Raw genomic sequence first — 429,440 nt, 5'->3', positions numbered from 1 at the left:
TCGCCTTTGTCACCCTTATCGCCTTGAGCACCTTGGGTTCCTTGAGCACCTGTTGCACCAGTATCACCTTTCACACCTTGTGCGCCAGTTGCACCAACATCGCCTTTGTCACCCTTATCGCCTTGGACACCTTGGGTTCCTGTAGCGCCAGTATCACCTTTCACGCCCTGAGCACCTGTTGCACCTACATCTCCTTTGTCACCCTTATCGCCTTGGACACCTTGAGTTCCTTGAGCACCTGTTGCACCTGTTGCACCAGTATCACCTTTCACACCCTGAGCACCAGTCGCACCAACATCGCCTTTGTCACCCTTGTCGCCTTTATCTCCCTTAAGTGATGCAATCCATTGACTTTGCGAACCTACATATCCACCATCCACAGCTAATTCATAAGCGCTTTTTCCATCTGCACCACCTCCTGTTGGTAAAGCATCGATCTGGCTTTGTAAGCTTGTTAATTTCGTATTTACAGCAGTAAAAGCGCTACCAATATTGGTATAGTTTGATCCCTGAATTGTGTAAGTCGGCCCAGTGAATATCCCTCCACTAAAACCAGCCCCCCCACCAAAAACACTAGCTAATGAGTTTAATTGGCCAAAATTAGCTGCATCATTTGTAGCTGTTCCATTCGCCAAATTTGTAATTTTATTATTATTAAAAGAAATTGTTCCATTCCCAGCTGAGCCACTTAAAGAACCTTTAGAGGTAATACCTCCAGCTCCAACTTTTAGTGTGTCGGCATTCACAGTGACATCAAAATCATCATTTAAAATTTTATCGTCAGAAATCGGTGAATTATTATAACAATTAATCGCACCCCAATATTGTTGGCTAACAATAGAGTTACCATGCGTTGTCGCGGCTATACCTGGATTTGTATTCGAGCCTTTTGCCCCACACGTAATGACTTGTTCAGCGTATACCTGCTGAGTGATCAAAGTTGCAGTACATACCCCCAAAGCAACAACAATTGGCTTTAAATTAAAATTCTTTTTGCATTCAAAATTTGTAACAATGTCTGATTTTTTTACAACATGACCTGTTCTATTTACTTTGTGCTCGCTGTTTGCATTTTCAGATACAACGACTATACACCCTAGAGATCTACTCCAAATTTTTTTAAAGATAGTATTCATATTATTCCCTGCATTTTGTGAATATAAACACATAAATTAGAGAACATTTTTCGCACAAATGAATCATTGAAATTTGGTAGAAAAATTAAAAAATCTTCATAAAATCGTCTAAATAACAAATTTCAATGATGTCAAAACATCTTAATTTATCTTTAATAACTCGACTCCACGGAGCAACTTTCTTTTCGTAAGGTTATATATACAAAAGGATTCAAAATGAAGACTATAGATCAATTAAGCAAACGCGAATGCCAGATTTTTTTAAATGTTGGTACATGGCTACCGTATCAAAGAAATAGCAAAAAAACTTCATATCAGTGAACGAACCGTTACTACCCACCAAGAAAATATTTATCAAAAGCTTAATATTCACCATCGAGCAAGTTTAATTCAATTTTCCCCATACTATTTTCAGTTTCTAGACACACTCTCCCCAAGAGAACGTACAATCGCCCAACTCTTAGCTCAAGATCTTTGCAGTATCGACATTTCATTACAATTAAATCTAAGCATAGAAACGATCTATAGCTACAGAAAAACAATCAATCGAAAATTTAAGAACATTCAAACAAAATACGATGTTTTGGGGATACTCGCCCAAAAAGAAATTTCATTAAATTAAAACAACAAAAACACCAACAACATGTCTAAAAAACAAAAGGGGAAACATATGAGCGCAGATTCATATCTCGGGGAAATTATACTCGTTCCGTACAACTTCGTTCCAAGGGGGTGGGCGGCCTGTAATGGACAATTACTCTCGATTGCTCAAAATCAAGCACTATTCAGCTTGTTAGGTACGACTTATGGAGGGAATGGTGTCAGCAATTTTGCTTTACCAAACTTAGGTGGTCGTTTTGCACTCGGAGTAAATAATAGTTTTCAACTCGGTCAAGCAGCAGGCAGCCAAAGTACAACATTGACCATCAACAATTTACCTGCACATAACCATGTTATTGCACCTCAGAACGTCAACGCAGCAGTCTCTTTAACCCCACAAGCTAGCTCTCTAGGTGGAAGTACCAGTGACCCCACCAATGCCGTTTGGGCAAATGCGAATGATACCAGTACAGGGAGTTTATATGACACGTTTACTCAAGGCACAACTCAATTAGTGAATATGAAGCCAACAAGTGGAACGGCACAAGTCGCAATCCCTCAACAAACGACATCTGTTGCTGGTCTTAGTCAACCTTTCGACATTACAAACCCATATTTGGCTTTGTATTACATCATTAGTTTAGAAGGCATCTATCCTTCACGCCAATAAACAAAAAATTTAAATCTTAATACGATCTTTCTTTGATCGTATCGAGATTTATTGTGGATACCAGAAACCACGAGAAAAAATGGGGCGAAATTCGGACCAGCCACATAGGTACGAACTATCACTTTTATAACGATTAAATAAAGGAAATAAAATAATGAGCGAATGTCAATGTGACCCACAAGTTGTTCCAGACTATACAAAAGTTGGTTTTAATGGTGAGGGCAGCAATCAACTGCAATCATCCAATATTAAATCAACAAATACAATTGAATCAGTACAAAGCCAACTTAAAAGTACCAACGTAGAAGCCTTAAGTCTAAGTGCTTGCGTTGGCGCATCTTATCGAAATGGCGATGTATGCTTTAATTTTCCAATTTTTGGTAACGTTTGTGTGGGTGTACCAATTAGTATTCCTGCCAATGCAAGTTTACGTGTATGTGGCGATGTTTGTACAACTTGGGGAATTCCAACAGGCCTAAAAATTACACTCTATGTAAATAATCAAGCCTTATGGAGTGGAACTGTAGTCGGTGCCTGCTAATTACTTTTCACAAATTATTTTAGACAAGCTTAATATTAATTAGGCTTGTCTCCATAACAATTAAAACAACACCAATAAAACACTTTTAAAAATTTCTTAACATAAAAAAATATTTAATAATATTTGTAGAAAATAAATATTTCACGCCTATAATCATAATTAATTTTTAAAAAAGAAAATATTATGATTAAAGAAGAGAGGGAAATAGAAAAATTCTGGGAAACTTCTGTTTTCAGCTCCCCCTTGCCAGCACCAGTATTAATTGTAGAAAACGATATTAAAATTAAAGAAAGATTAAAAAATATATTAATAGAACTTAATTACAAAAAAAATGATTTGATTTTTTCAGAGAACCTCCATCAATCTTTATTAATTGCGAAGAACAAAAAATTTTCTTTTGCATTAGTTGATCTAAATTTATCTGATGGAGATGGAACAAAATTAATAAAAGCATTAAGGCAAAAAAATACTACTATTCCAATTTTAGTCATATCAGCATTAAATACCAAAGAAGCTGTTCTAACTGCGATCCAAGCTGGTGCTACAGGCTATCTTCTGAAAGAACGTGATGATTTTGAAGTTTCCATGTCAATTAAACAAATTTTGAAAGGCGGACTGCCGATTGATCCTTTCCTTATTCAAATTATTTTATCAACAGAGATTAAACCATCACAAAGGAGATCCAGTTTAACAGAGATATTATCTACTCGAGAATTAGAGATTTTAGAATTAGTAACCCATGGCTTAAACAATCAAGATATTGCAAATGAATTGGGGTTATCACGTTACACGATTGAAGCACATTTAAGAAACATTTATGGAAAACTATCCGTTGATAGTCGCTCAAAAGCAATCAACATTGCTTATTCACTTGGATTGTTTAATTAACCCTACAAACAACAAAAAATATTAAATGAATTTTACTTTAAAAATAACAACCTTTCAATTAACAATTCAACCACTAGATAAAAACAGAGTGTTAATTTTATTAAATAAACACTCTGTTTTTAAAATAAATATAAAATTTACAGGGAAAACTTATACATCATAAAAATAAATCTATTGCTATTGTACTGTTGCAGTTAATTTAATCTGATTATTGTTTGACACCATATCCATTTTTTGAATACTGATGCCTGCTTGAGAAAGTTGCATCAAAAAGTTAGCCAATACAGCATAGTTCTGATGTTCTGCCACAAGCTGGATTTGTTCTCCATTTTGTTGCGAAGACACAGCTAAACCTTGTTGTTGCGCCGTTCGTTGGATTTTATCCGCTACAGTTAAACCTGAATCAGTAGCAGGTTTCATTGTCGCCGCATTACTCTGCATCCACACGGTTAGATCTTTTAATTCATTTAACCTTTTTTGTTGTTGATCTGCCAATGCATGCGTTTTCCACAAAGCGAAACCAATCACTGTCACAATGACAAAAATGGTGGTAAAAATCACCATTACCCGTTCACGGACAGATAAGCCTTGTAGATATTCATTTAACGCTTCAATTTTCTGATCAAAGCTATTTTGTAATCGTGTTAATGCTTTCATTATTTTACTTTTACCACCCCAATTGCGCCAACTGTATCCGCCTGAACATTGCCTAATTCAGCTTGGAAACCTTGTTGGTTTAATTGTTGAGTTAATCCTTGTAAATCATCCGCGGATTTTGCTTTGAGTGACATAGCCAAAGTTGAGGCATCATAACTCACTTGCTGGGCAACGATTTGTTTTTGCATCAAAATTGGTCCAACACGGCTTAACAGCGAAAGTGCCTGCGTATCGCCAAGCTGGCTCATACGTAATTGGCTTTCAAACTGGCTTTTAATATTTTGTTCGGTGACCCGACTATTCTCACCAAACCAATATTTATATTGCTCAATCGCTTGGCTTGCGGTTTGATCAGCAACTTTTTTCAGCTTCGACCAACGCAAGGCGTCATAACCAAGCTGTACAACAATTACCGCTAACAATACCGCAGCTGCAGCTTTCCAATATCCTGACCATTGTGTTTCAGCATTTTTAGCTTTAGGTAAAACATTGAAAGGATGCTGTTTGGGTCTTAATAATTGTTCAAATTGATAACTAAATTCAGTCCGCTGATCTTTACTAGATGCGGTAGCTAAACTAGCTAATTGCTCAGCGTTTAAATTTGCAAATTTATACTGCATTTCTGCTGTTTGAAACTCAAGATATAAGGCAAGGTCATCCACTGAATTTCCTGACCAAGCATTTTCTCTCACCAGTAAATGATCATAAAGATTGAGTAGTACCACTTGCTCCTGTTCTGGTTCAGGTGCAATCAAAAAGTCAGGCAAGAATGCTGTAATCTGGATCGGCAAAAGACTCAGTGCATGTTGCCATGTTTCAATCGAATATTGCGCTACGCCCAAGATATTAAGCTGATCATTTTGAAAATGATGAACTACTTTCATTTGATCAATTGGCAAGGTGACAAACTCTTCCAAGAGGTATTTAACACCTTCTTGTCCCAATTGTTTGTAATGTGCTTTGGTCATTGGTTGTTGTAATAATTGCGCATTTCGGCTTGGAAAATAAACCACAGCCTCTTTTCCATGATGCTCTTGCAAGTCCTGAATCAACTGCTCAAGACTTTGTGCCTGCAACCAATTTTCCCCTGCCGACCAATACCATGTTCCATTGGTTTCGGGCATCCATAAATACAGCATCGGTGTTCAGTACCCTTTTATCCTATTGCGGATATATAAAATTATAATGTTGGTGTAAAACGATTCTTTTGTGTCGATAAACCATTCGCGATCACAGCTTGATCATAAATACGTGCTTCAGCCAATGCAAACGGATTAAAGCCTTCGTGTGTCAATTGCTCTTCAATATGTGCCACAACATTCATATGACACACCACAGCAATCGACTCATAGGGTAATTTTGACAACCATTCAATCGCATCCTTAGCATCATCATCAGGTTTAATCTTATCGCAAATTAACACAGGAATGCCGTGAAAATGCGCCTTGATATGGGCTAATGTTTCCTGCGCACGTAGTAAAGGACTCACCACAAAAATTTCAGGCTGAATAACATCTTTTAAGAAATGCCCTGTTTGCTCAGCTTGTTGATGTCCACGTGTTGTGAGTGGACGTTGAATATCATTTCCATTGATGGCTGGAGATGCTTCACCGTGACGAACTAAAGTTAACTGCATAAAACGACCTTATTTTTTATAGCTGCATCATAACGCGAATAGATGACAGTTTTTTGATTAGACTTCATGATGAGGTAAAACAAATTCTACATCACTGCGATGACCATTTTTCATCAAAGACAACGCAATGGTCATTGGTGGTGCACCTTCAAAAATCACTTCATATAGCGCATTGGTAATTGGCATATATACATCCAACTCTTCCGCTTTGGTTCGCACCTGAACGATGGTATTAATCCCTTCCGCAGTTTGACCGAGCTCCTTAGTCGCTTGATCCAGTGTTTTCCCAGAACCTAATGCGAAACCAATTTGATAGTTACGACTTAATGGACTGTTACAGGTTGCGAATAAATCACCGACACCAGACAATCCCAAAAAGGTTAACGGGTTTGCACCCTGCTTCACTGCAAAACGGCTCATCTCTGCCAATGCACGCGTTAGGATCATACTTTTGGTATTTTCACCAATCTTATAAGCCCCACCCATACCCATGGCAACTGCATAAATATTTTTTAATGCGCCACCCAGTTCAACACCGTGCACATCGTCGCTACCAAACACACGGAATAAAGCACTATGCAAAGCATGTTGCACCGCATAACGAACCAGTTCTGACTCACTGGCGATGACCGTTCCTGAAGGCATGCCAGCCATGATTTCTTTGGCAAGATTTGGACCAGATAGAACACCATACGGCACTTCTGGCAATTCTGTACGAATAATATCGCTCATAAAACTAAAGGTTTTTGCTTCGATGCCTTTGGTCAATGAAACCACAGCCTGAGACGTAATAAACGGCGCAATCTGTTTGAGTACATCACGGAATGAATGGCTTGGAATAGCCACCAGAATAATGTCACGATCCCGTACAGCAAGCTCTAAGTCAGCCACTGCACGCAATGCAGGTTCAAGTGGATAATCAGGTAAATAGCGTTTATTGATATGCGTTTGATTGATTTCTTCGGCAACAGCAGCATCACGAATCCAAATCATGGTATCGCAACCATTTCTGGTCGCTAAATTTGCCATCGCTGTGCCAAAACTACCACCACCCAAGACCGTAATTCTTAATGCTGTTTTCTGGTCTACGGCAACTGGCTCAACTAAATCACTAAAATTTAACTCTGTCATTTTTTATCCTGAAACGAATTTCTTTCTTTAATCATGCAAAACAAAGCTTAGGTTACTTGCCATACTTTTACAAAATCTTGACTGTCTATTTCTGCTCTTGGTGCAATGGCTTTCGCTGCTGTTCCGATATAAATAATTCCAGAAATAAGATCCTGTTGTTTTAATCCCAATTGCTGTTTCAACCAATTCGATTCAACCACAGCCCCAGAACGCCACATGGTTGCAAAGCCTTGCGCTTGTAATGACAACAAGAAGTTTTGAATTGCAGCACCTGTACTTAAAATCTGTTCAAAGTGTGGAACTTTAGGATGATCTTGAATCGTGGTTAAAGCTAACACCAACAAAGGCGCACGAAACGGATGTTGTTTCGCTCGATCAAGTTGTGCAGGATCTGTCTCACCTAAATCGGCTAAAGCACTCGCTAATTGCTCACCAAAAGCCGCGCGTAACTCTGGGGTGACAACCACAAAACGAGTTGGTTTTAAACGATGATGATCAGGCGCAGTCAATGCAGCTTGCACTGCTTTTTCGATTTGTTCTGTATTTGGTGCAGGCTCAATCAGTTGCCCAATAGATTGACGTTGATGAATATTTTGATGAATTGTCTCTATATTTGAGTCCGTCATTGAAATGAATCTAACTAACACAAGGATGGCGCTAGATTAGCATAATCTGAATGATTTCCACTATGCTTAATTCATGCTTGTCACAGACGTCTATATTGAATTTCGTTTGTAAATAACAAATATCATTATCGCTAAACTCATCATTCATTTGAGAAAATTTACAGAGTGTCTGCACAAACTGTACATAATCTGCAAAAGCGATCAGAAATTCTATGTTCCAATAATACAATTATGTAACGACTTGAGTACAAGTAATGAAAAAAACCTTAATCATGACTTTAGTTGGTGGCTTGGCACTAGGATTGACCGCATGTGCATCTACACCAACCAACACTTTGGCAATTCAAAAAGAAAATAATCAATACGAAGTAACAGGTATTGGTAAAACCAACCTGATTGCAAAAAACAATGCTGTAAGTGCCGCTCAAAAGACCTGTACCCGTAACACGTCCCCAGTCGTTGTTGACGAAAAAACCGCGTACCAAGGTGTACTAAAAGGCGTGGTCGATGAGCAAACAGGTAAAATGGTCGAAGCTGCTGCAGGTGTAATCGGAACGATTACAGGTAAAAATGCTTCTCTGGCACGTGATGATGATTACCAAACCACGCTTACCTTCTACTGCAAGGCTAATTCATAAATACAAAAAAGCCGATGTTGAAACATCGGCTTTTCCATCTTTTGGCACTTAGTGCGCTTCGCTCGCAGCGACTTCAGATGCTGCATCTTGTTCAGCAACATCAGTATTATTTTCATCTAAATTCGGTTTATCAATCGCATCAATTGCAGCTTGTTGCTCTGGGGATGTCTGTGTTGATACAGCAGCAGCTGTTTGGTCTTGCTGTTCAGCATTTTTCGCTTCTTCTTTCTTTGCACACGCAGTCAGCATGATTGGAGCAATAATTAGAGCGGCAAGGGTAAATTTAAATTTCATCACGGCTTTCCACAGTTACTTGGTTAAGTTGTGACAAGCATATTTCAGATATGTGACATTTTGATGACAACAACGTTGTACAAAAGTAAAAAGAGCCGATGAATATCGGCTCTTTTAAAATTATTTTCTGATTAATCAATAAATTAAAACTTGATTAAGCACGCTCAAGTAAAACTGCAACAGCAGGTAAAGTTTTGCCTTCAACGAACTCTAAGAATGCACCGCCACCTGTTGAAATATATCCAATTTGATCAGCAACTTGGTATTTATCAATCGCAGCCAATGTGTCACCACCACCCGCAATCGAGAAACCAGCAGATTCAGCAATTGCTAAAGAAAGTGTTTTGGTTCCTTCACCGAATTTATCTACTTCAAATACGCCTACTGGACCATTCCAAAGAATCGTTTTAGAGGTTTTTAAGATCTCAGCAAATGCTTTTGCAGTTTCAGGACCAACGTCCAAGATCATATCGGTATCAGTTACATCCGCCACATTTTTTACTACAGCTTGTGCACTTGCCAATGAACCAAGGAAGTCTTCAAAGTTGATTTGGCTTGCATCTGCAACCACAACATCTGTAGGTAATGGAACACTGACTTTTGCAGCAATTTGTTTTGCAGTTTCAACCAAATCAGCTTCATAAAGTGATTTACCGACATTAAAACCAGCTGCAGCCAAGAATGTATTGGCAATACCTCCACCCACGATCAATTGATCACAGATTGTAGACAATGAAGTCAACACATCAAGTTTAGTTGATACTTTAGAGCCTGCAACAATTGCCACCATTGGTTTTTCTGGTGTTTGCATTGCACGGCCAAGCGCATCTAACTCAGCTGCCAATAAAGGACCCGCAGCAGCGATTGGTGCAAAACGTGCTGCACCTTCAGTTGATGCTTCTGCACGGTGTGCTGTACCGAATGCATCCATAACGAATACATCACATAACGCAGCATATTTCTTCGCAAGCTCTTGGTTATTTTTCTTTTCGCCGTGGTTGAAACGAACGTTTTCAAGTAACACAACTTGACCCGCTGCCACTTCAACGCCATCTAAATAATCTGTGAATAATTTAACATCTTGACCCAAAGCTTTGCTTAAATAAGCAGCGACTGGTGCAAGTGATTGTTCTGGTTTTGGCTCACCTTCTACAGGACGACCAAGATGAGAAAATACCATCACCGCCGCGCCTTTTTCTAAAGCCGCTTTAATGGTTGGCAATGCAGCACGTAAACGTGCATCACTGGTAATTTCCCCATTTTTTACAGGAACGTTTAAGTCTTCACGAATAAGAACTCGTTTACCTGCTAAATCAAGATCAGTCATGCGCTGAAAATTCATGGATGGCTCTCTAGTTGATTTTAAAAACGGCGTAATTTTAAATGATTCTCTGAAATAAAGGTGAGTTTTTTTGCAGAAAAGCTGCCGAAAGCTTCAGTTTTGATTATGATAATCAGCGTCATTAAATCTTTCTATTATTATGTCAATTCATCCAGATCCAAAAATTAATCGTTTAAACGTGCTTGGCGAACCTTTAGCCAGTTGTTGTTATGACCCAATCACTGGGTATTTTCGTAATGGCTTTTGCCATACAGCGGTCACTGATTTAGGTCAGCATACGATGTGCGCACAAATGACTTCTGAATTTCTAAATTTCTCGCAAAAAGTTGGCAATGATCTCATTACACCGTTACCTGAAGTTGGTTTTCCTGGTCTCAAACCGGGTGACTTCTGGTGTATCTGTGTGACCCGTTGGGTCGAAGCTTATCAAGCGGGACAAGCGCCACCGATTAAGTTGAATGCTTGTCATAATGCCGTTCTGCATTATGTTCCCTTAAATATCCTTGTGGATTATGCAGTCTAATGCATCACCATGAACTGATTTTGGCATCCAGCAGTCAAACCCGTAAAGATCTGATGGATCGTTTAAGGTTGGATTATCGCTGTATTTCCCCTGATATTGATGAGTCAGCCGACGGGGAATTACATGCCGATGATTTAGCCAAGCGACTGGCCTATGAAAAAGCCCGTGTCATTGCAGAACAACACCCTGATACGCTTGTAATTGGTTCAGATCAAGTGGCTTGGCGCGAACATGCACCTTATGATTTTATTGGCAAACCGCTGAGTGTTGAAAATGCCATTCAACAATTACAAGCCAATTCAGGTCGAACTGTATTTTTTAGTACCGCACTTAGTGTTCAACATCTGCAATCAGGTTTTGAACACACATTGGTCGAACATTACCAAGTCAAATTTCGCCAGCTGACATTGCCAGAAATTGAGCGTTATATTGAAATTGACCAACCCTTGCATTGTGCGGGTAGTTTTAAATGTGAAAGCTTGGGGATTAGCTTATTTGAAAAAATGATTGGTGATGATCAAACCACCTTGATGGGTTTACCAATGATTCAATTGTGTAAGATCTTACGTCAGTTTGGAATAGGTGCACCTTAAAAAACACCCTGACCTAAACTCAGTTTAGATCAGGGTCAGTGATTACTCTTCGACTACAATGACTCTTTTTGGCAATGCAAACCAAATAAAAATCGACAGAATCAAGAACAGCAGTGCAGCCACGTTCAGGACGGAACGATGCGATTGACTAAAGGCCTGTTTTGCAGCTTGAATCAAATGTTCAGCAATCGTTGGCTGTAATTGTTTCGCCGCTTGAATCGCTTCTCCGATTGAACTACTCGCCTGCTGCAGCATGTTATTCGGTACATCGCTTGGAATCACAATCGAGTTGGCATAGAACCATGACAACATCAGACCGAAAAATGCGATGCCCAAACCTGCACCTAACTCGTATGCCATCCCTTCAATGGCACCTGCGGCAGTGGCCTTACTCGGTGGAACAGAGGACATAATTGCTGAGGTAGAAGACAACAAGGCAATTTCCACGCTCAAGCCTAATAACACCATCCATGCCCATGCGTGGATTTGTGCTTGCATCAAGTTAGTATTGGCCAAGCCCCACAGACTAATTGCACTCATCAGCATACCAAGCGATGCGACAGAACGTAGACCAAAACGGTTTACCAACATACTGGCAATTGGACCACCTAAACTAATCGCAATCATAAACGGTAGAATAAATGCCCCTGCAGCCAATGGTGAAAGCTGATACACAAATTGCAGCTCTTGCGAAACTAACAGTTCGAATCCGACCAAGGCCATCATCGAGACAATCGCCATGACGACACCTGTTGCAATCACAGGATGTTTAAACAATTGGATATCAATCATTGGTGATTTTGAAGTCAACTGCTGACGAATAAAGCCAACCAACAAACTGAGACCGACAGCAAAAATTAAAATCGACCACACGGTAAAGCCATGCATCACTGATTTTACGGCGTAAATCATACTCAGTATGGCAACCACCAAGACCAAGGCTTGTAACAAATTCAGATTTTGCTTTGGCTGGCCTGTTTGCTTCGGGATCAGGAATGCGGCCAATACCACCACGGCAATCATAATTGGCACATTGATGAGGAACACTGCTCCCCAATGGAAATGCTCAAGCAAAAAACCACCAAGTAATGGGCCAAAAGCTGCGCCACCACCGCCGACTGTCGCCCAGATCCCTAAAGCGAAGTTACGCTGTTTTTCATCAAGAAAAGTATTACGCACTGCTGACAAGGTTGCAGGTAGAATCATTGCCCCGCCCACAGCCAATAAAGCACGTGAAGCAATCAATACCAATGCAGTTGGTGAAAATGCGGCTGCCAATGAGGCAAGACCAAATAAGACCGCACCTATGATCATCAGGCGTTTATAACCAATACGATCACCTAAGGCGCCCATCGGTAAAATCAGCCCGGCCATGACCAATGAATAAATATCAATGATCCATAACAGCTCGTTGGCTGAGGAAGAAAGCGACTCGCTCAAAGTGGGTGTCGCCACATGTAAAATGGTTGCATCAATCGCGACAGGAATATAGATCAATACAACAATTGCAAGAATTAACCACTTGCGTGACATAAATGCCTCTAAATTGGACAACTGTTCAAATTGGCGCTATTATAACCAAAATTGAACACTTGTCCAACTTTTGGATTCAAGTGAGTTTGTTTTTGATTTGTATATGTATCATAGGTGCTAGAGAAAGAATGGCTTATTTAAACCGTGAACAACGTCGTGAAATGATTTTGCAAGCCGCCATGCAGGTTGCCTTAAACGAAGGTTTTTCCGCGATGACGGTTCGCCGTATCGCCACTGAAGCGCAAACCTCAACAGGACAAGTACATCATCACTTTGCCTCTAGCTCACATCTCAAAGCTGAAGCTTTTATTAAATTGATGCAGCAATTGGACGAAATTGAAAATCAGGTGACGACTGTCAATTATCTACAACGTCTTTCTCTATTGCTCGGCTGTGAAAATATTGAACAAATTCAACCCTATTTACGCTTATGGAATGAGGCTGAAGTTTTAATTGACCAAGATCAGGAAATCAAACAGGCTTATAACATTGCCATGCAGGACTGGCATCGTTCAATTGTACGGATGATTGATGAAGGTCAAACCCAAGGTGAATTTCATTTCGACACCGATAGTCAAGATATTGCATGGCGCTTGATTGCTTTCGTCTGTGGCTTGGAAGGGATTTACAAACTAGGGTTGATTGGCTTAAATGAAATCGATTTTAAACGCCATACTGAAGCGATTATTCAAGCAGAACTATTTCAAAAATCAAAATGAGTAAACAATGAAACGAGCATTATTACAGACAGCAAGACTCGATTTATTTGTATTTCAAATGGATGATCTTGCTGATATCTATCCTTGTGTAACAACAACATTAACCCGTTATATGGCTTGGGAACCTGCTCAAAACTTCGCAGCCCAAGAAAAAATTGGGCAACAATGGCTGATCGCCGAAACAGACCACACTGATCGCCATTTTGTGTTACGTCGTCAACAAGATCAGGCGTTCATTGGTCTCATCGGTGTGCATCGAATGCAGACCGCAACACCCGAACTGGGACTATGGATTCGGGAAGATTGCCATAATCAAGGTTTTGCCAAAGAAGCGATTTTAGAAGTATTCCGTTGGGCCTCTACTCACCTATCCGCCCAATATTTCTTATACCCTGTTGCAGTGGATAATCAGCCAAGTCGTAAACTGGCTGAATTTTTAGGTGGAAATGTTGTTGAATACAAGACTGAAAGAAAATATGAAGCGGTGATTTACCACATTCCGCCCTATCAAAATAAGGCGAATTAAAACCAGCCTTTTCGACCTGTCAGTATTTCATCTGCACAGCGGAGCGTCTCTTGGCTCAGGCCCCAAAGACGATAATCTCCTGTTGCCGAGGTAATATTAAAATTATGGGTATAAGCAAAACTGAGTTCACGATCAAAATCACACCAAGCACCTGAACCATTAAAGCCCACATGTCCAAACCCATGTGGCGCACGTTTGCCCATCGTTAAAATACGGTGATAACCCAAACGCCAATGCATTGGAATCGGCATCACGCGATCACGTGCTTTGCTTTGTACTGTACTGAGTTGCTTAAATACTTCTGGGCGAATCAGCTGCTGACCTTGCCATTGCCCTTGATTGGCTAGCATTGCATAGACTTTTGCCAAACTATCGGCAGTAAATACCCCATTGGCTGCTGGAATTACCGCCTGTAATCCTTCATCACTGTAGAAGCTAAAATGACGCATGCCTTTTGGAATCATGGCATCTTGAAAGTCTTGTGGATTTTGCCCAGAGAGCTCCAATAAGCGTTCTGATAAGGATGCTTTACGTGGTTGACTATTTTTCTTTTGTTGCGGTTTAGCTTGAGATGCCGTTTTCGGTTTTTCCAATAAACGTGCAACACGATTTAATTCTAATGTTGGTGTCCCAAAATACGCGCCATCCAATTCAAGCGGTTGTACCAGATAACGTTGCATCAGCCAACTTAAAGGTTGTTTGGCCGCTTTCTCAAGCACACCGCCCAAAATCCACCCATAGGTCAAAGGCTGATAAGCAAAACTTTGTCCAGCAGCAAAACGTGGTGTCGCTGCGGCAATCACCTCCAACATATGCGACCAATCCAGCATTTCTGTTGCTGTTTCAATGGTATTTCGAATATCGAATAAGCCACTTTGATGTGACAAAACATGACGTAAAGTAATATTGGCTTTGCCATTCTGAGTGAACTCAGGCCAATAATGTGCAATCGGCTGCTCATAATCCAGCATACCTTCACTGACCAAAATATGTGCAAGTGTCGCTAAAATGCCTTTCCCTGTTGAATAGCACATGGCTAAAGTATTGGATTGCCAATCTTCTTCTTGAGATTTCTTACCCGTATAAATATCAACAACTTTTTGACCTTGGAAATAAACCACCAATGCAGCACCGCCTTGCTGGGTTCGTGCATCTTGTAGACGGCTAAATTGGCTCGCCAAGTCAATAAATCGCTCATCAACACTGCCATGATAATTATGCGTATCAGCAAATAGAATTTCTTTAATCAAAGCTCAATTCCTTATGATATTTATGTTTTTTATAGTATCCCTGTTGCGAACAACAGGGATGATTTACACGACATGATCGTGATTAAAGTGCTTTCACGGTACCCGCAACATGCGGCTTTTTAGATTTCACATTACGAATTAAGAAATCTGTTTGTTTTGGCTCAGCTGCAGTTAAAAACTCGACCGTAGATGGTAAGAACATCGGCAGTTTAAACCATACATCTGCTTCATAAGCCGCAGGCAATTCTATGCTAGCTAAGGCTTTTGCCTTGCTCCACATCCCATGTGCAATCGCCTGTTTAAAGCCAAACGCTTTTGCAGTCACAGCATGGATATGAATCAAGTTAAAGTCACCCGAAATCACGGCATAACGGCGACCGGTATTTTCAGAAATATTCCATTCTGCTTGAGGTTGATAAGCAGGTTCTTTCGCTTCTTTGGCTTTTTCGGTGGCTTTTTTCTCAGTTTTTTGGCGGGATAAATAAGTCGTTAAACTTTCCATCACCACTTCACCACCTACTTTCGCAGTGGTGATGAAATCAAACTGCAAACCTTTATCATGCGGTTTTAGCTCACCAAACTTGCACGACAAAGTGATTTGCTCATTCACAGCAATTTTGCGAGTTTGTTTGATTTGGTTACGAATATGCACCAAACCCAAGATCGGGAATGGAAATGCTTCACTGGTCATCATGTGCATTTGCAAACTTTGCGATAAAACCGCCAAATAGATTGCTGGCACGAAACTATCATTTTTAAAACCACAAATCTCGTTATAGCTTTCTAAATGTTTGGCATCGATTTTGAGTGTATCTACCACATATTCAACTTGTGGCAATACCTTTTCGCCCTTTGGCTTTTTAAAAATCAGACCTTGAATGACTTTTGGATAAGCTAAATAAGGTTTTGGCAACTGACTAAAATGACGTGTATTCATAATAAACCTTTTATATTTTAGGAATCCTCCCCAACCCTCCTTTCATAAAGGAGGGAGCTTCCACAAATTATACAGGTTTTAATTTTTAGGAATTCCCCTCTTTTTAAAGAGGGTGAGGAGTATTCGCTCCGCAAGGGAGATTTTATGGCTTGAAGTTCTTACGCACCTAACAAGCTTTGACCGCAGACACGAACAACGTTACCTGTCACGCCTGTTGAACCTGTTGATGCATACCAAGCAATTGCTTCAGCCACATCTACAGGTAAACCACCTTGGTTCATCGAGTTCATACGACGACCTGCTTCACGAATTGCGAACGGAATCGCAGCAGTCATTTGTGTTTCGATAAAACCTGGCGCAACCGCATTGATGGTAATGCCATTCTTTAATGTCGGCGCAGTAAATTTAACCAAACCAATCACTCCTGCTTTTGACACAGCATAGTTGGTTTGACCAAGGTTACCTGCGATACCGCTGATTGATGATACACAAACAATACGACCATTTGCATTTAAACCATCATGAGATAGTAAGTAATCGTTAACACGCTCAATTGCAGACAAGTTAATGTTGATCACAAGATCCCAAAGCTCTGGCTTCATATTTGCCAAAGTTTTGTCACGGGTAATTCCAGCGTTATGTACGATGACATCTAAACCGCCTTGTTTTGCAGCAGCAGTTTTGATTTTCTCACCTGCATCCGCAGCAGTGATGTCAATTGCCAATACTGAACCACCAATTGAACCTGCAACACGCTCTAAGTCAGCTTGTTGCTGAGGAACGTCTAAACAAATCACATGTGCGCCATCACGCGCCAATACATGCGCAATCGCTTCACCAATACCACGGCTCGCACCAGTCACTAATGCTGTTTTACCCGCAAGTGGTTTCGCCCAATCCAAATCAACCACATCTGCTTTAGAAACGCGGATCACTTGACCAGATACATAAGCAGAACGCGGTGAAATCAAGAAACGTAAAGTTGATTCAAGATTTGCTTCTGCGCCTTGGTCCACATAGACCACTTGTGCAGTAATGCCTTTTTTGAATTCTTTGCCAACAGACTTGATAAAACCTTCAAGCGCACGTTGTGCAATCGCTTGTTTTACTGTTTTCGCAGTTTCAGGTGTAGTACCAATCACGATCACACGACCTGAACTTGAGATTTGACGCGCGATTGGATTGAAGAAGTCGTATAACGCTTTTAATTGTTCTGAATCTTGAATGCCAGACGCATCAAATACAACCGCTTTAAATTTAGATTCTTTGTCATCTGCATTAAGAGGACGAAGATTTAAACCTACTTTTGCAGCCGTTTGTTGTAATTCGACATTATTGCCCACATAGCTATCTGCATGAATGTTGCTAAGAACTTGAGCAATCGCAGCAGAAACCGTGCTTGATGGTGCTGCGCCAAGCAATACTGCACCATTTACAACTGGTTGAGCACTTTCAAAACGATCTAGCGCAACTGGCGATGGTAAACCTAGATTTTTTACGACAAACTTACCTAGAGGTGATTGTGTAAATGCTTGGTACTGATCGGTCATGGTTATTATCTCTCATACAAATGAATTTGTTACAAACACATGAATCATGTTGGGATATGGCATGAAATCAATGTCTGATTGACTCATAACAAATCATACTTGAGTTCATGTCTAGATGTCTTGACCTGAATGTGGTCTCAAGCGTCATTCTAGTCAATACAGCAGTATTGGAAATATGGTATGTTTGTAGCAAGAATTTCGCAATTATGCTTGGAAAAGCCTTATGAGCAAAACAACTCAAGAAAATCCAGCAGTCGAGACTTCCGCTCAAGAGACTGTGTCAAATACATCAAAAGCAGCTTCAACTTCACGTAAAACTGCAAGCACAACATCTAAAGCGGTAACGACGACACCTAAAACAACGCGTGCTCGCTCTACAACACGTAGTGCGGGTACGACAAAAAGCACTGCTGCGTCTACAACGACGAAAGCAGCTACAGCTAAAACGACCAAACCTTCTGTTCAACAGGATAAAACCATGAGCCAAAACACTGTGCGCCGTGTTGCCATTATCGGCGGTAACCGTATTCCTTTCGCTCGCTCTAACGGCGCTTATTTCACAGCTTCTAACATCGACATGTTTACAGCTGCGTTAAACGGTTTGGTTGAGCGCTTCAACCTACAAGGTCAACGCCTAGGTGAAGTGGTTGCGGGTGCGGTATTAAAGCACAGCCGTGATTTCAACATGACTCGTGAGTGTGTTTTAAATACACAACTTGCACCAGAAACCCCTGCTTATGACATTCAGCAAGCATGTGGTACTGGTTTACAAGCAGCATTCCTCGTTGCAAACAAGATTGCATTAGGTCAAATCGAAGTCGGTGTTGCTGGTGGTGTTGATACCACTTCTGATGCACCAATCGCTTTCGGTGATGGCTTACGTAAAGCATTATTAGAGCTTAACATTGCTAAAACTGGTAAAGACCGTTTAAAAGCTTTAGCAAAAATTAATGTTAAAGATCTTATGGATGCACCTAAAAATGGTGAGCCACGTACTGGCTTATCTATGGGTGACCATCAAGCAATCACTGCGCTTGAGTGGGGTATTCCACGTGAAGAGCAAGACATTCTTGCCGCTTCTTCTCACCAAAAAATGGCAAAAGCATACGAAGAAGGTTTCTTCGATGACTTAATCACGCCATTCTTGGGTTTAAGCCGTGACAACAACTTACGTGCTGACTCTACTGCTGAGAAATTAGCAAAATTAAAACCTGCATTTGGTAAAGGCGAAGCTGCAACCATGACTGCAGGTAACTCTACGCCGTTGACTGATGGTGCATCATGTGTACTTTTAGCTTCTGAAGAATGGGCTAAAGCAAATGGTCACGAAGTCCTTGCTTACCTAACTTTCTCTGAAACTGCTGCTGTTGATTTCGTTGGCAAGAAAGAAGGCTTATTGATGGCACCTGCTTATGCAGTTCCACGTATGCTTGAGCGTGCTGGTCTTAAACTTCAAGATTTCGACTACTATGAAATCCACGAAGCATTTGCATCACAAGTTCTTTCTACATTGAAAGCTTGGGAAGACGAGAAATTCTGTAAAGAGCGTTTAGGCTTAGATGCACCTCTAGGTTCAATTGATCGTAGCAAGCTAAACATCAAAGGTTCTTCTTTAGCTGCGGGTCACCCATTCGCTGCAACAGGTGGTCGTATCATCGCGACTGCTGCGAAAATCTTAAATGAAAAAGGTTCAGGTCGTATTCTTGTTTCGATCTGTGCTGCTGGTGGTCAAGGTGTAACGGCGATTATTGAAAAATAATTGTTCATCGACCCATAAAAAAGCTGAATCACTTGATTCAGCTTTTTTATTTATACACTTCATTTTAAATTAAGAAGTTTGTTGTTCTATACATCTTTCAGCTAACTCAGCATTCCGTATAGATAATTTACGAATTTTTGCCTCAATTGAAAGATCATTTTTTACTCCAAGCTCTTTACGTAAAGCAATTTCTAAATTTAGAAATTTTTCAGCTGTACTTCTCATAGTTCTTAAAATTTCAAGTTCAACATCCATCTTCTTCTTTCTCATTTCATTCGATGCATCTTGATTATAAATAAACCAATAAGAAGTTAATGGAACTATTTTTTGAAATTTAATACTTAAACTTGTGACTGCTTCTATTAACTCTAGCTTAATTTCTGGTATAGAAATAAAACTACTTTTGTGCAAAATAGCATTTAAATCAAGATGAGCTTTGAGTAAATCATCATAAAAATCTTGTTCTTCCTTTAGCTTATAACTATAAATAATGTTTATATACTTATGCCATTCACCAACTAACTCTACATACATATCTCTTTTAGCTTCTGCCAATTTTTCTAATTTGTGAGCATTCAAAGTATTTCTAGCGGTAATCCTTATAGAAATTATTAGCACAATCGCACCGATTAATGCTCCTAAAAAACCTAAAACACCTTGTATATAAGCTGCCTGTATAGTTGTATCTATAACATTCACACCCATTCATCCTTTTAAAGTTCCATTAAATAATTTAGACTTAAACAAATATTTTTATATTTTCCCGTTATTATTACTCATTTTAAAATTTTACCGTGCTCGCTTAAACTTCACATAATAATCGTTTAGCACTTTAATCGCTTGCTTCAACTCTTTTAGATTTTCTTCTGTATTTCCTAATCGCTCAACAAAACGTTGTGAATACAATTCCAAATCGATCTTTTCATTAATTTGCGGTGCAATCCTAAATAACTTTTCTAAATCATCAAATCGGTCTAATTTTCGATTAGAAAAATATTCCAAACGAACGCTCAACCCATTCAATACCACGTCATTTAGAATCGCGCCCTGCTCTGCATCAAATACTAAAGCATGTTCTTTTAAAAATAACTGTTCAGGTGTCTCTTTAGAACTTTTAAATAAATTGCTCAGTTGACTTAACATGGATCAATCACATCACTCTACTTTTCGCTGGTATTAAACCGCTAAAGCTGCCAATCAAGCAACTCTCACATCACAATCACCTATAAAAAAGCATCTCCTACAAGATGCTTTCTCAACATTTATTTTCCGTACTGCTTCTTGAGATACTCAACAATTTTAGCCGACTCAAACATTTTTACGCCAGTATTTGGATCAACTAGATACGGAACCTGAATATCTCTCCCCATCACTTCTACAACCTTTTCGCGTTTGCCATTAGGCAATGGAATATATTTCCCAGGTTTTAAACGTAAAGCTGCTGGTCCCATGTCCTGCCAACGTTCTTTTGAAACATTATGCAAAATATAAGGCAGTTCTAATTCCGTCAAAACTTCACGTACTAAACGCGTATAAGGACTGGCCTCAAAGCTCCAGAGTTCCAATAAATGCGCTGGCGCAGGACGATCAACAATCTGCTGATTAATCCATACACCACGTGCTGCATTGGCCACTGTTGCTAAAGTAGAGACATAAGGAAGTTTTGGGTAATGACTAAATTTCTTCGGTGTCTTCCCAGTTTTCCCATAATGTTTAAACAAGTGATGAATGATTTGTTGTGATTCATATAACTGGTCACCTGTATTCTCATCAATCAAGAATGGAAATTGTCGTTTCCCACCTTTTGCTTTGACGATTTGGCGGTACTTTTGACCACCTTTAGGGCATGGATAAATTTCTACATCCAAATTCAACAAGGTGATGACTTCGCGGACACGGCGGCAAAATGGAGAACCTTCGAATTCATAGAGCTTGAGTGCTTTTGTAGGTTGATTTGGAAATGGTGTGCCAGAGACACCTCGCCCACCTTCAATCACACTTGCAAGCACAGATTGTAAAACCTTGAATTGATGGTTCACCATTTTCAACATAACGCTATCCTTTTAGCAATCGACTAATTTTTCTTTTGCAATCACAATACCGTTATTATCTGCATAGAGATAATCACCAGAATTGATCGTCACACTGCCAAAATACAATGTGATATCGACTTCACCTATGCCTTTACGATTACTTTTTTGTGGGATTGCAGCCAATGCATGTACGCCTAAATCCAATTCTGCAATCGCATCAACATCACGTACGCAACCATAGATCACCACGCCATTCCAGTGATGCTTTACTGCAGACTCTGCAATCAAATCTCCCATCAAAGCACAACGCATTGAAGCACCACCATCAACAACCAAGACTTTGCCAGTACCATCAGTTGCCAAAAGCTCTTTCACACGAGAGTTATCTTCAAAACACTTTACAGTGACCACTTGCCCACCAAAGGTCTTACGCGCACCATAACTTTTAAAGAATTTACCATCGAGTGAGGGTATTACCACTTGCAGGTCTTTTTCAGGATTATCATCTAACAAATCACACGTTACGAAAGGGATCGTTGTCACTGAAATTCTCCATTATTTGCTTTGTTGTATGCTTAAATTGTCATAGAGTTTGAATGCAGCTGTCTGCGTTTGTGCTGCAAACAACATAGTATGCGCCAATTGTTCAGCCGTTACAGGTTTAAGTTTAAACGGTCTGGTCCATGTCTTTTCAACGAGCTTAAAAATAGTTTGAGCCATATCTTCCAACACCCGCACTTCACTTCGTTTACCAATTAATAGTGACGGTTGGAAGATCGATAGCTTATAAATTGACAGGCTTTTGAGGTAGTTTTCCAGCTCACCTTTTACTTTATTATAAAAAACTGGTGAATTAGCATTCGCTCCCAACGCGCTCACGACTAATAAATGAATATTTTTATCCTGAACTAAATCAGCAAAATGGGCATTAATTTCATAATCAATCGCGTAAAATGCCTCTTTCGATCCTGCTTGTTTTATGGTGCTTCCCAAGCAACTGAATGCATGTGTATAAGTACTGACATCCTCATCATTGAGTAATAAGAAATCCTCTAAAACAAGCTGATTAACTTTACTGTAAGTTTTTAATGTATCTGAATTTTTTCTTACAACGACGGTAATCGCATTGAAGTCATCCGAATGTTGTAATTCATCAATAAGTGCTTGACCAACCAAACCTGTAGCACCGATGACGATTGCCTTTTTATCACCTATTTTCATTTTTATTTATTCCAATCAATATCTAAGGCTAATGTAACGTTTTCTTGCACAGTTTTCACCTGTTAAATGTACTTAAAAGTATCACAAGACTTGACTTCGGGGCTTAGTTTCCTCAAAATATGGCACTTGTTTACGGGCTGGTGAATGTTGCTAATGTTTTATTGGTTTTAACTTCAGCCCGCCCAGACCAACTTATTTTCAAGGAGTGCACGAGTGGCAAACTCTGCTCAAGCTAAAAAACGTGCTCGTCAAAACGTTAAAGCACGTAAACACAACGCAAGCTTACGTTCTATGGTTCGTACTTATATCAAACGTACTGTAAATGCGATCGCTGCTGGTGATTATGCTGTTGCTACAGAAGCTTATAAAACAGCTGTACCTGTAATCGACCGTATGGCTGATAAAGGCATCATCCACAAAAATAAAGCTGCTCGTCATAAGAGCCGCTTGAACGCTCAAGTTAAAGCATTAGCTAACTAATTTGATGCACATAAAAAAGCCCGAATTTTTCGGGCTTTTTTATTGCCTTTAATTTTTTATATAAGGCTGTAAGCCCGTACCTGCCTCTGTCACGATCTTGAGCAACTTCTGGCATAATGTATAACTCTCTTCCAACAATCCCAAATCGCTCGCTCGGGCATGACTCTGCATCAATAAAGCCTTATGCTGTTGATAGCGTTCTTGTAAATACAACTGATCTTGGCTTAATGCAATCATCATCAACTCAAAACGAAAATCTAGATCAATTTTAAGATCTGCTGGCATATCACCGTAAGCCCATGCCTGTAATACCTCTAACCGGCCTTGCCCCAGATTTGAAAAAATAAAATTGATATAAGCATCCAAGTTAGTAAAGAAATTCTGAATATCTGTTTGCGTATCCCAACGCCCCATCAATGCAAAACTCGGTTCTACGTTATTTTTCTGCCCCGTATTTTTATGCACATCCATTGAACGTAGACGAAAAATCAAGCGCTCAGATAACTGCCCTTGCAATTGATCAGGAATAAAGCGATCCGTAAAATCCATCGCAAAAGACAACATTGGACTGACTGTTAATTTTCTAAGTACCATTTTCAACTGATAGAAAATACCAAGCTGCTTTTGGGTGAGTAAAAAACAACGATACCCTGTATCCAACGCCAATTCAGGCCGTCCGATATTGCCCCAGTTTGAAATAAAATCATGCGCAACATTAAATACATCCAACTTTAAATACTGGGTATAGCTTTGCTGCTCAAACCATTGACTGATCAGTTGTTCCGCTTCTGGCATGCTTTGTGGTGTTTGAAAATGATTGAATTGCTTTTTAGGCTCAGAAATTGATTCAGTCACTTTGATTTTTAAAGGTTCTAACAAATATGGCTGCAACATATTTGAAACCGCATTTTCAGGGGATTGTAACTCACCAACTCCCCACACATTATAATTCGACTCATAGAAGCCAATTCCTGTTTCATGCGCAGCCTCATAAAAGACTCGATATACCGCATCATTTTGTGCTTCATGTGCTAGCACATCCAGTTGCACACTAGCGCATAAACCCTGAGCAAACTTGGTCTTAATCCCTTGTACCCATTGTTGCGTCTGTTCAGAAAAATAAGATTGGTATTGCGGATCACAAATCTTGTTGCTAAATAAGCTCAACCACGCTTGCAAAGTTCTACCATGACTAGAGATGTGGCGATATTGTTGATGCAGTTCAAAAGCAACTTGATGTGAATCATCTTCTGAAGGGACTTTACCTGTAAAAACCTCAGGCTCCCATAAGTAAATCGTGTTTAATAACATCTTTTTATCCAATTATGCGTCAAGTTTCTCTTTTTATAAGCCTATCATGACGAAAATTTCTACATTTTAAAAGTGCACTTTTACTATTTTTTCAACTTTCTAAGAAAATATTCTGCATAAAAAAATATGAAGTCCCGAAGGACTTCATATCATCAACTTATAACTTTGAGATAAAACGCTCAAATCATTAAGGACTAGATTGTAAAACCTTAGTCGCCAATACCAGATTCTTCGCAGACAAACCAGCAAGAACGAGGCTGTTATTTACGACTGGAATCGTCCATTTTTGATTCGCACCACTCGTACAACGATAGCGAATTAGACGTGCACGATTATTGGTTAAGTACCCCCCCTCCAAGTCGAAGCACTGATTCGATTGCTTAATCGCCTGTGCAGTAGTATCAAGTTCCCACACTTGACTACTTGCACTGCTGCAAGGTGTCAGATTGATAACATTGCCAGATGTCGTTGTTAAACACTGATCTATATATTGCTTATTATGGATTTTACCCAATGCATCATAAATCCATTTCTCTGAGTCATCACCGACACAGCCTGCTGACCCACTAATAAATGCATTTAAATCACCATTCGCCAACTTCTCAGCTTTTAAACAATTGGTTCTATTTAATAAACTGGTACTTGATGCAAAATTCAAATCACCTTTGAGTTCTAACTTTTCAACAAAAGCATGGAATGCACTTAATGCATCGGCATTTAAATTGGTCAAGTCTGAACGATATACATTAATCCAGCGATTGAGTCGATAAAGCTTAATTTGCTGCTGGGTATAACGCACCATCTCATTTTGAGCATCAGGCGATAGTTGATCTTTAAAGGTTCTATACGAATCAAATAGTAACTTTGCATCCGTCGAAAGATTTACAACTGGCTTGTTTTTATTCTCAACTAAAGCTTGCTCTAATTGAGGTAGTTCAATCGCTCTAAGAGCTGAATATTCAGCCTCTTTACCAATCTCAACTGCAGGTGCTAGGGCCACTGTATTCGCAGGAATAGACGTACTTGAAAGTAGTACTGCTGCCTGGTTGGCTTTTTTACAATACAAATTCACTTGCTGTGGTGCTTCACTCTGCGCAAGGTTGACATGGAACTTATTGGCGTTGCTATTCGAATTCATTCGTTGCGGTGCTAAAGCGATATTTTGACTCGCACTGGCAAACTGCACATTCAACCAGCAACTTGCTGTTACTGCATTCGGATTGGCTTGTGGCAGATCAAATACATTACCCCAGTTACCTTTCGCAGCAGGATAAACCAAGCCAACTTGCGCCTCTGGATCATATCCACCCAAGATTGTATATACTGGTACACCAAACATTTTTGGTTTCAAGTAATTACCATCAGCACGGTTATACCAAACATTACTTGAGTTTGGTGTTTTAGGCTGAGCAACCTCCATCACACGAGTTATCGCATTCCATTTTTTATAACCCGTTGGAGAAGTTGCATCCCAGACATAACGGTCAAATGCAGGCTGAATTTTTAAATAGGTACTATAACCAGTGTAATGGGTATATTTAGAGATACTACTTGCCGTCGCACCACCAGACATCGCATCCCAACCATACGCATATTTATTCAGGAAGTTGGGTACACCATTTGCACCATCCCCTAGATTGGTATTTGTCCAATTGAGATTACCACGCATTTTATTTCTAAATGCAATGTAGCCCCAGCCACTATCCGCATGATGCGCTGCCCAGAACATATTATTTCCGACAGAACCCGGATAATGCCCCAGCCCATAATGATGGCCAATTTCATGACTAAACTCGTTACCCACAGAGTCAATCAAAGTCAGCATGCCATTACCACCACTTAGGCCATGGGTTGCCTCACCATTACTATATTTGCCGCGTGCATAATGCGCCACCACACTTTGAGTAATTTGTGGTTGTTCTTGGCTCGCCATTGAAGCACTGGTAATTCCCCAGTTGGCTAAATTAATCCCTACACCAAAGGTTGACTTAGCTGTATTTTCACGCATATCACCACTATAAACATCGCCTGTGGTTGCACTTGCCGCGTCATAGATTACACCGCTTGCGACCATGACTTTATTCAGCTTTAAATCCTCATATTTGGTCACGATCATACGTGCAGCAGGAATGGTCTGAAAATAATCTGTCCCTGCCTTTGCAGGTTCAAGCAACATATAATGACCTGTTGACTTCGGTGGGTCTGTTAATAAACCCAAACGGATATTTTGTACCACCAATTCACCTGGTGCAGCCAAATCAATGTTGTCAGCAGTTAAATCACCACTACGATTATTCAGCGGATCAACCACACGAAGATGTAAACCGGCACGAATTTCGCTCCATTTTAAAGCAACCGTCCATGCTCTTTTAGAGTAACTCACAGGCGGACGACCATCAGTATTTGACTGATCAGAGGCTGCAATTCTTGATGGCTCTTTTAATTTAACCGTTCTGAGTAGTTGATTACCTTGATAAATTTCGACTTGTAGCTTCTGTAAATCACCCATTTCTGCCAATGGTGTCACCAACAACAAGGCATCTTTTTCTGTTGTTAGACGTGGCATTGAGTCTTTTTCATTATTCTTAGGATTGACCACATGACTTTGTGCAAATTGCAGCATCGCAGCAAAACTGCCATTTAAGTCATTACGCAGTAGACGTGGCAACCCAAGCTTATCGTAATCATAAAAACCAAGCACCGATTCATCTATTATATTTTTACGAGGTTCCGGATACTTTTCTACTACAGGTGGAATAGAAGGTGTTTCTGTATTTCCGCCTCCACCTTGGTTTGGTGTTTCTGGTGTCGTGTTACCCGATCCATTGTTACCATTATTCGGTGTTTCAGGTTTTGTATTTTCTGAACCATTATTGCCAGTATTCGGAACTTCTGGTGTAACACCTCCCGAACCAGTATTACCACCATTTGGCGTTTCAGGTGTTGTTGTTCCCGAACTGTTATTACCATTATTCGGCGTTTCAGGCGTTGTAGTTCCTGAACCATTGTTACCAGTATTTGGAACTTCTGGTGTAATGCCTCCCGAACTTGTATTACCGCCATTCGGTAGTTCAGGTACAGTAGTCCCTGAACCATTATTTGGTGTCTCTGGCGTTCCATCCCCTGGTAGCTCGTTGGTTCCATCACCAGGTGTAGGGTTGGTATTTCCTCCCGTACCATGATCATTTTTTGGCGGCTCAGTATTATTTATTGCATTTGAATGATCTGCACCACCACCACCGCAAGCGACGAGCATGGCCGATAGCAAACAAACCGTTAAATGTTTAAGTTGTAATTGCATCACACTTCCCCAAGAAAAACTTGATAAATTATCGTTAATGGAAAATTAAGTTAATTAGTTAAAATTAATATAAATCATGTATTTATATATACTAACAGCTAAAACAGCTGAGAGGTGTTAATTTTTAAAAATAAAAAAGAACCGCAACTTAGATAAAAAATTTCCATTTACGTGCAAAAAAATTAGTTTGTTTTTTATTCTATGTATTTTTAAAATCTTGAATAACCAATTCTTCTCGCTTACCACGCCAAATCCATTTTAGCTTACTACTACTAAAATCCTCACCCTCAAACCATACAAATAAACCCTCCATCATGTCTGGCCAATCCATTTGTTCTATTTGATTTTTACCTGAGATCACCGCAACAATTGCAGCAAGAATCGTGTCATGGCTTACAGCCAAGCTTAAACCATTCTGTTGTGTAGGATGGGTATGATAAAGCAATTCCAATACATCAAATACGCCCGTAATGGGATGTTTCATCCCTGGCAAAGCATTATTCACAAAGCTATTAATAAAACCTAATGCGCCCTGTTTACGGAAATAAGGGGCTGCCTGTTGTATGTCTAAAACAAAGCTGCCAGGCTCAACCAATAAACGTTGTTCAACAATTTCAATCTGATGGGTATTAACCGCTTTGCGTGTCTCATCAGCCCCTTCAATCATTAAGGCAGCTGTATCTACACAGCGCTGAATCGGACTGGAAATACAATGCTGAATCGCCCGATCCGTATTTTGAACTAAATATTGTCCCCAAGCATAAGCCAGATCTCGCCCCTGCTCAGTCAACTGTAGATCATAACCAGCCAAACCTTGCCCATTCACCAATTCGCGTAAAGAATGACGCGTAAACAAAGTCACAGGTGTAGAAGCATCTGGAAGTAAATCAATTGCTTCAAACATACTTTTAGGCAATAAGTGCAGAGTCATATTCACATACAGGCTTTAATTTAACTCACTATAGCATGAGCCAGATAACACTCAATCTAAAATGCCAGAACGACTGAGCGCATCATATGCAATATTTTTGCAATGCTGATCTCGATAAGCGATAAAGCCGCCATTCAAAACCGTTTCACGCTGATTATATAGAAATGGTTTTTGATCCAAGGTCATTAGACCACCTCCGATACTTTCTAGCAGAGCTTGCCCTGAACTAGTATCCCATTCTGAGGTTGGATGGAACCGAGGATAAATGTCAATTTCACCTTCAAGCATCATACAAAACTTGTAAGCACTGCCTGCTTCACGACGCTCAACTTCACGATTCTGCAAAATCGGTTCAATAAAGTTTTTATATTTAGGATTTTTACTGCTATGACTTAAACCAATTTGCAGCGGTACCACCCAATTATGTTCTTCGATCTGGTATTGAAACCATTGTTGTTGGCTAAAACTATATTTATAAGGTAATTGCGAAGTATAGCCAATGTACATCACCTGCTCACATGGCACAGCAATAATAGCGAAGGTGGTTTGATGATCCTCAATCAAACTCAAATTAATCGTAAACTCGTCACGCTCATGTATAAACTCTTTAGTCCCATCCAGTGGATCAAGCATCCAGCAGCGCTGCCATGCTGCTCGAGCAGAGTAATCACTCTCTTCTGATAACACAGGTAATTGTGGTGTAACTGTGGCTAAGTGCTTTAATAAAAAGTGATTTACCTTTAAATCAGCCTGCGTTACAGGCGAATCATCGCTTTTTTCCTGAATATTAAACTCGCAACCAGCACAATAACTTTGGTATTCTTCCAACAATATTTGACTTGCCTGCGCCATGATCGGAACAAGTTGTGAAATTAACTGATCTTGTGGGGCAAGCGTTTTAATAAACATAGACCAACCTTATGTCATATTCAGATTTACAGCAGCAACCAATCGCCATGTTTGACATGGATGGCACCTTACTCGATTTAGCCTTTGATGATTTTATTTGGAATCATTGTTTGCCTGAACGACACGCTCAAGTACATCAATGTACGCTGGAGCAAAGCCAACAAACACTGTTTCAATTTTACCAACAACATAAGCATACACTATCTTGGTATTCTTCGGCGTACTGGACGGCTAAAGTTGGAGTTGATGTATTGCAACTACAGTACGAGCATCGCGAAAAAATTCGTGCTCGTGTTGGCTGTCATCAACTATTGCAGCAACTCCATGCCCAAGGTTATCGTTGTTGGTTACTGACCAATGCAGATCGTGCAGGCTTACAACTCAAACTTGAAAATGTAGAACTTAGCCCCTACTTTGAACTTATGATCAGTAGCGAAGAATTAGGGCATGCCAAAGAAGAAGTCGCTTTTTGGCAAAAGCTACAACAGTTGCACCCATTTGATCCCGCACAAGCAGTATTTATCGATGATACAGTTGCCGTGCTCAAAGGCGCAGAAGACTTTGGTATCCGCCAGTTATTCAGTATTCTACAGCCGTCTAGTAGCAAAGCTGCGAGAGCTGCAACTGAGCTGCCATACCCTGTACTTGATCATTTAACTGAACTTTTTGATTATCTTGAAACCAACCAACAGGTAACAGATGCCAAAACAGCATGAACCAGACAGCATGGATGCCATGCGCATTGATAAATGGCTTTGGGCAGCTCGTTTTTTTAAAACACGCTCAATTGCCAAAGCTGCGATTGAAGGTGGCAAAGTCCATCACAACAATGATCGCGTCAAAGTTTCTAGAGATGTGCGTGTTGGAATGGAACTCACCATTCAACAGGGTCTCGATAAAAAAACTGTGGTTGTGAAAGCACTTTCCGCCATCCGCGGTGGTGCACCGATGGCACAACTGCTTTATGAAGAAACAGCAGAAAGTATTACTCGCAGAGAGTTGCATGCCTCACAACGAAAATTGCATAATCTAGCCCGACCTGATCATCGGCCAAGTAAAAAAGATCGTCGTGATATCAATCGTTTTAAACAAGAAAATGTACAATCCTGGTCTTATCATGATGAATAAGCTGGATGAATATTTTCTATTTTTGGATGCGTCATCTCGTGTCGCATAGACACAGATCAGATGTAGAATAAACAACTAGAATCTGCCACTATACTCAAGTCCCAACAAGTTGAGATTCAATACATCCACTTGGGTTAGTCGTTAAGAAATAAAGTTTTGAGGTTTTGAGATGGATGATAATAAAAGTAAAGCGCTACAAGCTGCCTTAGGTCAGATTGAAAAGCAATTTGGTAAAAATACCGTGATGCGCTTAGGCGATAACACTGTGTTAGCGGTTGAAGCTGTTTCTACGGGTTCTTTAACATTAGATATCGCATTAGGGATTGGCGGATTACCTAAGGGTCGTATTGTTGAAATTTACGGTCCTGAATCTTCAGGTAAAACCACCATGACATTACAAGCGATTGCACAATGTCAGAAGAATGGCGGTACATGTGCATTTATCGATGCAGAACATGCCTTAGATCCTGAATATGCACGTAAACTTGGTGTAGATATTGATAATCTATTGGTTTCACAACCCGACCACGGTGAACAAGCATTAGAAATTGCTGACATGTTGGTTCGTTCAGGTGCAATTGACCTCATCGTTGTCGACTCCGTTGCTGCATTGACGCCTAAAGCTGAAATTGAAGGCGAAATGGGCGATTCACACATGGGCTTACAAGCGCGTTTGATGAGTCAGGCACTACGTAAGATCACAGGTAATGCAAAACGCTCAAACTGTATGGTGATCTTCATTAACCAAATTCGTATGAAGATTGGTGTCATGTTTGGTAGTCCAGAAACAACGACTGGTGGTAATGCGCTTAAATTCTATGCATCTGTACGTTTAGATATTCGTCGTATCGGTGCAGTAAAAGAAGGCGATGAAATTACAGGTAACGAAACGCGCGTTAAAGTTGTTAAAAACAAAATGGCGCCTCCGTTCAAAGAAGCGGTCTTCCAGATCATGTATGGTCGAGGTACCAACCAGTTGGGTGAACTCGTTGATCTAGCCGTTCAACAAGATATTGTTCAAAAAGCAGGTGCTTGGTATTCATATCAAGGTAACAAAATTGGGCAAGGTAAAAACAATGTGATTCGTCATTTTGAAGAGAATCCATTAATGGCTCAAGAAATTGAAAAAATCATTCGTGAACAGCTTCTCACCAAGAATAAAAATGAAGCAGCTCAAAATGAGATTGAAGAAGAACCAGATTTACTAGAAATCTAAACTGAAACGCCCTTCGGGGCGTTTTTTTTCATGAGGAAAGCATGTTCAATTCAGATAAAACCGAAAAACCCAAAACGCTGACCGGGCAACGATTACGTTCTTATGCTTTTGCCCTGCTCACGCGTCGTGATTATTCACAAGCCGAATTAATCACCAAACTGAATCTCTACGCAATCAATCCAAATGAAGTGGCAAACCTTGTGGAAGAGCTAGCACAACAGAACTATCAGAGCGACCAACGCGTTGCGGAACTCACCCTCGCCAGCCAAATTAGAAAAGGTAAGGGCTTACAACGAATCAAACAGGCATTGAAGGCAAAACAACTGGATACAGAGCTGATTACTGAAGAACTTCAAGAAGTGAACTGGCTCGATCAAGCCTATCAGCTTAAGCTCAAGAAATTTGGAGAAGAAGTCGCAACTGACCCTAAAATCAAAGCAAAACAAATTCGATTTTTACAATATCGTGGTTTTGATATGGGGGTAATTATGAAAGCGATTGCTCGAACGAGCGAAGAAGAATAAATGGTGGCAGCCCTACCAGCATGACTTCGGCACATCATAGCTCTACTACCGTTGCTACCTTCCGGTCCTGGCGGGGTTCGTAGAGTACAATTGCGAAGCTACCAGCAGGGCTACCATTGCCTGACAAAGTATAGAGATTTTTATCTGAGTTGCAAGCCTTGTCTCTGTTTTTCAGTGAGTTTTCAACTCAACTGCCTAATTCCTCACCAACCTCCATATATTTGTTATCTATTTATTTTAATTGTGTTTAAACATTAAACAATAACCAACCAATTCCCTTCAAAAGTGCTTGAAGATTGTAAATGCTTATTGCATTTAAATGAGTTGCTGTTTTAATGGCTTAATCAAAAATCTATATCTGATGTGTTGCAAGTAAAAGGTGAAGACTTGTCCGACCACAGCTTTATATTTCAACTTATGGATGAATTTTTATGCTAAAAAAGCATTCCGTACTTTTTATTGCCCTGCTCAGCAGTGCACATTTATATGCCAATGTTCCTATTGAATCGCGCTCTTTAAGCCAGCAGCAAGCCAATAATGTTGTTGCAGGTTCTCCAAGCTTGAACTGGGAAATCATGCAAAAGAACCAAAAACTTGAAGAAGAAATTCGTAAGTTACGTGGTCAACTTGAAGAACATGACAATGCGATAGAGCAATTAAAGAAAGAGCTCACCAATCGCTATACGGATCTTGATCAACGCTTAGAACTACTTTCGCAAAAAATTGATCCGCCAGAAGAAAACCTTGAAGCCCAAGACGGAACTGCTGCAACCGCAACAGCCAATACAGAGGCTGCAGCACCTACGATTGCACCAACGGCCCCAGCTCAGCAGCAACAAACAGCACCCGCTAAAGTACAACAACCACCTGCTTCCCAACCACAGCCTAATACAGCGACAACCAGTAACACCACCAATCAAATCGAGTTAGAAAAAGCTGCCTATACCGTTGCACTTGATGCCTACAAACAAGGTGGTGCAAAAAAAGCCATTCAACCAATGCAAAACTTCATTAAAAACCATCCGAATGGTATTTATGTCGGGAATGCATACTTCTGGCTTGCTGAATTCTACCTAGCTGTAGAACCTGTAGACTATAAAGCAGCAAAGCAGAACTATAATATTGTGGCGACTCGCTATCCAAACTCAGCCAAAGCATCTCGTGCGGTTTATCAGTTATATAGCATTGCCAAAGAAGTCGATAAAAATACTGCTTTAGCAAATCAATATAAAACTAAGCTGATCAGCCAATACCCACAATCTGAAGAAGCTAAATTTATTCAGAAAAAATAGTTTATCGCCTCCAATAAAAAAGCCAGTTTGAACAAACTGGCTTTTTTATGCTTAGAACAAACTTATTTGATCTTTGCTTGTGATTTTAAGTATTCAGTATAGTCTTCCAAGACCTGCTGACCGCGGAACTGTTGATAAAGCTTATTCAACTCTTGTAACTGTTCTGCTGGTAAAGTGCTTGCTACGCTGCTATTCACATTTGAAACTGCAACGATCACTAATTCATTTGGCAACTTGGCAGTTGTTGCAGACCATAAACCATCTTTGCTTGGTGCAGGAATACTGAATGCTGCACGTTCAATTGGACGTTTTAAACCTTGTGAACGAGCGAATGTGCCTGCATTTTCAAAAGTAACTTGAGATTTAGCAACCACCTGAGCAGCGGGCTGAGTTTTAAAGTCAGCAAGGATTGTTGCAATTTTCGCTTGAGCTGCTTTATATGCTTTTGCTTCAATTACTTTGGCTTTTACATCAGCAGTTGCTTCGTTTAAAGGTTTTACACCTGCTGCATGGTAATTACGTACTTTAATCCAAATCGTATCACCATTCGCCATTTGAATATTTGAAGATGCATTACGATCACCGTTTTTCACATCATCATTAAACAATTTTGCTTTAACACTCAAATCACTTAAATATGGATTATCGGTTGTTAAAGTTACGGCATCAGCAGACTCAATACGCGCACCTTTCACTTCTTGCGCAACAACATCAAGTGAATCGCCACCTACAACCATTTCGTTTAAGTTATTCACTGTATCACTGAATAAATTCGCCGCCTTAGATTTTTCAACCTCAGCCGTTAAACGTGCTTTTTCAGCCTCAAAAGAAGGAATATTGGCAACTGGTGCATTGGCTTCAATGATGTGATAACCATATTGTGTTTTAACAGGTTTAGAAATCTGGCCATTTTTCAATGCAGTAACCGCATTATCAAAGTCAGCTGAGAACACACCAGGTGCATAGGCTTCAACTAAACCACCATTTGCTTTAGAGCTTGGATCTTCAGAGTACTGAGCTGCTGCTTGAGCAAATGACTCGCCTGCTTGAATTTTAGCGTAAACTTCATTAGCAAGCTTTTGAGCGGCTGCGTCATCACGTGCATCTGTGGTAATTAGGATATGCTTAACTTCACGCTTTACATCTTTTTGTTGCTTATCCACAAATGCAGTATAAGCTTGCTGTAAATCAGCCTCAGTTACCGCAAGGTTTGCTTTCGGCAATAATGCTGGTGTAAGTACGACATAATCAACATCGACACTGGCAACTTGCTTAAACTCGTTTTTATGCTTGTTGTAATAGTCAGCAATTTCTTGATTCGATACAGTCACGCCCTTTTTATAATCATCTAACTTGATACTTGCCAAATGCAAAGTACGTTGTTCAGTTTGTAAATTAGCTAACTGCTGTACATCAGACTTGCTCACCAATGCATAATCCATCAATGATGTTGAAATCATTTTAAGTGCATGGTCTTGACGCAAGCTAGCAATCAACGCCTGATTCGTCATACCCACTGAACGTAAATAGTTTTCATATAATTTTTGTGAAAACTGTCCATTTTCTTGGAAGCTAGGTTGCTGAGCCAACATTTGCTCAAGCTGTACATCACTTAAAGTCATACCTAACTTTTCAGCTTGTTGCTGTAATAAGCTACGTGCAATCAATGCATCTAATGCTTTTTCTTGAATAATAGGTAAATTTAAAAGTGATTCATCACCTTTGACCAAAGATAAATATTGGTCTTTATAATTTTTGGTTGCACTTTCTAATTCTTTGTTAGAAATATCTTGACCGTTTACCGATTTCGCAACGTCTGCTTTATTGCTACCACTAAAATATCCTTCAATCCCTACAAGTGCTAAAGGGGTCAAAAACAAAACGAGCAGGACTTTACCCAACCAACCCTTAATGAGAGTACGAAACGATTCCATAAGAATTCCAATATTTTATTTCGGGGCAATTTTAACTGAAAAACAAAGACGAATGAATGGAGAATAAAGATCAAATTAACTTTTTCATTCAATAAATAAAAAACGCACCCTGAATGGTGCGTTTATTGATTTAAAAAGATTACGCAACCGAATCTTTTAAACCCTTACCAGCTTTGAAGCTAGGTACTTTGCTTGCTTTGATTTGAAGTTCTTCACCAGTCTTAGGGTTACGACCAGTACGAGCAGCACGTTCTTTCACGCTGAAAGTACCGAAACCAACTAAAGTAACCGTGTCACCTTTTTTAAGTGCTTCAGTGATTGATGCAATTGTCGCATCGAGTGCCTTACCAGCATCCGATTTAGACACTCCCCCTTTTTCAGCAATCGCATCAATTAATTCTGATTTATTCATGATAAAAAATATCCTCTTAATATCGTTTGTTAAGATCCAAGGCTATAGTTTAAAAGGCCATGACGCCTTTATAGCAATGCTTTGGGGGAGAACGCAATACTAGAAAGACCTTTTAATTAAAATAAATACTGAAAAACGACATAAACGGACCAGTTACCTGCATTTTTTTTACTTTTTATTCAATTTAGCCTTCAATTGATTATTTTCTTCAATCAAAGCATCCACTTTGATATGCAACTGCACAAGAAGCTGTTCGATATGCTGAAGATCCTTCGGCGTCACTAAGCCAATACGATTCAAAGAGTGATTCACTCCTGTATCTAAAATCTTTTCAACCTTGTCTTTAGTATCTGTTACAGACTCTTTGGCTTTCTCTGTGACCTTGCCTACAGTATTGTCTGCGAAATCGACTGTTTTCGACTCAAGCTCTTCACCAACCTTGACCAGTGAGTCAAACAATTTATTTCCTTCTTCTTCAGCACGTGAAAAAGCACCCAAACCAGCAAGCCAAATTTGTTGTGTATATTTTTTGAAATCTAGTGCAGATTTTTTAGAACTCTTTGATTTTGGCTTAGTTTTTACTTCAGCTTCTTCGTTAGGATTTTCTATGTTTGAGTTATCCATTGACCATTACTCCTAAGCTCTTTACAAACAGTATGTCGTATTTAACCATAAAAATGTTTTTATAATATCAAAGTTAAGACTTGATCGTTTTAAAAAACTGTTCTACAAAGCAATAAAGTCATGTAAATTATTTTTAACAATTGAGTAAGGATACTCAAAGTTTACAGATTTTATTGTTTTAACGTTATTGGTAAGGAAAAAGAGATCTATGAGTGATACGCAACAAAGACATAAACACCCCCATTTGTTGCTAAACATTGTCATCATTGTTTTAGAAACTTTTTTCTCCTTCGTCCTTACGCATGATGCGGGATTGCGCTTGCAAGCAAAAAAGCTCATCGATAAAAAAATGACGATTCGGATCAATAGCTACATTCCGTTCTTTGACTTTTATATCCAATTTACCGAAAAAGGTTTGTTGTTCGATATGAAAGCACTGGATCGTAACATCGATTTAGAGATTAATAGCACACTCATCGATCTGATTAAGATTTTTGTGTTTAACAATCAGCGTAGCATTGCCAATATGCGTATCCTTGGTGATGCCGTTCTTGCTGAAGAATTTTTAGATTTACTTCCACATCTAACGCTCTCAAGCATTCTGGCAAACTGGAAACAATGGTTAAATCTATTTAACGATGAAGCTGAAGCCGTTGCATCTCAGCAACGCATTGCCCCACTCTTAGATAAAATTGATCAGCAGCGCTCTGAAATCAATACTTTGCTGGTTGAAGTAAAACAATATCAAAACCGTATTCACCGCCTGCAAAAACGTCAGCGCTTGATTAATATCATCAGCTTTGCGGTATTCAGCTTTATTTTTATTGCCTTTTTTGTTTATAATACGTGGATACAATAATTCCAATATATTTTACTTTTCACACTGATAATGACAATTTAAAACTTGACTATTTTAGTCGGAATTCATAAAATTTGCATATCTAGTCTAACCATGTGTACCGAATCATGCGTCTTACAACTCGCGGTCGTTACGCAGTGACTGCTCTACTTGATTTAGCTTTGCAGCCAACTGAACAAACGATCACGCTTGCGGAAATAGCAGCACGCCAATCCATTTCAGTCGCTTATTTAGAACAGTTATTCGCAAAACTTAAACGTCATGGGTTAGTTTCAAGCGTTCGTGGTGCAAATGGTGGCTATCACCTTGCGCGCACTGCAAGTGAAATCACCGTGCTAGAAATTATCGAAGCTGTAAATGAAACTGTTGATGCAACCCGTTGTGACCACAAAGGCAACTGCCAGAATGGTGCAATGTGTTTAACGCACGACTTATGGCAAGAACTCTCCCACCATATTGCCGATTATCTCGCAAAAATCACGCTTGCTGATTTAATTGCGCGTGACAACGTTCAGACAGTTGCTTTACGCCAAAATTCACCAAGCTTAGATTCAGCCCTTCTATCGGTTACAGGTATTTGACATGAAACGTCCAATTTATCTTGATTACGCAGCAACCACTCCTGTACTGCCTGAAGTTGCAGAACGTATGGTGGAGTGTTTAACGTTCGAAGGGACTTTTGGTAACCCTGCGTCACGTTCACATGCTTATGGTTGGCAGGCCGAAGAAAAAGCTGAGTATGCACGTGAACAAGTTGCAAATTTAATCAAAGCAGATCCACGTGAAATCGTTTGGACTTCAGGTGCAACTGAATCTGACAACCTTGCACTAAAAGGAATTGCTCAATTCTACGGCTCAAAAGGCAAACACATCATTACAAGTAAAATCGAACACAAAGCTGTGTTAGATCCTTGCCGTGAGCTTGAAGAACAAGGTTTCGAAATTACATATTTAGAGCCAGAACCACGTACAGGTTTAATTACTCCTGAAATGGTTAAAGCAGCTTTACGCCCAGATACCATTCTTGTATCCCTAATGATGGTGAACAACGAAATTGGTACCGTAACAGACGTTGCTGCAATTGGTGAACTAACTCGTGCCAATAAAACGTTCTTCCATGTCGATGCCGCTCAAGCAGCTGGTAAAGTTGAAATTGATCTTTCAACGATGAAAGTCGACTTGATGAGTTTTTCTGGCCACAAAATTTATGGTCCTAAAGGTATTGGCGCACTGTTTGTTCGCCGCAGCCCACGTGTTCGCTTAAAAGCACAAATGCACGGTGGCGGTCATGAGCGTGGTATGCGTTCTGGTACTTTAGCGACACACCAAATTGTTGGTATGGGTGAAGCTTTTGAAATTGCTGGCAAAACTATGCAAGCAGAGCAAGAGCGTATCCGTAAATTACGCGACAAGCTTTGGAATGGTTTACAAGACCTTGAACAAGTGTTCTTGAATGGCCACCCAACTCAAAACGTTGCAAACTATCTAAATGTCAGCTTCAACTTTGTTGAAGGTGAATCACTGATGATGGCACTGAAAGATGTTGCTGTTTCAAGCGGTTCAGCATGTACATCTGCAACTTTAGAGCCTTCATACGTTTTACGTGCTTTAGGTTTATCTGATGAGTTAGCACACAGTTCAATCCGTTTCAGTTTTGGTAAATACACAACTGAAGCAGATATTGATCACGTGTTAACAATTACCAAAGCTGCAGTTGAGAAATTACGTGAACTTTCTCCGCTTTGGGATATGTACAAAGAAGGTATCGACCTTTCAACAGTTGAATGGGCTGAACACTAATTCATTGAACCCTCAATTGAAAAACGTGTTTTTACCCTCATATTAATATTAGGCTGACCCCGAGGTTTGGAGAAGCAACATGGCTTATAGCGAAAAAGTAATTGATCATTACGAAAACCCTCGTAATGTTGGTGTTTTAGACAAGAATGCAGAAAACGTAGGTACAGGTATGGTCGGTGCACCAGCGTGTGGCGACGTGATGCGTTTACAAATTCAAGTCGATGACAATGGCGTAATTGAAGAAGCTCGCTTCAAAACTTATGGCTGTGGTTCTGCAATTGCATCAAGCTCTCTTGTAACCGAATGGTTAAAAGGTAAAACGCTTGATGAAGCTCAATCAATCAAAAACATTGATATCGCGACTGAGCTTGCACTTCCACCAGTAAAAGTACACTGCTCTGTATTGGCTGAAGATGCAATTAAAGCTGCGATTGAAGACTATCGTGGCAAGAAAGCGAAAGCTTAATTGATGAACGAAATAACATTGGAGTTTTCATGATCCATTTAACTGAAAATGCTGCGAGTCACATCAGCAATTACCTGCAAAATCGCGGTAAGGGCGAAGGCATTCGTATTGGCGTGAAAACTTCGGGTTGTTCTGGGTTGGCTTATGTACTTGAGTTTGTCGATGATGTCGACACGCATGACCAAGTATTTGAACAACTTGGTGTTAAAGTATTTGTTGACCCGAAAAGCTTAGTTTATCTCAATGGTTTAGAGATGGACTATGTCAAAAATGGTCTGAATGAAGGCTTTGAATTTAACAACCCAAATCAAAAAGGTGAATGTGGTTGCGGTGAATCATTTACTGTTTAACTGGCAACACCCCTCTTTCTTTTCGTCAAAACAGTGTGTTCCGCACTGTTTTAACGTATTTATCAATAGCGGAATTCATCTCCCATGAATCATTTTGAGTTGTTCCAATTACCCGAAGCACTCGATATAGATTTAGCAGCTTTAAAAAAACAGTTTTTAAGTTTGCAACAGCAATATCACCCAGATAAAGCCACTGACAAAGATCAGGCATTGATCAAGTCGAGCGAAATCAATCAAGCATTTAAAGTACTTTCACAAGTTGATAGTCGTGCTGCGTATCTGCTTGCCTTAAAAAAACAAGATCATCATCTGGATCAATCCATTAGTGATTTTGAATTTTTGCAATCTGCACTCGAAATGCGTGAACAATTAGATGAAGCAACATCTACAGAGCAATTAAATACGTTAAAAGTTGAAATTCAACAGTGGATCGATGGTCTAGTTCGCGAATTTAAAATTGATTTTGCTGACGAAGACTGGGCAGAAGCACGTGATACCGTTCGTAAATTACGTTTTTTCCAACGTGTTATGAATGATATTGATAAAGCTGAAGATCGCATATTGGACGAAGAAGAAAGCTTCGACCTCGATGATGATTTTTAATCCGCTGTTACCGATTATTTTCAAGGGATACCGCACGCATGGCGCTTTTGCAAATTGCTGAACCAGGTCAAGCTACTGCCCCGCATCAACATCGTATTGCGATCGGCATTGACTTAGGGACAACCCACTCTTTAGTGGCGACAGTGCTATCGGGAAAACCGAAAGTTCTACAAGATGACAAAGACCGAGTATTACTGCCGTCTATTGTTCACTATGCAAAGGATGCAACCACGTTTGGCTATGAAGCTAAACCTTTTATGCTGACTGATCCTAAAAATACAGTTGTTTCAGTAAAACGCTTTATGGGTCGCTCGCAAGCAGATATCAAATTCCAGCATCCCTACACACTCGTAGGTGCAGAAAATGAAATGCCGGCATTTGAAACCGCTGCTGGTCGTAAAACACCAGTCGAAATTTCTGCTGAAATTTTAAAACAGTTAAAAGATCGTGCTGAAGCAAGTCTAAGCAACCCTGTAAATGGTGCGGTGATTACCGTTCCTGCTTATTTTGATGAAGCACAACGTCAAGCCACACGTGATGCTGCTCAACTCGCAGGCTTAAATGTTTTACGTTTATTAAACGAACCTACAGCAGCCGCTGTTGCGTATGGATTAGATCAAGATACTAATCTAAGTACTGACCGTAACTACGTCATTTACGATCTAGGTGGTGGTACTTTCGACGTATCAATTTTACGTTTTTCGCAAGGCGTATTTGAAGTTCTTGCAACAGGTGGGCACACGGCCCTTGGTGGTGATGACCTTGATCGCTTAATCGTAAAATGGGCGAAAAAACAGCTCAATATCGATACTTTAAGTGATGAAGAATACGCTGTTTTCATCATGGCCGCACGTCAAGCCAAAGAACATTTAACAGACCATGATTCTACTGAATTAAAACTATTGGATGATCGTCTGACTTTAGATCGTTCAACTTTTGAATCCATTATTCAAGTTGCACTCGATAAAACCATGAGCGTGTGCAAACGTGTATTACGTGATGCTAAGCTTGAACTTGACGACATTGAACATGTGGTTCTTGTTGGTGGTTCTACGCGCTCTTATGCAGTACAAAAAGCGGTACGTGAATTATTTGAGCGTGAACCACTTTGTACCATCAACCCTGATGAAGTGGTTGCGATTGGCGCATCAATTACTGCAAACCAGCTCATTGGCAATAGTCAAGATGGTTCTTTACTACTGGATGTGACCCCGCTCTCTCTTGGTCTTGAAACCATGGGCGGTTTGGTTGAACGTCTGATTTCACGTAATACAGCGATTCCTGTTGCACGCCGTCAAGAATTTACCACTTATCAAGATGGCCAAACCGCGATGTTGATTCATGTGGTTCAAGGTGAACGTGATCTGGTTGAGCATTGCCGTTCATTGGGCCGCTTTGTATTACATGGCATCCCACCAATGACTGCTGGTCAAGCGCGTATTGAAGTAACGTTCCAAGTCGATGCTGATGGTTTATTAACGGTTTCAGCGAAAGAAACCACTTCTGGTGTTCAGGCGCAAATCGATATCAAACCATCTTACGGCCTATCTTCAGCAGATACTGAGCGCTTACTGGTTGAAGGTTTCCAATACGCAGAAGAAGATAAACATCTTCGTCACTTGCAAGAAACCAAAGTTGAAGCACAACGTGAGTTGGAGGCTTTAGAGCAAGCGTTAAAAGCAGATACTGATTTGCTCTCTCAGCAACAAGCTCGTGACTTAATTCTTGCTGCCGAAGCGTTAAAAGCCCGTCTTAAAACAGATGAGCTAGCAGCGATTGAACACGCCGTTCAACAACTTAAAATTCATAGCGATGCCTTTGCTGCGCTTCGTATGAACCGACATATTGACCATGCCTTAAAAGGTACGAAACTTGAAGATTGGTCAAACTCAAACTAAAGGTATAGGTGATCAATATGCCACGTATTAAAGTTCTTCCTCATGCACAAATTTGCCCTGAAGGTGCAGAATTTGAAGTCGAACATAACGCCAATTTATGCCAAAGTTTATTAAAAAATGGCATTAAAATTGAACATGCTTGTGACATGTCAGCAGCATGTACGACCTGCCATGTGGTTGTGCGTAAAGGCTTTGACAGCCTTGAAGAGATGAATGATGTAGAAGCTGACTTGCTTGACCGCGCATGGGGCTTAGAACCAGATTCTCGCCTGTCTTGCCAAGTAGAGATTGTTGATGAAGATTTAGAAATCGAGATTCCTAAATACACCATCAACCATGCTTCGGAAAATCATTAACGATATCTAAATCGATTAATTTCCAAAGTTCAAATAAAAACTCTTCGTTCACGAGGAGTTTTTTATTTATTAAGAAAAATAAATAAACACAGCAAAATCACGGCTAAAAAGGGCAAGAAAAACCAACTAAGTTTAGTTTTTGATGAACTTGTAACAGCAGATTCTCGCGGTATTTGTTCTTCAAAAATTTGAGGTAATTTAGGTTGAAGTAGAATTTCTTCTAAATATACTTTATTCGTAATCTTATTAAGAACTTCTTTCTCCACATCATATAAACCACCACCATTTTCTCGTGCAGCCAGTTCCAGCCACTTATCTTTAAAGAAGTTATTTGGCCAAAAATAAGATGGTAAAGGCATAATATAATTGGGGTTTTGCTCTGACACAATGATTGGAAAAACCTTCATTGCAAGAAGCCCACCTGGTAAATGTCGATACTCAAACCACATGGAGGACATCTTTAAAGGTAAAGTCGCTAAACTTTGGGGAAAAGGATAATTAAATACCCGTGTAAATTCATTGGTCAAATGCGCTGCATAATTCTGTTGATCCAAGACATTTGGAGTAGTCCCTTTTAGGGAAAATAGCTGTTCTGCCGCTTCCAAAAGTTGAACTGGTTGCATTTTCCCTAATGGATCATATACAACCTCTCCAGCACAAGATATCCACTCAGGTTCAAATAAATTCCTATTCGCTTGTACCAATGATGCCCAGACAATTTTACCCGTCGTATATAACGTAGGCATTGCTTTGATTTGACCATAAAGCGGATCATCATACATCCACATAGAAGGTGCTACCTGTAAATACGGTCTTAATGGCTTTGGTAATTTTAAGATTAAATCCTTAATATCCAAATCATCCAGCATCGCCGTATTTAGGTTTTCTATCACTTGCTGCATTTTTTATTTATTCTCTTTATTAGAATTAAGATGTCAACAAAACTTTGGTACGATTCTTTCCAAGAAACCATACAACGATTGTTCCACTAGAAATAACAGTTTGAACTAAAAAAATTATACTGAGGATTATCTAACTTCATCATCCAAAGTCAGTTTTGGGATACCCTGAGCATTGGTAATTTTTTGCTGGGTTTTGATCCGCTGAACCATGTTTTCCAATATCTCTACCAGTTCAGGATATTCATAGTTCTGCACTTCTTCCAGATTTAAGACCAAATGGAAACCTTTATAATCGAAATCAAACCATTTTTGCGTATCTGATTTCTTGCCTGTGAATTTCTCCATCACCTGCCAAGTTTTAACTGGACCTTGAATACCCTTTAAATAAATTGGCACTTTAGGTACACACAAAAACTCATTTTTAATCAGCTGATGGGTGTCATCAGCAATCAGGATTTCATCAACTTCAGCTGCAGACTGCAAACGCGCTGTCAAATTTACATCACGCCCCACAATGGTATAGGCCATACGATGAGAAGCACCATAGTTACCAACGTGACAATAACCTGTACTAATACCCATACGGATATGCAAAGCAGGATAACCCATTTTCTTCCAACGTTCGCGTAACAATTTCATTTGTTGACGCATCGCAATGGCCATTTCTACACAAGATTTTGCATCTTGCTCGACACCTTGCGAGTTTGGATCACCAAAGAAAATCAGAATCGCATCACCCATAAACTTGTCGACTGTCGCTTCATACTGTTTTGCAATTTCAGTCATATGACTCAAATAATCATTCAGCAAGAAGGCTAAATCATCTGGGATTAAGGTTTCAGAAAGCTCAGTAAAACCTTGAATATCTGAGAAGAAAATGGTTAATTTTTTACGCTTATATTCAATTTTTGCCTCTGCTTCGCCGCGCATAATTGACTGCCACAACTGCAGTGGCGCATAACGGCTGAGCTGGTTCGCAAAAGCGATATAACGCGTCATTTGATTATGATAATGCTGGCGTTGTTGACCCAGAATATTCAAGCGACGGTGCTGGTAATAGTTACCAATCACAATAAACATCATCAAACCAAGCAGGCTAACGACTGTTAATTCAGGATTGGTCGGTTCAAAATATTCTTCAGCGCCAAAAATTACAAAAGTACTGAAATAGAAAACAATGACGCCAATCAAACCGATTAAACAAGAGACTGGCAGAGAAATTTTGTTGTTCAATCCCACATAGAGCAATCCGAATAGAATCGTAAAGGTAGGAACTAAACTGAGGTGCAATGCAGCGAGAACCAGCGCAATAATCACAGCCTCGTTGCCGAAAAGAACATTTTTTTCTATTTTTTTATCAAACTTATATTGCAGCCATTTTTCTAAACGGGGACAAAGCAGAAAATAAATAAGCAATAAAGGAAGAAGGTAGAGTTGATAGCTAGCACTAGTTGAGGTAAATGTATAAATTACCAGAATTAGTGACAGAATCGAATATCCCATCAAACGATGAAAATAAGCAAACTGTCTAGGTTCTTTATCAATCAACCTATCTAGTGGCACTCTATCCTCCTTTTTTTATTATAGAATACTGTATTTATTCTATTTTCTGGATCAGTCCATACGCCAATCAAATGGCATATCACCCTGTCCACGCAATGCCAGCATTAACGTTTGACGCATGTGCGCAAGTACTTCATTGCTATAAGGCACCGCTGGTGTTCCCCACACTGGCTTAGGCCATGCAACATCATTTTGATAACGTACCACATGATGAAAATGAAGCTGCGGAACAACGTTTCCTAAAGCCGCGACATTCATCTTGTCTGCACGGAATACACGTGACAATTGGCTTGATAACCAGCTCGATTCACGTAAAAACTGTTCTTGGTCTGCTTGGCTTAATTCATATAATTCTGTGACACCTGGAACACGCGGAATCAGGATCAACCAAGGAAATTGCATATCATTCATTAAACGACATGTTGAAAGCGGGAAGTCGCCTACAAAAAATGTATCTTGAGCAAGTTGTGGATGCAAACTAAACATATCTTTATAAATGATGCAGAATAATGATGATCAATACTATCACATCAGTTTTGATGTGAATATTATTAGTAACCCGTTTGATTACAAATAACAATGATTTTCCTCATTTATTGCATGAACATCTGATCAAAAACAGAAATGCATTTGCTAAAAAACAGAACTTGCTCAATTAACCATCAAATCAAGTGCTTAAAAGCCTCAATTTAACTCATTCAATAACTTATTCAATAAGTCCACAATAAACTGAATCCGTTTATCGTACTCTGCCAATTGCACCATCACTTTCAAGCGTTGACCCCCTTCCATACGGTAATAGGTCGGATTTTTCTGTATCAGTTGAATGATACTGATCGCCTGTACGGGGGTATCAGGCGCAAACTCGATATACCCCCCATTACTATTGATGTCAATTTTGGTAATACCCAACTGCTCTGCACGTAAGCGTAGCTGATGCACACTAAACAATTGCTTCACAGGCTGTGGCGGAATACCAAAACGATCAATCAGCTCCATACGGATATTATCGAGCTTCTCTTGGCTATCGGTATTACTGATACGTTTATAGAACAGCAAACGTTGATGGACATCACCCAAGTAGTCATCAGGGATCAACGCAGGCATATGCAAGTTAATTTCGGCAGTTAATGACAAGGGAGCATCAAAATTAGGTGTTTTGCCTTTTTGAATGGCTTTGGTCGCTTTTTCGAGCATCTCCATATACAGACTATAACCAATCGCTTGCATCGAACCACTTTGCTGCTCACCGAGTAATTCACCCGCACCTCGAATCTCCAAGTCTTCAGTTGCAAGCATGAATCCTGCGCCAAGCGTTGAAGCACGTTGAATGGCATCTAAACGTTTTTCGGCATCACCTTTGAGATGCTTGATCGATGGAACCAATAAATAGGCATAGGCTTGATGATGCGAACGTCCGACACGACCACGCAATTGATGTAATTGCGCAAGTCCTAATTTATCTGCACGCTCAATGATGATGGTATTTGCATTCGGGACATCAATACCAGTTTCGATAATCGTTGAGCATACTAGAACGTTATATTCTTTGTGATAGAACTGCTGCATTACCTGCTCAAGTTCGCGTTCACGCATTTGCCCGTGCGCTACGGCTACCCGTGCTTCTGGCACTAAATTACGAATGGTTTCAGCGGCGCGTTCAATGGTATCCACCTCATTGTGTAACAAGTACACCTGACCACCACGTAATAACTCACGTAAAATCGCTTCCTTGACCGAATCATCGGTATGTTCTTGTACAAAGGTTTTCACTGCTAATCGGCGTGCTGGTGGTGTTGCGATAATCGAAAGATCGCGCATCCCAGAGAATGCCATATTCAGCGTCCGTGGAATCGGCGTCGCCGTTAAGGTCAACATATCGACATCAGCACGTAAGGCTTTAATCCGTTCTTTATCACGAACACCAAAACGATGTTCCTCATCGACAATCATGAGTCCAAGATTCTTGAACTGGATGTTTTCTTGCAGGATTTTATGCGTTCCCACCACGATATCGACTTTACCTTCGGCAAGATCTTCAATGATTTTTAGGTGAGTTTTATTGCTACCAAAGCGAGACAATACTTCAATACGTACCGCTGTATCTGCAAAGCGATCTTTAAATGACTCATAATGTTGCTGCGCCAATAGCGTCGTCGGTACCAGTACTGCAACTTGCTTATTATTTTGTGCCGCAACAAAGGCTGCACGCATCGCCACTTCGGTTTTACCAAAGCCCACATCACCACAAACCAAGCGATCCATCGGTTTAGCAAGCTGCATATCATGGATGGTTGCTTCAATCGCATTGGCTTGGTCTAAAGTCTCTTCATAGGCAAAGCCACTGGAGAATTGCATATATCCTGTATGATCAAGTTCAAAGGCAAAACCAGGTTTAGATTGACGGCGGGCCTGAATATGCAATAACTCTGCGGCAACATCATGGATTTGCTCCAAAGCTTTGCGCTTCGCTTTGCTCCAAGTATCCGTTCCCAATTTATGCAATGGGGCTAAATCAGGATCACCACCACTATAGCGGCTGATCAGATGTAAATTGGTTACAGGCACATAGACTTTAGCGCCATCAGCATAATCAAGCTGCAAGAACTCATAATCCTGCTCATCGATTTCTAGAGTAATTAAACCTGCATAACGTCCTACACCATGATCAATATGCACCACAGGTGCACCAATACTGAGCTCAGTTAAACTACGGATCAAGAACTCTTCAGATACTTCTTGCTGGCGTTTACGGCGGCGTTGTACCACACGGTGTTCATAAAGCTGGTTTTCTGAAATTACTGAAAGCTGATTACTCAGCAACAAACCGCGATCTAGTGGTGCATTGGTAATGGCAACCTGTAATTTGTCTTTTTGGAATTGAGCAAAACTATCTACATTTTGAATTTCACCCAAAACACCACGCAGTGCATCTTTTAGCGTTTCTCGACGGCCCGCACTCTCTGCCACCAATAAAACAGGATGCTTGGCTTGGTCGATATAATGCTTTACTGCTTGGAAAGGTTGTTCTTTTTTCGGATCAACTGCCAGTTTAGGCGGTTGTTCAGCGGCGATATTGAGTACACCCGCCTTGGCCTCAAAAGCTTCAGCTGAAGCCAAAATGCGAGGGAATTGATTTAATGCCTGTAAAACATGGTTAGGCATTAAAAATAATTCTTCTGGTGGCAGAATTGGTTGATCAATGTTATGACGTCGATCTTCATAACGACGCATTACTTCTTTCCAGAAGTTAATTAAATCATCTTCAATGTCACTATTTGTAATGACAACGCAATTATTTGGTAAGTATGTCGTCAACATACTTTGCGCTTCCATCACCTTCTTTTCAAAGAATAATGGCAAATAAAACTCTAAACCAGGTGTTGCAATTCCTTCCAAGACATCCTGATAAACTGGGTTTTTCTTGGGATTTGCGGTCGGGAAGCTTTCTGCATAGCGATCTCTAAAAGTAGAGCGCCCCTCTTTTAGTGGAAATTCTTTTGCAGGTAAAACAGTAAAGTTTTTTAAGGATTCCGTCGTTCTTTGAGTTTCTGGGTCAAAGAATTTTAGGCTTTCAATTTCATCATCAAATAAATCAATTCGAATCGGTTGATCTTGTCCTGATGCAAAAATATCCATGATGCTACCGCGAACTGCAAATTCGCCATGATCATAAACGGTGTCAACTAAACGGTAGCCTGCTTGAACCAATTGTTTCTTTTGTACTTCGAGGTCTAACTTCTGCCCTACTTTAATATCAAAGTGTTCGCCCACGACCCACGAATAAGGTGCAACTCGTTGCGCTAAGGTACTGGCAGAAAGCAATAAAATGCCTTTCTGAGGCATATTCGATAAAATTGCCAAACGTTCCGAAACAATGTCTTGATGTGGAGACAAACGGTCATAAGGCAGGATTTCCCAATCGGGGAAAATGACAGGCTTGATCCCGTAAAATTCAAGTTCGCTTTCAAGTTGGGCAAGATGCTGATTATTTCTAGCAACAATGACGTATAGATTGGAACTTTGGGTGGCAATTTCTTTGAATAATAGTGCTGCAGATGATCCAAGTAAGGAACCGATCCAGCGTTTTTCACCCGCTTTAAATTGTTGTAGGTTTAATTGAGAGATTTCTTGTTGAAACATAGAGAAAATCATGCAATCTAAAAAGATAAGTTCCCTATTTTAGCATGATGTTTTTTGTGAATAGCAATTTTTTGCCTCGTCCTGACCGCAAAATTGTGTTTATAAAAGATCAAATCAAATTTTTATAAAGTAGCTGTGTTACTTAAAAGTCTGATTTTATAACCAGTCTTTAATGATATGAATTTGCTTTTTTACCTCTATGCTCAGATGAGAGCTGTTTTCAAGGGTCCACGTTTCATCACACCAATCACACGCATTATATAAATTCCCCATCCACGATGGATAATATGCGATGTTTACAGGAAGGTTTCTCGGTGCCCCTATAAAACCAATTTCTATGTTATTAAAAATTCGGCATAAATCAAAAGGTCTTATCTGACCATTTTTATAATGCTCTAAAATATTTAGAAAATAACGAGCCGTTAAAATTTCAGCCTCCACTGAATCTGCTGAAAAACTAGGATCGGTGGTTTGGATCAATTCAAGCAGTAAAGATTCCTGATTTACTGCGCTATCCAGTAGCTCAAAAAATTCGACCTCTATAATTTCATTATTTTCTATATACTCATTAATTCTTTTTAAGACCATTTCTTTTGGATAATCACCATAATAAATTTCGACAAAGAGTTCTTTAAAAGCCATGAAAATCCCTGTGTTCTAACTCTAAAGACTAACGGATATATATCTTTTAACTATGCAGATCTTACTTTCCAAGTGACGTTAAAATTTAAGTTTTACTTTACTTAGGCTATTTTCCTATTCAAATAAAAGAAAGCTCTCATAGAGCTTTCCTCTTTAAAACCTTGTTCTAAACATCAATTTTAAAACCTAAATTAACATCACAAGCCGCTTGTCCACCACGAACACCAAAATTCTCCGAGGGCAGTTCACGAAGCATAATTTTTACATGATCTTTGGGAATGCCTATCGGCTCAAGATTATGCACAATCAATTTATAAAGCTGACGCTTAGCATCTAAAGAGCGCCCAAGAAATGCATCAATACTAATCAAGGTATAGCATTCAGGTTTAGCCTTTTCTGGCGGACATTGAAAGCGATGTGCTTCATGTACAATTAAACGTACATTTCGATCACTAGCCATGATTTTAAAAGCATCTCTGAGTGCAGTATGCACTGCCTCCATGATCTCCAGTTCAATTGTGACTGGATATTGTTGCCTAACTTCAATCAGTACACTTGGCATATTTTTATTCTCCTACGATCTAGCGTCATGAAATATTGGTATTGTTACTTATATTTTTTAAAACTTGCTCTCAAGATATTAAATAAACTAAAGCGATCTGACTTTATAGATACTGTAATCAAACGATGTTTATCATTTGGCAATAAAAAAGCACTCTTCAGAAAATTCCGAAGAATGCTTTTCATCAATGATTATGATGATGCGAGTTTTGCATTTGGGAAATAACGCCCTTCTACAAGGTCATAACACCACTGGAAAATAAATGTATAGACCAAGATACACATGGTCAAACCGAAATCGAGAATTAATGCCTCGATAAAACTCATCTTCATCAAGTACGCAATAATTGGAATCGTTGCAAGCATCAAGCCGCCTTCAAACCCAATTGCATGCAGAATACGGACTGGAATCGTTCTTTTCCACTGATATTTATGTTCCACTTTTTCAAAGTAATGGTTAAAGATCATATTCCAGAACACTGAAATGACCGCCATGATCGTACCCAGAATCCCCGTGACTTCTAGTGGCATACTAAAAATAAAGCTTAACGCAATTGCGATGATGACCAATAAAATCACTTCATAGCTAATTGCATGAACGAGTCTTCTTTTGGAAATCAACATTTAATAACACTCTTTTATTTGGATTGAAGCTATTTTATTTTTATAATTTTGATTAATCCAATCAGATTCTTTCAGTATTTTTGACAGATGAATATTAATCAAGAACAACTCATCATGTTTCAAACCGTGATTGAAACAGGCTCTTTCTCTGCCGCAGCCCGTAAATTAGGCAAGGTTCCCTCTGCTGTAAGCATGTCGATTGCCAATTTAGAAATTGATCTCAATCTTAATTTGTTTGAACGAGTCGGACGTGAACCCATTCCAACAGCAGAAGCCACCGTTCTCTACGAAAAGACACAACAATTATTGATTGAAATAAATCAATGGAAACAACATGCTCATGCTTTGAGTACGGGTTTGGAGTCGACTCTCAATATCGTTGTGGTGTCTGAGCTGCTCTATACCAACTGGACCGACTACATTACCTTGCTTGAACAGCGTTTTCCAAGTCTGGCTATTAATATCTTTTCTGCTCCACAAGAAGATGCCTTGCAGATGCTGCTCGATCAATCTGCACAACTTGCCTTGATGTTTGAACGTGAACAATTAGATAGCCGTGAACAATTTGTGGAACTAAAAAGAGAGGCACTTGTTCCTGTCATTGCTAAAAATCATTCTTTAGCACAACTCGATCATGTATCTTTTGAACAAATCGTACAAACACGCCAAATTGTAGTTGCAAGCCGTGATCATACCATCAAGCCTGAATTGCTTTATTCAAAAGACTATTGGCGTACTGATAATCACCACTCCGCTTGTATGATGATTATGCGCAACTTAGGTTGGGGTGTTCTCCCATTACAAATGTTCAATGAGAATCCAGAGCTTAAGAAAAAGCTTAAGATTTTAGAAATGTATGACTTCACGCCCAAATTTGAATACTACGTCGATCTGGTTTGGAGCCGTGAAAGTGAGTTAGGTCTCGCTGCAAAATACTTAATTGACCATATTCGACAACAGCGCCAAAAAAATGAGACATAACTGCAAGTACAGACAGGATGAACAATTCTGCAAATAAATGCAGGGCTTTGCTTTCACCCAGATTGTGTTATAACAGAAGTTACCAATAATATTGTTTATGTAAGAACGCTATATCAATGACTCAGACAGCATTACACCAATTAAAAAATTTAACCACCGTTGTTGCAGATAGTAGTGATCTAGAGGCGATCGAAAAATTTCGTCCACTCGATGCAACAACCAATCCTTCACTCATCACAGCTGCAGCTGAACAACCTGAAAGCCGAGAACTGATAGAAGATGCATATACCCAAGCCAAGCAAGAAGGCTATCATAGTGATGAACTGATTGAACGCACGATTGATATTTTGACTGTGAAGTTTGGTGTCGAAATTTTAAAATTGATCGATGGTCGTGTTTCTACCGAAGTAGATGCTTCTCTTTCTTACAATACGGAAGCAACAATTGCCAAAGCTCGTGAGTTATCTCAGCTCTATCAAGGTTACGGCATTGAACAATCCCGTATCCTGATTAAGATCGCGTCAACATGGGAAGGTATTCAAGCTGCAAAAGTGCTTGAAGCTGAAGGTATTCCATGTAACCTGACTTTATTGTTTGGCTTACATCAAGCACAGGCTTGTGCTGATGCGAAAGTCACGCTGATCTCACCTTTCGTAGGTCGTATTTTGGATTGGTATAAAAAAGCTGAAGGTGTTGAGCAATATCCAATTGCCAAAGATCCTGGCGTGCTCTCTGTGAAGAAAATTTATAATTACTACAAACAGCATGCAATTCCAACTCAAGTAATGGGCGCAAGCTTCCGCAGTACTGCACAAGTGCTTGGTTTAGCAGGTTGTGACTTACTTACCATCGCCCCAAATCTGTTGGCACAGTTAGAACAAGACCTACAGCTTGTTGAACCTCAACTGAGTGCCGAATTTGCGCAACAAGCAGAAAAAATTGAACGCCCAGCACAAAGCAAAGAGAGTTTTAAAGCTGAACTTGAACAAGATTTGATGGCTTTCCAATTACTACAAGGCGGTATAGATGGCTTTATCAAGGCACGTGATCAACTGAGTTTATTGCTGCGCCAATCTTTTGGAATTGATGCTGAAATCAAACCATAATTAGTCGATTTTTCACCAATAAAAACCGATTTTTGTTATATTAGCGAAAATCGGTTTTTTAATGAGTTCATTGTGTTCGGTATAACAGATTTAACCACTTATATTATTGGTACAATCTTAATTGTGTTATTACCTGGCCCTAACTCTCTCTATGTCATGTCCGTAGCTTCCCGTTATGGCATTCGTACTGGTTACGCGGCAGCTTGTGGAGTATTTACAGGAGATTCTATTTTAATCCTGTGTACGGTATTAGGTGCAGCATCCTTACTCAAAGCCTTCCCGATCCTGTTTATTATTCTTAAATTAACAGGGGCATGTTATCTCGCATACTTAGGTTTTAAATTATTACAAGGTGCCTATCAAACTTGGAATAAGCCGCCACATCATGCCGAGCTAGCTGATTTACCTAAACTTGATCAGGTTCATCCTTACCGTACGGCACTCAGTATCAGCTTACTTAACCCAAAAGCAATCTTATTTTTCCTGTCTTTCTTTGTGCAGTTTGTAGAACCAGATTACGCCTATCCTGCATTAAGCTTTTTGGTATTGGCGTTGATTGTCCAAATTGTAAGTTTTAGCTATTTAACTGCCTTGATTTTCTCGGGGATTAAACTGGCCAGTTTTTTCAAACATAATTATAAGTTAGCAGCCGCGGGTATTTGTTTGGTCGGAATTTTATTCTTTGGTTTCGGTTTAAGATTGGCAACTTCGACGCTCACCTAAGCATAAAATTGATCGAATGATCAATTTATTCAATCACTTTAGAACTACGATTTAACCCATATTAACGATATACTTTTCAACAAATTTTAAACAAGTATAGATGCATAGATGCAACGTCTCCTCCAAGATTTTTCAATTCCAGCTGTTTTCGCTGGCTTTATTACTTTCTTAATCGGGATTAGTGTTTCCGCCATCCTCGTCATTCAAGGTGCGCAATCCTTAGGTGCCAATACCGCGCAAATCAGTTCTTGGTTTTGGGCATTGGGGCTTGCGATTGGTCTCTCGGGCTTGATTCTATCTTGGAAATATAAATATCCAGTTGCTACCGCATGGTCAACTCCGGGGATTGCACTGATCATTGCATCGACAGGACATTATGATTTGTATGAAGCGATTGGTGCCTTCCTGATCTGTGGTATTGCCATCGCAATTGTTGGATTTTCAGGAATCTTCCAAAAACTATTGGCCCATATTCCACAAAGTTTGACCTGTGCCATGCTAGCAGGGATTTTATTAAAATTTGGTATTCAGATATTTAGCAGCCTAGAAAGCCATCTTGGTTTTATCCTCAGTATGCTTGTGATCTATTTGGTTTCAAAACGCTTATTCCCTCGTTATAGCATTGTACTGACGGTGATTTTAGGCGCAGCAGTTTGCCCACTATTTATCGACTTTAAACTCCAATCGATCACATGGTCACTGACACAACCGGTATGGATGCAGCCCTCTTTTTCTTGGTCAGCCATCTTAGGATTAGCTTTGCCACTGTTTGTTATCAATATGACTTCACAAAACTTGCCAGGCATTGCCATGATTAAAAGCTATGGCTATCACCCGCATGTGAATCAGTTGGTCGGTTGGACTGGTGTTGCACATACTATTTTTGCACCTTTCGGCTGTTTCTCAATTAACTTGGCGGCAATTAGTGCAGCAGTGAGCTTAGATGATCAAGTACACCCTGACCCAAGCAAACGTTATATTGCAGGTATTAGCTGTGGTCTGTTCTATATCTTAATGGGGCTTTTTGCGGCAACCTTAGTTAGCCTACTGATGTCATTCCCACAAATCTTTATTGTGGCACTTGCTGGGATCGCTTTATTTGCGACAATTAGCCATAACATTGCAGTTGCTTTCTCCAATGTCGAAGAACGTGAAGCTGCGCTACTCACCTTTTTATGCAGTGCTTCTGGTATTCAATTCTGGGGCATTGGCTCAGCGTTTTGGGGTTTATTATTAGGTATCTTCGTATTGATGCTATTTAGATTTAAAGCAAAAAATAAGCCCTAGTTGAACTAGGGTCTGTTGACATTTCAGCCATGTCTTGCGTTATCAGCTAAAACGACATAAACAAGGCATGAAACGCAGGTAATGGTAGTCCCCTTGCCAAGTTTCATAACGCAGTTTAGGGAAGTTTTAGCTATAACCCTACGGGACAGAGACATTTTTTGTCGCTACTACGTTATGCCTTATTTATTTAGAATGACTAAATCTCATAAGCCATGCCTTGTATCGTCGAAAAATGTCTTCTGTCGCAAGCATCTGTGAAATATCAACAGACCCTAAGGCTTCTTCAAATCACGCACGGAAAGAATTGTGAGTTACTTTTCCTCTAAATCTTTCTGTGCTTCTTCATCATTCAGAATTCGGGCAGCCTGTTTAGGACGAATCAATGGTGCGGTCGGACGTGGATGCGCATGGGTATACTGCAAACCAACACCTGCATAAACATCATCCGCAGCAATTTCCGTTTCAAAACGCTCATCATCACGATCACGAATTTCATCAGTAATGCGTTGTACTTCATCTTCATCAACACCCAATTCTTGCAAGATCACGCCACCAAATTTGATCGCAGATTCAAAGGTTTCTCGAATCATATAATCCACTTTATGCTTCACTAAATAGAGCGAATGCTCACGGTCATAAGAACGCACCAACAGCTTAGCCAATGGAAATTCATGCGTGACCAACTCGACAATTCGATTGGTGGTTTCCTTACTGTCGACACAAACGACAATGGCTTGCGCAGTAGACGCACCTGAAGCATGCAGAATGTCTAAACGCCCACCATCTCCATAGTAAATTTTAAAACCAAACTTTTCCGCGTTTTGAATCATGTCGATGTCATTGTCAATAATGGTGACATCTACCCCTCGTGCCAGTAACAATTGACTGGTTACCTGACCAAAACGCCCAAAACCAATCATCAGCACGCTGCCACTCAAGCCTTCAGCAATATTGACATTGTCTAAATTGATCTGATCTTTAGTTTCGGTAAAGCGTTTAAAAATGATACCCAGAATTGGGGTTAACACCATTGATAACACTACAATCGCGGTCAGGTTCGACTTAATTGAATTATCAATGACTTGGGCACTGACTGCGGCAGCAAACAGGACAAAAGCGAACTCACCACCCTGTGCCATCAATAATGCTCGATCTAAAGCTTCCGTATGAGAGCTCTTGGTGATACGTGCCACGATATAAATCAGCAAAGCCTTGGCAAACATCATGGCTAAAACACCACTGATGATGAGCTTCCAGTTTTGTGCAACGACGGATAAGTCCAGCGACATCCCAACACCGAGGAAAAATAAACCCAGTAACAGACCACGGAATGGTTCAATATCCGCTTCAATTTGATGTCTAAAGGTCGATTCAGACAACAAAACCCCTGCCAAGAAAGCACCCATCGCCATAGATAAGCCACTGACCTGCATCAATAATGCCGCACCTAAAACCACCAGAAGTGCTGCCGCCGTCATCACTTCTCGTGCTTTTGCCGCAGCGAGCAATCTAAATAATGGATTCAGTAACCAATACCCTGCGGCAATTAGCCCCGCAATTGCAATTAAACCAATGCCAATATTTTCTAAACGAGTTGAGGTTGTTTCTACAACATGGTTTGGCGCCATGAAGGCAACAATTGCCAATAACGGAACAATCAGTAGATCTTCAAATAATAAAATTGAGACGATTTTTTGCCCTTGCGGCTGAGCGATATCACCGCGATCCCCCAAGAGCTGCATCACAATCGCCGTTGAGGTCAGGACAAAACCCGCTGCACCAATAAAAGCAACTTGCCAAGTAAAACCAAACAATAAGCCGACACCAGTCAATGCCAAAGCACAGGCAACAATTTGCAAGGTGCCTAGTCCAAAGATCTCACGCCTTAAACTCCATAAATGTGAGGGCTGCATCTCCAGACCAATCACAAATAGGTACATCACAATACCAAGTTCTGCAATATGTAGAATCGAAGCCGAATCATGGAAAAAAGCAAAACCAAAAGGACCGATAATCAATCCAGCAATTAAATATCCTAAGACTGAACCCAATCCTATACGTTTAAAAATAGGGACTGCGATTACAGCAGCAGCAAGCAAGACCACTGGTGCAATTAAACTCATTGAATGTGCTTCTGAACTCATACTGTTCTCATTGTTATCAAGCTGGCGTCATTTTATGTGAAACAATAGACATTTTATATATCATGAATGAGACAATGTATCCCAATGCAATGATATAAAAACGATTTCTAAGGCTTAATTGATCGTATTTTTATCCCAAAATGCCTGTCGAATTTGTGGCATGGCATTCAGATGATTCGTAATATGCTGGGCTTCTTCTGCATCAATTGAAGTGGCAATTAAAGTGACTTCTATCTCGACCTCTTTTTCACCGAACGGTGTAACATCAATATCTTTTGCAGGATAATTATGGTGTTGCAAGGTTAAATTCAATTCATCCATCACCACCTTACTTTGACTACGATCACAAATAATATAGATGACATGTAAAACCTCTGTATCATCATCAATCGGACGACGGTCAATGGCATGAACAATCGGTCTTAACAGCGTATTGGCTGCCAAGATAAAAGCAGTTGCCAGTATTGCTTCAATAATGAGATCTGAACCCGCAGAAGCACCCACGGCGGCTGAGCACCAAAGGGTCGCAGCCGTGTTTAAACCATGAATATTACCTTCTTGTCGCATAATCACACCCGCACCCAAGAAACCAATACCTGAAACCACATAGGCAATCACGCGGACTGCACCTTCTGCACCAGTTAAATTGGTGGCAATATCGACAAAAATTGCAGCACCAACAGCCACCAGAACATTGGTTCTGAGTCCTGCCGTACGTTGTCGATACTGCCGTTCAAAGCCAATTAATGCGCCGAGAATAAAAGCAACGGACAGGCTGACTAAAGTATCTGCAATATTTGATAAATCAATATTTTGTAAAAATTTTAATTGCATCTTATACCTATATTCTTATCAATGATTCTAATGATGGATCAACTGAATTTAAGCACATTATGATGATGGCGTATAACTTAAGCCAAGTCCAAACCAATGTTGTTTTAAACGATGTAGGCGATCACCAAAGGAGGCTTCTAAAGTGAGTACATTGGGAATCAAACTGTATTGTAATGCTGTCTGGAAGAATGGCGCCTGACGATCTTGATTATACGTTTCAACTGTTACACCGACATGCTCGGTCAGCGTATAGGTTGAAGCAATCCCCCAACGAACTAGACGCTCATCGGCATGCTGATAACCTAGATTGGTATCCAATGCTAAACGTTGATCTAAGAGTTGAAAACTGACAGGAACATTCAAAAACCAGTTTAAATCCCCATGATGAGCAACATCATCACGTGATAGCTGTAAACTACTGGCAACACCCCAATCATTCTCCATTGGCCTTAAAATGCTTTTTGCTTGAACTGAAAAGCCATGAATCTGATCTTGATCTTTACTTGAGTGATAGCCCAAAGATACTTCTAAATTTTGATTGAGATTACAGGCAGGTACGACTTGATAAGACCAAGTTCCGTCTTTGTTATAGCTATAAGCACTTTCTAGCTGACACTGCTGTGCCGCAGTAATAGAGACATCATCGGTGTTGATGAGTGGACCCGCCTTACTCTTTTGAGTCAGAAATAATCCACATAAAATAAATACGTTAAGAACAGCAAGCCATTGAATGGAAGCGTGAAAAAACATAGGCTTCTCCCCTTTTTTAGGTGAGAAACTAAACAGGATACAGTCAATACAATAAATTTTGTGGATACAGCAAAATTTTATAGGAGGGTTTAGATAATTTTTACAAAGCTATCTCATTGCAAGATAGCTGACCTAAATAGCTCGCTTGCTCAGTATTCGCTTTGGCTTAATCCTTTATTAAACCCGAACCTCGAACAACTTCCCATTTAGGATCTCCGCGAATAAACTCATCGGCATTATAGGACATGCGAAATGATTCACAAGCCCTATCATATGAATTTTTTATTACATGATAAAATTTCGCTCTAAATTAGAGCTCTCTTACCACTACAGTTTTTGCCATTTTGTCGTGCCAGCCTTGCTTTTTAGCATCAAAAGCCACCCATATTAAACCAATAAAAAACACTAAAGTTGCTGGGATATAACCAATGTAGCGAATGATAGCCTGCCCGACAGTCACATTTTCACCCGTTTTTTCATCCAGTACTTTTAATCGAAGCAGACGCTTACCAGGTGTTCCTGCAAATTTAATCCAGCAGAAAATATAAAATACTGCGGCGAGAATTTGCCAAATCCAATCTGCCGTAGACATAAATTGGAATGATGAAAAACCATCAGAGGCAACTGTGGTATTACCGCCCCCAAAAATCATGGTTAATGGAATCATGGCAACCATCACAATGATTGAATCAATAATCGCGGCACCGAAACGTATCCAGAAACCCGCGTATGCATATTGTTGAGACATATATTCCCCTCACTTTTTTATTTCTATAAATGAATTTCAGTAAATAATAACCTGTTGTTCCAATGATTTATATTGTGTTTTGTTTTAATTCTCGCTCAAAGAAATCAACAGTCCGCTGCCACACCACTTGGGCTTCAGGCAATCCTCGGCTCACGCTACGGAAGCCATGTGGCATATTATAAGTATAAGCTTCAACCCGATCACCCAATTGCTGGATCAATTTATTACGCTTGGTCGCTGGGCAAAATGGATCTACCGTTGACCAATGCCCTTGTAATATCCGAACCTCATCCAGTGACTCTTTATTTGGAACACCAGCACCTTGAATACCCAGAGAATGATGATAAACCACAGGTGCTAACATATCTTCGCGCTTGGCCATCTGAATCACATAGCCACCTGTTAAGCACTGCCCTAACATGCCTAAACGACCATTCGAGCGAGGATCTGCCTTTAAAGCATCTAACAATACATGAATTTCTTGATTGACTTCACTATCTGCAGCATTGATTCGTCCCGCTTTGCTCACCATGGCACGAATACAGTATTTCACTGCACCACCACTAAATAAATTAGGCACGTAAACCAAATAACCACGATCAGCCAAGTCTTGGGCATCTTCACGGTAAACATCGAGAATGCCGAATAACTCATGCAGCAATAATATTGCCGGTGCTTTTTCCTCTGTTTCCGCAGGTGCATACACTTCAACTTCAATTTGGCGTGTCGGTAATGTGATTGTTTTTATTTCCATTGCAGTCATCCGTTACATTCGAATGATTTCCATACTATTTCTGACAATATAAATTGTCAAATAAAAAAGGATGTCTGACGACATCCTTTTCATATTGATTTAATCAGTAAATTAAATACTGAGTAAACTGTTCAATGTTTCTGCTACATTTTTCGATTTTACTTTAGGTTGCAATGCCTTAAGCGCTTGTTGCACATGACTACGTTGTGGTTCAGCCAAAGTGTACCAACGTGACAGCACTTGTAATAAACGCGAACCTAAAATTGGGTTTTTCTCATCCAAGTAAGCTGCAAGCTCAATGAAATGATCGACACCGAAGCTCCAAGTATTGACTGGATTTGCAGCCAAACCACCACTTACGGCACGGATACGGTTCGGCGTTCCCAAATCATAATCCGCATGTTTGGTGAGGTATTCAATGGTTGCCGCTGTCGCACATGGATTCGATGCTTGGATGCTAAACCACTGATCTAAAGACAAGGCTTCATCTTTAAAACGGTTATAGAAATCTGCGAGTGCAGCTTGCGCTTGTGGTGCATCATTCCAGACTAAAACACGTAATGCGCCTAAACGCTCAGACATATTGCCTGTTTGTTGGTATTGCGCATAAGCCAAATCAAACACAGACTCATCGCCTTGACGTGCCAACATATTCAGGGTGATATTTTTCAGTGAACGCACGCCCATTGCCAAAGAAAACTCTTTTTGCTGTTCTGGATCTAAGGCCAAATAAGTGTCTTTCCAGAATGAACCTAAATCACGTGCTAAACGATCCAGCACAGCTTCACGCTTCTCTCGAATCAATTCAGGCTCATAGTCTTGATCAATACGACTACCTAGATAGTTTTCACTTGGCACATCAAATAAACGCGATGCCAATAGCGGATCTTTATTCACTAAGTCTGGCAACGTATTTTTAATTGCCTGAATATAGGTATCCACTTTATGGTCTTCTAAAAGAATACGTTCCAATAAAGTTTGTGTCGCTTGCCATTGATTAAAGCCATTGGTTTCGTGTTGAATCAAGAACGCAAGATCGTCATTGGAATAATCAAAGACTAAATTCACAGGTGCAGAGAAATTACGTAATAACGAAGCCACAGGTTGCTCAGTCACACCTGTAAATTCAATTACGGCTGCATCTTGATCAAATAAATACACACCATCTTTGACATCATTCACAAACAGATCAGTGCTATGCAAGGTATATTGTTCACCTGTATTGGCATTAAATAATGCCAGAGCCACAGGAATTGGCACTGCTTTGAGGTTTGGATATTTTGGATGTGCTTTCAAGCTTTGTTTGAAGCTTAAACGGTAAGTCTGTGCATCAGCATCATATTCACCTTTGGCTTCTAACTTCGGTGTCCCCGGTTGGTTATACCAAGTGAGGAAGTTAGATAGATCAACACCCGAACCAGCGCTCAATGCCGCAACCCAATCTTCAACCGTAACCGCTTGCCCATCATGGCGTAGAAAATATTCATCAGTCCCTTGACGGTACTTTTCTTTACCTAACAACGTTGCCATCATGCGATTGATTTCAGCACCCTTCTCATACACTGTCGCGGTGTAGAAGTTGTTGATTTCGACAAAATGGTCTGGACGAGGCGGATGCGATAATGGACCAGCATCTTCAGGGAATTGATGCGATTTCAATACTGCCACATCATCAATTCGTTGTACGGCCGCTGATTGTAAATCCTCAGAGAAAGACTGATCACGAAAAACCGTTAAGCCTTCTTTTAAACACAACTGGAACCAGTCACGACAGGTAATTCGGTTGCCAGTCCAGTTATGGAAATATTCATGTGCAATCACGGACTGAACTCGCATAATTGCGGCATCCGTGGTGTATTCTTCATCGGCAAGCACACAAGAAGTATTAAAGATATTTAAACCTTTATTTTCCATTGCACCCATGTTGAACTGACTTACTGCCACAATCATATAGTTATCGAGATCGTAAGGACGACCATAATGTTCTTCATCCCAACGCATCGAATGCTTTAATGCTTCCATGGCGATGTGACATTTCGGAATATCTTTTTCAATTGCATAGATTTCTAATGCAACATCTCGGCCTTCAGAAGTCGTATAACGATCTTTCAATACTGCTAGATCACCAATCACACAAGCGAATAAATAGCTTGGCTTTTTGGTTGGATCTTGCCAGATCGCAAAATGACGACCTTCCCCAGCCTCACCTGTTTCCAATAAGTTACCATTTGCAAGTAATACTGGATATTTCTTATCGGCTTCGACACGCGTGGTAAATTCCGCCAATACATCAGGACGGTCAGGATAGAAGGTAATTTTACGAAAACCCTCAGGTTCATTTTGAGTGACAAATAAATCACCTGCCTTGTATAAACCTTCAAGCTGCGTATTTGACTCAGGGTGAATCACCACTTGAGTTTGTAGAATGACCTGATCTGGTGCATCAGTGATCAGCAATTGCTCACTGTCTAAATTATATTGCGCTGCACTCAGCGTCTGACCATTGAGTTGAATCGATTTCAGTTCCAGATCACGGCCTAACAGAACCAATGCACCTGCTGTCTGACGTTTCATCACCAAAGTTGAATCAACAATCGTATGATCATCATAGACTTGAATATCTAGGTTAATGGATTCGACCAAGAAAGATGGCTTTTGATAATCTTTGAGGTAAATGGTTTGATCTGTTTGTACGGGAGGTTGTGCCGCAATATTCATCAGTATTCCTTATCTTTCATCATGTCGTTTAGATGGTCTTGTTGGCAAGACTTCTTGATTAAAGTCATTCGGTTGCACAAATCATGCCTTATTTCACCTAAATTCTTGTGACAAATCACTTTTGTCATAAGCATCGGTGAGACTCTATCAGATCATACGCCAACTTATAAAACCTGTCTTTACGGCTCGGTACCAGTTTTAATAATTTTATTGGGTTTACTATTCAGGTTTTCAAATTTGATCTGCAAATTGCCCGATCATTTAGACAAAATTACAACATCGTTTTCCAATCTTAAATAAAAAATACAGAACCAAGTGCATTCTATCGCGCAACTTACATTTTTTTCCTGAGTTTTACATTTTGTGCACGGTTATTGCTTAACCCTATATGCCAATCTAGGTAAATACAATAAAACAAGTGAGGGTTATGACGATGGAATTAAAAGCACATCTATATCGTTTAGAAAATATCAAAGCAATCCATGATCTGGCTAAAGCTGGTGTCGATCATCATGTAATCTCCGTTTTTTTAACAGCAGAAGGAATTGAACTGACTACCTTAGAAGTGACCAACATCGTCAATACATACGATGCGCTTGGTAAAGAAAAACTGCCAAGCAAAAAAGTACAAGCACTTATTACTGCAAAAAAAATCGGTCAGGAGGACGAAAACTTACCATGCCCTGTTTAATCACTTACTTTAATTATAAAAAAACCTCGAAGCCGATTCGAGGTTTTTTTATAAATATTCGATTATGGTGTTGCGTTATCAGTACGTAGCCAAACTACGGTTCGACCCAGTGCTGAAACGCCCATATAGCCACGCATACGTAAACGTTTTCCTTCTCCAGTCACCACACCTTTACCTTTATAGACACGGCCAGAAGTCGGTTCCAGAACACGACCATCAATATATGAATCAGGTTTGTTTGGATCTTCTTTAAAGCCCGATAAAATTTCTAGTCCAAGAATTGGCTTATTCGTATTCGGTGCTGCACATTTGGTGCAATTCGTGAGTGCAATTCCATGTGAATTTGAATAACGATAAACAATCTTCCCATGATAACGGCCGTCATTTCCTTTACGGATTTCTACGATTGAGAGTTGTTCACCTGTACGTTCTTCGATGCTTTTCCAGTAGCCTTCAATAGAAGCAGCAAAAGTCGCTGCGCTTGCACAAGCAATAGTGAGCCCCATGATTCCGTTCATGAGTATACGATTTAGCATATTAACCCCGTCTAAAAAAGTAACCTATTCATCTTTATAGGTTTAATGCACGGAAATTATCACACTTTTACCCAAGTTACACTGTACGCTAGCGTTCATTTGTATAAGAAGTAGCTGATCTAGCTGCTTCATTTCAGTGCGTCTTATACATTCTTTAGCTCAAATAAAAAAGCCCAAACGAGTCGTTTAGGCTTTCTAAAAAAACAATAATGATTTAAGGGTTAGCGCTATCGGTACGAATCCAGACTTGGGTACGCCCCAAGGCCGAAATTCCCATATAACCACGCATACGCAGACGTTTTCCATCCGAACTCAGTTGTGCTTTTCCTTTATAGATATTACCTGTTTTAGGCTCGAGTACTCGACCATCAATATATTGATTTGGATTTTTAGGATCTTCTTTCAATCCCCACGCAATTTGTAGTCCTTGAATCGGTTTATTTTTAAAGGGTTCAGGACATTTCACACAATTGGTGAGTACCGTCCCGCCACCTAAAACGGGATAACGATATACGATAGTCCCAGTATAGGTATTATCTGGTTTTTTCTTAATTTCTACGATTGACAGTTGCTCGCCTGTACGATCATCAATACTTTTCCAAAATCCTTCAGGAGTTGAAGCAAAGCTCGTTGTAGTGAATACAACCAAAGAGATGCCCATGATTCCTTTCATGAGTGAGTTTTTTTGCATAATAAGCTCCGTAATGCAAAATTGATCCGTCTATCACTTCATTTTTATGCGAATGTACAGAAACAGTCAACACAACCAAAGCATATTTAATTGCTTAAAATTAAACAAAATTTTAAGTAATTCACATAATTAAAAATAAATGATTAGGGATTGGCACTGTCCTTGCGAATCCACACCACAGTACGGCCTAAAGCAGAAATTCCTACATAACCACGCATATGCAGTCTCTTTCCATCAGCCGTTAAACGTGCTTTACCTTTATAAACTTTGCCAGTTTTGCTTTCGACAATACGCCCATTAATAAAGTTATCTGGTTTTTTCGGGTCCTCAATCAGCCCTGTTAACACTTCTAAGCCTAAACGCGGCTTGCCTGTATACGGCGCTGGGCAATTCACACAATGTGTGACGACGACGCCTTGTGCATTGGGGTAAATATAAACAATTTTGCCACGATAGGTATTGTCAGGGGCTTTTCTTATTTCAATGATGGTCAGTTGTTCTCCGGTTCGATCATCAATACTTCGCCAATATCCTTCGATTGAGTCTGCGTATGTGAAAATACTGCTCAAACACATCATTACGCCAACAACAGTTTGTATCCAAATCCGATTATTCATGTTTTCCCCTTTGCTTTTACTTTGTTCAATTCATATTGATTTATGATTCTAATTGGCGCAGAAATTTACCATAATTTAAAAAACAGCAAAGTTATAGGATTATCTTTTATATAAAATTCAGTCAATTAAGTCTCATTTTAGTCTTAATTTTTATCTGTATATAATCTTTGCATCACTCCTTGGATTCAGCATGTATAATTCTCTATTTAAAGGTTATAGGCTTAATATCAATGGATTTACAGATTCTACAAAAACAGTTAGATGAAAGTAGCCATTGCCCTCTATGCCAAGCCTCTATGTTTTGGGTTGAAGCTGAACAATACAACCAAGAGTTTCAATTTCACGAATGCAGCCACTGCCAGCATCGTGTCTTTAAAAGTGATAGCAAGCTAAATTGTCACTGTGCCCAATGTACAGCTCTGCGGAAAAAACAGACCCAACAAACAATTTTACAAGAACAACGCAAATATAAAATCAAAGACGAAGTGATTTATAGCCTGAATCAACTTAGTTTTTTACATAAATTATTCTTGCTTAGTCTGCTGGACAGCTATGCACGGGAAGATGTACAGCACGATGAACTGATCCATTGGCAGAATATTAAATATAGAGAATTTACACCCAATTACTTATTCCAGAATCATTTAGTTCAAGAGCTAATTAAATTAGGCGTGTTTAAGCCAAAAGATACAGGCTTAGAAACTGAGCATTTCTATCTCAACATCCGACTAGATGGCTATTCCGACCCTAGCTTGTTTAGCGTAACTCAGCAATTACGCCACTGGTTCTATGAAAACTTGAGTCAAGGTATTCCATTTAAAAACACCGATGAAGTCAAAGATGCGTTGTACCTCGTGCTCTATCAAGAAATTGTGCAGTTTATGCAGTTCTATTGTCGGACTTGGGGCATTCAAATTGCGGGTAATCGCCCATTTCAAGCCTTTTGCTACCGCTTAATGGAAGGTTTAGCCGTGGGACAGATTTTTTACCTGATCCAAACCGCTTTAGAATATCTGCATAAACAAAACGCGTTGCAACCCAGAAATGATAAATTTATCAACACCAGTTTGCTCAAAAAGACTTTGGAACAATATCGTGAACGTGCTTTGACCGAGCGTTGGGAAACCACGACTTTACCAAGACCCTACATGATTCCATTTAGTAAAATGAGTGAAGTCCTACTGTTTAAATTTTTGGGTTACGACGAGAGTATATTTATTCAGCCTGTCTGGAAGTCTTGGCGAAAAATCGAACCTCGCTTAAGTTTTTACTCGGTTAAACGCTGTATGTATTGCGGCTCAAATGATTTGATCGTGGATTATGATGCGACAGATTATGTGTCATTGATTTGTCGCCGATGTAAGCATCAAGACCATTATTTCACTCGTTAATAAAGACTTTATTCTGGATATCTCATGTCACACAAACAACAATTGATTGATCAGGTCATCGACGCTTGGCGTGCCTTACAACAACAAACACCCTTAGTACAATGTATGACCAATAGCGTTGCCAATAATTATGTGGCAAATATCTTGCTTGCAGCAGGTGCCTCACCTGCCATGATTGATAATCCATTTGAAGCCGAAGATTTCACCAAAATTAGTGCTGCCTTAAGCATCAATATTGGAACACCAACCACAGAACAAACTCAAGCCATGTTGATTTCGGCTCAAACTGCGCAACAACATCAAGTGCCTTGGGTACTTGATCCTGTCGGTTATGGTGCAGTGTTAAAATGGCGCAGTGAAACAGTCAATCAACTGTTAACGTTCCAACCCAATATCATTCGTGGTAATGCATCTGAGATCAGTTCTTTAGCTGGCAGCCAAACCCAGTCTAAAGGTGTAGACAGCACTTTAAATAGTCATGATGTTTATGCGCAGGCGAAAAGCCTATTGCAACATGCTGAATGTATTGCGATTTCAGGTGAATCCGACTTTATCATCTCGAAACAGCTCGAAGCTGTGATTCAAGTCAATGGTGGCTGTTATTTACAACCTAAAATTACGGCAACAGGTTGTGCCCTAGGTGCATTAACCGCAGCCTATCACGCGGTCAGTAACCCAACCATTGCCGCACTCGCCTCACATATTCATTTTGCCATTGCAGGTAAATTGGCCTATGACCATGCACAAACAGTAGGCAGTTTTAATGTGGCTTTTTTGGATTATGTGCATATGTTGGATGACAATTTAATTCAGCAATATGTTGATATTGAATTGCTTTAAGTCTTTTTATACAGTCAAAATTCTGCACTTATGCTTAAAAAAAAAACACATCACAAGATGTGTTTTTTTTATCAAGCCCACTTACAGCAATATACTGATTTGCTTTGCTCATCTAAAAATCGATTGCTTTCTCATAATGTTGTGGATTAAGCCGAATCATCAATCCTGCAACAATCACCACCATACATAAATGCCAGATCCATCCTGCAGCATACGTTCCTGTCATATCATGCAATACCGCAACCCACCAAGGTGCAATTGCAGCCAATAGGAATCCGCCACCTTGCATCAAGGCTGAAAGCTGTCCTGCATGTGTAGGATCAGGTAAATGGTCGAGCACCACGATCATCAACAAAGCAAAGCATCCCCCTAAACCCGCTCCTACAGTGATTGCCCAGAGATAAGGAAAAGTATTTGCAAAAAAAGCTAAGCCTGAAAAGCCAATCACTTGCAAAATTAAAGTTAACCCCACCCAAATTCGACGATCTCGCTGCTTTCGGGATAAATACGGTAATAACAATGCGGCCCCTGCTTGACTCAGTGTCAACACAGCCATCAAATTTCCACTAGCGGTAGCAGTCCAACCATGCGCTTGAAATGCAGGTGCAAGCCAAGCAACAATCGAGCTATAACCGCCATTGATTAAACCAAAACAACAGATCAGCAACCATGTTCTTGGCTGATTGAACAACCGCATCACCGAAGGCATTTTTTTATGCTGCTGTGCTGCTTGGTTCAACACACACGTTGCAAAGATCAAAGCCAGCAATGCAGGCAATACAAAAACAGCCAACCCGATTTTCCAATCACCACTGCTATTTGTCACCACAGGTGCAAGCAATGCTCCAAGGGCTCCACCCCCCATTAATGTGGCTGAATAAAGCCCCATCATCGGACTCAGATGTTCATGAAACTCTCTTTTAATCAGACTCGGGAAAGCTGCTTGAATCATGGCGACGCCAAAACCAATCACGGCAGCGGTGAAGATTAAAGCCCAGCCATGTACAATAAAAAAGCGTAAACCACAGCCCACGCAGATCATCAGCAATGCGCCAAGAATCGCACGACGTTCACCAAAGAGGTTTTGCAGAACTGGACCAACGAAGGCAATCAGTCCCATTAGCAGCATCGGTACAAGGGTTAAAAGTGCAATGCCTTGCAGGCTCAAACCTGTAGTGGCACGAATCTGATTGGCAACAGGCCCAACACCAGTCATAAATGGCCGAAGATTCAATCCAACCAAAGCAACGGTGATGATCAACAATGATTGATGCTTGATCGCACTCATGGTTTTAACCGTATATCAATCATGAGATAGACGTCCAATAGCCATACAAATCGGGCTTGGCTTCAATTCTTACAGGAACATAGCGAATCATCATAGACTGCTCTGCAAAGGGTTTTACCAAATCTGCATAAATTGCTGCTGTCGATAAACCATATCCCTCTGCATCATCATTGGAATGTGCATACGTCACACGGTTAATTCCCGCCATACGCATCGCGGCCATGCACATTGGGCAAGGCTGCCCGCTGGCAAATACAGCACAGCTATCTAAATTAGCTGTCCCCAATTGTTGGCTTGCGGCACGTATTGCCAAGAGTTCTGCGTGCGCGGTTGGATCATTGCTTTTCAGTATTTCATTTACACCTGAGGCAATCACTTGGCCATCTTTCACCAAGACCGCACCAAAGGGCCGTCCACCTTGCTCGCAGTTTTGATACGCCAGTTCAATCGCCTGACGCAAAAAATCATGATCCTGCTGCATTTTAATACTCCAATAACGTTGCTTTTGCGCCTGCACGCAATAAAGCATTTTCGATAGCGGTATAACCACGTGCATGGGCATGCTCACGCGCTGTAATCCCATCAGCATCAGGAATGTTGACGTTAGCACCAGCAGCAATCAACACATCGACAATCTGTTGATAAGGTTGACTACCGTTGCCTAAAATGATCGCTTCCAATAACGCCGTCCAGCCCAAGTTATTGATGTGATCGACATCCACACCCGCCTCAATCAGTGTCCGTACCGTATCGACATGACCTCGTTCAGCCGCTGGAATCAAGGCTGTGCCACCATAGCGGTTGGTACTTTTCAAATCCGCACCGTGCTTTAAGGTCAGCTTTAATATTTTTAAATAGCCACGTGCGCCCGCATAAAGATAAGGACTGTCCTGAATCTGATCTTTGGCATTGACATCAGCTCCAGCATCGATCAGGACTTGTGCAGCATCGATATTATTCGCGCGTGTAGCAATCATTAAAGCGGTTGAGCCTGATGCATCACGTGTATCAATCTGAATGGGTTGAGCGAGCAACTGCTGGATTTGCGCGACATTATTGCGTGCAGCCGCAGTATGTAAGGCGTCGTCTGGCATAGCATCTCCTGAAGTTGCGTGGCTACATGCGGTCAAAGCCAGCGCACATACAGCCGACAGAAATGATTTGTGCATAAAGCCCTCCATGAATCAGCCCAAATTAGTAAATCAAAAATAAGCTCTATGCTTAGGATAATCAGCTTTATTACTATTTAAAAATTAAATTATTTAATCCAATGTATTAAGATTATGAATACAAAATCCAAAGCATCATTTTCAACACTGGTCTCCAGAGTAACTCGATATGTTTGATCCACGCTTGCTCCGCGCCTTTGTCAATATCTTTGAAGCTGGTAGCTTTACCTTAGCTGCCGAGCGCTTACATATGACTCAATCTACGGTCAGCCAACAGCTTGCTAGATTGGAAGAATCTGTGGGTAAACAATTGATTGATCGAAATGCACGCCCCTTACAATTGACAAGCTCAGGTGAATATCTGATGAGCTATGCACGGCGAATTTTAGCCCTGCAACAAGAAGCTCAGATGATTTTGGGTGATCCATCAGGCACGATTCCAATTCGAATTGGTTTGCCTGAGGATATTATGAATAGCGATATGGCTTTGGCCTTAAGTGCCTTTAGCAAACAACATCGCACAGTTCGTCTAGATGTGACTGCGGGATTAAGCCGTGATCTTATGGAACGCTATCGCAATGGACAACTTGATATTGTGATCGTCAAAGAAACTGCTGCCAGTTCAGATCATCATGCCAGCTTCCCCGAGGAAATGGCCTGGTTTGAAAGTATCGATCATGGTGGAGAATGGTCTGATCCCCTGCCATTGGTGACGTTTCCACAAGGTGGACTCTATCGAGATGAGATGTTTGAAGCGATTGAACGTAACCGCCAACATGGCTATATCGCCTTTACCAGCAACAGTTTGGCCAGTGTATTGGTCGGGGTTGAAACAGGTCTCGGTTTATCACTTTTGCCTGTCGCCACCACCACAGGTCATCGGGTACGGGAATATCTACCCTTGGGTAAAGCACAAGCCATGACCGTTTCCATCTATGCTTGGGATAAAGAAGGACTGGTCGCAAATCTACTACAGCAGATGACCACGGTGCTGCAACATCGCTTTGAACAAAGCAAAGCCGAATGATTAAACGGCAATATCCCCTTAACCCTCGAATCAACCGTCTTTAAGTGCCAAGTCATATGCTGCATGTGCCAAAAGTATATGCCATGGCACAAGAAGTTAAATTCCGTCCTCTACTGTCAAGACTGTGCCCATAGCGCTGATTACTATCGATTGAAACCAACCTCTTTGATAAGTAGCTCAGCATGGCAAAACAGACAGAAAAACGATACAGCCAGTATTGTCGTAATAACCTGATTTTTAATGTGATTGACTCAGGTCCAATCGATGGAAAGCCAGTTATTCTTTTGCATGGTTTTCCTGAAACTGCACACAGTTGGCAAGCCACCAGTACGATTCTCAATCAGCAGAACTTTCGAACCTTTGCCATTGAACAACGTGGCTACAGCTTAGCAGCATCTCCCAAAGGTCGTTTTCAGTATGCAATTACAGAGTTAGTTGCAGATGTAAAAAGCTTGATTGATCTGCTTGGACAACCCGTCTATGTGATAGGTCATGATTGGGGCTCCATTGTGGCCTGTGAATTGGCCCAGCAATACCCCAATCTAGTCAAGCATCTCACTTTGGTCTCGGTTCCTCATACAGGTGCCTTTTTAAAATCCATGCTCAGCAGTACGCAAATTTTTACCTCATACTATATTGGTTTTTTCCAACTGCCCTTTATTCCGGAACTGCTCTTTAAAAGAGCCAAATCACTCAGCCACATATTGCTAAAAAACTCAGGCATGAATGCTGAACAAATCAAGGACTTCCAGCAACATTTCATTCAAGAAAACCGTATCGGCACCGCCATTAACTGGTATCGCAGTATGCCGTTGGCCCCGATTCGCTCGACCTTTAAAAAGGTAAAAGTACCCACCCTGTTTATCTGGGGTGATAAGGATATTGCGATTGGCAAAAAAAGTGCCCAGCTCAACAAACAGTTTTTTACTGGCGTATATCAAGAGATTTATCTGGATGCCACGCATTGGATTCCTGCCCAAAATGCCGAGCAACTGAGCCAGTATTTTATCAATGCCGTGAATGGAGGAGAAGCAAATGCATTCTAAACAACGACTGGAAAATCATTATCTTGAGCAACGCCGTGTGCAATTTGATTTTAGCCATACGCCTGAACACTGGATTTATGACAACCCCTTTGCAACCCATTTAATTAATGCCGTGCATTTAATTTTACCTGTGGGTGAACTCTGGATGTGCCGATCTTTTAATGAAGCACTGCCCTATGTCCGCGATGAAAAGCTGCGCGCAGATGTAAAAGGCTTCATACATCAAGAAGCCCATCATGCCTCTGCTCACAAAGTCGCGCAAGACTATTTAAGATATTATGGCTATGAGATTGACGACTTTATTGCTTCATTAGATCGTATCTCCAAACAGCTCAATACAGCGCCTTTAGGTTTAGCACTTTCCAAAAATCTGGAATATCGCTGGTTAACCATTCGCGTGGGTATCGCCGCTGCGGTTGAGCACTTCACCACCATGTTGGGTACGTGGTGTCTCGATGACCAACCGTGGCAAAATAAAACCGCTGACCAAATGATGGCGGATTTAATGACTTGGCATCTGGCTGAAGAGGTTGAACACCGCAGCGTGGCGTTCGATCTATATATGCATTTATGCGGCGAAAATAACAAAGCCTTTGCCTATCTGCAACGCCAAACGATTATGTTGGCGGTTGCGCCAGGATTCACCTTTGCCATTTATCATTGCTTTAAGAAACTAGCGCAACAAGACCAGAATGCCCATCCTTATAAAAACTACGGACTGATTCGAGCGTTAAGGCACACAGCGATTGAAAACGCTCACAGCAAACAAGTACCCAGTTTTTTCGCGATGATTTCTAGCTTAAGACATTGGGTTAAACCCAACTATCACCCATTTTATGAAGGTGATACCAACAAAGCCTTACAGGTGTTAAACCACTCTCCTGCTGTTAAAGCCTTAACCAAACTTCGTGCCTGCTAATATCTGACACTTTCCTCTTTTAGGCACATGATGTGCCTTTTTTTGTTTTTAATTAAAGGTAGATATAAAAAAGCCTTATACAAATAAGGCTCCTTTGCTTTTTAACGGTGGAAGCTATAACTATAGCTATCGAATTCCGCCATATCGTTTTTCATATATTGCATGGTCCATGGATAATTCGCCACATTCACTTGCTGCGCATCCAAATAATAACTTGCACATCCGCCTTGCTTAAACACCGAGGCATTCAACTTATTTTGCAACTTTTGATTATATTGAGTATCGGCAAAAGCAGAGATTTCAAAACTGCTTAAATGATTGTCCAATACAAAACGTATGGCTTTCACGGCATAGTCAATCTGGTTTTCAACAGCACTGATTAAGGAGTTATAGCTAATACTATTCGGACCGAGCAGCATAAAGGCATTGGGTAGGTCTTTCACCACACAGCCTTTATAGGCTTGTACTGTATTGATTTTCCAAACATCATCCAGCAACACACCCGTTTTGGTCATAATCCGTTTGGCAATAGGTGGTTTTGCTACCTCGAAACCTGTACTCCAAACAATAATGTCCAACGGAATTTCTTGACCATCCACAAGAATACCTTTTGCCGTGACTTCCTTCACGCCTTGATCAATCAGTTCCACATTTTTGGCTGCCAATGCAGGATAATAACTATTTGAAAATAAAATTCGCTTACAGCCCAAAGTAAATTTGGGGCTGACTTTCTCTCGTAATGCTGGATCTTGAATCTGGTAGTGCATCCAGTGAATCAAACCCTTACCTAAAGCTTCCAAGGTTTTTGGTTGATTGACACTGGAACTAAACATATCCATCGACACACTGGTCAATTTGCGTAGAGAGTGCATGGTAAAGGGTACTTTTTGCTGAACATTTTTAGATGCATCATGCAGCACCAGATTCGGTTTCGGAATCACCCATGGCGCGGTGCGTTGAAATACATAAAGCTGATCAACAATCGGTTGAATTGCAGGAATAATCTGTATCGCCGAGGCGCCTGTTCCAATCACGGCGACGCGTTTATTGCTTAAATCAACCGCATGATTCCATTGTGCAGAATGGAAGACCTCACCTTTAAAACGATTTAAACCTTTCACCGTCGGCATTGTCGGTTCACTCAACGGACCCACCGCAAAAAATACAAAGCGTGCCTGATAGATGCCTTGATTGGTCTCAATTTGCCAACACTGTTGCTCATGCAACCATGAGGCTTGCTGCAATTCGGTATTAAACAGAATATGCTGATCCATCTTAAAGCGGTTAGTGACGTCCTGAATATATTGCTGGATCTCTTTTTGTTTCGCGAAAATATGACTCCAGTTTGGATTCGGTGCGAATGAATAGGAATAAATCGAAGATGGTACATCACACTCACAACCCGGATAGGTATTTTCCCGCCAGACCCCACCTACTTCATTTGATTTTTCGACAATAATAAAGTTATTGATATTTTGCTGTTTCAGCTTAATTCCAGCGGCAATTCCAGAAAAACCGGCCCCGATAATCACCACATCAAACCGATGATTATTTACTACGATATCCTGCTTTAAATCTGACATTTTCCACTCCCAAATATAAAAATCTTGTCAGTTCAACCCATTCATAAATCAACAAATTTATAAACCGAGCTATCTGTGGAAAATAATTTGATTGTGCAATAAAGACTTGACCGTCAATGCCAGATTAAAATAATCAAAGTCAAGTGAATAAAGGATCATAACAAATAAGATGTAATTGATGATTCATTCAACAGTTTGGGTACTTCATACCGCTATTCTGTCCTTTGATGATAAATAGGCTTGGATTTGAATCCGCTAAGATAAATACCTTAATCAGTGAAAATTATTGGCTGATTGATCGGGATAGAGTTAAAGGATGTGACTTCGAGACGAGCAATGTAACTATGACTGAAATTCCAAGTATTCCATCGGTTCTGTTAGAGCTCATTGCAAAGTATCTACAACAAAACAATATTTTAAATTTGCAGTTAGATGAGCTCAGTAAACAGTATGCCCATCAGGCCCGAATGCCACTGCACAAATGGTGGAATTTACTCGAACAGATTTATCAACAGCACCCCACGCCAGTGCTGGGACATTTTATTGGTGAGTTGGCAGAACCACATCATATTCATATTTTAGGTTACTTGGCGCTTTCTAGTCCGAATCTGATTGGCTTTCTGAATTGTTTCAGAAACTTCCAGCCGCTGTTGCAGAACTCAGCCTCATTCTCCATTGTGCAAAAGGAAGATCGCTTTTGTATGTGTTGGACACCCGTGGTGCATAAGAACTCGCAACTTTCCAATGAAGTTCTTCTTTCCGGCGTTTTGAGTACCATCCGTAAGATCTTGCAACAACCTGAGATTTGTCCCTTAAAAATCGAATTTTCTGCCACTGCACCAGTCGATATTACCCCCTATGCAGCAGTGTATGGCTGTCCCGTCAGTTTCGATTCAGATGTATTAAGACTATGGTTGCCGCTTGAAATTCTGCATCTGCCGATCCCAAGTCGTGATCCACATTTAAAAAAACTGCTAGACCAACAAGCAGAAGCCCTGCTCAAAAGTATTCCCAATCCAGATACTTTCTTGAAGGACTTGCAGTTGCTCATCGTCAATATGCTTAAAATTGGCGAACCTTCGGCAGAGAATATTGCCAAACAGATGAATCTGTCGCTAAGAAGCTTTTATCGTAAGCTCAGTGGCTATAATTTACAGTACAGTGATCTGGTCAAAAGCATTCGCTTAGAACTGGCAAAAACCTACCTGACCAAGTCAGCACTCTCACTCACAGAAATCGCATTATTACTGGGTTATGCCGAACAAAGTGCCTTTAGCCGTGCCTTTAAACAATGGGAAAATATCTCTCCGTCTGAATATCGCAAGAATCACCTTGCTTAACATCCCTCAAAACCAAAAGAGTGAATCATCGGTATGACTCACTCTAACAACTTGTTAATTAGTACGTTTAGAAACTAAAGCCAATATTGAGATTGATTCGATAAAGCCATTGGTCGCTATAAGGTGAAACCGTTGAAGTAAAACCTGTGGCATTGGATGCACCACCAATAATATTGGCATTTTTACCCCAAGTATAATCTGCCCAAACCATGAACGGTGACGCGATAAACATCATCCCTGTGGTATTCATCTGTGAGGCTGACCAATCATCACGTTTCTTGTCCATATAACTATAGTCATTATAGAAACGGATGGCTTTGAGTTTGCCCATATCCTGCACAGGTAAGGTATAGGCCAAATTTAAACTGGCAACCGTCGCCTCTGAAGCAATGAAATACGCAGGGGTAAAACCGTTATTACCCATCAAGGTCATGTCATTGCTAACCCCATCTGGATTTTTGGCATCATACTGATAATGAATCACAGAACTCTGTAAATTAAAGCGTTTGTAATTATTATCGCTGTGCAAACCGATTGCATAATATTGGCCATTCTTGTCAGTGGTTTTATTATGCAATTGCGCAATTGCCCCCGACACACCAAATTCTTGCTTACCAAAATCAGTGTCTAATTTACGTACAATTCGCGTATTCAATTGATGGCGCTTTTCATTTTGATAAGCTTTTTGGGTGGGGAAAGCATTCTCAGCCAAATCATCATAAGTCGCACTTTCTGGTGAATAACGCAGACTGGTATCCAGCATTTGCGGATAATAGCCCAGTTTGATATCCCAATCCTTGTTATTAAAATTCCAGTTCAAACCCGGTGCAATGTTGTTGCCGTAGCCCAAGAAAAATGGAATATGATAAGTCCAGCCATTTTGCGGATAAGGGTAAATTGCAAAAGGTTTATACACCAGCCCTGCTTCAATACTATTATTTTGATCAAGCTTATAGCCGACATAAGCTTTCTCAATCGAGCGTTTCTCTTGATCTTGGAATAAATAACTGGCATTGAAATAGGCATCATCAAATTTACCTTTTAGGTCAACCCTGAAAATATCGAAATACAGCTTACCAAAACCGCCATTGGGCCCCTCCCAATTTTCATAGCGTTGGTTGAGTCGAACCACACCACCGAGTTTAACTGAATCCGTTCCGTCTTCGCTTTTCCATTCTAGGGCTGAGCTTTGTGCAAAAACATGGGATGTGGTCCCCAAATAAATTGCAGCAAGCATCGCGACAATCGCTGTCTTTTTCATATCTACTTCCTTTACTTTCATCCCAACGATCCTGTTGGTGTTGTTTTTGTTTTACCTGTAAAACATAGTTTTTATTGTTTTATGAGCAAAAAAATTTGCCCATAAAACGGTCTTCACATCAGCACGGACTGCCAATGCTCAGTGAGATTAGTACAATTTTTTCTGTGGTGGACCTGCAAAGTTCAATGGCCCAATTGAATGCATGTCGAGCTCAATCACGCTTGGCCCTTGGAATGCAACGGCTTCCTGAATCACAGTTTTGAATTCCTCTGCACTGCCTACTTTCCAGCTTTTCACCCCCATGGCTTCGCCTAAAACTTTATAATCTGGGGTATGCAATTCATTAAAATACTGGCGACCACCGAAGTAATTCTTTTGGATGCCACGCATCACGCCATAACCACCGTCATTCATGATCATCAGCACCATATTGGTATTTTCTTGCGCCATGGTTGCGATTTCACCAATACCTAACATCAAACCGCCATCACCAACCAAGCCAATCACTTTCTTGTCAGGGTTGGCAATCGAAGCACCAATCGCAGTCGCCAGACCCAAACCAATGGCCCCTGCTAAAGAGTGAATATTTTGATTCGGTGCCTGTACTGGGAATAAACGGCTGCCCCAAGTACTGCCCGACATGGTAATGTCGCGTACGAAAATACCGTCTTGTGGTAAAGCAGCACGCAAGTGATCACAGATTAAAGCGTACTGATCTAACTGGGTACGTAGCGCATCAATCGCAGCCTGTTTTGCCTTCACCACCGCTGCATCATAATCCGCATCAACTTTGGATACGCCTTGCAAGCCCTTCAATACACGCTGTAATACATCTTTGGCATCGCCACAGATAAAGTTACGCACTTTGTAATTACGCTGTTGTGCCACAGGATTGGCATCAATCTGGATAATATTGTCAGGGAACTGCACGGAATAGGTTTTGGTTTCATTACTACGTAAGCGTGAACCCACCACCACCAATAGATCAGCCTCTTTAAGCAACTGCTCAACCCCAGCCGAGTTATGGAATGCACCTAGGCTACGCGGATGATCATCGGCCAACACACCACGCGCATGTGTTGATGACACCACTGGAATTCCAAGATCAGCAATCGCCTTAACTTCTGCAACACTATTTAGCGTACCGCCACCGATCCAAAACACTGGACGTTTAGCTTTTTTCAGTTCTTCAACAATTAAGTCGACTTCGACCTGTTCAGCCTGTGGTAATTCAAGGGCTTTTACTGGCCCCAAGTTCAGCGGCAAATCGATTTCTGCTGCTTGCACATCAATCGGTAATTCAACACTGACTGGTCCCATCGGTACCGTAGTGGCCACACGGATCGCTTCACGAATCACACCCACCGCATTGTCAGGACTGGTGATACGAAATGCTGCTTTGCTGGATGCACGTAAGAACGTGAGCTGATCTTTGGTTTCATGAATAAAGCTGGCATCACGATCTAGATATTCACGTTCTACTTGTCCAGTTAAGTGTAAAACAGGACTGCCTGCATTCATCGCTTCAATCAGTGAACCAACTGCATTACCTGCACCCGCACCCGTACTGGTTAATGCCACACCGAGTCCTTTAAAACGCGAGTGACCATCTGCCATGGTGACCGCGCCCGCTTCACCGCGTGCCGCCACAAAACGGATTTTTTCACGGCGACCGACAGCATCAGCAATTGGTAAGTTATGGATCGAGATCACCCCATAAATACTGTCAACTTGATGTGCTTCTAAAACACGGGCGATGGCTTCGCCGACATTTACACGTTCTGTCATTTGTATATTCCTCAAAAACTGTTCATTCCATGAATGTATTAATTCGCCCAAGGATTTGGCTGCTCGCTTAATCCCATATAGATGCTTTTTTGTTGCATGTAAGACAAAATGCCTAAACGACCTTTTTCACGCCCGATCCCGCTTTCTTTAAAGCCACCAAATGGCGCTGAAATCGAGAATTTTTTATAGGTATTGATCCAGACCGTACCGACTTCTAAAGCACGGGCAATTTGCCATGCCTTACGATAGTTTTCAGTCCAGATGCCTGCGGCAAGACCAAAACAACTGTCATTGGCTTGCTGAATCAAATCAGCTTCATCGTCATATTTCATCACCACTAATACAGGGCCAAAAATCTCTTCCTGACAGGTTTGTGCTGAATTACTTAAACCCGTGATAATGGTGGGTAAGTAATAGCTACCTTTGGCAAATTCACCTTCGGTTAAGGCATGACCACCCACAAGGACTTGTCCACCTTCTTGTTTCGCTAGCTGTACATAGTGATCGACAGAAGCCAGATGTTTCGGATTAATCAAAGAGCCGAGATGTACACCTGCGGTTTCAGGATGCCCAACGCGCAAACCTTTGGTGATTTCAACCAGACGACTTAGGAATTGATCATAAATACTGCTGTGCACGAACAGACGTGAACCCGCAATACAGGCTTGTCCAGCCGAACTGAAAATACCGTAAGCTACACCTTTGGCTGCCAGTTCAATATCTGCATCTGGCAATACAATCGTTGGAGACTTTCCACCAAGCTCCAAAGATGTGGTGATCAGTTTATCTGCGGCAAGATGTGCCAGATGACGACCTGTGGTGGTTCCACCTGTAAATGAAATCTTGCGAACTAAAGGATGCTTCACAATCGCATCACCAATCACTGAACCTCGTCCAACTAAGACGCTAAGCAACCCTTTTGGTAGGCCTGCTTCTTCAAAGATTTTCGCAAGTTCCAACGCAATCAAAGAAGTCACTTCCGCAGGTTTTAGAATCACAGCATTTCCTCCTGCAAGTGCAGGTGCCAATTTCTGTACCTCACTGGCAATCGGTGAGTTCCACGGGGTAATTGCAGCGACCACGCCCACAGGTTCATGCACGCTCATGGTCATAAAATCTGCGGCACGTTGCGTGGTCAACTCGTCATTCAAGGTTTCACAGGCTGCTGCCACATAACGCGCTGTTGCTGCCGCACTCATGGTCAAGGCACGAGTTTCAGCCAATGGCTTACCATTATCACGGGTCTGTAGCTTTGAAAGCTCATCCACACGCGCTTCAATAATGTCTGCCACTTTATATAAAATACGGGCACGTTCATGCGGCATGCTGTTGCGCCACTCGGCTTTACGCCAAGCCGCATCTGCCTTTTCAATAGCTTCATTTAAATCATCTAAACTCGCCGTTGAAATTTCCGCATTCACTGATTGATCTGCTGGAAATACACTTTGAATCGTATTGCCTTTACCTAATCGCCATTCACCTGCGATATAAATTTCCTTGATCATGATCAAATCCTTTAAATCTGAATTGCTTCAACACTATTGCGACAAGCACGAATCACACTCAATGCAGCTAAGGTTGAGGTTTTTGGATTACTCGCTAATGGCACACCGACCAATTCAATGGTCATTTCACCAAATACACCTTCTGCCACAATCGTGTGCTTGTTTTTGTTGATGCTTGGATCAACCGTCAGTTCAACCATAGTTTCATCCATACCCAGTCCTGCCAGTGCAATCGTAGCTGCCACATTGGCATTGGCTGGAAACTTCAAAGCGGCTTCTCTGGCTGTACCACGGAAAAAAACCGTTGCTTCACTGACCTGATCGAGATCGACCAATTGTTCCGCATAGCTACCACGCCAGCTTTTGGGACTCTTACAACCCTTATACGTGACCTTTTCCAAACCACCTTCTTTGGCCGCTGAGATCCCATCGATCCCGGCAATTGCACCTGCCAATAAATGCAGATGCGCATCATGTCGTTCTGCCGTCGTTTTCAGTTGAAATAAAAATTCGTTATCGGCCAAAGTGCCCACAGAGATCAGGCCAATGGTCCAGCCTTTTTCCAAGACTTTTTGTGCATGTTCTTTCACTGCAGCCTGACCAGCCACTTCAATCACATAATCAGGTGTGCCCTGACATTCATCGATTGAAGAAATCACCTGTACATCAGCAGCGACCTGCGCCTGTACTTTTTCGACACTGCGAGCAGGCACCACAATCCATTTAAGTTGCAGGTCTTGGGGCATGTGGGCATACACTTCTGCCGCCATCGCTCCAAAACCAATCATCATCAACTGTTTCATGTGAACACCTTATAAATGTTTGTTAAATCCACCAGAAACATCCAGTGTCGAACCTGTGGTATACGATGCCAAAGGCGATGCTAGGAACACCAAAGCACGTGCTGGTTCTTCAGGTTTGCCTAAACGCTGCATCGGAATGCCACGATTCTTGGCAATATTGCCCGTCCACTGTTCCCAAGTCGCATTGGGATCTGAACGGGTTTCAAAACGGCGTTTCCACTGGGCTGATTCCACCATGCCCAACAGGATTGAATTGACACGAACACCGTACTGGGTAAATTCATGTGCCAGAGAATGGGTTAAATTCAGCAATCCTGCACGTGCAGATGAAGTCGCAATCATGTGCTGTTCAGGCTGTAGTGCCAACAAAGAATTGACATTGGTAATCGAGCCACAGGCTGAATGTTTTAAATCATTTAAAAATGCACGTATTGGATGTAATACACTGAAATACTTGAGTTCAATTTCTTTCATCCAGTCTTCGTCTTGTGTATTTTCAAAATTAGACACACGCCCCTGACCTGCGTTATTGATCAGCATGTCGACATTGCCTAGATTCTGATTGACCTGTTGTGCAAAGCGTTTTACATCTTCTTTATCCAAAACATTGCAGATACTGGTGAAGATATTGGCATGCGGATATTTTTCTAAAATATATAGTTTTGATGAAGCTAGACGTTGCTCATCTCGACCACACCATGCCACCTTGGCACCTTCTGCAACTAAAATTTCGACTGCAGCCAAACCAATGCCTGACGAGCCACCTGTTACAACTGCTACTTTTCCTTCAACTTGGAAGCTCATATCCATATCTCTCGTTTAAGTCTTAATGTGCCGATAGAACAATGTCGTTAAACTGTTCAGGTTGATCGACATAACTCAGATGACCTGCATCTGTAATGAGATGACATCGGCTCAATTGCATTTCTATAGCAAGTTCCTTGATCGCTTGCGCAGGCGTAATTCCATCCTTGTCACCTGCAATCACCACACAAGGAACAGTAAGTTCTGTTAAATAATTTCGAATTTCGTCATACGCCAGCAAATAAGATGCTCGGGTAAAACCATCTAATGTCAGTTGCCCCATCACCTCACTGACCAAAGCCAGTGCCTGAGGGTCTTGTTTATAAATCAAATGCGGTCCACGGCTGGCAGCCATTCCTGCATTGCCCAAGCTTTGCAACATATTCGGGCGTTTTTGATAAACCTGTGCTTTGGTCTCTTCATTGGAACGTTGATAACCTTGTGCCGCATTCGCAATCACTAAAGTCTGTACCCGTTCAGGATAAACATAGGCAAAAGCACTGGCCTGTAAGGCACCCAATGAATGACCAACTACAATGGCTTTTGAAATGTTCAACGCATCCATCAAGCCCAATACTCGCTCCGCATAATCGGCTGCATTGGGTTGATCTGTGTTTAAACCATCGGATGAGCCATAACCTGGTGCATCCCAGGCGATGACATGAAAATGCTGACTGAGTGTCTCTAGCTGATTGATCCAGGATGCTGAACCTGAGCTAATCCCATGCAATAAAACTAGCGACTGACCTTGGCCTGCTTCACGATAAGCTTGCACAGCGCCATTTACGGCAACGGTTTTCACTGGGTATTTCGCTAAGTTCTCAATCAGTGTCATCATGTCATTCCTTGTATTTGGCTCTAATCAATCGGATTAACGTTTGATTTGAGACAGTGGATGCTCAGGTGGATAGTTCGGAATGGTCGGTTTACCAGCACCCAACATCACACACATCAAGGCATCTTCCTGACCCGGATTAAATAAGCCACGATAAATCCCCGGTGGAATCGAAATTAAGTCACGCTCTTTCAGTCTGGTCTCGAACTTTTCACCGTTATGTTCAATGAACAGGTCAATCTCGCCACGCAACATGAAAAACACTTCTTCCACATCGTGATGAATATGCAAAGGCCCTTCACATTGCGCAGGTAAAACCATGGTTGAGAAGGTAAAGTTTTCAGCTGGAACAGTATTGCCATCATTGACCACACCGGTTGCACCAGTACCCATATAACGCATTTGTGCACGGCGATATTTCGGGTCATAGTCCGCTTGGAACTTCAAAGCATCAAAATCATATTTACGTGTTTCAAAGCGTGCGATACGGGTATTCAACCAATCTTGTAAATTTGTACCTTCAGGTTGTGTCCATGATTCGAATTGTTGAGTAGTCATGTTTTAACTCCCAGATTTTGTTCAATATTTTGATTAATAACGTTTTAATAAAGGAACTAAGAAGAACGATCCGATCACGGCAACGGCTGCCAAGAAGGTAATTCCTAAATTAAAACTGTGGGTTTGCATCACGATGTAGCCGATCAGAACAGGCGCAATTGCGCTGGCAAAATTACCCATTCCATTGAAAATTCCACCCGCAGTTGCACCAACATCGGCAGTTGTGACACGGGCAAGTAAAGCGAATACTGCTGCAACACCAAAGCCCCAAGCCATGGCACTTAAAGACATAGCAGCGATAACGAGAATTGGGTCAGTCATAATGACCATGACATACATAAAGATGCCTGCCACCAATAAACCACTGAAGACCTGAACAGCACGGCGGCCCAACTTGTCAGACAGGAATGCACCAATCACTTCACCAATCAGCATGGCAATGAATGGAAAGCTTGAATAAACACCGAACTCTTTGAGGTTAAAGCCTTTATCCTGAATCAGATAAGAAGGTACCCAACTGTTTAGGCCCCAGAGATAGGTCATCAATGCAATATTGAAGATACACACCAACCAAAATGCACGGTTCTGCAATAGAATTTTGGTGTTGTGAATATGGCCTTTGAAATTGACGCGTTTGCTGGTCGATTCCAGTTCGATGGTTTTCTTGAGCTGTAAATTACGTAAACCAAATGCAATCGCCAGTAATGCAATGACCGTTAAACCTGACATCACAAAGAAGGTGGTATGCCAGTCGTGCTTCGCAAGCACTGCGGCGGTAATTGGAAAACCGAGGAATGCACCAATTGGGGTTCCTAACAGGAACATGGTCGAAGCACGTGCTTGCTGGCGGTCGGTATAGGTTTGTTTTACGATGGCGTAGGCCAGTGCAAACAATGGTCCCTCAGCCAGACCAAGCAAAACGCGCAGGATCAACATGCCGGTATAGTTGGTGGTAAAGCCCATACAGAACATTAAGATGCCCCACGATGCGACACTCCAGAACAGCATTTTCTTCGGATTGAAAATATCGCCCAGAAAGCTTAAAAACACCGAGGAGAACCCATAGGCCAGCAAGAAGCTGGTCATCAACCACCCGAGCTTGGCTTTGTTTTCTGCAATCCCCATCGCACCTTGAAAGTGCGGGTCAGCAAATAACACCGCAATACTAATTTTGTCGAAGAATGCCAGTACGACACACACCATCAGGACGAAAGCAGGAACCCAATGCTTTAATCCACTTTTCTCTTCATTACTCATACTTCATTCCTTCGATTGAGTCATGAACCGGATTTAGGGCTGTTGATATTTCACAAATACTTGCGATAGCTGAAAGGTCAACAGCCCCTAAGGTTTATGGTTTGAGTTTCATTACATTAAATTCAGGGTCTGCTAATAAGTTTGGGTCTAACACGGTATTCGACTGCATCCAGCGCTTTGCCAGTTTGACCAGTTTTGAATCATTGATAGCGATCATGTTCAACAAACGGTTTTGATCATCTAAGTACAAGTAGCTGCATTGATCATCTGCGCTTTTTCGAACAACAATCTGCCCTGTTTTTTCAGGTTGATAAGTACCTAAAATCTGAATATTGAAATGATACTGATCTGACCATAACCACGGAATATCGCTATATTCAGTCGCTATTCCCAACATCGATTTTGCAGCAGCAATGGCCTGATTCTGTGCATTGGCCCATGACTGGATGCAATAGCCAAGCCCCGGATGAATCGCAACATCACCTGCGGCATAAATGTCTTGATCTGAGGTTTGACCAAAACCATTCACCACGATGCCATCTTTTACATCCAAACCCGCATTCACGCCCAATTCTTTGGCTATATCCGCACCAGCACCTACAACGACACAATCAAACAGCTCACTTGCATTCGGATGATTGACCACTTCAACTTTTTGCTGACCCGCTTCAATCAAATGCAAATTTTTACTGTCTAAATGAATCTGGGTGCCCTGCTGCTCATGCATGTTTTTCAAGAACTCAGAGACATCTGGACTGACACTACGTGCACATAATCGATCTCCATATTCAAAAATATGAACTTCTTTGCCTTGTTTACGTGCCGTCGCCGCAATTTCCAACCCGATCCAGCCACCACCAATCACGGCTAACTTTTGCGAATGCTGCAAGATTTCAGCCAAGCGCTCACAATCCTGAACATTGCGTAAAGTCACCACATTGGGAATAAACTGCCAAGTATTGACTGGAACACGTGCTCGACTGCCTGTGGCAATCAACAATTTGTCATACGGTAAAACCTGACCGCTTTCCAGAACCACTTGTTTCTGCTGGCGATCCACTTGCGTTGCTAGCGCAGGTTTATGCCACTGGATATTAAAAGCCTGCACCTGCTCTGGAGAAAACAGATGCAAGCTTTCATAAGTGGCTTCTTTTGAAAGCACCTGTTTTGACAATGGTGGGCGTTCGTAAAACACACGGTCTTCATTTGAGACCACATGAATTTCACCTGAATATCCATTCTGGCGCAAAGTACTGACTGCCCAACCTGCTGCTTGTCCTGCACCAACAATTACGATTCTTTCCATAGCTTGTTCTCCCTGCCTGATCTGTACTTATGCAGGTTTAACCTGACGACGGGTATGATCATCCAGACCGCCTTCAATCGCCCATTCTGTAAAGAGTTCCAGACGATGTTCTTCGATGCGTGGCTGCCATTCTTCGGTCAGGTAGTCATCATTGGTGTAATACTCAAACGCGCCACCAAGTGGTGAATTGACATACCAGAAATAAGCCGAAGAAATCGGATGACGACCTGGACCAATAAAGGTTGACCAATCAGAACGGTTCATGTGCAATCCGCCACCAATTACCTCGTGAATATCACGAACCACGAATGCCACGTGATTGAGTCCAGCTGGTTTATTTGGCACCGAAAGTAAGAACAGGTCGTGATGAAAACCTTTACCACGGCAACGCAAGAATGCGCCACGATTGCGATAGGCATCAGATAAATAAAAACCGAGTTTCTCACGATAGAAATTTTCAGTCTTTGCTAGATCTGGGGTGAAAAACACCACATGACCAATCGCAACAGGTTGTCCTTTGTCATATACAGGACTGGCTGCATTGACACGTTGTACATTGCCATATTGGTTAATGCCTTCGGTTTTTAAAGCAGGCAGCTCTTGCGTAAAGCTCTTTTGGAAACGAATGGTCATGCCATTCGGATCTACACATTGCACTAAATCAACACTGGCTTGAAAGCCATCAACATCATTTAACGTTAATGCTAAATTTGCCAAATCCTGTGTTGCATCATCTAAACCCCAAGTCACTTCACGTAAGGTTGAACCTGATTCAATTGCAGGGGGTAGACGTTGATCATCACAATCAAATAAATAGATCTTGCTGCCATTTTGTGTCTGGTAAAGATCCGTCCCTTCAATATCCGACTGGCTTTGCTTAAGCCCAAAATCTGCCAAAAACTTATTCGAAGCCGCTCTGTCTTCAACGCCAAACTTTAAAATCTCAATCCCTGTAATCATGAGATGACTCCTTAATTAAAGACAAAACCGCCATTTACTGGGATATTTTGTCCAGTCACAAACGAGGACAAATCTGATAGTAAATAAAGGGCTGTTCCGTTCAAATCCTGTGGTAATTGCTGACGTTGAATCGCACGACCGTTGACATATAAATCATGGCGCTCTTGCGGCACATAAGCTGTTGCTTCAACCAAAGTTAAACCTGGTGATAGCGTGTTAATACAGATATTGAATGGTCCAAGTTCTCTGGCCATTGAACGTGTCATCGCAGTCAATGCCCCTTTACTCGCCACATAGGCCATCAGATTCGGCGCGCCCCATAAAGCAGTATCCGAAGCGACATTAATAATCTTGCCGGCCTGAGACAGCTTGAGATAAGGCACGCATGCCTTGGTCACCAACCACGTGCCTTTCACATTGATGTTCATCACCCGATCCCAAAGATCAGCGTCATAATCCATCATGCTTTTGCCACCCACATTGGTTGCCAGTGCCGCACAATTCACTAAGCCATCCATGCCACCCATACTTTTAGCTGCTTGTTGAACCGCCTGTTCAATCGAGTTCGCATTTGTAAGGTCAATGGTGACTGCATCAACGCTTAAACCTTGTCCTTGCAAAGCAACAGCTTCTTGTTGCACCAGATCGGTCAAGACATCTGCCATCACCACTTGGGCACCTGCTTCTGCAATGGCCTGAGCAAAGTCTCGTCCCAAGCCTCTTGCCGCACCGGTGACAAGGACTTTTTTGTCCTGCAACAATGCGACATTAACCATGAACTTGTTCCTGCATTTCAATACGGTTTGAGCTATTGAGTGCGGCAATTTTCTTTAACTGTTTTTCCGCTTCTTTTTTCATTAAACGGCGTAAACGAGAAAGACCGACATCATGTTGATAAAGGAATTCGTGTTGACGTGCATTCGGTGCAAGATTTTCTAAAATAATCCGATCCTGCTCCAACACATCCCAATGCAATTTTTCTAAATGGTTACGATACAAGAAACGCCAAACATTACGTTGCCAGCCACTGACTTTACGGCAGCGCCAGAAAAATACACGGGTATTGTTGGCATCAATTGGGGTCGCATAACCTACAATCCAGAACTCACCGCCTGGACCAAAATCTTTACGATACGGGATTGAGAGACGTAACCAGCTTGCACCAGTATTGGCATATTCAACCCAGTCAAAATTGACCCCGATTTGACCTTCTTTTTCAAAAACAAAACCATTTGGTGTTGAACGGTGTTTCATTTCAGCAGTACGGTCACCTTCCGCCATTGAATGTGATGTGCAATGCAAATAACTACCATGCATCGGGTCCATGACATTATCAATTGCGTACTGGTGATTCACTTTCCAGTCCGCCTGACACAAGAATGAACTCCACTCTTCACTTGCCAGTTGTTCAGGAAAATCTAATGGCTTCGGTGCTTCATTGGCATCAATCCCAAACCACATGAAAATGGCACCATGTTGCTCAATCACTGGATAGCTTTTGACACATGATGTGCCTTTCATTGGACAGTCATGTACCGCAGGCACATCTTCCACCACGCCATCATGGCGAACTTCGACACCGTGATACCAGCAAGCAACCCGATTACCCAGATTCCAACCCAAAGAAAGACGAGCGCCACGATGCGGACAGCGATCTTCTAAGGCATGGACCTGACCTTCTGCATCACGCCAAACCACAATATTTTCGCCTAAACGGGTAATTCCGACAGGATTAGCCGCTACTTCCCAACTTGCTAGCACTGGATGCCATTGGTCGCGTAAACCCAAATCCAAATATTCTTCTACACTTGGTGTTACTGATACTGCTGCGTTCATCACTATTCTTCCTTGAATTAATAACCTAAACGTTGCATTTCTTCTGAGAAGGTTTCAGAAGTCCAAAGCTCACCAGATTCACAACGAAAGCCTTGTTGATTTAAAGACTGCACTAAATCACCAAGTTCTGTTATGCCTGCTGCAAAGGCTTTAATTAAGTATTGAACAAAATCTTGCTCATAGACCGTTGGCTCTTTATAGCGCGTTTGCCAAATCAGAAGTTCTGCTTGACCTGGTATCTGGATATTGTTAATCCCTGCTTCAGTCGCTGGCGTGGCATGAATCCAGTTCGCTAGCTTCTTATTAAATGTTTCCATGAGATTCCATCCTTATAAATAAGACTTATAGTTGAATTTGAACGTCCTGCCCTTCAACACGTACTGGATAAGTACATAAATCGCGGCACCCTGGTCCACTTTTCAACGCACCTGTTTGAATATCAAAAATGGCCTCATGTAATGGACATTCCACGGTTTGATCTTCAATAAAGCCTTCTGTAAGTAAGGCAAAGGCATGCGGGCAAACATTCTCAATGGCAAAATAATTGTCATCGATGAAAAATACGCCAATTTTTTTACCGTCGACTTCTATGGCTTTCGGCTCATCTTCGGTAACGTCGTCTTGCTGACAAACTGAGATCCAACTCATCCTTGCATCCTCATTTGTTTTATATATAAAACAATATTTGATATAACAAACTTTAATAAAGAATACTCCTATGCTGTTTTTTATGTCAAACAATATAAATCTTTAAAAATCATTAATTTGATATTTACTACACATTATTTTACGTTTTACTTGAGAAATTTTGTTTCATATATAAAACTATCTTTTAATTATGCTTTGCAGTTAGAATAGAATCCTAAGAAAATTAAATTTTTATGACTTACGTTTTTTTTAGGGAAATTAAACTGATGAATTCAAGCATTGAAACAGACTCTCAAGAATCTGAACTCACAAAAAATGATGATCGCTATTTAGTCCCTGGCTTAGTGCGTGGCTTAGCAATTTTGCAAGCCTTTAATCAACAAACCCAAGAAATGACCATCACTGAAATTGCCGAAGTTCTCGATGTAAACCGTTCCAGTGCCTTTCGACTGATCTACACGCTGGAATCATGCGGCTTTCTACGCAAAGCGTCACAAAAGACCTATGCACTCGATTCGAAGGTGATGGAACTCGGCTTTAATAGTTTGTCTAAACAATCCTTATTAGATTTAGCCACACCGTTGATGAAAGAACTGCGTGATCAAACTCAACTGGCTGTGCATTTATCCATTTTGGAAGGCACCCATATTGTTTTTATTAATAACATTCAATCGAATGGCACCTTTACCAGCAATATTGGTTTAGGCACGCGCTGGCCTGCACATGCCACTGTAATTGGGCAAATGATGCTGGCCGATCTTAGCGAAACGGAAATTCGTGACCGTTATAAAAACTTTAATCAATGGGATACATTCTCAGAACTCACCCCAAAAAATCTCAAGGAGCTGTTACAACGCCTTAGTTTTGTTCAAACTCAACGCTCCATGGTCAGTTGGGGACATTACAATCACGATATGGCGGCTTGTGCTGCACCGATTTTTAAACAATCCACTCATAAAATGGCGGCGGTACTCTCAGTCAGTTGTCCTTTAGGCAGCTATGATGAACATTATTTTAGAAATGAAATTGCCGATACAGTGATTCAGAGTGCAGATAAGATTTCTAAATTTATCTATTAAAAGATAAGGAAAAAAGCAGCTTTAGCTGCTTTTTTCTCAGATTTTCATACCTCAATCATCACGATTGATCGGTCTTTAATTTATTTTTTAAACGTTTATCCATCGCATCAAATAAAGGACGAGACAAATTCATCATCCATGTGGGTACGGTATTCAATACCGCATTGGCAACCAAGCCTGTTTTACTGCTGACACGATAGGATTTATTTTGGATCGCTTTTACAATCCAGCCCGCAGCAGCAGGTGTATCCAACATTTTCATGTGTTTGTAGATTGCGGTCTTGGATGACATCGGTGTTCGCACCATCGGAAAATACACAATACTGACGTCAATGCCTTTACCTTTTAGTTCCATAGATAATGAACGGGAAAAGGACTCTAGTGCAGATTTACTAGCGAGATAAGCCGAGAATAATGGAATTGGCACTTGAGTAGACATGGTCGATATATTGACAATATGCCCTGCGCCATTGGCTAAGAAATGCGGCAATAAACCCAGCGTCAAATTCACTGCTGCAAAATAATTAATCTGCATGGTACGCGTGTAGTCATGAAGACGATCTAGTGATTCAAGAATCGGACGGCGAATGGAACGGGCCGCATTATTCACCAAAACATCAATTTTCTGATGTTCAGCTAAAATCTGAGCGATGCAGCTTTGTGCTTGTTCTCCATCAGTCAAATCGGCCTGATAAATGGAGACTTGCCCGCCTTGTGCCTGAATTGTGCTTTGAATTCGTTGCAACTCATCTAAACGACGCGCAATCAGGCAGACCTGAGCACCAGCTTGTGCCAGTTGCATTGCGGCCTGTTCACCAATTCCACTTGAAGCTCCCGTAATAATGATGGTCTTACCCATTACGTCCATTGTTTTTCTCCTTGAACACAATCTCGCTTCGAATCTATTGATTTACTCATACGACAATTACTGTAGCGTATCCTGATCAAACCAATGTTGTTTTCTATTTTGTATTCATTTCACTATAGGGCTTTAATCTGAAATTGATTAATTTGGGTTGCAATTTTCTTTAACCCACGCGTTGCGGATAGCTTTAGCTGCATTAAGCTTATTTCTGTGAGTAATGGGACTTTGCTCTCCAACCAGATGGTATAGGTCAAATGGGTACGTCCATCTGATTCTTCAAACTCCAAACGTCCTAAATGGTAAGTAAAAAAGCAATTCTTGATCATTTGATATTCAATCATCTGATTGGGCAAACTGTGCGTGATTTCTTCTTGAATCGGTTTCAGTACACCAAGCCCCATCTTTCGTATTGAACCAACGCCATCCGTATTATGTTCATCCTCAGAGGTCTTAATCACAACCGATTGCAGCGGCCATAACACAGTATTAAAAGTACGATGTTTAGAAAATATATGAAAAATGAGGTCTACAGGTGCATTGAAGCTTTGTTTCATCACAACAGATTTAGGCATTTGACATCATCCTTTTGAGCTATCTCCCGAAAATTATTTGAATATGAGGCGGCAGCATTAAATATATAAATCGTAATCTAGATGACTTGTGATCTACCCCATCTCTTCATCAGAATTTCGGCACTATTGTAATTATAGAGTCCCCCTTTGATATATCTTGACACTGCTTTTATTTTTTGACTTTTTGTGCCAATCAAATCTAGATAAAAGCATATAAAAACCATGACATTACTGAAAATAAAATCGCGACATCAATTAACACTCACAAGTACCGAACATGTTATAAACAAAATATACTGGAGCATCTTCTGGATAGACATCGCTATCTTTAATCATGAATAAAACGCTTTCACTTAATATAATCAAAACATCTTGATTACGGCTAACAACAGTCCCTTTGCTTATTATTTTATTGAATTTACCGATATTATCAGCATCATGTATAAAAAAAACTTTTCGCCCTGACTTAATATGACTTGGAATAACTTTCTTATATAAACCACAATTCTTACACACCCATTTCTTCACTATCAATTCTCAAGAACAAAAGGAAGATCATATTAAAAATTAAGCTGATTGAGTGGACATAAAAACCCTAATAAATTAACAGTACAGTCTTTTCTTTATACGAAAAACACTCTAAACACCGAACCAACAAATAAAACATAAAATAAAAACAGATTAGGACAAATACCCCATAAAATAAAATATAACCATCTAGCACTATCACTACGAATAAATTCAACAATATTTTAATAATTACACAAAATTCTGGCATCCACTGATGCTTATAGGCCACTTGTAATTTAAAAGTAAAATTCGGATCGAAAAACATACAACACGAACAATTATATATTTCTAACCAAAATTTACGTATTTTCATTAATGCCATTTTACAAAAACCTTGTTAATAACAAAGCCAGATAGTGGTCTACTTTTTCACTTTTCTATACATTTTGGGTCATTTCTTCATGCCTGATTTTTTACTATTTACCTAATAAATCATTTCTTATGAACAGTAGCACTCACAGCAAATCATTCATATTTTTATTTATTTTATACATTAGTTTTATTTGAATATGCAATTTAACTAGTATTTAAATATTGAGATTTCAAAAAAACTGATAGCTCCTTTATTTAACATTCAAAATATGTGAACTAATATCAGATCAATGAAGCCTGATATGAAGTTTAAGCAAATGAAAAATCATATGTATAAAATGCCCGCTGAATGGATGCCACAACAATCCGTTTGGATGATTTGGCCGTATCGTACCGATAACTGGAGACAAGGTGCATTACCTGCACAGCAAGCATTTGCCAAAGTCGCTGAAGCGATTTCTAAAACTACCCCCGTGTTTATGGCTGTTCCTCATGCTGAAATGAATAAGGCAAAAGCCACGATTCCTTCGCATGTCACATTGGTTGAAGTTGAAACTGATGATGCATGGATGAGAGACACTGGGCCAACCATCGTGAAAGATCCAGTAGGTAATAAGGTCGCTGTCGATTGGGTCTTTAATGCATGGGGTGGAGAAAATGGCGGCTTATATTCCAATTGGGATAAAGATCTTGAAGTCGCCAGCCAAGTTGCCCAATTTCATTCCATCCCATTACATCAGTCAAGCATGGTTTTAGAAGGTGGTGCGATTCATGTTGATGGTGAAGGGACATTACTGACAACAGCCGAGTGTTTGCTCAATCCAAATCGAAACCCAAATCTAACTCAAGCACAAATTGAACATGAATTATCCACTTTGCTCGGCATTGAGAAATTCATTTGGTTGCCATTAGGTGTGTATAACGATGAAACCGATGGGCATATCGACAACATGTGTTGCTTTGTCCGTCCAGGTGAAGTGGCCTTGCATTGGACTGATGATCAGAATGATCCACAGTATGAAAGTTCGAGACAAGCATTAAACATCCTCGAATCTGTAACCGATGCAAAAGGCAGAAAGCTGAAAGTATGGAAGTTACCATCACCTGGGCCTTTGTATGCCAGTGAAAATGAAACGATTGATGTTGAAAAAGGCAATGCCATTGAACGTTTTGAAGGTAATCGTTTAGCAGGCTCTTATGTAAACTATCTGATCAGTAATCAACAGATTATTTTCCCTTTATTGGATGAAAGAACTGATGATCAAGCCTATATGTTGTTCCACAAAATGTATCCTGATTATCAAATTACTGGCGTGTCTGCGAGAGAAATCTTATTGGGTGGCGGTAATATTCATTGTATCACCCAGCAAATTCCAAAATAGCATCTGCATGGATTGCTTATTTGTTCATTAATCTACTTACGGTGAGTTCTTATGGCTTGGTTATATTTATTCATTGCGAGTTCATTCGAAATACTTTGGGCCATTGGCCTGAAGTATTCTCGAAGCTTATTTGAATGGTCATTTACAGTTTTCTTTATTGTTGGAAGTTTCCTATTTTTATTCCTAGCAGCAAAAAAAATGAAGCCCTCTTATGCCTATGTATTTTTTGTTGTTCTTGGAACCTTAGGAACTTTCCTGTTTGACACTTATATTATTGAGAATCCAGTTAATTTTATTTCCGTGATTGCAATTGTGATGATCATTATTGGTGTGGTCAAATTAAAACAGATCGGAGACTAAAGCATGAGCTGGCTATTGTTAATTGCGTCTGGGATATTAGAAATATTTGTCGTGAAAAGTATTCGTGATCTGATCCATAAAAAATACCGAACTGCGATTCCGCTCTACATTGTGTCACTCTCAGCTTCGCTGTTTTTATTACATATGGCGATGAAAAACATTGATGTTTCAATTTCCTATGCTGTTTATACAGGGATCGGTGTGATCGGTACCATTTTAATGGGCATTTTCTTTTGGGGTGAACGAAAAAGCGTGGAGAAGTTTTTTTATGTCGGCGTCATTGTCACGGGTGTCATTACTTTAAAACTTGCCAGTTAAATTTAGTTGTAGTCTGTAGCTTAAATGAAGCTACAGACATCTGGTACTGGCTATCCACGCTGAGATGAAATATTGCCTCCATCAACCACAATTTCTGCTGCAGTGATATAACTCGCTTCATCTGATAGAAGGAATCTGACCACACGACCAATTTCTTCCGGTTGGCCTAAACGACCCAATAGAATACGTTTTTCGAAAAAGTTTTCTGGAAGTGAATCCAATGAAGCCTGCACCATCGGAGTATGAATTTGACCAGGTGATACTGAGTTAATGCGAATATTATCTCGTGCTAATCGATCCGCTAAAGAGCGTACCAGTGATAACATTCCACCTTTTGCTGCAGTGTAAATTGGATTAATCGCATTACCAAGTGTTGCGTTAATGGAAGCAATCGTCACAATTGCAGAGCCTTGATTCGATGTGAAATCACGATACAGTTTTTGGCTTAAAAATGCTAAAGGTCTTAAATGCGTATCAATTCCTGCGGCCCATGTATCTAAGGTGATGCCTTCTAAGGAGCCCGTGTCTACTATACCTGCGCAATGCACCAAGCCACCAAGACATCCAAGTGCATTACGGCTCGTCTCGATTGCATCATCGTACGCTTCCACATCCATAATATTAATCCCAATCCCGATGGCTTTCACATTGAATTGTTCTGATATTTTGGCAGCACTATTTTTCGCTTTTTCTAAATTAATGTCCCAAATCGCAATGGGTCTCCCTACTGCAGCTAGAGCCTTTGCAACAGCAAGACCAATACCTGAAGCACCACCAGTAATGATAACGCCTGTATTTGGTGTTGCTAATGTCGGTATTAAATTATTTGTTTCTAAAACATCTGCACTCATATTTTAAATCCATCTAAAGATATTAAGTTTTAGATATTATTACGCTAGAGCAGAAAAGTTTTAAAAACAACAAAACATAATATTTCTTATCAATTTAGGATTACAAACCAGACATATGAGGAAAAATTTAAATTGAAATTGAAAAATAAAATTAAATAGATATGATTAAACACATACTAAGCAGAATATTAATTATGCCACACCAAAATAAATAGAGAAAATATAAAGACAGCTATATTAAAATCCGCTATAGCTGTCTTTCCTACTACTTATGCTGGAATCTGCTGCGTAATACAGTGAATATTGCCACCACCCAATAAAATCTCACGTGCTGGTACACCGGTAATTAAATAATCAGGATACATCTGCTGGAAGATCGCCTTGGCTTGTTCATCTGTACGCTGATCCAGTAACGGGAAAATAATCTGTCGATTACTGATCAGATAATTCACATATGAGCCTGCTAAACGATTACCTTCAAAACGTTCAATGGCATTGCCCTTTTCAACATCAATTGTTTCATTTTCACTGGCATATAAAGGTCCTGGTGATGGCAACTTCCATACCTTTAAATTTCGCCCTTGTGCATCTTTGGTATTTTCAAGCACCGTTAATGCTGCGACAGATCGTGGATATTGGGGATCATTAGGATCATCGGTCCAATGCAATGCAACTTCCCCTGGACGGACAAAACAGCACATATTATCGACATGCCCATCCGTTTCATCATTAAATACGCCTTCAGGTAACCAAATAAAATGGCTTACGCCGAGACATTCTGTAAGGGTATTCTCAATTTCAGTCTGAGTCAGATTTGGGTTTCGGTTTGGATTGAGCAAACACTCGGCTGTTGTCAGTAATGTCCCTTCACCATCAACATGAATCGCACCACCTTCTAAAATGAGAGAGGTTGAATAGGTTTCAAGATCATGTCGTGCTGAAATCTGTTTAGCAATCAATTGATCTTGGTCCCATGGAAAGTACAAACCTCCATTTTCGCCACCCCACGCATTAAACACCCAATTAATCCCTTTTCGCTCTCCGCCGGCATTCTTGACAATACTTGGCCCCGTATCACGCGTCCAAGCATCATCACTTTCCATTTCAACCAATGTCACTTGCGCTGGCATGACTTGACGGGCTTTATCCATTTCAGCAGATGGAACTGCCATAAGGACAGGTGTAGTTTGAGCAATTGCTGCTGCAACTTGAGCAAAAGCCTGTTGAGCTGGTTGGCCATTGGCGCGCCAGTTATCGGTACGATAAGGCCAAATCATCCATACTGCTTCTTGAGGCGACCATTCGCCCGGCATCTGAAAACCATCTTGGTTCGGTGTATTCATTGTTTGTTGCATATTCTGTTTTTCCACAGCTTTTAAATCCTTAGCAGTAAATGATTAACTCAGTAAGTCTTCGGCTTTATTAGGTGGTTGCGCCAAAGGAGATCGGTTGCTTTCTCAATTTTTTATAGAGTAGCAGCAAGATACCTGTGACGAGCCATATCCCACCAAACTGCAATGCTGATTTTTCGAGGTGTAACCACAAACCTAACAAACACAGCACTGAGGCCAATGGCAGCAATAAATTAAAGAAAATATTTTTAAATCCAGTTCGTTCTTTGCGGATTACGAAAAATTTCATAAATACCGAAAAGTTCACCATGGTAAAGGCAATCAAGGCACCAAAGCTCACCAGACTCACCACTGTTGCTAAGTCCACGACAATCGCCAGCAACGAAATCATGCCGACAAAAAAGATCGAATATAAAGGTGTGCCTAATCTGGCATTCACTGAACCAAAGACTTTTTGGTTAAATACCCCATCGCGTCCCATGATATAAAGCAACCGAGATGCACTGGCATGCGAGGCTAAACCTGACGCAAATGCATTCATAATTTGTACGGTCAACAATGCAGATTGGAAGAATACCCCACCGACATACAGTGCAATTTCAGGTAAAGCTTCATCTGGATTTTTAAACTGGTCCAGTGATGGGAAAGACAATTGCACAAACCAAGAGACGGTAATAAAAATAATACCGCCCAATACCGTGGTGAGTATGATTGCGCGTGGAATGGTCTTGGTTGGATTCTTGCTTTCATGGGCCAAGGTAGAAACAGCATCGAAACCTAAATATGAGAAACAAACCAGTGAAACACCTGTGAGTAAAGTCAGATATTCAGGATTACCATTAAACAGTGGTGTGAGCGTCATCACACTGCCATAGCCCTGAGAGTTACCAATGCCTGTGACCACCAAAAAGATAAACACCAGCATCATTGCAATCGTGGCAGCAATAAATACGAAACTAAAATTGGCAAGAATATTGATTCGGAAACTGTTAATCAGGGTTAACAGCCCCACCATAATGATCACCCATCCGGTATAGGAGATATCAGGCATCAATGCATTCAGATAGAAAGACGCCAATAGCACATTGACCAGCGGGATCAGCAGATAATCAATCAGCGAACACCAACCCACAAAAAATCCCGCAGTCTTGCCACAGGTCTCCGTTGTATAGGTATAGGCAGAACCTGATTTTGGCGATAATTTACTAAAACGAGCATAACTGAAAGCCGTTAACAACATTGCGATTAACGCCAAAACATAGGCCAGTGGGACACGTCCTTCTGTCACTCTGGAAATAATACCAAAGGTATCAAATACCGTTGCGGGTGCCATATAAGCCACACCAATGACAACGACTTGCCAAAGTGAAAGTCCTTTCCGATTATTCTCGCTTTCCATGCATATTTCTCCTGCATCAATGCAAACACTGTTTAGTGCATTGTTTTTTCACCAAGTTGGCGTTGTATTGAAAAGTGAAGTCCCTTTCTCGATTCAATAACCTGTTAAAAATGGATTAGATCGTGATTACGTTTTCCTCTAAATAACTTTGAATCCCGGACTCACCGAGTTCACGTCCAATGCCACTCTTTTTGAAACCACCCCACAATGAGCCGGGTTGAATCATTTGGAATGAATTGATCCAGATATGACCAGAACGCAAGCGTTTGGCGATATTTTTTCCGCGTTGCACAGAACCCGTTATAATCGTTGCAGCCAAACCAAATTCAGAATCATTGGCGAGACGCACGGCTTCATCTTCGGTTGCAAAACTACGGCAGCACATCACAGGACCAAAAATTTCTTCTTTCCAAAGTCGACTCTCAGTAGGCACATCAATAAATACATGTGGTCGGATAAAGAAACCTTTGTTCGGTAAAGCAATTTGATTCAAATCAATCAATGCTTGAAGTTTCTCTTGCTGCGCAATGCTTAAATATTCATGCACTTTATTGAATTGCTTTTGCGTGGTCATCGGTCCCATCGCCAATGGCCCAGTAAGATCCGTGCCAAGCTGCATTGACTCCACGGCTAATTTCAGTTTTTGGTAGAAAGGCTCAGCAATGGATTGATGCACCAATAAGCGTGACGTCGCAGAACACATTTGACCGCTGTTATAGAACATTCCACCTAAAGCTTTATCGACTGCCTCATCTAAATCAGCATCTTCCAGAATTAAAATCGGTGATTTTCCACCAAGTTCCAAAGTCATACGTTTGACAGAGGGTGCAGCAGCCTGCATCACATGAATTCCGACTTCAGTGCTGCCCGTAAATGAGACTTTTTGAACATCTGCATGTACCACCAAATGTTGCGCTGCAACAGCATCCCCAAGAATCAGGTTAAACACCCCTTGTGGAAACTGGATTTGATCTAAAATTTCAGTAAAAGCATATTCAGGTAATGGCACCAGTTCAGACGGTTTAAAAACAATGCTACAACCCGCTGCTAGCGCAGGTGCAATTTTCCATGCACTGGTGATTAACGGAAAATTCCACGGCGTAATCAGTGCAACCACACCCACAGGGTTCTGTTGATGGGTAAGTTCAGTCCCGTCTTCACATTGTGTGGTTTGACTAAACGCCATGTTCTGCACTAAATCCGCATAATAGCGATAGCACTTGATACTATTATCAACATCCACCTGTGCTTGCTCAGATGACTTGCCATTATTTTTATGCGAAAGTTTAATCAGTCTAGTTTTCTCAGTTTCAAGCTGGTCAGCGATTTTGTTTAACCATTCTGCTCGTTGTTGAGGCGTGGTCGTACTCCACGCATCGAACGCCTGATTGGCAGCATTGACCGCCGCATCAACATCATCTGTAGAAGCAGCGGTAAAATGAAGAATCTGCTCTTCATTATTCGGGTTAATCACCGCAATTTGTGATGTGCCTGTAGTTGCCTGCCACTTGCCATTGATATAATTCTTCATCTGCTTACTCGCCTTCAGCTCATCCAACCATTTGAAGTGTTCTGATTACAAGAACTTCAGAACTGCTCCGCAATGGTATAAACCATTATTACTCAGCCATTTCGGTCCATATCTTTTATTTCTATTTCCCCCTCACCCTCTGATTTTAGCTTGAGGAGCTCAGCTCACCCCTGAGGACAAGCTGGAATTAAGAGGAATAAACACTGATCTTTCAGTTTATAGATGCCCTTCGGCTTTTAGCTCTTGAATGGTATTTTGAATCGCATGTCGTAAAGTCTTTACTGCAAAATCAACTTGCTCACGGGTCAAGATCAGCGGTGGCGACAACACATTCATATGACCAACTGGGCGTACGATCAGGCCTAATTTTTGACAGTGATTGGCAATACGTTTTCCAACACCCACCGAACGATCAAACAGTTCTTTGGTTTGTTTATTACGTAAGTTTTCAATACACATCATGAATTTTTTGCCACGTACTTCACCGACGATTTCAAGATCAGCCAAGGTTTTTAACTGTTGCTCAAAATAAGTGCCCATGTCTTGCACATGCTCACAAATATTTTCTTTTTCAATGATTTCAATATTTTTCAGTGCAGCAACACAGCTCACTGGATGACCTGAATAAGTGAAACCATGGGTTAACAGACCACCTTCATGATGTGGCTTGCTGATCGCATCATAAATTTCATCAGAAATAATGGTTGCACCTAATGGCAAGTAACCTGAAGACAAGCCTTTGGCACAAGTAATGATGTCTGGAACGATGCCAAATACCGCCTCTGAAGCAAACATATGCCCCAAACGACCAAATGCAGTAACTACTTCATCAGACACATACAGCACGTTGTACTTTTTACACACAGCTAAGGTCTTGGCATGGTAGCCTTCTGGTGGAACAATCACACCGCCTGCACCCATAATTGGCTCAGCAAAGAATGCTGCAACGTTATCTGGGCCTAACTCCAAAATCGTATCTTCCAGTTCCTGCACTTTTTCATTACAGAAATCTTCCATCGATTGAGATTCAGGCTTGCGATATGGATTCGGGCAAGAAACGTGATGAACCAGTTGATTGTGAATTTCAAAGCCAACATGATCGGCTTCAATTCCTGTTAAGGTCATACTGATATAAGTACTACCGTGATAAGCATCCTTACGAGCAATCAGCTTTTTCTTAGATGGCTTGCCAATTTGATAAAAATAATGGTGAATCAAACGCACGGCAGTATCATTGGCAACCGAACCACCACAACCATAGAACACATGGTTTAAGTTACCCGGTGCTAACTCTGCCAGTTTGGCAGCCAACTTTGCTGCTGGTGCAGTCGTTTGATGCCCAAATGGAGAGTAATAAGGCAATTGCATAATTTGCTCAGCAACCGCATCTGCAATTTCTTTACGTCCATAGCCGACATTGACACACCATAAGCCGCCGATACCATCTAGGTATTTATTGCCATGTGCATCATACACATAGACATTTTCACCTTTAGACATAATTAAAGAACCTTCGTCTTTAAATGTCGAAAAATCTGTCCATGGGTGAATCACATGGTCTTTATCTTTTTGCCAGATATCTTGAATATCAATTTCTACTGGTAATTTAGAGTTCATCGTTGTCCGTCCTCAATATTCGCAGTACTTCTTTTAGAAGTCTGCATTTCCTACATTTCGCTATTGGCTTTAATTGTTAAATGGTTGCTGCATGCGCTGATGAATCTTGCGCAGCATAGTTTCTGTCATAATTTAGAATGGCATTGAGTAACACATCGGCACCTTGTGCAGCATCGTTCGCATAGATGTCTTCGGCTTCGTTATGGCTCAGCCCATTGATACATGGAATAAAAATCATGGTGGTTGGGCAGTGTTTGGCAATATTGATTGCATCGTGGCCTGCACCGCTGACGATGGTCTGATTGCTATATCCCAAGCTATCCACAGCCTCTTGTACGGTTGCCACACAAGCACGATCAAAATAGGTCGCTGGGCTTAACCAATGCTGTGAAATGCTGATCTCTAAATCTCTTTGTGCAGCTAATGAATGCAACAGTTTATGCGTTGCTTGTTCCATCGCTTTTAACTCGGCATCATCAGGATTACGTAAGTCAATGGTCCACTGGATTTGACCAGGAATGGTATTACGTGACGAATTCGCGACCTGCATTTCACCAAAGGTCACCAAACCTTCTGGAAATTGTTCCAAAATGCATTGCTCTAAAGCCACGATCATTTCAGCCGTACCGACCATGGTGTCTTTACGCATACTCATTGGCGTGGTGCCTGCGTGTGCTGCTCGACCTTTGGTTTCAACATCCAACCAGAGAATCGCTTGTCCACCTGTCACCACACCAATCGAAATCTCGTTTTTTTCCAGTACAGGACCTTGCTCGATATGTGCTTCGTAATAGGCTTGGAATGGACGAGCCAATGGATAATTGCCAAGTTGTCCTGTACGCACCAATTCTGCAAAAACTGAAACACCTTGCTTATCTGTGCTGTCATAAATTTGTTGTTTAGGAATGACACCCGCGAAAGCCGCAGAACCCATCATCGCTGGGGTAAAACGAGCACCTTCTTCATTCATCCAAACCACAAGTTCAAGCGGATGAGTGGTGGTGATTTTCTCTTCGGCCAAACGCTGCAGAACTTCCATGCCCGCCAGCACGCCATAAATTCCATCAAAGCGACCGCCTTTAGGCTGTGTATCGAGATGACTCCCCATCACAATCGGTAAAGCACTTTCATTTCGACCTACACGGCGTAAGATTAAATTTCCGACTTCATCGTAATGTACAGAAAGATCAATTTTGTCCGCCCACTGCAACAATAAAGCTCGACCCGCAATATCTTCATCGCTGAGTGCTAAACGGGTATTGCCACCCTTATCAGTTGCACCAATTTTTGCCATTTCCATGAGCATTTGCCATAATCGCTCTGCATTCACTCTCATTGTCTTGCACATCCCTTTTTAAATATCTTTAGAGTCGCCTTAGCATCCACTTTGATAAATAATTCAAGAAAAGACGAGTACCAATTTCACCACTCTTTTAGGAACCAATTTCGTTGTTATCGAACAGAACCTAAAAAAACATTATTTTTCAATAAAATAATCCCTATAAAAATGAATAAAATTATATTTTTTCAAGTGATCAAATGCTTATTATTAAGCCACTTCGAATCATGCTAAAACTTGGATTGGCTTATACCATTATTGTTCTGTTTTATAGGTAAAACGCGTTGGTCTAATTGGGCGGAAAAAATATGATTATGACTTTATTTTTTCTCTTCTCATCACAATAAAAAAACCTCAAGTCTATGTTGAAAGAGTCGAGATATTGATTGATCTTCTCTTGTCGAAACATAAAGCATGAGGCGATTTATTTGTTGAAATAAATAGATATGATCATTCTAAATTAGAATGTTCTGGTTAAGCTAAACACCACAGTTGAATCGGCATTTTTCAAGGCCTTATTCACATTGGCATCGGCATAATACAGATCAAAAATAAAATCTTGATAGTTAAAATCAACGCCGATTTTATAATCATAAAAATGTTTCTTTTCATCAGTCGCCCACAACAGCTCATAGGCATCATTGCTTGCAAATTGGTTATAGGCGGCTTGTGCATAGGCATTCCATTGATCAGCAACAGGATAGCGGTAGCCGACTTCATAGCGCAGCATTTTCCCTGTTTCTAGGGTGTAGTCTGGTGAATAATAAAAGGAGAGATTCAGTTGATCTTGTTGATTTAACAGCCCTGATGCAAACAACCCAATTGAATATTCCTCAAAGTCGACCCGTGGCAAGGCCTTGTCTGCACCTGGATAATTGACATCTAAGTACTGTAAATTTAGCTTTAAGCGATCATTGAGTTGGTAATCATAGCCAAGGTAATAGTCGAACTCGATGCTACTTCCAATATCGAGTTGTATATTCGAAGCAAAAAGTTGTGCGTATAAACCAGAATCATGGTCTGCTCTTAAAGTCCCCTGAACGGCAGGCTTGCCCTGCGTCTGGGTTGTACCACGCCAGTAGTATTCCGTTAGAAATGCCATTGAACCACTGACTGCAAATTGATCCTTAAATGCCTTCTGTTCTGCGGCTTGCACATTGATTGTCGAGAAGATTGCTGATGTGAAAATCGCTAACATCACTGTATTTTTTATCATTCACTTATTCCATTAATACATGATTATTCTTGAATTTTTATTGTCTTTAATTTTGAAATAAAACCGAGAACCAATTTAAATAAAAATATAGGAACCATTTACTTTTTAACCAAAATGCGTTTAGCCATGATTTAAAATCAAGTCGCTAAAAATAAAAAAAGCCCGCAGGCTTTTTTTATTTCACTCAATTTATTATTTACTGTTCAGCTTACCGTCATAAACTTTTTCACCCGCAAACCAAGTCTGAGCCACTTTCCAGTCCTTAATGTCTTTATTTAATGGCGTTTGCAAAGCCCCTTGTAAAACCACAAAATCCGCCCATTTTCCTACACTAATACTGCCAATTTCATTGCCCCAACCTGCGACATTGGCAGGTGCTTGGGTATAGGCATACAAGGCTTCATCCAAACTCAAGGCATTATCGCTATAACGCGTCTTGCCGTTATATTCGCGGAACACCACATCACTCAACTGTAACATTGGATTTTCAGGGGCCGTTGGCCAGTCGCTGCCCAATACCATCGACGCACCACTACTCAATAACGACTGCCAAGCATAGCTATACGGCATTCGTGCTTCACCCAAACGTGACTCCTGATAATTGCCAGCAATGGCATGGTCTGGCTGCATGGAAGCAACAACCCCTAATTCAGCAAAGCGAGGAATTGCCGTTTTAGTGGTAACTTCAATATGTTCAATCCGATTGATCAATTGGCGATGTTTCGGACTGCTTTCAATTGCATTCAACGCCATATCTACACTTTTATCCCCAATGGCATGGATCGCCACTGGAAAACCCACATCATTGGCATTTTTCACGATGTCATTCAATTTTGGCTGTGAAGTAATGGGTTCAATGTTGAAATGGTGTCGATCGGCATAAGGTTCATTCAGTGCAGCGGTATAGCTCATCAGCGTACCATCAACAAAATATTTCATATAACCAAAACGGAACTGCGGCCCTTTCTGCCACTGCTGCTCTTTTTGGATAAACCGTTGATTCAGTTGATCGCGTTGTTTGGCATAGCCTTGCAGTTGCGTCAGTGTTGCCTGATCTTCCCCAGCCATTAATCCAAAACGAATACGCATCGGTAGCTGTTTCTGTGACTCAAGCAAAGCTGGATACACCGTAGCGAGTTCCGTCCACATATCATGGACAGAGGTAATGCCTAAACTATTAAAATGCGCAACGATTTGTTCAACGACTGGGAGTGCTGCCTTGCCTGAAAGCAATGCTTTTATGTATTGAGGACTGGCTAATACCAATTGTGTGCCTGCCGTTTCTTTAAAAATACCCGTTGGCTCACCTGTTTGTGGATCTTTCACAATCTCACCGCCTTCAGGTGCTTTGGTATTTTTATCGATCCCCAGTAATTGCATCGCCTTGCTGTTCACCCACACGGTATGATAATCAATATCTTGCAATACCACAGGTCGATCAGGAACAATTGCATCTAACTCCTGACGCGTTGGCATTCGATTGTCCTGCATGGCGCTGACATCTCAACGTCCACCGACCAACCACGCATCTTTCGCGAGTTCTTTATCTCGTTTGGCAATCAATTTAAACCATTCTTGCCGATCGGTGATCCCAAACAGATCCACCCCTTCCCAAAGTTCCAGACCGCCTAACAGATGAGTGTGTGCATCGGTCAACCCTGGAAGGACTGTTTTACCTTGGGCATCAATCACCTGTGTTTTTGGGCTTGCCATATTTTGAATAAAGGCATTATTACCAACAGCCAGAAACTTGCCATCTTTAATTGCAAATGCTTGTGCTTTTGGTTTGGCTGGATTTGAAGTTCGGATATCTGCATTCATCACAATGACATCAGCTTGTGGAGTTTGTGCCTGAGTCCCGAAAGTCATCAAACAAACGCTGAGTCCTAAGCATAATTTCTTTTTCATAAGTCCGTTATTCCATTATCCATGATTATTTTTTGCACTTTTTATTGTCTGTGATTTTTCAATAAAACCGAGAGCCAATTTGGTTGAAAACATAGGTACCATTAAAATAAGTGTAAAGATCGAGATGCAATGGATCTCGAAAAAATTACCCAATATTTTCAATGCAAAAAGCACCTCATTTCTGAAGTGCTTAGAAGGATAAAAAGGTCTGAAGAAAGGAGTACGCTCGTTCAGACCATCAACCGTTTTAAATTAAGAAATATCGACACACATATATTTCAGTTCCAGATATTCCTCAATTCCAAATTGTGAACCTTCACGACCTAAACCGGACTGTTTAATTCCACCAAAAGGTGCAACTTCATTGGAAATCAGCCCTGTATTTACACCGACCATACCATATTGCAGAGCTTCACCTACGCGCCATTGGCGTGCCATGTCTTGGGTAAAAATATAACTCGCCAAGCCAAACTCTGTATCATTGGCCATCGCAACGGCTTCAGCTTCTTCATTAAAACGGAACAACGGTGCTAATGGACCAAAGGTTTCTTCTTTGGCAACTTTCATCTGCTGAGTGACATCTCTCAAGATGGTCGGTTCAAAGAAGGTTTTCCCCAACGCATGCGCTTGACCACCGACAACAATCGAAGCACCCTGACTCACCGCATCGGCAATATGCGATTGCACTTTTTCAACTGCGTCTTGGTCAATCAATGGACCTTGTGTAACCCCTTCATCACGTCCATCACCGACACGAAGTTGCTGTTCAACTGCTACTTTTAAGCGCTCACAAACCGCATCATAAATCCCGGCCTGAACATAGATACGGTTGGCGCAGACACAGGTTTGTCCGCTGTTACGGAACTTGCTGACCATAATGCCCTGTACCGCTCGCTCAACATCTGCATCATCAAAGATAATCACAGGTGCATTGCCACCCAGCTCTAAAGAAAGCTTTTTGATGGTGGGCGCACATTGTTTCATCAGAATACGACCAACATCGGTTGAACCTGTAAAGCTGAGTTTACGCACCGTATCACTTGCACATAAAGTTTGTCCGACAGCCACCGCATCACCACTGATCAAAATAAATAGATCAGCAGGTAAACCTGCCTGCTCTGCCAATACCGCTAAGGCATATGCGGTTAATGGGGTCTGTTCCGCTGGTTTAACCAACATCGAACACCCCGCAGCCAAAGCAGGTGCAATTTTTCGGGTGATCATCGCGGCTGGGAAATTCCACGGCGTAATCGCTGCGGTAACTCCAATCGCTTGCTTAAGCACAATCAAACGCTGCTGTGATTGAACAGGCGTCAACACTGAACCGTCGACACGACGCGCCTGCTCTGCAAACCAACGAATGAACGAGGCTGCATAAGCAATTTCTCCACGTGCTTCTGCCAGTGATTTGCCTTGCTCTGCGGTTAAGATTTGCGCCAATGCTTCACGTTGTTGCAAAATCAACTGATACCACGCCAGTAGGATATCGGCACGTACCAAAGCAGTTTGCTGCTGCCATTGAGCCTGAGCGATGGCTGAACGCGCAATCGCTGCTTCAACTTCAGCTTGGTCAGATGCTTTGACCCAAGCCAAAGCCTGTCCTGTCGCTGCATCATCCACCACAAAGTAGTGTTCAGTTGGCGCTGCATCAAAACGAATATCTGGATGCTTTAGTAAAGTCTGTAATTCAAGATCAATCATGCTTCAGCTCCTGCGAGCTTTTGTAGTGCAGGTTGTTGCGCTGCAATTGCATCTTGAATAATCACCAACGCCTGATTGAACTGAACCACAGGAATCGTCAATGGGTATAAGAAACGAATCACATTACCATGCTTACCACAGGTTAAAAGCAATAAGCCCTGATCCATCGCATATTGTTGAATGGCTTTCGCCACTTCTGGTTTCGGTTGACCTGTGACATGATCACCAAACTCAACCGCCACCATTGAACCCAATGCACGAATATCAATAATATCGTTTGAATACTTTTGTGCCGCTTTTAGCATGCTCACTAACTCGTCACCCAGCGTATTGGCCCGCTGACACAGCTGTTCTTCTTCAATCACATCGATCACGGCATTAGCCGCAGCAATCGCAAGCGGGTTACCCGCATATGTACCGCCTAAACCACCTGGGTTGGGTGCATCCATCACCTCGGCACGACCAACCACACCCGACAGTGGAAAACCACCACCCAAGCTTTTTGCCATGGTAATCAAATCTGCTTTGACTGGATAATGCTGCATCGCAAACAGTTGCCCAGTACGGGCAAAACCGGTTTGTACTTCATCTGCAATTAAAAGAATACCGTGTTCATCACAAATCTTGCGCAGCTGTTGCATAAACTCAACCGGTGCAACATTAAATCCGCCTTCACCTTGTACAGGCTCTAGCACAATTGCAGCTACATCATGTGTAGCAATATCCTCACTAAAAATTTCTTCCAGACTAATCAAGGCATCATTCACAGAGATTCCTTTAGATGCCACTGGATAACGGGCATGAAATACGCCTGCGGTCATCACACCAAAGTCACGTTTATAAGGCGCTGTTTTACCTGTCATGGCCATGGTCATAAAAGTACGACCGTGGAAACCGCCACCAAAGGTGATAATGCCATGACGACCCGTTGCAGCGCGTGCAATCTTCACTGCATTCTCAACTGCTTCTGCGCCTGTGGTAAAAAATGCTGTTTTCGCAGCACCTTCAATCGGTGCACGATCATTGATCCGCTCGGCTAAGGACACATAGCTTTCATACGGTACAATTTGATACGCCGTATGGGTAAATTTATTCAGTTGTTCAGCAACCGCTGCGATGACTTTTGGATGACGATGTCCCGTATTTAAAACTGCAATTCCACCTGCAAAATCAATATATTCGTTTCCTTCCGTATCCCACAAAGTCGCATTGCTCGCACGTTCGGCATACCATTGGCACATCACTCCAACACCGCGTGGAGTTGCTTGCTGTTTACGAGCATTTATTGCAATATGCTTTGCATCCATTTTGTTACCTCTATACGACAAAACAATAATCTTTTTGGGCATTTAAATTGCTTCATGACAACATATTGCAAAAGCAAGGTTAAAATGCACTTTGGGTACTTAATGTGTACCTTTTATAAGGAATAGACGAGAGCCACTTTTGGACTAAAGGAGAGAGCCAATTGCGTACCCTGTTAGGAGACTACCTGTTACAGCATTTACAACAGGCCAGTGAAGGGACCTTACCCGCTCGGGTTTTTCATTGTTTAAGAGATGCCATTTTGGAAGGTATTCTTGCGCCCAATACTCGTCTTCCTGCATCTCGTGATTTGGCCAATGAACTGCACGTTTCACGGAATACCGTACTCAATGCCTATGAGCAATTACGTGCAGAAGGTTATATTCAAGCGCATACGGGTCGAGGTACTTGGGTATCAGAAACGCTACCTGACAGCTATATTCAGGTCAGTACAGCACCAAGCTATGCTGCTGCAACCACAGAAGATACAACACGCACGCTTTCGCATCGTGGGGCAAGTTTGCTTAAACATGCAGCCGCATCCCCGTATCAGTGGGGTGCCTTTGTGCCTGGTGCGCCTGATGTCACCGAATTTCCACATGCCGAATTTAATCGGATCAAATCGCGTCTGAGTCGCCAGCCTGAAATTGCCAATTTGATTTACAGCAATGCTGGAGGATGTACGGAATTACGCCATGCATTGGCCGACTATTTGCGTATTGCCCGTTCAGTCAATTGTGAAACAGACCAGATTATTATTACCGAAGGCATCCATCAGGCGGTTGATCTGGTGTCACGGGCTTTATGTGATTTAAATGATCATGTCTGGATTGAAAATCCAGGTTATTGGGGTGCCAAGAATATTCTTCGTATCAATGGCTTAAATATTATTCCGATGCCTGTCGATGCCGAAGGCATTATTCCAGAAGAACACCCTTCTACTCCTCCTCGCCTAATCTTCGTCACACCCTCGCATCAATATCCTTTAGGTTCTCATCTCAGTTTACCTCGACGCAGAAAATTGCTGGATTTGGCTAAACAGCATGGCAGCTGGATTATTGAAGATGACTACGACAGTGAGTTCCGTTTTTCAGGTCAGCCTTATCCTTCATTACAGGGTTTGGAAGAAAATCCACCGGTCATTTATATTGGAACATTTAGTAAAACCATTTATCCCGCCTTGCGCATTGGCTATATGGTGGTTCCGAAACAGTTGGTACAGCCCTTACGAACGATTTCGGCGGAACTGTATCGAGGCGGTCACTTACTCACTCAACGTGCCTTGGCAGAATTTATTCGTGAAGGACATTATGCAGCGCATATCCGCCGGATGCGCCTGCTGTATAGTAAAAGACGGAAATTTCTGATTGAACTGATTCACCGTTATCTGGGCGATGTGTTTGTACACGAATTTAATCATGATGCTGGTCTGCATCTGGTACTCAAATTGCCTGATCATGCACATGATGTTGAAGTATCTGCACTGGCACTTTCGCGCGGGGTCAATGTTCGTCCATTGTCACAATATTATTCAGGTGTGGATACGCCAATTCAATCAGGTTTATTGCTTGGGTTTGCCTGTGTTCAGGAGCAAGACATGACCTTTGCCTTTAGTATCTTACGTCAATGCTTGATTGAAAATGGTATTGAGCTGTTCCCACAGAACCGTTCATAAAATAAAAACCTGCTGAGTTGAGACGTTATATTTTCCAAAGCGCAATCTAATGGCGATCACTCACCAACTCAGCCTAGAAACACAAATCTAAACTGACTTTAACCCGATCTAAAACAATCAAAGTCCGATAGGTTTTTACATCTTGATTATCGGCAAAATGTTTTCTCACCAAAGCTTCAAAGTGAGATAGGTTATTGGAGAGCATAATCATGATAAAAGACACACCGCCATTGACGAAATAGCATTGCTGAATCTCATCCACCGCAGCAAAGTATTGTTTGGCCCGATCCATCACCACTGAACGATCTTCGCTTAAACGGACCTCGATAATGGATGTGACTTTCTCGCCAAATCGCTTTGGATTCAGTATCGCACAATTTTTTTCAATGATCGCTTCCTGTTCCATTCTAACGATACGCCGTTGTACCGATGCCTGAGATAAACCAATCTGTTCCGAAATCTGCCGATGTGAGCTTTTATTATCCTGCTGCAATATTCTTAAAATTGCATAATCAAAATGATCGAGTGCAAGTTCTGCCATGAATTAATTCCTCATCTTTCTTCGATAATAGAGTGAATAACTCAAAGACTTCAATCAATAAGCGCAATTTAATCACCATTCAAGAACTAAAATCTCATGATCAACTTAAAGGTCATCGACATGCATGCTTCTGTTCAAAATAAACAAGAATTTGCCTTAGCCGCAGCATGCCTATCACTTGCCTCGGTACAAATTGGGGCTGCGATTGCCAAAACCTTATTTCCGATCTTTGGTGCTGAAGGGGTTGCCCTGATTCGCTTAAGTTTCTCAGCCCTATTACTCTGGATAATTTTCAAACCTTGGCGTAGCTTTCATCCCCAAATGGAATGGAAAAACCTGATTATTTATGGACTGATTCTGAGCTTAATGAATCTTTTGATCTATAAGGCTTTTTCCCATCTATCGATTGGTATTGCCATTTCAATTGAAGTCTTGGGCCCACTCACCGTTGCCATTGTCATGTCAAAACAGAAACAGGATTTGCTTTGGGGGGTCTTGTCATTTATCGGTCTGATGTTATTACCTTTGGGCAGTAGCAATCAGAATTTCAGTTATATCGGCATGTTTTATGCGCTTGCCGCAGCATTATGTTGGGGCATGTATATTATTTACGGCACGAAAGTCGCTAAAGGTGGCAGCAATACGGTGGCGATTGGTATGTTGGTGGCAACTCTATTTGCGCTACCTTTTGGCATCTCTGATCTGAATCAGCTATTTGATTCTTATTGGATTTTACTGCTCTGTGTTTTGGTATCGCTGCTTTCTAGTACCATTCCATTTTTGCTAGATATCTTTGCAATGAAAAAGCTCGAACCAAAAGTATTTGGAGTTTTACTGAGTGCCTCTCCTGCGGTCAGTGCCCTTGCAGGTTGGCTGATCTTAAATGAACATCTCAACCCGTATCAAATCACAGGGATTGCCATCATCATGCTCTCGTGTGCAGGTTGCTCCTATTTCTCTTATCAAAAGCATAAAGCATCATGAGGCAAGTTTAATAGTAATCACCCCTACAACAATTAAAAGCACACCAATGTATCTCATAAGAGAAGATGGATCTCCAAAAATAGGATTCCCACCATAAATGTACCAATTGCCCCAATACTCGTCCATACTGCATAGGCCGTCCCCATTGGGATTTTCCTTTGTGCCAAATAAAGAAAAAAACCACTCGTGATGATAAAAAATAATGCGGCAATTGCCCCAATAATACGGGTCTCAGGATTTTGAGCATATTTTAGGCCTAATGGCCACCCAATTTCCAATAGTCCTGCAACAATTAAATACAACCATGCCATATCTTTCTCTGCTCATACAATGGTTCAAAAAGCCAAACATTGAAAGTGATTCAACTTCCAATGTTTATAGCATGGAGTTTTATCTCATTTTTAACATGGGAAACTTGGATTTTAATCATCTTATGCAAACATATATAAATAATCTCTTATCTGATACTGTTTACCCTACCTATTTTTTAAAATTTTTTAATCCACATGCAGCGCTACTGTTCGACTACTTTTCTTCTTTCGGGTCACGATCAGTCCACAGATCACCACCAGAGAAGTAACACTTAAAGATAAGGTCGTTTCATAGCTATATTGAGGTGACAGGAACATATAACCCAGTACGCTCATAATCACCACAATCACAAACCAAGTCAGCCATGGAAATAACCACATTTTAAAAGGCACAGCAGCCCCAACTTTGTCTAATTTGGTTCGCAAACGGAGTTGTGATACTGCAATCACCAAATAAACCACCAATGCAATCGAACCTGTGGTTGACAGCAGAAATCCAAATACTTGTCCAGGAAATAAATAATTCACCGCACAACAAATCAATCCTATCAATGTCGAGGCAAATACCGCGAAGGTCGGCACACCTGCTGCATTAATTTTGGTGACCATTTTCGGCGCTTCTTGACGAGCCCCTAAAGCAAATAGCATACGAGAAGAGGTATAGACAGCCGCATTCATACAACTCGCCACTGCAATAAATACCACAGTGTCCATAATTAACTTGGTTTGAGGAATATTCAGACTGACCAAAACATACTGAAAGGTGCCTAATTTTTGCAAGTCGGGTGAACGCCAATCGACCAAGGCAACTGCCAGAAAAATTGAAACCACGAAAAATAAGATAATCCGATACAGCACTAAATTGGTTGCTCGTTTGATTTTTTCTTCAGGATTTTTAGACTCCGCCGCAGCAATCGAAAGAATTTCAATGCCAAAGAAGGAAAATGCCGAGATCAAAATCGCAGATAGCACACCACCCATGCCATGTGGCATAAAACCGCCATTGGAAAAGAGATTACCCACACCGCTGACATCTTTGGCTAAAGGCCACAGTCCAAACACGGCAGATGCACCAATCACAATAAATACGAGAATCGCAATCACTTTAATCAGCGCAAACCAAAACTCAAACTCGCCAAAACTTTTGGTACTAAAGAAGTTTGCCAAACTGAGTAAGATAATAAATGCAAAGGCGTAAATGGCACTGGATACCTGCGGAAACCAAGCATGTAGAATTTCGGCACCTGCAATGGCTTCAATTGGAATCACCAAAACCCAGAACCACCAATACAGCCAGCCCACACTAAAACCTGCCCAAGGGCCAATTGCTTTACGGGCATAAGTTGAAAATGAACCTGTGTCAGGCTGTGCAACGGCCATTTCACCGAGCATACGCATGACTAAAAAAACCAGAATACTGGTAATAATATAAGCCAGTACAGCAGCGGGGCCTGCTTTGGCAATTGCAGCGGATGAACCTACAAATAAACCTGCGCCAATGACACCACCAATACTGATCATGGTGACATGGCGGTTCGAAAGTCCTTCACCTAATTTTGTTGTTTTTGCACTATTCATATTTTATTCCTTAAAAATACGTATCAAAAAACCGTTAATTACATGTTTAAATTCCTATAAAAATAAAAAGGGAAAACCTACGGTCTCCCCTCTAACAAAAATTAATTTAAAGTTGGCATCGCAAATTGTTTCGCCTCACGAATTTGTGCAGATGGCCAACGTTGGGTGATGGTTTTACGGCGGGTATAAAAACGTACACCATCTGGCCCATAGGCATATAAATCACCAAATAGTGAACGCTTCCAGCCGCCAAAACTGTGGTAAGCAACCGGTACAGGTAATGGCACATTCACCCCGACCATGCCCACTTGGATGTTATTGCTAAAATAACGCGCCGCCTCACCATCACGGGTATAAATACAAGTGCCGTTGCCATATTCATGGTCATTGATCAACTGCATGGCTTCTTGCATGGTCTCGACACGAAGCACCTGTAATACCGGCCCAAAAATTTCTTGTTGATAGCTGGTCATCTCTGCTGAAATTTGATCAATCAAGGTTGGCCCGACAAAGAATCCATGTTCATAACCGACGGGTTTGGCGTCACGTCCATCCACCACAATTTTAGCACCTTGTTGCTCGGCGCTTTGGATATATGCTTGTACCTTCTGTTTATGTGCTTGAGAAATGAGCGGTCCAAAGTCATTGCTGGCATCGGCATAATGACCAAACTTCAATTGCTGCATCTCTTGTTTAAGCTTGGCAATCACCACATCAGCCACTTCATCGCCAATGGCCACCGCAACAGACAAGGCCATGCAACGCTCACCCGATGAACCAAAGGCTGCACCTAATAAGGACGTAACCACATTATCAATATCGGCATCTGGCATAATGATGGCGTGGTTTTTTGCACCACCTAAGGCCTGACAGCGTTTTCCTGTCGAGGTCGCTGTTCGATAAATATATTCTGCGATTGGCGTTGACCCCACAAAACTAATCGCTTGAATTTTGGGATGATGCAGTAAAGCATCGACGGCTTCTTTATCACCATTGACCACATTAAACACCCCATCGGGCAAGCCCGCCTGTTTAAGTAACTCAGCCAAATAGAGTGCGGCTGAAGGAGCCTTTTCAGAGGGTTTTAAAATAAAGCAATTGCCACATACAATCGCCATCGGGAACATCCACAACGGCACCATTGCAGGGAAATTAAAAGGAGTAATCCCTGCAACCACACCTAAAGGTTGAAACTCACTCCAAGAATCGATATCTGGGCCAACATTTTTAGAATACTCACCTTTTAAAAACTCAGGTGCGCCACAGGCATATTCCACATTTTCAATGCCACGCTGTAATTCACCTTTGGCATCATGACAAATCTTGCCATGCTCCTGTCCAATCAATTCACACAAGGTTTCAGCATTCTCTTCAAGCAATTGTTTGAACTTAAACATCACCCGCGCACGTTTGATCACCGGCGTATCGCGCCATGCAGGGAATGCCTGTTCTGCAATCTGCACCACCTGATTCACCAACTGTGTATCCGCCAATGCAACTTCTTTGCTGATCTCACCTGTTGCCGGATTATAAACCGCTTGTTTTCTATTAGATTTGGTGACCAAACCACCTTGAATAAAATGCCCAATCAATTGAATGGTTGAGGCTTGAGCTGAATCCGTATTGCTGAACGCATTGGCATTAAAATGTTCTAAATTATTCATCAGTATTCCTTGTCTCTGTATCTTATTTTCCATTTGCTTTTGGCGGGTACTCAGCCAAGCTTTATTTCACTTGATAAAGGGTTTCACCCACAGCATTGATCAAGCGTGATAATTGCGCTTCGGTACTATTGAACATAGGGCCAAACTGAATAGTGTCTCCACCAAAACGCACATAGAAACCGGCTTTCCATAGCTTCATACCGATTTCAAAACCACGAATGGTGGCATCACCATCTCTTGGTGCTAGTTGTAATGCACCGATCAAGCCACAGTTGCGGATATCAATAATGTTTGGTGCACCTTTTAATTCATGTATCAGTTTTTCAAAACTTGGCGCCAAAGCCGCTGATTGAGTGATCAGGTTTTGATTTTCCAGTACATCTAAAGTGGCTAAAGCCGCGGCGCAGGCAACGGGATGCCCTGAATAGGTATAACCATGGGTAAATTCAACCGCATGTTCAGGCAAGTCTTGTTGCATAAAGGCATCATAGATTTCGTGGCTTGCGACAACGCCGCCTAATGGAATGGCGCCATTGGTAATTTGTTTGGCGAAGGTCAGCAGATCAGGCGTTACATCGAAATATTCAGCCGCTGTCCATGTGCCCATGCGCCCAAAGCCCGTAATCACCTCATCAAAGATCAGCAGGATATTGTGTTGATCACAGATTTCTCTGAGACGTTTTAAATAACCTGTCGGTGGCACAATACAACCTGCCGAACCCGAAACAGGTTCAACAATCACTGCTGCGATATTGGATGCATCATGTAGCTCAATCAGTTTGAGCATTTCATCAGCCAGCTCAATTCCACCCGTTTCGGCACAACCTTTAGTAAAACTCAGATGCGGTTGCAAGGTATGCGGTAAATGATCTACATCCATCAATTGACCAAACATTTTACGATTGCCACCAATACCGCCCAGACTGGTGCCTGCCACGTTGACACCATGGTAGCCACGTGCCCGCCCAATCAGCTTGCTTTTGCTCGGTTGACCTTTAATCCGCCAATAAGCTCTTGCCATTTTGATTGCAGTATCTGCTGACTCAGAACCAGAATCGGTAAAAAATACATGCTGTAGTTTTTCAGGCATGTGCTGCACAATTTTCTCAGCCAATTGAAAAGACATTGGGTGCCCAAATTGGAAGGCTGGTGAATAATCCAGTTTTGCCAATTGGCGACTCACCGCTTGTTGAATTTCAGGCAAACTATGCCCTGCGCCGCAGGTCCACAAACCTGACAATGAGTCATAAATCTCACGTCCTGTACTGTCAATCAAAGACGAACCTTTGGCTGCCACGATGATGCGTGGATCTTGATGAAAGTTGCGATTGGCGGTAAAAGGCATCCAATGTGCTTGGTAATTTAAGCGCATAGGCACTTCTGACGGACTGGCTTCCAATGCATCATCACTGTCATTTGTGGTGTCGATATCAAACATAATCACTCTTCTTGTTTTGGGCTTATGTTTGGAGTGTACAGCGCGTTATAGTTTTGATAAATTCAAATTGTCTTGAGTTTAGATATAAAAAAGTAAAACTAAATGAAATCGAAAAAATTAAATCAAGTGACTGATTTTGATATAAAACTACTAAAAATATTTAAAACGGTGTGTGACTGCCACAGCTTTAGCGCTGCTGAAAGCCTGCTTGGAATTAGTCGTTCTGCGATTAGTCTGCATATGAGTGATCTGGAAAATCGGCTCGGTATTCGACTGTGCCAACGTGGTCGAGCGGGCTTTGCCCTGACCGATGAAGGCCGTGAAATTCTGGAATATATTGAAGTGTTGAATGCTTCGATTGAAGACTTTCGAGCCAAAATCAATCAAATGCATAATCAGCTCAAAGGTGAATTTAATATTGGCATTATTAATAACTTGGTCACCATGCCCAGCGCCTATATCACCAATACCCTTGCGCTATTGGCTGATGAAAATCCAGAAGTGTTGATTAACATCAGTATGAGTACCTTGTCCGATATTGAATGTCGTGTTTTAGACAATCGCTTACATGCAGGCGCCATCCCCTTAGTCACTCCATTATCAGGTTTGGATTATTTTGATTTATATAGCGAAAACTCTTTGCTCTACTGCGGTAAAAATCACCCGTTGTTTCAACATTTAGGTGACATACAGACCGCAGACTTAAAACAGTGGCAAGCGGTATTACCCAATTATGCAACTCCAGCAGAGGCGGCAAAATTACACCAATTGCTTGATTGCTCAGCCACCGCCAGTGACCGTGAAGGGATTGCCTTTCTAATCTTAACGGGAAAGTTTCTCGGTTTTTTACCCGATCATTATGCAAGGAAATGGGTGCAAGATGGTTTCATGCAGCCTATCTTGCAGGACGTGATGTATTACAGTACCCCGATCTGTCTCATCACCCATAAAGGCAAAAACTACAATATGATTTTAAAAACCTTTATGGAGATCCTAAAAACCAGAATCATGCTGCTGGCTTAACTCAGACTAGAATAAAAAAGTCGATGAGCTGGGCTCATCGACTTTGTTTTATCAAGCATGATGCACTGCTATGCTTCGCCTGTTTCAGCGATGTTTGTCGCTGGATTGACTGTGCTTTTACTCCCGCTATCCGATTCATGCCGTTTCAGCACCAACACCGCAAAAATCGCAATAATCGCTGGGATGGCAATCATCACAAAGTTCAGCTTATGTGGTAGACCCAAGGTCAGCAGCATGCCTGTTAAAATCGGCCCGACGATAGCACCAATTCGCCCAACTGCAGACGCACAGCCAATCCCTGTCGAGCGGACACTCAATGGATAGAATTGCGCTACATAACTATAAAGTAAGATGGACGTACCAATGGTTGCAGCACCCGCAATCGTCACCAAGCCATATAAAATATAGGCTGGCGAGTTATAACCGAGTCCGACCAAGGCAAATACCCCTGCTACAAACATGGTTAAAATCACAGGCTTTAAGTGGAATTTATCTGAAAGTATGCCACCAAAAATTGCCCCAAGCATGGCCCCGACATTCAGCGCCAGCAGGAATAGGATACTTTTACCCAATGAATAGCCTGCTGCCAGCATCAGTTTTGGTAACCAACTACTTAATGCATAAACCATCAACAAGCACATAAAGAATAATAGCCAGAACATCAAGGTACTTAGAGCACGACCATGTTGAAATAAGGCTTTGGCGGAACTGCCTGTATCCAGATGATCATCATTCAAGCATAAGCGTGTCTCACTGCTTAATGCCTGTTCTGGTGCAATTTTTTGAATGATGGCATGGGCTTGTTCGGTCTTGCCGCTTTTCACCAAAAAGGTCAGTGACTCAGGTAAGAACTTCCATAAAATCGGTAACAACAACAATGGAATGCCGGCGATCAAAAACATGATTTGCCAGCCTTGGCTTTCAACTAAATAACTGCCCAACAATGCCGAAATAATCCCACCAATGGCATAGCCACTAAACATGCTCCCGACCAAGGTACTGCGTATCCGTTTCGGTGCGTATTCAGAGGTCAAAGCCACCAGATTCGGCATTACCCCACCAATGCCTAAACCCGCTAGAAATCTTAAAAGACCGAACTCAAAAGGCGTCGATGCAAATGCACCCCAAAAGGTAAAACCACTAAAAAACGTCACACAAATCAAGATCACTTTTTTGCGACCGATTTTATCTGCTAAAGCCCCGAATAGCATGGCACCAAACATCATGCCGCATAAAGCGGTACTGGCCAACATACCCGCCTGCACCGCGGTGAGTGACCATTCCTGCATCAATACAGGCAAAACCACACCATAAATAACCAGGTCATAACCGTCAAAAATAATAATCAGTAAACACCAAAGCAAAATGCTCCAGTGAAAAGGGGTAAATTTTGCTTGGTCAATAATTGCATTGACATTCAACATCGATGTTGCCATTTAATCATCTCCTCTATGAGATAAATTCTTGTTCATTTTTAAAACGACATACTGCACCCTAAAGAAAAAACAGATTATTCAAGGTCTTGATTAAAAATCGTAACTCGCCATCATATTGAAGCGGTTATCGATCCCGTTACGGCCGTCAAAGGTTTCTCGCTCGCCATAGACATACTCCACGCCCAAGGTAATCGGTTTATATGGGTTGTACATGGCATTGATCCAGCCCTGCCAAAGTTCCTTGTTTTGAGTTGCATTATTTTTTTGAATTTCAGCGAAAGTATTGTCATCCTTGGCTTTCATATAGCCATAACCCAAGGTTGAGCGAAGCTTCGAATTAAATTGATGGGTTAGACCTGCTGAAATGGTATCGAACTCATTACTCTGAATATGATTTTTATCATCAATTACATAGCTGTTATTGGTCCAAAGCAGAAAGCGGCCATCACCTTTAACATGGTAATAATCAGCTTTTAAGAAGGTTTGTGGTGTCAGCTGATATTTACCGCCGAGCCCTACACCCCATGCCCATTCCTCATCATTGCTGGTCTTTTTCTCGGCCATAAAGGTTCGACCTGATAACAATGAACCATTAGCAAATTTATGGTTCAACCGCCCAACTAAAGCAGGCAATCGCATTTCATTATCAGGGTCGGAAGTTGCGGTATATTTAGGGTCTTCAATCGCGACAGCAAAACTGGTATTGGCTGATAAATTATCGCTATAACGTACCAAAGGTGAACGTTGTAATGCCCCACCAACATAAGTTCCCGCATCAATGGTTTCTGGATAATATTCAGGTGCAATAAAGGTTGACCAAGTCTGACCGATCAACCATTTATCAAAGGTTAAATAGGCATGACGGATGCGGAATTGATCGCGTGTGCTACCTCCAAAAAAGTCCATTTCCAGCTTGCCACCAACCTCACCCGCGGCTGTCGGTGTTTTAAAATTTAAGCCCAAACGGGTGACGTTGATGGTTGAATGCAAACGATCTTTTTGTTGAGATTCCTCGGCAGTATGTTCCAGTGGTACGCCACTGATATTGTTATACATGGTCGATGCACCTTTGGCCTGATAAGAGGCATCGGCACGGAGATAACCATATAAATTGACTTCTGCCCCACCTTTGCTGATATTCAGTTTTGGAGCTTGTGTTTCAGTCGCCTGTGGCGCAGTAGTTACGGCGACTTGAGCCGTCGATTGGGGCGGAACAGGTTGCTTTACATATTGTTGCAGCATAGCACGCAACTCTTGAACTTCCTGTCTGAGTTGTGCAATTTCAGCACTTTCAGTTCCCGAATAAGCAGAGGACATAGCCGTTAAAACTGCCGTTGCCAATATGCTTTTTTGTACCGTTAAAATAAACTTTTTCATTAAAATCAATTTCCTTTTCGGCTAATCTTAAAACCTGTTTTAAGATCATTCTTTGTTTGTGTTTTTCCTTTGTCGTACGGATGTACCACATCACATTTTTTATTCTAAAAACTTCAAACCATTGATTTATTTAATTTTCACCTCCTATTAAAATAAATAGCCACTTTTTAAAAGACAGTAGAACCTAGCAGCGGCAATCGCAGCCACTTTTAAAAACTTCCGTTAAAAGCTAAAAAATTAAGTTGCTGTTTTAATGTTGAGTTCCTTGTTGAGTGAAAACTACCTTGCCAGAAAGTTCCGAGGTCAAGATATCCTCCTGTTTTTTCTGGGCAATCAGTCCTTGATAAGTTAAAACTTGGCTAAAGCAATGCACCTGTTCAAAACCTGTGTGCTGAAGCAGTTGCTGATAAGCGTCAAAAGAGAGTGTGAAAAAGTCTTGTGCTAAACGCTCCATCATGGCTTGGCTCTGCTCGGCACTCAGACCATTGTTCTGACACAGCAATGGCAACGCTTTAAATTGTTGAGGATCTTCACAAGCCATCAGGTCGTAGGTCATGAGCAACCCATCCGCTTTTAACCGCTGTGATATTTCAGCAAAGAAACTCGGTTTAAGCGCATGCGGTACAAAATGCGCAACCAATATCGACAGCGCTGCATCGAATTTTGGCTGTGTAGGCAATTCTGCTGTTTCGCCATGAACAAATTGCACACGCTCGGACTGACCCAGTGCCTGAATCAGTGCTTGTGCTTTCTGCAACATACTCAAAGAAGGATCAACAGCCGTAAAGCGCCAAGATGGATGTCTATTCAGTAGATATTCAAGCTCATAGCCTGTACCACAACCGACAATTAAAATCTGTGCATCTGAACTTAAAGCGGACTGTAAAATTGCATCGACTTGTTGATGCATCAGCTCATAACCTGGAATGAGACGACGAATATGATCGTCATAGCGTTCCACTACTTTTTGACTGTTAAAATCTTTCGCCATTCGATCCTCTACTTTTAAAAGCCTTAGACGGTTAGCATCGCATCAACTGATAACTGCTTTATAGAAGGTTTGCTCGCTTCAATACTCAAACCTAGTTTTTGAAATAAAGCTTGGTCACGATTTTCACCTGCATTGGCGGTGGTTAACAACTTTTCACCTGAAAAGATAGAATTGGCACCTGCCATAAATGCCAGAGCTTGATCTGAATCGGTTAATGCTTCACGGCCTGCCGAGAGTCGAATATAACTTTTCGGCATAATTAATCGTGCCACAGCAATAGTCCGAATCCACTCAACAACATCCAGTTTTTCCACTTGAGCCAATGGTGTCCCTTCAATCGGTACCAGCATATTGATCGGTACAGACTCTGGATGTAGCGGCAAAGTTGCTAACTCATGTAAAAGACCAATCCGATCCTCTCGGCTTTCACCTAAACCGACAATACCGCCGCTACAGACTTTTAACCCTGCCTGACGAACATGGTCTAGTGTATCCAGTCGATCATCAAAAGTTCGGGTGCTGATAATGTGGGAATAATATTCCCGCGAGGTATCCAGATTATGGTTGTAATAATCCAGACCTGCATCTTTTAAACGCTCCGCCTGAGAGGCATTCAGCATGCCCAAGGTCATACAGGTTTCCAGCCCTAAAGCTTTGACCTCGCGCACCATGTCCAGTACATAAGGCATATCGCGCTCATGTGGATTGCGCCATGCAGCACCCATACAAAACCGAGATGCGCCTGAGGCTTTGGATTTTTGTGCCTCTTGAATGACTTTCTCCACGGCAATGCGTTTTTCAGCTTCCAGTTTTGAATCATAACGCGCTGATTGTGAACAATACTTGCAATCTTCAGGGCATTTTCCAGTCTTAATAGAGAGCAAAGTACTGACCTGAATCGTATTCGCAGCAAAATACTGTCGGTGCAACTGCTGTGCCTGAAACAGCAAATCTAACAATGGCTGCTCATATAAAGCCTGTATTTCTGCACGTGACCAATCATTTCTAATCTTCATTTCTTGATCCTGACATCCTATGTTTAGATAGCAACCACAACATCAAAGCCCCTCCTCAGTCGCAATGTACAAAGGAGGAATACGGTTTTAATCAAAAATTTCAGCAGTCAAATTCAGCTCTACCCGCATGATTTCCTGCAATTTAAATTTCTGAGCTTTTCCTGATGCGGTCATTGGGAACTCATCAAAAAATTTAACGTAACGTGGCACTTTATTATGTGAAATATGCTCTTTGCAGAAACTGCGAATACTGTCTTCATTACTTTGGTGATGTTCGTGCAAAATAATGCAGGCGCAGAGTTCCTCACCATAACGCATGTCGGGTAGACCAATCACTTGCACATCACAGACATCAGGATGGGTATATAAAAAGTCTTCTATTTCTTTGGGAAACAGGTTTTCACCCCCGCGAATGACCACATCTTTAATTCGACCTTTGATTTTGACAAAGCCTTCACTGTCCATTTCAGCGATATCACCCGTATGCATCCAGCCTGCTGCGTCGATCACTTCTTTGGTTTTTTCAGGCTCATCCCAATACCCCGCCATGACCGAATAACCACGTACGCACAGTTCACCCAATGTTCCTTGCGGCACAATTTCGCCTTCCAAGTCGACAATTTTGACTTCCAAATGTGGATGAACATGCCCGACCGTGCTAACGCGTTTATCAATTGAATCATCAATATAACTCTGCACACTGACTGGAGAGGTTTCGGTCATGCCATAACAGATGGTGATTTCTGACATATGCATACGGTCAATCACACGCTGCATAATTTCTCTCGGACATGGACTGCCTGCCATAATGCCCGTACGTAAACTAGATAAATCAAAGTCGGCAAATTGCTCATGTTCCAAAATGGCAATAAACATGGTCGGCACGCCATAGGCCGCCGTACATTTTTCCTGCTCAATGGTTTTTAAAGTTTCCAGTGGATTAAACACTGATGCAGGATAAACCATGGTTGCACCATGAGTAATACAGGCCAGATTGCCCATCACCATGCCAAAACAGTGGAATAAAGGTACCGAGATACAGACGCGATCTTGGGGAGTTAAGCCAATCCCTTCACCAACAAAATAACCATTATTGAGAATATTATGGTGGGTCAACATGGTTCCTTTCGGATTCCCTGTTGTGCCTGAGGTAAATTGGATATTAATGGTTTCATCAAACTGCAACTGCTTGGCTAAACGCTGTAACTCATCGAGCTGAGATTGATTTGGGGTTTCGAGTAAATCGCTAAAACGATGGATGCCGGTATGTTGCTGCTCATCAATTTTAATCACATATTTTAAATGTGGTAACCGAGCTGCATTCAATATCTTATCAGGGCTAGATGCGAGTTCAGGTGCAATCTTACTCAGCAATTCTTGATAATCTGTGGTCTTGAATTGCGAGGCGATGACCAAGCCTTTGCAGGAGACTTTATTGAGTACATATTCCAGTTCGTGACTTTTATAGGCCGTATTCAGATTCACCAAAATAATGCCAGCTTTGAATGCAGCAAATTGGGTCACGGTCCATTCCACACAGTTGGGCGACCAGATCGCTAGTCGATCCCCTTTTTTCAAGCCCAGCTTGAGCAGACTACAGGCAAACGCATTCACTTCATGCTGTAGCGCTTTATAGCTTAAGCGTCGGTTCTGGTGTGAACTGACAATCGCCTCTTGCTCAGCATATTGCTGGCAGACTTGATCAAATTTATCTCCAATCGTCATCCCCAACAGGGGTTGCGAACTGGTTCCAGAGGCATAGCTTAACCGTACATGTTGCATTGAATCATTCTCCTTGATTCTTTTTTAATTCTGTTCTTACCTGATCTAATTGTTGTAACTGCAACTACTCTTCAAACTACCTATTGTTGTGATGTTAAACCGTTTTGTCTGCCCTACTTTTTCTGTACTGCATCCACACAAAAGTCAGCAATCTGTTTGGAAAAATAGTCTTTGTGCGCATGATCAAACTTGGTGTTTTGCGCTGGATCCAACGGTTCGACCACCACATAGGTCATCGCACCAACAACACACATCGCTGTTGTGTTTAAGTCATCCAAAACAAACTCACCACTTGCATTTCCATCTGCAAGGATTTTTTTAATACTTTGTTTAATCAACTGCTTTACCCGAAAACGCTCATGTTCAACGCTTGAATCCACGGGTTCAAACATGAGTGCATATGCCAGCTGCGGACTGTTCAAGGCCCGTTTGACAAAGGTCGCGACTGCCTTGTGCAATTTTTGTTGTGCGGTCAGATCACTTTCTGTGATGGCATCAATCACCAACAGTTCGGTATTGATGGCTTCTGACAAGACCTCAATTAACACCTGACTTTTATTGTCAAAGTAGCGATACACCAGACCACTTGAGACCCCTGCTTGCTCAGCAATGGTTTGTATCTGTGCGTCTTTGAACCCTCCCTCTGAAATTAATTTTCTGGCTGAACTCAAAATCGATTTACGATTTTGCTCCATCCGCTCCTGCATTAAAGTTGATCGTTTATAGCTCATAAATTTTATTCTCTAACAAATAAAGTGAATTGTAAATCATTTTATGAATCACTATTCACTTTTTTAAAAATTCATTGTAAGGTACATCATAAGCACACACAACAACGCTTAAATGGAACAACAAATATAATCACTGGGATGACAATACAATGAACCTACGTAGCTTGAACTTTGGACTAGATGAAACATTAATTGCTCTACAAGATTCAGTTGCTGCATTTTGTGCAAAAGAAATTGCACCCATCGCACAGCAAGTCGACCAAGACAATGTCTTCCCTGCCCATCTCTGGAAAAAATTTGGCGATATGGGACTGATGGGTTTAACCGTCTCTGAAGAATATGGCGGCACTAATCTGGGCTATCTGGCACATATCATTGTGTTGCAAGAAATTTCACGTGCATCCGCCTCTATTGGTCTTTCTTACGGTGCGCATTCTAACTTGTGTATTAACCAGATCAACCGTAACGGCAGTGAGCAACAAAAACAGAAATATTTACCCAAGCTGATTTCAGGTGACTTTGTCGGTGCTTTAGCGATGTCTGAACCGAATGCAGGTTCGGATGTAGTCAGTATGAAACTGCGTGCTGAACAAAAAGGCGATCATTTTGTTCTCAATGGTTCAAAAATGTGGATCACCAATGGCGGTGATGCTGATGTATTGGTGGTGTATGCCAAAACTGATCCACATGCGGGTGCCAAAGGCATGACAGCATTTCTGATCGAAAAAGATATGCCCGGTTTTAGCCATGGCAAGCACCTAGATAAGTTGGGTATGCGTGGCTCTAATACCTATCCACTATTTTTTGACAATGTGGAAGTGCCAGCAGAAAACGTACTCGGTGGTGTTGGCAATGGTGCCAAAGTACTGATGAGTGGTCTGGACTATGAACGTGCAGTTTTAAGTGCTGGTCCTTTAGGCATTATGGATGCGTGTTTGGATGTGGTGATTCCCTACCTACATGAACGTGAACAATTCGGTCAGGCCTTGGGTGAATTTCAATTGATGCAAGGCAAACTGGCGGATATGTATTCCACTTGGCTGGCTTGTAAAGCCTTGGTCTATGCGGTTGGTGCGGCCTGTGACAAAGCCGACCATGACCGTAGCTTACGCAAAGATGCGGCCAGTGCAATTCTATATGCAGCAGAAAAAGCCACGTGGATGGCGGGTGAAACCATTCAAACTCTCGGTGGTAATGGTTATATCAATGAGTTCTCGGCTGGCCGTTTATGGCGCGATGCCAAACTTTATGAAATTGGTGCAGGAACTTCGGAAATTCGCCGCATGCTGATTGGCCGTGAACTGTTTAATGAAACCAAATAATAACCATAAATCAGGATGCAGCTTATGAACCAATTACACAGCAAAATTAATGTTCGAAGTGAAGACTTCAAAACCAATCAACACGCCATGCAAACATTGGTCAGCGATCTGAAACAAGTGGCTCAAAAAGTAGCACTCGGTGGTGGTGAAAATGCCCGTCAAAAACATTTGGCCAGAGGCAAACTTTTACCACGCGATCGTATTGATCAGTTAATTGATGTCGGGACGGCTTTTTTAGAAATTGGTCAGTTGGCTGCTTACAAGGTGTATGAAGATGACATTCCGGCTGCGGGAGTGATTGCAGGTATTGGCCAAGTCAATGGTGTGACCTGCATGATCGTCGCCAACGATGCAACCGTCAAAGGTGGTACCTATTATCCATTGACGGTGAAAAAGCATTTACGTGCGCAGGAAATTGCTGAGCAAAATCATTTGCCGTGTATTTATCTGGTGGATTCGGGCGGTGCATTCTTACCGATGCAAGATGAGGTCTTCCCTGATCGAGATCATTTCGGTCGTATTTTCTATAATCAAGCACGTATGTCGAGCCAAGGTATTGCCCAAATTGCGGTAGTGATGGGTAGCTGTACTGCTGGCGGTGCTTATGTGCCGGCTATGTCTGATGAAACGATTATTGTCCGTAATCAAGGTACGATTTTCTTAGGCGGCCCACCATTAGTCAAAGCAGCGACTGGCGAAGTCGTCAGTAGTGAAGATTTGGGTGGTGGTGATGTGCATACTCGCCTGTCAGGGGTTGCCGATCATTTGGCGGAAAATGATGAACACGCACTTGCGATTGCCCGTAACATCGTTGCCAACCTGAATAAGAAGCCTAACGAATTAAACAAACAGATTGATGAACCGCTATTTGATGCAAATGAACTTTATGGCGTTGTGCCCAGTGATGCGCGTAAGCCCTTTGATGTACGTGAAGTGATTGCACGTATTGTCGATGGTTCACGCTTTGATGAATTTAAAGCACGTTTTGGTTCCACTTTAATTACAGGTTTTGCCTCTTTGTACGGGATGCCTGTCGGTATCATTGCCAATAATGGGATTCTCTTTTCCGAGTCAGCACAAAAAGGTGCTCACTTTATTGAATTATGTACTCAACGCAATATCCCATTGCTGTTTATCCAAAACATCACTGGCTTTATGGTCGGTCGCCAATACGAAAATGAAGGCATTGCAAAAAATGGTGCCAAGTTGGTGATGGCAGTTGCCACAGCCAATGTACCGAAACTCACTTTGATTATTGGCGGTTCTTTTGGTGCAGGTAACTATGGCATGTGCGGACGTGCTTATTCCCCACGCTTTTTATGGACATGGCCAAACTCGCGTATTTCGGTGATGGGTGGTGAACAGGCAGCCAGCGTACTGTCGACCTTAAAACGTGATCAGATTGAGCAAAAAGGCGCGCAATGGTCAGCACAGGAAGAAGATCAATTTAAACAACCGATTCGTGACCAATATGAGCATCAAGGGCATCCATATTATGCCTCTTCCCGCCTCTGGGATGACGGCGTCATTGACCCTGCTCAAACCCGTCATGTGCTGGGGCTGAGTCTTGCTGCTGCGCTGAATGCGCCGATTCAACCGACCAAGTTCGGCGTGTTCCGCATGTAAGAGGTGTCTATGAGCTATCAATTTTTACAACTGGAACAACACGGTCAAGTGGCCTATGTTTGGCTAAACCGACCAGAACTGCACAATGCCTTTAATACTACGGTGATTGAAGAATTACATGCCTGCTTTACCAGCTTAAATCAGCGTGATGATGTGCGTGTGGTGGTCTTGGCTGGACGTGGCAAAAGCTTTTCAGCAGGTGCCGATCTGAACTGGATGAAACAGGCGGGTCAAGCCTCTTCAGCGGAGAATGAAGCCGATGCGCTCAAACTTGCGCAAATGCTAAACACACTCGCGACCTTAAAGCAACCGACGCTTGCACGTGTGCATGGTATTGCCTTTGGTGGTGGCATGGGTTTGGCCTCGGCTTGTGATATTTGTATTGCCAGTACTGACGCCAAATTTGCCACCTCGGAAGTTCGACTCGGTCTTGCACCATCCACCATCAGTCCCTATGTGATTGGTGCCATTGGTGCTCGGCAGGCTTCTCGCTACTTCTTAACTGCTGAACGAATTTCAGCACGGGAAGCCAAACAGATTGGCTTGGCCCATGAAGTGGCAGATGCCGAAGACTTAGACCGAAAAGTTCAAGAAATCATTGATGCATTGCTGCTCGGTGGGCCACAGGCTCAGGCTGAATCGAAACAGTTGATTCAGATGGTCAGCCACCAAACAATGAGTGATGATTTACTCCAGCAGACTGCACAGCATATTGCTCAAGTTCGTCAAGGCAGCGAAGCCAAAGAAGGTCTGAATGCCTTTTTAAATAAACAACAACCTGCGTGGACTTCCACTCCCCAATAACAACAATTCAGGACGATCACAATGTTTGAAAAGATTTTAATTGCGAACCGTGGCGAGATTGCCTGCCGTGTGATTCGTACTGCAAAAAAACTTGGTATTGCAACGGTTGCGGTGTATTCAGATGCAGATGCCCATGCACAGCATGTCAAAATGGCGGATGAAGCGATTTATATTGGGCAATCCCCTGCCACACAAAGCTATTTACAGGTGGATCGTATTATTCAGGCAGCGATTGATACTGGCAGCCAAGCAATTCACCCTGGTTATGGTTTCCTGTCTGAAAATGACCAATTTGCCCTAGCTTGCCAGCAACATAATATTTGCTTTATTGGCCCACCCGTGGATGCGATTTTAGCCATGGGTCTCAAAGCCACCTCTAAAGCCTTAATGGAAAAAGCAGGTGTGCCTTTAACACCGGGTTATCACGGAGCCAATCAAGATGCCGACTTTTTAAAACAGCAAGCCGATGCAATTGGCTATCCTGTACTGATCAAAGCCAGTGCTGGCGGTGGCGGTAAAGGTATGAGCTTGGTCGAACGTAGTGAAGATTTCTTACAGTCCTTAGCTTCGTGTAAACGTGAAGCCAAGTCTAGCTTTGGCAATGACGATGTCCTAATTGAACGCTATGTGATTCAGCCACGTCATATTGAAGTACAGGTCTTTGGTGACACGCATGGGAACTATGTGCATCTGTTTGAACGAGACTGTTCGGTACAACGTCGTCATCAAAAAGTACTCGAAGAAGCACCTGCACCACAAATGCCTACTGAGAAACTGGATGCCATGCGTCAAGCAGCGATTGATGCTGCCCGTGCGGTGGATTATGTCGGTGCGGGTACGGTTGAGTTTATTGTGGAACAAGACGGTACCGCCTATTTCATGGAAATGAATACCCGTTTGCAAGTTGAACATCCCGTTACCGAAATGATTACCGGTGAAGATCTGGTGGAATGGCAACTGCGTGTCGCCGATGGTGAACCGCTACCAAAACTGCAACATCAATTACAGATTCATGGTCATGCACTTGAAGCACGTATCTATGCCGAAGAACCCGAAAAAGGCTTCCTACCTGCCATCGGCAAAATTGACTATCTACACTACCCAACGCAAAACCAGTCTGTCCGTGTTGACAGCGGTATCGTAGAAGGTGATGAAATCACCACCTATTACGATCCAATGATTGCCAAATTGATTGTATGGGGAAAAAACCGTGAAGCGGCTTTGATCCAAATGCAACACGCGCTTAGTCAATTCCATGTCGATGGCTTGGGGAATAACATTGCCTTTCTGCAAAAGATTGTACGCTGTGATTCATTTAAACAGGCCAAACTGGATACCAATCTGATTCAACGTGAACATGATTTCTTGTTCCAGCCTGAACAGATTAAACCTGAATTGGTTGTTGCCACCGCCTTTATCGAATTTTTAAGTAAACTTAATCACAACCGCTCTAGCCAAAAACAGTTATGGCAAGCACAACCGCTATGGCGTTTAAATATCGCCTTTAAGCAAACCATCAAACTGAACTATCTAGATCAGAATATTCACATCAAGCTGAGTTCGGCTGAACACGGTTTTAATGCAGAATATAACGGCGAAAGTTACCAGATTTCTGGACAATTATTGGATGCACACACAGCGGTGATCCATATCAATGGCACCCAACAGAAACTGTCTTTTAACCAGAGTCCACAAGGCATTACCCTATTCAATACTGGGCAAAGCCATAAATTTGCCTATATTCGCCAAGATTACCATCAAGAAGATAGTCAAACAGATCAAGGCCACCTCAAAGCACCAATGCCGGGTGTGGTGACTCAGGTTCTAGTCAGCGCAAATCATAATGTCAAAAAAGACGATATCTTAATGACGCTTGAAGCCATGAAAATGGAATACACCATCCGAGCACCACAAGATGGCGTGATTGTTGATGCCTATTTTCAGGTTGGTGATCAGGTCAAAGCTGGCGATGAACTGGTGGAATTTCAGCCTTTACAGGAGGAAGTTGCATGAGTGAATTTGTCAAAATCGTGGAAGTTGGACCCAGAGATGGCCTGCAAAATGAAAAACAGGCGTTGACCGTCGAACAACGCCTGAATTTTATTCACGATTTGATTGATGCTGGCCTGAAATCGATTGAGGTCGGTTCCTGTGTATCTGCCAAATGGGTGCCGCAAATGGCACAAAGTGATGAACTGTTCAAACAGCTCCCACAAGGTAGCGATCTGAATTTAAGTTTGCTTACCCCAAATATCAAAGGTTTTGAGGCTGCTCAGACGGTAGGATGCAAGGAGGTTGCGGTATTTACCGCAGCTTCTGAAAGTTTCACCCGTAAAAATATTAATTGTTCGATTGATGAGAGTTTTGAGAAATTTAGCGATGTCATCAATGCTGCCAAAGCGCAGCATATCCGTGTGCGTGGTTATGTCTCTTGTATCGTGGACTGTCCCTATGAAGGTGCGATTGCACCTGATCAAGTGGTAGCCGTGGTTAAAAGACTGTATGACATGGGTTGCTATGAGGTTTCTTTAGGTGAGACCATCGGTACCGCCACACCTGATCGAGTCAAAAAAGTTTGGCAAGCTTGTCTAGCTGAACTTGATAGCACCGTTTTGGCAGGGCATTTTCACAATACCTACGGCATGGCGATTGCCAATATTTACCAGTCCTTACAGCAAGGCATTCGTGTATTTGATTCTTCACTGGCTGGTTTGGGTGGATGCCCTTATGCCAAAGGTGCTTCAGGCAATATTGCGACCGAAGATCTGTTCTATTTGCTGTTGCATATGGGCTTTGAAACGGGGATTGATTTAGAAAAACTGATGCAAGCCAGCCAAAATATTAGCCATGTCTTAAACCGAAAAAGCTTATCTAACTATGCGAATGCATATTGGCAGACAAAGTGTGCTTAGTTACACCTAGATTCGGATTCACTCATCATTTGACAATAAGCTTAATCAATCAAGCTTACTCAACTCATTAGGTCTCACCTTTTTCTCGTTCCATGTCGATAGTGGGACGAAACTCGTCTATGCGATTTATTGAAATATAATATTCATCTCTGTACGAAATGCCTCTATTCTAAAGAAGCATTTTCTACTTTTTTTATTTTAATCCTTATTCTTTTGATCCTTTTTGTAAGGAGCATTTAAATTTTTATAAAAAATAATCCGTATCCATTTGGATTTTTGGCGAAATATGTTGCTCGACCCACTCCAGCCATGTCCGTGTTTTTGCATCCACAAAATGACGCGATGGCAATAAGGTATACACCCCAATATCAGGTGATCGCCAAGCAGGTAAAATACGACGCAGTCGCCCTGCCCGAATTGCATCAATCGATGAGAAGGTCGGCAATAATGCAATGCCCATATCCTGTTGTACCACATCCAGCAACAACTCAGGGGTATCGGCAATCAACGGCCCATTAATATCAATCTGATAAGAACAGCTGTTTTCACTGACCAAATGCCATTGCGGCGTAATGGAGGGATTGACCAAGCGTAAGCAGGCATGCTTTTGCAAATCATCCAAGGATTGAGGTTCCCCATACTTTTCTAAGTATGCAGGTGATGCACATAACACCGAGAAGATGGTACCAATTCGACGTGCCACAAATCGTGAATCTGCCAATGACTCGGTGAGATATAGACTGACATCAATGCCCTTACCTAACAAATCAGGCACATTCTGTGAGGTGCGATACTCCACTGTAAGCTCAGGATAGCTTTGGCAAAACTCCGCCATCATCGGTGCCAGATAATGATGGCCAAAACTGGCCATACTCAACACCCGTAACCGCCCTTGTGGCCTGGCTGCCATTCCCATCGCTTGTGCTTCGGATTCCTCGACCATCGCCAGTACTTGGCGACACTGCTCGGCATAGTTTGCCCCAATTTCGGTCAAGGCATGCTGGCGGGTTGATCGTTGTAGTAGTTTTGTACCTAAACGCCCCTCTAATTCGCTAATTAATCGCGAAACTTGCGCAGTTGTCAGTTCCATCTGTTCAGCAGCAGCCGTGAAACTCCCGCTATCAATCACTTTCAGGAAGGCATGCATGGCATGTAACAATCCACCATCAAGATTTTTGCGCATAACGTAAATATCTTTTTCTAAATTACGCATTGTTGCACCAGTCTGGATCAACCACAATGACAAATATGTACATTGATTGAGCAGTTTTTTTAGCGAACGCCGCTGATCAATCTTTTTTTAAATATGTACTTACTCCAAATATTCAACCGGATGTTGAAAAAAGAAAGTAGTCAAAACTACACACAATTCTAAGGAGACATAAATGAATATAGCGACAAAAGTTACTTCAAAAATGATCGCTACTAAAGATGTATCACTGGATGATAAATATCTCAGTGATCACGGTTCGGCCTACATGACAGGCATACAAGCACTGGTTCGGTTACCTCTAGTACAGACTCGCCGTGATGAATTGAACGGGTTGCATACTGCTGGCTTCATTTCAGGTTATCGCGGTTCCCCTGTTGGGAATTATGACAATTTCCTTTGGCAAATTGGAAGCATACTTAAAGATCACCATGTCGTCTTTCAACCCGGTATCAATGAAGACCTGGCAGCAACTGCCATTTGGGGCACACAACAAGCCAATCTCGCAGGTCAGGGCAAATATGATGGTGTCACCTCATGGTGGTATGGCAAAGGCCCGGGTGTAGACCGCTCAGGTGATGTACTCCGCCATGCCAACCTTGCAGGAACTGCCGAACATAGTGGCGTGGTTGCCCTGTTTGGTGATGACCATTCCTGTAAATCTTCGACCGTACCCCACCAATCCGAACATGTGATGATGGGTTGTGGCATTCCAATTTTCTACCCAACTTCGGTGCAACATATTCTCGATTTGGGTGTCCATGCCGTGGCCATGTCACGTTTTGCTGGGGTCTGGACCTCAATGAAACTGGTTAGTGAGATTGTTGAGACTTCGGCTTCGGTCATTGTCGATCTAGATCGTGTCACACCTGTTTTACCAGAAATCGAGCTACCTGCCGATGGCATCCATATCCGCTGGCCAGATCATGGCATCCAACAGGAACAACGGCTATATCAATATCGCTTACCTGCTGTGCTGGCCTATGCCCGCGCCAATCAACTGAATCAGATCACATGGCCGTGTGAGCATGCCCGTATTGGTATTGCAGCCAGTGGTAAAGGCTATCTGGATACTATTGAAGCCTTGCGCATTCTCGGCATTGAAAATGAAACAGCGCAACAACTTGGTCTGCGGGTATATCAAGTTGGGTTGATCTGGCCTTTAGAACCGCAAGGTCTACGTGAATTTGCCGAGGGTTTACAAGAGCTGATTGTGGTCGAAGAAAAGCGTCCGATTCTTGAAGCACAAATTAAAGACGAATTGTATTCCCTGCCTGATGAACAACGTCCACATGTGATCGGCAAAGCCGTTCATGGTAAAGGTGAATGGAGTACTTCATTTGAAGAAGCACCGCTGATTGGGCATTACGAGTTCCAACCTGAACCGATTGCTAAAATGTTGGCAGCACGGTTTTTACAGTTAGATTTGCCTGAAAGTTTAAGACAGCAAATCCAGAGTCGTGTCGATTTACTGCATAAAGCTGAGCAAGAATCACGCCGCGTACTGGATTTGGCCGAGCGTAAACCGTATTTCTGCAGCGGTTGTCCGCATAACACCTCGACTGTCGTACCAGAAGGCAGTCGTGCACTGGGCGGCATCGGTTGCCACTATATTGCGGTGTCACTGGATCGCGGCACTGAAACCTTCTCGCAAATGGGGGGTGAAGGTGTGAGTTGGGCGGGTGCCTCACATTTCACCAATGAAAAGCATATTTTTGCCAATCTCGGTGACGGCACCTACTTCCATTCAGGCTATCTGGCGATTCGACAAGCCATTGCAGCAAACATCAACATTACCTATAAAATTCTCTATAACGATGCGGTTGCCATGACCGGTGGTCAGCATGTCGATGGACATTTGAGTGTTGCGCAACTGACTCGCCAACTCGATGCAGAAGGCATTCAAAAACAAGTAATTGTCACTGATGAACCTGAGCTGATTCATGCCGAAGAACATCTTGCACCACATGTAGAAATCCGTCATCGCAATGACCTCGATACAGTACAACGTGAATTACGTGATATTTCTGGGGTGACCGCTTTAATCTATGTGCAAACTTGTGCTAGTGAAAAACGTCGTCGCCGTAAACGTGATGCTTATCCTGACCCTGCTGAACGTCTCTACATCAATAGTGACATTTGTGAAGGCTGTGGAGATTGTTCTAAAAAATCAAATTGCCTGTCGATTGAACCAGTAGAAACTGCTTTGGGTACCAAACGTCAGATTAATCAAAGCAGCTGTAATAAAGACTTCACCTGTGTCGAAGGCTTCTGCCCAAGCTTTGTCACCGTGCATACCCGAGATATGAAACGCCCCGCCAAGTTTGAAGGTTTTGCCACAGGTTGGCCTGAACGCCCCTTCATTCCTCAACTTGTTGATACACCGAATCGTATTATGGTCGGTGGTGTGGGTGGCACAGGTGTGGTCACCGTTGGGGCTTTACTGGGCATGGCCGCGCATCTGGAAGGTAAAGCCACCCGCGTCATGGACATGGCAGGACTGGCGCAAAAAGGCGGTACGGTATATTCCTATATCCAAATTGCCGCAGATGATGCGCAAATTTCATCGACCAAAATCCCAGAACATCAATGTGACCTATTGATTGGTGCCGATGCCATTGTGGCGGGCAGTAATGCCGCGCTATCCCGCTTAAAACCCAATGCGATGGTGATCGTCAATGAAGATGGTTCACCCACCTCTGACTTTATTAACAAACGTGACTGGTATGCACCGATTCATGATTTAATTGATCGTCTGCGTGGTCGTGTCCACAAAGAAAATCTGCTCTCCTTACCTGCGGCACGGATCGCAACACAGGTTCTAGGTGATGCCATCTATGCCAATCAACTGCTCTTGGGGATGGCATGGCAATCAGGGCAAATTCCACTGTTACGTGAAAGTATTGAAAAAGCCATTCAACTCAACGGCACAGCAATTGATAAAAACCTAGAAGCCTTCCGTATTGGATGCCACCTAGCCAGTGACCCGAGCCTAATTACCCGTTTACTCGACAGCTTGCCAAAAAGTAATGCGCCGCAAACACTGGCTGAACTGATCAATGATCGCACTTTACGTTTGCAAGACTATTGGAATGAAGCCTATGCCAATCAATATAGAATGTTATTGGAACAGGTTGCTAAATTGCTGCCTGAAGCACTGGCAAAAACCATCGCAACCCAACTGTATCGTGTCATGGCCTATAAAGATGAATATGAAGTGGCACGTTTACTGACAGGTGCAAACTTTAAACAGTCGATTGAATCGCAATTTGGTCGTGATGTACGTTTATCCTATCATCTCGCGCCACCAACACTGGGGACCAATGTACGTAAACGAATCTTTGGCTACTGGATGCGTTTTCCAATGATGTTGCTGGCACGGTTACAATGGTTAAGAGAAAGCTTCTTCGATCCATTTACTCGTCAGCAAGAGCGCCAACATGAACAGGCATGGCGAGACCGTTATATCACCTTTGTTGAAACCCTAATCTCATCACCAAATAGCTATAATTTGATTGTTGCAGAACAGATTGCCGAACTGCCTGCTGAAGTCCGTGGTTTTGGACATATCAAAATGCAGGCCATGCAAGTCGCAAACCAACGCTGGGATGAGTTGTCAGCTGATCTCACTAACAAAGTCTAAGCACCAATAAATCACTGACTGAGCAGATCCAATTTCTAAGGAGATGCTTGGTCAGCTGATTAAAATTTAATTGCAGCACATCCCAAATAAGTTAAAGTATTTCGACTTAAGCTGAGTTTACCAAACAGCTCAGCCGAGAAAATGATAAGAACTTGCTAGAACAATCATGAAGGAATAAAAATGAGCCGTGTTGAATTTCGCTGGGATGACCCTTTTTTAATTGAACAACAACTGAGCGAAGAAGAACGCATGATTCGTGATACAGCCCATGCATTCTGCCAAGACAAGTTAATGCCACGGGTGCTTGATCAATTCCGCCATGAAACAACCGATCCGCATATCTTTAGAGAAATGGGTGAGTTAGGTTTACTAGGTGCAACTATCCCAGAACAGTATGGCGGTGCAGGCTTAAATTATGTGAGTTATGGTCTGATTGCCCGTGAAATTGAACGTGTTGACTCGGGCTATCGTTCAATGGCCAGTGTGCAAAGCTCATTGGTGATGGTTCCCATTCATGAATTTGGGACTGAACAACAAAAGCAAAAATATTTACCCAAACTTGCGACAGGTGAATGGATTGGCTGCTTTGGCCTAACCGAACCAGATCATGGTTCAGATCCAGGCAGTATGGCCTGTCGCGCCAAAAAAGTACAAGGTGGCTACCGTTTAACTGGCGCCAAGATGTGGATTACCAACAGCCCAATTGCAGATGTATTTGTGGTGTGGGCCAAAGAACTTTCGCCTGAAGGAAATGTCGGCCCGATCCGTGGCTTTATTTTAGAAAAAGGTTGGCAAGGGCTTTCTGCCCCTGCAATTCACGGCAAAGTCGGCTTAAGATCGTCTATTACGGGTGAAATTGTGATGGATCAAGTCTTTGTTCCTGAAGAAAATGCATTTCCAGAAGTGCGTGGCTTAAAAGGTCCTTTCACCTGTTTAAACAGTGCCCGTTATGGCATTGCTTGGGGCGCCATGGGTGCAGCCGAGTTTTGCTGGCATACTGCACGCCAATACACACTGGATCGAAAGCAGTTTGACAAACCACTGGCCGCCAACCAACTGATTCAAAAAAAGTTGGCAGACATGCAAACAGAAATTGCGCTCGGTTTACAGATTGCCCTTCGTTTTGGTCGAATGAAAGATGACGGCATTGCCTCAGTTGAAGCGACCTCTCTGATTAAACGCAATAACTGTGGCAAGGCCTTGGAGATTGCCCGTTTGGCGCGAGATATGTTAGGCGGAAACGGAATTAGTGATGAGTTTGGTGTCGCCCGTCATCTGGTTAATCTTGAAGTCGTGAATACCTATGAAGGGACGCATGATGTGCATGCCTTGATCTTAGGTCGTGCCCAAACAGGACTCGCAGCGTTCTAAAGCGAAGTGACTATTGAGACAAAACGGCGAGCATCAAAGATTGATTACTCGCCCTATCCCATCTTGATCTTATCTAAATCAATACTCGTACATTGATTAAACTGAGCGAAACGCTGTAATTCTCGCTTTAGTGCAAGCAAAAATGAATCTCGATCCTGCAGTTTAGCCTCTTGCACATGCAAACTAATCACTTCTAATCTCTTTTCACGACGATGTACTTTACAATCAATTTGCCCCACAAAATCATCCGCATAAAGCAGCGGTAAGCAGAAATAACCATATTGTCTTTTGGCTGCAGGCACATAACATTCAATACGATAATCAAATCCAAATAAGCTACTTAAACGCTCACGATGAATGACCAGATTATCGAACGGAGACAATATTTTAACCTCCGTTTGGATGTTCGGCTCCTGCTCTAACACGGTGCTGGCCACATAAACTGTTTGCCCACTTTCAAGCTTAATCAGGTTGATCACACCTGCATCAATCTGCTCATCGAGTAATTTACGCATGATTTCTATGGGGGCATGCAGCCTTTCAATGGAATGCCTTCTGGATCGGTCTTTCTTTAGGGATGTTTGGTCTATGCCAAATGTTGGTTCAGGCTCTTGTTCCTCAACATGCCTCAAAATACTTGGGTGATCGCAACACTGTCTTTGTGGGGATGAGCTGTACTTGTCTCGCCTTAGGGGTCATGGCCTTTGCTCAGCAAGGCTGGATCATTTTTGCCATCATGCCTCTTTTCGCCATAGGCAGTATCGGTACACCCTCTTTACAAGCCTTGGCTTCACAAAAAGTCTCACCTGAACAGCAAGGTCAGTTTCAAGGCATTATTGCATCGACAATCAGTTTGGCCTCAATGTTTGCCCCCCTGTTGTTTTCTACGCTGTATTTTCAATTTCAAGCTAAATGGCCGGGTGCAATCTGGCTGAGTGTGGTCATAATTTATCTGCTTGCACTGCCTATTGTGATTCGTAGCCTCAAGCCAAACATGCAACCCTCAAAATGACAAAAACGTAATTTTCCTGTCGTTCAGAAGTACTGATGCAGCTTGGATAATCAAACATGAAACCAGATGGTGCTGATTGTGCCATTTCCCATACATCATGCTTCAAAGAGGATAAGAAATGAGTTTTGTGCAAAACAGTAAAACCATGCTACGCAACCTGATCGTCGGTACAACCCTCACCATCGCCACATCAACAGCCTTTGCACATGTGAGCTTGATCAGTGCCACACCCGCTGCAAATACCACAGTTTCAACCCAACCTAAAAATTTAAGCCTTAATTTTGCTGATGAGGTGATGTTAATGAAGATTCAAGTTTTAGATGAACAACGCCGAGAACTACCACTGAATTATAAAGTCAGCCATGACCTGAAAAAAACCTTTGATGTTGCTCTGCCAACACTAAAAAAAGGCAAATATACCGTGCTTTGGAGCACCATGGGCAAAGATGGCCATAACATGAATGGCGAATATAGCTTCACCTTGAAATAAGGCAAATACCATTAAAAAATCTATGAATAGCTTAGTAGCTCCAGCATGAGTTGGTGAGCTATTCATACAAAGGAATAAAAATAATGTCTGAATACTGGATGTTTGCCGCTTGGTTCAACAAAGTAAGCCTTTATCTCGGCATGATTATGGTCATTGGTGGTTCATTCTGCTATTTCCTACTAGGCCGTTATAGTGCAATAAAAAGTACCATTGTCCAATATATGACACTTGGTGCAGTGTTAGGATTGATCTCTAGCGCTTTAGCTTTCTTACTTTTGATTGGTAGCTTTGCAAACACTGGCCTCTTCGGCATGTTTGATTTGACCTATATCAATATTGTACTGAATACCTCAACGGGGCATACTCATCTGATTCGTATTGTCAGCTTTGCGCTAATACTTACCCTGTTATTGGTTAAACTCCATCAAAAAAGTACCCATATCAAAAGCTTTGAGAAAATTCTCTTCACTATACCCTTAGTGCTTATTGTATATAGTTTTTCTCAACTGGGTCATGTCACCAATCTCTCTATTTTTGCTCAGCTTTTATTGACTGTGCATGTACTTTTAATGTCTGTCTGGATGGGATCACTGTACCCATTATGGAAAACCAGCCACCGCATAAGTGGACTGCCATTAAAACAGTCTATGCATTTATTTGGGCGGATTGCGGCATTTATTGTGGTGATTTTAATTGCATGTGGCGTCAGCATAGCTCTGCTCTTGTTTAAGGATTTTGATAGCCTCATCGCCACGCCTTATGGACAAGGTTTTATCATTAAACTGTTATTTGTGATCAGCATCTTATTATTAGCAGCTTTTAATAAATGGTATTTCACCCCGCGTTTACAACAACCTCGATTTGCAAAACAGTTGGGCTATGCCATTTTGTTTGAAATGTCTTTGGGCTTTTTGATTCTCATGACAACGGCGTATATTACGACCGTTGTTGGAATCGAGTAATTTATTATAAAAAATCAATATGTTGATGCTAATTCCAATATCTCTTGATTAACCTTATGTTTCTACACAATGTCTAATGACTATTTAACATGCCGTGTTAAGTACCAAAATAATAATGCCATTAGACTTCCGCAGGCACCCAGTAGGCAAACGCCATACCATCCCGCTTTTGCATAGGTGATGGTTGTACTGATTGCTCCCAATCCACTGCCTACGGCATAGAACAACATATAGAGTCCAATTAAGCGGCTTTGATTGCCCTGTTCAGTTTGTAAGATCATGCTTTGATTGGTAACGTGTAAAGCTTGCCCGCCCAGATCAAGTAATAAAATACCGATGATTAATGCCACAATTGAGTATTCAATTTGAGAGAATACCAACCAAGACAACAAGATGACGAGCAATGCAAAAGCACTGGTTTTTTGCGCAAAGCCTTGATCTGCCCATCGTCCAGCTTTTGTAGCCATTAATGCACCCAGAACCCCAACCAAACCAAATGCACCAATTGCTGTATGTGAATACTGATAAGGAGGAGAACTCAACAATAATGCCAATGCACTCCAAAAAATATTAAACACTGCAAACATCAGCAACGCCAATATGCCTCGTATTTGTAATAGCTTATTTTGATAAAGCAAACTTAACATTGACAAAATCAAGCGAGGATAACCCAGCGTGTTCTGTGTATTAGATCGTACTGGCAGGGATTTCCAAAGTGGGAATGCAATCATCAGCATCAGTGCTGCCGCACAAAAATATACGCTCCTCCATCCAGCTAAATCGCTCACGCCCCCAGAAAAAACACGTGCTAATAGCAATCCGATAAACACGCCACTTTGTGCTGTACCTACGACATATCCGCGCTCATGTGATTCGGCAACACTTGCAGCATAGGCAATCAGTCCCTGTGTCATGGCGGTCCCTAACATGCCAACAGTAAACATACTTACAAATAAGCCTAGAGTCGTTTTAGTGATACTCACAGCAGTCAATGCAACCACGAGTGCGAATAGCTGTAATAACATTAAACGTCTGCGATCGACTCGATCACCCAATGGGACTAACAATAATAAAGCGATCGCACAGCCAATTTGAGTCACGAGAATGACACTACCAACCATTGCATAACTGATAGCCAAATCCGTTGCAATTGCATCGAGCAATGGTTGCGCATAATAGACATTGGCAACGCTGAGTCCACTTGCAATTGCAAATAACCACACTAAACGGGTTGGCAATTTTTTTGACTGGATTAAAAGATGCTTTTCATTTTGTGATAAAGCAGATGTACAGGGACTATTCATCGCAGAGCCAAGCTAGTTTCAAATTAAAACTAGTTGAACCATAAGCCATCTAGTTTTAAAATGCAACTAACTTGATCTACCTGTTCCGAGAATGAGATGTCACCAGATAAAACCTCCCTAGATGAACCTTGCCCTGTTGCACGTTGTGTTGATGTGATTGGAGATCGTTGGTCATTGCTGATTATTCGAGATGTGATGGATGGGATACATCGCTTTGGTGATCTACAACGTAGTTTGAGTGTTGCGCGTAATATTTTGTCCAACAGACTACATAAATTGATTGATGCTGAAATTCTAGAAATGCGAGCCGCGTCTGATGGCACAGCCTATCAAGAATATGTTTTGACGGATAAAGGAAAGCAGCTATTCCCTATCGTGGTTGCATTACGTCAATGGGGTGAGCAATATCTATTTGGGAAAAATGAAGCGCATTCTGTCCTTATTGAAAAATCAACAGAAAAACCTGTTCCATTGATGATACCCACCTCAAATGAAGGGAATCTTTTAAGCACCAGTACCACAGAAGTATTAAAACTAAATCCATAGCCTATAAAATATGCGTTAAAAATTTATGCTTTATTTATGCATAATTTACGATAATTTTATTATTTATCAACAAATTAAAATCTAACATACCTCATATTAAATTTAACTCATCTTCTGAGGATGTTATGAAAGGTTTTTATCAATTATTGGTTTTGATTACAGCTTGCTCATCAAATTATGCATTTGCATCAGATCAGCCCGCAACATCGAATTTAGTTCTGAGTGGGAATGTCGCTTTGGCCAGTGAATATCGCTGGCGTGGTCAAACTCAAACCAAAAATGATGCAGCGTTTCAAGGCAACTTTCTTTTAAATCATTCCTCAGGATTCTATGCCGCAGCTTTCGCATCAAATGTCGATTTTGGTGATGAAGCACACTTAGAACTGGATCCTTTTATTGGCTATACGGCTCCGATTAGCTTAGGGAACTTCCGACCTACACTTGATATCGGTATGCTGCGTTATAATTATGTGGGCAAAAGTGATTTAAATTATAATGAATACTATCTCAAAATGATCATCAATAGCGCTTTGAACGATGGTGATAGCTTTACACCGAGTATCAGCTATACCCCTCAATACGGCGGCAAAGCAATTCGCCAAAACGTCGGTGAAAATGTTAATAATTGGTATTTTAACCTTTTATATAGCACTCCAATTGCCGAAACCCACTTTGGTGCCGTTGCGAGCTTAGGCTATTCCAAAGCAAGCCGAGAAATTTATGGAGGAGATCCTAAAGATCATTTTATCGATTGGAAAATTGCTGCGAATTATAATTACAAACCGATGAACTTAAGTGCGGAACTGGCTGCGATTGGAACCGATCTTGATACCTCTGGTTATTCCGACAGCAATAAAAAAGGCGTTAAAACTGCCGCAGTGTTTAGCTTGACCAAGTCTTTTTAGAATAAAGATAAGTGAAGTACAGCAAGCATCAACAAATATGCAGGCTTGCTGTATGAGATCACATTATTTTACATGGATTTACGCTGAAAACCTTGTTGCTCCAATAGCTGAGCCCGAGTTTCATAATCGACAATTTCAAGTACCTGATGTAATAACCACATATAGCCAAACGGATCTTTAAACATCGCATTTTTGATGCCCATTTTAGGCATATCATGTACCGCCTGAATGACAGCAGCACCCGCATCAACCGCTTGCTGCAATGTTTTCTCTATATCTGTGACGGTAATATTAAACCAAATCGGGATATAGCTTTCTCGGGTAGGTGCCAGCAATTGGAAATCAGGGTTTTCATCCAGCATATGAAAATGAACCCCATGAATACTCATAATCACACTATTTTGTCCAACGACAAAATCACCGACTTCGATTCTTTCAACCTCAAAAACCCGCTCATAAAACGCCAATGCAGTCATGCTATCTTTTACGATAAAATCTATTTCTGTGGTTTGCATCTGCTTTTTCTCTGTGTTTTTTTTCATTCTAATCGGCAATTTTTTGACCACTGTCTATACTTTGTAATACACATCTATTTGTAGTCACAAAAAAGCCAAGCGAGATTTAATCTTGCTTGGCTTTTAAATCAATTGAAAAAAGATTATTCAATAATTAAATCTTTGGCAGGAATACCATCACCATAAACAGGTTTTAAAGTCTTTTCATAAGCTTGATGGATGACTCCTTGTTTGGCTAGTTTTTCCAAATCTTGATTTAACCAATCCAATAATTCTTTATTGCCCTTCTGTACCGCTGGTGCAATTAAATCCTGCTCACCGAGATTAGTGATACCCACGGTATAATTTGGATTTTCTTTTGCCCAAGCTAAGACCAACAAATTGTCATGGGCCAATGCCACGCCACGACCATCTTTTAAAGCATCAAAAGTTTCTGTGTTTTGCTCATACTTTTGCAACTTAATTTCAGGGTGCTGTTTACTAAAGAATGAATCGGCTGTTGTACCTTTATTGACGAGCAAAGTTTGATCCTTTAATTGCGCAAGATCGGTAATCGGCTTGTCTTTAGGTGACACCACTCCCAAGGCGACTTTTAAATAAGGCTTGGCAAAATCCACCACTTGTTCACGTTCAGGTGTCACGGTGAAATTGGCAAAAATAATATCGACTTTATTGGCTTTCAGATATTCAACTCGATTGGCCGCTTCTGTCAGTACGAACTGAACTTTATTTTCATCGCCCAATAAATCTTTGGCCACATGTTTGGCTATTTCAACATCAAAGCCCTGATTTTTACCTTGTGCGTCTAGATAACCAAACGGTGGCTTATCACTAAACACCCCAATACGCACCACTCCATTTTTTTTGATCTGTTCAATGCTGGAGACTTGCGTTGAGGACTCAGCCGGTTTCTCTGCTGACTGTGGATTTTTATTACACGCCGTCAGTCCTAAACTAAATATAGAAGCCAACAGTAATTTTTGAATATTTGAAAATGTTATTGTTTGCATACGTTCACCTATTTTTAACGTTATAAAAATCTGTTATTGCTTGGGGATATCAACATCCAAAAAGATATTCGGATTCACTTTTTCGCCATAAATCGGCTTCAATGTTTGGTCATAAATCTTTTGAACTTCACCTGTCGTTCTGAGCTGTTTAATTTCATCATTGAGCCAGTGCAGTAATTGGGTATTGCCCTTCTTCACGCCCGCTGCAATAAAATCTTCGTTACCAATTTGTGGAATACCCGCCACATAATTCGGATTCTTGGCTGCCCATGCCAGTGCATAGGTACTGTCTTGTGAAATGGCATCGCCCCGACCATCAATCAGTGCATTAAACGCATCGGTATTTTGACCAAATTTCAATAAATGAATTTTGGGGTAGTTCTTACTGAAATAAATCTCCGAGCTTGAGCCCTTATTTACAATTAAGGTTTTGCCTTCAAGACTTTTAACATCAGTAATGGCTTTGGCTTTTGGAGAGACAATCCCTAACGATGCTTTTAAATAAGGCTCGGAAAAATCAACCACCTGTTGCCGTTCTGGTGTCACAGAAAAGCTGGCAAAAACCACATCAACTTTTCCTGATTTAAGAAACTCAACCCGATTGGCGGCTTCAGCCACTACAAACTGAATTTTATTTTCATCACCCAGTAAATCTTGAGTGACACGCTTAGCCAGTGCCACATCAAAGCCCTGATTTTTGCCTGCACTATCGACATAACCAAAAGGTGGATTGTCCGCAAATACACCAACCCGCAATACACCATTTTTCCGAATCTGTTCCAGTGAAGTATCTTGTGCCGTAGTTTTGGGTTCAGAGGAAGCGGGTTGATTACAACCCGTCAACACTCCAACTATCAACACACAAGTGATGCCCAGACCAAACATTTTTGTTTTTGAAAAAGAGTGCTGTTGCCCAATTGCTAAATTCAATCTCATAAAATCCTCTTATCGTTTTTAATAATTCAAAATATTGAGAAAGGTTCTTGCACGTTCCGTCTGCGGATGCTGAAAAAATGCTTCTGGCGAGCTTTGTTCAATGATCTTGCCCTTATCCATAAAAATAATGCGATCCGCCACTTTGCGGGCAAAACCCATTTCATGAGTCACAATCAACATGGTCATACCTTCCTGTGCCAGTTTCAGCACCACATCTAGCACTTCCCGCACCATTTCAGGATCTAAAGCTGCTGTAATTTCATCCAGTAAGATCACTTTCGGTTTCATCACCAGAGCACGGACGATGGCGATCCGCTGTTTCTGACCACCCGATAAATTGGAGGGATAATCATATTTACGATCCAGTAATCCCACGCGCTGCAACAATTGATCAGCCAGCTGTTCCACTTCTGCGCGTTGGCGTTTTTGTGCTTTTAGAGGACCCAGCAAGATGTTATCAATCACATTCATATGCTTGAATAATTCATAGTTCTGGAACACCATCCCAATCTGTTGGCGCACGTTATCCCACGGCAAGTCCTGCCCCAACACCCCCACATCTTTAAGCTGAATTTCACCTTCTTGAATGGGTTCTAATCCGTTCATACAGCGTAGCAAAGTGCTTTTTCCACAACCTGATGGTCCCAAAATCACCACCACTTCACCTTGTTGTACGTCCAGATCAATGCCATGCAAGATATGACTTTGTTTATAAAACTTGTGTAAATGCTGTATCGATAACAAAGTCATGCGTTCTCCCACACTTTTTCTAAATGCGCTGCTAAAAGCGATAATGGATAACAAATCAGGAAATAAAGAATAAAGATGAAACCGTAAATCCACAGCGATGCGCTGGGTACAGTCAATAATGAGTTTTCAATAATCTGCTGCCCCACTTTTAAGACTTCCACCATCCCGATCAGTACAGCTAATGAACTGGTTTTAATCATTCGGGTAAACAAATTTAATGCACCAGGTGTTACCCGTTTTAAACTTTGCGGGAAAATCACATATGTTAAAGCTTGGATATGATTCAAGCCCACTGCATAGGCCGAATCACGTTGATGCTGATCAATTGAGGTGATCGAAGCACGTACCAGATCGCCCATTTCCGCAGTTCCCCACAAGGTAAATACAAAAATACAGACCCAAAACGATGACAACTGCCAGTTAAACCACGTTGCGAAACCAAAATAGAAAACAAACAATAAGACGAGGATTGGCACAATTCGTATGGTTTCCAGATAGAAACGGCACAGAATTTTGACCAGCATATTTTTTGAGGTCATGATTACCCCAAAAACTGTTCCGAAAATGGCGGATATAAACACGGATAGAAATGCAATTTCGATGGTTTGCAGCAAGCCATACAGCAAACGTTCGACATGGCTCGGTTGAAATAAATACTCAAGTCCCATGGCTCACCTTCCGACTACGGTATTCCAAATAACTCGTTAAAGCTGATACAGGTAACAAGATAATCAGATAGGCCATGATTAATAGGAATAAAGCCTCTGTGGTTTTGTAATCCATCCCAATCAAGTCTTTAGTCACAAACAGGAGTTCCACCACTGCAATGGCACTCAAGATGGAGCTTTCTTTGATCAAGAATAAGCAGTTCGCACCAATGGCTGGAATAGACAATGACAATGCTTGCGGAAACACCACATACTGAAAGACTTGCACGGCGTTGAGACCCACACTTCGAGCAGAATCAATCTGCCCTTGCGCAACTGACTGTAAGCCTGCACGAAAGGCTTCTGCCATATAGCTGCCACCTAAAAAAGTCAGACCAATCACACCACAGGTAAATCCATCGAGTTTGATCCCGATCTTAGGCAAACCGTAGTAAAGAAAAAATAGCTGAATGAGCAAGGGTGTATTGCGGGAAACCTCGATATAGACTTTGACAATTTTATTGAGTACTCGAACCTGATAAGTGCTGATTACGCTACAGATCAGCCCTAATAAAATAGATAACACGATACCAATCAAGGAGATTTTTAAGGTCATGAGGGTTGCCGCATAGAACTGCGGCAGCACACTCTGTATATACTGCCAATCCAAAGAAAACATCCGAATGAAAAATTGATTCTTTTGATAAATACGTTGTTGTTATTTATCTTAGGATGAGTCTATGCTGATTGAAATTTCACATGAAATATTATTATTTGCTAAGCTTTGCTGAAATTTGGATGATTCGATTTATATCTAATTCAAACAGTTAAATTCTTTACTGCAGCAAAGCATATGTATGGATATCAAAAAAACAGAGAACGCTTCTATTTTAGTAAAATAATATAAGATAAAAATGATTAAAAATTTTAAGTAGCACGAGAAAACTGTACTACGCTATAAATCTCGAAAAAAAACTTAACCTAATCAACAGCCATCTAAATAAATGATTAAAATATAATAAAATCGACAGATAACCTAAATAAAATATTCCCTACATAGAAAACAGATAAATACATTCAATAAAAATTAAAACAAACGCCTAAACCTTCCGACATATTTTGAGAGAATTATTAAAAAAACCTTAACGCTCGAGCAAGCTTTTGTATTTCATATAAAATTAACCGTTTGTTATATTAAAACATATGATTATTAATAATAATTATATTTGAATTTAACAAATTTTAAATATTTTATCTAGACTATTAAATACCCAAGTTGATAAAAGGTCCGCTCATGTTAGTAGAAGAAAATCTAGCAACTAAAGACATACTTTCAAGTTATCAATCACCTTTCACCTACGATTTTAAATTTTCAACACTCAAAGAGAGTTTGCGACAAAATGGCTTTATTCAATATAAAGCGTCGGACATCGATATTGAGTCAAAGATAACCATTGCAAGAGAATTCAAAGCCTTAGAACAAGATCCCTTTTCAGCAGCTGAGAATCATCGCTTTATACGCTATGGCAATGCCTTAATCCTCCCTTGGGAAAAACAGATCAGACCAATTTGGTTACCCACAACCTTGTCTGAAGATGATCAGGAACTCTCAGGATATGATCAGGGAAATATTACATCTGGACAGGATTCGATTCGCTATTTCAATGCACTGAGTCAAAATGTAAAGCTGTCTCACTATCTGAATCAATTAATTACTGAAGACTATGCGCTTACTTTTGGGTTAAAGGAATATTATCTGCCAATTTATGTCGGCATACATTTCGTTAAATTGACTTCAGATGTGCAGAACTTAGGAATCAATATGCCTGATAGTTTCCATCAGGATGGTAAGCCATTTACCTTTGCCCACCTATTCTATCGAAGCAGCAACATTACTGGCGGAGAGAATTACATTGCCAGCCCCAGCGAAAAGAATAAACGCTTAGAAGATGTAAATGCTGAGAATATTTATACGCACTTCACTTTAAAGAATATTCTAGACAGTTTTGCGATGCATCACTCCTCTGTGTGCCATTACATATCGCCAATTCAAAAGATTCCCAACAACCAACTCAGCTATTTAGGTGAAAGATGGGTCATCTTGATTGATTTCTCATTAACAAAGCAAAAAATATGATCAATAAACTTCACAACAATTGCCCCTCCTTTCTGTACTATCAGATTGGAGGATTGAAAGAATCAGCAAACCGGCTATAGGTGTAAAATAGTTAAAACAGTTATTTAAATGCTGAGAATATTTATACGCACTTCACTTTAAAGAATATTCTAGACAGTTTTGCGATGCATCACTCCTCTGTGTGCCATTACATATCGCCAATTCAAAAGATTCCCAACAACCAACTCAGCTATTTAGGTGAAAGATGGGTCATCTTGATTGATTTCTCATTAACAAAGCAAAAAATATGATCAATAAACTTCACAACAATTGCCCCTCCTTTCTGTACTATCAGATTGGAGGATTGAAAGAATCAGCAAACCGGCTATAGGTGTAAAATAGTTAAAACAGTTATTTAATTGAGTTACGTCTGTTACAGCTAACCGAAATAATTACCTTCATAACAACTATAGTTGATTTTAAAATAGTTATAAACTTTACTATCCAACCATTTCCTTATGTTTAAATGACATAGTTAATAAGTATTAGGCGTGTTTTACTCAAAAACTTTAACGATTACAACCGACTTTTTCACTAATAAAAACCAATGAAACTACATTTTCATTCTTATCAAAAAAAACCAAAGCAAGCTATCATCATTATTCCTAATATAATTCATATTTGTAATTTGAGTATCATTATTCATTTTTTCAAGATAATGAATAGCTTCCTCAAATCCTATTGCTTTTTTTGAACTTTGACTTCTAATCTTAAGTAAAGAAATCAGGCTTTTTGGTGTATACAATACATTTCCACCACCAAACTCTAAATCACTCTCCATCCAAGACAATATAATATTATATATTTTCTTTATTTTCTCCTTAGATAGTGGTCCTTTAGTATTATACCCTAGGTTTTTTAAACCAGATGTTCAGAGAATTAAAATTATTTGGTAACATTATGAATCACCCTAGCTCCTTTTACAGTTCCTTTAATTAAAACTTCACTTTCATCAAATAGAATTGAATTCGTGTTCTTATCATTGTATTTTCTAAAATATTTTTCTGGAGAATAACACCATTACCAAAATTTCCTTCTGTTGCAAAACGTCTAGCTACATTTATATCCGTTGTCCATGAGGTGAATTTTGATGTAGTTTTACCACCAGTATGTGCCTCTGCTGTTGCATTATCACCTCTAGGAATGGCCTTACTTTTACAATATTTTAATCTCATAAATATTTTACATCACTATATAAACCACTCTACTTAAAAAGAAAAAATATTTAAAAATTTTCATTTATTAAAGAAAACAGACCAACAACATTTCCATCATCATTTGTGAAAATTAAATAAATTTTGTTTTCATTATTTATAAAAGAAGTATAGATATCCCCACCCTCTTTCTCTATATTTTTTAATGAAAAATCAAAATATTCCGAATCATTTACATTTATTAAATTATTTTCTCTTCTAAATCTATATAGATTAGTTACATACTTTGCAGGTATTTCATTTTCAAGATTAATAACAATATGGCTATCTAAATTTATAGAATTAAGGGCCTGTTCAGCTACATGTGAAAACTCACCTCTTGATTCAAATAACTCATTTAAAGTTATTAATAACCACTCTTCCAAAATAAGCTCTTGCACTCTATTTTCCAAAAAACCATTAAATTCCTCATACCCATTCAATATATATGAATACCAAATCCTACCAATATCTCTAACAACCATATAATCTGATTGAAGTAAATTTGAGCATCCTATTTTAGTTAGCTTACTCCATGGTTCAACTTTACACCCTAAAAAAGGGCTTTTATAATATATAAATTCATTATCATAACCAATTTTTACAAAAAAAACATTATAAATTAATATTAAAAAAGCAATAAAAAATAAAATAAATACTAACAAAAAACCTAAAAAATTATGGGTCTTATAAAACACATACAAAAGAAAAAAGAAAGAAAAACAACCAAAACCCAAAAAAAACTTAAATGCCTTACCATAATATAAATAATTTATATTTTCAATTTTATCCACCTTATCTTCATGAAAAAAACTCAACCCCCAGAATGCTAACATACTGACCAATCCACTTATTATCGGCCCTACCCAACTCATTTCAACCATAACCCACCTTTTATAAAAAATTACCATATAATTATTAACCCATTTTTTTAAAATTTTTCTATTACTTATATTACTCTATCCACCTCCCACCTAAAACAATATTTTTATTGAAATATATGAAATCACTTCAATTATAAACATTACTTTAGACTATAAAATTTAAGCAACCATCAAGATTTTCACCAAGAAAAATTATGCCCATCCTTATCGGAAAAAATTAATCTATTAGTTCATTATAGGAAACAGGATTGCTATAGGCATATGCATTGGTATTTGGACCATCAAATAACCCTAATGGATCATTCTCGGCATAATGGCCTGTGACTGGGACATAGTCACGCATGAAGTGATAGAATGTTCCAACTTCACTATCATAATACTGTCCAGCATGACCTAGGTCATTGAGATAAAATTCTTCACGACCAAACAGAAATATTTTCGATCAATTCTTTCACTGTCCTTGCTTCATTGATAAACAACTCAATCGCTTGTGCTGGACTAAAATCACTACTTTTAAACCATTGTGGATTTTTTAAAAATAAATCTGTAAGTTCTTTTTTGATTTCATCTAAGTTTATTTTTCTTGGTGAAGACAGATTAAATTCAACCCATACTCCTTTATTTTTTTTGAATCTAAATAATGGCCACCAAAATTTTTTAATATTATTTTCAAGAATTTTTTAAAAGGTAGGTTAGAAATATTCTTTTTATCAAATGATAATATTTCATATTCATAACCTGATGAATCAATAAAGGTGACATTTTCAAATCCATATTTATCAACTTCCTTTTCATTTAAATAAGAAAGTTGATCTTCATTAGATATATTACCAATAACTGCTAAAGGGTCCTTTATTAAAAGGGGATAATTAAAGTTCATTCTTCTTCTCCTGTCATCACATCTAAACCAATACCTGAACCAATAGATATTTCAGCACCTTTAGCCCAAGCAAGTGTTCCATACTACCATTGGTGAACAAAGCTATAGTTCTTTTGACCATAAGGTACATTTCCATGAATTTGTTGATGCGTTAATCTTTCAACTGCCTTTAAGTTCCATGGATGATTTTTAATTGCATCGGATACTTTTTGCCTACCCAACTATTTCTTTCAATTAACCAATGGTGCTATTCATAACCTTTTAGAGTTTCTTATTCTGGAACTCAAACTCTTCCATTTTTACTCAATTCAAACTAATTTTCACCTGATCTAGCATATTATGTGATAACTATTTTTTAAATAAAATTTTTTTATTACCAATATTTTCCCCTCTTACGCCTGTTTTTAAAAAATCAAGGATTTGTTTTATTATCAACAATAATTTTTTGATCAAATATTTTGACATAGCATCTGTCCAAAATATTCTAGGTAACCACCAGGGTTTACCCCAAAAACATACATATTGATTTGATTTTCTCACCAAACTTTCCGAAGATATAAACTCAATATCAGGAACGAGCTGATGGAGGTTAAAATATATTTGAAATTTTGGTGAGTCATACTTATCAAATGATATGTATATATTTTGTATTTTATTATCAATAATTTTTTCTAAACAAATGTCTTTAGCCTCAACTGAAAAAGAAAACGTGACTGGTTAGCCTTTCTAGCTGCTGAAGGTAGTAGTGGCTATAAAGGTCCAAGAGACCCTGTGGGCGGCATTTTTCACTTTGAAAATAAAGAACTGGACATGCAGGGTCATGTCTGGGATTTTTCTAAACAAGAGAATCCAAGTTTGGTTTTAGAGGGTCACGATAGTACCATTAAAAATGGAATCATTTTGAACGCATACATTACGCTAGGGCAAAGTAATTACTGCTCACCAAATTTCTCAACTAAAACACAATGTTATAACATAGTAGAGAGAAATGGATTTATATATGCGAAAACTGATACATCAGGAAAGATAGTAGAAAGAATGAAATTGGAAAATTTTAAAAATAAAGGAGGTAGATTTGGTCTATATTCATGGGATGGAATGATTTCAAATTCAAGACTTTTATTAAATAGTAGCCTTGATATTTCAGGCTCTAAAGCCAATATATTAACTAATAACATAATTTCAAAAGCTATATTTATAGAGGAGGATAGGAAACAATTTATTCTAAGCAAGATTAATAAAACTATTTTTGTAGATCAATCGTCACAAATACTTCCTGATAGATGGCATGACAACGTAGCTATACCCTCCACTCTTTATCTCAAATTCTCCCCAGATACAGTCATTGATGGAAACACCTTTACCCTTACCAATAAAAATGACCAAGCCTACGCGATTGTTCTTGACCACTCCCCTCGAGTACGGATTACCAACAATATCTTTAATGGTTTTAAAGTACCAATTTTGATGGATCAATGGAGTTCAATCGTTGATGAAAAAGGGAATGAAATTAAACCTCAACAATTCACTGGTAATGGAAACGTTATCAACCCAAATAAATATGCTGGTGAAGTAACCATGAATCGCAAAGGTGAAATAGTGAAAAAATAAATTTTTTAAATAATTTTCGGCAATAAGTAACATGAAAAAATATTTAATCTTAATATGCTATTTAAGCCTCTGTGCTTGTGCTATGGCAAAAGAGAGACCAGAATTGGAATATCAGTTCCCCAATTGCGGTATTAGTGAACTGAATGGAAAAACCATCAACAAAGTTTGTGCAACCAGAGACTTTATCGCTCCAGAACCTCGAAAAAGAAAACGTGACTGGTTAGCCTTTCTAGCTGCTGAAGGTAGTAGTGGCTATAAAGGCCCTATAGACTCTGTAGGAGCTATTTTACGAGTTGAGAACAAGGAACTGGATATGCAAGGCCATGTCTGGGATTTTTCTAAACAAGTAAACCCCGACTTGGAATTTAGAACCTACAATACTAAAATTTCAAATGGTGTTATATTAAATGTTAGTATATTTTTGGGGGTGGTTATTTTTCCCCGAATTTTTATACTAAAAAACAAATCAATAAATCAGATAAAAATATTGATTTTATTTATGCAAAAAAATATGAAGATAAATCAATTGAGAATAGTTTTATTAACAATATTTACGCTAGTCCTTATTATGTTTCTCTACGTTCTTGGGGAGGGGGAGTTATTAATTCTAAATTAATTTTAAGTCGAAATATAAATATTGATGGTTCTCAAGCAAAAATACTTAAAAATCAAATTATTTCACAAACTAATATTAATAAAGATAAAACATTATTTACATTAAATAAATCATCTAAGTCATCACTTACTGATATTTCTCAGCAAATATTCCCAGATCAGTGGGATGATAAGACAACCATACCAAACGTCCTCTACGTCAAATTCTCCCCTGATACAGTCATTGATGGAAACACCTTCACCCTCACCAATAAAAATGACCAAGCCTACGCGATTGTTCTTGACCACTCCCCTCGAGTACGGATTACCAACAATACATTTAATGGTTTTAAAGTCCCAATCCTGATGGATCAATGGAGTTCAATCGTTGATGAAAAAGGGAATGAAATTAAACCTCAACAATTCACTGGTTATGGAAATGTTATTAACCCAAATAAATATGCTGGTAAAGTAACCATGAATCAGAAAGGTGAAGTCGTTATGGCAAAATAAATAAGATTTATGGTTTTCTACCACAAAATAGGTATCTTAAAAAACGACCCTTATCACGATAAGGAAGCAGTTAGTGATTAGGGTAAATTCTGTACTTCATAGAATCACAGCCTATTCCTCTTTCCAAACTAGTCGATCTCCTCGCTATCCATTACAATCACTTCTTTTTTTTCAGCGCAGCGTATTTTGAGTAATTCCTCTCCCCAATTAAAACGTGGACTAAAAAACCGCCATATCCAATTGATTGCGATGGGTGGTGCTGTGGGTACAGGTCTGTTTTTAGGTTCAGCTCAGGCGATCCAGTCCGCAGGCCCTTCGATTATCCTAGGCTATGCCATTGTCGGTTTGATTGCCTTTTTGATCATGCGACAAATGGGTGAAATGATTGTAGAAGAACCTGTAGCAGGTTCATTCAGCTATTTCTCACAAAAATATTGGGGAAACTTTGCTGGCTTCTTGTCGGGTTGGAATTACTGGGTGGTTTATATTTTAGTGGCAATGACTGAGCTGACAGCGATTGCCAAATATATCCATTATTGGTGGCCACATATTCCAGCCTGGATCTCGACTTTGTTTTTCTTCATTGTCGTCACCTGCTTAAATCTGGGCAATGTGAAGTTTTATGGTGAATCCGAGTTCTGGTTAGCCATTATCAAAGTTGTTGCCGTCATTTCAATGATCCTGTTTGGTTTGTACCTATTACTGACCGCTGGAGCTGATTCGACTGCAAGTTTTACCAACTTATGGCAGCACGGCGGATTTTTTCCACATGGCTTCTCAGGCTTGTTTTACATGTTGGCCTTTCTAATGTTTGCCTTTGGTGGCATTGAATTGATCGGTATGACCGCAGCTGAAGCAGAAAATCCTGAGAAAAGTATTCCTCAAGCGATTAATCAGGTGATTTTCCGAATCTTGATTTTTTATGTGGCATCACTGGCGATCATCATGTCCTTGATTCCTTGGAATCAACTTGATCTAGGTGGTTTGGACAAAAGTCCTTTCGTGATGATTTTCAGCCAATTGGGAATTGATTGGGCCGCGCATTTACTCAATTTTATTATTCTGACCGCGGCACTCTCGGTTTATAACAGCGGCATGTATGCCAATAGCCGTATGCTGTTTGGACTTGCCGTACAAGGTAATGCACCTAAGATTTTTGCCAAAATTACCAAGCAAGGCGTACCAATGCCAGCAGTGATTTTTTCTTCTATCTTGATTTTTGGTTGTGTCTTACTGAACTATTTTGTGCCAGAACAAGCGCTAAGCCACCTGATGTATATGGCTGTAGCAGCCTTGGTTTTAAACTGGGCGATTATTAGCTTTACCCATTTAAAATTTAAACGGGCTATTCGATTAGAAAACAAGACTGTAAAATTTTCAGCCTTATTCTCGCCGTTTAGTAACTATCTGGTACTCGCATTTATTGTCATGATTCTATACATCATGTGGACCCAAGGTTTTAAAGAATCTGTGATTCTGATTCCTGTCTGGATCATGTTTATGTTTGGATTATTTAAAGTCTTGAAATGGAATAAATCACTTTAAAGCATGACCACTCATTCGCATCTACAGGATTCAACACGAATACGCTGTAGATGCGTTATCTGCATATCTGAAGCAGAAGTTTCGACATTATAGGCCTGATTTGTTATCAGCTGACTCAATTTGCTACTATAGTGCTGTCCCCTTTATCACTCAATCCAATGTCCGAACCTCAATTCTCTCTTAGCGATTATCTCTCAGCGGTACAAGAAGTCATTCGCCTGTCTTTTGATGAGCCTGTATGGGTCAAAGCGGAGATTCGGAATTTAAATATTAAAGGTGGGCATTACTATCTTGAACTGGCTGAAAAAGAACAAGATACCGATAAAATCATCGCAAGCTGTAAAGCCACGATTTGGAAATTCAATGCGACTAAAATGGTGCTTAAATTTGAGCGCGAAAGTGGTATTGAACTATCAAAAGATTTAAATGTCCTGATTAAAATCAAGGCTCGTTTTGATCCTCAATATGGCTTTTCGGTCAATATTGAAGATATAGACTCAAGCTTTACCTTGGGTGATATCGCAAAGCGTTATCAACAGATTCTTGCGCGATTAAGCAGCGAAGGATTGGTTCAGCTTAATAAAGAACTCCCCACACCATTTGATATTGAAAATGTGCTAGTGATTGCCCCAGAAAATGCAGCAGGTTTAGGTGACTTCAAAAAAGATGCTGATGCATTACATCAAGCCGGTGTCTGTCATTTTGTTTATCACGCCGCGACCTTTCAAGGGAATACCGCCGCACACAGTATTATGGAGTCTTTAAGTTCAGGGTTACGCCAGTGGGCAAAAGATTATACCCTACCGCCAGATCTGATCGTGATCATTCGTGGTGGTGGTGCAGTCAACGATTTAGCTTATTTAAATGACTATGATCTGGCTGCCCTGCTGTGTAAACGCAAAGTCCCGATCTGGGTGGGAATTGGGCATGAAAAAGACCGAACCATTTTAGATGAGATTGCACATCGTTCCTTTGATACACCCAGTAAAGTTATTGCAGGAATTCGTAATCTAATTGCAGAACGCTCACAAGATGTCGTCAATCATCTACAAACCATCAAACTACTGTCTCAACATCAAATTACCGCCTATCAAAGTCAAAATGATCGATTGATGAGTGTTATCAAATCACAGGCTGAGAATCAAATCAGCGCCAGTAATTTACATCTTCAAGTTGCTAAATCAACACTGCAATATTTTGCGAAACAGCAAATTAAAACGGCATCGACCCAAATCGAAGCCTTGATGCGGGAAACATTACTGCAAAATCCCAAACATGTTTTAGCCAAGGGCTATGCCATTGTACGTAGTGAAAACAAAGCGATTCGCTCTGTTCAACAAGTCGGCTCAAGCATTGCAGTTGAAATGCATGATGGTTATATCCATGCCAATGTAAGTCATATCAAAGAGGTGATTGATCATGAGTAAAAAAGAATTAAGCTTTAAAGACGGTTATAGCCTACTCAAAAAAAATGCGGCGCTGCTCGAAGCTCAGGAAGAACCTGATATTGATAACTTAATGAAGATTGTTGAGGAATCAATGAATGCATACAAAGCCTGTAAATCACGTGTAGATGCGGTGCAACAAGCATTGAATGAAACCTTTAAAGAGAGTTAATTTTTAGTATAAAGAAGTCAGTTTGATCATGAATCGTATGAAAGCATGACAATGTCGTAAAATTCTACTGAGCTGACGCGGCACCTCTTTATTTTAAATCTTGAACAATTGTATAAACGAAGAAGTGTTGTAGCAACCGTACTGACAACAGCTTCATACGCTCTTGATTTACGACACAGACTTTAAAGGTCTGCTATAGAGTTTAAACACCAAAATTACTGAGCCTTACGCTCTTTATTCACAAGGTATTCAACAACTTGAACTACTTTATTATCCCCACCTTGGACAATATATTTACCATTGACCACAACAGCTGGAACGCCCGTAAGTTGATATTTTTGCGCCAATTGGTTTGATTCTGCAATTTTTGCTGTAATCGGGAAAGAATCATAGCTGCTATTAAATTTAGCCTCAGAAATGCCATATTGAGTAAAAAACTTAGCAAAAGCCTCTTTTTGTAAGACCCTTTCCTTACCTGAAAAATTGATATGGAATAAAGGTAGATGGGTACGTTTACGTACACCTAAAGCCTCACTCACATAATATGCCCGAGCACCTTGTTCCCACATCGGGTTCATTGCCGCTGGTGTACGCAGAAAGTAAACATCTTTAGGGATGCTTTTTAACCAAGTTTGCATATGCGGTTCTAATTTAAAACAATAAGAACACCCATACCAAAAAAACTCTCTCACTTCGATTGTATTTGCAGGCGCTGATGTTTTTACTGGATTTTGAACCACGGTATAATCTTTACCAGCAATAAAATCTGCGGCCATACTCTGTGTAGAACATACTACAACAATTGCAGCCGCACTGGTTAAAATAAAATTTTTCATTAAATTTATAGCTCTTACAGTCACTTCTAAACGAGGCAATATACGTATCAAAATAAATATTTTAATCAGACATCAACCCCGATTTAATGATTACTCATTTAAAAAATCCCAAACATTTCGAAAAATGAATGGGATGACGATATAAATATTTCACTGGAGGAATGCATATCGTGAAGCTGTTATTTTTACCACACACTTACGATTAAAATAAATATCACATCACAAAAATAAACAAATTCGCCTACTTAATTAACTTTACGCGCTATGGATGAACAAGTCGCTAGCATATCCGTTTCAGTATCAATAACTTTCGTTTTTATATCCAATAAACTTAACATGGTTGGAAATAAATTATCCTGACTCAATACTTCATTTTTTTGATTTGATAAACATTTTATCTGCTCAGGATTAGACTGTTTCCAAAGTGCAGAAAACCACATGATCATCGGAATATGTGTTTGCTGTTGAGGTGCAATCATATAAGGGGCCCCGTGTAAATACATACCACTTTCACCTGTAGATTCTCCATGATCAGACAAATACCAAAAGCCTGTTTCATATTGTGTATTCTCTTTTAAAGTTTCAATCAGTTGGCTCAAGACATAATCGGTATATAACAAAGTATTGTCATAGGTATTTTGCAAAGCTTCACGGCTACATCCCTGAATGGCATTGGTATCACATGTGGGCCTAAAAACTTTAAATTGGGGTGGGACGCGCTTGTAATACGCTGGACCATGACTGCCTAATTGGTGTAATACAAGCAAACGGGGTTGTGTATCCCCTTCAGGAATAGATTTTAGATAGGATTGCAAACTATCAATTAAAATCTCATCAAAACATTCACCGCCTTTACACCATTTTTTCTGAATTGGTTCTGCAATCTTATACATCTCAACTCGGTCACACACGCCCTTACAACCAGAATTATTTTCAATCCAAGTGACCTGATAACCAGCACGTTGCGCAATATCAAGTAAGCCTTCTCTACGAATGGCTAAGCGCTCATCGTAGGATTTACGAGGCATTCCTGAAAACATACATGGAACAGAAACAGCCGTTGCCGTTCCACACGAACTTACTTTAGAAAAATTCAATATGTCCTGTTGAGCCATTTCAGGATTGGTGATTTTGTTATATCCATTTAAAGAGAAATTTTCCGCTCTTGCTGTTTCACCCACCACAAGTACCATCAACTTAGGTAATGCATTTTCACGTTGAAAAAGCTTCGCATCTTCACCATAACTGATTAAGGGTTGGTTCTTTTTGGGTGCCTTCTTTTTGTAATATGAGACATAAGAGGCAATCATATTTTGTGGTGAAATCATTCCCTTTAAACTGCGATTTTCACGGAAAATTGCTGCAAAATCGACATAAAAAATGAATAGCATGATGATGACAATAGATAAAGAGACAACAGCAGTTAGAATTTTTTGAGTAAATTGAAAAATAAAGGGTTTGGTTTCATGTCTAATTTTAACCACAGCAACAAGAAATATAGGGAGAATGATCAGTCCAAATATCCAGACCAAAAGATACCAAGACCAAAGATCTCGTGCTTCTGTAAAGTTGGTTTGCATCAGATTCTGGATTTGATCAGAAGTAATCCACACCCCAAGTGAAGTCACGGTATAGGATGCAAATCCACCAACTAAGATCAGACCAATCGCTATGGGTTTTGCTGTCCAGCGCCAGTTAAAAATCTGAAATATAAAATTATATGTAAAGATCACAACCAATATAGAAGCAATCAAAAATAAAACGCGTTCAAGACCTGAATAAGGAGTTAAATCTTGAATTTTCATAAAGAATGAAAAATTTAAAAACAGACCTAACCAGATTGCCAATATAAAATTGAATGTTAATAATGAAACATCTCTTGCAAGTATTTTTTTAAGCCAAAGCATTTTAAAATCCCGAAAACCAGACACCCCAGCTTTTTTAAAAATAAATAAAAATTAAAAACAAAACCCGAAAAAAATAAACAACTTTACTTTAAAAATTATATCTCAAATTTAATCTATTTTTTTAATATGACAAAAATGTAATTTAGACGTCATAATTTAAAAAATTAACCATTAAATTAAATATAAGAGTGAATAAAATATTTTATACACCTATCAACTTAACAATGATTATTTAATAGACTCCGTGCAGTGTAAAAAGTTAGAACAGCAAAAAATTGGCATAAAAAAACCACATCTGAGGATGTGGCAAAAGGTGTAGCGATGCTTGTTCGGCTTTACTATGATTTTAGAGTAAAACGTTTTGCTTAAATGAAACTGAAATGAAAGCATCATTCTTTAGCCCTTTAATTTCAAATATCATAATCCACTCAAGCCAACTACAGTCCAATGCACTGATTGAAAAAACACAAGCAAGAAAAAGCCCTTTGTATTCACAAGGGCTGTCTGAGTTTGGCTAAAGCAATCACAGCTAAATTAGACGCTTAGCACACATTTTTAAATTTCGATCTGGCTACCCAGTTCCACTACCCGGTTAGTCGGGATTTGATAAAAATCACTGACTGGACTGGTATTACGTTGCATTGAAATAAATAGATGCTCCCGCCAAGGCGCCATGCCATCCCCGACACTATGCATGATACGTTCACGTGAGATAAAGAAACTAATCTGCATCAAATCGTACTCAAACTCTAGCTGCTCATAGGCTTGAGCCAATGCGCGTGGTACATTCGGCTCGTCTTTAAATCCATAGAAAATTTTAATCCGATAGAAATGATTATCTAAAGTTTCAACATGAATGCGTTCTTCTTGCGGGACATAAGGGACATCTTCAATTACGACAGTGACCAGAATATTCCGTTCATGTAACACTTTATTGTGCTTAATATTATGCAACATGGCATGTGGAACCACATTCGGCGTACCTGTCAGGAATACGGCATCACCTGGCACACGATGTACATTATCGCCAATACTTCTTATGAATAAATCGAGTGATAATGTGTCATGTTCAAGCTTGGCAAAAGTGAGCTCTCGACCTCGCTTCCAAGTCATTAGAATGATCATTGCTACTGCACCAATTAATAATGGCACCCAACCGCCTGAGAATATTTTTAAAGATGCAGCCGCAACCAAAACTGACTCTAGAATGAAAAATGGGATAATGAGCAAAAATACCTTCGGTAAGCTCCATTTCCAAGCATAGTAAATAAAGACGGCAACCAAAATCGTATCGCATAGCATGGTTAATGTGACCGCTAGACCATAAGCACTGGCAAGGTTTGAACTGGTCTGGAAGATTAAAATCAGAATTAAAATTGCAATCAACAATAGCCAGTTTAGAAAAGGCACATAAATCTGCCCCTCTTCTGAATCAGACGTATGCTTAATACCTAATCTTGGTAAATAACCCAATTGAATTGCTTGGCGTGCCAAGGAAAACACCCCAGAGATCACCGCTTGTGAAGCAATCACCGCCGCCATAGTCGCCAAGATAATCATCGGGTATAACGCCCAACTAGGCACCAATAAATAGAATGGGTTTTCAATTGCAGCTGGATTACGCAGTAATAACGCACCTTGGCCAGCATAGTTTAAAACCAAGCAAGGTAACACGACACTGAACCATCCAAAACGAATCGGACGTGGGCCAAAGTGTCCCATATCGGCATACAGCGCTTCTCCTCCAGTCACCGTTAACACCACGGCTCCCATAATAAAGAAAGACTGGACTGGATGAGTAAAAATAAACTGTATCGCCCAATGTGGACTCACCATCCCCAATACAACTGGTGTCTGTATCACACTGGCAATACCTAAAATACCAAGTGACAAAAACCAGACTAAGGTTATTGGTCCAAAAAACTTACCGACAAAGGCAGTGCCATGTTTCTGCATCAAAAACAGCGTAGTCACAATCACAATCGCAATTGGCACAATGAAGGGGTCAAGCACATTAGTGGCAATGGATAAGCCTTCAACTGCAGAAAGAACGGATATCGCAGGAGTTATAATCCCATCTCCAAAGAATAAAGATGCCCCGATAAAACCAATCGCGATGAGATAGATTTTTTTTGTTTCTGATAATTTCGCTTTACGCAGGTTCAAGGCCAATAAAGCCATGATCCCACCTTCACCATTGTTGTCTGCACGCATGACAATTGCGATGTATTTAATACTGATGATCAGCATTAAGCACCAGAAGATAATAGACAAAATACCTAATACATTTTCAGGTTGAATCCCTAAACCATGAGCGGCATGGAAAGATTCCTTTAATGCATATAGCGGACTTGTTCCAATATCTCCAAAGACTACCCCTAGCGCTGCCAACGCCGTGGCAGGCAATGCTGCTTTTTTTGTAGTATTTTGCATAATGAGCTTTCTTTAACTGTTATAGGGCAAAACTTTGGTCATTTATTTTATTTAAGCATATGCTCTATTTCTCGCGAAGAATACTCTCTCTTTAAGAATCTGAACAATAATCTGCTGTATTTCTTTCGATGCACCGACATATTTTTCAACCAGCACATCTACGCTATACCCCATCAGTATGTCTTTTTTATTAAGAAGCAGGTTATGAACATGATTGTCTTGATCAGATGTATTAAAGAAACCCATTAACCTATCCATAAGAATGATTGCAAAGTGTATTTTAATAAACTTAAAAAAATGGCCGCGTAAAATTTGCGTAAATTTTTAGGCTACGTCATCTAAGCACAACATGTCCAAGCTCTCCTAAAACTACAATCGAAGTTCTATCTTTAATAAATAAAGATAAGCTTGGGTTAGTTCGGCTCGATAGTGCTCAAGTCAATATTCTAGGTGCTTGCTTTTTAATAGTTAAATTTGTTCGATATCACACAGAGTAAAAAGGATGGCCTTTGCCAATTTATGTGATTTTTTTTATGTGGCATAAAAATACAAATAAGAAAAAAGCCCTTGTATTGACAAGGGCTTTTTAAATTTGGCGGAAGCGGTGAGATTCGAACTCACGGAGGACTCACACCCTCGTCGGTTTTCAAGACCGGTGCATTAAACCGCTCTGCCACGCTTCCATGTGCGTAAGAATACAAAGCTTGCCCTGTTTATACAAGAGAAATTTAATTGCAATGTATTCAAATGCATAATGTTTCATCAATTTTAGAGTTTTGCGGCTAATTCAGCACCATCACGGATCGCACGCTTGGCATCTAACTCTGCTGCGAGCTTCGCCCCACCAATAATATGATAGTTCGCCGAAGTATTTTCACCGTCTTTTGGCATCAAATCTTTCACGGATTCCTGCCCTGCACACACTACAATGGTATCAACACGCAACAATTGATCATGACCATTATGCTCAACCCATAAACCTTCATCGGTCACTGCTTTATATTGCACACCACGTAGCATACGCACGGCATGCTTTTTCAGTTGTGCACGATGCACCCAACCAGAGGTTTTACCCAAACCAATCCCAAGTGGTGTGGTTTTACGTTGCAATAAATAGATCTGACGCACAGGAACTTCAACTTCTGGGCGCTGCATTCCACCTTCAGAGATATAGTTTGGATCTGGGTCTACCCCCCACTCACGTTGCCATTCTGCTAAGGGTTGCGGTTGAGGTTGGTGCGGTGGTTTTAATAAGAACTCTGATACGTCAAAGCCAATTCCGCCTGCACCGATCACGGCAACTTTATGGCCCACTTCTGCGCCGCGTAATACTTCTGCATATGACAACACTTGAGGTGCGGTACTACCTTGAATTTTTAATGCACGTGGTACAACACCTGTTGCAACGATAACTTCATCAAAACCTTCACGTTCTAGCTGCTCGCGACTTACACGTGTATTTAAACGGACATCTACACCCGTTTGTTTGAGTTGTACTTTAAAATAACGAATCGTTTCGTGGAATTCTTCTTTTCCAGGCACCACTTTGGCTAAGTTAAACTGACCACCAACATCATTATTTGCTTCAAATAAAGTCACAGCGTGACCACGGCTTGCTGCCACTGTCGCAGCTGACATACCTGCCACCCCGCCACCGACAACCGCGATACGTTTTGGTTTTTTGGTTTTGATATAAACCAGTTCTGTTTCATGGCACGCTTGCGGATTCACTAGACAGCTGACACGTTCATTCTTAAATGCGTGATCCAAACAGGCTTGGTTACACGCGATACAGGTATTAATTTCATCCACACGATTGGTTGCAGTCTTATTCACCCAATATGGATCAGCCAAGAATGGACGTGCCATTTGCACCATATCTGCTTTACCTGTAGCGATAATTTCTTCAGCAGTATCTGGCATATTAATACGATTTGATGCAATTACTGGAACAGAAACATGCTGCTTTACTGCTGCGGTATAATCTACAAATGCAGCACGCGGTACTGAAGTCACAATCGTAGGAACACGTGCCTCGTGCCAGCCAATCCCTGTATTTAATAACGTAATTCCTGCTTTTTCCAATGCTTTGGCGACCACGATCACTTCTTGCATGGTGTTGCCATCATGCACTAAATCCAGCAAAGACAGACGGAAAGCAATAATGAATTTTTCACCAACTTTGGCACGGATCGCTTTAACGATCTCTACTGGGAAGCGCATACGATTTTCAATGTCACCGCCCCAACGGTCAGTACGCTTATTCACATGACTGCTGAGGAACTGGTTAATTAAATAACCTTCTGAACCCATAATTTCTACGCCATCATAGCCTGCTTTTTTCGCTAAGCTTGCACAACGCGCATAATCTTCAATGGTTGCCAATATCTGAGAGTCAGACATTTGGCGTGGTTTAAATGGGTTGATCGGTGCTTGAATCGGAGAAGAAGATACCGAAAATGGATGATAACCATAACGACCAGAATGCAGGATTTGCATCAAAATCTTAGCGCCATGCTTATGTACCGCATGAGTGACTAAACGATGATGAGGAATATCCGCCAAACTATTCATGGTTCCGCCCGCTGGCAACAGCCAGCCTTGACGGTTTGGAGAAATACCACCTGTGATAATTAGGCCTACACCGCCCTTCGCCCGCTCACCAAAATAAGCAGCGAGTTTTGGATAGTTAAAGAAGCGGTCTTCTAAACCTGAGTGCATCGAACCCATTACGACACGGTTTTTAATAGTGGTAAAACCCAAATGTAATGGTTTTAGGATATTTGCATAGCTAGTCATGGTATTCCTTCTCTAATTTTGGCTTTGCAACTTGTTGCATAGTACTTTAATACTTTTTTATTTATTTGGGATGACTATTTATAAAATTTTCGGTGTTGAAAGAGTCAATTTGGCTTAAACATACTTAAGATTCTGCCGCTGCAACTCTAAATATTATTTATTGCAGAAGCACATCGACATAAAAAAAGCAGCCACAATAATAATAGTGACTGCCTTTATTTAATCTAAAAACTAACTCAAGCTGATTGATCAGGGCTTCGGCTTATTCTCATGCTGATCAATGCTGCTCAATTTAAGGCTGTTGATTACCTGAATAAGCTAAGCGATTTTTCTGTGCTTTCATTTTGAGCGAACTCATCACAATGCCCATACAGATAAAAGCAGCACCAATCAAGATATTGAGGGTCAGCGGCTCGTGCCAGATCAAAGAACCAAAAAATAGACTCAGAATCGGAATACACATAATCGAAATTGAAGCCACAAAGGTATCAACTTGACTGACAATCCAGTTCCAAAGCACAAAGGCAAAACCCGTTCCAACCACCGCAATATAAAACAATGCAGACTCATTTAAAGGATTTAACCAAACTTGAGCATCGACAGGCTCAAACAATAAGGCCATGACAAACATTAAACTTCCACCGAGTAATAGCTGCCAAATGGTCAGTTTGATTTTGTCATAAGTCGCAAAATTCTTTTTGATATAGACTGTAGATAATGCCCTGAAGAAGCCAGAACCAATCAATAAGACTTGTCCAAGCAATAACATATTCATATGCACATGATGTAGTTGAGGCCATAAAATTGCGACGAGCCCTAAGGATCCTAAAATGAGACCCAAGATTTTCTGCGTATTCAACCTTTCATTTAAGAAATAATGCGCTAACACAGCAATAAAAATCGGCATGGTAAATACCAGCACAGCCGATAAACCTGAACCAACAAATTGCATTGCAAAGGTTTGTGTTGCATAAAAACCAAAACAGATCAATAAGCTTAAAATGATCAAAGGCTTCCACTCATGGTGCTGCGGAAGAATAGATTTTTTTAAAATCCGTTGTACAAGCATTAATGTCAATGCAGCTAAAATCAACCGTGTAGAGATAAATAAAAATGGCGGAAACACTTGTAGGCTATGTTTGACCAAGCCCCATAAAGAACCCCACACCAAGCATAGCAACGCGATTGCACTCACGACTCGAATATTCACGTGTTGTACTCAACCGATAAAAAGTAAGCTTAGTGTATAAAATAAATGACATCATGAATAATGCTATGTTTTAATAGATACATCATTTTTTTTGATACCTAATGAAAGAAGAGCTTCTAAATCAAAGCTTGAACTTTTCATATGAGGCTAGAATATTGAGGACTTACCGTGAATATTGATATTAGCGATATCCGATCATTTGTGACAGTGGCCGAGCTGAAGAGCATTACCGCCGCGGCAAATAAGCTCAATTATTTACAGTCCAATATGACCGCAAAAATTAAAAAAATTGAAAATCACTATAAACGCCAACTGTTTATTCGTAAGCCCAAAGGTGTCGAACTGACTGAATCTGGCATGAATTTATATGCCCAATATAAAAAGATGATGTTCACTTGGGAAGAAACTGAAAATAAAATCTATCAACAAGAAAGCGTCTTACGCTTTGGCACAAATACCAGTTTAGGCGGGATGCGTTTCTACCCCTCTTTTAGCCAGCTCTATGAAGCCTACCCTGACCTTTCCATCACCATGAAAACTGGTCCAACAGGTTACATCGAGGATGAGATTTTAGCGGGCAATTTGGATATCGCTTATGCCCTCGGACATCCTAAACATAAAAATCTGCAATATATTCAAAAAGCGGATGATCAACTGGTGATTATTGGTAAAAACATGATCAACCATGACAGTCTTGAAGAATGTCTGAATCATCAGAATATCTTGCTTGCTTCTGAACAATGCTGCTATGCCACCACCTTAGACAGTATCTACGCGGACTATAACCTTAAAAAAGGTGAACTCACCCATATTTATGATCATGAAGCTCTAATTCACTTTACCCAATTAGGTATGGGCATCTCGATGATTGCCAAATCTTTGATTGAAAAATATAACATTCAGTACTATCGCGAAACACCTGAACAGTATCGGGATATCGGCCTTTATCTGATTGCACGTCATGATCATGTATTTACCCCGATTGAGAAGCAATTTATTGGTTTAAATGATTCGCTTTGAGCTAGACACTTTTTATAAAGCGTGTTGGTAACCTCTTGATGTACTTTTCACGTGAGATTTTTTAAAGTTCACGACCTGTTAATGCCTTATTGTTCGTGCTTATCGTAAAACTTTATATTTTTCCGATGTTAATCTATTTTTCAAATGAAAAAAAAAGAATTCCTTTCCTAACACAAAAAAAATCGATTTGAAAAGTGATATAGTACGGGACGTATAAATTCTCTTTGGTCACCGAAGTATTAGGGTGCCTATTTCGAAATAGTTAGGACTAGCAATGACTGATAATGCAACGATCTTGCAGCATGTACCAGTAGGTAAAAAAGTTGGGATTGCCTTCTCTGGTGGTTTAGACACTTCAGCAGCTTTATTATGGATGAAACAGAAAGGTGCAGAACCTTATGCATATACTGCAAATCTGGGTCAACCTGATGAAGATGACTATGATGCTATTCCAAAGAAAGCTGAACAGTACGGCGCAGTCAAAGCTCGATTAATCGATTGTCGTTTACAACTTGCGCTTGAAGGTATTGCTGCGATTCAATGTGGCGCGTTCCACATCAGCACGGGTGGTGTTCCTTACTTCAATACAACACCTTTAGGTCGTGCAGTGACAGGTACCATGCTTGTAACAGCGATGAAAGAAGATGACGTCAATATTTGGGGTGACGGTTCAACTTATAAAGGTAACGATATTGAACGTTTCTATCGTTACGGTTTATTGACCAACCCTGCCCTAAAAATCTATAAGCCTTGGTTAGACCAAACCTTTATTGATGAGTTAGGCGGACGTGCCGAAATGTCGCAATTCTTAATCGACAACGGTTTTGACTACAAAATGTCAAAAGAAAAGGCATATTCAACTGACTCAAATATGTTGGGTGCGACGCACGAAGCTAAAGATTTAGAATACCTCAATGCGGGTATTAAAATCGTAGACCCAATCATGGGCGTTGCATTCTGGAAAGACGACGTTGAAATTCAACCAGAAGAAGTGAGTATTACCTTTGAACAAGGTATGCCAGTTGCATTGAATGGTCAACGTATCGAAGATCCTGTTGAATTCATTCTTGAAGCGAACCGTATCGGTGGTCGTCATGGTCTAGGCATGTCTGACCAAATCGAAAACCGTATCATTGAAGCGAAATCTCGTGGTATCTATGAAGCACCGGGTATGGCTTTGTTACATATCGCTTATGAGCGTTTGGTGACTGGTATTCATAACGAAGATACGATTGAACAATACCGCATTAACGGTTTGCGTTTAGGTCGTTTACTTTACCAAGGCCGCTGGTTCGATTCACAAGCGCTCATGCTTCGTGAAACTTCACAACGTTGGGTTGCTAAAGCGATTACAGGTACTGTGACTTTAGAATTACGTCGTGGTAATGACTACACCATCATGAACACTGAATCTCCTAACCTCACGTATGAAGCTGAGCGTTTAACCATGGAGAAAGGTGATTCGATGTTTACGCCAATGGATCGTATCGGTCAGTTGACCATGCGTAACCTAGACATTACCGATACCCGTGCAAAATTGGGTATCTATACTGAAACAGGTTTACTTGCAGTTGGTCAAGGTTCTGCAATTCCACAGCTTGAAAACAAATCAAAATAACAGATTGGTAAATTAATTTACCCATTTGAAAAGGCTGAATATTTTTATTCAGCCTTTTTTATTTTATCCAAGAAAATACGCATTACTGAATCATTGCATTTATAGAACAATATGTCGCAATTAAAGACTATTTATCGCCATTATGAATCGATAATATAAGCATTAAGCAAAACACAATAATTTGGGAGATGAAAGATGAATGCTTATCTACATCGTAGTGAAAATCGTGGTCATGTTAAAGCAGGTTGGTTAGACACCTATCATAGCTTTTCATTTGGAAGCTGGTATGACCCGAAATACATGGGCGTCAGCGCGCTTCGCGTGATTAACGACGATACAGTCGCTGCGCATAATGGTTTCGGTACTCATCCCCATGACAACATGGAAATCTTGACCTGTGTACTCGATGGCACCATTTCCCATAAAGACAGCATGGGTAACGAAGGTCAAATCAATGCAGGTGAATGGCAGTTGATGAGTGCTGGAACTGGGGTCACCCACAGTGAAATGAATAAGCATGATAAAGCGGTGCATCTGTTACAGATTTGGATTCAACCAAATGTGCAAGATGCTGAACCAACCTATCAGCAAATTCAACTCAATCCAAAAGATCACCCAAACCAATGGCACTTGATTGCTGGTGATGAATCTGCGCCAATGTCGATCCGTCAAAATGCTGAAGTGAAAACTGCAGTGATTGAGAAAGATCAACATTTAGAGATTACAGCACGGAAAAAAGTAAACTATGTGCATGTGATTTCGGGTGAAGTGATGATTGCCGATCATTTGGTTAAAGCGGGTGATGCTCTACTGTTTGATGAAACTGCAACCATTACTGCATTGCAAGACAGTCAAATGATTTGGTTTGACCTACCTTAAACTCGGTTTATCTTGCACCTCTTACCCTCAAGAGGTGCAAGCTTTTTAATCATTATTACTACTATCACAACTGCTTGAGTCAGAACTCGAGTCAGCATTAGAACCACAATCATCTATACGTTGATCATTATTATTCTGGACTGAATCGCAGTTCGAAGTTGTGGAAGAATAAGGATGGCTATAATCAGATGTATCCTGTGTAGAATCTGTTTTCTTTGCGAAGAAGACTAATAAGACTAAGCCAATCACGATGACCAAAATAATAAACATCAGCATCACAATCCCCTATTGCTCCTCTAATCTTTATTTCACACTATAGCTTAATTTTATTCAAAAATAATCGGCATTAAAAAAGCCCGATTAACGGGCTTTTCTACAACCTTGAACATTTTTAAAAACGATCTGAACCGTTTCGTTCGTTGTTAGCTGTGTGTTCAGGTTGTCATATCTTTGTTCATTTAGGCAAGATTTCTCTTAAAGCCCAAATAGTATATGACTTCCTTATTGATTAAATTAGCACCAATATTAGAATTGGTCAAGCCCTCAAAATTATGAACTATAAGAAGCCCTGCATATAGATGTCACTTGCTGATATTTTTGAATTTCTAACTATGCCCCATCACCCCAAGTATCAACAGCTAGATTAAATCTTTATGGAATTACATTTTCAATAGATTGCATATTCATTCCGATAAAACCAATTACAAAAGGTCAGTTCTACATATCAATTCAAAATAGCTTTGTCTAATTTATGACTTTGGGTCTTTCTCAACAAGCAATCCATAAAGCTCTTTATTTGTAATGTACAATCGATTGGCGATATCTTTCTTATTTATAGCAATTGCATCATCCACAAATTTGTCTAAAGAAGATTTTAAAGGCTCATCTTTTTTAATTTTATATGTTTTCTTACTCATAGTAAGAATATAAGGCTGATTCATAAAATTTGAGCTGTTGTAACGGATTGCTGTTGTAATGACTACATCTCTATCACTAGTAACTGTTGCAATATCATAGCTAATTTTTTCACTTTCAGGAGAATCTATGAATATAAGTTTCATTTTTCTCTCCATAGCCTCATTTAAATCTTTTTTAGCTTCGAAAAAACTCCCTTGATTTAAAACAACATCATAATCTTGATGCCCAGAAAAGCCATCAATCTCAACTGTCATTAAAACAGATTCAGCAAATACTTGACCTAAATTTACAGAACCATAATTTGTTTCAATCAAAGTTTTTGGTTCTTGTTTTAAGTAATAAGCTGAACCACCAACTGAGCCAATAATTGATATACATAATAAAGCTGTACTCAATATTTTCATGTTATTCCACCCCTTTAAAATAATAAAAATCAAATTCAAACATCATTCAAGACCTAATTCCAATCAATCTCATTTAGGAATTTTTATAGTCAATTTATTATATCAGACGTTAATTTTTCCTATTAAAATTTCATAATTATTTTTTAAATAAGACCCAATTCTCTAAAAAAGAAAAACCCACCTATTGAGGTGGGTTGTAAATCGCTGATAAAGCGTTAATCTTGGTAGGTATATCCAGACTCGAACTGGAGACCTCTACGATGTCAACGTAGCGCTCTAACCAACTGAGCTATACACCTAGAATGAGAAGCATCATATTCATTTTTTCTCAGCTTCACAAGTTTTTTTGCGACTGTTTTAGTGCAATCGCACAGTCTTTAAGCAAGCGCTTAAAATCTTGAGTATTTGCGCTATCCTGCTGCTCTAAAAAAACAATTTGTTGATATAACACAACTGCTTGTTCAAATACCTGTTTGTTTTCAACCTGACTCGCTAAACGCTGCATCCACACTTGAAAAGTTTCTGCGGGTTGCTTTTGCAGATTCTTGGGCAGTTTCTTTTGAAATTTGAATACAGCTTTTTGATAGCTTTGTTGCTGCCTTGTTTGCTTCCACCAATAGATACCCACATACACCATCAAAATAGCGAATACGCCAACAATCAGCACAATCGCATATGCATAACTTGAATCCAGACCTAATCGAGACAACCAGTTTTTCTGTTTTTCTGCATCATAACCCACCACTTTGCTTTGCCATTGATAGCTTAAGTAATCACTCCAAATCCGCACATTTTTTAGAAACTTAAACTGTTGTAAACGCCAAGCCTTACTTTCATCCCCCCACACATTCTGATCTTGTGCCAAATAATCCTGCATCCCCGTATCAATTCGTTGCGGTGCAATCATGGCTGTTGGGTCAATTCTTTTCCATTTTCCATCTAGATATACCTCACTCCAAGCGTGCGCATCAAGCTGTCGAACCTCCCAACTTTGTCCATCAGGTGCCAATTGCCCACCTTGATAACCTGTTACCACTCGTGCAGGAATACCGGCATAACGCATTAACATCACAAAACTTGAGGCATAATGCTCACAAAAACCTTTCCGACTAGAAAACAAAAATTGATCTATACGATCACCACCTAAAGTCCCCGGCGTCAAAGTATATACAAAGCCATTTTTTCTATACCAAGCAAGAACGGACTGTAGATACTTTTCAGGTTGTTTTTGACTTTGTTCAAAAAGCATATGCGCCAATTGCTGGGCTTTAGCATCTCGATCTGGATCAAATTTGAGATTCAACTCCAGTTGACGTGCTGACAACAAAACTGGCTCTGCCGACATCTTTCCGAGCCAACGCATTTGTATCGGTACATTACGCTTGATCAGCTTAGATGGGCGGATACTATTGTCTTGATACAACTGCAAATAGCGTTCTTGTGGAATCGAATATTCCAAGCCCATAATCCAGTTGGCTTGTTCATCTGCCGCTAAATATTGATAAGGCACACTTCTTGTTGTGGACTGCACATTTTTAATTTGTTGATTAAAAAAACTACTGGTCCATGTTGTTCCATCATATTGATCTAAAACCAAAGCTCTCCAATACAGTTCTGGCCTGTTCGGAAATTGCGACATATTGGCTACAACTCGAAAAGCCAAAGCCGAAGATTGCGATAATTGCGCAATATCTCCAGGTGACATCCGGTCACTGATTCCTGTCGTAGCTTGATCCTTCTGAATTGGAACCGCCCAAAGCGGTGGCAATCGTGGAAAGAAAATAAATAAGATTAAAAAGAAAGGAATTGCAATGCCTACAAATTTAAAAATTTGCTTCACATCTTGTTTAAGTTGGTTTGAGGATAGTTTCTTTTGATTAAACAATCCCGTTTGTATCCGATACAAACCCAATAAACACATCACAAATGCAGCAAGAACAATCACAGCCATCCAAAACGCTTGGCTATGTAATAACAGACTCGCACTGACGAACAAGGCAAAATTAAAGATGATTAATAAATCACGGGTGTTTTTAGCTTCCAAACATTTGGCAAATAAACAGGTGCTTAAAAAGGCGACGCCCGCTTCCACCCCAAGGATGGTTTGATAATTGATATAAACGATACCCAAAGACAATAGAATAAAGATCACCAAAAACCATTTAGGAAAAGGTGTCCAGCTCTGTTTACGATATCTCCGAACCAATAGCAGCCAAACCACCGCCCATAATCCCGTTAAAGCAGCAGGTGCAAAAGCGGTTTGCCCAAGTAATATGGAAGCCAAGACAGCTAAAACACAGAAATAGATTTGTTTAGTCATCATTATGCCTGCGCTAATAAAAGTTTGGCCTTAATTAACTGAGATTGTCCCTGCCCGCTTTCCAAGCGTGCATGTGGCAAAATAAGTGCATAATCATCACCTAACTGTTCACATTGCTCGACCAAACCCATCATAAAGCTTAATTTATCTTCATGGCTTTGAGCTGGAATCTGCTGATAGTCAATTTCCAGATGCTGGTGATTGGCCTGAGCTTCAAACATTTTGATCAGGAATCCCTGTCCACGTGCGACCTGTTTCCATGCCACATTTTGATAAGAGTCACCGTGTTGAAAGCCTCGTAACTCTTTAAATTCATCTAAGCTATCTTGGGCTGAAGTCGGCTTATTTTTATGTTCTTTCTGCCATTCATAGCTCTTTGGGGCAACCCAGACTTTATGTTTTGGATATAAATAAGTCCATGCGCGGACTAATCCTAATGGATAAGTAGAATAAATTTTAACGGCAGCAAATTCATAGAGTCCGCGTTTTTCTGCGCTAACAGGCAACTCAATGTCATGCTGGGTTTGGTCTAGATAAAACAGTTGTTCTTGAGTCTGCCACTGGATTCTTAGATAACGTGCGGAACGAACAGGTTGTTTAAATAACAGTTTTAAAATGATTGCTTGATCGACTTGTCCAACTTCAGGCATCACAACATCAATTTGTAAATCATGTAATTGCTTAAAGGTCAGATAAAAACTAATACAAAGAATGGCACTGATTAAAAAGCAAAATCCTAAAATCAGATTGTTTGCATAGTTAATTCCAGCAATAAAGGTAATTAGAATCAGGACCAGATATAAAAAACCTTGTTTATAGATAAAAACTAAAACGTCCTTTTGTCGCAGGGTTTTACTGCGATCCACTTGGAAACGTTTTACGATCCATTGATTGATCTGTTGTTTAAGTCCGGTTTGCATAGTCTGTACTCACCTACAATGCATCAACTGACTGCAACAGTTGTTTTACCTCCATCTCACCCAAACTTAAACGATGTGCAACTACAGCCACAAAAACCGTCTGTACATCATCCGTGGTCACGAAACTACGCCCTTCAACCAGCGCATAAGCTTGTGCTGCAGCCTTTAAAGCCAATACTCCACGTGTTGACAGGCCATGGCGTTGCTTACGTGTTTCAGCAGCCAAATCTAAAATATAATTAAGTACGGCGTCACTAAGGAAAATCTGTTTTGCCAATTCACGTAAATGTAAAATATCGGCTTGGTTAAACACAGCATCTAATTGATGAATCAGGACTTGGCGTGAGCTTTGTTGTAACAGTAATTTTTCTGCTTGACGAGATGGATAGCCCAATGACAATCGCATCAAAAAGCGGTCTAGTTGGGACTCTGGCAATGCATAAGTTCCACTTTGAAACAGTGGGTTTTGCGTAGCCAACACCCAGAAAGGTTGTGGCAATTCATAATGCACACCATCTACGGTAACAGCCCCTTCTTCCATCGCTTCCAACAAGGCACTTTGAGTTTTGGGACTACAGCGGTTAATTTCATCGGCGAGGAGGATTTGGGTAAAAACAGGACCTTGCTTAAATTCAAAGACATGTTCTTTCTGATTAAAAATATTGATGCCAATCACATCACTGGCCAACATATCATTGGTAAATTGAATTCGCTGAAAATGTAATCCAGCCAAACGTGCCAAGGCACTGGCTAATGTTGTTTTACCAAGCCCAGGTAAATCTTCAAATAGCACATGGCCACCTGCCAGCAAACAGGTCAATGCCAATTTAGTTTGTTGTGGCTTATCCAAAATAAGCTGATTGACTTCAATTAAAAAGTGCTCGATCTTTTGACCAAAGCTTTTAATATCTTGTTCTAATGCCTGGTTCTGTCGTTTTCTATCTTGAATAGAAGCCTGATCCGTGCCCCACATAATTTTATCCCCAAAATAAAACAGTGCATGTTTCAACATACACTGTTTTGGTTTTTTTTCAACGAAATCAAACGATTTCTAGCAAGGGCATTTTTTCATATTACCGCCCGCTGAAGGATAACGCGCATCGATACAATGACGATAAAAAGTCTTGGCATCCATCGGCGTTAGATCAGGATGATGTGCTTTCATATGCTCGACATAGGTTTCATAGTCAGGCACACCGACCATCAAACGAAAACTTTGCTGCAAACGTTGCCATAGCACTGCTATACGTGACCAATTCTTCGGTGATAAAAGCAAATGTTTCTGCGACATGATGGTGAATTTAATAATCTTCACAATCACAGCACTACCTTGTCGAGCAATTTTAAAGTCCATACTTACTCTCCTTTGATGCTATTCGCTGTCATTGGGGTTTCTGAATAAACGGCTGGTGCTTCGTTCACCGTTGGTGTTGGACTCGCCAATGCTCTGCGTATAATGCCAATAGAAGCAATAACCATCACAATTGCAACAATCATAAAGAAGCCACAGAGTGCTGCATTAATCTGATTCGACATCACAATGGTTTGCATTTCAGCAACTGTCTTGGCTGGTGCAAGCAACTCACCGCGCGCAATCGCATCCGAGAAACGATTCGCTTGCGCAAGGAAGCCAATTTTTGGATTTTCATGGAAAATCTTTTGCCAACCCGCCGTCATCGAGGTAATGAATAAGAAAATCGTTGGGATAATCGTCACCCAAACATACTTCTCTTTTTTCATCTTGAATAAAATGACGGTTCCTAAAATCAGTGCCATCGAAGCAAGAATCTGGTTACCAATACCAAATAACGGCCACAAGGAGTTAATTCCACCGAGTGGGTCAACTACACCTTGATAAACGAAGAAACCCCAACCTGCTACCGCGACAAAAGTCCCGACCAAGTTCCCAAAGAATGAACTCGATTGTTTAATCGCTGGAACCACGATACCCACTGTATCTTGCACCATGAAACGACAAGCACGTGTACCCGCATCTACCGCAGTCAAAATAAATAATGCTTCAAATAGAATCGCAAAGTGGTACCAGAACGCCATCATTGAGCGGTTGTTGAAAATCTCTGAAATGATATGTGCCATACCAATTGCAAATGTAGGTGCACCACCTGTACGAGACAAGATTGAACTCTCACCAACTTCCTGAGCCAGTAAAGTCAACATTTCTGGGCTAACTACGAAACCGAGATTACGAACGGCTTCCGCAGCGGTCTCTACCGAGGTCCCTAAAACTGCTGCTGGTGCATTAATTGCGAAGTAGATTCCTGGATCGAGTACTGTCGCACAGATCATGGCCATGATGCCGACGAAAGACTCCATCAACATACCGCCATAACCGATCATACGAATATTGACTTCGTTATCGACCAGTTTAGGTGTGGTTCCGGATGCAACCAAGGCATGGAAACCTGAAATCGCACCACAAGCAATGGTGATAAATAAGAAAGGAAATAAACTACCCGCAAATACAGGACCTGTACCATCAACAAAGTGGGTCACTGCCGGCATTTTCAGATCAGGCATTGCAAAGATAATCCCGATAGCTAAACCTGCAATCACACCAATTTTAAGGAAGGTCGATAAGTAATCACGTGGTGCTAATAGCAACCAAACTGGCAAAACCGAGGCGATAAAGCCATAAATGATTAAGGCCCATGTCAATTGGGTACCACTCAGGGTAAATAACTGCCCCCAATATGGATCTTTTGCAACATCGCCACCATAGACAATTGCCGCCATCATTAATACAAAGCCAATGACAGATACTTCTGCAATTTTCCCTGGGCGTATATAACGCATGTAGATGCCCATGAATAAGGCAATTGGAATGGTGGCAGCAATACTGAACACACCCCATGGGCTATGCGCCAAGGCTTTAACGACGACCAATGCCAGCACTGCAAGGATAATGATCATTACCCCCAATGTACCTAGCATCACAATCACACCTGCAAAAGTGCCAAGTTCCTGTTTTGCCATTTCACCTAAAGAGCGGCCATCACGGCGTGTTGAAATAAACAAAACCAGAAAATCTTGTACCGCACCTGCAATCACCACACCAACCAAAAGCCAGATAGTGCCCGGTAAGTAACCCATTTGTGCTGCGAGAATAGGACCAACTAAAGGTCCCGCACCTGCAATCGCTGCAAAGTGATGACCGAATAAAACGAATTTATTAGTAGGAACATAATCCAGACCATCTGCGAGACGATGAGCTGGGGTTAACCGTTTAGGATTTAATTCAAAAACTTTGTTTGCAATAAATAAACTGTAGAACCGATATGCAATGCTATATACACAGACTGCGGCAAGAACTAACCAGACCGCATTAACATGCTCACCACGACTAACCGCCAATATCCCAAATGAAATTGCCCCGACAATGGCAACCAAACTCCATAGGAGTTTTGAGGGAAGTGATGACTTTGCTTGTGTTGTCTCCATTCAAAAAACCTCTCAAATACATAACGCGTGGTCAGGGTCTGTTGACATTTCACTTTACGAGCTATAGCTCTCATTGCGACAGAGGACATTTTATAGGTGGCACAAGGCATGTTTTATGCAATTTAGCTATTCTAAATAATGAGTAGCTATTACAGCTACGCAAGATAATGCAGTGGCAACAAAAAATGTCAGCAAACCCTATTAGATTTCCCTTTCCATATTTTCTGTAGAAGAAATATCTTTGTAAGTTTACCTTCTAGCTTTAATTATTTATCTAATACTTTGGCATAAAAAAAGGGATGATTGTTTAATCATCCCTTCGATAATTGTATATCTTGAGTAGCTAAGCTACTCAGTCACAATTACGCACGTTCTAAATAGTCACCAGTACGTGTGTCTACACGAACACTTTCTTCTTGCTGTACGAATAATGGAACACGTACTACAGCACCTGTTTCAAGCTTCGCTGGCTTACCGCCACCGCCAGAAGTATCACCACGTACACCTGGATCAGTTTCAATAATTTTCAACACAACGAAGTTTGGTGGATTTACGTTCAAAGGTACGCCATTGAATAACATGATCGTACATTTTTCATTTGAATCATCTTTCAACCATTTCGCAGCATCGCCCATTGCTGTTTTATCAGCAGCGATTTGCTCGAAAGATACAGGATCCATGAAGTTCCACATTTCGCCATCGTTGTAGAGGTAATCCATTTCAACTTCTACAATATCAGCTGCTTCTAAAGAATCACCTGATTTGAATGTTTTTTCTAATACTTTACCAGAGCGAAGGTTACGTAATTTTACACGGTTAAACGCTTGACCTTTACCTGGTTTTACATATTCATTTTCCATGATTGAACATGGGTTGCCATCAAGCATAACCTTAAGGCCTGCTTTAAAATCATTTGTAGAATAATAGGCCATGAAAGGCGCACTCCAAACTTAAAACTCAAATCTATTAATGCTAGACTAGGCACACAGCTGCGGCTAACACTATTTTTACGTATGGCATGATAAACTATTTACATCAAGAGCAAAACTGGCAATCACAACTCAGTGACCTAATTACTGATCCTTTAGAGCTGTTAAATCTGCTTGAGTTATCTACCGATCAACTATTATCAGGGGCAATCCTCGCCTCTGAACAGTTTAAATTGCGCGTCCCACGTGCATTCGTCGGAAAAATGACCGTTGGCGATCCGCTTGACCCCCTGCTACTGCAAGTCTTACCACACCATCTCGAACTGGAAGAACATCCTGAGTTTGTGACGGATCCTTTAGGTGAAGAAGCCGCAAATCAAATGGCGGGGGTTTTACATAAATATCAATCACGTTTTTTGCTGACCTTAACGGGTGCATGTGCGATTCACTGTCGCTATTGTTTCCGTCGTCATTTCCCCTATCAAGAAAATCTTCCTAAAAATGACGATTGGTTAAATATCAAACAGTATATTAAGCAAAATCCAAAAATCAATGAAGTGATTTTGAGTGGTGGTGACCCCCTTACGCTAAACAATCGAAAAATTTCGTTGTGGCTAGAACGAGTCGCATCTCTCCCTCAGATTAAGATATTGAGAATTCATTCACGGGTTCCTATTGTGATCCCGAATCGTATTGATGAAGAGCTGATTTCTATATTAAAAAACAGTAGGCTACGTATTGTAGTAGTGGTACACTCAAACCACGCAGCTGAACTTGATGATTTCACTTGCTCGAAGTTGCTACAGTTATCATTCCAACATATAACCGTCCTTAATCAGGCAGTTTTGCTCAAAGGTGTGAATGATTCTGCAGAAACTTTAAATGCATTGAGTAGCCGTTTATTTGAAGCACGAGTAATGCCCTATTATCTTCATGTTTTAGATAAAGTTAAAGGTGCTCAGCATTTTGATTTAAGATCTTCAGAGATAGATCAGATATACAGTGATGTATTAGCGAGTTTACCAGGATATCTCGTCCCAAAACTCGTCAGGGAAATTGCGGGCGAAAAAAATAAAACACCGCTTTTTGGGGTTCAAACATTCTGAGATTGATAACACAATGATGAATAATGCTTTTTCGGATATTTTTCAAATTCCAACAGTCTTAAGACGGGACAAACTTAGCTTTTGTGATACCAATTCTAAAAGTCTCAATGAATGGATTTCAAATCTATCCATTATGCAGTTGGGTGATACCTCCAAAGCACTATTTGCAGCCTTATTAGAGCTGAGTGAACTGGAATGTTCGGAAACTTTACGTTTTGACTTGGTTCAGGTTCTGCACCCAACCATTGAAAATGTTTTGGGAAGTCTGGAAAAGAACTTTTTCAATCAGGGCGTGATTAGTTCAGATCGTAATGAACATATTATTGAACTGGCAATGTTATTGCGTTGCTACTTCGCAGCAATCTATATCAATATTGTGCGTCGCAGTAATGACCAACTTGATCAGCAAAAGTTTTCTATTTTTGCCCTGAATCAAAAGAAAAATCTGCAGACAGCAAGAACACTTGCCACCTTTCAATCGTTACAGCAACTGACCCAATTACTCTATCAACAACATATGTTGTATAGCGAGCCAGTTGCTGGACAGTGGTTAATTGCCCATCAGCTTTATGATGCAGCAGTGACACATAAATATCAGCATACCAACTTAGATCAGTCTCAAGGCAAGCCAAGTTCGATTACCAATATTACTCAGGCCTATGCTCAGTTAATCTTGATGGATATTTTTAATACCAATCAAATTCGTCAATCTGAAATACAGGCTCTGTTCCAGTGTAGTTTTGACTGGGCCAAAATGGTTCAGATTTTGGCGAAGGAAACCGACCTGACCAAATATGTAGTTGATACCAGTAAAGACCATCCGCCGATTTATAATAAAAAGCAAAGTTCAGGCTTCAACCCAAACATTTTTATCAGTACACACAGCCTACTCGATCATGTCACGGCAACGTTACATAAAAATGCAGAATACATTTCTAAAAATGAAAAAATCTATTTAACCCCTGCACTGAAATTTCATGTGCAAACCATTTTAGGTACAACCGCTGAACGCCGTCATGAACGTTATGAATACTCAGCTCAACTGCATATTTGCTTTGGTTTATTAACTGCCCATTTTTATCTTTCGAAAGCCAAGAATTTCGCAGAGACCTTATTACTAGACCACAGTTATGGTCTACAAAATGAATCAAAATTTATGTCTGCTTGGGACAAAAAAAGTGCTTCTGACAACCAAGAGTCTGCGATTCAACGTTTAAGTCGTGAAAGTAAAGCCGTTTATCAAGCCGATATTCTCGATATCAGCGTCAATGGTTATCGTATTAAGTGGTCTGGAGAAGCACCAAAGAATCTAAGAACAGGCGAATACATTTTAGTCAAAGAAACATCACATGGGCATTGGCGTGGAGGCGTAATTCGTTGGCTCAAGCAATCGAGCGAAAAAAGTCTGGAACTCGGTTTAGAAGTATTGGCACAAGAGATATTCCCTTGCGCTGTTCGCATACAGGCTGACCGACATATCAGCAATTATCATCCAACACTTTTATTAAAAAACCAAAATTTGGATGAAACAAAAACAACGTTAATTTTACCAGGTTCACAAATTTTTAGAGAACACCAAGCTGTTCATTTAAGATTGGGGAAAGAGGAAGTCAAGGTGTATTTATTAAACGCACAATTAATTACCCAGAGTTTTGTTCAATTTGAATTTGAACTGCTAAATGATGAGGAACACCCTGTTCTTCAAAAATATATGGCACAAAAAAATATGGACACAATTGATCAAGATTTATGGGAAGCATTAAAGTGAGAAATTCTTTACTGTCTAAGAAACTCAAACGGACAGAAACCCGTTTACTAATTATTGACGACAATCAACTTCGTTATAATCAAATTGCCGCGATCTTTAAGGCACAAGATCATCAAATTCATGCCACCTTATTAGATGATCTTAAAACATTTGAAAAACAGCTGAATTTGCCGTGGGATATCGTCGTTTTTGGTCGTGCTTATGATCTAAAAATCGAACAAACGCTTTCTTTAATTCAAGCTTCATCGCAGCCAAGCTTGCCTGTACTGCTATTAGAGCCTGATGACTATAACCAAGATCAATATCAGACGTATATTCACAAAGGCATCTATGATGTATTAAATATCAAAGCTCCCGAAACATTCTATATCAGCATGATTCGAGCATTGTCTTATAGCCGACTGGTTCAAGCTGAACACCGCTTGCTCAATGAACTAGAAGCAGCACAAACTCAGGCTCAATCCTTGGTCGCCGAGACGCATAAAGCTGTTGCGATTTTACAAGAAGGTATTCATATCAGTGCAAATGCTGAATATGCCAACCTATTTGGATTTGCGAGTGAAGATGACCTAATTGGCCTACCCATCCTCGATGTATTACAACCTGAAGATTTAGCACAATTTAAACTACGCTTTAAAAAGATTTCTCAAGGCCAGTTCGAGCAAGGACGTTTTGAGCTGCGTACTCAAAATGCAACCGTAAAGAACAACCCATTACATATTGAGTTTTTACCTTCAGGTAATGAAGATGAAATCCAGCTCAATATTGAATGTGGGACATCGACACCAGCAGCCATAACAACACCAACGGCCATTAATACAACTGAAAAAGTTTCGAATCTAAACAGTACTTTACAACAAATTAACCGACAACTCACTAATCATCCAGCCAATGCCAATGCGGTTGTGCTGTTTAGTTTAAGTAGTTGTCCAAATGAAGTCTTCCAAAGTGATTGGCACGCAACAAAAGCGTATTTTGCCAACATTCCAAACTTCATCAAAGAGCAAGTGAATGTACCTGTCTACTCAATTGACAGTACCCTATATGTAGCTTTATTTCAGGCTGAATCAAACAGTGTTTTAAACTCACTGCTGATTGGTTTAAATAGCTTGCAGAAACCACAACTTTTAGTCACTCCTCAACACACTTTCCCTTTGCATCTTAAATTGGGCTATTGTGAACTTTCACAAGCAATTGCAGACGAAGTACGTTTCGAGCAAATCCTAACGAAAGCCTTTGCAGAAAAGCTCCCTGTCTTTAGTAGTCCAAAAATTGATACTGATATTGGTTTGACGACCGAACACATTCCAACAAAAGTCCAGTTAAGCCTGCTACAAGAGCTTAAACAAAAGCTGGATGCGGGTGATATCCATCTTAAATATCAGCAGCTTTATGATAAACAAGATCAGCATACGCATACTTATGAGGTTTCTGGCGGCTTTATCTATAACAATCAATGGCAAGACTTAAGTGATCTGGCTGATCTTAAAGATGATGTTGAATTATCAGTTCAACTAGACCGCTGGATTCTTGTTGAAGCCTGTAAGCAATTGCATAACTTCATCACTCAATATCCAAAAGCCAAGCTGATTGTAAACCTCAATCATCACGTGTTATTGAATGATCAAAAACTCCCAGAGTTAGTTGCAAAATTACTCACCATTATTGGCAGTAAACAAGCACACCCATTAATTCTGCAATTTTCTGAACAAGCATTGCAACAGAACCTGTCACAAGCACAGCCCCAAATTGCCTTGTTGCGTCAACATGGTGCTGAAGTTTCGATTCGAGGTTTCGGTGATTCACTCTATAGTGACTCGATGCTGCAACAGATTGATGCTCAATATTTGAGTCTGCATGGCAAATTGACCAAAATGCTTGCCTCTGAAAAAGACATGGCAAACTTACAAGAAAAAATCCTGCATTTTATTGGCCAAAAGCCTGTGGAAATTTTCTTGATGGAGCTCAATGACATGAACCTGTTTGCCAATGCATGGAATGTTGAAGCACGCTTCTTACAAGGGAACTACTTCCAGAAAAAGCTTGATCGCTTAACCGATGTACAAGACCAATAAGGTCTTGTACACCACTGTCTATATACATTATCGATAAAAATATAGGCACAAAAAAACGGGCATATCGCCCGTTTTTTCTTTCTTGATATTAACGTTTGACAGAACGTGACATACCAGAGAAACGTTGTTTGAATTTGTCGATACGACCGCCTGTATCCACATTCTTTTGTTTACCAGTATAGAATGGGTGGCAAGCTGAACATACGTCAAGGTAAATAGTTTCTTTACCAAGAGCAGAACGAGTTTCGATTACGTTACCACATGAACAAGTAGCAACTAAGTTTTCATATTTAGGGTGAATATCGGCGCGCATGGTCGATGCTCCTATTTAGTAAGAAAGGCTTAAGCTGTTATCGCAATTGATCACTCTCAATTTGAGGAAAGCAAAGTGTTTTCACACTTGCAGATCAACACCACAACAGACCATTTCTTTTGACTCACCGAGACTCTAAAGGTCAGAGCAAAGCCAACAAGTGCGGAAGATTATACGCTAAAAAATTAAGTTTTGCGAACTATTCCTGATTTGATTTTGACCAACGATTCGCAATCATCCCACAAACCATCAACTGAATTTGATGAAAAATCATAATTGGCAGTACGATCATGCCCAAAGGCTGGCCAATGAACAGAATTTGAGCCATGGGTACCCCGCTCGCCAAGGTTTTCTTCGAGCTACAAAAGAAGATTGTCACTTGATCAGCATGATTAAAACCTAACCACTTGGGTACATACAACGCAAGCAACATCACGAGAGTCAATAATACCGAACATGCAAGTACCAGATACAACAAGGTTAAACCACTGACCTGATGCCATAAACCTGCCACTACAGCACTACTGAATGCCCCATAAACCACCATTAAGATCGACCCCTGATCGAAAGCTTTGACGATACTAGGGACTTTGACCATATATGGAAAAACATAAGGACGTAATAATTGCCCTAAAATAAAAGGCACCAGTAGTAACAAGGTGATTTGAATAATTGATGTAGTCGGATCAAAACCATGTTGGCTTTGTCCCAAAATAAAATAGCTCACCAAAATCGGGGTAATAAACATCCCGATAATATTGGAGAAGGATGCGCTACATACAGCGGCTGCCACATTGCCCTTGGCCATCGAAGTAAATGCAATTGACGATTGTACTGTTGATGGCAAAAAGCACATAAATAAGAAACCCCAATACAACTGCTGCCCCAGTAGAGGTTCCAACACAGGTTTAGCCAGCAATCCAATTGCAGGAAAAATCACAAACGTAAAAGCAAACACCAAAGCATGCATTTTCCAATGCAGCATCCCCTCAACCACGGCTTCACGTGATAACTTAGCGCCATGTAAAAAGAACAGCACTGCAATTGCGACCGTGGTTAAAATATTAAAATAATGTGCAATCTGACCTGAGACTGGTAAAAAGGTCGCCAGTACGACCATTGCGATTAATAATATTGTAAAGCGGTCCACTGCCAGTTGCTTCAACATAACTTATCCCTATCTACTCACTAAAACTATAAAGCCCAATATGATGTTGTTGATCATTTGATCGCATCATCATACTGGGCTGAATAAATAAAGCTAGGGCTTTAGATTAGAAATCTTGGACTAAATAGACCAAAGAGAGGGTCTATTGACATTTCAGCCATGCCTTGCGTTATTGGCTAAAATGACATAAACAAGGCATGAAACGCTGGCAATGGCATTCCCTTGTCAAGTTTCATAACGCGGTTTATGGAAGTTTTAGCCATAACCCTACGGGACAGGGATGTTTTTTGCCGCTACTGTGTTAGGTCTTGCTTACCTAGAATAACTAGGTTTCACAAAACCTGCCTTGCACCGTCTAAAAAACATCCTCTGTCGCAAGCATCTGTGAAATGTCAACAGACCCTAGTTATTACGTGCATTTTGATCCTGTTGAATCAATTCAACTTTATAACCATCAGGATCTTCAACAAAGGCAATCACCGTAATACCACCTTTCATTGGACCCGCTTCACGTACAACTTTTCCACCACGTGCTTTGATTTCTTCACATGCTTTATAAGCGTCATCCACACCAATGGCGATATGACCATAAGCATTGCCTAGCTCATAGCTGGCAGTGTCCCAGTTATGGGTAAGCTCAAGCACAGTGTTGTTTTCTTCATCACCATAGCCAACAAAAGCCAAGGTAAAACGCCCTTCTTCGTAATCACGTTGGCGTAGCAATTTCATACCAAGTACCTCAGTGTAGAACTTTAAAGATTGTTCTAAATTACCTACTCGTAGCATCGTATGTAACATGCGCATAGTTATTCACCTGTCTGTTGAGTTGTTTGGTTTTCATGATCGCGTAACAGTTTCGCAACCCATACCACTAAAACTAAAATTGGAATACCAATTAAAGTTGTCATTAAAAAGAAATTCGGATAACCAATATTACTGACAATCGTTCCTGAATAACCACCTAATAATTTTGGTGTTAAAGTCATTAATGAACTGAAAATCGCATATTGAACTGCAGTAAATGATACGCTGGTTAAGCTCGATAAAAATGCAATAAATGCTGCACCAGCTAGACCTGACGCTAAATTATCTACAATAATGGCCAAATATAGCCATAACGAGCTATAACTTTTAATCACTTTACCAGACAATTCGACCATACCTGATTGAGCTGGATCAACCACAGCAATCGGTTGAATATCCACATTTAAATCCATCTCTGCATGAGATGCCGTATCGACGTGATATTGTCTGGTTGCCAACAATTCATTGCCTGTATTATTGTTTAAATTGGCCAAAGCAGTGATGGTCTTGGTTGGTGATGCTTGCAAAATTTTGCCATCAATCACACCCGTGAATAATCCATTTTGATCAACTTTCGCTACAAATTCCTGCCCATCCAAGGTTAAAACAACAGGACGTTCTGCATTGAGTTGCTCAGCTTTTACACCGGCTAACTGACCTTTGATTACCAAACTTTGTTTTAACTCTTTCGGTGTGAGTTGATCATCACCACTCATTGGTAGCAATTGAATCTGGGCTTGTTGAGCATTTACCAAATAAGGAACTTCTAACTGAATCTTAGAGTCAGCTTGGTTTTGATACTGCGTACTGACCTGAATTGTGTTTGCTTTGGCTAAAGCTTCATTTGGTACTTGTAACTTCCAATATCCCACCTCATCAGTTTGCACTTGATAGTGTTGCTCACCCACTTGGACTTCAACCTGATCCAATGGTTTGCCAGATTTAACTAAACCAATAAAGATCAAATTGGTTGAGCTAGCTAATACAGCGCCTACGAACATGAGTTTCATAATGTTCATACGTTGCGCCAGCAGGCCACCTAAGAAGCCACCGATCAAACTGAATAAAACACCATAAATTTTGACCGCTTCAGCAATCTGCTCTTTACTAAAGTTTAGATCTTGATAGAACACATTGGAAATCACCCCTGCAATAATGTCAGAGATACGAAAGAAGCCAATTAACAGTAATAAAACGAGGGCCAGTTTCACCCCATAGCGCTTAAAGAAATCCAGAATCGGTGCGACCCATGTTTCTTTCGCCATTTGCTGATTGACAACACCCATTTTAACCAGCGCAAAACCGATCAATAAGGCAGTTGCAGTTGCCGTTAAAAAGCGTAGCGCTTCTAAACCAAACAATGCAGCTGTGTCTTTAATTGCTGCTGCCTTGGCGATTGCCTCTGTGACATTACCCGAATAGATATAGCTCACGACAAAAGTTGCGACCGCGATAAAAAACACAAACACCAAACGATAGTAATCCGTGGTTTTATAATGTTTATAAACGCGATTCACTTGTGGTTCACGAACACATAAGGTGGTAATAATACCCACCACCATCACTGCGGCCATGGTTAAATAGGTATATTTCCAAGCTTCGTAGATATAATTACCTTTGGCCGTTCCTAAATAGGCTGCCAAGAATAACGCACCAGCACCAGCAACAATCATCCCAATACGATAGCCCGCATTGTAGGTTGAAGCCAACACTGTTTGCATTTCAGTTTCAGCTAACTCAATACGGTAAGCGTCAATCACAATATCTTGTGTTGCGGCTGAGAAGCCCAGTAATACTGCACCAAATGCCATTTGAATTAAATAACTTTGCCCAAGCGCAGGATCTGAGAAAGCCATAATACAAATTGCACAGATAATTAAACATTGCGCAATAAGCAACCAAGCACGGCGGCGACCTAAACTCTTGGTTAAAAATGGGACGGGTAATTCATCAATTAACGGTGCCCAAACAAATTTAAAGGAATAACCCAACGCGGCCCAACTAAAAAAAGTGACCGCACTTTTATCAATACCAGCCTCACCTAGCCATAACGATAAGCTAGAAAAAATCAATAAAATTGGAATCCCAGCAGAGAAACCTAGAAATAACATAATCAGAGCACGGCGATCTAAAAATGCTTTAAATGCCGATGCCCAACCAGAGGCTTGAGTTGTCATTGGTTATTATTTTCCATGAACATGCGTGAATGTGCTTATTCAATCGTTTCTTGCCCGTGCTTGCAAGTTGCTTTATGCAATCATTCTTTTGTTTTGTCGATAAAAAACACAAGTTCGCTTGATCTTTAGGGCTAAAACTGTATACCTTTAATTACTCAACTTTAGTTTATTTGTTGGATAGCAACAGTGACCCAAAAACTCGATCAAATGACTGCAACATCTTTATCATTAACACCAACAAACACTATCACCGCAAATATAAACTCTTTACCAAGCGCATTTGACCAGACGGACATACAAGCAACACTGATTAAAACCGCACTACGTGCAGATCAACTCACTCATATTCCAGACCTAGCTGAAATACCAAGTTCGACCAAACGCATCAAGCCGCTCAATAATTTTTTAGGGCAAGATCGCGCACGTGCCTCTGTTGAAGCAGGTATTTCATTACCCTACTCAGGCTATAATATTTTTGCTGTTGGTACGGCAGGACTAGGTAAACGTACCATGATTAAGCGTTTGCTGCAGCAACACGCCAAAACCATGCCGACACCAAATGATTGGGTCTACGTCAACAACTTCAAAAATCCAAGACAACCAATCGCGCTACATTTTCCTGCAGGACAAGGCACTAAATTTCAAAATACATTGCAACAAGCATGGCAAATCATTTTGAAACAATTGGAACGCCGTTTTAGTGCAGAAAGCTATCACAACCGTATTGAGCGTATTCGCCAAGATACCGGAGATGTACAACAACAAGCTTTGGTTGAACTCACTAAAGAAGGCGAAGAACTCGATTTAAAATTAGTCTCTCGCAATGACAAACATGTCTTTATAGCAATGCAGCTACGAAATGATGAATATCATGAGTTAACCCAGAATGAGCTCAATGCGCTCCCAACCAAAGAACGCACAGAAATTAATTCTAATATTCGCTATATGGAGAAAAAGCTAGAGCGCTTAGGTTTACATCTAGGTGATTTAGAAGATGATGCACGCGATCAAGTTTCGAGCCTCAATCGAGATATTGCCACTCAAGTGGTTATGCCACGCATTGAGTCAATCCTAAATAAGAATAAAGAGGTGAAAGGCTTAGATTTGTTCCTAAAACACTATGCCGAAGACATTATTGATAATGTTGAGCTGATTTTAGAGCAAGAAGAAGATGACTTTACCCCTGCCTTATTTAATCGTGTCCCATCACGTTATCAAGCCAATGTGATTGTTGCCAATAAACCGAATAGCGGTGCTCCCGTTATTTTTGAAGACTTCCCAACCCACTACAACTTATTGGGTCACGTTGAGCAATTAACACATAATGGTACGATCACGACTGACTTCACTTTGATTCGTCCTGGCTCGTTACACCAAGCCAATGGCGGCTTTCTCATGCTTGAAGCAGAACAGTTGCTTGAGCAACCGTATGCATGGCAAGGTTTAAAGCGTGCTTTAAAATCAGGACAACTTAAGCTCTCATCTCTAGAGCACATGCTGACCTTAACAGGGAGTATTTCAATTGAGCCAGCTTCAGTTCCGCTTGATATTAAAGTCATTTTATTGGCCGAACCTGAAATTTATTATGAAATTCTGGAAGTTGAGCCGGAACTAGGCAGTGTCTTTAAAATCCGTGCTGACTTTACCGATACATTACAACGTAATGACAGTAATGAACAAGCGTACATGCAGTTGATTGCTGATTATGTACAAGCAGACAAGCTGCTTCCATTTGATCGCTCGGCGCTCGCAGCTTTACTTACTGATTCAAGTCGCCAAGCCGAAGATCAAAGCTCTTTATCGCTACATGCCTCAACGCTAGGTGATCTCATTCGTGAAGCGCATCATCATGCATTTAAAGCGGATGACAAGATCGTCACTGACCAGCACGTTAATCAAGCCTTACATCATCGTCAATATCGCCTAGGCTATTTACGTGAATTATATTGGCAAGACCTGTCTCGTGGAACACAGCTGATTGAGACCTCCGGACATCGTCTTGGTCAGATCAATGCCCTCTCTGTCATTCACTATGCCGATGTTGAGTTTGGTCTGCCTTCTCGTCTGACCGCATCTGTCTATCAAGGTGGCGGTGATATCCTCGATATTGAGCGTAGTGTAGAACTCGGTGGTTCACTGCATGCCAAAGGCGTCTTGCTGATGTCGAGCTTCTTAAAAGCTCATTTTGGTCGTGAGCAAATTCTACATTTCTCTGCGGCATTAGCGTTTGAACAGAGCTATGGGCAAGTCGATGGTGATAGTGCTACGGTTGCAGAACTTTCAGCGCTTATCTCTGCGATCTGCCAAATCCCAATTGATCAGTCTTGGGCAATTACCGGATCGATGAACCAATTGGGTCAAGTACAGCCGATTGGCGGTGTCAACGCCAAAATTGAAGGCTTCTATGACGCTTGTAAATTGCAAGGCTTAACTGGCAAACAAGGCGTCATCATCCCACGTCAAAATATGCAGCACTTGATGTTACGTCAGGATGTAAGCGATGCTGTACAAGCAGGACAATTCCATGTTCATGCGATTGATACCATTGACCAAGCTTTAGAAATTTTAATGGCACGTCCAGTCGGAACCCTTGATAAAAAAGGCCGCTATAGCAAAAATTCGATCTATGCTGCAGTGATGGAGCAACTTGAATATTGGCAAGCGATCGAGGATGGCGAAGCAGTTGAAGACGAGGAGCCAAAGAAAAAGAAGAAGCGAAAAAAAACCAAGAAGGATGAAGTTGCAGCGAAAGCTTCAGAAGAAACAGCGGTTGAAGCAAAGAGCTTAAAACCACTCAGCAAAAAGAAACGAAAATAGAGCTAATAAAAAAGCCATGTTCCTGACGGAACATGGCTTTTTTATTAGGCTACGCCCTGTAAGGAACGCCCACCAGGGAGCTGAGCAAAATATTGCTTCAGTGCATCGATACAACGATGCACTTTCATTGGGTATTGCTCTCGCTTAGACGTTAAAGCATGCAAGGTATACGCTGGTAATTGCCAATCTGGTAATACTTCAACTAAAGAGCCATTAATCAATTCTTTTTGAATATCCATATACAAAATACGTGCTACACCATGCCCTTGTTGGCATAGAGATTTTGCGACAAAAACATTATTAGTACCTAGACGTGATTTCATGTCCACGTTGACGACTTCACCACTGGTGCCATGACGGAATGCAAAATGTTGATAGCCTTGCATTAACGTAATTGGAAGCAATTCATGATGACGTAAATCTTCTGGACGTGTGATTGGCTGAGCCTGATTGAGATAGCTTGGTGAAGCAACCAACACCTGATCTACACGAGCTAAAGGTACAGCCGCTAATTGATGATCATCAACTTTCAGACTCATACGAATCGCAATATCAATACGCTCTTCGATTAAATCAATATAGCGGTGATCCGCTTCAAAATGGATTGCCAAACCTTTGTGCGCTGACATCCAATGAGAAAGTGCGGGAATGACATGTAGTGCACCCAACTCTGGTGTAGTTGCAATACGTAAATCTCCGACCAGATCATCCCGTAATTCATTGATTCTGATTTTGCCACGTTCAGCCGCAGCTAACATTTCTTGGCAACTTAAAAAGAATGCTTGTCCTGCTTCAGTGAGACTGAGTTTTCGAGTTGAGCGATGGAGTAACGTGACATCCATTTCTTGTTCTAAAGAACGGATTTGTTGACTGACTGCGCTGGTTGTAATTCCCAAGTCTCTTGCTGCACCACTAAAAGAGCTTTTTTCCACAACACAGGCGAACACCCCCATTGCACGCAATTGATCTAGCATAGACTTCCCTCTTACCTTAATTTATTAATATGCTTATTGTTCTAATGAAAGCAATCTAATTTCAGTATACAAGGAAGTCTATTTACGCACTAGAGGATTATTAATAAATAATTGAAATATTGTTAATAATCTTAAGGTTAATTTGGTAAAACTGTGACTGGATTCACAGGTTTCCCATCTAAGCGGACTTGGAACTCCATCATGACACGTGAAGCACCCGATGAACCCATTTCTGCAATTTTTTGTCCCGCAGTCACGGTATCCCCACTCTTGACTAACATTTTGCTGTTATGCGCATAAGCAGTGATATAACCATCGATATGTTTGACTAAAACAAGATTACCGTACTCTTTTAGACCATCTGCTGCATATACGACTTGCCCATTTGCTGCTGCGAAGATTGGATCTCCTTCATTACCGCCATAACGTGTTCCTTTTACATTACTCGCCATATTATAGCTTTGAATAATTGGTCCATTCGATGGTTTTACCCAACGCAAGCTAGAAGCTAAAGTCGATGATGGATTAACAGGCACTGCTGGAACGACAGGTCTTGGAATAACAGGTTGTGGTTTTGGAGCCACAGGCTGCTGAGTCGGTAGATTAATGCTTTGACGTTGAATTGGTGAGGTCTGTGTCATTGCTTGTGTAGAGGTTGTACGTTGCGCGACAGAACCTTTTAGACGTAGAGATTGATTGACATAGATACGATAAGGCGCAGCAATATCATTCAGAGCTGCAACATCTAAGTAGTTCAACCCATAACGATTTGAAATCGCACTTAAAGTATCACCAGAGCGAACCGTATAATAGTTTGGTGCTTGCGCATAACGCGCCCCACCATTTACTTGCGGCTTAGATGCACAACCCGTCATAACTGCCACTGTTGCAACCGCCATAGACAAAACGATTGTTTTAATCATTTTCTGTGATAGAAAAACCGAGACATGGTTTAAGTGCATCTTCGCCCTCATCGAAAAAATCTTAATTCATTATTACATTTGCGCCTAAGAGTACCAAAAAAGTGAGAAAAAACGAGTTCTCACTTTCTATATTCACAAAGTTATAACATTCATACGGCTAACCATTTACATGAGCATGCAAATTTTCAAGCACAGCATAGTTGGTTGCATCCATCTGGATTGGCGTAATGCTGACATAACCATTCGAAACAGCAAAGAAATCGGACTGAATATCACTCGATACCGCTTGTGGATCGGTAATTGCCTCTCCTGCCAACCCAATCCAGTACACCTGACGACCACGCGGATCAACATGACTACTAATTGGTTTGGATTGAGCACGACGCCCCTGATAGGTTACCTGTGCCCCTTTAATCTGTTCAATATCTGGAATGTTAATATTAAAGATATGACGTGGTGGCAAAACAGGGAGCCCTTTCGCGATAAAATCATGAACCCACTGCGCTGCCACTGCATAATGTTGCGGGTGTTCATAAGAACGCACATTTGATCCAGCCAAAGAAACTGCAATCGCAGGATGTTTCATCAAGCGTCCTTCAAAAGCCGCGCCCACCGTACCTGAATATAAAACATCATCGCCAAGATTTGCACCACTATTGATACCACTCACAACAAGATCAAATTCAAAATCAAACAGTCCATTCATGGATAAATAGACACAGTCCGCAGGTGTTCCATTGACTGCCCACACATCTTCAGAAATTTGTATAGGTCGCAAAGGGCGATCAAGTGTTAAAGCACTAGAATAACCACTACGCTCACTTTCTGGCGCAACCACTACGACACGGCCCAAAGGTTTTAATGCTTGCGCTAAAGCCTGTAGCCCAGGTGCAAATACACCATCATCATTTGCTATTAAGATATTCACTGGAATCTATTCTCTATTTGGGGATAACTGGGATTTCAGCCATCCCCTGCGTTTAGGCCAACATAATTTAAATCAGGCATGAAACCTAGGCAATGACACTGTCCTTGTCAAGTTTCATCCTCAAATTAGAGCCAATTCTAACAAACCGTGCGCAAAGAACCTGAGATAAATTGATTTGAATGCTCAACAAAGTTGAGCAGATAAGCTCAATACGACTCATGCCATCAACATCGTTAACCTGTCAACTGACCTAAGCTTACTCAACAGTTTTTTCAATTGAATTATTCCTTGAATTATATATATTTAGGTCTTCATCGTATTAGAAATTTATACAACCATGAGACATTTATCTAATTTTATCCGAATTTTTGGGGTGAGTTTCACACTTTTAGCAGCACCTACTGTTTTTGCTGATGAAGCGGTTTCTGTAAAAGAAGCAGATGCATTGATTAAAGATGATATCGCCAATGCACAAGTGCTTGTCGAAATGTGCCCGAACTTGATTGGTAAAAATGCTAAATTTGACCAAAATATCAAAAAAATGATGGGTTCATATTTAAGTAATTATTCGGATAAATCTGCTTCTTTGGACAGCTTACAAAAAGATGCTGAGTTTAAAACTTTGCTAAAAGATGCGCGTGAAGCAGCATCAGAAGTGGATAAAGCTGAACAAAAATCAGTGTGTGATGAAGTACTTAATTTTGAAGGCTAATCTGCCTTTAAATTCGAATGTGGTTTTAACGATTGAATGAGTTAAAACCACATCGCTATATCTAATTGATAAAAAGTGCTGATATTGCTCGAATAACCATTACCAAGCATCCGGTTCACGAACCATATGAATAATGTTGGCTGGACTAGTAATCCACCCTCCTCGAAACCCCTCTGCTAAGGGTTCAATTGCATCACAACGAATTACACCCGCTGCTTCCAAATATTCAGCAGCTTCTGAGAAATTATCGGTAAACAATTCAAGCCAAAGCTCAGCCTGACTCATCTCTGGCGCCGCAGCGATCCATAATTTAACGGGTCCAAGTTCAAAGCCTATATCCGGCAGTTTGTCTATAATTTGTTTAAGGCCAATCACATCACGATAAAATGCAACAGTAGCTTCAAATTGATGCGGTGGAAGTTTAAGCGCGATATCAACACCGCCTGTGAATTTTGCTTTCATTTTATTACTCCTGCTCTCTACAGATTTATTATTTTCTCTAGCATTGTTATTTACTTTACGTGCCTACTATGCGGCGTAGTGGATTCATCCATTCTCATCGCAATCCTATTAAGATAAACCCATCTTAAATCGCCTACTTTTAAAGCAAACCATGTACAAGCAAGGATGTCAAAACAAGGCTCATCAAACCTCAATAAGGTCACTACGTTTTATATTCTGTATATCTATACCCACATTTTCTCCACGCTTCCTACAGCAAACATACATTTTTTAACATGCATTTGTGCTATAAGTTATTCAAATTCTTTAAGTCTTGTTTTTGAGTTTGATTTGTTATGAAGAAAAATGTTTTTAAAACACTAGGTTTATCATTCCTCATCGCCTCAAGTGCGCTTGCGCCAACAGCATTTGCAGCTGAAAAAAAGTCAGAACCTGAAAAGATTGAAGTCACGCCTATGTCTGATAGTGTGACTAAGCAAGAACTTGCTGCAATCTATGTTCTTTCTGAAATTTGCCCAAGTTTAATAGGCAAAGATTTAAAATTTAATAAAGCCTATGACAACCTCGTTAAAGCTTATTTAAACAATGAAGCGAATGCCGTTGAAACCCTCAATAAACGCGTCAAAGGCAAAGACTACCAAGAGGCATTAAAAGAAGCACGCGCTGATGCAAAAGCAGCTTCTGATGATGATAACCGCCAAATTTGCGATGATGTTCGTAATTATTACTCGAAATAATCCGACCAATTAAGTTTCAGGTTACAATACTGTATGAAAAAGCCGACTTCTCCCGTAGAAGTCGGCTTTGCTTTGTCCTAAAATGCTAGGCTCGTCTGCTTCATACAAGATATTGGAACCACCTAGAATGACTCAAAAAAGCGCTCTTGCTGCATTACTCCTTTTGCCAAGCTTTTCATATGCAGCAACTGTCCTATCTGCCCCACCAGAATTAAATAATAAATCCTACGTATTAATGGATTATGAGACAGGACAGATTCTCGCTGCCAAAAACGAAAATGAAAAACTTGCACCTGCTTCAATGACAAAAATGATGACAAGCTACATCATTGAACAGAAACTTTTAAAGGGTGAATTGACCGAAAACGAACAAGTACGCATGAATGAATCGGCGTGGTGTCGTGGTAGTAGCTCTGAATCATGTATGTACGTTCCATTAAATGGCACGGCAACAGTTTTAGAAATGTTACGTGGTATTATTATCCAATCAGGTAATGATGCTTCTAAAGCAATGGCTGAACACATTGCGGGCAACGAAGGTACTTTTGCCCACATGATGAACCAAGAAGCAAAACGTGTGGGTATGGTGAATACGCATTTCATCAACTCAACGGGTATGCCAGCTGATGGTCATTACTCAACTGCAAAAGATATGGCGATTCTTGCTCAGCACATTATCAAAGACAGCTCAAAGTATTACCCAATCTATTCTGAAAAAGAATTTACCTTCAATGGAATTAAGCAAGGCAACCGTAATGCCCTTCTTTATACAGATCCAAGTGTTGATGGTTTAAAAACAGGCCATACCAACGAAGCAGGTTTCTGCTTAACCACATCAAGCAAACGCGGTCCAATGCGTTTGATCTCGGTGATCTTTGGTACGCCAAGTATGAATGAACGTGCCAGCCAAACACGTACATTATTGGCTTGGGGTTTTGCAAACTTTGAAACTGCAAACGTTCAACCGGCTAACCAAGTTCTTGCAAAAGCAAAAGTATGGTTTGGTAAACAAGACGAAGTTCAAATTGGCTTAGCTGAAAACTTCAACGTGACTATGCCTAAAGGCCAAGCAGATAAAATCAAAACTCAGCTTGTGGTTCAACCAAAGCTGAATGCACCGTTAGCCAAAGGTCAAGTTGTTGGTAAATTAGTCGCGAGTCTCGATGGCAAAGTGATTGCTGAAAAACCACTGGTTGCATTAAAACCTGTTGAAGAAGCTAGCTTCTTTGCACGTATGATTGACCATATTAAAATGTTCTTCAGCAACTTATTCTAATTTTTAGATGTTAGTTGATTAAGCATTCATGCTCTTGGGTATGAGTGCTTTTTTATTTTATAATTAATCTAAATTTTTCAATCGAAAGCCACTATGCCAAAGAACATTCGTCCCTATCTAGACCAAAAACCTGATGTTGATGCAAGCTGCTATGTAGATGAAATGTCAGTTGTGGTTGGTGACGTCAAATTAGCAGAGAATGTTTCAGTCTGGCCTTTTGCTGTGATTCGTGGTGATGTAAATTCGATTCAAATCGGCAAAAACAGCAATGTGCAAGATCACTGTATGTTACATGTCAGCCATAAGAATCAATCTAAACCGAATGGTTCTCCACTGGTCATTGGTGAAGATGTAACTGTTGGGCATCATGTGACTTTACATGGATGTACCATTGGTAATCGTGTCTTGATCGGAATTAATACCGTGGTGTTAGATGACGTGATTATTGAAGATGATGTGATGATTGGTGCAGGTAGTCTGGTGCCGCCGCGTAAAGTGCTAAAAAGTGGTTATCTCTATGTCGGTAGCCCAGTACAGCAAGTTCGTGCACTGACTGAAAAAGAAATGGAATTCCTTCCTTATTCGGCACGTCATTATGTGAAAGTGAAGGATAATTACAAGAATAGCGAAGCCTAGCTTCGTTATTCTTTATACATAATAAAAAATAATAAACTTTTAGAGATATCTAATGAACACTGATCATTCACATAATTGCCCTACTCCGAATGCACTCATTAATACAACTAAGCTCAATATTGAAAAGTACGGACTACAAGTTATAGGAATTAGCGCGACAGACTATTTACCCTCTTTTAGTTATAGTATCGGTTTATATGAAAGTTATCAGCACCCTGAAATTATATGCTTTGGGTTACCAACGGACTTAGCACATACCATCATCAATGATGTCGCCAATCTGATCAAAAATGGAGAAACAATTGCTATCAATCAAGAGTATGGCGATCAAATTTTTAAAGAAACTCGTGCTCAATTTTTGCATGTAGATGTTAAAAATATTGAAGATTATTTTGGTGCGGCTTTAAATTACTATCAACACGACAATTTTTCCGCTTTGCAATTGGTTTGGGCAGATCGTAATAATAAATTGCCTTGGGAAGATGGGTTTGAGGAAAAATTTATTTATGATCAACCACTCTTAGACCGAAATACAGATTTTAAGTTCAGAGAAGCGAAAAACCTCGGTATTTTTACCACTCGGCAATGGTTAGAGCATAACCAAGCAATTTTACGTGTTGTTCATGATACCGATGGAGATTGGCAGTTTTTAACTGGTGATCAAGAGCCTGATGATATTCGCTTAGTTGCCTTGGAACAAATGATTTTAAAAGACCCGAGTCTGAATGAAGTTTTTGATCTTGAATACGGTCAAATGGCTGAAAGAAATTTCATCGGTGATGGATGGGAAAGATTAGATCTTGATGAATATCAAGAAGAATAATACGATTCCTAAAGACAGATTATCAAGCTTATATGCATGCCACCCTAGTACAATAAAATGTACAGAATGGCATCCCTTACTCTCAAAGCGAAGTCGCTCAAACCTCACATAAAGAACAATTCACACCTCGGCAGTTATGCAATACTGATGTCCGAGCACTTTTTTTGCTGGTTCCAGGTCCTTCAACCAAGGGCCCTGCCAGTTGCTCGGCACTCGATGAGGGCCGCCATTTATTTTTGACTGAGATCTTTTGATGCCCTGTTATCATCGGTTTTAATAACATGGATTGCTGGCAATATGGGCAAGAGGTGTTATCCCTTGCAATACTGGCCATTGGGACATTCTGCTCGAAAATCCCTTCACAATGTTCACATCTAAAATCATACAATGGCATCTTAAAATCCTTCTTTAACGATCAATCTTGCATTCATCCAAGACTAACGATGTCCCCAAAACTTCTTCTCGTTTAAGGCACCTTGCGGCAAAATATTCTTCTCAAAGATAGAGGTTGGTAAAGAAATTGTACAAGCACAGTTTGGAATATCTACAATGCCACCGATACGCCCTTCAACAGGTGCAGCGGTCAGCAACATATAGGCTTGAGATCCCGTAAATCCAAAATTCTCAAGATATTTAATCGCTTTTAAACAGGCCTGACGATAGGCAACTGTAGCATCCAGATAATGGTTTACCCCATTTTCAACACTGATGCCTTCAAAGGTTAACCACTGATCGTAGGCTGGTCTGACATTACTTGGAACAAAGATCGGTGAATCAATATTATATTTTTCCATCCCCCCTTTAATCAGGTCAAAACCAACACGGGTTACTCCGTCCATTTCAATCGCACCACAGAAGCCGATTTCGCCATCACCTTGTGAGAAATGCAGATCACCCATCGAGAAACCAGCGCCTTTCTGATACACAGGAAAATAAATACGACTGCCCGCAGCAAGATCTTTAATGTCGGTATTACCACCATGTTCACGCGGCGGCACCGTACGAGCCGCTTCAACTGCCATCCGGTCAAACTCTGCCCCAGTCACGCCTCGTAACACCGCAGTCCTTGGGTCAGGTGGATTTGCCTGTCCCTTAGGCACCAATAAGGCTTCTCTGCGGTTCCATTCTTTTAAAAGTTCGTGAGAAGGAAGCGTCCCCATTAAGCCAGGATGTTTCAAGCCAGCAATACGAACACCGGGAATATGACGCGACGTTGCAAATAATCCTTTTAAATCCCAAATTGCCTTGTCCGCTTCAGGGAAATAATCCGCTAAAAAGCCACCGCCATTTTCTTTCGCGAAAACGCCAGAAAAACCCACATCGGAAATTGGCTGAATATCCAGAAGATCAATCACCAATAAATCCCCCGGCTCAGCACCTTCAACATAAAAAGGTCCTGTCAGTGGATGTGCTCGAGTGAGATCCACATTTTTCACATCAGACACATCATCGGTATCTTTAATTTGAGCATCTAAGAAGTCCAGACTTTCAATAAGAATTTCTTCGCCAGGTTTCACCGATGTTAAAAATGGAATATCTGGATGCCAGCGATTATGACCAATTTCTGCTTGTTCTGCTAAAGCGACACCAGGTTTAATTTTAATATGTTGCATATGACTTCAACTCCGTGTGCTGTATATGAATCTAATCAATTATCTGTTCTACTTCTAAATCGGTGAAAGGACACATTTGTTGGGTGGAATAATTATTTTTACCTTGTGATCAAAAAACACACTAGCACATTCTGTTTTTTTGAAGCAATTCCTTTTCGATTCTCAACACATCAAATACACACTGATGGCAGCAAATATTTTTGTTCCACTTTAGCGAATTGGCCTTCCTGTGTAGCCAAAAACAGTCAAATTTTGTAGAATACGTTTTTTAAAACCTTGGTGCTTTCTATGACCGCTTGGACACCTCATGTCACAGTCGCCACTGTAGTCGAAAAAGACGGACGTTTTCTGTTTGTTGAAGAACACAGCGAAGGCTTTGTACATACCGTGTTTAATCAACCTGCTGGTCATGTCGAATGTGACGAAACCATTATTCAAGCAGCGATCCGTGAGACCTTAGAAGAAACAGGTCATCATGTTGAAATTGATCATCTGCTTGGGATCTATACTTATACCCCACCGATGTTTCCAGATCGTACCTATTACCGTTTTTGCTTCTTGGCGCATGTCACGGCAGTTGAAGAAAATGCGCAACTGGATACAGGCATTGTCGGTGCAGTATGGATGAATTTAGATGAGTTACAAGAAACAGCACGTGCACGTAGCCCGTTGGTTTTAAAAGCTATTGAAGATGCCCTTGCTGGCAAAAAATATCCTTTATCGCTTATTTATGAGCACCCTTTTTCTCCCTCATTAACTTCTCATTTGGATGCTTAATTAGATGCAACAACGTGTCATCGTCGGTATGTCTGGTGGTGTAGATTCCTCCGTTTCTGCCGCATTATTACTTCAACAAGGATATCAAGTTGAAGGTCTTTTCATGAAAAACTGGGAAGAAGATGATGGTACGGATTACTGCACAGCACTGGAAGACTTGGCAGATGCTCAAGCCGTTGCAGATAAAATTGGCATCAAACTGCATACTGCCAACTTTGCAATGGAATATTGGGATCGTGTCTTTGAGCACTTCTTGGCTGAATATGCTGCCGGTCGCACACCAAACCCAGATATATTGTGTAATAAAGAAATTAAATTCCGTGCATTCCTCGATCATGCTATGACTTTGGGTGCAGACTTTATTGCAACTGGTCACTATGCACGTCGTGGTGCAAGCATACAAAATTCACGTGGTGAAACTTATGCACCACTGCTCCGCGGAGTGGATAATAATAAAGACCAAACCTATTTCTTACATGCGGTACATGGTCGTGAAATTAACAAGACCCTATTCCCTGTGGGTGAAATTGAAAAGCCAGAAGTTCGTCGTATTGCAGAACAACTTGATTTAGCAACAGCGAAGAAGAAAGACTCAACGGGTATCTGCTTTATTGGTGAACGTCGCTTTACTGACTTCCTCAAACAATATCTCCCTGCGCAAGCTGGAAAAATTGTTTTGGAATCAGGTAAAGAAGTTGGTGAACATCATGGCTTGATGTACTATACGCTGGGTCAACGCGGTGGTATTGGTATCGGTGGTATGAAAGGTGTACAAGAAGGTGCATGGTTCGTATTACATAAAGATATTGCCAATAACCGACTGGTGATTGGGCAAGGACATGAACATCCATTGATGCAAAGTACACAGCTTTGGAGTGAGTCGATTGATTGGGTTGCAGGTGAGCAGGAGATTCCAAGTGCTGGATTCCGCTGCACAGCAAAAACCCGTTATCGTCAGCCAGATCAAGCGTGTACCATCTATCGTGATGAACAGACTGAAAATGGCATCCGTGTTGAGTTTGATGAGCCGCAAAGAGCTGTGACTCCAGGACAAAGCGTGGTGTTCTATTCTGGAGAGGTCTGCTTAGGTGGTGGTGTCATTCATCATACCAATGCACCTGAACCAGATTTTATTTAAGGAAATTGGAAGCGAAGCATGGTCGAGTTACCCTTTCAGCACACTCAAGCGTTGAATGTTAGACAGAACCGTGCTCTAGCATTGGCCGCAGTCTTTCAGGCAACTCAGTTAACACATATGACTGCAATGGCCGGCCAGCAAAGCATTGGCGATAGTGGTAATTTCTATTTTGAGCTATTGATTAAAGCCAGTCTAAATATTCGTCCTGCAGCAAATAATGCCACTCAGACCTTAGATTTTTTTAATCAGCTTGCAGATATTTCACTCGGATTAAAAACCTTAGAAGGTTGTATTACCCAGCCTTTTAATACGGCACCCAAATCCCGTGTTCCCAAAATGTCGACGGCAAAACTGCCGATGTCCTATGCAATGGCCCTGTTGCAGTTGGAAAAGAAAGTTTATAGCAATCCTGAATATGTCAAAATTATAGAAACTGCCCAACAAAAAATCTTAAAGCAACTCTCTTTTTTCGATAATAACTATTTACACCCAAGCATCATCGCCAATTTAGCCCAAACCTATGTCGAAACTGCAGGACAAATCAATCCTCGTATTTTAGTCCGTGGCAATGCCGAAGCATTTAAAGACATCAATCATACCAACCGTATTCGTGCAAGCTTATTTACAGGCCTACAGCTGGCACATTTATGGAAGCAGTCAGGTGGCAGCTCATGGAGTATGATCTTTAGTAAACGCAAGTTATTGCAAGATATTCAAGCTCTCGCTCGTTTGCAGTATCAGGTGGTATAGACCGATGCTACAACGAATTTATTTTTATGTTTATTCCAAAATTAAGGAATCTGTATGAATGCTTTAACCGCACTCTCGCCACTTGATGGACGTTACGCTAGCAAATGCGATGCCCTACGCCCTTTTTTGTCTGAGTTTGGTTTAATCCACGCTCGTGTCACGGTTGAAGTGCGTTGGTTACAAGCACTTGCAAATCGTGCAGAAATCATCGAAGTTGCACCTTTTTCAAATGAAACCAATGCAGCTTTAGATGCAATCGTTTCAAATTTCTCGGAAGAAGATGCAAACCGCATTAAAGAAATTGAACGCACCACTAACCATGATGTAAAAGCGGTTGAATATTTCCTTAAAGAAAAAATTGCCAACATTGATGAATTACAAAATGCAGGCGAATTTATTCACTTTGCTTGTACTTCTGAAGACATCAATAACTTGTCTCATGCGCTTATGCTGAAAAATGGCCGTGAAGTTTTAGTTTCAAGCATGAAGCAACTTCTCAATGCAATTTCAGCTTTGGCAACAACGCATGCTGAACAACCGATGTTGTCTCGTACACATGGTCAAACTGCAAGCCCAACTACCTTGGGTAAAGAGATGGCAAACGTTGCTTATCGTTTAGCACGTCAAATCAAGCAATTCGAAAATGTTGAATTACTCGGCAAAATCAATGGTGCTGTAGGTAACTACAATGCGCACCTTTCTGCATATCCAGAAATTGATTGGGCTGCACATGCACAAGCATTTGTTGAGTCTTTAGGCCTCAGCTTCAACCCATACACCACACAAATCGAGCCACATGATTATATGGCTGAGTTGTTTGATGCGTTACGTCGTTACAACACCATCTTGATCGACTTTAACCGTGACGTTTGGGGTTATATCTCGCTTGGTTACTTCAAACAAAAGTTAAAAGATGGTGAAGTTGGTTCTTCAACTATGCCGCACAAAGTAAACCCAATTGACTTCGAAAACTCAGAAGGCAACTTAGGTATTGCAAATGCTGTTTTAGGTCACTTAGGTGAAAAGCTTCCTGTTTCTCGCTGGCAGCGTGACTTAACTGATTCAACTGTATTACGTAATATGGGTGTTGGTTTTGCGCAAAGCTTAATTGCTTTTGATGCTTGCTTAAAAGGTGTTGGTAAACTTGAGCTGAATGCTGCTCGTTTAAATGAAGATTTAAACCAAGCACAAGAAGTTCTTGCAGAGCCAATTCAAACCGTTATGCGTCGTTATAACGTTGAAAAGCCATACGAGAAATTAAAAGCACTTACTCGTGGTCAGGCAATGACACGTGAGATGATGGTGAACTTTGTCAATGGCGATGAACTTGCACAAGTTCCAGCTGATGAACGTGCTCGTCTAGCTGAGTTAACACCTGCAACTTATACTGGTAATGCAGCTGAACAAGCAAAACAAATTAATGATTTGATCAGCAAAATCTAAAACTAATTAACTTAAAAAGCAGAGCTTCGGCTCTGCTTTTTTATTTCATCAGCATACAATTATTTTTCACATGATAGTCCACACAGCATTCCCTAAAATAGAAATATCTCAGATGAACTATAAAAAAACTTCCATTATTTTTCTTTTTTACACTGATCAATATATTTTTCAATCATAAAGTTTACTATGTCAGCCTCCCCTCTTGGTTCTCTTTTTTTCTCATTATTATAAGTCTTCCAAGCCTCATCCCAATTCTCTTTTAGGAAGTTAAGCATACACTCCTTGTAAGGAGCAGGCACTTTTTCTGCGACATGAGCTATAAACTTCTCTTGATATTTAGCTTGTGAATTCTTACAACCAAATAATAAAAATATGGCAATTAACCCTATACTCAAGTTTTTAATTTTATCTATATTTTTCATTGGCTAATAACTCTTAATCTTTTGATTTCAACAATCTAAAATTATTTAGTCTATAACCGCCATCAGAAAATGAAATATCTCATCTCTATATTTCACTACCAACACTTTATTTTCTTGAGAAAAACTATTTATTAGTATTTTCCTTTTCCTCCTCCAACTCCTCTGGCGCAACCATGCACCTTAAACCGATGTTGTGGATTTAATTTCTTCACAAAATCTTGAGTATCTGCATTAGCCTGTGCAGCTGACTGACCATTACTGCAACTCATACATAAAAAGCTGACGAACAGAATTCCAAAAATATTAAAGTTATTCATATTTCTTACATTTACATTTTTAAAATATAGATTGTTTCTTATTCGTCACTTCTAAATACCAAATCGTTTCACCCCAACTATTATTTTCAATCTCAGGAAATACTTCTCCCTGTACAAAATAATGGGATTGCAATTGATTTGCAGGACTCCACCAATTACCTGTCTGTTGACAAGTCTGACCAGCAAAACCTTTTAAGTTTTCAGCTTGGATTGTCTCAAATGCCCCACCCTCGTCTGCAATTCGTTCAACCAATACCCATTCCGTATCTTCCTCATGATCATATTGTGGGCAATCTGGATCAAGTCCTACTAATGCTTCTATCGCATCATGCCCTTTAAGCAGCAGCTGTGCACTTGCTTCCTGTATTTCAGGAATGTAAATACCATCCTGTGGCACAGTTTCGCCTGTTTTTACCGTAACATTTTGGTTTAACTTATATATTGGTAAAGATGATGGTAAGTTTAACTCCCCTAAATAATCTGAATCATAGTCTTCTGTTAAAAAAGTCATAGGCCAGCTACCAAAAACTGTAGCTTTAATATTAGATGATAACTTACTAGCTTTACTTTGCCATTGATCAAATAAAGCTAAATTACCCTCATCCATCCAATCAGGGAAATAGTCTATTCTTTGATTTCTAAAGTCAGTCACCACATTCCCTGCATATTGCAAAGCAGATAAATCACCCTCTAATAAACGTTTATACCCATAATTCAAGCTCTCAAGAGTTGATCTGAAATTAGGCAATACATGCTCACCCCAAACTATGTCAGGTTGTTGTGAAATATGTCGGTTTCGATAATCATAGGGTAAATCCTGCATAAATAGCTCGAGCGCATTCTCTGCTGCATCCAGCATATTTTTAAAAACCTCTACCAATTCTTTAAAATATTCAGTCGAACTATAGTGTTCAAGTAGGAAAATTTCCTGCGGACGAATTTCAGATGATTGCGACATTATTTTTTATTCGTTACTTCTAAATACCAAATCGTTTCCCCCCAACTATTATTTTCAACCTCAGGGAATACCTCTCCCTGTTCAAAATAACGGGATTGCAATTGATTTGCAGGACTCCACCAATTGCCTGTTCGTTGACAAGTCTGACCAGCAAAACCTTTTAAATTTTCTATTTGAATTGTCTCAGATGAACCACCTTCATCTGCAACCCGTCTCACCAGTAACCATGTTGTACTTTCTTCTCTAGCATATTGCAAACCACTACGACTTAATCCCACCAGAGCCTCTATAGCATCGTGTCCTTTAAGTAATAGCTGTGCACTTGCCTCAGGTATTTCAGGAATGTAAATACCATTCTGTGGCACAGTTTCTCCTGTCTCCACTTTGATATCAGCGCTTAATTGATAAACTGGTAAAGACCTTGGTAAATTTAACTCTCCTCTAGCTTGAACATTATATCTATCACTAAGGTTTCCTGTAACCCAATTACCAAAAACCGTGGCTTTAATATTAGATGACAACGTACTTGCTTCATTTTGCCAATCATTAAATTTTCTATAATTTTCTTCATCCATCCAATCAGCTGGGTAGTCAGCAGTCTGTCCTCTAAAATCAGTCACCACATTCCCTGCATATTGCAATGCAGATAAATCACCCTCTAATAAACGCTTGTACCCATAGTTCAAGCTCTCAAAAGTTGACCTGAAATTAGGTAATACATGCTCACCCCAAACCACATCAGGCTGTTGTGAAATATGTCGGTTTCGATAATCATAAGGTAAATCTTGCATAAACAGCTCAAGTGCATTTTCTGCTGCATCCAACATATTTTTAAAAGCATCTACCAGTTCTTTAAAATATTCAGTCGAACTATAGCGTTCAAGTAAGTAAATTTCCTGCGGACGAATTTCAAATTGTGACATTACTGTTTATTCGTTACTTCTAAATACCAAATCGTTTCACCCCAACTATTATTTTCAACCTCGGGAAATACCTCCCCCTGCTCAAAATAACGGGATTGCAATTGATTTGCAGGGCTCCACCAATTGCCTGCTCGTTGACAAGTCTGACCGGCAAAACCTTTTAAGTTTTCTACTTGAATTGTTTCAGATGAACCACCTTCATCTGCAATACGCTCAACTAACATCCAAGTACAATCGCCATAAAAAGTCTCAAATGTTTCAGGATCCATTCCAGTAGCTATAACACTTCCTACTCCTCTACCTTCCTCCTCACTTGTTGCCATAAACTCAATTCTGTCTCTGTCTTCTTCACAAATATAGATACCTGTTTTCCCAACGTTCTCATTAGATTTAACTATTATTTCTGGATTTACCCTATAAATTGGATAAGAGTCAGGTAAAACTAGATTGATTTCATGAAATATATCAGCTTCAGGATAATCAATAACAAGCTCATCAACATTCCAATAGGTTGGATAAGTATTTGAAATAATTGAAGCATAGCTTTTGGCAATTGAATAGTAATCCCAACATTGTTTTACTTTAGCTGTAGGTAAATCATCCATCCAATGTGGAGAAAACTCACTCAAACCTTTATCATTAGAGCGTATTTCTCCAGTACAACGTAAATAAGTAAAATCACCTGTTTTTATTTTTGCGTATGCAGACTCTATACGATCCATCGTATTTCTTAAATTAGGCAAAACAGCCCCCCCCCATTGAATATCTGCTTGTTCTGGAAAGGGTAAACTTCGTAAATTATATGGTAAATTATGCATATAGATTTCAAATAGTTCTTCTAAACTATCTAAAAAAAGACCATAGTTATTTCGCATAGTCTCAAAAAATGCTAACGAGCTAAATTGTTCTAATAAATATGCAGCTTTAGGATTTACTTCGTAATTCATGATCTTCTCTATCTTGTTTATCTCGGTTTATATTCTAATTTGGCAGCTAAGCTATAATCACCCAAATTTGTGGCTAAAGTAGGGACTCCAACCATTGAAAAATCACCAATTTCTGTGTCCGTACCATAGCCCCAACCTGTCAATTTTCGCTTGCTTAGTCCAGAAGTAACCAAGTCATTGGGATCTAGTACAATCTGAATACCTCCACCTTTTAAATAAAACTCACCAAGTTCTTGTGAGGCAGCAGGACCTTCCCAAGCATATAACTTTTTACCTTTAGGGACTGTATATTCAAGATATTCTCCATTAGCATTCCAACTCGCCCAAACTGCAAATTTATCACGCCACTCTTCACGGCTTTTTAGCTTTTCAAACTCGGACTTACGCATCCAGCAAATACTATTGTCAAAACTACCTGGCGCTAATACACGCACTAAAATATCACCTTCATTAAATATTTGTGCTTTAATTAATTTCTCTCCCTTTGGACCTTGAGCAAAAGTATCAAATTTTCCTTTTAAAGGATGCGTTAGTTTAGGATTTTTCAATGCAGGCTGCACATTTCCTAAACTAGGATGGAATGGTGTAGTTGCTGTTTTGGGGTCTTTTCTAGCTTGCGGAAAAGGTAATCGCCCATTTTCTGGAGTTAGATGAACCCAATTTGGCTTTTGCTTACGAAATGCTTTAAGTTCTTCGTCATCACCCAATCTTCTAAATTGCGTCACATTTCTAACATTAGTCGTCGCTTTAAAAGCCTGATCACTCTCTTTCTCGATTCTAACCGCCAATCTTTCCAAAAAGTCTTGTACAGGTTTTAAGAACTCGCCAAGTTTTTGATTCGCCAAGTTACGGACATCAATTACGGTTTGCAACATTTGTCGTGCTTTTGCACCAATCGCCTTACTCGCATATTTATCAATAAATTTAACCGTATCTCTTAAATACCCTACAAGTTTATCAAACACGCCCAGCAAAGCCTGCTTGGTCAACATGCCTTTAACTTCTCGAATTTTGCTCGCAGTAGCTTTATAAATATTGGTAATCTTTGCATTTTTAATGGCTTTTTTTACTGCAGGGCGTGCAAGAAATTTATTTAACTCTGTAATTCCACTTTCAATCGCAGGTTCAGCAAACTTATAAATATTTCCACCTGTAAACTTCAAACCTTTGGTTGCAGGCTTAAGCATGAAGCGTCTAATAGGTGCCAGAATAACTTTGAAAACCCCTTTAAATAGTGAACCCAATACAGGAAATAAGCCAATCAGTGTTAGAATCAGCCCAACCCATGCCCACGGATTATTACTGTCTTCTTTAATCTTTGTCGCATTCGCACAAATATCCCGAACATCACAAATCTGATCTACAAAAGGGATCATTGAAATCACTGTACCCGTGACAATTTGTGCAGTGGTTTGATCCTCAGCAAAGTCTCCTTGTAATACAACCCAGAGCCATTCTGCGATATCCGCCGCAGTTTCTTTTCCTTTCTTGATTGCATCATCTTTACTGGGGCTGTGAACCATGCTAAAGCATTGGTTAGCTCTTTCTTAGATGGTAAAAAATCTGGCATTAAAATTGCCCCTTATTCTTATCAATCTTGTTTAACTCTGCCATGACTGTATCAAACTGATCCCAAGGTTTATCTTCTTCCATTTTGGGTTGCTCATACTCAACTCTAATTGCTTTCTCTGGCACATTGTCATGATGAGCTTTACCATGCTCATCTAACCGTCCTTCAATAATCTGATTATTTTCAAAAAAGATTTTATAGCCCAAATTTGCAAATGGTTGGCGATCTACATCTAGATGTTCTAAAGCAATCCAATTTTTATTATCAAATTCAGGTAAAGCTGGTAATTGTGCATTCGCTTGTGCCCCACCCATAAACAAATGCTGTCCTGCCTTCACCTCAAACTTGCCACTGGTCACAGGGAAAATACCTGAACCATTCAGCTTGATTTGTGAGCCACCCGCTGTAATTACAATTTCTTTTGGACTGGTAATTTCAATACGATCTTCAGTCGAAATAATCTGGATGCCTTGTTTGGCAAGAAAATCCATTCCATCGCCTTGAGCATGCATTTCAAACTTGCCTTTCGCTGCTACTTGTTTAATGCCACTTTGTGCTGCAAACACACTGATTCTGTTTTGCGCATGTGTAATCAGATTCTTTTGTGTGCTCAGATTAATACTGTCACCTGCAAACTGATTTATCTGCCCATCAGCAGATAAATAAATATCTTCATTGCTGCTGAGACCAATGCCCTCTGGTGAATTGAGCAAAAGTACAGCTTTATTAAACTTGGCAATATCAGATTCAATTGACTCGAAAAAAGCTTTTAACTGTGCTAATGATTCAGCCTCATCAGTTTGCTGATTCTTGGCAACTTCACTTAAGGCTTTGGCATTGCTTTGATTGCCTTCTAGCTGCTGTTTTGCCACTTGGGCATCCAGATGTTCGCCTTGGGCTTGATCCTGTTTATGCGTGGAAACAAGTAGACCTTCGCCAGCACGTACTGCGCCCCATTGATCAGTGCGCAGTTCAAAACCTTCGCCACGATCTTCACTTTCAGCTTTATCTTTCGGATGGCTCAGCTTCCCGAGATTGAGTTGGCTGGCTGCATGGCTACTTTGCAACTGGACGCTGATCTGACCTGTGGTGTCATCAAAACGCAGTTGGTTAAAACCTTCGCCCTGATACTCTTTTGACTTGATCCCTGCCAGTTTCTTGGTATCTGGCAGTTTGCCTGCATTGTCGAACTTGGTTGGGCTACGATGGGCTTCATGAATGCGTCCAAACACAAATGGACGGTCAATATTGCCATCAAAGAAGTCGATGACTACGATTTCATCAATACGCGGTAAGAAGCGTGCCCCATAACCTTCACCAGCCCAAGGTGTCAGTACATCCACCCACGCTGAATCAGTATCGTTGTCATTGGCACCCGCACCACCATCATGGCTATGGTCGTCATTGCGGGTAAACAGGAAGCGGACTTTAATCCGACCCCATTCATCCACATGAATTTCTTCGCCACTTGGCCCAACCACTTTGGCACGTTGTGGTGAGACAGTTGGACGGTGTTGTAATGGGTTAAATTCAGGTACAGTTTTGATATTGCGGCGTTGCAGGATTAACTGATTGGCTTGGCGTTCTTCATTATTAGATTGAGTCGGTTGCCAGTTGCTTTGTGCTAATAATTGGTTGATCTGTTGCTGCAAATCTTTGGGCAAATTATTTTGGTTATAAAAGTTTTTACCTGTAATCAGGAATTCTTTGTCTGCTCCATCGTGTTGATCAATTTCAGGGTGCTCAGTCAATTCAAACCAGTAACCAACATGCGTGTCGCGGACGGTAGTATGGGCGGTAAACAGTTTCGATTGTAAGTCGTAGTATTGACCTAAATTCTGATTCAGTTTTCCAATCTGTGCATTGCCCGATTGGGTAGCACCATCTTCACCATTGAGGTCTTGCATCCATGCAGGTGAAAAATGCCATGCCTGTTCCAGACCAAGACTGGCATTGTCATATTGCTCACTATGTTTATGCGTGCTTTGCACACTGCCTGCACCTTCTTCTTGTTCTAAGGCATCGGCTTGCCAGCGTTGCACATGTACGCTGCTCGGCTGTAATGAACGTTGTCCGACTAAACTGGTCATGCTGTCGTATTGTTCGGTGGCGCTGCTACGGTGGTAACGAATCTGTCGACGATCGAGTGCTTGATACTGGCTATTGTCATCAATCAGGCGTAGTTTTTGTGGCTGAATCGTGGCACTACTGAGTGCAACGGTTCTCTCAGCTTCGTCGATCAGCCAGTTAACCCCTTCACTTCTCATCAAGCGGGTGAGAAAATCGTAGTCACTTTCATTATTTTGCATAACGAATGGACGGACATCGTAGTCTTGACTGAGTCCACTTAAATCAAGCGTTAAGCTGGATGCAAATAAGGGACTTTTTTGTTGCCACTCTTTGAAGACGATTTCCACTACATCTCGCACGCTCTTGTTCATAAACACACGGCTGTTACGGCGTTGTTTCCACAATGCAGTTGGATCTTCTAAAGTCAGCTTATATACGGTCAAACTACCGTCTGATTGTCCTTGTAAAGCTTGAGTAATAATCCCTGTGACACGAGTGAGTTGACCTTGATCAGTCACGCTATCTATCGCGGCTTGACTACCAATAAATTGTTTGAGTGGAATGGTGGCATTGGTCGACAGGCAAATTAGTTCTGCCTTAAATCCATCATTGAGTTGATGCTGACCATCAATACGTTGTAGAAAGACTTGAGTATTTAAATTTTGATTAGAAAATTGAATATGGATTGCACGTTTTTGTGCAGTAAGGCCAAGACTCTCTAAAGCTTGATGAATATTGTTCAACATTTTTATAGATTTTTTTGCTTAAATTTAGCGCATTTTACTGATATCAATGAGTCTCTGTCTATACAGTATTGTCTGTTTATGACATTTTTCGTCACTTTTATAAATTACTTATTAAATATTGCTTTTTATTCATCAAGATAAAGTACAAGCTTTAAAGCATAATTTTTATCATCAAAATAAAAAGCAGAGCTTCAGCCCTGCTTTTTTAAAAGTGTCTCAACCTATAAGCGCTAATTATTCCAACTTAGACATAGTCCACTGTTCTGGTTTTTATCAGATCAAGTTGCAGCATTTTTTTCTTTTTACGACGATATGCGATCAACAAACCAATGAACCACACAGGTGAAAAAGCCAACGCAATCAGCGTATCGTGATCTAATGCTAAAATAACAATGGTAAACACCAAAAATGACATGGTTAGCCAAGCCATAACTAAACCGCCTGGCATTTTAAATTTGGACTGTTGATGTAGTTCGGGAAACTTCTTACGATAGCCGATATAAGACAGAATAATCAACATAAAGGTAAACACGCATAAAATTGAAGTCAGTGCTGAAATGATCGTAAACGCCGTCATGACATTCGGCACAATAAATAAAATAGAGGTTCCAATGGTGACGCAGGTCATCGAAAAGATTAGACCACGAATCGGCACCTTTCTTTTTGACAATTTACTAAAGCTTTTTGGCGCATCGTTGTCCAATGCCAAACCGTAAAGCATACGACTGGTCGCAAAGATACCGCTATTTGCAGAGGATAGTGCTGAGGTTGCTACCACAAAATTGACCAATCCTGCTGCAATCGGCAGTCCAATCAATGAAAACATTTCTACAAATGGGCTCTTTTCTGGTGAAATTTTTGCCCACGATGTGACTGCAATAATACAAACCAAAGCACCGACATAGAACAGTAAAATACGCAACGGAATCGAATTGATGGCTTTAGGCAGTGATTTATGTGGGTCTTTAGTTTCAGCTGCCGTCGTACCAACCAGCTCAATACCGACAAAAGCAAAAATTGCAATTTGGAAACCTGCTAAAAAGCCTGTGACGCCATAAGGAAACATAGATTGGGTTTCAAATACATGACTCATCGAAGCTTTGACACCACTCGGTGATGTAAAGCCTGTACTGATTAAATAGATCCCTGCAAGAATAAACAGGATAATGGCGGAGATTTTAATTAAAGAGAACCAGAACTCTAACTCACCAAACATACGAACGGCGACAAAATTCAGAATGGTTAAAATTGCCAGCGAGGTAAATGCAGGTATCCAAACGGGTACATCTGGATACCAGAACTGCATATATCCCCCAATCACGATGACATCGGCTATCGCAGTAATAATCCAGTTACACCAATAAGACCAACCCAAAAAGAAACCTGCCCAAGGGCCAATATAAGCTGTAGCAAAATCCGCAAAGGTCTTAAAATTAGTATTTGCCAGCAATAGTTCACCCATTGCCCGCATGACAAAGAAAAAGAAAAAACCAATAATTAAATAAGTTAAAACAATCGAAGTCCCTGAAATACTTAAGGTCTTCCCAGAGCCCATAAATAGGCCTGTACCAATTGCACCGCCAATTGCAATCATTTGAATATGACGATTGGTCAACGAGCGTTGTAATTTTTCTTCATCTTGCGAACTTTCCTGCAAATCTTCATCCAGAAGTTGCATTTCATTATTCTGAGTCATGTCATCCTTACTCCAATGTATAACAACCGTTATCATTGCCTGATAAAAATAAATTATTTTTAAAATGCTTTAATTTTAAAGTTCCATTTTTCTAAAAATTATCTTGAAATTAATAGTTTAAATAATCCACCTCATCTATAAGTTGTTCTCATTAGATCCCTTTTCTGCGCGCTAAAATCTATTTTTAATGATCAAAAGTATTTTAGCCGCAAGCATCATATCTCATCCCCAAATGAGTTGAAGATAATGCTTTTTCACTTTCGTTTAATTAATATCCAATTAACATGAAATATACCCTATTATCACAATCTCATTCCATCTTGGAAATATATGAATATCGATAATAGTAAAAAATTATGCATCGATATAAATAAAAAATATGGCTAAAAAATACAGTATAAGTGTTGTTAATTAAGATCTAAATCTGTGGATTTTCTACTGATACATAGTCCATCAGCGCTTGTTCTGATTTGCAATATTGATATTGAGCAAACGCACCGATGCGCCCTCTTTCACATGTAACTGATGGGCTTGCTCTGTAGTCAATGTCACTTGGTTTTGATCTGGCTGACTATAGATCAGAATGGCGCGATAATTTTCATAATCATCATTGGCAACAATATAAGGTTCATCACCAAGAATAATGAGATCAGATTGCTCTATATGGGCGGTTAACACATGGCTATCTTTGATGGCTCTGAGATTTTCGATATCAGCCTGTAAGGTAGCACCTGCATCAAAGATATCGACATAACCCTTATAACGCAGTCCTTCTTCAATCAAAAGGTTATACGCGGGTACGGTATTAGGATGAACTGTTCCAATCACAGCCTTCGCTTCATCAGGCAACATATCGACATAAAGTGGATGCCGTGGCATGAGTTCCGCAATAAAGGCTTTTTTGCCTGTACCGCTTAGATAATCTGCTTTGGTAAATTCGATATCGAAGAATTTATGACCGACTGCATCCCAAAATGGTGAACGGCCATTTTCATCAGAAAATCCGCGCATCTCAGCCACAATGGTTTCTTCAAAATACTGTCTAAACGCTGATAAGAACAAAAACCGAACCTTAGACAAAAACTTGCCATTCTTATTTAAACGATAATCTGGATCTAAAAATAAAGTACATAACTCACTACAGTTGGTGTGGTTATTACTCAGATATAAGGTCGGCAATGATTTATAAACATTCAAAGGTTCGGAAGAATGAACTTGTGTGCCGATATGAAAATTATACCAAGGCTCTTTTAGGCCTAGGGCAACCTCGATTCCACAGACACCAACCACTTTATGCAGTGAGGTATCTTCCAGCACAAATAAATAGCCCTGCTCCGACTTATCCAACTTCCCTTCGACCGTTTTAATCGCCCGATCAATCCGTGCAGCCAGTATTTCCATATCTGGTTGCAAAGAAGTCAAACCAAAGCCTGCTTTTTGTGCCAAGTGGTAAAGATCATGAATATCTTTTTGTTTGATATAACGAACCAGCATCATGTCTATTCCCCCTTGTTCTCAATCACAACAAACGAGACACAGGCTTCGCTGATTGTGCTCTTGAGTAAGACATCTAATTCATTCTTTCTATGCTGAACCATGCACAATACTGACATTTGTTATTCCTTAATTCTTAAATTTTTCCCTAGCATCAGCTCATTGATGACCGAGCTGGCTTTATTTATGTAAGTCTTCTTATGACTTCTTTCATCAAGCTGAAATCTAAATTCAATAATCTAAATTGATAAACAGCTAAGCTGATTACTCTATTATTCAAAAACTAATTGGCACAAAAAATTTTAAATTAAGCAAAAAATGAGCTGTTTTTTAGCATTTTATTTATTGACAGTGACAATATGAAAAAATTAGGAATGGGTCTAAAGTAAAATTAAGTATTCTTCAGTTCAAACCATTCCCGAATCATATCTAAAAATAGTTTCATTCCGATCGAGTGAATGCTAATCGATTTATAAACAGCACATGCATGCCATGAAAAAGCAGGATTTTGATAATTTAAGACCGTGATATCCCGTTCCCTTCGTAATGACTGAAATAAATGGCTTGGTGCAGCCGTAATTGCATCACTATGCATGACATGATGAATCAATAAATCGTAGTCATTCACAGTTAAGCAAATTCGTGGTGAGTGCCCCGTATGCGTTTGAGCTTTTAACCTCTGTTTTGAAATTCGCGGTAAAGCAAATGGATAGTCCAGAAGATGATCAAATGCCAAATGTTGAATTTCAAGTAAGGGATGTCCCGTACGAACGATAAAGTTAATCGGGTCTTGAAACAGCGAAACTGAAATCAAATCATCAGCAAGATCAACATACTCTGTACTTACAATCCCTAAATCTAGAATGCCACTTTCTATTTTTTCAATAATATTCTTGGGGTTATCAACATATAAATGGACTTCAATTTCAGGATATTGCTTTGAAAATAAAGGAATCACATCTTTCATCAATGCATGAATAATGACAGGCCCTGTCCCGATGTGTATTTCTCCAACTTGACCACTCGAAAGAAGTTTAATCTCCTTATGCAAGGTATCTAGCTGCTGCAAAATTTGTGGGGCTTGTTTTAGAATATGTTCGGTATATAAAGTCGGTTTAACGCCTTTACTGGTTCGCTCAAACAAAGTCACACCCAAGTCATGTTCTAATTTTTTAATACTGTTGGTTAACGATGGCTGAGTCATACAAAGTGATTCAGCTGCTTGATTGATCGTTCCAATTTCAGTTAACGCCATAATTTGCTGAAGATGTCTTGGTTTAATCATTTCTCATCCCTGAATATTTTATTGTGATTCATAAATATATTAAAAAAGCACTTCCATTCGCCTTTGCCTAAAAATATACCTTAATTTTATTATTTTAGATGCTATTGGGTATATCTAAAAACTATAACTTCCATACAAAAAATCCATTACACAATATAAATCAAACTTCCTATGCTGCTTCTAGATTAAGCACCTTTAATCCGTTCTGTTTCAATTCAGAAATTAAAGTCATACAAGCAAGGATGTAAAATGAAACACACTTTAATTCCGCTACTGATCAGCAGCGTCGTGATTTCCACCTCGTTTGCAACACCAGCACAAGAAACCACAGCTCATGCGACTCCTCAAACACTCGAGGCTATTCCAGGTCCACGCTCTTGTTTTTGGGCTCGTGGTCCTGTCAGCGCTGATCCATATATCAATATCGCCTACCCAGATGCCAATGTTTATTATTGGGCTGGTACTTTCACCATCCCTCAAGGAGCTAGCCTTAAACTCAAAGGTGAGTTTCCACGTTCACGTTATATGTCTTTTATTAGTTATGACGAAGCTGGAAAACCCGTTGAATCCGTTGCAGACTATTTAATCAAGCCAAATAATAACTCTGGCAATCCCTACGTTTATGGGCATCAACGTAATCCATCACAACGCGAGTACAGCTTAAACGTATCTACTATCCCTGTGACAGCACAACGCAAAGTTGGCCAATTGAGTCAGCCACAAAGTGTCCATCAACTCTATGCGCCAGCTTACGGCAAAAATCAGCAGATGATTTTATATCGAATCTACTTACCTGATAACGGACAAAGCGTCACAGGAGGCGTCAGTTTACCTACACCTCAATTAACGCTTGCAGATGGTCGTGTTTTAGAGGGTGATCAAGCCTGCGCACAACTCAAAACCAATCAGCCATTACAACTTACTTCTGCTGCAGTCAGTATTCCTTCTAATCAATATCGCCAGTTGATCCATCAAGTAGGAAAGCCAGATACATGGCCAGCACAGAATCCTGCACAATGGTTTATTCAACTTGATCGAGAAAGCCTTTTAGGAATCTTTACGGGCAAGATCAATGAACAAGCAAGACGCTCTGAAGGTGGATTTTATCCAAACTTAGATAATCAATACATCAGAACGGTTGTGAATAGAAAATATGGTAAGGTCTTTGTCCTTCGCGGAAAAGCACCTACTGTTTCTAAGACCTTCAACAATAAAGGGCTTTTGACACAGGGCGATTTGCGTTATTGGTCAATCTGTTCAAATCAAGGTTTTGCCAATACACGTGTCAATGATTGCTTATTTGATGAAGAAATTCCGGTTGATCAAAATGGTTATTACACTGTTGTTGTAAGTCGAGTCGCTGACCGTCCACGTAATGCAAAACCAGAATGTGGTATCGGTTGGTTACCTATGGCAGAAGATGGAGATGGTGCTGTTGACCCTGATATGACCATTGTCCAGATCAGACACATGCTTGCATCAAACAGTTTTAAAAACACCATTGCCAATGTCGAACAACAAAAAGATTTAGCTTCAGTGATGGGAGAATACCTACCAAAAACCAACTACCTAATGCCAAATCAAGTTGAAATTTTTAATCCCTGCTTTAAATAACAATCAAACGATCCATACAACACCCAAGAACATAATAAAAACTTGCGTGTTGTATGCCCCAAAAGGAATTTGGAGGCTCCAATGTATTCACGCATCAGACATCACACCTTATCGGCTTTAGTCACAACACCATTTATCATTAGTACTGGGTACAGCGCAGGCCTTGATCGCTCTGGGCAATCCATTACTGATTTTTTTCAAAATGGAACCTATGCATCCCTCTCCTATAATTATTCTATGCCAGATGTGAGTGGGCAAGATAAAGGATTGAGTAGCCAAGGCAAACCCAATGACATTCCTAATATTAGCGCCAATAATAGCGCTTTACGTGGCAGCATAAAAACAGATTTAAATGAAAAAATAAGTCTAGGGCTCATTTATGATCAACCTTTCAATATTAACCTTCAACATCGCGGGCACAGCGACTTTGTTTCTCAATTTGAAAATAAACCCGCTGAAGGAACTCAAGCCAAACTAGACAGCCATAATTTGACAGGGCTTATTGGTTTGAATATCAATAGAAATTTAAGTGTGTACGCAGGTCCTGCCTTAGAAGAAATTGAAGGTAATATCAAACTTCGTGGGCAAATTTATAGGGGTACAGCCAATTACAATGCCGAACTGCACTCTGATTATGCAATGGGTTGGGTAACGGGATTCAGTCTGAAAGAACCCGAAATTGGGCTAAAAGCAGCACTGACTTATCGCTCAGAGATAAAACATAAAACACATACCACAGAGCAGTTTTCAGCATTAAGTAATGATCTCTACACGCTGCCTGTCAGATTTACTTCGCCAGAATCGGTAAATTTTGATTTTCAAACAGGTCTAAGTAAACAAACCTTACTCAGTGCCAATATTCGCTGGGTACCATGGAAAGACTTTGAGTTTAAACCCGCCAAATTGGCAGAGCGAACTGCTCCAGCCAGTCCAGATAAAACAGGATTTCCTCTACTCAGTTATGAAGAAGATCAGTGGTCAGCACAAATTGGAATCGCGCAGAAACTTACTGATAAATTTTCAATTTCAACGTCTGTCAGTTGGGATTCTGGTCTTGGTGATCTAGCTAATGCACTTGGACCAGTCAATGGTTACTGGGGTTTCGGGCTCGGATTCCAATATACTTTTCTACCCAACTGGGCAGTTTCACTTGGCGGAAGATATTTATGGCTTGGAGATGCTCAAGCACAACGTCAGAATGGTGATTTAGTTGGAAGCTTTAGCGATAATCACAGTACGCTTCTAGGTTTAAAATTGGCATACCAAAAGAAATAGACCATAAAAAAGCCCTTGTTTTCACAAGGGCTTTTTTATTTATTTGGCAGAGGATCAAGGACTCGAACCTTGACGAACGGTTTTGGAGACCGTCATGCTACCATTACACCAATCCTCTATAACCACATGATTAAACTCTATTTCGTTTAATCATAAAAAAAGCAAGATACTCTTGCTTTTTAAATATGGTGGGGGCGAAGAGACTCGAACTCTTACACCTTGCGGCGCTGGAACCTAAATCCAGTGCGTCTACCAATTTCGCCACGCCCCCGATGGGTATGCATATTAGTGAGAAACCTACTCTCTGACAAGTCTTTCTATTAAAAAAACCATTCAAATGAACAGATAATATTCAAATCACACATTTATGTTTACTTTTACAACATATCAAGTCCGTTTTAGGCAATCTTTTACCTCTAAAACTGAATTAAAGCGTTGTTTAATATGCTTTTGCGTGAGGCCATTAAGTAAAGGATAAAAACCTTCACAGCCCTTTGGAAGTTGAATGTGTAGTTGTTGGCAATGCAATACTGCCCAATCGTGATAAGTACTCGCCTTTAATCGAGATTGAGTGAGCCATTCATACACAATAATCCCCAAGGCATACAAATCACTTTGAATGCTTTTCCCTACCCCCTGAAAAAGCTCTGGTGCCATATAATGTGGTGTTGCATCTAAAGTATGAATCGGATGCCCTATCCGAAAAGATTGCTCAAAATCAATCAGCCGACATGAGTTTTCATAGAAACGGAAATGTTCTGCTTTCAAATCACCATGCACCCACCCGAATTGGTGCAATGCATCCAGTGCATCTAAGGCCAAAAATATCTTTTGTTTGATCTGTTCAATATTCTCAAAAATAGGAGCTTCAGCAAAAAACTCATGTGCATCAGCTGTAATCATCCCTATTCCATCCTGATCTAATTCATTTATAAGATGACGCAATGGAATAATTTGGAAGGGTAATAAAAACTGTTGTTCTTGCTGCTGATAATGCTGATAAAAAGCTAACTCTCGTTGGAAAGCCTGTGCCAAAACAGGCTGATCATTGGTATTATGGAATTTCAGCCAATACCGTTGCTGATCAACTTGAAAGGTATAAACACGGCGCCCAAAGGTATAACTTTGCGCTTTGGTCACTAAGTTTAAATCGTTAAGTTGAATCTTTGGACTAGAGATCCACGTAGTAAAACTCATTCTGCTGCTTTTCTTCCTGCTTCCGCAACGATATTAGACAATGCTCAATGGTTTTTCCAATTCGTGCATGTATTTCAATAGATGCAATTTTCGGCCATGTGGCACGCTCACCTTCTTGCTGCAAGATTTTAAATAGCTTTGGCCGTGGGTTTTTTAGCATATAGCTATAATGTCTGAGTCCATATTTGGCAATAATATTGACGTCACCATAATAACGTTGCCCCAAAATGCCATAACCGTGATCCAGTACACGACGAATCGGGAAGAAACTACCCATATGACTGCGTGTTAAATCCATGACTTCCATTGCAATCGCTTTGCCTTGACGGCGAACAATTCGTTCAGGCCAACTAAGTACATCTCTACGGAAGCGTTCGGTATCACTTTGCATAAACGGTACGATGTGCGGATTAACCTGACTGGCGATGGTGTAATTAATATTATATAGCCGAGCCATCTTTTCCTGCGGAAAATCACTGCGCATACTGCCATCCACCCATTTGGTATTGGCGAGATATGGCGTATGTTGGCCATCATAACGCTTACTGGTCAGATGCACAGGTGGAAATAACACAGGTACCGCACAAGAAGCCAATACTGCACTCCACACCAATACATTTGGTGCAGTCAATGCATTCATAATACGTGGATTTTGGGCTGTGTTATACGGTGCAATCACAATATTAATATGACGTTTGGATTGTTTATAAGCTTCTGCAAACGTGACATCACCCAAGTTCTGCATCAGAAACTTTTTCAAATACATCACATCGGCAATACCACCATTCGCCCGCAATAATTCAGTTACTTTCCTAAATTTAAAGGCATCACTAAAAAAATGTTCCCCTTGCAGCAATTCAGGAACTTGATCTGGCGTAGAAACACCTAACATTCCAGTCATGATTGCCCCTGCACTTGAACCCGATAAAACTTGAGGCATCAAATCTTGTTCTATTAGCGCTTTACACACCCCTGTATGAAATAAACCTAGCGTTGCACCTCCAGAAAACATCACAGCCGGTTGACCATACGCCTTTTGACATTCTTCAAAAAACTGGATTTTTTCTTTTAGTTGAAAGGTAATACATTCACTCGAAGCCAAGTAGCGTAGACAGTCACTCATTTCCTCAACATAGTTTTCGATGATTTTTTTAGTACCAATATAGGTCTGTGCAAACAACATCGGATGCCCAATATTGGCAAAGTCATAAGACAAGCCTTCTCTTAACACATAGATCAGATCTAAAGTCCGATGCTGCATACGATATTTTTTTAATAAGTTATAGCGTTTAGATAAAATTTCCGCATCATAATAAGGCGACTCATTGTCATATTTCCATGCTTCATGCCCTGATTCTTCATCCAGTTTAAGTGCAATTTCTTTCCATTCGGTATAAGAACTGGCATGTCGTAAGCGTTCTTGCAACACATCAACTCTATGTGTCTGATATGTATTCTTTTTCTCTTGAACTCTATTGAACATTCGCGATCCTGATTTTCAGCTTATTTTTTATATTCTTGCACCTATACAATGCAAAAAGCAGCCACAACAATCAAGGGTAAAATCGATTTATTTCGATATTTCTGATGATATTTTCTTTATTTCGGTAATAGCAGTGATAGTATCCCTATTCATCATTGAGTTTGGTTTATATGTATGGCTATCCTTGATTTACCCGAATCTATTCTTCAATCTTTATCGAGTGTTTTAACACAGCTTCAGCAAGTTCTCCCTGCACCAAAGCAACCAACTGACTTTTCAGCAATCGCATTCCGTTGGGAAAATCAGCAGCTGGTCGCCATACAACAACCTAAAAAAATGCATTTGGAAGACTTAAAAGGCATTGAACGACAAAAAGACAAAATCATTCAAAACACCTTACAGTTCCTGAATGGTCTGCCTGCCAATGATGTCTTACTGACAGGTTCTCGTGGTACTGGAAAATCATCGATTGTACGTGCGCTCCTCACCGAGTACTCCGCTCAAGGCTTACGTTTAATTGAAATTGAGCGTGATGATTTATCTGATTTACCCAAAATTCAAAAGCTGATTGAACATCGTCCTGAAAAATTCATCGTTTATTGCGATGATCTGGCCTTCAATGCCGAAGATGAAAATTATCGTAGTTTAAAAAGCGTTTTAGATGGTTCACTGCAATCTGGCTCAAGCAATTTTATTATCTATGCAACCAGTAACCGCCGTCATTTACTGCCTGAGTTTATGCACGAAAATACGCCTGTACGTAAGGTGGATGTACCGCAATACACCGAGTTACATCCGCAAGAAGCAATTGAAGAAAAAATTTCGCTCTCGGATCGGTTTGGCATGTGGCTCTCCTTCTATCCAATGGATCAACAATTGTATTTACAAATTGTAGAGCACTACATTGCGAAAGCAGGCTTGGAATATAACGATCTAGTTCGTGGTGAAAGTCTGAAGTGGTGCCAAGCCCGTGGTCAGCGTTCTGGACGTGCAGCCTATCAGTTCTCAAAGCACTGGATTGGCTCGCAAAATCTAGAAAAATTGTCGAACAAAGCCTCTGCATAAATGTCCTGAAAAGCTGTAGCTTTGTCCTTATTTCCGCTTAGCATTGGCAATTGTTTCTCATAATCTAGCTGTCACAGCATGGATTGAGTTTAGGAAACAAGATGAAGAAACAATTGCCACCGACATCCCTGACCAGCAAAATTTTGGGTAAAAGCCTGTTATTGGCACAAGGTACGCTTGATAAAGCCGTAAAATATTCAACAACACCCTTTTCAGAACCAGACATCATTCGCCCACGTACTGATGGTAATTTTTATACGTGGACACATTATGGAATTTTCTTTCCTCTGCTTCCTGAGCCACATCGTTATTTAAATATTATGATCTTACTGGGAACACCAGGAGCACTTGCATTTGACCATGATGATATTACTTTAGGTGACCCAAGAAAGACTGCAACATTTTTCTCCAGCACTGCGGCGCTAGATGAACATCTATTAAAAGCCTATATCATTCCAGAACAGACCAATATTCAAGATAATGGAACAAGCATTGAGCTGGGTGAAGAAGTCTCTATTCAAGGAACTCTACCAAATATTCATCTCAAAGGTGCCTATCACGGACTCAACTTCGAATTTGATTTAGATGTCACCGATAAAATCTCATGGTTTATTAAAACCCCGATTTACGATCATTTTAGTTTATTGGCAAACTTCAAAGGTCAGCTTGAGTATCAAGGGAAAGTCACGCCTGCCGAAGGCTTATGTACCTATGAATATGCTCGCGCTACAGGTGCACATGGCGTGGTGAAAAAGCTGTTGCCTGAACCATATAAATTACCACTCGATTTCTTTACCTACCAAATTATCAATTTGACGGATACCACACAATTATTACTCACCAAAGCTGATATTTTGGGCCAACCAGCAGCCTATACATTGCATGTACGTCATACCGATAAGCCTGCTGAAGTCTACACCAATGTCGAATTCAAGGTGATTGCACATCAAGTTGATGATTATGTTTCGCCAAGTGGTAAGAAAATGCGCTTACCGCAATTATTCTCTTGGTCTGTCAAGGATGATGCTGATCAGAAAATTTTAGATATCACAGCAGAAATTGATAGTCCATTCCGTTATGGTCATGGCATTGGTTATGCCAGTGCTTATACCTTCACAGGTGAATATTTAAATGCCCCTGTTCAAGGTCGTGGTTATATCGAATATGTAGATGTAGAAGATCAGAATGCATTTAAGGATTAAATGAACTGAACACGTTGATGAGTCTTTGCTGAAACTTCAAAGACTCATCAAGCCAAACAAGCTCATCATTTCCTTTTACGATCTAGTTCCTCGGAGCGTTCAAAGTATCAATCATTTGGTTCACTGAATCCTTAATCTCCGCTGCCACCTTTGCATCATAGCCTTCGACCAAAAAGCGGCTAATGAGCCCTTCAATCAAGGTATAAGTCACCTCAATCAACATCTCAGCCTTTGGATAAGTGTGCAAATATTCTGTGATTAAGTTTCTAATCCAAACTTTGTGTTCTTTTGACACGGAGATAATGTCTTGATCGCCCAAATGTGACTCAGCTACAGCTCTGACGAATAAACATCCTTTAAAGTTATCTTCTTGAAACCATAATAAGTGCCAATCGATCAACCTGTTCAATGCCTCTCGTCCTGTTGCCTCCGCCACATAATCCAATAAACGCTGCCTAAACTTTTCATCACGTGCTTCTAAGACCGACTTCACCAATTGATTTTTATTTTTGAAATAGGTGTACATCGTGGTTTTTGAGCAGCCAGATTCATCTCGAATAAGGTCAACTCCGACCCCAACAAAACTATTTTCATAAAATAATTTTTCTGCGGTATGCAAAATTTTATCAGCAGACTTTGACATAAAGATTTACTCATTCAAAATAGTACAGATCTGTACTATTTATAATTTTAGTTCTATTATCGCTATAAAGCAACCCAGTCGTGAGATCACCATGTTATCTTTATTCAACGGTAGAGAACATCTTGCTCCCTTACCCCAATCCATTGATATTATAAGAAGTTTAATTGGCGGCACATTAAGCATCTTGATCTTAATCCTGCTCAGTAAATTCACCCACAATCTATTTATCATGGCTCCTTTTGGCGCAACCTGTGTGATCTTATATGCCGTATCGCAATCTCCTTTGGCTCAACCTCGCAATGTAATTTTGGGACATTTTGTCTCGGCTTTTATTGGCTTACTATTTCTTAAAGTTTTTGGTACATCCGCTTTGAGCATTGCTCTGTCTGTCGGTTGTGCCATCGCAGCCATGCAACTTCTGCGTTGTGTTCATCCACCTGCTGGGGCAAATCCATTGGTGATTTTGCTAACCGCCAATACCATTCAATACCACTGGAGTTTCTTATTCTTCCCTGTGTTATTAGGCTCAATTGCACTCGTCATGGTGGCGTGGCTGGTCAACAATCTAAAATCCGAGAAGAAATGGCCTGTGTATGGATTGGCTTTTATCCACAGTAAGAAAAATATTGAATAACTTATCTATCGATTAAAGCGCAATGTCAGCGTTTTAATCGATGACATGCTGTTCATCAGAATTCAATGAAATTCCAATTTTTCCTTGCAAATAATTTACTTTCCCATAGAATTAGGTAGATCGGTATACATAAATATATTTTCTTATGAACTCGAAATCAGCAAAACAAAAAATCCTAGATGCAGCATCCACCCTGTTCTATAACGATGGCATTAGCAATACAGGGATCAATAGCATTACAGAGAAAGCCAATGTCGCCAAAATGTCTTTGTACAATAATTTTGCCACCAAATCAGACTTGATCACTTGTTATATCGAAGCCCGTCATCAAGAATGGCTAGATTTATATGAAAAAAGAAAAGCTCAAATCCAAACACCAGTCGATGGTATTTTGGCAGTTTTTGATGCCTATCAAGATCATGCCGAATTTGCTTATGAAAAAGGTTTTCGTGGTTGTGGTCTACTCAATGCAGCAGCTGAATTCCCAGCACATAGTCCTGAACGTTTGGCTGTTAAACAGCATAAAGATGAAATTGAAGCGATTTTAGCGGGTCATTTACAGCAACTCAGTACCAACCCACAACGAGTCAAAGAACAAGCACTACTGCTTTCATTTATCTTAGAAGGTTCTATTGCCCGTGCCGGTTTAGAAAGTTCAAGTGACAAAGTATTTGCTGCAAAACAAATGGTTCAGAACCTATTAGAACAAGAGGTTTCAAAGTGAGTAGCACCTCTTTTAGCCTCAGTGCTCATTCTGGTTTTATTGCAGTCCTCATTGCCTCTATTTTATGGGGAACGACAGGCACAGCCGCCTCTTATGCCCCAAATTTAAGTCCTTTAGCGATTGGTGCAATCGCAATGGGTGGCGGTGGTTTATTACAAGCCCTATTGGCCCATAAAAATATCCGCAGTCATTTACCTCAAATTCGCTCTTATTATCCATTATTGTTGATTGGTATGGTCTCGGTTGCGATTTATCCACTGGCTTTCTATTCGTCGATGCGAATGGCGGGGATTACCATTGGTACAGTGGTTTCAATTGGTTCAGCCCCTTTATTTACTGCATTACTGGAAAAGTTCTTTGATAAAAAAGCACTCTCTAAAAAGTGGTTTATTAGCTTTATCTTTGGTGTGGCTGGTGTCTTATTGCTATCTATAGGGGAATCACATTCCCAAGGATCAGCACAGACTATTGCAACAGATCAGAAAACTATTGGCATTATTCTTGGATTGATCGCTGCCCTAACCTATTCTTTATATTCTTGGGCTGCCAAAAAGATGATTGATCGTGGAGTCGACTCAAAGGCCTCCATGGGATTAATTTTTGGCTTCGGTGCTTTAATCTTACTACCTACATTATTTTTTACAGGTTCAAACCTGTTTGATGAGCCTGTGAATTTGTATGTTGTCGGTTATATGATGCTGATTCCAATGTTTCTCGGTTATCTGTTATTTGGTTATGCCTTGAAAACCATTTCAGCAAGTACCGCGACCACTCTTACCTTATTTGAACCACTTGTTGCCGCCTTGTTTGCTGTTTTATTAGTCGGTGAGCAATTAGCACCTATTGGTTGGGTTGGCATGGCATTAATTTTTGTTTGTCTAGCAGTATTGTCTAAAGCAGATCGTTCACAACAACTGACCTAGCAATTTGTCTAAGTCATTAAAATCAAAAGTAGCAACATTCCCGCTACAAAGCTAAAAGCGATGATTTTCCCGTTAAAACTTAATGCCTCTTTGGCTAATTTTTTAATGGGTTCTTCTTTCTTCAATCCAATGATCGACAAAATGACGCCAATAAAATTACAGATTACCGAGATAATTAATGCCAAGAAAAAGAATAAATGGATTGGTGGCATCTCACAGATCCGATCAGGAACACAGGGAATACTTAAAACATAAATAGAAAACACTGCTGCCGCAGCAATAATAATTATACTTAACCATGCAGCTATCGTTGCTGCTTTAACCGACCACATTATTTTGCCTTTTTTATTAATTCATTATTGAAAATACAAACTAAAATTTGATACTAACCCACAATGATTCATTATCATTGATGCAGAGAAATCAATTTTCTCTGCATCAATGATAGAGCTTAAATATCAATACTCTCTAGCTAATTTTTCCAATGTCGTGAGCATTTTTCTCACCACACTTCTTTTATGATGCAACATATTCTTAATGTTGCTTGGATTGAAACCTGTCAATTTTGCAATACCACGACTGGTCATGTATTCACCAGTTTTCGCAAAGTGCTTTTCACTTAACTCAGTTTTCGCATTTGAGAATCGAACTGCCAGCTTATAATCACTAAACTCAGACCATGCACCTGTCTTATATTCGTCTGCATCAAAGCTACTCTTCTGCTGAGTAGGTTTTTCTCGAAGAATATTACTCAAGCGATTAATAACAATCTTTTCTTCACTTTTCTCAATTATTTGATAAAGTTCAGTTTCTTCAAAAGGACGCCCTAAAGCGATATCTTTTCTATATTGTTCAACCACCTTTTCTTTTGACTCGACTTTTTTCTCACCTTGTTGAGTGAGGCAGAGAATCTTAAATAAAGACTCTAATCGGCCACATGTAAAAATATAAGAAATTTTCAACTTTTGTACTCCACAATGAGTTTTAGCTCATCAAAAATAAATAATTTAACAAGATAGCAGTGACTCTAAACTGTCACCGCTAGCCTGCATAAAAATGAATGATCTGATTTTTAAATAAAATAATAATGAGGATTGGCTTTAAGCATAGCACCCAAACAAAATTACGAGTTACCTCTTAGGTCGGTTGTAACTCAGTCATTGGCCATCTTGGTGTTGTCGTTACCGCCAAACCATCATGTTGCCCAGCTTTTAAACGCTGATATCCAGCAAAAGCAATCATGGCGCCATTGTCCGTACACAATGCGGGTTCGGCATAATAAACTTGAGCTTTGATCTTTGCCAGTGAAGTTTCTAATTGTTCACGCAAACGTAGATTAGCACTAACACCACCGGCAATCACCAAACGTTTTAAACCCGTTTGTTTTAAAGCTTTCACTGATTTTTTAGCGAGCGTATCGACAACAGCCTCTTGGAAAGATGCAGCTACATCGGCATCACGATTTTCTTCACCTAACTTTTTCAGTTGTACTGAAACTGCTGTTTTAAGACCACTAAAAGAAAAATCCAACCCTTGATGCAAGATTGGTCGCGGGAATTCAAATGCTTTGGCATCACCTTGTAAGGCTAACTTCGCAATATTTGGACCACCTGGATAAGGCAGTTTCATCATTTTTGCGACTTTATCAAAGGCTTCGCCCGCTGCATCGTCAATCGATTCACCGAGCAATTCATATTGACCGATCCCATAGGCTGCCATTAATTGGGTATGCCCACCTGAAACCAGTAACGCTACAAACGGAAATTCCGGTGGAGTTTCCGAAAGTAATGGTGCAAGCATATGACCTTCCATATGGTGCACACCAATCGCAGGCTTATTAAATGCGAAGGCTAAACTGCGGCCAAATAAAGCACCTGTCATCAATGCCCCCATCAGTCCTGGACCACGGGTATAAGCCACTGCATCAATCTCTTGCTTTTTGACGCCACTTTGCTCAAGCAGTTGATTAATCAAAGGAATCATTTTACGAACATGATCACGTGAAGCCAATTCAGGAACGACGCCACCATATTCTGCATGTAATTTGATCTGGCTATATAGAACCTGTCCACGTAAGCCGAGCTCGCTATCATAGAGTGCTAACCCAGTTTCATCACACGAAGTTTCTAAGCCCAAAACAATCATTAAACTGCCTTTACAACGATCAAAAGTAATATCAGAGCTATTATAGACTTGTGATCTGAGTTGTAAATGAGTAAAATACTGACCTTCACTTGCGATCTAGTGCAATAGTGCGTTAGATCTTATCCATCATCTTAGAGGATTTTACATGCCACAAGTTAAGTTGAAAGAAGGCGAACCAGTAGACGTAGCTATCCGTCGTTTCAAACGTTCATGCGAAAAAGCTGGTGTTTTAGCTGACGTTCGTAAGCGCGAATTCTATGAGAAACCAACTCAAGAACGTAAGCGCAAAAAAGCTGCTGCAGTTAAGCGTTATCAAAAGAAATTGACTCGCGAATCTGTACGTACTACTCGCCTTTACTAATTAATTTGTGATTGACTGCTGAAAATACTATGAATACTTTAAAAAACCAGATTACTGACGTATTAAAAAACTCAATGCGTGCCAAAGATATGGCAACAGTAACGGTTCTTCGTGGTGTACAGGCAGCAATTAAGCAAATCGAAGTCGATGAGCGCATTGAGCTTGACGATGCTCAGGTTCTTGCGGTCATTGAAAAGCAAATTAAACAACGTAAAGAATCGATCAAGGCCTTTTCTGGCGCTGGTCGAGATGATTTAGCTAGTAAGGAACAAGCCGAAGTTGAGGTTATTTCTCAATTTCTACCAGCCGCTATGACTGAGGAAGAACTTGATTCCATCATTGAGCAAACGATTGCTGCTCAAGAAGCTACTAGCATGAAAGATATGGGTAAGGTGATGAATTCTCTACGTCCGATCATAGCCGGGCGTGCCGATCCTGCACAAGTATCTGCTAAAATTAAAGCAAAATTAAGCTAAGCCAAAATTTTAACGCATACGTTTGTATTAGCTCAAAATACTTCTCTGTGTCTTGCTATATCTATTATAGATCAGCAAGTTTAAGTAGACTGATAAATAAGATCTGAAGAATATGCGTATATTTCGCCTTCTTCTACGCTGTCCATACTATAATACAAAATTAAATTTCCCAACTCTGAAGATACGACTCCAATCGCTTTTTCTATATGACATTCACCTAAAGCTACATATATTCTGACATCACTATATCCAAGTAGACAATTATTTTGGTAAACAATCGCTTCAATCTTAAAATCTATTTCATCTATACAACTCTTATTTGTGACTTTTTCGCCCACATCATCATAATTTAAAACGATAGTTTTTGCTTTTGATTCTTTTAAGAAACCCACTAAGTGGCCTCTTGCATCTTTAAATACAATTTCTTCTGTAAAAATATTTTCAAGCTGTTCAGATATCGTCATATTATTTAAAATCACACTGAACATTATATTTCGCAAGCATTTGCATTTCTTTTGATTCAACCACTTGCTTGATTAAATCTTGCTTGGTCATACTGGCGTATTGCGGTGGTAGTGATGAGCGATTTTGTTCAATCGCATCTGACATATCCTGAATATAACGCTGATTAATCTGACAATACTTTGCTTGCTGCTCAGGTGTAAATTGTGACGTTTGTGGATTTAAACTCCGTAAAAAACTGCGAATATCCTGCGCATATACGCCACGAATTTTGTCCACTGAGTTTGCATATTGCTCAATCGATGCTGCCGAGCTGATCCCCACACTGCTGATCGCAAAAATAAAAACTAAAATTTTCTTCATAAATGTTCTAACTTCTCAGCGATTACTTACGCTCGTCATCTTATCTTAATTCAATAAACTTTGGTTTATGCTCCAGGAAAAATTCTTCCTTCGGTGCGGGTATATCACCTTCTGTCACAGTGCCTAGGCGTAAACGAATTACATCAGGCAAATCCTTTCGATAAGAATAGAGTGGGCTTGCACAATTCTGACAAAATACACGCGCCTTGTTGGGTGTATGAAAATATTCTTTAAGTTGCTCTTTCCCAGAAATCAGCTCAAATTTGCTTTGCTCAATCGGACTATTCCACCCTGCAATTGAACCTTGTGCCTGTTGGCAATGGCTGCAATAACATAAAATGCTGTTTTCAATTTCTCCATGATATTGATACTTCACAGCACCACACAAACATTGCCCTTGAATCATGTGTCTTCCTTGAATTGTTTTAATCGGAATTAGAGTCGCATACGGCGCTCATCTTGCATCTGTTTTAAACGCGAGTCAATCTTAGCTGACATGGCTAGATTGCCTTTCGCCAACCGTTGTGCATGTAACATCGACTTAATCGCATTTTCTTCATAACCCGACCAATACTCTGCCTCTGCACGATAACCCAATACATTGACTGCCTGTAATGGTGAGCTCTTATCTAAATTGGTGGCTTGCTGCAGCAGTTGCCAACCTTCAATATCACGCTGGTTTTTATGGATAAAGCGCTGTACCAAGGCTTGTGCTTGCGCAACTTGCCCTTGGCGAATCTGAACTTCCGCTAACTTATAAGATAAGGCTCTATTCTCCGGCATGGTCTTTTGAATCGGATTAATTGTGGCATAGGCCTGATCGAACTTATTTTGTCCCAAATAAATATCGGTTTGAATCAAAGGAATCAGCACATGATTTTTAAGTTTCGGCTTCACTAAGTCCAGATTGGCTTGTGCCTGTGCATAGTCACCTTGTTCTAGATAAAACTTACTCAATGCCAATTGAGCTGCAGTATTCTTTTGATTAGCCAATGACTGCAATTGGATTTCAGTGGCCTGATTTGAAATCACCAAAGTGTAGAGTTTTAAAATTTCAAAATCGAGATCATAAATTTTTGATTTCACTTTGGGTAATTGATTAGCGCGCAAACGGGCTTCGCTCATCCGCTCAGTGGTTAAAGGATGGGTAAACCAAAAGTCTGGCAAAAAGCTGACCCGACTGGTGGCACGATGCATGGTTTCAAAATAATCTGCCATACTCTGTGGATTATAACCTGCAGCATACATAAACTGCATCCCGATACGATCCGCTTCACGTTCCTGATTACGACTATAACTCAACTGCTTATCCATCAATGCCGCTTGAGTCCCCATCATGACCGCTGCACCCGCATTGCCATCGGCTTGAGATGCAATGGCTGCACCAACAAGAATCCCTGCCAATGCAAGCAAGCCCTGCCCCTTAAATGCTTCTTGAGAACGGCTATAGTGACGTTGTGATACGTGTGCAATCTCATGTGCCATGACCCCTGCAATCTCATCCAGATTCTTAGCAGAAGTAATCAAACCAGTATTCAAGGCAAATAAACCACCAGGCACAGCAAAGGCATTAATTTGAGGATCTTTGATAATCACCAAGCCAATCGGTTGACCAAGTTGGGTCTGACTTAAAATACCTGAAAAAACCTGAAAAAACTGATCTTCCAACCATGCATCTTGCACCGTTGGCATTTGACGATGCACTTCACGGTACACTTTTTCACCGATAAATTTTTCTTTTTGTTGATCGAGTAAACCTATACCGCTGCCAATTTCAGGCACTTCTGTTTGCCCAGCACTATGCGTAGGCAAAAAAACCTCAGTGTGACTCAGTTGAGTTGTGGCGAAAAGGCCACAGGCGAGCAGGAACGATCTCAAGTGGTTTCTCTATGATTTTAATAAAGAAATTCAATATAGCATTGAAAAAAGGAGAAATTTGCAACAAAGTGTTATAAAAGGCAGGAAAATCCCGCCTTACTTTATGATTTTTGAAATCGACTAAATTACTCTGCCGCGACGTAACGCTGATCTACACTAAATTTTTCTGGGAATTTCGCATTGATAGTGGCATAAAAAGACATAATCTCCTTCATATCTTTTTCATAATCCCCTGTAGGATAAACAATTTTTCCTACGCCTGTTTTTTTCTTGGCATAATCCATATATGCAAGCGCAATCGGCACACCCGCTGTCATTGCGACATGATAAAAACCAGTTTTCCACTGCTCTTGTTTGGCACGTGTTCCTTCTGGAGTGACCAACATCACCAACTTGGGATGCGTCTTAAATAGATCACTCATCAGTTGAACCATACTTGGACGTTCTTGACCTTCATGTTTGACACGACGATCAATACCGATCCCCCCCATGGCACGAACAAAAGGACCAAACGGCAATTTCATATAACTGTCTTTGATGGTGAGGCGAACATGAACACCCAAAGCTTTCAAGGCTAAACGGGCGTATAAGGCATCCCAATTGCTGGTATGTGGAGCCGCAATCATCACACATTGGTCAATATTTAAATCCCAATGATTGTCAATTTCCCAACCCATTAAACCCAAACTTTGTTCAGCTAATTTCTCGAACACCAGACACCCCAAGACGAAGTCACAAAGGGCGCAAGTGTACCAATATTAATCAACTTAAAAAGATGGGGTCGCACAATAATGCAGCAATCAAATGGTCAGCATTGTAAGCAATTATTCAAACTTCGGATTCACTAAATAGCGAGGTGTACGATCTTCTAATGCATCAATCAGGTTCTGATAAGCAAGACCCACCATCTTCTGACGTGTTTCAGCGGTTGCCGAACCAATATGCGGTGCAGTCACTGCATTTGGCAGCTCAAACAATGGAGAACTTTGTAGTGGTTCCTTGGCATACACATCTAAACCAGCAGCAAAGATTTTGTTTTGCTGCAATGCTTCAATCAATGCATGTTCATCGACCACCGAGCCACGCGCGATATTGACGAAGACTACATGTTTTTGCATCAAGTCAAACTGCTCTGCGCCAATCAATGCTTTTGATTCAGTATTTAAATCAACAGCCACCACAATAAAATCAGATTGCTGTAATAACTGATCTAAATCACGATATTGCGCATTGAAGGCCTGAGCCACTTCAATCTTTTCACGGCGGTTATGGTACAAAATATTCATATTGAAACCATAAAAACCACGACGAGCAATCGCGGCTCCGATATGCCCCAATCCAATAATGCCTAAGGTTTTGCCAAAAACATCCACCCCAAACTGTTCCGTTGCAACGGTACGCTTCCACTGCCCTTGTTTAGTCCAAGCATCTAATTGTGGAATCTTACGTGCGGCGCTCAGTAACAAGCTAAAGGCTAGATCGGCTGTGGTTTCCGTTAAAACGTGTGGTGTATTGGCGAGCCAAATTTTCTTTTGATTGAGATAATCGACATCATAATTATCATAGCCAACCGACACCGTCGAAATGATTTTAAGTTTTTTTGCAGGCGCCAAGTTGCTTTCATTGAGTAAACGCCCTGCACCAATCATGGCATCGGCATCAACCACTTCGGTCCGAATCTGCTCATTGATATCACCAAGCTTAGGATTGAGCACCACCACCTGATAATCTTGCTGTAACTGCGCTATAACGTCCTGATCTATTTGGCTGAATACAACGACTTTCTTCATGATTCGATTTCCGTTCTTTATTGCATGAGCTGCCACAACCGTCTTTTTAAGACAGGTTGAGCCAGCATTTCTTCTAAACTCGCTAAATGTAATATATTAGAATGCTGAATAAAGTCCAGTTGACCTAAGCATAATATCTTTCTGCCGCTTGCCGTAGCATCCAGAAAGCCTTGAATATAGGATGGCAGTCCTCTGCTCTCTTGAAACACAGCCAAGGGAAATGGCCATTTCAGCTCTGCATATTGCCCCAATCTTGCCTTTTGAATATTTTGCCAGAGCTGACGTTGTGCATCGCTGAGCTGACTGCTTTCCAACAAAATGGCACAGTTTTCTAAAACATACATTTGCAATTCAAATGCCTGAATTTGAGTTGTAATAACAATCTGTTCTTTTTCAACAACTGTTTCTTTAACAACAGGCTTTGCAATAATTTCTGTAGGCTGAGGAACTTCTTTTTCGGCAATCGCTAATGTTTGTCGCGATGCAATTTGAATTTCTTGTGACGTTGGTGCGACATCTAATATTGGTGTCAGCGACTGTGACGTTTCTTCAACAATTTGATCTCGCCATAGACTCGGTGCAGTATTTTTTTGACATACCACTTCTCTCGGAATCCAAACATCTATTCCTAAAGTTGCCAATATGTTTCTTTGCTGCCCGATCATGTTACCTACTCGTTGTATTGACACACAGTGATTTGCAACACCGTAACCATGCATAGTCTAGCATAAACCAAGCCCCGCTAAATGACTTCCTTTTGCTCAATCACATCAATACACATTCAATTTAGCAAGTAAAAATTCAGTTCTTCTTCGTTTAGCTAAAGATTCAATAACAATAGGCAAGTTTTCATTCGTCGACTTTTAAACTCTATTTCATCATTTTGTCGCTTTTAGTTTTTATTACTGTGGTATCGAATGCTCAAATGAAAAGGTTGACGCTATCTATGCTTATTCTTTTTGCTATCGCTGTTGCTCTGCTCATTACTGGCAGTGCCATATATACCCAACAACCCCTATTCGGTAAAATCCCTTCTGGTAAACGCCTCCAATTGATCGAGAACTCTCCCAATTATCGACAAGGCCAATTTCGAAATTTAATTGAAAAATCTGGCATGAGTGAAGGCTCAAGTATTGCGGTTGAACTCTATAAAACCTTTATTAAAACCATTCCTCAGCGTAATCCAATTGATCCGATTCCTTCCATTAAAACCAATCTGCTCGACCTTGATTCCAAACAGGATGTCATCATTTGGTTTGGACACTCTTCAGTATTTATGCAACTGCATGGTAAAACCTTTTTAATTGATCCCGTCCTCAGTGGCAAAGCATCTCCCTTTCCTTGGGGAACCCGTGCCTATAAAGGAACGGATATTTATAAGGTAGAAGATTTACCTGAGATTGATTATCTACTGATTTCACATGATCACTATGACCATCTGGATTACGAAACCACACTTAAACTTAAAGACAAAGTCCAATATGTGATTACAGGCTTAGGTGTAGGCGAACACTTTGAATACTGGGGCTATCCAAAGGACAAACTCATCGAAAGAGATTGGGGTGACAGAATCGAGTTTGATGATGGCATTACCATTATCACTGAAACCACCCATCATGATTCACGACGTGCCTTTGATGGAGGTAAAAATTTATGGGTTTCTTTCGTGATTCAATCTCCGAATAAAAAGATCTTCTATACCGGTGATGGTGGTTATGACAAACACTTTATCGAGATTGGAGAGAAATATGGTCCCTTTGATTGGGCATTGATGGAAAATGGACAATACGATGCCGCTTGGCGTTCAGTACATTGCCATCCCGATGAAGTCGCTCAAGCTACTGAAGAACTGAATGCACGGAATATGATTCCTGTACATCACTCAAAATTTAGCTTAGCCAAACATGCTTGGCACGAACCGATTACTCGGATTGTCGAATATTCAAAAACAAGGAAGTATCGCCTAGCAACCCCAATGATCGGCGAATTGGTTGAACTGGACAATGATCGGCAAGCCTTTAAACAGTGGTGGAAAAACATTCGTTAATTGAATCATCATGTTTATACAATAAGCCTCCTTTCGATGGGGCTTTTTTATTCGACGAACAAGATTCATTGATAAAGATGAAGCAGATTTAATGCATAAAAAAAATCGGACAAACAGGCACCCTGCTAGTCCGATCCTGCCAAGTCGACAGTAAGGGGTTTTGCTATTTTAAACTGCAATTTCTCGTACTTGCTGATGGGCTTGAGCTAAAGCATCTACTTTCAACGCGGACATATCTAGCCCTTCAGCATAGACAAACTGAACATCATTAATGCCCATTAAGCCTAAAACTGACTGAAGATAAGGTGTTACCGCATCGGTTATCTGCCCGAGATGGATACCACCACGACTGCTCATCACAACTGCTTTGACACCATTCACTAAACCTTGTGGATAGGTTTCGGTATATCTAAATGTATGACGGGCACGAGCAACCAAGTCGAACCAATTTTTCAATTGAGTCGGAACATTCATGTTGTACATCGGAGCACCGATTAGTAATAAATCTGTTGCTTTAAGCTCAGCAATTAATTCATCTGATAACTGAATAATTTTCTGAATTGGTGCAGTCACATTTTCAGCACCACGTAAAGCATGGAAAATTTCAGCATCAAGTACAGGTAAATTCAATGTCGCTAAATCACGAATGATCACGTCATCTTGCAAGCCTTTTTCTGCACGTTGTTTTAAAAATGCATCAATTAAACGACTGGTTTGTGAGTGATCCCCCATAATACTGGACTTCAATACCAATACTTTCGCCATGTCCGTTCTCCATATCTTTGATGGAGCTATCTTACTACTACATTTAAAGCACCAGTAGTGATACTATTTCAATCAATTGATTCCTAAATATCTACAATCATGCAAACTGAACTAGGTACGATTTCCATCTTTGTCACTGTGGTCGAGGCAGGGAGCTTTAGCAATGCTGCTGAACAGTTGCACCTTACCCGTTCAGCAATTAGTAAGAGCATCGCCCGCTTAGAAGAACGTTTAAAAGTCACGTTATTTAAACGAACTACTCGAACACTAAGCTTAACCGCTGAAGGTGCCTTGTTTTATGAACATAGTCAGCGAGCTCTCACAGAAATTAATACAGCCGAAACCTTATTAGACCAAGGTAGGATTAACGCAACAGGTCTATTAAGAATTTCAGCCCCAGTATTGTTTGGACAGCTCTACGTTACCCCACTGATGATGGAGTTTGCTCAACAACATCCAGATTTACAGATTGAGCTTTCTTTTAATGATCGAACTGTAGATTTAATTGAAGATGGATTTGACTTAGCCATTCGTATTGGCACTTTGCCAGATAGCAATCATTTAGTTGCAAGAAAGCTTGGCGATCATCGAATGTTGCTTTGTGCAACTCCTGCATATATACAGCGTTCAGGTGCTGTGAATAGTTTAGATGATCTGCAACAACACACCACCATTGCTTATCCCTATTCAGGACATCTGCAAAAATGGCATCTGCAAGATGAAAAAAAACAGGTTTATTCTATAAACCCCAAAGCAAAACTTTTGTTGAATGATATGCAGGCAATTAAAAACACGGTGTTGTTACATCATGGAATTGCATGGCTACCTGACTGGCTCATTCATAAAGAACTACATGAAGGCAGTCTACTTCAGGTATTGGCAAATTTTTCCAGTGTTGATTTTCCAATTCATGTGGTTTGGCCTGCTTTACCTTATATGCCTCTCAAAACGCGTTTAGCAATCGATCAGTTCGTGGTTCAATTGCCTCAACAGTTAAAGACCTAGGGCTTCACAATATATTGAAATGAAAAATAAACTCATCCATTATTTTCTGAATCTTTAAGTTTAGATCTATTTAGCTTATCCAACTTTCAAAAGTTCATCCCACTTGGTGAGATAGCTGGGTGATTTATGATTTTGCGTCATCCGCCATGCACGTCCATGTGGAGTAATCAAACGCCCTAATGTCATCGTATCCCGTCCAAATTTTTCATTAATATCATCAAATGCCACCGAAAGATTTCGCCTCGCAATCAGTTCATCAGTATTATGAAATAAATCAACAGCATGACTATGTTGCGGAATGATATCCAACAAAATCACTTCAGCTTTTTTATAATGATGTCCAGCTTGAAAAATACGGTCAAGCCCCTGCTGTACTGCTTTAATGATTTCTAAACGATCATCACTATAGTCAGGCAAATACACGACCGTATAAGGTCGATAATAATGATCCTTATTGAATCGGTTGGTACGGATGCTTACCCCAACCGCCTTACATAATAATTTTTGATGGCGTAAGCGCTCTATGGCACGTAAAGTAAATTCAGTCAGTGCGCCACTTAAATCACTTTTCTCCTGAATAGGCTGTCCAAATGAACGGCTACTCAAGACCTGTTGGCGATCGGTTACGACATCCTCAAGTTCTAAACATGCCATACCCTGCAATTCTTTGACTGTATTCTCCATTAGCACTGAAAAGTACTTTCCCATCATTTTCGCATCTGCTTGCAGCAAATCCATCACAGAGTAGATATCCATTTTTTCCAAGCGTTGTCGAATCTTACGACCAACACCCCACACTTCCCCCACAGGCATGTGCTGCAACAAATCTTCAATCACGCAGGGATCCTCAGCAACAAGATTACATACACTATTAAAACAGGCATGGGTCTTGGCTAAATTATTGGCGAGTTTTGCTTGAGTTTTGGAATAGCCAATGCCGATACAGCATGGCAAGCCTAACCAGTTTTTGACAGTATCTAAAATCTGATGAGCATACGCGGTCAAATCATAACTTTTTTGATAGGCGGTTAACTCTAGAAAGCATTCGTCTATCGAATAAACTTCCTGCTCACATGGATCGACAAAGCTGCCTAATATATTCATGAAACGACGTGACATTTCAGCATACAACGCATAATTACTGGAACAAACTTCAACTTGATGCTGCCGAATAATCTCCTCAATCTGAAAAAAAGGCACCGCCATCCGAATACCGAGCTGTTTCGCTTCATAGGAACGAGAAACCACACAACCATCGTTATTAGACAGGACAACCACAGGACGATTTTCCAGCTTTGGATTAAACACACGCTCACAACTGACATAGCAGTTATTCACATCAATCAAAGCAAAAATACGTTGTGGCAGACTCATCGGCTTATCTCATCGGTTTCAGGTTATAGGTCACAACGCCCCAGATCAGTAACTCTTGCCCCTCGCTAATATAAATATTCTGGTAATCAGGATTCTCAGCTTTTAGCCATACTTTCGGTGGGCTGAAATGGTGATCAACCATTAAACGCTTCACGGTAAAATCATTATCAATCAAGGCAATCACGATATCCCCAGACTTGGCAGGAAGACTACGATCTACCACCAAAGGATCATCTATATCAATGCCCGCATCTAACATCGACAAGGAATTCGCTTTCACAATGAAAGTAGAGTTTTCGTTACGAATTAAAAATTCATTTAAATCTAAAGCTTGTTCAACATGGTCTTGGGCAGGCGACGGAAAACCAGCGGCAACACGTTCCGTTGCCAGTGGAATGTGATAAAGTCGGTCATTCTTAGCTTGGACATTCTGTATTTTCATTGATGTCGTCAAATCAGTTTGAGTACCCGTTTTGACATTATTCAGTAACCAATTTTTGATGAAATCAACTTGAGATTCGGGAACACGGATGACTTTGGTTGGCTCAGTGAACTGTGCCTTCCGCCCAGCATTGGTTCTTGCCCCTCCATGCTCAAATTCAGTTTTTTTGGACATAACTTCCCCCCTACCCAAGCTTAAAATACTTTCAAATAATTTAACTTGAAAAAGTTACAAATTCAAGTTGACGTACAATTAATTTTGCATAACAATAAATCCATAGATCAGATTTTAGCTTGTTTAACTTAGACAAGGATGTATAAGACAAACTAAAATTAATGTTTTAAATGAATGACTTACCCTATTTTTACTCAATTTAAAAATGTTAAGCCATTGATCTAATTCATTAATCTATTTGATCTCTCAGCAGTTAGGTTTTATTCAAATATTTTTGATGTGGAGACATGAAAAATGAACAATCGACGTGATGCTATTCTTGGTTATGCTGACGAACAACATGCTTTCTTTATTCGCCTGATCGAGAACAATACCGTTCTAGGTGAGAGCTACGGACTATTTTGTGACAACCAAAATAGTGAAGCCGCAGAAAGTATTATGACCACACTTTTTTTAAAGAAATCTTTTTGGTTAAATGGTTCAGAGTTTAATGACATTGTTAAAGGGCTTAACCCAATTCATTGATAAAAATATATCGATTCAATATGACCTTGCCATAAAAGAGCTTGTACAATGATCTAATTCAACAAGCTCTTTATTTTCAACTTAAATATGCTTCAATTTGTGCATTATTTTAATATTCTCAAATAAAAACCCACCTATTGCAATCGCATCAGTGGGCCTTTTTATAAGGTTGAATCATCGGTTTAAATTCAGATAAATCTTTTGTCACTCACAGGTGCAACCAGCTTATAAATTTTACCATCAGTATCACTTTCAAAAAGTAAGTCAATATTTGGAAAAATGATATTTCCTTCTACTTCAATATGCTCAACCCGTTTAAAAAAAGGAATATCACGGTCTTCTAAATCATTCAGCTGTGCAACGACAATAGATTCGTTTTCTTCTTGGTCCTTGACGATGACTGTAATCTTATCCATAACAGTTCTCCTAATATGTATAGTTCATAGGACTATGGGAAATTTTAGATAACTTGTCGATAAAATCGTTGTAACAAGAGTTATAAGTATTATATTTTTATTTTTTAAACCGCTAAACCATTGAAATTCACTTTAAAGTTATAAATTTCGTTAATATTTGATTAACCATCGAGTTACATTAGCACTTAAAACGTTTCAAAATAATTCACTTATCTTCATGATTTAAATGAGTCACAGATCTTTTAAAAATATTAGTTCCTGAATTGCCAGATTGTATTTAAGAATTTCTGCTCTGTGTTCCAAGGGGTAATATGAATCTCGACCTCATGATGCAACAAAATAAAGTCTCCTCCAAGTCTCTGCGCTAACTTTTCGACACTATAACGCTCTACAGGCAAACCACTACACTGTGTTGGCCCATCTTCAGCAAAAGTCGACAAAATCATAAATCCATTTGGCTTTAATGCTTGACGGACATTGTGCAGATACTGTTGTTGATGTACTTCTGTCACCATAAAATGGAATACTGCTCGATCATGCCATACATCATAGTGCTGTGGTTCTAACGCCACCGTACAAATATCAGCAACTTGCCAATCAATCTCGCTAATATCTAAGCCTTTTTCGCTCAGTCTTTCTCGTGTTGCCTGCAATGCTGTTCCAGATAAATCAAGCACATGTAGATTCTTATAACCTGCCTCGATAAGCTGATCAACTAACAGTGAAGCACCACTTCCCACATCAATGAGTTTAGCATCAAGCGGTAAATCCAGAGATTCAATAAAAGTGAGTGTTTGACTTGGCTGCTGTTGATACCAACTCACTTGGTCAGCTGGTTTGGATTGATACACCTCTTCCCAGTAATTTCTGCTCATTTAAGTTCCTTCTCGGCACTGATCTGACACTCAACCATCAGAGAAATGAAAAATCATCTCATAATTATTGCACTAGCATAAGCTTTGCGATAGCAGCAGTACCGATATTGTCCCAATACATCAAACAAAATCTACTTATTTGTCATCATATTGGATGTTTCTTTCTGATTTTTGGTTTTATTATCGGGCTGTTCACGACGCTCTTCAATCTCATTTTTTAACTCAAGGTATTGTCTAGCATCTTCTCGACGATGAATCCCGCCTAACTTTAAGGCCTGTGCATCGACCTCTTCATCAATATCTGCTTTTTTCGTAGACTGCTTAATCAATGAGCCCTTGTTTTTTTCTAACAATGAATTTGTGGAAGCAGAAGCAACCTGTTCCCCCTGCTTATCCACTGGTATTTCAGCTGCAAAAATTCCCGTTGATGCGATCAGAACAGACATCAAAGCTAATGTTCTTCTCATACTCAAGCCCTAGCTTGTTTTTAATTTTAATACTTATCTTAACATGTGAGCTTAAGCTTATTGCTTTAAATCTTATCCAAAACTTTGCAGCATTTGATCCTCCTTCTCAAAAGAGCAAGTCCAATCGCTACCATGCTGATTGACTAGAAGTACCGTTCTTTCACAATTTTTGCAAAATAATTCACTTCATTTAAATGACGCTGATCTGCATAAATAATGCCTACATTGACACTAACATTAAAATCCTCCACCGCCACAATTTCGAGATCTGCATGATTAAACACTGAGTGCTGATCAATAAAAGGTTTTGGAAAAATCCCCAAACCATCGCCATTTAAAATACTATGTAACTGCGGTTCTATACCGAAGATTTCTTTATTTGCGTATAGAAACAAGTTTCGTTCCTTTAGCTCTTTATTTAAGCATTCTCTAAAGCAACATCCTTCAGGGTGGATCACCCAACCTTTCTTACTGCATCGCTCCAAACTGGTATGTTCTTTAACGCCACTTCTGACCGAAACCACAACCAAAGGCAAAGTCCCTATATCCAAGAAAGATAAATGGCTAGCAAGATTAAGATTGGAAGGAATCATCACAATTGCAAGCGGCAACTCACTCTCAGCGACTCGCTGAATTAGACTTCGCCCCCAGCCACTTTGTATCTCAACACCTGTCAAATAATGGTCGTGCTTATACCTTTCATAAATATATTCCGAAAGATCATCCACCAAAGTAATTGGAACACCGATGTTAATTTTTTCTTGATTTGAGAGAACCTCTTGCTGATGAAAATACTCTAATTGTTCCATTTGCTCGAGGATATAACGACCTTTAAAGTATACTTGCTCTCCCAAATGCGTGAGCTGCAAAGGTCGGCTTTTACGATTGAATAGTTTTCCTTTTAGTTTTTTCTGGGACTGTTCTAAATTTTGTGTAAGTACTTAATTTTCATTTATCCTTCAGAGGATAATTACAAAAGGTACTTCACATGGATGAAGCAACAATCAAAAGTATGGCTGCCGAATTGGCTAAAGGTCTAAAAACACCAGAAGACTTAAACCAAATGACAGCAGTCTTTAAAAAATTCATGATTGAAACTGCACTCAATACTGAACTTTCAGACCATCTCGGTTATGAAAAGCATCAGTCCAGGAAAGGCTCAAATAGCCGTAATGGGTTTAGTTCTAAAACCATTACAACTCAAGATGGACAACTGGCTTTAGATATTCCCCGTGATCGAGAAGGTTCATTTGAGCCACAAATTATCAAAAAGCACCAAACACGCATCACCAGTATGGATGACCAAATCCTCTCACTGTATGCAAAAGGAATGACTAATAGGGAAATTGTAGCCTTCTTCAAAGAAATGTACGATGCCGATGTCTCAGCATCTCTCATCAGCAAAGTTACCGATGCTGTGATTGAGCAAGTGACTGAGTGGCAAAATAGAGCCTTAGATAGCCTTTATCCTGTTGTCTATCTTGACTGTATTGTTGTCAAAGTCCGTCAGCACTCCAATGTGATTAACAAGTCCGTATACCTTGCTTTAGGCATCAATATGGATGGACAAAAAGAATTACTGGGTATGTGGATTGCTCAGACAGAAGGTGCCAAATTCTGGCTGTCAGTCATGACAGAGCTAAAAAATCGAGGAGTACAGGATATTCTTGTTGCCTGTGTAGATGGATTAAAAGGCTTTCCTGACGCGATAGCCTCCGTTTACCCTCATACTGATATTCAACTGTGTATCGTGCATGTTGTACGCAATAGCCTGAGATTTGTAAGCTGGAAAGACTACAAGGCTGTTACCTCGGGTCTGAAAGCGATTTATCAGGCAAGTACAGAGGAAAATGCTTTAAAGTCCCTAGACATCTTCTGTGATCAATGGAATCACCAGTATCCCAAAATTGGAGAATCCTGGCGGGCCAATTGGGAAAATATCCGAACGATCTTTAGCTATCCAGCCGAAATACGTCATGCAATTTATACAACAAATGCGATTGAGTCGTTGAATAGCGTAATACGCCATTCAACGAAGAAGAGGAAAATCTTTTCATCTGATGACTCAGTAAAGAAGGTCATTTACTTAGCAACATCAAATGCTGCGAAGAAATGGACGATGCCAATTCAAAATTGGCGTTTAGCAATGAATTGGTTTACGATTCAGTTCGATGATCGATTAAAAGATCATTTATAAAAAATGGAACTTACACAAAATAATTTACAGGCTCTTTTTTCTCAATATTATTGATGCGTTTGGTTACAGTGGATTGATCAATACCTAGCTTTTCTGAAGTTACAGTTAAAGAAGAGTTTTCAACAGCATATATGAACGTTTCTAAATCTTTAATTTCTACCACTTTAACACTCATTCATCTATTGTTCAGACACGTTCCAAATCAATTCAATCGCTTTCATGACTGGCTTTATATTTCAGCAATGCACCACATAAACTTGGCTTTCATACGAAATAATCAGACTCGATACAAACTGCTAATTCTGCTATCGCTCAGTAGAAAGCCTCTATTTTTATCTAGTCATATGGACTACCAGTTCCCTCGACGATGATTTGCTACCCAACGATACATGCCTTGAATATTCGGCATTTTCATCGTACTGAAACCAATCCAGTTCTGAACTTCGGAGCTAAATTTGACATTACGATAGAGCTGATCCCACGATTGTCCTGCACGAACCAAATCCAAAACTTGTTGATGTAAATCGAAAATATAATGACGCAATGCAATCTGATCCTCACGTGTGGCAGGGCTATAATGTCCAACATCAATGAAATCGACATCTTGCTTGATCACCCAGTCCAAGGTATCAATCCAGCCAGTGTAATAAAAATCTAAAAAATCATTGTATGGCATGCTTTTACTTTCACACACATCGGTACATTGCAGCGCTTTGTATTTAGGGAAAAGTACCATGACCATACTGTCTGAATGGCTAGGTGCGACATAATGCAATAAAACCTCATCGCCTCCTAAGCTGATTTTCATATCCTGATCAAATACCCGATCAGGTAGTGCTGTGGCTAACTTTTCTCCAATAATCGGTTCAAGACTACGTTGATTGGCGACAATGATTGCCCCATCTGCTTTAAAAACCTGCCCACCACTGATATGGTCCGCATGAGCATGGGTATAGATCACATATTTTACAGGTACATCAAAACGCTTCTTGATTTCATCTTTCAACCATGTTGATGTACAAGTCATCGCAGGATCAATCACCAAAGCACCATCTTTAGTGATCAAGACTAAACCACTATGCACAGCTAAGCCTGCACCAGTAGTATGTCTATACAGATTGCCATTGACTTGCGTCAAACTTCTTGGATTGTCTGGACAAGATGCCGCCGTGAAATCCGCTAATACTGCACGATTCTGATAAATCGATTGATCTACGGCAATCCCATTATCTTTCGCAAAAACGGAGCTTAGAGGCAATGACAGCAATAATGCTACAAAAAATTTATGGCTCAAAAATACGCTAATTATTTGATTTTTAAACGTGCTCACTGATAAACCCTGCATAGATTTCACGGAGATTAATCTAACAAGTTCAAGCCCCTGACAAAACCCACAAAATCCACAATATACTGTCCTAAAATTAGCAACAATAACGGATTGGGCCGCCATGCAAAAACTTGATGATCTCTTATTATTCGTAGAGGTGGTCGAGCATGCTGGATTTTCAGCTGCGGCACGTAATTTAGGCGTACAGCGCTCTAAACTCAGTCGACATATTGCAGAACTGGAAAATAGAATTGGTGTCCGTTTATTACATCGCAATACACGGAATGTTGTTCTGACGCCAGCAGGTGAAGAAGTCTATATTCATGCAAAAGCATTAAAACAGGCCGCACAAAATGCGTTTGCGGTTGCTACAGACCTTGCTGGCGACCCAAAAGGAACATTAAGAATCGGATGTTCCTCAACATTTGCACAAGAAGCATTGCTGCCTATTCTTGATTTATTCTTACAAAAATATCCTAAGATACGCCTGATCATTAACACATCAGATCACAATATTGATTTGATCAGCGCGCAAGTCGATCTGGTTTTCCGAATCTCCTCCAAGCTCCTCAATGACTCGAGCTTAATTATTCGTCCTGTCTGCGATTTACCAATGATACTGGTTGCCAGTCAGGATTATATGAGTGATAAAGCAAAAATTGAGTATCCAGAGCAACTCAAACAGTTAAATTTCATTGCTTTAGGTGTGCAAAAAAATTTGATCTCCCAGATATTCACCAATCAAAATAACGGCTTAAACACAGTGTTGCTCGAACCTTATATCAGTTGTGGCAATATGTCGGTACTCAAATCGGCTGTGCAACAAGGCATGGGGGCTGCTATTCTGCCCTGGTATTTATGTGCTAATGAATTGAATTCTGGCCAATTTGTAAATGTATTTAAAGTTGATTCGCCATGGTCACCCCAAGCATCTTTAGTGAATGTACTTATACCAACACGAGAAAATATTTTATTGGCAAATAAACTTTTTTTAGATTTTTCAATTCCGCGATTACGGCACAAACTACATCCAACATTAAGCGACTAAGTGACTCCTTTTTTAAACCCAGTCGTCTAAAATAATTTTTATTGAACATCAAAAATTCTATTATTCTTATTAGTCATATAGGGAACAGCTACATTTACCGAACATATTATAAATGAAGTCAACAGGCGCATCGATCGGATAGACATCCCGATCAAGTAAGTAGAAAATTTCTCCTTCATCCAATATGGTTAAAACTTTGTTTTTCCGTTTTAAGATAATGCCGTGTTTTATTATTTTCTGAATTTCTTCAGCATCAATTTTAAACTGATAAAAGAAAACAATCTGACCTGTTTTCAAATTATCTGGGTCAAATTTTTTGTACTTTCCACAGGTCAAGCAAATCCATTTTTTCATTATCAATGCTCTGCAAAAAGCTCCCCTTATTGTATAAAAAGCATTCACCAAAAAATTAACAGCAAAGCATTAAAAAATTATCATTTAGTGAAAATTTAAATATTTAAGCATATTAGGACATGATTATCTTCTATTGAGTATAAGTACAGATGCTCAGAGTACTCTTCACATCTGTATCTATTGGATAAAAGCTAAAATTTATTTTAAATACAGCGCGTCACAACAACTAAAATCTCTGTGAAATACTGAGCTTATAATCGCGACCTGTACCGGTCATATATTCACCTAAATACATTTTATAGTCTCGATTAAACAGATTGTCGATTGAGAAATTTAACGTAGGCCCTTTTTCCCCAATCGGTTGCCAATCCGCATAAATGCCATGCAGTGAATAACCCTTAGTTTTAGGTAAAGAAAAAGAGGAAGCTGCAATCGATTTATCGTTATCAGATAGGCTTCGATCCTGTTTAGCAACAAAGATTCCCCGCCAACCCATGGTTAAATGATGTTCAGGCACATTCACACCTAAGGTTGCAGTTGCTTTTTTCGGAGGGATATCCGTCATCCATGTTTTTTGTTCAAACCATGGGTTTACAGGTGAATTATCACGTTGGCCACGGATATAAGAATAGGTTAAACCTGTAAACCAAGTCGGCTGATTGTAGAAAATCTCGGCTTCATAGGCTTTGATGGTATAGTCAGTGACATTACGATAAAAACCATGCTTATAGTTTCCATTACAGTCATTGATACTGCCATTCCCTCCATTGGCATTGTTCTCCGCTTGTGCCTTACAGAAGGTCGATCTGTTTCGGAAAATTTCATCACCACCCCGATTATGATGATAGGTCAAACGAACTTGCAAGTGATCTTGCTCTGCAAAAACATCATCAAAATTCATCTCATTACCCAGTCGGATCGCCAACATCTTTTCAGGCAATAAATAACGACTGGTTGATGGCACCGAAGTTATTGCCGATTGCACATAATATTGCTCATCGACACGGGGTGCGCGCCATGTTTTACTGATATTGGCAAACCAGGTGAGATAATCTGCCTGCTTCCACGCCAAGGCCAAACGTGGTGACCAACCCGTGTAAGTTTTGCTTGAATAATCATGCCCTGCGCTTGGATCATTATAACGTGATGCTCGGTTCGGATGGCCTGTATTGGTAATATGATCATAGCGGAGCGATGGGGTAATGGTGAAGTTATTGATCTGGTATTGATCTTCTACAAATGCACTCAGCATTTGCTGTTTGCCTGAAGGCATATAGTTTGGCTCATAATAACCAAAGTTATAGTCTGGTTTTTTGGCATTGTTTTTATCGTAAATGAGCGAGTTTTGCTCCATTTTTTGATATTGTGCCCCGACCTTTAATTTATGTGTGCCATAGTCAGTTACAATATCACTGATATTACTGAGTTTGAATGCTGTATTGGTATAGGTCACCCAGCTTTCATTGCCCAGTGTGGCCGCAGATCCAGTCACGCTCGGTAATCTTTGATCATGTTGATCGGTCTTTGAATAAGATGCTGTTGCCTTTAAATTTACATAAGGGTTTGACTCAGGGTTTAATTCATATCCAACCGAATAGCTGCTATCGTTTTGATCGCGATAGACCAAACGACGTTTCCACGCCTCCTCATATCCATATTTTTTAATATCTGCTTCAGTTGGAACCGCATCTTGATCCCGCATTGCTGCAAAAGGTTCCCAACCTTTATGCCCACTCTGCATCGCATTCAAACTGATTTTTTGGCTGTCTGTCGGATGAAAATTAAGTTTGGCCAAATAAGTATCCTGCTGCTGGGCAGAATACAAGAACTTGCTACCATCAGGGCGTTTAACATCGCCACTATCACGATTGGTATAATAGAACATCCCATCAACGATACCGTTTTCACTTTTTCCATACACTGCACCTGTATAGGTATTTTGCGCATTATTCGAAAAACGTGAATATTTCAAAAAAGCACCGATATTTTTATCATCGGTCAATAAATCAGTAGCATCTTTGGTTTCTAATGTGACTTTTCCTCCAAAACCACCATTTCCTACCTCAACATTATGTGGACCTTTATCGACTGTAATCTTCTTTAACAATTCGGGTTCGATAAAGACTGATCCTTGACGATATTTATCAAAACTTTTGACCGAGTCATCCAAGGTAATGGGGACATCCTCTACGCCCCCCATACCGAGAATATTAATCGTTTGCCCACCAGGTCGTGGTGAACCTGCAGAACCCACACTCGGCATGTGATCCAGCAATTGTGCAACATTGTTGGCTTGATAACGGTCAATCGCTTTTTGATTTAGAACACTCTGCCCAAACTGGATGGTATCTTCCTTATCCGCCTGCACAACAATTGGTGTCATTTGATAAATTTGGTTCTGGGCATTGGTCTTAGACAATGATTCTTGTTGTACTGTTGGTACTTTTGTGACGGTATTCACCAAAGTAACTGTCGTATTATCTGCATAGACTGGCATGGTCAAGGTATACATAGATAAAGCAATAGCCAGTACCAGCGGCTTAATCACCGTTGTTTGAGAGAGAGATTGGGGCATAAACTTCACCAAAAGATCAAAAGCATCAACAACCTAAACGAGGTCCTAAAATAATCGATGTTTTAACGATATAAAAAATAATAAAAATTAATGTTCAATAAGGTGTCTGCCGAATACGACAAACCATTCAAACTGCAAAGCATAACTGACATATTAGCTGGGGTCTGACAGCAGCACAGCACGGCTAAGAAGTAATGACGCTGAATCAACTGCTGTCTGGGAGGATAGAGGGAACATATCTCATTTAATTAGGCAAAACGATATAAATAGTATTAATTATCATTTACATTTGGATGAATGTAAATGGATGCTTAAAAATTTTTAAGATACTCGAAAAATCGAAGATATTCTAAGCCGACATTATGCTGCAATTGTTTTCGTTTCAATCATTGAGATGCAGGCTGAATATTTTCAGAATTTGATCAATATCCTACTTGTTATGAGCTTGGGATTTACGCCATAGATAGAGTCATAAGCTATTCGCAATCATCGTAACAGAGGTTTAGGCTAGCATTCTAAACAAGAGTATTGAAGCTGAAATAGCCCAGAATCACGAACAATGATTTAAGATTTTTTTCTTTCGATACTGCAATGGGCTCATCCCTGTCCACGATTTAAATGCCCGAATAAATGATGTTTGCTCTTGATATGCCAATAACATCGAAATATCCAGAATGCTCAAATTGAGGTCGGCAAGATAATCAAAAGCTAAATCTCTACGGACCTGATTCAATCTCTCTTTAAAAGTATATCCTTGTTGCTTTAATTTCAGTTGGAATATGCGGGCGGGTAAGCCTAATTTATTTGCAACATAGTCCACACTAATATTTCCCTTACTCACAGCTTGAATAATGGTTTTCTGGATTAGTTCATCAAAAAGATCAAGTTTAGGACGCTTAGATAACAACAGGTTTGCTTGTTTGATTAAAATATCATTCAATACCGGATCAGCATTTGAAACTTCGAGATCAAGACTCGTCATTGAAATATATATCTCAACATCCTCGCTTTCGAATTCGACAGGACATCCAAAGAAACTTTCATAGTTATAAAAAAATTTGGTTTTCTCTGAGCTGAAACTTACTTTGTGTACTTCGACTTTATTGGGGTGGACTAATTGACCTAAAAATTTATAAAAAACCCCCATTAATAATTCATCTACCAATTGGTTATTTTTAATATAAGGATCTACTCCCCAACTAATTATAATAAATTGATCAGAAATAGACATTTTTGCAGGTTTGGTCTCACAAAAAAGTCTTTGGTATTTTATAAAAAGATTCAATACCTCTAATATATTTTCGCATGAAGAAGCAATATAACCTAAAATGCCAAGATGTTTAGGCTGTGTATATTTTGATATTTCTAGCCCAAGTGTAGGTTTAGGCTTTTTTTGATTAATTTCCTCCAATAATTCTGTCCATTCCCCAATTGGAATCAGTTCGCTTGTTTTATAATCACTCAAATATTTTGTATTTTTAAGATTATTTTCTACACAAAAATAAATCAATAAATTGAGCATCGAACTAGATACTAATTTAACCTGATTAGGATTACTCAAAACCATTTCTACCCACTCATATCATATCCAAAAGCCCACCTCAGAGAAGGAATCAAAAAACCAGCTATGTAAGTACATTATTTAATCAATCTTAAAAATTAACGATAATCCAGTTTTCCATGTTCTAACTAATGCGGCAAAAAAATCCATTTTTTGTGATATTAGTCACAGATAATGCTCAGAATCTACTTTAAAATTCAATAAAAAAATTATCATTTCTATAAAAAAACTTATCATTTCAAGGAAAGTTTCAAGATTGTGAAAGTGTCTTTGCTAAAGAAAGAGTCAAAAGTGATTTTTATTTGATCTCTAGGTTTTAAATCTGAATTATATAAAGGCAGGATTCTATAATTTTTTAAAATTTCTTTTTTATCATTCACATTATTTCATATTGATGAACATTGACTATTTTAAAATCAATTTTTAAAAATATTTTCAAAACACCATAAAAGATGACATAACGCCTCAAATTAGTGCATAAAAAAAAACATAGGAACATGTGTCAACATGTATCGAACTTCAATTTATTTTTTAATTAAAATCATCTCAATAATCATTTAGATGAAAAAAATAGCTCAATGATAAACATTAAAATGAATATAGAAATGATCACACCACAACTAAAAAGAAGAGAAAAACTGACTAAAAAATAATAATCACTCATTTTATCAAAAATGTAATTCATAAAATATAAAAACAAAAAAGCATAACCAACATTGGAGTTCCACAAACACATAATCATCAAAAAAAATAAATTTTTTTTTAGATATTTTTTATTTGCATGAACTTCAGTTTCTTTACTTATCTTCCGGTAATCGGATACTGTAATTTTTTTATATACCACATCTACGCCTTGGCTATATAATTTAGGATCAAACATAAACCCTTTACTTATAAAATAATTAGCATTTAATACACAAAAACTATCCTTTTCTTCAAAAAAACCACACTCTCACAAACCATTTTTTATTTTTTTAAACATAAAATTCAAACACATACATTTACAACAGTATACTACCAGTACAATATCTCAAGCTTACAAACAGACACTGAATCAATTAGTAAGAATGTAAAATAAGATTTATTTAAAGATGAAAAGTCATATCTATTTAAAACAAAAACCACACATAAAGTTTTGATTAACTTTAATTATATGAATAATTCCAGAATCGGTTTCCCTTATCAAGAATATATGGCTTGATTGAATATTTTTAATGAGAAAGATAAAAAAGACCTAAAACCACCTGATTCTGTTGACTCCAGATAGATTAGATCTTTATTTTCAGAAGAGATATTGAAGGCTTAAATAATCTCAGCAATCCTTGTTTCTACCTGACACGTGCCTCCCTGTGCTATAAGAATTTGAAGTCTCCCACTTTGATGTGCAAGCACAGGCACTTCCATTTTCATGGCTTCCATAATCGCGACAACTTGGCCTTCCGCTACCTGCTCACCCTGTGCAGCTTTCCATGTGCTAATTACACCGTTGATCGGAGCCAGTAAATGCTTAGCGCTCAGTTCAGGTTCAATCGACTGCTGCGATTCGACCACACTTGCGGGATTTTGTGCAAACATGCCTGCTGGTAAACCTAAACGATGTAATTTCCCATCAATTTCAATATAGCTGAGCAGCATCGGTTGTTGATGGTTTGGAATGCCACGTTTAGTTGGCTTTAACTGTTGTTTAAAGTCATTTTCGATCCAACGCGTGTGTACATTAAACTCATCTGTAAAATCAGGTTCATTGAGTACCGCACGGTGAAAATCTAGAACTGAGGCGACACCTTCAATTTTAAATTGCTTTAACGCACGTTTGGCGCGGGCAATTGCAACTTCGCGGGTTTGGCCAGTCACAATCAGTTTTGCCATAAGTGAGTCAAAATGGCTTGATACCAATGACCCAGTTCGAACACCTGTATCAACACGTACACCATGACCAAACGGTGCTTCAAATAAGCTCAGCACACCAAATGCTGGAATAAAACCACGCGCTGGATCTTCGGCATTAATACGAAACTCAATCGCATGACTTTGAACTTTTGGTGTCTCTTTAATCGAAAGTTCCAGCCCTTGTGCGACACGGATTTGTTCTACCACCAAATCGACTTTTGCTGTTTCTTCAGTAACAGGATGCTCAACTTGTAAACGAGTGTTTACTTCTAAAAATGATAGCTTGCCGTCTCGACTGAGTAAATATTCAACCGTTCCTGCACCCACATAGTTTGCAGCCTGACAAATGTTTTTTGCCGAGCTTAAAATTTGTTGATAAATCTCATCGCTAATAAATGGCGCTGGCGCTTCTTCGACTAACTTTTGGTTACGACGTTGCAACGAACAATCACGTGTACCAAGCACCACAATATTGCCATGTTGGTCAGCAATCACTTGTGCTTCGACATGACGTGGTTGATCTAGATATTGCTCGACAAAACATTCACCACGACCAAATGCCGCTTTTGCCTCACGTACTGCAGACTCATATAACTCTTTGACTTCTTCGAGTTTCCACGCAACTTTTAAGCCGCGGCCACCTCCACCAAATGCCGCCTTAATCGCAATCGGTAAACCAAACTGTTTGGCAAATGCTAAAGCTTCATCGGCATTATTGAGTGGATCTTGCGTCCCCTGAACCAAAGGTGCGCCGACCGAGGCAGCAATTTTGCGGGCTTCAATTTTATCGCCCAATTTCTCAATCGCACTCGGTGATGGCCCTACCCATTTTAAACCTGCATCAATTACGGCTTGGGCAAATTCAGAGCGTTCAGATAAAAAGCCATAACCTGGGTGTACCATCGTCGCTTTGGATTTTTTTGCAATCTCGATAATGGCAGCAATATTTAAATAGGTTTCACTCGCGCTAGCACCAGCCAAGCCCCATGCTTCGTCTGCAAGTTCGACATGCATGCTGGCAATATCATCATCTGCATATAACGCCACCGATGCAATTTCCATATCACGGCAAGCATGGATAATACGAACGGCAATTTCACCACGATTCGCAATCAATAATTTTTCAGTTTTCATCATTTATTCTCAAAATCTGTAAATTCGGCAATTTTCTTAAATTTGATGCGGCAACCTGCTGGAATCTGTGCCACCAAGTCCCAATGGTGTTTCGCAACAGCAGCAATGACGGGATATCCGCCCGTTAATGGATGATCATTCATAAACAAAACCGGTTGACCACTTGGTGGAATCTGTAAAGCCCCAATACATGTGCCTTCACTTTCCAGTTCATAGGTAATTTTGCGAGTTAAAGGCTGCTCACCTGAAAGTCTGAGTCCGACTCGGTTGCTTTCATTGGTCACTAGCCATTCTTGCTGACACAGCAGTTCAATACTGTCTTGCTCAAACCAGTCTGTACGTGGACCCATCACAATATCTAGCCCGACCACTTCGCCAGCTTTGGGCAAATCACTTTTGCCCACTTCATTGACACTAATGTTGGCTACCTTAACTTGCCCTTGATAAATGGTATCTCCAAGCTCTAACGGCTCTGGCCCTAACATCGCCAAGCTGTCAAACGAGGCACTATTCAGTACAGGCTGAACATCGATACCACCACGAACGGCAACATAGTTTCGTAAGCCTGCCGTTGGTGGCTGAATATGAAACTCATCGCCTGCGTCCAGATCAATTGGTTGATCACTTGTAAAGTCTGCTATTTGACCATCGGCAAATTTCACACGAATGTTTGAAATAGCTCCAGCCGCAGCAATAACACCAGCATGCTGCATTTTGGCTTTTAAGCCACCATTTAAAACTTCAATGACGGGTGTTTCAGTTGGATTACCGACAATACGGTTGGCACGATGCATAGCCGAGAAATCCATTGCACCCGCCATTCCAACACCAATCTTGGTCTGGTTTAAGCGCCCTTCATCTTGAATCAGCATCTGTAAACTTGGCACAGTAATCGTAAACAGCGGTACCGATTGTTGAGGCTCAACTGTATGAGTGATTTGCTGCGGTACATTCACAGTTGTTGGACGATACGTGACATCTTCAAAATGTACGGTCATGCCCGGTAACAATAGTGCTGGATTTTTCCGCTCCAAATCCCACATTTTTTCCGATGTGGTACCAATCAGCTGCCAGCCACCCGGGCTGTCTTTTGGGTAAATGCCAGAGTATTTTCCAGCCAAGCCCAACGAACCCGATGGTATTTTTTTGCGCGGTGTGGTTAAGCGTGGAATATCACTAAAAGGTTGATCTAGACTGCTCATATAGGCAAAGCCCGGTGCAAAACCAATAAAAGCCACATTCCATACGCTTTGGTGATGTTTTCGAATCACCTCTGCTACAGACAAGCCTTGCAACTCTGCAACCTGAGTAAGGTCTTCACCATCGTAACGAATCGGGACAACCACCTCTTGACCACTACGCTCAAATCCAGAATCAATTTTGAGGCTCTGAATTGCAGCAACCAGCGTTTTAGAGTTGGTCTCGATCTCGTTAAAAAAAACCAAAATTGTTTTTGCAGCGGGGACTAAGTCTTTAATTCCATTCAATTGCGTATGTTGCAATTTATTGTACAACGCCAATGTTTCTTCTAGGCTCGCAAGCTCAATCAGAAAACAATCCACGTTGACTGATAAAAAACGCATTTGCTTATCCTTTTTTAATTGTTCTTTAGTCCAATTAGCCCATCCATGCACGATCAGGAATGTCGGTTATCAACATATGACCGGGTGCATGACTGATTGCAAAAGGAATTTTAGAGTTCATGACTGCCGCTTGCGGGGTTACCCCACACGCCCAAAACACAGGGATTTCACCTGCTTCAATTCGCGAAGCATCACCAAAGTTTGGCTTATTTACATCTAAAATTCCTAAGCTTTCAGGATGACCAATATGTACAGGAGCACCATGTACACTTGGCATCCGTGCTGTAATTTTTACCGCTTCACTAATCTGATGAGATGGAATGGGTCGCATGGAAACCACCATATTCCCTGAAATACGCCCTGCTGGTTCACACTTTATATTGCTTAGATACATCGGCACATTGGTGTTGTCATGAATATGGCGAACTTCAATCCCCGCTTCTTGCAAAGCAGTTTCAAACGAAAAACTACAACCAATCAAGAAAGTCACCAAATCAGGATGAGCATTATAAATCTCGCTGGCATCAGTCACTTCATCGACCATTTCTCCATCTTTCCAAATACGATAACGCGGGAAATCAGTTCGGATATCTGAGTCTGCGGCAAGCTGAGTTGCATATATACCTTCTTCAAGCACATCAAGCACTGGACAGCTTTGTGGGTTACGATGCGCATAGAGTAAAAAGTCATAGGCCCACGCTTTTGGCACCGAAATCATATTCACCTGCGTCATGCCCGCAGCCATGCCTGCTGTCGGTTTATCAAAACCTGCACGGATTTTTAAACGCGCATCTAAAGCAGCTTCAAGCTGAGCTGGGTCGACTTTAATATCCTTATACATTGTGCTCATCCTTATGCTTTGTTTACAAACGGGCGGATTTCAATCTTGTTTTTTACAAGCTCGGCTTTAATGGCTGCCGACATTTCCAAAGCACCGGCGGTGTCGCCATGTAGGCAAATGGTATCGGCTTGAATTGGGGTAAATACACCGTCAATTGATTCGACTCCACCATTTTTAAGCATAGACACCACACGGCTCGCTACGAATGCCGAGTCATGTAAAACCGCACCTTCTAAACGACGAGACACCAGTGAACCATCACTATTGTAAGCACGGTCTGCGAATGCTTCAGATACAACTTTTAAACCAGCCGCACGTGCCTGCTCGACCAAGTTTGACCCTGCCAAAGCCACTAAAACCAGTTCTGGGTGATACATTTTAATCGCATCAATCACGGCTGCTGCCTGAGCTGAATCATGGGCAATGGTGTTATACAGCGCACCATGTGGTTTAACGTATTGCACTTGTGAGCCTGCTACTTTCGCTAAGCCATCGAGTGCAGAAATTTGATAAAGCACATCAGCAATCAGTTCGTCACGTGACACATCCATATTACGGCGGCCGAAACCAACTAGATCTGGATAAGAGACATGGGCTCCAATGGTGACACCAAGCTCAACTGCTTTACGAACTGTTTTTAAAATGCCGAGCGGATCGCCAGCATGGAAGCCACAAGCAATATTGGCACTGGTCACCACAGGTAATATCTGATCATCATTACCCATTTTCCATGAGCCAAAGCTTTCACCCAAATCACTATTTAAATCTACAAACATGGCATCATTCCTTTTTCGCTGTACGATTATCTGGCTTTAAAGTTTGGTCAAATAGTTAAACACGGTTGTAAATGACATATAGCCCATCCACCACGTCAATACACAGGTAAGTGCACCTAAAATAATTAACCATTTTGGATAATTATAATTGCCCATCAAGTCTCTACGGCAAGCCGCAACATAGACAAAAATGCTAAGGCCAATCGGCAACACTAAGCCGTTGAACCCACCGACAAAAATGAGTAGACCTGCTGGTGTTGCCCCTAATACCACATAGAGTAATAGAGCTAAGGCAATAAAAGTGATGGTGGTATAGTTGCTTTGTTTTGGGGTTAAATTCTTTTTAAATGCACTAAAGAATGAAACCGAGGTATAGGCTGCACCAATAGTGCTACTAATACCCGCTGCCCAAAAGATCAGGCCAAATAATTTATAACCAAATGTGCCCGCAGCATACTGGAATGCTTGTGCCGCTGGATTGGCATTATGACTAGCAAGATCGATGCTTGCACCACTCACCACCACACCTAAGAAGGCTAAAAATAAGACATAGCGCATGATGCCAACTACAACAATGCCCTTAGTCGCTGCTTTGGCCACTTCATCAATATTTTCAGGGCCAACCGCCCCTTTATCGAGTAGACGGTGCGCACCTGCATAACAGATATAGCCACCCACCGTGCCACCGACAATGGTGGTAATAATCGCAAAGTCGATCTGATCTGGCGCAAAGGTTTGCTGTACCGCCTGCCCAACAGGTGGCATTACAATCACAGCCACAATGATGATCAGGATGATTTTCAGCAATCCCAATACGATCATGCTTTTGTCCATCGCAAGCGTGGCTTTTCTGGAGGCGAAAATCAAAATCGCCAATGCACCACTGAGGATACCCCCCCATTTGGTATCCAAACCAAATAGCGCATTTAGACCTAATGCAGCACCTGCAATATTTCCGATGCTAAAGAAGAAACCACCTAAAATCACCAGAAATGCAAGTAAATAACCACTGCCCGGTAAGGCCTTATTGGCAATATCGGATGCACGCATTTGCGTGAGGGTCACTACACGCCAAATATTTTGCTGCACCACATAATCAATCAAAATTGAAACTAAAATGGCAAAACCAAATGCAGCCCCTAGTTTCACTGTAAATACAGCAGTTTGGGTTAAAAACCCAGGCCCCATGGCAGAGGTTGCCATCATAAATATGGAGGCAACAATGGCCCATTGGCGATCTGACAAAAAAGAAGACTTCAGTAAAGACATTAATGCGTTCCTCGTCCATTTGAGCTTAATAACGCGATTTTTAACTTGATCCAAGAGCATCATTTTATTGACAAACGATCTTCTTTAATCCTTTTTAAATCACAAAGATTCCCTGTTCTCCCACTCAACGGTGGGTAATCAAATCTTCTCGTTCAAATAAAAACATATGCAAGCCAACTGAACAATACGACTTTTTAGATAAAAAATTAAAACTAATGAATTGAATTTATTTGTTTTTTATTCTTTCATAGCTTAAAGATAAATTTTACTTATCACTCTTGATAAGCTGCTTTTATAATTTTTTAACTCAGCAGCTGTTTGACTCCAAATACACTGTTCTCACAGAAGCTTAGTTTAACCACTTCAATTTTTTACTTTCTCATTCAAGCTTTTCATCGCACTTTCAGAAACCGTCACGGCGACATCGGTTAATTTCTCTTTCAATGCAGCATCATTACCTTGAATATAAATCGAGGTAAAGTGAAAGGTCTTTAACTTAATTGGCGTATTTAATATTTCTAATCGACCATCGGTAATTTCTTTTAAAGCGGTTAAAGTCGGCACCACAGCGATCCCCAAGCCTTGCTCAGCAAGTCGTAACAAGGTCGCCAAGGAATAACTGGTGATCGAAAGCGGCTCATCCAATCCTTGCTCCTTCATTTTGGCTTTGAGCTCTTTATAGGGATAGGTAATTTTTGGATAGGTTAAAATGGTATGTGACATTAAGGCCTTAAATGACATTTGAGCAATCCCTCCTTTAAATGAAGGTGAAGCCAAGAAGCTGAGTTCAAAATCACAGAGTGCCTGTTCAATACATTCAAAAGCCAACGTCGGCCCAAGTAAAAAGGCCATGTCCAGATCACCTGTGCGTACGCCTTCTTGTAAATTTGGGGTCAGATCAACCACGATTTCTACAGAAACTTTAGGGAATTCCTGCTGAACCTTCTCGATGTATTCTACCAACCATGTGTAGACAATGGTTTCCGAAACACCCAAACGAATTGTGCCAGTCAAATGCTGATTTTCAGTTAATTCTGCAATGAGTTCAGTTTCTAAACGCATCAATTTTTCAGCATATTTGAATAAGGTCATCCCCTTGTGCGTGGGTTTCAGTTGGCGAAAACTTCGATCTAAAACTTTAAATCCAAGGTCATTTTCAATCGCGGTGATTTTCTGTGATACCGCAGGCTGGGTGGTTTGTAATTTTGTCGCTGCCTTATTAAAACTATTCAGCGTTACCACCCAGTAAAATGCTTCCAGATTCTTTAAATTCACGTTTAATCCTAAGCTCGCTATCCTTTTCTCGCTGTATAGTATGAGAGTGATCCGCCTGATTAAGCTACCTTTTTATTGATTTTTGTTGCAGCTCGTTTGTGGATTGACTCATTTCACTCTCACAAAAATGATATCCAAATCCTGTTTGGGTACGAAGTTACGCTTGGTCATCTCAAATTGAGTTGGACTGATTTTTTCGACTTTGCCATTCCAGCAAAATGAAACCAATTCATTCTTATCACGCTCAATCGTTAATTTAAAATTTTCAATCGGTTTAGCCCAATTTGCACCTGTGGTCAGAATATAGCTTAAAGCATTAAACGGTGAGTTTTCTGCTCTGGCTTTTTTTAAACCTTGCTTAAATTGTGTATCCATACAAAAGTTCTGATTATATTCATCAGGATATAGGGCAACAGAACCACCCACCAAAGGTTGATATTGATGCTGAATTTTGGTCAAAGCATTGGCTTTAAAGGTTTGCTTCCAACTATAAATCACTTGAGATGACCATGGAATTTCATCATCTTTTTTAAAGTTCGCTAATATTTTCTGTATTTGTGGCTGCTTACATTGCTTTAATTTATCGACAAAATAGCTATAGTCATCATTGTTACGCATCCAAGGATTAAGCATGTCTGTTTGGCTAAAACCACATTGTTTAAATACATCGGTTGTATCAATCAACGGAGACTTTTCATTCCTTTGGATAAAGGTGCGCACATGCATTTCTGGCTGAATATTTTTACCATCAACAATAATTTTAAAACTTTTTAACAATGCTTCGGTATGGGCAAAATCTGCTTCAAAAAAGTTATCAATACGCGGTAAGGGAAACAAAACGGTTTCCGTAACATCTTTAGAACTTAAGTTTTTATAAAGATAATCAACTTTAATCAACTTCTTGCTAATAAATAAGTTTTCACTTTGCATCGCTACATGCGCATTTTTAAGATAGGACACTCCCCCAGTACCTACATAGCCAGTTGAATCATTGGCTAGGCTATACGTCGGTATTTGCATCAAAATAGAAACTGCCAAGATGATTTTTTTCATTTTTAAGTGTCCAATTTAAGACTGTAGTTATCAGGATCAAGCATAGCGGCTCAAAGTCGCAGATGTTCACTTTTTTACTTATTGCGTATTTAAAAAGGAGCAGCCTGTTGATCACAAACTACTCCTCTGATTCAGACTTTTACATTCAAGTTCAAAATTTTATCAAACCATGAATCTAACTTTTAGCAAGAGGATTTACTTTGATCGAATCATCACCGTTTTAATCCGATTGCTCTCCATCTCCACCACTTCAAATTGTAAGTCTTGATAGTCCAACATTGAGCCGACTTCCACTAGGCCGTTACTTTTATCGAGAATAAGTCCCGACACGGTAATATAAGCTGTCTCTTCATCGACTAAATCGACGCCTAGCTGTAATTCAAGTTGATACAAATCTAAAGTGCCTGCAGCTTTCCAAGTGCTTTCATCAACTTGGATCAAATCAAGCTGTTCATCTGCATCTGGAAACTCACCCGCAATCGCTTCAAAAACGTCTAAAGGCGAAATTACACCCTGCACATTTCCAAACTCATCATTGACGAGTACCAATGAACCTTTAGAGGTTCGCAATGTATTGATTACATCAATCACTTTCATTTTTTCAAAAATAAAAATCGGACGTTGTGCTTTGATCAAAGATTTCAATTGCGTTTCATCATCCAGTACATCCAAAATTTCCTTGGCACGAACCACGCTCAGAACTTTATCTAAGCTGCCTCGACAGACTGGAAATAAACTATGCGGTACGGATAAAACCTGCTCTCGAATTTTCTCTGGTGTTTCATCAATGTTAATCCACGAAATTTGACTGCGTGGCGTCATGATTGATGCGACAGATCGTTCCGCCAGCATTAATACACCACCAATCATATAACGTTCTTGATCATCAAATGTATCTTGCGCTTCCAAATGTTGCAGCGGATTTGTCGCAGTGGTTTCAGACTTGCCACCCATGAGCTTTAAAATCGTATCTGCAGTTCGATTACGTAATGGAATTTTAGACTCATGCTTTGAACGATTACGTTGCGTAAACTGGTTAAATGCCTCAATAACAATCGCGACACCAATACCCGAATAGATATAACCTTTAGGAATATGGAAACCAAAACCTTCGGCAATCAAGCTAACACCAATTAACAGTAAGAAACTTAAGCAGAGAATGATAACGGTTGGATGTCGATTGACGAACTCAGTTAATGGTTTAGAAGCAAGCAACATCACCAGCATAGCCACAACCATCGCCACCATCATGACGTAGATATTATCCACCATACCAATGGCGGTAATGACCGAGTCTAATGAGAATACGGCGTCCAATACCACAATTTGCGCGACAACGGCTGTAAAGCTTGCATAAACCACATTGGTTGTAATTTTGACTTCAGCTTTGCCTTCCATCCGTTCATGTAATTCACTCACCGCTTTATACAGCAGGAATAAACCACCGAATAAAAGAATCAGATCTCGACCAGAAAAAGACCAGTCAAAAATAAAAATAAGCGGTTTGGTTAAGGTGACTAACCAAGAAATGGCGAACAATAAGCCCAAACGCATGATCAATGCGAGAGATAAACCAATGACTCTGGCTTTATCACGTTGAGATGGGGGAAGTTTATCTGCCAAAATGGCGATAAAGACGAGATTATCAATCCCTAGAACAATCTCTAAGACGATCAGAGTAAGCAAACCTACCCAAATCCCTGGATCTAATAAAAATTCCATTATTTACTCCTTAAATAAAAACAAGGAGTCATGAAATTGTTTTTTAAATTTGTACCCGGCGAGGGATCCATTTATGTTAACCTTTTTGACAATAGTTGCTCTGATTATGCCTAATCTTTTGGGATCGAGTTTATTTTTTTAAAAATCATACACAAGCTGAATAAATTAAAATAAACTACTTAAATATCAATACAATAAATCGAATTAAAGCTTGTAATTTAATTAGGTTTTGAATAATTTGTTACATATTTTAAGCGCTAAAACTCACAATAAAACCTCGTTAACCAGACAATTCAGGACATTATTGTTTCAGATTAAAAAGAGATCTAAGCAAACAATCTAAGCTATTTTGGCTTACCAATTTTAATGCTATAGCGACACTTGACCAATTGCTTAAATCCATCGAAAACTATTCTTTTGCTGTTTATTTCTTCACACGTCACGGATTCCTTTTTGTGAATCTTTCTCAATTTGTTAAGATGAGCTACAGAGGAAGTCATTCAATTTCTCATACACTGTTGACTCAATTTTGACAGAAAAGAAGTCCTTAGAAAGGTATACTTCCTTCGCGATTAAATCGAATTTTACAGTGGTTGTTAGAATTGGCGAGACAGCCAAACGTTCAAATTAAACTTATTTATTATTTAAATTTAAGGATTTAATATACATGAATAGCGCTGAAATCATGGCTGACCTTTCATCTCATACGCCGATGATGCAGAAATATCTTTACATTGATTTATAAAATAATTTTTTAACAAAATCTTAAAACCTACACAATAACCTACACTTTTTCAAAATCATAAAATAAAAATACTATAAGCATGTAAAGTCCTGAAATTTCTTGTTATCACTAACATGTACTCCGCATAACCAGAAGCATTTACTAAATATTATTTCTATAACCCACTTGTCGTATCACGCTAAACTCACTACTAGCTGGGATTGGATTGGCAATCGATCTGTATATTTCTAATGCCTGATTAATCTTAGCAACTTTCTGTCTTAACTCAGTAGATAAGAAATGCTCTGACTGCTGTAATGCAACCCATCCTGCTTGTACTTGTTCATTTTGATTGCCTTGCAATTTTGCTTCCAACCAGTGTTGCAAGCAATGTCCATGAAGATAGACTTCAAACTGATAAGCGATAAAAGTCATAGACAAAGCCAGATTCTGTTGATTCTGCTTTAACTTTTCTTTGACTTCTTCAAAAGAAGATAAGTTTTGATTGACCCGATAATCTAATAGTTCATTTTTAAACCATTGTGCAAATTCTATGAGTTGTGATACAACACAATCCCTTTGGCTACATAATTTTTCACGATTTAAAGCATTCGCACCTGTTGAGCCTGCCACGCCACCTATATAAGCACCTAAACCACCTGCAACAGCGATTCCCACTGGTCCTGCTAATATTCCACCGATAGTACCAAGAATCATCTTTCCTGCCACTGCTCCACCTGCTATTGCAGCAGTTTCTTTACCAATATTTTCAAGATATTGTTTGGAACTAGTTTGTCCTGTATCAAAATCCTGATAATTACGATATGTTGCCAATCCTAAAGTAATAAATGGAATAGGTAAAAAGTCTGCCATACTATCGAATTGATCGATTTGTTCCAAACTTTCGTGCATGGTTTGATTAACATGAGCATGGCTTAGTCCAGAATCAATAAATACATTAGGATGATTACCTAGCGAATCAGTAAGCTCCTGATTTACAATCACTGCAATATCAGGATTTTTTTCAATATGTTGCAGTACATAATCACTACTTAATGTATTTTTAACCTGCATTGCCTGACCATCTACAATTAGGTCAAAGCCCGCTTGATTGGCTTTATCTGGAAACTCTACTGTATGTCCTTGCTGTGTTAAGTTATAGGCAACTTGCTGTTCGGCAACATAACCACTCAATCGGGTCATTGCCCCTGCACTGCCTAGGGTCGCTCCTGCAATATCCTGTAATGTTATAAATTGTTCGGGCTGTCCTTTTGATGCAAACATAAGTGCATTTAAAACTGTAGAATCTATTTGAGCATAGCTCCATAGCAAACCCGCCGAATACGCTACCGAAGCAGTTGCAATAGATGCTATTACGCCTCTATCTGATAAAATCTTTTCAAGAGTGTCTTGTGCTGTTTTATCTCTGTCTAAATGTTGGCTAATTTCATAATGGGTTAATAGTATAGGGGCATTCGCAATAATGCCTTTACTATAAGGAATTTCAGACTCTCTTCCACCAAATACATTACCAATAGATTTTCCAACGTGGTTTAAACTTCGCCCCATATCTGCAAAGATATTGGTACATTCTCCACGCTTTGCAATAATATCATCTGGTAAAATCAGGGTGACAGCTTTATATTTCAGTAAGTTATAGCGTTCCTGAGTTGATGATGTATTAAGCAAAAAATATAAAGCCATTTGTGCATCGGTACATTCACCATTATAGTGATTATTTCGAGATAGAATACATTCTGAAAAATCCAATATATCTTCCGATGTCAGTGATTCTTGTTGTTGTAAAATCCACTGATACTCCCAAATAGCATCCGACCAAAGTTGATTATTTTTACAATCCTGTGCCAAAGCAAGTGCATTATTTACACAAGGTTTTAAGATTTTAAATTTTCTTAAAATAGTTGTCTTTAGCGAATTATTTTTGCAATCTTTTAATCGTTCAATATATTTTTCGATTTGGTATTGCGTTGGATTTTGTTCAAAATATTTTAAGGTATAATTTACACATTGCTCATACCAATAATAATTTAAGGATTTTTTGATATAGGCAGGAATTAAATCATGAATAATAATGTCAATCAGTCGCTTACTGCATTCCACATCACTGTTATTTTGATGTGGGAAATGCCATTCAGTTGGTACAGTCACCGTTAGTAATCGTTTAAAGAACCCTGTATTAAAGTCAGGATTCTGCATCGTAAGCAGCATTAACTTATGTTCAGCAGAAAGTGTATGTCTTTGTTGTTCAACTTGATTTAAACGCGCTATTAATACTCTAGTTTCTAGCATTATCTATCCTTGAAGATTATTAATTCTAAAAAAACAAAAACTACTGACCGCTACGAACGGCCCGAACATAGTACTTGTTATTCTTATTGTAGTAAGTCGAGTAGCCATTGTTGAAGTACACGTCCCACGCATAGTTACTATTGCAGGCATAAGGCGAACCCGACCAATATCCTCCCCATTCAACTTTCACAGGTTGAAATAAAACACCTTGAGGACAAGCATAGCCTTGTTTATCTTTAATCATTAAGGTCTTTAATTCGTCTCTACTAGGTAATCGCCAATCCTTATAACCCGCAAGTCTAAAATCTTTACAAGCACCTTTAGAACTCTCCCAATTCAATGTTTTGGCTTCACCAATACATTGCCCATTTTTCCATTCTTGCCCAATACTAATCCTTGCCCACATTAAACCTGTTTTAGGGTCAATCCATACGCCTTGCTCTAACTCATTATTTGAATGAATTGTTTGAGTTTTAGGGCGTTGCGATGATTGAACATTTTCCGTTTTTGTATTTTCAATTTTTTGTCTTAACTGCTCAATTTCTTGACGATATTTATTTTCTCTACGTTCTAAATCTGCAATTTTTTTATTCAATTGCTCATTATTTTTTTGAGTGAGTTTATTAATCTCTTGCTGATATTGCTGTTTGTTTTGTGCCATTTGCTGTTCAGATTTTTTTTGTAACTGTTCAGACTGGCGTAGTTGTTCCTGTAAAACATCTAATCTCTGATCAAAAGTATTGGTTTTAGCTATTAAGTGTAAAAAATGTTCTATTGCAGCTAGTTCTGCACTTGAACTAAAAAAGTCAGGCAATGAATTGTTTTTCATGATTTAACCTATTCTAAATATTACGAACAGGACGAACATGACGATAATTGCAATAAACATCAACACCTGAATGGAAATTATAGAAATTTAAATAGGCATATTTCTCGCCAATTTGTGTGCTTGACCAATACCACCCACTTGTAACGGGAGCTGGATTAAATAGTATGTGTCTACCACACTGATAATTTTTACCACTTTCATCAATAAGTGTTTTTAATTCTTCGATAGTCGGTAAACGCCAATCTTTATACCCCGCTAATCGAAAAAGTTGACAAGATTTTTTAGCATCTGCTAAATTTAATTCCATTGCTCTACCTAAACACCTTCCACTTTCCCACTCTTGACCAATACTAACTCTTGCCCACATTAGACTTGTTTTAGAGTCCGTCCATACGCCTTTTTCTAATTCTGTGGCTGAATTAATTGATTGTTTTTTAGATGGCTGAGATTCTGTTGGCTTCACTATATTAGTCTTGTCATTTTGTTGTTTTAACTTTTGTTTTAATTCATCAATTTCCTGACGATATCTAATTTCTAAAGTTTCTAAATCAGCATTTTTTTTATCAAACTGCTTATTATATTTTTGCGTTAACTTTTTAATCTCATCTTGATATTGTTGCTTGTCTTTTGTGATTCGCTGTTCAGACTGGCGTAGTTGTTCCTGTAAAACATCTAATCTCTGATCAAAAATATTGGTTTTAGCTATTAAGTGTAAAAAATGTTCTATTGCAGCTAGTTCTGCACTTGAACTAAAAAAGTCAGGCAATGAATTGTTTTTCATGATTTATCCTATTTTACTATTACGAACTGCACGTATCAGGCCATCAAATTGCAAATGGTTATAAGTAATAATAATCCCTTTATCGAAGTCTACCCCCTGTATACCGCTATATTGAGTTGAGGAACTTGACCAATAAAATCCTAACTTACTACCAGATTGAGATAAAATATTTTCATTTACATACCCCTTTCTATTTGCACTCATGAGCGTTGCCAATTCATTTATAGTTGGCAGCCTCCAATCATTATAACCAGCTAATTTTAACGTTTCACAAAGATGAGAACCTTTTCGCCAATCAATCCATTTAGGGCTTCCTACAATTTTGTTGTTTTTCCATTCTTGCCCAATACTAATCCTTGCCCACATTAAGCCTGTTTTTGGGTCTGTCCATACACCTTGCTCTAACTCATTATTTGAATGAATTGTTTGAGTTTTAGGGCGTTGCGATGATTGAACATTTTCCGTTTTTGTATTTTCAACTTGTTGCTTAATTTTTTGTCTTAACTGATCAATTTCTTGACGATATTTATTTTCTCTACTTTCTAAATCTGCAATCTTGGTATTAAACTGCTGTTTTAAGCTTTTAATATCTTGCTGATATGTACTTTCTTTTCGCTCTAAATCTGCAATTTTTGTACTAAATTTCAGTGTTAAACTTTTAATATCTTGCTCATATCTTTTTTCTTTTTGTACTAAGTTAAAGATAGTTTCTTGCAACTGATGATTATCTTGTTCTGTTTGGCTTAAATTTGCCTGTAAAACATCTAACATTTGATCAAAGGTATTGGTCTTTACCATTAACTGTAAAAAATGGTCTATAGCACTAAATTCTGTACTTGAACTAAAAAAGTCAGACAATGTGTTATTTTTCATATTTTAGTCCTTTTAAGTAGTGCGAACTGCTCGAACGTAGTAATCATTAGTTTTAGAATAACTACCTGCACTACCACCCCCAAAATATACTATCCATGCAAAATGATGATGAAAATCACATTCAGTAATTGACCAATATGAACCATCTATACGATTTTTGGGTTGGAATAAAGTATTATTCGGACAAGTATAGCCACTCACTGCTTTCTTCATAAGAGTTTCTAGTTCATCTATGGTTGGTAATCTCCAATCATTACAATCTGCTAATCGGAAATGCCTACATGCTATTTGTGCAGTAGTCCAGTTCATAAATTTCGCATCACCTATACATTGCCCATTATTCCATTCTTGCCCAATACTAATACGAGCCCACATTAAGCCTGTTTTTGGGTCTGTCCATACGCCTTGCTCTAACTCATTATTTGAACTTATTGTTTTATTTATCGATGAATTAGGACGTTTCACTAACTCAACATCTGACTTAAGTTTCTTTGCAATCATAGCTCCATCAATGATTTTCTTCTTTATAACTACTTGGGGTACAGTTGTATTTGTTATTTTAGCTGTTTTAGCGGTGTCTATACTATTCTGTTTTAATTTTTGAATTTCCAAATGATAAATATTTTCTTTCTTTTCTAAGGCGACAATTTTTGCATTAAGCAATTCAATATTTTGAGTGCGCTTTTCTAACCTCCGCTCAAAAGTATTATTTTTAACCATCAATTGCATAAACTGGTCGATAACCATGAGTTCACTTGCACTCAATAATTCTGCCAGTAATTTAGTTTGCTTATCCATGACGTTACCCAAGATATTCTATTTGATGCTGATAATGGTCTTGATAACGGCTTTCTAATATAGATAGCTTTAATAAAGTCGCAATAAATTTATCCAAATGTAAAGTTTGCATCTGTTGTTCAATTACTTGTGTCACTAAATCAAATGATATAGCTATACTCATCGTTTCTACTGCCTGTAAATAAACAGGTTTTATCATAGTAGATAAATAATCTTGTAAATCTATAATTTCAGTTGAAACTTGAGCAATTGCCTGCTGCATGAATTGAATATATTGCCAAAAAGCCTGATAAACGATGGATAAATTATCTAACCAATATTGATTCCACCACTGTGCTAAAGGATGTTCTTCACTTAATTGTTGTAACTGAACTAAAGATTTGAATTCATCAACATTTTGTACTTGTATCTGTTTAAGCCAACGCTCAGTTAAACGCTGTATCATTTCTGATGATGATAATCCACGTAATCGAGTCATATTCATATTTTGAATAAACTGTCCCTCTAAACAGGCAAAACTAAGAATTTTCTGTATTTTTCGTAAGCTAGCAATCTGCTTTATTAACACAGGACGAATATCCCAATCATTTGACCAGTTTATAATTTGTTCTGCATAACCTTGTTGAAATTCAAACTTTTCTGTCCCAATCGGTTTTAATAATTCTTGCCAGAAATTTTCTCTAAACTTTTGAATCTCTTGATCAGACATTTCAGCAAAATCTAAAGCCGTAATATTAAGCATTAAATTTTCAGGCTCAAAGTACAAATCTTGCCACTGTTGCAAAATCCGATCTCGCATCCGTTGAGATAATCGCTGTTGGCTATCTTTTTGACAATGTGTAATGATGATATGTAAATGAGCTTTGCCTGTTAAAAACATTGCATCGCCCAAAGCTTCTAGAAAATTTTCCAATCGTGCTTTATTAATTTCACCATCTAAACGATTCGCATGACAAACATAGATAATTGCAAGATTATGTTCACCAACAAAATATTGATGTGCATCCTGTTCGGCAAGATCATCCTCACCAGAGTTCCACCCTGGAGTATCAATTAAGAACAGTTTTTTCGGCTGATTGTCATCTGAATAACCATCACCTTTTGCTAGAATAAAACGTGATTCATTAATCAATAATCTTAACCTATAGTCATCAGGATTATATTGGCTGACTTCAGCTCTTGATGGAAATTGTGTAAGCTCTTCTACAATCACTGCATCATCTAAATCTTCACTTTTTTCAATTAGAAATAGTTGATTATTTTGACCATAACTAATTTCGAGTTGTAATCGAGTTTGTGCTTCTAATGAGCTAATAGGAGAATATTGTTGTGGAATCTGATTAGCTAAGATTTCACGAATTACCCTAGTCTTTCCCGCCGAATATTCACCCACAACACGAGCAGTTAATACACCATCTGCAATTTCAGTTTGGGTGCTACCCATTTTTTCTGAAAAATCGAATAAACTTTCCGTGACGATTTGTGTTTTCTCAAAATTCATAGCATTATCCATCATACTAGTTCTTCATTTAGCTTGACTAATACCACTCTAAGTTGAGCTTCTTCATCTTGTAAGTTACGCAGCTTTTGCTCCTTTTGTAATGGTAGTTGATTGATTTGCTGCTCAATATTTGTCATTTCTTCAATTCTAGTGGCGAGTTGTTCATGAATTACCGTTTCCCAATAACCTTTTATATATTGTTGTATATGCTGTTCAATTCCTTGGCTTTGATGATCAAATTGAGTAAGCCATTGCCGTACAGCACGTTCATAGTAAGTTTGTAAAATTTTTGCTTGTTGCTGCTCTTGCTCTCGTTGAGCCTGAACCTGTTGTTCTTTGAGTTCATTTTCCAACTGAACTATACGCTGCTCAATGCGTAAAATCTCTTTTTGCTTTTGTTCTAAAGCTATCTGCTCCAATTGATGTGAGGTAATTAAATCCTGTTTACGTATCAAGTCATCATGTAAATTTTGAATATCAGCATTAATTTTCTGTGCTTGTGCTGTAACTTGTGCTTGAATTTCGGGATCTGGCTTTAAAATAATCTGTGAGGGATTATTTAATAATCCGCCTAGTTTTTCCGTCCATGTCGCTATCGAGAGTAAATTCAAAATCTGGCCTGCCGTCGATGGTGGCATTTTTTCTACAGTCTTTTTTGCCACTCTCGCCGTTTTCTGAACTGTATGTACAGTTTTTATTGCTGTCTCACTTAATTTGGCTAATTTACCTACCTTGGTCACTGCTGCGGCTGGTAAAAATAATAATGCCCAGTCAATCACCTCACCTATCGCCCGACCAGCATCCGAACCAGATGTGTCATAAATTCTTTCTTCAATATTTGGGATGTATTGATTAAGAACATCCTGCCTATACCGACTTAGATCTGCAATTTGTTCCTCAAGTTGTTTTAACTCGGTATCTGAAAATACTTTATCAGATGAGATAGTTTGCCCTACCTCATTCTTATTCTTAGCAAACTCTTGCTTTAATTGATAAAGCACCGCACTTTGTAAAAAATCTTGCTCATCTATTTGTGGTAATTCTGGTAATCTTAAATTTAGATCATTAATCGTATTTTCAGGCAAATTAATTTGCCCGAATTTTTGCATTGCTTGCTGAACAGCTTGAATAAGCTCTGCTTGAATCAATCGTATAGCCTGTGAACCTTGGTTAATAAATATTTCCCATTGTTCAGGGGTCACTTTTAATTCATTTAGCACCACACGCAAATTATTTTTTTTTCTTTGAAAAATATCTATTATCAGTCGTTGTAAATCATGTTGTTGCTGCTCTTGCTGTTGATATAAATCTTTTTTTATATCAATAATTTTTTCTTTTTTCTGTAAAAATAATTGGTGTAATGTTTGGCTCTGCTGCTCATCCAAAAGTTGATTGGCTTGTTGCTGTTCCTGATTATGGCCTAAAATATTCTCGAGACGAGGGCGTAACTCAGCAAATAAACGTTTAGTCCTAATAATATTGACTTGTTCTTTTGCTTGGTTGATAAAATCTAGAATCAGTTCGTGATTTAATCCATTACTATGACTACAGATTAATGGTACATCATAACCAGTTGCAATTTTGATCTGTTCCGACCATTTATCCAAATCAGGTTTTTTCTCACCTAAGCTCACCGCAGTTTCAACTTCATCCCAACGATTAACCAATACCAAAACATGCTTGCCATATGAGCGAATCAGCTTAATTGCATCAATATCCGAAGATGATGCTCCACGGGGAGCAAGCAAGTATAAAATTGCATCTGCTTGCTGGATTTGAGCAATTGTATAAGCCTGATGTTTCTCTGAAATTGATCCAAACCCAGGTAAGTCTATGATTTTTAAACATTTCAACCAATCCTGAGGTAAAGATAACATAGCATATTTTGCATTATCAGGTGCAATGGTTGTCACTTTGCAAAACTGTTCACGGTCTAGCTCTACACTACTTTGGTTAGTATAAATCAGTTGTATATCCTGCTTTTCAGCATACTGAATCAAGGTCGGTAATGCAGTGGCTTCTTCCTGTGCAGTAAACAACCAACGCTCACCTAATAAACTATTTAAGAGGCTAGTTTTCCCAACTGAAAACGCTCCGACCAATGCCAAAGTTAAATTTTGCCCTTGGTCATTAAAACTTTGCCAAATATCCTGTACCAAACCCTGATGCCGCTCAGGAAGTTCATCTATCATGTCTTGAATATGCTGATGTGCTGTCATGTCTTTTTCTCACAGGATTTAATAACTACTTTCCAAAGCATCGTGTGTCATGGAAATTAAAGATTTCGTTTTAGACAAACCTTGTTGTAGATCAACTCTACGAGCATCTATTTTGGCTTGTCCTTGCACAATTAAATCCTGTACTTGTTTTCGTTGCATCAATTTTGCATTTAATGGTTCTTCCAATTGCTCTTTGACTTGGCGTTGCAACAAATTCAACTGCTCATCAAAAACCTGTTGAATATGAGGTTGTACCTGCTCTTGTAATTGACGGATAAATCGAACTAAAACACCTGATGTATTGTGTAATAACTGTTGATGTGTGTCTTCAATCAATTGCTGACGACTGGCATTCATTTGGTCTTCAATACGTTTACGCTGACGCTCAACTTTTGCAACTTCTTGTTCATACTTTTGTTGAATACGCTCAGCACTCATACGTTTACGTCCTTTATCCTCCTCCTCTTTTTGAACTTTTTCTAGAAAAGCTTCTTTATTTGCAATCGCTCGCTGGGTTTCCTTATATTCTGTTTCCCATTTCAAAACATTGCTTTCATCATAATCAATATAATTTACCTGTTTGGTAAAGCCCATCCATCCAAAAATCCCCCAACTTGGTTCAGTACGTGAACGTGTGATTTGCTGAGCTTGTGGTCTCCCGCCTAAACTTGTTCTTGCTCGCTCTGCACGTAACAATGAATTTTTTGCATTCTCCAAAGCCATTGGACTAGCTTGGCTATTTACAATATCATGCTCAAGTTTTTCAATTTCCTGTCTTTTTTGCAAAATCTCTTGCTCAAGTTTTGCTTGCTCGGAGAAATAACTATTGATTTCACTAAAATCAACATCAAAACTCAAATCTAAGCTTGGTAAACTAAAATTAATGCCTGAAATACTTTGTTTTAAATGTGCGGCATGTTCTTCTAACTCTTTTGCATAATCCGCTCTTAAATCTGCTAACTGTGCATCGATATCTTTACTTTGCCGCTTCATAGTACTATTTACCTCTACAACTGCAATTTCATATTGCTGTTGTAATTGGCTTGGAAGTTGAATGTTCCGACTTCCTTTAACAATTTGACCCTCTACATATCGTACAGTCACCTGACTTTCAATATCCGCCTGTAAATCCTCTAAAGGCGAAATCAATTTCTCTTTTAAATCAGCAATTAAATATGTTGCTACCCGATGATGCTCTGTCCGTGCATTATCGTTAGTAATCTTAAGCTCTTGCTGTAAATTTTTGATTTCTAAATCAAGTTTTTCACTTTCTCGCTGTCTTTCAGCAATAGTCTGGCTGGAGTTTAACTGTTGTAATTCTTCTTGAATAAACTCACTTAATTCTGTCTGAATCGAAACCAAAGTACGTAAAGGCTTTTTATAAATTTCATCTAATGCTTCACCTGTTGAGAGCATATCACTGATTCTTTTTGATAATATACTAATATTAGAACGTTCTCTTTTATCCTGTTCCTTGGACAATGCCCACGCCGCACTTACTCCAATAAGATGTTCATTATTGGTCATTACATCTAAATCTTGCTCAGAAATATCAAATAAGTTTTTTCTAAAATTATTTTTTACATGTTGATATTTCTGTGACTCTCGTTCTGCTAATGACTTTTGTTGGTCAAATGGATCCTGTGGTTCGAGAACACTATCCCACATATTTACTACTGTCAGAAATTTATTAAAATTTTTACGAATAGTACCCGATAAAAACTGCCATTCTGTTGCATTACCACCCAATTGTTGTGTACTTTGCACCCAAATTGCAATATGAGCTTCATCAATCGCTCTATGGGTAATACCCTCATGATATTCAACTACGGATTGCAATCCTGGCGTATCAATCAATACAAGCCCCTGATCTAACAATGGATGTGAAGTAAAAATTTCAATACGATCAAGTTGTTGTCTAGCACTTGCATGAGTCGTATCTAATTCTGTACTCCATTTTTCCAAAGTATCAGTGTCATTTTCTAACCATTCAATATCTTGTATATTTCCATCTTGAAAATGGATACGAATAAAACGATGCTCTACACCTTCTGGCAATCTCCGTACAAACGTATTGATTGCTGTAGTTGCTTCTTGAGCTGACCGCAATAATAAAATGTTAAGTAAAGCATTAACTAAAGTAGATTTCCCTCGAGAGAACTCACCAATCACAACCAATTTAACTTCTTCACCAGACTCTAATGATTTTTGTATATCATCAAACTTCTGTGTAATATGAGTCAGTTCTTGTTGTCCAAATTGCTGAAATAATACTTCTGTTTGATCTAAATAATTCACTGCATCCTGAATTTTTTCTTTACGGATCTGCAATCCTTCATTAAGGTAGTTCACTACTAACCATACTCCAAAAAATACTTATTTTTTAAATAGCTATCTAATATAGCATACCATCTGTTATATATTTTTTACAAATGAAACCAGACTTAATCCAATCAATAGTTACTAGAAATTTTGAAATACTTTTACTTAAAATTACTTCTATGATTTCTATCATTCACAACAATCTAAATCACCTATTTGACTCACTCAATGAGTCAAATATACACTACAATCTACTCACTCCTCTTTGTTCTATCAAGGAATGACCATCATGTATGATGACTGGATTTGGAAACACCCCAACTGGACAGTCTTTACGTGGAAAGATGAAAAGATTCTTCCTCTTACCAGACACATTCATCAAAAAATCGGCATCTTGCTCGGGCAAAGTCAGCATAACCCTGAAAAAGAACACCTTATCCTAGACAACCTGATTGCTAATCTTGTTTCATCTTCAGCGATTGAAAATGAAACTCTGAATGTTTATTCGCTGCGTTCATCTCTCGCAAAACGTCTAGGTGTCTCGCTGGAGTACCCCTATCCAAGCTCAGAGCGTTCAGATGGTCTAGCCAATATCGTGCTAGATGCCTTAAATAATTTTGAACAAGGCCTATCTACTGAAAGATTATTTCGGTGGCACCAATGGCTATTTAATGAAACTGACTGGACAATGCAGCGTATTCGTATTGGTCAATTACGTGGACATGAACCTATGCAGGTTGTATCTGGACGGATGGACTACCCTACTGTGCATTTTGAAGCTCCACCACGAGATGGTTTAGAGCAACGTTTAGATGAATTTATCCAGTGGTTTAATAACAGCAGAACCAATACCCTGCTTGACCCACTGATTCGAGCTGGAATAACTCACCTGTGGTTTGTGACACTCCACCCTTTTGATGATGGTAATGGACGTATTACACGTACACTGACTGACTTAGCTTTAGCTCAAATGGATCAACAAAGTATTCGTCTATATGCGATGTCACCTGTCATTTTAAATAAGCGTAAGAGTTATTATGAAATTCTTGAAGCCACTCAAAAAAGTGATTCTGATATTACAGCATGGTTAGTTTGGTTTTTACAGGCACTCAATGAAAGCCTTGAGCAGACATTAAAGAGTATTGAAAGGACACTTCTAAAAAGTACATTTTGGCAGTTTTTTCCAGAAGTAGATTTACATGAGGGACAGCGAAAGATTTTAAATCGACTGCTTGATGGTGGGGAGAATGGTTTTGAGCATGGGATAAGTGCATCCCAATATCAGAAAGTAGCGAAAGTCAGTCGAGCGACTGCAACTCGCCATCTCACTAATTTACTAGAAAAAGGCTGTATTGTGAAACTGGAGGGTGGTGGAAGAAATACGAGGTATCAAATTAAAATTTATAACCTCTAGTATATTTCTTTATAAATATTAAAATTATCTCTTCCTTAATAGTGCATATTACAAAATAATAAACACATTCTATAGCAAACCTATAGAATGTGTAAAATTTAATTCAATTGTTTCAATGCTTGATTGCTTGTAGCTCTGATTTGATCGGCAACCTTAACATTTATGTTGTCCTGAATCCATTGTTTTTCTCTATAATCAACATTATGAAGATATAGATGACCAACAACTAACTGTTGTAACAATGAATATACTAATGGATTATTTTCATTCTCTTTTTTAATCTTCTTAATCAAAGATTTTGGCAATTCTTTCTGAATTATCAGTCGTGAATATAAATCAACAAGAAAGTAAGCTGGTGTATCTTTTTGTTCTGTCAATTTTTCTGATATTTCCAATAATTGGCTATGTGCAGTAGACTTGGAAATAAGTTGAATAATATACATACAAATACTAAAACAAATTTGATGTATAATTTTCTCTGCAACTTTTTTTGATTCTTCAGGAGATATTTCTCCTTTATCAGAAACAATTGACTTAATAAACTCTTTTAGATCATTTTCTGTATCTTTAAATATATTCAAATAGAAATTCAAAACTTTAAGGCCGTTATCATATGCAACCATTAGTATGTCACTTAAATCATTTCTATTAATTGAAGAGTGTCTATTTTTTGCTATCTGACCAAGGACTTCGATGCTTCTAATTGATGAAGTTGCTTGTTGAAATAAACTAAAATCTATTTTTTCTTCAAGTTCACTTTTTTTAATATCTAATTCTTTCTCATCAACAGAAAGATCGAACAAATCAGAATTTTCATTCGCATCCTCTATTTTTTCTTTATTCCTATAATAAAGTTCTCGTTGATCCTCAGAATTTTTATCTTCATAAACAACTTTTTGAATTTCTTCTCCTAATAGCCCTTTAAACGCCTTACATTGCTCAAGGTTCATATCAAAAACAGAAATACCATCCATTAAACATATAGCATGATTAAGAATTTCTTGTAAAATATTAGTTGATCTTAAATGATGAACTAAAAAAATTAATATATTAGCTTTATTTTCATTATGCATATTTTTACAAAGTAGAGTAATTTCATCAGCTAATTCAATAGCATTATCGGCCAAGTGTTTAGCACAACAAAAATAATATAAATACTTTTGTGAGAAACGCATTGAATCATCGTCTGGAGTGACAAACACACCCGAACTCAATAAAACTTTTTTAATATCTCTTGGGGCAATATATTTACTAGAATACTCAGCTATAATTTGATTTAATTCTTCATCACAAATTGACTCTAGATTATGAGCATACAAATAATAAGCTAAAAAAGATAAGAAATTTAAAAAACCATCTAAATCATTCGTTAAAGATATATTTGCTTTTTTAAGCATCCCTGTTAGCAATACATAATAGCATTGCCCATATGAAGTTAGCTGATAATTATTATTTGTACTCATATTTTCTAATGTTTGAATAATAGTTAGAATATAAATCGGCCTAGAGTCCATTATATTCTTCTTCATTAAGATATCAAAGTGATTTGCCAGTGTATCTATTTTACCATACATTTCATTATCAGTTTTTAAAACATCTATATCTTCACCAATACTATACCATTTCTTATAAAGCTCATTCCTCTTTGCATATCCAAAGTTTAATATTTCAACCTCTTTAAGTTTATATTTTAAATACTTATTACTATTCATAAAAAAATTGTTTTTATCAACAAAAATAAAAACTTTAAAGAACTTTTCGGTAATTTCACTTAAAAATCTATCTAAAACATTATCTTTTAAACGTTGTTTTGAAAAATTATCAATAAGTAAAATTGTTTTGCTTGAATCCATGGAAAAACTCAAACCGAATCTTTCATTAAAATCTTGTAATATTTGTTTTTCATCTATATTTTTAAGATTTTCTGCATTAACAATAATTGGACTATAACCTTGACATAGATAATCTTTAGCCAATCTTTTCATTAATGTTGTTTTTCCAGACTCTTCATTACCTAGGAAATAAATATAATTATATTTATCTAAAACTTCACCAACTGTCCACTTATATTTTTTAACTGTTAAATTATCATCAACACATTTAATATCAGGATAAACAAAAATATCATCTATTGTTATAAAATCTTTCTTAGAATGTTTTATTGTAACTCCCAGATCATTCAAGTATTTATCAAAAGAAATTAACCCACTAGAATAGCAACTAGATATTGTTAATTCACTTTTTTTTAATATTATTACTAGTCAAACTTTTTAATACCTTTGCTAGTTCATCAGAAATTTCTGTATAAACATCATCTTCATCATCCCACTTAATTACTGGCTTCGCATCTTTCGGTTGACATTTCAAATCATAAAAAATCGTATGAGTCCAGTTACACTTTCTTAAAACTACTGGGAATATATTTGCCTTACCAATTTTTTGCTTATCAAGTGCATATTCTAATTCTTTGTCAATACAATAATCCGAAGCTAAATAATCTGAGCTAATTAAGCAAATAAATATTGTGCTTTGTTCAAGAGCTTCTTGAATTGAATCTTCTAAAGATTGCCCTGTCAAAATATTTCCATCATGCCAAAGTGAAGCGTTAAACCCTTTCAAGACTGGTTTCAAATATTTCAGTAATTTTAACTTGAATTGTTCATCTTCATGACAATAACTAAGAAAGACATTCAAATTTGACACGTTATCCTCATTTTTAATAAATTTTAAATTTCATCTTTTATACACGGACTAACAACAAAAAAAAAGGAACTTATTGCGAATACCACTAATTTTCAGCATAAATTGAATTATTTCAGCCAGCACTCTATTAAATATAAAACCACCAACAAAACTTACGACATAAATTGACGTGCTCAACCAAAAATACCAAAAGATTATTTCAATCAATGATAGACTACTGAAAACTGCATCGACTTTTATACTCATTTCATGAATAGCGTACTTGCGAATATTGATCAGATTCGACAATCATACTCCACACACACTACTTCCCAGCATAAAGCAAGCTTGGGACAATATTTTACGCCTACTGAAATTGCCGTTTTTATGGCATCATTATTTGAGCTTAAAGACAAAGAACGGTACAAAATTTTAGATGCAGGAGCAGGTATCGGTTGCCTAAGTAGTGCTTTACTCCAAAGGATTCAGGACACCTACCCTCATAGCTCTTTTGATGTAACCGCAGTAGAATTAGATAAACAACTCATTACTACACTTCAGCATAATTTAGAAATGTTTAAACCAGCAAAACTTGAAGCATGTAATGAAAACTTTATAGATTTTGCCTATCAAAGTCTTTTGGAAAAAAGACAGTCCTATGACCTGATTATTCTTAACCCACCCTATAAAAAAATTAATGCCAAATCTAAAGAGCGTTTATTATTAGGGAAATTAGGTATTGAGGTCGTCAACCTATATGCTGCTTTCGTTGCCTTATCTTTAGAACTATTGGCAGATCAGGGTGAACTTGTTGTCATTTTACCTCGTAGTTTCTGTAATGGAACTTACTTTAGACCTTTTAGAGAATTCATCTTAGAACGTTCAGCAATTAAAACCATTCATACCTTTGAATCTCGACAAGATGTTTTCCAAGATGAAAGTATCTTGCAAGAAAATATTATTATGCATTTACAGAAAGGCTCCACTCAAGATAGTGACGTGTGTATAAGTCATTCTACTAATTCCAGTTTTAAAAATTTAAAGAAAGAATCTTATCCATTTTCTAAAATTGTATATCCTGCTGATAAGGATAAATTTATTCATATCCCCACTACAGCTCAATCTGATACTCAACTCAACCAGCTATTTTCTTCCAATTTGGAAGAATTAGGTTTACAGGTCTCTACAGGTCCAGTTGTAGATTTCAGGGTTAAAGAGGAATTATGTTTTGATCTTCCTAAAGATCAGCATGTGCCCCTATTTTACCCTAGCCACTTTGATGGTATTTCATCTCTGGTCTGGATAAATCCTCAGCATAAAAAACCTAACGCACTTAGGCTCAATGAACAAACAATGAAAATGGTTTACCAAGCTGGTGACTATTGTATTGTTAGACGTTTTTCACCAAAGGAACAAAAGCATCGTATTGTTGCTCATTTCCTTGATCAAAGTTTATTAACAGATTATTCGTATTTCGCTTTTGAAAACCACCTCAATGTTTTTCATATCAAAAAAGCAGGCTTAAATTCTGAAATTGCACTGGGTTTAACTATTTACCTAAACAGCAATATCGTAGACCAATATTTCCGCCAGTTTAGCGGTCATACACAAATCAATGTCGGTGATCTAAAAAAACTACCCTACCCTAATATTGAACAGTTAAAAATATTGGGCTTATGGGCAAATGAATACAAGCAGATACAGCAAGATCAAATTGATCAGAAAGTCATGGAGTTAGTTCAAAATGTCTGAAAGCCATCAATATATTTCTGATGCAATTTCTATTTTAAAACAATTGGGCTTTCCACCTAAACAGCAACAAGAACGTTCAGCTTTAACTCTCTTGGCTCTTTTAGATTTACAACCTGATGGAAAATGGCAGGATTTAAAAGCTCCGTTGATGGGTGTCACGCCTATCATGGACTGGATGAATTTGAACTATCAAAAGCAATATGCACCAAATTCTCGTGAGACAGTAAGACGACAAACATTACATCAGTTCGTTAGTGCTGGATTGATTCTTTATAATCCATATGAGCCGAATCGCCCTGTCAACAGTGGAAAAACCGTGTATCAAATTGAGCCCAATGCTAAAGTCTTGTTGCAGAACTTTGGTACAGATCAATGGGAAAGCAACATTGAAAAATATTTAGCAGATCGAGATACGTTGGTTTCTAAATACGCAAAGGAAAGAGAACATTTATTAGTTCCTGTACAGATTGATAGCAATACTGAAATTCTTCTTACACCAGGTTCTCATAGTGAATTAATCAAAAAGATCATTGAAGATTTTGCACCTCGATTTGCACCTAATTCAACACTGATCTATGCTGGCGATACAGGCTCAAAAGTAGGCCATTTCAATGAAACCCTATTAGCAGAGCTAGGAGTAACAATCAACAAACACGGTAAGATGCCAGACGTTGTTTTGTATTTTTCTGAAAAGGATTGGTTGATTCTGATTGAATCAGTCACCAGTCATGGTCCTGTAGATGGCAAACGTCATGAGGAACTGGCTCAGTTATTTGCAAATTCATCCGCTGGTTTAGTGTATGTCACAGCCTTTCCTGATCGTGCAATTATGCGTAAATATTTAGGTGATATTGCATGGGAGACAGAAGTCTGGGTCGCAGATGCCCCAACTCATTTGATTCATTTTAATGGGGTCAGATTTTTAGGACCTTATTAAATGAACCTCTCAAAAAGAGAATTTAAGCTTAGTTTCTTAAATCAAGTAATCATACAAATTCCTTTTAATATCAAGGTAATTTGTTATGAATACTTCCGCACCCCGTAAATGTCTGATATGTAATTGTTTATTCACTCCCTTACCTCAACATCCAAATCAGAAATACTGCCCCAATAATGAATGCAAAAAAGAAGGTAAATCTATATGGCATAAGAACAAAATGCAAACCGATCCTGATTACCCAGAAATGCAAGCTATAGCGAGTAAAAAATGGTGGGAGAAAAATCCAGAATATCAACGAAATCGTAGGAAAGGAAAAAAAAACGATAACAATATAGCTCTATCAAAAAGCAATCTGCCTATAAAATTACAATTAAAATCAAAAAGTTATCGTCTAACCATTATTGAGTTTACTGACAATATGGATTCAATAACCATTAAATTAGAAGCATTATCAAATAGTTAAGCATATTGAAATGTCAATATTGACTCTATAGGCAGCTCAATAACTTATTGATAGGCTTTAATTTACATGAAAACTATTAACAGATTTAGGTCAATCTAAACTGTTAATAGCCCTTTGATTTAGGTCAATCGTATGAACCAAACAAATACCTGTCAACAAGGAAGCTTAAATTTAGAGCCTCGTATCCGAGCAGCTCAATACGTTCGGATGTCTACTGATCTTCAACAAAATTCTACCTTAAACCAAGCTGATAAAATTCGTGAATATGCGGATAAACATAATATTGAAATTGTAAGAACTTACGAAGATGATGGAAAAAGTGGACTTAATATCAATGGGCGTCCTAGCCTTCAACAGTTACTTAAAGATGTTCAATCAAATAATATCGATTTTAACTTAATTCTTGTTTATGACATTAGTCGTTGGGGACGCTTTCAAGATGCTGATGAAAGTGCCTATTATGAATACACATGCCGTCAAGCAGGAATAGAAATCATTTATTGTGCAGAACAATTTGCGAATGATGGCACATTCTTTTCCACGACCATGAAAAGTTTTAAAAGAACAATGGCTGGTGAATACAGTAGAGAACTATCCAACAAAGTCTTTATTGGTCAATGCCGCTTAATACAAATGGGATTTCGACAAGGTGGAACTGCTGGCTTTGGTTTAAGACGGGCGTTAATCACTCATGATGGTAAAACTATTTCACTTAAAATGGGACAACATAAAAGCTTCCAAATGGATCGTGTAATTCTTATACCAGGTCCAGAGGAAGAGATTGAAATTGTCCATCAAATCTATGATTGGTTTATTAATCAAAGCCTATCCGAAAAGCATATCGCTTACCGCCTAAATGAAAAAGGGATTAAAACTGACTTTAACCGAGCATGGACAAGAGACACAGTACATGAAATTTTAACCAACCCTAAATACATTGGACATAATGTATTTAATAGAACATCTAACAAATTAAAGAAAATCCATATACGAAATCCACAAGAACAATGGATCAGAAAAGATAATGCCTTTGAAGCTATTGTCCCTGTCGATATATTTTATACCGCCCAAGGTATTATCCGTGAACGTTCTCGCAGATATACAGAGCAGGAACTACTAGAGCAACTCAAACTTCTTTATCAAAAACATGGCTATCTATCTGGTCTTATCATTAATGAATCGGATGATGTTCCCACAACTTCCGTTTATTCAAATCGCTTTGGTAGTCTATTAAGAGCTTATGAACTTGTTGGTTTTACACCTAAGCGTGATTACCAATACCTTAAAGTAAATAAATTCTTACGCCGTCTTCATCCTGAAATTACACAGCAAGCTATTGAAGAAATGACAAAGTTGAAAGGTATCATTCATAAAGATCCTTTAACTGATCTTATTTTCATCAATGATGAAATTAGTATTTCTCTAGTACTTACCCGATCACATCAACTATCAAGTGGTAATTACCGATGGAAAGTTCGATTTGATACAACACTTAACCCTGATATTACAGTTGTAGTTAGACTCAACCAGACAAATACAGCAGTTAAGGATTATTACCTATTACCAAGACTCGATTTTATGCAAGAAAAGATAAGTCTCGGCGAATTTAATCCAATTGAACTAGACAGTTATCGTTTTGATAATCTTAATTTCTTATATGGCATGGCAGAACACGTTAAATGGAGATTAATAGCATGAATCCAATTAAAAATGAAACAATTCATTTTATCAAAATTGAACAAATAGAAGTCTTGAACCCTAGAGAACGGAATGAAAAAGTATTTGCGGAAATTGTAGAAAGTATTCGCCTTGTGGGTTTAAAAAAGCCAATTACTGTTACACAAAATGTCACTGGAAATCTACCTTACCAGCTTATTTGTGGTGAAGGACGAATAAAAGCCTTTAAAGCTCTTGGAGAAATAGAGATTCCTGCAAGAATTATTGATGTTGATGAAGAAGAAGCTTTAATAATGAGTCTTGTAGAGAATATTGCAAGAAAACAGCATCGAGCACTGGATCTACTGGGTAGTATTGAAAGACTATCAGATCTGGGTTATGACAAATATGCAATTGCACAAAAAACGGGATTAACCCCTGACTACATTAAGGGCATTATTACCCTACTAAAAAGTGGAGAGGAGCGCTTACTGTATGCAGTCGAACAAAAACGTATTCCTTTAAGTGTAGCTATTACAATAAGTAAAACAGCAAATAATAATCTAGATATGCAAATTGCATTACAGGAAGCTTATGAATCAGGCGAATTAAAGGGTAATCAACTCCTACAGGCAAAAAAAGTTATTGATCGCAGACAGAATTCAAGTAAAAGTCTTGGCTATGGACAATATCAAACAAATAATAAGGTATCTACAAATGATATTGTCAGGACCTATCAAAAAGAAGTCCAACGACAACAAATCGCTGTCAAAAAATCAGAGCAAAATCAGCAGAAATTAGCATTTATTACAGGGGCATTAATGCGTCTAAGAAAAGACGAACATTTTTCCACCCTATTACGTGCTGAATCATTGGATAGTCTCCCTCAATATCTTAATGAGCAAATGCTTTAAGTCGGGTCATATCATGAAACAAATAAAAATCGCATTTAATTTAGAACCATTATATATCCCAATTGAACAAATATTAGTAACTAAATTTTTAGCTGAACATAATCGATATGCTAGAAAGTATAAGCAAATCAAAGCTTCAATTATTGAAGTAGGCATTATTGAACCATTATCTATTTTTGAAATACAGAGTGAGAAACAAATGTATTCTCTACTTGATGGCCACATGCGCTTTGAAATTTTAAAAGAGTTGGGGTTCACAGAAGTCCCCTGTTTAATGTCAACAGATGATGAGAGTTATACCCATAATAAACAAACGAATCGCCTAGCAACAGTTCAAGAGCACCTGATGATTAGAAAGGCAATTAAACGTGGAGTCAATGAGGAGCGACTTGCAAAAACACTTAATATTGATGTTAGATATATTAAATCAAAAGTTAATCTTCTTAATGGAGTTTGTCCAGAAGTTATTGAATTATTAAAAGATAGAGAAATATCTCAACAGGTCTTTTTTATACTAAAAAAAATGAAACCAATAAGGCAACTTGAGTGTGTAGAAATTATGCTATCTGTAAATAATCTGACAGTGAACTATGCAAAAGCATTACTAGTCGCAACAAACCCTAATTTTTTGGTAACTCCATCCAAAAAATCAAATAAAAATGGTACATCTAGTGATGCAATCAAAAAAATAGAAAATGATATTGCACACTTACATTTGCAATATAAATCTATTGAACAAGATCATGCCCAGACTACATTAAATTTAGTTTTAGCAATTGGATATCTTAGAAAAATGATATCAAACAACAATATAAAAAATTATTTAGCTAAATATCATTCTGATCTACTTGAAAATTTTGAATCATTAATTCAGTTAGACTCTTTTAACTCAAAGTAACGATAGAGCAGTGAGGAAAGTCTTATGCAACTCAAACATTAATTTTTTACGCCCCGCAGATAAATATCGTTAAAATAGACATGGCGTTTCAATTTCTCAAGAAGCAGGGATTTACGTTGATTTCCCTGCCAAATATGCAACAGCAAACTCACCAAAGTATATTTTATTCCTAATCGTTCCAATGCTTCCAGAATTACCTCATCTGCACCGACTGGACAGGCAGGCATATTTTCCCTGTAATTGAGTTAATCCTTGCTTTGGTATAGAGTTCTATGTATACAACCTTATGAGGTTCCTCTCCCATATAAGAAGAGTGTAGCTGTATAGTGGCTCAGCTTTACTCTGCCATTTTAATCAAACTTTAGCGGTAAATAGCTCAACTTTACTCCGATATTTACACATCTTGAATACGATTTTGAAAAAAAGAGAGCATGAGCCCTCTCAACGTTCAGCCATCTTGGACTCAATCCATTGATTGATTTCTAAAGCTGACCAACAAATACGATTTTGTGTCATTTTAATTTTCTTTGGAAAAGTAGAATCGTAGTATGGAGATTTTTCGTTCATTATGTCATAAACAGTAGAACGACTAAGACCTGTGTACTCTACCACTTGTTTAATACTAATGAGTTGATGTACCTGAAAAGTTTGACCTGTGAACGCATTCATGATGTTTTTCTCCCAATCAATGATGCGAGCGCAATTTCGCTCAAATAATAGAGCTCGCTGTAAGAAAAAACGTCCTGCTTCCATACAATCAATTCAAAGCCTGCACCGACTGCTGCAAGCCTTTCTGAATATCTTGCACATGGCTCAGTTCATGTGTTTGTTGAGACTGCTCTGGTCTTGATTCATCTGTATAAAATTCCTCAACAATATCCAAGCCCTCTTCACCTCCCACCTCAAAGCTGGCATTGCCATAACCCTGTCGTGCCACATGATCTAATGCCTCCTGATAAAACCCTGCTGCCTTACTCTGTTCATCCATCTGTTTGGCTGAACTAATTGCTTCCTGCAAGTTCACACCATCACATAAGGTTAAATCCACGTAGTAGATTGGAGTACGATAACTTTGCGTGGTGCTCTTGCCTCGTAAAGTCAGTTGCAAAGGCAAACATGACAGTAAATCACCTGAAGCTGCATGATAGTAACGAAGCCGTGCTGCCAAAGTACGAATGCTATTAAAACCTGTGGTTCTAAAGATGAATGTGCCAAACTCATCCGATTCATCTAAATTGACGTAAAGTCTGCCATAAGGCTTGCATAATCCACCCTGTGCCAATGGACATAAATCAGGGGATGGACATGAATGCTGTTCAATGCCATTTTGTCCGAGTCGCTGGCAGGTTTCGCCATTACCTGAACAGATTAAACGTCCAGTCTGGCGGTCAAACAGGCTGTACTCTGCCCGTAGATTCAGTTCAGGATCATTGAAGATCATACGAACAGGAATGCTTCTTAGCTTTTGGTTTTGATTCGGCGCTTTTGCTCGAAGCTGTTCATCGAGCGGATGTTTGACCCACCCATCTTTATTTTGGATTTGACTGGTAATGGTAAACTGGTCATCCTTTTCAGGCAGACGTTTACCATTCTTTTCGACAGTTTTGCCGATGCTAATACGACCTAAAACGGGTGGTGTAATTGCTAAGCCTTTAATCATGGTGATGTCCTCTGTATAGCTGTTTAAAATTTTGGGCATAAAAAAATCCCATACCTGTTGAGGTATGGGATCGGGTTGTTTGACGTGGCTCTGGTGGTTGATACGTTTGTTTAAGAAAGAAATGCTGGATATACGTATCTGCTCTATCCACCATTCGGATAAATCTGAAATCTTCGTGTTCCCACTTTGGTTTGTGGAAACTGCTGTAAATATTCAGGGTGTTGTTTAAGCAGGGATTTACTGTCTAGGCTGATGGAGTCCTGTGATTTTTTCCACGTCACTGAGCCACCCGTGAACACTGCTCGCTCAGCTTCTTTCATCAGCATTTGCAGTTGATGTTTCAGCTCATCAAAATACTGTTGGTGTTGCTCGACTTTGTGTCGCTCTTCTAACAGTTGGTTGAATAAATAGTTGGCTTGTTCATTTTGACTGAGGTCTTCTACTAGTAATGGCGTTTGTGCTGGATAAAGTTGTTGCAAGGCTTTGGCTGCTGAATCAGAAGCATCGACACTGGGAGGAATACCTGATTCCACACATTGCCAGAAGTGACGTTCCGCATTAATGATGTGCTGAATCACCGTTTCATTACGGGTCACTTTAAAGATTTTAGTTTCATGCCCACAAACCAAGGCACAGATATGTGCAGCTTGTTTGCCTGTCACTGCCAATTGATGTTGGACTTGGCAGAGGACATACAATGGCACACCATCTCGCCACAGTTTTGAGCCATATTCTCCAACGGTTTTACACTCTAATATTTGCACTTCGCCATTGCCCACCACGGCATAGTCCAGATTGGCAAGCATAAAGTGTTTGTCTTCATCGGGGTGTTGTAAGACTGCATTGACTCGACGCACCTTATTGTTGGTGTGCATGCTGTAGTATTCTGCTACAAGCGGCTCTAACTGCTTGCCCCAATACAACGGTGCATAGCCTGCGCTTTCGTCCTCGATATTTTGTTGCATCCGACCTGTCTTAATCATCCATAGTTCTAGCATCGACATATAGGGATTGAGTCCACAGGCGGTTGCCGCATCACTACTGCCAATGCCCTGTTTTCTGACCTCTAGCCATTGTTGATAATTGAGCTGTTTAGTATTGGCAAGGCGTTTGGCTGTGAGTGCTTTGGTTTTTCGTGGCTGCGTATTCAGTCGGTCACTTTTAGTTCGAGTTCCCACCTCAAGCTGTTGGGTGGGTGGATTCAGGTTTGGTGAATAAGGTTGTAAAGGTGGATGGTTTAAAGTGTTTTGAATTTGAGTATGACTATTCATTGTAACTATTCCTGTATGAGTAAAATCGTAAAAGCTAAATTTTGGGCATAAAAAAAGCCGCATCTGAGGGTGCGGCTAAAGGTGTTGCTATGCTTGTACGGTGTTACCGTATGCTTAGGCTAATGGAGCTGGCTTAACTGAAACTGAATTTAGGCAATCATTCGAAGTGCTTGTTCTAAACCACGTTGCTTGATTGCTGCTCCTGCGCCAAACCATGCTGAATCGAGTCGATGATCGGTACTCATGGCTCGACGTTCATGATCACAAAACTCGGTGATGCTGCACAGTAAACCGTAAGCTGTATCCTTAGCTGAGCTCAGTTCTGCCCCACGTCCATGTCCGTTAAACATAGTCATGACTTTCGACATGGCACGTCCATTCGGTTCAGTTTTATTGTCTGCTTTGGATGGGCTTGTTTGATTTGGCATGGCTGCATTACGATAGAATTGAATAATGCTTTCATCCTGTTCAGCCATACTCAAGTTAGTGTTATTAAACACCGCATCAAAGTAGGCTGCTGCTTCCTGTTGGGTGACTTTACGTTGGCTGAGCTGCTTCATTTCATACATGTGTTCATCCCATGCACGCACTGAAATCCCGAGTTGCTGTTTGACTTTCTCAGCATCGAATTTGGTACTGTGTGGGACTTTAACTACGCCTGCACTGGTGTTTTGTCCTTTGAGTGCAATCGCCAAAGTGTTGTTACACACCACGCGGATTGAAGTGAATTGAGCTGTGGTGGCGAGTGTGCCATCACAAGCGGTAGCCAGAAGAATATAGCCATGACTCACATCTTTGCCCTTGAGTGCAGAAGTTTGTCCTGTCTTCGCCAATGCCCAGAATTTCTTTCCACCCTTGAGTACCCCTGCGGTTTCTAATTCAAAACCTGATTGCTCGGTCAGATCTTTATAGAAGTGTAGGATTTCCATCGGTTGGACTTCTTGAAAGCGTTGACTCACTACAGATAAAGGTGCATGTGTATCCGAGCGATATAAAACCCTTTGTTCTTCAAAGGGCATAATAATGCTCTGCCCCCGATGGTTCTGTGCCATATAACTGACATCCGAAGATTCAATCCGCCAGTCCATACCTGCCTGTTGTGCCCAGACCTCAATCGGTTGATTGGGGGTGAGTTGATTGCCTAAGCCATGCCAAGGGGTTTGTCCAACAAATGCCATTGTTTCAACTAAATGCGCCATAAGAATAATTCCTGTATCAATTTTAAATGGGTAAAAACATTAGATTTAAATTTTGCTGAATACTTAATTGCGTAAATTTGGGCTAAAGCTGCGATCACAGTGATTGCAGTAATACTGCCTACGTGAAATGGGTTGTAATGGCTGTTGCTGTTCATCTTCAGTGATCAACATCCAGATACCGCCGATCAGCACTCCAACAATTGCGCCTGCAATCGGAGGAATGTTCAGACTTTTAGAAACACTCACGCCTAATGTGGCCAGTGCCATTGGTGACATGACACTATTGGAAATAGGGTTATTGGTTGAGGTACTGGGTAAATGTTGGGTTGATTGCAGTTGTACCGTCTCTCGGGACTGGCAATAAGGACATGGCAAACTCATTGTGATATTTCCTGTAAATGAATAAAAAAAGCCTGCTGAGGGAAGCAGGCAAAATGATTGCGATGTAGCTGAAGCATGTATTGGTGCTATCTCAAATGGAGAAGCACCGTTCTCATTTAGATGCTATGTATCTGTATTTTTTTAGAATGCGTTTTTTATCATCAGTTTTAGGCAATTTTTGAATGATGCTTAAATAGATCAATTGACCTGTTTTTTAGCAACGATTATGATGCAAGGACTGACCTACATTGTCAGTCGGTTTTAGCAGACCGCAGATCCAGCACGATATATGAAAGTAATTTTGTATGTTGTGGGAACCCTCGTGTCCCCCTTTTTTCTATGGTAGGGCGAGAGGGGGACGCCTCGTGCGTGCTGGTTCCTTGGATCCCAGTCTGCTAACCCCCTTTCGTTCTGCCACCATTATTTAGCAGTGATGTAGCAGAACTTCTTGTAATTCCAAGGAGTCAACCATGACATATTTTACTGTGCTTTATTCCCCTACACTTTCTCCGCCTCTTCGGCATTTCATTCCAATTCACTTATCACACGCTTTCGCTGTGTCCTGATTGATTCAAGGCATTCATTAACTACTGCATCCATTTTGGTCAGTGGTGTTTTGTGCTGGATAAAAATCATGGAATTCGTCGCACAGCTAATTTGGCGTGTCCTTATTGTGCTCAGTAACAGCATAGCTAGAGCCTCTGACAGCCAAGCAAAATGTATTTGAAATTACAGTCAATTTCATAATTCATTTTAAAAACTTTAAAAATATTGGATGGGGAAATAATAGGATGAAATACGTTTCAATTGCGCTGCTCACCAGCCTTGCATTGGTCGGCTGCTCAAAACCACAACAAGATGATGTAGAGAATAAAGAACTTACTCAAAAGATTGAAAAAATATCATTGAATGATAATGCCCCTGCACAGGCTACTTCTTCTCCTTTAATTATCGCTCGCAATAAAATTACACCTCCACTAACAAAGACGGGAGAAGACTTTCAGGAACTCATCAAAGATGAGGGGTATTTTTCCTTTTATCCGCCCTATAAAACCATCTCTGGTTTGCAGATGTTTGCTGAAAATGATGATGTTGCAGATTATTGTGCAAACTGCGTGCATTTCCAGTCCATTCTCAATGATTTAAGAAATGTGCTGGCTTTAAAAAACAATCAAGTTTTAGTGATTGGACATACAGGTCAACAATTTCCTGCATTCACTTTTGCTTTAGGTGATGACTATTCTTTGCGTGCAGCGCATGATACAGCCATCAATTATATAAGATCGACGATGCAGGTGATTCCACCACAAAAAGATCAATTTGAAAGTACAGAACAATATCAACAACGTATTCAGACACTTCAAAAAGAACTAGATAGTAAAAATACCCATCTAAATTATGACCTGAAGCTTTTAGAAATCAGTCTAAATGCGACCTCTTCACAAAGTCAGTTCATGCCGAGCAGCTACACACCCAATGATCGACCAAGTGGTCCGATTGATAACTTTGTTTACTACGATGCTGACTCGAAACAATTACATTTTGAAAATATGAATTTCGCATCTGATCTGATCGTGAATTTCACTGCACCATCCACGCCAGAGTTAGCACAAAATATCATTACGGCTGGTGGACAAAAGTATGTCGGTTACATTTTTAACTTCAATAACCATAAGTTGGAATTAGATAGCTTAGTCATTTATCAAGCCAACAACACTCAAGCTGATTCTGCAAATGAGCCAATCGCAATCCTTGAACCGAGCACCATGTCCTTTCAACGCAAACATTTCAACGGTATAGAAAATGCCCGATTAAAGAAATTTGATGTGCCACTGAAAAAGCCAATTCCTTTTGATTTCACTCTGGATAACTACACGCCGATCGAGAAGGTATTTAAAAAGATCGATGAGTAATTCCCACTTTTATAAAAAGTAAAAAATTGATTGACCAAACAATTAAATACACAGAGTTGGGCTTTCACCCAACCCTGTAGATCACAATATTCGATTAAATATAGGCATGTGTAATGAATTTTATTCCATCTATTGTTTTATCCAGTATGTTGCTACTGACTTTAACCGCATGTAATTCAGACAACAATGCACCAAAGCCCAAAGATACTCAAACAAGCGAGAATAGCACTGCCGATGCTTCTGAAACGACACATCAATCTGAAGATGATTTTCCAGCCGTTGATAAATCCTTTCTGGAAGATGGATCATACAATGCTGAGGAAGTGGCTGAACCCACTGTACAAGAACAGTTTGAGGTACGTGTCCGTCGTGAAGAATCACAATACTCCATGACAGGCTATACCGATTTACTGAATATCATGTCATTGAATGATGCGCCAACCACTATCACAGGTGTTTTAATCAATCGTGGCAATTGTAGAAGCAAAGGCACTTACGATTACCAAAATATGCGTTATGGCTCAGTGGCAAAAGTTTACTTAGGCTGTTCGGCTGAATATGTGCGTGAAGTGACGGTCACCACCAACAGCAGTTTGACTTATACCTATAATTTTTAGGTATTCAACTCCTAGATCAAGTGGCGTATTTTTCCACTGAAATTAATAATGGTCTAAGCGGATTCATTCTTAGACCATTATTCGATGACAACTCTATCGATTTTACTAAATAAAGCTACTTCAGCTTTAAAGGGATGCGTTCACAATTAAAAGTTTTGCCGCGAGTTAGCATCACCCTTAAATAATGATTTTTACTATTCGCATTGAAATCACTCTTCAGCAATTGCAGGATCCGTTGAATCTGCCTGTCATCTTGGCAATTCACTGACCATCCTTTTTTAGCTTGCTCTTCAATGTAGACTTCACCAAAACCATTACTGAGTTCCTCACACTTTGCTATCAGTTTATTGGCATGGTCAGATAAAGTCGTGTCCTGTGCTTGTCCAGCATAAATAAAGTAGATCTGGAGGTAGTAGCCCTGTTCAGGATGATGTTTTATCTTCCAAATCACTGAATGGATGCAACGGAATACATTGGTCTCCCTTGCCCTGACCTCTCTTAATATGGCATTGACATAACACTCAAAACCGTTAAATCCTAATGACGATACACCTTCCCTGATACCAAATCGCATTGGAAAGATCATTAAGCAATCTGTGTATTGCATGGTATTCAATAAGAAGCGTTCGACCTTCTTCGTTTCAGCCTTATTCTTTTTTTGGTCGTATTGATGACCGTCCTGTATCCGTTCAAATTGCGACTGGATATCAGCAATCATCGACTCAATCACATGATCGGGCAGATCATAAATATTTTCATACAATCTATATTTATTTGCTTGAAACAAGGCTCGTTCAATCAGCTTAAAAATAATGATGGAATCAACATAGTCATAACCAGCAATAAAGAAACGTCTAGACTTGATGATTAAAGGAACAATTTGTTGCTTGAATTGTTCACAACTGATTTGGTCATCCACCACCTCCTTGATAAATTTTTCAATTTCACAAAAGGTTTGAGCTTCATTGTAGGTCGTCATGAGAAAACACATCCTAGGTTATTGGTTCATATCACTAGGAGTGCCGTAGTTTTTTAATCGTTGTTTGACTTAAATCCACATCGCTGCAAGGTTTGGGCAACACCTCTACGCCAATGCACTTCAAATTGACCTGTACCAAAGCTACGCATATACGGTATCTTTGCTCGTAGATGCTGTGCATACTTTTCAGGATTGACCAGATACATGGCAGCATTCAAGGCGTTACTTACTTCCACGGGATTACTGCACCGAATAGGTCCTACCCCTAAGCGATCATTCCGCATAAACTGCTGCTTATATTCCGTAGTATTACAATTAAAGTGCACGCCAGTATTACCCGTAATACTATTCCACATTTGCCAAACCTGATCAGCGAGATACCAGTCATTCTGTCGTTTTGATGGATCATAGATCAGCAATAAGTGGCAATGATAGCCTTTATTTTCACCCTGCTCTAATGCCCATGCATATCCTTGTAATCCCATGAAACATCCATCTTGATTTGCGATACGATTTCTTAAAATGCTCATATGTTGTTGAACATTCTCGATACCCATATAAACCTGTTGCTCTTTGAGATAGCCCAAATCCACACGTACAAACAACAGTTCAGAATAATGTGTAAAGAGTTTAGTCAGATACTGATGTAGTGAAATTCGATTCTGCTCTTCTTGCTGAATAAAGCGAGCATGTTCATTCCAATAATCATATTTATATTGGCTGAGTACACAGCATAGGGTTTGAACCTGTTGAATATTAAAATTCAAGATATGTGATGCAGATAGGCCATTCAGAAAATGATCAATCCAATACTTACACTGAATAAAATACTGGATGGAGTCAGCGTAGTGAAGCTGTGCTGAATAGAAATGCTGAAAAGCTTCATATAATGTACTCAATGTTTGTTTGAATTGTTGTTCATCCATCTGTTCAAAACAGACATCATAAACAAAGTCTTCAATCGCAGTACAAATACTGGATTCATTCCAAAGAACTGTAGTCAAATTCATGTCGTGATACTCATCATGTTAGGATTCATATCACAGTCATGTCTGTAGTTCTTTACTTGTTTACCCATATATATGAGTAAAGAATCAATCGATAGTAAAATAAAATTTTGATAAGTATATAATTAATAATAGATATAATAACTTTAATAACCCGCTAAGGCCAATCTACAACTCGACAGCAAATCGGTTAGACCGCCTGAGCATAAATCACATGGCTTAACCTAACCGAGTCAAGCTAAAGTTAATTTTTTTGACTACGACTATTATCATTTTTTATCTTAGATCCTTTGATCAGTACCTTTGGCACATCTTTTTGGCTAGCAAGCTGAAACAGATCACGATACACAATAAATTTGATTAGAGTTTCCAAAATGAATTTATGGGCATGTTTATCTTTAACCTGAATCAATAAAACACTTTCAACGTATTCAGATCTGGAACGATATATGGGCAGCAACTCAATTGATGCATGTCTGATATTTGTACTCGGTACACCTAAGAAATTTATGCACTTTTCTTTAATAAAATTATTCCAATATTCTGATAGCAATTGTTCAATATGACTCACCTGTTTCTCACAGCCTTTTTCAAGAAACATGTATATATCCACATATGGATTATTATGAGCATCTAATTGCCATAAGCCCAAGTAACCTAACAACCATTTGAGAGGTTTAGCACGTTTTCCCATTCTTAAAAAACTAGTAAATACTTTTGAGAAATTGTCTTGGTTCAACACACCACTGTTCAATTCACAACTTAGCTTCACATGCACTAAATAAATGTCTTCTGTTAAAAGCTGCTGAATATATTTTTGTGAACTCGCTAAACGCTTATTACAGACCTTCCGCTTGTGATCAAGATATAAACTTAATGTGTCCGAATTGTTCTCAAGACACATTTTAAAATCAGTATTATGTTCAGATGTTAAAAAAATGCTGTTCATCGGCTTATGTTGGAGTTCATACAAAAAGACTGCAAATTTATTAATATATTTAGCAATATCAATAGTTAATAATTCATGAAGGATTAGTGTATTTGTGGAAAAGTTCAAATTTTCAAACATTAATAGTGCATTCAAACTGACATTTCGTTTTTTATCGTCCAGTGACAATTGGTTCAGTAAGCTACTACGTTTCAACAACGACAATAGCCGCTTACCAGTCAGACTCAAACATTTCCGAAGCGCTTTGTCAGTTAACGTCTGATCTGATGGCAATATAGGGATTAAAAATGGCTGCTCAAAACTCTGCTGCAACATTGCAGCCATAATTTCAAAATCCAGTAAATATTGTTTTAAACATTGGTTATCAGCAAATCGCTCACTGTAATACAATTCAGCCAACTCTATGTGTATTTTGATTTTCTTTGACAATTGGCGAGTAGACCAAATTTTCTTTTCATCTGTTTGTGTGACTAATTGTTGAAATTTAAGTGCTGGTTTAGGATCAACTACAATCACATCCATAACTTGAGGTATAGCACAATTCAACACATCCAAATTAAAATTAATTTCGTAAGGTTGTCCATCTGTATCATTAATACGCTCCAACTTGATATAGCGATCCACTGAAGCAAAATAACTCAAAATCCAATACTTAAAATGCTCAATCTTGCCCTGATTCGCCTTACCTATATGTCCAACTGCTTTATTTGAAAAGTTTCTACGAACAACTTCATTCCAGTTCCGTACCTGTATGTAAAATTGGTTTCTAAAGTATAAATCAAACAGATATTGCAACTGATCAACCAAACCTTGTTCATCAAATTTCGGAGAATGCTTAAAAATGAGAATACAATGCAAATTCACGCCTAAATGAAAATCATGCTCAAATTTTGTATTTGCACGAACAAAGTTGGGTAAGCATTGTAAAATATTACCTATCAATTGAGTCTGTTGATAAATGAGACTAAAAAAATTCTCGAAGTTATAGGTATTGCGGTTTTGATAAGAATTGATAAATCGAACATCTACACAAAGAACATACACACTGCCTAGTTGTTCAAGCAAAAAATCAAATGATTGATACATCTTCCCTAAATGATCCAGTCTTTCTTTTCTTTTTTCCCCTCTAGAAATGTAATTGTGCTCGTCTTGCTCTTGAATTTTAGATATACCATCAAAGCACTTTTCTTTAGGAAAACTGTCTACATTCCAATTTCTATCGATTGCAATATTAATGTCATCAATTTGAAAAAATGACTGGTTAAGTAAGTGCAACTCTTCCAGATCAGTCACTCCTGCCATCCAAAGTCGTTGCTGTAATTTTTTTGGGATTTCTGGATTTATGTAGATTTTTTTAAAAATATTAAAATTATCACTAAATCGTACATTCGGTAATTTCATCATATTGCGATGAAAACGTAATGTACTGAAAGTTGCATGTATCTTATCAAGCCGCTTTTGATCATTATTTTTGACTGCCTCTTCATAGATACTAAGGCTTGTTATCACGCGATCAAAGATGTTATCAACAAAAAATTCTATGTTTTTCAGGACCTGAACTGATTCGTGGAAAAATAACGATTGATCGAAATTCTCATCTTTCAGATTTCTCACTGACCGTTGAGCACGCTGACTTAAAATTTTAAAAATATCCTCTTTTTTTATTTCTATTATTTTCATAATCTATGCTCTAAACAAGTAAAATCAGCCATTACAGTATATAAATTATATCCAAAAAGTTACTATTAATCACATTTTTTCAAAACCATTATTTTTTCAAAAAAACGACTAAGCAAACAAAATATCAACTAAAAAATAATTCATATTTGTGTTGATAATGTTGAGACAAATAAGATGAAAATATTCTCTCATGCCTTTTCAATATTCAGCTAATGAGGGTCAGTGAAAATTAATTAAGATTGAATCTAAAGCCTGTGTTTAATTTCAAGGAAACAGTTACAACCAAGTAATTATTAAGAATATCTAAATAAAAATTTTAAAGGTTTGAATCCTGATATAGCTTTTTAATGATTGATTTTCATGATGCTATCCAAGTAATTCGCCCATTTCTGCAACCACTCCGCACATTCCGCTTCATAATTATGCAGGTTGTACGTTCCCTCAATTCCCTTTTTGGAATGCCCTAGAACTGCTTCTGCAATATCTGTAGGACAGCCTAACCTAGACAATCCTGTTCTAACCGTCCGCCGTAAATCATGTGGATTCCAATCATCCATATTTTCTAACCAAAGTTGCTCAGCACGATATTTCGTTTGAACTTTCTCTGGATTCTTCAGTTGCCATTTCATTTCACTCAAAGACTTTTGCTGAATAGGAAGCCCTGTTCGACTCGAAGCGAATAAATATTTCTGATCAGGTTTGTAGAATGAGTATAAGAAATTAAGGCATTGGGTTGATAACTGAACATAACGCTCAGTGCTATTTTTTGAAGCTTTTAGATGCCATATACCTCGATCTAAATCAAAATCGCTCCATTGTGCATCACACAATTCTCCAGTACGGCAACCTGTCCACAACGTTAAATAAAGGATATGTTTTTGATGTGTTGTAAATCCTGATGTTGGCAACCAAGCCAATACACGTTTTAATTCCTGATCATTTAAAACTCGTGTACCCTTTTTACAGGTTACTTTTAGCCTTGATTGCTTGATACTCATTTTGGCTAATAAGGCAGGATTGGCAAAATTGGCAGGGAATCGCTCTAACCCGATGGTATATTCATAAGCCAACGTTAACTCGGACAATACCCGTCCAGCCTGCACATTGGAACCACGATCAATAATTTCTTTGGTTAAAGCTACCACATCTTTTCGAGTTACTTCCAAAGCAACTCGATTTCCCAAAACCCGTACCGCATCTCCATACAAGGTTCGCCGTGTTTCAGCTTGACCTTTGGGCTTACGCACACCCAAGACCTTTTTCCTTTCCCCTGTTCGAGGGTCAGTAATCCAGTGATCTTCAATTACTTCGGTCAAGTACATCTCAATCATGTCATGTACAGTAAGTTGAGATATATCTTTCTGTACATGCTCTTGCTCAAGCTGTTGTTGAAGCTTTTCCTGTTCTTTTTTATGTTTTGGACAAATCCCCTGATTCCTTTCAGCTTTTAAACGAATCAGTTCTATCCTTGCTTCCGCCAATGTAACTTGAGGGAAATTTCCGATCTTATATTGTTTGATCGAGTCATCCACAGGACTACGATAACGGTAGAAAAAGGTCTTCATTCCCGTTTTGCCGCAATGCACCCGCAGCCCCACATATTCCCCAATATCAGATTTATCAGGATCACCCACCTTCATCTTCTCTATCGCCTTAGCTGAAAGTGCTTTTTTAATTGTTGTTTGTTGCTCTATTGAACGAACCACTTTAATCCTCACAGAAAGACTGAATTATTTGTTATCCTTTCAAGCTGTCCATTTTCCAATTATTGATAAGGAATGATGGCTAGTTTAAACTAAAACAACCTACACTAAAACCTACACTAATGTTTTGGCTTAGGCTGTATTTGCTTAGATTTTCTCCTACACCTTCGGATATTCTGTTTATGTTAAACACTATTAAATACATTGAAAATAAAGGACTTAACAACAATGAATGATAATAATAGCATAGCAGACCTTTCAAACCACACCCCAATGATGCAGCAGTATCTCAAAGTCAAAACAGACTATCAGCATGCATTGCTGTTCTACCGTATGGGTGACTTTTACGAGCTATTCTTTGAAGATGCACATTTAGCAGCCAAACTTTTAGGTATCACCCTCACCCATCGTGGCAAAGCCAGCGGTCAACCGATTCCTATGGCTGGCGTTCCTTATCACGCAGCAGAAGGTTATCTCGCGCGTTTAGTCAAAGCTGGGCGTACAGTCGCGATCTGTGAACAAGTGGGTGAAGTCACAGGTAAAGGCCCTGTTGAACGTAAAGTTGTCCGTATTTTAACGCCTGGTACCTTAACCGATGATGCGCTGCTTGGTAGTTACCAATCATCAAATCTGGTCGCACTGTGTATTCAACAAAATCAAATTGGTTTTGCCTTACTCGATCTGAGCGCAGGTATTTTTAAAGTTCAACAACAAGACTATAAACCTGAACAACTCGCAATTGAGCTGGCGCGTTTAATGCCAAGCGAAATCCTGATTGATGAAGATCTTATTGATAAAAATATTATTGAACAAATTAAGAAAAATCTGGACTGTCCAATCACCAAACGTCCAAACGTTGATTTTAATTTAAATAATGCGCAAAAAACGTTGTGCGATCAGTTGAGTGTTTCAACCTTATCTGGTTTTGGATTAGATCCGATTCCTCTCGCGAAAGCTGCTGCCGCGGCGTTGATTCACTATGCGAAAGAAACCCAAAAAACAGCTTTACCACATATTCGTTCAATTCAAATTGAACAAAGTACCGACTTCATTGCACTTGACCCAATCACACGTCGCAATTTAGAAATTATTGAACCACTATTTGATCATGGTACATCGCTGTTCCAATTGATTAATGATTGTCAAACAGCGATGGGCGGACGCTTACTGAGCCGTACGTTAATGCAGCCTATTCGTGATACTGCTGTTTTAGATGCGCGTCTTGATGCAACTGAACAATTGTTAAAGGGCTATCATGAATCACCACTTCGTTTAGTTTTAAAAGAAATTGGCGATATTGAACGTGTACTGAGTCGTGTTGCGTTAGGCAGCGCTCGTCCGCGAGATTTGGTGCAACTACGTCAGGCTTGTGCACAAATCCCTTTTCTACGCCATGCCTTAGATCCTGTTTTAAAAACCCAGCAATCTAAATTATTAATTCAATTAGATGAAGAACTTGGTGACTTTAAGAGTCTGCATCAACATCTGATGGCTGCAATTGTTGAAAGTCCACCAGTATTACTACGTGATGGCAATGTAATTGCAGAAGGTTATGATGATGAACTGGATGAGTTACGTAAAATCCGTGATCATGCTGGACAATTCCTGATTGACTTGGAGATTAAAGAGCGTGAACGTACTGGGATCAATACCCTAAAAATTGGCTACAACCGTGTCAGTGGCTATTATATTGAACTCACCCGTGCGCAGGCAGAACAAGCACCAGCAGACTATATTCGTCGTCAAACCCTTAAAAATGCTGAGCGTTATATCACGCCAGAACTGAAAGGTTTTGAAGATAAAGTTCTTTCTAGCGAGTCACGTGCCCTCGCCCGTGAAAAACTTTTATTTGAATCATTATTAGATGAATTGCGTCAAAACATTGCGCATTTACAGATGATGAGTGCTGCAATTGCCTATATTGATGTGCTGGCAAACTTTGCACATCAAGCTCGACTCAATAATTGGGCTAGACCTGAATATACACCTGAAACCAGTATCAAAATTCAGGCAGGTCGCCATCCTGTCGTCGAGGCTTTGAATAAAGCCCCATTCACCCCGAATGATACCTTCCTAGATAGCCAACATCGCATGGCGATTATTACAGGACCAAACATGGGGGGTAAATCGACCTTTATGCGTCAGACCGCCTTGATTAGCCTACTTGCCTATTGCGGTAGTTTTGTACCCGCTAAATCGGCAAAACTAGGTTCGATTGACCGTATCTTTACTCGTATTGGTTCTGCCGATGATTTATCGACAGGTAAATCTACCTTTATGGTCGAGATGACTGAAACCTCTCAGATTTTGCACCATGCGACCAGTCAATCTTTAGTCTTGATGGATGAGGTTGGTCGTGGTACCAGTACTTATGACGGTCTTTCCTTGGCTTGGGCCTGTGTGGTTGATTTAACCAAACGGGTGAAATGCCTCTGCCTATTCGCAACACATTACTTTGAGTTGACTGAATTGGGTGGCGAAGCGGGCATTGATAACTATCATGTTACCGCACAAGAACTAAATGGCAATTTGATTTTGCTGCATAAAGTTCAACATGGCCCAGCGAGTCAAAGTCATGGTTTACAGGTTGCCAAGTTAGCCGGTATCCCTGCCAACGTGATTAAAGAAGCACAAAAGCGCTTGAAGATTCTGGAAAAACAACAGCATCAACATTTACAAAGTAGCGTGCAGAATGATTTGTTTAGTGCTGTTGAACATGAGATCGAAACTCAAGTTATCGAGCGAGTTATTGAGGTTGAAAAACCATCACCTGCTTTAGAATTATTACATCAAATTGATGTCGATGATTTAACACCACGTCAGGCATTAGAGCAGCTTTATTCACTCAAAGCTGCTCTGAAATCTTAAATGTACTTTCTGGAACAAGTTGATCATTTCAGCTTGTTCCAAAACCATTTCCTGTTTATTTTTGACTGATATCACTCAACCTAAAAAGACTAAATAGATTTTTGTTCAGTATCCAACTTAAGGGAAAGCACAATTAATATTCAGTTTAAAACCTTACAATTTTCAGAAATTGATCTAATCTGGCAACAGATTAGTCGGCGTGAACTGATCAGCCAAATGTATGTCCAACAGGGTTTAGATTTGCAACTCATTGATTGTTTTTATGATGAGCAAAATTGGGATGCCTATCATTTGGAAAATGATCCTCCTTTGCTCAAAAAGTTACATCAACAAGGGGCTTTATGCGTAGGTGGATTTGACGAATCTCATCAGCTGATTGCTGTACAGGTCGTTTCCAATCAGCACATTGCTGATTATCCTGAAGCAAAGTTACTGCAATATTTTTATGTAGATGCTAATCACCAAGGTTTAGGTATCGGTACTCAGTTGATGCAAGCTGCTATCGCATCTGCAAAGCAACTCAATGCAAAACAACTCTATATTTCGGCTACCCCAAGTAAGCGCACTGTAGACTTTTATCTTAAACAAGGCGCTCAACTTTTAGCACAACCTGATCAACAGCTGTTTGAACGAGAACCCGAAGACATCCACGTGCTCTACACGCTTTAACTTTTTACAACACCAAGCAAAAATGAAAGCGTGTAGATGACTCAGCCTTGTTAATTAGCTGTTTTAACTGAGAATAAAAATAAGATTCAGTTGCAATGAATGGGCTAATTAAGCAGATCACCACTTTATTTTTTAGTCAAAAATCTTAGCAACTGATAATATTTTCTTTATTATCAATATATTAATTCATTTTTCATATGTATAAATAAACAATATCAATAAAAGCAATTGTTTGTTTACCCCTTTTTTGCCTACAATACCTCATTCCAAACAAAAAACCGTATTTTTAGGTAGCTGTCGCCATGACCTTTGTTGTCACTGAAAATTGTATTAAATGTAAATATCAAGATTGTGTTGAAGTTTGCCCTGTAGACTGTTTCTACGAAGGTCCTAACTTCCTTGTTATCAATCCAGATGAATGTATCGACTGTGCGCTTTGTGAACCAGAATGCCCAGCAAATGCAATTTTCTCTGAAGATGAATTACCAGAAGGTCAAGAAGTCTTTATCGAACTTAATGCTGAATTATCAGAAAAATGGGCGGGCAACAACATCACACAAATTGGTGAACAGCCTGCAGACCGTGAAGAATGGAATGGTAAGCCAGACAAGCTACAATATTTAGAAAAATAATTCAAAAGGCCAGTTTTACTGGTCTTTTTTATACCTGAACCACACATTTCTTTGCAATTACATCATTATTCATGCGCTATTTTGCATTAAAATAGTACGCCTACAGATTTTGAACTGCCTTTTTATGATGCGAAATAAATTACAGGGTCTATTATCATTATTTATCATCCCTGTGATGATGGCGGGCTGTACCAGCTCAACCACAAAAGTAAATCAGAACCAAGGTAAAAGAATTTACATTCCCCAAGAACAAGTCACTTTTACCCGTCCCATCCCAAACAAAGTTGAGCCTGCCTCTTATCGCCAATGGCTGAATCAAGGTGAAAACTATGCACGCGTTCGAGAATATGAACAATTTTTAACGCGCAATAATGTGGCACATATTATTCCAAGTTTTGAATTATTACGCACCGCTCGTGACTGGCAAAAATGCGGCCGTACTGAATATATGGTGCCTAACCGTGAATTGTGGGGTAATTCCCTTTCGACCTTACGGGTCTTTAAATATTTAATTGCTGCCAAAATCTTGACCGATTTTGAGGTGACTTCTGTCTATCGAGACTTACCACTCAATCAATGTGCAGGTGGTGCTGGCTCGTCGAAACATTTATTCAATTCAGCCATCGATTTCCGTATTGGACCTGAATATCCTCAACCGCAAGACTATGCCTATATTGAACAAACCAAGTTTAAGCTATGTCAGTTCTGGGCGCAGCATGGTCAAAGCTTAGATTTAGGCATTGGTTTATATAGTTCTGGTCAAATCCATATCGATACCCAAGGCTATCGTACATGGGGACCTGATCTTACCCGCAATAGTTCAATGTGTAATTTCTAAAACAGATATCGCAATAAAAAGAGATCAAAATGATCTCTTTTTTGTTTCATGATGATGATTCATACAGCAATCAAATTGCACTCTGAGCATAAATGTTTAAAATGCAGCTAACAGATTCATAGGTAAACTTGATTATGCAACAGATGTGGACCGAGATTGATGACTATATCAATTCACATTTAATTCCCACAGATCCAAGACTTCAACATGCGTTAGACAATACTGATACTCAGGGTTTTTCTAATCATTTGGCTGTTGCACCTAATCAAGGCATGTTTTTGCAAATGTTGATTCAGATGAATCAATGCAAACGCGTATTAGAACTCGGTACATTCGGTGCATATAGTACCATTTGGCTTGCCAAGGCCCTTCCTGAAGATGGTTATCTACTGACCGTTGAGGGGCGCGATACTCACGTGGTTATCGCTCAAGAAAATATTGATTATGCCAATATGCCAACGAATATTGAACTCAAAAAAGGACGTGGTGCCGATATTATGAATCAACTGATTGCTGAAGGCAGCGAAGCATTTGATTTGATATTTATTGATGCCGATAAGCAAAGCTACCGAGAATATTTTGAACTCAGCCTCAAACTGTCTCATTCAGGCACAATCATTGTATTAGACAATGTGATTCGTGCAGGTGCGATCATCGATGAAAATAACAAGAAACCAAGTATTGAAGGGATCCGTGAAGCATTCACCGCTTTGAAAGATCATCCTCAGCTGCTTTCTTGCACGGCTTTGCAAACGGTTGGTTCAAAAGGTCATGATGGTTTTGCCATTGCGATCGTAAAATAGAGATTAAAAAACAACCTATTTAATTTAGTTGTGCAATATCAACAAATTATATTTATCTCCAGTGCTTTTCCATACAGTTATCCACAGGAATTGCGGATAACTATATGGAATAAAATGAATCACTTAGCAACTAATAGTGGAACATTGGCATTACGGAAAATCGTCGTCGTGATACTACCCAAGAAAAATTGATGAATTTTACTGTGGCTAAATGCACCCAATACAATCAATTGAATATCGTGTTCTCTTTGATATTCCAGAATATTTTGGGCTACATCACCATAACGATATACTGAGACCACTTCCAAACCAGCATCTGTTAGATACTTTTCAGGTTCAGTCAACATTTCTGGATGATCCCCCACATAGAGCAAATGACATTGTAATGTTTTCAACAAGTCACTTTGTGCAATGCGTTGCAACATCTTTTGGCAGGTCGGTGAATATTCATAAGCAAAGATAAAGCGTTTGGGTGGCTGAAAATGTTCCCCAACGGTAATAACCGTACAATTTGCACCACGAATAAAGTTTTCAACATTACTTCCAATCGGCTTGTTCTTCTCAGCAGCGCGCTCACCAACTCGTCCAATAATGACCACATCATTTTCATTCAGAATATTAAAGCTTTGCTCAAGAAAATCGCCTTTTTCCTGAATTTTGGTGCTGCTTAGACCGTATTGTTTTTCGATCAACTCAGAAATGTGATTCAGCAAATTGTTACTATAATCGAGCGCTAACTCACTCTGTTTTTGTTCCAACTCTGCGAGTTCTTTAAGTAGCATGGCATTACTTTCAAAGCCAATCACGCCACTGATTTCACCTAAATGGTAGCTAGCTGGGTAATAGTCCAAGATTTGCAACAATACCAACTCTCTTTGCGTTTGTTTCGCAACCCATACTGCCGCCTCAGCAACAGCGTCAATGCAGGGTGAAGAATCAATACATGCAATTACACGGTTCATTTTCGCCTCTCTCTAGGTATATACCTTAGGTCTTCTACTTATTTTTAACTTAACATAGATAAAAGCATGGTGGGTTAAATTTATGTATCGAATCTCATACACTTTTTTATTCGCTTCGGTAACGAATTAATTTTGCGGGGTTCCCTGCAACCACTGCATAATCCTCAACATTTTTGGTCACCATACTGTTCATACCTACCACAGCATGATCGCCAATTTTAATTCCATCTTTAATCCCGACATGCGCTCCTAGCCAGACATCCCGACCAATCTCAATGCCTTTAGATGTAACGGGTTGTTGATAGATCGGACGATCCATTTCCATGCCATGATCAAATGCATATAGATGGCTATAAGCAGCAATTCGAACTTGATCATGCAACTTAATCCCTGTACGACCGCCATCTAAAATACAATGATGGTTAATTGCCACTTCATTACCAATTTCTAAGGGGCCATGCAAAGTGCAATCCGCAGCAATAAAAGTATTATCTCCGATACTGATCTTGCGACCACGTTCAGCAAAGATATGAGCTAAGGGTGATATAAAACAGTTCTGACCGATTTCAACTGTTTCCATATCCATCAAATAGGATTGGTACTCGGCTTGCCATGCTTCAGCCCATTCGCGATGTTTGGGTTTTAAAGTCCAATATAACCACGGCATATAGTTCAGACGCTGTTTATGTTGCTCTCGGTATTTTAATAAAGGATCATGTGTCATTTTCTTGTGTCTCTATTACTTTAAGCAGTTCACGTCCTCTACTCACATCTTGCAGTTTCAGCCGCAAAGGTTCAATTTGATGAACTTGTAATCGCGCCTGAATCACAACGCCAGTATCGATATAGCTTTCCTGATACTCAATCTGTTGTTGCACCAACTCATACTGAATAATTGCCCATTCATTAAATAGACAGGAAAATTGAACTTCTTTCTTTTCAATCAGCTCTATTTTTTCAGCCAAGACCAAACATTGCCCTGCACAGCCACCATATGCACGAACCAACCCACCTGTCCCCAGCTTAATCCCACCATACCAACGATTCACCAATACAATCACATTGGTCAACTCATTACCTTCAATCGTTGCAAGAATTGGACGGCCTGCGGTTCCTGAAGGCTCACCATCATCATTAAATCGAACTTGATGCCCAATTTTCCATGCCCAACATTGATGCGTTGTCGACAGATCTTTATGCTCTTCTAAAAAGTTCTTAACCTGCTGCTCATTTTCAACAGCAGCAGCAATCGCTTGGAAACGACTTTTTTTGATTTCTTCTTCAAAAGTGACCATATTGGCAAGAGTGAATGACATAAAACATAAATACAAATTTAAAACGAGATTATAGCTTTTTAGCACCTAAATAAAAAACCTCGCATCAAGCGAGGTTTTTTATCATCATAAATTAACGTTCGCGTAGTGCTTCTTTGGCTTTATTAAACGGTTTCAACAAGTAATCCATAATGGTTTTCTGCCCAGTGCGAATATCCACTGTCGCTACCATCCCTGGTGTAATACTAAATGCCTTACCCGCCTTGTTATATAGACGGTCTGAATCCGTACGGATATAAACACGATAGTAGAACTGATCTTGCTTGACCTCATCTCGAATGGTATCTGGTGAAATCACAGTCACTTTACCATCCAAACCTCCATAGATTGAATAATCATAAGCCGTAATTTTAACCAAAGCTTCCTGACCAGGACGAATAAAAGCAATGTCTCGTGGTGAAATACGTGCCTCGATCAACAACTTATCTTCTAAAGGAACAATGGTCATCAACTTACCATTTTGAGGAATCACACCACCCAAAGTCGTAACATCAATTTCTTTCACAACGCCCCGTACAGGTGCTTTAAACACCGCACGTTCTAAACTGTCATTTCGACCATTTACAATTTGCTGCTGAGTTTGAATATCGGTATTTGCCTTAGATAATTCTTCTCGTGCTTTGACATAGTACTGGTTGCGCGTGTCGTTGATTTTATTGTTTAGATCATTGGCTTCACGCTTTAAACGCAATACCTCAACTTCACTGGCTGCACCTTTCGCAACTAAGGGTTCGGTCATCGCCAATTCTTGTCGTACCAGTTTCGCGGCTTGCTCATAGCCTTCAATTGACTGCTCTAGATTGGCACGACGTGACAAATACAGCGCCGTTTCTTCTTGCACAAGTTTAGGGCTCTTTTGCACATCTTCAGGAAAACTTAATGGCGAACCTGTTACCTCAGCACGTAAACGTGCTGCTGTTGCCTGTGCAGAAATGAGTAAAGACTTTGATTCCCCGACATTAGAAGCAAATCGTGTTGGATCAAGTTGAGCAAGGATTTGCCCTTTTTCAACCACATCCCCTTCATTGACATCCAGTTTGGTGAGAATTCCCCCTTCAAGCGATTGAATAATTTGCTCTTTTGAAGAGGGAATCACTTTCCCTGTGCCCGTTGAAACTTCTTCTAAATTAAATAACCATGCCCAGATTAAGAGTGAAAGTAAACCAATCCCAATCATCCAAACAACAAGCGTCGAACGAGGTAACTTTGGTTCATTATAGGTTACGTTCATGGGACGACTGCTGTTCTGTTGTTGTTCACTCATAAAATTTCCTCAAAGTATTAAACTATTTTTTGTTTTATCGTTGATTGTTGTAAAACTTGATCTACAGGTCCATCCATGACAATCTTGCCTTCATTCATGACAATAATTCGGTCAACCAATTCCAAAACAGCACGTCGATGCGTTGCAACAACTAAAGTCCGATAACCGAGCCAGCTCTTTAAGTGATCAATTAATTGTTTTTCAGCTACATCATCAATTGCAGCCGTGGGTTCATCGAGCAGTAGGATATTTGGCTGACGAATTAGTAAGCGTGCTAGCAATAAAGCTTGTCTTTGCCCCCCAGAAAAACCAACACCACCTTCTAATACCAAATGATCTAGACCTTCTTTCTTTTCATGCACAAAACTCAGTGCGCCAGTCACTTTTAGTACCTTTAATATATCCTCATCGCGCGCTAAAGGTGCGCCAAGGGTTAAGTTTTCACGGATGGTGCCATAAAATAAATGAGCATTCTGATTAAGTAAGCCCATATCACGACGCACATCAGCAGGATCAATCAAACTAATATCCAGATCATCCAAATACACTGAGCCAGAATTAGGGAACTGCATCGCAGATAAAATCTGTAATAAGGTCGATTTACCTGCACCATTGCGCCCTAAGATCGCAATACGCTCACCTGCACGAATTTTAAGTTGTGGAATGACCAAACTTGGGCGTGGGTCATCCTCAGTATATTGAAACACCACTTTTTTCAACTCATAATCGCCGTGCAGCACTTCTTTATGTACCAAATGCGCTTGATCTGGTTGATCTACAGGTTTCTGCATTAACTCATCTAAGCTTTTCTTCGCCACTTTTGCCTGCTGCAAACGACCTAAAATACCCGTGATTTGTGAAATTGGTGCCAACATACGCGAAGATAAAATCGAACAAGCCACCAATGCACCTGTGGTCATATCGCCTTTCATGACTGCAAAACAACCCACTAGAATCACAGCCGCATAAGTTAACCCCTGAATCTTTTGCGTCCACGCAGTCAGTACCCCCACAATCTTACGTTGCTGCATACTGATATCAGCAGACACTTCATTCATATGGTTCCACTGGTTTTGGAAGCGAGACTCCGCGCGTAATAATTTAATATCTTCAATGCCTTGTACAGCTTCTACTAAAATTGCATTTCGAATCGAAGATTCACGCATCCCTTCTTGTGCAAGCTGTGCCAATTTATTTTGTGCCAAAATCGCAGGCAAGATCATTAAAGGTACGACCAATAACATCACCCAAAATAAGTTACCACCAATGATTGCGAAGATAATCAGGAACAAAAAGAAAAAGGGTAAATCGGCAATGGCCCCCATGGTCGTTGATGTCACTAGATCTCGAACACCTTCTAACTCACGGATCTGAGAAATAAAGGTTCCCGTTGACTTAGAGCGCTCACTATTCTTAATCCGAATTGCATGACCAAATACGCGATCAGAAATACGTAAATCTGCCCGTTTACCAATAATATCTGAGATATAAACCCGTGAAAGTCTTAATACAAACTCAAAAATCGCAGCAATCAGTACACCACTCGCAAGTACCCAAAGTGTTGGAATCGACTGTGATGGAACAACTCGGTCATAAACTTGCATTGAAAAAATAATCGTGGCCAAGGCCAAAATATTGGCAATCATTGAAGCCAACATGATATCGATATAGCGTTTCCAGTCTTGCAATACAATTGACCAAAACCAGCTTGCCTCGTATGGTTTGATATATTCATCAATACGCGCATCAGGTACTGACTGTTCAGGACGAAGCACATATACATTTTTAATAATATGCTTCAATGCACCAACGGCAAATTTTTGGGATAAACCCTGATCGCCACTGAGTTGAACACTCACATGACCAGAGCCATCTGCCTTATCAATAACACCAACCTGCCCGTCGGCTAATTCCACCAGTACAGGTAAACGCCATGGGTTAATCACGTCGTCACTAAAGGCAACTCTTCTAAGGTTTAATCCAACCTGTCTGCTGATTAACACTAAAACTTCATCTAGATTCTGGTTTTGATTCCAGTCAAGCTGTAAGCGAATCCGTTCCTCAGAAGGTTCAATTCGATAATGCTTTGCAATGGTCAGTATGGCTTGTAACCAAGGCTGATAGTTTATTTTTGTAGTAATCATGGTTGTACCTCAAATCCTTGGATTTTTATATTATTGAGGTCATAGGCTTGGCGAGAACGTCCTGTCGCAGCAATATATTGAGCAATACTGCTGTAAATGTCATAACGTGCCGTTTCTGCCTCTGAATTCGCACTATGAATCGCCTGTTCTGCATTTAACAGATCAACCAGAGTCCGTGTTCCCAACTTATATTGTTCTTGATAAAGTTCTCTTGTTCGTATTGTTGTTGCTTGTTGTCCTGCTAAAACCTGCATCTGACGCTGTTTATTTTCAATTTGTTCTCTGCTGGTTCGAATCTGATCCAACACTTTTAAATACACAGCATTGACTTGTGCTTTCGCTGCCTCTTCAGCAAAACTTGCCGCACGAGTTTTCGAGGAAGTTGCCCCACCTTGATAGAACTGGCTACTGGCTTCAAACATGATCGCACTATCGAACCCACCCTCTTTATCATTTCCAGGGTTCCTACCATGTAAAGCTTGACTCAGTTCTCCTTTTACAGATAGTGTCGGATAATTACTGATCTGTGTCTGTAATTTTTGATTACGGGCGACCTCAATTCCAGCCTGAGCTGCAATCATTTGTGGAATGGTATTGAACTGTGGTGCAGCATATAAATCTGATTGTGTTACAAAATCTTCTGAAATAGTCCATTGTACATTTCGTGTATCAAAACCTAATAAGGTATACAAATGCTGCTGATATTGACTCAGCAAAGATTGTTGCGCAATCATCGCTGATTGAGCGGATTGCAAATAGGATTGGGCCTGTATGGGATCAGCCTGACTACTAATTCCCGCATTGGCACGCAGATTTGCCATCTCTTGGATACGCTTAATTCCAGCAATCTGCTGATTCGCAATTTGGATGAGTTTTTGATAACGCTGAATATTAACAATTGTTTGCGCAACATCTAATGAAATATCATCAATTTTAACTAGAACATTCGCTTGTCCAACGACAACTTTGGCTTTTTCGACATCAACACCGGATTTAACTTTACCGAAGTCATAAAGCATTTGTGCAGCACTTAAAGTGAGCAACTGTTGACCTCGAGTACTTTTTTTACCTAAGTCACCTGTGCTGACCCCACCACCTATCTGTGGATAGTAGCCCGATTTGGCAACATCAATATTGGCATTTTGTGAAGCTAATGACGAAATTCCTTGTGAGATTTCAGGGTTCCGCTGTACTGCAATCTGTACCGCATCTTTCAGTACTTTTCGCTGATTCTGCCAGAAAGCAGTTGGAACCGTATCGACTTAAGGACGACCTGATCCAACCACAGGCAAATCACTCCCCAACGAAGCATCAACAGAAAAATTACTTAATTTCTGCATTTGTGCCACTTTAAACTCATCACTACTTTTTGGGACAAAAAGCTTAGAAATATTGTTCTTTAAAGTGTGATACTGCTCACTTGGAGTTGTTGCATGTGTCATTGGCACAGATAATGTTGCTACATAAAGTAACCACTTAAAATCCATACTTTTTTTCCATGATCCATTATTCACTTTTATATCGTTGTGCAAGTTCATATTTTTTTCGTATTGTTATCATTTCAGCATTTTCATTTTAAGCATTTTTTTATAAAAAACACTACGTTCCGCACATAATTTCATCGCAAGATATATGTATATTTTTGTAAAACAGTTCACATTTTAATAGATTATGCCAGTGTAATGGAATATGTAAAATATATATTTATCAATTAATTAGTCTAAAATATCATCCACCGCTTCATCAACAACTCAATATTTAACCATTTATTATTTTATTTATCCCAAAAAAAAGAACCTAACGGTTCTTTTTTAAAAGTGATAATTGGACGATTTAAACGACGAAATCATCACCTAAATATACTTTACGCACTTGCTCGTTATCTAGAATTTCTTGTGGTGTACCCTCGGCAATCACTGAGCCTTCACTTACGATATAAGCTTTCTCACAAATTGCTAAAGTCTCACGTACGTTATGATCCGTAATCAGAACACCAATCCCACGATCTTTAAGTGTCTGGATAATATCTTTAATATCACCAACAGAAATTGGGTCGACACCAGCAAATGGTTCATCTAGAAGCATAAACTTAGGATCGGCAGCCAAAGCACGTGCAATTTCAGCACGGCGACGCTCACCACCAGACACACTCATCCCCAATGAATCCTTAATATGATTGATTTTAAAATCATTTAATAATTCATTGAGGCGTTGCTGACGTTGTTGCTTATTCAAATCTTTACGCGTTTCTAAAATTGCCATAATGTTTTCAGCAATCGTCAACTTTCTAAAGATCGAAGCCTCTTGAGGCAAATAACCAATGCCCTTTCGCGCACGCTCATGCATCGCAAGATCAGACAAATCAAGGTTATCTAAATGAATCTCGCCTTTGTCCATACGAACTAGACCAACGACCATGTAGAAGCTTGTAGTTTTACCAGCACCATTCGGTCCAAGCAAACCCACAATCTGTCCGCTTTGCATGGTAAAAGACACATCTTTTACCACCCAACGTTTACTGTAGTTTTTGGCTAAGTGCTTAATACAAAGCGTTTGCGGTTGTTGCACCGATTGTTCCATTAATCACGCGCCCCTGGAAAACTTTTTGAACTTGAAGGTGGAATAATAATTTGCACACGATTGCTTGAAGAACCTTGTGCTTCAACATCACCTTTGTTCATGCTGTATTTTAAGCTATTACCACGAATACTTGAGCCATCCTGCAACAGATAAGCCTTACCAGTTAAGGTAAGAATACCCGTATCAGCGTTATAGACGATGGTTTGTGCTTCGCCGCGAGCTAAACCCTTATTCGCATCCATTTGTTGCTGAAATTTTGCTGGCTGCCCTTTCGCTGTGATAATTTGAATCTCTTTTTTACTATTTAAATTTGCCACAATCGAGTCAGCCTGAAGCTTCATTGTGCCTTGTTCGATCACAACATTGCCAGTATAGGTCGTTATACCTGTTTTATCATTATAGGTTGCACGATCCGCAACCAAAGAAAGCTGTTGGTTACGATCCGATGGCAAAGCAAAACTAGCTGCTGAAGAAAGTGCAACAACAGCAACACAACTTAGTTGTTTAAGGAAAGTAAAACGAGATTTGGAATTAAGAACTTGGCGCATACTTTCCTCGAATTTTATAAAACTCATATTGACCATTATTTAAATTAGCCTTGAGACCCTGACTCACAAATTCAGCAGATGGTGATTGAACTATCACCTGATGCTGTGTTTCAAGCTCTCTTGTTTTTGGATAACCCGTGAGTTCATCCGTATGAAACTCCAATTTGTTACCCTGATCGGACAATTTCGTTGCAACAACATCTCCAAGCAAAATGACTTTACTATTATCATCATAGCCATTTGCTTGTTTTGCATAGAATGTTGCATCAGGTTTGCCCTGTTTGTACATCACCGCATTCAATTGATCAAGCTGAGAGGTTTTTTGTTGCATATTCTGCTGTAGCTGTTTAACTTCAGCTCGCATATACAAATTGCCCTGCTCGTCAGTTTGAGTTAAATGAACACCTTGAGCTGAATAAGTCATATTCTTGGCTGAATCAACATCCAACTTTTTTGCTTTGCCGCTGTAGTAGTAATAGCCACCACTTATAGAAGCGACGACAACAGCAACAACATATAAAACTTTGGTATCCATAAACAGGGTTACCTAACCTTTGAGCGAATCAACACTATATTAATGTGGTACAGCAAGATATTTTTCAAGCAGTTCTTGGTAAACACCTTTTGCCATCAACAACATATCGCATACTTCTCGTACAGCACCACGACCACCCATCGCTTGGGTCACTAAATTAGCACGACGACGTACTTCTTCATGTCCATTGGGCACAGTAACTTTCATACCGGCGATAGCAAATGCAGATAGATCAGGCCAGTCATCACCCATATAAATACAATCTTCAGGCAATAGATTCAATTGAGCACAAGCTTCACGCAGTGCTAGCCCCTTGTCCTCACGCCCTTGAAAGACGAGATCAACACCAAGATCAGACATACGTTTTTCAACAATCTGACTTTTTCGACCTGTGATAATAATGACTTTCATACCCGCTTGTTGAACCAGCTTCATTCCCAAGCCATCACGGATATCAAATGATTTAATCTCATCACCTGAATTGGTTAATGTAACAAAGCCATCGCTTAAAATCCCATCCACATCAAGTACCAGTGCTTTTAAATGACGTGCTTGTTCTTGTAAAGCATAAGATGCCATGGCTTAATTTACTCCTGCCTGAATGAGGTCATGCATACTAATCACACCAATAACTTTATTGGCATCATCAACAACTACAAATTGATTCACTTTTCTGTCATGCATTTTTTCTAAAGCTTTCACCGCACGCGCTTCTTGAGAAATCGTTAGTGGATTTTTAGTCATGACTTCAGAAACAGCTAAGTTCACATCAAAGCCTTGTTGCTGGTCAATCATGCGACGTAAATCACCATCGGTAAAAATACCCAATAAGGTATCATTTTCATCGACAATCGTGGTTAAACCCAGACGCTTATCAGAAATTTCATATAACACTTTATTCATTGGTGTATCTGGGCGAACCTTTGGTAATTCTGAACCTGTATGCATCAAATGCTTCACATGCAAAAGCAAACGTTTACCTAGGGCTCCAGCTGGATGTGAACGAGCAAAATCATCTGCAGTAAAACCACGTGCTTCTAGTAGCGCAACTGCTAATGCATCACCCAAAACTAATGTTGCTGTGGTGCTTGATGTTGGCGCTAAGCCTAAAGGACAAGCCTCATCAGCTAAACCTAATGTCAATGCAACATCTGCATTTTGAGGCATTGGCCCTTTATTATCCCGGCTAATGGTAATTAAAGGCACAGCTAAATGCTTGATTAAAGGCATTAACATCATGATTTCATCACTCTTACCCGAGTTAGAAATTGCAATCAATACATCACCACGAACTAACATTCCTAGATCACCATGGCCTGCTTCACCTGGATGCATAAAGAAAGATGGTGTTCCAGTCGATGCAAAGGTAGCCGCCATTTTACGACCGACATGACCTGACTTACCCATACCCGTTACAACAACACGTCCTTGGCATTGCAAAAGGATTTCGCATGCAATATCGAAGCGTTCATCAATTTGCGCAGTTAAGACGTCTATGGCTTGTTGTTCGACACGCAACGTTTCTAATGCGCTTTTTTGGAAATCTATGGTGTGTGACATATGAGTTTGACTCAAAATAATACTCTATCCACCTGATGGTAGATGATTTTAATCAAAAGAATGGTTGCGATTCTAGCATATCTGCTAATCATACACGTTTCTAAATGTATAAGTTTTCATGAAAAATGGAGAGATGAAGTATGAAATAGGACTCATTATATTTGGGCTATATACCCATATTTTGAATCCCAATTTAGTTAGGCATATGTACATTCATTCTTAATCGAACATCCCTTCTATCACTTTACAGGAAAAACTTGCTTATTATTAACCCGAGTTGTATATACATATACAAATAAGACAATACATGACTATACCTAAGCACCAATTAGGTATTTTTTATGATGATAAGTACTTCAAGGATACGGAGTAAAAAATGACCTCATTGGATGGGAAAGAAAAACATCAATTTATTGAAAATCGCAGTATTGATTTTATTCCAGAACACGAAAGACATGGCAGTATTTTCGGCCAATTTACGCTGTGGTTTGGTGCTAATTTACAGATCACAGCAATCGTTACAGGTGCTTTGACTGTTGTACTCGGTGGCGATGTATTTTGGTCGATTATTGGTTTATTGGTTGGGCAATGCTTCGGTGCCATTGTGATGGCTTTACATGCAGCGCAGGGTCCAAAGCTTGGCCTCCCACAAATGATTTCAAGCCGCGTTCAATTTGGCGTATATGGTGCCTGCATTCCGATTTTCTTAGTTTGCTTAATGTACATCGGATTTACTGCCACTGGTGAAGTCCTCGCAGGTAAAGCGATCGCACAGCTCATCAATGTCAGCAATAGCACTGGAATTTTAATCTATGCGGCGTTTATTGTGATCTTTGCCACCATTGGTTATCGCTTAATCCACTGGGTGGGAAAAGTTGCAAGCGTTATTGGCATAGTTGCCTTTATCATTATTTTGACTCAAATTTTAACCCATTCAGATTTTTCAGAATTAATTGCCGTTCAAAAGTTTAGCTGGTCCTCATTTTTATTGGCAATTTCGCTTTCTGCTTCTTGGCAAATTTCATTCGGTCCTTATGTTGCAGATTATTCCAGATACCTACCATCAAACACCTCCTCCACCCGTGTCTTTTTGGCTGTTGGTTTAGGCTCACTCCTCAGTTCGCAAATTTCCATGACCTTGGGTGTATTGATTGCACAGATTTCACAAGGCAGCTTTGTCGGAAATGAGGTGCAATATGTCGTGGAGATGAATGCCGTCGCACTGATCATTACTTTTTTATATTTCAGTATCGCCTTTGGTAAGGTCACACTCTCCACGCTGAATGCTTATGGATGCTTCATGTGTATTGCAACCATTTGGAATAGCTTCAAACCGCACTATCAAATATCAAGAATGACGCGTTTAGGTATTGTACTTGCAATGGTCGCCATTTCTACAATCATCGCAATTGCTGGTGAACACACATTTTTAAACAGCTTTAAAGCATTCATTCTGTTCTTACTCACCTTCTTCATTCCTTGGAGTGCAATTAACCTCGTAGACTACTATTTCATCTCTAAAGAAGAATGTGATGTTGACGCCTTATATGATCCAGATGGGAAATATGGTCGGTGGAACCTTATCGGCATTGGCTGTTATATCATGGGCGTGTTACTACAACTTCCATTTATTCATAGTAAAGTTTACACAGGTCACATCGCGACCATGTTAGGGGGTATTGATATCTCTTGGTTGGTCGGTATTCTGGCAACGGCTGTGATTTATTATTTCGCAAAAAAAGCTCAACTTCGAACGACAAGTCAAATTGGTTTTAAATAAAGAAAGATTGCAAATGAAAGCCATCTTTTTTCTGCTGATAACTTTATGAAATATGGTGCATACGTTATGATGAATAACGATTTTTGTAGAGTGTTTGAAAACCCTTATGCAACCTTTTGTTCTATATAACTCTGAGCAACGTAAAAAAGTTGAATTTGTCCCACGCAAAGAAGGTCAAATCGATATGTATGTCTGTGGTATGACGGTTTACGATTACTGTCATATTGGGCACGCTCGGGTTATGGTTGCATTCGACTACATCATTCGCTTTCTACGCAGCCAAGGTTGGAAAGTTCGCTATATTCGCAACATTACCGACATTGATGACAAAATCATTGCACGTGCCAATGAAAATGGTGAAAGCATTCAACAGCTCACCGCACGCTTTATTGATGCAATGAACGAAGATGCAGCAAACCTAGGCTGTGCTGCACCAGATGAAGCACCAAAAGCAACTGAATATATTGATCAAATGCAAAACATGATCAATACACTGGTTGATAAAGGCGCTGCTTATCCTGCTGCCAATGGCGATGTCTATTTTGAAGTGACCAAATTCGATAAATATGGCCGCCTATCTGGTCGTAAATTGGATGACATGCAAGCAGGTGCTTCTGAGCGTGTGGATGTCGAAGTTGAAAAGAAACATCCCTTTGACTTTGTATTGTGGAAACATGCTAAAGCAAATGAACCTGCTTGGGCTTCACCTTGGGGCAATGGCCGCCCAGGTTGGCATATTGAATGTTCTGCAATGTCGACCTGCTGCCTAGGCAATCATTTCGATATTCATGGCGGCGGTTCAGATCTGATGTTCCCTCATCATGAAAATGAAATCGCACAAAGTGAAGCATCAACGGGTGAACAATATGTAAATTATTGGATGCATGTTGGTTTCATCAATGTCGACGGCGAGAAAATGTCTAAATCTTTAGGCAATTTCTTTACCATTCGCGATGTGATGGAGAAATTCCACCCAGAGGTGATTCGCTACTTCATCGTGTCTTCGCATTACCGTAGCCCTGTCAACTTCTCTGATGTTGCCTTAAAAGAAGCAAAAACTGCACTGAGCCGTTTTTATCATTCATTTAAAGCCTATCAACAGGTGTATGGTCAAACAACTGTTGAGACCTTAGAGCAAAACTTTGTTGAACGTTTTAACAATGCCATGTGTGATGACTTTAATACTGCTGAAGCAATGGCGGTACTTTTTGAACTCAATAAAGAACTAAACCGTGCGGTGAAAGATGAACAAGCAGAGCAAGCCGCTGTTCTTTACTCGACCTTACGCCACTTAACTGAAATTCTTGGTTTAGTTCAACATGATGTGGATGAATTCCTCAAATCAGATATTGGTCAGGAAGCACTTACCCTTTCCGATGCTGAAATTGAAGATTTTATTCAACAGCGTGTTGATGCGAAAAAAGCCAAAGACTTTGCTCAAGCCGATGGCATTCGCCAGTCTTTATTGGATCAAGGTGTGGTTTTGGAAGATACGCGTCAAGGTACAATCTGGCGACGTGCTGATTAATTCAGCACTCAGCATTATAAAGAGTTGACACTTGAATGAAACTCTCTATAATGCGTCCTATTGCGGGAATAGCTCAGTTGGTAGAGCATAACCTTGCCAAGGTTGGGGTCGGGAGTTCGAGTCTCCTTTCCCGCTCCAGATTCAAAAAAAGCCCTTATCTTTCGATAAGGGCTTTTTTTATTTACGAACTAAAACAGAATATTAAAAATCTAAAAATAATTCCTTCGTATATCTTTTTAAATTGTATTATCAAAAAGAAGAAAGCTTTTTATACTGCAACAGCACTACGCCCACGATACTCAAGCTCATCTAAAGTTATCAAAACGTTGACTACTACTCACCAAAAAATAAACAGGCCGTGTTTTAGCCTGTTTAAAACTTCACACTTAAAGATTGAATTAATTTTAGTACGTAACAGTAACCACTACTGTATCCGAGTAATTACCCGGCGTACTTGAAATAACAGTTCCTTGAGGAATCCTCCCGTAAACCAAGGTACTTTGGGCACTACCTGTTCCTGTTTTAGATACGCCACCAGAGCCTCCCACAGCTGTTACACCACCTGTAGCATCCCATACCGTACTATATGATGCATTCTGGTAAAGCTGATATGGAATATATTGACTGCTACCATTTGTCATACGCCTAAAACCACCAGCAATACGATTATTCCCATCTCCCAAATAAATACTATAGGGGGTTCCATAATTACAGGTTGTATTAATTGCACCTTGAGCGGTGTAATCGCGGCTAGTCGTACCAATATCATTAATATTGCCAAACTCAACATTAGATGTTGAATTCAATTGACATAAACTTGGTACAACATAATTCGCCGTTATGGTGGTATTGCCCGAATCCCAGCCTCCACCACTATCGCCTTCACATCGACTACTGGCATTTCCCTGCATATCCCAAAAAAACTGCACCGAACCCGTATAAGTACCTATAGGATAAGCGGTTAATGAACCTGACTGAGCTGGAACCTTAATGCTCACTGAATAATTCAAAATGTTATTCGTTGCCACCGTATTCACTGGCCCATACCAAACATTAGAGGTCTGATTAGTAGTAGAAGAACCAGCCCCACCTACAGTTGCAGTTACTGTATACGGTAATGAAACACTATTATTTGATGTGGTATTCCCCGTAAATACTGTTTTCATACACATATACTGTGATGTTTGAGCAGCACTTCCAGTATTCGTACAACGGATGGTTCCGGTATAAGTAATCGTTGCATCACTGTTAATTGTTGCCGCTGTATATGTATAAGTATTTGACGTTGAACCCGTCAGAGTACAAGCAGCATGTGCTGAGCTAAAAAAAGCATAGAAAATGGAAAGCAGAAACCCTCCAATAAGATATTTTAGAACTGATAAGAAAGTTCCCAATTTCTTTTCTTGACCATTGCTCGCAATACTTATTGACATATATAAGGCCCTAATTTTCTGACAGTGTACTGACTACTCTTATAAGTGAAATCGACTTGACACGTTCCACGATCAAGAAGATCTACTTCAAGTTTATTTTGCTGCAAAAGGTTTGGAACAAATACCTCACCATCATAACCAACCACTGCATCTTGTTGCCCATTGATTCGAACCGTATAACCAGGTAGTAACGGAGAATTATTCCGATCAACAATTTTCACCAATCCTGAAATGGTTTGATGAGCACCAAAGTCGATCAGAGTTCCTTGACGATAGCCGACGAGCGCTGTTTGATTTGTAGATGTAACATCCCATTGCAACGGTAAATATGATGGATCCAAATAGATATGATGAGGCTGATAAGGTCTTAAATTCGCAATTAGGAATCGGCCAGATTTGTCTGTCTCCCCTAAATTCACACCACCATTTAGAATCTGGCTTCGCGGTCCTGCATTGTTCACAATAGCATAACCATCTCCAATTTCATTTGCTGCAAATATACGCCCCGCTGCCGCAACCAAAGACCCTGTCGCTGAAAGTGCAACCTGATCACTATCCCCAAATCGAGTATATCGCCCTGTAAGATAAGCTGGTCGAGCACGGTAAGAGGCATATATCGATGCATTATTGTCATTCACATCCTGATCATGCTCAACATATCCACCCCATCCAAATGCGCCTATTTGTGGATCAGTAAATCCATTAATTTCTTGTCTATATGTTGTTTTACCGCTGTCATTAGACATACTTGTAATGGCATTGAGTTTAGTAGAAGGCGTATAACGCAGCGCAAAGTAAATGCCATAATCTTTGTTATCTTCATAATTCTTATAGGCGGAGATATAAAACCCCCAATTCTTATTCATACTCCCACTTAGATTCACAGATAATAACTTATATGAGCGGTCACTATATTTGATCTGGTTATAGCCCAAATAAGCGCCATAGCCTGTATAAAAATTATAGTTAATTCCCGCTCTAAAAATCTCATCAGCCAATGCACTATAGCTAAGGTAATTTTGCGATTCAGCATCAATCTGATTATCTTTTAGATATCTCACCTGAGACACTCGGGCAAGGTCAAAATAGTTATCAAATACTTTTCGATAGCTGGTATTAAACGAAATACTCTTGCTAATACGGCCTTCCAAACCCACCAAGGCAGAGTAGCCATTTTCATCCTTATACTGACTTACTGCCATATCGGCGTTAATTACACCTAAGCCAAATAAGTTCTGAGCAAAACCAGTTCCCAGATTAGATAAACCATCTGTCGAAGCCTCCATTCCGCCACTCAATGTGAGTGAATTACTATAACCATATCGAATTGCACCTGATGCAAAAGTAGCATCATCATAGTCATTTGAATAAAGCCCATAGTTATAGCGTGGAACACCAACATCTATTGAAAACTCGTTTATGCCTTTTGCCAGAATTTTAGATGAGAAATAGTAAGGCTTCTTAGTAATACTTTGTTGACCCATCGCATCTGTGGTCACTAGGGTGACTTCATTTCCAGAAATAAATGGTAATTGTTTAATATCAAACGGACCTGATGGAACAAAGCCTGAATAAATTTTTTGTTGATTGACGTACAAATCGAGCGTTGAAGGCAATGCGGCTGAACCAGAAAATTGTGGTAATGCCGATGTCACAATATCACTACGTTGGGTATAAGCGCTTGACCACTGAAAACCAGCAAGACGCACACTATTTCCCCAATCGGGTGTATTGGAGATAAAGTCCCCTAATGTATACATCCTGATCTTTTCAGGATCGACATATTGCCACTTACTTTCCAAACGTACCCATTTATCGTGACTATAGCTATTTTCATCACTGCCGTTATACAACATTCCAGAAGAAAAATTACCGATCGCACTATTAAAAATACCTTCAGCGGAGCCTGAAAAAACAGCCTCCCCATTTGTTATGGAGTGGTATAAGCCATAATTTAGAACTGCGGCATTTAAGGTTTTTAGTTTTAGTAACTTAGAATTGGTAATATCTTGTTGATTAAGATCTACAGCATAATTTTCCAGCATACTTGATGGAATGACTAAACTTAAAGACTGATCCTTTTCCAGATAACTAAATTCAATTTTATCTAGAGCATTAAGGCACACCCACATCGTATTTGGTATTTTGCTATCTATTTTTACTCTTAATTTTTTTAAGTCATTAGAACGAATATACAATTTTCCGTCTTGATCTTTTTTCACAGAAATCAAATCATTAGAACTTTGAGAGTTTATATATACATTTAAAAATAGCTGGGTATAATTTTTAGCCAATCCGTCATTACCATTCTTTTCTGTACGGCTATTTACCTCGACTAAATCCGGAATTGCAGGCATTAAAGTATTTGTACTATCTTGCAAAGACTCAGCCAATGCGTGAACTGGAAGATAAGTTACACATAAGATACTTATAATATGTTTCATCTAAGCCTCTTAAAGCGTAGCTTGCTTACCATTAATCATTAAGCTAATTGTATACTTATGATTCTTATCATATTTAAATTCACTAGAGAGGCTAAAGCTCCTTGATTTTCCAGCTAGAATATAACCATTCACCGTATTTACTTTAATCGGATAACTTTGCCCAGTTGTTGCATCATTGAGCGTTAGGTTATTTAAGAGCGCATGTCTATCGCCCACATTACTAATCGTAAGATAAGAATTATTTTGCTCTTCTTGTATTGTCCAGCTAAGTTTAGTGATCGCCTGCTTATTAACCACAAATACTGGCAATGATGAACGCAGTAGTACATTAATTCCCTGATCCGCTTTGCGGCTATCAATAGGTTTAGGCAATTCATCAATAATAATACGATAGGTTTTTTCACCAGAAACTGGTATCGGATTAATCCTTACTACACGTATATTATAAGAATCATTGGGCTGTAATTTTAAGAATGGCGGGCTAATTGCAATATCATCTGTAGGTAATAATTGATCTTGCCCATCTTTTGACTCCATTCAAATACACGTACTTGTAAATCAGTACTTTCATTTGACTGGTTATATAAACTGATTGAAGATGCCGCTTGATCACTTAATATTTCAACACTGACAGGTGAAAGACGAATGGAAGCTGCATTCAATATACTAGGCAAAGATAACAATAAACTTGTAATAACAAAAAGATGTTTTTTCATGATTTGCCCAGTTTTACTTTTCTGAAATTAAACTAGCTCTTAAGAAAAGAGCTAGTGATACCGTATAATTTAATTAAAATTAATAAGTCACTGTCACAGTTACTGTATCCAAATAGCTGCCAGCACTTGGTAAAGTTGAGCCAGCAGGGATACGACCATACACATTCACAGTTTGTACTGCGCCAGAACCCGTTCCGCTATAAGCCGTGGTTGCAATACCAATTGCAGTTGCACGATTGGTGTCAGAGAAAAGATTGTACGGAATGTATTCATTACTTGTTGCACCGCCAATCATACGACGCTGCGTCGATTGAGCATTTTTTCCAGCATCAAAAGCCAAAGTCCATGGCACAGTGTTGTTACATAGAACCTTGATCGAAGTACCACCTGTCGTTGTAGTATCAGCATCTACGTTGCTAGCAAGAGAACTTAATGTACCAAAATCTAAAACTGCATTCGCTGTTGTACCTGTAGCTGAAGTATTCAATACACAGCTATTTGTAATTGTTGCTTTAACAGTTAAAGTACCTGTTGCTGATGCTGCATTTGCAACGTTGGCAGACATTAAACCAACAGCGAGTGCTGACAAACAAATGAAAGACTTATTCATGGTCAAAAACCTTTTTACATTACGAGAATTAGATTAATAGATGTAAAAACTAGCCTTCCCCATCACAATCACTAGCCTTCCTGACTGTTTTTTCAAAGCATCTTTTTTTTACCCTATAAGGCGCATAATACATAAAGAATCAGAACCAGATCACAGAATTTTTATTTGAAATTTCTATTAAAATTAAAAAATTACATAACAAAACCAATAAACAACAAATATTAACAAATAAAACTCACACCATAACAGATCTTTTTTTAACCAATTTTAAATTCTGTAAGAAGTTTAAGCCCGCCAAAACTATATCCATTTTTTATTATTAACTTTCAATAATATGAGCCATAACAATCACAAAAAACAAAGTCACTGGTCAATTTTACTGGATTCAACACACCACAAAACCCATAAACAAAAGCAATTCATTTAAAAGTTTTATTAATGGGTCTTGGGCTCTCTAAACTTACTTGAATTTTAAAAATGACAGACTTTGGCTACATAAAATTTTAAGAATAATCCTGTATATTTCAAATAATAAAAAGGGTGATCTGAAATTAAATTTAAACTTAAGATCGATTTTTTCCACTCCATCCAAACCCATTTGGTCCCATTTTTCCAAACCTTCAATAGGGCAAATTTACAAATCCTATTAGACAAGCTCTTGCCTTCGCTAACCCAAAAAATCAGAGCGCTCAAGTTGTAGAATTTCTAACTAAATTACAGCATTACACATCAGCTCAAGCCAAGAAGAATTGCTCAAAGGTCACGACCAAAAGTGCTAAACACTGTCGTAAACAGCTAAAACAAAACAAGGTTAACTTGTCTTGCTTTACCAAAGGTTAAATAACCCTTACATTCCCTTACTACCATTTCTTTTTAAAATCTAATAACTTGGATATTAATATTTTCACAAGGTTATATCTAAGATGAAAAAATCAATTATCGCCATTTCTTTAGCTTCTATTTTTTTAGTTGCATGCAATAAAGCAGAAACACCAAAAACTGATGAACAAACCCCACCTGCAACGAGCACAGAAAGCAGCACTGAGGTTGTTGATAGTGCACACACAGCAGAAAACTCATTAGACTGGAATGGCACATATAAAGGTGCACTCCCTTGCGCAGATTGCGAAGGAATTGAAACCGAGCTTGAACTCAACCAAGATAAAACATTTGAGTTAAAAGAGACTTATCTAGGCAAAGGTGATGGTAAAGCGTTTGAAAGCAAAGGTAGCTTTAAATTCGATAGCCAAAACACCTCAATTATTGAGCTAGACAAAGCTGGCGATGGCCGTAAATACTTTGTTGCTGAAGGCTATTTAAAAGCCCTTGATATGGAAGGCAAAGAGATCACAGGCGAATTAGCTGAAAAATATGAACTAAAGAAAGAAGCTGAATAAATTTTTCAGTCTATAAAAGCCCACTCAATATAGTGGGCTTTTTCTACAGGCAATAAAAAAACCCAGCCATAATGACTGGGTTTTTTAGAAGATACGAATTACTTCGCAGCAGCTTGAGCAGCAGCAACTTCTTCCGCAAAGCTCATTTCAGCTTTCTTCTCAATACCTTCACCCACTTCGAAACGAACGAATTGAGCTACAACAGTACCAGTCGCTTTTAATACATCAGCAACTTTCTTGTCATTGTCGATAACATACATTTGACGATCAAGAGCAACTTCGTTCAAGTATTTTTCAACTGAACCAGTTACCATTTTCTCAACGATGTTTGCAGGCTTACCAGATTCTAATGCTTTCGCTTCAGCAATTTCTTTCTCTTTAGCGATCAAGTCAGCTGGAACAGCTTCAGCATTTACAGCAACTGGGTTGAACGCAGCAACGTGCATTGCAATACCTTTACCAGTGTCAGCATCACCTGTGTATGAAACAACAACACCGATTTTTAAACCGTGTTTGTAAACAGCCAAGTTTTCGCCTTCAACGATTTGAGCACGACGAACTTGAATGTTCTCACCGATTTTTTGAACAAGTGCAACACGAGCTTCTTCTACAGTTGCGCCGTCTTCAAGCTTAAGTTCAGCAATTTTCGCAGCATCAGTTTCGTTTGCAGCAAGTGCAGCAGCAGCAACTTTATCAGAGAAGTTTTTGAAGTTTTCGTCTTTAGCAACGAAGTCAGTTTGACAGTTAACTTCAACAAGAATTGCTTTGTTACCGTTTTGAATAATAGTGATCGCGCCATCAGCAGCAATGTTACCTGCTTTTTTAGCAGCTTTTGCTTGACCTGATTTACGAAGGTTATCAATCGCAAGTTCGATGTCACCGCCTGCTTCTGTTAATGCTTTTTTGCATTCCATCATTGCAAGACCAGTACGGTCACGTAATTCTTTTACCATGCTCGCAGTAACTGCAGTCATGTTGATCTCCTAAAATCGGTAGAAAATAAATCTGTTCAACAAAAACGGCCCAAAGAAACTCTGGGCCGTTTGCACTCTCGACGCTTTAATCTGCCACCATTACATGTCGCAAAAATGACAAGCTTGCGTCAAAACGCATTAAGCCTCAGATGCGTCTTTCGCAGCATCGTCGCCTTTTGCTTGTGCATTAGCTTGTGATTGAGCGTATTCTTTACCAGCAAGAATCGCATCAGCCATAGCTGAAGCATACAAAGTTACTGCACGAATCGCATCGTCGTTACCCGGAATAACGTAATCAACGTTGTCTGGGTTAGAGTTTGTATCAACGATACCGATTACAGGAATACCTAAGTTTTTCGCTTCTTTGATTGCAATCGCTTCGTGATCAACGTCGATTACAAATAATGCGTCAGGTAAACCACCCATGTTCTTAACGCCGCCTAAAGCACGTTCAAGTTTTTCCATCTCACGAGTACGCTCTAAAGCTTCACGTTTAGTAAGCTTTGCAAAAGTACCGTCTTGAGATTGAGTTTGAAGGTCTTTTAAACGGTTGATAGATTGGCGAAGTGTTTTCCAGTTCGTCAACATACCACCTAACCAACGGTGATCTACATATGGTTGACCAGCGCGTTGAGCTTGTTCACGGATGATGTTAGAAGCAGCACGTTTAGTACCAACGAACAATACTTTGTTCTTTTTGCTTGCAAGATTGTTAACAAAGTTCAAAGCATCATTTAACGCAGGAACAGTGTGCTCAAGGTTGATGATGTGAATTTTGTTACGCGCGCCAAAAATGTATTGACGCATTTTTGGGTTCCAGAAACGAGTTTGGTGACCAAAGTGTGCGCCTGCTTGAAGAAGGTCGCGCATGCTTACGTTGTAATCTGCCATTTTCTTTACCTTAAAGTTTGGGTTAGGCCTCCATATATCCGCATTCTCCACCTATTGCTAGGCACCCAGAGTAATGTGTCGATATATGTGCGGATTTTTTACGACTATTGTTATCAGATATTTTCGTAAAATATATTCACGAAAAGCATTTGATAAAATAGGCGGCTATTTATACCATAGACACTTGCAAATTACCAAAAGTTTTTAGAGATCATGAATACAACTTATACAGCCCCACGCCGATTAATCAAAACACCTGAAGAAATTGAAAAGATGCGTGTTGCAGGGAAATTGGCGGCTGAAGTTCTAGACATGATTAAACCGCATATTAAAGCGGGTGTGAGCACACTAGAACTCGATACAATCTGTCGCAATCATATTGAAAATGTTCAACAAGCGATTCCTGCCTGTGTAGGTTACGGTGCTGCACCTGGCCGCCCTGCTTTTCAACATTCTATTTGTACTTCAGTTAACCATGTTGTTTGTCATGGCATCCCATCTGAAAATAAAACATTAAAGAACGGTGATATTCTTAATATTGATGTAACGGTTATTAAAGATGGTTATCACGGCGATACCAACATGATGTACATCGTGGGTGGTGAAACATCTATTCTTGCTAATCGTTTATGTTCAGTGGCGCAGGAAGCGATGTATCGCGGTATGGCAACTGTTAGAGATGGTTCATATCTAGGTGATGTTGGCTATGCCATTCAACAGTATGTTGAATCTGAGCGTTTCAGTGTTGTCCGTGAATATTGTGGTCATGGTATCGGCAATGTTTTCCACGACGAACCACAAGTTCTACACTATGGTCAAAAGGGAACTGGTATGCGCTTAGAAGCAGGCATGACCTTTACTATTGAGCCAATGGTCAATGCAGGTGTTTGGCAAACCAAGCTTTTAGGTGATAAGTGGACGGTTGTCACAAAAGATCACAAGTTATCTGCTCAATATGAACATACGATTTTGGTAACACAAACAGGGATCGAAGTTTTAACTGCTCGACCTGAAGAAGATCTTTCTCGCTTTATGTAATTCATTCACTTTGAATTATTCTTAAAAAGTCACTCCGGTGGCTTTTTTTACGCATCCACATTTTCTTCATCAATTTATTTAAATCAAACAAAAAAATTCATAAGCATAACAATTATAAAATTTAACTAAACAAAGCCTATTTAAAAATAGCGTTATGGTGGGCGCAAGAAAAATCCTAACAAACGTTTTGGACATGGAGTCCCACAATGATGAAGAAATCATTCGCTTGCCTGATTACAGGTGTATGTGCACTACCCACACTTACTTTCGCAGACTCGCCTTATTTCAGTCTGAAAGATGGAGATGGGTTTAAACGTTTTTCTGTTTCCGCAGGCTGGTTACATGCCATGCCGCAAGGATCTGCAAATCCAGTCAATATCAACACGAGTGTTGCTGAGGGTACTAAAGCCAAAGTTGGAGATGTCTCTAAACAAGCTGTACTTGCAGCAGCAGACCGAGACTCCAATAAGCTTCTTTATGATGCGATTAAAATACAACCCTTTGACCCAGTACCAGGCCTGTTAACGGGAACTGCAACTGTCAACGGTTTATCTAACTGGCAAAGCCAAGGAACAGGCTTAGAAGCTGATAATGTCGACACTGTTGGTATTATGGCTAATTACCATTTTACCGATAACATCTCTTTAGAGGTTAAGGCTGGTATTCCACCGAAAGTTGATATCAAAGGTAAAGGTGATATCTATGCACCCTTAACAGGTCAGGCAGAAACAGCATTAGGAACAATTGGTTTAAAACAAGATATCCATATCACTGATCTAACCCAAGGTGACAAAGCTGCAACTGCACGTGCTTGGTTACCCGCTGTAGAACTACATTACCAATTTGGTAAATCTGGGGTGAATAAGTTCCGTCCCTATGTTGGCGCAGGTGTCATGTATGCTTATTTTAATGATTTAAAAATAAACTCAGGGATTGAGTCAGATTTAATCAAAGCAGGTCATATGATTCAAAATATTCATGATGGAAAAGCAGGTGCAGCCTTAGATGGCAAAACATCCTCAGCAGACCCTGTAGTTAAACTCAAAGCAACGGACACCTTTGCCCCGATTGTGACTGTAGGTGCAACCTATGACTTTAACCCAAACTGGTTTGCTGTCGGTTCTGTTTCTTATTCCAAAATGAATAATGAGGCTAAAATCTCTGTGACTGACCGCAACACAGGTAAAGAACTCATCAAAGCAAATACTAAAATTGATATTGATCCACTGATTACCTATGTCGGTGTCGGTTACCGTTTCTAAATTCCACTTAATAAAAAAAGCAGCACTCGCTGCTTTTTTTATTGTGCAATCTTTCAAAGCACCATGATCAAAAATCACGCACTACGAGTAAGCAATTTTCAGGAGATTGTCTGACACAGATACCTCCTTCCGACGACTTCACATTAATAACAATGTTCTTGATTCACTTTGTTCTCTTATAAATACCTTGATGATTAACATTTTAAATTATTCATTTGGTTAATTTATTTTTCTGGCACGGCACTTGCAATATATCAAGCACATTGAATCAACGAAGATTCATAAATATATTTGATGACGGCCAACGGCGTCCGTTCTGTTCGATTTGCTTAATCAGCGTAATGACTAAGCAAAATAAATGACGTGCAGTTCAGGAGAAAGTTATGTCTTCACCAATGAATATTGATGCAAAAAAAGCCACAGAAATAAAATTATTTAGCTTTTCTACACCTGCCATGCGTGCTTTCCATATGACATGGCTGGCATTCTTCGTCTGTTTCTTTGCGTGGTTTGCCTGTGCTCCCCTCATGCCAGTTATCAAAGGCGAGTTCAATTTAACCAAAGACCAGATTGCCAATATCAACATTGCAGCCGTTGCGATTACCATTTTAATTCGACTGATTGTTGGCCCATTGTGTGATAAATACGGTCCACGCAAAACCTATACCGCACTTTTACTCCTCGGCAGTATTCCTGTGTTTGGTGTTGCTGCTGCCAACACCTATGAATCCTTTCTGTTCTTCCGCCTATTGATTGGTGCAATTGGTGCAAGCTTTGTGATTACCCAATACCATACCAGTGTGATGTTTGCACCCAATGTGGTGGGGACGGCCAATGCTGCTTCTGCAGGTTGGGGTAATGCAGGTGGTGGTGCGACACAAGCCATCATGCCTTTGATTCTTGGGGCTATCGTTATGTTCGGCGTAGAACAAGCGATGGGTTGGAGAATTGCGTTACTTGTACCTGGCATTATGATGCTGATCGTAGGTGTGTTGTACTGGAAATTCACTCAAGACTGCCCTCAAGGAAATTTTAAAGAGCTTCGTGAGCAAGGTATCGAAGTTGGTGCTGGCAAAAAAGGCGGTGTTGCGATTCTGATGCAAGCTGCACGTAATTATCGTGTCTGGATTCTATTTGTCTCTTATGCTGCCTGTTTTGGTATCGAGATTTTTATTCATAACATCGCTGCAATGTACTATGTCGATCACTTCAACATGGGGTTAAAGGAAGCTGGCTTAACTGCAGGTATTTTTGGTCTGCTTGCCCTGTTTGCCCGCGCATTAGGTGGTTATCTTTCAGATAAAGTTGCAATGACTAAAGGTTTAGATGGTCGTACTAAAGTCTTGTTTATCATGATCCTATGTGAAGGTTTATTTCTGATTCTCTTCTCACAAATGAATACTTTAACGCTTGCTATTATTAGCATGACCGTTTTTGCCTTGTTTACCCATATGTCTTGCGGTGCAACCTATGCCCTTGTTCCTTTTATTGACCGCAATGCTTTGGGCGGTGTCGCAGGTATCATCGGTGCAGGTGGTAATGTCGGTGCGGTTGCAGCAGGCTTCTTATTGAAAGGCTTACTCGACGTACAAACCTGCTTAATGATTTTAGGTGCGCTGGTAACCGTTGCAGCATTTAGTGTCATCTTGATCCGCTTCTCAGTCGAGCATAAAGCCAAAGAACAACAACTGTTTGAACAGGCCGTACTCGAACGCAATTCTCTTGCTTAATTACATCAATTTCGGTGTGGGATAGCTCATTCCACACCCCTTTTTAAATTAAATACTGATTACTTTTCTTCAGGGGTCTCAATATGAAATTGAATCTTCTTGGCTTTGCCATGCTTGGATGCTTAACCACTACTACTTTTGCAGCACCTACACTTTATGGGGAAATTGATGCAAGTATCGATTACTTGCCAGAAAAAAATGCCCATAGTTCAGATAAAGATGTCTGGGAAGTGAGCTCTAATAGTTCCTATCTTGGTATTAAAGGAGATGAGAAACTAACTGAACGCCTAAGTGCAGTCTATGCAGTTGAATGGGGATTGAGTGCTGACGGTGATGGAACAGACTGGACGCAACGAAACCGCTTTGTCGGATTAAAGGACAGTCAATTCGGTACCATAAAAGTGGGTAAACATGATACGCCAGTCAAACAGCTCTCAAGTACAGTTGATATTTTCAATAACTATGTGGCAAATAAAGCAGATATTGGTGGGATTCTGACTGGAGAGAATCGAATTGATAATGTTGTACTCTATGAGTCACCCGCCATTCAACTTTCTAAAGGTGTTGTTAAACTCAATGCTCTGCTCGCCACTGGAGAATCATCTGGTATTAAAATATCCAACGGTGGTGCAAAAGTTGCAGGTCGCGGCTTAGGAGATGCATGGTCTGCCAGTCTGGTTTATGAACATCCATTTTTTGTCACAGGACTTGGCTATGACAAAGCCATTCCGAGCACTTTTGCAGGACGTGGCTTTCTCAATGTTGCCACAGGACAGGCTTATACAGCCGACACACAAGCTTTTGCCGCAGCAAATACCATACGTGCCATCGGACGTTTAAATCCGATTGAAGGCTTGGCGATTAAAAGCTTGTATCAACGTTCCGATGTTGAAGAAACTAGCTATGCAGACCCAGCTGAAGCAACAAAATGGGCCACAAAAGCCAACAATATTGATGATGCTCAAGGTTGGTTAGTGGGTGCCGAATATATTCTTCCAAAAACAAAAAAATGGATGATCAAAGCACAATATAGCCAGAATGATACCCGCTTTAAAAATACCACTGCTGATTTTAAAGCCAAGCAAATCATGGCTGGCGCTGATTATGCCTTCAATAAGCAGGTAAAGAGCTATGGCTATGTAGGTTATTTAACGCTTGAACAAGAAGATAAAAAAGACAAACAACCAGTTGTAGGTTTAGGCCTGGAACTGAAATTTTAAGGTTGTTAATCAAAAGGCATAGAACAGGAGTAACTTTAAGTTATTTCTGTTTTATTAATTCGTCATTAAAACCCATCCATTCTTATTGATCATCTTATTGATCAAAAATTCATAGTTAATATTGTTCTAATAAGTGACGCTTGACGGTATCAAGTATAGATAATGCCAAAGCATGGTCAACCGATCGAGCCAATGTGAGTGCACCTGATAACAAACTCAACTGAATAATAGCACGCTCAGACATCTGCGCTTGATCTTTAAGATTTAAAGCGTTCAGCCCACTTAAAATAGAAAGCAATGATTCCACACCTTGGTGAAATGTCTGCTTCACAGGCTTATCATTAAGTTCTCTTGCAACATCACTACTTAAAGAAGATAAAGGACAGCTTAATCCAGGATTTTCCAAGTTTCGTTCAGATAAATAAGCCCTAAAAATTTCATGTAATGCTGTTTTTTCATCATCAGCCCCATCTATGATGAGTTCCCACTTACTTACAGATTGCAAAAAAATATCTTTGCATGCGATATCAATCAACTCATCTTTGTTTTGAAAATGTTTGTAAAATCCACCATGTGTTAGACCTGCTGCCTTCATTAGATCGGCAACACTGATTGCAAAACCCTTCTCTCTAATCAATCTCGAAGTCGTATGTTCAATATTCTTTCTATTTTCAATTGCTAAATGTTTGGATACACGTGGCATAAGTCAACCTTTATATTTCAATAGAAAATAAAAAAACAACATTCTATTCTCCATGATAGAAGCTATTTTTGAATTCACAATACACTTTATTATAGATTATGATTATAATCTATTTGGATTCATTAAATCATCACCTAAAAGATCCCCTATATCCAATGATAAATATGGACAGTGTATGGACGGTAAACAAGACTCTAATTTCTCTAAAACCTTAATTATGATGCTGATCGGAAGTGCGCTGATTCTCGCCCTTTCATTGGGTGTACGCCATGGCTTTGGTTTATATCTGGTGCCGATGAGCGATAGTTTTGGTTGGGGTCATCATATTTTTAGTTTTGCAATTGCCATGCAAAACCTGATCTGGGGGGCAGCACAACCCTTTACAGGTGCAATTGCTGACAAGTACGGTACTAAGAAAGTCGTTATGGCGGGGGGCGTACTCTATGCTATTGGATTAGTCCTTATGGCATTTAGCTCTACTGGATTGTTACTGAACCTCAGCTTAGGAGTCGTGATTGGACTCGCATTATCTGCGACCTCTTTTACCGTATTGCTTTCTGCAGTTGGTCGTGCTGCGCCACCAGAGAAACGCAGTATGGTCATGGGGATTGCCAGTGCTGCGGGTTCCTTTGGACAGTTTATTATGCTGCCTTCAACCCTATTGCTACTTAAAACCATCGGTTGGTCTTCTGCGTTACTGGTGAGTGCCTTTGCTATTGCATTCATTGTCCCGTTGGCTTGGTTATTGAAATCCCCTTCCTCTACAACACCGAAAGCGCTGAATCAGCCAAGTCTAAGCTTTAAACAGGTTTTACACATCGCAAGAAAACATAAGCCTTTTTGGTGGTTATCCCTCGGCTTTCTGGTCTGTGGTTTCCAAGTGGTATTTTTAGGCGTACATCTGCCTGGTTATTTAATTGATCATGGCTTTGACGCCACAACAGGTACGATATTCTTGGCACTGGTCGGTCTATTTAATATTGTAGGAACCTATGGTGCTGGCTGGTTAGGTGATCGCTACTCGAAACCAAGATTGCTAATGCTGCTTTATGGTTTACGCGGTATTGCCATTATTGCTTTTCTACTACTTCCACTCAGCACATTGACCGTTTATAGTTTTGGGATCATTATGGGACTCCTCTGGCTATCAACTGTTCCGCTCACCAACGGTATTGTCGCCAACATGTTTGGGGTCAAATATTTATCGATGCTTAGTGGTATTGTATTCTTTACCCATCAAATCGGCTCATTCTTTGGCGGCTGGTTAGGTGGAGTCAATCACGATATTGCAGGCAACTACAATATGATCTGGCTAGCCTGTTTAGTATTGAGTGCTTTTGGTGTTGTCATCCATCTTTTCGTGAATGAAGAGGCTGTGATTCATGACTAATATAGAACGTCATTTTAAGTTGGTATTGTTTGTCACCCTTTTATGTTTGATAAGTCTTTCAATCTTAATCTGGTTTCAAACCCCTGATTTATTTGAGTACTTCAACCAAGCATTTTGTGCACATTGAAGCAGATAGCTCGTGCTTTATCTTTGTCATCTAAACATTAAAGCTCTGTCATCAAACCATCAAATTTCGATGCTTTAATGAAAAATAAAAAAGTCGATAAAATGCAAAAAGCGTGTTGATCAGTCGATCAACACGCTTTTTTTATGACTTCAAATAAATAAAGGCTGCTCATCGACAGCCCTTATTTATCATCAAAGCGACGTTACTGTTGTTGACGCTTAGGCAATGGAATATATTGCGATTGTGCATTCTGCTGCACTTTACGCTCTCCAACCTTAACCTGTAAAGTTTGTTGTTTGCCTTCACGCTCAATCACCACATCAATTAAACTTTCTGGTGCTTGTAATGCAACATAATTAATCAAATGTGATGCTGAAGAGATCTGCTCATTATTCACTTGAATAATCTTATCGCCACGCTTAATACCCGCAGAATCAGATGGTCCGCCACGTAAGACATCTGCAACAGTGACACCAATCGGTTTAGCGGTCAGAACATCTTCATCAAGGTTATTTGGAATTAAGCTAATCCCTAACCAACCACGTACCACACGGCCATCTTTTAGAATAGAGTTCAGAACTTGTTGGCATACTTTGGCAGGGATCGCAAAGCCAATCCCTAATGACCCACCAGACTGAGAGAAAATTGCAGTATTTACACCAATCAAATTACCCGCAACATCAATCAATGCGCCACCAGAGTTACCTGGGTTAATCGCAGCGTCGGTTTGAATAAAGTCTTCATAAGTATTAATACCCAAATCCGAACGTCCGGTTGCTGAGATAATCCCTTGCGTTACGGTTTGACCGACACCGAATGGATTACCAATCGCGAGCACAACATCACCCACTTCATTACCACTTAATTTAAATGGCAATACTGGTAATTTGTCTAATTCAATTTTGATTACTGCTAAATCAGTGTCTGGATCAGTGCCAACCACGGTCGCTTCAGCACGGCGCCCATCTTGTAAAGCCACTACGATATGTTCAGCCTGCGCAATCACATGATTATTTGTTAAAATATAACCATCCGCACGTACAATTACGCCTGAACCCAAACTATTTTCGTTTTGAGGCTGTTGTGGCATTTGATTGCCGAAAAACTCACGAAACACAGGATCATTCAATAATGGATGATTCATCTGTTTCACTTTCTGTGTGGTAAAGATATTCACCACAGCAGGCGCCGCCACTTTGACCGCAGCACTATACGAAACCACCCCACCCGTACGCGTGGTATCAATCAGTGGTTCAACCTTTTCTGCTGGCATTTTTACCCCATCAGCAGCCACCGTTGGTTTCGGTTGATGTGATTTCTGCCAAGCCAGAAAACTAAAAATAACAAGAATGAGTAATACCCAAGGTAACCATGTAAATGCACGGCGCACGTCTATTATCCTCTAGGCGAAATTATGTGATCAACGTAATTTATTGAAGAACTGGAAGTTTCCACCATTGTAAAGTAAATTGCTTAAAATCAATGCAAAAGTTAAAAAAGTTTTGTCTAGCTTTAGTTACATTTGAAAATATGTTCTTATTGTTACCGAGAAAAGATGTAAAACATTTGAGGAATCACATGGCAAATTTGCATGACATTGTGCAATGGTGTAATCAAACTTTAAAAGCCAATGAATTTAAAGACTACGCACCAAACGGCTTACAAATCGAAGGCAAGCCTGAAGTCAATAAGATTGTTTGTGCTGTGACTGCATCAGAAGATGCAATTGATGCTGCAATTGCCCAACAAGCAGATGCCTTACTTGTCCATCATGGCTATTTCTGGAAAGGTGAACCCTACCCAATTACAGGCATGCGCGGCAATCGCATCAAGAAACTTATTCAAAATAATATTTCCCTCATCGCCTACCATTTACCTTTGGATGCACATCCAACTTTGGGCAATAACATCGCTATTGCCGATTTGATCGGTCTAAAAGATTTGGAAGCTTTAGATGCTAGCGAAAAGCACCCGATCGGTAATATCGCCTATTTAGACAACCCACTAAGCCCTGAACAATTTAAGGCAAAGTTACAGACTATTTTTGATTTCAATGTCATTCATTTGCCGAGTGATAAAACTGCAATTAAAAAAGTAGGTTTCTGCACAGGCGGTGCTCAAGATTTTATCAGTAAAGCAGCTCAAGCAGATTGTGATGCTTATATTTCTGGTGAAGTCAGTGAACGTACTTTTTATGAAGCGAAAGAACTTGGGGTACATTATTTTGCATGTGGTCACCATGCAACTGAACGTTATGGTGTCCAACGTTTAGCGCAGGCAATTGCAAATCAGTTTTCAATCAAAACCGAATATTTCGAACTCAACAATCCGATCTAGTTCAAGTCAACCATTTGAAGGAGTGGAATTATTTTCACTCCTTCTCTTCATAGTTTTTAAATGAATCCATTTTCAACTTAAGATTTATGCTAGCATCACCAGCATTGCAACATCGTTACCTTATCTTTGGGCCTATAAAGCCTAGCTCAGGACACATCCCCTTTCTTTCATTGGCAAGTCAATTCAAGACCTAACAGACAAATGATAAATAAAATTTATTTTTTATCTCTTTTTATATAGATAAAAGCAAATTAAAAGATATTGATTCTCATTTACTTTTAAATGAATAATGAAGGCGCTTTAATTTATGCCAATAAAATCATTTTGATTAAAAGGAATCAAACACATGGCTTATTCTTTACCAGCACTTCCTTATGCTTACGATGCACTTGAACCCAATATTGATACCAAAACAATGGAAATTCATCATAGCAAACACCATCAGACCTATATCAATAATATTAATGGCGCAATTGAAGGCACAGAATGGGAAAAACTTCCTGTGGAGGAACTGGTTGCCAAAGTGAATGAAGTTCCAGCAGATCTTAAAAATATGGTGATCAATAATGGTGGCGGACACGCCAATCACTCACTGTTTTGGACAGTCATGAGTCCACAAGGGGGTGGTGAACCTATGGGTGAAATTGCTGAAGCTATTCATCAGCAACTAGGTGGTTTCGATGCTTTTAAAGATGCATTTACCAAAGCAGCAATTAGTCGTTTTGGTAGTGGCTGGGCATGGCTGAGTGTGACACCTGAACACAAATTAGTAGTCGAAAGTAGTGGCAACCAAGACTCGCCACTGATGCACGGCAATACACCTATTTTAGGTTTAGATGTATGGGAACATGCATATTATTTAAAATACCAAAACCGTCGTCCTGAATATATTGCTGCATTTTATAATGTCGTGGATTGGAATGAGGTCAATCGCCGTTATCACCAAGCATTACAAGCAAAAGCGTAATAATTTACGCATCAGCTAGGTCTGATTCAGTACCCCCTAACAAAACTGGTTAGAGTGTTTTAGAACGTTCACTAAACGAGCTAAAAACTCTAATCATTGTTGTATCGTATATGTCTCATAACGAAATTTTTTGCATATTTTGTGTATTAAAAGACTGCCCTATTGTCTATAGAATCATTTACAATAAAGGCACTTAATGTAAAACCCAGCAAATTTGCAAGGAATGAAACATGACAACCATTACTTTACCTGCACTTCCATATGGCTATGATGATTTAGCGCCACACATCACTCGCGAAACTTTAGAATACCATCACGATAAACACCACAATACTTATGTTGTTAACTTAAACAACTTAATCAAAGGTACTGACCTTGAAGGCAAAACTTTAGAAGAAATCATCAAAGCGTCTGCTGGTGATGCATCTAAAGCAGGTATCTTTAACAATGCTGCGCAAGTATGGAACCACACGTTCTACTGGAACAGCATGAAACCAAATGGTGGTGGTAAACCGACTGGCGCGATTGCAGCGAAAATTGAAGAAGCTTTTGGTAGCTACGAAAAGTTTGCAGAGGAATTCACTGCTGCTGCAACAACTCAATTCGGTTCAGGTTGGGCTTGGTTAGTTGCTGATGAAGTAAACGGTAAATTATCGATTACTAAAACTGCCAATGCAGACACTCCACTTGCACATGGCCAAGTTGCAGTATTAACCATCGACGTATGGGAACATGCTTACTACATCGACTTCCGTAACTTACGTCCTAAGTACATCGCAACTTTCTTAGAAAGCTTAGTAAACTGGGACTATGCAAATGCAAAACTTGCAGGTCAACCAGCAGGTGTTGAGAAATAATTGATTATTTCCCAAACTAAAAAGCTGCTCTTTATGAGCAGCTTTTTTATGCTTATTTTTTGATGAAATGATTCATTTCATCCATCTGGTTAATGTACTTTGGTTAGAATTAAATCTGTTTTAACTGTCTTTAGAACAATGAGGATAGCCCCGCTTCTACTCATTGAATAAGTTCTTTAAATAGAAAGGGTCTCATCACTAATAATAAGAAAAGTCAGGATCAGCACTTTATTCAATCAAATACAGTCAGTCTTAACTCTGTATGTTAAAGCAATAAAAAACCCTGCTTTCGCAGGGTTTTCTTTTGAATCAGTTCAGTGCTTAGTGAGCAGCGAATTGGTTCATTGTGTTTTTAGCATCATCGTGTGCTTTAAGAGCGTTGTCACCAGAGAAGATTTCTTTGTGATCATCACCGATGTCAGAACCCGCCATTGCTTGGTGTTTAACACAAGCGATACCACCACGGATTTCTTTACGTTGTACGCCAGCAACATAAGCCAACATACCTTCAGAACCGAAGTAACCTTGTGCAAGCTCATGAGTAGAAAGAGCAGCAGTGTGGTAAGTCGGAAGTGTGATCAAGTGATGGAACACACCAGCTTCACGAGCAGCATCTGCTTGGAATGTACGGATCTTAGCGTCTGCATCAGCAGCTAATTCAGTAGCATCGTACTCAGCGCTCATTAATTTAGCACGGTCGTAAGCAGAAACGTCTTTACCTTCAGCAACCCAACGGTCGTAAGCTTGTTGACGGAAGTTTAAAGTCCAGTTGAATGATGGGCTGTTGTTATAAACAAGCTTTGCATTTGGAACAGTTTCACGTACACGGTTAACCATGTGAGCGATTTCTTCTACGTTTGGAGTCGCAGTTTCGATCCAAAGAAGGTCAGCACCATTTTGAAGGCTAGATACACAGTCAAGTACAACACGGTCAATTTGAGTGTCAGCACGGAACTGATATAAACCAGAAGCTAAACGCTTAGGACGGTGTAATTTACCATTACGTTTGATCAAGATTTCATCTTCTTGAGCATCAGCAATGTCAATTTCAGTTGTGTCTAAGTAGCTAATGTATTGAGAAGCGATGTCGCCTGGCTCTTTAACCACTGGGATTTTTTGAGTCAAGTCAGCGCCTTCAGAGTCAGTACGCGCAACGATGATACCGTCATCAAGACCCATTTCTAAGAATGCATAACGTAATGCATGGATTTTAGAGATGAAGTCTTCATGTGGAACAGTTACTTTACCAGCTTGGTGACCACATTGTTTCGCATCAGATACTTGGTTTTCGATTTGAAGTGCACAAGCACCCGCTTCGATCATCTTACGTGCAAGTAAGTAAGTCGCTTCTTCGTTACCGAAACCAGCGTCGATGTCAGCAATAATTGGTACGATGTGAGTTTGGAAACCATCGATTTGAGCAGTGATTTCAGCAGCTTTAGCAGTGTCACCAGCTTCGTTTGCTTTTTTAAGCGCACGGAATAAATCGTTAAGTTCTTTCGCATCAGCTTGACGTAAGAAAGTGTAGATTTCTTCGATCAAAGCAGGTACAGAAGTTTTTTCATGCATAGATTGGTCAGGAAGTGGACCAAATTCTGAACGAAGTGCAGCAACCATCCAACCAGAAAGGTAGATATAGCGACGTTCAGTTGTACCGAAGTATTTTTTGTTCGCAATCATTTTTTGTTGCGCGATGAAACCGTGCCAGCAACCTAATGATTGAGTATATTTGCTAGAATCAGCATCATAAGCAGCCATATCACGACGCATAATCGCAGCTGTATATTTAGCAATATCTAAACCAGTTTTGAATTGGTTTTGCATTTGCATACGCGCAGCATCTTCTGGGCTAATATCGCGCCAAGTGTCGCCGAATTTTGCTTTTAGTTCGCGGATTGCATCAATCGCTGTTTGATATGTAGACATGATATATTCCTTTTGCGGATTGGCATCGAATGATCGCTAATAAATCCTGATTTTAATTAGTCTAGATTTAAAGCACCTCATCAACATGTCTCACAGCTTAGTCTTTGGCAAGTGTTTTATCCAATATTCTGGCTTAATCTTCAGTATTTTCTAAAAAAATATATGTATAACCATTTTTCAAAAATGCAAAAAATACCACATAAATAACTGTTTTTATTAATCTTATAAAATACACAACTTGAGCCAACCATCAAATTTCAGCCCCATTTTCTAGACTCATCAGTTCAGAAAAAACTAAAATTGGGTTATTAAAACTACAGAAAATGACAATTTTCCAGTCTGTTTTGCCTCAATTTGAATAAAAAATTACACCATAAAAAGCCATCAAAATTAAATAAATCGACAGAATGCGCCAAGTTGAAGCATAAGCATTGAGGCTGTTGCTTTTATGTAGGATTAAGTTACACAAATCCCTTTGGATATGTCATAATTCAAGGCAATTCAAGGATTTTATTTTCGGTATTTTTTTTATGAATCTGGAGCGCGTCGATCTCAATTTATTAATTTATCTTGACGTACTTCTTCGTGAAAAAAATGTCACCCGCGCAGCAGAGCAATTGGGTGTCACCCAGCCTGCGATGAGTAATATTCTGCGTCGTTTACGTAATTTATTTAACGACCCTCTACTCATTCGTTCTTCTGAGGGCATGACGCCAACAGAACGTGCATTAGAATTACAGCCACGTATTCGAGATGCATTGGCTGATCTGTCAATGATCCTTGAACCACGTACTGAATTCCGCCCTTATACCAGTAATCGTGTATTCCGGATTATGACATCCGATTATGCAGAAGCAACTTTAGTTCCACGTTTAGTAAAAGCTTTACGCTCAGAAGCACCCAATGTCGTCTTGGATTTCTTAACCCCAAGTGACGTGTCCTATCGTGATATGGAACAAGGTAAAGTTGATTTAGCCATCAACCGTTTCAACGAAATCCCGCAAAGCTTCCATCAGGTTTTGGTATGGCGTGATAGTTTTAGCTGTATTTTAAATGATAAGCACCCTGCAGTTACTCACCTCAATTTAAAAAGTTATTTAGATGCACAGCATATTTGGGTATCTAAAACAGGTATGGGTGTCGGTTTCGGTGTCAATCCAGAAAAACAAGCTGGATTAGGTTGGATTGATCAAGCTTTAGAGCGTATCGGTCAACGCCGCAAGATCTCTGTATTTACCCGTCATTATCAAATGCCAGCACTGTTGGCGCAAAATGTAGATTTAATCGCGACGCTACCAACACGTATGGCACGCTTACAAACACAGAATCCTAGACTAGTTATAAAGGATCCTCCTTTCTATATTCCAGAATTTGAACTAAAAATGGCTTGGTGTCCGTTATTGCATCATCATCCTGCACATCGTTGGCTCAGACAACTTATTCTATTTGTTGCACGTCAAATGATTGAGGAAGAAAATCGTGAGTATTTGTTGAATAATGGCAATTCACAATTACCACATAGCTTTTTCTAAACAGACACATTAATAAGATGAAATTTCAGCCATATCTTCTGTGTGGCTGATTGTTTTAATAATAATATCAATAAAAATTTATTTCTTTTACTTATTGATAGTTTATATTCTCTTAAAGAATAAGCGAGTGAAATAATGCGTAACAAACAATTATTTGCATAAGCGATTTTATAGGCTGTGTCCTATCAACATAGGTGATGTATGGATATTTTACAAAGCATGATGATTCTAGTCCTTCTAGTCGCATGTTCATTCTTTTTATCCTTATCTGAAATCGCGATTGCTGGATCACGAAAACTCAAACTCAAACTCATTGCTGAAAGCGGTGAGGAAAGAGCAAATAAAGTTATTGAGTTACAAGAAAACTCAGCAGACTTTTTTGCATCCACACAAGTCGGTGTCAATGCTGTGGCGATCTTGGGCGGTATTGTCGGTGAATCATCATTACGTCCCTATTTCCACAATTTGGCGACTGAGCTTTATCCAGGGCCTTGGGCAGATACCATCGGATTCAGCTTATCTTTTTTAACCGTTACCTCCCTATTTATCTTATTTGCTGATTTGATGCCAAAACGTTTGGCCATGATTTTCCCAGAAAAACTAGCCATTAAAGTCATCAATCCAATTACGATCTTTATCAAAATCTGCAGACCATTGGCTTGGTTTATTAATATCATTGCAAATTCAATTTTTAGAATCTTTAAAATTGATACTAAACGCGATGACAGCATGACCTTTGATGATATTTCTGCCATTGTAAATGCCGGTGCACAAGCTGGTGTCTTACAAAAACAAGAACACCATTTCATTGAAAATGTATTTGAGCTTGAAGAACGAACTGTCCCATCCAGCATGACGGCACGAGAAAATATTGTTTATTTCACCTTGAATGAACCTGAACAGAGTATTCGTCAAAAACTGGCCGAATATCCTTATTCAAAATTCTTAGTGTGCAGTGAACATATTGATCAGGTGATTGGTTATGTCGATGCCAAAGATATTCTGGTACGCATCTTAAACAATCAATCCTTTACCCAACTGAATGAATCGACCATCCGTAATGTGCTGATTATTCCAGATTCTTTAACCTTGTCTGAATTACTGGATCGTTTTCGTTCAACCAAAGAAAAATTTGCTGTTGTAATCAACGAGTATGCTTTGGTTGTAGGTGTTATCACGCTCAGCGATATTATGATCACGGTCATGGGCGACTGGGTCACACCGATGGATGAGGAAAAACAGATTATCAAACGCGATAATCATTCTTGGCTGATTGATGGCAGTACACCAATTGAAGATGTAAAACACGCTTTAACCATTGAAGAATTCCCGGAAAATGAAAATTACGAAACGATTGCAGGCTTTATCATGTATCGTTTACGCAAAATTCCGCGCCCTGCCGATGCTGTTGAATATGCAGGTTTCAAATTTGAAGTTGTCGATATTGACCACTATAAAATTGACCAATTGCTAGTGACCCAAGTTTTACCAAATCTCGAAGGCGAATCTCCAGCACCCCAAAATGATTAATCTTGAAAGCTAAAAAAAGCCCATATATGGGCTTTTTTTATTTCACGACAAACCAGATCACGGCAGCCAATATCAATAAAATTAAAATAAAGACTTTAATTCCACCACGACTCCGTTGCGCCAATTGCGCTTGAATCTGCGCCTGTTCTTGTGGATGATCCTGCAAATACTGATCAATTAAATCTTTAGATTCCTTAAGACCTAAACCTGTTTTTTCTCGCGTGATCTTGATTGCATCAATTAGCTGCCCTGCACGAAGCATGGTTAGAGCTTCTGCAGGAATCGTCGGTGGTAAATTCATAAAATTAACAATCCTTGTTATTTTCTATTGGCAACCGCATTGATCAGAACAGGATATTTATAATTCCTTAATTCCCACCATACATTGAGATAAGTTCATCCAAAGTCGCTTGATAGTGAATAGCAATGTCTTCTGCCAATATCTTATAAGCATTATCAAACTGAACCATTGGCCAACCTTCTTTCCAAAATGGGAAAATATTGTGCAGACCTTCAGTCACTATTGCATCTTCGCGGCTAATCGCTTGAGCAACCTGAGCCAAAACCTGAGCGGTTTCTGCACCATCAATCGCTAAATAATCAATACCACGCACTTTTAGAATACGGATACGATCTTTTTTATAGCGAATTTTTTTCGCCTGCCCAGCATTCAAACCTAATGCCAGCGTAACCGCTTCTACAAACTTTTCTTCAAAGTTTGTATTCAGTGCAACCAAAGCTTGTTTATGTGCTTCTTGACGCCCAGCCTTCCCCCCATTACGGATAATCTCATTTGCTTCCGTATCCAGCTTATCTTTTTTCATAGACTGTAAAATGTCTAAAATTTCGATATCGCTTAAAGATTCAGGAGATTGCTCAATCATGGGAGTCCTAATACACAAAAATAAAAAAACATTGTCTCATAAAAGCGATATCAAAGCAGAATAAAATTGAAAATTGGCATTCTATCTGCATCATTTTTTATGTCAGATTTCAGAATTTGCTCTCTAAAAGAATCAGACCTTTTGAAACTTTATTTATTTGCATAATTATTTTTACCCTGATAATATTTTTTACCCGTATAAAATAATCCAAAGAAAATGAATACTCAAACAACAACCTATACTGCCTTTTCAGGGAGCATATTGATCGCAACTGGGCAACCTACTGAACTTGCAATCAAAATTAAACTTATACCCAAGACAACTGAGAATATTTTAATTTTCAATGATCGAACTGGTCTACAAACTGATCTTGATCTTTCAGGCACTGAGCTAGAGATTCAGCAACGTTATAGTGGACCTGAACCAGCTAAGAAAGTTGGGCGACCGAAACTCGGTGTCATTTCTCGTGAAATTACCTTACAGAAAAAGCATTGGGATTGGTTAGATCAACAAAGTTCAAGTGCATCTGCTCTAATTCGCAAGTTGATTGATAAAGAACTAAATGATCCAAGCTCTGAAAGCAATATCATGCTCGCCAAACAATCTACAGACCGCTTTATGTCTGCCATGTTAGGCAATATGCCGAATTACGAAGAAGCAACCCGTGCTTTATATCAAGGTGATCAAACGAAGTTCTTAAAGATGATTCAAGATTATCCTAAAGATATAAAAGAATATTTAGCCTCAAAAACACGTCATATTTTTTAAATGCATTCTTTTTATCATTTGTTAAAATAAATTGCTCTCATCCTTTTAGGTGGTAGAGCATTTTATAACCATCGAGTGAAAATCATAGTTTAGTGATCATATAAAACTGATATTCAAAGACCTAAAAATATAGATATTAAAAAGGATCAGTAAAATGGTCAAACTTAAGAATGAGAATTTCCTTTATATTGGCCTATTTGTTTTGCTTTGGGGTAGCGCTGCCATTTTTACCAAATGGGGACTTCATCATGGTGCTACAATTCCTTTTCTGTTTTTCCGTTTTTTAATTGCTACAGCGTTAATTTTATTCTTTTGTGTAATTTCAAAACAGCCTTTTTACCCACAAAACACCTCTTTTAAATATGTCATCTTTACAGGTTGCTTTTTAATTACGGGTTATACCCTGTTTTATTTTTTATCCCTTGAATTTGGAATTTCACCAGGTCTCCTTTCCACCATCCTTGCATTACAGCCTATTCTGACCTTTTTTATTACTGAGAAAAGTTTTTCCAAAGTTAAGCTTATAGGGTTATTACTTAGTTTTTTTGGAATTATTTGTTTAGTTTATAACAATATGTTTGTCAACAAATTATCTTTATGGGCAACGCTTGCATCAATTATCTGCCTGATATGCATCACGACAGGTGTGATTCTACAGAGAAAAATTTCTGAAAAACCATGGCAGGTTTTACCACTACAATATGCAATTTCTTTGATTTTCATTATCTTAATCACCCCATTTCAATCATTTAATTTTGAGATGAATTGGGGCTTTTGGATTCCAGTTTTATATCAAGGCATCATTGTTTCTGTAATTGCCCAACTTATTTTTTATAAATTATTACAATCAGGGAATTTAGTGAATACAACGAGCTTATTCTATCTTGTTCCCCTTGTGACTTTAATACTCGACTTTATGATTTTTAGTACCCAACTTTCCACTTTCGATTATGTTGGAATTATAGCGATCTTGAGTGGCGTTTATTTAGTGTATAGAAAAGCAGTTAAACCAAGTTGCACGACCTAATATCAAAACTACAACCACATAGAATACAATGAGTAAATATGCAATAGAACCAATTCCAACTTTTTTAGCCCACTCAAATAAAAAAACCCGCTTACGCGGGTTTTTCAAAATCAATTCAGCCGATTAAAGACGAACTAACTCCACCACTTTCTCAGCGGCTTCTTCAACCGTTTCAGCAGCAATCTCTGCATCTGTACCGTCCACAGTCGTTGTGATAACCACAACACCTGTTTCACGCAACAATGCAATTTGCTCAGCAGTTAAATTTCCTTTCGCAATCGCAACTACACCCTGTTGGATCAACAAGCTTTCTAAAGCTTGAGCTTTCTCAATCAACGATGCAGAGACACCAATCACCGCAGGCTTCTGACCTAAACGAGCTGCACGATCTTCCGCAGTCACAGGATTGCTATGTGCATTCCATTCAACCGCCGCTTCAACCATACCCGCACCAACTGTTACGTTGCTTAGACGGTCAATAAAGATAAATGAACCTGTGTAACGGCTGTCTTGGTATTGGTCAAAGACCACTGGTGCATCAAACTCAGCCACAACATCCGCAATCGCATTCAACTCAAGCTCTTCAACTTGCGTATGTTCCAACGTATTGACATTGACACGGAAGTTAATTGCAGTGACTTTAGCTGGAACAGTTTGAGTACCAATTTTTACGTTGTACAGTTTGCCTTTTACCAACGGATGCTCATTCATCCAGACCACTGATGCACGCACACTACGTGAAATCAATGGTTGCTCGCCTGCACGGACCAAAACGTTACCACGAGAAATATCAATTTCATCGTTTAAAGTTAAAGTGACTGCTTGACCTGCAACGGCCTGTTCTAGGTTGCCATCAAAAGTTACGATTTCTTTAACTGTTGATTTTTTGCCAGATGGCAAGGCAATAATTTCATCACCAACATTCACTTGACCAAGCGCAATCGTACCTGCGAAACCACGGAAATCGAGGTTTGGACGATTCACATATTGAACAGGGAAACGGAATTCACGTTTATTTGATTCACGTTTAATTTCCACTGACTCAAGAAGGTTCATCAAGGTTTGACCCTTGTACCACGGCGTACTTACAGATGGATTAACAACGTTATCGCCATTCAGTGCCGAGATCGGTACGAATACAATATTTTCAGGGCGACGATCACCAAGTTGACTCACGAAGGCGTCATATTCAACTTGAATTTCATTGAAACGTGCTTCAGAGAACTCAACCAAATCCATCTTGTTAATCGCAACAACGATATTTTTAATACCGAGCAAGCTTGCGATAAATGAATGACGACGAGTCTGTGTTTGTACACCATAACGCGCATCAATCAAGATAATCGCAAGATCGGCAGTAGATGCACCAGTTGCCATGTTACGCGTGTATTGTTCATGTCCTGGTGTATCGGCAATGATGAACTTACGCTTTTCTGTAGAGAAATAGCGATAAGCCACATCAATAGTAATACCCTGCTCACGTTCAGCCTGTAAACCATCGACCAGTAATGCAAGATCAGGTGCATCGCCAGTGGTACCCACTTTCTTACTGTCACGTGTTACCGCTTGCAATTGATCTTCATAGATCAATTTTGAATCATAAAGTAAACGACCAATTAAGGTACTTTTACCGTCGTCAACATTACCGCAGGTCAAAAAGCGCAATAAATCTTTTTGTTCATGCTGTTTTAAATAACCCAAGATATCTTGGCTAATAAGATCTGATTGATGAGACATTGCTCAAAACTCCACATATTCTTTAGAAATCGGTCTTAATCTCCCTAAATCCCTCTTTAAAAAGAGGGACTTGCTTAAGGAAATTAGAAATAACCTTCTTGCTTTTTCTTTTCCATCGAGCCAGCCTCATCATGGTCAATCATACGACCTTGACGCTCTGAGCTGGTTGCTAAAAGCATTTCTTGGATAATTTCAGGCAAGGTATCTGCTTCAGACTCAACTGCGCCAGTTAACGGGTAGCAACCAAGTGTACGGAAACGTACCGATTTCATTTGTGGAACTTCACCTTCTTTTAAGCGCATACGTTCATCATCGACCATGATTAACGTACCACTACGTTCAACCACAGGTCGAACTGCAGAGAAATAAAGAGGAACGAGTTGAATATTTTCCAAATAGATATATTGCCAGATATCTAACTCAGTCCAGTTAGACAATGGGAATACACGAATACTTTCGCCTTTGTTCACTTTACCGTTGTAAAGGTTCCAAAGTTCTGGACGTTGGTTTTTAGGATCCCAACGATGTTTATTATCACGGAATGAATACACGCGCTCTTTGGCACGAGATTTTTCTTCATCACGGCGCGCACCACCAAAAGCAGCATCAAACTGATACTTATCCAAGGCTTGTTTTAAACCTTGGGTTTTCATGATGTCAGTATATTTTGAACTGCCGTGATCAAACGGGTTAATCCCCGCTTCACGACCTTCTACATTTTGATGCACGATCAGATCGAAGCCATGCGTTTTTGCCATGTTGTCCCGAAAAGCAATCATGTCTTTAAACTTCCAACCCGTATCTACATGCAGTAGTGGGAATGGGAGTTTCGCTGGATAGAATGCTTTTAATGCCAAATGCAACATCACTGCCGAGTCTTTACCAATCGAGTAAAGCATCACAGGGTTTTCAAATTCAGCTGCAACTTCACGAATAATATGAATACTTTCTGCCTCAAGTTGCTTGAGGTGGGTTAATCTATTTTCAGTCATGTACAATTTCCTCCTTATCCATGCTATCCATAAAATCTATAAGCGGTATTACACCACCACTTTGAAGACTGTGTGGAGGAACGAGTGCCATAACAACTCCAATTTTTCATGATATCGAGATTCTTACTGGTGGCAAAAAACCACTCAATAGCGGTTATTCATTATAATAATTTAGATCCAGTTCTTTAGCTTGTTTTTTCATATCAATATGCAAAATTATGATATAAAAATAAGATTATGGAATATCAATACAACCTATTCCTCACCAAAAAATATAAAAAAAGAAGCCAAAAGGCTCCTTTTTTCAAAGATTTAAAACCTATCAGAAACCGAACATTTTCCGTTCTAATGGAATTTCAACACCGACAGAAACACCACCATCACTGCCATTCAAATCAGAATCACTGACCCAACCATTCACTTTTAATGGAATTGTTGGTTTCAAGTAGTGTGTCCAAGTCAAATCAAGCGCTTTTATATTGTCTTCTTTTGGGAATGCAGTATTAACAGCCACATTTGATTGATTCAATTTGGCATAAATTACACGCCCATTTAAACGATTCATCGTATCAAAACGAATATCACCACCAACTGAATACATCTGACTATCACCACCAATTGAATGGCCTAATGAAAAACCATGTTGGTAATAACCTTCTTTATATATATGGTGAGTATAAGAAATGCCTTTTACCTCACCATTGGTACGTGTATCTGCCCATTCTGCATAAAGCTGATATGGCATATTTTTATAGCTCGATGAGAAATCAGCACCCGCTAGGTACATCCATTTTGCGGGTAAATATCCAGCCTCGTCCTCACCAATCATTTGACTATAGATACTAATTGGCTGATTCAATAATGGTTGTAAAGATAAACGTGCATCAAAGCCTGCTAATTGATTTCCACCTTCGTAATCGTTATAGAAATTATCGTTACCTTTAATCGCATCCCATAACGAGCTCAGGCTTTCAGGACGACCTTTTCCGCCCCATTGCATGACACGTGAAGCACCCAACTCTAAATAAGGTAAAGGCTGAGCAGTCAAACGCATCCCAACAAGTTTTGCATCTGGAATAGAAGTATAATCATCTAACTGACCTCCAAATAGCTGATACTGCCAAGGACCAATCCAAGATAACCACTTGGTCTCAAATGCATTTTGGACAGCACGCTGCACCGTAACACCATACACAGGACGGCTTGCATCACCGCGAATCAAACTTCCATCATGCCCAGGGCCCCAATAGGTCGGAATCTGACCTGCGATCACCCATTGATTCCAAAGCTTACCAGCAAGATAAGAACCTTCTACGTTGGCATCATGCCCATTATCAACCAGTGGATCTTTCTCTCCATTGACACGAAGTTTCGCATCCCAATTTTCACCACCTGCATTAAACTCAGCAGCGATCTGATATTGTGATTTTTGGTTGTCACCAAATGTTTGAGGAACAGTTTTAAGATCAGAGCCGGCATGTAAACCAAGTTTAACCGTTTCATTATCTGCTTTCAGTGCATTAACAACTGAATTCACCACCTTTTGCTGAGCATTATTGCTCACTTTCGCTTGGGATAAAGCACGTTGAATTTCATCGCCACTCATTGGCCAAGTCGACGTACTAATTTGAATAACACCTTGCTGGTTCAGCCAATTTAAATCTGTACGTAAATTTGCATCGTTTAAGATGAGACCTTGTGCAAATGTTACAGATGAAAGCGAAGCAAATAATGCGACATAAAGCGATTTTTTTAGAAACATATCTAAACTGTTCTCAAATTTATTTATGTGCACATGATCGTTTTTTTACGATCTCTTTTCAATCATCAAATGCAATAATTATATTTTTTTAATCATGAATATAAAAAGCCACTTCATGGAAGTGGCTTTTGAATGAACGGTAAATTAATCTTTACGGCGCATATGCGGGAACAACAACACGTCACGAATACTTGCTGCATTGGCAAACAACATCACCAAACGATCGATACCGATGCCCTGACCTGCTGTCGGTGGTAAACCGTATTCCAATGCTTCGATAAAGTCAGCATCGTAGTGCATTGCTTCGTCATCACCTGCATCTTTTTCTGCAACCTGTGCTTGGAAGCGCTCAGCCTGATCAATCGGGTCATTTAACTCAGAGAAACCATTTGCCAACTCACGACCACCGATAAAGAACTCGAAACGATCAGTAATATGTGGATTATCATCATTACGACGTGCCAGCGGTGACGTTTCAGCTGGATATTCAGTAATGAACGTCGGCTGACGCAGTTTAGTTTCTACGGTTTCTTCAAATACGATGGTTTGTAATTTACCTAAACCAAAACCAGGTTTCACCTGCTCTTTTAAAACTTCTTTGGTAAATTTGGCCAAGAACTCGCGGTCATTCACATTTTCAGGCGTAAAGTCTGGGTTATTCTCAAGAATTGCATCAAACATTGAGATTTTTTTGAATGGACCTTTGAAGCTATAGACTTCTTCACCATAAGGCACATCGGTAGAACCCAAGATATCAACTGCCAATTTTTCAAGCATGTTTTCAGTCAATACCATCAAGTCTTTATAATCAGCATAGGCTTGATAGAACTCGATCATGGTGAATTCAGGGTTGTGACGTGTTGAAACCCCTTCGTTACGGAAGTTACGGTTAATTTCAAACACACGCTCAAAACCACCCACTACAAGGCGTTTTAAATAGAGTTCTGGTGCAACGCGTAAATACAGCTCCATGTCCAAAGCATTATGATGCGTTACGAATGGCTTCGCGGATGCGCCACCTGGAATGACATGCATCATTGGTGTTTCAACTTCCATGAAGCGTTCATTGGTCAAGAATGCACGAATTCCAGCAACCACTTGGGCACGAATTTCAAACGTTTTACGTGTTTCTTCATTTACGATCAAATCTAAATAACGTTTACGATATTTAGCTTCTGTATCGGTTAAACCATGGAATTTATCTGGAAGTGGGCGAAGTGATTTGGTCAGTAATTCAAAACCTTCAAGGTGTACATATAAGTCACCTTTACCCGAACGGCCAATATAACCTTCAGCAGCGATAATATCGCCAAGGTCTAAACTTTTAATTGTTTCTAAAATATCAGCGGGCAAACCTTTACGGTCAACATAAAGTTGAATACGACCCGTCATATCTTGAATCACCATAAATGATCCACGGTTCAACATCACACGACCAGCAACTTTTACATAAACTTTTTCAGCGCCTTCAATTTGCGCCTTGTCTTGATCTTTAAACTGTTCTTGCAAATCAGCTGCATAATGCTCACGTTTAAACGTGTTTGGCCACGGGCTCTTACCCGTTTGTTTTGCAGTCTCTTGGATTTGCTTTAATTTGGCATGACGCTGTGCGATTAAATCGTTTTCGGAAAGTGTTTGTTCAGAAGTCGATTGAGCGTTTTGTTGCGTCATCTCTGCCTCGATTAAGTAAAAAATGAAGTGACATAGAATAGCAGATCACAACTCATTTTCGTATTGTTTCAATCAGACAATTCAAAAAAATCAAGATTTATCCATTTTTGAATCGAGATAACTCAACAATTTTCCGCTAAAAAATCGATTCGCTGTCGCTTATTTCTCAGCTAAATGCTTCACCATAGCAAGTCCCTGATCAAAGCCTTTATTCATAAATTCTACATGTTCTGGTTGAATATCCACCTCTACATGCAATTGTGTTTCACCATTAAAATCAAACAGCATATATTTTTCCAAAGCACCTGCCCAAGATTTCACAGCCACGCTTTCGAGATCCTCCTTGCCGTTCTCAACCATCCCAAGATGCTTAAAAACAATCTCTTTAGGCTCATCGATACTTTCAATGGTGGAGATCATGCCATTGCCTTTACCATCACCGAAGTAGGTTTTACCACCTACTTTCCAATCCGTGGTCATGGTTGAATCGCAGGCAAAGAATTTTGTCCATGCCTGATAACTTTCTGGGGTCCACAAGACTTCCCAAACTTTCTCAGGGGTCGCATAAATTTTTATATTATAAGATAAGGTTTCCATGTTTTATTCTCCTTGATCATTGTTTTCATCATCATATCTTGATTCTGAATGTTTGTTTTTTATACACACTATATTTATACATTTCGGCTTTTTTTAATTGTATACGCGTTATATTTTTACAAAAAATTAGAGCAATTGCTCAAATAACAAGACTTTCAGATAGAATTGCCATATCACTTTTTGAATAAATGATTAAACTCTTGCATTTACTTTACTTAAATGTCGTTCTGCGTAAAAATCTAACTCCCGATTAGCATAAGTTAGTTCCTATTGCAGCGATCATAGCGACATTACGGAATAGTTTTACTGAAAGGCAACTTGAACATACCTATCAGTTTGGAGAGTCACATGAAAAAATATCAATGTATCGTTTGTGGTTGGATTTACGACGAAGCAGAAGGTTGGCCACAAGACGGCATTGCAGCAGGGACCAAATGGGAAGATATCCCAGATGATTGGACTTGCCCAGATTGCGGCGTTTCAAAAGCTGATTTTGAAATGGTTGAAATCTAAATAGATCGAGAAGGCCGTGACAATGATCATGGTCTTTTTTTTGCTATCGTTTGTTTTTAAATAAGAAAGTATTGGAGAATAGAATGCATCCTATCGTTATCATCGGATCGGGCATGGCAGGTTACACCGTAGCGCGAGAGTTTCGTAAACTAAGTCCTGAACAAGAACTGGTTATGATCTGTGCAGATGATGCGGTAAATTATGCAAAACCAACATTATCTAATGCCTTTGCAGGGAATAAAGCACCAGAACAAATTGCTTTAGGCGATGCGACAAAGATGGCAACCCAATTGAATATGCGCATTGATGCAGACACATGGGTGAAAGCAATCAATGCCGAAAACCATGAACTTACATTAGAAAAAAATGGGCAAACCATTACCCAACCTTATTCAAAGTTAGTATTGGCTGTCGGTGCAAACCCTATCCGCTTAGCGATTGCTGGTGATGGCAGTGACGACATTCATGTTGTGAACTCATTGGTCGACTATCGTATCTTCCGTGAAAACCTTGCAAACCGTAAAGACAAACGCGTGGTTATTTTGGGTGCAGGTCTGATTGGCTGTGAATTTGCCAATGACTTATTGCATAGCCAATATGATGTTACTGTAATTGACTTAGCCCCTCAGCCACTTGGTCGTTTATTACCAAACCATGTCGCTGAAGCTTTTAAGACCAATTTAGAACAAGCAGGCATTAAATTTGCGCTCTCCACTACCGTGGAAAAAGTAACAAAAATTAATAATGGTGAAGACTACGAAGTCACTTTAGCCAATGGTAAAACACTGGTCGCTGATATTGTTCTTTCTGCAATTGGCTTACAACCGAATATCTCGTTAGCAAAAGCAGCAGACATTCAAACCAGTCGTGGCATTATTACCAACACGCTTTTAGAAACCAATCAAGCTGATATCTATGCCGTTGGTGATTGTGCAGAAGTGAATGGCACTTTATTGCCATATGTGATGCCAATTATGCAGCAAGCACGTGCTTTAGCAAAAACGCTCAGTGGTCAAAGCACAGCGGTACACTACCCTGCTATGCCAGTTGCAGTAAAAACACCTGCTGCGCCATTGACGGTTTTACCTGCACCGCTTAATGTGGATGTAAACTGGGAAACTGAAGAGTTTGATGACGGTATGCTTGCCAAAGCAGCTGATGGTGAAGGAACCTTGAGAGGTTTTGTACTGTTAGGCCCAACTGCAGGCAAACAACGTTTAACGCTCACCAAGCTGGTTCCAGACTTGATTCCAGCGCAAGTTTAAGGTTTAAATACGAGAGTTTGTTGAGAAAAGAATTTCCTCCAAACTCTCTATGCAATAAGAAGAATTCAATTTGGAAAGAAGATCATGAACAGTGCCCTCCAATTTAACGTGTCACCATATGCATCTTTTATGCAGGAAACCAAAGTTACTTTGGGTAATGGCATTGAACTACATGTTGAAATGGGTGGGAATCCTGAGCATCCAACCATCTTATTGATCATGGGTTTAGGTGCACAAATGCTGTTTTGGCCTGATTTCTTCTGTAAGGCATTAATCGATCAAGGTTTCCGTGTAGTTCGCTTTGATAATCGCGATATCGGTTTATCTTCTAAAATTCGCAATAAAGGCAAACGACTCAACACCATGAAACTGATGAGTCGCTTCATGTTTGGTCTTCGCAATGAAGGTGCGCCTTATACCTTATATGATATGGCCGATGATGTGGCGATGTTGATTGATCAACTAGGTATCGAGAAAGCCTATATTATTGGTGCTTCAATGGGCGGAATGATTTCACAGATTGTTGCTGCGAAATATCCAGAAAAAGTAGAAAAAATCGGTTTGTTATTTACCAGTAATAATCAGCCGTTTTTACCTCCGCCTTTTCCAAAGCAGCTTTTCAGCTTATTAGGTAAACCTGAAGGGCATGATGAAGAAACAATTATTAATCATAGTTTAAATGTGTTCCGTATTATCGGTTCACCTGGTTATGTCAATCCAGTCGAATCAATTCAAACCATTCGCAAATTATATCGACGTAGTTTTTACCCAGCGGGTGTACTTCAACAATTTTTAGCAATATTATGTACAGGTTCTTTGTTACCATTGAACAAAACAATTACTCAGCCGACTTTGGTTGTACACGGATCAAAAGATCGCCTGTTACCACCAAGTCACGGGAAAGCTGTTGCAAAAGCAATTTCTGGTGCTAAGTTTGAATTAATTCAAGGAATGGGGCATGATATTCCTGCACATTTCATTCCGCAACTTAGTGGTTTGTTTACTCACCACTTTAGATCATCACACTAGGACACTATGGCTGCATTACCCTCATTAAGACAGCTATCATATTTAGTTACGTTGTCAGAAACTTTACATTTTACTGAAGCAGCGCGTCGTTCCTTTGTTACCCAGTCAACACTGTCTGGTGGCATCATGGAATTGGAGCGTTTATTAGGTGGCGTCTTAGTTGAGCGTGATCGTCAAAACGTCCGTTTAACCCCATTAGGTGAGCAAGTAGTGGCGCGAGCGCGGGTGTTGCTTGCCGATGCGCAAGACCTGATGCGTTTAAGTCGAGAGATGAGTGAACCATTAACGGGTGATTTACATCTCGGTATTATTCCAACCATTGCACCTTTTATTCTGACTCAACTCTTAGATGAAGTTCATCAGCAATTGCCAAAGATCCAACTACACTTACATGAAGCACAGAGTGAGAAGATTGTAGAGAAGTTGGAACATGGTAATTTAGACATGATTGTACTTGCGCTTCCGTTTGATACGCGCAGTCTAAAAGTTGCTGAAATTGCCAAAGAACACTTATTCCTTGTGTATAACAAGAAAGATACCAATGCAGCCAATGCAAATTCTCTAGATGATTTGGATCTATCTCGTTTAATGCTGCTTGAGGAAGGTCATTGCTTACGTGACCATGCTTTAAGTGCCTGCCCTGTTGGTGAGCGCAAAAATGATCATCGCTTAAAAGCAAGCTCATTACCAACGTTGGTTGAAATGGTATCGTCTGATTTAGGCTTTACTCTTTTACCTGAGATCGCGCTTAAAAATAGTATGATTCATTTCAATGAAGATATTGATGTGAAAGCGATTGAAGCTGCACCAAGCCGCACATTGGCTTTAGTGACCCGTAAAAGCACACCATTACAAAGTGAATTTGATGTGATTTTGCAAATTCTGCAAAAAATCACGGCTCATTTATCCTAATAAAAAAAGCCTGTAATTCGATTTGAGTTACAGGCTTTTTCAATGCAGTTAAAATAATTATTAAATATCCAATAAATTCACTTGTTCAACTTGTACATCACTCATTCGCAAGCCTTGATCAAGTAATTCATCGAAATATGATTCCACCACTTTAGCCTGAGCCGCTGTACTTTCAACTTTATACATATTCTGACGAAACTCATTACTTGAACGTAAACCTTTGGTATACCAAGCAATATGTTTGCGGGCAATACGACAGCCTGAGTATTCACCATAGAAATCATATAGCTCAGCCAGATGCCCCAATAATACTGCTTTAACTTCAGCAATATCAGGCGCAGCGAGATGTTCACCTGTTTTTAAATAATGGGCAATTTCTCGGAATATCCAAGGTCGGCCTTGGGCTGCACGCCCAATCATAATGGCATCTGCTCCCGTATAATCCAGCACATATTTGGCTTTTTCAGGGCTATCAATATCACCATTGGCAATCAATGGAATATCAATCAATTCTTTAACCTGCTTAATCAACTCATAACGTGCAGTATTCAAATACATATCTTCACGGGTACGACCATGCAAGGCTAAGGCTGCAATTCCGGATTCTTCGGCACGTTTGGCCACACGTAAAATATTTTCATGGCCATTTAGAAAGCCCAGACGGGTTTTTAAAGTAACTGGCACATCAACGGCTGCAACCACGGCATCCAGAATACGCGCAACAAGTTCTTCATCTTGTAATAAAGCCGAACCTGCAAGTTTGTTACATACTTTTTTGGCTGGACAACCCATATTGATATCAACAATCTGCGCACCATTTGCCACCTGATAACGTGCTGCTTCTGCCAGTTGCTCAGGATCAGAACCTGCGATTTGTGCAGAGATTGGTGCAAGCTCACCATCAAAATTAGCTCGATAGAGACTCTTTTTACTCATGCGTAGTGTCTTGTCTGCGGTCATCATTTCACTGACCGCATGCCCTGCACCAAAGTATTTGCACAGCGTTCTAAAAGGTCGGTCAGTGACACCTGCCATCGGAGCAACAATCAAATTATTTGACAGTTGATATGAACCAATATACATATATTTTCTTACAATTTCTGATCAACATAGTATACTTCATTCGCCCGTTCGGCTCATCTTTTTGTGCGGTGTTGTCTTCATTATGAACCAATCGTTTTCGACTCGTCCTCTATTCAAAACATTTAGCCTCTTGGCAATCAGCATAAGCTTAGTGGCTTGTGGTGATAATGCTTGGTGGTCAAATAATAAAGAACCCGAAATGAAGGCAGAACAAATCACCAAAGTGCTGCCACCGCGTGTTAATGATCGCCAGTCTTGGTCGCAAGATATCTTTGATATCATGCAACAACTCAGTATTCCTAAAACCAAGCAAAATGTATGCAGTATTGTGGCTGTGGTCGATCAAGAGTCTAACTTTGTCGCTGACCCTGCTGTACCAAGCTTGGGTGAGAAAGCAGTTCAGGAAATCAATACACGCCTCAAAGAGAAGTTTGAAGCTAAACTAGGTGAAACCATTGGCGGCACTGTGGCAGGTTATTTTGAGGATGTACTCAAAAACCAACCCTCCCCAGAAAATAACTACATGAGCCAAATGCGCAAAGTCAGAACTGAGCGTGAACTCGATTTACTTTATCGTGAAATTTTTGACTATATGTCGAAGCATTATCATGTCAGTGCGCTGACCGGTGCCGCAAAATTAGTTGGACAAGACATTGGCGAGAAAATGAACCCGATTACCACACTGGGTTCTATGCAAGTGCATATTAATTATGCCAAAGAGCATAAGCGCCAAAGTGGGAATATTGCTGAATTACGTAATGATCTTTATACCCAATACGGTGGTCTATATTATGGTATACATCGTTTGATGGAATATTCTGCTGATTACGACAAAGCCATCTACCGATTTGCCGATTACAATTCAGGCATGTATTCAAGTCGCAATGCAGCTTTTCAAAAGATGCTTGAAGTCATACAAGGTAAAGACCTTGATTTAGATGGCGATCTCTTACTTTACAATAAAGATGGAAATCCACAATCAGCCCTGAGCCAATCCGAAAAAGAAGTGATCTCAGCGTTTACCAACAATAAGATTCTGGTCACGCCGCGTCAAATTCGTGCGGATTTAAAGAAAGAAAAAGAGAAGAAGTTCGAAGATACACAAACTTATTTAGCCGTTCAAAAGTTGTATCAAAGTAAAACCAATAAAGAACCTATTTATGCAATTATGCCTGAAGTCGTTATTTCAGGCCCTAAACTGAGTCGTGACTACAATACCAATTGGTTTGCCAGTCGCGTTAATGGACGATATGAAACATGCATGCAAAGAGCGAAACGCATAAAACTCTAAATCTTGCTTTATTTGATTTCGATGGAACACTCTATCCAAGAGACAGTTTCACAGGGTTTATTTTCTTCGCTTTATCAAAACGTCATATTGTTAAAAGAGGCTTGAAAATCCTGCCATGGATTCAAGCCTATTATTTACGCCTCTACCCTGCGCATGCCATGCGACCACGTTTATTCCAGAGTATGTTTAAAGACATTTCTGTAGATGTGGTCGAGCAACTGGCTCAAGAATACGCACAGAAACTGATTAAAAAATTACATCCCGATTTATTCCAGCAGCTTCAACTGCATCAGCAACGTGGTGATCACATTGTTCTGGTATCGGCATCGGTTGATCTTTATTTGGCTCCAATTTGTGAGGTTCTCAATATTGAATTACTGTGCACCCAAACTGAAAGTAAAGATGGACGTTTAACGGGTCGCTATAGTTCAGAAGATTGTAGTTGTGAGCAAAAGAAATTGCGCATTTTACAAACCTACAATTTAGCAAATTATCAAACGATTTATGCCTATGGCAATAGCGAAGAAGATTTAGAAATGCTCTCTTTAGCAGACCATCCTTATATGATGGGATCAGAGAAAGCACTTCCCAACTTAGAGCTGAAACAATTGAACCAAGCAGACATAAAAAAGCCCGCTTAATGCGAGCTTTTTTATTTTAAACAATTTAGTAGATTGCCATATGATCACGATGAATCATTTCTAGCGATCGTGCTTCACCTAAGACCTGATAGACTTTTTCTGATGATAAACCTTTAATCATTTCGGCAGAACGTGAACTAAAATTCACACGACCTACTGCGACACGACCACCGTTTTTATCAACACATTCAACTACATCACCACGATCAAAATGTCCTTCAATCGCTCTGACTCCAACAGGCAATAAACTACGATGTTTGAGCTTAATCGCTTCAACAGCGCCATCATCAATCACTAAACGACCCGCAGTTTGCAAATGCGCAGCCAACCATTGCTGATGTGCTGTCACACGATCATTGTCAGTGGTGAATAAGGTACCCAACATCTCACCCGCCATTAGACGAGCCAGCACATTTTCGCTTTCCCCACTGGCAATCAAGGTTGGACAACCCGACTTTGCCGCTAGACGCGCAGCACGAACCTTAGTCACCATACCACCACGACCAAGCACACCACCGCCTCCAGCCATTTCAAACAAACGATCATCGAGTGCTCGAACAGCAGAGAACAATTTTGCATTTGGATTGCTACGTGGATCTGAATCAAACATACCTTGTTGATCCGTTAAGATAATCAACAATTCTGCCTGTACCTGACCTGCAACCATAGCTGCCAAAGTATCGTTATCACCAAACCGAATTTCATCAGTAGAGACGGTGTCATTTTCATTAATAACTGGAATGACATGCCAATCAATCAAGTTCTGCAAAGCGTCACAAGAGTTGAGATAACGACGACGATCAGCGAGATCATCATGCGTGAGTAAGACTTGTGCAGTTTGGATCCCATGTTGATCCAGTACGCTTGACCATGTATGGATTAAACCCATTTGGCCGATAGCAGCACAAGCTTGTAGACTGGGTAGATCAGTGGGTCGACTCGCAAGTTTCATGCGTACCATCCCTTCTGCAACTGCACCTGAAGACACCAGAATAATCTCATGTCCAGCATTGTGTAGATCTGCAATTTGTTTCGCCCAGTGCGAAATTGCATTTAAATCTAGACCTTGCCCATTTGCAGTGAGTAAAGATGATCCGATTTTAACAACGATTCGTTTACACGCATTGAGCTGACGTTGCCCATCGACCACTTCTATCATTTTTCCCTCGGTTTACTAGTCACGAATGTAGACGCTTTCTACATCGCCTTCGTCTTCATCGTCATCAAAGTCTTCATCATCGTCCAAACCAGCTTCACGCTGTGCTTTACGCAAGGCACGATATGCTTCTTTCGCTGCGATGGTTTGTTCACGTGTCTCAGCTTCAAGCTGCTCACGGAATGCTTTCACTTCTGCTGCATACTCAGGATCTTCAACTTCGCGCTCACGTTGTTGTTCGATTTGATCCATTAAGTAATACACAACTTCTTTGGTTCCTTCCGACATAAGACCAGAAGTTTTAAATACAGGACCTTTCCACTGCAATTCATCGAGAATGTGCTGACACCATTCTTCTCTTGATTCTTCTGCAATTTGATCCAGTTTATTTAATACCAAGACCACTGGCAGTTTTGCCAATGTCGGAGAGAATTTCTCTAACTCACCTAAAATCGCTCTTGCATTATGTGCTGGGTCAGAACCATCAATTGGCTGAACATCAACAATATGCAAAAGAATACGCGTACGCGCCAAATGCTTAAGGAAACGAATTCCTAGACCAGCACCTTCAGCAGCCCCTTCGATTAATCCTGGAATATCTGCCATCACAAATGAACGATGACGATCCGCATCGACCACACCGAGGTTTGGTACCATCGTGGTAAACGGATAATCTGCAACTTTTGGTTTTGCTGCGCTGACTGCACGAATGAACGTTGATTTACCCGCATTTGGCATACCGAGTAAGCCAACATCTGCAAGTACTTTCAACTCTAAACGGACTTCACGATATTCACCTTTGATACCGTGCGTACACTTACGCGGCGAACGGTTGGTTGATGATTTAAAGTGAGTATTACCTAAACCACCATCACCACCATGGGCAACTTTTACGCGCTGACCATCAGCAACCAAGTCACCAATAATGTCACCAGATTCGGTATCTACAATGGTTGTACCGACTGGCACTTTCAAAATAACGTCTTCGCCACCACGACCAGAACAGTTCGCACCCGAACCATTTTTACCACGCTCTGCACGATAACGACGCGTATAACGGTAATCTACCAGTGTGCTGGTATCATCATCGGCTTGAATATATACACTTCCGCCACGTCCCCCATCACCGCCATCTGGGCCACCAAAAGGGACAAATTTTTCACGGCGAAAACTGGCTACGCCATTGCCACCGTCGCCAGCCTCTACGATAATGACTGCTTCATCAACAAAGCGCATGTGCCAATCCTCAAATTCTTAAAAGCGGACTATTTTGCCACATTTTAAGAAAATTCTCGAATAGAAAATTGAATGTAACAACAGTTTTTATTTCAATCTTGATCACATTCAGCAAAAATTTTAGTATTCCATTAATTTTATCAGTATAATTAATCACTTAAAAAAATTACAGGATAAAAATAAGTGTCATCATTATTTTATATTTGGGATGCGAAACAACATCATCCTGAGGTCACAATTGACTCATTGGCACAAGCAGAATATTACGCAACCAATTCTCAATGTACAGGATTCACAGAAAAGTTTAAAAATTGGCTGCTTAATGTGGAGAATATCGTAACCAATCCTGAGCTTGCCGCAAATTTTGATGAAGAAATTATTGGTTCTTTTACCAATGTAACACGCTATTTAGATGCTGCTGACAATGTCTTTAAGATTGAACAAGGTTTATTGGTTAAAAGTAAATATCTCTATAAAATCTTGATTGAGACTTTACGCCAGCATGACCTAGTTGCTTTTGATGCAAGGTCTTATCTCTTTTTTAGTCAGGAACAAATATTCCCAGACCAACACAATATTGAAAGAATGCTGGATACGGTGAGTCCTGTAACTCAAGAGCAACTAGAGCAATTTAAGGCTATTCCACCAAACGAAGATGAATTAATTATCTTTGCTAAGCAATGGCTGAAAAGTCATCTTGAAACATTAAATTTTATTGATCAAAGAAAAATAAATCAATATAACGAATCTATTGGGCGGTACAGAGATGTTGGGGAGAGTATATATGAAAATATTTTAATTATAACTTCACCCAATCCATTTGGTTATAAACATATTTCTTTAACAAGCTATGTTCAGGTTAAACCCAATATCACTATTAGACTTCTTAGAGAACACCCTATAAATAATTATACATTGCAATACGACCCTGTTATACATGGTATAAATAGTAAATTACTACCAATTACGCAGCCAGAACAGCTAAAAAATATTTTTCAACAAATATATGATTTTCTTATTTATGATGCAGAAAAGCATCAAGATATAGAAACATTAAACCAATGGCTCAATCATGGTGATGAAAAAGAATATATTACAGGCTTAGGTGCAATATCACGACTTGTACTGGCGAAATATGTAAATGATCCTTTATATAATCAATTGGTGGCAGAAGCCCTACCTTATGTTAATAGAAATAGATTCTTCAAAAATATGACAGTAGAAAAATTCCATGAGAGACTGGAGCAGGAAATAAAAAATATTCTAGAAAACTAAAATATCTCAAGCCCCCTTCCTCATTATCATTCGACCTTGATCTATCTCAAGGTCTCACATTCTTCAAAGGCAACTCCATTTGCATATCTAAATTGGCTTTGGTCTGTTGTACCGAGTTATACATGATTGCATCAAAAGAAGAAATCTTACTCATATTAATCGCATCATTCATATAAAAGCTCGGCTTAAATTGATGCTTCACTGGCAAATCTACAGTTTCATCAAAAGCAAAATATACAGGCCCATCAAAAACAATTTTTACAGGAACGGTATAAGTACGTTTCAATTGAAATGGGATATCCAACTTTACTGGAATATTCAAACTCAAAGGAAACTTGGGCAATAATTTATTTTGATAGATCAAATCTGTACTGGTCTCAATCGGTACGACTTCATCTACTTTCAGCGTGGTTTCATAGTTGATATCAACTGTAATCGGTGTTTCAACTTCAAAACTTAAATCAGCCAAATACTTCCCTTTTAAAGGCAATTGTAGAGTCCGATCAATGTCCAATACAGTATTCAACTGACCTTCCGACTTCACTCTTAGGTGATCACCTACTTGGATCTTGGTTCCCAAGGATTCAGGCAAACGAATATCCGCCTGTTGTGCAGAAACAATCAAAGATGCCTGAATATTTAAATAAAACCAAAATAGGATCGCCACCAGAGTTGTGACAATCACAAAACTGATGAGTAGGCTTTTTAGTGTTTTGGGCATCTCCATTACTCACCTATTTTTATAGCATTTTGAGCTGTCGGCTCATCTATAGGCTGAGCTTTAACACGATCCAAATACATGGTGGATAACGGAATCTTTAATTCTCCCTGTGCAATTTTGACAGGTAAGGTATTTTTAACATCGACAGTAGCATTAAGCTCAGAAGTGATCGGCACATTCAAATTACCTTGAATTGGAATGTTCGCATTCAGCTGTGCTTTCAAAGGAATATGCAAGTTCTCTTTAAGTTCAGTACGAACCGGTGCATCAAATTTCAAATGTACTTTTTGCTGTAGCGGCACTTGAATATCAATCGGCACATCCAGTTGCAAAGGAATTGAGCCTTTCAATGGTAAGGTGACGTCCTTACCTAAAATTTTAACCTGTACCTTGGTATCAATCGGTAGGCTTTGATTGACCTTAATCGTTTCCTTTACAGGAATGGTGGTACTGATCGGGACAACATTATCAAAATAAACCCGTGGCGTTAGGGTTTGAGTCAGTGGAACATTCAGCTGTTCATTAATTGGAATCTTGGCATCAACACGTCCATTCACATCCACATTGAGCGCATCTTTAACCTTCACACGAACCTGCAATGGCTCTTGTAAGTCGATGGCGACATCTTGATTCTTTAGTGGAATATAAATATTAAAATGCTTAAATACCCACATCGCGATATACACACCACACAAGTTGGCAACCACAATTAAAGCAAATACCACGAACAAACGTCTAAACTGCAACAATGAACGATTCCTTAATTAATTATTTCCCTTTTCCATCATTCTCATCGATTTTTATGTTTTATTCAGCATATATTCTGTACAGTCAATAAAAAAGCCCAGTTAATAAACTGGGCTTTTTTCACTCTGCGAACAAATTATGCATTTGTTTCAGCAGGGATTTTTGTATAGCTTACGCCACACATTTGTTCAGCGATACGTAATACTTGGCAGCTATAACCCACTTCGTTATCGTACCAAACATAAGCAGTTAAACGCGTACCTGAAGCAATTGTTGCTTGCGCATCAAATACACCAGCAGTACGTGAACCAATAAAGTCACTCGATACAACTTCAGTTGAATTGGTATAACCAATTTGACCTTGTAAGCTTGAGTTGATTGAGATTTGACGAATGTATTCGTTCACTTCTTCACGATCAACTTCTTTCTCTAAGTTAAGGTTCAAGATTGCAAGAGATACGTTTGGTGTTGGTACGCGTACAGAGTTACCTGTCAACTTACCTTTAAGACCTGGTAACGCTTTTGCAACTGCTTTTGCAGCACCAGTTTCAGTAATTACCATGTTCAATGTTGCAGCACGGCCACGACGATCAGCTTTATGATAGTTATCAATTAAGTTTTGGTCGTTTGTGAACGAGTGAACTGTTTCAACATGACCATTCAATACTTTGTATTTGTCATCTAAAACTTTTAATACAGGTGTAATTGCATTGGTTGTACAGCTTGCAGCAGAGATGATTTTGTCTTCATCTAAGATGTCAGAGTTGTTCACACCAAATACAACGTTCTTCATCTCACCTTTACTTGGTGCAGTCAATACGACACGTGCAACACCTGCGCATTTCAAGTGTTGGCTCAGGCCTTCAGCATCACGCCATTTACCTGTATTGTCGATAAGAAGTGCATTTTCAATACCGTAAGCAGTGTAATCCACTTCGCTTGGGCTTGATGCATAGATCACTTTAATGAACTGACCATTTGCAATGATTGCTTCGTTTTCTTCATCTACAGAAATCGTACCGTCAAAAGTACCGTGAATAGAGTCACGACGTAATAAAGAAGCACGTTTCGCCAAGTCACCATCAGATGATTTACGAACAACAATTGCTTTAAGGCTTAAACCACGCCCCAAACCAGATTGGCTGATGATTAAACGCGCTAAGATACGACCGATACGACCAAAACCATAAAGAACAACATCTTTAGGCGCGGCAGCAGTCACGTTACCTTGAATTGGAGCAACCGCTTGAGCAACGAAAGCATCAACATCGCCACCTTGGTTCTTATATTCAACAGCGAGTTTACCGATATCAACTTCAGCTGAACCAATGTTCTCAACTTTCATTAACGCTTCCAAAATTGGGAAGGTATTTACAACAGAAAGTTCAACATCAAGCATACGTGTACGGCGATGCGTTTTTAAAATTTGAATAACTGAACGGTTAATTAAAGAACGGCCGTAAACAGAAACAACAATATTTTTCTCACGGTACAATTGACCAATTAAAGTAATCATACGTTCCGCGATTTCTTCACGGTTTTTCCAACGACCTTGGTGTTCTGCGTGTAGGGCAATGATAGTGTCTTTGCTCACTGATACGTCCTCTAATTTATATATACTGGGCGTGAATTTTTAAAACGCCATAATTGTAATAGAATTATCATCAAGATTGAATCAAAAGCTGCTAAACGAGCTAAGATTTTGTCCTAATTGACTATAAATTCATAAAATACCTATAATTATTTTTGTGAATTTTGGTAGAAATCCATTTTTATCATCAAAATAGCTGCAACTTAGTACACTTACATAACAGTTTTATTGATAATTCAGCGGAATAGACAAGCACTTCTAGCTTTTATCATCCAAATCCACCCGTTGTGAATACTGTTTTAAGTTCAATTCTAGATGTTGCTTGCGCTTTCTCTGTTGGTACAAATGCATTGCCCCTTCAACCACCAGTACTAACACAGCCAACCAAATCGGGATATAGGTTAACCACTCATCTGCACCAATTTTTTCACCTATCAACAAAGAAACCAAGGCCAATAAAACAGGTTCTAGATACCCGAGTAAACCAAAAATAATCAAAGGCAAGTAACGGCTAGCAAGAATATAACTACCCAGACCAATGGCACTGAGTAAACCTAGCCCAATCACCACCAAGATCAAACTTGGATATTCTAAGAACTTGAGATAAGGTGTATCCCCTGTTTGTGTAAAGAAAATCGCAACTGGAAGTATCAGTAAAAGATCCCACCAAAACCCACCTAAATTATCAGTGTGAATCTTTTTGCGAAGAATAAAATAAGCTGCGTAGCCCAAAGCAACAAAGACAGTTTCCCAAGCAATACTGCCTAAACGCCATATCTCATGCCCGACACCAAATACAGCGAGTAATACCGCAACGTACTGCAACTTTGAAAGCTTTTCACCATATAGGATACTTCCAGCCAACACCAAAACCAGAGGTAATAGGAAATAACCCAATGAGACTTGTAGCCCACGACCATGCATAGGAGCCCATAAAAACAACCATAACTGCGCAGATGTCAGCACCGAGGTGATCATTAAAAGTAGTAATAATGAGGGCCGAGCAAGAATTCTTTTAAATATTTGTTTGATATGACTTAAATCACCGCTGAACCACATAAATAGCGTTAAAACGGGCAAGGTCGCAATGATGCGCCAACCAAAGGTTTGTTCACTATCAAAGGCACCAAGCAATTGAGTATAAAAGTACAAAACCCCAAAAGTAACTGAAGCCAAAACTGAATAAGCAATTCCTTTAAACATTTTAGGCCTCTAATTTTAGGATATCTTTCAAAATACGTGATTTATCCACTATTCGGAATTAAAAAAACCATGCAAGCATGGTTCTTATTCAGTATATCGTATTTATTTAATGATGTTCAGGGTAAATCACATCACTAATATCATAACCTAATGATTTAGCGTAATTTAAATACTCATGAATAATTTCTTTTTTAGGATTAGGTATTCGTGAAAGTACCCATAAATATTTACGGCGCGGTTCTCCAACCAGTACCGTTTGATAATCAGCATCGAGTTTTAAAATCCAGTAATCACCACGGATCACAGGCACCCAACGCACGACCTCTGGCAAGAAACTTACCCGCAATTTAGTATTAAATGGCGCATTAGCAACAAATGCCTCGCCTAAACTTTGCTGTAAGTTGCCTTCACTGTCATAACACTTGTTATCAACAACAATATTGCCATTTTCATTTAAGGTATAAGTCGCGGTGACGTTATAAGCACACTTACGCTCAAAAAACATTGGTTTTCGCGCGACTTCGTACCAAACGCCCAAATACTTATCGAGTTCAACTTTATCTACTGTCGGTAACGGTTTTGCTTGTGCATAGGCAATGGTTCCAACAGCCAACCCAGTTAAGACCGCCCCACCAATCGCAATCTTTGCAAGGCGCCAACTCGCTTTCGGGAAATTTTTAATAAAAGGCATGAGAAATCCTCAAAACAGTAATTTGTTATCAATAGTCATATAGTTAGCAATTTAAAATAGCTTACTTTGTGAACAAAAACTGTTGCGATATGTATCCCTTTTGAGGATTCCTCTGTTTGATTATGACTGCAACATATGCGCTTTGAGACGGACAATCTCATCGCGTAATCTCGCCGCTTGTTCAAACTGTAACTCTTTCGAGGCTTTTAACATTTCCTTTTCCAGTTTGCCGATATGCTTTGCAAACAATTTTGGATCAGACAACAAATGCTGCTCATCTGCACTGATCGCCTGCGCTTGCTCAAGCACTTTTTCATCAATTTCATCATCACTGAGCACTTCACCCGTATCGATTTCCTTGATAGTTTGGCGCACCGCACTACGTGGTGTAATACCATGTAATTCATTAAATTCAATTTGTTTATTACGACGGCGATCTGTTTCATCCATCGCTTTACGCATCGAATCAGTAATACGATCGGCATATAAAATCGCTTTACCTTTGACATTACGTGCCGCACGACCAATGGTTTGAATCAATGAACGTTCTGAACGCAAGAAACCCTCTTTATCCGCATCTAAGATTGCAACCAAAGACACTTCTGGCATATCTAGACCTTCACGTAGCAAGTTAATCCCGACCAATACATCATGCACACCAGTACGTAGTTCGTGAATAATTTTGACACGCTCAACAGTATCAATATCCGAGTGCAGATAAGCCACTTTAACGCCATATTCTTTAAGATAAGACGTTAAATCCTCAGCCATACGTTTAGTCAAAGTTGTAACAAGCACACGTTCATTCAGTTGCTTACGTATATTGATTTCAGAAAGTACATCATCTACTTGAGTTAATACTGGACGTACTTCAATTTCAGGATCAATCAAACCTGTTGGACGTACCACCTGCTCAACAATTTGCTCTGACTTTTCCAATTCATAATGCGCAGGTGTTGCACTGACAAAGACTGTCGTTGGAACAATCCGCTCCCACTCTTCAAATTTCATTGGGCGGTTATCCAATGCACTTGGTAAGCGGAAACCATAATTCACCAAGTTTTCTTTGCGTGAACGGTCACCTTTATACATCGCTCCAATTTGAGGAACAGTCACATGCGATTCATCAATAATCAGCAAGGCATCTTCAGGGATATAATCAAATAAAGTCGGTGGTGCCTCACCTGCGGTACGACCTGAAAGATGGCGAGAGTAGTTTTCAATACCATTGGTATAACCCAATTGCTGCATCATCTCTAAGTCATAACGCGTACGCTGTTCGATCCGCTGTGCTTCTAATAACTTGTCATGCTCTTTAAAGAATTTAAGCTGATCTTTCAACTCATCTCTAATGGTATCGATAGCACGAGTTAAATGATCTTTCGGAGTCACATAATGACTCTTTGGATAAATGGTCACACGCGGCACTTTGCGTACCAATTTTCCAGTCAAAGGATCAAACCAGCGAATCGAATCGACTTCATCGTCAAATAATTCGACCCGAATCGCATCTTTATCCGATTCTGCTGGGAAAATATCAATAATTTCTCCACGGATACGATAAGTACCACGTAAGAACTCCAGTTCATTACGGGTATATTGCATCTCTACTAGACGACGAATGATCTCATCGCGGCTAATACGATCACCTTGTACGATATGCAATAGCATTTGCATATAGGCATTTGGATCACCCAAACCATAAATCGCAGAAACCGAAGCGACAATAATGGCATCACGACGTTCTAACAACGCACGTGTTGCCGAAAGACGCATTTGGTCAATGTGATCATTAATGGCAGAGTCTTTTTCGATAAAGGTATCGGATGATGGCACATAGGCTTCTGGTTGATAGTAATCGTAATAACTGACGAAATACTCAACCGCATTATTAGGGAAGAATGCCTTAAATTCACCATACAACTGAGCCGCAAGGGTCTTGTTATGTGCCATGACAATCGTTGGACGTTGCGTCTGAGCAATGACATTGGCCATGGTATAGGTTTTACCTGACCCTGTTACCCCAAGCAGTAATTGATTACGAAAACCTTGATCGATACCACTGACCAATTTTTCAATCGCCTGAGGTTGATCTCCCGCAGGTTGATAATTGGTGACTAACTCAAAAGGTTGGTTTTCGCTCATATAGAGATACTCAACTGATTGGATGGCTATTTTTACTTTCTAATGGGGGCAACAGGCTGCTTTTTAAAGTCTAACGATACTTTTGAATTGTTATGCAATTTCCAACACAGTCAAATCAAGAGATTGGCCTGCTCTTTAAAAAAGCTCGCAATTTATACTTATAAACCTAAAAAACTTAACAGAATGGGGTTAAATTTCAATCTAGTTTTGATATCAATTGTTAACTATAACTCCTAGACAACACATCACAGTATCAAAGACTCTGCTAAGTAAAGCCATAATATATATTTTAGTGCTTAGCAATACTTGAATCTAATCGTCATTGGAATATCTTCACTCAGAAACATGTCTTGAATAAATTAATCTCAAGCAAGACTTGACCCGCTACGCAATCAACTGCAACATGGACTTATACTCGATTTCAATGATAAGAATATGGCTTACCAATATCACGATGAAACAATCGTAACGGAACTCCCAGAAGATACGGTCTTTGTTTTTGGTAGTAATTTAGCAGGGATACATGACAGCGGTGCGGCCCGTGTCGCAGCACAACACTTTGCGGCAGTCAAAGGTGTTGGGCGTGGTTGGGCTGGGCAAACCTTCGCAATTCCAACACTGAACGAACATTTACAACAAATGCCATTGGCTCAGATAGAGCATTATGTCGAGGACTTTAAAGTCTACGCAAAACACCACCCTAAAATGAAATACTTCTTAACGGCCTTGGGCTGTGGTATTGCGGGTTATAAAGTATCTGAAATCGCCCCATTATTTAAAGGCATTCACTCCAATGTGATTTTTCCAGAATCTTTTCGTCCCTATATCGAAGAAGATGCCGTTTCGCAATTTCCTGACCTAACTGCTGATGCGGTACATGCTTTTATTTCTGATAAGGTCATTTTCTATTTCGATCATGGCTATGAGTCTTTCGAGGAAGCACTCGATCAGACTCAGTTAACCGCAGCTGAAAAAGCCATTGCTTTGGTTGTTTTAAATGAAGAGTTGTACCCACGTGATCGTTATGGTCGCGGTCGTGAACATGAAATCAACGACATTTTAGGCAAGCTCAATGGCAAAATTTTCAATTTCCATAACAATGCTGAAGGTGCCATGACCTTTGTGAGTGTGATTATTGCCTTGATGGAACTGTATGATATTGATGAGTACGATTTTCTCAAACTTTGGCGCGGTGAACTAAAAATACAACATCCTCTCAACCGCCATTAACAATAAAAAAGCCAATCAAGATGATTGGCTTTTTTATTAACGCTTACCCATCGAACGACGTGTACCGCGTGGTGGCATCCAAGTGCGATCAGCATATTGTTCAGGTTTTGGACGAACCTGATTATGCGTTGCATCCTCAGCATCATCCTGAGCAGATGGCATCGGGAAAGGCAATTTCACCAAAGCTTTTTTGGCTTTAGGTTGTTGGGTACTCATTGGAATTCTCTCGAAATCTAGATTTCTAGCCGCACATTGTAATAGATTTTTGCGCTTTTGATAAAAATAAAATATGTAAAAAAAACACAATGATTCTAATGCTTAAAATTTAGTAACTTTTTATGCGATTCTGGCAAGTTTCAGCCACAAAGAAGTCGATTTAGGCTAAGATAACCTGCTTTTTATTTTTTAATCCCATAAGAAGGAATAATGCCGTGGACGTACGTCTCTCTGATCGTGTCAATGCCATCAAACCGTCCCCTACACTTGCAGTAACCAATAAAGCCGCTGAGCTTAAAGCTGCTGGTAAAAACGTGATTGGTTTAGGTGCAGGCGAACCAGACTTTGATACCCCTCAACACATCAAAGATGCCGCAATTGAAGCGATTAATAAAGGCTTTACAAAATATACAGCTGTAGACGGTACTCCAAGCTTAAAAAAAGCAATTATTGCGAAATTCAAACGCGATAATAATTTAGATTATCAAGCCAACCAGATTCTCGTGTCTTGTGGTGGTAAGCAAAGTTTCTTTAACTTGGCACTTGCTTTGTTAAACAAAGGTGATGAAGTGATCATCCCTGCACCTTTCTGGGTAAGCTATCCAGATATGGTGATTATTGCTGAAGGCACACCCGTGATCGTGAAATGCGGTGAAGAACAACGCTTCAAAATCACACCAGAACAGTTAGAAGCAGCGATCACACCAAATACACGTTTAGTGGTATTAAACAGCCCATCAAATCCAACGGGTATGATCTATACCAAAGCTGAATTAGAAGCTTTGGCAGAAGTGTTACGTCGTCACCCACAAGTATTTGTTGCTTCTGATGACATGTATGAACCAATTCGTTGGGAAGATGAGTTCTACAATATTGCGACTGTTGCACCAGACTTGTATGACCGTACCATTGTTTTAAATGGCGTATCTAAAGCCTACGCAATGACAGGCTGGCGTATCGGTTATGCAGCAGGTCCTGCAAAAATTATTGGTGCGATGAAAAAGATCCAGTCACAATCGACTTCAAACCCAACTTCGATTTCGCAAGTTGCAGCTGAAGCAGCATTGAATGGCCCACAAGATGTACTTGAGCCAATGATTGAAGCCTTTAAACGTCGTCATGACCTCGTTGTGAGTGGCTTGAATGATATCAAAGGGATTTCTTGTCTTCCTGCTGATGGTGCTTTCTATGCCTATGCAAACATCCGTCCATTGATTCGTGCCAAAGGCTTAAAATCTTGCACAGAATTCTCTGAATGGTTACTTGAAGAAACAGGTGTTGCTGTTGTTCCTGGTGATGCATTCGGTTTAGGTGGCTTTATGCGTATCTCTTATGCAACTGCTGACGAAGTTTTAGTTGATGCTTTAGCACGTATTAAAAAAGCAGCTGATTCAATTGAAGGCGTTGATGCCGCAATTGCATCGATTGCAGCAGAAAAAGCTGCGAAATAATTTTCCCGCAATAAAAAAGAAGCTTCTCAACGGAGCTTCTTTTTTTATCTCTTAAATTAAGATCTACAATGCAATTAGAATTTCCTACAAGCTGCACTATTCCGCAGATTCACCACTAAAAAGTGCAATGACCTCAGCTTCAGTCATCTTCTTGGTCGAATTTTGAAAAGCATAGAACTCAGGTTTACAATCAATATAAATCTCCAGATCGAGATTTAAATCTTGTGGTGACTCATTCAATGCAAATGCATTGATATTGCAATAATTCTGATCTTTAGTCCGCCAAAATAAATTGGTGCCACAGGCATTACAGAAGCCCCGCTCACCCCAAGCCGATGAGTTATAAACAGAAAGGTGCTCTTGTTTTAAAAATTTTAAGCTGCCCTGTTTCACATCAATCGTCATAATCACACCACTGGTCTGCCGACGACAAATCGAACAGTGACAGGCATGTACATCATGATTACTTAATTCAACTTCAAATGTGGTTTCACCACAAACACATTGTCCTTTCATTATAAATTTACCTTTTATTCAAAATTGTTATTTATGAATTATCCTTAGCATAAAACAAAGCAAGCATGGCGCAATCAATAATTTGTAAAACATGATATTGATCGATGAACTGTATTGACAGCCTGTAATGGAAAGACTACGTTATACACAAGTTCCTTTTTAGAACTATATAGGAAAAAACATGAAACACCCGAAAGAAATGAATGGACTTGAGTTTTTAACCGCGATGTGTGAAGGGAAAATTCCACCTGCCAGTATTAGTGAAACCATTCCGATGCAACCTGTAGAAGTTGCAGAAGGATTTATCAAATTCGAAGTGCAAGCAGATCAACGCCACCTTAATCCGCTGGGTGGTGTACATGGTGGTTTTGCTGCAACCGTACTTGATTCAGTGACAGGCTGTGCTGTTCATACGCTTTTAGAAGCCGGTGTTGGTTATGGCACCATTGATCTAAATATTAAAATGTGTCGGCCTATTCCTAAAAATCAAAAACTCACAGCGATAGGCAGTATGATCAATATCAGTAAAAATTTAGGAATTTCTGAAGGTAAGATTGTCGATGCAGATGGCAAACTTTATGCCCATGCAACCGCCACCTGCATGATCATTCGCCCATAAGCACAGATTAAGCAAATGGGCTATTTAATCATAGCCCTATGCAATGGCCTTATTCGCTTGAAAGTTTTTTGGTCGAATACATAAATGACTGAATACTGCGTATTGCCAAATGCTTTTCACTTGTACTGAGACAACTTTTTGCTCTGCCACAGACCAAGCCAAAGCAGTGTTTGCGCCTAAAAATAATTCACCACCCAGTTGAAATAAATATAAAGGTGCGTGCTCATCAACAGTCGATGTATTTTTTTGTGTGAGTAGATCTTTAGGTGTTTGAATTTTCCACTTATTACCAAACCATAATTGCAATAAATCGCCTAGATACAAGGCTTGTTGCTTAAACGGAAAAGTATTTATAAATGAATGCTCAACTGGCGTGTAATACTGCTCAGCATCTTGAATAATTTCGAGATAATGCTGTTGATAAAAAGACAAATTTGAAAAAATAGATTGAATATTTAGAATAGTCATTTCGACCTCCAATTTAGCCATTTTAGTGCTGGCAAGTAGGGTTAAATCCACACTGTTTAGATAAATATCTAAACGCTCTTTCTAATTGGAATCTAGCAACAGCCTGTTCAAAGTTCAAGTTATTTTTCCAACTTTATCGCAATTGTGCAAATAAAAAGCATACGATGCAAAAATGAAAGAAACATGACAGTTTTATCTTGACCAATTTTAAAAGCTGCCTATAATGGCACTCAGATTCTCCCATAGCTCAGTCGGTAGAGCGACGGACTGTTAATCCGCAGGTCCCTGGTTCGAGCCCAGGTGGGAGAGCCAAGATTCTAAAAAGCCCAGATCATTGATCTGGGCTTTTTATTTAAAATGAACAAAATATCCTTATAACGACAATTACTATTATTTTGTTCATTTCATGTTGAGTATCGTATAAATTTCGACCTAGCTTATTATTTCAACTATAAAATAAAACTTAACGATGATGTTAAGGAAAACACATAATGAAAAAACTTCTATTCTGTTTAATCGTCTATTGTAGTCCAGCAATGGCCGCCCAAACCACTTGGTATGCTGGTTCTTCTTATAAGGGCACGGTGACTGTGCCAATTGAAAATGGACCCAATGTCGTCTGGAAATGTAATGGTCGTGTATGTAGCATGTCTGGCTCTTGGGGCAATGCTCTCTCCTTAGATTCTTGTCAGAGTCTAGTCTTACGTATTGGTAAGATTAGTTATTATAAAAACTCAGCTGGTGCAATCTGGAATGCCCGCTCCACTGAATTGGCACAATGTAATCAAGTTGCACGTTAATACACAATATTTTGGTTAAGCGATTATTATTCATACTGATTTTACTTGACGGACTACCATTTAAGCCCTAAAATTCGCTCCAGATTCTCCCATAGCTCAGTCGGTAGAGCGACGGACTGTTAATCCGCAGGTCCCTGGTTCGAGCCCAGGTGGGAGAGCCAAGATTCTAAAAACCCACTCTTAATTGAGTGGGTTTTTTATTTGCTCTTTGATAAATACATGTTTGAATCGAATCACTTCTTATTTCTAACGATTGGTTTTATTAGTACAGCTATCTTGCTGTTTAGCTGTATACGCCCTTTCTTTCCCAAACAAAAATTCTTTGCTCGACCTGTCATCACATCATTTGAATCCAGAATGTTTGTACGATTACAACAGGCCTTTCCACAGCATCATGTGCTTGCGCAGGTTGCCTTCAGTGCATTGATTACCAGTGATCATTATAAGATCCGTAGTAAATTCAACCGTAAAGTGACCGACTTTGTGGTTTTAGATCAAGAGATGAATGTGCTGGCGATTATTGAGTTAGATGACCCAAGCCATGTCGGGAAGGAATTAGAAGATAAAAAGCGCGATCAGATGCTGCAAGAAGCAGGCTATTTAGTGCAGCGCTATACACAAATTCCATCTGTAAAACAGTTACAGATGGATCTTCGATAGTCGGCTAATTTAATAAAGATTATTCCGCCTTCGTCGCTTGTTCAGCATTTTTCTGCTGTTCAAATTTCTTTGCCATTTCAGCGCGTTGCTGGTCATATTTTTTCTTGGTTTGTGCATCACTTTTGGCAGCAACAAAGGCCATACCTACAATAAAAATTGGAATCAACAATCCCAAACTCATTAATAACCAAGGGATTGATTTTTTCTCAACAGGTGGCTGGCTCATAAGTGATTTAAACTCAAATTGCATGGCTTTAAACAGTGCAACAATATAACAAAAAAGAGCCTCTATAAAGAGACTCTTTTTACGATTAGGCAAATATCAAAATCATATAAACCTATAAACCAACACCTGTACAATGCGGGCTCTTACTTGCATCTTTCTGAGCATCGGTCAGTACAATGCCAGTACCTGCTGACATATTGGCTTGGATAAAGCCATAAGCATCCGCATTCTTACATACAATTGCTTGAGTATGACTCGCCCCAACAACTGGCAAGAAAGTGACTTTAGTGCCCAATGCAATCAATCCTTTTTGCAAAGAATCTGTCACTGGGTAAGGCACTGCCATATCTAATGTACCCTGAATAATCATCACTGGACTGTTTATTTTCTTGGTCGCAGGTTGATTATCTGTTAGGAATTTTTTCACTGTTGGATTTTCTTGGAAGTTACCCGCTAAACCTGGATAGTCCAAAACAGTTTTAGTGGTATCTTTGCTAATAAAGTCACGAATATCTGCTGCAAATTTATTATGCAAATCATCTAAACATACGCCATTCTCACCTGTAGTACCTTCGGCGAATTCAGCAATTGAGCGAGAACGTTCCTGAAAAATTTCTCGATAATTAAATTTAGGATCATAAGCAGTAATACCAACAGTCGTATATGCAGCATAAGCAAGCAGCTCTGCATAGACTTCAACAGCTGTACCTACTGGTGCAAGACCAGCCTGTTCTTGCTTAAGAATATTTGCAATTGCCTGTGGTGCAACAACAGAGATGATATAACCAAGGCTAGATGCAGGTGCGCCCGCAACCGCACCTTTATAATTTGCATCATTATTTGCAAATTCAGCAGTACCCAATGAAGCATGACCACCTTGAGACTGACCAATAGACATCCATTGTCCGTTGAGTTTCGCCCCATAATGATCTTTTGCTGCTTTTACCGCTGCAATCGCAGATTTAGCTTCACTACCCAAGTTTAGATATGGATGAATTCCTGGAGTCCCCAAGCCTTCATAATCTGGTGCAATCACCACATAACCTGCCGCCAATAAAGTATCAGCGAGGAGTTTAAAGCGAGGATTCACAGTATTATTACTTGGTGCACAGCTATCACCCACCCCAACCGTACCATGCTCCCAGACCACCACTCTATAACCATCAGCAGGCTGAGCAACTTTAGGGAACATCACCAGTGCGGTTGCTTTGGCAGTGCGACCTTGAACATTCTCCATGTTATAAGTCATTACCTTGAGTGATGAGGCATTATCCACTTTATCCTTGGAATAAGTCGTTTCAGACAGATAGGTTTTATTCGAATCTACCCCGGTATAATCATCATCATTGTCATTACACGCTGTTAAAAATAATGCAGAAATCGAGAAAGTAACTGCTAAAGCAATGTTTGACCGTTTCATAAAATATCCTTTTAGTCCTTGTCTTATTTTTGTGCATGAATCTACATGCCGTATTATTAAGGCATAAAAAAAGTGCCCTGCATAGGACACTTTTCAACTATTCAGTCAATTTAAAATATGAATTCTAAAAAAATTCCAAGAAAAATAATCAGTCCCACCCAACGATTGTGACGAAATGCCCAAAAACAAATTTGTGGATCACGATCTTTGGTTTTGAAAGCTTGATAGGCAAAATCTACGGCAACGATCAACAGCGCAATCAATCCAAACGGTAACAACAGATTTTCCAGATATAAAGCCCCACCAATGAGGAGCAAGCTTAAAATTTGAAGTAAGCCAATAATCTGTATATCGTAACGACCAAATAAAATCGCTGTCGATTTCACTCCAATTTTCAAATCATATTCACGATCGGTAATTGCATACTGAGTATCGTAGGCAACCGTCCAAGCCAAATTACCAAAATATAAAAGCCAACAGGTTAAATCTAAGGGCTTACCCATCGCGGTAAAAGACATGGGAATTCCCCATGAAAAAGCCATACCTAAAACCACTTGTGGTAAGTGTGTATAGCGCTTCATAAAAGGGTAAACGAATGCCAGCACTAAACCTGCTAAGGCACAATAAAACGTCGCAATCGGTAGAAAAAATAAAGTACACGCACTTGCTGCAACTAATCCCAAAAAAACATAAACCGCTTCGCGAGGACGAATAATACCTGTGGCTAATGGACGTGTTTTAGTACGCTCTACATGAGCATCGACTTTACGATCAGCAAAGTCATTGATGGCACAACCCGCTGCACGCATAAAAATAGTGCCCAAGACCATCGCAATGAGAATCTGCAAAGGTGGTAAACCGCCCGCAGCAATCCATAATGCCCACATAGTTGGCCAAAAGACCAGTTCTGTACCTACTGGCTTATCAAAACGGCATAGATAGTAATAGGCTTCTAAACGTTGCCGCCATGTTGTGTGTTGCACTGTTTCCATGATGAATCCTTAGAGTCAATGCTGTCGAATAAACTGTTCAAATGCGGGAAGAAATGTTTCTTGCACGATAAATTTGCAGCCATGCCAAGTATAGCAACTTTGTCTGGTCCAACCTTCTTCAAAATAAATCACTCGTCTTTCACAAACTGGATTGGTTCGTTGAAATAGGAACCAACCAATAGGCTTATTACGGATATGCCGAAATAATCGTGCTTTCTTATGTAAGCTTAAAATCGGAAAGATACTCTTTGCTTTTACCCAAGCTTCTGTTTCACTACCATAAAGGTTAGTTTCACGTACCCATGCAATATGGTGTGCTGGCATTTGCATCCACTGGCTATCATTGAAAGTAAGCCGTTGGAAATGCTCTTTTATACGTTCAACATGAAACTCCCCCCCGCCCAAATCAGTCAACTGCTGAGTGAGGGAACCAGATGCATACAACCATTTTTTTAATTCAGCTGGGATCTCTTGCCCCTTAATTCTGTTTGGTCGTAAATTTCGCATGCTTGGCTCACTAAAAACATCGCGATTAGTGTACATGAATTTTTTGGGAAAAAGCGCATGACTTTCAATTGAATCAAAAACATAAAAAAGCTCGCCGAAGCGAGCTTTTTTTAATCTGTATGTATTACAGGCTGTAGTACATATCAAATTCAACTGGGTGAGTCGTCGTATTAAGACGACGCACATCTTCAGTTTTAAGTTCGATATATGCATCAAGCATTTCTTTAGTGAATACACCACCTTTCAACAAGAACTCATGATCCGCTTCAAGTGCAGCAATCGCCATTTCCAAGTTGTGAGCAACTGTTGGGATTTTTGCTTCTTCTTCAGGAGGAAGATCATACAAGTTTTTGTCAGCAGCTTCACCTGGGTGGATCTTGTTTTGAATACCATCAAGACCAGCCATTAACAATGCAGCAAAACCTAAGTATGGGTTCATTAATGGATCAGGGAAACGTGCTTCAATACGCTTGCCTTTAGGGCTAGAAACGTAAGGAATACGGATAGAAGCAGAACGGTTACGTGCTGAGTAAGCAAGCATAATTGGTGCTTCGTAGTGTGGAACTAAACGTTTATAAGAGTTTGTACCTGGGTTAGTAATCGCATTCAACGCACGTGCGTGTTTGATTACACCACCGATGAAGAACAACGCCATTTCTGACAAACCAGCATATTCATCACCAGCAAACAAGTTCTTGCCATCTTTAGAGATTGACATATGAACGTGCATACCAGAACCGTTATCACCAACCATTGGCTTAGGCATGAATGTCGCTGTTTTGCCATATTGGTGAGCAACGTTCCAAACTGCATATTTGAACTGTTGAACTTCGTCCGCTTTACGAACTAAGGTATTGAAGCTCACACCAATTTCTAATTGGCAAGATGCAACTTCATGGTGATGTACTTCTACACGACCAGGACCCATGATATCTTCGATACGTGCACACATTTCAGCACGCATGTCTTGATGAGAGTCAACTGGAGGAACTGGGAAGTAACCGCCTTTAACACGTGGACGGTGACCTGAGTTACCTGCTTCGTAGTCTTTACCTGTAGACCAAGCAGCTTCTTCAGCGATCAATGTGTGGCGCGCGCCAGACATGTCGATGTCCCATTTCACTTCGTCAAAAACGAAGAATTCTGGTTCTGGACCAAAGAATGCTGTATCACCGATACCTGTAGATTTTAAATATTCTTCAGCACGACGAGCAATCGAACGTGGGTCACGCTCGTAACCTTGACCAGTTGAAGGCTCGATTACGTCACAAGTCACAACAACTGTAGGCTCAGCAAAGAACGGGTCAAGAAAACCTGTTTCAGCATCTGGACGTAAGATCATGTCAGAAGCTTCAATACCTTTCCAGCCAGCAATTGAAGAACCATCAAACATTTTACCGTCTTCAAATGTATCTTCATCAATGGTATCAGCTGGGTAAGTTACGTGCTGCTCTTTACCCTTAGTATCAGTAAAGCGAAAATCGACCCATTTTGCGCCACTTTCTTTGATGAGTTGAAGGACCTTGTTCGCCATGCTCATTTGCTCCAATGAAGTTTTTATGCACTTGTTAAGTGCGTGTTAGTTGTTGGTGTATAATTAGCAATTATCATACCAACAATTTCAAAGCATACCTAAAACATTGAAATTCTTTGTAGAAAAAATGCTTTAGGCTCCCTGTCCTATGCCTACTATAATGTCTGCATTTAAAAATGCACCATATTTAAACATTCCTATTTTAGCGCGTCCCCAAAAAAGACATAATGAACCAAAATAGTGCAATACATATAACAAAGAACCAATGTAGTGCCAATTACGCTTTTATTATTTGCGTAAATTGGCTTTTTATATCATTCTTTTCAAGATCATTCCAATCAATTCATTTAGACTTTCGATTCACTTTCAGTTTTTTTTCTCAAGTGTTTCAATTACAAAAATTTATGATCAATTACCTGCTCATTTCAACAAACAAAATTGCCCCTTTATTTAAGTGCTGAGATTTCCGAAATATTCAACATTGGCTATTTGTTTTTGCTATGATTATTCGTCTAAGAATTGTGGTCCATCATTCTCCATTTTTCTTAAAGTGAGTAACAATGTGAGCAATATCAGCACTCATTTGTTAAAACCTTAAATATAATCAATAGGTTGAATATAAAATGCTTCTAATGGTCGATAACTATGACTCATTTACTTACAACATCGTTCAATACTTTGGCGAGTTGAATCAAGAAGTAAAAGTTGTTCGTAATGATCAAGTGACATTAGAGGATATTGAGCGATGGCAGCCGAAATACCTGGTGATTGGCCCTGGTCCATGCTCTCCGAGTGAAGCAGGCATTTCAATTCCAGCCATCAATCACTTTGCAGGGAAAATTCCTTTGCTTGGCGTTTGCTTAGGTCACCAAGCCATTGGACAGGCTTTTGGTGGCAATATTATCCGCGCCAAAACAGTCATGCATGGTCGCCTGTCCGATATGCATCATAGTGACAAAGGAATTTTTAGCAACTTGCCATCGCCTTTTGCTGCAACACGTTATCATTCATTGGTGATTGAGCAAGAAACACTCCCAGAGTGCTTAGAAGTGACGTGTTGGACCAATCAAGCAGATGGCACGATTGAAGAAATTATGGGTGTGAAACATAAAACACTGCCTGTAGAAGGTGTGCAATTTCACCCTGAGTCTATTTTGAGTGAACACGGGCATCAAATTTTCAAAAACTTCTTGGATATTTATGCTTAAATCCTAGAACTTGATTCAATTTAGTTTCCTGACAGCCCATTTTTAATCAATGGGCTGTTTTTATTTTGAACATATAAAAACAATATACAACTCATACATACTGCACAAATTTTCAGCATTAAAATTAATCTGAAAACTTACACTTAAAAACAAGTCATTCTTTTTCAATAATTAATCCACTTTTCACACGTTATAAAAAGTAAGTTCAATCCTCGATTTCTGTTTTGCCTGATTGCATTTTACTTTTTTAGATTAACTATAGTCATAGGAATGATTAAGTTTCAGGGCGGCTGGATGATAGAATCTAAGTCATTGTTCTTAGCATTCCCCCTGAATGATTTATCAGGATAACCTATTGTGAATACCTTGGTTTTATTGAATATTATTGTTTTCGTCCTGCTCATGGCAGGATTGTTTTTTAGCTACCGTAAAGATTGGAGTCTCTCCAAAAAAGTTCTGATCGGTATGATCGTAGGTATCTTTTTTGGTTTAGCACTTAAAGCGATCTATGGTGACAACCCTGTTATTGAGCATTCAATTGCATGGATTAACCTTGTTGGTAATGGTTATGTACAGCTATTACAAATGGTGATCATGCCGCTGATTTTCATTTCAATTTTAAGTGCAGTGGTGAAGTTACACCAAACCACTTCTCTTGGAAAAATCAGTGTACTCGTGATTGGTATCTTGTTAGTGACCACGGCAATTGCCGCACTGGTGGGTGCAGGTATTACCAATTTATTTGGTTTAACGGCGGAGGGACTGGTACAAGGTACTAAAGAAGCAGCACGTCTAGCCGCCATTCAAAGTCAATACATTGGGCAAGTGACAGATTTAGATGTTCCAAAACTCTTGCTTTCTTTATTCCCACAAAACCCCTTTGCAGATTTAACCGGTGTTCGTCCAACAGCGATCATCAGTGTAGTGATTTTCTCTGCATTTTTAGGTGTGGCAGCACTTAAACTGATGGATAAAGACACCGTCAATGGTGAAAGAATCAGACACGGGATTGAAGCACTGCAAGCTTTGGTGATTAGCCTTGTCCGTTTAGTGATGCAATTTACACCTTATGGTGTATTGGCACTGATGACCAAAATGGTGGCAACAGCAAATGTAGCCGACATTGTCAAACTTGGTGAGTTTTTAGTTGCTTCCTATCTTGGACTTGCAATTATGTTCCTCGTACATGCGCTGATTTTACTATTTGTACGTGTCAATCCAATCGACTTTTTCAAGAAAGTTTTCCCGGTTTTAACTTTTGCATTTACCAGTCGTTCAAGTGCAGCCAGTATTCCGCTTAATATCGAAGCACAAACCAAACAATTGGGTGTGCCTGAAGGTATTGCTAGCTTCTCTGCTTCATTTGGTGCAACCATTGGTCAAAATGGTTGTGCAGGTTTATACCCGGCGATGCTGGCGGTGATGGTTGCGCCAACTGTGGGTATCAATCCACTTGATCCATTATGGGTTGCCCAATTGGTTGTGGTAGTGACCCTTAGTTCGATTGGTGTTGCTGGCGTTGGTGGCGGTGCAACCTTCGCTGCTTTAATCGTCCTACCAGCGATGGGCTTACCAATTACTTTAGTTGCGTTACTGATTTCAATTGAGCCATTGATTGATATGGGTCGTACGGCTTTAAACGTCAACGGTTCGATGACTGCAGGCACAGCGACCAGCCAATTACTCGGTGTCAGAAATCCGCAACCAGATAATGATGCTTAAAACACACTGAAAATAAAAAAGCCAACGCATGATCGTTGGCTTTTTTATAACTGAATAAATTACAACTTCAACTGTTGCACAAGCGAACCATCTTGCTTCGCAACTAAGGACTCACACAGTTGAATCCGTTCCTTGGTTTGATTTAAACCGCGCTCAACCCCCACTAGCTCTTTAGTTCTCGATGCAAAGAAAGTGTTTAGCTGTGTTGCTTCCTGTTGTGAACATGCTGCACCACTAAACAATGCGGGGAAACGTCCAGCAGAAGACTTGCCTAAACGATCAAACACCGCCTCATGATTGGTCTTAAACCATGACCAGAGTCCACCTTGTTCACCACTATAGCTATTGATTGAGTTAATCACGGTACGTACTTCACCGACTTTCACACGTGGATCTAAAACTAACTGACGTGCCTGCTGACGTGTTCCCACCTGATTTGCTGAACCTAAGGCAGTGAGAATTGCCAAACGTTGGGTCGGTTGAGTGATGCGTTGTAACTCTCCTGCTAAACGATCAAAGGTAGGTTGGCCTTTTTCTTGGACACGTACTGCCAAAATCGTTGGCAATAATTCTGGGGTGAGCTGGGCAAAGTTCAGTTGCGCCTGTTCAAATAAAACATCAGATTGCTTTAACAGTTTTTGGCGAACTTCTGGTACCTGAATTTCCAATGCAAGAAATTGGGCTAACTCACTCCGCCACAAGCTATCCTCAGCAGACTCACCTGCTTTACTCTCATAACCCAATTGATTCAATTTAGGTAGGTACAAATTCGCGAGCACTTTTCTAAAATGTTCACGTTCTGCTTCTGTCTTCAACACATGGCGTTGAATCGTACTGAGTTGCTGAAACAATGCCGTACTAATTTGCCGGCTATTCGAGCTCGCAAACTTCTTCGCAACATCTACCACCGCCAACAAGTTAATATCACCATGGTTAAATGCCGCTGAAATAGCATAGGCATAAGCCAATTGTTCAGTATTGGACAGTTTTTCCGTAGCGGCAGTCAGACGAGCAAGTTCTGGTTCAGGCAAACTAAATTGGTAATAGCCTGCTGCATCCGCATTTGGAATATACCAACTGTTAATACGTGCACCTTTGAGTTCAATTTTGGCTTCCGCTTGATCAATCAACTCACACTGAACTTTACTTGCCGCATTGGGAACTTCGTAACGTACACACAACGGTACCCCCCAAAGACTGTTGGCATCGCCTTTAGAACCAACGGGTAAATAGCGTGTTTGTTTTACATTTAAAAAGACTTTATTACCTTGTTGCTGCAATGAAGTATTCAGCAACGGTACACCTGGTTGATCAATAAAACTTTTCACTGCTTTGCTAAAACGCTCAGCTTGACCGGATTGTTCTGCGAGGGAGCTAATTAAATCATTGGCAGTAGCAGTGCCATATTGATGCTTGTTAATATAGTTTCTTACCCCTTGTTTGAATTTTTCCTCGCCTAAATAACTTTCAAACATATTTAAAACAGCTGCGCCTTTTTGATAGGTAATACCATCAAAAGCAGTTTGAATATCGGCGTTACTTAAAATTGGCTGACGGATACGGCGTACACTGACCAAACTATCGCTTTTCATCGCGCCGGCAGTATCGACGACACGTTCAAGATCAGCGTTAAATTCAGGATGTAATTGTTGGGTAATTTTACTTTGCATCCAAGTCGCAAAAGATTCATTCAACCACAGATCATCCCACCACGGCATAGTCACTACATCCCCAAACCATTGGTGCGCCAATTCGTGTGCATTGACATTAAATGAACTCTGTACAAAAGACACTGGAGAGTCTTTATCTAGCAGCATCAAATAATCTCTAAATGTAATCAGTCCGGGGTTTTCCATCGCACCCGCAGCAAAGTCAGGTGCAGCAAGTAAATCCAGCTTGTCGAATGGATAACCGAATGCAAAATAATCTTCTAATGTTTTTAAAATCGCGGGGGTTTCAGACAAGGCATGCTGCATTTTTTCAGCCTTAGCATCGGGTGCAAGACCACGTAATTTGATCGCCTCTTTACGCCACTCAGTCGCACCAATATCAGGACCTTGTTGTACTTGCCAAGGGCCAACCGCCAGTGCCAATAGATAGGTTGGCAGTGGTTTGGTCGGTGCAAAGCTTAACGTTTTCCAACCCGATTTTTCGGCCTGTTCAGAGACTTGATTGGTATTGGTAAAACCTGAATATTTGCTTGGTATGGTTAATCGAATATTAAAGGGCGTTTTAAAGCGCGGCTCATCAAATGATGGAAAAGATTGACGTGCACTGATCGCCTCCATTTGAGTCATGACATAAGGTTTACCTTCAAATTCGATTTTATAAATACCATCCAGTTGCTGATCATAGTCTGCATTAAAATCCAATATTAAACGGTATTGCCCTGCGGGTAATGTCTGGGCAAACTTAATCACACTGACACCATCGACCTCTGAAGCTTGCTCATATTTGGCTGTGGTTTTCTGCCCAGCTGCGGATAGGATGTTGGCGTCTTTTACCGATAAAGATTTACCATGAATCCAAACATGATCGGTTGCTTGGGTCAGTTTTAAGTGGATTGTGGTTTTACTGGTATAACTTTTTTGTGCAGGGTCAATTTTAAAATCTAAATCATAAGATTCGGGTATGGCCCATTCAGGTAATTTGCCGATTGGAATTTGTTCATTGCTATTTGATGCAAAAATCTGTGTTGCGGATAAAGAAAGTAATGTTGTCAGTAGCAATTGTTTTTTAAATGAAGGTTTGACCAACATAGGAGATCTGTCCTCTGTAGTTTTTAAAATAAAAAGATGCAGCAAATGGTGTACCACTTCGCTGCATCCACACATCATTGTTAGAATTTATAATTAAACTCCAACCAACCCTGACGGCCGATTGGTGAATATGATCCTACTGGATAATATGGCCATCCGCCTGTGTCATCGTGTTTCACTTTGTCAAATAGGTTATTCACAATGATTGATGCAGAGGCCTTGGGTGAAATTTGATAAGTTCCACTCCAATTGACCAAATAGGTCGGGCTTAAGTAAGCCGTTTGATTACCGTTTGGAATCTTGCCATAGCGATTGACTAATACAGTTGATGCCCAATCACCGAGATTCCAACTGAGACTGGTATTAAAGCGATCTCGCCAATCTGGAATGGTTAAATCTTTTAAATAGTTATCTTTCTCGCCATCTTTTGATTGTTGATATTCACGTTCAAGCACACGGCTATAATTCACCGTCCACAGGAAGTTACCTAAATTTTCTGTTTTCCAGCGCCATTTGCTGGTGAAATCAATCCCGCGAGTATGATCTGAGGCTGCATTGATCGGAACAATATTGATATTATTGATGACATTTGGATCAACCACCGCATTTATAGGGTTACGTTCTACACGCGCCAACGCATCAACACATTGTGCCGAATTGATATCTTGTGCACCCAAACGACAAGCAGCTTCTAAGCGTAGAATTTTATCTGGACTGAGATTGGTCACCAGATTATCAATTTTGATATCCCAATAATCCACCGAGATATCAAACTTATTACTCGGAGACCATACAAAACCTGCGCCATAAGATTTGCCCTCTTCTGGTTTTAAATCTTTGTTGCCCGTTAATGTGTAGTTCGCGCCAGGCGAATAATCTTTAAAGCTACATTTATCTAATGCTTGTCCCGTTTGGCTGCAGCGTAAATAATCGGTAGTACTTGGGAAATACCCTCTTTGTTTATTTAAAAACAGATAGTTCATATCTGGTGCACGGAAACTGGTGGCGTAGTTGCCTCGCACCAATAAAGTTGAATGTGGTCTAAATTCTAAGCCTGAACCAAATGTGAATTTATCAATACTGTTATCTGATAAGGCATAGCGGTCATAGCGTCCAGATAAGGTTAAATTGAGTGGCTTGGCTAAAGGTAAGAATAATTCCGTACCCAAGGCTTGACGGGTACGTGCCCCACCATATTCGCCACTGGAAGTGGCATTATAGAAGTCCCCATTTTCCACCGCCTTATCGGGTTTGATTTTAAAACCTTGGCGTCCAATTTCTGCCACCGCAGCCAGCTTGGCCGTTCCTGCAGGCAATTCAAATACATCACCATTGGCACTCAAGGTTAAGCTTTGTGCCCATGACTTGTCTTTCTCCTCAGTCGTGCCTGAAATGCTTCTAAACTCACTAGCGGTCAGTGGCCGACTGATACGATCTAAATGCGGGGAATAAATTGGAATACCATCTTGGTCTACACCCTGTCGCTGACCTAAAAAATATTCATCAACATTCGAACGAACCAGCCCCTGTTTACGTAATTGACTGGTATAAATCGAGCCATTATAGGCAGCTTCATAACGCCAGCTACTGTCCCCAATATCACCGCGAATACCAAAGTTCAAATTGGAGGAGAGTTCTTTCCATTTTTTATTGGCTTGCTCAACATCACCGAGTTCTTCTGGTGCAAAACGTCGTGTCCAGATTTCATAATTTCCTGTGTCTTGATTGAGGAAATAGCCACTACTTGCGCCTAAAGAAGTCCATGTCGGGCCACGTGTATTGTTTTCAATTTGATTGGCACCAATCAAAACATCTGCGAATAATTGGGTTTTCTCATTCAGCTCATAATCTAAACCGAGATAACCATTTTGACTGCGATTCTTGGTTTGAACGGTCCAATAGGTCGGTCGAGCTAAACCGCTGGCACAATTATCTGCTCCTGCTTTGCCAATATTTGTTACTGAGCCTTTAAATAGATCATCAAATGCATCACAGCCACTCATTGAAAGATACTGGCCTGTCTTGGCATTTTTACGTCCAACGATCGTGTCTGGCTTTTCCCCTCGACGCGTTCGGCTCGTCATAAAGTCACGATCAGCCGCCCAAATCGGTTCACGCCCACTCAGCTCAAGTCCATAAACAAGATTGAGCTTGTCTAATGTTTTACTGCCACTCAATTGTAGACGTAAATTTTCACCACCTTCTTTAGTGCCACCTGCCTTGATATTGAATTGTGTACCATCGGTTTTCTTCTTCAGGATGATATTGACCACACCTGCAATCGCATCCGAACCATAAATCGCGGAAGCACCTCCATTCAAGATTTCAATACGATCAATAATTGCAGTTGGGATATTGGCTAAATTGACAAAATTCACGGCGCCGTCATAAGGCACAGGATAATCGGCAACCCGATGCCCATTAATTAAGGTTAAAGTATGGTTCGGCCCTAAACCACGCAGACTGATGGCATTGGCTGCGGGAGTAAAAGTATTGCCATAATCCGCACCTTGTACAAAACCTGTGTTTTGAGTCAGGTTATTCAAGGCATCAAAGGCATTACTAAAACCCTGTTTTTCAATATCTGCGGCAGTAATGACCGTTACACTGGTTGGGCCATCTTTTTGCGCTTTGGAGATGCGTGAACCTGTCACCGCAACACGTACCACCTTATCCGATACAGCCTCTTTCTGTGGCGTTTCAGTCTTTGTCTCGGCATAGGCTTGCAATGGATGAAAAAGTGCAACGAAAATAAAGACAAACGAATGCTTCTTTTTGCTGACCCCGATATATTTCAAGTAATTTGAATACATATTAATTTATGAATGACATTAAGACCGCCCTAATATATCCACTTTTATTTAGTTGATTTATACACATTTTTATAGGAATATGTGCGAATAAGATATACCAAATGGTTGATTATTTATCATAAAAATTCAAATAATAGGGTTAAAAAATAAAACCTTTTTCATTTAATCAACGAAGATCACAAATTTGTCAAAATATGCAAACAATCTAAATTTTAAAAACTCTCTAGCAACAACCTAAATCTTCGGTTATTTTCTGCTAACATAGCTCCTTAGCAATAGGGTCACACCTTACTAAATGCCAAGCTACCCTTCACCATCAACTAACTTCACTTAAAAATTTTAATCATTAATGCTGTAACTCATGACTATGAATATCCAACAGGCTCTTAATCACATTACTAAAAACATTCATCTTACCCAGCCGCAAATGGAAGATGTCATGCGTAGCATCATGCAAGGCGAAGCAACCGATGCACAAATCGGCGCGCTGATGATGGGCCTACGCATGAAGGGTGAAAGTATTGATGAAATCACTGCCGCAGCACGTATCATGCGTGAGTTTGCAATTAAAATTGATGTCAGTGATATACCTCATCTGGTTGATATCGTGGGTACAGGTGGTGATGGTCAAAACCTGTTTAATGTTTCAACCGCTTCAAGTTTTGTGATTGCCGCAGCTGGTGCAACCATTGCTAAACATGGTAACCGTGGCGTATCAAGTAAGTCAGGATCTTCTGATGTACTTGAAAAAATTGGCATTCAACTTGATCTAGATATGCAACAAACTGAACGCTGCATCCGTGAAATGGGTGTAGGTTTTCTGTTTGCCCCAAATCACCATAAAGCAATGAAATACGCTGTTGCGCCACGCCGTGAGTTAGGTATCCGTAGTATTTTCAATTTACTTGGACCTTTAACCAACCCTGCTGGCGTGAATCGTTTTGTGATTGGCGTATTTTCAGATGAATTGTGCCGTCCTATTGCTGAAGTATTAAAGCAACTCGGTGCCGTACATGTACTGGTTGTACATTCTAAAGATGGCTTAGACGAAATCAGTCTTGCTGCACCAACTGCTGTGGCTGAACTAAAAGATGGTGAAATTACCGAATGGATTCTAACGCCTGATGAAGTCGGCATCCAATCTCAAACACTCACAGGTTTAGTGGTCGACAGTTCAGAAGCAAGCTTAAAGCTGATTAAAGATGCTTTGAGTCGTGACAAATCTGAGATTGGTGAAAAAGCAGCGAATATGATTGCACTGAATGCAGGTGCGGGTATTTATGTCGCAGGTATTACCAAAACCTATAAACAAGCAGTTGAGCTCGCTCAAGATATTCTTTACGGCGGACAAGCCTTAGAAAAAATGAGTATCTTGGCTGAATTTACCAAGACATTGAAACAATATCAGGCAGACTAAGGACTTCTCATGATCAATATTCAAAATACCATTTTAGGTAAAATTGTTGACCGCAAACATGAGGAGCTTGCAGTACGTTTGAAGCAACGTAGCTTGCATGATGTTGAGCAGTGGGCAAATGAAGCAACACCTGTGCGTGGTTTTGCCAATGCTTTACAGCACAAACGTCCTGCTGTGATTGCTGAAATTAAAAAAGCATCACCTTCTAAAGGGGTGATCCGTGCAGACTTTAATCCTGCAGAGATTGCACAACAATATGAACAGGCGGGCGCTGCTTGCTTATCGGTATTGACTGATGTGGATTTCTTCCAAGGTGCAGATGAGAATATTGCGATCGCACGTCAGCATTGTGCCCTACCTGCTTTGCGTAAAGATTTCTTGATTGATCCGTACAATGTTGTTGAAGCACGTGCGCTACATGCCGATTGTATTTTATTGATCGTGGCATGTTTATCTGATCAACAACTGGAAGAAATGTCGAAAACGGCATTTGAACAGCAACTTGATGTGTTGGTTGAAGTGCATGATGAATATGAATTAGAACGTGCGTTAAAACTTTCTGAACAATGTATTTTGGGTGTAAACAACCGTAATCTTAAAACCTTTGATGTGGATTTAAATACATCATTACGTTTAAAGAAATTATTGCCTGCTTCTCGTGTTTTAGTTACTGAAAGTGGTATCGCCACACCTGCGGATGTAGACATGATGCAAGCCAATGATATTCACACTTTCCTTGTGGGTGAAAGCTTTATGAAACAGCCTCGCCCTGATCAAGCATTTAATGCTTTGTTTGGGCAACCTGATCTGATCTAAGCAAATTAAGGTTCAAGGTACAATTCTGCCTTGAACCTTTAAAATAATGCTAGAACTCAATATAAATTCCGAATAAAGAATAAAAAAGTCAGAGTTCGAAAATACTTAAAAATTAAATATTGATGGAACAATATGAGTAATGTTTTATTCATCCTAGGGCTAATCTTTTTAGTTGGCTTTCCTATTTATAGCCATCTATTTTTCTACGATAAAATTCAGAGATTTAAAGATCCAAGAGTTTTTTACTGCTTTACGATCATTCCTGGCTGTATTCTTATTGGCATTGCCGTGTATTTGTCTCCCGCAAAGACCTACATCAAAACTGAAGCGTGTGGCATTGTAAAACAATATAAAATGTTCCCGAAGAAACGAAGTCAAATCGAGCGGCTAGCGATTGTCATGGAGCAATCTGGCTATATTCGTTATTTTGACTTTGATAACACTTTGCCGCGTGTTCAAGTAAATGACCATATATGCTTTGAACTTTATGATCGCTTTAAGAATAAAGGCTTAAACCAGTCACGCATTATCAAAATTATTACTCCTCCTTAAGTAATAAACGCCATTAAACACTTAGTTTTTTAATACAACGATCACAGAGAAGTAAAAACTAAATTAATTTCTCACCTACACATTCAATTCTGTCTAATGATTTAAATTGCATTCCTTTTCCCCATGAATGCAATTCAGTTCAAATCATCACAGTTTCGGACTATAATTTTACATCTCTCGTATCTTGCCTATTTTTCTAAACTTATGAGTAAACATGATTCATCGCTTTCTAAAGATCAGTTTAACTTACTGAAAGCCTTTAAAAAGCAAATCTCTAATCCGCAATCAAGTGCTATTGTCAAACAAGCAGAGTCACAAAAGACTCCAGCCGTTGCTGAAGAGTTGGAAGATACTGAGCTTTTCAAAAAAGCCCTGCTTGGGGTAAAGCCAATCGACAATCAAAATATTGCCGATACTCGCGTTGCACGCAGTAAAAAAGTCGATGCCCAAACCTTGGCAAAACGTGCTGCGGCAGAAGGTGGTGCAGAACAAGAGCTCACAGAGATTTCCGATACTCAAGCGATCTTAAATCCTGTTGCCAGCCAAGCAACTTTAAGCTACCGCATTGCGACCTTACAGCACAAAGTATTTGAAGACTTGAAAGCGGGTAAAATTCGCTGGTTCGAGGCAGTCGATCTACATGGATGTACAGTAGAACAAGCACGTGCTGCGGTTTTACAAGTACTCCAAATGGCAAAAGATGAAAATCAAAATGTCGTTAAAATTGTGCATGGCAAAGGTCCTGAAGCCATTTTAAAAACGTATGTGAATGGCTGGCTCAGACAACATCGAGATGTACTTGCTTTCGTCAGTGCTCCTGAAAATCAAGGCGGTACTGGTGCTGTTTTAGTGCTACTCAAACGCGCCGAAAAGAACCCTAAATACAAGCAATAATCGGCATTTGTATCAAAATTAAGATTTCTAATCGTTTTCTGATACAATTGCCGTTTTTGTTCAACCCACCTAAGTGAACATTGTTATGTCTATGCAGCAATCGTACGCAAATATCTTAACTGCCGTTGGTGAAGACCTAAATCGCCCGGGCTTAAAAGATACGCCAATGCGTGCGGCTAAAGCTTTCTCTTTTTTAACTTCTGGCTATAGCAAAACGCTTGAAGAAGTTACAAATAGCGCGCTCTTCCCTTCCGATAACCATGAAATGGTATTGGTCAAAAATATTGAATTTTATTCACTTTGTGAACATCACCTCCTACCATTCTATGGTCGTGTGCACATTGCTTATTTACCTGAAGGTCAAGTTTTAGGTTTATCTAAGTTTGCGCGTATTACCGAAATGTTTGCACGTCGTCTACAAGTTCAAGAGAACTTGACACAGCAAATTGCAGAAGCAGTTGCTGAAGTGACTCAAGCACGTGGTGTTGCAGTTGTGATTGACTCTGCGCATATGTGCATGATGATGCGCGGTGTAGGCAAACAAGAATCAACCACACGTACGGTTTCTTTTGTTGGTGACTTTAAAACAGACAAAGATGTACGTCGTGAATTCTTAAGCGCTGTTCCTGAAAACTATTAAGCTGGGCAACCTAGAATGTCATCAGTTCAGTTAGCAGGTTTCGGCGATTTAATCGCAAATGAAGCAACTATTGATTATCCTCGTCCCGATCGTTTGGTTCGAGGTAATCCTGAACGTTTAACCTATAGTTTATATGAACATCCACATATGGACTGTGGCATTTGGCAATGTGAAGCTGGTGCCTGGAATATTCAATTTGCTGAAAATAAACAAGAGTTTTTTCAGGTCATTGAAGGAATTGTGCGTATCCACGATGCAAAAACCAATTCTTTTATTGAAGTGACTGCTGGAAATGCAGGAATTATCCCACCCGCATTTGTTGGTACATTTGAAGTCATTGAAGCGGTTAAAAAATACTATGTGATTGTTGAGGTTTGATCTGCCTAGCCTGCACTGATCAAGCTTTCATAACATTTAACAGCTAAAAAAAGCGTACATAACCCAAACCGATTTTATTCCAGTCTTTATGATTCTGCTGTTCAAAATCCCAATTTAAACGTAAAGCATGATTTGTATTCAGACTATATTGAAGCTGTGTAGCTACTCTTAAGTTCCATTGACTCTGATCTTGCCAATACGGTAGTTCTACCTGTACCACGCTGTTGATATTATCAGACCATACGTTCATACAGCCTACAGTTGGTCCAGCTCCAACACGCCAACCTTTATCTAAATTTTTCCCACCTTGAATATGACTTTGTAGTTGGGCATAACACAAATTTCGACGATCATAATCTGCCACGCTATAACCGACTTGCATATTCAGATTCATCACGCCATATTGCGCATCTTCACTAAACTGCCCCTTCTCAATCGCTTCTTGTTTCCAACCAAAATTAAACCCCCAAGTGATTGGCGCTTTAAATGGCTGAATCGGGTTATAGGAATTCACTGACAAAAGGTCTAAATGTTCGAGCTTGAGCTTGTCCTCACGGTATTGCAAACTACCATCTAAAAATAAAAGTTGTGTCCCTGTCCGATAACCACCTTGTGGATCAATCAAATCGTGGTAGGCCTGACGATGACCCAGCTCAACAAACTTCTGCCCTTGCACTTCACCCACATTTACCGACAAGTTACGCGCATGATGTCCTTCTACAGGCTGCTTTTTCGGACGTATCGGTTCTTGACGCTGTTTTTCAATGTCGATTTGACTACGCTGCGCAAGTAACTGACGTAATTGAGGTTGGGCAAAATCCGCATCTACCTTATGGCTAATATATTGTAGGTATAAATCGTCATAAGCCATTTCTAAAATCTTGGCCTGATCTGGTGGCTGATATGCTTTTAAAATGGGTTGAACTTGGTCTATCTCGGTAAAAGCAACCTGATGAGCGACTTTGGCTAAAGCTGTACCATGTTGCTTAGCTTGTGCAAGTAACTGCGTTTCTAAAGCAGGCCGATACACAACTTCTTTAACCAAGTCTTGTTGATCGACAGCCTTCAAGGTTTCAATTGGAATGGCAGCATAGTTAAATTGCTGTTTTAAGTTTAAATTTGGACGTACTAAATCAATTAAGCCGAGTAAACGGTAGGCACAGTTATCGCTAACAAAATAATAGGGAAAACTCACATGCTGCATTTCCCAAATATGCTCAACCAAAAAGCGTGTTTCTTCTGGTGTGAGATTGAGCTCATATTCCCAAAGATCACGGCTTTCAAAATCACCGTATTCTTTTACTTTACGGTAATATGGCATTAAAGAATATTCACCGGGATACTGCCCAGTTAAGCCCTTCCATGCATAAGACCAGTTATCATCGCCTTTGACTGTGGCAGCATAGTTCACGGCATAAGACACTAAATTAAGTTGCTTCTGATCTTTGGGGTCTAGGCGTAGCAAAGTATGTCCAAACATCGAACTAGGATTACCCATAAAATCCGTTGCATAAATCAAAGTCGCTTTATACGGCTTGATTTGATTAATCCAGCCCTCAAATTCAACGCAATTTACTTTTGGAAGCTGTTGATCACTGAGGTTGAGCTGTTGCATCAACCAGCGGCTACGCGCGGGAAATTTACAACGGATGGATTGGTTATCTGGAGCTTCAACAAACAAGGCTTTAATACCCGCCTGTAGTTCATTATTTAAATTGGTCTTACCATCTTTCGCGTAAAAATAACCCGCATAAGTGACTTCGCTATTTTGTTTTTGGTCGGCATACATCAAGCGCTGCCATGTGATGTGTTGATCTAATTGTTTTTGTTTGGCAATGTCCAAATAAGTTTGAAAATCGGATTCAACCGTAGCATGGGCAAAGTGGCACATCAAAGACGCAAATACAAAAGTAGCTAATTTCATTCAATCGCAATTTCTAACAATAATGATAATAGGTATAAGAAAACCCTGTCATCAAGACAGGGTTTTAACATGTAGCAAATTAAACGTATGCTTTAAGCACTGCGTCTTTTGCCATCACACTTTGTAAAGCATCTAAAACTTGAAGCGAGTTTGCATTTTTACTTGAATAAATTTCAGCAAAGTTTGCTTTAGACACAGCAAAGAAACGCGCTTTGTCATTGGCTTTAATTTGCATTAATTCAGCAAGCACATTTAAGCTTTCACCTTGGCCAACTGCCATATCACGCGCTAAAGATTCAGCATTTTCATTGGTGAAGGTCACCACTTGAGCTGTCACAGTACCACCTTGACGGCATCCTAAAGTACCAAAAGTAATACCTAATAATTGGTTGGTAAAAATACCATTGGTTGTCGCAGCAAGAATTTTAGGTGCAACACCTTTTTTACCTGCCCAAATTTGTGTACCAGCACCACAACCGACATCATTATCAGCCATTGCAACTGTTGAACCAGCGGCTAATAGAGCAGCTAATGCAATTTTTTTTAACATAGGAACGATCTCCAGTATCAATTATTCTTCAGTATTTGTTATCACTATTGTGTTGTGTAATTCTTCCTACACAAAAGTTAAAATAGCGAGCTTAGCGCGCTTTAGCAAATAAATTTTGAAATATATCTGAAATATTCATAACAAAAGGAAATCAGATGCCCCTTTTAAATGATCTTCGAATGGCCTAATTTAACTGCCAAGCCCCATTTTTATCTCGCGTCCCCAAGATTTTTAATACCAACACTAAGCTCAGCAATAATAATAAATACCATGAACCTAATTTACCCCACCCCACCATATGCCAAGCATCGACTTGGCTTGGGTACAGCCAAATTTTATAGAAGGTACTAATGTTCTCTGCAATCCAGATCAAGAAGGCAAGCAACAATAAAATCGGCAACATCGGCACCCTAAAACGATGCTGTTGCAATTGAAAATAAAGTTTTGTTTTCCAGAAAATCAAAATGCTCCAAATAAATAATGCAACACGGATATCAGGAATAAAAAACTTGGTCATAAAGTTGAGATAAGACAACACTGCCAAACACAACATATTGCTGAAATTGGGTAGGTTTTCGAATGAAACTTGATACAGCCTCAATGAGCGCGCAAAAAAACTCCCCACTGCTGAATACATAAAACCGGCAAATAATGGCACAGTAAGTAACTTCAATACAGCAGGTTGTGGGTACTGCCATGAGGCAATGGCAGGATGGGTCAGAAATATTTCCATTCCCATCGCCATGATATGAAACAAAGCAATCACTTTGGCTTCTGCCCATGACTCTAGCTTTAAATAGATCAGGCAGACTTGAATGATCAATGCATAGAACAACAAATAGTCATAACGGAAGAAACCATAATATTCATGGCTTCCCATCGGTGCGGTGACTGCAAATGCAATCAAAAGCAACAATCCAAATAAGGCAGCCGAAGCTGCCTTAAAGATAAAGTTGAGCGGTAATACAATCAACTGCACAAAACTGATCCTAGCGTGTTTATTTTGAAATACTTAAAAATATCAACCTAAATATTTAGCACTGTATTCATGTACAGTATCTACAAAAATCTTAGGTTGTGCTGGATCGACCCATTGGGTAATACCATGACCTAAATTTGCGATATAGCCTGTTTTTTCACCATTGGCATAAGCATCATCAATCATGGCTTTCACTGATTTTTCAATTGAAGCGGCTGAACCATAAAGCACAGCTGGATCTAAATTACCTTGCAAGGCTGCTCGTCCTGCAACCACATCACGTGCAGTATAAAGCGGTGTGGTCCAATCTAGACCAAACGCATCAGCACCCGTGGTCAACATCGTCTCCAACCACTGACCGCCACCTTTGGTGAACACAATAATCGGAATACGTTGACCATCTTTTTCACGTTGAAGACCTGCAATAATCTTGGTCATATAGTTCAATGAAAATTCAACATATTCTCTATGCGCGAGCGCACCGCCCCAGCTATCAAAAATCTGAATCGCTTGTGCACCTGCATCAATTTGCGCATTCAGATAATCAATCACTGAATCAGCCAAATGATCGAGCAAAGCATGTAACACTTCTGGCTGCGCGTACATCATATTTTTAATGAAGCGAAACTCTTTACTTGATCCACCTTCAACCATATACGTAGCTAAAGTCCACGGACTTCCAGAGAAACCAATCAAAGGAACTTGGCCATTTAAAGCAGAACGAATGGTGGAAACGGCATTCATGACATAAGCCAGATCAGACTTGGCATTTAATTTAGGTAAATTTGCCACATCTTGTTCAGTACGAACTGTTTTATGAAACTTTGGCCCTTCGCCTGTTTCAAAATACAAACCTAAACCTAAAGCATCGGGAACCGTTAAAATATCTGAAAATAGAATTGCAGCATCAAGCTCATAACGGCGTAATGGTTGTAAAGTCACTTCACAAGCAAAGTCAGTATTTTTACATAGAGATAAGAAATCTCCTGCCTGCGCACGAGTTTCTTTATATTCTGGTAAATAACGCCCAGCTTGACGCATCATCCATACTGGCGTGGTGTCTACAGGCTCACGTAATAAAGCTCGTAAGAAACGATCATTTTTCAACGTTGTCATTACCAATCTCTAAATTGTTTCATGTAGCGCGCATCATAACAAAGTTAGCTTGGAATTTATAATTTCAATAGCATTCAAATTTATGAGCTGAAATAAATTTCGCTTTTACACAAAACTGCTACTGCAAGCTGCATTATTTTCTGTAATACTTGCAATATGTTAGGGGCTGTTGATATTTCAGCCATGCATTGCGTTATAGGCTAAAACAACTCAAACAAGGTATGAAATGCAGGTAATGGCGTTCCCTTATCAAGTTTCATAACGAAGTTTGGAGCAGTTTTAGCCATAACCCTTCGGGACAGGGGCATTTTTTGCCGCTACTGCGTTACGCCTTACTCATTTAGAGTTACTAAATTTAGTAAGTCATGCCTTGTACCGACAAAAAACGCCCTCTGTCGCAAGCATGCATGAAACGTCAACAGCCCCTCTATCCCAATATGAATAATTCTTAAGGTTGAATTACATGTTTGTTCGCTCATTACTCGCTATGAGTTTAAGTTGTATTCTTGCTAATGTTGCTTTTGCTGCGCCAACAACTGAGCAACCATTAAATCCAAAACAAATTACAGGTTCGGTCCAAGATCCGATTGATCCATTAGCGATTGACCGTGCGGCATCAAGTGTTGTTGCTGATCCTGCGTCAAGTGTTGCAGCTCCAGCGGTATCTGAACCTCAAGTCAATACGGGTGCTGCATCAGTCGTATCGCAAAAATTAGAAAATACACCGGATACCACCACGGCAACAACCGCTGCTCCAGTTGCTAAAATTTCATGGACTTTAGACAGTATAAATAATGCTGAATACCCTGAAGCTTTACCAAAAGGACAACTTCCTGCCTACGCACGCGCGCATGTAATGCTCAACAATGCACATGCATCACCAGGCGCTATTGATGGTTCAAATGGTAAAAATACATTAAAAGCGATTGCATCATTCCAGCAAATGAACGGCATTACCCCAACAGGTCAGCTGACCAAAGAAACGTGGGATGCATTGGTTGCGAAACAAACCAAGCCTGCCTATGTTGAATACACTTTGACCGATGCTGATTTCAAAGGTCCATATGCTGACTCAATTCCTTCAGACTATGCACTACAAGCAAAAATGAAAGGTTTGTACTACACCCGCGTTACAGAAATGCTAGGTGAAAAATTCCATATGGATGAAAATTTCTTAAAGAAACTGAATCCAAACGCAACATTTAAAAAAGCAGGTGAAAAGATTATTGTGGCCAATGTCCGCAATGATTTACCTGAAGATATTCATTTGATTGTTGCACATAAAGGTGCAAGACAGCTTTATTTGTTCAATAGTCGTAATCAAATGATTGCATCATTTCCTGCAACAATTGGCAGTACTGATACACCATCTCCAGCTGGTACTTATAAAGTAGTCGGTGTTGCCAAAAATCCTTGGTATAGTTATTCACCATCTAACTTTGTGCAAGGTAAAAACCTTAAACCACTTTCTCTACCACCTGGTCCAAACGCACCAGTCGGTAACATTTGGATTGGTTTAAGCAAAAAATCATTTGGTATTCATGGTACACCAAACCCATCTTTAATCTCTAAGACTGCATCACACGGCTGTATCCGTTTAACCAACTGGGATGCCAATGACTTAGGTGCTAAAGTACGTTCAGGTGTTACTGTAAAATTCTTAGAGTAATCTAGGTATTTTCTACAAAAACCGAATATCAGTGCATGATATTCGGTTTTTTTATTTCAAAGTACTTTCTTCTATATTCGGTAAAGGTTGGTAATAAATCTGATTACGCCCAAGTTGTTTTGCTCGATACAAAGCCTTATCTGCTGTATGAATTAACATATCTTGGCTGATTTTTGGATTGCCGTTAAATACCGTAATCCCCAAACTAATAGTCACATGATTAGACACCAACGATTTATCATGCGGAATCATTAAGCGGTCAATGGCACGATAAATATTGGTCGCAACTGCATAAGCACCTTGTGCAGAGGTTTCAGGCAACAGTACAACAAACTCCTCCCCCCCATAACGAGCAATAAAATCCATATGTCGAATCGAGCTTTTAATGGTTTTCGCAATAGCTGAGATCACCTGATCCCCCATTTGATGCCCATAAAAATCATTATAATTTTTGAAATAATCAATATCGATAAACAGCACAGACAGTGATTTTCGCTCTTTACAGGCTAAATCATAGTAATAGGTACACATCTCTTCAAACGTACGTCGATTTGACACATCTGTCAGTTCGTCATGCTGACTCAGATGTAACAACTCAGATGCTTGTATGCGTAAAATCTGCTCATCAATTTCTGCAATTTTGGACTTTATAAATATTTTTCTTTCTTTTGAAGTCAACATCACACTGATCGAAAAACCCAGCAGTAAGCTTCCTATTAGTGTTCGCCCAATCATGAGAAAATCACTAGGGTTATCAAACCAATATAACAGAAACAAAATCGCAATTGCGGCAAAGGAACCAATCCATAACATATGTAGAGGTCGAATGCCACTCAGGATAAACCCCAACATATACAGGAACGCAATAAGGACCATGGCCTGATTTTGCAGCACTAGATTTGAAACACTCATCATCAAAAATGAGGTGAATACAATGGTCAGGAACACTATCAGGCAAGCAGCAGGATAAAATAAAGGATTGAGTTTTTTAAAGCGTGAAAAAGCCCAAAATAAGAACAGTGCAATCCCCACAACAATTAAGCTGAGAATACTGTAAATAAAATCGAGGACAAAATATGTACTTCCGCGAATCACGAGAAAATTAGATGGCAGAATCAACAGCACAAATATGGTATAGGTAATCACACCCTGCCCGAAGAACTGAATCGCATTGAGACGTGTTCGGTCTACATTAAATTTCCAGAATTCATTTTCTAATTTTTGAGGTAAGGTTTGATGGGTATTCTTAGATTTAGAATGTTGGGCAACAAGCTGCTCTAGGTCTTCTTTCGACCTCCGCAATTGATCAAGATCATAGCCGTTGTCCATCCCAGATACTCTTTTTATGCTGCACTATTTTTGTGCCGCATAAAAAATAACATAAATTATCATTTTGTCATGCGCTTTGCTTAACCACTTATCCGTAATTCTAGTTACCATTTTCACACTTTATGCATTATTATTTGTATTATTTTTAAGTTTGAAGTAGACCTTGAATACTCTTACACTTTTGCAACCTGATGATTGGCACGCACACCTGCGTGATGGTTTAGCTTTAAAACGTACTGTTCCTGATTTAGCCAAACAATTTGCCCGCGCAATTTGTATGCCCAATCTTGTTCCACCCGTTAAAACGGTAGAAGAAGCTTTAGCTTATCGCGAGCGTATTCTTGCTCATGTGCCTGAAGGGTTGAATTTTGATCCACGCATGGTGCTTTATTTTACCGATTACACTTCTCCTGATGAAGTCCGCAAAATTAAAGAGTCTGAATTCGTCAACGCCATCAAACTTTATCCTGCAGGTGCGACCACCAACTCCGATAATGGTGTCAGTGATATTCGCAAAGTGTATGCCGTGATTGAACAACTGGAAGAACATCAGGTTCCATTGTTACTGCATGGAGAAGTGACGCATAATCACGTCGATATTTTTGATCGTGAAAAAAGATTTTTAGATGAAGTGCTATCGCCTTTACTCAAACAGTTCCCAAAATTAAAAGTCGTGTTAGAACACATTACAACAAGTGATGCGGCGAATTTTGTACTCGAACAGGATCGTAATGTTGCTGCAACCATTACCCCGCAACATTTATTATTTAACCGTAACGACATGTTGGTTGGTGGCGTAAAACCGCATTTCTATTGCTTACCAATTTTAAAGCGTCAAACGCATCAAACAACATTGTTGGAAGTCGCAACCAGTGGTAATCCAAAATTTTTCTTAGGTACTGACAGTGCACCCCACTCACAAGATGCCAAAGAAAATGCCTGCGGATGTGCTGGTTGTTATAGCGCACCAAATGCCATTGAACTATATGCACAAGCTTTTGATCAAGTCGGAAAGCTAGAACGCTTAGAAGGCTTCGCAAGCTTATTCGGTGCTGACTTCTATGGTTTGCCACGCAATACCTCAACCATTACCTTGGTCAAGGAAGATATTACAATCGCAGAATCTTTAGACTATCTCGATGACCAAAAAATTATCCCACTTCATGCAGGCAAAACCTTGCATTGGAGAAAAGTGTGACCCAAGAAGAAAATAAATCCCCTGTAATCGGACAGCGTTTTCGTGGATTCTTGCCTGTTGTTGTCGATGTGGAAACAGCAGGTTTTAATTCGCAAACCGATGCCCTACTTGAAATTGCGTGTATTCCGATCATCTATGATGAACATGGGCAATTTATACCTGGTCCTTCATTCCAAGCACATATCAACCCTTTTGAAGGCGCGAATCTTGACCGCCGCTCATTAGATTTTATTGGTATTGATCCTTTCAATCCAATGCGTGTTGCGATGGCTGAAGATGAACGCGGTGCTTTACGTCGTATTTTCAAATCATTGAATGAAGTACGTAAAGCTCAACACTGTACCCATGCTGTGTTAGTGGGTCATAACGCACACTTTGATTTAGGTTTCCTACAAGCAGCGATTGCACGCACAGGAACAAAAAATCAGAACCCGTTTCACAGTTTCTCCGTCTTCGATACTGTTACCTTAAGTGCAGTCATGTTTGGGCAAACCGTGTTAGCACGTGCCTGTATTCAGGCTGGAATCGAGTTTGATGGTAAAGAAGCCCACTCTGCGTTGTACGATACACAGAAGACTGCTGAACTGTTTTGCTATATTTTGAACAAACTGTCTCCTCACCTTCTTGACAGTTTGGTGACAGAACCCTAATATACACCCACCTCAAGAAGTCCCTATCGTCTAGAGGCCTAGGACATCGCCCTTTCACGGCGGTAACCGGGGTTCGAATCCCCGTAGGGACGCCAAATTTGAAAAAGCCACTGCATCTTAAGACAGTGGCTTTTTTATTTGCTTTGAATAATAAAAAGGACTCCGAAGAGCCCTAAAATATATTATGCAGACTTCCGTGAATTCACTCGCCCTTTCACCACCGCTTTGATATTCCCTTTCGCGTAATTTAAGAATACCAACAGTGGTGATAATTTTGGATTCGGCTTTTTACCTTGTCCAATGGCTTTAAACTGCGCTGCATACCAAATGATTTCCATAATTGCCATTTTATCGACAAATGGAATTCCTGTTTTAATTTGATTCACGGCATAACGCACATCATGCCCTGCAATTAAATGATCTGTTAAATCGACTTCAACCGCCAGTGGACGTGCAATTCCAATAAAATCACATGCACCACTTTGCAATGCAGCATTCATTCCTTCTACGGTACGGAAACCACCTGTTACCATCAATTTACAGGCAACATGTTGGCGAATTTTTTCTGCAAATTCCAAGAAATAAGCTTCACGTGCAATGGTACTGGCTTTACGCGATTCTGCTTTTGCACCCGCCATTGCTGGGGCTTCATAGGTTCCCCCAGAAATTTCGATAATATCAATCCCCGCAGCATCAATCGCTTTGAACACGGTAATGACATCTTCTTCTGTGATCCCACCACGCTGGAAATCCGCTGAGTTCAGCTTCACCGAAATGATGAAGTTTTCAGAAGTTGCATCGCGTACCGCCTGATAAGCATCGATCAAGAAACGCATACGGTTCTCAATCGAACCACCCCATTGATCCGTGCGCTTATTGGTCAAAGGCGATAGAAACTGACTAATCAGATAACCATGGGCACCGTGCAGTTGTACGCCTTCAAAACCAGCCTTTTCACATACCGCCGCAGCTGTCGCAAAACGCTGGATAATATCTAAAATTTCGTCATGTTTAAGTTCGCGCGGCGTACCAAACATTGCTGCAAGCATTGGGCTAAAAGGCACAGCTGAAGGTGCAACTGTTTCCTTATTTAGACCCTTTGGACATTGGCGACCAGGATGTGACAACTGAATCAATTGCACCATGCCATGTTTCTTACCCACCGCAGCCCATTGCTTTAATTTTTCCAGATCACGCTCGGTCTCGATTGCAACTACACCTGGTTCATTTTTAGCGCCTACATTCACCATCACGTTACCTGTAATGGCACAGCCCAAACCGCCTTTTGCCCACGCTTCGTATAGACCAATCAATAGATCATTGGGTTGTCCTGCATCATTCGCGAGCGCTTCGCTCATTGCCCCTTTGATAATACGGTTTTTAAATGTGGTGTTGCGAATCTGGATACTGTCTGCAATCTGACTCATGGTCATCCTCTGCTACAATTAGAGTACTTGCTCTAATTTAATCTGATTATTGTTACTGTCAAGCATTCTTCCGACAAACTGACAATAGCATATGTCAATTTAATTACAATGCTAATATTCGCTCGCAGAAATAAGCTGGCGGGTATATTCAGTCTGAGGCTGGCTAAATAAAAGTGCTGTGGCTTGATATTCCAAGGCTTTGCCATGATGCATCACAAGGACTTTTTGGCACAATGCTTTAATGACTTGTAAGTCATGACTGATAAAGATATAGCTGATCTGTTCTTGCTGCTGCAAACGACGTAACAATTGAATGATGGCCAATTGCGTAGTCCGATCCAAGGCGGAGGTCGGTTCATCTAGAATCAGTAGCTTGGGTTTGAGTACCAATGCTCTTGCAAGTGCCACACGTTGCCGTTGCCCACCAGAAAGTTGATGCGGATACTTATCTTTATCCGTTAAAGATAATTCGACTTTTGCCAAAACAGCATTAACTTCAGTTTGGCACTGTTGCTTTGAAATGGGTTGAAGATGAAGCCCTTCTGCAATGATCTGTTCAACTGACATACGAGGATTCAGGCTACCAAAAGGATCCTGAAATACTATCTGAAAATCACGTCGAAGTTGCCGAAGCTGTTTTTGAGTCAAAAGGTTTAAATCTTGTGTCTGAAAATGAATAGAACCTTCACTGCTGATCAATCTAGCGATCGCTAAGGCCAATGATGATTTACCTGAACCACTTTCGCCAACAATGCCTAAAGCCTCTCCCTGAGACAGACTAAACTGAATAGATTCTGCTGCAACCTTATAGGCTTTAACTTGATTGAATAAACCATGCTTAAGCGGATATTTTATCGTGACGTCATTTAATTCAAGCAAGGTTTGCGTCGGCTGTATCGCCAAAGCTTGTCCAAAATCATGATGAAGCAGATTTTGTGTATATGAGGTTTGGGGATGAGTAAATATTTCTGCAGTAGCCCCCTGTTCTTCAACACGCCCTTGATTCAGTACCACGACATGATCTGCATAATGCTTGACTAAATTCAGGTCATGGCTAATCAAAATGATCGCCATCTTTCGCTGCCGCTGTACTCCTTTTAACAACGTTAAAATTTGTGCTTGTAACACCACATCTAAAGCTGTGGTTGGTTCATCGGCAATTAGAATTTCTGGTTCTAAAGCCAAAGCCATTGCCAACATGACCCGTTGCCGCTGTCCACCTGACAACTCATGTGGATAGCATTGCAGAATACGCGCAGGGTCGTCTATGTGAACATCATGCAATAGACCCACAGACCGTTTTCGAATCTCGGTCTTGGCGATACCAAATCGCATTAGACTCTCGCCCAACATCTGCTCTACTTTGTGCAAAGGATTTAAAGCCGTCATTGGCTCTTGAAAAATCATGCCAATACGTTTACCACGTATCTGCTGTAACTGAACCTGCCCCAAAGTCAGCAAGTTTTCTCCATCTAGTTCCACTTTGCCTTGTACTGCAAAATGTTCAGGCAACACACCTAGCACAGCCAACGCACTAATAGTTTTACCAGAGCCACTCTCACCAACAAGCGCAACTGTCTGCTCTGGATATAAATCAAAACTTAAACTCTCGACTAAGCGGTGTCCTGATTCATTGCAAATACTGATCTGCTGAACCCTTAATAACGGTGATTGGTCAAACTGTTTATCGTCTTGGGTCAAATGCATCACGTGCAGCCTCCCCGATATAAATCAATAAAGAAAGTACAATCGCCAATGTAAAAAAGCCAGACAGCACCAACCACGGCGCATCTAGATTATTTTTGCCTTGCAATAATAATTCACCCAATGATGCAGCATCAGGTGGTAAGCCATACCCTAAAAAATCCAGTGCAGTGAGCGCAATAATATTGGCCGTCAGCATAAACGGAAGCTGCGACAAACTTGAACTCATTGCATTCGGTAAAATGTGCTTAAAGATAATTTTATAATCTGTTACGCCTAATGCTTGCGCTGCGCGGACATAATCAAAATTGCGCGCACGCAAGAACTCTGCACGGACTAGCCCAACCAACTCAGTCCAACCAAAGAGCAACATGATCAAAAATAGCCAATAAATACTGGGACTAAACATACTGACCAAGATCATGACAATGAACAACATCGGCAAGCCGCCCCAGACCTCTAAAATCCGCTGCCCGATTAAATCAATCCAGCCACCATAATAGCCCTGTATTGCCCCAACAATAACGCCAATCACAGCAGAACATAGGGTTAAAGCAAACCCAAATAAAAGAGAAATGCGCAGACCATAGAGGATTCGGGCAAACACATCACGGCCTTGGTCATCCGTTCCTAACCAATTTTGCGAACTTGGTGCTGAAGGAACTGGTACTGCCAATGATAGATTTGGCGTTTGATAAGAAAAAGTGATAGGGGGTGAAATCATCCAGCCCTGTTTTTGAATTAGCTGCTTTACCGCAGGATCTTGATAATCTGTCGCTGTTTCAAAGCTACCACCAAAGGTCGTTTCTGGATAATCGTTCAAGATCGGGAAATAAAAGGATTGCTGATAACGAACCAACAGCGGTTTATCATTGGCAATCAATTCAGCAAATAAAGACACAACTAAAATAATTAAAAATAGAATAAAACAACTAAAGCCTAATTTATTCTGTTTAAAGCGAAGAAAACGCGCACGCATCAAGGGGGACATTATTTTCCACCTCTTGATTCAAAATCAATGCGTGGGTCAATCACCTGATACAGCACATCACCGATTAAACGCAATATCATCCCAAATAAGGTAAATAAAAATAAAGTCCCGAAAATAACAGGATAATCACGCTGAGTAATCGCTTCAAAACCTAATAGACCAATCCCATCTAAATTAAAAATGATCTCGATAAATAAATTACCGACAAAGAAAATACCGACCAATGCTTCTGGTAAGGCTGCCACAACCACTAAAATCGCATTGCGAAAGACATGTCCATAAAGAACCTGATTATCATTCATTCCTTTGCTGCGGGCAGTAAGTACATAAGGTTTCTGCAACTCTTCAACAAATGAATACTTCGTCAGATAAGTTAACGCCGCAAAACTGCCCAATACTATACTCAAGATGGGCAAACTCATATGCCATAAATAATCTTGTACTTTTGCCCAGAGGCTCAATTGGGCAAAGTTCTCTGAAACCAGACCTTGTAATGGAAACCATTGCAAATAACTGCCCCCTGCAAAAAAAACAATCAGTACAATGGCAAACACAAAAGATGGAATGGCATAGCTCACGGCTAATAACAATGAGGTAGATTGATCAAACAGCAAGCCATTATTTTTAGCCTTTTTAATACCCAGTGGAATTGCAATCAGATAGATCAGGAAAGTGCTCCACAAGCCCAAAGACAGCGTGACAGGTAGCTTTTCGTATAACAGTTGGGTCACAGGTTTATCTTTAAAAAAACTGCTCCCAAAATCCAGATGCATATAACCTTTAAGCATGAGCCAGAAACGTTCTGCGGCAGGACGATCAAAGCCATACTGGGCTTTGATTTTTTCAATCATTTCGGGACTTAAACCACGTGCACCTTCATATTGTGCCAAGGTGGTCAAGCCTGAGGGTGCACTATTGCCTACCCCTAAGCCTTGCGCATTTTGGATTTGCTGAATCGCTTGTTCGACAGGTCCACCTGGGGCAATTTGCACAATACAAAAATTAATCAATAAAATGAAAAATAATGTCGGGATCATCAATAACATTCTTTTCAGAATATAGTGAACCATTTAATAAGATCCTTAATTCTTTTAATTCAGTGTTTCTGCACGGATTGATCAAGTTTCTTAGCTTTATCTGTATCCACCCACCAATACTCCCATCCTACAGAAAGTTTCGGCTTAACCGAAGGCTGCTGATAGATATCCCAGTAGGCAAACCAACGTTCAGGTTTTCCATAAGTCAAAATTTGGTAGTATCCTGCGCGTAATAAACGATCGAGCACGCGTGTGTATAACACCACTTCTTCACGGGTTTTTGCTGCCACAATTTTCGCAATCATCTGATCAATCGCAGGATTCTTAATCCCTGAATAATTATAATTGCCAGCCTCATCTGCTGCTGCACTTCCCCAGAATTGGGCTTGTTCTTTCCCTGGAGTTAAAGTTTGGGGCAATTTCAACACCATCATATCAAAATCTTGATGTCGAATTCGCTCCATATATTGCGGCACATCCACCTGCCGTAGTTGAACCTGAATGCCTAAACGCTTCAGATTCCGCACAAAAGGCATTAATTCACGCTGTGGGTTTTCCTGTTGCATCAATAATTCAATTCGAATGGCTTTACCGGTTCGATCATATAACTGACCGTTCCGAATCAGATAGCCAGCATCTTTTAAGATGTGTTGTGCAGTCAATAAATTCTGCCGATTGAAACCACTGCTATCAGAAACAGGATAGCGCCAATCAGCCAAAATACCTTGGCGTATCACTGGATTGAACTGGGCCAAAAATGGCTTTAATACGTTTAATTCAGCGGCACTAGGTCGGCCAGTTGCAGCCAAATCAGTATTATCAAAGTAACTTTGTAAACGCTGATTTTGATTAAAGAACAGTGCCTTATTCTGCCACTCAAAATCATAAGCGTAGGTTAATGCCTGACGTAGATAAATATCATTGAGTGGCGAACGGCGGATATTAAACACCAAGCTTTGAATATCTAGAGGAGTAGCTAACTGCACTTTATACTTTTTGACTAAACCTGATTTTACTGCTGGAAAGTTATAGGCTGTAACCCAATTACGGATATTTTTTTCTTCGTACAAATTGAATTGTCGAGATTTAAACCCTTCAAAACTGACATCTAAATTTCGATAATACACATATTTCAGTCGATCAAAATTATAGCGGCCTTTGTTTACTGGCAAATCTTTGCCCCAATAGTTTGGACTGCGCTTATAGGTAATACTACGCCCTGCATCTATACGATCCACCACATAAGGACCTGAACCGACAATCGGTTGAAGGGTGACACGACCAAAGTCCTTATTTTTCCAATCTAATTTTGAGTAGATCGGCAGGCTCGCCACAATCAATGGCATTTCCACATTATTCTTAGACTTAAAAATAAATTTGATTTGATGTTTAGATAACACTTCAGTTTTAGCTAAATCTGACAAATACATTTGAAAGCCTAAATTCGCTTTGGTCTGATAAGTATCGAAGGTAAATTTCACATCTTCAGCAGTTACAGGCTGACCATTATTAAATCGTGCTTGTGGATTCAAGTGGAAGGTCACAGATTGCAGCTGATCAGGATCGTAACTGACCTTTTCTGCAAGTAATGGATACATCACACGCGGCTCGTCCAGCGAACGATCCATCAAACTATCAAATAGATAATTGACACCTTCAGTTGAACTACCCTTGCCGTTCATGCTGTTTAAATTATCAAATGTCCCCAAACTCGATTGACTCAGAATACCGCCTTTAGGTGCATTCGCATTGGCATAAGGCATTACCTTAAGCTGAGTATATTTTGGTTGCACATGCATCGCCAAATACGGCGTGGTTTGCATCGCCGCAAATGAAGACTGAGTAAAAAGGCTTAGTCCAGCATATAGACTAAGCCTTTTGATTAAGCGTAAATGAATCATTTACAATTACAGGTTAGGTACTTTAATCACATCACCGATACGTAACTGGGTACTTGGTGTTAAATCATTCATTTCTGCCAGCGCACCAGTATCTAAACCATAGCGGCTTGCCAAACCAATCAGCGTATCACCACGTTTTACTTTGTATTCACTTACTGTTTTAGGGACTGAAATACTTTGACCACGTTGCAAGCTTGCATTGGCTTTCAGATCATTTAATTCAGCTAATTCACGACCAGACATCCCAAAACGATTAGCAATACTGTTCAAAGATTCACCTGCTTTGACACTATATCTTTCAGTATTACGGCTTGGTGCTGATGCTTTTGGTGTTGTTTTGCTGTTGTCTACCTTTGCGGTTTCAGCTTTCGGTAAATCACCTGTCAATTTGAGCTTTTGACCGATACGAACATTACTGCCGCGCGTTAAACCATTTAAACCAGCAACATAATCGAGCTGTAAATTATGACGACTCGCGATATTGCCTAAAGTATCACCAGATTTAACCGTATAAACATCAGGTGTAGTTTCTTCTCTCGATTTGCTCGTATTGCTTACAGTGGTTTTTGTAGGCACATCACCCGTCAGTTTCAGACGTTGACCAACACGTACGCCCGACGTTCTTTCCAAGCCATTTAGATCGGCCACATAACTCAGTTGCAGGTTGTACTTGGCGGCAATCGCATTCAAACTATCACCCGACTGCACCACATACTGATCAGGTACAGTTGAACCCGCAGGAATCTTGATACTTTGACCCAAACGCACGCCGCTATTTGACTTCAAATTATTTAGCTCAGCCAACTCGCTCAAGCTAATTTTCGACTTGGTTGCAATACTTGATAAAGTGTCGCCACGCTGTACGGTATAACTTTCAGTTTTATAGTTAGTCGATGCACTGACATTTTCGTATTTTACGTTCGTCTTCGTTGGCTCAGGTGTGTCCTGAGTTGAGGAAACTTCGTGTAACGGCACATTAATTTTTTGTCCAACGAACAAGCTACTGCTCGCAGTTAAACCAGAGGTCAAATCAGCCAATTCCTGATTCGATAATGCATAACGATCCGCAATCAGCTTTAAATATTCGCCACGCTTCACCGTATATGATTTGGTTGCAACTTTTTGAGTCGTTGTTGCCTTACTGTCAGTCGCACGTACTGCCTGTTGCGTTGTACGGGTATTATTCTTTGGCTCAATCAATGTTAATTTTTGCCCAACGAACAAACCATCAGTCACAGACAAATTATTATAATCCGCCAACTGTTTCAGAGTTAAATCAAAGCGTGAAGCCAAGTTGGTTAAGCTATCACCCGACTGCACCACATAGCTCTCTGGCTTTTCAGCAGCTTTAGGTGCTTCTGGTTTGGCATCATATAAATATAAGCTTGCACCAACGAATAAGGTACCGTTTGGATCAATCTGGTTCCACTTGGCAACATCACGCCAGTTCACGCCGTTTTTTTGCGCAATCACAGCTAAAGTATCACCAGGCTGTACCACATAGGTGCTGCGCTTGCCTTTTGGTGCAACAACGACAACATCCGTATCGGTTTTAATGTATGGCTTGCCTTGGTTGCGTTTGGCGTCCTCACTGTTTGCAGTGGCAGTATCTTCAACCAAGTTTTTTGGATAAGAGAAGCCTCGGCTCACCTCTTGACCTTTTTCATCAGCAACCGATTGACTGGTTTGAATCGCAGTTAATTTAATTTTGCCATCGAATGGATCAACAATTTCTGTGCCTTTTGGTGCAATTGCCTTAATTTCTGCAACAACTTGATCTTTCTCAGCTTGAGTCGCTTGTGGCTCTAATACCTGTGCAACCGTTTCTTTTTTGTCTTCTTCTTTAATTGCAGCCGTAATTTGCTCACGCTCTTTAGATGAAATCGGCGGCTCAATTTTTACTGGTTTAATATTCGCAGCAGGCGTGATTGCGACAGGAATACGTGGTGCACTTGGCACATCAGCTCCCGCAGCAAATGAAGCCAACGCATCCGAACCTCTAGGCGTATTAACTTTACTGGTACTGATTGAGGAAGTTGTCGGACGTGTTGTATTACTTGCCGTTAAATTGGGCGGCGTTGCTGTCGAAGCAGTAATACTTTGCCCACTATTGGTCGTTGTACGAATCGTTGTTGAGCTACTCAATGGATTGGTATTCATTGGCGGTGGGGTTTTATTGCTTGCCCAGAATCCACCAGAGCTCGCCTTACCAGAACGTAATTTTGTATCAATCGAAGGACTTAAGTCTGCTGGGATTAAAATCCGCATTGGGCTCATTGGGTCGACCGTTTCGCCACGATAAGCAGGGTTCAGTGCATAGAGCTCAGCTCGACTTAACCCCGTAATCGATGCAATCTGGTTGAGATCCATTGGACCAGCCAGACTCACTTCACGGAAGTGAGGACGGTTTGCAATTGGCGGTAAACTCACACCATATGCACCAGGGTTTTTAATAATTTGAGCAACAGCCAAGAACCGAGGAACATAGTTCATGGTTTCTTGTGGAAGTTTCAATGACCAATAATCTGTTGGTAAACCTGCTGCGCGGTTACGGTTAATCGCCTGTTGAATACGACCTGGTCCCGCATTATATGCAGCTAATGCCAGTTCCCATGAACCAAACTGATTATATAAGCTACCAAAGAATTCATACGCAGCACGTGTCGATTCGACGACATCACGACGTCCATCATAGAGGCTGGTCTGTTGCAAACCATAAATACGCCCTGTACTTGGGATGAACTGCCATAGACCTGCTGCTGCCGCACTACTGGTTGCTGCTGGGTCATACGAGCTTTCGATAATCGGCAGTAATGCCAATTCTGTCGGCATACCACGACGTTCAGCTTCTTTTACTGTGTGATATAAATAGCGGCTGGCACGCGCGCTTAAACGATCTAAATACGGTTGACGAGAAATAAACCAGCTACGTTGTGCTTCAATTCGTGAATCCCAATGGTTCAAGTCCATCTTGAATCCAACCGTCATTCGTTTCCACACATCACCATGTTTCAGTACCAACAAACGATCGCCTTCCACAGCACGCATGTCGGTTGCAGACAATAAGTCTTCAAGTGAATCTAAACTGCTTGCATCTAAATAACCTGAACCAGCTTGCTTTGAAGACGAGGTTTTACTTGATTTAGGTGTTGAAGAACAACCTGTGGTGATTCCCAACGCAACGAGAGCAGAAGTGAGTACAGTAATTTTGAATAATGATGTTGCAGATGCTTGCGACACCAATGTGCTCGATTTATACATAAAAACTTCCAGTCAACTCACGCTAGTTTATTTCTTAATTAGGGGCTATTGATGTTTCAACCATGCATACGTTATAGGCTAAACAATTCAAACAAGGCATGGAACAAAGACAATCACCGCTCTTTGTCAAGTTTCACAACGAAGTTTGGAAAAGTTTTAGCCATGACCTGAGCAAGTGCAAAGCACTGCTTTGATCACAGCACAAGGCAAAACTCTTCTGTCATCTGTGAAACGTCAACAGACTTAGCCATTGTAGTAAAGCATGTCACTTAGACAAGGCAATAATTTAACGTGATTTGCATGGAAATGTTACAAGAAATTAAAAAAGATGAGTTTTGTAACGTTCAGACGCCAAATTTAGCTTTACAATAGCTGTTATTGTTATGAGGATGCTAAAATTCCCTGCTTATTTTAGCTCAAGTAAAAGCCTTATTCTTTTGTTATATGCTTAAGTAACACTTGAATATTGACCAGCCTTTTGTGCGATTAAAATATTCAACTTCTTATTCTGCTTATTGTTCAGGTTCAAATATGTCACAAACAATCACACTTTACGTTGATGGCGCATGCAAGGGTAACCCAGGTCTTGGGGGTTGGGGCGCGTATGTCATTACCGAACAAGGTGAACACAAGCTGTTTGGTGGTGAACCTGAAACAACCAATAACCGTATGGAGCTTCAAGCCGCAATCGAAGGCGTTTCTTTTTGCCCCACCGATGCCCGTTTAATTATTTGGACAGACTCCAATTATGTCAAACAAGGTATTACTGAATGGATTCATGGCTGGAAAAAAAAGAATTGGAAAGACGTTAAAAATCCTGATTTATGGCAGAAACTCGATGCGGTCTGTGCCAACCGAGAGATCGAATGGAACTGGATTAAAGGCCATGCTGGACATGCTGGTAATGAAATGGCAGACCAATTGGCAAATTTAGGTGCAGAACAAATCGCGCAACAACTAAAATCGCCAACACAGGCTAACGCTGATACAAAAAAGCCTGAATCCGATTGGCTCTTAAATGACCCTTTCGGATTAGATATTGATATGGATAGCGATGAAATGATCGAAGAATCAGAACTTGAAGAAGTCTTGGATAATATGGATGAAAATGTAGTATCAGATGAAGTGGTAGTCGAAGCTGCCCCATTAAATCAACACCCAAATATTGTCATTACAGAAGCCAAAGTGCATCTCCAAGGCCCTCGCCAGCTCATTCTTGATACGGAAACCACTGGTTTTTACTATCAAGATGGCGACCGTATTATTGAAGTCGGTGCGATTGAAATGATCAATCGTAAACTCACGGGTAGTTCAATTCATATCTATATCAATCCAGAAAAACCCGTCGGTGATTCTGAAAATGTGCATGGTATCAGCGATGACTTTTTAAAAGACAAACCTAAATACGCTGAAATTTCCGATACGCTTTTTGCCTTCTTAAAAGGCGCTGAAATTATCGCGCATAACGCGACCTTCGATATGAACTTCTTGGATATGGAGTTCAAACGTGCTGGCTTACCTTTATTATCTGAGGTTTGTGAGGTTACCGATACCTTGGCACTTGCCAAGAATAAGCATCCTGGCCAAAAGAACTCATTGGATGCTTTGGTACGCCGTTATGAAATTCCAGCGCGAGATCGTACTTTCCACGGTGCCTTACTCGATGCTGAAATCTTAGCCGATGTTTACCTTGCAATGACCGGTGGGCAAGTTTCATTTGATATGGATGCCCTTTCCCAAACAGAACAAAATCAAAATAAATCGACCCGCCCGCGTGTCCAAGTTGACTTACCTGTGATTCAACCTTCTGAACATGAACTAAATGAACATGAGACCTGGGTCAAACAATTTGAACAAAAACATGGAGAGCCTTGCCTTTTCGCAAAATAAATTTTCCAGTCAATGTAATTTTTTGTATTTCAAGCTTCTAAAGTTAAGTTATATTAACCTTTAAAGATTTAGGCCTCCTAAAAAAGGAGGTCCATGGATATAACAACTTAGGAAAGGTGTAGGTCATATGTCTTACCAAACCTCGATTCATTTCGACCCAACGGCATTATTAATAATAAAAAATGAAATCGACAATTCGATTAAATTGGTAGAAACAGCAGTCAATACCCTTGCCGAAGAACAAGCACTACCTTTCGGGATTGATGATGCGCTGAACCAGTTTGAACAATGTACGCAAGTTCTCGCGTTAATTGATATGCCACATTTATCACAAATTACTCAATACTCTGCTGAGCTGATGCGCAAAATTATGGCGCAACCACAGCAAATCCAAACCAATGATGTTATTGCGCTCAGTGAAGGTACCACCATGCTGAAGCGTTATATCGAATTCATTTGTTTACGTGAAGTAAAAGTTCCTCAATTCCTACTCGATACACTGAACCGTTTAGAAAAAGCCTTAGGCAAACCACTGACCAAAGAAGGTCAAACGGTACAGCCATTGCTTGAGTTCATAACTCCGAGTTTTAATTTGCCGCAAGCACCAAGCTTGGAACAATCACAGTATATTCATCAGCTTTATAAATTGTGTTTAAACAAGCTCATTAAGCAATCAGAAACTCCGCTTGATCTACAAGGGATCAAATTGGTCGGCGTTTATCTTGCGGGTTTAGCGACGGGTCAACCAAGTCAACAATACTGGCAGTTGGTCAATGTGGGTCTAAGCCATATTAATGAGCTTTCAATTACCGAAGCACGCTTACGTACGTTGATTCAAATTGAAACCAATATCGGTAAATTCCTCGCTCAATCGGCCAGCTTTAAAAACACCATTGCAGATCTTGCAGACATCTTGTGTATTTGTATTAGCCAAGAAGATGATGTGTCACAGCATATTCGTGATCAACTCAATATTGGTGATGAGTTGCTCAGTGATACGCAACTACAAGTACTAAGCCGTCATTTATATGGCCCTGACTACGAAACTGTGCACACGATTAGCCAGTTAATGACAGATGAGATGGCTCAAATCCGAAATGAGATTGAATACAACCATCAAAATATGTCAGCTGAAAAAACCCAAGAACTGCAACAAAAGCTACATCAGCTTTCGAATGTTTTCAAAGTACTAAATCTAAATGAAGCAGCGCGAGAGTTAACCCAACAAGCGGAAAAATTAAGCCAACCCAATACGTTAACGGATGCGACTTCGGTACAACAGTTAATGAATAGTATTTTGGCTTCAATGAATTCGATTGGGATTTTGGAACGTAATTACACGTCTAGTCGTTTACAGTTACGTGTCAATAACATGCAAATCTCGCTTGATCGTTTAGATGAAGCACATAAAGCGTTATTGACTGAAACGAAAACCCTGATTGATACTTTAACGCAAACATTAAGTCTCTATGTGCAAGATCCTACAGCACATAGCTTAGAAGCTTTACCCGTGTATCTGAAGGAACTTTCAGGTGCTGCCCTGTTCTTAGGTAGTTCAGCTCAACAAACTGCTTTATTGGGTGCAGCGCACTTTGCCCAATATCGTTTAGCGCAAAATCAGCCTCTCGATGCCGAACAAATTAATTGCATCTTAAACGTTGTCGCAGGGCTAGATTTACTGGTTGAGAACTTAAAGAACAAGCAACCTGTATTGCAATCTATGTTTGATGTGGCATTATCAAACAGTCAGCAATTACAAACCATAGCCGCATAATGACTCAACTATCACTTGCTTATATTTTTCAACACCAAAAACTGTTAGTCGACCAAAACCTTCAACTCCCCCAAGTTGAGAAATTAGCAAGTGACTTACCAATCCATCATAATGATCACGTCATCGCACGTGATCTGCTTGAAAATGAATCTATTCCTGAAGGCTATCAATTAGTTCCGATTCGGGAATTGATTCAGTCTTGGTCGAGTAGTGATTTCCTACAAGCCAGTCGAGCGGTTCAATTACTTGAATGGCGACGCAACCACAAATTCTGTAGCCACTGTGGTCATGCGACTGAAATTCACCCTAAAGAATATGCCATGGTTTGCCCAAGTTGTGCTTACCATCAATATCCTCGCGTACAGCCTTGTATCATTACCATTATCACCAAAGGTAACGATGAGATTTTGCTTGCCAAATCAGCGCATAACAAAAGTAATATGCATGGCTTAATTGCTGGTTTTGTTGAAGTGGGTGAAACTTTAGAAGAAGCCGTGCAACGTGAAGCATTTGAAGAAGTTGGACTCAAACTTAAAAATATTCGTTATATGTCTAGCCAACCTTGGCCATTTCCTAGTAATTTAATGATTGCCTTCCATGCTGAATATGATTCAGGTGATATCCAATTGCAGCTCGAGGAAATCAGTGAAGCAGCGTTTTTTAAATTTGATCAACTTCCAGAAATTCCATTTAAAGGCAGTATTGCCCATAGCATGATCATGCAAATTATCGACAATAAAAAAGCATCTTAAACGATGCTTTTTCATTGATTAGGGGTCTAAGGCTTCATCCAAAAAGTGCAGGATCGTCCGTTTGGTTTTGAAATAATGGCTCATCAAACTGGCCAGTGTCGCCACAATGGTAATATGCCCTGTCTTTGGAATCACGGCGATATGACTATGATTGCCTTTTTCTCTTAACGCCTTATCTAGATCAAAACTATTTTCTTTGCCAACCAACTGATCTTGTTCAGCCATCAGCAAATAATGCTTAATTTGATTCGGCTCAATAAAGTAATACGGCATCACTTGTTGATACGATACTTTCTGATCAAAAGCATGTTCAGCTAAAGGATCACCCTTGTAGTCAAAGTGATATGGCCCAGCCATCCCCACAATTGCTCTAATATTTTCTTTGTATTTAAAATTTTGTGAATAGGCAGAATACACCACAGACATCACATTAAACGCACCCGCAGAATGTCCCATTAAAATGATGTTATCTGTCGAGATATTTAGCTTGCTCTGATTCTGATTTAAATAATGAATGGCTTGAGCAATATCATCAATAAAGGTCGGGAAGATATGTTCTGGTGCAAGATGGTAGTTAATCACTGCAACATCATAACCTTCACGGGCAAACGTTTCCCCAATAAACAGATACTCACGTTTGTTACCATGCTGCCAAGACCCGCCATGTACAAATACGATAAGCGGTCTTTGCTTTTTAGGATTTTTAGTTCGATACAGATCCAAACGCTGTCTTGCTTTCAATCCATAGGCAAGATGCTCTTCTTTTTCAAAGGTATCTTTGGGTGTCAGGTAATTGATCGAATAACTGGCAAAATCATAAAGGCGAAACTCCTGATAGAGGTTTTTCGCCTTTATTACATTTTCTTGTACTTGTTGAATAAGTTGCTTCATAAATTAAGGATTAGTTGGAGTAATGGTCGCAGGTTCCGCCTGATCAGGATCAATTGCAACAGGTGTCTCAACTAAAGGCTGTGTAGTCACAGTGCCCACCATTGGTGCTGCTGCTGTTGAACTAGCAACAGTGCCTGAAGGTTGATCCGTATTGTCAATCAGTGTCACAATTTTAGTCACATTTCCAACTTTTTGTAAGACGTCATCTAAATCTCTTGATTCAGCAGTATTTAAACGTCCCATCACATATAACACACCATTTTCAGTATGCACTAATACTTTGCTGTCAGATACTACAGGGGCTTTCATCAACAAACCGCGAGTATTTGCAGTCACCGTTGCATCTTGCATGATGGTGTTATAACCAACCTTGTCACCTACCGTAATATAGTTATGTACGGCTTTTACATCTGACATTGAGCGTAAGTTATCTTCTGCCAGTTGTTTTAAATATGGATCAGGGACTTGTCCTGTCAATAAAACATTGCTGTGGAAGCTTTCAATGTTGATACGAGACTGTTTAAAGCGGTGATCTAATTTGTACAAATTAATATTTGCAGTACGCTTGATCGAAGAATCAATAAAAATCTGCCCAAGACTACGTTCACCACTGTTCGTTCCAACGGGTGAACTTCCTGTGCCACCAGAAATAAAACTAGCACATCCCGATAAACTTGCAGCGCAAAGCAACGTAATCGATAAACGTTTTAACACTTGGCAAGACTCCCTATCTACAAACAAATTTGTTCAATTTTCAATATTTAGCTTTAGATTAGGCTTCTTAATTAATCTAAAGTAAATGCGTGTTCAATCCATTGCTGATCATACTGCAATTTTGAAAAATCTGGTTGTACTGTTTTTGCAATTTTCTGTGGAAAATCAAAACAAATCACATCAAAACGACAATCAAAGTCACCATAATGTGGAGATTTCTGTAAAAAAATTTGTGCTGTCTTAATAATTTTACGTTGCTGAGCAAGTGAAATCACTTCACAAGCCTCGGCATAACTCCCTGCTGATCTGGCTTTGACTTCTACAAAGACCAGTTCATTGTCCCTTTTAACAATTAAGTCAATTTCACCATAACGCGAATGATAGTTTCGATCTACACATAAATAGTGCTGAGACTGCAAAAGAGCAAGCGCTGTTTGTTCAGCCCATTGCCCTAAGTCATGCTTTTGCTGTGACATACCTGCCCGATCTTATTTTAATGCTTGAATACCCTTTTTCTGCTGTTGATAGCAATAAGATTGGCGATAAACTTTCCCGTCTTTCACATCAATTGCCCCAGTTCGACCTTCAAAGGAAAAGTGTCGATCTGGGCTATTTAAAAATTGCTGACTAATACTCCATGCATCACCACCAAAGGCCAATAAGCGTTGAAACGCCATATTTTCTGGTTGTTCTTTATATGCAGCGACTAGGTCTGCCCATTGTCCGTTATATAAAGCTGGTGTATCACAAAAACTAAGCCCCATCGGAATACTCTTGTCTTGCTCAATACTCAACGCAGTAGCATAAATATTTTTTTCAGGTAAAGGTCCTAGTTGCTCTAACCACTGTTGATCGCCCAACAATAACAGCCCGTCTCTACGCGCAAGTTTTTTTGGTAGTTCGTTAACCACATGAATATCAGAACCAAATTCAGACATGAGTGCCATCATAAATAGTTCTGTTGCAGATTCAGTTCCAGCTTGGCGCAATACCAATAAGTTTTTAATTTTGTCTTTCTTCAATAATTGAGTTAATGCAACAGCATCATGCTGTTTTGCCAAACTGAATTGCCATACATTGGTGGTCTGGTTATTCACATCATTTAATGCAATTACAGGAATTGCGGGATTCAGTTGCATCACAGTTTCAATTTCAGGTCGCGCCAATGGCCCAACAATCAGTCGAGTCTTACTGTTGACCCTTTTCTTAAAAATCGTATCGATGTTGTTTTTTGCTGAATCTACAAAAATGATTTTTTCTTTGCTGCCAGATGCTGTATAAGCGCTCAAGAAACCACGTTTGATGCTCTGACCAGCTCGCGCCATCGTACCAGATTCAGGTAGAATCACCAGTACGTCCGCATAAACTGGACTCACACATGCCGCCAAACATAGTAGCAGCCAATATTTTTTGTAATACATTAGGGAGTTACCTTTTATGAGTGCTCAATTATTTGTTGTAGCAACCCCGATTGGGCACTTAGATGACATGACCTTTCGTGCAATTGATATTTTAAAATCTGTATCGGTAGTTGCCGCAGAAGACACTCGTCAATCTGCTCAATTATTCAAACATTATAATATCTCAACTCCACTCACAGCGTGTCATGATCACAACGAAAGTAACAAAATTGATCAACTTCTCCAAAGAATGTTAAAAGGAGAAAATGTTGCATTAATCAGTGATGCTGGTACTCCCCTGATTAGCGACCCAGGTTTTAAGCTGGTTCGTGCCGCTCAAGAACATGGCATTCGTGTCATTCCAGTACCGGGTGCTTGTGCAGCAATTGCGGCATTAAGTGCAGTGGGTTTACCGAGTGACCGCTTTAGCTTTGAGGGTTTTTTACCATCGAAAGCATCGCAACGAATCAGCCAGCTTGAAAAGCTCAAGGATGAAACCCAGACCTTGATTTTCTACGAAGCACCTCATCGTATTTTAGACAGCATCAAAAATATGGTGCAAGTCTTTGGTGAAGACCGACCTGTTGGTTTTGCCCGTGAAATTACCAAAACTTTTGAAACCATCAAGAAGATGACTTTAAAAGAATTGGTTACTTTTATCGAAAATGATCACAACCAAGAAAAGGGTGAAATTGTGGTTGTGGTCGGTGGGGCATCTGCGGAAAAAGATATGGAGCAGGATAAACTGGATGCGTTGTTGAAACGCTTATTACAAGATTTATCGGTAAAAGCGGCGTCACAATTGGCTGCTGATTTGACAGGTATAAAAAAGAAAGTGGCGTACCAACGTGCTTTGGAACTCACCCAACAAGATGAATAAAACCTAAGGGGAGATTAAAAAAAATCTCCCCTTATCATCTCAATTTGAAATAACAACAATGTGACTTAGGCCTTAGTCATGATATTAACCTGATCTAGTTTTCTTTCTATTCTCGCCTGCTTAATCACAGCCAAACCAGAAGAAACACCTAAATACGCAATAATAAAAGCCACAAATAAATCAGGGAACATAGTCCCAGTTCCAAATACACCAACAGCTGCGACGATAATCGCAATATTGGCAATGGCATCATTACGGCTACATAACCATACCGAGCGCATATTGGCATCGCCATCACGGAATGCATAGAGCATCAATGCACAGATAACATTGACAGCCAATGCCAGTACACCAATCACCCCCATGAGCATTGGTTCAGGTGTTACACCTAGCCACCATGACCAGAATACTTTAACAATCACGAAAATACCAAATGCGGCCATGGTAATTCCTTTCAGTAAAGCTGCAGTTGCTCGCCAGTATAGGGTCATGGACAATACAGCTAAAGAGATGGCATAGTTTGCAGCATCACCTGCAAAATCTAGCGCATCTGCCCACAATGACACAGATCGTGCTTGTGATCCTCCAATAATTTCGACAAAGAACATCAATGCATTTAGAACGAGCGCAATCCACAATGCTTTTCTAAATTTTGGACTAATTTGTTTTGCTGGGGCACATGCTGTGTTGCATCCACATCCTGCCATGACTTTTCTCACTTAATCTTTTATAGTGATTTAAAACCCTAGAGTAACTCCAGAGTCAAGCATGATCAGTTTTAGCATTGGGCAATTGGCAAAAAAGTCAGGTGTATCTGTAGATACGATTCGCTATTACGAAAAAATTGGGTTGCTGGACAAAGCCCAACGAACGGCGGGAAATTACCGTCATTATTCGGAACAAATGCTTTCAGAATTGTTATTTTTAAAGCACTGCCGAGAATTAGGCATCACCTTACAGGATATTCAAAAGCTTAAGAGTCTAGCCGAAGATCCGAATCAAACCTGCATGGAGGTCGATCATCTGATTGATCAATATCTTGCCGAAGTTTCTCAGAAGATTAAAAATCTTGAACATCTCAAACAAGATCTAAGCCATTTAAAACAACAATGTTCACAACATCGTACCATTGAACAATGCGGTATTTTAAAAGAGTTACACCAACCACTTGAGTGTGAACATGAATCTCACCAGCACAAAAAAGCACCACAAACGTGATGCTTTTTCTATGTCATAACTGACTTAATCTTGATGCTCACCTGGCGGAACTTCAGTAATGCGCCCACCACGTGCAAGAAACGCAGCCACTTCATCTTCTAAAGCTTGGCGCTGTTTCTGCTTCGCAGTCACGGTTAAAGTTTCCGCTTCAGCAAGATCAGCGTCATTGGCGCTCGATTCTTCACTCTCTGCACCACTTTCTGCCGCTTTCGCCTCTTCGTCGTCTACAGCAGAATCTTCTGTGTTTTCGTCGTAATCATTCATTTCCGTCATCTTCATCTCCCCACAATGACTCAACTCTCATCATCGCTATTTGGCCATCAGAACTAGGTGGAATTTAGCAAGCTCTTCAGATTTAGCAAAGCACAATATTTGTTAAAACGTACTTTTTATGACCAAATTCACTCTGATTTATAAATGATTGTTTAAAAAATATCTACTATTTTTTAACATGCATATTGTGTGTCTTTCAATGTTCCTAATCCATTGGCTTGTTGCATAAAACGATCCTTAAACCAATCGAACTGTTCAACCTGTTTCAAACCAAAATTTCTTGCCCAGACAAAGGGAAATAATTCTGAACTTTCAATCCATCCAATCGCAGACATACTATGCATCATGGCATCGTTTTGACCCTTACGTTGGTGTTCATAACGCAATAAAGTCTGTTCGTTGGCCCACACACCACGTTTTAAATCGTGTAGTAACACATCACACAACACAGCGGCATCTAAACAACCAATATTCACACCCTGTCCAGCCAAAGGATGGATCACGTGCGCGGCATCACCAATCAGTGCTAAGCCTGATTTGATATAGCGTTGCGCTGCACGTGCTTTTAATGGAAATTGTGCTCTAGAACGCACCTCAACCACCTCACCCAACATTTGTAGGCTTTCTTGCGTCAATAGTTGCATAAACGCTTGATCGCTGAGTGCTGAATACTCATCAGCATAATCATCTGGTAAAGTCCAAACAATTGATTGCCAATACCCGTTTTCTTGAGGATCAAGACTTGCCATCGGTAAATAAGCCAATGGTCCTGTCGGTAGGAAAATCTGTCGAGCCACATATTGATTCGGGCACGTGGTTTTAATCGCACAGCTGATCGCGGCCTGCTTATAATCCAGTACATCTAGATCGATATACGCCTGCTCACGTACAAAAGAATTCGCACCATCTGCACCAATCAGCAACTTGGTTTTTAATGTTGTGCCATTTGCCAATTGAATTGACCAGCCTTGTGGAATCTGTTCGATCCGAATGACTTTGACTTGAGTGCGATAGTCTTTAAGTTGTTGCAGCATTTTTTGTTGAATCGCAACATTCAAAACACTTGGCTCAACCATTGAACCTAATGCCTGATCTGATTGAGGTTGCTGCTCTGAAGCATGACCAAAATTAATTTCACCATAGCCATTTTTATTCCAGACTTGCATGCCTGAATAGGGCATTTGGCGTACTAAATCATCCCAGACATCGACTGTTTTAAGCAAATGAATCGTGGCCTGACTGAGTGCCAATACACGAGGATTCATCACAGCCAAAGTTTTGTCTTGATCAAGTACAGGTGCGGCATCCAATACGGTCGCTTGTACCCCACCTTGCGCGAGTAATAAAGCTGTTAAACCGCCAACCAGACCACCACCGATAATGACGACATCTAAGATTTCACTCATGCTTTTAGCCCCATTGCATAGTTAGCAACTAAAGGCTTAACGCCTGGAATCACATCAAATGCAATCAGACCTGTATTGCGTAATAATTTGAGGATTGGATTTTGATTACTGAAACCACGCACCACTGAATCACAGAACTTAATCACACGTTGCTGATCT

386 protein-coding genes, 8 tRNA genes, 1 other RNA gene and 12 pseudogenes (1 of these 407 cut by a window edge) are annotated in these 429,440 nt (G+C 39.9%); 153 read left to right on the top strand and 254 right to left on the bottom strand.

Features of this window, described 5'->3' with window-relative positions; translation table 11 throughout:
* A partial coding sequence (locus F896_RS20225; protein WP_016163365.1) for an ESPR domain-containing protein occupies positions 1-1,136 on the bottom strand: 1,136 nt, incomplete at its 3' end.
* A gap of 265 nt (positions 1,137-1,401) precedes the next feature.
* Here F896_RS20225 and F896_RS11715 point away from each other — a divergent pair.
* The 4 genes from F896_RS11715 to F896_RS11730 all read left to right on the top strand — a co-directional run bounded on the left by F896_RS11715 (position 1,402) and on the right by F896_RS11730 (position 3,835).
* On the top strand, positions 1,402-1,758 hold the full coding sequence (locus F896_RS11715) for a LuxR C-terminal-related transcriptional regulator (RefSeq protein ID WP_016163364.1): 357 nt from the start codon (positions 1,402-1,404) through the stop codon (positions 1,756-1,758).
* Between the two features lie 48 nt (positions 1,759-1,806).
* Positions 1,807-2,406 (top strand): phage tail protein, encoded by a 600-nt coding sequence (locus F896_RS11720; protein WP_016163363.1) that lies wholly within the window; start codon positions 1,807-1,809, stop codon positions 2,404-2,406.
* A gap of 154 nt (positions 2,407-2,560) precedes the next feature.
* The gene (locus F896_RS11725; RefSeq protein WP_016163362.1) at positions 2,561-2,947 is read left to right on the top strand and encodes a hypothetical protein; all 387 of its coding nucleotides are present in this window, start codon (positions 2,561-2,563) and stop codon (positions 2,945-2,947) included.
* A 183-nt stretch (positions 2,948-3,130) separates the two neighbouring features.
* Positions 3,131-3,835, top strand: coding sequence for a response regulator transcription factor (locus F896_RS11730; RefSeq protein WP_016163361.1), 705 nt, complete (start codon positions 3,131-3,133; stop codon positions 3,833-3,835).
* A gap of 177 nt (positions 3,836-4,012) precedes the next feature.
* Here the strand turns inward: F896_RS11730 and gspM are convergent, their stop codons facing one another.
* The 5 genes from gspM to F896_RS11755 are packed head-to-tail and all read right to left on the bottom strand — an operon-like array spanning position 4,013 to position 7,885.
* On the bottom strand, positions 4,013-4,492 hold the full coding sequence (gspM, locus tag F896_RS11735) for a type II secretion system protein GspM (protein ID WP_016163360.1): 480 nt from the start codon (positions 4,490-4,492) through the stop codon (positions 4,013-4,015).
* Positions 4,492-5,631, bottom strand: a complete 1,140-nt coding sequence (gene gspL / locus F896_RS11740) for a type II secretion system protein GspL (RefSeq protein WP_016163359.1) — start codon at positions 5,629-5,631, stop codon at positions 4,492-4,494. Before gspL ends, gspM begins: the two co-directional genes overlap by 1 nt.
* Positions 5,632-5,672: 41 nt before the next feature.
* Positions 5,673-6,128 (bottom strand): SixA phosphatase family protein, encoded by a 456-nt coding sequence (locus F896_RS11745; protein ID WP_016163358.1) that lies wholly within the window; start codon positions 6,126-6,128, stop codon positions 5,673-5,675.
* A gap of 57 nt (positions 6,129-6,185) precedes the next feature.
* On the bottom strand, positions 6,186-7,259 hold the full coding sequence (locus tag F896_RS11750; RefSeq protein WP_016163357.1) for an NAD(P)H-dependent glycerol-3-phosphate dehydrogenase: 1,074 nt from the start codon (positions 7,257-7,259) through the stop codon (positions 6,186-6,188).
* A 47-nt stretch (positions 7,260-7,306) separates the two neighbouring features.
* Positions 7,307-7,885 (bottom strand): nitroreductase family protein, encoded by a 579-nt coding sequence (locus F896_RS11755; RefSeq protein WP_016163356.1) that lies wholly within the window; start codon positions 7,883-7,885, stop codon positions 7,307-7,309.
* Between the two features lie 254 nt (positions 7,886-8,139).
* On the opposite strand from F896_RS11755, the gene F896_RS11760 reads away from it, so the two are divergent.
* On the top strand, positions 8,140-8,523 hold the full coding sequence (locus F896_RS11760) for a hypothetical protein (protein WP_016163355.1): 384 nt from the start codon (positions 8,140-8,142) through the stop codon (positions 8,521-8,523).
* Between the two features lie 48 nt (positions 8,524-8,571).
* On the opposite strand, the gene F896_RS11765 is transcribed toward F896_RS11760, so the two are convergent.
* The gene (locus F896_RS11765) at positions 8,572-8,817 is read right to left on the bottom strand and encodes a hypothetical protein (RefSeq protein WP_016163354.1); all 246 of its coding nucleotides are present in this window, start codon (positions 8,815-8,817) and stop codon (positions 8,572-8,574) included.
* Positions 8,818-8,971: 154 nt separating this feature from the next.
* Positions 8,972-10,159: a phosphoglycerate kinase gene (locus F896_RS11770; protein WP_016163353.1), complete on the bottom strand. Its 1,188-nt coding sequence runs from the start codon at positions 10,157-10,159 to the stop codon at positions 8,972-8,974.
* Positions 10,160-10,298: 139 nt separating this feature from the next.
* Between F896_RS11770 and F896_RS11775 the strand changes: the two genes are divergently transcribed.
* Entirely contained in the window at positions 10,299-10,682 is a 384-nt protein-coding gene (locus tag F896_RS11775) for a DUF2237 family protein (protein WP_016163352.1), read from the top strand.
* On the top strand, positions 10,682-11,275 hold the full coding sequence (locus F896_RS11780; protein ID WP_016163351.1) for a Maf family protein: 594 nt from the start codon (positions 10,682-10,684) through the stop codon (positions 11,273-11,275). Before F896_RS11775 ends, F896_RS11780 begins: the two co-directional genes overlap by 1 nt.
* Positions 11,276-11,317: 42 nt before the next feature.
* On the opposite strand, the gene F896_RS11785 is transcribed toward F896_RS11780, so the two are convergent.
* Positions 11,318-12,808, bottom strand: coding sequence for an MFS transporter (locus F896_RS11785; RefSeq protein WP_016163350.1), 1,491 nt, complete (start codon positions 12,806-12,808; stop codon positions 11,318-11,320).
* A 128-nt stretch (positions 12,809-12,936) separates the two neighbouring features.
* Here F896_RS11785 and F896_RS11790 point away from each other — a divergent pair, with 128 nt between their 5' ends.
* Positions 12,937-13,527, top strand: coding sequence for a TetR family transcriptional regulator (locus F896_RS11790; protein ID WP_016163349.1), 591 nt, complete (start codon positions 12,937-12,939; stop codon positions 13,525-13,527).
* A gap of 7 nt (positions 13,528-13,534) precedes the next feature.
* Positions 13,535-14,053, top strand: a complete 519-nt coding sequence (locus tag F896_RS11795; protein WP_016163348.1) for a GNAT family N-acetyltransferase — start codon at positions 13,535-13,537, stop codon at positions 14,051-14,053.
* Here the strand turns inward: F896_RS11795 and F896_RS11800 are convergent.
* The 3 genes from F896_RS11800 to F896_RS11810 form a co-directional block, all read right to left on the bottom strand.
* Positions 14,050-15,303 carry a serine hydrolase domain-containing protein gene (locus F896_RS11800; protein ID WP_016163347.1) on the bottom strand — a complete coding sequence of 418 codons (1,254 nt, stop codon included), beginning with the start codon at positions 15,301-15,303 and terminating at the stop codon, positions 14,050-14,052. The genes F896_RS11795 and F896_RS11800 overlap by 4 nt on opposite strands.
* An 82-nt stretch (positions 15,304-15,385) precedes the next feature.
* Complete coding sequence (locus F896_RS11805) at positions 15,386-16,240, bottom strand: MaoC family dehydratase (RefSeq protein ID WP_016163346.1); 855 nt, start codon at positions 16,238-16,240, stop codon at positions 15,386-15,388.
* Positions 16,241-16,398: 158 nt separating this feature from the next.
* The gene (locus F896_RS11810) at positions 16,399-17,790 is read right to left on the bottom strand and encodes a 3-oxoacyl-ACP reductase (RefSeq protein WP_016163345.1); all 1,392 of its coding nucleotides are present in this window, start codon (positions 17,788-17,790) and stop codon (positions 16,399-16,401) included.
* 223 nt (positions 17,791-18,013) lie between these two features.
* Here F896_RS11810 and F896_RS11815 point away from each other — a divergent pair, with 223 nt between their 5' ends.
* A complete protein-coding gene (locus F896_RS11815; protein WP_016163344.1) occupies positions 18,014-19,549 on the top strand; it encodes an acetyl-CoA C-acetyltransferase in 1,536 nt (511 codons plus the stop codon).
* A gap of 69 nt (positions 19,550-19,618) precedes the next feature.
* Here the strand turns inward: F896_RS11815 and F896_RS11820 are convergent, their stop codons facing one another.
* The 5 genes from F896_RS11820 to F896_RS11840 all read right to left on the bottom strand — a co-directional run bounded on the left by F896_RS11820 (position 19,619) and on the right by F896_RS11840 (position 22,803).
* The gene (locus F896_RS11820; RefSeq protein WP_016163343.1) at positions 19,619-20,248 is read right to left on the bottom strand and encodes a hypothetical protein; all 630 of its coding nucleotides are present in this window, start codon (positions 20,246-20,248) and stop codon (positions 19,619-19,621) included.
* Positions 20,249-20,338: 90 nt separating this feature from the next.
* Positions 20,339-20,692: a hypothetical protein gene (locus tag F896_RS11825; RefSeq protein ID WP_016163342.1), complete on the bottom strand. Its 354-nt coding sequence runs from the start codon at positions 20,690-20,692 to the stop codon at positions 20,339-20,341.
* A gap of 119 nt (positions 20,693-20,811) precedes the next feature.
* Positions 20,812-21,600: a glutathione S-transferase N-terminal domain-containing protein gene (locus F896_RS11830; RefSeq protein WP_016163341.1), complete on the bottom strand. Its 789-nt coding sequence runs from the start codon at positions 21,598-21,600 to the stop codon at positions 20,812-20,814.
* A gap of 12 nt (positions 21,601-21,612) precedes the next feature.
* Positions 21,613-22,125, bottom strand: coding sequence for a ribonuclease E activity regulator RraA (gene rraA, locus F896_RS11835; RefSeq protein ID WP_005189586.1), 513 nt, complete (start codon positions 22,123-22,125; stop codon positions 21,613-21,615).
* A gap of 12 nt (positions 22,126-22,137) precedes the next feature.
* Positions 22,138-22,803, bottom strand: a complete 666-nt coding sequence (locus F896_RS11840; RefSeq protein WP_016163340.1) for a Rossmann-fold NAD(P)-binding domain-containing protein — start codon at positions 22,801-22,803, stop codon at positions 22,138-22,140.
* Between the two features lie 213 nt (positions 22,804-23,016).
* Between F896_RS11840 and rpsT the strand changes: the two genes are divergently transcribed.
* A complete protein-coding gene (rpsT, locus tag F896_RS11845) occupies positions 23,017-23,283 on the top strand; it encodes a 30S ribosomal protein S20 (protein WP_004807943.1) in 267 nt (88 codons plus the stop codon).
* A gap of 48 nt (positions 23,284-23,331) precedes the next feature.
* Here rpsT and F896_RS11850 read toward each other — a convergent pair whose 3' ends face one another.
* The 4 genes from F896_RS11850 to F896_RS11865 all read right to left on the bottom strand — a co-directional run bounded on the left by F896_RS11850 (position 23,332) and on the right by F896_RS11865 (position 29,735).
* Positions 23,332-24,594, bottom strand: coding sequence for a hypothetical protein (locus F896_RS11850; protein ID WP_016163339.1), 1,263 nt, complete (start codon positions 24,592-24,594; stop codon positions 23,332-23,334).
* Between the two features lie 187 nt (positions 24,595-24,781).
* Positions 24,782-27,895 (bottom strand): M66 family metalloprotease, encoded by a 3,114-nt coding sequence (locus F896_RS11855; protein ID WP_016163338.1) that lies wholly within the window; start codon positions 27,893-27,895, stop codon positions 24,782-24,784.
* A gap of 199 nt (positions 27,896-28,094) precedes the next feature.
* Positions 28,095-28,826 (bottom strand): histidine phosphatase family protein, encoded by a 732-nt coding sequence (locus F896_RS11860; RefSeq protein WP_016163337.1) that lies wholly within the window; start codon positions 28,824-28,826, stop codon positions 28,095-28,097.
* 51 nt (positions 28,827-28,877) lie between these two features.
* Entirely contained in the window at positions 28,878-29,735 is an 858-nt protein-coding gene (locus tag F896_RS11865) for a 3'(2'),5'-bisphosphate nucleotidase CysQ family protein (RefSeq protein ID WP_016163336.1), read from the bottom strand.
* A gap of 11 nt (positions 29,736-29,746) precedes the next feature.
* Here F896_RS11865 and F896_RS11870 point away from each other — a divergent pair, with 11 nt between their 5' ends.
* From F896_RS11870 to F896_RS11885, 4 genes are all read left to right on the top strand, one after another.
* Complete coding sequence (locus F896_RS11870; RefSeq protein WP_016163335.1) at positions 29,747-30,451, top strand: HAD-IA family hydrolase; 705 nt, start codon at positions 29,747-29,749, stop codon at positions 30,449-30,451.
* The gene (locus tag F896_RS11875) at positions 30,435-30,863 is read left to right on the top strand and encodes an RNA-binding S4 domain-containing protein (RefSeq protein WP_016163334.1); all 429 of its coding nucleotides are present in this window, start codon (positions 30,435-30,437) and stop codon (positions 30,861-30,863) included. Before F896_RS11870 ends, F896_RS11875 begins: the two co-directional genes overlap by 17 nt.
* Positions 30,864-31,032: 169 nt before the next feature.
* Entirely contained in the window at positions 31,033-32,079 is a 1,047-nt protein-coding gene (recA, locus tag F896_RS11880; protein ID WP_004807961.1) for a recombinase RecA, read from the top strand.
* A 41-nt stretch (positions 32,080-32,120) separates the two neighbouring features.
* Positions 32,121-32,603, top strand: coding sequence for a regulatory protein RecX (locus F896_RS11885; protein ID WP_016163333.1), 483 nt, complete (start codon positions 32,121-32,123; stop codon positions 32,601-32,603).
* Between the two features lie 10 nt (positions 32,604-32,613).
* Here the strand turns inward: F896_RS11885 and ffs are convergent.
* An RNA gene (gene ffs / locus F896_RS20390) (signal recognition particle sRNA small type) lies at positions 32,614-32,710 on the bottom strand.
* A gap of 324 nt (positions 32,711-33,034) precedes the next feature.
* Here ffs and F896_RS11890 point away from each other — a divergent pair.
* Positions 33,035-33,895 carry a YbgF trimerization domain-containing protein gene (locus F896_RS11890; RefSeq protein WP_016163332.1) on the top strand — a complete coding sequence of 287 codons (861 nt, stop codon included), beginning with the start codon at positions 33,035-33,037 and terminating at the stop codon, positions 33,893-33,895.
* A gap of 62 nt (positions 33,896-33,957) precedes the next feature.
* Here F896_RS11890 and F896_RS11895 read toward each other — a convergent pair whose 3' ends face one another.
* The 3 genes from F896_RS11895 to F896_RS11905 form a co-directional block, all read right to left on the bottom strand.
* Complete coding sequence (locus tag F896_RS11895) at positions 33,958-35,829, bottom strand: SurA N-terminal domain-containing protein (RefSeq protein WP_016163331.1); 1,872 nt, start codon at positions 35,827-35,829, stop codon at positions 33,958-33,960.
* Between the two features lie 139 nt (positions 35,830-35,968).
* The gene (locus F896_RS11900; RefSeq protein ID WP_004639426.1) at positions 35,969-36,241 is read right to left on the bottom strand and encodes an HU family DNA-binding protein; all 273 of its coding nucleotides are present in this window, start codon (positions 36,239-36,241) and stop codon (positions 35,969-35,971) included.
* Between the two features lie 168 nt (positions 36,242-36,409).
* Entirely contained in the window at positions 36,410-36,865 is a 456-nt protein-coding gene (locus tag F896_RS11905; protein ID WP_004807968.1) for a phasin family protein, read from the bottom strand.
* A 208-nt stretch (positions 36,866-37,073) separates the two neighbouring features.
* Between F896_RS11905 and F896_RS11910 the strand changes: the two genes are divergently transcribed.
* From F896_RS11910 to fdx, 8 genes are all read left to right on the top strand, one after another.
* Positions 37,074-37,724: a hypothetical protein gene (locus F896_RS11910; RefSeq protein WP_016163330.1), complete on the top strand. Its 651-nt coding sequence runs from the start codon at positions 37,074-37,076 to the stop codon at positions 37,722-37,724.
* A gap of 107 nt (positions 37,725-37,831) precedes the next feature.
* Positions 37,832-38,305, top strand: coding sequence for an Rrf2 family transcriptional regulator (locus tag F896_RS11915; protein ID WP_004807972.1), 474 nt, complete (start codon positions 37,832-37,834; stop codon positions 38,303-38,305).
* Position 38,306: 1 nt separating this feature from the next.
* A complete protein-coding gene (locus F896_RS11920; RefSeq protein WP_004807975.1) occupies positions 38,307-39,524 on the top strand; it encodes an IscS subfamily cysteine desulfurase in 1,218 nt (405 codons plus the stop codon).
* A gap of 79 nt (positions 39,525-39,603) precedes the next feature.
* Positions 39,604-39,990, top strand: a complete 387-nt coding sequence (iscU, locus tag F896_RS11925) for a Fe-S cluster assembly scaffold IscU (protein WP_004652980.1) — start codon at positions 39,604-39,606, stop codon at positions 39,988-39,990.
* Positions 39,991-40,019: 29 nt separating this feature from the next.
* The gene (iscA, locus tag F896_RS11930) at positions 40,020-40,340 is read left to right on the top strand and encodes an iron-sulfur cluster assembly protein IscA (protein ID WP_004807977.1); all 321 of its coding nucleotides are present in this window, start codon (positions 40,020-40,022) and stop codon (positions 40,338-40,340) included.
* Between the two features lie 84 nt (positions 40,341-40,424).
* Entirely contained in the window at positions 40,425-40,943 is a 519-nt protein-coding gene (hscB, locus tag F896_RS11935; RefSeq protein ID WP_005211737.1) for a Fe-S protein assembly co-chaperone HscB, read from the top strand.
* 38 nt (positions 40,944-40,981) lie between these two features.
* Positions 40,982-42,841, top strand: coding sequence for a Fe-S protein assembly chaperone HscA (hscA, locus tag F896_RS11940; protein WP_016163329.1), 1,860 nt, complete (start codon positions 40,982-40,984; stop codon positions 42,839-42,841).
* A 17-nt stretch (positions 42,842-42,858) separates the two neighbouring features.
* Complete coding sequence (gene fdx, locus F896_RS11945) at positions 42,859-43,197, top strand: ISC system 2Fe-2S type ferredoxin (RefSeq protein WP_004652975.1); 339 nt, start codon at positions 42,859-42,861, stop codon at positions 43,195-43,197.
* Between the two features lie 62 nt (positions 43,198-43,259).
* On the opposite strand, the gene F896_RS11950 is transcribed toward fdx, so the two are convergent.
* The 7 genes from F896_RS11950 to aceI all read right to left on the bottom strand — a co-directional run bounded on the left by F896_RS11950 (position 43,260) and on the right by aceI (position 51,632).
* On the bottom strand, positions 43,260-44,099 hold the full coding sequence (locus F896_RS11950) for a hypothetical protein (protein WP_016163328.1): 840 nt from the start codon (positions 44,097-44,099) through the stop codon (positions 43,260-43,262).
* Between the two features lie 126 nt (positions 44,100-44,225).
* The gene (locus F896_RS11955; protein ID WP_016163327.1) at positions 44,226-45,662 is read right to left on the bottom strand and encodes an adenylate/guanylate cyclase domain-containing protein; all 1,437 of its coding nucleotides are present in this window, start codon (positions 45,660-45,662) and stop codon (positions 44,226-44,228) included.
* A 51-nt stretch (positions 45,663-45,713) separates the two neighbouring features.
* Positions 45,714-46,148: an HIT domain-containing protein gene (locus tag F896_RS11960; protein ID WP_004807988.1), complete on the bottom strand. Its 435-nt coding sequence runs from the start codon at positions 46,146-46,148 to the stop codon at positions 45,714-45,716.
* Between the two features lie 198 nt (positions 46,149-46,346).
* A complete protein-coding gene (mfd, locus tag F896_RS11965) occupies positions 46,347-49,805 on the bottom strand; it encodes a transcription-repair coupling factor (RefSeq protein ID WP_032882155.1) in 3,459 nt (1,152 codons plus the stop codon).
* Between the two features lie 156 nt (positions 49,806-49,961).
* A complete protein-coding gene (locus F896_RS11970) occupies positions 49,962-50,447 on the bottom strand; it encodes a hypothetical protein (protein ID WP_016163325.1) in 486 nt (161 codons plus the stop codon).
* A gap of 166 nt (positions 50,448-50,613) precedes the next feature.
* On the bottom strand, positions 50,614-51,009 hold the full coding sequence (locus F896_RS11975) for a tautomerase family protein (protein WP_016163324.1): 396 nt from the start codon (positions 51,007-51,009) through the stop codon (positions 50,614-50,616).
* Between the two features lie 191 nt (positions 51,010-51,200).
* The gene (gene aceI, locus F896_RS11980) at positions 51,201-51,632 is read right to left on the bottom strand and encodes a chlorhexidine efflux PACE transporter AceI (protein ID WP_016163323.1); all 432 of its coding nucleotides are present in this window, start codon (positions 51,630-51,632) and stop codon (positions 51,201-51,203) included.
* An 87-nt stretch (positions 51,633-51,719) separates the two neighbouring features.
* Here aceI and F896_RS11985 point away from each other — a divergent pair, with 87 nt between their 5' ends.
* The 4 genes from F896_RS11985 (at position 51,720) to F896_RS12000 (ending at position 55,729) form a co-directional block, all read left to right on the top strand.
* A complete protein-coding gene (locus F896_RS11985) occupies positions 51,720-52,613 on the top strand; it encodes an HTH-type transcriptional regulator AceR (RefSeq protein WP_016163322.1) in 894 nt (297 codons plus the stop codon).
* A gap of 116 nt (positions 52,614-52,729) precedes the next feature.
* Positions 52,730-53,719: a transaldolase gene (gene tal / locus F896_RS11990; RefSeq protein ID WP_016163321.1), complete on the top strand. Its 990-nt coding sequence runs from the start codon at positions 52,730-52,732 to the stop codon at positions 53,717-53,719.
* Between the two features lie 72 nt (positions 53,720-53,791).
* Positions 53,792-54,442: a leucine efflux protein LeuE gene (gene leuE / locus F896_RS11995; RefSeq protein WP_004807998.1), complete on the top strand. Its 651-nt coding sequence runs from the start codon at positions 53,792-53,794 to the stop codon at positions 54,440-54,442.
* Positions 54,443-54,550: 108 nt separating this feature from the next.
* Positions 54,551-55,729 carry a benzoate/H(+) symporter BenE family transporter gene (locus F896_RS12000; RefSeq protein WP_016163320.1) on the top strand — a complete coding sequence of 393 codons (1,179 nt, stop codon included), beginning with the start codon at positions 54,551-54,553 and terminating at the stop codon, positions 55,727-55,729.
* Between the two features lie 311 nt (positions 55,730-56,040).
* Here F896_RS12000 and F896_RS12005 read toward each other — a convergent pair whose 3' ends face one another.
* The 6 genes from F896_RS12005 to pepN all read right to left on the bottom strand — a co-directional run bounded on the left by F896_RS12005 (position 56,041) and on the right by pepN (position 63,677).
* Positions 56,041-57,873 (bottom strand): monovalent cation:proton antiporter-2 (CPA2) family protein, encoded by a 1,833-nt coding sequence (locus F896_RS12005; protein WP_016163319.1) that lies wholly within the window; start codon positions 57,871-57,873, stop codon positions 56,041-56,043.
* Between the two features lie 114 nt (positions 57,874-57,987).
* Complete coding sequence (locus F896_RS12010) at positions 57,988-58,707, bottom strand: MgtC/SapB family protein (protein WP_016163318.1); 720 nt, start codon at positions 58,705-58,707, stop codon at positions 57,988-57,990.
* A gap of 57 nt (positions 58,708-58,764) precedes the next feature.
* Positions 58,765-59,457, bottom strand: a complete 693-nt coding sequence (locus F896_RS12015) for a hypothetical protein (protein WP_016163317.1) — start codon at positions 59,455-59,457, stop codon at positions 58,765-58,767.
* A 310-nt stretch (positions 59,458-59,767) separates the two neighbouring features.
* On the bottom strand, positions 59,768-60,205 hold the full coding sequence (locus F896_RS12020; protein ID WP_004808009.1) for an RDD family protein: 438 nt from the start codon (positions 60,203-60,205) through the stop codon (positions 59,768-59,770).
* A 67-nt stretch (positions 60,206-60,272) separates the two neighbouring features.
* Positions 60,273-60,959, bottom strand: a complete 687-nt coding sequence (locus F896_RS12025) for a dienelactone hydrolase family protein (RefSeq protein WP_016163316.1) — start codon at positions 60,957-60,959, stop codon at positions 60,273-60,275.
* A gap of 111 nt (positions 60,960-61,070) precedes the next feature.
* Entirely contained in the window at positions 61,071-63,677 is a 2,607-nt protein-coding gene (gene pepN, locus F896_RS12030; RefSeq protein ID WP_016163315.1) for an aminopeptidase N, read from the bottom strand.
* A gap of 433 nt (positions 63,678-64,110) precedes the next feature.
* On the opposite strand from pepN, the gene F896_RS12035 reads away from it, so the two are divergent.
* Positions 64,111-64,368 carry a hypothetical protein gene (locus F896_RS12035; protein WP_016163314.1) on the top strand — a complete coding sequence of 86 codons (258 nt, stop codon included), beginning with the start codon at positions 64,111-64,113 and terminating at the stop codon, positions 64,366-64,368.
* 62 nt (positions 64,369-64,430) lie between these two features.
* Here the strand turns inward: F896_RS12035 and F896_RS12040 are convergent, their stop codons facing one another.
* The 3 genes from F896_RS12040 to F896_RS12050 form a co-directional block, all read right to left on the bottom strand.
* Positions 64,431-64,904, bottom strand: coding sequence for a DUF2147 domain-containing protein (locus F896_RS12040; protein ID WP_016163313.1), 474 nt, complete (start codon positions 64,902-64,904; stop codon positions 64,431-64,433).
* 214 nt (positions 64,905-65,118) lie between these two features.
* Positions 65,119-65,595 (bottom strand): DUF2147 domain-containing protein, encoded by a 477-nt coding sequence (locus F896_RS12045; protein ID WP_004808019.1) that lies wholly within the window; start codon positions 65,593-65,595, stop codon positions 65,119-65,121.
* Positions 65,596-65,738: 143 nt separating this feature from the next.
* Positions 65,739-66,212 carry a DUF2147 domain-containing protein gene (locus F896_RS12050; protein ID WP_016163312.1) on the bottom strand — a complete coding sequence of 158 codons (474 nt, stop codon included), beginning with the start codon at positions 66,210-66,212 and terminating at the stop codon, positions 65,739-65,741.
* Positions 66,213-66,442: 230 nt separating this feature from the next.
* On the opposite strand from F896_RS12050, the gene F896_RS12055 reads away from it, so the two are divergent.
* A complete protein-coding gene (locus F896_RS12055; RefSeq protein WP_016163311.1) occupies positions 66,443-67,603 on the top strand; it encodes a hypothetical protein in 1,161 nt (386 codons plus the stop codon).
* A 24-nt stretch (positions 67,604-67,627) separates the two neighbouring features.
* On the top strand, positions 67,628-68,443 hold the full coding sequence (gene thiM / locus F896_RS12060; RefSeq protein WP_016163310.1) for a hydroxyethylthiazole kinase: 816 nt from the start codon (positions 67,628-67,630) through the stop codon (positions 68,441-68,443).
* A gap of 112 nt (positions 68,444-68,555) precedes the next feature.
* On the opposite strand, the gene F896_RS12065 is transcribed toward thiM, so the two are convergent.
* The 3 genes from F896_RS12065 to F896_RS12075 are packed head-to-tail and all read right to left on the bottom strand — an operon-like array spanning position 68,556 to position 70,900.
* The gene (locus F896_RS12065; protein ID WP_016163309.1) at positions 68,556-69,731 is read right to left on the bottom strand and encodes a cyanate transporter; all 1,176 of its coding nucleotides are present in this window, start codon (positions 69,729-69,731) and stop codon (positions 68,556-68,558) included.
* Positions 69,732-69,750: 19 nt separating this feature from the next.
* Positions 69,751-70,212 (bottom strand): nucleoside deaminase, encoded by a 462-nt coding sequence (locus tag F896_RS12070; RefSeq protein ID WP_016163308.1) that lies wholly within the window; start codon positions 70,210-70,212, stop codon positions 69,751-69,753.
* Between the two features lies 1 nt (position 70,213).
* Positions 70,214-70,900, bottom strand: a complete 687-nt coding sequence (locus tag F896_RS12075; protein WP_032882153.1) for an ankyrin repeat domain-containing protein — start codon at positions 70,898-70,900, stop codon at positions 70,214-70,216.
* Positions 70,901-71,069: 169 nt separating this feature from the next.
* Between F896_RS12075 and F896_RS12080 the strand changes: the two genes are divergently transcribed.
* From F896_RS12080 to F896_RS12090, 3 genes are all read left to right on the top strand, one after another.
* Entirely contained in the window at positions 71,070-71,927 is an 858-nt protein-coding gene (locus F896_RS12080) for a LysR family transcriptional regulator (protein WP_016163306.1), read from the top strand.
* 182 nt (positions 71,928-72,109) lie between these two features.
* On the top strand, positions 72,110-72,973 hold the full coding sequence (locus F896_RS12085; RefSeq protein ID WP_016163305.1) for an alpha/beta fold hydrolase: 864 nt from the start codon (positions 72,110-72,112) through the stop codon (positions 72,971-72,973).
* Positions 72,963-73,892, top strand: a complete 930-nt coding sequence (locus F896_RS12090) for a metal-dependent hydrolase (RefSeq protein WP_016163304.1) — start codon at positions 72,963-72,965, stop codon at positions 73,890-73,892. Before F896_RS12085 ends, F896_RS12090 begins: the two co-directional genes overlap by 11 nt.
* 101 nt (positions 73,893-73,993) lie before the next feature.
* Here F896_RS12090 and F896_RS12095 read toward each other — a convergent pair whose 3' ends face one another.
* Positions 73,994-75,475, bottom strand: coding sequence for a flavin-containing monooxygenase (locus F896_RS12095; RefSeq protein WP_016163303.1), 1,482 nt, complete (start codon positions 75,473-75,475; stop codon positions 73,994-73,996).
* Positions 75,476-75,819: 344 nt separating this feature from the next.
* On the opposite strand from F896_RS12095, the gene F896_RS12100 reads away from it, so the two are divergent.
* Positions 75,820-76,815, top strand: a complete 996-nt coding sequence (locus tag F896_RS12100; RefSeq protein ID WP_016163302.1) for an AraC family transcriptional regulator — start codon at positions 75,820-75,822, stop codon at positions 76,813-76,815.
* 67 nt (positions 76,816-76,882) lie between these two features.
* Here F896_RS12100 and F896_RS12105 read toward each other — a convergent pair whose 3' ends face one another.
* The 14 genes from F896_RS12105 to F896_RS12170 form a co-directional block, all read right to left on the bottom strand.
* A complete protein-coding gene (locus tag F896_RS12105; protein ID WP_032882150.1) occupies positions 76,883-78,076 on the bottom strand; it encodes a hypothetical protein in 1,194 nt (397 codons plus the stop codon).
* 147 nt (positions 78,077-78,223) lie between these two features.
* Positions 78,224-79,864, bottom strand: coding sequence for a thiamine pyrophosphate-binding protein (locus tag F896_RS12110; protein ID WP_016163300.1), 1,641 nt, complete (start codon positions 79,862-79,864; stop codon positions 78,224-78,226).
* A 38-nt stretch (positions 79,865-79,902) separates the two neighbouring features.
* Positions 79,903-81,369, bottom strand: coding sequence for an aldehyde dehydrogenase (locus F896_RS12115; protein ID WP_016163299.1), 1,467 nt, complete (start codon positions 81,367-81,369; stop codon positions 79,903-79,905).
* Positions 81,370-81,380: 11 nt separating this feature from the next.
* Positions 81,381-82,172: an aspartate dehydrogenase gene (locus tag F896_RS12120; RefSeq protein ID WP_016163298.1), complete on the bottom strand. Its 792-nt coding sequence runs from the start codon at positions 82,170-82,172 to the stop codon at positions 81,381-81,383.
* A gap of 9 nt (positions 82,173-82,181) precedes the next feature.
* A complete protein-coding gene (locus F896_RS12125; protein WP_016163297.1) occupies positions 82,182-82,976 on the bottom strand; it encodes an SDR family oxidoreductase in 795 nt (264 codons plus the stop codon).
* Positions 82,977-82,998: 22 nt separating this feature from the next.
* Positions 82,999-83,814 (bottom strand): alpha/beta fold hydrolase, encoded by an 816-nt coding sequence (locus F896_RS12130; protein ID WP_016163296.1) that lies wholly within the window; start codon positions 83,812-83,814, stop codon positions 82,999-83,001.
* A 33-nt stretch (positions 83,815-83,847) separates the two neighbouring features.
* A complete protein-coding gene (locus F896_RS12135; RefSeq protein WP_004652930.1) occupies positions 83,848-84,369 on the bottom strand; it encodes a cupin domain-containing protein in 522 nt (173 codons plus the stop codon).
* A gap of 33 nt (positions 84,370-84,402) precedes the next feature.
* Positions 84,403-85,626: an MFS transporter gene (locus tag F896_RS12140; RefSeq protein WP_016163295.1), complete on the bottom strand. Its 1,224-nt coding sequence runs from the start codon at positions 85,624-85,626 to the stop codon at positions 84,403-84,405.
* 94 nt (positions 85,627-85,720) lie between these two features.
* Positions 85,721-86,932, bottom strand: a complete 1,212-nt coding sequence (locus F896_RS12145; protein WP_016163294.1) for an NAD(P)/FAD-dependent oxidoreductase — start codon at positions 86,930-86,932, stop codon at positions 85,721-85,723.
* A 27-nt stretch (positions 86,933-86,959) separates the two neighbouring features.
* Positions 86,960-87,892 carry a VOC family protein gene (locus F896_RS12150; protein ID WP_016163293.1) on the bottom strand — a complete coding sequence of 311 codons (933 nt, stop codon included), beginning with the start codon at positions 87,890-87,892 and terminating at the stop codon, positions 86,960-86,962.
* A gap of 11 nt (positions 87,893-87,903) precedes the next feature.
* Positions 87,904-88,668: an SDR family oxidoreductase gene (locus tag F896_RS12155; protein ID WP_016163292.1), complete on the bottom strand. Its 765-nt coding sequence runs from the start codon at positions 88,666-88,668 to the stop codon at positions 87,904-87,906.
* Positions 88,661-89,728, bottom strand: a complete 1,068-nt coding sequence (locus F896_RS12160; protein WP_016163291.1) for an aromatic ring-hydroxylating oxygenase subunit alpha — start codon at positions 89,726-89,728, stop codon at positions 88,661-88,663. Before F896_RS12160 ends, F896_RS12155 begins: the two co-directional genes overlap by 8 nt.
* A gap of 17 nt (positions 89,729-89,745) precedes the next feature.
* Positions 89,746-90,045, bottom strand: a complete 300-nt coding sequence (locus F896_RS12165; RefSeq protein WP_016163290.1) for a recombinase-like helix-turn-helix domain-containing protein — start codon at positions 90,043-90,045, stop codon at positions 89,746-89,748.
* A gap of 25 nt (positions 90,046-90,070) precedes the next feature.
* A complete protein-coding gene (locus tag F896_RS12170; RefSeq protein ID WP_004652920.1) occupies positions 90,071-90,376 on the bottom strand; it encodes a non-heme iron oxygenase ferredoxin subunit in 306 nt (101 codons plus the stop codon).
* A gap of 266 nt (positions 90,377-90,642) precedes the next feature.
* Between F896_RS12170 and F896_RS12175 the strand changes: the two genes are divergently transcribed.
* Positions 90,643-91,455 (top strand): IclR family transcriptional regulator, encoded by an 813-nt coding sequence (locus F896_RS12175; protein ID WP_016163289.1) that lies wholly within the window; start codon positions 90,643-90,645, stop codon positions 91,453-91,455.
* Positions 91,456-91,513: 58 nt separating this feature from the next.
* On the opposite strand, the gene F896_RS12180 is transcribed toward F896_RS12175, so the two are convergent.
* The 3 genes from F896_RS12180 to F896_RS12190 form a co-directional block, all read right to left on the bottom strand.
* Positions 91,514-92,323, bottom strand: coding sequence for an SDR family NAD(P)-dependent oxidoreductase (locus tag F896_RS12180; RefSeq protein ID WP_016163288.1), 810 nt, complete (start codon positions 92,321-92,323; stop codon positions 91,514-91,516).
* A gap of 113 nt (positions 92,324-92,436) precedes the next feature.
* Positions 92,437-92,892, bottom strand: coding sequence for an SRPBCC family protein (locus F896_RS12185; protein WP_016163287.1), 456 nt, complete (start codon positions 92,890-92,892; stop codon positions 92,437-92,439).
* A gap of 255 nt (positions 92,893-93,147) precedes the next feature.
* Positions 93,148-93,420: a hypothetical protein gene (locus tag F896_RS12190; protein WP_016163286.1), complete on the bottom strand. Its 273-nt coding sequence runs from the start codon at positions 93,418-93,420 to the stop codon at positions 93,148-93,150.
* A 644-nt stretch (positions 93,421-94,064) separates the two neighbouring features.
* Between F896_RS12190 and aguA (F896_RS12195) the strand changes: the two genes are divergently transcribed.
* Genes aguA (F896_RS12195) through F896_RS12205 form a run of 3 tightly spaced genes read left to right on the top strand, consistent with a single transcriptional unit; the run spans position 94,065 to position 95,834 of the window.
* Positions 94,065-95,156 (top strand): agmatine deiminase, encoded by a 1,092-nt coding sequence (gene aguA, locus F896_RS12195; protein ID WP_016163284.1) that lies wholly within the window; start codon positions 94,065-94,067, stop codon positions 95,154-95,156.
* A 51-nt stretch (positions 95,157-95,207) separates the two neighbouring features.
* On the top strand, positions 95,208-95,516 hold the full coding sequence (locus tag F896_RS12200; RefSeq protein ID WP_016163283.1) for a DMT family transporter: 309 nt from the start codon (positions 95,208-95,210) through the stop codon (positions 95,514-95,516).
* Between the two features lie 3 nt (positions 95,517-95,519).
* Positions 95,520-95,834 carry a DMT family transporter gene (locus tag F896_RS12205; RefSeq protein WP_016163282.1) on the top strand — a complete coding sequence of 105 codons (315 nt, stop codon included), beginning with the start codon at positions 95,520-95,522 and terminating at the stop codon, positions 95,832-95,834.
* 50 nt (positions 95,835-95,884) lie between these two features.
* On the opposite strand, the gene F896_RS12210 is transcribed toward F896_RS12205, so the two are convergent.
* The 10 genes and pseudogenes from F896_RS12210 to F896_RS12250 form a co-directional block, all read right to left on the bottom strand.
* On the bottom strand, positions 95,885-96,685 hold the full coding sequence (locus F896_RS12210; RefSeq protein WP_016163281.1) for an SDR family NAD(P)-dependent oxidoreductase: 801 nt from the start codon (positions 96,683-96,685) through the stop codon (positions 95,885-95,887).
* A 269-nt stretch (positions 96,686-96,954) separates the two neighbouring features.
* The gene (gene aguA, locus F896_RS12215; RefSeq protein WP_016163280.1) at positions 96,955-98,040 is read right to left on the bottom strand and encodes an agmatine deiminase; all 1,086 of its coding nucleotides are present in this window, start codon (positions 98,038-98,040) and stop codon (positions 96,955-96,957) included.
* Positions 98,041-98,107: 67 nt separating this feature from the next.
* Positions 98,108-99,436 (bottom strand): APC family permease, encoded by a 1,329-nt coding sequence (locus tag F896_RS12220; RefSeq protein WP_016163279.1) that lies wholly within the window; start codon positions 99,434-99,436, stop codon positions 98,108-98,110.
* Positions 99,437-99,551: 115 nt separating this feature from the next.
* Positions 99,552-100,967, bottom strand: a complete 1,416-nt coding sequence (locus tag F896_RS12225) for an aldehyde dehydrogenase family protein (protein ID WP_016163278.1) — start codon at positions 100,965-100,967, stop codon at positions 99,552-99,554.
* A 216-nt stretch (positions 100,968-101,183) separates the two neighbouring features.
* A complete protein-coding gene (locus F896_RS12230) occupies positions 101,184-102,584 on the bottom strand; it encodes an aminotransferase (RefSeq protein ID WP_016163277.1) in 1,401 nt (466 codons plus the stop codon).
* Positions 102,585-102,660: 76 nt separating this feature from the next.
* On the bottom strand, positions 102,661-103,920 hold the full coding sequence (locus F896_RS12235) for a Zn-dependent hydrolase (protein WP_016163276.1): 1,260 nt from the start codon (positions 103,918-103,920) through the stop codon (positions 102,661-102,663).
* A gap of 463 nt (positions 103,921-104,383) precedes the next feature.
* A complete protein-coding gene (locus tag F896_RS12240; protein WP_016163275.1) occupies positions 104,384-105,139 on the bottom strand; it encodes a TorF family putative porin in 756 nt (251 codons plus the stop codon).
* A 192-nt stretch (positions 105,140-105,331) separates the two neighbouring features.
* Positions 105,332-107,047 (bottom strand): annotated as a pseudogene (locus F896_RS0119745) (amidohydrolase).
* Positions 107,048-107,299: 252 nt separating this feature from the next.
* Positions 107,300-108,748 (bottom strand): NAD-dependent succinate-semialdehyde dehydrogenase, encoded by a 1,449-nt coding sequence (locus F896_RS12245; protein ID WP_016163272.1) that lies wholly within the window; start codon positions 108,746-108,748, stop codon positions 107,300-107,302.
* Positions 108,745-110,055 carry a 4-aminobutyrate--2-oxoglutarate transaminase gene (locus F896_RS12250; protein WP_016163271.1) on the bottom strand — a complete coding sequence of 437 codons (1,311 nt, stop codon included), beginning with the start codon at positions 110,053-110,055 and terminating at the stop codon, positions 108,745-108,747. The genes F896_RS12245 and F896_RS12250 overlap by 4 nt, the downstream gene beginning before the upstream one ends.
* 161 nt (positions 110,056-110,216) lie before the next feature.
* Between F896_RS12250 and F896_RS12255 the strand changes: the two genes are divergently transcribed.
* Entirely contained in the window at positions 110,217-111,728 is a 1,512-nt protein-coding gene (locus F896_RS12255; protein WP_016163270.1) for a MocR-like pyridoxine biosynthesis transcription factor PdxR, read from the top strand.
* 73 nt (positions 111,729-111,801) lie between these two features.
* Here F896_RS12255 and F896_RS12260 read toward each other — a convergent pair whose 3' ends face one another.
* Positions 111,802-112,269, bottom strand: a complete 468-nt coding sequence (locus F896_RS12260) for an Lrp/AsnC family transcriptional regulator (protein WP_016163269.1) — start codon at positions 112,267-112,269, stop codon at positions 111,802-111,804.
* Between the two features lie 120 nt (positions 112,270-112,389).
* Between F896_RS12260 and F896_RS12265 the strand changes: the two genes are divergently transcribed.
* Positions 112,390-113,253, top strand: coding sequence for an EamA family transporter (locus F896_RS12265; RefSeq protein WP_016163268.1), 864 nt, complete (start codon positions 112,390-112,392; stop codon positions 113,251-113,253).
* A gap of 53 nt (positions 113,254-113,306) precedes the next feature.
* Here F896_RS12265 and F896_RS12270 read toward each other — a convergent pair whose 3' ends face one another.
* From F896_RS12270 to F896_RS12285, 4 genes are all read right to left on the bottom strand, one after another.
* Entirely contained in the window at positions 113,307-113,564 is a 258-nt protein-coding gene (locus tag F896_RS12270; protein WP_016163267.1) for a DMT family transporter, read from the bottom strand.
* Positions 113,565-113,750: 186 nt separating this feature from the next.
* Positions 113,751-115,142, bottom strand: coding sequence for an amino acid permease (locus F896_RS12275; RefSeq protein WP_016163266.1), 1,392 nt, complete (start codon positions 115,140-115,142; stop codon positions 113,751-113,753).
* 101 nt (positions 115,143-115,243) lie between these two features.
* A complete protein-coding gene (locus F896_RS12280; protein ID WP_416201941.1) occupies positions 115,244-116,809 on the bottom strand; it encodes a CoA-acylating methylmalonate-semialdehyde dehydrogenase in 1,566 nt (521 codons plus the stop codon).
* Positions 116,810-116,867: 58 nt separating this feature from the next.
* On the bottom strand, positions 116,868-118,250 hold the full coding sequence (locus tag F896_RS12285) for an omega-aminotransferase AptA (RefSeq protein ID WP_171069657.1): 1,383 nt from the start codon (positions 118,248-118,250) through the stop codon (positions 116,868-116,870).
* A 96-nt stretch (positions 118,251-118,346) separates the two neighbouring features.
* Here F896_RS12285 and F896_RS12290 point away from each other — a divergent pair, with 96 nt between their 5' ends.
* Complete coding sequence (locus F896_RS12290; RefSeq protein ID WP_016163263.1) at positions 118,347-119,267, top strand: LysR family transcriptional regulator; 921 nt, start codon at positions 118,347-118,349, stop codon at positions 119,265-119,267.
* Between the two features lie 68 nt (positions 119,268-119,335).
* Here F896_RS12290 and F896_RS12295 read toward each other — a convergent pair whose 3' ends face one another.
* From F896_RS12295 to F896_RS12320, 6 genes are all read right to left on the bottom strand, one after another.
* Positions 119,336-120,703: an MFS transporter gene (locus F896_RS12295; protein ID WP_016163262.1), complete on the bottom strand. Its 1,368-nt coding sequence runs from the start codon at positions 120,701-120,703 to the stop codon at positions 119,336-119,338.
* A gap of 90 nt (positions 120,704-120,793) precedes the next feature.
* Complete coding sequence (locus F896_RS12300; protein ID WP_016163261.1) at positions 120,794-122,080, bottom strand: DcaP family trimeric outer membrane transporter; 1,287 nt, start codon at positions 122,078-122,080, stop codon at positions 120,794-120,796.
* 250 nt (positions 122,081-122,330) lie between these two features.
* Positions 122,331-123,071 (bottom strand): SAM-dependent methyltransferase, encoded by a 741-nt coding sequence (locus tag F896_RS12305; protein WP_016163260.1) that lies wholly within the window; start codon positions 123,069-123,071, stop codon positions 122,331-122,333.
* A gap of 23 nt (positions 123,072-123,094) precedes the next feature.
* Positions 123,095-124,087 carry a biotin synthase BioB gene (gene bioB / locus F896_RS12310; RefSeq protein ID WP_016163259.1) on the bottom strand — a complete coding sequence of 331 codons (993 nt, stop codon included), beginning with the start codon at positions 124,085-124,087 and terminating at the stop codon, positions 123,095-123,097.
* A gap of 87 nt (positions 124,088-124,174) precedes the next feature.
* The gene (locus F896_RS12315; RefSeq protein ID WP_016163258.1) at positions 124,175-125,869 is read right to left on the bottom strand and encodes an AMP-binding protein; all 1,695 of its coding nucleotides are present in this window, start codon (positions 125,867-125,869) and stop codon (positions 124,175-124,177) included.
* A 113-nt stretch (positions 125,870-125,982) separates the two neighbouring features.
* Positions 125,983-126,600, bottom strand: a complete 618-nt coding sequence (locus F896_RS12320) for a TetR/AcrR family transcriptional regulator (protein WP_004808114.1) — start codon at positions 126,598-126,600, stop codon at positions 125,983-125,985.
* A gap of 149 nt (positions 126,601-126,749) precedes the next feature.
* Between F896_RS12320 and F896_RS12325 the strand changes: the two genes are divergently transcribed.
* From F896_RS12325 to F896_RS12345, 5 genes and pseudogenes are all read left to right on the top strand, one after another.
* Positions 126,750-127,922 (top strand): isovaleryl-CoA dehydrogenase, encoded by a 1,173-nt coding sequence (locus F896_RS12325; protein ID WP_016163257.1) that lies wholly within the window; start codon positions 126,750-126,752, stop codon positions 127,920-127,922.
* 24 nt (positions 127,923-127,946) lie between these two features.
* A complete protein-coding gene (locus F896_RS12330) occupies positions 127,947-129,548 on the top strand; it encodes a carboxyl transferase domain-containing protein (protein WP_016163256.1) in 1,602 nt (533 codons plus the stop codon).
* Between the two features lie 9 nt (positions 129,549-129,557).
* A pseudogene (locus F896_RS12335) lies at positions 129,558-130,392 on the top strand (enoyl-CoA hydratase/isomerase family protein).
* The gene (locus F896_RS12340) at positions 130,374-132,365 is read left to right on the top strand and encodes an acetyl/propionyl/methylcrotonyl-CoA carboxylase subunit alpha (protein WP_016163254.1); all 1,992 of its coding nucleotides are present in this window, start codon (positions 130,374-130,376) and stop codon (positions 132,363-132,365) included. Before F896_RS12335 ends, F896_RS12340 begins: the two are co-directional and overlap by 19 nt.
* Positions 132,362-133,264 carry a hydroxymethylglutaryl-CoA lyase gene (locus tag F896_RS12345; protein WP_016163253.1) on the top strand — a complete coding sequence of 301 codons (903 nt, stop codon included), beginning with the start codon at positions 132,362-132,364 and terminating at the stop codon, positions 133,262-133,264. Before F896_RS12340 ends, F896_RS12345 begins: the two co-directional genes overlap by 4 nt.
* A gap of 244 nt (positions 133,265-133,508) precedes the next feature.
* Here the strand turns inward: F896_RS12345 and F896_RS12350 are convergent, their stop codons facing one another.
* Complete coding sequence (locus F896_RS12350; protein WP_032882353.1) at positions 133,509-134,447, bottom strand: LysR family transcriptional regulator; 939 nt, start codon at positions 134,445-134,447, stop codon at positions 133,509-133,511.
* Between the two features lie 202 nt (positions 134,448-134,649).
* Here F896_RS12350 and F896_RS12355 point away from each other — a divergent pair, with 202 nt between their 5' ends.
* Together F896_RS12355 and F896_RS12360 are read left to right on the top strand one after the other, a co-directional pair.
* Complete coding sequence (locus tag F896_RS12355; RefSeq protein ID WP_016163251.1) at positions 134,650-138,117, top strand: indolepyruvate ferredoxin oxidoreductase family protein; 3,468 nt, start codon at positions 134,650-134,652, stop codon at positions 138,115-138,117.
* Between the two features lie 180 nt (positions 138,118-138,297).
* A complete protein-coding gene (locus F896_RS12360; RefSeq protein WP_016163250.1) occupies positions 138,298-139,488 on the top strand; it encodes an acyl-CoA dehydrogenase in 1,191 nt (396 codons plus the stop codon).
* 53 nt (positions 139,489-139,541) lie between these two features.
* On the opposite strand, the pseudogene F896_RS12365 reads toward F896_RS12360, so the two are convergent.
* Positions 139,542-140,009 (bottom strand): annotated as a pseudogene (locus F896_RS12365) (DNA glycosylase AlkZ-like family protein); the annotation flags it as partial.
* Between F896_RS12365 and F896_RS0119740 the strand changes: the two are divergent.
* The 3 genes and pseudogenes from F896_RS0119740 to F896_RS12375 all read left to right on the top strand — a co-directional run.
* Positions 140,009-140,500 (top strand): annotated as a pseudogene (locus tag F896_RS0119740) (MFS transporter); the annotation flags it as partial. The pseudogenes F896_RS12365 and F896_RS0119740 overlap by 1 nt on opposite strands.
* Before the next feature lie 118 nt (positions 140,501-140,618).
* Entirely contained in the window at positions 140,619-140,990 is a 372-nt protein-coding gene (locus F896_RS12370; protein WP_016163247.1) for a copper resistance CopC family protein, read from the top strand.
* A gap of 83 nt (positions 140,991-141,073) precedes the next feature.
* On the top strand, positions 141,074-141,952 hold the full coding sequence (locus F896_RS12375) for a copper resistance D family protein (RefSeq protein ID WP_016163246.1): 879 nt from the start codon (positions 141,074-141,076) through the stop codon (positions 141,950-141,952).
* Between the two features lie 80 nt (positions 141,953-142,032).
* Here the strand turns inward: F896_RS12375 and F896_RS12380 are convergent, their stop codons facing one another.
* Positions 142,033-143,256 carry an MFS transporter gene (locus F896_RS12380; RefSeq protein ID WP_016163245.1) on the bottom strand — a complete coding sequence of 408 codons (1,224 nt, stop codon included), beginning with the start codon at positions 143,254-143,256 and terminating at the stop codon, positions 142,033-142,035.
* 96 nt (positions 143,257-143,352) lie between these two features.
* Here F896_RS12380 and F896_RS12385 point away from each other — a divergent pair, with 96 nt between their 5' ends.
* Together F896_RS12385 and F896_RS12390 are read left to right on the top strand one after the other, a co-directional pair.
* Positions 143,353-143,802, top strand: coding sequence for a winged helix-turn-helix transcriptional regulator (locus F896_RS12385; protein WP_016163244.1), 450 nt, complete (start codon positions 143,353-143,355; stop codon positions 143,800-143,802).
* Positions 143,803-143,927: 125 nt separating this feature from the next.
* Entirely contained in the window at positions 143,928-144,707 is a 780-nt protein-coding gene (locus F896_RS12390) for a TorF family putative porin (protein WP_016163243.1), read from the top strand.
* 68 nt (positions 144,708-144,775) lie between these two features.
* Here the strand turns inward: F896_RS12390 and F896_RS12395 are convergent, their stop codons facing one another.
* The 6 genes from F896_RS12395 to F896_RS12420 form a co-directional block, all read right to left on the bottom strand.
* Entirely contained in the window at positions 144,776-145,222 is a 447-nt protein-coding gene (locus tag F896_RS12395) for a VOC family protein (protein ID WP_016163242.1), read from the bottom strand.
* 143 nt (positions 145,223-145,365) lie between these two features.
* Positions 145,366-146,232 carry a cysteine ABC transporter substrate-binding protein gene (locus F896_RS12400; RefSeq protein WP_016163241.1) on the bottom strand — a complete coding sequence of 289 codons (867 nt, stop codon included), beginning with the start codon at positions 146,230-146,232 and terminating at the stop codon, positions 145,366-145,368.
* A gap of 33 nt (positions 146,233-146,265) precedes the next feature.
* Positions 146,266-147,168 (bottom strand): transporter substrate-binding domain-containing protein, encoded by a 903-nt coding sequence (locus F896_RS12405; protein WP_016163240.1) that lies wholly within the window; start codon positions 147,166-147,168, stop codon positions 146,266-146,268.
* Positions 147,169-147,186: 18 nt separating this feature from the next.
* Positions 147,187-147,918, bottom strand: a complete 732-nt coding sequence (locus F896_RS12410; RefSeq protein WP_016163239.1) for an amino acid ABC transporter ATP-binding protein — start codon at positions 147,916-147,918, stop codon at positions 147,187-147,189.
* A complete protein-coding gene (locus F896_RS12415) occupies positions 147,915-148,586 on the bottom strand; it encodes an amino acid ABC transporter permease (protein WP_016163238.1) in 672 nt (223 codons plus the stop codon). Before F896_RS12415 ends, F896_RS12410 begins: the two co-directional genes overlap by 4 nt.
* A complete protein-coding gene (locus F896_RS12420; protein WP_032812646.1) occupies positions 148,576-149,235 on the bottom strand; it encodes an amino acid ABC transporter permease in 660 nt (219 codons plus the stop codon). The genes F896_RS12415 and F896_RS12420 overlap by 11 nt, the downstream gene beginning before the upstream one ends.
* Positions 149,236-149,859: 624 nt before the next feature.
* Between F896_RS12420 and F896_RS12425 the strand changes: the two genes are divergently transcribed.
* Positions 149,860-150,702, top strand: a complete 843-nt coding sequence (locus F896_RS12425) for a 2OG-Fe dioxygenase family protein (protein ID WP_016163237.1) — start codon at positions 149,860-149,862, stop codon at positions 150,700-150,702.
* A 974-nt stretch (positions 150,703-151,676) separates the two neighbouring features.
* On the opposite strand, the gene F896_RS12435 is transcribed toward F896_RS12425, so the two are convergent.
* The 5 genes from F896_RS12435 to F896_RS0119730 form a co-directional block, all read right to left on the bottom strand.
* Complete coding sequence (locus tag F896_RS12435; protein ID WP_016163235.1) at positions 151,677-151,916, bottom strand: hypothetical protein; 240 nt, start codon at positions 151,914-151,916, stop codon at positions 151,677-151,679.
* Positions 151,917-151,966: 50 nt separating this feature from the next.
* Positions 151,967-152,818, bottom strand: a complete 852-nt coding sequence (locus tag F896_RS12440) for a hypothetical protein (protein ID WP_016163234.1) — start codon at positions 152,816-152,818, stop codon at positions 151,967-151,969.
* 217 nt (positions 152,819-153,035) lie between these two features.
* Positions 153,036-153,248, bottom strand: a complete 213-nt coding sequence (locus F896_RS20385) for an RHS repeat-associated core domain-containing protein (protein WP_228130619.1) — start codon at positions 153,246-153,248, stop codon at positions 153,036-153,038.
* 144 nt (positions 153,249-153,392) lie between these two features.
* Positions 153,393-153,698: a hypothetical protein gene (locus F896_RS0119735; protein ID WP_016163232.1), complete on the bottom strand. Its 306-nt coding sequence runs from the start codon at positions 153,696-153,698 to the stop codon at positions 153,393-153,395.
* 348 nt (positions 153,699-154,046) lie between these two features.
* Positions 154,047-154,238: a hypothetical protein gene (locus F896_RS0119730; protein WP_032882141.1), complete on the bottom strand. Its 192-nt coding sequence runs from the start codon at positions 154,236-154,238 to the stop codon at positions 154,047-154,049.
* Positions 154,239-154,469: 231 nt separating this feature from the next.
* Here F896_RS0119730 and F896_RS12445 point away from each other — a divergent pair, with 231 nt between their 5' ends.
* The 6 genes from F896_RS12445 (at position 154,470) to xseB (ending at position 159,578) form a co-directional block, all read left to right on the top strand.
* Complete coding sequence (locus tag F896_RS12445) at positions 154,470-155,309, top strand: hypothetical protein (protein WP_016163230.1); 840 nt, start codon at positions 154,470-154,472, stop codon at positions 155,307-155,309.
* Between the two features lie 31 nt (positions 155,310-155,340).
* Complete coding sequence (locus tag F896_RS12450) at positions 155,341-155,925, top strand: hypothetical protein (RefSeq protein ID WP_016163229.1); 585 nt, start codon at positions 155,341-155,343, stop codon at positions 155,923-155,925.
* Positions 155,926-156,269: 344 nt separating this feature from the next.
* Entirely contained in the window at positions 156,270-156,416 is a 147-nt protein-coding gene (locus tag F896_RS20785) for a hypothetical protein (protein ID WP_016163228.1), read from the top strand.
* A 186-nt stretch (positions 156,417-156,602) separates the two neighbouring features.
* On the top strand, positions 156,603-157,961 hold the full coding sequence (locus tag F896_RS12455; RefSeq protein WP_081402375.1) for an amino acid permease: 1,359 nt from the start codon (positions 156,603-156,605) through the stop codon (positions 157,959-157,961).
* Positions 157,962-158,119: 158 nt separating this feature from the next.
* Positions 158,120-159,388, top strand: coding sequence for an exodeoxyribonuclease VII large subunit (gene xseA, locus F896_RS12460; protein WP_016163226.1), 1,269 nt, complete (start codon positions 158,120-158,122; stop codon positions 159,386-159,388).
* Complete coding sequence (xseB, locus tag F896_RS12465) at positions 159,381-159,578, top strand: exodeoxyribonuclease VII small subunit (RefSeq protein ID WP_004652856.1); 198 nt, start codon at positions 159,381-159,383, stop codon at positions 159,576-159,578. The genes xseA and xseB overlap by 8 nt, the downstream gene beginning before the upstream one ends.
* Positions 159,579-159,793: 215 nt before the next feature.
* Here xseB and F896_RS12470 read toward each other — a convergent pair whose 3' ends face one another.
* The 7 genes from F896_RS12470 to F896_RS12500 form a co-directional block, all read right to left on the bottom strand.
* A complete protein-coding gene (locus tag F896_RS12470) occupies positions 159,794-160,414 on the bottom strand; it encodes a thiol:disulfide interchange protein DsbA/DsbL (protein WP_016163225.1) in 621 nt (206 codons plus the stop codon).
* Positions 160,415-160,659: 245 nt separating this feature from the next.
* Positions 160,660-162,321 (bottom strand): phosphoethanolamine transferase, encoded by a 1,662-nt coding sequence (locus tag F896_RS12475; protein ID WP_016163224.1) that lies wholly within the window; start codon positions 162,319-162,321, stop codon positions 160,660-160,662.
* A 555-nt stretch (positions 162,322-162,876) separates the two neighbouring features.
* On the bottom strand, positions 162,877-164,754 hold the full coding sequence (locus F896_RS12480) for a potassium transporter Kup (protein WP_016163223.1): 1,878 nt from the start codon (positions 164,752-164,754) through the stop codon (positions 162,877-162,879).
* A 51-nt stretch (positions 164,755-164,805) separates the two neighbouring features.
* The gene (locus tag F896_RS12485; protein WP_228130608.1) at positions 164,806-165,012 is read right to left on the bottom strand and encodes a hypothetical protein; all 207 of its coding nucleotides are present in this window, start codon (positions 165,010-165,012) and stop codon (positions 164,806-164,808) included.
* Between the two features lie 335 nt (positions 165,013-165,347).
* A tRNA-Ser gene (locus F896_RS12490) sits at positions 165,348-165,437 on the bottom strand.
* Between the two features lie 85 nt (positions 165,438-165,522).
* On the bottom strand, positions 165,523-167,553 hold the full coding sequence (locus F896_RS12495; RefSeq protein ID WP_016163221.1) for an NADPH-dependent 2,4-dienoyl-CoA reductase: 2,031 nt from the start codon (positions 167,551-167,553) through the stop codon (positions 165,523-165,525).
* Between the two features lie 292 nt (positions 167,554-167,845).
* A complete protein-coding gene (locus F896_RS12500) occupies positions 167,846-168,763 on the bottom strand; it encodes a DMT family transporter (RefSeq protein WP_016163220.1) in 918 nt (305 codons plus the stop codon).
* A 168-nt stretch (positions 168,764-168,931) separates the two neighbouring features.
* On the opposite strand from F896_RS12500, the gene F896_RS12505 reads away from it, so the two are divergent.
* The 3 genes from F896_RS12505 to F896_RS12515 all read left to right on the top strand — a co-directional run bounded on the left by F896_RS12505 (position 168,932) and on the right by F896_RS12515 (position 172,280).
* Positions 168,932-169,783 carry a LysR family transcriptional regulator gene (locus F896_RS12505; RefSeq protein WP_016163219.1) on the top strand — a complete coding sequence of 284 codons (852 nt, stop codon included), beginning with the start codon at positions 168,932-168,934 and terminating at the stop codon, positions 169,781-169,783.
* 274 nt (positions 169,784-170,057) lie between these two features.
* Complete coding sequence (argG, locus tag F896_RS12510) at positions 170,058-171,401, top strand: argininosuccinate synthase (RefSeq protein WP_004652848.1); 1,344 nt, start codon at positions 170,058-170,060, stop codon at positions 171,399-171,401.
* Between the two features lie 195 nt (positions 171,402-171,596).
* The gene (locus F896_RS12515) at positions 171,597-172,280 is read left to right on the top strand and encodes a pirin family protein (RefSeq protein ID WP_004652847.1); all 684 of its coding nucleotides are present in this window, start codon (positions 171,597-171,599) and stop codon (positions 172,278-172,280) included.
* Between the two features lie 45 nt (positions 172,281-172,325).
* Here the strand turns inward: F896_RS12515 and F896_RS12520 are convergent, their stop codons facing one another.
* The 9 genes from F896_RS12520 to efp form a co-directional block, all read right to left on the bottom strand.
* On the bottom strand, positions 172,326-172,556 hold the full coding sequence (locus F896_RS12520; protein WP_016163218.1) for a hypothetical protein: 231 nt from the start codon (positions 172,554-172,556) through the stop codon (positions 172,326-172,328).
* Between the two features lie 473 nt (positions 172,557-173,029).
* A complete protein-coding gene (locus tag F896_RS12525) occupies positions 173,030-173,602 on the bottom strand; it encodes a hypothetical protein (protein WP_016163217.1) in 573 nt (190 codons plus the stop codon).
* Positions 173,603-173,824: 222 nt separating this feature from the next.
* Positions 173,825-173,901, bottom strand: a tRNA-Val gene (locus tag F896_RS12530).
* 35 nt (positions 173,902-173,936) lie between these two features.
* Positions 173,937-175,922: a transglutaminase TgpA family protein gene (locus F896_RS12535; RefSeq protein ID WP_016163216.1), complete on the bottom strand. Its 1,986-nt coding sequence runs from the start codon at positions 175,920-175,922 to the stop codon at positions 173,937-173,939.
* A 2-nt stretch (positions 175,923-175,924) separates the two neighbouring features.
* Positions 175,925-176,842 carry a DUF58 domain-containing protein gene (locus F896_RS12540; protein ID WP_016163215.1) on the bottom strand — a complete coding sequence of 306 codons (918 nt, stop codon included), beginning with the start codon at positions 176,840-176,842 and terminating at the stop codon, positions 175,925-175,927.
* Between the two features lie 13 nt (positions 176,843-176,855).
* The gene (locus F896_RS12545) at positions 176,856-177,815 is read right to left on the bottom strand and encodes an AAA family ATPase (protein ID WP_016163214.1); all 960 of its coding nucleotides are present in this window, start codon (positions 177,813-177,815) and stop codon (positions 176,856-176,858) included.
* Positions 177,816-177,893: 78 nt separating this feature from the next.
* The gene (locus F896_RS12550; RefSeq protein WP_004652841.1) at positions 177,894-178,196 is read right to left on the bottom strand and encodes a YbdD/YjiX family protein; all 303 of its coding nucleotides are present in this window, start codon (positions 178,194-178,196) and stop codon (positions 177,894-177,896) included.
* A gap of 2 nt (positions 178,197-178,198) precedes the next feature.
* Positions 178,199-180,301, bottom strand: a complete 2,103-nt coding sequence (locus tag F896_RS12555; protein WP_016163213.1) for a carbon starvation CstA family protein — start codon at positions 180,299-180,301, stop codon at positions 178,199-178,201.
* 362 nt (positions 180,302-180,663) lie between these two features.
* Positions 180,664-181,233, bottom strand: coding sequence for an elongation factor P (gene efp / locus F896_RS12560; protein ID WP_004808248.1), 570 nt, complete (start codon positions 181,231-181,233; stop codon positions 180,664-180,666).
* A gap of 86 nt (positions 181,234-181,319) precedes the next feature.
* Here efp and epmB point away from each other — a divergent pair, with 86 nt between their 5' ends.
* From epmB to F896_RS12575, 3 genes are read left to right on the top strand one after another with little or no spacing between them, the layout of a single operon-like run.
* Positions 181,320-182,336 (top strand): EF-P beta-lysylation protein EpmB, encoded by a 1,017-nt coding sequence (epmB, locus tag F896_RS12565; RefSeq protein WP_016163212.1) that lies wholly within the window; start codon positions 181,320-181,322, stop codon positions 182,334-182,336.
* 13 nt (positions 182,337-182,349) lie between these two features.
* A complete protein-coding gene (locus F896_RS12570; protein ID WP_016163211.1) occupies positions 182,350-184,104 on the top strand; it encodes a hypothetical protein in 1,755 nt (584 codons plus the stop codon).
* Entirely contained in the window at positions 184,086-186,179 is a 2,094-nt protein-coding gene (locus F896_RS12575) for an EAL domain-containing protein (protein WP_016163210.1), read from the top strand. Before F896_RS12570 ends, F896_RS12575 begins: the two co-directional genes overlap by 19 nt.
* An 88-nt stretch (positions 186,180-186,267) precedes the next feature.
* Here F896_RS12575 and rpmE read toward each other — a convergent pair whose 3' ends face one another.
* From rpmE to F896_RS12595, 4 genes are all read right to left on the bottom strand, one after another.
* Entirely contained in the window at positions 186,268-186,492 is a 225-nt protein-coding gene (rpmE, locus tag F896_RS12580) for a 50S ribosomal protein L31 (RefSeq protein ID WP_004808257.1), read from the bottom strand.
* A gap of 199 nt (positions 186,493-186,691) precedes the next feature.
* Positions 186,692-187,660 carry a bile acid:sodium symporter family protein gene (locus tag F896_RS12585; protein ID WP_016163209.1) on the bottom strand — a complete coding sequence of 323 codons (969 nt, stop codon included), beginning with the start codon at positions 187,658-187,660 and terminating at the stop codon, positions 186,692-186,694.
* Between the two features lie 402 nt (positions 187,661-188,062).
* On the bottom strand, positions 188,063-188,464 hold the full coding sequence (gene gloA / locus F896_RS12590) for a lactoylglutathione lyase (protein ID WP_016163208.1): 402 nt from the start codon (positions 188,462-188,464) through the stop codon (positions 188,063-188,065).
* A 2-nt stretch (positions 188,465-188,466) separates the two neighbouring features.
* On the bottom strand, positions 188,467-190,641 hold the full coding sequence (locus tag F896_RS12595) for an AmpG family muropeptide MFS transporter (RefSeq protein ID WP_016163207.1): 2,175 nt from the start codon (positions 190,639-190,641) through the stop codon (positions 188,467-188,469).
* A 186-nt stretch (positions 190,642-190,827) separates the two neighbouring features.
* On the opposite strand from F896_RS12595, the gene F896_RS12600 reads away from it, so the two are divergent.
* A complete protein-coding gene (locus tag F896_RS12600) occupies positions 190,828-193,458 on the top strand; it encodes a Lon protease family protein (protein WP_016163206.1) in 2,631 nt (876 codons plus the stop codon).
* Positions 193,459-193,502: 44 nt separating this feature from the next.
* Here the strand turns inward: F896_RS12600 and F896_RS12605 are convergent, their stop codons facing one another.
* From F896_RS12605 to surE, 3 genes are all read right to left on the bottom strand, one after another.
* Positions 193,503-194,432 (bottom strand): LysR family transcriptional regulator, encoded by a 930-nt coding sequence (locus tag F896_RS12605; RefSeq protein WP_004808267.1) that lies wholly within the window; start codon positions 194,430-194,432, stop codon positions 193,503-193,505.
* A 137-nt stretch (positions 194,433-194,569) separates the two neighbouring features.
* Positions 194,570-195,394: a peptidoglycan DD-metalloendopeptidase family protein gene (locus tag F896_RS12610; protein WP_016163205.1), complete on the bottom strand. Its 825-nt coding sequence runs from the start codon at positions 195,392-195,394 to the stop codon at positions 194,570-194,572.
* Between the two features lie 118 nt (positions 195,395-195,512).
* Positions 195,513-196,283 (bottom strand): 5'/3'-nucleotidase SurE, encoded by a 771-nt coding sequence (surE, locus tag F896_RS12615; RefSeq protein ID WP_016163204.1) that lies wholly within the window; start codon positions 196,281-196,283, stop codon positions 195,513-195,515.
* 337 nt (positions 196,284-196,620) lie between these two features.
* On the opposite strand from surE, the gene F896_RS12620 reads away from it, so the two are divergent.
* Positions 196,621-196,995: an MCR_0457 family protein gene (locus tag F896_RS12620; protein ID WP_016163203.1), complete on the top strand. Its 375-nt coding sequence runs from the start codon at positions 196,621-196,623 to the stop codon at positions 196,993-196,995.
* Positions 196,996-197,094: 99 nt separating this feature from the next.
* Here F896_RS12620 and F896_RS12625 read toward each other — a convergent pair whose 3' ends face one another.
* The gene (locus F896_RS12625) at positions 197,095-197,457 is read right to left on the bottom strand and encodes a VOC family protein (RefSeq protein WP_016163202.1); all 363 of its coding nucleotides are present in this window, start codon (positions 197,455-197,457) and stop codon (positions 197,095-197,097) included.
* A 335-nt stretch (positions 197,458-197,792) separates the two neighbouring features.
* Here F896_RS12625 and F896_RS12630 point away from each other — a divergent pair, with 335 nt between their 5' ends.
* From F896_RS12630 to F896_RS12645, 4 genes are all read left to right on the top strand, one after another.
* Positions 197,793-198,194: an MCR_0457 family protein gene (locus tag F896_RS12630; RefSeq protein WP_004808275.1), complete on the top strand. Its 402-nt coding sequence runs from the start codon at positions 197,793-197,795 to the stop codon at positions 198,192-198,194.
* Between the two features lie 127 nt (positions 198,195-198,321).
* Positions 198,322-199,470, top strand: a complete 1,149-nt coding sequence (gene dacC / locus F896_RS12635) for a D-alanyl-D-alanine carboxypeptidase PBP5/6 (RefSeq protein ID WP_016163201.1) — start codon at positions 198,322-198,324, stop codon at positions 199,468-199,470.
* A gap of 93 nt (positions 199,471-199,563) precedes the next feature.
* Entirely contained in the window at positions 199,564-200,106 is a 543-nt protein-coding gene (locus tag F896_RS12640; protein WP_016163200.1) for a gamma carbonic anhydrase family protein, read from the top strand.
* A 52-nt stretch (positions 200,107-200,158) separates the two neighbouring features.
* Positions 200,159-200,929 carry a DUF4262 domain-containing protein gene (locus F896_RS12645; RefSeq protein ID WP_016163199.1) on the top strand — a complete coding sequence of 257 codons (771 nt, stop codon included), beginning with the start codon at positions 200,159-200,161 and terminating at the stop codon, positions 200,927-200,929.
* Positions 200,930-201,026: 97 nt separating this feature from the next.
* Here F896_RS12645 and F896_RS20380 read toward each other — a convergent pair whose 3' ends face one another.
* Together F896_RS20380 and fmdA are read right to left on the bottom strand one after the other, a co-directional pair.
* Positions 201,027-201,323, bottom strand: coding sequence for an FmdB family zinc ribbon protein (locus F896_RS20380; RefSeq protein WP_016163198.1), 297 nt, complete (start codon positions 201,321-201,323; stop codon positions 201,027-201,029).
* Between the two features lie 43 nt (positions 201,324-201,366).
* Entirely contained in the window at positions 201,367-202,542 is a 1,176-nt protein-coding gene (gene fmdA, locus F896_RS12655; RefSeq protein WP_016163197.1) for a formamidase, read from the bottom strand.
* 288 nt (positions 202,543-202,830) lie between these two features.
* Here fmdA and F896_RS12660 point away from each other — a divergent pair, with 288 nt between their 5' ends.
* The 4 genes from F896_RS12660 to purB are packed head-to-tail and all read left to right on the top strand — an operon-like array spanning position 202,831 to position 206,650.
* The gene (locus tag F896_RS12660; RefSeq protein ID WP_016163196.1) at positions 202,831-203,319 is read left to right on the top strand and encodes an NUDIX hydrolase; all 489 of its coding nucleotides are present in this window, start codon (positions 202,831-202,833) and stop codon (positions 203,317-203,319) included.
* Positions 203,320-203,323: 4 nt separating this feature from the next.
* The gene (gene mnmA, locus F896_RS12665) at positions 203,324-204,457 is read left to right on the top strand and encodes a tRNA 2-thiouridine(34) synthase MnmA (protein WP_016163195.1); all 1,134 of its coding nucleotides are present in this window, start codon (positions 203,324-203,326) and stop codon (positions 204,455-204,457) included.
* Between the two features lie 18 nt (positions 204,458-204,475).
* Complete coding sequence (gene hflD / locus F896_RS12670) at positions 204,476-205,207, top strand: high frequency lysogenization protein HflD (RefSeq protein WP_016163194.1); 732 nt, start codon at positions 204,476-204,478, stop codon at positions 205,205-205,207.
* A 54-nt stretch (positions 205,208-205,261) separates the two neighbouring features.
* Complete coding sequence (gene purB / locus F896_RS12675) at positions 205,262-206,650, top strand: adenylosuccinate lyase (RefSeq protein WP_005202605.1); 1,389 nt, start codon at positions 205,262-205,264, stop codon at positions 206,648-206,650.
* Positions 206,651-206,784: 134 nt separating this feature from the next.
* On the opposite strand, the gene F896_RS12680 is transcribed toward purB, so the two are convergent.
* From F896_RS12680 to F896_RS12720, 10 genes and pseudogenes are all read right to left on the bottom strand, one after another.
* Positions 206,785-207,072: a hypothetical protein gene (locus F896_RS12680; protein WP_016163193.1), complete on the bottom strand. Its 288-nt coding sequence runs from the start codon at positions 207,070-207,072 to the stop codon at positions 206,785-206,787.
* 131 nt (positions 207,073-207,203) lie between these two features.
* Entirely contained in the window at positions 207,204-207,389 is a 186-nt protein-coding gene (locus F896_RS0119720) for a hypothetical protein (RefSeq protein ID WP_032882136.1), read from the bottom strand.
* A 19-nt stretch (positions 207,390-207,408) separates the two neighbouring features.
* Entirely contained in the window at positions 207,409-208,347 is a 939-nt protein-coding gene (locus F896_RS12685; RefSeq protein WP_016163192.1) for a hypothetical protein, read from the bottom strand.
* Entirely contained in the window at positions 208,347-209,270 is a 924-nt protein-coding gene (locus F896_RS12690) for a hypothetical protein (RefSeq protein ID WP_016163191.1), read from the bottom strand. Before F896_RS12690 ends, F896_RS12685 begins: the two co-directional genes overlap by 1 nt.
* Positions 209,270-210,217 (bottom strand): hypothetical protein, encoded by a 948-nt coding sequence (locus tag F896_RS12695; protein ID WP_016163190.1) that lies wholly within the window; start codon positions 210,215-210,217, stop codon positions 209,270-209,272. Before F896_RS12695 ends, F896_RS12690 begins: the two co-directional genes overlap by 1 nt.
* A gap of 17 nt (positions 210,218-210,234) precedes the next feature.
* Positions 210,235-211,787: pseudogene (locus F896_RS21210) on the bottom strand (hypothetical protein).
* A complete protein-coding gene (locus F896_RS12705; protein WP_016163188.1) occupies positions 211,787-214,603 on the bottom strand; it encodes a type VI secretion system Vgr family protein in 2,817 nt (938 codons plus the stop codon). Before F896_RS12705 ends, F896_RS21210 begins: the two are co-directional and overlap by 1 nt.
* A gap of 244 nt (positions 214,604-214,847) precedes the next feature.
* Positions 214,848-216,299: an amino acid permease gene (locus F896_RS12710; protein WP_016163187.1), complete on the bottom strand. Its 1,452-nt coding sequence runs from the start codon at positions 216,297-216,299 to the stop codon at positions 214,848-214,850.
* 453 nt (positions 216,300-216,752) lie between these two features.
* Positions 216,753-217,796 (bottom strand): arginine N-succinyltransferase, encoded by a 1,044-nt coding sequence (gene astA, locus F896_RS12715; protein ID WP_016163186.1) that lies wholly within the window; start codon positions 217,794-217,796, stop codon positions 216,753-216,755.
* A 388-nt stretch (positions 217,797-218,184) separates the two neighbouring features.
* The gene (locus F896_RS12720; RefSeq protein ID WP_016163185.1) at positions 218,185-219,078 is read right to left on the bottom strand and encodes a LysR family transcriptional regulator; all 894 of its coding nucleotides are present in this window, start codon (positions 219,076-219,078) and stop codon (positions 218,185-218,187) included.
* Between the two features lie 249 nt (positions 219,079-219,327).
* Between F896_RS12720 and F896_RS12725 the strand changes: the two genes are divergently transcribed.
* Together F896_RS12725 and F896_RS12730 are read left to right on the top strand one after the other, a co-directional pair.
* On the top strand, positions 219,328-220,692 hold the full coding sequence (locus F896_RS12725) for a hypothetical protein (RefSeq protein WP_016163184.1): 1,365 nt from the start codon (positions 219,328-219,330) through the stop codon (positions 220,690-220,692).
* An 81-nt stretch (positions 220,693-220,773) separates the two neighbouring features.
* Positions 220,774-221,967: an OmpP1/FadL family transporter gene (locus F896_RS12730; protein WP_016163183.1), complete on the top strand. Its 1,194-nt coding sequence runs from the start codon at positions 220,774-220,776 to the stop codon at positions 221,965-221,967.
* A 44-nt stretch (positions 221,968-222,011) separates the two neighbouring features.
* Here the strand turns inward: F896_RS12730 and F896_RS12735 are convergent.
* The 4 genes from F896_RS12735 to F896_RS12750 all read right to left on the bottom strand — a co-directional run bounded on the left by F896_RS12735 (position 222,012) and on the right by F896_RS12750 (position 224,647).
* A tRNA-Trp gene (locus F896_RS12735) sits at positions 222,012-222,085 on the bottom strand.
* Between the two features lie 68 nt (positions 222,086-222,153).
* Positions 222,154-222,238 (bottom strand) — tRNA-Leu (locus tag F896_RS12740).
* Positions 222,239-222,354: 116 nt separating this feature from the next.
* A complete protein-coding gene (locus F896_RS12745; RefSeq protein WP_016163182.1) occupies positions 222,355-223,164 on the bottom strand; it encodes a protein kinase domain-containing protein in 810 nt (269 codons plus the stop codon).
* Complete coding sequence (locus F896_RS12750) at positions 223,139-224,647, bottom strand: DUF3336 domain-containing protein (RefSeq protein ID WP_016163181.1); 1,509 nt, start codon at positions 224,645-224,647, stop codon at positions 223,139-223,141. Before F896_RS12750 ends, F896_RS12745 begins: the two co-directional genes overlap by 26 nt.
* A gap of 174 nt (positions 224,648-224,821) precedes the next feature.
* Between F896_RS12750 and F896_RS12755 the strand changes: the two genes are divergently transcribed.
* Positions 224,822-225,712 carry an ATP-binding protein gene (locus F896_RS12755; RefSeq protein WP_016163180.1) on the top strand — a complete coding sequence of 297 codons (891 nt, stop codon included), beginning with the start codon at positions 224,822-224,824 and terminating at the stop codon, positions 225,710-225,712.
* 101 nt (positions 225,713-225,813) lie between these two features.
* Positions 225,814-226,914, top strand: coding sequence for a DUF6670 family protein (locus tag F896_RS12760; RefSeq protein WP_016163179.1), 1,101 nt, complete (start codon positions 225,814-225,816; stop codon positions 226,912-226,914).
* Positions 226,915-226,996: 82 nt separating this feature from the next.
* Here F896_RS12760 and F896_RS12765 read toward each other — a convergent pair whose 3' ends face one another.
* Positions 226,997-227,557, bottom strand: coding sequence for a TetR/AcrR family transcriptional regulator (locus F896_RS12765; RefSeq protein ID WP_016163178.1), 561 nt, complete (start codon positions 227,555-227,557; stop codon positions 226,997-226,999).
* A 91-nt stretch (positions 227,558-227,648) separates the two neighbouring features.
* Between F896_RS12765 and F896_RS12770 the strand changes: the two genes are divergently transcribed.
* The 3 genes from F896_RS12770 (at position 227,649) to F896_RS12780 (ending at position 229,838) form a co-directional block, all read left to right on the top strand.
* Positions 227,649-228,191, top strand: coding sequence for an HPP family protein (locus tag F896_RS12770; RefSeq protein ID WP_004808313.1), 543 nt, complete (start codon positions 227,649-227,651; stop codon positions 228,189-228,191).
* 145 nt (positions 228,192-228,336) lie between these two features.
* On the top strand, positions 228,337-228,915 hold the full coding sequence (locus F896_RS12775) for a TetR/AcrR family transcriptional regulator (RefSeq protein WP_016163177.1): 579 nt from the start codon (positions 228,337-228,339) through the stop codon (positions 228,913-228,915).
* On the top strand, positions 228,912-229,838 hold the full coding sequence (locus F896_RS12780; protein ID WP_016163176.1) for a DMT family transporter: 927 nt from the start codon (positions 228,912-228,914) through the stop codon (positions 229,836-229,838). Before F896_RS12775 ends, F896_RS12780 begins: the two co-directional genes overlap by 4 nt.
* Positions 229,839-229,846: 8 nt before the next feature.
* Here F896_RS12780 and F896_RS12785 read toward each other — a convergent pair whose 3' ends face one another.
* The 3 genes from F896_RS12785 to tsaD form a co-directional block, all read right to left on the bottom strand.
* Entirely contained in the window at positions 229,847-230,170 is a 324-nt protein-coding gene (locus F896_RS12785; RefSeq protein ID WP_016163175.1) for a hypothetical protein, read from the bottom strand.
* Between the two features lie 126 nt (positions 230,171-230,296).
* Positions 230,297-230,800, bottom strand: coding sequence for a hypothetical protein (locus F896_RS12790; protein WP_016163174.1), 504 nt, complete (start codon positions 230,798-230,800; stop codon positions 230,297-230,299).
* Positions 230,801-230,975: 175 nt separating this feature from the next.
* On the bottom strand, positions 230,976-231,983 hold the full coding sequence (gene tsaD / locus F896_RS12795) for a tRNA (adenosine(37)-N6)-threonylcarbamoyltransferase complex transferase subunit TsaD (RefSeq protein ID WP_016163173.1): 1,008 nt from the start codon (positions 231,981-231,983) through the stop codon (positions 230,976-230,978).
* Positions 231,984-232,128: 145 nt separating this feature from the next.
* On the opposite strand from tsaD, the gene rpsU reads away from it, so the two are divergent.
* Together rpsU and F896_RS12805 are read left to right on the top strand one after the other, a co-directional pair.
* A complete protein-coding gene (gene rpsU, locus F896_RS12800; protein WP_004652785.1) occupies positions 232,129-232,344 on the top strand; it encodes a 30S ribosomal protein S21 in 216 nt (71 codons plus the stop codon).
* 29 nt (positions 232,345-232,373) lie between these two features.
* Positions 232,374-232,820: a GatB/YqeY domain-containing protein gene (locus tag F896_RS12805; protein WP_005295570.1), complete on the top strand. Its 447-nt coding sequence runs from the start codon at positions 232,374-232,376 to the stop codon at positions 232,818-232,820.
* A gap of 80 nt (positions 232,821-232,900) precedes the next feature.
* Here the strand turns inward: F896_RS12805 and F896_RS12810 are convergent, their stop codons facing one another.
* The 7 genes from F896_RS12810 to F896_RS12840 form a co-directional block, all read right to left on the bottom strand.
* The gene (locus F896_RS12810) at positions 232,901-233,308 is read right to left on the bottom strand and encodes a hypothetical protein (protein WP_016163172.1); all 408 of its coding nucleotides are present in this window, start codon (positions 233,306-233,308) and stop codon (positions 232,901-232,903) included.
* Positions 233,286-233,645, bottom strand: coding sequence for a hypothetical protein (locus F896_RS12815; protein ID WP_016163171.1), 360 nt, complete (start codon positions 233,643-233,645; stop codon positions 233,286-233,288). Before F896_RS12815 ends, F896_RS12810 begins: the two co-directional genes overlap by 23 nt.
* Before the next feature lie 40 nt (positions 233,646-233,685).
* Positions 233,686-234,051 carry a GFA family protein gene (locus tag F896_RS12820; RefSeq protein ID WP_016163170.1) on the bottom strand — a complete coding sequence of 122 codons (366 nt, stop codon included), beginning with the start codon at positions 234,049-234,051 and terminating at the stop codon, positions 233,686-233,688.
* 29 nt (positions 234,052-234,080) lie between these two features.
* Positions 234,081-235,478: a M48 family metalloprotease gene (locus tag F896_RS12825; RefSeq protein WP_228130618.1), complete on the bottom strand. Its 1,398-nt coding sequence runs from the start codon at positions 235,476-235,478 to the stop codon at positions 234,081-234,083.
* Between the two features lie 170 nt (positions 235,479-235,648).
* Positions 235,649-236,236 carry a 1-acyl-sn-glycerol-3-phosphate acyltransferase gene (locus tag F896_RS12830; RefSeq protein WP_016163168.1) on the bottom strand — a complete coding sequence of 196 codons (588 nt, stop codon included), beginning with the start codon at positions 236,234-236,236 and terminating at the stop codon, positions 235,649-235,651.
* Between the two features lie 111 nt (positions 236,237-236,347).
* Positions 236,348-237,313, bottom strand: a complete 966-nt coding sequence (locus F896_RS12835) for a 2-hydroxyacid dehydrogenase (RefSeq protein WP_016163167.1) — start codon at positions 237,311-237,313, stop codon at positions 236,348-236,350.
* Between the two features lie 17 nt (positions 237,314-237,330).
* Positions 237,331-237,978, bottom strand: coding sequence for a hypothetical protein (locus tag F896_RS12840; RefSeq protein ID WP_016163166.1), 648 nt, complete (start codon positions 237,976-237,978; stop codon positions 237,331-237,333).
* A 281-nt stretch (positions 237,979-238,259) separates the two neighbouring features.
* On the opposite strand from F896_RS12840, the gene F896_RS12845 reads away from it, so the two are divergent.
* Positions 238,260-239,360 carry an MBL fold metallo-hydrolase gene (locus F896_RS12845; protein WP_016163165.1) on the top strand — a complete coding sequence of 367 codons (1,101 nt, stop codon included), beginning with the start codon at positions 238,260-238,262 and terminating at the stop codon, positions 239,358-239,360.
* Between the two features lie 168 nt (positions 239,361-239,528).
* Here the strand turns inward: F896_RS12845 and F896_RS12850 are convergent, their stop codons facing one another.
* A complete protein-coding gene (locus F896_RS12850; protein WP_016163164.1) occupies positions 239,529-240,125 on the bottom strand; it encodes an FMN-dependent NADH-azoreductase in 597 nt (198 codons plus the stop codon).
* A gap of 99 nt (positions 240,126-240,224) precedes the next feature.
* Here F896_RS12850 and F896_RS12855 point away from each other — a divergent pair, with 99 nt between their 5' ends.
* The gene (locus F896_RS12855) at positions 240,225-241,130 is read left to right on the top strand and encodes a LysR family transcriptional regulator (protein WP_016163163.1); all 906 of its coding nucleotides are present in this window, start codon (positions 240,225-240,227) and stop codon (positions 241,128-241,130) included.
* Positions 241,131-241,205: 75 nt separating this feature from the next.
* On the opposite strand, the gene F896_RS12860 is transcribed toward F896_RS12855, so the two are convergent.
* Positions 241,206-242,504 (bottom strand): Y-family DNA polymerase, encoded by a 1,299-nt coding sequence (locus F896_RS12860; protein WP_016163162.1) that lies wholly within the window; start codon positions 242,502-242,504, stop codon positions 241,206-241,208.
* 4 nt (positions 242,505-242,508) lie between these two features.
* A complete protein-coding gene (locus F896_RS12865) occupies positions 242,509-243,120 on the bottom strand; it encodes a LexA family protein (protein WP_016163161.1) in 612 nt (203 codons plus the stop codon).
* Between the two features lie 294 nt (positions 243,121-243,414).
* Between F896_RS12865 and F896_RS12870 the strand changes: the two genes are divergently transcribed.
* Entirely contained in the window at positions 243,415-243,645 is a 231-nt protein-coding gene (locus F896_RS12870; protein ID WP_004662971.1) for a hypothetical protein, read from the top strand.
* Between the two features lie 188 nt (positions 243,646-243,833).
* On the opposite strand, the gene F896_RS12875 is transcribed toward F896_RS12870, so the two are convergent.
* The 4 genes and pseudogenes from F896_RS12875 to F896_RS12890 all read right to left on the bottom strand — a co-directional run.
* A complete protein-coding gene (locus F896_RS12875) occupies positions 243,834-244,061 on the bottom strand; it encodes a hypothetical protein (protein ID WP_016163160.1) in 228 nt (75 codons plus the stop codon).
* A 251-nt stretch (positions 244,062-244,312) separates the two neighbouring features.
* Positions 244,313-244,936, bottom strand: a complete 624-nt coding sequence (locus F896_RS12880; RefSeq protein ID WP_016163159.1) for a class I SAM-dependent methyltransferase — start codon at positions 244,934-244,936, stop codon at positions 244,313-244,315.
* A gap of 131 nt (positions 244,937-245,067) precedes the next feature.
* Positions 245,068-245,403: a hypothetical protein gene (locus F896_RS12885; RefSeq protein ID WP_016163158.1), complete on the bottom strand. Its 336-nt coding sequence runs from the start codon at positions 245,401-245,403 to the stop codon at positions 245,068-245,070.
* 143 nt (positions 245,404-245,546) lie between these two features.
* Positions 245,547-246,317 (bottom strand): annotated as a pseudogene (locus F896_RS12890) (LysR substrate-binding domain-containing protein); the annotation flags it as partial.
* Between the two features lie 74 nt (positions 246,318-246,391).
* On the opposite strand from F896_RS12890, the gene F896_RS12895 reads away from it, so the two are divergent.
* Positions 246,392-247,600: an IS256-like element ISAba26 family transposase gene (locus F896_RS12895; RefSeq protein WP_005202188.1), complete on the top strand. Its 1,209-nt coding sequence runs from the start codon at positions 246,392-246,394 to the stop codon at positions 247,598-247,600.
* A 34-nt stretch (positions 247,601-247,634) separates the two neighbouring features.
* Here the strand turns inward: F896_RS12895 and F896_RS20375 are convergent.
* Positions 247,635-247,775: pseudogene (locus tag F896_RS20375) on the bottom strand (helix-turn-helix domain-containing protein); the annotation flags it as partial.
* Positions 247,776-247,949: 174 nt separating this feature from the next.
* A complete protein-coding gene (locus F896_RS12900; protein WP_032882347.1) occupies positions 247,950-248,930 on the bottom strand; it encodes an MBL fold metallo-hydrolase in 981 nt (326 codons plus the stop codon).
* A 118-nt stretch (positions 248,931-249,048) separates the two neighbouring features.
* Here F896_RS12900 and F896_RS12905 point away from each other — a divergent pair, with 118 nt between their 5' ends.
* A complete protein-coding gene (locus F896_RS12905) occupies positions 249,049-249,975 on the top strand; it encodes a LysR family transcriptional regulator (RefSeq protein WP_016163154.1) in 927 nt (308 codons plus the stop codon).
* 69 nt (positions 249,976-250,044) lie between these two features.
* On the opposite strand, the gene F896_RS12910 is transcribed toward F896_RS12905, so the two are convergent.
* The 12 genes and pseudogenes from F896_RS12910 to F896_RS12965 form a co-directional block, all read right to left on the bottom strand.
* Positions 250,045-250,329: a hypothetical protein gene (locus F896_RS12910; protein ID WP_016163153.1), complete on the bottom strand. Its 285-nt coding sequence runs from the start codon at positions 250,327-250,329 to the stop codon at positions 250,045-250,047.
* A 226-nt stretch (positions 250,330-250,555) separates the two neighbouring features.
* Positions 250,556-252,904: a TonB-dependent hemoglobin/transferrin/lactoferrin family receptor gene (locus F896_RS12915; RefSeq protein WP_016163152.1), complete on the bottom strand. Its 2,349-nt coding sequence runs from the start codon at positions 252,902-252,904 to the stop codon at positions 250,556-250,558.
* A 550-nt stretch (positions 252,905-253,454) separates the two neighbouring features.
* Positions 253,455-254,471, bottom strand: a complete 1,017-nt coding sequence (locus F896_RS12920; RefSeq protein ID WP_016163151.1) for an AraC family transcriptional regulator — start codon at positions 254,469-254,471, stop codon at positions 253,455-253,457.
* Between the two features lie 547 nt (positions 254,472-255,018).
* Positions 255,019-255,345, bottom strand: coding sequence for a hypothetical protein (locus F896_RS12925; protein ID WP_016163150.1), 327 nt, complete (start codon positions 255,343-255,345; stop codon positions 255,019-255,021).
* 422 nt (positions 255,346-255,767) lie between these two features.
* The gene (locus F896_RS12930; protein ID WP_032882129.1) at positions 255,768-257,489 is read right to left on the bottom strand and encodes an acetyl/propionyl/methylcrotonyl-CoA carboxylase subunit alpha; all 1,722 of its coding nucleotides are present in this window, start codon (positions 257,487-257,489) and stop codon (positions 255,768-255,770) included.
* Positions 257,489-259,072 carry a 5-oxoprolinase subunit B/C family protein gene (locus F896_RS12935; RefSeq protein ID WP_016163148.1) on the bottom strand — a complete coding sequence of 528 codons (1,584 nt, stop codon included), beginning with the start codon at positions 259,070-259,072 and terminating at the stop codon, positions 257,489-257,491. Before F896_RS12935 ends, F896_RS12930 begins: the two co-directional genes overlap by 1 nt.
* A 34-nt stretch (positions 259,073-259,106) precedes the next feature.
* On the bottom strand, positions 259,107-259,922 hold the full coding sequence (locus F896_RS12940) for a putative hydro-lyase (RefSeq protein ID WP_155765781.1): 816 nt from the start codon (positions 259,920-259,922) through the stop codon (positions 259,107-259,109).
* Between the two features lie 2 nt (positions 259,923-259,924).
* Positions 259,925-260,689: a LamB/YcsF family protein gene (locus F896_RS12945; protein WP_016163146.1), complete on the bottom strand. Its 765-nt coding sequence runs from the start codon at positions 260,687-260,689 to the stop codon at positions 259,925-259,927.
* Between the two features lie 36 nt (positions 260,690-260,725).
* Positions 260,726-261,977, bottom strand: a pseudogene (locus F896_RS12950) (NRAMP family divalent metal transporter).
* A gap of 344 nt (positions 261,978-262,321) precedes the next feature.
* Positions 262,322-263,233 carry a LysR family transcriptional regulator MumR gene (gene mumR, locus F896_RS12955; RefSeq protein ID WP_016163144.1) on the bottom strand — a complete coding sequence of 304 codons (912 nt, stop codon included), beginning with the start codon at positions 263,231-263,233 and terminating at the stop codon, positions 262,322-262,324.
* 108 nt (positions 263,234-263,341) lie between these two features.
* On the bottom strand, positions 263,342-264,286 hold the full coding sequence (locus tag F896_RS12960) for a DUF4424 family protein (RefSeq protein WP_016163143.1): 945 nt from the start codon (positions 264,284-264,286) through the stop codon (positions 263,342-263,344).
* 195 nt (positions 264,287-264,481) lie between these two features.
* The gene (locus F896_RS12965; protein ID WP_016163142.1) at positions 264,482-266,008 is read right to left on the bottom strand and encodes a TerC family protein; all 1,527 of its coding nucleotides are present in this window, start codon (positions 266,006-266,008) and stop codon (positions 264,482-264,484) included.
* Positions 266,009-266,675: 667 nt separating this feature from the next.
* On the opposite strand from F896_RS12965, the pseudogene F896_RS21435 reads away from it, so the two are divergent.
* Positions 266,676-266,744 (top strand): annotated as a pseudogene (locus F896_RS21435) (hypothetical protein); the annotation flags it as partial.
* A 150-nt stretch (positions 266,745-266,894) separates the two neighbouring features.
* Here F896_RS21435 and F896_RS20780 read toward each other — a convergent pair.
* From F896_RS20780 to F896_RS12990, 8 genes are read right to left on the bottom strand one after another with little or no spacing between them, the layout of a single operon-like run.
* Positions 266,895-269,042 carry a hypothetical protein gene (locus F896_RS20780; RefSeq protein WP_016163141.1) on the bottom strand — a complete coding sequence of 716 codons (2,148 nt, stop codon included), beginning with the start codon at positions 269,040-269,042 and terminating at the stop codon, positions 266,895-266,897.
* Between the two features lie 40 nt (positions 269,043-269,082).
* Complete coding sequence (locus F896_RS12975) at positions 269,083-269,871, bottom strand: Lcl domain-containing protein (protein WP_016163140.1); 789 nt, start codon at positions 269,869-269,871, stop codon at positions 269,083-269,085.
* 13 nt (positions 269,872-269,884) lie between these two features.
* Entirely contained in the window at positions 269,885-270,652 is a 768-nt protein-coding gene (locus F896_RS20220) for an Lcl C-terminal domain-containing protein (protein ID WP_016163139.1), read from the bottom strand.
* A 3-nt stretch (positions 270,653-270,655) separates the two neighbouring features.
* Positions 270,656-271,525 (bottom strand): Lcl domain-containing protein, encoded by an 870-nt coding sequence (locus F896_RS20215; RefSeq protein WP_016163138.1) that lies wholly within the window; start codon positions 271,523-271,525, stop codon positions 270,656-270,658.
* Positions 271,526-271,537: 12 nt separating this feature from the next.
* The gene (locus F896_RS20210) at positions 271,538-272,323 is read right to left on the bottom strand and encodes an Lcl C-terminal domain-containing protein (protein WP_016163137.1); all 786 of its coding nucleotides are present in this window, start codon (positions 272,321-272,323) and stop codon (positions 271,538-271,540) included.
* A 4-nt stretch (positions 272,324-272,327) separates the two neighbouring features.
* Complete coding sequence (locus F896_RS12980) at positions 272,328-273,839, bottom strand: dynamin family protein (RefSeq protein ID WP_018680002.1); 1,512 nt, start codon at positions 273,837-273,839, stop codon at positions 272,328-272,330.
* Positions 273,836-276,016, bottom strand: coding sequence for a dynamin family protein (locus F896_RS12985; RefSeq protein WP_228130617.1), 2,181 nt, complete (start codon positions 276,014-276,016; stop codon positions 273,836-273,838). Before F896_RS12985 ends, F896_RS12980 begins: the two co-directional genes overlap by 4 nt.
* Before the next feature lie 45 nt (positions 276,017-276,061).
* On the bottom strand, positions 276,062-278,395 hold the full coding sequence (locus tag F896_RS12990) for a dynamin family protein (protein ID WP_016163134.1): 2,334 nt from the start codon (positions 278,393-278,395) through the stop codon (positions 276,062-276,064).
* A gap of 259 nt (positions 278,396-278,654) precedes the next feature.
* On the opposite strand from F896_RS12990, the gene F896_RS12995 reads away from it, so the two are divergent.
* Positions 278,655-279,779, top strand: a complete 1,125-nt coding sequence (locus F896_RS12995) for a Fic family protein (RefSeq protein WP_016163133.1) — start codon at positions 278,655-278,657, stop codon at positions 279,777-279,779.
* A 98-nt stretch (positions 279,780-279,877) separates the two neighbouring features.
* On the opposite strand, the gene F896_RS13000 is transcribed toward F896_RS12995, so the two are convergent.
* Positions 279,878-281,962 (bottom strand): NACHT domain-containing protein, encoded by a 2,085-nt coding sequence (locus F896_RS13000; protein WP_016163132.1) that lies wholly within the window; start codon positions 281,960-281,962, stop codon positions 279,878-279,880.
* Positions 281,963-282,014: 52 nt separating this feature from the next.
* Positions 282,015-282,482, bottom strand: coding sequence for a toll/interleukin-1 receptor domain-containing protein (locus tag F896_RS13005; protein WP_016163131.1), 468 nt, complete (start codon positions 282,480-282,482; stop codon positions 282,015-282,017).
* A 249-nt stretch (positions 282,483-282,731) separates the two neighbouring features.
* Here F896_RS13005 and F896_RS13010 point away from each other — a divergent pair, with 249 nt between their 5' ends.
* The 6 genes from F896_RS13010 to F896_RS13030 all read left to right on the top strand — a co-directional run bounded on the left by F896_RS13010 (position 282,732) and on the right by F896_RS13030 (position 289,084).
* Positions 282,732-284,213 (top strand): Eco57I restriction-modification methylase domain-containing protein, encoded by a 1,482-nt coding sequence (locus F896_RS13010; protein ID WP_016163130.1) that lies wholly within the window; start codon positions 282,732-282,734, stop codon positions 284,211-284,213.
* A complete protein-coding gene (locus F896_RS13015) occupies positions 284,206-285,150 on the top strand; it encodes a BsuBI/PstI family type II restriction endonuclease (protein ID WP_016163129.1) in 945 nt (314 codons plus the stop codon). Before F896_RS13010 ends, F896_RS13015 begins: the two co-directional genes overlap by 8 nt.
* 85 nt (positions 285,151-285,235) lie before the next feature.
* Positions 285,236-285,616: a hypothetical protein gene (locus F896_RS20205; protein WP_016163128.1), complete on the top strand. Its 381-nt coding sequence runs from the start codon at positions 285,236-285,238 to the stop codon at positions 285,614-285,616.
* A gap of 132 nt (positions 285,617-285,748) precedes the next feature.
* Positions 285,749-287,314, top strand: a complete 1,566-nt coding sequence (locus tag F896_RS13020) for a recombinase family protein (protein WP_016163127.1) — start codon at positions 285,749-285,751, stop codon at positions 287,312-287,314.
* On the top strand, positions 287,311-288,186 hold the full coding sequence (locus F896_RS13025; protein WP_016163126.1) for a ParB/RepB/Spo0J family partition protein: 876 nt from the start codon (positions 287,311-287,313) through the stop codon (positions 288,184-288,186). The genes F896_RS13020 and F896_RS13025 overlap by 4 nt, the downstream gene beginning before the upstream one ends.
* A 13-nt stretch (positions 288,187-288,199) precedes the next feature.
* Positions 288,200-289,084 (top strand): plasmid partitioning protein RepB C-terminal domain-containing protein, encoded by an 885-nt coding sequence (locus F896_RS13030; RefSeq protein ID WP_016163125.1) that lies wholly within the window; start codon positions 288,200-288,202, stop codon positions 289,082-289,084.
* Between the two features lie 38 nt (positions 289,085-289,122).
* Here F896_RS13030 and F896_RS13035 read toward each other — a convergent pair whose 3' ends face one another.
* The 6 genes from F896_RS13035 to F896_RS13060 form a co-directional block, all read right to left on the bottom strand.
* Complete coding sequence (locus F896_RS13035; protein ID WP_016163124.1) at positions 289,123-289,311, bottom strand: PIN domain-containing protein; 189 nt, start codon at positions 289,309-289,311, stop codon at positions 289,123-289,125.
* A gap of 214 nt (positions 289,312-289,525) precedes the next feature.
* Positions 289,526-289,753, bottom strand: coding sequence for a helix-turn-helix transcriptional regulator (locus F896_RS13040; protein ID WP_016163123.1), 228 nt, complete (start codon positions 289,751-289,753; stop codon positions 289,526-289,528).
* Between the two features lie 88 nt (positions 289,754-289,841).
* Positions 289,842-290,744, bottom strand: a complete 903-nt coding sequence (locus F896_RS21205; protein WP_016163122.1) for a recombination directionality factor — start codon at positions 290,742-290,744, stop codon at positions 289,842-289,844.
* Between the two features lie 143 nt (positions 290,745-290,887).
* A complete protein-coding gene (locus F896_RS13050) occupies positions 290,888-292,015 on the bottom strand; it encodes a YqaJ viral recombinase family nuclease (protein ID WP_016163121.1) in 1,128 nt (375 codons plus the stop codon).
* A gap of 149 nt (positions 292,016-292,164) precedes the next feature.
* Entirely contained in the window at positions 292,165-293,214 is a 1,050-nt protein-coding gene (locus tag F896_RS13055) for a DUF932 domain-containing protein (RefSeq protein WP_016163120.1), read from the bottom strand.
* A 63-nt stretch (positions 293,215-293,277) separates the two neighbouring features.
* Complete coding sequence (locus F896_RS13060; protein WP_016163119.1) at positions 293,278-293,595, bottom strand: hypothetical protein; 318 nt, start codon at positions 293,593-293,595, stop codon at positions 293,278-293,280.
* Positions 293,596-294,386: 791 nt separating this feature from the next.
* Here F896_RS13060 and F896_RS13065 point away from each other — a divergent pair.
* Both F896_RS13065 and F896_RS13070 read left to right on the top strand, forming a co-directional pair.
* Positions 294,387-295,508: a hypothetical protein gene (locus tag F896_RS13065; protein ID WP_016163118.1), complete on the top strand. Its 1,122-nt coding sequence runs from the start codon at positions 294,387-294,389 to the stop codon at positions 295,506-295,508.
* A gap of 113 nt (positions 295,509-295,621) precedes the next feature.
* Positions 295,622-296,125, top strand: a complete 504-nt coding sequence (locus F896_RS13070) for a hypothetical protein (protein WP_016163117.1) — start codon at positions 295,622-295,624, stop codon at positions 296,123-296,125.
* Positions 296,126-296,240: 115 nt separating this feature from the next.
* Here F896_RS13070 and F896_RS13075 read toward each other — a convergent pair whose 3' ends face one another.
* From F896_RS13075 to F896_RS13090, 4 genes are all read right to left on the bottom strand, one after another.
* Positions 296,241-297,104, bottom strand: a complete 864-nt coding sequence (locus F896_RS13075) for a hypothetical protein (protein ID WP_016163116.1) — start codon at positions 297,102-297,104, stop codon at positions 296,241-296,243.
* Between the two features lie 53 nt (positions 297,105-297,157).
* A complete protein-coding gene (locus F896_RS13080) occupies positions 297,158-298,114 on the bottom strand; it encodes a YagK/YfjJ domain-containing protein (RefSeq protein ID WP_016163115.1) in 957 nt (318 codons plus the stop codon).
* 241 nt (positions 298,115-298,355) lie between these two features.
* Entirely contained in the window at positions 298,356-300,740 is a 2,385-nt protein-coding gene (locus F896_RS13085; RefSeq protein WP_016163114.1) for a hypothetical protein, read from the bottom strand.
* 344 nt (positions 300,741-301,084) lie between these two features.
* Positions 301,085-302,446, bottom strand: coding sequence for a tyrosine-type recombinase/integrase (locus tag F896_RS13090; protein WP_016163113.1), 1,362 nt, complete (start codon positions 302,444-302,446; stop codon positions 301,085-301,087).
* A gap of 225 nt (positions 302,447-302,671) precedes the next feature.
* Between F896_RS13090 and mutS the strand changes: the two genes are divergently transcribed.
* The 5 genes from mutS (at position 302,672) to F896_RS13110 (ending at position 308,253) form a co-directional block, all read left to right on the top strand.
* Complete coding sequence (gene mutS / locus F896_RS13095) at positions 302,672-305,311, top strand: DNA mismatch repair protein MutS (protein WP_016163112.1); 2,640 nt, start codon at positions 302,672-302,674, stop codon at positions 305,309-305,311.
* 93 nt (positions 305,312-305,404) lie between these two features.
* Entirely contained in the window at positions 305,405-305,980 is a 576-nt protein-coding gene (locus F896_RS0119695) for a GNAT family N-acetyltransferase (RefSeq protein ID WP_032882128.1), read from the top strand.
* A gap of 302 nt (positions 305,981-306,282) precedes the next feature.
* Positions 306,283-306,612 (top strand): ferredoxin FdxA, encoded by a 330-nt coding sequence (fdxA, locus tag F896_RS13100; protein ID WP_004652744.1) that lies wholly within the window; start codon positions 306,283-306,285, stop codon positions 306,610-306,612.
* Positions 306,613-306,736: 124 nt separating this feature from the next.
* Positions 306,737-307,450, top strand: a complete 714-nt coding sequence (locus F896_RS13105; protein ID WP_004652742.1) for a D-Ala-D-Ala carboxypeptidase family metallohydrolase — start codon at positions 306,737-306,739, stop codon at positions 307,448-307,450.
* Between the two features lie 134 nt (positions 307,451-307,584).
* Positions 307,585-308,253, top strand: a complete 669-nt coding sequence (locus tag F896_RS13110) for an O-methyltransferase (RefSeq protein WP_016163110.1) — start codon at positions 307,585-307,587, stop codon at positions 308,251-308,253.
* Between the two features lie 119 nt (positions 308,254-308,372).
* Here F896_RS13110 and F896_RS13115 read toward each other — a convergent pair whose 3' ends face one another.
* The 11 genes and pseudogenes from F896_RS13115 to F896_RS13160 form a co-directional block, all read right to left on the bottom strand.
* Positions 308,373-309,215: a universal stress protein gene (locus F896_RS13115; protein ID WP_016163109.1), complete on the bottom strand. Its 843-nt coding sequence runs from the start codon at positions 309,213-309,215 to the stop codon at positions 308,373-308,375.
* A 106-nt stretch (positions 309,216-309,321) separates the two neighbouring features.
* Positions 309,322-309,939, bottom strand: a complete 618-nt coding sequence (locus F896_RS13120; RefSeq protein WP_016163108.1) for an acyltransferase — start codon at positions 309,937-309,939, stop codon at positions 309,322-309,324.
* Entirely contained in the window at positions 309,929-310,531 is a 603-nt protein-coding gene (locus F896_RS13125) for an IMPACT family protein (RefSeq protein WP_032882127.1), read from the bottom strand. Before F896_RS13125 ends, F896_RS13120 begins: the two co-directional genes overlap by 11 nt.
* Positions 310,532-310,622: 91 nt before the next feature.
* A complete protein-coding gene (locus F896_RS13130) occupies positions 310,623-311,813 on the bottom strand; it encodes an HlyD family type I secretion periplasmic adaptor subunit (RefSeq protein ID WP_016163106.1) in 1,191 nt (396 codons plus the stop codon).
* A gap of 17 nt (positions 311,814-311,830) precedes the next feature.
* Entirely contained in the window at positions 311,831-313,954 is a 2,124-nt protein-coding gene (locus F896_RS13135; RefSeq protein ID WP_032882330.1) for a type I secretion system permease/ATPase, read from the bottom strand.
* Positions 313,954-315,444: pseudogene (locus F896_RS0119690) on the bottom strand (TolC family protein). The gene F896_RS13135 and the pseudogene F896_RS0119690 overlap by 1 nt, the downstream one beginning before the upstream one ends.
* A 346-nt stretch (positions 315,445-315,790) precedes the next feature.
* Positions 315,791-316,537, bottom strand: coding sequence for an LPS export ABC transporter ATP-binding protein (lptB, locus tag F896_RS13140; RefSeq protein ID WP_005183491.1), 747 nt, complete (start codon positions 316,535-316,537; stop codon positions 315,791-315,793).
* Positions 316,537-317,085 (bottom strand): lipopolysaccharide transport periplasmic protein LptA, encoded by a 549-nt coding sequence (lptA, locus tag F896_RS13145; RefSeq protein WP_016163102.1) that lies wholly within the window; start codon positions 317,083-317,085, stop codon positions 316,537-316,539. Before lptA ends, lptB begins: the two co-directional genes overlap by 1 nt.
* The gene (gene lptC, locus F896_RS13150; RefSeq protein ID WP_016163101.1) at positions 317,069-317,620 is read right to left on the bottom strand and encodes an LPS export ABC transporter periplasmic protein LptC; all 552 of its coding nucleotides are present in this window, start codon (positions 317,618-317,620) and stop codon (positions 317,069-317,071) included. The genes lptA and lptC overlap by 17 nt, the downstream gene beginning before the upstream one ends.
* A 39-nt stretch (positions 317,621-317,659) precedes the next feature.
* Complete coding sequence (locus tag F896_RS13155; protein WP_016163100.1) at positions 317,660-318,199, bottom strand: KdsC family phosphatase; 540 nt, start codon at positions 318,197-318,199, stop codon at positions 317,660-317,662.
* A 3-nt stretch (positions 318,200-318,202) separates the two neighbouring features.
* Entirely contained in the window at positions 318,203-319,180 is a 978-nt protein-coding gene (locus F896_RS13160) for a KpsF/GutQ family sugar-phosphate isomerase (protein ID WP_016163099.1), read from the bottom strand.
* Positions 319,181-319,556: 376 nt separating this feature from the next.
* Here F896_RS13160 and F896_RS13165 point away from each other — a divergent pair, with 376 nt between their 5' ends.
* The 3 genes from F896_RS13165 (at position 319,557) to F896_RS13175 (ending at position 322,626) form a co-directional block, all read left to right on the top strand.
* The gene (locus F896_RS13165) at positions 319,557-320,960 is read left to right on the top strand and encodes a purine-cytosine permease family protein (protein ID WP_016163098.1); all 1,404 of its coding nucleotides are present in this window, start codon (positions 319,557-319,559) and stop codon (positions 320,958-320,960) included.
* Positions 320,961-321,066: 106 nt separating this feature from the next.
* On the top strand, positions 321,067-322,488 hold the full coding sequence (cysS, locus tag F896_RS13170) for a cysteine--tRNA ligase (RefSeq protein WP_016163097.1): 1,422 nt from the start codon (positions 321,067-321,069) through the stop codon (positions 322,486-322,488).
* A gap of 62 nt (positions 322,489-322,550) precedes the next feature.
* Positions 322,551-322,626 (top strand) — tRNA-Gly (locus tag F896_RS13175).
* A gap of 266 nt (positions 322,627-322,892) precedes the next feature.
* On the opposite strand, the gene F896_RS13180 is transcribed toward F896_RS13175, so the two are convergent.
* The 4 genes and pseudogenes from F896_RS13180 to F896_RS13190 form a co-directional block, all read right to left on the bottom strand.
* Positions 322,893-323,921: a Csu type fimbrial protein gene (locus F896_RS13180; RefSeq protein WP_016163096.1), complete on the bottom strand. Its 1,029-nt coding sequence runs from the start codon at positions 323,919-323,921 to the stop codon at positions 322,893-322,895.
* Positions 323,912-326,365 carry a fimbria/pilus outer membrane usher protein gene (locus F896_RS13185; RefSeq protein ID WP_016163095.1) on the bottom strand — a complete coding sequence of 818 codons (2,454 nt, stop codon included), beginning with the start codon at positions 326,363-326,365 and terminating at the stop codon, positions 323,912-323,914. The genes F896_RS13180 and F896_RS13185 overlap by 10 nt, the downstream gene beginning before the upstream one ends.
* A 9-nt stretch (positions 326,366-326,374) precedes the next feature.
* Positions 326,375-327,081: pseudogene (locus tag F896_RS0119685) on the bottom strand (molecular chaperone).
* A 79-nt stretch (positions 327,082-327,160) separates the two neighbouring features.
* Entirely contained in the window at positions 327,161-327,697 is a 537-nt protein-coding gene (locus F896_RS13190; RefSeq protein ID WP_212750005.1) for a Csu type fimbrial protein, read from the bottom strand.
* Between the two features lie 917 nt (positions 327,698-328,614).
* Here F896_RS13190 and F896_RS13195 point away from each other — a divergent pair.
* Positions 328,615-329,088: a copper resistance protein NlpE gene (locus F896_RS13195; protein WP_016163092.1), complete on the top strand. Its 474-nt coding sequence runs from the start codon at positions 328,615-328,617 to the stop codon at positions 329,086-329,088.
* A 98-nt stretch (positions 329,089-329,186) separates the two neighbouring features.
* On the opposite strand, the gene tsf is transcribed toward F896_RS13195, so the two are convergent.
* Together tsf and rpsB are read right to left on the bottom strand one after the other, a co-directional pair.
* Positions 329,187-330,062, bottom strand: a complete 876-nt coding sequence (gene tsf / locus F896_RS13200) for a translation elongation factor Ts (RefSeq protein WP_004652724.1) — start codon at positions 330,060-330,062, stop codon at positions 329,187-329,189.
* 138 nt (positions 330,063-330,200) lie between these two features.
* Positions 330,201-330,953, bottom strand: a complete 753-nt coding sequence (gene rpsB, locus F896_RS13205) for a 30S ribosomal protein S2 (protein ID WP_004652723.1) — start codon at positions 330,951-330,953, stop codon at positions 330,201-330,203.
* A 213-nt stretch (positions 330,954-331,166) separates the two neighbouring features.
* On the opposite strand from rpsB, the gene map reads away from it, so the two are divergent.
* The 4 genes from map to F896_RS13225 all read left to right on the top strand — a co-directional run bounded on the left by map (position 331,167) and on the right by F896_RS13225 (position 336,203).
* Positions 331,167-331,991 (top strand): type I methionyl aminopeptidase, encoded by an 825-nt coding sequence (gene map, locus F896_RS13210; RefSeq protein WP_016163091.1) that lies wholly within the window; start codon positions 331,167-331,169, stop codon positions 331,989-331,991.
* A 206-nt stretch (positions 331,992-332,197) separates the two neighbouring features.
* Entirely contained in the window at positions 332,198-333,253 is a 1,056-nt protein-coding gene (locus F896_RS13215) for an OmpW/AlkL family protein (RefSeq protein ID WP_016163090.1), read from the top strand.
* A gap of 383 nt (positions 333,254-333,636) precedes the next feature.
* Complete coding sequence (locus tag F896_RS13220) at positions 333,637-334,983, top strand: MFS transporter (RefSeq protein WP_016163089.1); 1,347 nt, start codon at positions 333,637-333,639, stop codon at positions 334,981-334,983.
* An 83-nt stretch (positions 334,984-335,066) separates the two neighbouring features.
* Complete coding sequence (locus F896_RS13225) at positions 335,067-336,203, top strand: porin (protein ID WP_016163088.1); 1,137 nt, start codon at positions 335,067-335,069, stop codon at positions 336,201-336,203.
* A gap of 115 nt (positions 336,204-336,318) precedes the next feature.
* On the opposite strand, the gene F896_RS13230 is transcribed toward F896_RS13225, so the two are convergent.
* On the bottom strand, positions 336,319-336,906 hold the full coding sequence (locus F896_RS13230) for a TetR/AcrR family transcriptional regulator (protein WP_016163087.1): 588 nt from the start codon (positions 336,904-336,906) through the stop codon (positions 336,319-336,321).
* Positions 336,907-337,081: 175 nt separating this feature from the next.
* Here F896_RS13230 and F896_RS13235 point away from each other — a divergent pair, with 175 nt between their 5' ends.
* Positions 337,082-338,296, top strand: a complete 1,215-nt coding sequence (locus F896_RS13235) for an MFS transporter (protein ID WP_016163086.1) — start codon at positions 337,082-337,084, stop codon at positions 338,294-338,296.
* Between the two features lie 329 nt (positions 338,297-338,625).
* Here the strand turns inward: F896_RS13235 and F896_RS13240 are convergent, their stop codons facing one another.
* Complete coding sequence (locus F896_RS13240; protein ID WP_016163084.1) at positions 338,626-339,813, bottom strand: trypsin-like peptidase domain-containing protein; 1,188 nt, start codon at positions 339,811-339,813, stop codon at positions 338,626-338,628.
* Between the two features lie 188 nt (positions 339,814-340,001).
* Here F896_RS13240 and F896_RS13245 point away from each other — a divergent pair, with 188 nt between their 5' ends.
* The 3 genes from F896_RS13245 (at position 340,002) to F896_RS13255 (ending at position 342,584) form a co-directional block, all read left to right on the top strand.
* The gene (locus F896_RS13245; protein ID WP_016163083.1) at positions 340,002-340,760 is read left to right on the top strand and encodes a Nif3-like dinuclear metal center hexameric protein; all 759 of its coding nucleotides are present in this window, start codon (positions 340,002-340,004) and stop codon (positions 340,758-340,760) included.
* Between the two features lie 346 nt (positions 340,761-341,106).
* On the top strand, positions 341,107-341,727 hold the full coding sequence (locus F896_RS13250; protein ID WP_016163082.1) for a superoxide dismutase: 621 nt from the start codon (positions 341,107-341,109) through the stop codon (positions 341,725-341,727).
* 230 nt (positions 341,728-341,957) lie between these two features.
* Positions 341,958-342,584: a superoxide dismutase gene (locus tag F896_RS13255; RefSeq protein WP_004652711.1), complete on the top strand. Its 627-nt coding sequence runs from the start codon at positions 341,958-341,960 to the stop codon at positions 342,582-342,584.
* A 321-nt stretch (positions 342,585-342,905) separates the two neighbouring features.
* Here the strand turns inward: F896_RS13255 and F896_RS13260 are convergent, their stop codons facing one another.
* The gene (locus F896_RS13260; protein ID WP_005145450.1) at positions 342,906-344,510 is read right to left on the bottom strand and encodes an isocitrate lyase; all 1,605 of its coding nucleotides are present in this window, start codon (positions 344,508-344,510) and stop codon (positions 342,906-342,908) included.
* A 530-nt stretch (positions 344,511-345,040) separates the two neighbouring features.
* On the opposite strand from F896_RS13260, the gene F896_RS13265 reads away from it, so the two are divergent.
* Together F896_RS13265 and F896_RS13270 are read left to right on the top strand one after the other, a co-directional pair.
* Entirely contained in the window at positions 345,041-346,042 is a 1,002-nt protein-coding gene (locus F896_RS13265) for a LysR family transcriptional regulator (protein ID WP_004808464.1), read from the top strand.
* 201 nt (positions 346,043-346,243) lie between these two features.
* Positions 346,244-347,572: a polyamine export protein PaeA gene (locus F896_RS13270; RefSeq protein WP_016163081.1), complete on the top strand. Its 1,329-nt coding sequence runs from the start codon at positions 346,244-346,246 to the stop codon at positions 347,570-347,572.
* A gap of 37 nt (positions 347,573-347,609) precedes the next feature.
* Here the strand turns inward: F896_RS13270 and F896_RS13275 are convergent, their stop codons facing one another.
* Both F896_RS13275 and F896_RS13280 read right to left on the bottom strand, forming a co-directional pair.
* Entirely contained in the window at positions 347,610-347,873 is a 264-nt protein-coding gene (locus F896_RS13275; RefSeq protein WP_016163080.1) for a hypothetical protein, read from the bottom strand.
* 67 nt (positions 347,874-347,940) lie between these two features.
* Positions 347,941-348,456: a hypothetical protein gene (locus tag F896_RS13280; RefSeq protein WP_004808472.1), complete on the bottom strand. Its 516-nt coding sequence runs from the start codon at positions 348,454-348,456 to the stop codon at positions 347,941-347,943.
* A 216-nt stretch (positions 348,457-348,672) separates the two neighbouring features.
* Here F896_RS13280 and F896_RS13285 point away from each other — a divergent pair, with 216 nt between their 5' ends.
* Entirely contained in the window at positions 348,673-349,224 is a 552-nt protein-coding gene (locus F896_RS13285; RefSeq protein WP_016163079.1) for a DUF2239 family protein, read from the top strand.
* Positions 349,225-349,378: 154 nt separating this feature from the next.
* Positions 349,379-350,251 (top strand): DMT family transporter, encoded by an 873-nt coding sequence (locus F896_RS13290; protein WP_016163078.1) that lies wholly within the window; start codon positions 349,379-349,381, stop codon positions 350,249-350,251.
* A 123-nt stretch (positions 350,252-350,374) separates the two neighbouring features.
* On the opposite strand, the gene cysN is transcribed toward F896_RS13290, so the two are convergent.
* The 5 genes from cysN to F896_RS13315 all read right to left on the bottom strand — a co-directional run bounded on the left by cysN (position 350,375) and on the right by F896_RS13315 (position 357,010).
* A complete protein-coding gene (cysN, locus tag F896_RS13295; protein WP_016163077.1) occupies positions 350,375-351,988 on the bottom strand; it encodes a sulfate adenylyltransferase subunit CysN in 1,614 nt (537 codons plus the stop codon).
* A gap of 83 nt (positions 351,989-352,071) precedes the next feature.
* Positions 352,072-352,980 carry a sulfate adenylyltransferase subunit CysD gene (gene cysD, locus F896_RS13300; protein ID WP_004808480.1) on the bottom strand — a complete coding sequence of 303 codons (909 nt, stop codon included), beginning with the start codon at positions 352,978-352,980 and terminating at the stop codon, positions 352,072-352,074.
* 322 nt (positions 352,981-353,302) lie between these two features.
* Complete coding sequence (locus F896_RS13305) at positions 353,303-354,742, bottom strand: capsule assembly Wzi family protein (RefSeq protein ID WP_016163075.1); 1,440 nt, start codon at positions 354,740-354,742, stop codon at positions 353,303-353,305.
* A 144-nt stretch (positions 354,743-354,886) separates the two neighbouring features.
* A complete protein-coding gene (lysS, locus tag F896_RS13310; RefSeq protein WP_016163074.1) occupies positions 354,887-356,413 on the bottom strand; it encodes a lysine--tRNA ligase in 1,527 nt (508 codons plus the stop codon).
* Between the two features lie 159 nt (positions 356,414-356,572).
* The gene (locus tag F896_RS13315; protein ID WP_016163073.1) at positions 356,573-357,010 is read right to left on the bottom strand and encodes an SRPBCC family protein; all 438 of its coding nucleotides are present in this window, start codon (positions 357,008-357,010) and stop codon (positions 356,573-356,575) included.
* Positions 357,011-357,358: 348 nt separating this feature from the next.
* Here F896_RS13315 and rubA point away from each other — a divergent pair, with 348 nt between their 5' ends.
* The 4 genes from rubA to oxyR all read left to right on the top strand — a co-directional run bounded on the left by rubA (position 357,359) and on the right by oxyR (position 360,729).
* Complete coding sequence (rubA, locus tag F896_RS13320) at positions 357,359-357,523, top strand: rubredoxin RubA (RefSeq protein ID WP_004678010.1); 165 nt, start codon at positions 357,359-357,361, stop codon at positions 357,521-357,523.
* 83 nt (positions 357,524-357,606) lie between these two features.
* On the top strand, positions 357,607-358,788 hold the full coding sequence (rubB, locus tag F896_RS13325; protein ID WP_005183763.1) for a rubredoxin reductase RubB: 1,182 nt from the start codon (positions 357,607-357,609) through the stop codon (positions 358,786-358,788).
* 84 nt (positions 358,789-358,872) lie between these two features.
* Positions 358,873-359,817, top strand: coding sequence for an esterase EstB (estB, locus tag F896_RS13330; RefSeq protein WP_004808493.1), 945 nt, complete (start codon positions 358,873-358,875; stop codon positions 359,815-359,817).
* A 6-nt stretch (positions 359,818-359,823) separates the two neighbouring features.
* Positions 359,824-360,729: a LysR family transcriptional regulator OxyR gene (gene oxyR / locus F896_RS13335; protein WP_004808494.1), complete on the top strand. Its 906-nt coding sequence runs from the start codon at positions 359,824-359,826 to the stop codon at positions 360,727-360,729.
* A gap of 60 nt (positions 360,730-360,789) precedes the next feature.
* On the opposite strand, the gene dusB is transcribed toward oxyR, so the two are convergent.
* Positions 360,790-361,812, bottom strand: a complete 1,023-nt coding sequence (gene dusB / locus F896_RS13340; RefSeq protein WP_016163072.1) for a tRNA dihydrouridine synthase DusB — start codon at positions 361,810-361,812, stop codon at positions 360,790-360,792.
* A gap of 82 nt (positions 361,813-361,894) precedes the next feature.
* Here dusB and F896_RS13345 point away from each other — a divergent pair, with 82 nt between their 5' ends.
* A complete protein-coding gene (locus F896_RS13345) occupies positions 361,895-363,103 on the top strand; it encodes a DUF1615 family protein (protein ID WP_016163071.1) in 1,209 nt (402 codons plus the stop codon).
* Positions 363,070-363,744: an HAD-IB family hydrolase gene (locus tag F896_RS13350; protein ID WP_016163070.1), complete on the top strand. Its 675-nt coding sequence runs from the start codon at positions 363,070-363,072 to the stop codon at positions 363,742-363,744. Before F896_RS13345 ends, F896_RS13350 begins: the two co-directional genes overlap by 34 nt.
* Positions 363,745-363,769: 25 nt before the next feature.
* On the opposite strand, the gene proB is transcribed toward F896_RS13350, so the two are convergent.
* A complete protein-coding gene (gene proB, locus F896_RS13355; protein ID WP_005202457.1) occupies positions 363,770-364,903 on the bottom strand; it encodes a glutamate 5-kinase in 1,134 nt (377 codons plus the stop codon).
* Positions 364,904-364,918: 15 nt separating this feature from the next.
* Positions 364,919-366,136, bottom strand: coding sequence for an Obg family GTPase CgtA (gene cgtA / locus F896_RS13360; protein WP_004652686.1), 1,218 nt, complete (start codon positions 366,134-366,136; stop codon positions 364,919-364,921).
* A 183-nt stretch (positions 366,137-366,319) separates the two neighbouring features.
* On the opposite strand from cgtA, the gene F896_RS13365 reads away from it, so the two are divergent.
* On the top strand, positions 366,320-367,411 hold the full coding sequence (locus F896_RS13365; protein WP_016163069.1) for a hypothetical protein: 1,092 nt from the start codon (positions 366,320-366,322) through the stop codon (positions 367,409-367,411).
* 46 nt (positions 367,412-367,457) lie between these two features.
* Here F896_RS13365 and F896_RS13370 read toward each other — a convergent pair whose 3' ends face one another.
* The 6 genes from F896_RS13370 to uvrB form a co-directional block, all read right to left on the bottom strand.
* Positions 367,458-368,138: a hypothetical protein gene (locus tag F896_RS13370; protein WP_016163068.1), complete on the bottom strand. Its 681-nt coding sequence runs from the start codon at positions 368,136-368,138 to the stop codon at positions 367,458-367,460.
* Positions 368,138-368,881: a hypothetical protein gene (locus F896_RS13375; protein ID WP_016163067.1), complete on the bottom strand. Its 744-nt coding sequence runs from the start codon at positions 368,879-368,881 to the stop codon at positions 368,138-368,140. Before F896_RS13375 ends, F896_RS13370 begins: the two co-directional genes overlap by 1 nt.
* Before the next feature lie 134 nt (positions 368,882-369,015).
* Positions 369,016-370,473: a glyceraldehyde-3-phosphate dehydrogenase gene (locus F896_RS13380; protein WP_004808502.1), complete on the bottom strand. Its 1,458-nt coding sequence runs from the start codon at positions 370,471-370,473 to the stop codon at positions 369,016-369,018.
* 255 nt (positions 370,474-370,728) lie between these two features.
* Positions 370,729-371,673 (bottom strand): EamA family transporter RarD, encoded by a 945-nt coding sequence (gene rarD, locus F896_RS13385; RefSeq protein WP_016163066.1) that lies wholly within the window; start codon positions 371,671-371,673, stop codon positions 370,729-370,731.
* Between the two features lie 106 nt (positions 371,674-371,779).
* A complete protein-coding gene (locus F896_RS13390; protein WP_016163065.1) occupies positions 371,780-372,364 on the bottom strand; it encodes a lipocalin family protein in 585 nt (194 codons plus the stop codon).
* A gap of 120 nt (positions 372,365-372,484) precedes the next feature.
* Positions 372,485-374,509 carry an excinuclease ABC subunit UvrB gene (gene uvrB, locus F896_RS13395; protein WP_016163064.1) on the bottom strand — a complete coding sequence of 675 codons (2,025 nt, stop codon included), beginning with the start codon at positions 374,507-374,509 and terminating at the stop codon, positions 372,485-372,487.
* A gap of 435 nt (positions 374,510-374,944) precedes the next feature.
* Here uvrB and F896_RS13400 point away from each other — a divergent pair, with 435 nt between their 5' ends.
* Positions 374,945-375,739 (top strand): A1S_2505 family phage non-structural protein, encoded by a 795-nt coding sequence (locus tag F896_RS13400; protein WP_016163063.1) that lies wholly within the window; start codon positions 374,945-374,947, stop codon positions 375,737-375,739.
* Positions 375,740-375,775: 36 nt separating this feature from the next.
* Here the strand turns inward: F896_RS13400 and F896_RS13405 are convergent, their stop codons facing one another.
* Entirely contained in the window at positions 375,776-375,955 is a 180-nt protein-coding gene (locus F896_RS13405; protein ID WP_004652676.1) for a hypothetical protein, read from the bottom strand.
* 215 nt (positions 375,956-376,170) lie between these two features.
* Here F896_RS13405 and F896_RS13410 point away from each other — a divergent pair, with 215 nt between their 5' ends.
* Complete coding sequence (locus F896_RS13410; RefSeq protein ID WP_004808509.1) at positions 376,171-377,406, top strand: pyridoxal phosphate-dependent aminotransferase; 1,236 nt, start codon at positions 376,171-376,173, stop codon at positions 377,404-377,406.
* A 96-nt stretch (positions 377,407-377,502) separates the two neighbouring features.
* Here F896_RS13410 and F896_RS13415 read toward each other — a convergent pair whose 3' ends face one another.
* On the bottom strand, positions 377,503-377,922 hold the full coding sequence (locus F896_RS13415; RefSeq protein ID WP_016163062.1) for a GFA family protein: 420 nt from the start codon (positions 377,920-377,922) through the stop codon (positions 377,503-377,505).
* A gap of 181 nt (positions 377,923-378,103) precedes the next feature.
* On the opposite strand from F896_RS13415, the gene F896_RS13420 reads away from it, so the two are divergent.
* Positions 378,104-378,541 carry a PaaI family thioesterase gene (locus F896_RS13420; protein WP_005202437.1) on the top strand — a complete coding sequence of 146 codons (438 nt, stop codon included), beginning with the start codon at positions 378,104-378,106 and terminating at the stop codon, positions 378,539-378,541.
* A gap of 36 nt (positions 378,542-378,577) precedes the next feature.
* Here F896_RS13420 and F896_RS13425 read toward each other — a convergent pair whose 3' ends face one another.
* Positions 378,578-379,009, bottom strand: coding sequence for a hypothetical protein (locus F896_RS13425; RefSeq protein ID WP_016163061.1), 432 nt, complete (start codon positions 379,007-379,009; stop codon positions 378,578-378,580).
* 236 nt (positions 379,010-379,245) lie between these two features.
* Between F896_RS13425 and F896_RS13430 the strand changes: the two genes are divergently transcribed.
* The 4 genes from F896_RS13430 (at position 379,246) to F896_RS13445 (ending at position 380,469) form a co-directional block, all read left to right on the top strand.
* Positions 379,246-379,321, top strand: a tRNA-Asn gene (locus tag F896_RS13430).
* 179 nt (positions 379,322-379,500) lie between these two features.
* A complete protein-coding gene (locus tag F896_RS13435; protein WP_016163060.1) occupies positions 379,501-379,809 on the top strand; it encodes a DUF8200 family protein in 309 nt (102 codons plus the stop codon).
* 85 nt (positions 379,810-379,894) lie between these two features.
* Positions 379,895-379,970: transfer RNA gene (locus F896_RS13440), tRNA-Asn, on the top strand.
* A gap of 58 nt (positions 379,971-380,028) precedes the next feature.
* Entirely contained in the window at positions 380,029-380,469 is a 441-nt protein-coding gene (locus F896_RS13445) for a DUF2726 domain-containing protein (protein ID WP_032882328.1), read from the top strand.
* A gap of 19 nt (positions 380,470-380,488) precedes the next feature.
* Here F896_RS13445 and F896_RS13450 read toward each other — a convergent pair whose 3' ends face one another.
* The 5 genes from F896_RS13450 to glnA all read right to left on the bottom strand — a co-directional run bounded on the left by F896_RS13450 (position 380,489) and on the right by glnA (position 385,154).
* The gene (locus F896_RS13450) at positions 380,489-380,695 is read right to left on the bottom strand and encodes a hypothetical protein (protein ID WP_005202434.1); all 207 of its coding nucleotides are present in this window, start codon (positions 380,693-380,695) and stop codon (positions 380,489-380,491) included.
* Between the two features lie 112 nt (positions 380,696-380,807).
* Complete coding sequence (locus F896_RS13455; RefSeq protein WP_016163058.1) at positions 380,808-382,115, bottom strand: alpha/beta hydrolase; 1,308 nt, start codon at positions 382,113-382,115, stop codon at positions 380,808-380,810.
* 110 nt (positions 382,116-382,225) lie between these two features.
* Positions 382,226-383,107, bottom strand: a complete 882-nt coding sequence (gene ubiA, locus F896_RS13460) for a 4-hydroxybenzoate octaprenyltransferase (protein WP_004808525.1) — start codon at positions 383,105-383,107, stop codon at positions 382,226-382,228.
* Positions 383,108-383,122: 15 nt separating this feature from the next.
* On the bottom strand, positions 383,123-383,614 hold the full coding sequence (locus tag F896_RS13465) for a chorismate--pyruvate lyase family protein (protein WP_016163057.1): 492 nt from the start codon (positions 383,612-383,614) through the stop codon (positions 383,123-383,125).
* Between the two features lie 124 nt (positions 383,615-383,738).
* Positions 383,739-385,154: a type I glutamate--ammonia ligase gene (gene glnA / locus F896_RS13470; RefSeq protein WP_171057879.1), complete on the bottom strand. Its 1,416-nt coding sequence runs from the start codon at positions 385,152-385,154 to the stop codon at positions 383,739-383,741.
* 617 nt (positions 385,155-385,771) lie between these two features.
* On the opposite strand from glnA, the gene F896_RS13475 reads away from it, so the two are divergent.
* Both F896_RS13475 and F896_RS13480 read left to right on the top strand, forming a co-directional pair.
* Positions 385,772-386,356, top strand: coding sequence for an anthranilate synthase component II (locus F896_RS13475; protein ID WP_004808529.1), 585 nt, complete (start codon positions 385,772-385,774; stop codon positions 386,354-386,356).
* Between the two features lie 357 nt (positions 386,357-386,713).
* The gene (locus F896_RS13480) at positions 386,714-388,078 is read left to right on the top strand and encodes an L-cystine transporter (RefSeq protein WP_016163056.1); all 1,365 of its coding nucleotides are present in this window, start codon (positions 386,714-386,716) and stop codon (positions 388,076-388,078) included.
* A 59-nt stretch (positions 388,079-388,137) separates the two neighbouring features.
* On the opposite strand, the pseudogene F896_RS13485 reads toward F896_RS13480, so the two are convergent.
* Both F896_RS13485 and F896_RS13490 read right to left on the bottom strand, forming a co-directional pair.
* A pseudogene (locus tag F896_RS13485) lies at positions 388,138-390,910 on the bottom strand (M1 family metallopeptidase).
* Positions 390,911-390,917: 7 nt separating this feature from the next.
* Entirely contained in the window at positions 390,918-393,650 is a 2,733-nt protein-coding gene (locus tag F896_RS13490) for a TonB-dependent receptor plug domain-containing protein (protein WP_016163054.1), read from the bottom strand.
* 367 nt (positions 393,651-394,017) lie between these two features.
* On the opposite strand from F896_RS13490, the gene trpD reads away from it, so the two are divergent.
* The 6 genes from trpD to F896_RS13520 all read left to right on the top strand — a co-directional run bounded on the left by trpD (position 394,018) and on the right by F896_RS13520 (position 398,347).
* Complete coding sequence (trpD, locus tag F896_RS13495) at positions 394,018-395,067, top strand: anthranilate phosphoribosyltransferase (RefSeq protein WP_081402387.1); 1,050 nt, start codon at positions 394,018-394,020, stop codon at positions 395,065-395,067.
* Positions 395,068-395,076: 9 nt separating this feature from the next.
* A complete protein-coding gene (gene trpC, locus F896_RS13500) occupies positions 395,077-395,883 on the top strand; it encodes an indole-3-glycerol phosphate synthase TrpC (protein WP_016163052.1) in 807 nt (268 codons plus the stop codon).
* Between the two features lie 132 nt (positions 395,884-396,015).
* The gene (locus tag F896_RS13505) at positions 396,016-396,435 is read left to right on the top strand and encodes a hypothetical protein (RefSeq protein WP_016163051.1); all 420 of its coding nucleotides are present in this window, start codon (positions 396,016-396,018) and stop codon (positions 396,433-396,435) included.
* A gap of 204 nt (positions 396,436-396,639) precedes the next feature.
* Positions 396,640-397,329, top strand: coding sequence for a Smr/MutS family protein (locus F896_RS13510; protein ID WP_032882327.1), 690 nt, complete (start codon positions 396,640-396,642; stop codon positions 397,327-397,329).
* Between the two features lie 91 nt (positions 397,330-397,420).
* On the top strand, positions 397,421-397,969 hold the full coding sequence (folE, locus tag F896_RS13515) for a GTP cyclohydrolase I FolE (protein ID WP_005202404.1): 549 nt from the start codon (positions 397,421-397,423) through the stop codon (positions 397,967-397,969).
* Positions 397,970-397,984: 15 nt separating this feature from the next.
* Positions 397,985-398,347 (top strand): cupin domain-containing protein, encoded by a 363-nt coding sequence (locus F896_RS13520; RefSeq protein WP_016163049.1) that lies wholly within the window; start codon positions 397,985-397,987, stop codon positions 398,345-398,347.
* Between the two features lie 43 nt (positions 398,348-398,390).
* Here the strand turns inward: F896_RS13520 and F896_RS13525 are convergent, their stop codons facing one another.
* The 4 genes from F896_RS13525 to hemE form a co-directional block, all read right to left on the bottom strand.
* Positions 398,391-400,271, bottom strand: coding sequence for an Lnb N-terminal periplasmic domain-containing protein (locus F896_RS13525; protein ID WP_016163048.1), 1,881 nt, complete (start codon positions 400,269-400,271; stop codon positions 398,391-398,393).
* A 79-nt stretch (positions 400,272-400,350) separates the two neighbouring features.
* The gene (locus F896_RS13530; protein WP_016163047.1) at positions 400,351-400,821 is read right to left on the bottom strand and encodes a DUF3015 family protein; all 471 of its coding nucleotides are present in this window, start codon (positions 400,819-400,821) and stop codon (positions 400,351-400,353) included.
* 184 nt (positions 400,822-401,005) lie between these two features.
* A complete protein-coding gene (locus F896_RS13535) occupies positions 401,006-401,800 on the bottom strand; it encodes a DUF817 family protein (RefSeq protein WP_016163046.1) in 795 nt (264 codons plus the stop codon).
* A gap of 42 nt (positions 401,801-401,842) precedes the next feature.
* Positions 401,843-402,916: a uroporphyrinogen decarboxylase gene (gene hemE / locus F896_RS13540; RefSeq protein ID WP_016163045.1), complete on the bottom strand. Its 1,074-nt coding sequence runs from the start codon at positions 402,914-402,916 to the stop codon at positions 401,843-401,845.
* Between the two features lie 463 nt (positions 402,917-403,379).
* Between hemE and F896_RS13545 the strand changes: the two genes are divergently transcribed.
* Positions 403,380-404,585 (top strand): L,D-transpeptidase family protein, encoded by a 1,206-nt coding sequence (locus F896_RS13545; RefSeq protein ID WP_016163044.1) that lies wholly within the window; start codon positions 403,380-403,382, stop codon positions 404,583-404,585.
* 51 nt (positions 404,586-404,636) lie between these two features.
* Here F896_RS13545 and F896_RS13550 read toward each other — a convergent pair whose 3' ends face one another.
* The gene (locus tag F896_RS13550) at positions 404,637-405,914 is read right to left on the bottom strand and encodes a diguanylate cyclase (protein ID WP_016163043.1); all 1,278 of its coding nucleotides are present in this window, start codon (positions 405,912-405,914) and stop codon (positions 404,637-404,639) included.
* A 163-nt stretch (positions 405,915-406,077) separates the two neighbouring features.
* Here F896_RS13550 and pyrC point away from each other — a divergent pair, with 163 nt between their 5' ends.
* The 3 genes from pyrC (at position 406,078) to F896_RS13565 (ending at position 407,857) form a co-directional block, all read left to right on the top strand.
* Positions 406,078-407,112, top strand: coding sequence for a dihydroorotase (gene pyrC, locus F896_RS13555; protein ID WP_005202392.1), 1,035 nt, complete (start codon positions 406,078-406,080; stop codon positions 407,110-407,112).
* The gene (rnt, locus tag F896_RS13560) at positions 407,097-407,762 is read left to right on the top strand and encodes a ribonuclease T (RefSeq protein ID WP_032882121.1); all 666 of its coding nucleotides are present in this window, start codon (positions 407,097-407,099) and stop codon (positions 407,760-407,762) included. The genes pyrC and rnt overlap by 16 nt, the downstream gene beginning before the upstream one ends.
* A gap of 19 nt (positions 407,763-407,781) precedes the next feature.
* Positions 407,782-407,857: transfer RNA gene (locus F896_RS13565), tRNA-Glu, on the top strand.
* Positions 407,858-407,944: 87 nt separating this feature from the next.
* Here F896_RS13565 and F896_RS13570 read toward each other — a convergent pair.
* The 6 genes from F896_RS13570 to F896_RS13595 form a co-directional block, all read right to left on the bottom strand.
* On the bottom strand, positions 407,945-409,189 hold the full coding sequence (locus F896_RS13570) for an NADH:flavin oxidoreductase/NADH oxidase family protein (RefSeq protein ID WP_016163041.1): 1,245 nt from the start codon (positions 409,187-409,189) through the stop codon (positions 407,945-407,947).
* A gap of 111 nt (positions 409,190-409,300) precedes the next feature.
* The gene (locus F896_RS13575) at positions 409,301-410,896 is read right to left on the bottom strand and encodes an ABC transporter ATP-binding protein (protein WP_016163040.1); all 1,596 of its coding nucleotides are present in this window, start codon (positions 410,894-410,896) and stop codon (positions 409,301-409,303) included.
* On the bottom strand, positions 410,874-411,884 hold the full coding sequence (locus tag F896_RS13580; protein ID WP_016163039.1) for an ABC transporter permease: 1,011 nt from the start codon (positions 411,882-411,884) through the stop codon (positions 410,874-410,876). Before F896_RS13580 ends, F896_RS13575 begins: the two co-directional genes overlap by 23 nt.
* A complete protein-coding gene (gene yejB / locus F896_RS13585) occupies positions 411,884-412,954 on the bottom strand; it encodes a microcin C ABC transporter permease YejB (protein WP_016163038.1) in 1,071 nt (356 codons plus the stop codon). The genes F896_RS13580 and yejB overlap by 1 nt, the downstream gene beginning before the upstream one ends.
* A gap of 26 nt (positions 412,955-412,980) precedes the next feature.
* Positions 412,981-414,822: an extracellular solute-binding protein gene (locus tag F896_RS13590; protein ID WP_016163037.1), complete on the bottom strand. Its 1,842-nt coding sequence runs from the start codon at positions 414,820-414,822 to the stop codon at positions 412,981-412,983.
* Between the two features lie 6 nt (positions 414,823-414,828).
* A complete protein-coding gene (locus F896_RS13595; protein WP_016163036.1) occupies positions 414,829-418,083 on the bottom strand; it encodes a LysM peptidoglycan-binding domain-containing protein in 3,255 nt (1,084 codons plus the stop codon).
* Positions 418,084-418,614: 531 nt separating this feature from the next.
* Here F896_RS13595 and dnaQ point away from each other — a divergent pair.
* The 3 genes from dnaQ (at position 418,615) to nudC (ending at position 422,499) form a co-directional block, all read left to right on the top strand.
* Entirely contained in the window at positions 418,615-419,973 is a 1,359-nt protein-coding gene (dnaQ, locus tag F896_RS13600) for a DNA polymerase III subunit epsilon (RefSeq protein WP_016163035.1), read from the top strand.
* Positions 419,974-420,100: 127 nt separating this feature from the next.
* Entirely contained in the window at positions 420,101-421,747 is a 1,647-nt protein-coding gene (locus F896_RS13605) for a hypothetical protein (RefSeq protein WP_016163034.1), read from the top strand.
* Complete coding sequence (gene nudC / locus F896_RS13610; protein ID WP_004808578.1) at positions 421,747-422,499, top strand: NAD(+) diphosphatase; 753 nt, start codon at positions 421,747-421,749, stop codon at positions 422,497-422,499. Before F896_RS13605 ends, nudC begins: the two co-directional genes overlap by 1 nt.
* Before the next feature lie 18 nt (positions 422,500-422,517).
* On the opposite strand, the gene F896_RS13615 is transcribed toward nudC, so the two are convergent.
* The 4 genes from F896_RS13615 to F896_RS13630 form a co-directional block, all read right to left on the bottom strand.
* Complete coding sequence (locus F896_RS13615) at positions 422,518-423,390, bottom strand: alpha/beta hydrolase (protein WP_005202371.1); 873 nt, start codon at positions 423,388-423,390, stop codon at positions 422,518-422,520.
* Between the two features lie 3 nt (positions 423,391-423,393).
* A complete protein-coding gene (locus F896_RS13620) occupies positions 423,394-424,104 on the bottom strand; it encodes a BON domain-containing protein (RefSeq protein ID WP_004808582.1) in 711 nt (236 codons plus the stop codon).
* A gap of 71 nt (positions 424,105-424,175) precedes the next feature.
* Positions 424,176-424,580 (bottom strand): YraN family protein, encoded by a 405-nt coding sequence (locus F896_RS13625; protein ID WP_016163033.1) that lies wholly within the window; start codon positions 424,578-424,580, stop codon positions 424,176-424,178.
* 12 nt (positions 424,581-424,592) lie between these two features.
* Entirely contained in the window at positions 424,593-425,525 is a 933-nt protein-coding gene (locus F896_RS13630) for a penicillin-binding protein activator (protein ID WP_016163032.1), read from the bottom strand.
* Positions 425,526-425,541: 16 nt separating this feature from the next.
* On the opposite strand from F896_RS13630, the gene rsmI reads away from it, so the two are divergent.
* Positions 425,542-426,384, top strand: a complete 843-nt coding sequence (rsmI, locus tag F896_RS13635; protein WP_016163031.1) for a 16S rRNA (cytidine(1402)-2'-O)-methyltransferase — start codon at positions 425,542-425,544, stop codon at positions 426,382-426,384.
* 65 nt (positions 426,385-426,449) lie between these two features.
* Here rsmI and F896_RS13640 read toward each other — a convergent pair whose 3' ends face one another.
* Complete coding sequence (locus F896_RS13640; protein WP_016163030.1) at positions 426,450-427,091, bottom strand: cation efflux transmembrane domain-containing protein; 642 nt, start codon at positions 427,089-427,091, stop codon at positions 426,450-426,452.
* A 61-nt stretch (positions 427,092-427,152) separates the two neighbouring features.
* Between F896_RS13640 and F896_RS13645 the strand changes: the two genes are divergently transcribed.
* Positions 427,153-427,602 carry a MerR family transcriptional regulator gene (locus tag F896_RS13645; protein WP_016163029.1) on the top strand — a complete coding sequence of 150 codons (450 nt, stop codon included), beginning with the start codon at positions 427,153-427,155 and terminating at the stop codon, positions 427,600-427,602.
* A 24-nt stretch (positions 427,603-427,626) separates the two neighbouring features.
* Here the strand turns inward: F896_RS13645 and F896_RS13650 are convergent, their stop codons facing one another.
* The 3 genes from F896_RS13650 to ubiH form a co-directional block, all read right to left on the bottom strand.
* Positions 427,627-427,875, bottom strand: coding sequence for a hypothetical protein (locus F896_RS13650; protein ID WP_005202358.1), 249 nt, complete (start codon positions 427,873-427,875; stop codon positions 427,627-427,629).
* A gap of 173 nt (positions 427,876-428,048) precedes the next feature.
* Positions 428,049-429,281 (bottom strand): FAD-dependent monooxygenase, encoded by a 1,233-nt coding sequence (locus F896_RS13655; RefSeq protein ID WP_016163028.1) that lies wholly within the window; start codon positions 429,279-429,281, stop codon positions 428,049-428,051.
* Positions 429,278-429,440: the 3' portion of a 2-octaprenyl-6-methoxyphenyl hydroxylase gene (ubiH, locus tag F896_RS13660; protein WP_016163027.1), read on the bottom strand. Its footprint extends 1,049 nt past the window's final position; the window shows 163 of its 1,212 coding nt (coding positions 1,050-1,212); the start codon falls outside the window, past its right edge — the gene reads right to left on this strand; the stop codon is at positions 429,278-429,280. The genes F896_RS13655 and ubiH overlap by 4 nt, the downstream gene beginning before the upstream one ends.

It is taken from the genome of Acinetobacter genomosp. 15BJ (genome assembly GCF_000400715.1).
GTDB lineage: Bacteria > Pseudomonadota > Gammaproteobacteria > Pseudomonadales > Moraxellaceae > Acinetobacter.
The sequence above is the reverse complement of the archived record's forward strand: the minus strand, read 5'-3'. Positions and strand labels throughout refer to the sequence as shown.

Coding starts and splice junctions, on each gene's coding strand:
- F896_RS13350 (WP_016163070.1), top strand. CDS start 363,070: ATGCATGCAAAGAGCGAAACGCATAAAACTCTAAATCTTGCTTTATTT.
- F896_RS12380 (WP_016163245.1), bottom strand. CDS start 143,256: ATGAATAGTCCCTGTACATCTGCTTTATCACAAAATGAAAAGCATCTT.
- F896_RS13215 (WP_016163090.1), top strand. CDS start 332,198: ATGATGAAGAAATCATTCGCTTGCCTGATTACAGGTGTATGTGCACTA.
- F896_RS12760 (WP_016163179.1), top strand. CDS start 225,814: ATGAAGAAACAATTGCCACCGACATCCCTGACCAGCAAAATTTTGGGT.
- yejB (WP_016163038.1), bottom strand. CDS start 412,954: ATGGTTCACTATATTCTGAAAAGAATGTTATTGATGATCCCGACATTA.
- F896_RS12325 (WP_016163257.1), top strand. CDS start 126,750: ATGAACCTACGTAGCTTGAACTTTGGACTAGATGAAACATTAATTGCT.
- F896_RS12340 (WP_016163254.1), top strand. CDS start 130,374: ATGTTTGAAAAGATTTTAATTGCGAACCGTGGCGAGATTGCCTGCCGT.
- F896_RS13345 (WP_016163071.1), top strand. CDS start 361,895: ATGAACCAATCGTTTTCGACTCGTCCTCTATTCAAAACATTTAGCCTC.
- F896_RS12105 (WP_032882150.1), bottom strand. CDS start 78,076: ATGAAAAAGACAGCGATTGTCGCGATGCTTGCTGCAATTTATTTGGGG.
- F896_RS13650 (WP_005202358.1), bottom strand. CDS start 427,875: ATGACGGAAATGAATGATTACGACGAAAACACAGAAGATTCTGCTGTA.
- xseA (WP_016163226.1), top strand. CDS start 158,120: ATGTCCGAACCTCAATTCTCTCTTAGCGATTATCTCTCAGCGGTACAA.
- F896_RS12855 (WP_016163163.1), top strand. CDS start 240,225: ATGCAAACTGAACTAGGTACGATTTCCATCTTTGTCACTGTGGTCGAG.
- F896_RS12070 (WP_016163308.1), bottom strand. CDS start 70,212: ATGCAGCAGGATCATGATTTTTTGCGTCAGGCGATTGAACTGGCGTAT.
- F896_RS12805 (WP_005295570.1), top strand. CDS start 232,374: ATGAATACTTTAAAAAACCAGATTACTGACGTATTAAAAAACTCAATG.
- cysS (WP_016163097.1), top strand. CDS start 321,067: ATGCAACCTTTTGTTCTATATAACTCTGAGCAACGTAAAAAAGTTGAA.
- F896_RS20780 (WP_016163141.1), bottom strand. CDS start 269,042: ATGCTAGAAACTAGAGTATTAATAGCGCGTTTAAATCAAGTTGAACAA.
- F896_RS11770 (WP_016163353.1), bottom strand. CDS start 10,159: ATGAATTTTCAGCGCATGACTGATCTTGATTTAGCAGGTAAACGAGTT.
- F896_RS13085 (WP_016163114.1), bottom strand. CDS start 300,740: ATGAAAATAATAGAAATAAAAAAAGAGGATATTTTTAAAATTTTAAGT.
- thiM (WP_016163310.1), top strand. CDS start 67,628: ATGTCACACAAACAACAATTGATTGATCAGGTCATCGACGCTTGGCGT.
- proB (WP_005202457.1), bottom strand. CDS start 364,903: ATGATAGAAGTGGTCGATGGGCAACGTCAGCTCAATGCGTGTAAACGA.
- F896_RS12025 (WP_016163316.1), bottom strand. CDS start 60,959: ATGGAAATAAAAACAATCACATTACCGACACGCCAAATTGAAGTTGAA.
- F896_RS13110 (WP_016163110.1), top strand. CDS start 307,585: ATGCAACAGATGTGGACCGAGATTGATGACTATATCAATTCACATTTA.
- F896_RS11775 (WP_016163352.1), top strand. CDS start 10,299: ATGTCAATTCATCCAGATCCAAAAATTAATCGTTTAAACGTGCTTGGC.
- F896_RS13165 (WP_016163098.1), top strand. CDS start 319,557: ATGACCTCATTGGATGGGAAAGAAAAACATCAATTTATTGAAAATCGC.
- F896_RS12710 (WP_016163187.1), bottom strand. CDS start 216,299: ATGACTCAGAATAATGAAATGCAACTTCTGGATGAAGATTTGCAGGAA.
- F896_RS13020 (WP_016163127.1), top strand. CDS start 285,749: ATGAACCAAACAAATACCTGTCAACAAGGAAGCTTAAATTTAGAGCCT.
- F896_RS13060 (WP_016163119.1), bottom strand. CDS start 293,595: ATGAGTTTGCCATGTCCTTATTGCCAGTCCCGAGAGACGGTACAACTG.
- glnA (WP_171057879.1), bottom strand. CDS start 385,154: ATGAGCATGGCGAACAAGGTCCTTCAACTCATCAAAGAAAGTGGCGCA.
- F896_RS12220 (WP_016163279.1), bottom strand. CDS start 99,436: ATGGAAAGCGAGAATAATCGGAAAGGACTTTCACTTTGGCAAGTCGTT.
- folE (WP_005202404.1), top strand. CDS start 397,421: ATGCAGCAATCGTACGCAAATATCTTAACTGCCGTTGGTGAAGACCTA.
- F896_RS12205 (WP_016163282.1), top strand. CDS start 95,520: ATGAGCTGGCTATTGTTAATTGCGTCTGGGATATTAGAAATATTTGTC.
- F896_RS13255 (WP_004652711.1), top strand. CDS start 341,958: ATGACAACCATTACTTTACCTGCACTTCCATATGGCTATGATGATTTA.
- F896_RS12250 (WP_016163271.1), bottom strand. CDS start 110,055: ATGGATGCAAAGCATATTGCAATAAATGCTCGTAAACAGCAAGCAACT.
- F896_RS12210 (WP_016163281.1), bottom strand. CDS start 96,685: ATGAGTGCAGATGTTTTAGAAACAAATAATTTAATACCGACATTAGCA.
- F896_RS20210 (WP_016163137.1), bottom strand. CDS start 272,323: ATGGATAAGCAAACTAAATTACTGGCAGAATTATTGAGTGCAAGTGAA.
- F896_RS11810 (WP_016163345.1), bottom strand. CDS start 17,790: ATGACCGATCAGTACCAAGCATTTACACAATCACCTCTAGGTAAGTTT.
- cysN (WP_016163077.1), bottom strand. CDS start 351,988: ATGTCTCATCAATCAGATCTTATTAGCCAAGATATCTTGGGTTATTTA.
- efp (WP_004808248.1), bottom strand. CDS start 181,233: ATGGCCTATTATTCTACAAATGATTTTAAAGCAGGCCTTAAGGTTATG.
- F896_RS13630 (WP_016163032.1), bottom strand. CDS start 425,525: ATGTATTACAAAAAATATTGGCTGCTACTATGTTTGGCGGCATGTGTG.
- F896_RS11920 (WP_004807975.1), top strand. CDS start 38,307: ATGAAACGTCCAATTTATCTTGATTACGCAGCAACCACTCCTGTACTG.
- F896_RS0119720 (WP_032882136.1), bottom strand. CDS start 207,389: ATGAATAACTTTAATATTTTTGGAATTCTGTTCGTCAGCTTTTTATGT.
- F896_RS12480 (WP_016163223.1), bottom strand. CDS start 164,754: ATGCAAAATACTACAAAAAAAGCAGCATTGCCTGCCACGGCGTTGGCA.
- F896_RS12850 (WP_016163164.1), bottom strand. CDS start 240,125: ATGGCGAAAGTATTGGTATTGAAGTCCAGTATTATGGGGGATCACTCA.
- F896_RS11780 (WP_016163351.1), top strand. CDS start 10,682: ATGCATCACCATGAACTGATTTTGGCATCCAGCAGTCAAACCCGTAAA.
- F896_RS11790 (WP_016163349.1), top strand. CDS start 12,937: ATGGCTTATTTAAACCGTGAACAACGTCGTGAAATGATTTTGCAAGCC.
- mutS (WP_016163112.1), top strand. CDS start 302,672: ATGAATGATAATAATAGCATAGCAGACCTTTCAAACCACACCCCAATG.
- trpC (WP_016163052.1), top strand. CDS start 395,077: ATGATCAATATTCAAAATACCATTTTAGGTAAAATTGTTGACCGCAAA.
- F896_RS13605 (WP_016163034.1), top strand. CDS start 420,101: ATGTCTTACCAAACCTCGATTCATTTCGACCCAACGGCATTATTAATA.
- F896_RS13625 (WP_016163033.1), bottom strand. CDS start 424,580: ATGTCACAGCAAAAGCATGACTTAGGGCAATGGGCTGAACAAACAGCG.
- F896_RS12690 (WP_016163191.1), bottom strand. CDS start 209,270: ATGTCACAATTTGAAATTCGTCCGCAGGAAATTTACTTACTTGAACGC.
- F896_RS12145 (WP_016163294.1), bottom strand. CDS start 86,932: ATGGAAAGAATCGTAATTGTTGGTGCAGGACAAGCAGCAGGTTGGGCA.
- F896_RS20220 (WP_016163139.1), bottom strand. CDS start 270,652: ATGAAAAACAATTCATTGCCTGACTTTTTTAGTTCAAGTGCAGAACTA.
- F896_RS11785 (WP_016163350.1), bottom strand. CDS start 12,808: ATGTCACGCAAGTGGTTAATTCTTGCAATTGTTGTATTGATCTATATT.
- argG (WP_004652848.1), top strand. CDS start 170,058: ATGACTGATAATGCAACGATCTTGCAGCATGTACCAGTAGGTAAAAAA.
- F896_RS12535 (WP_016163216.1), bottom strand. CDS start 175,922: ATGACTAAACAAATCTATTTCTGTGTTTTAGCTGTCTTGGCTTCCATA.
- F896_RS11765 (WP_016163354.1), bottom strand. CDS start 8,817: ATGAAATTTAAATTTACCCTTGCCGCTCTAATTATTGCTCCAATCATG.
- dacC (WP_016163201.1), top strand. CDS start 198,322: ATGACTCAAAAAAGCGCTCTTGCTGCATTACTCCTTTTGCCAAGCTTT.
- F896_RS13185 (WP_016163095.1), bottom strand. CDS start 326,365: ATGAAACATATTATAAGTATCTTATGTGTAACTTATCTTCCAGTTCAC.
- F896_RS12515 (WP_004652847.1), top strand. CDS start 171,597: ATGAATGCTTATCTACATCGTAGTGAAAATCGTGGTCATGTTAAAGCA.
- F896_RS13030 (WP_016163125.1), top strand. CDS start 288,200: ATGAAACAAATAAAAATCGCATTTAATTTAGAACCATTATATATCCCA.
- F896_RS12000 (WP_016163320.1), top strand. CDS start 54,551: ATGCAACGTCTCCTCCAAGATTTTTCAATTCCAGCTGTTTTCGCTGGC.
- F896_RS13580 (WP_016163039.1), bottom strand. CDS start 411,884: ATGTCCCCCTTGATGCGTGCGCGTTTTCTTCGCTTTAAACAGAATAAA.
- rsmI (WP_016163031.1), top strand. CDS start 425,542: ATGAGTGCTCAATTATTTGTTGTAGCAACCCCGATTGGGCACTTAGAT.
- F896_RS12015 (WP_016163317.1), bottom strand. CDS start 59,457: ATGTTTTTTCACGCTTCCATTCAATGGCTTGCTGTTCTTAACGTATTT.
- F896_RS12185 (WP_016163287.1), bottom strand. CDS start 92,892: ATGCCTAAATCTGTTGTGATGAAACAAAGCTTCAATGCACCTGTAGAC.
- F896_RS12155 (WP_016163292.1), bottom strand. CDS start 88,668: ATGGTTAATGTCGCATTGTTGCAGGACAAAAAAGTCCTTGTCACCGGT.
- mnmA (WP_016163195.1), top strand. CDS start 203,324: ATGCAACAACGTGTCATCGTCGGTATGTCTGGTGGTGTAGATTCCTCC.
- F896_RS12165 (WP_016163290.1), bottom strand. CDS start 90,045: ATGGAAACATTTAATAAGAAGCTAGCGAACTGGATTCATGCCACGCCA.
- F896_RS11815 (WP_016163344.1), top strand. CDS start 18,014: ATGAGCAAAACAACTCAAGAAAATCCAGCAGTCGAGACTTCCGCTCAA.
- F896_RS12355 (WP_016163251.1), top strand. CDS start 134,650: ATGAATATAGCGACAAAAGTTACTTCAAAAATGATCGCTACTAAAGAT.
- F896_RS12260 (WP_016163269.1), bottom strand. CDS start 112,269: ATGGCAGAACTTGCACTCGATCATTTTGATTATGCAATTTTAAGAATA.
- F896_RS11915 (WP_004807972.1), top strand. CDS start 37,832: ATGCGTCTTACAACTCGCGGTCGTTACGCAGTGACTGCTCTACTTGAT.
- F896_RS11860 (WP_016163337.1), bottom strand. CDS start 28,826: ATGACTCTGCACTTATTGCCTAAAAGTATGTTTGAAGCAATTGATTTA.
- F896_RS13015 (WP_016163129.1), top strand. CDS start 284,206: ATGTCTGAAAGCCATCAATATATTTCTGATGCAATTTCTATTTTAAAA.
- F896_RS11755 (WP_016163356.1), bottom strand. CDS start 7,885: ATGACGGACTCAAATATAGAGACAATTCATCAAAATATTCATCAACGT.
- F896_RS12230 (WP_016163277.1), bottom strand. CDS start 102,584: ATGAACTCTAAATTACCAGTAGAAATTGATATTCAAGATATCTGGCAA.
- F896_RS12440 (WP_016163234.1), bottom strand. CDS start 152,818: ATGGTTGAAATGAGTTGGGTAGGGCCGATAATAAGTGGATTGGTCAGT.
- F896_RS12835 (WP_016163167.1), bottom strand. CDS start 237,313: ATGAAGAAAGTCGTTGTATTCAGCCAAATAGATCAGGACGTTATAGCG.
- F896_RS11725 (WP_016163362.1), top strand. CDS start 2,561: ATGAGCGAATGTCAATGTGACCCACAAGTTGTTCCAGACTATACAAAA.
- F896_RS13315 (WP_016163073.1), bottom strand. CDS start 357,010: ATGGAAACCTTATCTTATAATATAAAAATTTATGCGACCCCTGAGAAA.
- F896_RS13525 (WP_016163048.1), bottom strand. CDS start 400,271: ATGAAATTAGCTACTTTTGTATTTGCGTCTTTGATGTGCCACTTTGCC.
- F896_RS11985 (WP_016163322.1), top strand. CDS start 51,720: ATGAATATTAATCAAGAACAACTCATCATGTTTCAAACCGTGATTGAA.
- F896_RS11895 (WP_016163331.1), bottom strand. CDS start 35,829: ATGGAATCGTTTCGTACTCTCATTAAGGGTTGGTTGGGTAAAGTCCTG.
- F896_RS0119735 (WP_016163232.1), bottom strand. CDS start 153,698: ATGAACTTTAATTATCCCCTTTTAATAAAGGACCCTTTAGCAGTTATT.
- F896_RS11825 (WP_016163342.1), bottom strand. CDS start 20,692: ATGTTAAGTCAACTGAGCAATTTATTTAAAAGTTCTAAAGAGACACCT.
- F896_RS12865 (WP_016163161.1), bottom strand. CDS start 243,120: ATGTCCAAAAAAACTGAATTTGAGCATGGAGGGGCAAGAACCAATGCT.
- F896_RS13055 (WP_016163120.1), bottom strand. CDS start 293,214: ATGGCGCATTTAGTTGAAACAATGGCATTTGTTGGACAAACCCCTTGG.
- astA (WP_016163186.1), bottom strand. CDS start 217,796: ATGATGCTGGTTCGTTATATCAAACAAAAAGATATTCATGATCTTTAC.
- F896_RS12235 (WP_016163276.1), bottom strand. CDS start 103,920: ATGAGAGTGAATGCAGAGCGATTATGGCAAATGCTCATGGAAATGGCA.
- F896_RS12240 (WP_016163275.1), bottom strand. CDS start 105,139: ATGATAAAAAATACAGTGATGTTAGCGATTTTCACATCAGCAATCTTC.
- F896_RS11905 (WP_004807968.1), bottom strand. CDS start 36,865: ATGGATAACTCAAACATAGAAAATCCTAACGAAGAAGCTGAAGTAAAA.
- F896_RS12705 (WP_016163188.1), bottom strand. CDS start 214,603: ATGTTGAACAATATTCATCAAGCTTTAGAGAGTCTTGGCCTTACTGCA.
- F896_RS12020 (WP_004808009.1), bottom strand. CDS start 60,205: ATGTCTCAACAATATGCATACGCGGGTTTCTGGATACGTTTCGGTGCC.
- F896_RS13080 (WP_016163115.1), bottom strand. CDS start 298,114: ATGAATTTGACTACAGTTCTTTGGAATGAATCCAGTATTTGTACTGCG.
- F896_RS12110 (WP_016163300.1), bottom strand. CDS start 79,864: ATGACAGAACGTGTAAATGTCGGCGAAGCCATCGCCCGTGTTTTAGAA.
- F896_RS12095 (WP_016163303.1), bottom strand. CDS start 75,475: ATGTCAGATTTAAAGCAGGATATCGTAGTAAATAATCATCGGTTTGAT.
- F896_RS13105 (WP_004652742.1), top strand. CDS start 306,737: ATGATGCGAAATAAATTACAGGGTCTATTATCATTATTTATCATCCCT.
- F896_RS12895 (WP_005202188.1), top strand. CDS start 246,392: ATGGATGAAGCAACAATCAAAAGTATGGCTGCCGAATTGGCTAAAGGT.
- F896_RS12555 (WP_016163213.1), bottom strand. CDS start 180,301: ATGGAGACAACACAAGCAAAGTCATCACTTCCCTCAAAACTCCTATGG.
- F896_RS12905 (WP_016163154.1), top strand. CDS start 249,049: ATGCAAAAACTTGATGATCTCTTATTATTCGTAGAGGTGGTCGAGCAT.
- fdx (WP_004652975.1), top strand. CDS start 42,859: ATGCCACGTATTAAAGTTCTTCCTCATGCACAAATTTGCCCTGAAGGT.
- mfd (WP_032882155.1), bottom strand. CDS start 49,805: ATGTTTCAACAAGAAATCTCTCAATTAAACCTACAACAATTTAAAGCG.
- F896_RS12075 (WP_032882153.1), bottom strand. CDS start 70,900: ATGCACAAATCATTTCTGTCGGCTGTATGTGCGCTGGCTTTGACCGCA.
- F896_RS12470 (WP_016163225.1), bottom strand. CDS start 160,414: ATGAAAAATTTTATTTTAACCAGTGCGGCTGCAATTGTTGTAGTATGT.
- F896_RS13475 (WP_004808529.1), top strand. CDS start 385,772: ATGCTTCTAATGGTCGATAACTATGACTCATTTACTTACAACATCGTT.
- F896_RS11730 (WP_016163361.1), top strand. CDS start 3,131: ATGATTAAAGAAGAGAGGGAAATAGAAAAATTCTGGGAAACTTCTGTT.
- F896_RS13645 (WP_016163029.1), top strand. CDS start 427,153: ATGATCAGTTTTAGCATTGGGCAATTGGCAAAAAAGTCAGGTGTATCT.
- F896_RS12885 (WP_016163158.1), bottom strand. CDS start 245,403: ATGAGAAGAACATTAGCTTTGATGTCTGTTCTGATCGCATCAACGGGA.
- F896_RS12090 (WP_016163304.1), top strand. CDS start 72,963: ATGCATTCTAAACAACGACTGGAAAATCATTATCTTGAGCAACGCCGT.
- F896_RS13445 (WP_032882328.1), top strand. CDS start 380,029: ATGTTTGAATCGAATCACTTCTTATTTCTAACGATTGGTTTTATTAGT.
- F896_RS12395 (WP_016163242.1), bottom strand. CDS start 145,222: ATGCAAACCACAGAAATAGATTTTATCGTAAAAGATAGCATGACTGCA.
- F896_RS13570 (WP_016163041.1), bottom strand. CDS start 409,189: ATGAGTCAGATTGCAGACAGTATCCAGATTCGCAACACCACATTTAAA.
- F896_RS12295 (WP_016163262.1), bottom strand. CDS start 120,703: ATGGCAACATCGATGTTGAATGTCAATGCAATTATTGACCAAGCAAAA.
- F896_RS13370 (WP_016163068.1), bottom strand. CDS start 368,138: ATGGAGATGCCCAAAACACTAAAAAGCCTACTCATCAGTTTTGTGATT.
- pepN (WP_016163315.1), bottom strand. CDS start 63,677: ATGAATATTGCGGCACAACCTCCCGTACAAACAGATCAAACCATTTAC.
- F896_RS13250 (WP_016163082.1), top strand. CDS start 341,107: ATGGCTTATTCTTTACCAGCACTTCCTTATGCTTACGATGCACTTGAA.
- F896_RS12730 (WP_016163183.1), top strand. CDS start 220,774: ATGTATTCACGCATCAGACATCACACCTTATCGGCTTTAGTCACAACA.
- F896_RS12305 (WP_016163260.1), bottom strand. CDS start 123,071: ATGGCGAAAGATTTTAACAGTCAAAAAGTAGTGGAACGCTATGACGAT.
- F896_RS12570 (WP_016163211.1), top strand. CDS start 182,350: ATGATGAATAATGCTTTTTCGGATATTTTTCAAATTCCAACAGTCTTA.
- F896_RS13035 (WP_016163124.1), bottom strand. CDS start 289,311: ATGCCTGCCTGTCCAGTCGGTGCAGATGAGGTAATTCTGGAAGCATTG.
- F896_RS11975 (WP_016163324.1), bottom strand. CDS start 51,009: ATGCCAAGTGTACTGATTGAAGTTAGGCAACAATATCCAGTCACAATT.
- F896_RS12525 (WP_016163217.1), bottom strand. CDS start 173,602: ATGAAAATATTGAGTACAGCTTTATTATGTATATCAATTATTGGCTCA.
- F896_RS12370 (WP_016163247.1), top strand. CDS start 140,619: ATGAGTTTTGTGCAAAACAGTAAAACCATGCTACGCAACCTGATCGTC.
- F896_RS12375 (WP_016163246.1), top strand. CDS start 141,074: ATGTCTGAATACTGGATGTTTGCCGCTTGGTTCAACAAAGTAAGCCTT.
- F896_RS12915 (WP_016163152.1), bottom strand. CDS start 252,904: ATGCCCCAATCTCTCTCTCAAACAACGGTGATTAAGCCGCTGGTACTG.
- estB (WP_004808493.1), top strand. CDS start 358,873: ATGAACAGTGCCCTCCAATTTAACGTGTCACCATATGCATCTTTTATG.
- F896_RS12410 (WP_016163239.1), bottom strand. CDS start 147,918: ATGACTTTGTTATCGATACAGCATTTACACAAGTTTTATAAACAAAGT.
- F896_RS12550 (WP_004652841.1), bottom strand. CDS start 178,196: ATGGACTTTAAAATTGCTCGACAAGGTAGTGCTGTGATTGTGAAGATT.
- cgtA (WP_004652686.1), bottom strand. CDS start 366,136: ATGCGCTTTGTTGATGAAGCAGTCATTATCGTAGAGGCTGGCGACGGT.
- F896_RS11745 (WP_016163358.1), bottom strand. CDS start 6,128: ATGCAGTTAACTTTAGTTCGTCACGGTGAAGCATCTCCAGCCATCAAT.
- F896_RS12965 (WP_016163142.1), bottom strand. CDS start 266,008: ATGGAATTTTTATTAGATCCAGGGATTTGGGTAGGTTTGCTTACTCTG.
- F896_RS20215 (WP_016163138.1), bottom strand. CDS start 271,525: ATGAAAAATAACACATTGTCTGACTTTTTTAGTTCAAGTACAGAATTT.
- F896_RS12005 (WP_016163319.1), bottom strand. CDS start 57,873: ATGAGTTCAGAAGCACATTCAATGAGTTTAATTGCACCAGTGGTCTTG.
- F896_RS12425 (WP_016163237.1), top strand. CDS start 149,860: ATGTTAGTAGAAGAAAATCTAGCAACTAAAGACATACTTTCAAGTTAT.
- rubB (WP_005183763.1), top strand. CDS start 357,607: ATGCATCCTATCGTTATCATCGGATCGGGCATGGCAGGTTACACCGTA.
- F896_RS13155 (WP_016163100.1), bottom strand. CDS start 318,199: ATGGCATCTTATGCTTTACAAGAACAAGCACGTCATTTAAAAGCACTG.
- F896_RS12160 (WP_016163291.1), bottom strand. CDS start 89,728: ATGAACGCAGCAGTATCAGTAACACCAAGTGTAGAAGAATATTTGGAT.
- F896_RS12135 (WP_004652930.1), bottom strand. CDS start 84,369: ATGACTACTCAACAATTCGAATCATGGACACAACCTGAAGGTACAAAT.
- F896_RS12765 (WP_016163178.1), bottom strand. CDS start 227,557: ATGTCAAAGTCTGCTGATAAAATTTTGCATACCGCAGAAAAATTATTT.
- recA (WP_004807961.1), top strand. CDS start 31,033: ATGGATGATAATAAAAGTAAAGCGCTACAAGCTGCCTTAGGTCAGATT.
- dusB (WP_016163072.1), bottom strand. CDS start 361,812: ATGTATATTGGTTCATATCAACTGTCAAATAATTTGATTGTTGCTCCG.
- F896_RS13230 (WP_016163087.1), bottom strand. CDS start 336,906: ATGCCACGTGTATCCAAACATTTAGCAATTGAAAATAGAAAGAATATT.
- F896_RS12775 (WP_016163177.1), top strand. CDS start 228,337: ATGAACTCGAAATCAGCAAAACAAAAAATCCTAGATGCAGCATCCACC.
- F896_RS13530 (WP_016163047.1), bottom strand. CDS start 400,821: ATGTTAAAAAAAATTGCATTAGCTGCTCTATTAGCCGCTGGTTCAACA.
- F896_RS13465 (WP_016163057.1), bottom strand. CDS start 383,614: ATGCGAAATTTACGACCAAACAGAATTAAGGGGCAAGAGATCCCAGCT.
- F896_RS12660 (WP_016163196.1), top strand. CDS start 202,831: ATGACCGCTTGGACACCTCATGTCACAGTCGCCACTGTAGTCGAAAAA.
- F896_RS11830 (WP_016163341.1), bottom strand. CDS start 21,600: ATGTTGAAAATGGTGAACCATCAATTCAAGGTTTTACAATCTGTGCTT.
- F896_RS13450 (WP_005202434.1), bottom strand. CDS start 380,695: ATGAGCCAGCCACCTGTTGAGAAAAAATCAATCCCTTGGTTATTAATG.
- F896_RS12875 (WP_016163160.1), bottom strand. CDS start 244,061: ATGGATAAGATTACAGTCATCGTCAAGGACCAAGAAGAAAACGAATCT.
- F896_RS12450 (WP_016163229.1), top strand. CDS start 155,341: ATGAAAAAATATTTAATCTTAATATGCTATTTAAGCCTCTGTGCTTGT.
- F896_RS12625 (WP_016163202.1), bottom strand. CDS start 197,457: ATGAAAGCAAAATTCACAGGCGGTGTTGATATCGCGCTTAAACTTCCA.
- F896_RS12100 (WP_016163302.1), top strand. CDS start 75,820: ATGACTGAAATTCCAAGTATTCCATCGGTTCTGTTAGAGCTCATTGCA.
- F896_RS12630 (WP_004808275.1), top strand. CDS start 197,793: ATGAAGAAAAATGTTTTTAAAACACTAGGTTTATCATTCCTCATCGCC.
- F896_RS13180 (WP_016163096.1), bottom strand. CDS start 323,921: ATGTCAATAAGTATTGCGAGCAATGGTCAAGAAAAGAAATTGGGAACT.
- F896_RS12345 (WP_016163253.1), top strand. CDS start 132,362: ATGAGTGAATTTGTCAAAATCGTGGAAGTTGGACCCAGAGATGGCCTG.
- F896_RS20785 (WP_016163228.1), top strand. CDS start 156,270: ATGGATCAATGGAGTTCAATCGTTGATGAAAAAGGGAATGAAATTAAA.
- aceI (WP_016163323.1), bottom strand. CDS start 51,632: ATGTTGATTTCCAAAAGAAGACTCGTTCATGCAATTAGCTATGAAGTG.
- lptC (WP_016163101.1), bottom strand. CDS start 317,620: ATGGATACCAAAGTTTTATATGTTGTTGCTGTTGTCGTCGCTTCTATA.
- F896_RS12585 (WP_016163209.1), bottom strand. CDS start 187,660: ATGTTGAAGCAACTGGCAGTGGACCGCTTTACAATATTATTAATCGCA.
- F896_RS13435 (WP_016163060.1), top strand. CDS start 379,501: ATGAAAAAACTTCTATTCTGTTTAATCGTCTATTGTAGTCCAGCAATG.
- dnaQ (WP_016163035.1), top strand. CDS start 418,615: ATGTCACAAACAATCACACTTTACGTTGATGGCGCATGCAAGGGTAAC.
- F896_RS13225 (WP_016163088.1), top strand. CDS start 335,067: ATGAAATTGAATCTTCTTGGCTTTGCCATGCTTGGATGCTTAACCACT.
- F896_RS12985 (WP_228130617.1), bottom strand. CDS start 276,016: ATGATAGATGAACTTCCTGAGCGGCATCAGGGTTTGGTACAGGATATT.
- tsf (WP_004652724.1), bottom strand. CDS start 330,062: ATGACTGCAGTTACTGCGAGCATGGTAAAAGAATTACGTGACCGTACT.
- F896_RS13040 (WP_016163123.1), bottom strand. CDS start 289,753: ATGAATGCGTTCACAGGTCAAACTTTTCAGGTACATCAACTCATTAGT.
- F896_RS13065 (WP_016163118.1), top strand. CDS start 294,387: ATGAAATACGTTTCAATTGCGCTGCTCACCAGCCTTGCATTGGTCGGC.
- F896_RS12065 (WP_016163309.1), bottom strand. CDS start 69,731: ATGAGTGCGATCAAGCATCAATCATTGTTGATCATCACCGTTGCTTTG.
- oxyR (WP_004808494.1), top strand. CDS start 359,824: ATGGCTGCATTACCCTCATTAAGACAGCTATCATATTTAGTTACGTTG.
- F896_RS12925 (WP_016163150.1), bottom strand. CDS start 255,345: ATGTTTGATCCTAAATTATATAGCCAAGGCGTAGATGTGGTATATAAA.
- F896_RS13510 (WP_032882327.1), top strand. CDS start 396,640: ATGAGTAAACATGATTCATCGCTTTCTAAAGATCAGTTTAACTTACTG.
- lptB (WP_005183491.1), bottom strand. CDS start 316,537: ATGGAACAATCGGTGCAACAACCGCAAACGCTTTGTATTAAGCACTTA.
- F896_RS20205 (WP_016163128.1), top strand. CDS start 285,236: ATGAATACTTCCGCACCCCGTAAATGTCTGATATGTAATTGTTTATTC.
- F896_RS12860 (WP_016163162.1), bottom strand. CDS start 242,504: ATGAGTCTGCCACAACGTATTTTTGCTTTGATTGATGTGAATAACTGC.
- ubiA (WP_004808525.1), bottom strand. CDS start 383,107: ATGGAAACAGTGCAACACACAACATGGCGGCAACGTTTAGAAGCCTAT.
- iscA (WP_004807977.1), top strand. CDS start 40,020: ATGATCCATTTAACTGAAAATGCTGCGAGTCACATCAGCAATTACCTG.
- F896_RS13405 (WP_004652676.1), bottom strand. CDS start 375,955: ATGAGTACCCAACAACCTAAAGCCAAAAAAGCTTTGGTGAAATTGCCT.
- cysD (WP_004808480.1), bottom strand. CDS start 352,980: ATGACTGAAAATAGATTAACCCACCTCAAGCAACTTGAGGCAGAAAGT.
- F896_RS12820 (WP_016163170.1), bottom strand. CDS start 234,051: ATGATTCAAGGGCAATGTTTGTGTGGTGCTGTGAAGTATCAATATCAT.
- rpsU (WP_004652785.1), top strand. CDS start 232,129: ATGCCACAAGTTAAGTTGAAAGAAGGCGAACCAGTAGACGTAGCTATC.
- F896_RS12175 (WP_016163289.1), top strand. CDS start 90,643: ATGAATTCAAGCATTGAAACAGACTCTCAAGAATCTGAACTCACAAAA.
- bioB (WP_016163259.1), bottom strand. CDS start 124,087: ATGAAGATTAGAAATGATTGGTCACGTGCAGAAATACAGGCTTTATAT.
- F896_RS12495 (WP_016163221.1), bottom strand. CDS start 167,553: ATGACTAGCTATGCAAATATCCTAAAACCATTACATTTGGGTTTTACC.
- F896_RS12975 (WP_016163140.1), bottom strand. CDS start 269,871: ATGAAAAACAATTCATTGCCTGACTTTTTTAGTTCAAGTGCAGAACTA.
- F896_RS13415 (WP_016163062.1), bottom strand. CDS start 377,922: ATGAAAGGACAATGTGTTTGTGGTGAAACCACATTTGAAGTTGAATTA.
- F896_RS11840 (WP_016163340.1), bottom strand. CDS start 22,803: ATGAAAATAGGTGATAAAAAGGCAATCGTCATCGGTGCTACAGGTTTG.
- F896_RS12085 (WP_016163305.1), top strand. CDS start 72,110: ATGGCAAAACAGACAGAAAAACGATACAGCCAGTATTGTCGTAATAAC.
- F896_RS13305 (WP_016163075.1), bottom strand. CDS start 354,742: ATGTTTCTAAAAAAATCGCTTTATGTCGCATTATTTGCTTCGCTTTCA.
- F896_RS11875 (WP_016163334.1), top strand. CDS start 30,435: ATGCCAAAACAGCATGAACCAGACAGCATGGATGCCATGCGCATTGAT.
- F896_RS12575 (WP_016163210.1), top strand. CDS start 184,086: ATGGGAAGCATTAAAGTGAGAAATTCTTTACTGTCTAAGAAACTCAAA.
- F896_RS13595 (WP_016163036.1), bottom strand. CDS start 418,083: ATGTATAAATCGAGCACATTGGTGTCGCAAGCATCTGCAACATCATTA.
- F896_RS12540 (WP_016163215.1), bottom strand. CDS start 176,842: ATGCAAACCGGACTTAAACAACAGATCAATCAATGGATCGTAAAACGT.
- F896_RS12290 (WP_016163263.1), top strand. CDS start 118,347: ATGAAATCGAAAAAATTAAATCAAGTGACTGATTTTGATATAAAACTA.
- gspL (WP_016163359.1), bottom strand. CDS start 5,631: ATGCTGTATTTATGGATGCCCGAAACCAATGGAACATGGTATTGGTCG.
- F896_RS12995 (WP_016163133.1), top strand. CDS start 278,655: ATGTATGATGACTGGATTTGGAAACACCCCAACTGGACAGTCTTTACG.
- F896_RS11795 (WP_016163348.1), top strand. CDS start 13,535: ATGAAACGAGCATTATTACAGACAGCAAGACTCGATTTATTTGTATTT.
- F896_RS11885 (WP_016163333.1), top strand. CDS start 32,121: ATGTTCAATTCAGATAAAACCGAAAAACCCAAAACGCTGACCGGGCAA.
- F896_RS12880 (WP_016163159.1), bottom strand. CDS start 244,936: ATGAGCAGAAATTACTGGGAAGAGGTGTATCAATCCAAACCAGCTGAC.
- F896_RS11855 (WP_016163338.1), bottom strand. CDS start 27,895: ATGCAATTACAACTTAAACATTTAACGGTTTGTTTGCTATCGGCCATG.
- uvrB (WP_016163064.1), bottom strand. CDS start 374,509: ATGAGCGAAAACCAACCTTTTGAGTTAGTCACCAATTATCAACCTGCG.
- F896_RS13270 (WP_016163081.1), top strand. CDS start 346,244: ATGGATATTTTACAAAGCATGATGATTCTAGTCCTTCTAGTCGCATGT.
- F896_RS13125 (WP_032882127.1), bottom strand. CDS start 310,531: ATGTCATTCACTCTTGCCAATATGGTCACTTTTGAAGAAGAAATCAAA.
- F896_RS12350 (WP_032882353.1), bottom strand. CDS start 134,447: ATGCGCAAAAATCTTGATGGTGGATTGTTACATGCCATGCATGCCTTC.
- F896_RS13260 (WP_005145450.1), bottom strand. CDS start 344,510: ATGTCTACATATCAAACAGCGATTGATGCAATCCGCGAACTAAAAGCA.
- F896_RS12360 (WP_016163250.1), top strand. CDS start 138,298: ATGAGCCGTGTTGAATTTCGCTGGGATGACCCTTTTTTAATTGAACAA.
- F896_RS12920 (WP_016163151.1), bottom strand. CDS start 254,471: ATGGTTTTGAGTAATCCTAATCAGGTTAAATTAGTATCTAGTTCGATG.
- trpD (WP_081402387.1), top strand. CDS start 394,018: ATGAATATCCAACAGGCTCTTAATCACATTACTAAAAACATTCATCTT.
- F896_RS12695 (WP_016163190.1), bottom strand. CDS start 210,217: ATGAATTACGAAGTAAATCCTAAAGCTGCATATTTATTAGAACAATTT.
- F896_RS12130 (WP_016163296.1), bottom strand. CDS start 83,814: ATGATGACACTGATTGAGAACTTAGCGAAATACCCAGTGAAAACCGTT.
- F896_RS12610 (WP_016163205.1), bottom strand. CDS start 195,394: ATGCACTTAAACCATGTCTCGGTTTTTCTATCACAGAAAATGATTAAA.
- F896_RS12125 (WP_016163297.1), bottom strand. CDS start 82,976: ATGAGCTTCCAAGTTGAAGGAAAAGTAGCAGTTGTAACAGGTGGCTCG.
- F896_RS13390 (WP_016163065.1), bottom strand. CDS start 372,364: ATGCCTTTTATTAAAAATTTCCCGAAAGCGAGTTGGCGCCTTGCAAAG.
- F896_RS13420 (WP_005202437.1), top strand. CDS start 378,104: ATGAAACACCCGAAAGAAATGAATGGACTTGAGTTTTTAACCGCGATG.
- F896_RS13220 (WP_016163089.1), top strand. CDS start 333,637: ATGTCTTCACCAATGAATATTGATGCAAAAAAAGCCACAGAAATAAAA.
- F896_RS11960 (WP_004807988.1), bottom strand. CDS start 46,148: ATGTTTAGTTTGCATCCACAACTTGCTCAAGATACATTTTTTGTAGGC.
- F896_RS12120 (WP_016163298.1), bottom strand. CDS start 82,172: ATGAAACAGTTGATGATGATTGGTTTTGGAGCGATGGCGGCAGAAGTG.
- F896_RS12770 (WP_004808313.1), top strand. CDS start 227,649: ATGTTATCTTTATTCAACGGTAGAGAACATCTTGCTCCCTTACCCCAA.
- F896_RS12545 (WP_016163214.1), bottom strand. CDS start 177,815: ATGTGGGGCACGGATCAGGCTTCTATTCAAGATAGAAAACGACAGAAC.
- map (WP_016163091.1), top strand. CDS start 331,167: ATGAATACAACTTATACAGCCCCACGCCGATTAATCAAAACACCTGAA.
- F896_RS13505 (WP_016163051.1), top strand. CDS start 396,016: ATGAGTAATGTTTTATTCATCCTAGGGCTAATCTTTTTAGTTGGCTTT.
- F896_RS12870 (WP_004662971.1), top strand. CDS start 243,415: ATGAACAATCGACGTGATGCTATTCTTGGTTATGCTGACGAACAACAT.
- F896_RS12415 (WP_016163238.1), bottom strand. CDS start 148,586: ATGGGACTTGAGTATTTATTTCAACCGAGCCATGTCGAACGTTTGCTG.
- F896_RS12170 (WP_004652920.1), bottom strand. CDS start 90,376: ATGAGTTGGATCTCAGTTTGTCAGCAAGACGACGTTACCGAAGATGAG.
- F896_RS12080 (WP_016163306.1), top strand. CDS start 71,070: ATGTTTGATCCACGCTTGCTCCGCGCCTTTGTCAATATCTTTGAAGCT.
- F896_RS12680 (WP_016163193.1), bottom strand. CDS start 207,072: ATGAAAAATATAGATAAAATTAAAAACTTGAGTATAGGGTTAATTGCC.
- F896_RS12640 (WP_016163200.1), top strand. CDS start 199,564: ATGCCAAAGAACATTCGTCCCTATCTAGACCAAAAACCTGATGTTGAT.
- hflD (WP_016163194.1), top strand. CDS start 204,476: ATGGTCGAGTTACCCTTTCAGCACACTCAAGCGTTGAATGTTAGACAG.
- F896_RS12755 (WP_016163180.1), top strand. CDS start 224,822: ATGGCTATCCTTGATTTACCCGAATCTATTCTTCAATCTTTATCGAGT.
- F896_RS21205 (WP_016163122.1), bottom strand. CDS start 290,744: ATGATTAAAGGCTTAGCAATTACACCACCCGTTTTAGGTCGTATTAGC.
- nudC (WP_004808578.1), top strand. CDS start 421,747: ATGACTCAACTATCACTTGCTTATATTTTTCAACACCAAAAACTGTTA.
- F896_RS13160 (WP_016163099.1), bottom strand. CDS start 319,180: ATGTCACACACCATAGATTTCCAAAAAAGCGCATTAGAAACGTTGCGT.
- F896_RS12960 (WP_016163143.1), bottom strand. CDS start 264,286: ATGAAAAAAATCATCTTGGCAGTTTCTATTTTGATGCAAATACCGACG.
- lysS (WP_016163074.1), bottom strand. CDS start 356,413: ATGACGCAACAAAACGCTCAATCGACTTCTGAACAAACACTTTCCGAA.
- F896_RS12725 (WP_016163184.1), top strand. CDS start 219,328: ATGAAACACACTTTAATTCCGCTACTGATCAGCAGCGTCGTGATTTCC.
- F896_RS11870 (WP_016163335.1), top strand. CDS start 29,747: ATGTCATATTCAGATTTACAGCAGCAACCAATCGCCATGTTTGACATG.
- F896_RS13425 (WP_016163061.1), bottom strand. CDS start 379,009: ATGACTATTCTAAATATTCAATCTATTTTTTCAAATTTGTCTTTTTAT.
- F896_RS12140 (WP_016163295.1), bottom strand. CDS start 85,626: ATGAGTAATGAAGAGAAAAGTGGATTAAAGCATTGGGTTCCTGCTTTC.
- F896_RS12840 (WP_016163166.1), bottom strand. CDS start 237,978: ATGATCGGGCAGCAAAGAAACATATTGGCAACTTTAGGAATAGATGTT.
- gloA (WP_016163208.1), bottom strand. CDS start 188,464: ATGCGCATGTTACATACGATGCTACGAGTAGGTAATTTAGAACAATCT.
- F896_RS12930 (WP_032882129.1), bottom strand. CDS start 257,489: ATGAAAACTGAAAAATTATTGATTGCGAATCGTGGTGAAATTGCCGTT.
- F896_RS12810 (WP_016163172.1), bottom strand. CDS start 233,308: ATGTTCAGTGTGATTTTAAATAATATGACGATATCTGAACAGCTTGAA.
- F896_RS12935 (WP_016163148.1), bottom strand. CDS start 259,072: ATGCGTTTTTTATCAGTCAACGTGGATTGTTTTCTGATTGAGCTTGCG.
- aguA (WP_016163284.1), top strand. CDS start 94,065: ATGAAGCCTGATATGAAGTTTAAGCAAATGAAAAATCATATGTATAAA.
- F896_RS12645 (WP_016163199.1), top strand. CDS start 200,159: ATGAACACTGATCATTCACATAATTGCCCTACTCCGAATGCACTCATT.
- rubA (WP_004678010.1), top strand. CDS start 357,359: ATGAAAAAATATCAATGTATCGTTTGTGGTTGGATTTACGACGAAGCA.
- F896_RS13575 (WP_016163040.1), bottom strand. CDS start 410,896: ATGCATTTGACCCAAGACGATAAACAGTTTGACCAATCACCGTTATTA.
- purB (WP_005202605.1), top strand. CDS start 205,262: ATGAATGCTTTAACCGCACTCTCGCCACTTGATGGACGTTACGCTAGC.
- F896_RS13025 (WP_016163126.1), top strand. CDS start 287,311: ATGAATCCAATTAAAAATGAAACAATTCATTTTATCAAAATTGAACAA.
- F896_RS11865 (WP_016163336.1), bottom strand. CDS start 29,735: ATGTTTATTAAAACGCTTGCCCCACAAGATCAGTTAATTTCACAACTT.
- F896_RS12265 (WP_016163268.1), top strand. CDS start 112,390: ATGCATGCTTCTGTTCAAAATAAACAAGAATTTGCCTTAGCCGCAGCA.
- rpmE (WP_004808257.1), bottom strand. CDS start 186,492: ATGCGCGCCGATATTCACCCTAAATATGAAAACTTAGTTGCTACTTGT.
- F896_RS12845 (WP_016163165.1), top strand. CDS start 238,260: ATGCTTATTCTTTTTGCTATCGCTGTTGCTCTGCTCATTACTGGCAGT.
- F896_RS11970 (WP_016163325.1), bottom strand. CDS start 50,447: ATGGCTTTTAAAGAACTCTTTGTCGAAATTTATTATGGTGATTATCCA.
- F896_RS12040 (WP_016163313.1), bottom strand. CDS start 64,904: ATGCTAAATCGTATACTCATGAACGGAATCATGGGGCTCACTATTGCT.
- F896_RS12940 (WP_155765781.1), bottom strand. CDS start 259,922: ATGAGCACAATGTATAAGGATATTAAAGTCGACCCAGCTCAGCTTGAA.
- F896_RS12045 (WP_004808019.1), bottom strand. CDS start 65,595: ATGCAAAAAAACTCACTCATGAAAGGAATCATGGGCATCTCTTTGGTT.
- F896_RS13615 (WP_005202371.1), bottom strand. CDS start 423,390: ATGAAGCAACTTATTCAACAAGTACAAGAAAATGTAATAAAGGCGAAA.
- F896_RS13275 (WP_016163080.1), bottom strand. CDS start 347,873: ATGAATTTACCACCGACGATTCCTGCAGAAGCTCTAACCATGCTTCGT.
- F896_RS12475 (WP_016163224.1), bottom strand. CDS start 162,321: ATGCTTTGGCTTAAAAAAATACTTGCAAGAGATGTTTCATTATTAACA.
- hscB (WP_005211737.1), top strand. CDS start 40,425: ATGAATCATTTTGAGTTGTTCCAATTACCCGAAGCACTCGATATAGAT.
- F896_RS13455 (WP_016163058.1), bottom strand. CDS start 382,115: ATGAAACGGTCAAACATTGCTTTAGCAGTTACTTTCTCGATTTCTGCA.
- F896_RS13590 (WP_016163037.1), bottom strand. CDS start 414,822: ATGATTCATTTACGCTTAATCAAAAGGCTTAGTCTATATGCTGGACTA.
- F896_RS13550 (WP_016163043.1), bottom strand. CDS start 405,914: ATGGACAACGGCTATGATCTTGATCAATTGCGGAGGTCGAAAGAAGAC.
- F896_RS13120 (WP_016163108.1), bottom strand. CDS start 309,939: ATGACACATGATCCTTTATTAAAATACCGAGAGCAACATAAACAGCGT.
- F896_RS12620 (WP_016163203.1), top strand. CDS start 196,621: ATGAGACATTTATCTAATTTTATCCGAATTTTTGGGGTGAGTTTCACA.
- F896_RS12320 (WP_004808114.1), bottom strand. CDS start 126,600: ATGAGCTATAAACGATCAACTTTAATGCAGGAGCGGATGGAGCAAAAT.
- F896_RS12150 (WP_016163293.1), bottom strand. CDS start 87,892: ATGATTACAGGGATTGAGATTTTAAAGTTTGGCGTTGAAGACAGAGCG.
- F896_RS12910 (WP_016163153.1), bottom strand. CDS start 250,329: ATGAAAAAATGGATTTGCTTGACCTGTGGAAAGTACAAAAAATTTGAC.
- epmB (WP_016163212.1), top strand. CDS start 181,320: ATGATAAACTATTTACATCAAGAGCAAAACTGGCAATCACAACTCAGT.
- F896_RS11715 (WP_016163364.1), top strand. CDS start 1,402: ATGTTGGTACATGGCTACCGTATCAAAGAAATAGCAAAAAAACTTCAT.
- F896_RS12115 (WP_016163299.1), bottom strand. CDS start 81,369: ATGATCAAGGAAATTTATATCGCAGGTGAATGGCGATTAGGTAAAGGC.
- tal (WP_016163321.1), top strand. CDS start 52,730: ATGACTCAGACAGCATTACACCAATTAAAAAATTTAACCACCGTTGTT.
- F896_RS11720 (WP_016163363.1), top strand. CDS start 1,807: ATGAGCGCAGATTCATATCTCGGGGAAATTATACTCGTTCCGTACAAC.
- F896_RS13075 (WP_016163116.1), bottom strand. CDS start 297,104: ATGACGACCTACAATGAAGCTCAAACCTTTTGTGAAATTGAAAAATTT.
- F896_RS12275 (WP_016163266.1), bottom strand. CDS start 115,142: ATGAATAGTGCAAAAACAACAAAATTAGGTGAAGGACTTTCGAACCGC.
- F896_RS12980 (WP_018680002.1), bottom strand. CDS start 273,839: ATGATGGATAATGCTATGAATTTTGAGAAAACACAAATCGTCACGGAA.
- tsaD (WP_016163173.1), bottom strand. CDS start 231,983: ATGATTGTTTTGGGCTTAGAAACTTCGTGTGATGAAACTGGGTTAGCA.
- F896_RS13265 (WP_004808464.1), top strand. CDS start 345,041: ATGAATCTGGAGCGCGTCGATCTCAATTTATTAATTTATCTTGACGTA.
- F896_RS12605 (WP_004808267.1), bottom strand. CDS start 194,432: ATGCTAGATCAATTGCGTGCAATGGGGGTGTTCGCCTGTGTTGTGGAA.
- F896_RS12035 (WP_016163314.1), top strand. CDS start 64,111: ATGGAATTAAAAGCACATCTATATCGTTTAGAAAATATCAAAGCAATC.
- F896_RS13290 (WP_016163078.1), top strand. CDS start 349,379: ATGGTCAAACTTAAGAATGAGAATTTCCTTTATATTGGCCTATTTGTT.
- F896_RS12010 (WP_016163318.1), bottom strand. CDS start 58,707: ATGCAATTAAAATTTTTACAAAATATTGATTTATCAAATATTGCAGAT.
- F896_RS13010 (WP_016163130.1), top strand. CDS start 282,732: ATGAATAGCGTACTTGCGAATATTGATCAGATTCGACAATCATACTCC.
- F896_RS11760 (WP_016163355.1), top strand. CDS start 8,140: ATGAAAAAAACCTTAATCATGACTTTAGTTGGTGGCTTGGCACTAGGA.
- F896_RS20380 (WP_016163198.1), bottom strand. CDS start 201,323: ATGCCATTGTATGATTTTAGATGTGAACATTGTGAAGGGATTTTCGAG.
- F896_RS12520 (WP_016163218.1), bottom strand. CDS start 172,556: ATGCTGATGTTTATTATTTTGGTCATCGTGATTGGCTTAGTCTTATTA.
- F896_RS13280 (WP_004808472.1), bottom strand. CDS start 348,456: ATGATTGAGCAATCTCCTGAATCTTTAAGCGATATCGAAATTTTAGAC.
- F896_RS11950 (WP_016163328.1), bottom strand. CDS start 44,099: ATGCAGCAAGTGATAGAAAACCTAAATACGGCGATGCTGGATGATTTG.
- F896_RS12390 (WP_016163243.1), top strand. CDS start 143,928: ATGAAAGGTTTTTATCAATTATTGGTTTTGATTACAGCTTGCTCATCA.
- fdxA (WP_004652744.1), top strand. CDS start 306,283: ATGACCTTTGTTGTCACTGAAAATTGTATTAAATGTAAATATCAAGAT.
- F896_RS13115 (WP_016163109.1), bottom strand. CDS start 309,215: ATGAACCGTGTAATTGCATGTATTGATTCTTCACCCTGCATTGACGCT.
- F896_RS13400 (WP_016163063.1), top strand. CDS start 374,945: ATGGCTTACCAATATCACGATGAAACAATCGTAACGGAACTCCCAGAA.
- F896_RS13545 (WP_016163044.1), top strand. CDS start 403,380: ATGTTTGTTCGCTCATTACTCGCTATGAGTTTAAGTTGTATTCTTGCT.
- fmdA (WP_016163197.1), bottom strand. CDS start 202,542: ATGCAACATATTAAAATTAAACCTGGTGTCGCTTTAGCAGAACAAGCA.
- F896_RS13130 (WP_016163106.1), bottom strand. CDS start 311,813: ATGAGTGAACAACAACAGAACAGCAGTCGTCCCATGAACGTAACCTAT.
- xseB (WP_004652856.1), top strand. CDS start 159,381: ATGAGTAAAAAAGAATTAAGCTTTAAAGACGGTTATAGCCTACTCAAA.
- F896_RS12815 (WP_016163171.1), bottom strand. CDS start 233,645: ATGAAGAAAATTTTAGTTTTTATTTTTGCGATCAGCAGTGTGGGGATC.
- F896_RS11805 (WP_016163346.1), bottom strand. CDS start 16,240: ATGAATACACGTCATTTTAGTCAGTTGCCAAAACCTTATTTAGCTTAT.
- F896_RS11910 (WP_016163330.1), top strand. CDS start 37,074: ATGAGTGATACGCAACAAAGACATAAACACCCCCATTTGTTGCTAAAC.
- F896_RS12270 (WP_016163267.1), bottom strand. CDS start 113,564: ATGGCATGGTTGTATTTAATTGTTGCAGGACTATTGGAAATTGGGTGG.
- F896_RS11890 (WP_016163332.1), top strand. CDS start 33,035: ATGCTAAAAAAGCATTCCGTACTTTTTATTGCCCTGCTCAGCAGTGCA.
- F896_RS13070 (WP_016163117.1), top strand. CDS start 295,622: ATGAATTTTATTCCATCTATTGTTTTATCCAGTATGTTGCTACTGACT.
- hscA (WP_016163329.1), top strand. CDS start 40,982: ATGGCGCTTTTGCAAATTGCTGAACCAGGTCAAGCTACTGCCCCGCAT.
- F896_RS12315 (WP_016163258.1), bottom strand. CDS start 125,869: ATGCAACATGTACGGTTAAGCTATGCCTCTGGAACCAGTTCGCAACCC.
- F896_RS13235 (WP_016163086.1), top strand. CDS start 337,082: ATGGACGGTAAACAAGACTCTAATTTCTCTAAAACCTTAATTATGATG.
- F896_RS11750 (WP_016163357.1), bottom strand. CDS start 7,259: ATGACAGAGTTAAATTTTAGTGATTTAGTTGAGCCAGTTGCCGTAGAC.
- iscU (WP_004652980.1), top strand. CDS start 39,604: ATGGCTTATAGCGAAAAAGTAATTGATCATTACGAAAACCCTCGTAAT.
- F896_RS12485 (WP_228130608.1), bottom strand. CDS start 165,012: ATGGATAGGTTAATGGGTTTCTTTAATACATCTGATCAAGACAATCAT.
- F896_RS12750 (WP_016163181.1), bottom strand. CDS start 224,647: ATGTTCAATAGAGTTCAAGAGAAAAAGAATACATATCAGACACATAGA.
- aguA (WP_016163280.1), bottom strand. CDS start 98,040: ATGCAACAAACAATGAATACACCGAACCAAGATGGTTTTCAGATGCCG.
- F896_RS13245 (WP_016163083.1), top strand. CDS start 340,002: ATGGCAAATTTGCATGACATTGTGCAATGGTGTAATCAAACTTTAAAA.
- rpsB (WP_004652723.1), bottom strand. CDS start 330,953: ATGGCAGATTACAACGTAAGCATGCGCGACCTTCTTCAAGCAGGCGCA.
- F896_RS11850 (WP_016163339.1), bottom strand. CDS start 24,594: ATGTTATTAAACACGATTTACTTATGGGAGCCTGAGGTTTTTACAGGT.
- F896_RS12300 (WP_016163261.1), bottom strand. CDS start 122,080: ATGAAAAAGTTTATTTTAACGGTACAAAAAAGCATATTGGCAACGGCA.
- lptA (WP_016163102.1), bottom strand. CDS start 317,085: ATGCGCCAAGTTCTTAATTCCAAATCTCGTTTTACTTTCCTTAAACAA.
- F896_RS12385 (WP_016163244.1), top strand. CDS start 143,353: ATGTCACCAGATAAAACCTCCCTAGATGAACCTTGCCCTGTTGCACGT.
- F896_RS13490 (WP_016163054.1), bottom strand. CDS start 393,650: ATGTATTCAAATTACTTGAAATATATCGGGGTCAGCAAAAAGAAGCAT.
- F896_RS12685 (WP_016163192.1), bottom strand. CDS start 208,347: ATGTCGCAATCATCTGAAATTCGTCCGCAGGAAATTTTCCTACTTGAA.
- F896_RS12200 (WP_016163283.1), top strand. CDS start 95,208: ATGGCTTGGTTATATTTATTCATTGCGAGTTCATTCGAAATACTTTGG.
- F896_RS12400 (WP_016163241.1), bottom strand. CDS start 146,232: ATGCAAACAATAACATTTTCAAATATTCAAAAATTACTGTTGGCTTCT.
- F896_RS12595 (WP_016163207.1), bottom strand. CDS start 190,641: ATGACAACTCAAGCCTCTGGTTGGGCATCGGCATTTAAAGCATTTTTA.
- gspM (WP_016163360.1), bottom strand. CDS start 4,492: ATGAAAGCATTAACACGATTACAAAATAGCTTTGATCAGAAAATTGAA.
- rarD (WP_016163066.1), bottom strand. CDS start 371,673: ATGTTTAAAGGAATTGCTTATTCAGTTTTGGCTTCAGTTACTTTTGGG.
- F896_RS13050 (WP_016163121.1), bottom strand. CDS start 292,015: ATGAATAGTCATACTCAAATTCAAAACACTTTAAACCATCCACCTTTA.
- hemE (WP_016163045.1), bottom strand. CDS start 402,916: ATGACAACGTTGAAAAATGATCGTTTCTTACGAGCTTTATTACGTGAG.
- F896_RS12245 (WP_016163272.1), bottom strand. CDS start 108,748: ATGATTGATCTTGAATTACAGACTTTACTAAAGCATCCAGATATTCGT.
- F896_RS12180 (WP_016163288.1), bottom strand. CDS start 92,323: ATGGACGTAATGGGTAAGACCATCATTATTACGGGAGCTTCAAGTGGA.
- F896_RS12050 (WP_016163312.1), bottom strand. CDS start 66,212: ATGAATAATCGGATTTGGATACAAACTGTTGTTGGCGTAATGATGTGT.
- F896_RS13285 (WP_016163079.1), top strand. CDS start 348,673: ATGAATACTCAAACAACAACCTATACTGCCTTTTCAGGGAGCATATTG.
- F896_RS13195 (WP_016163092.1), top strand. CDS start 328,615: ATGAAAAAATCAATTATCGCCATTTCTTTAGCTTCTATTTTTTTAGTT.
- F896_RS12945 (WP_016163146.1), bottom strand. CDS start 260,689: ATGTTTGTAGATTTAAATAGTGATTTGGGTGAAAGCTTTGGCTCATGG.
- F896_RS12225 (WP_016163278.1), bottom strand. CDS start 100,967: ATGAAGAATTATATCAATGGCAAGTGGCAGGCAACTACAGGCACATCA.
- F896_RS12745 (WP_016163182.1), bottom strand. CDS start 223,164: ATGAGTTTTACTACGTGGATCTCTAGTCCAAAGATTCAACTTAACGAT.
- F896_RS12785 (WP_016163175.1), bottom strand. CDS start 230,170: ATGTGGTCGGTTAAAGCAGCAACGATAGCTGCATGGTTAAGTATAATT.
- F896_RS13655 (WP_016163028.1), bottom strand. CDS start 429,281: ATGAGTGAAATCTTAGATGTCGTCATTATCGGTGGTGGTCTGGTTGGC.
- F896_RS12055 (WP_016163311.1), top strand. CDS start 66,443: ATGGATTTACAGATTCTACAAAAACAGTTAGATGAAAGTAGCCATTGC.
- F896_RS13640 (WP_016163030.1), bottom strand. CDS start 427,091: ATGGCAGGATGTGGATGCAACACAGCATGTGCCCCAGCAAAACAAATT.
- F896_RS12720 (WP_016163185.1), bottom strand. CDS start 219,078: ATGATTAAACCAAGACATCTTCAGCAAATTATGGCGTTAACTGAAATT.
- F896_RS11900 (WP_004639426.1), bottom strand. CDS start 36,241: ATGAATAAATCAGAATTAATTGATGCGATTGCTGAAAAAGGGGGAGTG.
- F896_RS12435 (WP_016163235.1), bottom strand. CDS start 151,916: ATGAGATTAAAATATTGTAAAAGTAAGGCCATTCCTAGAGGTGATAAT.
- F896_RS12330 (WP_016163256.1), top strand. CDS start 127,947: ATGAACCAATTACACAGCAAAATTAATGTTCGAAGTGAAGACTTCAAA.
- F896_RS12405 (WP_016163240.1), bottom strand. CDS start 147,168: ATGAGATTGAATTTAGCAATTGGGCAACAGCACTCTTTTTCAAAAACA.
- F896_RS13520 (WP_016163049.1), top strand. CDS start 397,985: ATGTCATCAGTTCAGTTAGCAGGTTTCGGCGATTTAATCGCAAATGAA.